Raw genomic sequence first — 346181 nt, 5'->3', positions numbered from 1 at the left:
TGCGTGCGCGAACCTGGTACGGTGAATTTCGTGAACTCGTCCTGATGTGTGTGGTTCACAACATCAAGCAGTCTCTGAAACCATGAAATCAAGCTACGTCTGGCGATTCACCACGGCCGTCTCAACAGAAATCAGAGTACGCAGACGACGCCGATATTGACGAATCACTGGACGAACTGGCCTCGGAAGAGACCATTGAGCAGACCGTCGAGAACCTCGAGGCAAACGGGTTCGATGTCATCGTCGTTGACTCGACTGATGATGCGCTCGCAGAACTTCAGTCACTCATCCCTACAGAGGCGTCTGTGATGAACGGCCACTCGACGACGCTCGAAGAGATCGGGTTCGTCGAGTACCTGAGTGACGGGGACCACGAGTGGGAGAGCCTCCCCGACGAGATCTGGAGTATCGACGACGACGCAGAGCGGCAGGCCGCCCGCCGGAAGTCGCAAACGGCCGACTACTTCCTCGGTGGCATCAACGGCATTTCCCAGACCGGCGAACTCGTCGCGGCAGACCGCTCGGGGAGCCGTATCGGTGCGTATCCGTTCGCTGCCAGTAACGTCGTCATCGTCAGTGGCGTGAACAAGATCGTGCCGACACTCGAAGACGCGCTCGACCGACTGGAAAACGTCGCGTACCCACTCGAAAACGAGCGCGCGAAGGAGGCCTACGGCGTCGACTCCGCGATTGCCAAACAGCTCATCCTCCGCCAGGAGCTCGAAGAGGATCGCACTACCGTTGTCCTCATCCGCGAGCACCTCGGCTACTGACTGCAGTACAACAGAGGGTGGTAATCGGTTCCGCCGCCTTGCGTTGCCGATCTAAGCACAGTATCGAAGAACTAGCGGCCCGGGGTACGTTTCTGTGCTCCGCACTCCGCCGGAAAGAGCTATTGACCGGCTTGGTCCAAACCGTGTGAGAGCGGAAATTCGGCGACGACCATGGCGACAGGCGCTACGAAATCAAATGCGAATCGATATACGAAAAAAGGGAGGCTTTCGCTGCTCCTGTTGCGGCTTCGCGATTGGTCGTGAGGCGGCTATACATCGTTCCTTTAATCATTGCTAGAATGTGCTCGGCCATGTGTGTCGGATCCACGTCGCGAAACACGTCAGCCTCTATCCCTCGACGAACAGTGTTCTCGATGATTGCAGTAAGTCGAATATCAATCTCGGTGAACTGTTCGCGAAACACCTCCTGATCCAGCGCTTGCGGGGAGAGCGTAACTAAAACGCTGTGAAGCTGCCGTTTCTCCTCGGTTAGCTGGCACGGGAGGAGTGTCGTAATGATGTGATTGAGGTCCTCTTTCGGGTGGTCACCGATGCTCGTGTTGATTGTCGCCTCGAATCGGTCAAGAGTGAATCTGAGAAACCGGATTAGCAGGTCGTCTTTCGAGTCGTAATAGTGGTATATCGTCGATTTGGCCTTGTCGAGTTCGTCTGCAATAAGCGAGATGGAGAGTTCAGCGTATCCACTGTTTACCAGCGCTCGATGGGTTGCGTGCATGATCTCTTTTTCAGTTGCACCCAGAGCGTCACCATCTGTAGTCATACAGACAGTCCTCCGCTCCGGTTGTAGATAGGTTGACAGTACAGTGCCAATTCCTCAGGCTCTGCTTCGGAGCGTTTCCGGTCAAGCCGCCCACTTTGATCATCATGCGCCACAGGTGGGCGGAAACCGAAACGAGCGGGCCGCATTAATTCACACTCCGTGTCGAGCGCGATGAGAGCAGTGTCTCAAGCGTTCCACGACCGTGGTCCCAGATGACGATTGACGTCGGGAGGACCAGTATGGACGCCACGAACGAATAGAGAACGCTGACTGCAATTAACAATCCAAACTGGCCCAAGATCGGGACAACCGCGAGGACGAGCACGCCGGTTCCAGATGTGGTGGTGACCATACTACCCGCCAGCGCACCACCTGTTCCTCGAACACTAATGTCGAGTGCTTCAAGCAAGCCGGTATCGCCACGATACTCCTCGGAGAACCGATGCACGAGGTGAGCGGAGTAATCGATACCAAGCCCGATTCCGATTGATAACGTCGTTCCGGTGAGGACGTTGAACGGGATATCCAGATACCGCATTGTCGCGGCCAAGGCGGCAATAGTGAGCAGTATCGGCACGAGGTTCGCAGCGCCCAGCCCGGGACGCCGTTCCAGTAGCCAGTAGGCGAAAAACAGGAACGCTGCGGACGCGAGAATTGCGAGAGCCAGGCTTATGTACGCGGATTCAGCGATTACGTCCGAGACCGCTTTCAACACTACAACACTGCCGGTTGCGGTCGCTTCCATTCGGAACTCATCCGCAACAGCTCTCGTATCGTCCGTCACTTCCTGTTGACTCGCATCGGACTCAACGGAGTACACGATGCGCGTTCGCGCGTAGTCATCAGTCATGTACGACTCCGCCCGGTCGCCGTACGGCGAATCATACAGTGCGTTGTAGATGGTCGGGAGATTCTGGTCGGGGACACCGTTACCGTTTTGATCGTTCTGTTCGACGAGCTGGCGGAACTCGGGTGAAGCACGCTTGTACCGGTTAATCACCGTAAGTATGCTTGTGGTATCTGCACTCCCGCCGGCTGTAACGAAGGAGTCGGGTGGGTCCTGATTCGCCCGGTGGATCTCCTCGAGCGCCGTTCCGTCCTGTAACGACCCTTCGACGTATATCGTTACGGTGTCACTCTCACCGCTCTCGAACGTGTCTTCAAGGTAATTTATCTGCTTCGTGACTGTGTACTCGCTCGGAGCCACAGCTTCCGGCAGAACCTCGACGTATCCGGGGTTCTCTTCCGGTGGGAGGAAATCTTCAGTGGTGAACCGGGTATCAATCCCAGTTCCATACGCCCCCATGGCCGCCGTAGACACCAGGACGAGGGCAAAGAATATGTACGGGGCACGGCGGGCGATTGTCACGCCGACAGTTAGCGACTTGCCGACTGCGGAGTCCTCAGAGCCGATCGGTGCGATACTGAATTCGGGGAGGTCGTATCGCACACGCTGCCGGTCCATGAAGTGCTTGAACGACGGGAGGAAGATACCGAAAATGAGGAAGGTGAATATGATCCCGACGCTGGCCACGAACCCGAGGTCACGGATCGGACCGAGCTGGCTGGTCCCGTTTGCGGCGAATCCCAGCACTGTCGTTCCTGTCACGATGAAGAACGCTGGGAGCAACTGGTCAGTTGCGGTCCGCATCGCGGGTGTTGGTTCGACGTCCTCGATCCGTTCTTCGCGGTATCGGTTCACAGCGTGAATCCCGAAGTCAATCCCGATGGCAAGGAGCAACGGCGGGACCGTGATCAGCATCTGCGTGAAGGGGATACTGGCCCATCCCATGAATCCGAATGTCCAGATAATCGCCATCGCAAGGGAGACGAGGCCAATCAGCAGATCAAACGGGTCCCTGTATGCGATAATGAGGAAGAACAGTATCAGGACAACGGCAGCTGGGACGACGAGTCCCAACGAGTCGGAGATGACACTGCTCAGCTCCGCAGAGATGAGTCCACTGCCGAAGACAGAGATATCACCGTCAACCGAGCTGACAATGAACTCCGCTTCCTGCTGAATGGGCGTCAGTGGTGATGACCCTTCTGTCCCAGCACTGCTTGAAACACCTGAAACCTCGTGTGTGACAGTCGTCAGTGTTGCAGATGCCGACGGCTCCTCTCGGTTTAGATCGTTGCTGAGTAGCCCTGCAACTGCCGGCTGGCGCTCAAGTGTGGTTCGGGTCGCGGACTTAATCTCCGTCTGTGAGGCTGCTTCTACGGTATCGATCTGTTCGGGCAGTGTCTCTGCGCCCGGGTTCAGCGTCTGGGCGACGGCCTGTGCGACGCTTGTCGTGCCGACAACGTCCTGTGATTCGCGCTGCGTAAGCCGGTTCTGTGCTTTCAGCATATTGAGAATAGCTGGCTTCGACAGGACGTTCTGATCCTTCTGGATAAGCGTCGTAGAGCCAGTACCTTCGCCGAACGGTTCACGCTCGAAGTTGTCGTTGACCTCGTCGAACGCCTCCTGTGCGGGAACGCCGTCAGTGAACTGTGATGTCCCTGAGTCGGTCGCAGTCATGCCGAACCCCGCCGACAGAATGAGCGTTGTGACGATGAACACAGCGACGACTGTCTTGTCACGGTTGACAATCCAATCGTCTAATACGTCGATGTATTTCTGATACTCTAGCATTGTGACATAGATGTTAGCTTCAGACGGTTACTGCCGCCTGTACCAGACGACGCCGCCAACAACGGCAAGGAGTCCAATGCCACCAACCAGCCACAGTGGCGTCCCACCGTCCCCGGATTGGTCCGTGACTTCTATCGGGAGACTGTAGGTATCCGAAACCCGTTTTTCGCCGTCAGGCGTCTCATACTGGAAGTCCAGATTGAGCGGATAGGTCTTGTCTAGCGCGTCGCTTCCCGCCGAGAGTTGGACTGAGACCGTTTCTGACGCTCCGGGGGCCAGTTCAGCGATGAACGTTTCATCATCACTGCTACTGAGCGGATCATTGACGAACGCCTTCCCCTCAATGCTGGTCAGTGTTTTGTTCTTTGTGTTGGTTATTGTAAACGTAATTGACCGGTCTTGGCCCACACCGAGCGTTGAATTTTCCACTTCGATGTCGAATTCGTCCTGACTGCCAGCCACTTGTGAGCGAACTTCGAGTGTATCTGCTTCAACCCTGTCGCCGTTATCGTCGCGGTAGCTCACTCCGAAGTCAAACTGCCGAGCGCCTGCCTCCGCGCTGTTGGACACGTCAACGCCGAAGTTGAAGTTGGCCGTTTCGCCTGCATCGAGATCTCCAACAGCGTACTGTGATTCTTTTGGCGACAGTGTCGACTGTTGGCTTTCCCATGCGATAACGACGTTCTCGACGTCACGCGTTCCAGTGTTTGTGAGGGTTGCACTCAGTGACCCGTCCTCTCCGGCCTGGAGCGACGTTTCGACGTTAGACACGTCGAAGTTCTGCTCAGGCGCAGGACTGAGGCTTAGCCGGACATCGTCATAGGTACTGGTATCGCCCTCTTGATCCTCATACTGTACGTTAGCCGACAGCGCGTAGCTTCGTTCCTCAGCATCGGGACTCGCTGTTGTATCGACGCGAACAGTCCGAACTTCTCCGGGTTCCCATTCCCCCACATAGGCGGTTGTTGAGGAGCTCTTTCCAAACGTTATATCCGCGTTCTCTGAGACAAACGTAACAGAGGAGTCATTCACGGTCAACGGGCCTGTGTTGCGGAGTTGAACCTCGTACGTTCCTGTGTTACTAACGGCGACAGAACTGCTTGAATTGACAACCGAGAACTGCTGTTCCGGGTCAGGTGTGACTGCGACGGACTGTCCCACGGATTGTGTCCGGAGGCCATCCTCGTTATCAAATGCAACCGACAGCTCAAATCCGTACGACTCCGGTTCCGCGGCTTCGGCAGAACTCACACGGTAGTTGAACGTCCGGACTTCTCCCGGTTCCCACTCATCAACGAATCGTGAGGTGGCATCGCCGCCACTGACAGCGAGGTCCTGATTCTGTGATTGGAGCGTTACCGCGGCATCCCGTGCGGCGCTCTCTCCGGTATTTTCGACGCTAACTGCCACCGTACCTGTTGAGGCAACGCGTGCATTGGAGTCAATATCAGTCACATTGAAGGTGGCATCATCGGTGACGTCGATTTCAATATCAACGGAACGAGTTTTTCTGTCTTCGTCTCGTGCCCCTGTTCCCTCGGAAATGTAGCTTGTGTGTTTGTAATTGAGCCTCAGTTGTGCGTCGTACGTACCGGAACTAGCGTCTTCGTCCACGCTGATATCGAACGGCACTGTCGTCTTCGGCCCCGCCTGTAGCGTGCCGAGGCTTCGTTTCGAGTTTTTCACTGAAATGGGTGCGTCGCCAGAACCGAGTGACACAGTAAGCCCCTTTGCCGTTGTTACCTCGTTGTTCAACGCCGGATTTCGAGTGGAGCCGCTATCGAGTTCCCCGCTGTTGACCAGTGAAATTTCTATGGTCTTTTGTTCACCCGGAGCGACGGTATCATCTTCAAGCGTTGCCGCAATATCGGGGCTCCCAACGACCGCAGCGGTTGCCGTTCCGCTGGTGACGGTAATCCCGATTACAGCCAAAAGTAGCAGTTTAGACTTTGTAGAAACCATGTTAATTGAGCGCCCATCCAAGCTCCGTCTCGTCGTTATCGATCAACCGTCTCGGAATTCTTCGTTTGTGAGTAGCCATTTCGTGGTGTTGACTAAACGTTCAATCACATATAGTGCTTTCGTATCTTTCGGGGCCAGAGAGAAACTGGTGTCCAGTCAAAGCCACCGCTACCTCGCTATCCACCGATGTCAACACAGGTTCTACAGATCTTATGGGACATTAGAGAGTGAGACAGCAGAGGAATGTATGTACGAGTACAGTGAACGTGAAGACAGTCCAGTGCGCTCCGTTGAGACAGCGGACCACAATACGCTTAAGGTTATTGAATGTATAATCAATCATATAGTTATCTGCAACCGTACCCGCTACTCAGTTCAATGATAGAAAATACAACCCAGATTGGTCTAGTACTCTACAGAGAGAGTGGAGAAACCGTGAGCCATTTGAACCGTAGCAGACAAGCAGGAAACGGTCGAGGTAAAGATGACTAACGAGATATCCTTTTTCCAGAACCCAGATGGAACCCGCGAGGAGATACTTGAAGCTACATTCTATGCGTTACGTCAGCACGGGTACGCGGATCTTACTATTTCAAAGATAGGTGACGAGTTTGGGAAGAGCCAATCGCTCATATACCATCATTACGACAATAAGGACGAGTTGTTGGTAGACCTCCTAGATTATATGCTGGAACAGGTCGAGAATCAGGTCCCGCTGCCCAACCAGTCCCCTGAAGAGTATATCGAGATAATCGTTGACGAAATATTTGGCACCAGCAGCAACAGTGATGTCGAGTTTTCGCAGGCTGTAATTGAACTGCGAGCGCAAGCGGCACACGACGACGATTACAACCGCCTCTTTCGCAGAAGTGATGACTTTATTCGAAAACAAATCGCCCGTGTCATCCGAGCGGGTGTTGATGCAGGCGCATTTGATGTCGAAGACCCATCTCAGACAGCCGCGCTGTTCCACACGGTTTTAGTCGGCATTCAGGCGGAACGGATTACCAGTGACGAGGAGACTATCGACGACGTGAGAGCCGAATTTCGGCGGTATGTCGAGAACTGTTTACTTTCTGAATAGCCGGTCAAAGTCAGGTCCTGCTGAGAGATTAGCTGCCCCCGTCAGCCGTCATGCCGCCGCCGGGCATCGGCTGGCATTCTCCTTCGGGTTTCCGGATCGGCTCGACCGAACCCCACGAGTGGAAGTCCCACCGCATTGACTCGGCTTCGATGCGTCGCGGATACCCGGAGTCCGCGAGGATGTAGTATGTGACCGGCTCCTGAGAGCCGTCCTGAGAGAGTTCATACACCAACACTTCCTCGCCATCGATGGTATCCCGGCCGACCGGCGTGATGTCTGGGTTTTCCTCCGGCTGGTCGGAGAACTGACCCGGATCAACCTCGTCACGGTCCATCCCCTGTTGCATCGTTCCCCGGAGACACTGCCCTCCAGTAACGGTGTACGTGCTGTTCCCGATACGGTACATTTCCATCTGTTGTCCCTGCTGGTCAAACGACCAGTACATATCCCCTTGATAGAAACGACCAGTCATCTCGACGGTCTGCCCCCCGGACTGCATTGTAGCTGTCATCGCGTACGATTCCGGAAACCGCGTGACCTGTCCGAACTGTGCTGACCTGTCGTCGGCTCCGCTGACCGGCGATGCATCCGTGCCGGTTGTCCCACCTGATTCAGGAGACGGTTCGCCTCCGCCGCCACTCTCTGTTTCGTCTGATCCACTATTTTGATCGCTGCTGCAACCGGCGAGTACGGTCAATCCCGAACACACGGCTCCGAGTAACTGCCGTCTGGGTAGTTGATGCATGGAGGCGGATACCCTCAACGGGCAAATACTACCGACCATTTCATGACTATTGTTATCATATACATACTACTCTGCTCCCGAATGAATTCATCGTATGCGTATAGACTGGTCAATGCAGTGTGAAATAGCTATACCGCATAGCTCAGCAAAATAGCTACTTGCTTGTTCAAGATTGGAGTGAAGAGAGTTGTGATTATGCCCGAATATTCATACATGTATTATATGTACGTTCCAGTTGTTTACTAGATAGATGACTGACGACAGCCAGAGCGACGAGGCTGATGGGGATGAGAGACGATTTGCGGGAGCGAGTGGCACTCTAACTGAAGTTCAGTACGATCCAACCAGCGACCAGGAGCTTGCTACGGTCATTGTTCAGGCCGTTGCCGATCAGTCGGGAACAGAACCATATCGTGAGTCGCCGTTGCACGACTACATCGATGTCGATGCCATTGAGACACTACTATTCGGTACACAGCCAGACCAGTCAATCGGCTCAGCGAGCCAGAACATCACCTTTCGATACCGCAACATTATCGTCACAGTTCGCGCTGACGGTGTGATCCAGCTGTCGGCCACTAACGCCAGCCGTGCAAGAAAGAACTAATCGCGGGGGTACAGGACATCTCGTCTGGGTTGGTAGCCTCCTTGCATATGCACTCCACTGCCGATATATCCCAAAAGGTCCACCGCCTGAATTGCATACTTCTTACCACCGGAGGCCCAGACCACGACAGTCTACAATAATCGGTCCGATTGGGCTGTGCCGGGAGGGGATTACGAGATAGGTTAAATGAGAGATTCGTTCCCAGTGATGGACGAGAGAGTCCCCGATTTTCGAACAAGCTATCGTTTGACCCGGAAAACTAGTATCCAGTATGGCTCTCCTGAAAGAGGGGGGTAGCTGCAAACATATTCTACAAATTTGATTCTCAAAAGATATATCGGTAGCTTCCGCGGTAGTTATTATGGCATCAAAGGTAGCGTCGGTACCATTAGACACCACCGTGTCCGTAGTTCTACACGCTCTTGAAGTGAAGACGGAAGCTTCCAATCACCGGCGGCAACACCACCATGTCCGCTGTTCTATCTCCTGAAAACCGCTACGTATCAATCGGTTTCGACACCACCATGTCCGCCGTTCCTAAGTGGACTGGAAGTCCGAAAGCGTCGCTTCGCTATCAACGAGGTTAGTGACGGATTTGTGGATTCCAACATCGTCGACAGTCTTCTCAAGCGCTGCGAGAATCATCTCCGGGTCCATTTCGAGAGAGTACTCGCGATAGGTTCCCCCACGTCGTCCCTCGTTCCGCTCGATTGCCGAGATGATACCTAACATCGACAGCTCGCCGAGGTGATCACGCATCCGGCGTGGGACAAGCGGATCGATCCCTGCCTTTTCGGCGAAGTTCGTGTATCGAGGTCTGATATCCCGTGTCCGGGCTGGCGTCTTCCCTTCCTGGTCGAGCGTAACCATTGCGTACACGACCAGATGACCGTGTTGGGTCAGTCCCGAAATACCTTCCTGAATCCGGCCTCGTTCCAGAACGTCGCGGGCCTCTCTAACGAGGTCTTCCGAAATCGTATCCGTATCCTTGTCGCGGGCCAGGTCGCCCGTTTTCATGAGCAAGTCGAGAGACTGCCGCGCGTCACCGGCGTCTTTCGCTCCGTACGCAGCGCACAGCTCGATGACGCCGTCTTCGAGGACGCCGTCGTGAAACGCTACGTCAGCCCGCTGTTGCAGGATCTGGATCAGCTCCTTCGCGTCGTATGCGGGGAACTGGATCTCCTCTTCACAAAGGGAACTCTTGACTTTCGGGGAGAGGTCATCGCGAAAAGAGAAATCGTTCGAGATACCGATGATACCGATCTTCGCTGAACTTAGGTTGTCGTTCGCTCGCGCACGCGGGAGTTGATAGAGAATACTATCGTCTTCGATGTGGTCGACTTCGTCGAGCACGATGTAGATAGTCCCGCCACAGGAGTCGAGTTCGGTCCACAGCATGTCATACACCGTTGCACGAGGATACCCTGTCGTACTGATCTGGCTCGTTTCGTCCCTGAATTCGTTGACGAGCCGGGTCGCGATTTGATAACTACTGGAGAGGCCATCACAGTTTAGCATCTTCACTGTGAGATCGATATCCTCGTATTTCGCTGCGTCTTCTTCGAGATGGTCAATTAGATACCGCGTACCAGCAGTCTTGCCGACCCCCGTTTTCCCGTACAAGAAGATGTTGTTGGGCTGTTCACCGTTGATTACGGGTTGGAGAGCCGCTCGATACCGGTTTAGTTCAGTGTCACGCCCGACGAGGTTCTCAGGCTGATAGTCTTCCCGGAGGGCATCCCGGTCCAAGTAGATCTCGGTGTCGCGTTCGAACATCCCCATAGTCGTTGCCTGATGTATTGGAAGGAACATACATAAAACCACCCCTGTCCGCAGTGTCCGGAGTGTCCGCTGTTCTGCTGCTTATAAAAGAATGGTGGGACCCTCCCACCCCACTATGTCCGCAGTAACTAGAAAACGGTAGGTGGGGGTGACACAGAGAACTATTCAATAAGGAAAAGTTTATATTGGTATGCTGAGAGCTAGACCGTAGCACAGTTTAATAGCTATAGAGAAAGACGCTATAGCAATACTTGACGCTATCTCTAGCCTAGATAAGATCTAGGTAGTATGCAGACACAATCTAGTTGAGACTAGGTGACATCTAAGCTGTCTAGATTCTATCTAGATAAAGTTCAGATAGTATCCAGACCGTTCTAAATTGACTACCCTTCGAATCAAATGTGGCTGTTTCCTTCCCCCCTCCCCTCTCTTTCGAAGAACAGCGGACAATGTGGGGTGGGAGTGTTCTCTCCCATTGCTCGCCTAATTTACGGTCTTCAGACCCTCTGTGAACAATTTATCGCGTTTCTATTGTTCAAGCACACACCGCCGTGTCCGCTGTTCTCGTGTCTACCCCCACCAGAACAGCGGACATCGTGGTGTGGTCCAAGCGAAATAACACCACGATGTCCGCAGTACTCGACGCATGATTTCTCAACTGCCCCAATAGAACAGCGGACATCGTGGTGTCTATTCACGATTATGCACCAGACCTCGCCGTCAGACGCCACAATGTCCGCAGTAATATGGCGTTAGAAACTCTCTAACGAAGTGTTACTGCAGACACTGTGGTGTTCTCTGTCTCATCCTGCCCGCTCAACGATTCGGGTTCTGCTTCTGGTCCGGGATTCACTGTTCGCGCCGCACTGGTCACGTTAGTCGTCGCAACGCTCCTGCCCATCTGCCGCGACAGTTACTGTACTCAACCGATCACTGAATACTACTTGCACACTGTTCAGCGACAGCCCAGTCTGCCAGCTATCGCGATAACCAACAATCCACCCGCTGGGTTCTGCTGTTCCCTTCCATCTTGTTCTGCTGTTTCCTCCTATTCGAGCGGTTCAAACACAGTCGTGGTGCATCGATACCTTCTACGCTAGCTGTCATCTGAATACGCGTTCAACAAGCCGTGCCTGCGCCTTTCTGAGATGATTCGATGCGGTACTCGGAGCACAACCGAGCTCCTCGGCGACGTCCTCGACGCTCCCATTTCGCGGGACGTCGTAGTAACCGACTTCCCGTCCTGCGGCGAGTGCTTCGCGCTGACGTGAAGTGAGGCCGATGTCGAATGTTCCAGGGCTGGCATCGTATTCGCCGATCTTCCGGACGTTTACCGTGATTCCGTCGGGAAGTGCATCCCGGACCTGTTCGAGAGTGGCGGGTTCGCCGACGACATCGAACAACACGACTCCGTGCGGTCGGTAGGCAACCGGTGGGACCACCATTAGCGTCGGCTGTTCGAACGCCGCGTAGAACTGTCGTGATTGTTCAGTCTCCCGGCCACGGACGAACGCGTAGAACGCCTGGTCCCGAACGGGTGTAATATCGTAGCTTTCCATGGTTTCGACCGCAGAAAGCGCCGATTCGTAGGGTTCGCGATCGCCGACGATATAAAACAACGTATAGGCGATCTCGTCCTCGACCCCGACTTTCCACGTAACGAGCCACTCGCGTTTGATTGCATCGCTTTCGGTCATAAAGCGGTGCATCGGACGCTGATACTCCGGTGCATACTGGATCTCTAAGCGGAGATATCTCACGGACGAGCCCTGGTGGCGGCTCCCATATAAAGACACTAGTGTGTACGACAGTTCACGTATCCGCTCCCAATATCTATCCGTAGCTGTTCATGAGCAGTGATCGGCGGAATATGGACGACGCACAGTCTGATGAGCGGATATGCTGCGGCAGAAACACGGATACCCGATTTAATTCGACACTTCGGGAGGTGCTCGGTTCGTCCCCGTTCATTCTCACGAAATTCGACGCGTTCATGAACTGGGTCCGGGGCTCCTCGATGTTTGTACTGCAGTTCGGCATCGCCTGTTGCACCATCGAGATGATGGGCACTCTCGCTACGAAACACGACCTCGACCGCTTTGCTGCCGGAGTCCCTCGGGCATCACCGCGGCAGGCAGATCTGATTATCGTCCCGGGGACCATCGTTTCGAAGTTCGCGCCGCGGATGAAGCGCGTGTACGACCAGATGCCCGAGCCGAAGTTCGTCGTCTCGATGGGGTCGTGTACCATTTCCGGTGGGCCGTTTCAGGAAGGATACAACGTCATCAAAGGTGCGGAGCAAGTCATTCCGGTCGACATTCACGTCCCGGGGTGTCCGCCACGCCCCGAAGCGCTGATCTACGGCGTCGCCAAACTGCAGGAGCGCATCGCCGAGGGCGAGTCCTCGCCGGTGACGGTCAAGCCGTACGAACTGGAGCAGTTTGACGACCTCGAACGGGACGAGCTCGTGGACAAACTCGCCAGCGAGATCGACGAGGACGACCTCGTCATGCGGTACGACTGGACTAGCTCGACCTGACCTACTGCGTCGTTACGGGGACTTGACCGTACGATTCGGACTACGTACCTGAGGTGGGGCTTCGGCCCCGATGTAATTGCCGCTCCGGTTCGGTGTGGCTGAAACCCAATAGTGTCTTGGAAGACCAGTTCGGATTTTACGACGCAGCTTCAGTGTAGTTCACTTCGAACGATGTCGTTTCATTCTCACCGTGGTTACCGACGGTCACCGAATCGGTACCGTCAATCCGCTCAACTGCGACCCTCGTCCAGGTACGCTCGACGGTTTCCGATTCGAGATCGATTCGAACGACGACCGTGCGACCGCCGCCTGGCCGTGTGAGTTCGAGTTTGACCTGGCTGTCGTCCGTTGCTTCGACGACGGTCGCGTCCAGCGTGTCCGGATCGTCGAACTCCGTCTGGATGGCGTAGCTGGTGCGTTCGTTCGATTCGATGAGCCGGTCGATGGAGTCCCGTTCGCTTTCGTTGAGAGCGCCGATCGTATCTGTAATGTTCAGATTGAGGCCTTCGAGCTCCGAGTGGCTCGAACGGACAGCTACCGACTGACTGTTGAGGGCGACTTCACCTTCGACAGCTGGGAGGCAATTGTCTACGGGACGGGCGTGGATGCCGACGGTGTCTAACGGTTCGTCCCGGGCGACCGTCTCGTAGTACTGGTTGACCTGAACTTCGATGTGATCGTACGCGCCGAGCCCCGCGTATCCTGATATTTCCTTCCAGACCAGTGACGCGAACTGCTCGCGGCCGATTTCGTCGAACGGCTCGCCGCTGTGCTGTTCGACAAGTGTCACGGTGACACCGCGGACCTGTATGTCAGTCCGAGTTCGGTTCGGGGTGTCAATACGGAACCCGCCACCACAGGTCTGGTCGCCCTGATCGAACGTGACCGTGCCACTATCGTTGGAAACCGTTGTCACCTCGAACGCCGTCGAATTCGTAACTGTGATGCTACCGGTCGTTTCATTGGATTCGGTCTCAGAGGGGGACGATTCGGATGGGGCATTTCCGGCACTCCCATCGGCTACGACGGCTGCGCCGCTGGCAGTGAGCAGGAGTGCCGATACCGCAACCGCGTACGCTGCGAGTCGGTAGTCACGATGCATCTGCATCACTCCGTTGGCGGGGAAGTTTTCGTTTCATTGTATTGGGGGTGATCGGACAGGACGCACGAGCGCGGTCGGTAGCACAGTACAGTAGAGCCGGGCCCGTAGCGGCGGGCCGAGTTCGCAGTGGCGGGCCGAGCATATGCTGTGGGCCGGTGTGCTCGCTGTGAGCGCTGGCCCGATCACGGCATCAGGAGATTATACGAAAACCATTGTAAAGCCCCGTTGGAAACGGGAGTGAAACGGATCTGAAACGCGTTTCAGAGATTGTTCCATTCGTTTCAGTTTACTGAAAACCAGCACTTTCATACGAAAACGTCCGGTCACGACGGACATGGAGTCGGTTAGACGGTCCCGTCTGGTGTTCGTCCTCTCGCTCACCGTCCTCAGTGTGAGTATCGCCGTCTTCGCAACCGCGACTGGTATCGCCGCGACGGCGACAGCTGATACCGGATACGAGTTCGCTATTGAAGACGATGCACTTGTCGAAACGAGCGGCAGAACCACTGAGGTTCTGGTATCGGATGTCAGAACTGTCAACTATATAGAGATTACGAATCTCAACCGGAGCCCCGTTGTGCGGGCCACACCATGGGAACCGCCCGAACTGTCCCGCTCGAAGCGAGCGCGAGCCAAGCGGATTATCACGACGGACGGGTCGGTCCCCGATACCGTTGCATCACCGGCCGACGCAGTGTACACGATGCGGCCGGTTCCACGCGGGGTAGCTAGCGAGAGAGCCGCGGTCGTCGGTGCAGATCCGACAGCGTCGTGGCACGATCTCGCCGCAGTCAACGAGTCCGCCTTCACCGTTCGGAACGGCACGACTGCAGGGGTCGTCGTCATTGAACGGACGGAGCAGCGACTGAGTGATCGCCGTGTACTGGTCGTCGTTGAACCGATCGATCGGGAAACCCGATACAGTGTCGTCGTCGATATCCGAAACGAGAGGATAGACGCGTTCGTCCGACTCCGTGGGGTACCGGAGTAGTCCGGATACATTGCTGGTCTCAACAATGATCGAAAACACCCTCCAACGTAGCGAGGCCGTCGCGGCAGGCGTCTTCGTCATCTCGACCGCCCTGATGCTTTTGCTGGCCGGCCATCTCATCACGCCGACAGTAGCCACAGTCACAATCGGCGAGACCACTGTCCAATCAGGATCTCCGGGGCCGTCCATCCGAACAGTCGATATCGCCGTACTCACAGTGGCTGCGTTCACCTCCGGTGCGAGTGCCGTGGCGTTGTTCCGTGTCGATTGGGGTGCATCGGGTTCTGCTACGGACTCGCCGGACACTCGATCGCCGGACGCTGACCATGACCACGCACCGACAGCGGACCTACTCGAAGCCCGTCGGCAGGAATGGGAAGAGACTGCGAGTCGCCTCGCGAGCAACGAACGGATCGTTTATGAAATCATGCTTGATGCCGATGGGGTTCTTCCACAGAGCGAAATCGTCGATCGAACGGAGTTCTCGAAGGCGACTGTCAGCCGGACCCTCGATACGCTCGAAGCCAAGAACCTCATCGAACGGAAGCGGCGCGGCGTCGGCAACGTCGTCATCCTGTCGTGAATCCCACGCTGATCGGGCGAATTGCTCCATTCGGGCGACAGCGTTGCTGAAACCAGCCGAAGTTATCCGCCCGTAACGATCTTGGCAACGCGGTCGCGGCTGAAAAGCTGCTCATCCGATGGAATCTCTGGATAGTGATTCCCGTTCTCGTAGGGTGGCCACTCGCCAAAGATATCCGGGTAGAGCTGTTTCGCGGTCATTTCGATCTGGAAGAGATTCATGATCGGGCCGTGATATCGCATTCCGTGTGCGTATACGCGGTCGTCTTTGACCGCTGCGAGTTCTTTTCCAACGCTGTGTGACGCGAGCCTCTCGCGGACATCGTCCATGTCGTAGCGAGGTGTCATCCCCCAGAGATGGAGGATTACGTCAGGGTCCGCGTCCAGCATCGTTTCATAGCCGACCGAACCCCAGAGACCGTCCCACGTTTCGTCCCCGAAGGCGTCGTTAGCTGCGAGCGGACGCGTGTCGGCGAGCCAGAACCCCGGTCGGTTCAGGTGATACGTCCAGAATTGGCCGTCGCCAAGTGTAACCCGAACCGCGGTCGGTCGATCTTCTTCGGGTGGAAGCTTCGTCTGGATGGTCTCGATGAGTTCTTGATGAACGGCTCTGAGTTGCTCGTAACGCTTTCGTTCCTGAAACACGGTGGCGACACGACCGAACAGCTCCCACAGCGTGTAATAGTGGTAGTTCTCACTGTAGGGTTCTTGCGGGTCACCGTGTGTTCCGCTGTAGAAATTCCCGAAAAAGGGGCCGACATTGTCGACAATTTCCTCGATATCGGCCATATCCCAGTTCTCCTGGGTAATCGCCCATGCGGGGTCGAGGAAGTGAACGTCGCTACCGAGGCTGTAGCAGAACTCCTTGCTGAAATTGTCGTAGGGGTTCGGAAGGTTCTCCCACTCAAAGGAGACACCAGAGAGCCGTTCGTAGTAGTGGTTCATCGATGGCCCAGCCATATCTGGGACGAACATCGAATTGACCGCGTCACCGTGGTTAAGTGCGACTAACATATCTGCATACTGATTGTACATCGTGAAGACGCTCTCCGGTACGGAGTCGAACTCGACCTCTCCGACAGGAGAAAGCGAGGCAACGTAGGACCCCCCATCTGACGGGGTTGATGTGCCCGTTTCCTTGTCACTCGATGTTGCTGTACTGGGCGGTTCCCCACCGTTACTGGAGCAGCCGGCTACGATTGACGTGCCGAGCAGCAGACCACCGCCGGAGAGGTAGTCTCGTCTGGTGAGACTACCTGTCCCGTCTGTCCCGTCCATGGTTTAGGTTGGCCTAATATGGCGTATATGGCTTTCGGATTAACCAGTGTACTTCGCTTGCAGGACGAAGGACTGACCACTCTATCACCGCCGTGAATCTCGACCAACTTTGTTCTATGACAGATTCTTCGGAGTTGTCTGTGGATCCCATCTATATGAACTAATTGGTTATAGATATACTACTATACACCCATCGTTGGTCAAATATGGCAACTATGAATATATCAGTAAAACATCTAGACATCAAAACCGTGATCGTAACACAGGAAGCTCGATCTTATCTCTGAGATCAATATTAACAGTGTGAAAACGTACTCCTACGACTATATGGTTCTACATTGTGACTGATATCTCTTGGATAATAAAACGTACTCAATTTCAATCCGGATGTGATATGCGCGACATCAAATCAGATAGTTGCCATTCCAAACACGATCTTTTGATACCAGCGGCCGCTGAGAGCCTGTCGAGTTCGCCGGCGTCGAATAATAACATCTGTACGGATGTTATTACCCTCCTTGCTTCAGCTCTGAGACACAGCCATTTTAAGTGATACCTGGTGCGGTACAGTGTAAACCTTCGCACGACTATCACCCAAATATGACTACCAGAACAGATCTCCAGTTCCGGATTGGGTAGCGGAGGGCAGAGACCTATCGGAACTTCGACCGGCTACAGACGGTGACCGCTGAGGAAGGTCTGATTGAGACGATCCCGGAAGAACTTCTGGAGCCCCACGTTGGGCCAGTGAACAAACACCGAGAGTTCTCCCCGCTATAGTACCAATTGAAACGATGTACACACTGATCGCACTGCCGTCGTGCGATCAGGTGTGCATTGATTTTCAATGGCTACTATAGATATGGTGCGTGACGCTCGCCATGACGACGATACCGATCATCGACGGTCACTCGTCGAGGCTGTGGTTTTCTCGCTCGAGCAGCGGTACGGCGACACGCTTCGGCCACGGACGTGGTTCGCGTAGCTCCGTGAACTCGTTCTGAGAGCGACTCTGAGAAATATCGAACTTGCTCCGTAACATCGGTCAGTACAGCCTGTGAATTTATCGAATTGCAGGTGAGCCATCTGCGTCATTTGCATCGGCTATCCACTGCGGTTGCATCGGAAGGATATCCGACGGTAAATCGTTCATGTCGAAGAATCCGACCTCGAGGGCTTCATCCTCGTCGGCCTCGGGTGTACCCCCTTCGATGGAACACCGAAAGCAATTCGTGACGAAGTGAACTGCCTTGCCTGAGGGATACGAAAACACTTGCTGTTCCGGGTGTGAATAGACGCCTATCAGCCGCTCAACCGCTATTTGCAGTCCCGTTTCCTCGTCAACCTCTCGTGTGATAGCGTCCCCGACTGGTTCGCACCGTTCGACCGTGCCCGTCGGGAGCGCCCACTGCTCTTTGTCGGCGCGTTTCAGCAACAGCACCTCATCTACGTCATTCACTACGACAGCAGCGACGCCCGGACGTATCTCATCCGGCCACGAATAGGGTGGTGCCTCCCATGTGTCGGTTGTGTCCGTGAAGAGGTGTGCAAGAGACGAGATCGTCAAATCAGGTTGCTGAAGATCACGAGCAGATGCGGCAGTCGGTTTGTCCTCGGCCACCAGAATCCCGGTGAGCCCCGCACGGTGGGCGCCGAGAATGTCCGTGGCAGGATTATCGCCAATCGCGGCCGCTTGCACGTCGTCAGCCAGCCCGTCGAGAGCCATCTCGAACATAAGCGGCTCGGGTTTGCCAACGACCATTGGCTCTGTTCCCGCCGCAGCTTCGACTGCTCGAACAATGGCCCCGGCCCCGGGTACAGGCCCGTCTGGGGTCGGGAACGACCCATCCGGGTTCGTCCCCACGAACGTCGCTCCCCGCTGGATGTGTCTCGCCGCCCGCTGGATGTCTTGATATGACGTCTTCTCGTCCGCGCCGACGACCATCGCATTGGGATCGTCGTCCGTGACTTCGATGCCTTCCTCTTGGAGTTCGATTTCCAGCCCTGCGCTACCGACGACAGCAGCGGTGGTCACATCCTGTTGGGAGAGGTAGTGGGCGGTCGCCCAGCCTGACGTGATGATCTCGTCTTTTTCGGCGTCGATCCCCAGCTTGCGAAGTCTGTTCGCGATCGTCTCACGCTGAAAGCGTGGGTCGTTCGTCAGGAATCGTAGTTTATTGTCCCGCTCATTAAGACGATTCACCGACTCGACCGCCTCCGGTAGGGCCTCATCCCCGAGATACACTACCCCGTCGAGGTCAAGTAAGAACGCGTCGAATTGTTCAGAAACCATACTATTTTGTAGCACCATTAGCCACTTGTATCCTGTTGTCGGGGTGCATCTGCAGTTTAACTGAGTGGCTGATTTATCGTCATTAACGAAACGAACTGGCTGTTACTCCGCGTCTAAACAAAGCCGACCAGTTCAAATGTGGTTTCGTCACGTCTACCCAAACAAACCAATCGGACGGCTTATAGCATTTTCCGCTGTTGATCATTGATCACCCAATACAGTGAGTGTAAAACCAATGTCAGGGTCGCTTCTGTTCACAGATCTTGAGTATTATACTGTGATCACGCTGTACTCCGTTTTGACTGGGATAACGCGATAGCCGTGATCGCCACCTGAATAAATCTAAACCAATCTGACAGCGCTGGGACCAGATAAATTCGAACGAATCAGTTACAGTTTGACGACGTCGCCGCTCTCCGCGGCTTTGTGAATTGCCCGGATGATTCGCATATCCTGGAGGCCGTGGCGGCCGTCCGGGCCAATGTCAGTACCAGTCAAAACGCGGTCAGCGAAGTAGTCGAACTCCTCCCGCATTTCGTCCTCCGCGTCAAAACTCTCGTGTTCGACAGTTACTGTCGTCTCGTTTCGGGACAGGTGGAGTTTTGCTTTCCCATGGAACGCTGGACGGAGTTCGATCTGTCCGTCCGTCCCAGTTATTTTCAGTTGCGTATCACTGTGGGCGTTCTGGCTATCAGTCGTGACCATTTTGATACCGTCTTCCAGCGCAAGCAATGCCCCGGAGCGTTCATCAGGCACGTCGTCGAAGGCCTCTCCATGAGAATCCATCTGTGACTGCACCGCCAGTGGTTCCCGGTCGAGCAGAAACCGAGTCGTGTTGATCGAGTAAATCCCCAAATCCATCACTGAGGTGCCATAACCTGAGAGTTCCGGATCGAGCCGCCACTGGTCCGTGTCCGGATTCATCTCGAGCAGCGGCTGACTATTGTTTCCGTATACGGATACTGGCTCACCGATGAATCCGTCTTCGATGAGTTCTTTTGCACGCCTAACAGCGGGGTCAGTCTGCATCCGGTAGGCAATCATCAACGGCACAGCGGCGTCCGCACAGACCTCAACCATTTTCTGGGCCCGTTCGACTGTTGCCTCCATCGGTTTCTCGCACAGGATCGCTTTGTCTAACTCTGCGGCTGTCTCGGCGTATTCCAGATGCAAGGCGTTCGGTGTCCCGATGTAGATGGCATCAAACCTGTCGGCTGCCTCCCCGTCGTGGAACTCTTGGTAACTGATCCCGTAGTCCACACCGTTCTCGTCGGCGAGACGTTTCGCTTTCTCCGAAGAACTGCTGACGAGCGTTGTAACTTCACCCAGACCAGAGTCCTGAATCGCGGGAAGTGCTAGGTCGATTGTCCACCAGCCAAGTCCTAACAGCGCGTATCGAACCGTTCCGTCCGTGGTGGTTTGCCAGTCACGCTCGTTATACGTATCAATCCAGTCTTTCATACAAATATGTTTTAAACCTTGACGCTAAAAACTTCGGTTTCTGAACACGCAAACACCATGCTGGTGGGTGGGGTGACGTCGCCGGAGTATGTCACTGTACTATGCTGTAATCTTGTTACTACTGGCTCTCTTCTTCAGCTAGTGCTATTATACTCTTTCTCACTATGGAAAAAATAGAAAGAAATTACTGCTCAAACGCACTCGTTCAAACAGTTAATACGGTATTATGCGGGTAGGTGTATCCTAATGGATATGAATCCGCCAGAATTACCCGCAAATTGTCTACTCTATGAAGGTATTATATAATCATAATTTAGAAATTAGGTTAGGCTGACATTTGTATGTACTATTTGAAACACTGCGTAGGTTTAAATCCCCTGGATTGGGGCTCTATTCAAACCCTGAGAATTGTTGGAGTGTCCTAGGTCCGTCTTTAGCAACTGATAGTGACGATTGACGGCCTCGTCTCCCATTATTTCATTAAGCACAACAGCTACGGCTGTCAATTACATATAAATATGTACTCTATATCCGACTGTAGCATAGCCGTAGTAAGCGCATATTCATGTTTTGGGAAGTCGATTGTAAACACATTGGAAAATCTTACAGGGTGCCAAGCTGAATGAAAAATACTGCAAATCGAACATTAATCTCGGGAGGAACTGTTGTTACGCCGACCAGCGAAATTGAGAACGGGACAGTAGTATTCTCTGATGGAAAAATAGTCTCGGTGGAAGCAGAATCTCATGACTCCCCGGACATTGATGCGACGGGGAAGTATGTCCTACCTGGATTGGTTGATCTTCACGGTGATGATATCGAACGGCACCTATTTCCGAGAGCTGGTGAGCGCGTCAACACGACTGTCGCTCTGGACCGATGTGATATTGCCAATGCCAGCGCGGGAGTTACGACAAAGTATCATGCCATTGCGTTCGAAGACGTCCCAGATGATAACCGGAGTATCGAATTAGCCCGTCGCTTGGCCGAGCATATCCGAGATTTCAACTGCGAAACCGGCGCCAGGGTCGATAACAGACTCCATATGCGGTGTGAACTCACCAACGAAACGGCTGTCGACGCCGTCTCGCAAGAAATCCAATCAGGGGGAGATCTCGTCTCCCTTGTCTCACACATTCCCGGAACGGGCCAGTTCGCTGGCGAAAATACACTTACACAACGCTATAATCTTCCGGACGGGGTCTCAGAGTCAAGCCTTCAGACCCTCGAAACACGCCGCAATGGTGTCTCCGAAACAGAAGTAATCTCGCGCGCACGAGAGATTACAGAGCTAGCAAGCAATAGAAATATCCCAGTCGCCTCACACGACGATGAAACCGTTTCGAGCGTGGACAACGCCGCTGCTATCGGGGTAGACATAAGTGAATATCCGCTCTCCCACCGTGTTGCCCAGCGGGCAACCGAGTTAAACTTGGCCGTTGCGATGGGTGCGCCGAATGTGGTTCGCGGTGGGAGTCTGTGGGACGGGCCCGATGCGTCTCAGGCAATCAAAGACGGTGTTGTCGACATTCTCTGTAGCGACTTTCGTCCGCAATCACTGCTTAGCTCTGTTTTCATCGAAAACGGTGACCCTCTCAAAGACCGGGTGTTACGTGTCTCTACTGCACCAGCTGCCGCTGCCGGCCTGTACGACCGTGGCCGATTGGAGTGTGGAGCAAGGGCCGATCTGATTATCGTTGATCCAGACCCGGTTCCATCGATAGCACGAACATATGTTGCCGGCGACGAAGTGTATCGCTCTGGATAGCCTACTCGTGACGCGTACTGCGTAAAAACTGCGCGCGGAACCAAACCGTTCTTATCGGGCTACTCGCTGTCCGGCTCTTCGCGCTCAACTGACCAGTGATACACCGAACATGCGCCTGCAACACCCACTACCAGGGAGAGCAGACCTAAGACCATGCTCCCGGGAAGTGAGAAGGCGACAGAGGCGGCTAGGACCATCGCACCGAGCACCGAGACGGCCGCGTAATACTGATACCACTGTCGGCCCTCCGCCTCTTCTTCAGAACGGTTGAGGTACTTTTCGAAGTCGTCAGCCTTCTCGGTAAGGGTTATATGCCCTCGGTCTTGGTTAAAATCGACGACACCGATGTCGTCCATCTTCGGGAGATGGCACTGGTACAGTCCTACGTACACGCGCTTGCGCTCACTTGATGTCAACGCATCAGTTGTGGTCTCGTTCTCGATGGCCGCGACGTGTTCTGCGAGTTCTCCAAGAGAGACCTGTTCGCCTCGTTCTCGAAGAAAGTGGAGGACCTCTCTGCGGCGGCTGTTTTTCAGTATTTCAAAAATAACGTCTAGAGATGCACCTGAGTCGTCCTGCTCCTGTGACGTCGCTTGGTCCGCACTGCTTTCTTTCCCTTTTGGCGATGGGACAGATTCGTCGCTTAGTTTATTATTCGGTTCTGCTTTCGTTTGTGCGGTGTCTTTGACTCCCATATTTACCCACTTCCTGTGTGCTGCGACATCGTCCACCCGTCTGGAATCGCGCTCACACAGCCCCCCGGCTGTATCGACGGAGCGTTACGCTGTCAGCCAGCATTTCAAATCAACATCACCTTGCCACTTAATACTTTGTTATGTAATCGATTAGATAATTTTTCTTTGGTTACCGCCGGGGTAGTCAGTAGTTGTTTGGGTATTCCGGGAGTAACAGTGTTCTTTGAATCAATTTTCGGTGATCGATAATAAATGTCCGCTACAGTGTATGTTGAGATACGCAAAATACGTAGACTACCCGTAAAAACGCTGAGGCACTCCTCTGCTACGGTTACACGTCATTCACTTCCTCGAAATCGCACAGGGTAAATCGTAGCGTATATGGACCGTTTCTATCAGTCATGCAAGTAACGCAATCTTATCAGTATCAATTAAACAGCTATCTGGACCGCACAGAGGTCCCTGAAGGAACGAAGTCCTCGATAAGATGCTCTTCTGGGTTATCGTCGGGAATTGGAGCCTTACGATCTCCACGGTATCTGTTGTTGATCGGTTGTCGCCTGATTGCCGAACACGTAGGTGAAATGCGCGGTATATGAATTGAGCGGAAGAGCGATATTACTCACCACATACTCAGTATGCAGGGTACTCAACCGGAATCGTGTATGGCTACGAAGCGAGACCAAGAGACACGAGCGAAACAATTAACCACAGGCACATGGAATATCACTGTACACGAGTTTGTGTCCAAAGAAGGTAGCTGGTACACTCGTGCATACGAATAGATACGATGGCAGACTTTGATCAGTGGGACGAAGTGAGCTACGTAATCAGTTCACGGTATCGAGTCGAGACTCTCCGCCGGTTGTCAGAAGGCCCTGCGACACCGTCGCTAATTGCGGACGACAGGGAAATGAGCATTGCTCACGTTTCGCGCGCCCTACAGGAACTCCGTGAGTCGGAACTGGTTGACCTATTAGTTTCCGAAGATCGGAAGAAAGGGCGCGTGTACGACATCACTGAGAAGGGTGTCGATATTTGGGAAACAATCGAACGGAAGAACATGGCGTAACTGTCGCGTCTCGGCCTCGAACTGATAGGATTGCACAGTCGCGTCGACTTAGAACCATCTCTCTCCCTGTTTTCGATTCGAATTGAACTTGTAATTTGATGTGGGTCTCTCGCGTATGCGATATTCCATTACACCACAAGGTGGTGTGCTTTCCATAGATTCAGCTAACGGTAGTCGTTAAACTGAGGCGCCAACGAACGGTATCGACTCACTACGACTATGGCTGAAAGCTCCACTTTGGGGGACGTGTCTGGTGGTAAACGTATGCTACCCATTCTGAGACCTCCCTGTAGAAATCCGCTCTTCGATATTGAATGCAAAGAGTGTCTAACGGTGGGTATAGCAGCCGTAACAATAATGATTTGTAACATACCTGCGTACGCATGTTGTCCATAGGCTACGGAAAGTTACTGATTGGGTGCGTCGCTGGACTGTTACTCATTGGAGGTGCTACGCTGGGGCTTGGAATCGGTGGTTTCGCCGATGGACCGGCAAATACGGAGACCACTGTGAGCGAGGACGAACTGGAGATACGCACTGTGCAGTCTCCGACCGAAATTCGGCCGGATGAGCCGTTGCGTGTGCATATTCAAATCACAAATGCGGGGTCGGAAACGACAACACAACAAGTAGCGCTACGATTGAACAGGGACGGACAGTCTCCTGAAACGGTGGCAACAAAACAAGTCGAGGTTGCGGCTGCAGAACCGACGGACGTGACGTTCGCTGTCGAACCTGACCAAATCAGTCCCGGGGAATACACGCACGCCGTTGCCGTCGGTGAGTCATCGTCCCCGGAGTCAACTGGGAATGTGGCTGTCCTCACCCCGCCTACGTTTGTCCTCGCCGATACCACTGAAAACGCTACAATTGTCCGTGGAACGAACGCCTCCATCCGAGCAAACCTGACCAATGTCGGTGCATATCGTGGCGTCCAGACAGTGCGAATCGCTGTCGATGCGGACCAAAACGGCCAGTACTCCGATGCTGAAACGCTGAACGAGAGTGTCCACTCGCTTGCGGGCGGCCAGAGCCAGATGAGCACTGCCACGGTCCGAACTGCTGATCTGGAGCCTGGCCGATATCAATACAGGGTCGCCACCGAAAACACGACAACGACCGGAACACTCCATGTCCAGCAACCGGCGACGTTCCGTGTGCAGAACACGACTGCACCGGCCAACGTAACGAGGGGGGAAACTGCCAATGTCTCAGCAGTCGTCGAGAACGTTGGTGACGTGGACGGGATCGACAACGTCACGCTCCGGAGTAATTCCATGAACACCACCTATTCCCGCACCGTTTCACTTGCTGCCAACGAAACGACAACGGTGTCTATTGATGTGAATACGACGAATTTGAGCCGCGGGACACACAACCATTCGCTTGGAACTGCTGACGACATAGATACCGTCTCGATGACGGTACAGGACAGTCATTTCGAGGTGTCGGATTTGGCTGGACCGAATGTCCTGTACGTCGGTGATACGGCTGTGTTCTTCGCGGACGTAACGAACACCGGTGAAACCACCGGAACTCAATCGATCCAGCATCGTATCGACAGCGATGACGATGATCGACCGGAAGCCTATGGAGTCGACAGAAATGTCACGCTCGCACCCGGCGAGTCGACTCGCGTTCGGTTCGAGGTTGAATACACGGTAACCGACTCGACGGATTACCCCGTAGAACCACTGAGTCTGCAGACGTACGTCTATGGCATCTACTCAAAAGACGCGCGTGCGTCAACAGCTATGTCGGTCAAGCCGTCATGGGCAAAAGACGGCGGGTCCAGCGGTTCCGACGGAAGTACCAGTGTCTCTGATGGTGACCGCGCTTCGCTTGATGAAATAACCCAGGACAAGTACGGACGCTACTATAATGAGGTGAGCGGTGAAACGAAGCGCCAGATCGAAGAGATTCACGAACGCCAACCGTTCGCGGACAGTCTTGCGGCCGTAGAGGTGCGGACGCGTGAGGAAATCGCCCGGCAAGAGTACGGGGCCGATGTGAAAGCTGGGGAGAAGTTTAATTTCACAGGACTAGAAATCGAAACCCAACAGAAGGTCGAAGCGGACTTCGATGCACAGTTCCAGACTGATTCCGGTGACCGAATCGAGTCCTGGGACGAACTGGCCAACGACACGTACGGGAAGTCGTACGAGAACCTAACCGATAGTCGTCAGGCGGACATCAGGACGACGTATCAGGATCAATTCGAATAACCACTCCCTCTAACAGTAGTAATCGCCGTACGTGGGCGCTTTTCGGAATCGGCCTAACGAGATATTTATCGATCCGACAGTCCACTGTATATGACCGCTAACCCTGGAAAGTAAGGAATAACAATAGATCGATTTGTCCAACATGGCGACAGAGAGGGCCCTATTGGTGGCCGGTGAGCGGCCCTACGACCTACCATGACTATCACTGAATCAGAGGTTGCTATTGGCGCGTGGGTCTGGCATGAAAGCCGACCCGAGATGAGTAGCTCCCTTTTCGGTAACTCTGTGCGTACCGTAGCGGACCCATTCCACTCACCAACAGGGGGGACATAGAGTGTATAAAGGCTCGACCGTCGGTGTCGTCGTTCCGGCACACAACGAAGAGGGGTTCATCGGTGAGGTCGTCGACTCACTTCCGGAGTACGTCGATCAGGTGTTCGTTATCGACGACTGCTCGACAGATGGCACATGGACCGAAATCAAGGAATACGTGGATACTGAGGTGAAACACGCAAGTGTGACTGGTGACTCCGCACAACAAATAGTTGTCGCCGACGGGGCCGGGACAACGGTATCTGAAAGCCAGACGTTTCTCGATAAGCGGATCGTCCCAGTCCGTCATCAGACTAACGGCGGTCGCGGGGCTGCCGTACAAACCGGATACGAGCTAGCGCTTATGAGCGGCATGGATACGGTTGCAGTCCTTGATGGCGACGGCCAGATGGATCCGAACATCCTCGATGAGATACTCGACCCAGTCGTTGAGGGGGATGCGGATTACGCGAAAGGCAACCGCCTCATATCGCGACGCCACTGTACTCAGATGTCTAACTGGCGGCTATTCGGGAATGCGCTCCTCACGATGCTGACCAAGATTGCGAGCGGACACTGGCAAATGCGCGACCCACAGAACGGATACACCGCGATTTCTGCGACGGCGCTTGACCAGCTCTCGCTGAACGATCTGTTTGACGACTACGGATTTCTGAACGATATGCTAATTCACTTAGATGCGAATGGGATGACTGTTCAGGACGTACCGATGGAAGCACTCTACGGCGACGAGTCGAGCGGGATTCGATACGGCTCGTTCATTCCGAAACTATCGATTCTGTTACTTCGTGGGTACGTCTGGCGGTTACAGCAAAAGTATCTCTCCCGAACAGAATCAGAGTGATCACTCTGAACGGTTGGATATCGTTCTTTGACACCACATTCGACACCGTCAATGACCGTTATGCAGTTTTTACTTATCATGGCGTAGGCGTGAGCGGAACTTATGGGCAGGTGGTCGGATACTTCGCCAGCGACTGTCGATTTGCTTGTTACCGGGGGGTACACAGCGGTTGTACTCTTCGCAACGCTGTCGTCTCTTGAAGGGGTGCTCCTCGCGGCCGTCGCGTTACCCTTCTTGCTGTTCGTCCCGGGCTATGCTGTAGTCGCGGCCCTTTTTCCAACTCGGAACCCGGAGGATGAACACCACCGGCTGATTACCACAGAACGGATGCTGTACTCGGTTGTAGCAAGTATCTGTTTGGCAATTATCGTCGGAGTCAATCTTGAGTTCACGCCCTGGCCGATTCGCCCGACTCCGGTTGTCACTGCCCTTGCTATCGTAACCGTTGGGGCAACCGGAATCGCGTGGTATCGGCGCTACAAAAGGGCACAGACGGGCCTGAGCCAGACCTCGATGCCCTTCGGAAACTCACGAGCGGCCAGCGGTGGTTCCGATGGGGAGGGAGTCCAGCTGGGGACCGTAGTTGTCGGTGTGGCGATCCTCGTGACGTTTGCCAGCGTGACGCTGGTCGCGGCTCAGCCACAGCGCGGCGAAGCGTACACAGAATTCGGGCTGCTGACCGAGAATGAGACTGGCGATCTGGAGGCAAGCGGCTATCCGGAGCAGATCGCGTTGGGCGAGCCTGAACAGATGTACTTCACCGCCACGAATCACGAGATGGAGACAACCGAGTATGTCGTCGTCGTGCAGATGGCCAGAACCGCACCGACAGGAGAGGTCATCGAGCGCATACGTCTCGATACTTACAGCAACCGGACAGCGGCTGGAGACCGCTGGCTGCAGCGTCACACGGTGACGCCGGTACTGGAGGGCGAGCGCCTGCGGTTGACGTATTTGTTGTACAGGGGAAGTCCGCCGGATCAACCCACAGCTGAGAACGCGTACCGTGAGGCTCACATTTGGGTCGACATAACGTGAGCTAACAACGACAGGAGTCTGGGAGTAGGTTTTGGACAGTTCTGATGGATGGTATAGACCGGAGCTATAGTACCAATTGAAACGATGTACACACTGATCGCACTGCCGTCGTGCGATCAGGTGTGCATTGATTTTCAATGGCTACTATAGTCACGAGGGGGTGAGCGGCTCGGATCGTTTATCGACACTATCGGTGGTCTCCACCGATACGAAATTTCGAATAAACGCTTCGTACTGGTCGATCACAGCCGCGGGAGCGAAATCGTTCGCACGCTCGATCAGCACATCGCTCGGGAGTGGCTCGTCGAGCGTCGTCCGGATGGCCGCTGCGAGTCCCTCGTCGTCATCGACATCGACGAGCGGGCCGTACTCACCATCTTTGAGGATCTCTGCCGGGCCGCTGGGACAATCGGTCGAGACGACCGGACATCCGCAGGCAAGGGCCTCGATGAGCACGGTCGGCAGTCCCTCGTGGACCGAAGACATCGCGAGGACGTCCGAACCCGCCATGTAGCCGTAAGGGTTGTCGACAAAGCCGGGAAACGAAACCGCAGCGTCGATACCTAACTCGGCCGCGAGGGTTTCGAGTTCGGCTCGCTTCGACCCGCGGCCGACAATAATCGCACGCGTGTCCGGTCGAGCGGCATGGACCCGTTCGAAAGCGCGGAGGAACGATCCAAAGTTCTTCGCTCTCTCCAGGCGTCCGACACCGAGAACGACGTCAATGTTTGCCGATTCGATCCATGGATGATCCACCGGCTTCCCTGCCCGCTCTTGGACCTCATCGACAGGGATCGGATTGTGGAGGACAGACACCTTCTCGCGGTCGACACCGACGTGTTCCACGATGCTCTTAGCGACACCTTCTGAAACGGCGACGAACTGGTCCGACTGACCGGCGAGGCGACGCTGCAGCCACTGGACGAGCTTCTCTTTCGATTCCTCTTGCATCCCGAGCGTGTTGTGGATCGTCGAGATGGCGGTAGTGTCAGCGCCCGATAGAATCTGCGAAATCATGTGCATATCGTTGGCATACGTCATCTGTGAGAAGAGTATCTGGGGAGATTGTCGCCGCAGATATCGTACGAGAGCGGGAACGCTCGCACCGATTCCTATCCCTGGTATCCTCTGTGTTCCGAGGTCGACGACGTTTACGCTTCCGGCGACATCGGTCCGGAAATCCCCCTCGTTGTACGACACGACAAGGTCTACGTCATATCCGCGCTTAGAGAGCCCGTTCGCGACAGAAACTGTCACACGCTCGGCACCACCGACTGTCAGAGAGGGAACGAAGAACGCTATCGGTCCAGTGTTTTCCATTAGTTCACAGTCTGTGTGAAAGGGCTTGTTTATACTCACCCTACGCCGATTCTCGGGACACGTTTTTGACTTCCCGCAATGCTTTGGTCGATTCGAATAGCTCGAATCGTTCATTCAGGCAGCGTAACGGCCCAGAATTTCTCTGGGGACGTTCCACAGCGGACTGACAGACCCATATAGGCAGCGTTGAGCGGAAGATAGCCCGTCTGACTCGCCCATGTAGGGAGGGTATAATTTTGAGCATCGATGTAGATTACGCGAACAATGTGTGGAATCTGTGGTCAGTATGTTCGATCTGGCTCTCCTGAAACCGACGTTCTTGAGCGTATGAACGACTGCCAGTGTCACCGAGGTCCTGACGACGATGGGGTTTTCAGAGATGGAAGTGTTGGACTTGCACACCGCCGGCTCAGCATTATAGACCCCGAGAACGGGGGACAGCCGATCCACAACGAGGACGGTACCGTAACCGTCATCTTCAACGGAGAGATCTATAATTACGGGGCTCTCAAGGAACGACTCACGTCCGCAGGACATCGATTTACCACTCAAACCGACACCGAAGTACTGGTCCATCTCTATGAGGAAGAAGGTCCAAGTTTCGTCGACGAACTCGACGGAATGTTCGCGTTCGCTCTGTGGGACAGTGAGCGAGAACGTCTGTTACTGGCCCGTGACCCGATGGGTATCAAACCTCTCGTTCTCGCCGAAACGGACGACAAGCTCGCGTTCGCCTCCGAGCTCCCATCGCTGTTCGAGAGCGACATTGACCTCGGCGGCATAGATCGGGACGCACTGGCTCAGTACTTCGCATTCGGATATATTCCGGCACCGAAAACGGCCTTCCGTAACGTTTCGAAGGTCAGACCCGGCGAGCGGATACTCATATCGGACGATGGTATCGACCGCGACAAATACCACGAGCCATCGATCACGCCTCGTGATCCCGACATTGATACCGCTGCCTCACACCTACGCTCGCTCGTCGAATCGGCGGTCGAAAAACGCCTGATGGCCGACGTTGACCTCGGAGCGTTCCTCAGCGGGGGGATCGATTCGACGATAATCGTCGGGACGATGGCACAGTTACTCGATGATCCCGTGAAGACGTTTACCGTCGGTTTCAATCAGGATCGATTCGACGAATCCTGGGCGGCACGAGAAGTGGCGTCTTTCCACGATACCGACCATCACGAGATCACACTCACAGCGAATGACGTACGCGAGTCCGTACCGGACGTACTGAATAAATTGGGGGAACCCTTCGCCGATCCGGCACTGATGCCGAGTTACGCTGTGTCTCGCGCCACGAGAAATAACGTCAAGGTCGCACTCTCTGGTGACGGTGCTGACGAACTGTTCGCCGGCTACGATAAGTACCGAGTCGAGTCCCTGTCAAAGTACTATCGAGCGCTTCCGTCCCAGATACGGAAATACGCCGTCGAGCCGGCTGTGAATGCACTACCCGCCTCACGAGGGACTGCGGTCGGCGACGCCGTTTACAAAGGACAGTGGTTCATAAATCGGAGCGGAGAACGATCCGTTCCGGAGCGTCACTTCGATTTAATGCGTGTCTCCGATGACCAAGCTATCCAGTCCGTGACGAACGTTGACCCAATCGAAGCTGGGCAGACCGCCCTCCGGACACAGCACGCCGCGATATCCCCAGAACTGGCCGATAGAGAGAGCTTGGCACGGATACAGGCTGTCGATACCCGCTTATCGCTCCCAGATCAGATGCTCATGAAAGTCGACCAGGCCAGTATGTACAACTCACTCGAGGTACGCGTTCCGTTCCTCGATACTGATGTCGTTGAGTACGCACTCAGTCTCCCAACAGACCACAAACTAACTGGCCGCGATCGAAAACGTGTGCTGAAACGAGCCTTCGATGATGTACTGCCGGAGTCTATCTTACAGCGAAACAAACACGGGTTCGATATGCCGATCGGTGAGTGGTTTAAACACGAGCTTGCTGACGAGTTCGTCTCGATGGTCCGTGCTACTGATCTGGGGATTCTCGATACCGCGGCGATTTTAGAACTATTCGATGAACACCTTGATGGAAACCACGATCACTCGCGGTTCCTCTGGACCGTCTACGTCTTCAAGCACTGGGCTGTGCGTATGCAAGAGCAGGGGGTCCTCGAATAGGAATACGGTAGCAGGTGTGACTACATACCACCATCTGGTGTCTTGTACTGGCTATAGAGGCCTATTACTCAAAAAATCGGACTATTAACTATACCCCTCTACCTGTAAGAGTCGGGCGAAATAAATGCACATACTCCGGGTCGCCCAAGACATCTTCCCTGAAACTGTCGGTGGTGCGCCATATCACATACATGCTCTGAGCCGTGATCAGGCTGCGATGGGGCACGAGGTCACCGTCTTGACTGTCTCGGAAGAGGTGGAAGAGCGAGAGGTTACCGATCAAGACGGGTATACGTTGATCAAACAACCGCCGAAGCTAGAGCTCCTCGGGAATCAGATCTTCGCCAACACTGTCGGTGATCTACGTGGTCTGGAAGACTTCGACGTGGTTCACACCCACTCTCACCTGTTCTTCTCGAGTAACGTGGCCGCGCTGTACTGCCGAATGGCCAACATCCCGATTGCAATCACATGTCACGGCCTCAACTCACAACGAGGTCCGTTCTGGTTCTCGCGTGCACACCTTCGTACGCTGGGTAAGTGGACGTATGACTCGGCCGACGTCACGCTTTGCTACACCGATGTCGAGCAATCCAAACTTCGTGACCTCGGTGTCGACGCTGACATCGCGGTTGTAAACAACGGAATCGATACCAACCGTTTCTCCCCTGCTGGACAGACCCATCCCGATATCGCGAACCAGAGCGGCCAGGCAATCGTGTTTGTCGGCCGCTTAGTCGACGGAAAGCGACCTCAGGACGTGTTAGCTGCATTCGATACGGTACGAGAGCGCTGTCCGGACGCATCGCTGTTCTTCTGTGGCGACGGCCCGCTTCGAGACAGTCTCGAATCGACGGTCGCTGACGAGGGACTTACAGATGCTGTAGAATTCCTGGGGCGGGTCCCCTATCAGAAAATGCCCTCGGTGTTCAGAGCAGCGGACCTGTTCGTCCTTCCGAGTCGGACTGAAGGCTTTCCACGGACAGTTATCGAAGCTTTAGCCTGTGAAACACCAGTTGTTGCCAGCGATCTCGAACAGACCTCGAAAATAGTCAACCAAACGGGAGAAACAGTCCAAGTTGGCAACGTCGAGGGATTCGCGACGGCGATTTCTGATTTGCTCAGCGATCAGCGCGCCCTCTCAGAACTGGGAAAACACGGCCGAGCAATCGTCACGACGCGTTATAACTGGGAAGAGACAGTGCAAGAGACAACGGAAATACTGGGCCAAGTGGCTGAAATCGGTGACTCCGTGATTCGAGACAAGACGGAATCGACCAGCAGTCCCACACCTGTGGTCAAGGACGAGATCTGAACGAATGGCGAATCGAGCCTCGACTGATTCCGGTTGCACAGTTCCACACCACTGTCGCGTTTTCGTGGCCCAATCGATATTGCGGTTCAGGTGGTCTATTGAAGCTGGTCGAGGCCTGACTTTGGTGAGGGCGTGTATCCACTGCGCGTTAGTCGCTGATTACTTAATATCTACCGTATGCAAGGCAGGGAAAGACGTGGACCTCACACTGCATCGCGAGCCAGAAGGGTAATAAATGAGTCACGAGACAAATCTCGACCGGGAGTCGTTCGACAGCTTCGAGTTCGCCAACCGTGACATACAGGAATATCTGGTCATACTCCTATCCGGTATCCTTATCCTCGAGAGTGCGCTCTTCCTGTCCATTCAACCGGTAACCGGATATGAAACTTCGCTGGTAGATGGACTGTCCCAGCTGTTCTGGTTCACTTTCTATTCGGTCATGATCGGTGGAATATTGACGCTGATAGCAGCGGCTATTACGCAAACGAGGTACTGGCGACATGGTCTTGGCCTCGTCCTTTCAAACTACGCGCTGTACTTCTTCCTCCCAAAAGCTCGCGGCTATCGGTTTTACGGACAAGGAACGGCAGATGCACTGCAACACTTCGGCGATGTTAGGGCGATTCTCGAAACGGGAACACTTCCCGGAATCTGGTATCCAGGTGAACATGTGCTGATGGCCGAGATGGCGATGCTAGGTGTCCCGATTGACGCGATGCCATACTTGGTAGCGTTGTTGTTTACGACGCTTCAGATAATCGGAATCGGAGTCCTTGTGAAGACGCTCTCGGGTAAACGGGGAAGTCTCGCGGCCGGATTAGCAGCCGGTAGCACTCTCATCTATACGACCTTCCATCTCTCAAACCACCCGGCGATGAACTCATTCATGATCGTTCCGGTCCTGCTCACGCTCACAGAACTGTACCGACGGAGTAACGACAACGAGTACCTGCTCTTGATTCTTCTGGTTGGCCTGTTCATCATCTACTCACACCCGATGACAACCCTGTTTATGCTAGGTATATTACTGTTAACCTCGGTGTATTCCGGGCTGTTCGGACGGCTTTCCCTATCGTCCACTCCGCAACTCAGTCCGCGGCTTGGTGTGGCCTTTCTTCCGCTCCTATTCGCCTGGCTCACCAATTTCGGTCAGACACGCCAGGCCATAATAAAAGTCGTTGCGGCACAGGATGATATGAACCCAGCAGCCAGAGAGGTACAACGAGCCGGCTCAGTCCAGTTTTCACCTCTACAGCTCGCCGAGAAATTCATCACTCTGTACGGCTCGACCACAATTTACTTCACTATCGCCGGGACATTCGTCCTTTTGACCCTATACTGGTTTCTCTCCGAACGGATGCGGTACGACTGGGGCTTCGGTTCGGTTCACTTCGTTGCAGGACTCGGTATCGCAGCGATCTTCCTCCTTAGCAATCTCATCGTGAAAGGTATAATAAGAGTAAACAGATACGCACTCCTGTTCGCTGCAGTCCTCGTGGGGATGGCACTCATCCATAGCGCCACCAAGCGCAACTCGGTAACCACCGTTGCTTTGACCGTACTCGTACTCCTAGGTGCCTGTCTCGCTGCAAGTGCTGCCTACGAGCCAAACCGTCACATGACCTACGCAGAGTACGATGGGTCTCAATTCATGGCAGCGAATATTGACGAAGGGGTTCCGATCCATGCAATGGATACGTCACATAAGATGGAAGCGTTCGTCTTAGGCACAAACCATCCCCGCTACTACCCACAGAGTTTCGGTATGAACAATAACTTGCCTCGGAACCTCGGCTATTTCAGCCAGGATGTTATCGCCTCTGATACGTTTGGCCGAAGTTACGTTGTCACGAAGACACACGATGTCAAACAGCACACTGCCTCGTATTATACAAAAGACCAACAGGAATATCTATTCCGATACGGTGAAGACAGTCTGGCGAGAATACACAACGATCCAACGGCAAACAAGGTTTATACCAACGGTGGGTTCACTGGGTGGTCCGTAGCGCCCCAAAATTAGCCAGCAGAGCCACGCATAGCCAGACACTAACTTTAGATGCCGCAAACCACCACCAGCCATATGCCAAATCCGCTCGTCAGCGTTGTCCTCCCGACATACAAACGACCGGACAGACTTCGGAGTGCAGCACGGAGTGTCGCAGAGCAAACGTACCCAAACATCGAACTCATCGTCATCGACGATCACTCCCCGCAGCCGGCAGCCGATACACTAGCCGGAGAGCCGCTACGGGGTATTGAAGTCAACTGTGTCCGTCACCAAGAGAACAGAGGAGCGAACCAGGCAAGGAACACAGGCATTGAGCGGGCAGAAGGCGAGTACATCGCGTTATTAGATGACGACGACGCCTGGGACTCCGAAAAGATTGCTCGACAGGTTACTGAGATGGCAGAGAGCGCTGACAGCGTCGGCGTAGTCTACACCGGCTGTGAGTACGATTACGGGGACTACACACGGGACGTTATCTTCACGGCGGAAGGGAATGTTACCAAAGACCTCCTCCTGGGGGAGTCGTTCGGTGAATTCTCGACACTGATGGTTTCGGCTGATATCATCCCACAGGCCGGGCTGCCTGACGACCGGTTTCCCAGCTGGCAAGATAGAGAGTGGCTGATACGACTCTCGCTACATAGCGAGTTTCGCGTGATCCCCGAAGTACTGACATATCGGAACTGTCCTGAGAAAGCGGACCGAATCAGCAATAACTACGCTGAGAAGCGGGATATCTCCTACCCGTTAATGGTAGAGAAACACCGAGAACTCGCTGCAGGGTACGGACGCCGGTACGAACGGGCCTTCCTCGCGTCACTGCTGTTCATTCTTGGACAAGAAGCGTTACGTTCCAGAGCATACTCTGATGCGAGAACGCAACTGCTTAAATCAGTGTATTATTGGCCGTTTCGAACCGACAGGTGGCTGTTTGCACTCGCTGCGCTTGGGGGCAGATTTAGCTACAAGCCGGCGAAAAACGCCATGAAGGCCCTCAACTCGATTAAAACTGAAACAATTACGAAATGAGATGTTTTCGGTAGATATCCCGTCCAGTCACCGGGTACTGTTTTTTTATGTGCTGTTTCATACCTCGTAGGTGTGTCTTTACTATATTGTTGTAGTAGCCACCCTCTGATAGCATGGAGATCGACGTAGAGAACGTCCTCATATACGTTGACGACGCTGTCAGATATAACGCAATTAACGATGATCTTGCGGAACTCGGGCAGACCCATAAGACGATTGCAGCATCAACACACACGCCCACGTCGTTCGGGAGTTTGTTGACCGGGCTGTTACCACCGAACAGCAACATCCACAGCTTCAAGCATTCTGTGCCTGCAAACGTCCGCTCAGTATTCGATATTGAGAGTCACGAGGTTTCGATAGCTGCTCAGGGCGGCATGAATCACAGTATTGCGGAGATGTTTGCTAATCCCCCACGGAAATCGATTGACGATGTCGAGCCACCATTCGTCCACGTTGCGCGCCGGCCCGGTGGCCACGCGCCGTACGACGGATTCGACTGGGACGACTACGAATACCGCAACGAGACCGCTCTCGAATATCTCTGGCGCGTATCGTCGGACCCGGAAACGGCGAGAAAAGACTACTACAATGGTGTAGACCGGTCGTTCGAAGAGTTCAAGCGCGTCCTCCAGACGCTTGAACGCAGAGGCCTTCGTGAAGATACCCTCGTCATCTATACCAGTGACCACGGTGAGGTCCTCGGAGAGTACGGGTACTTCGGACACACACACCTCGCGACGCCTGAGGTCGTATACGTTCCGACGTCGTTCATTCATCCGGAGCTGGACTCCTCTGGCGAGAACGGGCTCTTACACCATGTGGACATCTTACCGACGGTCACCAGTGCGATGTCCTCGCGACCTGATTTCGGTAGGGTGGATGGGAACACAGAGGGAGAGGGTCGGACGACGGGCTATACGCACCTGAACCACATTCGATACGGCTCGTTACCGGGGCCCGCCGAGACGTTCGTCAGTCTCACTGGCGGGTTTGAGCGGACAATCAGGAGCCTCTGGGACGAACACGGTGGCCACACGTTCGTGGACGGACACAAAACGACATCATCGATTGTCTTTCTGGCGTTGCTACTGCAGAAACCCTTCGGTCGACAGGTCTTCCACAACAGGAAGCTTCGAGATTCATACTGTCGGTTCCTGCCGGGACATCAGGCGTATGGGGCCCCGAAGTTTACTGAGGACGAAGCGCGGGCGGAGATCGCGGATATCCTCTCCGGGGAGAGTGAGGAGACAGTACGCGACATCGACGAGGAGACGACAGAACAGCTCGAAAACATGGGTTACCTTTGAGCATGACCGTTCCCGTGAACACGGAGTCCACACCTCATCTTACAAATAGCAGACAGCCCTATGGAGTGATTCAAGAATGACAGCGGAGCGTAAGACTCTCTGGTACTTTATCGGTGCACTTGTCGTCGGTGGTGCCGAGCGCACACTCATCGACCTGGCGAACGAAGTCAACGGAGAGGAGTACGACGTCACCATCTGGACAATATTCTCTACGAACCCGCTCGAAACAGAACTCTCACCGGAGGTCACCGTTCGGTCGCTTACGGACGCTGGTCGTGTTGCGAACGGGGCGATAGAGGGCGTCGAAAGCCCGCTCGTCTATCTGTTCGCCCCGCTCAAGTTCTGTCTCGCCGCCCGTCGTGAACAACCCGATCTCATACAGTCATTCCTCTTTTACGACAACGTAATTGCCAGGCTCGCCGGCGTGTTCTGTTCTGCATCCATTATTACCGGCATTCGTGAAGTACCTAACGAGGAACCGTTCGTACGCCGCGTTATCGATCGGATGACGATCTCACTTTCAGATGTGATCGTTTCGAACTCCACAGCGGGACGGGACTACGCTGTTGAACGCGGTGCAGAGGAAGAAAACGTGGCAGTGGTCTACAATGGCCGGAACATCGAACAGTACCGAACGACAGACTCGGCGGAGCTGCGATCAGAGCTAGACATCCCGATGGGGGCCACTGTAGTCGGAACCGTCGGTCGTCTCGTCGAGCGGAAAGGCCATTTCGATCTGCTTGATGCGTGGCCGTCTATCGTCTCCGAGATACCCGATGCACATCTTGTTTTCGTCGGTGACGGTCGCGATCGGGAGAGGATGGCGGAACGGGTCGACTCACTCGGATGTGCTGATTCGGTTCATTTCCTCGGAACGCGACAGGATGTCCCAGCGCTTCTCGGTGCGATGGATGTCTTCGCCTTCCCATCTCATTACGAGGGGCTCCCTGGTGCAGTGATCGAAGCGATGGCCGCGGAGCTTCCGATCGTCGCGACACCTGTGGATGGTACTAGCGATCTGTTGGAGAATTACCGGACGGGGTTGTTCGTCGACGTGCAGGCACCCGACGAAATTGCGTGGGCCACCATCCGTCTACATCAGCACCAGCCACTCGCTGAAACGCTTGGAACCGCCGCAGGACAGCGGGCGGCAAGCGAGTTTACGATCGAATCGATGGTGGACGGGTTCGAGCGATTGTATCAGGAAATCGAGACAGAGCCCGAAGAGACCCCCTACGTACAGCCGCTGACCGGGTAACGGCTCCCCCGCAAGCTTACCGGGAGAGTAACAACAGTATATTTTACTTGGTTTGTGTAAATTGACAGATATGGCTGAAGAGACGCCGAATCATAGCTACCAGCGTCCGGATCGCGGAACACAGGATTGGCATATCCCGTTGAACGAGAATTTCTCTCGTATCGATACTGAGGTCGAGATCAAGGATGCTGCCGAAAATCTGGATCAGTATCAACCAAAAGAGGGGGCCAAGTTCCTCGCGACAGATTCGCGACGCATATTTATGGGAAGCGGAGAAGAGTGGCTGGAGTTCGGAAGCACGGCAGGCCGCGCACGTTCCGTTTCGCTTGGTGAGACCAGTGAGAGAGCCACGGTAATGAGTGACGGAACGTTCATCGCCCAACCAGGACAACTACAAGACGTTATCGATACCGCATCTACTGGATCTGAGTTCGGACAGGCTCCTGCACAGACAGTCAAGATGGTCTCCGGAGAGACGTACGAAGTATCCGAGACTGTCCGGCTCAAGAGAGGTGTTAGACTGGAGTGTAATGGGGCTAGAGTCGTCCCGACTGGCGATTTTGATGTTTTCGAACTCGTCCGTGATACCGTTCTGATTGACCCGTTTGTCGATACTCGCGGCAAAAACTGGAGTTCGACACAGATTGTTATTGGTCCCGAAGACGCACAGAAGTTAGATACGGCCAACCGCGCCTGGGTAAAGGACGCGTATCTCCTTGGAGACACAGGCAAGGGTATCGGCATTCAGTTTCGTGGTGGATCGAAACCCTGCTCGATGCAGGTCGCTAATGGGACCCTCGACGGGTTTGATCGAGCAGTAGATTTCTACGCTGCTGGGGAGAACCGCGATCCGCAAGGCGACTGGTCGAACGGGAATCAGTTCTGGGGGCGGATACAGGACTTCCGGATCGGGATTAGTATGCGGTCGGACGGTGCGGAGGTGAGCGGGAATACCGTCCGCGTACAGACTCAGCCTGACCCAGAAGTAAGTGAATGGCTCTGGTACATGAAGGACGACCCCCGAGAGTCTCGCGGTGATAACAAATTCGTGATGAAAGGCAATACTGTAATGGCTTATCCGTGGGACGTATCGTCATTCAAGCAGAACAACTCATATTATTCAGAGAGTGATCGAGATGCGCCATTCTGGTTTATCGGACGTGGTCGTCGGTACGGAAATTCACTCATGGATCTGAGCGGGGTACGAGGAAACCAGTACGTACTCAACGATTCAGATACGCCCGACCGAAACGGTATCTTCACTGCACACGGTGGCTTCGTCGTTGGTACAACAGAGTTTGAGACAAACCCGGCATATCAGCGAAACGATAGCCGACATTGGCACCCGCAGTCGCGCAATGCGGAGTAGATAGTTACTCCCACGCTATTATCGCCTAAGGGCCGCTCAGACCTTAGTTCTTTGAGTCTTCGTGCCACATACGACTTTCGCTATTCCGCTGGTACGCAGGCGGGTGTGAGAACTGCCTGGTGCCGGTGACTTCGCCACCATGATAGGTGAAAATCCCGTTCCGATCTGGGTAATCCGAATTGTTAACGATATACTGGTTCCCGAGCTTTCCGGACTGGTCAACGAGTGAATTACCGTAGTTTATTCCCTCGCCGATATACCACACCGGCGGCTTACGGTCGCTACTCTCAGCGAAGGGATTGTTGTCGATATAATTGTTGTTGTCCCACGGATACACCATCATGGTGTTCCCAGACTTCCGGTACATATTGTCGTCTCGGTCGCTTTCGGATCGGGGGTCGTCCTCCATGTACCAGAGCCATTCGCTCACGTCGTTGTCAGGCTGGACCATCAACTTGAAGACGTTACCGGAAACTTCGGCGCCCTCAGAGCGCTGGTTGACGCCAACACGGAAGGCTTCCAGTGAGCCGTAGAACTGGTTCCCGTTCGACCAGTCGCCCTGTCCGCTGTAATCGTCACCGCTGGCATAGAGGTCGATCGCGATATCGAATCCGTGTATTGTTCCGCTGGCGACCTGCATCGAGCAGGGTTTCGAGCCGCCCAAGAACTGGAGTCCGATGCCCTCTCCGGGAGTCCCCCAGAGATAGGCATTTTCGACGGTTGCGCGGTTCGCCAGTTCGATTTTGTCTGCGTCCGGTGCGCCGACGACGACCTGCGTCGAATTCCAATTGACCGATCGGGTGTCAATGAACGGGTCGATGAGTTGCGTCCCGCGGTACATCTCGATGACGTTGAAGTCACCTTCCGGCATGATCCGAGCGCCGTTACATTCGAGTCGGATGTTACGTTTCAGTTTGATAGTATCCGACGGGAAGTAGTTCTCCCCGGAGACGAGCTTTACAGTTCGGCTCGGTCCCTGTGCCCATGTGTGTGACTTGGACGCTTGATCGATCACGGACTGTACTTCGCCCGGCGGTGCGATGAGCGAACCGTCGTCGGCCTCGGAAACTGAGTCGTCGGACGCACTGAGGCTCCCGACGCGGTTCCAGTTGCTGCCATCGCCAATGTATACCGTGCCGGTATCGGTCGCGAGGAACTTCGACCCCGTCTTCGGTTCGTACTGGCTGATGTTGGACTCAGCGTCCCGGAGTTCGACGTGGCTGTCGAGCTTTTCGAAGTTTTCGTTAAGTGGTACGTGCCAATCGAGCGTGCCCTCCGCGGGTGTGTTGTATCGTTCTGCCATTGTTCTGTTGTATTACTGGGTACCCCCGTACCCACCCATTCCGTAGCCGTCGCTGCCGAAGTCGTCAGTGTCTGACTCCGTCATGGTCTCGGTTTCTGTCGGCGTCTCCGTTTCGGTCGGTGTCTGTGTCGCCGTCTCAGTTTCAGTCGATGTTTCCGTCTCGGCCGCTTCGCGGAATTCGAACCAGTTGAAATCAATGCCGGAGCCAACTGCTTTCACCTGGATGACGTGCTCGCCACCATCCTGGACCGTTACGTCAGGAAGCGTTGCCGTTTCCCAAGTCGTCCAGCCGCCGGTGTTCGGTACATCCACTGTCCCGAGTTGCTCGCCGTCGAGGCTGAACTGCAGTTGCCTGTTGTCTCGTGTCGTCGCGACGCGAACGTCGATGTCGTATGTTCCGGCCGGCACCTCCGCGGTGTATTCGAGCCATTCGCCGTCCTCGAAATACCCAACGTTGTACTTCCCGGAATTGTCCTGCGTTTCCCGGATATCGACGTCGGAGTCCCGATAACCGAGATCGTACTCACTGCCGGCAGTAGTGTCGTGATACGACACGCCCTCGCCGCCCAGGTCGAATGCTTGTGACTGTACCCTGCTAGGAAGCGTCGGGACGCCGTCGAACGGCTGATTCCCGGCGACCTCGAACTCGGCCCAGTTGAAATCGATGCCGGACCCGATAGCTTCGACCCGGAGCACTTGCTGTCCATCGGCATCGATGGTCACGTCCTCAGCTATTGCCGTCTCCCAGGTCGTCCAGCCGCCGGTGTTCGGCACGTCCACCGTTCCAAGTTCTCGGTCGCCCAAGTGGAACCGGAGCTGTCTGTCGTCCTGTGTCGTGGCGACACGGACTTTTAGATCATACTGGCCTGGCGAAACATCAGCCGAGTATTCGAGCCATTCGCCGTCTTCGAAGTAACCGATGTTGTACTCCCCAGAGTCGTCTTGGGTCTGCCGGATGTCGACATCGGTGTCACGGTAACTGGTGTCGTATTCGTTCCCAGCGGTCGTATCGGAGTACGATACTCCTTCGCCACCCGTGTCGTAGTTTTGTGCCTCGATGCGCCCGGGAATCGTTGCTAGAGTCCCATTGTACGGTTTCTGCGCATCGACTCTATCGAATTCAAGCCAATTGAATTCTACACCGGAATCCAGTGCTTCGACGCGAAGCGTCGATTGCTGCTCGGACTCGATTTCGATGTCTTCTACTGTGACTGTCTCCCACGAGGTCCAGTCGCCCGTATTAGGGACAGCGACCGTCGTGAGGGTACGATCTCCAAGAGACAGTTCGAGTCGCCCATCAGAGAGTGCTGACGCCACTCGGACTCTAATATCGTACGTCCCCGGCGAGACATCAGTTGTGTATTCGAGCCACTCTCCGGCCTGAAAGTAGCCGATATTGTACTTTCCTGACTCGTCCTCTGTTGGTCGGATATCAACGTCAGTATCTCGGTTAGCCGAACCGTAGATATTTCCGCTAGACGTGTCGTGGTACGCCTCGCCTTCGCCACCGATGTCGAAGTTCTGGGCCTGAATACGTCCGGGAATTGCCCTGACTGTCCCTTTGTACGGTGACTGAGACTGCGTCGTACTATCCGTCGAAATGGTGAGTGAGTAATCGCCACCGCTTCGACTGACGTCCATGACTTGCAGGTAGTGTGTACTACCGGCTGAGAGTGATTCCGGCAGATACACCGGGACATCTGAACTCGCGTACGCCTGGGAGAGTAATTCACCATCCGGATTGAACAGTCCGACCGCAGCAGCACCTGTGTCTGTACCCGGTGTGAATTTAACCGCTACATTTTCGCTGTCGGGCCTGAACGCAAAGAGATCAGAGGAGCTTGGAGACAGTGTTGTTGAGAGCGGAGAATCGATGCTGAGGCTGCTGACCGAACTTGCCATACTGGTGTCTTCGGCCACCTTCGAAACATCGACTGCGCTGAGTTGTGTCGTAACTGCAGGCTCACCACCGTATCCGAATTTTGCTGCCGATCCTCCTGCGGTAGGATCACCTTTACCGGCGCATCCTGCCAAAGACGCAGCGGCAACACCTGCTAATTTCATGCACGTGCGGCGGTCTATGACGGTTGTTCCCGTCGTACTACTTTTATCTCGCGACACCTCACCACTGTCGTGCGAGCGATTCTGTTCTTCGTTGGTCACACTCCGGTAATCCCTATTTACTATTTTATTCGTTGTTACCGGTTGAATCTTGTTTGCATAACTTGCTGACCATGCGATACTTTCTTGCATACCACATTTGGAACAAATATTATAATCGAAAATGGCAGTTGGGAAACTAATACTCGTTTAGTATGGTAGCATTACGGTATCTTTGTAATGTTAGGAAGGTACTACCATCTGATATCACTCTACTTCGTGACCAGCAGATCCGCTCGATCTGAAAGTCAATCGGCCTAGGTCACCGAGTCCTGTTTCAGAGACCACGACCTCGTCGCTCAAATTCTCTTGTGGTGGCAAGATGTTCAAGCCGTTTGCGAGTAATTTTGTGGTCTCTATCAGTCCTGTCCGATTTACATGCTATTCTCAGCAATGAGTACAAGATGGCTGTCACTCACGTCTGTAGCTGTGAACCATTACAGCCTCTCGGAGTATATTCGGTTCAGCAGCCGTACTATTGGGCTGCTCATAAGATGCGGATTGACATTTGTGAATCACCTCGTGCAATACTTCGGTACTGGCATTTTCGATTGCGATGAATTCTCTCGAAAACAACCTTGTTGCTGGACCTAACGCAGAGTGTATTCAAAGGCGATATTCTCTGGGAAAATGCGTCCCACGCTCCACGCGATATTTCTGAATGAGGCTCTACTTTGGAGCGGTCTATCTCATTCCGCGGTCGGGTCCTCGACTCCGACTCGACACCGACGTTGTAGGGACTCCTTCTCGTTTGCCAGGCACGACAGCGAAATGATGGTGTCAGCGTTCAGGAGAGATGTCTGAAACGAAATGTGGTCGCCCACTGCGATCCCGCTGTAGAGCGTTCTGGACGTCCGGTACTCTATCGTTCCGGTCCGACTGAACACTTTGGGACTGCCGTTGTGGTGGTTTACTGTAATGTGGAAACGTATCGAGTCGTATGTTTCCCGCAGGGAGGTTGCAACCTCAGGTGATATCTCTGCTGGTGACTGCCCAAGCTGTCCCTCGTGTTCGGATGAAACAGTTGTCCCGTCATCGTCAGTGACGGTGATCTCAGTCGTCTCCCCCTCGGCGATGCCGACGAACCGCTTTTGAACTATCTCACCTTGATTCACGAGCAGCAGCTGATCTAACCACCGCCCGACCTGTAAGAACGGGACGACGCCAGCAAGCACTGTTCGTCGCTTCATCGCGCTGTGCTCCTCTTTTCGCCGGGTCGATTGATTTGGATTGTCTGTCTCATTTCGATCACGCCAACGCATCGAATATTGATTCGAGGTTCTGCTTGACTTCCCAATTGAAACTAAACATGAGAGCCAGGGCCAGGGCCACATAGACTCCAATACCAACGAGGACCAACAGGATAAACTCCAATACCGGCGCATTGAGGGTCACCGTCTGATAGACGTAGGCCACTGCGACTGCCATCCCAAGACTCGCCACCAGTGGATACGATACCTCCTTGAGGACTCGAACCGGAGACGCTTCCACGGTCCGGGCGATAAGATAGATGTCGATCGGCATCATCGGGAAAATGTAGATACCCGTAATGAGAGCTGCAGTACCTTCGATTCCATACATCATCGTGACCGGATAGATGAATACAGCAATGAGGGCCACACGTACAGCAGAGAGTTTAGCGATATAGTCCGGTCGCCCGACTGCTTTCCAGACCGGTCCCATCGTCGCACCCATCGAACGCAACAGTCCGTAGATAGCCAACAACTGCATCACTGGTATCATCGGCTGCCATTCGGGGGTAAAAAACGCCTCGACAAACGCGGGTGCGACTGCCGCGATACCCATTGCCGCTGGGAACGAAGCCAATGTGGTCATTCTGAGCGTCTGGAAGTATCCGGACCGCAGCTTCTCGACGTCGTTCTGCACTTTCGAATACGCCGAGAACGTCACACTGGAGATTGTCTGTGTGATTTCGGTCGCCGGCGCGTTCGAGAGCCGGTAGGCGAGCTGGTAAAATCCCAGTGCACTTGCCATGAGCGCCCAGCCGACAAACGCGTCGTCTCCTCTACTGTACAGGAAATACAGGATTGAATTGGCCGTAACCCACTTTCCGAAACTGTAGCGCTTCTTCGCGACATCGATATCGAACGAAGGCCACGGACGGTACCCGTCTGCCAGATACGAGACGAGAAACCGGGCGGCGTCCCCGGCGATAAATCCGATTGCCAGTGCATAGACAGTTGGGTCATACAGAGCTATGCCTACGGTGACGACGAAGTATGCCACCGCGCCGCTGACCCTATACACGAACTCTTTGTGGAAATCTAGACTCTTCTGGAAATAGACGACAGCAGGGTTTCGTAACCCAACAATAAACGGTGAGAGGGCGATGACCCGAAATAGATCGGTCGCCGCAGGTTCGTTGAACAACGACGCAATAAACGGGGCCCCGAGGAACAGAATAACGGCAATTACAGTCCCTCTGGCTGTCTCGATTGTCCAAGCAGTGTTGAGCTCGTCGTCGACGTTGTCCTCCTCGGCCTGTATCAGAGCGGACTTGATTCCCAACTCGGAGAACTTCTTGAGTGAAGAGAGCGTCAACAGCGCGATCCCCATCAACCCGACTGCACGCGGGGACAACAGTGAGGCAACGATGACTAGCAACAACAGTTCTAGTCCCCGTTCTGTGACGTTCATCACACCGACCCACACGCCACTCTTTACGGTTTGCTCCATCACGTCATCACTGGCCGGGAGCAGCCTCTTTATCAACCGTTTCAGTTTATCTAGCATCGCCGTTCGAACTCCCTGTTGCGTGTGTGACGAGCCACAACACTAGGCCGATTGACGGACACCAGTGTGTTCTTCCGACTCAGTACTCGATATTGCTGTGCCTGCATAGACTCTCCGTTGCTACATACTTCGGATACCATCTGTTTGTTATGGGCGGGGTAACTGTGACGCAGCCGCATTATCAGGGCGTATCTTGCCACTCAGTCTCAGTGTGCAACTGTTCGGGGTGTACTGGAATTTATCGATTGTCAGCAGTGAGTACTTGTCCGCTTTCGACCATCGACTCCAGCGGGTTGTCGTCGATTTCTAGTGGGAAATCGACTCGCCCACACCGCCGAGCTGACTCCCAGCACCCGAATATAAGCTCCGTTGCCTGCAGAGCGTTGTCAGCTGAAAGTTCAGGTTCACGACCCGTGTCCAGTGCGTCGACGGTGTCCGCTATGGCACGGTCGATATAGGTTTCAGGTCTCGCGTTTTCTACAGTGGCTCCCGGTATACGAGCGCTGATTTTCTGTTTTGCAGCGTCGAATATTGTCTCGTTGGGACCATGTACGTCCTCTCCCCCAGTGTTGACCGTTGTCCAGTTTTTCCCGGTCCGGACCCGTAGCGGAACCTCACCACCTATTTCTATCATTCCGTCTGAGCCCAGCAACCGCATATGACAGTCGACAATGCCACCGTCCCCTGTCGATGCGAGCCCGTTGACACCGTTCGTATACCGCCATTGCGCGATGGCCTGATTCTCGTTGTGGGCCCCAAACTGCACGTTTTCCTCGCTGTATTCGATCCCAGCCATCACCCATTTCGACATCGCTTGGTCAGTGAAGTACCCACAGAGGTCAAACAGGTGCGACCCGTAATCAAATAGATTTTTTCCACCGAGTTCGATTCGCTCTAATGAGCCTATTTTTCCGTTTTCAAGCAGCGACTTGGCCGTCCGGAACGGCTTTCCGAACCGTCGTTGGTGGTTGAACGTAAGCTGGATTCCGGCCCGCTTACAGGCCGATGCCATTTTCTGACAGTCCTCCCATCTCGTTGCCATCGGCTTTTCACAGTGGATCGCGTCCATTACCCCACTCTCAGCACACGTCATCACGACAGGTGCGTGGATATGGGGCGGAACGCAGACACTGACAATGTCGGGCTCGACAGCAGTGAGCATCTTCTCAGTGTCCGTGTAGACGTTTCCGTCAGGGAGGTTCCATTGTTCTCCGAAATTTCTCGCATTCTCAGGGACGACGTCGGCACAGGCGGTAAGTTCACACGAGTCTAACCGCCTGTACGCGCCTGCGTGCCTATATGCCATTGCGAACCCGTCGGTATCCGGGTCGTCCGGATCTGCACCAGTCCCAATGACTGCGACAGTGTAAGTCATCGATGGAAGGTGGGATAGTAGCCTCAATAGTAGTAACCTCGTACCGATTCATTCAGACAGTCCACGCTGACTGGCTGGTCTACCAATGCTACCGTGACAATATATCTGAAACTCTGGCCTCCTTCTATCAGAGAGGGTGTACGCAGCCATCTCGTGTAGTTTTAGAACACGCACAGTGTATTATATGACTCTTAACTACTGCGATCTTGGCGGATTCCAACCAGGACAATCAGACCACCAGCTAAGCATCTGTTCACTCGTGAACTGACCACGGTCGCTTCTTGATCGAATATATGAAGCCAGCTAAACCAGTTGGCGTTTAATCCCGGGATGCCCCTATTTGTATAGTAGCCGGGTCTCTGTCCAAATCATATGTGATCAATGATAGGATACGCTGCAGCATGGCTGCCGGTATGGCCTGTTTACTAAAACGGTCTCCGTCGTTGGATTCTTGATAACGATGGACCACATTCGTCGCCGACAAAGCGTAGCTACGGTCGCGAGGGGGACTATCTCACCGTACTGATGTCTTCAGATGAAGAGACTAGAACCGTGGAGTCGGAGCAGGCGACCCGACGGACCATTCTATCCCTTGTTGCGACTGGACTCTCGTTCGGAGTTGCAGTGCTTTTGAAGCGGGAGATATTGTATCGTGGGTACGGCGAAGATGGGTATGGTGAACAGGGGTTCGGCGAGTAACTAGTACGGCATATATCACGACTCTCTCTGAGGAAAGAGTTGGGCCAGCAGCTGCTAGTTTGCCTAAATTTAGAACACCGAAGAGACCCAGAGACAGTTAGTCTGACGGTCCCGCGGATTCCGAGGGTCGGTCAATATTAGGTACTTCGCCTCTGTCCTCTTCGTAGTGGGTGTGGTTGAGGAATCCTCGAATACGTCCAGCTGTCTTTGCAACAGTACTGCCCGCTTCTATAACGGTAGCTACCGGCGTTATTCTGACGTAATTCAGCGGGTCAAGTACCTCACAGAAAATATTCTTGAGTTGATCTGCTCGCGAGACGTTACATTTTGACCAGTAGTACGGACTCTTTGTTTCGAGCTTATACTGTTTCTTCCAGTATTCAGTAATAGACGACGCGTACGGATGGTCAACGATGAGTTCGGGATCGTACCGAATATCAAACTCGGCTCTAACTCGCCTGGCGAGTTCCTTTTCCTCGTGACCCCACCCCATCTGTTCGTCCCACCCACCGACCGCCTTGAACACGTCCCTGTGAACGCCCATGTTACAGCCCCAGAAGTGGTTGACGTAGCAAGGATCGTCCCCCCAGTCGTAATGGGTGGTGAAATGGCGAGCAAACACATCATTGACTGGGTGAATGGTTCGACCGGCGTATGCCGCCTCTGTTTCGAGGAGTTCATCCGCTTTTTGAAGATATTCTGGGCGAGGTCGGGAATCATCATCCAGAAATACGATCTTGTCGGTTGTGGCTTGTTTGATCCCCTCATTTCGGGCTCTAGTCACAGGGCTCTCATCACACACGATAACCTCAAAGTCGTCGAACGCGTGCTCTTTGAGGCACTGTATTGCTTCAATCTCATCCCGCGGCTTCAATGTCGCGATAACAACGCTGACCGATACCATTAATTCTTCTATGAAGTAGAACTCCCCTTCAAGACATTAGTATAGGCATCCTGTCATTAGTAGGCAACGCATTCACCTGTCCTACCCTGGCATGGTTGCAATGACTGCCTGTACCCACGATACAACTCCATAGATGAACACCACAAACCCACCCATGGAAACCCAGCGTAGTCGTTTGTGATTTTTTGGGCGGACACCGTCTGGGTTACTGAGTTCGACCGCAAACAGAAAGCCTGCGTAGCTGAGCAGGTAATACAACAACGGGTTCCAACGGCCGATAAATATCATCCCCCCCAACGTCGCCGAGAGCCAGATGATGAAGACTCCCACGAACTGTCGAACCCATCCAGCGCACATAGCCAATCAATACATGGTCTTCCCGTTTTGTTATGCTACTACTAGCGCGTACTATTTGAAGGTGGTTTGGATCTCCTTACAGCGGCAGCCACCGTGTGGTAACTGCCGGCGCACAATCTCTGCCATAGAAAACTGGCAATGAAATGGACAGTATTTCGAAGCCAATGAAGTAACTGACGTTGGGATCCGCCATCAACTCACGATAAATTATATAGCTACGCTCTTGCGAAGTAGATTGTTGATAGCGAGAGCTGCGGCTGAAAGTCGAAGAGGGCAAGGGCACCGCGCCAGCGGTGCCCGATATGTTCCCACTAAGCCGGTTCGTGTCGGAATCGGCTGCAGCGGACCTGCTGCAACAGGTTCGCTGGTGTGATGGCGTTGAGTGCCCCCGCTGCCGTTCTGACCTGACGGTCAGAAACGGCAGCTATCGGGTGTATCAACGGTATTTGTGTAAGAATTGCGGTCGGACATTCAACGACAAGACCGACACGATCTTCGCTCACTCGAAGCTCTCGCTAAAAGAGTGGTACTTCACGATCTACGTGTTCTTACGGTTCAACACAAGCATTCGACAGATTGAGGCGGAACTCGATTGTTCCTACAAAACAGTCAGACGGCGCGTCGAGCGCTTCGTCAGAGCGCTCGACGCGCCTTCGATCACGCTGTCTGGACCGGTCGAAATCGACGAGGTCTACGTCTCTGCTGGCCTCAAAGGCCGCGAGCGCGACCAGGAGTCGCGCTCGCGTGGCCTGTCCACGCGTGGACGAGGATCGTACAGCGGCGACAAACCGCCGGTGTTCACGCTGGTCGATCGTGGCTCGAACGACCGATACGTCGTGCCAGCGAAATCCGCCGACGAATCGACGATCCGACTCCTGCTGGCGAATCACGAACAGGAGTCGCTGACCGTCTATACGGACGGATTTCGGGCCTATGAACCGCTAGAGGAGGACGACGAATTTACCCGCGAATTCGTCGTCCACAGCGACGGTGAATACGCTGACTGTGAAGTACACGTCAACACTTGCGAGAGCCACGCGTCGCTGGCGCGACGGTGGCTCTCGCCCCATCGAGGAATCTCAAAAGACAAGCTAACGCCGTATCTTAGAGCGTTTCAGCTCCGCCGCGAACTCTACAGAAAACCAGGTGACGAAGCACTCAAACATGCTCTCGGTGCCGCCCTCTGAAAATCAACAAAGTGCTTCACAAGAGCGTATATAGCTAACTGATAGGAACTCTCAGTGCCACATCGTCGTGATCCTAGTGGACAGATCTTTTGAGTGAACCTTCGATGTCAGGTTAGTGTAGCCGCTTCTTCTGAAAGGCGCTGTTCTGCAGTCTCCCTGTCTTCAGGATACCCAACGTCGACACGCCACCCGTTGAGACGAACAGCGTCGATCGTTCTTCCGCTGTCCATCAGTAAATCAATGGCATCGCTAAGTTCGTACTCGCCACGGTCAGAGGGCTGAACCAGACTACATGCTTTGAATATTGCTGGCGAAAACGTGTAAAAGCCGGTCATGACCAGGTTTGACGGAGGGTCGTCCGGCTTCTCAACTACATCGGTTATTTCACCATATTTATTCGTCACGCAAACGCCATATCTAGACGCTTCGTCTTCCGGAACCTCCTCTACCAGAAATGCGCAGTCGACACGCTGTTCTCGTTGTCGTTGTACGACTGTGTCGAGGTTTCCTCGAAACACATTATCTCCCAGCATCAACATAAAATCGTCCTCGATTTCCGGTTCGGCCTGTAACAAGGCGTGCGCTAGCCCAGCAGGTTCCTCCTGATGGACGTATGTTATCGGGACGCCGTTATACGAGTTTCCGTAATAGTCGATAATCTGCTCTTTTCGGTATCCGACGACGATAACAAACTCGTCTGCATCAAGTGAAACGAGCTCGTCAAGACAGTGGGTCAGAAGCGGTTTTTCGTCTACCTCAACTAACGCTTTCGGGAGGTCATCAGTCAGCGGCTGAAGTCGTGTGCCCTTCCCGGCCGCGAGAACTACTGCTTTCATCACTCACACGCTTTCCCAGATACCACATTGTAATGCTGCTACTAATCGGCCCTGTCATCGGTGGGTAAACCACTATTCTTTCCGCTGGTAACGTTGTTCAGCTATCGGCGTAGATCTCGAAGCGAATCCGAGTGGATAACGATGAACTCTTCTTCACCGAGTTGTGACTCATGCTCCGGCAAAAATATCAACTGTGAATCAGTCGAAGATTTGACAACAGTTAGTTCTTCCATCTCGTAGCCTAGGTCCGATTCCCAGTCTGGATCTGTCGGTACGTCTTCCCACTCCTCTGAGGACATCATTCAGCCGCCACTCCATTCAAATTTCCCGGTCTTGACAAATTCAATCGCTTGTGTGTAAACCGCGCACTCTGACCCTGGCCCCATAGCCCTACTCTTAGATTAAGACAATCTTTAAATTGTCTCTCTACTGCACTTACATCGAGCATATCTCGGAAAGGTGTAATTACTATATTAAAGATTGCGTCCTTATACCCAGCATCTACACATCATTTATACTCCATTTACTTACCAATCTATCCTACCGTCTCCCCCCAATAATACGGTGAAAACAGACTAATCTCCAATGGTAGGATAAAATTACTCCGACATTCGATGAACTAGACTGGGACATATCACTGTTTTGTGGCATAGCGCGGAGGAGCAGATGAACTGGGTACAGCCTTCGAATTTACTATCGGATCAAGTTCATTCGGAGATTTTTGAGTGTCCCCGTATCAGTGCCTCTCATATATCTGAAATCCATGTTATCTATGTTACTCTCTTTTACCCGTGATCGTTACGCTTGAAGCTCTAAACCGAAAATGCCTCTCAAATGGCGCCACCACGTACTTCAACCCGCATTCAACACTTGAGTAAAAGGCTCAGCTACAACTGCTCCACATACCTTTCGAGTGGTAAGCTCCGCTATGGCGGAATAACACGACTATAACAATACACCCCTGCACATAAGATACTGGTGGAGAGGGCAGTTACCCGACACCCACAACACCGGCCCAATCCTTACCACCCCCCTCAGGGACGCTCGTGCCCTGTTAGTCGCTGTCGACTCGGATCGCTCTCTCCACTTTGATAGTGAGCCGGAACGGCTTCGGTCACACCGTCCTTTCCGGCTCACTCCGGTCTTGACTTTTTAGCTATGACGTGGATTCTAATCCTTTGCTAAGGCTTCGCCGATTCTCCGAACTAATTGTGGATACACTCCAGACGTCCTTAACTTAAACTTAGGTCATCAGAAGTCATTGATGCCCAGCAGACACAGCGAAACTGCATACCAGAATTTGTGACCGAGTAACGGATGTTATGATTGCATTCAGAATCCCCGATAAACACTCCTATAGCCGATATCTGGGTGAGTACTTCTGATAGTTGCAATACCCGGAGGGGTTTTACAACAAAATTCCTAAAGCTCAACACTAGTATACCCCGGACATCGACAACTGGCAAGCGTCTATAGTAGCGATTGGATCAATGCACACCTGCTCGCACGACGGCAGTGCGATCAGTGTGTACATCGTTTCAATTGTTACTATAGAAGTAGCCGACTACCTCAAATATGAACTCAATTACTAAACTGTAACAGTTACACGTAGCGGTGTATGCCGGAACATATCTCCGACAGCGAAATGGAACGGATTTCGGAATTCGCGAGCACTCCGATGTACAAACGGTCGCCCGATCAGTTACTGCCGGACGGTGCGGCCGACGACGAAGAATAACATACCCTTGGGGGGTATTTTCGGTCAGCGCATAGTTCAGCTCACGGCTCGCCGATCTCGAAGGTCTTGTTGTTTTCCCCTCGCCGCCTGGAGACTGCGTGAACAATAGAAAGCACGAGAAATGAACTAATGACGACTAGTCCGATAACTAATGGACTGATTGCACTGAGCGGCGACACACCGACAATTGCTGCGAGGAGTAAAATGGCGTTCAACAGGGCTACGGCCCCATAGTACTGATACCATTTAGAATCATTATCACTATTGCTGATGAATGGTTCAACCTCCGGAGCATCCTCTCGAAGAGCAATCTCGCCCGTATCGGCGTCGTACGTTATTAGCCCTGCCTCTTGAAGCTTCGGAGCATGGGTCTGATACAGCGAGACGTACACCCGCTTTCGCGCCTGCGAGGAGAGTTCTTCGACGGTTGTGTCGTTCTCCCACGCAGCCAACTCCTCAGCTAAGTCGGTTAGCTGGACTGGCTCCTTTTGCTGGCGTAGATAGTAAAGGGTATATCGACGCCTCGAACTGCTGAGGATATCGAACATTTGGTCGCGTGAGAGCTCTGGTTCTTCCTCTACCATCGGTTCACTCATGACCTCGATTGCTGCATTGGTTTGTGTTCAGGCCGCGAGAGCCACATATATACACGAAACCCGGGGTACCGTTTTGTTACACCCCCGTTACCTTCTAATTCCTGAGTAAGAAATAGCTACTTGTATCGCACACCGTACTCCCGTTCTTCACCGACTGACCACAGTCTGTATATAATCCCTCAGTTTGTGACATCCGGAATCATTTGGCGTACTACATGACTCAATCACAATGACCTGCAATAAATAAAAATAAGTCTGCATGTGAAAACGCAGTACAGTGTGTTATTGTTCGGCTCGGTACAAGTCTCTGTTTCATTACTGCGAAACTCCGAACCTTTTCGTATTAGTTTAGATACATATATTAGTACTACGCTATCGAATTCCAGTGAGGATAGACAGAAACTACATAGCATCCTATTAATAACATATCATGAACTCTCCCGGATCTTCTCCACGGCATACTCTCTTACCGGAGGTTCCTCGTTATCCGCTCAGTTAAGAACCAGGAGGAAAGTTCTAGCCGGTTACGTCGGCGTGATCTCGATGGTCTCGCTGTCTCGAATCCGAACGGTGTACCCACTGTATGTGAAACTAATCTGAATGTCGTCGTTGGTCTGCCCTGAGACAATAGTATCAAGGGCGTCCGGGTCGATTCGGTTGTACAACGGTGGGAGACTGGTTTCCGTTACGGATTCTTTAGCTGCTATAGCGGTCACAATCGCTTCACTCGGTGATTCGTACTGGTTTGTCCAAAAGACAGTTTCTGTCTCGTTCCACTCCAGACTCATTGTTCTTTGTATGAACACACTCCCGTATCAGCATATACTCTATCAGACTAGCAAACTCAGACAACAGGTGCTATCTATCTAGATGCTGGGTCGTTCCCCCTTCGCTAAACAACTGTTCTAGAAGCTTCCGGATAGCTACCCGAAGGTGGTGGCTGAACGTCGGCTGTGATATATCGAGTGTATCGGCTATCTCTTGACCGGTCTTGTCACGGGGTGATTGATAGAATCCGCTATAAAAGGCTGCGAGCAGGACTTCGAATTGGCGGGGGGTCAGCTGTGCTGTCAATTCTGAGTGGAACGACTCACGAGTTTGAACACCACGTTCCCGCTTGTGGCGGCCCACGAGTTCGATGTCCGGACATGAACGCCGTAATTCAGCTACGAGCTGGCGAATGTCGACCGTCTGTGGGACCTCAAGCTGAATCTCCAGAGTCTTCCCGTCAGATTGGATTAATTGCGGGGCTCCTCCTTGTTCGGCGACTGTCAGTGCGAGCTGTGTACCCGACACTGTTGCTTCGAACAAACTCGTGTCTTCTGTGTCAGTTAAACACTCTAATCGCTCAATCCGTGGAAGAGTGTCCAAACACGCTTGTAGGTCATCTGGTGGAGCGTCAGTGCTGAAAAACACGATACAGCTGGTATCTCCCTGTGGGACGATACCCTCGAATGTGATTTCTGTATCGACGACGTCCGCAATCCGATGAATGATATCGTCGGATTCCGTTGCTTCTAGCTGGAGTTCGACAGCCCGGTCCGCGACGAGCCCCTGCTTCGTCTCAATACTGTTGATGGCGTATCCGACCGTTTCACTCACCTCCTCGAGTACTGACTGTGTCGGCAGATCGAAAACGTCCGGCGTTTTCGCGTACACAGTCAGGATGCCGTAGGAGAGTTGCTGATAGCTGAGCGGAATGCTGACGACTGACTGGAACCCACGTTCCAGTAGCCGCCGTTGCCACCCTTTTCCCCTGAGTCCGTCCGCGATGTTGTTGTTCAGCGTCTGTTCGTTAGTCCGGGCTGTCTGGACTGCTGGTGGAGGCGGTGTCTCATTAGAGGGCGTGCGCGATTCCTCCAGAAAGCCACGGTCGGTCCCTGCCCACGTCCGTGGCGTGACTCGGTCGGTATCGGATTCGTATTCCCCGATCCACGCAAACGAACAGATGTCGGACGCGACCAACTGGTCACACACCGCTTGCTCTATTTCTGAGCGACTGTCTGCCCTGAGCACTCGCTCGTGAATTTTCTGACTCAGCTCTGTCAACCGATTCATCTGCTCGAGCTGAACCGTCTGTTGCTCCAGGTCGCGCTGCCTGTCTTCGAGTTCTGTCTCGTATGTCAGCCTATCGAACGCCGTTCGAATCGTCGCCCCCAGGAGTTCGGTAATTCGACGGGTCTGGGTATCGAACTCGCCGCCGATCGTGTCGCCCGCTCGAAGCACTCCGTGGTCGCCCAGCGGGACAAACACGGCCTTTCCGCCAGTCATCGTGTCCTCGCCCGCTTTCGAGGTCGAGTTTCCGTCGCAAACGATAGTTTCCTCGGTGAAAAAGGCCGAACTCACGAAGCTATCACCGTCTGCTGGGATAGCTTGTTGCTCCTCGGTCTCCGTGGTCGAAAGCGGGCGAAAGGTGTTCGTATCGCTGTCGAACGCGTACAGCACGACCTCAGGGAGACCGATGATATCACGGGTCCGCGAGACGACAATTTGAGCGGCTTCCTCCTCTGAAGTCACACCCAAGAGATCTGTCGCCGTTTCGTACAACTGTGTAAAACCCATCTCAGCCCGCTGCGTCTGTAGTTCGTTTCCGATCCACTTGCTCAGAAGGTCTACGAGTGTCACGTCCCAGTCCGAGAACTCTGATCCGCCCGTTCCGGACCCATAGAAACAGAGTGTCCCGTATATGCTCCCACCCACAGTGAGTGGCGTTCCGAGATACCGATTGACTTCGTCATCCCATATCTGATCTCGGTCAGCGTCGCCGCATTCGGCATCGACGTCTGTCATCACGACCGTCTCCTCGTTCGCGATAGCTTTCGCACAGGGGGTTTCCGACAACGGAACCGTTCCGCCTGAAAAAATCGTTTCGTCGGGTGTCTGGAGCACTTCGAAATCGTATTCCATCCCGTTGACGCGAGAGAGTGTCGCGTACTCGGTTCCAAGCACGCTGCGACCGACTTGCATGAGATCCGCTATCTGTTCCCGGAGCGCCCCGTCCCGCGATGTGAACACTTCGGTAATTGTTCGCAGAACTTCTTCCCGCATTTCGAGTTCGGCACGCGTTGCGGTTGAATGGAGGCCATCGGCGACAATCTCCGCAAGCTCTGTCAGCACTGCCTGCTCCGCCTCGTCGAACGCGAAAGGCGTGTCCGCGTATATCGAAATCACACTCTGTACTGATCCCGTGTACTGGATCGGGAGAACGATCATCGACCGGAACCCGTACTCCGATGCGAGTTCGTGCCAGGGCTGGACAGACGATCCAGTCCGGATATCTGACGCTACTTGATGTTCACCGGTTTCGATCGCGTGACCGAACGGCCCGTCATCGAAAACTGAGCGGCCGTAGCGGGAGAGCATCGCTTCGACGTATTCGAGTGCGTCGCCACCGCCCGCGGTGGGGACGATATCGCCTGCCTCGTTTTTTTCGCCGATCCAGGCGAACTGGTAGGCATCCGAACTGGTCAGGATTTCACAGACAGCCTCTTTGATTTCCTCGGCTGTTGACGCCCTCAGCACTTGGCGATTTATTTCCCTGAATAGTGAATTAATCCGCGATAGTCGCGCTGTTTCTCGGCGGAATCGGTGTGATTCCACCGCGTTCTCTATCCTGTTTGTGAGCACCGCGTACTGCTCTGGCCCGCCGCCCTTGACGAAGTAATCGGTGACGCCGGCTGAAACCGCTTCGCTGGCGAGTTTTTCGCTTCCTTGGCCTGTCAACAGGATAAATGGGAGGTCTCCGTTAGACTGTCGCACCGTTTCTACGAATTCAATCCCGTCTGCTTCGGGCATCTCGTAGTCACTGACGATACAGTCGATCGACTCGGAATCGAAGTAGCTGAGCGCATCCTCGACGCTTGCGGCCTCGATGACCTCGATACGGTCGTTCTCGTGTTCCAGCAGTTCCGCCGTCGTCCGCCGGAACTCTCCGTAGTCATCGACTAACAGCACCTTGATTTTCGAGGCTGCCGTTCCACTATCCGTTGGTGCCGGTCCAGTCTCACCGGCCAACTTCCGCATACTACACTACTTACGCGACAGTCCGTATAAACGTTTGACTTGGTCCCAACGCTGTATGGTTCTACGTCTGTTAGCAGTAACGCTTCTCGCGAGGAATTCGGTCTGCTCTCCAAATTAGTAGATAGCTCATATTTTAGAATGTATGCGGATGCTGCGCCCTCTGCAATAATATATCTCCTATTTTACAGGAATGTTACATATATTGGAAATTTGTGTGTTTTGAAATACACTTTTTAGTTACACTATTCTACAGATGTGATACGTTTTGAAACGCCCATTATCGAAGATTTGCCTAGAAACTCGACTTTAGTTCTGCGTGTGATCATCGTAGAATAGTACATTTGAAATATCGGGTGACAATACAAATATCTCAAGTATCGTAAATATGATAGTATGTTCGTTTTACAAATACACTCTCTGTTCAACCCTGTTGTCCATTTCTAAAGAACACGCTTAGGGTGTATATTGTACAGGCCACACCTACACTGTGCGTACCCCGGCCGTCAAAAACTATTACTGAGCAGGCCGAAAAAACCGGACAATGGCTGTTGACTCCGGTTGCAAAGTAGACGCGGTTATCGACAAGTACGGGTTGGCATCAACAGACCCAGTCTACGACACCCTTGATGATGGCCTGCTCGCACGCTGGACGGGCGCTGATGACCGAACCGAAATGGGGTATCGGTCGCTGACAGCGTGGTTCAACAAACGGCTGCTTAAACAAGTCTATACTGAACACGGGCGTGAAACCCTTGACACGCGTGTAGACAGCGATTACGACACGTTGCGTGGCGACGACGACTTGCGACGGGATGAACTCATCGAGCGACTGCAAGCTACGGGTATCCCGGGAGCGTCGCTTCACGACGATATGGTGTCGTGGGGAACGATGCGAACGCACCTCAACGACTGTTTAGACGGTGAAAAAGAGCCCAGGAAGGCGACAACTAACTGGGAGCAGGAGAGCGTGGCAACGGCCAAAACGGTCGTCGAACGGAAGGCCGAAACGGCACTGTCCTCGCTCGCGAAGAAGGGTGATATCGACGGCGGTGACACCGCGGAGATAGAGGCCCAGATACAACTCGGATGCCCGGACTGTCCGACCCGTGTTCCGTTCGACGTTGCACTCGAACGTGGGTACGTCTGCAAGCAACACCGGAGCGCGAACTTGTCAACACACAATTCATGACCTGGGACATCGAAATCGAACGAATCGCGGGTATCCTTGACGGGTCGGCGACGGTAGAGCCGGGATTGAACGTCGTCCGTGGCTCGAACTGGCAGGGGAAATCGAGCTTCATCGAATCCATCAAGACGGCCCTTGGCACCTCCACTGAACTGACTGAAGGGGCAGACAGCGGTGCGGTGCATCTCGAAACGCCAACCGGTGTCTACGACGTGACGCTTACCCGAGAGAACGGTACCGTAGTCCGGCACGGCGAGCCGTACCTCAGCGATGAGTACGACGTGATCCGCGCTGAACTGTTCGCGTGTTTGGACGAGCGTAACGAAGTCCGTCGCGCTGTCCGGACAGGAGAAAACCTCGAGGACGTACTGTTACGGCCGCTCGACTTCCAGAACATCGACTCGCAGATCGAGACGTTACAGCGGGAGCGCGAACAGATCGAAACGGAACTCACGCAGGCGCGCGAGGCGAAAAAGCGGATTCCCAGCGTTCAGGAGAAAGTGACACGACTGGAAAACGAGATCGAAGACCTGCGGGCCAAACGCGAGACGATCGACAGTGAGGCAGGAAGCGACGACAGTTCGGAGTCGGTCCGCCGCAAACTCAGCCAGGCTCGGACTGAACAGAACCAGGCGAAAAACCGCGTCGAACGACTCGAGCAAAGTATCGAGCGGACGGAACAGCGTCTCTCGGAGCGCCAGGACGCTCTCGACGCTCTCGAAATACCGGAGTACAATGATGTTGCGGACAAACTCTCGGAGGCCCGCGAGAGCCTCTCGCAAGTGGAGCGAGACGCCGAGGTACTCCAGTCCGTGTACTCGGCCACCGAGATGGTACTCAGCGAGGATCGGCTTGACCTGCTTACCGAGGTGGAGCGCGATATCGACGGTGACACCGTCGCCTGTTGGACGTGCGGCAGTGAGACGACACGGGCGGACTTGGCTGACCAACTGGACGCGCTCGGGAACGAACTCACGGCGCTTCGGGCCCAGAAGGAGACCTACCGAGATACTGTCGAGGAACTGGAAACACAGCGCGAGGAGATCAGCCAGGCCCGCCGTCGAAAGGCCGATCTAGAGGAAGACATCGCTGAGCTAGAGGCGACGCTGGCCGACCGGAAACAGAGCCTCGACGCAGCCAGAAACAGGCTCGAACAGGCCCAGGCGGACGTGGAGCAGCTTTCCGACCACGTTGATGCGGCCGTGGCGGAGCTTTCGGACGTCGAAAGTGAGATCAAGTACCGCGAGGCCGAACTCGAAGACACCGCCGACGAACTGGCTCACCTCGAAACGAGAGCGGCCCGCGTCGACACGCTCGAAACCGACCTCGAATCCGTCCGTGACGACCTCGCTGAACTTCGAAACCGGAAAGACCGAATCAAGCGTGAGGCACGGGAAGCGTTCGACACCGCGATGCAGGATATCCTCTCCCGATTCGGGACGGGGTTCGAAACGGCTCGACTCACCGCTGACTTCGATATTGTGGTCGCCCGCGACGGCCAGGAAGCGAGCTTAGATGCCCTCAGCGAGGGTGAACTCGAACTCATCGGCTTTGTGGCAGCGCTGGCCGGTCGGCAGTCGTTCGATGTCGACGACGCTGTCCCGCTCTTGCTCGTCGACGGCCTAGGCGGCCTCGACGACGACAATCTCCACACCCTGATCGAGTACCTGCAGCAGGGCACGGAGTATCTGGTATTTACTGCGTACCCGGAGTACACCGCGTTTGACGGACGCGAGATCGACCCGACCCAGTGGACCGTTGCGAACGAGAAAGAGGCCTCGGCTGACTGATAGCGACTGAACTTGAGTGTCCCCGTCACTGACGCCGATACCCTTAGCTGCAGGTCTCTGGTGTCTGATAATGGAACAATCGGATAGGTATAAGTTCACTTTTAGGACAATAATACAGAAATACTATTAGCAAAGCCGGCTTTTTCAAATCAGATGGCAAATATCCGGGTCAAGGATTGGACGAAAGATAAATTGAGGAAAATACGGGATGCCGAGTCACACTCATCGTATGATTCAGTCGTCAAAACACTACTAAAAGACCGTAAAATTGCGAAGTACGCGGACGACGCCTCCGATACCGTGACTGGCGAGTCCGTCCAGTCACAGGACGCTGACATCGACAAGCCGTTCGACGATCTGACTGTGCTGGCGGAACTGACTGGCAACCACGACGACGTGTTGTTCCTGTGGTGTCCGAACTGCGGGAACGAACTCGTCCACCTCACGGTCGAGCGGCCGCTTGGCTGCTCCGTGTTTGAGATGGAGTGCCAGCGGTGTCTCACCCATCTCGACAGCCAGGCCATCGTCGCTATCGAACTGCAGTATCCAATCGAGCAGAAGATGATCGAGGGACAGCTTCAGGCGGATCTCAAAGCCTGCGTGATAGATTACTGGGACCGGACGTTGCGGGCGGCTAACGGCACCCTCGACACGGAGGCTCCCGCCGCCCGTCTCGTGTGGCAGTTCGATCAGTACCACGAACAGTTCGCCTGGGACTGGCCGACTGATGTCCCGACTGTCAGTTTTGTCCCCGGTGTCACGTATCGCAACACCGTGACTGACGAGCGAATCGAAGCCGTCGAAGCTGTCACCGAGAACCGGAACGCGATGGATGCGTACACAGTCAGACGCTACACTGCAGACGGCGATGTCGTCTCGGACCAGCTAGACAGCAGTGCAATCGTTGACCGGATCGTCAACCGGGAACTTGTCGTCGCCGAACAGGCCGTTGAATCGACCAAACCCAAGACGTGATGATCATGATGCCAACCGTCTTGGGTTATTTCTGGTGAACGTGGTCAGCCTTTCAGAACACGGTTTGGCGTGCCGAGATGAGCGGTGGAGTATATTTTCGCTCTGAAAGCGCCGTTTCCCTCTCAGCAAAGATTTAAGGACTGGACGATATTCCGGGCGTAGTGAATTGTATGCCGGGTTACAGCCACAAGAATATTGTGATATTGGGTAAATGCCCGGATATAGTTTTGGATAACTGAAGATAATATATAAGGTGTATCGAGGCTACCGAAGACACTCATGACGTTTGTCGACAACAGTTATACCACACCAGTGACCTACGTTGTAGTATGATTAGGCTGGTTGGATGCGTGCGTTTCGGTAGTCGCATCTCCGAGCGTGCCTTGGGTAGCGCGGGAGGAGAGTGTCCGTGAGTAAAGCGACGCACCCTCACACGCTCAAACTCCCGCGTGAGGACCACGGATTGGCGACGTCGAAGGCAGCGACCAGACGGATACAGGGCATTCTTCCGGTGTTCTTGGAGAACAGGATCACGGAGGCGGAAGCTAACGGACTGGTCGTTCCGCTCGACGGCAGCATCGAATCGACAGTTGCGGCGGCGCTGGCTGTCGACGGCATCGGAGCCGACTACGTGACCGGACTGGTGATGCCGGTACAGCTAAGCGACGAGGGGCCTGCTCGGACGGCTGAAACCGTCGCGTCGCTGCTTGATATCGACTGTCACCGGCTCAATCTGCAGCCAGTGCTGACGGCGTTCCAGCGAGTCGTCGGTGAGACCGGTGGGCCGACCGACGACCTCGTGGCGATGCAAAACGCCGGCGAACGCTTCCGGATGGCGTGTAAGTACTACGTCGCAAACACCAGGAACGAACTCGTTGTAGGGACTGTCTCCCGGACTGACCGACTGCTGGGCTCCGTTGCGAAACACGGCGAGAACGGCGTGGACCTGTCGCTGTTTGGCGACCTCTATAGAACTGAGATCGAGGCCCTGGCTGATGCACTTGCGGTTCCATCGGACCTCCTCGACCAGTCACCCCATCCAATGGAGCACACTGGGGCAACTGATGCGGCGGAACTGGGTATCGACCAGCGAGACCTCGACAGCGTCCTCCACTTCGCGATTGATAGAGGCTGTTCCGCGTCGGTGGTTGCCGACAAGGTCGGCGTCAGCGAATCTGTCGTTGAGCGTACGGTTCAGTGGTGTGCCAGTACGCGCCACAAGCGACACACGCCACCAAAGCCATCGATGGATAACTGACACTGTCGGCTGTTCGTCTGTGGCGTATTTCGCCACCCCTGGGGAGTCACAAATCTCTCGCAAGAGGGACAGCCAACAGTACGAGCCAAACGTGGTATTTCTGTGAGCAAAGCAGTTAACAGCCACACTCCGCGATTCTCACACCCATGCAGGCCGACCCTCAGGAGATAATCGACATCGGCGACAGGCTACTGTCGGAGTACCCCGAACTGTTTACTGAGCAGTACGAGACAAACACTCGTCTCGTTCAGCGACTCGCCAGCGTGGATTCGTTTCGTACCCAAACCAGACTCACCAGATACATCACCCATCAAAAACGGACACGGAACGGCTCGGAAAGATGAGGCCACTGCGAAGCACACGCGACACACGGAGTGCCACACGTCTGTGGCCGGGTTGTCTGCACTCGGCGGTCGTCCCGATATGAGGACCTTCTTTATGTAGAGACCGTCTTGCAGGACGTATGCTACTCACTGGGACTGTCGTTGCGGATTCTGAGACCGTTCTGCAGGACGGGGCGGTCGTCGTCTCCGGGGACCGTATCGAGGCTGTGGGTTCACGTGCCGAACTCGAATCGCAGTACGCCGACCACGAACACCAGTCCTACGACGTGCTGTTGCCGGGACTCGTCGGCGGCCACATCCACTCCGTACAGAGCCTTGGCCGTGGCATCGCCGACGACACGGAACTGCTCGACTGGCTATTCGACTACATTCTGCCGATGGAGGCCTCCTTGACCGCCGAGGAGATGGAAGTCGCGGCGAAACTGGGCTATCTGGAGATGATCGAAAGCGGGACTACGACCTGTATCGACCACCTCTCGGTCGCCCACGCGGACCGCGCCTTCGAAGCGGCGGGCGAGATCGGTATCCGTGGCGTGCTCGGCAAGGTGCTGATGGACCAGCGCTCGCCGGATGGGCTGCTGGAGGATACGCAGGCTGCACTGGAGGAGTCCGAGCGACTCATTCAGCAGTATCACGGTGCCTACAACGACCGGATTCGGTACGCTGTCACCCCGCGATTCGCCGTCTCCTGTAGCGAGGCCTGTCTCCGGGGAGTGCGCGAACTCGTGGACAAATACGATGGCGTCCGCATCCACACCCACGCCAGTGAGAACCAGAGCGAAATCGAGACGGTCAAAGAGGATACTGGGATGCGCAACATCCACTGGCTCGACGAGGTGGGTCTCACCGGCGAGGACGTCGTCCTTGCGCACTGCGTCTGGACCGACGAGAGCGAGCGCGAAGTCCTCGCAGAAACGGGGACGCACGTCACCCACTGCCCGTCCTCGAACATGAAACTCGCCAGCGGCATCGCGCCGATCTGGGACTACCGTGACCGCGGTATCAACGTCGCCATCGGCAACGACGGACCGCCCTGTAACAACACGCTCGACGCGTTCACCGAGATGCGACAGGCGAGCCTCCTCCAGAAGGTCGACCAGCTAGACCCGACGGTGACGCCGGCGGCCGAAATCTTCGAGATGGCGACGCGAAACGGTGCGAAAGCCGCCGGTTTCGAGAAGCTTGGGGCGATTCGGGAGGGGTGGCGCGCCGACATCGTCGGTCTGGATACGGACCTTACGCGGGCAACGCCGCTGCACGACGTGCTCTCCCATCTGGTGTTTGCGGCCCACGGCGACGACGTCCGCTTCACGATGGTCGACGGGAACGTGCTCATGGAACACGGCGAGGTAACCACCATCGACGCCGACGCCGTGCGTGAAGAGGCCTCGACTATGGGGCTTGAGATGGACCTCGAAGACGAACGCAAGTCCGCACAGGAACAGAAGCCCTGAGTGGCCCTTGGCGGTGCCCTTACTCGCTCGTCGCGATTGCTTCGATTTCGACTCCCACGCCCTTTGGCAGGCTTGCGACCTCGACCGCACTCCGGGCCGGCGGCTTGTCGTCGAAAAAGCCGGCGTACGTGTCGTTCATCGACTCGAAATCGTCGATGTCGTCCAGATAGACGGTCACTTTCAACACGTCGCTCATCTCCAGTCCCTCCGAAGCTAGCACCGCTTCGACGTTCGATAGCGCCTGTTCCGCCTGCGTCGCTATCGGTTCGTCGTCCAGCAGGTCGCCGTCTGGCGTCATCGGAATCTGGCCCGCGGTGAACACGAGCGAGCCGTTTGTCGTCGCCTGGCTGTACGCGCCGACCGCATCGGGTGCATCGGCCGTGCTGATGGTCCGTTTCATCAGTCGAGTGTTCCACCATCAGTGTCTTAAATTTACAGGCTGTCGCGGCGGTCCGCGAACTCGGCGAGGTCAGCATCGGTATCGATATCCCAGTGGACGCCGGGGTCCTCGACCTCGATGAACGCTGTCCGCTCGGTGGTCTCGATGATATCCCGACCGCCGCGGTCGCCGGAGACTGAGGCGAGCGAATCGAAGTGGCAGCCGTCGAATAGCACGGGGTTGCCCCGCGTCCCCTCGTGTTCGGGAACGACGACGGTTGCCGTCCCTGTACGGTACGCTTCGATAAGCACCTCGATAGTTTCGGGCCGGACGAAGGGCATATCGCCCAGCAGGAACAGGGCGGCGTCCCAGCCGGATTCCTGTGCATAGTCGACTCCATGTCGAACCGACGCACTCTGGCCGGTCGCGTAATCGTCGTTATGACGAAGCGAAACTGAGAGCCCCTCCAGTGCCTCAGCGACGGCCACGCCCTCGTACCCGAGGACGGCGACAAGGTCCGACAGCGATGACTCGCAAGCGGTTTCGGCTACCTGTCGGACGACTGCCCTTCCGCCGATGGTCGCCAGTAGTTTGTTACCCGGATCGTACCGTGAACTCCGCCCAGCGGCGAGGATGACGCCGCCGACTTCGGTCCGGTGCTGCCCGCTCATCGTGGGCCTCGTTTCACGACGATACTGAGTAGTTCACCGACGTTCGTCACCGCTGGGCCTCCTGCACATCCGTCGCAGCGACGACCTCACAGATCTCCGACGTGAAAGACGTAATCACGCCCCGAGAACACCGCTCTGTCTGCGACAGTGCGTGGCTGAGCACGTCTCTGGCGGTACACCGCTGTGATTCGGTATCCGCTTTGTTGACTAGCGGTATCACAGACGCCTCGGCTGGCGCGTTTCGGAGCCCACCCTCAGGATGTGTGAGCACTGTCCCGACAGCCTCCGCCGTAATGGTGTCGCCCACATCGAGGTCTGAGATGTCCGCTACCCGCTCCGGCCGGTGGACCACGTCCGTCGTCAGCACTTCACCGACGGCGGCGACCGAGGCGACCGGAACGACGTGGCTCGCTGTCCCCGGGACGACCGGTTCCCCATCACCGGGCGCTTTGAACTCCCGCTTGCGGGCGCCGTCAGCCTTGACGAGCAGCCAGTCGAACAGTCCGACCTCGGATAGCTGTGACACCATGTCCGCCTCGAACCCACGAACTTTCCGGTCGACTCGCGCCGGATCGGCTACCTCCTCGCGAGCGAAGGCAACTGGCAGTTCGTGTGCGTGAAGGTCGGCCCGCCACTCGTCCGGGCCAGTGAGCGTCAGCGGCAGGTCAGGCGGCGGTGGCATCGCTGTCGTTGTCGTGTAACCCACGTCGTACCCCCTGTCGGTCCCTTCGGCGGTCAACTGTCCCATCGCAGTTTTCTTCCCACCGGCCCCGACAAAGGCGACGGCGGCGCTAGAACCCAGGCCCAGCGCACCAGCCAGATGCATACGGTCGCTCCACGGGAGGCACAGAAATAGCTTACCGGGGCAACGGACGTGTGTCGCCGACAGCGTTTTTGTGACTTAGTAACACACGTATCCGTATGCCCCGCGTAGACGTTCGTGGTGAAATCTGTCCCCGGCCGGCGCTCATTGTCCGACAGGCGCTTTCAGACCTCGACCCTGGGGAGACGCTCGTCGTTCGAGGTGATTACCCACCGGCCGAAGAGAACCTTCGGCGGATGTGTACGACTCACGGCATCGACGTGACGACCGCGGAGACCGCCGGCGAGTCCGATGAGTTCGAACTCGAACTCCAGGTGACCGAGATGGCGTCGCTATCGGAGGCCTGAGTGTGAGGACCGATACAGAGATTGATCGAGACGACGAGACGGCTTGCCTGACGGAGTACACGGAACTCCACGGCTGTTCCTGCAAAGTCGGCCAGAGCGACCTCGATTCGCTGCTCGCCGATGCCGGCCTCACGGGTGACAGCGACGCGCTGTTGTTCGGCATCGGTGAGGACGCCGCTGCCCGGAAACTCACTGACGACCTCGCGCTGGTCTCGACGGTGGACTTCTTCACGCCTATCGTCGATGACCCGTACGACTTCGGCCGTATAGCCGCCTGTAACGCCGCCAGCGATGCGTTCGCCACGGGGGCGGTCGAGAACGTCGCCTGTCTGGTCGTCCTCGGCCTCCCACGAGAACTGACCGACAGCGCGTCGCCGATCCTCGCCGGCATGGCCGACGCGCTGGACGCGATGGACGGCGTCATCGCCGGCGGCCACACCATCATGAGTCCGTGGCCGTTCGCCGGCGGTGCCATCTCGGCGACAGCACGGCCAGACGCCCTGCTCACTTCGCAGGGAGCCAGCCCCGGCGACCGGCTTTACCTGACCAAACCGCTCGGGACACAGCCGGCTATGGGAGCGACTCGCGTGACTGACGAGCAGTTCGTCGGGACGGTCCGCGAGGCCGCTGACCGCCCGCTCGGCCGGATTGCGTCCGAGGCCGTCGGGTGGATGACGACGCCGAACCGGGACGCTGCGCTCGCATGCCGCGAATACGCGACCGCCGCGACCGACATCACCGGCTTCGGCCTCGCCGGGCAGAGCCGCGTGGTGGCCGCCCGCTCGGACGTCGGTATCGAACTGACACACCTTCCGGTCATCGCGGGAACGCCCGCCCTCTCGACGCTTTTCGGATACGGGCTAACTGATGGAGAGAGCGCTGAGACCAGCGGCGGCCTGTTCGTCTCCGTCCCGCCGGCTGCGACCGATGTCGTCGAATCGGCGTTCGACGACGCCGGCGTGTTCTACCGAGCTATCGGGCGTGTTACGGCTGGACGCGGCGTCACGCTCGACGACCCGACCATCGAAGAAGTTCGTCGCTAACGACGATTAGGGATGTTCTACCGCAATCGAAGCGTCGCCTCCAGCACACCACCACCGAGACACAGCGCCTTGTCGGAGATCTTCGCTGGGTCGACGGACTCACCGCGGGGGTCGACGTCGCCGAGCTTTGTGCCCTCGCTGACGCCGAGGCCGCCGTGGACCAGACCGCGAACCAGCCCGTCTATCTCGGTCTCGACCGGCCGGTCGTCGACGGTGCCGACCACGTCGCCGGCTGTGACACTGTCACCGATAGCGACTGCTGGGGACCAGTTACCATCGACCGGCGCGCGAAGCACCCGTTCGTGGGTGTAGCCGCGCCGTTCTCCGGGCTCGCCGTCGTACTCGCTTGCCGTTCCGTCGTAGAACACGCGGCCGAGTTCGTGCCCGCGGTCCGTCTCGACGACCGCGTCCACGTCCTCTCCGGCCTCGAAACCCGGCCCCATCCCGACAACCACGTCGGCGTCCCTCCGACGCGTGCCGGTGTCGAACTTCCCTTTCGCCATAATGGCATCGACCAGTACTGTAGCGTCGAGTTCGTCGGCGACGGTCGCTTCGGAGTCGACGAGTATCGGAACGACATCCTCGGCGAGCAGTTCGAGTGCCTCGTCGATATCCGCTGCTGCTCGGCCAGTGACCCCTTCAACCGTCACCTCGTCCTCGTACAGCGCCGCCCCGAAAGCGACTGCTCGCCGGACCACCGTCGGCTGTTCGACTTCGGTGACGATGACCGGGAAGCCGGCCTGCTGGAGCCGGTAGACGACACCGCTGCCGAGGTCGCCGCCGCCACGGACGACGACGAGATTTTCGAGGTTTAGCCGCGTCGCCCGCTCGCCGGTCGTGTCGTGGCGGTCCATGCTGACTTCGGCGAGAATCGATAGCGCGACGGCGGCCGGGCCGCTCCCGCCGAGGTCGAGCCCCACCGGCGTCCGGATCCGGCTGAGGTCCCGACGGGCGTACCCCGACTCGGCCAGCGAGTCGAGGACGTGGTCGGCCTTCGTCTCGCTGGCGACGAGGCCGACGTAGCCAGCCTCGCCGTCCAGCGCCGCGGCGACAGCATCCTGGTCGAACGTCCCGCTCCGCGTCGCGACGGCCACGGCTGTCTCGGTCCCCATCGGCAGGTCGCCGAGCGCTTCGTCGTAGTCGTCGTGAATCACGTCGGTGTCGTCGGGGAACTGCCCCGGGTCGGCGTACGCCTCGCGGTCGTCGACCACGGTGACGGCGTAGCCCAGTCGCTCTGCCAGCGGAGCAAGCTCCATGCTGATGTGGCCGCCGCCGGCGATGTAGAGCCGCGCCTGCCCGCGAACGCGGTCGATGAACACGTCCATCTCGCCGCCACAGACCATACCCGTGTTGCCGCCGCGTTCGAGTTTGTACGTCCGGACGCCGGGATCGTCGGCTCCCGAAAGCACTGATCGGGCGTCCTGGACGGCGAGGTGTTCGACCGTGCCGCCACCGATGGTCCCGTACTCCTCGTCGGCGGTGACGACCATCTTGTCCCCCACATCCCGCGGTGCGCTGCCGTCCTTGCGGACGATAGTCAGGAGCGCCGCCGGCTCTCCCTGTGCGGCCAGTTCGTCGAGCTGTTCGAACAGGCTCATACGAAGCTCTTTACCTCCTGTTCGACGAGGCTCTCGACTACGGCGTCGTAGGATATCCGGTCGATATCCGACGGTAGCGTGACGCCACGCACGTCGACGTCCCTCGCGACTGCGGAGACGGGTGCGTCGACGTCCGGTGCGAGGTAGACGCCGTCCTGAATCAGGACGATACGCGCCTCGGGGTCCTCAGCGGCGGTTCGTAGTCCGACCTCGGCCATCGGCTTGTCGATGAGATACAGCATTGTCAGAAGTCCAGTGTCCGGTCGGCGTCGCGGATGCGGGCGGTAACGCGGTCGTCCGACCAGACTGTTACGTCGTCAGCGATCTCGCGCTCGGCGACGCCGCGCTCGGCCATCGCCGCCCCGTCCGCGACCATCTGTCCGTCCTGTTCCGCCAAGTCGGCGACGTGTCCGCTCATGTTGAGCGCCTCGCGGTCGACAGCGTCCCGAGCGCCGTACACGCCGTCCTGGGTGAATATCACGGTCACGTCGTGCATATCGAAGCCAGCCGCGACGCCGCGGGCGGCACGCAGCCCCTCCGGGATGTGGACTCGTCCGTACGGAGCGCGGGTGAGTAAGACGACGACGTCTCGCTTCATAGCGAAACCACCCGGTCGGCCTCGCCGATGATGTCCGCGAGGTCCGGAAGCAGCCCGACTTCGACGCCCTCGGGGTAGTCGGCCGGCGCATCGATTCCCCGCGCGTCGACACAGAGTCCACAGCAGATGACTTCGGCACCATCCGCGATAAGCTCCTGAAACTTCTCTGTGGGCATCTCGTCGTACAGTCCGCTGTCCGAACAGCCGGGGAGGGTCTGGTCGGCGACGGGGACCAGCGCGCCGTCGAGGTAGTGGAAGTAGCTCACCTCGTGGCCCCGGTCCAGCGCCGCTCGCCCCAGCTCGTAGGCGGTGCGCCACCGCTCGCTGTCGAAGGGACCGCCTGTCAGCAGAAACCCGATGTACGCCATACTGTCGAAATTTTGCCGACCTGCTCTTAATAGTTTGCTCGACACAACAAAAAACACTCCATGTGTGATATTAATCGGACGAAAACTGTTCGAAACCAACTCACTCATCGCCAGCAGACTGCTCGTGGAGTGCCGCCGTCACGTCCTCCGCAGTGAACGGTAGGTCGGTCAGCCGAACGCCGACGGCGTCGCGGATGGCGTTCGAGAGCGCCGGCGGGACACCGTTCGTCGGGAGTTCCGCGATAGACTTCGCGCCGAACGGACCCGTAGGCTCGTGGGTTTCGACGAGGATGGTCTCCATCTCAGGGTGGTCCGTCGTCCGTGGCATCCCGTACTGGCGGAAGCCGAGCACTTCCGGGTTGCCGTCCTCGTCGAAGGTGAGGTCGCCGCTGGTGGCGTATTCGAGGCTCATGTGCTCGCCGCCCTCGATCTGCCCCTCTACCAGCGCGGGGTTGATGGCGACGCCGCAGTCGGCCGCAAACACCAGCTTGTTGAGTTCGTACTCGCCGGTCTCCGTATCGACGGTCACGTCGACGAACTGCGCGCCGTAGGGCGGCGGGCTCTCGTCGGTCGAGTGGTTCCCGTCTCCGAGGATGTGTTCGCGCTCGTCATCGCCGTAGGTCGCTTCGTAGCCGATCTCCTCCAGCGAGACTCGGTTTCCGCTCCGCTCGCTGTACACGCCGCCGTCGCCGGTGTCGAGCACGTCCGGCGGCTCGTCGAGCAGTTTCGACCCCCACTCCAGCAGCCGCTCTTTGGCGTCTTCGGCGGCGTTCTTGACCGCGCGGCCGCTGATGTACGTCGTCGAGGAAGCGTACGCACCGTAGTCGAACGGCGTCAGGTCGGTGTCGGCGGCGATGACAACGATATCCTCGGGAGTGCAGCCCAGCACCTCGGCGGCAATCTGGGAGAACATCGTGTCCGCACCTGTGCCGGTGTCGACGCCGCCGACCTGCAGGTGGAAGCTCCCGTCCTCGTTCATCTGCACCTGCGCCGCGCCGAGTTCCTTGCCTGCGACGCCGCTGCCCTGGGCGATGAGCGCCATTCCGACCCCGCGCTTGCGGTGGTCTTCGTCGGGCTGTTCGAGGTCGTCGTAGCCGATAGCCTCCCGTCCGCGTTCGACACATTCGCGGATGCCACACGAGCGGATCTCCCGGGTGAAGCGGTCGCCGTCTTTCAGAATTGCGACGCTCCGGTCGAGGTCGCCCTCTCGCACCGCGTTCTGCAGGCGGAACTCGATGGGGTCGAAGTCGAGGCGGCGGGCCACCTCGTCCATGTGTGCTTCGACGGCGAAGTGCCCCTGTGGCGCGCCGTAGCCCCGCATCGCCGCGCCCATCGGGAGATTCGTGTGTACCACGTCCCCTGAAAAGCGGACGTTCGGGACCCGGGGATAGATGGGGAGCGGCTTCGTCCCGACGTTGTTCGCGACGGTCATACCGTGGGTGCCGTAGGCCCCGGCGTTCGACAGCGTGTAGAGGTCCATCGCCTCGATGTCGCCGTCGTCCGTCACCGCGGTCCGCATCTGCATCCGCATCGGGTGGCGAAAGCGAAGCGCGGTGAACTCCTCCTGACGGCTCATCTCCAGTTTGACCGGTCGGCCGGCCGCGAGGTGCAGCGCGAACGCGATTGGTTCTATCGCCATCTCCTGTTTCGACCCGAATCCCGCGCCGATACGCGGCTTCTTCACCCGCACGTCGCGGATGGGCACGTCGAACAGGTGGGCTATCTGGCGGCGGGTGTGAAAGGGGACCTGTGTCGCCGTGATGAACGTGTGTCGGTCGTCCTCGTCGGTGTAGGCGATGGTCGTGTGGGGTTCCGGGACGCAGTGGGACTGGTACGGCGTTTCCCACTCCGTCTCGATGACGTGCCGCTCCTCGTCGTTGCTGGCCCGTTCGAACGCTGCCTCCACGTCACCGAGCTCCCCCTCGAAGTGTGATTCGAGGTTTCTACTGTAGTCCGCGCCCGACTGCTTGTTCTCCACGTCGTCGGCCTCGAACAGTTGTGGCGCGTCATCGTCGAAAGCCTCCTCGGGGTCGAACACGGCGTCCAGTTCCCGGTATTCGACTTCGATTTTCCGTGCGGCGCGGTCGGCCGTCTCCGGGTCGTCGGCCGCCACGGCGGCGACCGGGTCACCGACGAAGCGGACGTGCTCGCGCAACACTTTCAGGTCCCACGGGCTCGGCTCGGGATAGGACTGGCCCGAACTGGAGTACAGTTTGTGCGGGACCACGTCGTCGAACGGCGTGATGACGGCGTCGACGCCGTCCATCGCCTCGGCGGCGCTCGTGTCGACCGATTCGACGTACCCGTGGGCGATGTCGCTGCGAACTACCTTCCCGTGCGCGAGGTCCGGAAACCGGTCGCGGTAGTCCGCCGTGTAACGGGCCTCTCCGGTCACGATCTTCCGCGCGTCGTCTTTCTCCTCGTCTACGGTAATGGCGTCGCGCTCGGATTCGGGCTTCCGGTCGGGTTCGCGTGCCACGTCCGCCTCTGACTCCTTCTCGGCTTCGGCAGGGGCCGCGTCTTCCACCCCTGTCCTGTCGGGCTGCTCGCTCGTCTCCCGAGCCCGGTCGGAATCGCTCACTGACCGCCCTCCATGCAGTCGCAGTCGTTGACTGCACACTCGGTCGAATTTGCGACCCTCTCGTTGCCTTCGACTGCCTTCCCACCGTCGGCGGCGACTGTCCCGCCGTCCATCCGCTCGGCGGCGTCTAGCACCGCTTCGACGATCTTCTTGTAGCCGGTACACCGACAGAGATTGTCCGACAGCGCTTCCCGGACTTCCTGTTCGGTCGGGTCCGGGTTCGTCTCTAGCAGCGCCGTCGCGCGCATGATCATCCCCGGGATGCAAAACCCACACTGCAACGCGGTGTTGTCGACGAATGCCTGCTGGACCGGGTGCAGGTCGTCCTGTTCGCCCAGCCCTTCGATTGTCTCGATGGACGCGTCCCGCACTTTGGTCACCGGCTCGACGCAGGATTTCACCGGCTCGCCGTCGACGTGCACCGTACAGAAGCCACACGCGCCGGTGTCACACCCCCGCTTCGCTCCGGTGTACCCGTTCCGCCGAAGGACATCGAGAAGCGAATCGGATTTCGAGGCTTCGACCGTTTGTTCCACACCGTTTATTTCCAGTTCGATTTCCATATGGCTCATCAGCTCGGTGGCTATGTCAGCAACGTGACGAACAGAACGGTAAATAGCTATCGCGGATTTGCGATATGCCACGCCGCCACACCGGTTCTGTTGCCGTGACTGTCACAGGTCTCCGAGTCTGGCTTCGCGCTCGTCCAGTTTTGCCTCGATTTTCTCGGCGGTAATCGGCATCTCCCGGATACGGACACCGACGGCGTCCCGGATGGCGTTAGACAGCGCCGGCGGGACCGTGTTGGTCGGGACCTCGGCGACCGATTTCGCACCGAAGGGACCGGTCGGCTCGTGGGTTTCGACCAGAATAGATTCGATGGGCGGCGTCTCGGTCGCCGACGGCAGTCCGTACTCGTCGAAATCAGCTACCTCTGCCCGTCCCTCGTCGTCGAGCGTAATCCCCTCGCTGACGGCCATCTCGTAGCTCATGTGGTTCGCGCCCTCGATCTGTCCTTCTGCCATCCCGGGGTTGATGGCGACGCCGCAGTCGACCGCGACGACCAGTTTGTGCACCTCGAACTCGCCGGTGGTCTCGTCGACCGTCACGTCGGCGAACTGCGCGGCGAACGGCGGGGGACTCTCCTCGGTGCAGTGAGTCCCCTTCCCCAGGATGTGTTCGCGCTCCTCGTCGCCGTACGCCGCCTCGTAGCCGATCTCTTCGAGCGTGACCGAATCACCGCTGGTCTCGCTATACACCGTCCCGCCGCCGGTTTCCAGAGCCTCGACTGGTTCGTCTAGCAGTTTCGATCCCCAGTCGAGAATCCGCTCTTTCGCGTCCTCTGCGGCCTTCTTCACGGCCATACCGCTGATGTACGTTGTCGAGGAGGCGTACGCACCGTAGTCGAAGGGCGTTACGTCTGTATCGGACGATTTGACGATTATGTCGTCCTCGTCACAGCCCAGTACTTCCGCGGCAATCTGGAGGAACGCCGTGTCAGCGCCGGTCCCGATGTCGACGCCGCCGACCTGCAGGTGGAAGCTCCCGTCCTCGTTCATCATTATCTGGGCGGCCCCGAGTTCGTCGCCGGCGACGCCGGTCCCCTGCGCGGACAGCGCCATCCCGACACCGCGGTGCAGGTGGTCGTCGTCGGGCTGTTCGAGGTCGTCGTAGCCGATAGCGTCCTTCCCGCGCTCGATGCACTCGTCGAGGCCGCACGAGCGGATACGGCGGTTCGCCCCCTCACCGCCCATCATCCCCGCAATCTCGTCGAGGTCGCCGACCTCCATGTGGTGCCGTCGCCGGAATTCGATAGGGTCGAGATCGAGATCGCGGGCCACTTCGTCGAGGTGGCCTTCCAGCGCGAGCGTGCCCTGTGGCGCGCCGTATCCCCGCATCGCGCCGGTCTGGGGCGTGTTCGTGTGGACGATATCGGCCTCGAAGCGGGCGTTGGGGACCTTCGAGTACAGCGGCATCGGCTTACTGCCAACGTTGCCCGCGACGGTCATGCCGTGGCTGCCGTACGCGCCGGTGTTCGACAGCGCGTACAGGTCGATGGCTTCGATGTCGCCGTCGTCGGTCACGGCCGTCCGGGCCCGGACTTTCATCGGGTGGCGCGAGCGCATCGCGTAGAACTCCTCTTCGCGGCTGGCTTCGTACAGCACCGGGCGGTCGGTGGCGAGCGACAGCGCGAGTGGAATCGGCTCGACGACCATCGCCTGCTTGCCGCCGAAGCCGCCGCCCACCCGCGGCTTCGTCACGCGAATGTCGCGGATCGGGATATCGAACAGGTGGGCGAGCTGGCGGCGTGTGTGGTTCGGCACCTGCGTGCTGGTGATGAGGACGTGGCGGTCGTCCTCGTCCGTGTAGGCCAGCGAGGTGTGTTTCTCGACGTTGGCGTGGGACTGGCGAATCGTTTCCCATTCGGTCTCGTGGACGTGGGTGTCGCCGTCGAGTGCCGCGTCCACGTCGCCGAGTTCGCCCCCGATGTGAGCCATCCGGTTACGGTCGTAGTCGTGGCCGACAATCTCGTTCTCGACCTCGCCGTCCTCGAACAACTGCGGCGCATCCTCGTCGAAGGCGTCCTCGGGGTCGGTGACGTAGTCGTCCTCCTCGTAGGATACCTCGATAGCCTCGACGGCGGCGGTCGCGGTCGACCGGTCTTCGGCCGCGACAGCGGCAATCGGGTCACCGATGTAACGGACGTGCTCGTTCAGCACGCGCATGTCCCACGGGCTCGGCTCGGGGTAGGACTGCCCGGCACTGGTGTATTTCGTGTCCGGGACCGCGTCGGATTCCGGCGTCAGGACCGCGTCGACGCCGTCCATCGCCTCGGCCGCGCTCGTGTCGATATCGGTTACGCGGCCATGTGGGATTTCGCTCCGGACGACCGCTGCGTATGCGAGGTCCGGATACCGCGCCTCGTAGTCGGCGGTGTACTTCGCCTGCCCGGTGACGAGCTTTCGGTCGTCGTACTTCTCCGTCCGGTGAGAGACGCTGTCGCGCTCGTCGGGGGCCTTGTCGTTGTTGTCGGGTTCGTCCCACTCCAGCGGGTGCTCCTCGTACCGCTCGTCTTCGACGGTCTCTGACTGCGAGGCCGTGCCGCCGTCGGCCTTGGCTGTCTTGTCGTCGTCACTCATCGCACTCACCTCCACAGCAGCCGGTCGACTCGGCTCTGCGCGGGGCCCCATCGACCGACCGGCCGCCGTCCGCTGCCACCGACTCCTCGCCCCGCGTCCTGCCCGCCGCGTCCAGGACGGCTTCGACCGGCTTCTGATAGCCGGTACAGCGACAGACGTTGTCGTCCAGCGCCTCACGGACTTCTCGCTCCGTCGGGTCGGGATTCGAATCCAGCAGCGCCACCGCCTGGATTACCATCCCTGGGATACAGAACCCGCACTGGACGGCGAAGTTGTCGACGAACGCCTGCTGGACCGGGTGCAGGTCGTCCTGTGTTCCGAGCGCTGCGACGGTCTGTATCTCACTCCCGTCGGCGTCCGCCGCGGCCATTCCGCAGGCCATGCGCACCTCGCCGTCGACGAACACCTTCGATGCACCGCAGGCTCCGCCGTCGCAGCCACATTTCACGCCGATGTAGCCGTGTTGTCTCAAAACCGTCGCCAGGTCCTCCGCCGACCCGGCTTCGACTCTCGTTCGCTCGCCGTTGATTGTGAGTTCAATATCCACAGCGTACCCTCCGGTTTTCGGTATGTGCTACGTACACACGCCTGTCAGTGAACAGGTGTGCAACACTCTCTCATATATGTATGCTTCACAGGTGTCTGAACGCAATATTGCCAGACGATATCACGGGCACGGCCCACTACACGGCACTAGGTTGACACAGTCGCGGCAGATGCGCTAGTCAATGTGTGACGTTTGGCAAATCTGTGACACCTATTCTCTGAGAACGGAACTAGTCACTCGGCGGCCTTCGCCAGCACGGCGTTCAGCAGTACCTCTGTCCCGGTGACGATGTCGTCCCACTCGGTGAACTCGCTCTCGCGGTGGCTGATCCCGTCGACGCTCGGGACGAAAATCATGCTCGTCGGGGTTATCTTGTTGAGGTAGTTCGCGTCGTGGCCCGCGCCGCTGACCAGTTGCGTGTACTCACAGCCGACCGTCTCGGCGGCCTCGACGACCGTGTCGATGCAATCCTGGTCGAACGGGTCCGCGTCGACCCGCATTATCTCCTCGATCTCGTATTCGAGCCCTTCGCGCTCGGCCGCGTGGGCGACCTCCTCCCTGATCTGTTGGACGGCCCCGTCGACCACCGCGTCGTCGTACGAGCGGAAATCGAGCGTGAACTCGACCGTCTCGGGGATGACGTTGATGGCGTTCGGCCACACGTCGACGCTGCCGACCGTGCCGACGAGGTCCGTTCCCTCGGTCGCCGTGATCCGTCGGACCGCGCGGGTTACGTCCGCCGTCGCCACGAACGCGTCGTGACGCATATCCATCGGCGTCGGTCCGGCGTGGTTGGCCTGCCCCTCGAAGGTGACGTTCAGCCAGGAAAAGCCGAACACGCCTTCGACAGCGGCGACGGGGATGTCCTGCTGTTCGAGAAACGGCCCCTGCTCGACGTGCATTTCGAAGTAGCAGTGGATGTCGTGCGGTTCGCAGGGAGTCTCGCCTTTGTAGCCGATGCGTTCGAGTTCGGCGCCGAACCGCTTGCCGTCCTTGTCCTCGCGCTCGTACGCGTAGTCGAGGTCGAAGATATCACAGTAGACGCCGCTGCCGAGCATATCCGGCTGAAAACGGACGCCCTCCTCGTTGCTCCAGGCGACGACCTCCAGCGGGCGCTCAGTCGTCACGTCGGCGTCGTTGAACGCCTCGACGACCTCCAGCCCGCCGAGGACGCCCACGACGCCGTCGTAGCGCCCACCGTTGTACTGGCTGTCGATGTGTGATCCGAACAGGACCGGTGCGGCGTCGCTGTCAGTTCCCGCTCGCCGACCGAAGATGTTGCCCATCGTGTCGATACGGACTTTCAGCCCGGCCTCGCGGAACCACTCGACGAGCGTATCACGGGCCGCCTTGTTCTCGTCGGACAGGCTCGGCCTGTTCACCCCGCCCCGTTCTGTCGCGCCGATCTTGTTGAACGTATCGAAGCGCTGTCTGAACCGCTCGCTATCGAGATTGACAGATGGCATTGGGTAGCTGTTCCGCGGTGTCGTATTGAAGATTGGGTCGGGGTAGTGCCACACAGGCTGACAGACATGTGTGGCACGCGCTCGCCCGCCGTCACACACGGTTGAGACCACCGAAAGAGCCAAACGACCGTTCCGCGAGTCGGCAGACATGACCGAACCGAGTGCCGCGTCTATCGCGTTCCGAGACGCGCGGGTGCTGGACGGGAGCGGTCGCCCCTCGTTCACTGCGAGCGTGCGTGTCGCCGACGGCCGAATCGAAACAATCAGCGAGGCCCCCCTCGACGCCGACCGCGTGGTCGACCTCGACGGGTCGTATCTCGCGCCGGGGTTTATCGATATGCACGCGCATTCCGACCTCCGACTGTTCGAGCATCCCGATGCGGAGGAGAAACTGACGCAGGGAATCACGACGGAAGTCCTCGGTCAGGACGGGGTCAGCGTCGCCCCGGTGCCACCGAACCTTACCGACGAATGGGCACAACGGGTCAAATCACTCGACGGCACGCTCGGCGAAACGTGGCCCTGGCACACCGTTGACGGCTACCTCGCGGCGCTCGAATCCGCCGACTCAGCCGTCAACTGTGCGTACTACGCCCCACACGGCAACATCAGGTCGATGCTGGCCGGGTTCGAGGACCGCCCGCTCGGCGGTGAACACGTCGTCGCCGCCGGGCCAGTCACCAGTCGACGGCTGGACAGACCAACGTCCGACCACGACACAGCGCCCGGTGAACTCGACGCCATTCGACAGGAACTCGAAGTGGCACTGGAACAGGGCGCGTTCGGTATGTCAAAGGGGATGATCTACCCGCCGAGTTCGTACGCTCGCGACGACGAACTGGTGGCGCTCGCGGACACCCTCGCCAAGCGTGACTCCTTCATGATTTCCCACGTCTGGAACGAGACGGACCGCGTGGTCGAATCTATCGACCGGTATCTCGACATCTGTCGGCGCGGCGGCTGTCACGCCCATGTCTCCCATCTCAAAGTCGGCGGCCAGCAGAACTGGGGCGATTCAGAGGCCGTGCTCGACCTGTTCGACGACGCTGTCGACCGGGGCCACCGCGTCACCTTCGACCAGTACCCCTACACGGCCGGCTCGACGATGCTCACCGCGCTGTTGCCGCCGTGGGCACGGCGGGGCGATTCGGAGGCCATCCGTCACCGTCTCAACTCCGCGGCAGTTCGGGACCGCATCGCCGCTGACATCTCACAGCCGGGGGACTGGGAGAACCTCGCGTACGCCGCCGGTTCGTGGGATAATATTCTCATAACGCGGACGGGGAGCGGTCGCCACCAGGGTGACACCATAGAGGATATCGCCGCTGAGATGGGCCGTGAGCCGGTTGATGCGATGTGTGACTTGCTCGTCACCGAAGAACTGGACGTGACGATGGCCGACTTCGTGATGGCCGAAGACGACATCGAACGGTTCCTCGCGGACGACCGCGGTACGTTCTGCACGGACGGTATCTTCGGTGGAAAACCCCACCCGCGGGCCATCGGGGCGTTCAGTCGCATCCTCGAACGGTACGTCCGCGAACGGGACGTACTCCCGCCGGAACTGATGGCGTACAAGGCCGCGGGCAACCCGGCTGATATCCTCGGCCTCAGGGACCGCGGATACGTCCGGGAGGGGTACGTCGCGGATCTCGTGGCCTTCGACCTCGATTCGGTGTCGGCGAACGCGACCTACGAGGACCCGTTCCAGTTCTCCGACGGGATGGAGTACGTCCTCGTTGGCGGCGAGGTTGCGGTCCGGGACGGCGAACTGACCGGCGAGCGAAACGGCACGGTGCTTCGGAGCTATGAGGAGTGGGGTGGTGCGTCCCGTCCGGCACTCGACCGTGCTGCTGATGACTAGATGGCCGCCCTGTCGGCACCCGATTGATTGGCCGACTGCTAGCCACCGCTGTGGCAATCCGTGGCTGAAATACGACCGCTGAGGTCGGACTGTCTTACTCCGGCACGTCGGCGTCGACGGCGTCGATGAAACTGTTCATCTCCTGGAAGAGGAACTCGTCGCTCTCGCCCTCGAACTCGGAGCCGGCCCAGACGTCGAGTTCGCCGTTGACGATTTGCTCTTCCGTCTCGGCGACGGTGTCTTTGACTTCCTGTGGGACCTCCGGTCCCCACTCGTCGAGTGCGGGGAGGTTCGTCTCCATGCCGCCCCAGAAAGCGTCGGATTCCCAGGTCCCGTCCCGGACTGCGGAGATGGTCGGGTCGTAGATCTCTTCCCAGTTCCACACCGGAGAGACGAGGTAGTTGTCGCCGCCGAACTCGCCCATCGGCGCGTTGTAGCCGGAGGCCCACACGTCCGCCTCGTTGGCCGCTCTGACCGGAGCCGGGGAGTCCTGCTCCTGTGAGATAACGTCACAGCCCTCGTCGATGAGCGAGTTGGCCGCCTGCTTGGAGGTCTGTGGGTCGAACCACGCGTTGACCCACCGGATTTTGAACGTCGCGTCGGGGTTCACTGACCGCGCGCCGAGCGCCATCGCGTTAATCGAGCGGATGACTTCGGGAATCGGGAACGCGGCGACGTAGCCGATAGTGTTGTTCTCTGTCACCATTCCGGCGGCCTGTCCGGCCAGATACCGGGGCTGGTAAATCCGGCCCATGTACCGCCCCATGTTCTCTCGGGTGCGGTAGCCGGTCGCGTGCTCGAAGTACGTGTCGGGGTACTGTTCCGCGATGGTGAACATCGGGTCCTGGTAGCCAAACGTCGTCCCGAAGACGATGTCGGCGTCACCCTGCGCGTACTGCTCGAAGACGCGCTCGGAGTCTTCCGGCGCGACAGCCTCCGTGTACTCGGTTTCCAGCCAGTCGTACTTCTCGTCGACCGCCTTTCGCCCCTCGTCGTGTGCATGGGACCACCCGAGGTCGCCGACCTCTGAGATGTACACCCAGGCGGCGGTGACCGAATCGGACCCGGAGCCTCCGTCGCTACCGGTCGTAGTGCCATCAGTCGAATCACCGTCGTCGCTCCCGCTGTCGCCACCACTACAGCCGGCTAGCGCGGTTACCCCTGACGCCCCGAGGGCACCCAGCATCTCTCGCCGCGATATCGTTCGGTTGGTATTCACCATTACTGAACTGGGTAGACGTAGCGAAAACTCCTACTTAAGAGATACCATCTTTGACCTTACAGCGAACAAATATATTCGGATGAACGTGCCCGAAAATCGTCTTCGTGGCTCGATACTACTACGACCGTGGTCACAGCCGTCTGAAAGGTCCCAGCAACTGCAGATGAGTACGTCAGCTGTGTGCCGCTGACAGGATCAGTCCGGGACCTCCCCCTCGACAGCGTCGACGTAACTGCTCATCTGCTGGAAGAGGAATTCGTCGCTCTCGCCTTCGAACGCCGAGTCGGCCCAGACATCCAGATCCCCGTCGAGTATCGCCGACCGTGACTCCGAGACGGTGTCTTTCGCTTCCTGGGGCACGTCCGGTCCCCAGTCGTCAAGACTACAGATGCCTGAATCGATTCCCTCCCAGTACGCGTCGGACTCCCAGGTTCCGTCCCTGACAGACTCGATTGTCGGGCCGTAGAACTCTTCCCAGTGCCAGATCGGGGAGGTGAGATAGTTCTCGCCGGCGATGTCGCCCATGGGAGCGTCGTAGCCAGTCGCCCAGATACCCGCATCGGAGGCCGCTCGGAGCGCGGCGGGGGAGTCCTGGTGCTGGGCCATCACGTCGACGTCCTCGTCCAGCAGGGCGTTCGCCGCCTCGCTTTCGGTCGGCGGGTCGAACCAGGAGTTCGTCCATCTGACCTTCAGCGTCGCGCTGTCGTTGACAGACGCGGCCCCGAGCGCGTAGGCGTTGATGCCACGGATGACCTCGGGAATCGGGAACGCCGCCACGTATCCCAGCGTATCTGTCTCCGTGACGGTACCGGCGGCCTGTCCGGCGAGATATCGAGGCTGATAGATCCGGCCCATGTACCGGCCCATGTTCTCCATCGTCAGGTAGCCGGTGTTGTGTTCGAAGTACGTGTCGGGGTACTGCTCCGCGACGGACGCCATCGGGTCCTGGTACTCGAACGTACAGCCGAAGATGATATCGGCGTCTCCCTGTGCGTACTGTTCGAACACCCGCTCGGAATCGGCCGGGGCGACAGCCTCGGTGTACTCCGTCTTCAGCCAGTCGTATTCTTCTGCGACCGCCTCCCGACCCTCGTTGTGGGCCCAGGACCAGCCGAGGTCCCCGACCTCCGAGTTGTACACCCAGGCGGCCGTGACCGAATCCGTTCCGGACCCGCCGTCACTACCGGTTGTGGTCCCGTCAGCAGCCCCGCCATCGGCGGTGTCGGTGGCTGCTTCGCCATCTCCCCCGTCACCCCCACCGCTACAACCGGCGAGTCCGGTAATTCCTGCTGCCCCAAGTGCTGTCAGTAGCTCCCGTCTCGATTTGGTGTGTTTCTTGTCAACCATTCACTATCCGGGTGCCCATTGCAGAAACAATCACTTAAATTGTCCCGTTCGTGCAGCTTTTTCTACCCTATTATCAACATATACGCCACAAAATCAGATCTATCATACTTGATCTGGTGACTATCTACAGCATATGTTCATCCTACCGGTTGTCACGACAGACTGGATGAGCGTCGACAACGGACGCTAACACACAACAACTGATACTTGGCAAATGTCCGGCATTTCCCGTTCTGGACGGCGAATATGGCTACCTTTGGAAACAATTATGCCACTACATTGTTGATACCCGGCCAAGATCAGAGAGCATGTCCGAACACACCACGCTCAGGATGGAGGGGATTCTGAAGGAGTTCCCTGGGGTCGTCGCCAACGACCACATCGACCTCTCCGTCGAGCGCGGGGAAATCCACGGCCTCCTTGGTGAAAACGGCGCGGGAAAAAGCACGCTGATGAAGATTCTGTATGGGCTCTACTCTCAGGACGACGGCGATATCTATCTCGACGGCGAGCGACTCGACCTGGAGTCGCCACAGGACGCTATCGACGCCGGGATCGGGATGGTCCACCAGCACTTCATGCTGATACCACGCCTGACAGTCGCCGAAAACGTCGTGCTCGGTGAGCGTGAACCGGCCACGGCGTTCCGCAGCGATGCCGAGGGCAGCTGGCTCCCGGCGACGGTCCGGAACAACAGCCTCGTCCAGTCGCTGGCCGGCCAGTTCTCGCTCGGCCTCGACGTCCCCGAGCAGCGGATCCAGGACCTGGCGGACCAGTACGGGTTCGACATCGACGTGAGCGCGAAGATCTGGGAGCTCGACGTCGGCCAGCAACAGCGCGTCGAGATACTCAAGGCGCTGTACCGGGATGTCGACCTCCTGATTCTCGACGAACCGACGGCAGTCCTCACGCCGACCGAGGCCGAGCGGCTCTTCGACTCGCTCGAACGGCTGACTGACGAGGGACTCTCGATAATCTTCATTACCCACAAGCTCACGGAGGTCGACGCTATCGTCGACCGCGTAACGGTTCTCCGGGAGGGGCAAAACGTCGGTACCGCCGAGGTCTCGTCGGTCTCCCGTGCGGACCTCGCGGAGATGATGGTCGGCCGCGAAGTGCTGTTCGAAATCGACAGGGACGCTGTCGACCTCGGTGAGCCGGTTCTGCGCGCACGCGGGGTTGAGGCCACCGACAACCGAGATATCGAAGCGCTCTCCGGTATCGACCTGATGGTTCGGCAGGGCGAGATCGTCGGTATTGCGGGCGTGAGCGGCAACGGCCAGAAGGAACTCGCCGAGGTCATGGCTGGCATCCGGGACGTGACGGCCGGTGAGCTAGTGGTCAACGGCGAGGACATCACCGGCGCGAAACCGAAGACGTTCGTCGACAGCGGCGTCTCGTTCGTCCCCGAGGACCGACTCCAGTACGGCTGTGCCGAGGACCTCTCGGTGATGCACAACGCCACGATGAAAGACTTCAGGGACGGCCGGTTCGGCGACCGGCCGTTCCTGGACTACGGGGAACTCCAATCGTACGCCGAAACACTGGTTGAGGAGTTCGACGTCCGCGGTGTCAGCGACGTGACCGAGACCAAGGCCGGCGACCTCTCCGGGGGGAACCTCCAGAAGCTCATCTTGGCGCGGGAAATCTACCGCGACCCGGACCTGCTCATCGCGAACCAGCCGACCCGTGGCGTCGACGTTGGCGCAATCGAGTTCATCAGAGAGACGCTGCTCGAACAGCGCAAGGCGGGCACCGGTATTATCCTGCTCTCGGAGGATTTGGACGAGCTTTTCGACCTGAGCGACAGAATTCTCGTCGTCTACGAGGGCGAGTTCGTCTACGAAACGACACCGGCCGAGGCCGACCGGGAACGGATCGGTCTGGAGATGACCGGCGGTGGTGGGGACGACGGCGACGAAACCGGTGTCCCACCGCCCCAGTCCGGGGTCACACAGGAGGGTGAGAGCTGATGAACGTCGCAGTAAACCTCGACGCACGCGAGGACATTCCCGTCTGGCTGGCGTACGGGACGCCCGTGTTCACCGTACTGGCCGCGCTGGCAGTGAGCGCCATCGCGCTGGTCGTCCTCGACGTGAACCCCGTCGCGGCGTACACGACGATGTTCGTCGATACGCTCTTTACCGAGTTCGGTCTCAGAGAGACGCTGACGAAGGCTGTACCGCTGATTCTCACGGGCCTGGCGGTGTATCTCCCGTTGAAGGCAGGACTGTTCAACATCGGGGCCGAGGGGCAACTCGTCGCCGGTGCGCTTGCCGGAACCTGGATCGGGCTGAACGTCTCGCTCCCGGGGCTCGCACTGGTCCCGCTGATGTTCGTCGCCGCGGCCGTCGCCGGCGGTATCTGGGCGGGCATTCCGGCCTACCTGCGCGCGAGATGGGACGTCAACGAGATTATCACGTCGCTACTACTGACGTTCGTCGCGCTCGAAATCCAGAGCTACCTGCTCAGGGGACCGATGCAGGGCGGGACGGGGAACTTCCCGCAGTCCGAGCGGTTCTCCGAGGCCGCGACGATTCCGGAGCTGTTCGGCGGCGTCCACGCCGGCTTACTCGTCGCCGTCTGCATGGTCGTGGTGACCTACGTCCTGATGACGAAAACGCGACTCGGGTTCGAAATCACGTTCGTCGGTTCGAACGACGAGGCCGCCCAGCAGGCGGGCATGAGCAAGTTCTACGTGTACCTCCTGGTATTCGTCGTCGGGGGCGCGTTCGCTGCCATGGGCGGCATCAGCGAAATCGCCGGCGCACAGGGTCGCTACCGCGCCGGGTTCGAACCGGGGTACGGCTTCACCGCAATTCCGATTGCGCTGCTGGGTCGCAACAGCGCGTTCAAGGTGATGCTCGCGGGGCTGTTCTTCGCTGTGCTGTTCGTCGGCGGGTCGAGCATGGAAGTGGCCTTTGGCGTGCCCGCGGCGCTGGTCGAGATCATCCAGGCGCTGGTCATCCTCTTCCTCATCACTGCGGAGTTCTTCAAGAGCTACCGTGTCGGCATCGACGTAAAACGCGGGCCAGCGGAGACACCGGCCCAGCCACAACGGGGTGACGACTGATGGTGAGTTTCATCGCCGGACTGCTCGATGCCACCGTTCAGGCGGCGACGGTACTACTCCTCGCCGGGATGGGGGAACTCATTAGCGAGCGGGCGGGCGTTCTCAACCTCGGCGTCGAAGGGATGATGCTCGTCGGTGCGCTCGGTGGGTTCATCACTACCGTCCTCACGGGGAGTCACTGGCTCGGGTTCGGCGTCGGTATCCTCCTCGGGATGGTGCTCGCGCTGGTCCACGCGTTCCTCTGTATCACGCTGAAGTCGAACCAGGTCATCAGCGGCGTCATGCTGACACTGCTGGGGACCGGTCTCACGACGTTTTTCGGTTCCGGCTGGGTCGAGGAGTCCATCGACGGCTTCCCGCAGATGACGCTCCCGTTTGTCGGACAGTATCTCGTCGATATCCCGGTCATCGGTGAGGCCTTCTTCCGGAGCACGGCGACGGACTACCTCGCGCTCGGCTTGCTGGTCGTGGTCTGGTACTTCCTGTACCACTCGAACCTCGGACTGGAGATGATAGCCGTCGGCGAAGACCCCGAGATGGCGGACACGATGGGTGTCTCCGTGTTCAGACTGCGGTATCTCGCGGTACTCATCGGCGGCGGGTTCGCCGGCGCGGCCGGGGCACACCTCTCGCTGGCGTTCTCACAGCTCTGGGTCCCCGGCATGACCGCGGGCCGTGGCTGGATCGCCGTCGCGCTGGTCATCTTCGCACAGTGGCGGCCCCGCCGGATGCTGGTCGGAGCCTACCTGTTCGGCCTGCTCGACGCGCTCCGAATCCGCTCGCAGTCCATCTCGCTGACGGTGGGTCCTGACGCGCCACTCGCCGGGGTTATCAATCCCATCGTTGAGTTCCTCATGAACCCACAGATCATGGGGACGTACCCGTATCTGGCGACGATTCTCGTACTGGCTTACGCCGTCATCCGAACCAAGAGCGACCAGCTCGCGGTCCCCTCGGCGCTGTTGCAGTCCTACAGCCGCGAGACGGATTAACGGATAGTCGGGTACGGGCCGAATCGAGCGGCCACACCTGCCACAGACCGTGTGTGTGGCCAAATCTATTTATCGGCATTCGAAGAATTCAGCATGTCTCATGAGCGCCAATCAGGTCTTCGAGAGAGGCGACCGTGTCGGGATCTACTTGCAGGACAAACACTCGCTGGAAGAGAACGTGGAACTCGTACAGTACGCGGAGGAGCAGGGTATCGACGAGATCTGGCAAGCCGAATCGCGGCTGGCACGCGACGCCGTGTCCCCGCTCGGCGCGTACGCCGCGGTCACCGACGACATCAAACTCGGAACCGGCGTCATCAACAACTGGACGCGTAATGCGGCGCTCATCGCGCAGACGATGAGTACGCTGGAGGAACTCGCCGGTCCGGACCGTATCATGTGTGGCATCGGAGCCTGGTGGGACCCGCTGGCGGAGAAAGTCGGCATCGACCGTAGCGGCGCACTGCGGGCGATGCGCGAGTGCGTCGAGGTGACGCAGGACCTGCTCGATATGGAGAACGTCACCTACGACGGGGAGTTCGTCCAGATGCGCGACGTGGAACTGGACGTGGTCCACGGCGACGACGGGCCGCGCACTGTCCCCGTGTACGTCGGCGGGACGGGATTCAAGATGCTGGAACTCACCGGCCACTTCGCCGACGGAGCGCTGCTGAACTACCTTGTCAGCCCGGAGTACAACGAGAAGGCCCTCGACGCACTTGAGACCGGGGCAGAGCGTGGCGACCGCTCGCTCGACGACATCGACCGGCCCCAGTTAGTCGTCTGTTCGATGGACCACGACGAGGAGAAGGCGCTGGACAACGCCCGCGAACTCATCACGCAGTATCTCGGACAACAGCCCCACATTATGAAAGCCAGCGGCGTCAGCCAGGACCTCATCGACGAGGTGGGCGAAACCATCGGCGGGTGGCCGGCCGACAAGGACGACATCAAAGAGGGGATGCACCTCATTCCGGACGACGTAGTTCACAAACTCACCGCCAGCGGCACGCCCGAACAGTGCCGAGAGAAGGTCCGTGAGTATGCGGAAACTGGCTGCCAGTGCCCGATTCTCTATCCGCTTGGCGAGGACCGGCGGTTGATGATCGACGAGTTCGCGGACGGCTACCTGTAGGCTGTTCTGGACCGACCCTCAATCGTCGTCGACCGGCGGTGCGCCTGCGCCCGCCTCAGCCACCTCGGGTTTCAGCCCAGCGGTGTATTCCGTCGGTCCGGTTCCGACGCTCCCACCGGGGAACACAATGTTGAGAATGAGGGCGGTCATCCCGCCCGTTACGAGTGCGGACCCGAACAGCGTCTGCACCTCGGACGGGAAGTTCTGGAGAATCTCGGGGCGGAAGGCGACGCCGAGGCCGAGCGCCATCGACATCGCCAGGATGGTCGAGTTGCGGTGGTCTAGCTCGACGTTTTGCGTTATGAGGCGCGCCCCGGAGGAGAATATCATCGCGAACAGGATGAGCGCACCGCCGCCCAGCACGGCGTCGGGCATCGCCGAGACGACCGCGCCTACCTTCGGGACGAACCCGAGTGCAAGCAACACGACGCCCCCGATGCCGGCGACGTATCGGCTGGCGACGCCGGTGAAGTTCACGAGACCGACATTTTAGGAGAACGACGTGTTCGGGAGCGCGTTGAACACCGCGCCGAAGACGCTCATCACGCCGTCGGCGACGAGGCCGCCGCGGATTTCCTCCCGGGTGGCGTCCCTTCCGGTTGCGGACACCGTCCCTGAGATATCTCCAATAGTTTCCATCCCAGTGATGATATAGAGGAAGGCCACGGTGACGATGGCGCTTGGTTCGAACGCGAGGCCGTATTTGAGCGGGACGGGGACCGTCACCCATCCGGCTGCGGCGACAGCTGAGAGGTCGACCACGCCCAGCGCGAGCGCAACAGCGTAGCCGACGATGATGCCAACGAAGACGCTGATGACGCGAAGGAACCCCTCGAAGAACTGGTTCAACCCGACCGTGACAATCAGAACGAGCCCCGCGAGTCCGAGATTCACGACGGAGCCATACCCTTCCGCCGACGGACCGGCGGACGCGCCTGCGGCGTAGTTCATTCCCGTCGGGATGAGCGTCAGTCCGATGAGCATCACAACGATGCCGGTGACCAGGGGCGGGAAGTACTGCCGAAACCGGTCGAACGAGACACCCATGATGACCTCGACCGGCGCAGCAAGCAGTGACGCGCCGAAGACGGCGGCGATACCGAACTGGTTGCCGATGCCGATGAGTGGGCCGAGGAACGCGAAACTGGTTCCCATGACGACCGGGAGCCGCGCGCCGACGGGACCGACCGGGTACGCCTGAACGATGGTCGCGATACCGGCGACGATGAGTGCCATCTGGACCAGGAACGTCGTCTCTCCTGTGATAGAGCCGACGGCTCCCGCGAGGATGAGCGGGGGTGCGACGTTACCCAAGAACATCGCGAGAACGTGCTGGATGCCGAGGGGGATTGCCTTCCCCAACGGCGGCTTGTCTTCGATATCGTACAGTACGACTGACTGTTGTTCCGCCTCTGGACCGGCCATGTGCCGCCATCCAACGGCCTGTCTTTTCAAACCACCTACTAGAATCCTAATACCAATATATGTGTTTAATTTTGCCTACGAAACACGTTCGTATGTCTCACCACTCTGAGGTAATCGTGTGAAACACAGTCCGGCGTCTCATCGAATTGCAAACCCTTCGACTCGACAGTGTCTCGAAACTGATTGCAAAATAAGTAGCGGGCTGGCCCGTGACAAATCAGCCCTCTAGTGGCGTTAGTCGTCGGCTGTGGCTTCTTCGGCAGTGCCGTACAGGCTTTCGACTTCCGCGATGTCGGGGTCGATTCGGTCGACCCCGCCGGTTGCCTTCTCGGCGCTTTTCGTGTCCTTCAGGCCGAAGCCGGTAGACACCACGACGACGGTTTCGTCCTGCTCGATGATCCCACGGTCGAGCGCCGTCTGGACGCCGGCGACGGGTGTCGCACCCGCCGGCTCGGAATAGATTCCCTCGGTGCTGCCAAGCAGTTTCTCTGCCGCCAGAATCTCGTCGTCAGAGACCAGCACGCTCGTTCCGCCGCTCTGTTCCAGCGCGCGGCAGGCTTTAATGGTGTTCCGCGGCCGCCCGACCGCGATTGAGTCAGCCAGCGTTTCGGCGATATCGTCGATATCGTCGTGGTCGTGGAAGGCGTCGTGGATGGCCGACGCGCCGTCGGCCTGGACCCCCAGCATCTTGGGGTGGCCGTCGACGTAGCCGAGGTCGTAGAACTCCTTGAAGCCCTTCCATGCCCCGGCTATCGTACAGCCGTCGCCCATCGAGAACACGACCCAGTCCGGGACGTGCCCGCGGGCGATAGACTGGTCTGCGAGTTCGTGGCCGACCGTCCGCTTGCCCTCGACTTGGAACGGATTGATGGCCGCGTTGCGGTTGTACCAGCCGTACTTCTCGGTCACTTCGACGCTGAGGTCGTAGGCTTCGTCGTAGCTGCCGTTGACAGCGAGGACGTCCGCGCCGTAGACGAGTGGCTGCGCGAGCTTGCCCGTGGGGGCATCACCGGGGACGAAGATGCGACAGTCCATCCCCCCGCGGGCGGCATAGCCCGACAGCGACGCGGCGGCGTTCCCGGTCGAAGCGCAGGTGATGATGTCGCGGTCGGCGTGTTTGGCCTTCGTGACGGCGATAGCGCTGGCGCGGTCCTTGAAACAGCCCGTCGGGTTCCGCCCGTCGTCTTTGACGAGCGTCTCGACGCCCAGCGCGTCACTGAGGTTCGGCGCATCGAAGAGGTCCGTCCCGCCTTCGTTGAGCGTCACGATGTCGGCGTCCGCTGCGACCGGCAGGAACGCCTCGTACTTCCACTGGCTCGCTATCGGCCCGCCGAGGTCGCCGTCGAACGCGTCGTCGATAGCGTCGTAGTCGTATGTCACTTCGAGAATTCCCTTTACGCCCTCGTGTTCGGGACAGGTGTAGATGATCTGGTTCGGGTCGTACTCCGCCCCACAGAGTGTACACTCGAGGGTTGTGACTTGCGTCATGCCCATATTACTCCCTGAGTACAACTGGGTATAAAACCGTACTGCGGCTTTAGCTCGATTGTGTGGTGACCCTCCTCTGTCGTGGCTGACACACATTCACACACGGCCAGCACACGTCACACATCTATTTGTGAACCATCTATCAGGTCAATGGAGACCAAAACCGCTACAGCGGGCGGTCCAAGAACTGGCCACGGCCCGCCGTTGACTGGACCTCGTGGTCCTTCGCGACGACCTCACCGCCGGCGACGACGGTATCTACGCGCGCGCTCCACTGCTGTCCCTCGTACGGCGTCCAGCCACCGATGAACGTATGCTCGTCGGCGGTGACCTCGTACTCCTCGGTCCGGACGAGCATCACGTCCGCGTCCGTTCCGACTTGCAGTGAGCCTTTCCTGGGATAGATGCCAGCGTTCTGGGCCGGTGCCGCACACACGAGTTCACGTAGTCGCGGCCACGAAATCCGATCCTCGTGGACGCCCTCGCTGACGAGGAACTCGACCATCGTCTCGACGCCCGGGAGGCCGGCGTATGGCTCCCAGATGTCCTCCCAGCCGACTTCCCGTGTTTCTCGGTAGGTTGGGAAGTGATCCGTGCCGATGAGGTCAATCGTCCCGTCCCGAACTGCGTCCCAGAGCCGCTCCCGCTCGGCGTCGGATTTGAGGCTGGGATTCACCTTCAGGAACGGCCCGTGTTCAGCAACGTCTCCCTTCGAGAAGGCCAGATACTGTGGACAGGTCTCCAGTGTGACCGGGATTTTCGCTCGGGATTTGAAGCGGTCGCCCTCGCGTGCGCCGCTCCCGCTTGAGATGTGGACGACGTGCAGCGGACAGTCGGCGTACTCCGCGAAATAGCCCGCCCGGGAAATCGCGTCAAGTTCGGCTTCGAGCGGCCGTGAGTCCATGTACACGTCGGGCTCGTCGCCTTCGGTAGTCGACCGCGCATCGTCGAGCAGCCCCTGCGTCTCGCAGTGAACGCGAACCGTTCCATCGGCATCGCCGACGCGCCGCATGAGTCGGGCGATGGACTCGTCGCTCGCCAGATACGGGTCGGCGGTGAACGTCTTGAAATCCGCCGTTCCGGCGTCCATGATGCCGGCCACGTCGATGTCTGGCTCTTGGACATTACCTGCGACAAGGCCGAAATCGACGTGTGCGAGCGCCGAGCACGTCTCTGCTTTCTCCCGCAGTGCTTCGGGAGTCATGACGGGTGTCTGCGTCGGTAACTCGATGACTGTCGTCACCCCGCCGGCGACCGCACTCGCGGTCTGGGACGCAAAGTCGATCCCGTCCGGAAACAGTTCGTCGTCGTGCATGTGGGTGTGCACGTCGATAGCGCCCGGGAGCGCGACCATGCCGTCCGCGTCGATGACGGTGTCCGGGTCACTGGGAGCCGGGACTGACGACGCCGGACCAGCGGCGTCTATCGTTCCGTCGGAAATCGCGATCTCACCGTGCTGGACGCCCGACGCCGTCACCACCTCTGCGTCTTTGATGTGAGTCTCTGTCATGCCAGTACGGCCAGGGCGAACCACGAAAACAGTTAGTGTGTGAGACGCCACATACGGCGCACACTGTGGTTGTGATAGAATGGCCGCTAAGGCCGTTCTGGGGCGGAGTAGCTTTTAGTCGGTTGCCGGTATCGCCCAACCTGTGATACTGAACGCAGGGACGCTCATCACGATGGACGATGAGCGTACGGTCCGGTCCGAGGCACACGTCATTGTCGAGGACGGTGAAATCGTCGCTATCGAGGACGGCTACGCGTCCGGTGCTGACGTGATCGACGCCACTGACGAGGTCGTCATCCCGGGACTGGTGAACTGCCACACCCATATGTACGCGCTCCCGATTCGCGGTGCGCCGCTCGCTGTCTCACCTGAGAGCTTTTACGAAGCGCTCGTTGACATCTGGTGGAACGTCGACGAAGCGTTCACCGAGCGTGACGCCCGCCTCTCCGCACTGGGGTCCTGTGCCGAGATGCTTCAGAGCGGCGTCACAACCTTCTGTGACAACTACTCCGGGCCGAACACGCTGCCGGGCGGCCTCGACGCCGTCGCAGCGGGCGTCGTACAGACGCCGATCCGCGGGATGATTACCTTCGAGACGACGGCCCGAAACTCCGAGTCCCAGGCCAGAGACGGCATCGCGGAGAATCAGCGATTCATCGACGAAGCGGAAGACGAGTACGACTCCGTCTCCGGCCACTACTGCCTCCACACGCTGTTTACCAACACCGAAGATATCGTTGCGGAGTGCGTCAACCGGGCTACCGACGACGACCGCCCCATCCAGATACACCTCGAAGAGGGTCTGATCGACGTTCACGAATCTATCGCCGACTACGGGAAACGACCGGTGCCAGCGCTCGAAGACATGGGCTTTTTCGACGCCGAAATCATCGCCGCCCACTGCGTCCATTCCACCGAGTCCGAAATCGAAATCCTCGCCGAAAACGACGTCAACGTCGCACACAACCCCTATTCCAACATCAACAACGCCGTCGGTATCGCCGATGTCGAAACGATGCAAGCCAACGACATGACGATCGGGCTGGGTGACGACGGATGGGACCCGGATATGTTCGAGACCATGCGCTCGGCCGTCGGTATCCACAAACTCAAGCAGCGCAACCCGAGCGGCTTCGACATGGCGACTGCCCTCGAATGGGCGACAATCGGCAGCGCGGCAGTGCTGGGGATGGACGATGCTGTCGGCAGTATCGAGGTCGGCAAACGCGGTGATTTCGTCACGCTGGATCTGGGGCCGAACCCGGTGTTGGAGGGGAGTGCGCCCTACTACGTAGTCAGCGCCGCAAGCCGTGCGGACGTAACTCGGACGATTATCGATGGAGAGACTGTGTACGACCAGCAATCGGGTGTCACTGGAGTCGATGATTCGGACATGACCGCCGTCGGCGATGCGAGTGCCGAACTCTGGGAACGGTTGTAGGAGTTACCGGCTGTGAATGACACCTGTTCGACTGCCGCAAATATATACACTCTAAGGGTGTATATTAACTTCTTCTGCGAATTGCGGAGAGTCGCCCTTTCCGGCCACGGAAACTAACATTCTAAGGGTGTAAAAGACCGGGAGATATCTCGATTTCACCGTAGATGTGCACATTCTGTACACACGGTATTTCGACCGCAGCGAGGTTGACGGACCAAATCTGTCTATGCAGTGTGTTGTCGCAAATTTTTCCGGTTCCCGTATGTAATAGTGGGACTGTGTGCGTGAGTGTGATATGGTAGTTAGTGACGCCTTTGAGACGTTCACGCAGGTGCTCGAGTGTTTAGATTCGTCTGACACTGAGGTCAAATCGGTCTCAGTCAGGGGCCAGACGACAGCGGATAACGACGAAATCAGTGCTGACCTGACACTCGCGACGCCGGTATTCGGTGGCGTATCGATACACGACGACGTATCTGTCGAGGCTGAGGGGTTCGATTTGACCGATAAGCGGGTTGAGATTGACGTGACGGTTACCGTCCCTGTCGGAACTGACATACCAGTACCATCAGACGATCAGGGGGGCACGTCCAATGAACTGGCAGAGACCCTCTCGCAGTCGGATTCCGTGCCAGCATACAAGGACCCCGAGGCACTTCAGGCGGCTTACGAGGCCTGCGATACGTTCCCGGAGATGACCGAAGCGCTTGACGCCGACGTGACGTCCGAAACTGTGCGCCGATATATGGTGGAGTACGATATCCACGACCCGACTGATACGACGCCACAGGCAGGCGGACTCAGCCTTGCGGACGTGCAGACAGATTCGGATACCGACAGCGACGCCAGCTCCCCGGTCGAGTCGGACCCTTCTGAAGACAGGGTGGCCGACAACAGCCAACCCGAAGGACCGGACGGATTGGGGGCCAGATCTGTCGCCGACCTGCTCGCTGAAGCGGACTCGCAGGACAGCGACGACAATCTCGTCGCGGATGGAATCGGTATCTCTCAGGACGTGACTGTGGCCGACCTCGCACAGACTGTTACCCAGTCCACCTCACTGGACGAGGTGACCCAGCGTCTCGATTTGAGCCAGACACACGCCCGGAGATTACTGTCGGAACTGGACCTCCTCGACCTCGTCACCCATCGGCTGGCAGCCACCCAGATACGTGTCTCGAACGCCGAAATCAAGCGCCGTATCACTGCTGCCAGTCGGTAACTGATCTCTACATGGTGGCTGTGCGCGAAGATTAACCTTCATTATAAAAGGAAAATGTTTTTGTAGCCCGGTTTGAATGTGTGATAAATGGCAACTATACGCGTACGTGATTGGACGAAAGAACAGATAGAGAAGATACGTGATACGGAGTCTCACTCCTCGCACGATTCGGTTATCAAGTCGCTGCTGAAAGACCGAAAGCTGGCCAAATACGCGGACGATGCCGCAGAGGCCGTTCCGGAGTCGGAATCCGATTCCCTGACGACCGATCCCGACACCGCGTTTGATGACCTGACTGTGCTCGGCGAGTTGTCCGGTGCAGACAACGGAGTGTTGTTTCTCTGGTGCCCCAGTTGCGGGAACGAACTGGCGCACTTGACTGCGGATAACCCACTCGGCCTGTCCGTGTTCGAGATCGAATGCCAGCGCTGTCTCACCCATCTCGACCGACACGCCATCGTTGCCATCGAAATCGGCTATCCCATCGAGCAGAAACTGGTCGAGGACTGTCTGCAAGACGATCTCAAGGACTGCGTCGTCGACTACTGGGACCGGACACTCGACTCGGCCGCCGTGGGAGCGCTCGATGACGATCTCGACCCGGCACACCTCGTCTGGCAGTTCGACCAGTATCTCCGGCAGTTCTCGTGGGAGTGGCCTGCGGATGTCCCTGTTGTCGGTTTTGCCACGGGAGAGACCTATCGTAACACCACCACCGACGAGTACCTCGAAGTTATCGAACCAGTCTCGGAGAACCGGAACGCGATGGACTCGTTCAAGATACGGCGGTACGCCGGCGACCCGGAAACCCACGACGGTGAGACGGAAATTCTCGACAGCACTACTGTCGTCGATCACATCGTCAATCGGCGACTGCTGCTCGACGAACGCACCGACTCGGCGTCACTTCCCGAGTCGACCGAACCGACAACGTGACCAGTGGGCTCAGCCTGTCTGGATCTCTTCTCTCTAATCCTCTATTCTTACTGGACTGAGTAACTCCGGATCTGCCTGTAATAGAGGTGCTGCTGTCAAATCGGATAACACAGACTTCAGATGGCTTTTTATAGGACATTTTTAATATTGAAAAGTCGAAATATGGATACACAATACCGACATTTTGACCTATTCTGGAAACAGATGCTGTGTATCAGTCTGTTTCGGCTGTCGGACAGGAACACCGCAGACAGATGACACTCTCTGCGACCCAGTTCACATCTGTCGAGCCACAGTGCGGGCAGCGGTGGTGGTCCGTGTCGTACTCTGTCGTCCCGCGAGGGGCGGCAAGGAATCCGTCGGTAATCACTTGCTGGACGAGGCTGGGGAACCGTTGCCGTTTGACGACGGCCCGCTGTGCGAGGAACCTGCCGGGCTCGTCCGGGTCTGTACCGTGGAGGTCTTCCCAGGGAAGAGCGATTTCGCCGTTGGCAGGGCCACGAGCGACTTGCTGGATGAGGGTCGCAGCGGCCTCGAACAGCGGCGTCGTCCCCCACGCTTGCGGGTTGTCGACAGCACTGCCAGCGTCCTTGTAGGCCGATTCAGCTTCGCGGTACGCCGCCTCGACATCGTCGAGTCCTGCGACTGTTCGGAAGTCTCCGACGAACTCCTTGAGGCAGGCGTGCTGAACGGGGTGTTCCAGCCCGTTGGTCAAATCCTGGGCCACGGCGACGCCCTCGACGCCGCGGCGGGTGGCGCGCGTGTCCGTTCCGGCGACGCGGTAGCAGACCGCGCTCGTCGCGAGGTACTGGAGACCGTCACCGACCCATCCCTTCTCGTCGGCACTGAACGGCTCGATGCCTTCCCGCGGGTCCGAAAGAACACGCCACCCGGCCCGCGTGTACTCGTCACCAGCGCGACGGTACTCCCGGTCAGCGATGGCGGCGACCGCTGCCGCTCGGTGTCCCGCGTCCTGTGTGCGCATAGCGTCGCTACGGCGTACGGCCTCACAGGCTTTCGCACCCAACAAATCGGTATCACTGTCGGCCCGAACCGCCAGACAAAATACGGCCCAGTCCCGCCAGTGACACATAGAGCCGGTAGTTCTCGTCACGACGCTTACGGTGTCACTCCGGTTTGTTGTCGGCGTGGCCGCCGGTGTCGTCGCGACGATTGCGATGGACCTGGTGATGGCCAGACTGCCGGAAGGCGAAACGCCGCCGTTCATTGCTTCCGGTGTATTAACGGACAGCGCCCCGGACGACGCTCCGGGACGCCTCGCGAACGTCGTCCATTAGATCGCTGGCTGACTGGCCCGCTGTTCGTCTGGCTGCTTCTCACCAGCGAAGGGCTCGTGGGCGGGCAGTCGATACTGGCAACAGTGGTCGCCGCTGCTGTCCTCTATATTCTGATGGTCGGCTTCTTCGTCTTTATCGTGCTCCCGCGGTCCCGACTGCCGTCGGCTCGAATAGCGGCTATCCGACGCGACTGGGCGATTTCGGCGGCTGCGTACCTACTCGTTCTCGTGCCACTCGTCGCACTCGGGTCTCGGCTCGTCTGACCCGGCCCGAACAACCAAAACGTTCTGGTACCTAGCAAACGCGAGACTGGCAGCACTCACTCGGCGAGCGACAGTTCCCCGTCCGGCCCCACCTCACCGACTTCGCCGGTGTGGTACCAGTCGTCCCGGAGCGTCTGTGCGCCAGTCTGGTCGCCGTCGAGGAACCCACCGAGGACAGTCGGGCCACGGACCAGTATCTCCCTGCTTTCGGAGACGGCGATTTCCACGCCCGGCATCGGGTCGCCGATTGACTCCTCAACGAAGGACGCAGCCGGATTCAGCGCGCCGATACCGGCTGTTCCGACGGAACCGTATAGCTCGCATATCGGAACGCCAAGCCCCCGGAAGAAGTACAGCAGATGATCGTCCAGCCGGCCTGTCCCGGAGAGGGCGTAGGTGAGGTTTGATAACCCCGTTTCTCGTCGCAACGGCTTGTAGACGAGCCGCTTGGCGGCCCTGTACTTCAGCGGTGTCCCCCGCCCCTCGACGATACCCTGCCCGTAGGACGCCACTCGACCGCCGACCTTCCGCTTCATCCAGCCCATGTCGCCGAGACGGTCCTGTATCGTCCCGTAGAGCTGCTGGTACATCTTCGGGACACCGACCAGCACGTCGGGCTTGATGGCCGCGAGCTGGTCGACGAACTCCTCGGCCCCGAGGTAGGCGACGGCGCTCCCGGTCGCCCAGAGATAGTACGTCGAGACGCGCTGATAGATGTGTGCCAGCGGGAGCGAACACGTCCCGGTCGCGCCGGGGCCGGTGGGAAGCTCCTCCCGGAGACTCTCTGCTGCCGCCAGTAGATTCCGGTGTGTCAGCGCGCAGCCGGCCTTCTCCGCAGGGGCTGCCACGTCGAACGCGACTGTCGCAACCTCGTCACCGTCAGTCTGCAGGCCGGGGAGCACTCTCGCCTCAGCAGTCGGTAGCGCCTCGAAGTCGAGCACGGTTTCGACGGCCATCGAGAGATCCCCGGCCTCGTCTCCCGTCGCCACGAGTCCGGTCGCGCCGGTCCGCTCGATAATCTGAGCTGCCCGGTCGTCACTCGCAGACGGGTAGAGTGCGACCGGGACGATTCCGGCGAAATGACAGGCCAGGTCGAGCACGGACCACTCGTACTGGGACTGGGCTCTGATGGCCAGTCGATCCCCGGGACGCAGTTCCGTCGACAGGAGTCCGCCCGCGACCGCCTTCGCTCGCTCGGCCATCTCCTCGAAACTCCGTTCGACGAACTCGCCGTCGTCCCGGACGAGCGCCGCGGTCCGGTCCCCGTGGTCCGAAACGATGTCTTCGAACCAGGCCGCGACCGACCCCTCCGGGACCGAAAGCGAGCCGCCGCCGTAGACGTCGCTGTCGAGGCGCACGCCGGCGTCTTCGGGCTGCCGGTCAACTGGCACGGGGTCCTCCGACGTTGTTCGCTCCTGATACAGCTGTCCGGGTTCGTACTCGTAATCGTCGCTGACCTCGCTCTGGAAGTAGTCAGCGTAGTTCTGGTCCTCGTCGCCAGCGGCGATATGCGCATCGAGCCAGTCCCGGGCGACTGTCAGGACCTCCATCGTGACGTACTCCCCGTTCTCGTGTTTCTCGCGGAGTTCTTGTACTTTCCCGGCGAACTCCTCGTGCATCTCACGGTGATTGTAGAAACAGTCGCTGCAGTCCATGGCGTAGCCACAGTTCTGCATGAACTCCTCTTCGTCACCGAAATGGTACTCCGTGTAGCGTTCGAGTTCGCGGAGAATGTCACCGACCTCCTCCTCGGAGTGGCCCTCGTTCATCGCCGTGTGGAGGTCGTTCAGCAGCCCGAACAGGCGCTTGTGTTGCTCATCGAACCGCTCGATATCTGTGCTGTACCGTTCTTCGTCCCACTCGGCAAACTCCCCCGTCGAGTCTGTGCCCATACCTGTTCTGTTACCCATTATTTGAAAAGTAACTCTCACGTTCCCACCGAGTGAAAATGCGGTCTGCATCCCAAGTAGTTTCCAGTTAACATCGCAGTCGGGATGCGAGAATTACGTGACGAAACGGTTGTCGACGTCCTCACTGACAACGGAATCGGCGTGCTGGCACTGTCCGGTCCAACGGGGGCGGCCCCGTATCCAATCCCGGTCGCGTTCGGATACGACCCGGCGACGGATAGCCTGGCGTTTCACCTTTCAGAGAGCGACGAGAGCCAGAAACACCGTTATTTGACGGCGGACCCCTCCGTCGGATTCACCGTCTACGAGGAGACCGAACCCAAATCCGTGTGGCGAAGCGTCGTGGTTACAGGCGAGTTGGTTGAGACGACCTACAGCGAAGTAGAGCCGGCCCTCGCCTCACTGGCAAGCAACACACAGTTCGCCCCTAATCCAGTCAGTTGGGACGATACATCGACGACAACGCCGTACGAACTCCGAATCGACGACTGGTACGGACGGGAATTCCGAGTCGGGTGAAACCGGTCTCGCGATTCACCGGCTATACCGGTTACCGGACCCGCTTCGACGCTACAATCACGGTTGTTCGCTCCGGTGCGCGTTCTCACTCTGTGGGAACCAGCGCCCCTGATTATGGGCTGAGACCCGTAGCTACACATAGAGGTGTCCCAGATGCTACTAACAACTGCGCTACTCCAGCATGGACCGATGGGGCCCCACGGAGGGGCAACGGGCATGGGAATGGCCCCGGGCGGCTGGTGGCTGCTGCTCGCAGCGTTCATCATCGCCGTTGTGGCAATCGGTGTCCTGCTGTACGTGCAGTTACAGCGCGAGGCGACTGCTGAACCGGATTCACTGGAGACCCTCAAACAGCAGTACGCGTCGGGCGAGATCGACGAGACGGAGCTTGAAACACGGGCTGACCGGTTGCTCCAGCACGAGTCGTAGGACACGACACTGGCAGTTTCATCATCTGTCCGTCTGGTGGGACACTCATCCGTGACTTATGACTCCCTGACTGCGTCCGCGGCCCGCCTGACACACTTCGTGGTACATTTATTCCGCAACAATCTACAGCGGGTATGGACCCGGACGACGTTCGCGACGACTGGGCCTCCCGCTCCGGGAAGTTCTCGCCGGCGTACTACGCTGAACTCGGGCCGAACGAGGTGAGTGAGACGCTGGTCAACGTGCTCGACCACTACGTCCACGACGACGCCCGAATCATCGAACTGGGATGTGGCTCGGGCCGCCATCTGGCACACCTCCGGACCAACGGGTACGGGAATCTCACTGGTATCGACATCAACGACGAGTCCTTCGACGTGATGGCCGAACACTACCCTCGGCTCGCTGATTCGGGGACGTTCCACACCGGTGCGCTGGAGGACATCGTTACCGAGTTCGAGGACGACGCCTTCGATGTCGTCTACTCGGTTGAGACGCTCCAGCACATCCACCCGGACGACGCGTGGGTGTTCGAGGAGATCGCTCGCATCGCAGGGGACCTCCTCGTAATCGCTGAAAACGAAGGCAACAGTCCCGAACGTGGACGCGAAGACACTGACGTGAGCTACGTCGACGACGACTTCCCACTGTATCACCGCAACTGGAAGCAAGTGTTCTCAGAGCTCGGGTTCGCGCAACTTATTCGAGAACCCACGTCTCGGGACACCATTCGCGTGTTCCGTGCACCGTAGCCCGCACCGCTATTTGTCACTTTTCGCCGGTCTTGTCGTCGGATCGCCACCCGCCGGTAACTTCAGAATCGATAACCGGGCAGCAACTATTTGTGTCATGGTATCATGCATCAAGTTGGATCGCTATGCAACTGTGCCAAAACTGTCAGGCGGCTATCGACGAGTACCTCTTGGACAAACAACTCGAACCCCTGCGAGACCTCACAGTCGACGACTTCAATCTCTGTGCCGACTGCGTGACCGTCGTCGCGGACGCCTGTGTGGAGTGTGACGGCGCGGTGTACGTTCCCCGGTCCGAAACCGCTGTCCCCGACTGCTGTCCGGCGTGTCGGTCCGAGCACATCGACGAAACCGGGACCGACCCGGGCTGGCACTTCGACACGATGTCGACCTGACCCGGGTCATACACTTGGGTGACCCGGAGCATCCACTCGGGGATGCCGACGTGGGCATCGTCCTCGTTTTCGACGCTACTGACAGTGAACTGGGAGACCGAACGGTGACCGAATGAGAACTCCGTGTCGCGTACTGGAGTAGAACGAGACGTCTCGGTACAACTGGCTTCGATAGCACTGCGGACACACACTGTTTCCTGGAATTTCTGAACGGCAGGCGAGGCCGTAGAGTCCGTGTGTGTGCGTCACAGTGGCGATAGAAGCTTCATACTCCTCCAGCACATACGGTAGGTCTCTACTGGAATGACACGCTCGACACGACATATTGGCTTGCTGTTTGCTGCGCTCGCACTCATCTGGGGACTTTCCTTTGTGGCGATCAAGACAGGTCTCGAAGGCGTTCCGCCGGTGCTGCTGGCAGCTGTCCGACACGATATCGCTGCGGTTGTACTGCTCGGTTATGCCCTCTGGCGTGGCCGGTCACTGCGCCCACAGACCCGCGATGACTGGTCACTGATTCTCATCGGCGGCACCGTCCTCATCGGCGCACACTTCGCGCTCCTGTTTCTCGGACAGCAGTACGTCCCGAGTTCCTTCGGCGCGATCCTGCTCAGTCTCACGCCGGTAGTGACGCCGGCGTTCGCATCGACGCTGATTCCGAGCTACAGGGCCCGTCCGCACGAACTCATCGGCACCGTCTGTGGATTCATCGGTGTAGTTATCATTGCGAACCCCACACCGGGAGCGGTCGGTGGCCGACTGCTCGGCGTCGCCCTGCTCATCAGTTCGGCTGTGGCCTTCGCCGTCGGTGCAGTCCTGACCGAACGCTACACCAGTTCGCTCCCGCTCGTGAGCCTCCAGGCCTGGATGACGTTGCTGGGTGCCGGCATCCTGCACGCCGTCAGTGCGGGGCTGCCCTCGGAACGGCTCGGAACAGTCACAGTCGGGTTCGAACAGCTAGCGGCAATCGCGTACCTCGGCATCGTCGCCAGCGCGATCGGGTTCCTCCTCTACTTCCGCCTGATAAGCACAGTCGGGGCCGCTGAAACCAGTCTGGTTTCCTACGTGGTCCCGGCAGTGACGGCCATCAGCGGCTGGCTCCTGCTCGGTGAAACACTCGGCCCGGTTACCGTCGCCGGCTTCGCCGTCATCGTGGTCGGCTTCGCGTGGGTGAAAGCCGACGTGCTTCGGTCGTTACGCCGCCGTCACACTGGTTCGCTGCCCCATCGAACACAGACTCCACGGGACGACTGCGTCGTCGTTAGCGGAAACGCGTACTCGACGCAGGACTAACACGGATTGGTGGATCGATGTATCGGTATGCGCCGACTCCGGGGTCAGAGCTATCCGGGCATAACCTCCAACAATCCGTATGATACCCTGATCAGGGGCGTCAGGTCTTAGCCGTTGCCGTCCGTTGCCACGGTATGGCTTCCCATCCCGGGTTCCACTCGCTACACGACGAGACAGCGGCATCGATTTCCGTGACCGGTGGCCTCCCGGACTGGCTCTGTGGCAGTCTCGTCCGGAACGGACCCGGCGCGTTTTCCCTCCCGAACGGCAGCAGTGTCGACCACTGGTTCGACGGGTTCGCGATGCTGTACCGGTTCACCTTCGACCCGGCCGGTGACGCCGTCCACTATCGGAACCGCTTCCTCCGAACGGACGCGTACGAGGCGGCGACGAGTGGCGAGTTCGAGGGCGGCTTCGCAACCGGCGAGACGACGCTTCGCTCGCGGCTGGCGACGTTTCTGACAGACCCCTACGACAACACGAACATCATCGCTGAGCGGTTCGGCAGCGAGTACGTCGCACTGACAGAATCGCCCCGGAAGGTGCGCTTCGATCCGAACACGCTCGAAACGACGGGTCACGTCGAACACGACGACGGCGTCCCGACCGGCCAGCTATCCTGTGCCCACGTCAAACGCGACCCGACGAGCGGCGTCCTCGTCAACGTCGACACGGCGTTCGGACGGACCAGTCAGTACCACGTCACTGCCATGTCGCCCGACGGGTCCCGGCGACACGTCGGGAGCGTCGACACCGACCAGCCGGCGTATATGCACAGCTTCGCGCTCACGCCTCGGTACGTCGTGCTGACGGAGTTCCCGCTTCGACTCGACCCGCGACGGTTTCTCAAGCCCGGCCGGCAGGCACCCTTCATCGAGCAGTTCGAGTGGGCCCCCGACCGCGGGACCCGAATCGTTGTCATGGATCGGACCACCGGGACGGTCGTGGCGGAGCCGGTCATCGACGCCGTGTTCGGCTTTCACCACGTCAACGCGTTCGAACGAGCCGGCGGGAGGGAACTCGTGTTCGACCTCGAAACAGTACCAGACGCGACGACTATCGACTCGCTGTATCTGGACAATCTCCGGGCGGGCGAAATGGGCGCTATCGTCGGCCGCATCGAGCGGTTCACTGTTGACCTCGGTACCGGAAGCGGTGTGCCTCGCTACGGCGACGTTGACGCGACGGTGTCGCGCGAGATGGTGTACCCCGACGGCAGCGCGCTGCCGACCGTCTCACCGGCTCGGTGGTGTCGTCCGCATCGCTACGTGTACGCGATGGGGATGGACACCCCCGTCACCGAGTGGGCCCGTCGCGTGGTGAAACTCGACACGGACACGGGGGCTGTCGAGACGTTCGACGATGGCGGGGACTACTTCGGTGAGCCGGTGTTCGTCCCCGAACCCGATGGCGACGCTGCGGACGACGGCGTGGTGCTAGTCGTTGCGCTGGACGCGGACGCCGACCGGTCCCGGCTACTCGTCCTCGACGGTCAGACGTTCGAGGAGCGCGCCAGGGCAACGCTCCCCCACGCAGCCCCGTTCGATTTCCACGGTCGGTACTTCCCCGAACTCAGAGTGGCGACCGGTGACTGAGCCCGTGGGGGTTTAATCATAGCAACGAGTACGAAACTACTGACGTAAACTTCGGCCCGCCTAAATTTCGAAAACGCTTTATCCATTTAGGCTGGCCTAAACAGTATGTTGAACGAATCGATCGACACCTCCGAACCGTCACACCGGCTGTCGGTGTCACGGACACTGGACGGAGCGTCGTGAATATGGTGGCAGTGGGGAACCTGACGGAGACGACGTTCGACCACGATGTCATCATCGTCGGGGGCGGTCCAGCCGGTTGTTCGGCGGGGGTGTTCACGGCCAGAGCGGGCCTCGATACGGTCATCTACGACCGCGGCCGGTCGTCGCTCAAGCGCTGTGCCTACCTGGAAAACTACCTCGGTTTCCCGGCCGGTATCGACGTAGAGACGCTGTACGACCGCATTCAGGACCACGCCGAAACTGCCGGTTGTTCCATCGTCTCCGAGCTGGTCGAATCGCTCGACAGAACCGACGCCGGGGAGGGATTCGTCGTCGAAACGCAGGACGGGGAGACCGCCACGACTCAGCGGGTCATCGCGGCGACTCGCTACGACGGCGAGTATATGCGTGGCCTGGACGACGACGCGGCGATGTTCGAGACCCACGAATACGACGGCGAGGCACACGAAACCTTCGACAGCACGTATGCCGATGCGGACGGTACGACACCGGTCCCGGCTCTCTACGTTGCGTCACCGTCCGAGGCGGCGGATATGCAGGCCATCATTGCGGCCGGTCGGGGCGCACGCGTCGCACGCCGGGTAATTGCGGATGCGAGAATCGACGACGGCTGGTGGGAATCTGTCGCCGATGGCGTAGACTGGGTCCGACGGAAGGCTGAACTCGACGACGAGTGGACCGAACGTGCGACCTGGGTCGAATATTTCGACGACCGGTACGCTTCGGATGCTCCTGTCGATCCGGATTCGGGTCGGTTCCAGCGAGTCCGCGAGGCGGTCCTCGATGAGCGACGGTCGTCGTATATCACATCTGACGAGATAGCTACCCGGACCGAAGCAGGGCAGGAAACACTGGCGGGCTACCTCGACCCCGAGACGGTTGTTTCGGGACTCGACCAGACCGCCGTTCTCGATGCGATAGATGACGAAACGATCCGTGACTACGTCACTGCGACCGACGGACTCGCGGAGGTGGGCGAATAATGGCCAGCGAGACACGGGGGGCCACCGACGTGTTGTCACGGGCCAGGACCTGGCTCGGAACTTTCGACGGGTCCCTGATCGGACTGTGTGTCGCGAGCGTCGCCGTCGCCTTTGTGGCCGGGCTCCTGCAGGTGAGCTTCGGGGCGTACTCGATGACCATCCTCGAGGCGTGGCAGGCCGTGTTCGACCCGAAGGTACTGTTCAGTGTCCAGGCATGGCAGTCGTTTTTCTTCGGGACTGAGCTGCCCGAACTGCCGAAACGGACGCTCATCGTCTGGAACATCCGGATGCCGCGAGTAATCGTCGCCGTGCTTGCGGGGATGTGTCTCGCCGTCTCCGGGGCGATATTCCAGGCCGTGACCCGAAACGAACTGGCGAGCCCGTTCATACTGGGCGTGAGTTCCGGGGCGGGGCTCACCGTACTGCTGACCCTCGTTCTGTTCAGTAGTCTCGCTCCGTTCCTGCCGTTGTTTGCCGCGATCGGCGGCTCCATCGCGTTCCTGCTCGTGTACATGATCGCGTGGAAGGGCGGAACGAGTCCGGTCAGACTGGTCCTCGCCGGTGTCATCGTCAACATGGTGTTTACCTCCCTCCAGCGGGGGCTGTTCTTCTTCGCCGACGACCTGGGCGTTGTCCAGTCGGCGCTGGCCTGGATTACCGGTTCGCTAACAGGCGTCGGCTGGGAGGAGTTCCGCATCGCTGTCATCCCGACGCTGGCCGCCACGCTACTCGCGCTGGCGGGCGCACGACAGCTGAACCTCCTCCTGCTCGGGGAAGAGACCGCGAATTCACTCGGAATGAGTGTCGAGCGGGTCCGGTTCATGCTGTCCGCGGTCGCCATTCTGGCGGCCAGTACGGCCATCTCCGTCGCGGGCATCATCGGCTTCTTCGGCCTCGTGGTCCCCCACATCGTCAGACTCATCGTCGGGAGCGACTACCGCCGGCTCCTCATCGGCTGCGTGTTCGTCGGTCCGGCGCTGATGGTTGTCGCGGACGTCGGTGCACGGCTGGCCCTGAACCCCGCGCAGGTTCCGGTCGGCGTCGTCACTGGCGTCGTCGGCGGACCGTACTTCCTCTACCTGATGCGGCGACAGGAACAGATGGGTGAGATCTAATGTCACAGGACAACTCCAACTCGGACGGTATCGCTACGGCAAACGACACCGCTGCTGGTCCCCAGTCCGGTCGCCGGGACCGGCCGCTGGTCGGCGACGATGTGGTGCTTTCGTACTCCGGGACGGATGAACCGGTCATCGACGGTGAATCGATCACCGCCGAACCTGGGGCCGTGACTGCGCTCGTTGGCCCGAACGGGTCGGGCAAGAGCACGCTGCTGAAAGGCCTCGCAAATCAGCTCGAACCGGAGGCGGGATCGGTGTTGCTGGACGGGCAAGACATCCAGACGATGGGTACCAAAGCGATCGCCCGGAAGCTCGGCCTGCTCTCTCAGGAGAGTACGTCGCCAAACAGCATCTCGGTCGAGGATCTGGTGTACCACGGTCGGTACCCACACCGGGGGTTCTTCGACAGTGTCACCGAGGAAGACGAGGCCGCCGTCGAGCGGGCGATTGACCTGGCCGGCTGTGGACACCTCCGTGAACGTGAAGTCGGTAGCCTCAGTGGTGGCCAGAAGCAACTCGCCTGGATCGCGATGGTCCTCGCACAGGACACCGACGTACTATTGCTCGATGAACCGACGACGTTCCTCGATCTCCACCACCAGCTAGAGGTGATGGAGATCATCGAGACGCTCCGGGACGAGAGCGACATCACCATCGTGGTCGTCCTGCACGACATCGAGCAGGCGGCCCGCCTCGCCGACCGGATGGTCGCACTCAAAGACGGCGAGATACAGGCCCGGGGACGACCCGAAGACGTCGTGACCGAGCAACTACTCGCGGAGGTTTTCGAAATCGAGGCGGAGGTCTCGGCTACGGCACAGGGACCGCGCGTGAATCCAATCCGTGCCCGCCACGACGGCGACGAACACGCTGCTGGTGACGATAGTGCGGAACCGGACCGCGCCGAGGAGATCGTGGCGGAATAGGGGCCGTTAGACTACCACGAAATCGCCCTCTGCCCCACGGATCCTTCCCACGGACGCCGGGCTCTGCGCTTGATACTGGACTCTTCCCACGGACGCCGGACTCGGAGCTTGATACTGGATTGTTCCGGGTCGGTGAACCGGAACATCTATATAATTTTTAGGCTAGCCTAAAATAATGGCTGACGACACCACTGACATCGAGTCACCGACGCGGAGAGAGTACGTCAAGTATGGGGGCACGGTTCTCAGTGCCGGGTTGCTAGCGGGATGCAGCGGTGATGCCGAGCGGGGAACCGGCTCCGCGCCGACGGAGGCCGTGACGGAGACAGACACAACCACTGCGGACGAGTCGCACTCCGTGTCGATGTCCCCGATGGGAGAGGTGACCTTCGACTCGCCACCGGAGACCGTCTTCACGCGGCTCACGCACCACGCAGACATGGCGTTCGCCCTGGGACGTGGGGATACCGTCACGGCCATGCACGCCCCGGATTACTACAGCGGGCTGTGGAACCAGTTCGTCGAACGGTTGCCGGGCGTGTCGCTGGACTGGACCGGACTGTACTCTTCGTGGGAACCGAGCAAGGAGAAACTGTACGAACTGGACAGCGATATCCACCTGGCAGACCCGGCCTGGATCGCCAAACAGGACAACTGGGGCCGGACGGACTTCGAGGAGATCGCTACCAACGTCTCGCCGTGGTTCGGCAACTCGCTGAGTGACCGACACGCCGAACCACCGTCCGGATGGGGGGACTACGAGTACTACACTCTTTGGGAGCAGTTCGAACTCGTGGCCGAGGCGTTCCAGGAACAGGCCCGCTACGAGGCGCTCGCGGCGGTTCACGACGAGATGCGCTCGACCATTGACGCGAACCTGCCGCCCGAGTCGGAGCGGCCGTCGGCGGTCCTGCTCGCCGCGGCTGACCTCGACGAGATATACGCCTATACGCTTGACAACCCCGGATTCCTGACCGCACACACCCGCCCGTTCGGAGCGCGGGACGCCTTCGAGGGCTCGGTCGAGACGAACTCCGTGGTCGACTTCGAGACGCTGCTTGCGGCGGACCCGGACGTCATCCTGCACCTCGGCGGGTTCGAGCCGAACACGAGCCTTCCGGAGCGACGGGAGGCGTTTAAATCCGACCCGGTTGGGTCGGAAATCACGGCCGTGCAGAACGACCGGATCTACCCCCAGGGAGCGAGGTATCAGGGCCCGATACTGCATCTCTTCCAACTGGAGATGACCGCAAAGCAACTGTATCCCGAGCAGTTCGGCGAGTGGCCGACGTACACTGAGGGGCCGTATCCCGAAATCCCGGCCGAGGAACAGTTATTCGACCGCAAGCGGGTCGCGGATATCATCAACGGGGAGCTTAAGCCATGAGCGACCACGACACGGCAGCCGACGCACGGACACTCGGAGCATACTATCGAATAGGCCCACTGTGACAGCTACACCCCAGATATGGATGAATAGTCTACTATCGTAGTAACTATTGGCAGTATATATTGAATATAAGGATATAGTGGCTTATTTGTCCAGAAAGAATTTATACCTCCCTGTCATCATCTCACATATGTTAGTTCACGAAGGAAACACGCACTCTTACACCACCGGCTCCGACCGATACTGCCGTCACTGCAACGACGTTGCGTTAGCCTACGACCCGTCGGCTGACCGCCCTCGCTGTCGGTCGTGCGGAAAGCTAGTGTAGCAGCGTCTCTGGCCTTTAGCTGAACCGCCGCTGACCGCCAGTATCGGCCGATCCGAAGCCTGGTTCGTGGGAATTCTCCGAAACTAGTCGCAGAACGCGTAACGAGCTACTCTGTGGGTTGTGTGGCTGACTGCCAGTGCAGACCGACTACAGCTTGACGAGAACTTTGATCGCTTCACGCTCGTCCATCGCCCGATACCCCTCGGGAACGCCGTCGAGGTCGACGGTTTTCGTGAAGATCGGCGACGGGTCGAGTGTGCCCTGCAGCACATCGGCCAGCAGTTCGTCGGCGTAGGCACGAACCGGTGCGACGCCGCCGTTGAGCGCGATGTTGTCGCCGAACAGCGAGAACACATCCAGTCCGGAGTCGTCGACGCCGTGCGGGACACCGACGTAGCCGACGGTCCCGCCCGGCCGACAGACGTCGATGGCGGTCTCCATCGCCGAGGCCGCACCGACACATTCCAGGACGTGGTTCGCGCCGCCGTTGGTCAGGTCGTCTGCCGCGTCCACGGCGTCCTGACCACGGGCGGCGATGGTCTCGGTCGCGCCGAACGACTCCGCGAGTTCGAGACGGTCCTCGTGGTGGCCCATCGCGATAATCCGCTCCGCTCCGAGACGGCGGGCCGCGAGTACGCCACACAGTCCGACAGCGCCGTCGCCGACCACGATACAGGTGTCTCCCTCGCTGACGCCGGCGCTGACTGCCGCGTGGTGACCGGTCCCCATCACGTCCGTCAGCGGGAGAATCGCTTCCAGTGTGTCCTCGTCGTCGGCGTGGCGGTCGGGAACGCGGACGAGCGTCCCGTCGGCTTCCGTCGCTCTGACGTACTCGCCCTGGCCGCCGCCGTTGTCGCCGCCCCAGGAGTCGCCGTTGACACAGGACGTGTGCAGTCCCTTCCGGCAGAACTCGCACCGACCACAGCTGATGACGAACGGGGCGAACACCCGGTCGCCGGGCTCGACTGAGCGCACGTCGTCGCCGACGTCCTCGACGATACCCATCGGTTCGTGGCCGACGCGGGACCCCTCTTCGCGGTCGCTCTGGCCGCGATAGAACCACAGGTCGGAGCCACAGACGGCGGTATGGGTCACGCGGACAATCGCGTCGGTTGGCGATTCGATCTCCGGCCGGGGAACTTCTTCGACGGTGATCTCGCCGGGGCCACGGTAGATGGCTGCGCGCATGCGTTTGCTTCGGCTCGGCTGTGGAAAACCGTTCCCATGCCACTTCGGTACGTCACCTTCGCTGATCGTATTGGGTGACAACAATTACCAGTGGTGAGACAGAACTAGATGGCATGACGGATGTTCTCGTCGTCGGCGGCGGCCCCGCCGGCTTGAGTGCGGCACTGTTCACACAGAAAAACGGCCTTGAAACGACAGTCTTCGACACCGACGGAACCTGGATGCACAAAGCGCACCTGTTCAACTATCTCGGGGTGGGCTCCCAGGACGGGTCCGCGTTCATGGAGACTGCTCGTACACAAATCGATAGCTTCGGCGTCGACCGAAAGCAGGGCACAGAGGTGACCGACGTGCGGCAAACCGACGCCGGATTCGAGGTTACGACCGAGGACGACACGCATGAAGCACCCTATCTCATCCTTGCGACCGGGGCTAACCGCGACCTCGCTGAGACGCTGGGCTGTGACATGACTGCTGAAGACGTCGTCGACGTGGACGTGACGATGGAGACGAGTGTCGACGACGCCTACGCGACGGGTGGTATGGTCCGAGCCGAGGAGTGGCAAGCCGTCATCTCCGCCGGCGACGGCGCGGCGGCGGCCCTGAACATTCTCACGAAGGAGAAAGGGGAGCACTTCCACGACTTCGATACGCCCGCCGACGCGGACGCGCTGTTCGGTCCCGGGGAGTAGGCCCCGAAGCGACTCTGGACGGGTCTATCTCATTGCTAACCACTGAACACCGTGTTACTGGTCACTGCCCGGCGAATACGGACTGCATTCGACGGTAGGCAAACCCGGGCCGGATGAGGCTAAGCAAGTGCGTAATTTGTGGCACCGCCGCCTTTACCACGTTACTGCAGTCGGTTTGGGGTTCTGAAACCGACCGACAGCATTATCGACTGATTCACTATGGCATCACAGAGCCATGTGTTCTCTGTGAAGGAGTTCGAGTTCAACATCAGGTTCACTGCGGGTGCCGACCGGGTAATGGACCTGTTTCACGAGTACCCTATGCTACGACTCCGGAACGCCACATGTACTGTGACCGAAAACGCCATGTGGCGTATCGACCACGTCGACGGTCCCGCTGAATCCATCTCCGCGTTCGATGAGGTGTTTCTCGACGACGAAGGCTGTAACGAGTGTCTCGACGAGCACCGCTGTTCTGGGACGCGGGAGTACCAGGTTCTCGACCGCCGACCGACCGCCAGAACGGTATATACGTACCACGCAGACACTGACCGGTGTCGTGCAGTACCCACTATCGTCACCGACCACATCGGGGATGGTGTCGTCTTCGAATCGGAACGCACCGGCAGTACGTATCGGTGGCGGGTGTTGTCGCCGGTCGAGGCGTCGCTCGATCCGCTGTTCGATCATCTCGAATCAACACTCCGAACTGGGGTACAGCTCGATGTCGACCACCTAGGAGGCGCTGAACCATGGCGAGACAAGACACAGCCCGTGTTCCCACAGTGACTGTGCAGGGTCCACGGCTGTGCGTATTCGTTGTAATAGGGTGTAAACACGAGTCGATTAAATACGACGCCGCTAAACCTGACGCCGAAATCAGTGGACCGACCGCTCGTCGCTTTCGTCGATGGCTTCAATCGGATCGGCGTTGCCAAACGATGGCTCCGGACCGTCCCCGGCCGCGGCCCACTCGCAGGCATTGGCGAGGACTTGCTGGATCGCTTCGTTGTGGTAAATCGGATAGGTCTCGTGGCCCGGCCGGAAATAGAAGATTCGGCCCGCCCCGCGGCGGTAGCAACACCCTGAACGGAATACCTCACCGCCCTCGAACCAAGAGTTGAACACGAGCGTCTCCGGTGCCGGAATGTCGAACCGTTCCCCGTACATCTCGGTCTCCGGGAGTTCGATGTACTCGTCGACGCCGTCGGCGATGGGGTGACCGGGCTCGACGACCCACAAACGCTCGGTTTCGGCGGCTTCACGCCATTTCAGACTGCAGGTCGTCCCCATCAGTTCGCGGAAGATCTTCGAGTAGTGGCCCGAGTGGAGGACGATGAGCCCCATGCCATCGAGAACCCGTTCTTTCACTCGGGTGACCACCTCGTCGTCGACCTGGTCGTGGGCGGCGTGGCCCCACCAGGTCAGAACGTCCGTTTCTGCCAGTACGTCCTCGGTAAGCCCGTGTTCGGGCTCCTGCAGCGTCGCGGTCTCCGTGTCGAATCCGCGCTCCGCAAGGGCTGTGGCGATAGCGCCGTGAATCCCGTCGGGGTACAGGTCCGCGACCGCTTCGTGTTCCTGCTCGTGGACGTATTCGTTCCAGACTGTAACGCGTGTCATACTCGTGGTTTCCACCTCCGCCGTAACGGCGTTGGCCAAGCGGCAATCCGTACGACTGGCGGACGCGATACGTTTTCGTCTTTACCGGGTATTCCCCGGGAGACTCCTCCAACACATCCATCTGGCTTAGATACTGTCTTGTGTCGGCCAGCGCCGAGTGTCAGGTTCACCTTCTATCGCGCGCCAGCGTCGTCCCAGCGATGGGACGACACCCTCGATTTTGAACCCCGGTACGGTCCGTTTTCCAACTGCGTCCACAGGACTGTGAATAACGCCCTGAAACCACCAGATACAGACGACTGTAAGGGGCTCGCGTGAGAGTACAGTCGAGTGAAATCGGGGCGTAAAGCACCGTTATACCGGATACACACGACTGTACCGCATTTCGGCCGCCCGTACAGAATAAGGCCTGTTTTTTTGACCATCAGCGCTTCTCGCGTCCGTTCCGGCGCTATTCTGGGTAGACGATAATGTAAACAGTAGATAGGTATAAATACTCCCTGCCAGACGACGTGACTGATGCACCCTACCAGAAACCGCTGTATCGGAAGGTTTCGACCGATAGAGGCCTGTACCGAGGTGTTTCAGAAATGAGAGCGCGATACTGTTTCCCGGGGCACGTAGCTGGTGACAGTGGCGGCACGTCTCCGGACGAACGGAAGCCGGGGGTGAAATCCCATGTCTGAGCACACGCTGGTGCTCCTGGCACTGCTGCCGCTGGCGACGATTGCGGTGTTGATGGTCGGGCTGTACCAGCCTGCGACACGGACAATGCCCATCGCATGGGCGGTTGCGGCTATCGCGGCCTTCGTGGGCTGGCAGATGTCCCCTACGCTGATCGCCGCCGCGTCGATACGCGGTGCGCTGACAGCGACCAGAATCCTGGTCATCGTCTTCGGGGCGATACTCCTGCTGTACACGCTGAAACAGTCCGGCGCGTTCGAGGTTATCAACGCCGGGTTCTCCTCGATCAGCGACGACCGGCGCGTGCAGGTCATCCTGCTCGTTTTCCTCATGGGGTCGTTCATCGAGGGCGCGGCCGGCTTCGGGACGCCCGCGGCCATCGTCGGCCCGCTGCTGGTCGGCCTGGGCTTCCCGCCGCTGGCCGCGGTGGTCGTCGCGCTTACGGGAAACATCCTCGCAATCACGTTCGGGGCAGTCGGAACGCCGCTGATAATCGGACTGCGTGACGTGGTCTTCGCAGAAGGGACCGGCGCATCACAGCAGGTGCTTCAGCAGGGCGGCTTCGAGAGCGTCGGCGCGTACGTCGCCCAGATCGGTGTGTGGGCGGCGCTCATCCACGCTATCGTCGGCATCGCTATCCCGTTCATCGGCGTTGCGATGATGACACGCTTCTTCGGCGAGGAGCGGTCGATCAAGCCGGCGCTCGAAGTCCTGCCGCTGTGCCTCTTCGCGTGGGCTTCCTTCGCAATACCCTACGTCGCGACCGCGTACTTCCTCGGTCCGACGTTCCCGGCCCTGCTCGGTGCGATGGTTGGCCTGCTCGTGGTCACGACCACGCTACGGGCCGGTTACTTCCTCCCAGACGACGAATGGGACTTCGGCCCCCAGGAGCAGTGGCCGGACCACTGGATCGGCAGTATCGAGCCCGGAGAGGGCGTCGGCACCACGACGGGTGACAGTCGAGAGGGAACCGTCGCGGCCGACGGCGGCACGGCAACGTTTGAAGAGTCCCACTCGCAGGACATGTCGCTGGGCATGGCCTGGCTACCGTACCTCCTCGTCGCCGCGTTGCTCGTCGTGACCCGCGTCGTCAGCCCGGTTCAGGAGTTCCTGTCGACGAACGGCGTTCTCCTGTGGAGTAACATCCTCGGCACGCCGTTCTCGGAGGGCGTCGAGATGTTCTACCTCCCCGGGAGCCTCTTCGTCCTCGTCGCCGTGATCACGTACGCGCTCCACGGGATGGACACTGATGGAATCAAGGCCTCGTGGAGCGAGGCGCTTCGAAACATTGCGCCGGCCGTCGTCGCACTGTGGTTCGCCGTCGCGACGGTCATGATCATGCAGCGGACCGGCAGTGCCGTCGTGCTGGAGGCCGCGCCGATCAACTCCGGAATGCTCGGACTGCTGTCGGAAATCACCGCGAATGCGACCGGCCAGATGTTCCCGTTCTTCTCGGGCTTCATCGGTGCGTTCGGCGCGTTCATCGCCGGCTCGAACACGGTCAGCGACATCCTGTTCGGGCTATTCCAGTTCCAGGCCGCCCAGCAGATCGGTGCGCCGACCCAGATCGTGGTCGCCGCACAGGCGGTCGGTGGCGCAATCGGTAACCTCATCGCGATTCACAACGTGGTCGCCGCCCTCACGGTGGTCGGCCTCATCGGCGAGGAGGGACGCGTCATCCGTCTCGAACTGATACCGGTGCTGTACTACGGTGTGTTCACGGGCATACTGACGCTCATCCTGGCGTACGTCGTGGCACCGGCCGCGTTCTAACTCGTCTCACTCCCCACTTTCCTACTCATGGCATACGACTCCCGACCCCCCGAACAGCGTGACCCGGCGACAGTCCCGAGCGCGAACTACGATTACCAGGACGACAGCGTCAACCGGCCGGACCTCGTAGCGGCCCTGGAGCGCCGCGTAGACGGCGACGTGCGCTTCGACACGTACACCCGTGAGCTGTTCGCGACCGACGCGAGCGCCTACGAACAGCTCCCCATCGGCGTCGTCTCGCCGGTCTCGACCGACGACGTGGTCGCGGTGATGGAGTACTGCGCCGAGGAAGAGATTCCGGTACTCCCGCGGGGCGGCGGGACCAGCCTCGCCGGGCAGGCCGTCAACGAGGCGGTCGTCCTCGATTTCAAGCGGCACATGGACCAGACGCTGTCGGTCGACCCAGAGGCCAGGCGGGCCCGCGCACAGGCCGGTATCACCATCGCCCGTCTCAACGACCGGCTGGAACCCCACGGCCTGAAGTTCGCGCCGGACCCTGCCTGGGGAGACAAGAGCGTCCTCGGCGGTGCAATCGGGAACAACACGACCGGCGCACACTCGCTGAAATACGGCAAGACGGACGCCTACATCGAGGAGTGTGAGGTCGTCCTCGCTGACGGCACCCAGACGACTTTCGGCTGGGTCGACGTCGACGACCTCGAAGCGCGGGCGGCCGAGGCCGGTCCGGATGCCGACCTCGAAACCCGGATCTACGCCGAAGTCGCCAAGATCCTTGCAGAAGACGCCGCGGAGATTGACGACAAATATCCGGATCTCAAACGCAACGTGTCCGGGTACAATCTGGACGAACTGGTCGACAGCGCCAGGGAGCGCGGCGAGGTCAACCTCGCCCGACTGCTCGCCGGGAGCGAAGGGACGCTAGCGGTCGTGACCGAGGCGACGGTCTCGCTCGAACCCGTTCCCGACGCCACGGCCGTCGCCATGCTGACCTACGACGACATCCTGTCGGCGATGCGGGACGTCGCCCCGATTCTCGACCACGACCCCTCGGCCGTCGAGGTGATGGACGACGTACTCCTGGACCTCGCCGCCGAAACGCCGGAGTTCGCCGACGTCGTCGGCATGCTCCCCGAGGAGACGGATTCGACGCTGCTCGTCGAGTTCTACGCTGACTCGGCCAACGACGGTGCTCAGAAGGTCGCCGACCTGCTCGCCGACCGACTCCCGGGCTACGACGCCAGAGAGTCCCCGAGCGAGGAGGCGAGTTCGGTTACCGATGCCCCAGTCCACGCTGTCGACGCGCTGGAGGCATACGACGCGGACCGGCAGGCGAAGTTCTGGAAGATGCGCAAGGCTGGGTTGCCGATCCTCCTGTCGCGGACTGGTGACGACAAGCACTGGCCGTTCGTCGAGGACACGGCGGTTCCGGCCGAGAATCTCCCGGAATACATCGCCGACATCCGGGAGTTGTTCGACGAGCACGACACATTTGCCTCCTACTACGCCCACGCCGGCCCCGGCGTCCTGCACATCAGGCCGCTATTGAACCTGAAGTCCGGGGATGGCATCGAGACGATGGAGGCCATCTCCGACGCTATCACTGACCTTGTCGTCCAGTACGATGGGTCCGTATCGGGTGAACACGGCGACGGTCGCGCCCGAACCCAGTGGAACCGCAAGCTCTACGGCGACGACCTCTGGGAGACGTTCCGGGATCTGAAGACGGCCTTTGATCCAGATTGGCGGCTGAACCCGGGCAACATCTGTGGCGACCACGACCCGGCCGAAAACCTCCGGTACGACCCGGACTACGAGTTCGACGCGGGCTTCGAGCCCACGCTCGACTGGGACAACGAGAACGGGTTCCAGGGGATGGTCGAACTCTGTCACGGCTGTGCGGGCTGTACCGGCCACCAGGAGACCACCGGCGGCGTCATGTGTCCGACCTACCGCGCCGCCGAGGAGGAGATCACCAGCACGCGCGGCCGGGCCAACATGCTCCGGTCGGCGATGGACGGTGACCTCCCCGACGATCCCACCGACGAGGAGTTCGTCACTGAGGTCCTCGACCTCTGTATCGGCTGCAAGGGCTGCAAGAAGGACTGCCCGAGCGGCGTCGACATGGCGAAGCTCAAGGCCGAAGTTGTCCACGAGCACCACCAGCGGGAGGGCATTTCGTTGCGAGACCGACTGTTCGCCAACGTCGAGACGGTGCTCTCGCTCGGGAGCACGTTCGCTCCGGTGTCGAACTGGCTGATGGACCTGCCGGGCTCGGGACTCCTCATGGAGCAAACGGTCGGCATTACGGAGGAGCGGACGCTGCCCGCCTTCCACCGGACTACGTTCCGGGACTGGTGGGCCGACCGCGGCGGCGCGCTTGTCGCGGCGAGCAGAGCCGACCGGAAGGCGCTCTTGCTCGCCGACCCGTACACGAACTACAGCCACCCCGATGTCGGGAAAGCGGCCGTACAAGTGCTGGAATCGGCTGGCGTCCACGTAGTTGTGCCTGACGGTGTGACCGATAGCGGCCGTCCCGCGTTCTCCAAGAGTATGCTGGACCACGCTCGCGAGACGGCACGGGCGAACGTGGACGCGCTCGCACCGCGAATCCGCGACGGCTGGGACGTGGTCACCATCGAACCGTCCGACGCGGTGATGTATCAGGTCGACTACCGGGACCTCCTTTCCGGTGACGACGTCGACATCGTCGCGGAGAACGCGTACGGCGTCTGCGAGTACCTCGACACGTACCGGCTGGGGGAGCGTCTCTCCTTCGACGAATCGGGCGATCCGCTGGCGTACCACGGCCACTGCCACCAGAAGGCGACCAAGAAGGACCACCACGCCGTCGGCGTCCTCCGCCGTGCCGGCTACACTGTCGACCCGCTTGATTCGGGGTGTTGCGGGATGGCAGGGAGTTTCGGCTACGAGGCCGAACACTACTCGATGAGTGCGGGCATCGCGGACCTGCTGCTGGGACAGATCGAGGACTCGCCCGCCGAGCAAGTCGTCGCGCCCGGCGCGTCCTGCCGGTCCCAGATCGACGACTTCGGCGACGGTTCCGCGGAACCGCCACATCCTATCGAGATGGTCGCGGCGGCGCTACAGTAGGTCAGCTCGCGTTGCTGGGGCCACGAGGCACGGCATCAGATTCCGATGCCGTCCCGCTGTTGTACCGTCACGTCGTGTCCGTCGACTGTCGACCGAAGCGCCTGCGTGAAGGGCTCAGCGTCGAACTGGCCGTGGACTCTGACCGTTGTCGAACCGCCTGTCAGCGGCTGGGCCGTGATTTTCGGCCGACCGACCCGGCCGCCAGTGTGGATCTCGATTCTGTCGAGCGTGTCGTAGGACTGTGTCTCCACCTGTTCCGCGGTTTCGAGGGCTGCAGGGACGCCCTCCTCGGATACCTGTGACGCGAACGCCGCGGCCCGCTGGTCCGGCGACCCGAACAGCAGGTCGACTGGCGTCAGATAGTCGTACTCGACGAAGTAGGCCCGCTCCGTACAGAACAACACGTCGACCAGCCGGAGCGGGTACGACCCCCGCATCGTGTAATGCAAGTGAACGCGGAGTTCGTCAGTCACGAGAACCACCCTTGCGCGGTGGCGGCGTCAGTGACCGTTCCGTCCGCCGCGACCTTCGCACGCCCCACCCGATACATCGTATACGCCTGGACGAGCAGGCAGATCGCCCAGAGGGCGTACCCTCCCAGTGCGCTGCCGAGCACCGTCGTCTTGACGGCAAACGCCTGCAACCCCAGCCGCGTCGCCAGCCCCGTTCCGACCAGGAGGACACTGAAGTAGCCGAAAAACGCCGCGGCGACCCACATCGCGACGACGCGGCCCCAGCCCGGCATCGTGTGCTCCGGGAGTCGGACCGTGTTGACGAGCTGGACGATGACGATGTACGGCCACATCAACAGACCGGACATCGCCGCGCCGACGACCAGGAGCCCGAAGGGATCGGATATTGATATCGGGAGGGTGAGGATGAAGATGCCCCAGCCACAGAAGACGGTCAGCAGTCCCCAGAACAGCCGCGGCAGGCTCCAGCCCGCCTCCCGACCGTACAGCTCGTAGATGATGTCGGAGCTGTTCCGGACGAACGACTCGATTATCGCGTATTCGGTCGTGAACAGGGCGAGAAACAGCGTGACGTAGATGACGCTCGTCGTGAACCCGCCGACCGACGGCGCGATCTCGATGAGCCACATATCGACCGCGTCGCTCGTCGCTCCCGGGGCCTGTGACACCGCGATGACGACCAGGATCGTCGTGACGAGGAGGAGGCCCAGCAGGAAGGTCAACAGGTGTTCGAGCTGTGTCACGCGCCACCACCCTCGCCAGCGTTTGAGGTTCTGCATGTCCGGGGTGAACGTGAACCCGTCCTCGTGGACCGTCTCGGGGTCGTCGCCGGCGAAGGGGTTCTTGATCCGGCCCTGATACCGCCCCATCCCGTAGCCCTTTTCGCGTATCCAGAGGCTCTGTGAGAGGTTGAGGTAGCCGCCCGCGCCGGCATAGGCCAGTGCCCCGACCAGCACGGCGATGGTTCCGACCGGCGAGTAGTCGCCGACCTCCGTCAGGCTCCCCGGAACACCGACCAGCACATCGACCGACCCGATGAGAACGAACAGCAGCAGCGTGAACGCAATAGACAGCGCCACCAGAACGAGCTGGAGGCTCTCGACGACGTTGTACATCAGCGGCGTCACCTGGTAGGTCACCCAGATGAACACCATGAGCGCGATGCCGAACAGTCGCCAGCCGACGATGTCGACGCCAGCGACGTCGTACGTGCCGAGTCCGAGGCCCTGCGCGCCGATCTGCGCGGCGCTCGCGGCCCACCCCGGCCAGCCGAGGCTGATGAACCCGCCGACCAGCATGGCCAGCGGGAGGACCGGATGGACCCGTTCGAACGCCCGGAACACGCTCTCACCGGTCGCCAGTGTCCACCGCTGTATCTCCGTGTTGATGACAAAGTGGAGACAGACAGCCGCGAGGAACAGCCAGTACAGTCCCCACCCGTAGCTGGCGACCAGATGCGGCCAGAACAGCGTCTCACCGCTGCCGAGCGACGCCCCCAGCATGATCGCGCTGGGACCGACGACGTGGCGGAGTTTCGGCACTTTCGGCAACGAGAGTTCTCTGAACCGCCCGCCCGTCCCCGTGTCCGGATGGGCCTCGCTCTCCGGTGCCGCCTCGAGGTTGTCGTACGCGACTGGGGTGTACGACGAGATGGGATACCGCTGCTCTTTGCGAGAGGCGTACACTTCCGATGTCTCTGACTCCGCGTCTTCCGCTACGTCCGACTGTTCCGTCGGCTTTTCCTCTGGCATCGGTGAACTCACCCACCGACGTAGTGCCAGACGTGCTCGTGGTCGGCAGCCAGGTCGACCTGCGGGAGGTCTTCGAGCGCGGGTCCGATAGCGTCCCACCACTCGTCAGCGGTCTTGTAGCCCGCCGGATGCTCCTGAAACACCTCGGTAATAAGCTTCCCGGCATCCGTGTCGGGGTTTTCACGGAGGTAGTCGTACGCGGCCCTCAGCGCCGCACGTCGATCGTCGAGTACCTCCCCCGTCCCCGGCAGGTCCGCGTCGGCGATACTGTGCTCGACCGGCGGCTCTCGCTCCTGTTGTGATTGCGTGCCCGAGCCGACGAGCTGGGAGAACGGGATCCACCAGACCCGACTCCGTGCACCGACCTTCCGTGTTTCCAGCTCACCCCGTTCGACGAGTACTTCGAGCTTGTTGTGTGCCGTCTTCCGGGAACAGCCGAGTGCGTCCATCACATCGGTTGCCGTCAACGGCTTCGCCTGGTCCGCTCGGTCTCGAAACACCGAGAGCACTCGCTCCGGTGTGAACTCTGCCGTGGACGGTGGCGACCCGTCGGCCCGACCATCGTCCGCGGTATTGCTCATACGTAGCCATTACAGTCGTATGTAATAGACTTTTCTGCAGCGAACTCCGTTTCGGGAGCAAACGACCTCCTTCCGTCTGACGCTCGATGGGTCTCAATTTCACACGAAGGTAGGCATCACTTCCCCGTCGACGCACCGACTATGGCTGTTGCAGATATCCCAAATCCGGTCCACTTCCGACGGCAGCCACGTTCCCGTCGGACCGGCCCACCCCTTACTCGGCCGGTTCCCGCGGCGGCACCGACTGCTCAGTTTCCACGACCGCACGGTCGGGGAGTTCGGGGTTGGGTGTCCGACCGACCGTCAGCAGGCGTTCGGTGAGTGTCAGCTCCTCCGGACTGGGGCTCGGTTTCTGGACTTCCTCGTAGTCGACGACCACCTGCCCGTCTTCGGCGGTGATGCGCACCGCACAGAGCTGGTAGGAGGGGTAAAACACCGGGGGAAGGAGCCCGATGATGCCGTCCCGACGGTGGAGGCGTTTGAGCCAGGTCCCGCTGTTGACGACCAGCCCGCCGTCGACCGACTGCACGCTCGGCCGGTGCGTGTGACCGTAGCAGAAGACGACCGCATCTTCCTTTTCGTCGAACACTTCCCGGGCGGCTTCCTTGTACGGCGTCTGGGTATCGACCGTGAGATCGGTCTCGAAGACCCCGAATCGGTTGATCGTCTTCTTGATGTCCTGGCGCAGAAGATACAACGGGATGCCCACGAGCAACAGCAGCCCGGCCAGCGACGCGTTCACGACAAGCAGCAGCCAAATGGCGGTGCCGACCGTGCCGAACTGGCCCAGAAACGACGTCGTCGTTTCGACCGGCGCGGACCAGACGCCCAGCAGGTTCAGCGCCGCCAGAATCGCCAGGATGGCGCTGATGTTGAACAGCAACAGGAACGGGACCAGCGCGTACCGCAGCAGCGGGTTCATCTCCCGGTAGAAGTACTTCGAGAGCATCCACACTGGAACCCGCTCGGTCGGCGTTACGGCCTGTACGTCCTTGAGCCAGTTGTACCGGCCCCGGTCCGAAAGCTGGCCGGCCCGACTCGTCACGAGTGTGTTGTAGTAGTAGCCAAGCGGCGTCACGTTGGTATCCCCCCAGTCTTCGATGCGGTTGTTGGGGTCCTGCTGATTGCCGTGTTCGAGGTGGATGGCCTGGTCCCCCACCGGACGGGTAATCGACTTCGACTGGACAAGGTCCACGTTGTACGCCGCGAACCGCTCCACGTACTCGTCGTAGGCCGCGAGTTCGTGGTCGTGGTTGCCCGGTATCAGCGTGATCTGGATGTTCTCGCCGGTCTTTCGCAACTGCTCGAACAGCGACGGATAGGTCCCTTCGAGGGCGTCGAACTTCTCCAGTCCCGACATGCCGGTGAACTCCCACAGCCCGAACGCGTCGCCGTTGATGAGTAGTTCGACGTCCTCGTCGGTGGTCTCTAACCGCCCCAGAAAACCGAGCAGTTCGTCGAGAAATTCCACGTCCTCTAGCTGCTCGTCACCGCCGATGTGAAGGTCGCTGATGACGTAGTAGACGCGGTCGTCGGCGGTGCCGTCCATTGAATACGGGTTCTTGACCCACGGACAAAGGCGTTGCTCTCCGGGAAATCACGACGGAAAATTGTGGTCTCAGCCGGGACTGTAGCGTATAGACGCGCTGCCACCGATATCGAGACCTGCTCGATTACAGTTCCAGCACGGCCCGGAACCGCGCTTCGTTGTCGATCATCCGCCCGTATGCTTCGTTGACGTCTTCGAGCGGGTAGGTCTCTATCTCCGGCGCGATGTCGCGGAGCGAACTGAACTCCAGCGTGTCCTGTGAGTCGCGCGCGTGCCCGGAGGCCCAGCCCTCGACGCCGCCCCGGCTCTGGACGAGCTGCTGTGCGCTCACTTCCACTGGCTCGCCGGGGACGCCGACGACTACGACTGAGCCATCGACGCCGATTCCGCTGACGATAGAACTGATAGCGTCACTCGACGGTGCCGTCGCCAGCACGACGTCGGCCCCACCGAGTTCCTGCAGTCGCTGGCCGGCATCCACCTCCGCCGCGTTGATGAAGTGGTCGGCGCCCAGCTCTTTCGCCAGCGATTCCTTCTCCGGCGTTCGGGAAATGGCGGCCGTCTCGAAGCCGGCCGCGTGAGCGTACTGGACCCCGAGGTGACCGAGTCCGCCGACGCCCTGCACAGCGACTAGATCCCCGACGTTCGCATCGCTGTTCCGCAGCGCGTTGAACGTCGTCACGCCCGCACAGAGCAACGGCGCTGCGGCCGCCGCGTCCAGCGCCTCCGGAATCTTGGCGAGCGCTTCCGACGGTGCGGTCATGTACTCGGCGTAGCCGCCGTCGTAGCTCAGCCCAGTGATTTCGCCGTTCTCACACTGGAGGAAGTTCCCCTGTCGACACTGCTCACACGTCGAACAGTGGCCGCCGTGCCAGCCGACGCCGACCCTGTCGCCCACGTCCCAGGCATCGACAGCGTCGCCGACGGCATCGACGTGTCCAGCCACCTCGTGGCCGGGAACCCGCGGATAGGAGACGACCGGGTTGGTCCCCTCTTTCGTGAACACGTCGCTGTGACAGATGCCACAGGCATCGACCGAGACCCGTACCTCGCCGGGGTCCGGTTCGGGCACGTCCCGTTCGACGACCTCGAAGTCTGCCCCTGCCTCAGGCACGACCGCCGCTCGCATTGTGTCTGACATAGCGATACTTCCGGCTCGACGCGGATAAGCGGCCAGTTACCAGAGAGCTGTACGAGAGCGTCGGCTGCGATACAGCCGTGCCGACCGGGTCGGTCCGCCTCCCGATTCATACTGCCGGCTGTACGTCCGTGAAGACTCTCGCCACCTCGGGGTGGCAAATCTCTTGAAATAGTTACAGCCGGCAGTATCAGGACCGGAGCCGCTGAATCCGCTTCTCCGTCGGGGGGTGGGTCGAGAACAGTTTCTCGAACAGCCCCTTGTCGGCGTTGAAGATACAGAGGGCGTTCATGCTATCCTCGACTTTCGATTCGCGTCCTTCAGCACCGCGAGAGATTTTTTCGAGCGCACGGGCCAGCGGCTCGCCGGTGCCGATGGCGCGGCGCGCGTCCGCGTCTGCGACGTACTCCCGATACCGTGAGATAGCCAGCACGAACACCATGACCAGCGCGTTCGCGAGCGAGGAGGCGATCATCGCCATGATCCAGGAGCCGACGTTTCGCTCGCCGCCGAACAGCACCGCGAAGTAGGCGACGTAGCCGACGAGCATCCCGATGGATTGGCCGACGACCATCGTGATGACGTCCCGGTTCTTGATGTGGGCCAGTTCGTGTGCGATCACGCCCTCCAGTTCGTCGTCGTCGAGGAGTTGCATCAGTTCGCTCGACACGACGACGACACCCGCACCTTTCCGTCCGACCGCGAAGGCGTTGGGCACGCCCATGTCCATCACCATCAGCCGGGGCTCCTCGATATTCATATCTCTGCAGAGCCGCCGGACCATCTGGTGGACGTAGCCGAACCGCTGGTCGTCCGGCATATCCTCCGCGCCACGGAGTGCCAGCCACTTCCCGAGTTTGTACTGGATCGCCGGCACCACGAGGATTCCGACGAGGAGCACCGGGACGAGCGGCAGGCCCAACAGCACCGACAGTGCCGTGCCGGCGAAAACGTAGAACGCGAACAGAATCGCACCGACGACGAGCATCCGCACCTGTAATCCAAAGTCTGCCATACAGGGTCAAGTCCGTCCGGCCGTATAAACCGTCTGGCCGACGATGCCGCTCGTGTCACTGGGTTTCGCCGCAGATGTGGTGACGACTCCGAGGAAATTCGCCGGCTTAGTCGGTACAGCGGACGGTCCTTACTCCCTGGAGAGCGCGTAACTCCGACGGTCGTGCGTTTCGAGCGTGAGAGACGCCAGCCGCCAGTCGGTCTCCGCACAGAACTGGTGGACGGCAGGGATGACGCCGTTCACGATTTTGTAGTCGCCGCCCGCGATGTAGCCGCCCGCTGTGACGGCCCGCTGGCTCTCTCTGAGTTCGGCCAGCGTCGCCTCGTACTCGTGGGAGCTGTTGATATACACCCAGTCGAGCGAGTCGGTGTCGGCATCACGAAGCACGGTGATCGGTTCGGCGTCCCGCAAGTGAACGGTGCCCTGATGCTCGCTGAATCGCCGCTTGACAGCCTGGCGCTCCCCGTCACTTGCCCACTGATCGACCAGATAGAGGGTCTTCGGCTGCGTGATCCGGACGATTGATTCGGCGAAGGAACCGTCTCCGGGCCCGAACTCGGCGGCGGTCGCGCTGGTCGGCATGTGTTCGAGGAGGGCCGTCCGGTGGGGGAGGAGTTGCACGTTTTCAAGCTCTGCTGCCGGGAGCGACTCCGGGACGGCTGCCTCTCGGTCCAGAACGGTTGCCGCTGCGGCTCCCCCGGACGTGTCGGGTGGGAACGCGGTCTGGTAAAGTCCGGCGACCACCGGGTAGCGGCGGTCCGGACAGGACTCAGTGATAGCGCGTTTCACCCGCGATAGTGATATTATGATGTCACGATACCGCAACGGAGCCTAAAAGCATGCCGACTCCGACTCTCACTGGAGAGCCGAAAACCTATGCGCTTGGGTTCGAAACGACCCTGGCATGTCTCTATCCCGTTTTGTCGGGCGGTTCCGGCCTTACTCCGTCCCGATCTGTCTGTTTGCCGTGGTGGCTATCGCTGTGCTGTTCGTCCCGCCCCTGGTTCTCGGGGGCGCGACCGGACGCACGTATGCCCTGACCATGGCAGTTCTCATCGTCGCGATCTCGTCGGTCCTTCCGTATGCCGTCGCCGTCGGTGTGTTGACCGTCCCGTTCCTCTACACTGGAATCGGTAGTTACGCGGCCCCGGAGGTGTTGCCGACCGACGCAGAGCCGTTCGGGCTGGCTGCAGCACTCCGGCACGTCATCGCTGGCATCTCGTATGTCGTCGCGGCCACCGCCGTCGGCGCTGTCGGCATCGGTCTCGATTTCGCGGCTTCGAGTGGTTCGGACCCGTTTCCGGCGGTCGGTTTCCCGCCGTTTCCGGCACTCGGGTTTCCGCCGTTTTTGCTGCTCGGCGGGGTGGTCATCGCCGGTGTCTACGTTGCGGTCCAACTGTGGCGGTACGAGCGACCGGTTCGGGGCCTGGGGTGGGATACGGTTCTCGGGACAGGCGTCCTCGGCGCGTTCCTCGCCGCATCGCCCCTCGTCGCGCTCTGGATTTTCGGGTCGTACGGCTTCTGAACGCCCCTGTGCTACCTGTGATAGCCGGCTTCTCCGTATACTACCGATAGTCGGCGCTACCCGCCGGCTTCCAAACGGCTTAAAGTCGCAAGCTCCGGTATCCGATAATGACTCAGCAACAGTCACCGACAGACGGCGGTCCACGAGCGAGCGGCATGCCGATGCTCGGGCTCGGAACGTGGCAGAACGACGACGCAGAACAGTGTGCGGAAAGCGTCCGGACGGCGCTGGAGGCCGGCTACCGACATATCGACACCGCACAGATATACGACAACGAAAGCGCCGTCGGTGACGGTATCGCCGCGGCCGACGTGGACCGCGACGATATCTTCCTGGCGACCAAGGTCTGGATCTCGAACCTCTCGCACGACGACGTGATCGAGACGACCGAGGAAAGCCTCGACAAACTCGGCGTCGATTCGGTAGACCTGCTGTACGTCCACTGGGCGGCGGGCGAGTACGAGCCCGAGGAGACGCTCCCGGCGTTCGACGAACTCGTCGACCGCGGCCTGATTGACAACGTCGGTGTCTCGAACTTCGAACCACACCACGTCGAGACGGCGATGGACGTGCTCGATGCTCCGGTGTTCGCAAACCAGGTCGAGACGCATCCGTTCCTCCAGCAGTCGGAACTCCGCGAGCACGCGGCGGAACAGGACTACGAACTGGTCGCGTACTCCCCGCTGGCACGCGGTGAAGTGTTCGGCCACGATGTCATCGAACCCATCGCCGACGACCACGACGCGAGCGAAGCGCAGGTCAGCCTCGCGTGGCTCCGCGAGAAGGGCGTGACGGCGATTCCGAAAGCCACGAGCGAAGCCCATATCACGGACAATCTGGCGAGTCTCGACCTATCGCTGACAGACGACGAAATCAACCGTATCGACAGTATTGAGACAGTCGACCGACGCGTCGATCCGGACTGGTCGCCCGCCGCCTGGGACTGAATCGATTTCGAGCGTTCCCGGTGGGAGTTGCCGATACGACTGTCGGCCCGTGACACCACGTCTCCCACAGCCCTCTTCACATTTCGACCCGTTACACAGGTTATGAGATATCTTCGCTCTAACGGGTGGTCCAACTGACCTGGCCTATGTTGCGGTCCACGTTTTCCGATCGGCCCTCACTCCCGGCCCGCTATCGTGACAGCGCGTTGTTCGTCCTACTCGCGGTATTGTTCGGCGGCTCGTTCGTCGCGATCAAGACCGGGCTCCGTGAGCTTCCGCCGGTGCTGTTTGCCGGCCTCCGATTCGACCTGGCAGCGGTGACGCTGCTTGGCTACATCGTCGTTACCCGGCCCCGGTCGACGTGGCTCCCGCGGACTCGCGAGGACTTCGTTGGAATCGGGATGGCGGCGCTGTTCCTGATCGCGCTCAACAACGGGCTGTTGTTCCTCGGTCAGGGAACGACGACGCCCGCAGCGGCGTCCGTGATGTACGGCCTGAACCCGATACTCGCCCCCGTGTTCGCCTGGTGGCTGCTGGGCGACCGCCTCTCCTGGATCGGTGCACTCGGTATCGGTATCGCGCTGAGCGGCGTTATCCTCATCGTGCAGCCGTCGCCGTCGACGTTCACCGATGCGAGCGCTATCGGGCAACTTCTGGTCCTCGGCGCGGCCGCGGCCGTCGCACTTGGCAGCGTGCTCCTCCAGCGTGTCGGCCCCCAGATGGACAGTACACCGCTGACTGCGTGGGCGATGGCTGTCGGCGCGGTGCTCCTCCACGTCGCGAGCCTGCTGGTCGGGGAGTCGCCCACGGCCGTCATCGGCATCGGCCCCGAAACGATTGCGAGCATTGTGGCTGTGGGCATCCCCTCGACGGCAGTCGCGTACGCCATCTACTTCGGCCTCATCAAGCGCATCGGCCCGGTCCGTGCGAACTTGGTCGCGTACGTCGTGCCGATTTTCGCCGCGCTCATGGGCTGGGTACTGCTGGGCTCGCCGGTGTCACTGTGGACGCTCGTCGGCTTCTTAGTCGTCGTTGCGGGCTTCGCTCTCATCGAGCGTGTGACCATCCGCATGGAACTGCGCCGGCTCTATCACCGCTTCGAGGAGACATCCTCGTCGAAACAGACGCCGCCGTGTGACGACTGACGTCAGCGGTTGCAGTAGAGCGATCACGATCTGGATTTGACGAAACGGGCCCAGCCAATCATGTACTGGCAGCCCCAAGCCACGATATGGACTCTTCCGACGTGGAGACGGTGTTCGTCGCCGGAGCCAGCGGCGGGACCGGGCGCGCGACGCTCCGACTGCTCAGTTCGCGCGTGCCGACGGTCCGAGCACTGACCAGCACGCCGTCGAAAACAGACGACCTGCAAGCGGCCGGCGCTGACGAGGTTGTCGTCGACGACTTGCTGAACCCGGCTGCGTTGGCCGAGGCGCTGTCGGACGTTGATGTCGTCCTGAGCGCCGTCGGCTCGAATATCACGGACGTCTGGTCCCGGGACGAGTACGTCGACGGTGCGGGGACGATCAATCTCCTCGATGCGGCCGTCGACGCTGGCGTCGATGCGTTCGTCATGGAATCCGCTATCGGCGTGGGCGACGAGCCGGCCAGTCCGCTCGCGACGGCCTTCGACGTCGTCATCCAGCCGATACAACGTGCGAAAGCGGAGGCCGAGGCCGCGATTCGCGACGCTCCGGTTCGACACACGATCCTCCGCCCGGGCGTGCTCACGAACGGACCGCGAACTGACACCGTCTCCGTCGCCGAGCCCGGAGCGAAGCTCTGGGGCAGCGTTTCGCGGGCCGACGTGGCCCGACTGATGATCGCATCACCTGTCACACCGGCGGCCGAAGACCGGACGCTGGAAGTCGTTGCCAGGCCGTCGTTCCCGAACCGCGCGCTGGATATCGAGTGGCGGCTTCCCCGGAGTGGGGGGTCGGAGACCGTGACAGTCGATACCCCGGATGACGACCCGTAGTGGGCAATCCACCCGTGTGCAAATACGCCTCCAGCGTGAAAGGCGGCTGATGACTGACGTGGACCACGCGAACGCTGGCTATCGGCGGCTGTTCGGGGGGGACGGCCTCTCGTTCGGCCTCGGGTTCCCGCTCACGGGCGAAACGGAGTCGACGCCGGATATCGACGCGGAACTCCGGCTCGCAAGCCACGCCGAAACAGTCGGCTTCGACGCGCTCTGGGCGCGAGACGTGCCGACGTACTGGCCGCGTTTCGGGGACGCCGGCGGGGCCTTCGACCCGTGGTCGCTGCTGTCCCACGTCGCCGCACACACCGAGTCGGTGGCGCTTGGCACCGCGAGTATCGTTCTCCCGCTGCGCCATCCCATCCATGTGGCGAAATCGGCCGCAACCGTCGACCGGCTCTCCGACGGCCGTCTCGTGCTGGGCGTCGCCTCGGGCGACCGCGACCCGGAGTATCCGGCGTTCGGCGTCGACCCCGAGAACCGGGGCCAACTCGTCCGTGAAAGCGTCGACGCGCTTCGCGCGCTCTGGCGCGAGGAATACCCGACGCTCGATGGCTCCTGGGGCCACCTCGACGGAGAACTCGATGTCCTCCCGAAGCCGACGACGGACACGCTCCCGCTCTTCCCGACTGGTAACGCCAGACAGTCCACGGAGTGGATCGCCGAGAACGGCGACGGCTGGATATTCTATCACCTCCCCGAGTCGACGCTTGAGTCGTACCTCGATACGTGGCGGAGCCACGCGTCAGAGAAGCCGTTCACGATTGCCGTTCAGGTCGAGTTCGCTGCTGATCCGACGGCGGAGCCCGAACCGCTCCACCTGGGCTATCGGGCCGGTGTCGAGTGGTTCCGGGAGTACTTCAGACGGCTCGAAGAGTACGGCCTTGACCACGTTATCGTCGGACTTCGTGCGGCGGAACCAGAGGCGGCGATGACGACCTTCGCCAGCGAAATCATCGACGAACTGTGACTCCAGCCGTCGATACCGTTCCTGCGAAACTCGCGGCGGATGACGCTGCCGTCGTTCCAACTGACTGCCTGCCGTATTCCGGTCTGGACTTCCCAGCAACAGCCCTCTGAGCTGGGCTTACGGATCGAACTCGTTCTGCTTGAGCCCTTTCCGGACCGGTTCGTGTTCGGCGTCGGTCGGCGGCGGTGCCGTCACCAGTAACGCCTCCAGTCGACTCTCCTCGTCCGCTTTGACACCGCGGTCGGTGTCGGCCTCGACGACCACCACGTCGCCCGGTTCGACTGCCCGCTCCGTGTCACCGTCACGGACGATACCGGTCCCGGACTGGACGTGTATCGCGACGTCGCTCGCGGGCGCGTGTACCGGAATAAACTGGCCGGGTTCGAAGTAGCCACAGACGACTTTCATCCGGTCGCTGCGGAACACTTCGACAGCCGAGAACTGGTCGTCGTCGTATTCCCGGACGGCGTCGAAATCGGTCGCTGTCATCGCGCGTCCTCCCGATAATTGTACTCTCGAAGAACTACAGGGCCGAAGTCGCGGCCGGTCGATGCGGACTGGCTCGAACGTCGGCAGGTGCGTGAACTCGCTCGCTGTCGGTTTCGGTGCTGTGGGTGCATCGCGAGGAGTTCCGACCGCACGACGGAAAGCCTCGGTCCCGAACCGCTTCGTCTGTAGTCGCGCCGCCTCGTACTCTGGATGCATATAAACCGTCTCCGAACATCTTCCCGATAAGAACCACGGGCAGTCCGTATAAAGACCCTCCAAATGGTGTCTGTAGGCGCATTGGCGACGACAGTACTGATGGCGGTACTGCTCGTCGGTATCGCTGGGATACTCGTACGGATCGAAGACTGGCGGTCGTATACGATTGCGATCGGTGGCGGCCACGGGACGCACGAACGCACCCACGCGGAGAAGCCGAGCGGGATTCTCCGGTGGCTGACGACGGTCGACCACAAAGACATCGGGATTCTCTACGGCGTGTTCGCCGTCGTCGCGTTCGCCTGGGGCGGTATCGCCGTGGTTCTGATGCGGTTCGAACTGCTGTACCCCGCTGAGGACTTCCTCAGTGCCAGTGCCTACAACGGCCTCCTGACGACCCACGGCATCACGATGCTGTTCCTGTTTGGGACGCCAATGCTTGCGGCGTTCTCGAACTACCTGATCCCGCTACTCATCGGGGCCGACGACATGGCCTTTCCGCGAATCAACGCCATCGCGTTCTGGTTGTTGCCGCCGGCGGCGCTGCTCATCTGGGGTGGCGTCCTCGGCGGGCCGTTCCTCGAAAACATCGAACCGGCACAGACCGCCTGGACGATGTACACACCGCTGTCGATCGAACAGCAGAACCCCGGCGTGGACCTGATGCTGCTCGGCCTCCACCTCTCGGGCGTCGCGGCGACGATGGGGGCGATCAACTTCATCGCGACAATATTCACCGAACGGAGCGAGGACGTGACATGGGCCACCCTCGATATCTTCTCCTGGACTGTCCTGGTGCAGTCCGCACAGATCCTGTTTGCCTTCCCGCTGCTGGGCAGTGCGCTGGTCATGCTCCTGCTCGACCGCAATCTCGGGACGACGTTCTTCACGCTGGACGGCGGCGGCCCGCTGCTGTGGCAGCACCTGTTCTGGTTCTTCGGGCACCCCGAGGTGTACATCCTCGTCCTCCCGCCGATGGGACTGGTGAGCTACATCCTGCCGAAATTCTGCGGGCGGAAGCTGTTCGGCTTCAAGTTCGTCGTCTACTCCACGCTGGCGCTCGGAGTCCTCTCCTTCGGCGTCTGGGCCCATCACATGTTCGCGACCGGCATGGACCCTCGACTACGGGCCTCGTTCATGGCGGTCTCTATCGCCATCGCCATCCCGAGCGCGGTGAAGACGTTCAACTGGATGGCGACGATGTGGAACGGCGCGTTACGGACGACCGCGCCGTTCCTCTTCTGTGTCGGGTTCGTCGGGAACTTCATCATCGGCGGCGTTACCGGCGTGTTCGAGGCCGCCATCCCCGTCGACCTCATTCTCCACGACACCTACCACGTCGTCGCGCACTTCCACTACGTCATCATGGGCGGCATCGCCTTCGCCGTCTTCGCTGGCATCTACTACTGGTTCCCGCTGTACACCGGTCGGTGGTATCAGCGGTCGCTGGCGAAGTGGCACTTCTGGCTGACGCTTGTCGGCACGAACGTTACGTTCTTCCCGATGGTCCTGCTCGGCTACGCCGGGATGCCCCGCCGGTACGCCACGTACGCTCTGACCGCTGGCCCGGTGGACCTGTTTACGCTCCTGCACCAACTGGCGACGCTTGGCGTCGTTCTGCTGGTCATCGGCCAACTCATCTTCGTCTGGAACCTCGTGACCTCGTGGCTGGAGGGACCACTGGTCAGGGACGGCGACCCCTGGGACCTGGCGGCGACGGACCAGTTCCCCCGGGAGTTCGCCTGGTTCGAGCGCGAGCGGCTCCCGGCGCTGGCCGACGGCGGCGAAGAACCGACCGGGGATTGATCTCCGAGTTCTTCTGGTTTCCCGTTCGCGGTACCCTTCTTGGTTGTTCTACGGCCACCTCTAGAGTGGTATAGAACCGTTATCACACCCAGTTTGAAACGGTCAATACAACTCAAGCAGTAAATGAGCTTGAGAATTGGTCGGACTGGACGACTCAATATGGGCGGGAAATCTACTATATTTACGGGAATATTTTTATTCTTTCCCACACTAAGGCTGAATACGTCATGTCGAAGACGACAGACGAACGAGGACGGATCTACCTCCCGAAGGATGTCCGCGACCGGTTCGGTGACCAGTATCGTATCGTTGAACTCCCGAGCCACGTCGCACTCTTCCCAGTTGACGAGGACCCGCTAGAGGGGCTCCGAGCGGCCGTTGGCGATGCCTTTGCAGAGACAGAGGCCGACAAGCTGAAAACTGAATCGCGGAAGGCGATCTCACGAGAGGTTCAAGAGGAAGCGGAAGATCGGACACAGGATGGCGAGGCGTAAGTCGTGTACGTTGAAACTGACTTTCTCACCGCACTGTTGAAGGACGACGACTGGCTTCAGGACGCCGCAGTCCGCGCCCTCGAAGAACACGATGACATACATACCTCGATACTCGCGTACGCCGAGGTTCTGGTGCTGTTCTACGACCGTGAGGCGGCCGAGTACGAGATCGATGCGCCGCGGGCAATTACCAACCTGCTCGAACTGGTTCCAATCGTGCCGGAAGAGCACGAGGACGCGGTTCTGGCCGCCGCGGCGTTCCTCGACGAGTACGATCTCACCCCGTTCGATGCACTCCACGCTGGACTCGTCACAACCGGCGAAGAGCGAGTCCTTTCGACCGAGCAGGACTACGACACTGTCGGCCTCGACCGCACATCGTTGGAACCTGCGCCCTCTGAGTGAAGATGGTAGATACGCAGACCGACTGTGCAGCTTGTTCAGTCTACACTGCCTGAAATCAATAGCCTGTGACGAGTTGTCTGACACCCTGTCTCCGTCTGCCACCCTACTCCGATATGTCCGGATACGACTGCCGACCGCCCTGTGACTTCCTGGCGACCAGTTGGGCGGTAGCTGCGGTCGTCCCGTCCCTCGTCGCGGTGCGTTCGTCGTAGTGCAACACCGTCAGGTCGAGTCCGGCCCTGAGCAGTTCGTTCGAGGCGAACCGGTACCGGTCCCCGGAGGGGCCGCCGTCCACGTCGTCGGTCGTCCGGAGGTGGTGCTGGATGAACAGACAGCCGCCGTCGGCCAGCGCCTCGATAATGTCGGGGAGGCGGTCGACGGGGCGATAGAAGCTAATGGTGATGAGGTCGTACCTCGACGCCGGATACGCGAACGAGTCGAGGTCCGCCTGTATCCACTCGATATCGTCTTCGACGCCCGCTTCGCGTGCATTTTCACGGGCAATGTGCAGCCCCGCACGCGATTGGTCGACCGCATCGACGCGGTACCCGGCCGCTGCGGCCGGAAGCGCGTTCCGCCCCGTCCCGGTTGCGATATCAAGCGCTCGTCCCGGTGGAAAGGTCGGCAGGTATCGTTCTAACACCGGATGTGGGTCCGGGCGCTGTGGGTACGTACCCGGTCGGTATCGCTCGTCCCAGGTCGTCATGGCTCCGTCAACCGCCCGCGGATACATGAAGTCTGTGGGCTGTAACACAGCTCTTGCGTTGCTTCCTGTTTCCGTCCGCGCCGATCTCAACTGATTTATCGGTGTGCTTGCGAACTACCCACAAGCTACTAGCCATGGACAGTCAAAAGGGTGTGACCAGACGGCGGCTGCTCATCGCTCTCGGAAGCGGACTCGGTCTGCTCGGGGGCGGCGGTGCCTACGTGTACTGGTCGCTACAGGGCGACTCGGGCGGGTACACTGCACCGGACTCACAGCCGGTCGTCACTACGCGCGGGCTCCTCGACGCGGCGGAGGGGCCAGCCTTCGAGACTGGTGGCATGTGGTCGTTCGACGACGCGTCGGAGGTGTTCCTGTTCGTCCACGGATTCAGTACCGACGCCGAGAGGGCGCGCGACAATGCCTATACGGCGCAGGTAGCGCTCGACGGAACACGGCCCACACCGGTTATCGCGTACAGTTGGGATTCCGATGTCGAGTGGGTGCAGGCGAAGGACAACGCCGAGGCGAACAGTACCCACCTCGCTCAGTGGCTGGTCGAGTGGGCCGAAACCGACGGCCGGCCGGTCCATTTGCTCGCTCACTCACTTGGTGCGCGGGTGACCGGTGAGACCCTCCGGGAGCTAGCCAAGCGAGGGGTGCCAGACGCGCTTGCTTCGGTGTCACTGCTCGGCGGCGCTATCCCCTACGATAGCGTAACTACAGACGGTCGTTACGGCGACGCCATAGCGGCCGTTGACGCTCCGGTGTCGAACTTCTACAGCCACAACGACAAGGTCCTCTCGTGGGTGTACCGAGCGTCGGACCGGACACACGCTGTGGGCCACGCTGGAACCCGCGATGCGGGGCCGCCTCCCGACGGCTATCAGGACGTGGATGTCACTGATCTCGTAGCCGATCACTACTCGTACTTCGAACCGGATGCGGGCTGTTTGCCGCGGGTCGTCGCCGAACTCGGGTAGGCTGTCGAGGGGAACTCAGCGACCAAATTCGTGTTCCCTGCCGCTCCGGTCACACAGCGAACAGTCGCTATATATCCAGTTTGACCGTCCCGGAGACACTTACCCGTCTACCGAGAGAACAAGGTATGGACCGACGACAGTATCTCGCTTCTGCTGTGGGACTCGGAGCCGGCAGTCTCGCCGGGTGTAACGGCTACTTCGCGGGCGAAACCGGCACCGCCGGGGACGACAATGGCTCGCCCGCACCCCCAAACGCGCTTTCGGCTGGTTCGTATACCGTCACGCTGGCCGACCCACGGGTCCGTGCGTCGATACGTGACGCCGGAGTCCACGTCGATGTCCGTGCTGAGCATGGGAGCCAGTTTCTCGTGCTGGATGCCGAGACAGGTGATGCCAGAGTCGAAGAGATCCCAGTGAGGGTTGTCGCGGACGGGGAGCCGATAACTGACCGGCTGTCACTCGTCGGCCGCCCCGAGCGGAAAACTGCGGGTGTCATCGGGTTCCCCGTTCCAGTGTCGGACTACCGAACCGTTGCGCTGGAGCTCGAATCAGCGGGGGAGACCGCCCGCTGGCGGGTCCCCGATGCCACTGTCGAGATGCTTTCCAGAGCTCCCGAGTTCACCGTAGACGGTATCGAGGCTCCCGACAGCGTGGACGTCGGCGAGTCTTTCGACGCGTCGTTCACCGTCGCCAACGACGGCGACCGCGACGCCCGCTTTCTCGCGGAGTTCGGGCACACACTCCTCTCCGACACTGGGGAAGTAGAAGTCGCCGTGCCGGCCGGCGAGCGTCGCACGCACACCACCACTATCGACCCGTTCTACGACGAGAGTCCCGCCGAAATCCCGGTGATACTCGATTGGGGTCTTCAGGCTCACCATGCGACCGTTACCGTGAAGCGGGAGACGGCAACGGCCGACCTTCCACCGCGTTCAGATGCGCTCAGCATCGAATCGAGCTATCCCATCGACGGCACGATGGTCAACGTCGGTGTGGGCGGGACGGCCCGCAATACCAGCACGAGGGCGCTTACGAACTGTGTCATCGTGGCCTCGGGCGATGTCGGTGACCAGGGTTTCAGCGCGACCACACGCCGTGACAGGCTCGAATCGGACCAGCCATGGGACTGGGAGGTCGCGTTCGGTGACGAAGCCGACGCACAGCGTGAGCCTGTCAGAAACATCACTATCGAGACCCGGGCAGAACCGTCCGGATGACAACGACTATACGGCCCTCCATGTCGGTACTGCGTTCGGTCATTGTCGTCATCTGTGGGAAGAAGGCATGAGTTAGCGGTCTGCAGTGACGCCACCAGCATAGCGGCCACAGGTGTCTAACTGTTCATCGTCGGTAATGGTAGCACCGGTGCGCCACTCTGTACTGCGAGGGCCACTGGCTTCGATATTTTCTCCTCTGGGGACACATCGGCTGCCCCCGTTGCGTCTGCGTCTCCGGACGAAGCGCCTGCCGCGGACAACTAACTTTTATTTACTGCCCTTTTCGACCCCCTCGTTCGGGGTTCGACGTGGCTACGTTTCGGGAACCATCGATAGACGAGTCCGGGTACGAGCTCGTGAAGTTCGGTAAGTACGACGATAGCCCCGGCGTATGCGACGGCGACCTATCGGCCGAATAATGACTACCTCTTGTCACACCGCTGCTACAGATGCATCACATGTAAACCGGGAGGCAGTTCCGTCTCGCCTACGGTCTGTGGCAGTCAGCGCAGGCTCGGTCTCTAGCGGTGGGTTCGACATCAGTTGGGGTGATACGTTCGCTCTCATACACCTATATAGGGCTCATATAAAACGCCTATAGCAGATTCACCGACGTACCGTCAACGGCTCCACATCGATGGTCTCACCACCGACGTTTCATCCGGACCTCGGCGCATCACACCAGCGAATCCACGGCGATGACTGGGAGGAGATCTATGTCGTCGGCGACGTCCACGGCTGTCGCCCGACGCTCGAACGGCTCCTGAATCGGCTGGACCCCACAGCGGACGAACTGGTCGTTTTCGTCGGTGATCTCGTCCGCAAAGGGCCCGACAGCGCCGGTGTCGTCGATATCGTTCGACAGCATCCGAACTTCATCACCGTCCGGGGCAACAACGAACAGAAGATCATCGACGGCCGCAAATCCCTTCCCTCGCTGACCGACGACGACCTGTCGTGGATCGCGTCGCTCCCGGTGGCGATATCGTGGGACGATTCGCTGGTCGTCCACGGCGGCGTCGACCACCGAAAGCCTCTCGCGGAACACGAACTGACTGAACTGCTGAATATGCGCTCGCTCGTTCCGGACGGGAGCTACGACCGCCCGTACTGGTTCGAGACGCGCCGCGACGACCCGCGTATCTTCTTCGGCCACACGGTGCTTTCCGAGCCATTCGAGACGCCTACTGCGGTTGGCCTCGACACGGGGTGTGTGTACGGCGGGCAACTGACGGCGTACCAGTGCTCGACGGGTGAGTTCGTCACAGTCGCCCCAGAGACGACCCACGAAGACCGATCGTCCGATAGCATCGTCGACCCAGAGCGCGCACCGCCCACCTCATCGTAATCCGATGAATCAACCCTCAGAACCGGATATCCCCGCATACGAGCCGGAGGATGTCGACCTGAATGACCCGTCGCTGTATCTCAACCGTGAACTGAGTGCGCTCGCCTTCCAGCGGCGCGTACTCCACGAGGCACTGGACGAACGAAACCCGCTGCTGGAACGGGTTCGGTTCCTCGCTATCGTCACCCGCAATCTGGACGAGTTCACAATGAAACGCATCGGCGGCCTCAAACAGCAGATCGAGGCCGACGTGACCGAGACGGCCCCCGACGGTCGAACGCCAGAGGAGCAACTGGAAGCGGTCCACGAGACTCTGCGGCCGATGTTAGCGACGCAGGCCCGTTGCTACCGCGACGCGATTCGGCCCGCGCTTGCTGCAGAGGGTATCGAGATTCTCGACTACGACGATGCTTCCACCACAGAGCAGTCTGAGCTACGAACCTATTTTGAGGAATCCGTGTTACCGACGCTGACGCCGCTTTCGTTCGACCCGGCACATCCCTTCCCGTTCATTTCCAATCGATCGCTCTCGCTCGCTGTCCTCACTCGGCATCCGAACGCCGAGGACCCGACGTTCACCCGCATCAAGATTCCGCCGAACAGGCCCCGTCTGGTCCAGCTCGGGAACGAAACACGGTACGTACTGCTCGAAGAGGTCATCCGTGCGAACCTCGATCTGCTGTTGCCGAACGTCGAGATCGTCGACACGGCCCTGTTCAGACTGACCCGCAACGCGGAGGTCCGGCGGAATCAGGAGATAGCCGAGGACCTCATCGACATGGTCGAGGACGTGCTCGAACAGCGGCGCTTCGCGTCGGTCGTCAGAATGGAACTCGCTCCCGATGCAGACCCCCGTATTAGATCGACACTCGCGACACAGCTCGGTCTCGACGAGCGTGAAATATACGACCTCGCGGGACCGCTGGACTACCGAGACTTTGCGGAGCTGACCGATCTCGACCGGCCCGATCTCTCGCTTGACGAGTGGACGCCACAGCCGCATCCCCGTCTCAACGGTCGCCGACAACAGTCGTTCGGGACGCCGGATACGACGGACCCGAGCGTGTTCCGGCGTATCCAGGATGGCGACATATTGCTCCATCACCCGTACCACGACTTTACCGACACTGTCCAGCGATTCCTCTCCGCGGCAGCCGAAGATCCCGATGTACTGGCGGTGAAAGCAGCGATCTACCGGACTGCAAGCGACTCACAGATCATCCAGTCGCTGATAACGGCTGCGGAAAACGGGAAGCAAGTCGCGGTGATGGTCGAACTGAAGGCCCGCTTCGACGAGCAGAACAACCTCGAATGGGTACGTAAGCTGGAGGAAAACGGTATCCACGTCGCCTACGGAACGGTTGGACTGAAGACCCACACGAAGACGGCACTGGTCGTTCGGGAGGAAGACGACGGCGTCGAACTGTACTCACATATCGGGACCGGGAACTACCACTCAGAGACGGCGAAGGGGTACGTCGACCTCGGGCTGTTGACCGCTGACCGCGACATCGGCCGCGACCTGACGAAGGTGTTCAATTTCTTCACCGGGCCGTCGCTGGATGAGGAGTTCCGCGAACTCCTCATCGCACCGGTGACGATGCGCCAGAAGTTCACCCGGTGTATCCGTCGGGAAGCCCAGCACGCACAGGCCGGCCGTCCCGCACGTATCGTCGCGAAGGTTAACGGACTCGAAGACCCCGCTATCGTTGCCGAACTGTACCGCGCCTCGATGGCGGGTGTCGACATCGACCTCATCGTCCGTGACATCTGTCGCCTCCGGCCCGGACTGGACGGCATCAGCGAAAACATCTCGGTGTACTCGCTCGTCGGACGCTTTCTGGAGCACTCCCGCATCTTCTACTTCGAGAACGGCGCACGGGCCGAACCCACTGCTGAAGACGACTGGGGCGAGCCCGAGTATTACATCGGCAGCGCCGACTGGATGACACGCAATCTCGATTACCGGGTCGAAGCAGTCGCGCCCGTGACCAGCCCCGAGATCCAGCGCCAACTCCGCTTCAATCTCGAACTCGTCCTCTCGGACAACCGCAAGCTCTGGGAGATGGACAGCGACGGCGAGTACCACCAGCGGTACCCGGATGACGGCGAGCGCGTGATCAGCGCACAGGACATTCTGATGCGTGAAGCGCTGAAAGCCGGTCGTTCGGACGACCTCGCCGCAGGAATCCCCGGTGACTATCCGCTAGCTGCTGAGCTCTGTGTCGTAGGCGACGGTGAGCACCAGCCAACTGCGTCAGCTACCCAGTCGGAATCTGCAACCGACACAGGCGGTGCAACTGCGGCCGATCGAGCGTCCTCCGATCCCGATGCCACTGACGGCGAACCATCTGAAGTCACGGACGGTGGAAACCCCGAGGAAATACTGTCTACATACAGCGACCAGTGGTATGTCCCCGACAGTGTCGTGTACAACTACACTGTTCGGACGCCCGATGGGGAGCGGCGCTACCGCAAAACCAAAGCCGGCGTCACTGATCTCCTCGAACGCTTATATAGCGATACGGAATAGCTATTCGGCTATACTATTTCTCAGTTCCTTTTCGGCTCAGTAACTGCGTTGCTCCATCAATATGAGACCACTTCACACAAAATGCGTTTTAATCCTTCAAGAAGTCTATGAGCCTGGCCTGTCCAGTGTCTCGATGTAGCTATGGATTTACAGGAATTCGTCCGCTCCAACGCCCCCGTAGACGGCGGCGATGGGTTCCAGAAGGAGAACAACAGACTGCTCGACATCCCGCTCGACGGAACGGTGATGGTCAAAGCCGGATCGATGGTCGCGTACACCGGCGAGGTGACGTTCACCGGCAAGTCCTCGGCGGAAGGCGGCATCACGGGCATCGTCAAGGAGGCCGTGAGCGGCGAAGGGACGCCGGTCATGGAGGCCGAAGGAAACGGCCACCTCTACGTGGCCGAGAACGGCAAGAAAGTGCAGGTGCTGGCCCTCGGTGACGGGGAGTCGATATCGGTCAACGGCACCGACGTGCTCGCGTTCGAATCAAGCGTTGACTACGAAATCAACACCGTCGGCAGTCTCTCCAGTATGGCCGCCGGCGGCCTGACGAACGTCTTCCTCACCGGCCCCGGCGAAGTCGCGCTGACAACGCACGGCGATCCGCTGGTGATGACGCCGCCGGTCTTCACCGACCCGGATGCGACCGTTGCGTGGAGTTCGAACCTCTCGCCGTCTATCGAGATGAACAAGACGTTCGAAATCGGCCAGACCTCCGGGGAATCGATACAGATGGAGTTCACTGGCGACGACGGGTTCGTCGTCATTCAACCGAACGAGGAAGGGTCTGTCACACAGAGCCAGAGCTAATCGCCGCCGAGTTATCGCGTCGGCGACGTGGCTCGCTTGCGGAGCCGTCCCCGAACGAACGGACGGATCGGCGTCACGCCGAGATTGAGCCGCCCGATTTCGACCACGTCGAACGACCGGTCAGCGACGAGTCGCGACCCTGTCTGCCGGGTGAGGTGGCAACCGCCGGCGAGCCGCCTCCAGAGCGGTGCGAGGGCCGACTGAATCTCAGCGCGCCACCCGTCGTCGATGACGTGCTCGAAGAACCGCAGTTCGCCGCCGGGTTTGAGTACGCGGGTGATTTCACTCATTGCGGACTCGATATCCGGAATCGTACAGAACACCATCGAGGCGATGACGACGTCGAAGGTGGCGTCGTCGTACGGGAGGGTTTCCGCCGGTGCTGACTCGATACGAATCGGCGTGGCCTGCGCGTTCGCCTTCTCTGTTGCCTGTCGCCGCATATGTGGGTCCGGCTCGGTAGCGTGAAACTCCGTCGCCGCGTTCGCAACGCTATCGAAATACGGAAACATCGCGCCGGTTCCAGCGCCGAGGTCCAGCACTGTGCCATCCAGATTCGCTACCAGATACTCACGATGTGGCCGTAAGAGCGTCCGCTCAACGAGCGCTGTGGCCGGATCGTAAATAGCTGCAAACAGCGGCGACGAGGGATCCTGACTGGCGTTCGGTTCTGTGGGCATGGCAGTAGTAACGGCGGCTCGCCTGAAAGTATTGGTTCACTTGCGGGGTGTCACTCGCTCGCCACCCACCGCTGTCAGTCTCCGTCAGCCGACATCTCGACGCCCGCTTCGTCAATATCGACTTTGGCTTCGGTGAGGTTGCTGTCTCGCCACGTCCCGCGTCGATACCAGCCGTAGGCGATGAGCGCCCCTGCGACGTTCGAGACGGCGAACGACAGCCAGATGCCGGATTCACCCATCGGGCCCGCGGCGAACCACGCAATCGGGAAGCGGATGATTCCGAGCATCAACACCGAGATTGCCGCGGCGGTGAGCGTCTTCCCGGCACCGCGGAAGCTCCCGGTGTAGGCCCGCATAATCCCGATAAACCCGAAGGAAAGCGCGACGTAGCGGAGGAACTGCGTCGTGATTTCGACGACTTCGGGGTCCGTCGTGAACAGGTCGGCTATCGGTGCGGCAATGAACCAGACGAGAACACCAGCCAGGGTGAGCACGCCGAACAGCACCGTCGCCGCGAGGCCGGCCGCTTTCGCTGCCCGGTCCGGTTTGTCGGCCCCCATGTTCTGGCCGGTCATCGTCTCGACGCCGCGAGCGACCGCGATAGCCGGCAGGAAGACGACCGAGAACACGCGCGTTCCGATGCCGTAGGCGGCGACGACCGTGTCCGGGAACATCGCGACGATGACCAACAGCAGGTTCATCGACAGCGCACGCCCCGTCCCCTCGACGGAGGCGGGTAGGCCGATGCGAACGAGACGGCGGAGATACGAGAGGTCCGGGGCCATATCGCGGAGGTGAATCTGGACGCCGCGGTTCCCCCGGAACATGATCGCCAGCCCGACGACCAGCGCCAGCGCCCGGGAAAAGACGGTCGCGATGGCGGCCCCTTCGATCCCGAGCTCGGGGAACGAAATCGTCCCGACGAGCGGCGCGTTCTCGACGACCGTCCAGCCGAATATCAGGAACGGGTCGATGATGATGTTGAGCACGACCGAGCCGAACATGACGAGCATCGGCGTTATCGTGTCGCCGTAGCCCCGCATGAGCGCGACGAAGACGAAGAAGCCGAACATGAACAGCAGGCCGAGCGAGATGACCTCCATGTAGCTGGTCGCCATGGGCAGGACGTCTTCGGACGCGCCCATCAGGCTCAGAAACGTATCGACGCCGAAATAGCCCGCGATGCCGAGAACGAACGAGACGATGACGGCGAATGTGACCGTCTGTGAGGCGGCGTACTCGGCGTCGCGCTCCTCGCCCGCGCCGGTGAACTGCGCGACGAGGACGCTGCCGGCGACGGATATCCCCATCCCGAGCGAGATGAGGAGGAACACCATCGGGAACGCGAAGCTGATTGCCGCCAGGGCGTCCGTGCTGTACTGGCCGAGCCAGAACGTGTCCGCGAGGTTGTACGCGGTCTGGAAGAGATTCGTGATGACGATCGGCATCGAGAGGAAGAACAGCGGCTTCCCGATGCCACCAGACGTGAGGTCGAACTCCTCGGGCCCCTTGAACAGCGCACTAACGCGACTTCGAATCCCCATCAGCGGGTCGCCTCCGCTGGCGTGTCCGTCAGGAGATGTGTCTCAGCGTATCGCGTAATCGTCTCTTTGAATCTGTCTATCGAACGGTCTGTGGCGACGTGTCGGGTATGGGCACCTGTAATCGCCGTCACGAGAAACTCAGCTGCGACGGCCGGCTCGACCCTGCTATCGAACTCCCCGGTTTCGACGCCGGCCGCGATGATTTCCCGCAGCCGGTCGAAGAGCACGGCATCGAACCTGGCCAGTTGTGTCCGGAAGGCGTCGTTGTACGGGGCCTGTGCCTTTATTTCGAGTATTGCCGTTCTGAACTCCTGACCGGGCGTCTGTCGCCCATCAGTGAGAACGGTGTCCAACAGCAAATCGAGTTCTTCCCGTGGTGTACTCCCGTCGACCCCCGTAATCTTTGCAGTGTATCGTTCGTACAAGAAGTCCAGAAACTCCGTAAAGAGGTTCTCTTTGCTGTCGTAGTAGTAGTGAATAGACGCTTTGCTCCGGTCTGCCTCGGCAGCGATGTCCTTGACCGTGAGCGCGGCGTACCCGTGCTGGCAGAGGGCGCGGTACGTCGCCTCGAGAATTTCGGTAGCTGTCTCGTCATCCATAGCGGCTGTGACTGTACTTACTAACTAGTTAGTCAAAAACGCTTTGAACTCCACAAAGTGAGTTATAAACGATAATTTAGACCGTTCAACACTCAGAGAACTAACTAACCGATAATTCAACTGCACAATAGTAGGTGGGTCACAACGGTTATCCAACCGTGGGTGAAACCGGTACACAATGGCTGGACCATCGGACCGCACCTTCTCGGACCAGACCGAGGAGATAATGCAGGCGACCTACCGGGCGCTACGCGAGCACGGGTACGCCGACCTCACGATAAAACGGATCGCGGACGAGTACGGTAAATCGACGGCTGCAGTGCATTACTACTACGACACGAAAGACGACCTTCTTGCGGCCTTTCTCGATTATCTGCTGGAGCGGTTCGTCGATTCGATTCACGACGTCGAGACGACGGACCCCGAAGCCAGACTGGAAATCTTGCTCGATGAACTGCTCGTCAAACCCCAGGAAAACCCCGATCTCTCGGTCGCCCTGTTAGAGATGCGGAGTCAAGCACCGTACAAGGAGGCGTTCAGCGACCGGTTCCGACAGAACGACGAGTACATTCGGTACATGCTCAAGGCGGTCATCAATCACGGGATCGACGAGGGTGTGTTCAGCGACGTCGACGCGGATCACGTTACCCGTTCGCTGCTGACGATCATCGACGGTGCCCGGACTCGCGCCGTGATGCTGGACGACACCGAGGAACTCGAAACAGCCCGACAGACGGCGAGTGAGTACGCCGACGCGATGTTACGGTAACCAGCCACCTTATACCGCCACCGCTCAGCCGCCGTGTATCTGCATCACAGGGTCCTGACGACACCGGCTATCGTTAGCTCGAAGCCTCGGGTCCACAGACGTCACAGCCTATCGACCAGAGGGCGATCAGTGCGATAACGGCCGGCACATGCGCGAGGACTAGCAACGGGACGACGAGTCGACCGAGGCCGAGGGAACTTCCCAGGGTGCGGACACCAGTTCCGAATATCGGGAGCGAGAGCAACGCTCCGAGTGTTATCACGCCTCGTATAGACAGCGACTGTTCGTCGATGACGTGACGGAACTGCCGAATATGGTCACGTATCACGAACACTGCACCTCCTATGTGACGGCTGAGGGAGGGTTCTGGGCTGTGTCTGGCCTCTAGTTTTAGGCTTACCTAAACACATTCAAGCCCGACTGCGACCAGATACAGGAAAATGATTTGCACGAACGTGTTCGACACCTCAAAAATATTGGTTGACAAATCTTGGGTGGAGAGGAGCAGTACTGTAAAGGCTGTCAATCGGCCTTTTGACCGTCAGACTTGGCCCGCGAGCCGTGATTCCACCTGCGGGAACAGGACGTTGTTCTCCTTGTGGACGTGCATATGTGTGTCCTGCTCCAGTGTTTCGAGTCGTTCGAGCAGACTCTCATAGCTCGGACAGGCGTCGTCCGGAACTGCGTACCCGTCGCTCAGCTCCGCAATCCGTTCGAGGTGCTCGGCCGTCGCTTCGTGGTCCGATTCGAGGTCCGCGAGCGCCTCGTCCAGACGCGCTCTTTCCTCGCCTGTGAGTTTGTCTCCGCTGTCGAGCTTCTCGATGACGGGGAACACGTCCTGTTCCTCATCTGTCGTGTGCTGATGCATCTCTTCAGCCAGTTCGAGGACTTCCCGCTCGATGTCCGCCAGCTCTGGGTGCTCTTCCGCGTGGACGCTCCGAACTTTCTCAGCGAGCTGCTTTAGCGCGGGCAGCTCCTCGCGGAGGTACTGGTGATGGGTGTCGACGACGTGTTCGATGAGTGTAGTCATCGAGTCCCATTCGTCCTCGCCGTTTTCGCTTTGTCGGCGCGCCTCGTCCAGTTGCTCCCGGACGGCATCGAGATCGAGGTCCGCTTCGGTACAGGCTGTCCGGAGCATCTGGTCACCGCCACAGCAGAAATCAAGCCCGACTGCTTCGAAGACACGAGCGAACGCCGGGTTCTCTCTGACGAGTGCGCCGAGCGGTCGGTCCGGATCGATTGGTTCAGTCATTGGTAGCTGTTACTTGCGTTCGTTGTAGGGAGCGCTCTGTTCCCCCGCTCTCGAAGTTTGGGTCGGTAGTCCATGGTCAGAACGGGACCTCCGTCTCTTCGTCGGCTGACTCGTCGACGGTCGGCTCGGCCTTTCCGATCAGGACTCTGAACTCACCGGGGTCCTGCTGGCGGTAGGTCCAGCGGAACTCCGGGCCCGCCTCGGCCTCGAACTGGTGGTACAGCGGCTTGGGGTCGTGGTCGTTCACCAGCACGAACCCGCTCCCGGTGTCCAGTTCGGCGTACGCCTCGAAGATCTGCTCGTGTCGCTGTGCCGGCGGGAGAGCTCTGACATCGAGTTCGTCGGTAATCTCGACTGACTCGTCGTCAGATGGGGCTGCCGAAACGTCATCGGCAGCGGTATCCGATTCACCGGACTCCCCCGTACTCTCAGTTTTCGTGATCTGGACGCGACAGCGGCCGGGCTCAGATTCGACGACCTCCCAGGCGAACGCGTCGCCGTACTGCTGTCTGAACTCCCGTTGCAGGGGCCGCGGCTCGTGTGGGGCGATGAGTTCCATCGTCCCGCCCTCGGGTATCATTCCGTATCGGTGATGGATCGTCGGATGCCGCTCCTGTTTGGGGATTTCGCGGACGTCGTACCGCGTAACGATGTCTTCATCGGTGGCCTCGGAATCGCCGGTCTTGACGATCTCGACCCGCCATTCGCCCCCGCCCTGACTCGCGTAGTCCCACTCGATTACGTCCCCATGCATCGATTTGAGCTCGTGGTACAGCGGCTTGGGATCGTGGTCGTTGACGAGGACGAACCCGTCACCCGCCGCCAGACCATCGAAGATATCCAGAAGCGCCTCGTGTCGCCGTTGTGGCTTCAGGTCACGGACGTCGATTGTGGGGAGCGACTCGTCCCCGAGCGGCTCGCCGACGGTCACCTGCAGCTCTCGCGGCTCTGCGTCGGGATGTGCGTATTCCCACTCCAGCGACCGGTCCTGTCCCAGCTGGTAGCGCACCAGCTGGGGGTCGATATCCTTGTCGGCCACGACTTCGATGGTATCACCGACCTCGGCTCCCGACAGTACGTCGAAGAGCTGTTCCCGGCGTTGTCCTTCCGACTGGTCTCGCAACTGAATCTCTCTTGGCATCTCTATACTGGATGGTACACGAGTGGACTGATGTCACCTGTCCCGAAGGGGTTCGGCAGCATTCCGATCCCTCTACCGATTGGACGGCAACCTGTCGGGTATCCTGTCACTGTCGTACCCGGTTCGAGACTGAGAACGGGCCGCGGATCCGCTCGCTAATACGTTCGCCGTCACGGTCTTCCGCTGACTTGTTTGACGACGTGGAACGGGCGGTTCCGAACCGGCGAGAGATTCGATAGCGGGTGCTGACACCACTCCCCGTCTATGGAACGCACTGCTCGCCGTCGCCGTCTCCCTCTGGACAGAGGCCCAGACACGCTCCATCCACCTGGCTTCGGAGACGAAACACACCGTTTTTCGGGAGGAGGAAGCCGATATCGAACGCCGTCTGATCGCCGAGGGTCGTATCTAACACCGATTGGAAGAAGGTGGAAACGACGCAGAAACGCCACCCAACCTCCGTCGCGAGAGCGTCCCCGCGATCCGTGAGCGTCACTCCCTGATATTTTTCGTAGTCCACCAGTCCCCGCTCGTCGAGTTTCGACACCATCTCCGTGACGCTGGCCGGGGTCACGTTCAAGAACTCCTGCAGTTCCCCGGTTGAAACCCGCTCCGTGGGAGATTCCGAGAGGACAGAGACGGCGAAGAGATATCGGCCTGCGCTCCGCTCGATATCGGAAACCGACGGCGTGAGCGACGAAGCGGACCCTGTTTGTGATTCTGAGGACATATCTCTTGGTCTCTCAGCTATTGCGGAAAGTGTAGTCCCGAACCCCTTCGCTCTGTCTCGGGTACGAAATCGACCGAACATCTCCGGCCCCAGGGTTTTGATTAGGTGTACCTAAAACTGATTAGCTTATGGGTACGGGAGAAGGTGAAAACAGGGCAATCTCGTTGCTCGGCCGCACCGTTCCGGTACAGGTACTCAAGCCGCGGCTCGTTCTGGCGCTGTTACTGACCGGGTCGCTGGCTGGCATCTGGGTCGCAAATCTGGCTGCCCCGGTGCTGGTTCGGGGTATCAGGTGGGTTACCCTCGCGACGCTCGGTGTTCTTGTCGGTGGGACCTACTGGCGACTCGCTCTCTTCGACCGGTCCGAGTTCGCCGATGACGACACGTACCGGACCGTCACGCACCGGTGGCAACGGATCGAAACACTCGCTGTCGTCGGATTCGTCCTCTCCGGGACTGTCCATCTCGGCCTCGGTGTCCGCGATGGCCAGTTCGGAACCGGCCGTGTGGCTCTCGGTCTCGGCGTCATCTCTGCCCCGGTTCTCTGGGTCGGTATCAGACGTATTGCTGACGGCTCGCCGACTCGCCGGGCGGTGTCGGTTCGGTCCACGCTGCTCCTCGCCAGCCTCGTTTCGCTTGCTGGATTCGCTTGGGTGGAAACGGGGACGACACTCGTGGACTGGGGGGTCCGGCTTGCTCACGTCGGCGCGTTCTCGCTGTGGCTCGGCGGCGCGATCTGGCACAACTTCGTCGTCTTGCCGACAGTACGGTCCCGACCCGACGCTGGCGAGGCGCTGAAACCACAGGCACACGCGTTCCGCCGCCACCTCCCCGTCGTTCTTCCGGTCGTGTTCGTGACCGGCGTTTACCAGACTGCCGGGCTCATCGGGCTGTCCGCTCCAGCGCTACTCGCTTCCCCGGTCGGGCACCTCGTTGCCGTCAAACTGCTCGTCCTCGCCGTCTTGACCGCAATGGTTGCCGCCAGCTGCAAGCGAAACGGGTAGTCGGCTTTACGGACCGCCACCACGGCCGAGTCGGCATCTCGCACCGACTGTCTTCGGGTCACGAGGTCCGTTCGCCGGTAATAGTCCAGAGCGTACTCTGTATCGATTTGCCCACAAAGTACCCGATAAGGCCCCATAGAACGCTACTTTCGACGCCTTGCAACACGGCTCCGACACCAGCACAGAGGACACCGAGGACAACGCCGGGATAGTTCTGTGCAGGCGATAGTACTTCCATAGACCTTTTCAGCTATTTGTGAAAAAGAGCATTCGTCCGAACCTGTTCGTGTCTGCGTTGACAGACCGCTACCGAATTAGCTGTGGCTGCTTGGGCTCCTCGTTTTGATGATCATTCAGCCCCCACCGATTGAGACCGGATAATCGTACAGTCAAGCGTCTTTTCCGGGACGACGATGGATGTGCCAGTCTCTCACAGCCATGTTTTCTTTTGTCTCGGATGCTACTCGGATTTATTCGCCAGTATTCACACATATATTACAGGAACTGTCGAGAGACGCTGCCGGGGACACACAGTAGTTCGCCGTCACGAGCGATTACCATCCGGAACGCCCCTCGGACTACCCGCTCTGCTACCGTTCGATACCTGACGCTCAAGCGATAGTATTCTGCCCTGTGGCCGCGCCGGCAGATCTCAGGCAAGCCTACCGGACTGGCGGTATTGGTAATCGCCAAAGCCCAGCAGTGGGAAGAAGAGTATCCCCAGAAACGCGAGCCCGAGCCCGAAACCGATGCCTCTCCCGAATGCTCTGGCCACTCCAGCGTGAATCTTGTACCACGCGTAGATGTTCACGAACGGGACCAGCAACAGCACTAACCACCACCACGCATTCTCGCCGATCTTGAGCATGATGTAGAGGTCGTATATCGGAACAATTGCCTTCCAGCCTGCGTGATCGGCCTTCTCGAATACCATCCACATCCCGGCAATCTGGATACCAGCAATCAACAGATTGAACAAGAGCAGTACGATATTACCACCGCCGCTGTTCTGGAGGGGGGCGGCTAACACTTCAAGCGGGACCATACCGGCACTAGTCCATAGGTATTCAAAAAAACAATGAATCTGTGTCATGACACTACTGCACTCTGGTGTTACAGATATACACTTGAACTGGTGAAAATACCCATCGGTCATCGGTGTCTTTCTGAACTACGGCACAGCGTTCTAAACTCGCAAAATGCACTTTGTAACCCCGTCGCCGCTCGTCCCCATCAGCCAGCGACAATCGAATACACTCAACTACCAACCACATTCGTTTCGGCCCGTTTGAACAGCCGACGGGTCGCCTACGAGTCCACCGTATCGCCGCCGGCGACACTTTGTTCTGTCGGCGGCTGAATGGTCAGATGGTCCCGCTTCGATTCGATGAGGGACGCCGGCAATCGAATGTCGCCGTCGGAATCCCGCTCAACGCCGAATATCTCCTGCACCTCGCTGTTGATGACAATCGTCTGAAGTTCCCCCGTAGCTGTATCGAGCGTAATGTTTTGCAGTGTGCCGACTTCGCGGCCATCAGTACTCACGACCCGGACGTTGGAGAGCTGGTTTGCGAGGACCGTTCGCATACTAGTCACTCATCCCGAAATTACCATAAAAATACTGATCTCTCCCAACTTCCCACGCCCTGTCGTCTCTTACTGCAAAACGACTGCATATGTTGATGGCATGAACATCGTCGACGCCGAAACGGCATAACAGAGATGACCGTTTGCAGCAGAGCGGCTTCGCCGGCTCTCCAAGCTGATTAGTACTGCCGAGTTCAACGTGGTTTTAAGCTATCGCAGACGGTTTTTCAGTCCCACTGCAACTGCCAGTCGTATGCAAGCGAATTGCCCTCCACCTGCAAACCGGTACTGTCTGCAGCATCGCCCTCGAATACATGCACAGTTGCCTGCTCTGCGGGAGGTGGTTCTGTGAGGGTTCGGTCGGTGGCGCTGGCCGCGGTGCTTATCGCCGCAACGGCGACGGCTCCGGGGCTGGCCGCTGCTGAGCAACAGGCCACGGTCTCAGAGGACAGTCTTCCACTGCACTCAGACGAACAGCAGGTGATCACCGGAGAGACCACGCTGGAATCCGGGACTGAGATGACGGTCAGAATCCAGTCAGCTGATGCGTCGAACCCATTCCTTCAGCAAAGACAGGTCAGCGTGCAGCCCAACGGGACGTTCGTCGCCCAGTTCGACATGTCTGGGGTGCCGGCGAACACGTCCTACGAACTGTCCGCTCACGTCGACGGTGACACGCTGTTTGAACGTACTGGAACCGTCGCTGAGTGCGACAGCAACTGTACTGACCCGGTACCGGATATCCAGACTCCGACAGAGACTGACGAGGACGAAAACGTCGTCACGGTCTCTCAGGGAGAAACCGCTGAAATTCCGGTCTCGATGACTGATGGCGGGAACAAAACGCTCTCCGTCGGCAGCGAGGCAGTCAATTATCAGATCAACGCGACTGTCAGCGACGACGACGATGACGGTGAGGTGCTGGTCCTCTTCGACACCGCGGCTGCCGGCACCGACGCGGAGACCCTCAGTGTCGCGGACGACGGCGACTCGCTCACCGTGACTGCGACAGAGCCGGAACTCCCGTCGACGCTTGCCCCCGCCGCGTACACCTACCGCGTGTTCGACGGCACGACCGACGATTCGCCGACTGTCGGGACGCTCGTCATCGAAGCAAACGAGACGGCAAACGAGGAGTTCGAGGTCGAGGAGACTGCCGAATTCGGCTTCGAGGAGTCGGTGACCCGGGCTCAACAGGGCGACACTGGTCGGATTCCAATCGTCCTCGCAACCGCTGACGCGGCCACTGTCTCTATCGGGAGCCCGGCCACCAACTACGAGATCAATGCGACCGTCCGCGACGGGAACGGCGATGATCGTGTCGTGCTCCTGTTCGACACCACGGCGGCCGGCCACGACGAACCCACCCTCGAAACCGCGGCGGACGCCGACGCCGTCGCAGTCGAGTCCGGTTCGGAGGTTGCCCTCGATTCGCAACTCGCCGCGGCGAGCTATGAATTGTCGCTGTTTCGCGGGACCGAGGCGGCCGACGAACCCGATGCGGTCGGCACACTACTGATCACTGATGGCACCAACTCCACTGCGGACGCGTCGTCCGATGGCGTCGATTCAGTTACAGGCGAAACGCCGGCCCCAGGGCAGTCACAGGACGCTGGCTTGGGAATCGGTACTGGCGCTCTCGCCGTCGGCGCAATCCTCGCCATTGCCGGCGTGGGGATATGCTTGCGGTCTATCATGAACTGACGCTGTGACGGGCATCTAACCGTCCGTTTTTTGAAACCACGTCTGGACTGTTCGAGGCGGCTTTTCTGGTCAGACACCCGCTCCCACCGATATAATTACAACTACAACGCCGGGAGCTGGCTCGGTGAGCTATTCGGCCCTGCGCGCTGACCGTCTACAACGGCCGTCTCGTTCTCGGAGCATAGTCTGTGCAACGTCAGTCCTCAGTCAGCAGCGCAGCCATACCGAGAACGGTGAGACAGAGACAGAAAAACAGCACCCCCGGCTCGACGACTTCGAAAACGAACCACGCGAGTGTGCTGGTTCCACTGACCGGTCCTGCCTGCGGACTTGCTGGGGCTAGAACGCCACTACTCCCGGCTGAGTCCGCCAGTTTCTCCGCGCCCCACTGGACGAAGAGGCTCGCGAAGCCGATGAGTCCCAGCCCAGTGACGACATCAGCCATCGACTGCTGGAGACGCGGCTCCAGGTCGCGGTCGCCGACGAGCACAATCGGATCGCTTGCGGGACCGTACACGGTCATCTCGTTGCCCTTCGAGGAGTAGACCGTCTCGACCGGTTCGATGAGCTCTGCGTCTTCGAGATTCGAGACGTGGTAGTGGACGTTCTGGACCGACGTGTCACACCGGTCCGCTATCTCGGACGGCGTTCCAGGCTTGTCGTACAGCGTGCGGAACAGCGACCGGCTGGTGTCCGATGCGAGCGCGTCGAGGACGTCGTCGGTTTCGTTCTCCGCAACACCGAGTACCCGCGGTGATTCGTCTGCTGTCCCGGTCCGCTCCTGTAACGTTTCGATAGGGCTCGACATGGGTCACTGTCGGATATATGATACGGCACTCCCCAAAGGTCTGTGGCTGGGTTAAAACGAGTTTTAACCATCAGTACGGTTCTGTGCTGCCCGCACCGCGCGGACTGGCTCGACCGCCCCGTGGCCGGTTCCGTTGTCGAGTCCCGGTCGTCCCACGTCTCTCGTGGTCTGTTCCAGCAGGTGTTCGGTTTCGCGGGGGGACAGCGACCCGTTTGCGTCCAGTAGCAAGGCTGCGGTGCCACCGACGTAGGGGACTGCGGCCGAAGAGCCGACGAAGCCGTCAGGTGCTGCGGCGGCGAACTGTCTATCCGGGGCCACGACGTCGACGCCGACTCGGCTATCGACTGTCGGGCCTCGTGAACTGAACGGTTCGAGCTGGTCGATACGGCTGTTGTACGCCCCGACAGTGACGGCTTTCCGGGCCGTGCCCGGAGCCACAATGCTGTTCCGAGTCGTCGTGTGCTGGAGGTCGTGCGTCGGTGACACGAGCCGGAGCCGCGCGCCAGTCGGCGATGCTGGCCCTCGAACGACGAGATAGTAGTCGCCGGGTCTGACGTCGGCAACGATACGCTCGTTTGGTACATCGTCACCGCGGTAGGGCTGTGAGCGGGCGACGAGACGGGAGTCGGTTCCGTTCGTCCGATACAGTTCGACTGTGTACTCCTCGTCTGCGTGGCCTCGGTCCCACGAGAGCCAGACCGTGATTTCGGTCCCGCCTCGAACGTAATTCTCCCGACTCCCGTTGGTAAACGCGACTGTCCGATTCTGGACGGCCTCGGACGTGTACTGCCCCGACCAGTGGGACTGCGCGAGATTACCGGCTGGGGCGATGAACACTGACCCACTCTCCGTCGCTCGCGTCGCACTCCGGGCGACCGGTCCGGTTCCATCGCCTGGCTGCCCGTAGAACGAAACGGGTGCGACAATCACGTCGACGTCCGCTTGAACGAGCCAGTTGACTGCCTGTCGGTAACTGTCGACGCTATCGACCCGGGCGAGATAGAGGTCGGCGTCCGGTGCGGTCCGCGACACGACGGCGGCCGTCGCGGTTCCGTGTGCCTCCCGTGTGTCGTCTACGGACCCACCGCCGAAGCTCCGTGTTTCGGTGACCTGTCCGGCAATCGGTTCCGACTCCGTGTCGAATCCGGTCGGATCGACGATGCCGACCGAGACGTTCGAACCTGTGACCCCGGCCGTGTGGAGACGTGCGAACCGGCCGGCTGCTCCGTCCGACACCGATACTGATGCGGCATCGGCCCTATCCGGACGGGGGTCTGTTGGCCCTGCCACTGCGAGCATTGCGATGCTACCAGTGAGTGATACGATTGCGACGACGGCCAGTAGCAGAACAGTCCGATCACGCACTGCTGACCACCTGCCGCGATACGCCCGTCGGAATGTGGGGCGCCGGCCTCTCAGCGAACACTGCCCGGGAATCGAGTGCCGTACCGAGATGTCCGGCCACTCGGTGATACATATCGTAGAACACGTCGCCTGTAAAAACCGACGCGCGTACATTCACATAGCAACAGTATAACCGGCATACACGTCGTTTCATGGTTACTTTCGGTCTGTGGTGTGGGTCTCAACTGTAGTGCCAACGCACTGTTAATTGAGCAGTCGACAACGGGGGGCGGGGTGTGCCCGTTGCCGTGTGGACACCCGGACTGGGATGGATTCCGATTCGTGGAAACCGGCGGCATACGGGGAGGGCGCTGGCAGCCGGGAACCGTCTCAGGCGGTCGCCGGCGTTTGACCCGTCGGTCGGGAGCATACTAAAGCTACCAGAGACTAAAAACTGGTTTTAAACGTCGAGAGCTGTGGGTTGTAGACAACCCACGCACCTTGGTACTCGCCGTCGACGGATTTGCACCGGACTGCGAGATGGAAGACAATTTTGGGTCGCCCATCGGATTCCGACTGGATGTTGCGCCCTGATATTGGCCTGCCGAGATTCAGGTGGGGCCGTTGGTTCTCGTTGTAACGTACCTCCTGGTAATTGTCGTCCTCTCCGGACTGGTGATCATCTCCCCCGGCGTATCGCCGCCGTCCGTCTTGGGAATGCTCTGAGGTGTCTTCCTCGTCGCACTCACGGTTGGTGCGCTCAGAATTGAGACCGTCTCACCGCGCTCTCTGCTCCCGCCTGTTCGCACACTGATTCCCGTGATCGGGGTGGTCATCGCGTTCTGGGGACTGTACAACCTCTGGCTCGTCGCCCTGTTCCATGCATCGATGAATCAGCCGCCGGTCGTCGTATCGATGAACATCCCGTCCGAGCTACATTTGGTCGCCAGTGTGATCGAGTATGCCGCCATCGTCTCGCTTGTCTACCTGACTGCTCGCGTGGTAGAACCTGCCGGGACACCGCTGATCTGGTCACGGCGGAACAACCCTGCCTCGACCGGGGACTGATACTGCCGGCTGTACGTCTGTGAAGAATCTCACCACCTCGGGGTGGCGAATCTCTTGAAATAGGTACAGCCGGCAGTATGAGCAGTCGCTCCGCAGTTGAGGTGTGGTCCGGGCCGTACGTGTTCCATTTTGTGTAGATGGCAACCAACCGTAACAGGCGGAGAGAGACTGGGCTTTATTTCCGCTTCGTACAGAGACGTGACCATGGATCTACAGACGGAAACCTGGACTGATATGGCGGCTGTCGAGACGAGCCTGGCGCTGCTTCCCGTCGGGAGCACGGAGCAACACGGGCCACACGCGCCGCTCGGGACGGACACGCTCGACGCCGAGGCGGTCGCCGAACGCGGTGCCGAGCGGTACGACGACCCCGTCGTTGTCGCTCCGGCAGTCCCTGTCGGCGTCGCCGAGGAGCATCGGGCGTTCACCGGCACGCTGTGGACCTCCGAGTCGACGTTTCGGTCGTACGTCCGGGACATCGTCCGGAGCCTCGCGAGCCACGGCTGGGACCATGTGGTGCTGGTCAACGGCCACGGCGGCAACATCGACGCGTTGCGGGAAGTGTCCGGCACGATAACCCGCCACGACGAGGCCTTCGCCGTCCCGTTCACATGGTTCAACGCGGTCGGCGACCACAGCACCGATATGGGCCACGGTGGGCCGCTGGAAACCTCACTCCTCCAGCACACGAATACCGAAACAGTCCACGAGGACCGACTGGACGAGGCGGCGGCCGGTGGTAGCGACGGCTGGGGGGAGTGGCAAAGCGGCGTCAACCTCGCGTTCGATGCAGACGAGTTCACCGAAAACGGCGTCGTCGGTGACCCGCGCGAGGGGAGCGCCGAACGCGGGGAGACGCTGCTGGAGTTGGCGACCGATTCTCTCGTCGACCTCCTCGATGAGATCGCGGACCGACCGGCCGGACCGCGTGAGTGAGGACTGACAGCGACATCGGTAGCGCAGGCGTGGATAGACTAACTGTGAATATATCTGGACATTTCAAATCTATCTGTCGGACAAGTGTGCGTCAATCGGTTTAGTATGGAGAAGGAAATACGCAGAACTGACGTTTGGAACTAAATCAGACTTAAATATAGCCATATGTGTGATAGCGGTCAGAATTTGTCCGGCACCATTGACGTTCCCGCGTATTGGCCGGAAGTGGATGCCCCGGTTCAGTCGTCGCCTGCCCCTCGCTTCCGGATCTGTTTCCCGCCGGCGTCTGGCGTCCGAAGCACCGCTTCGTCCGTTTCCGGACCCAGCACCTCCACGCGGACGCTCGACACTTTGTACTCGGGGATGCCGGCGGTCGGGTCGAACGTCTCGCCGGTGAGCTTGTTGACCGCGCCAGCTGCGAAGTGCATCGGGATGAACAGCGTCCCCGGGCCGACGCGCTCGGTCACCTGCGCCTTGACGACGATGTCGCCCCGGCGGGACTCGACGCGGACGTACTCGCCGTCACTGATGCCGAGTTTCTCGGCCGTCTCGGGATGCACCTCGACGAAGCTCTCGCCGACGTGGCTCATCAGCCCCTCGACGCGGCGGGTGATCTGGCCCGTGTGCCAGTGATACAGCACGCGCCCGGACGTGAGCGTGAGCGGGTACTCCTCGTCGGGAATCTCGCCGGGATGGCCGCCGTCGGCCGGAACGAAGCGGGCTTTGCCGTCCTCGAAATTGAAATTGCCGTCCTCGTAATCATAGAGATACGGCGTGCCCTCGTGGCCCTCGTCCCAGCAGGGCCACTGCAGGCCGTGTTCCTCGCCCGATTCGAGCCGGTCGTACGTGACGCCGCCGTAGATGGGCGCGAGCGAGTTGATTTCGTCCATGACCTCCCGCGGGTGGTCGTAGTCCCAGTCGTAGCCCAGCCGACGGGCCAGCGCCTGCGTGATTTCCCAGTCCTGGCGGGCCTTGCCCGGCGGCTCGGACGTGGGGCGGACCCGCTGGATGCGTCGCTCGGTGTTGGTGAACGTACCGTGTTTCTCCGGCGAGGTGGCCGCCGGCAGCACCACGTCGGCGTAGTCCGCCGTTTCGGTCATGAAGATGTCCTGGACGACGAGGAACTCCAGGTCTTCCAGGGCCTCGGCGGCGTGCTGGATGTCGGGCTCTGAGAGCGCCGGGTTCTCGCCGACGACGTACATGCCGCGGAGGTTCCCTGCGTGGGCCTCGGCGAGCATCTCTGGTACTTTGAGTCCGGGCTCCTTGGGCGGGCGCTCGCCCCACGCGTCGGCGAACTTCTCGCCGACCTCGTCGTCGGCTGGGTTCTGATAGCCCGGGAGACTCCCCGGAAGGGTCCCCATGTCGCCACCGCCGCCCTGAACGTTGTTCTGGCCGCGGAACGGCGAGAGGCCGGCTCCCGGCTTGCCGACCTGCCCGAGGACGAGCGCGAGGTCGGCCATCGCGATGAGGTTCTCCGTGCCGTGGCTCTGTTGGGTCATCCCCATCGCCCAGCCGAAGACGACGCTGTCGGCGTCGGCGAGTGTCTCGGCCGCCGAGGCGAGTTCCTCGGGTGACACGCCCGCCAGTTCCTCGACTTTTTCGGGCGTGAACGCCTGGACTTTCTCCTTGACTTCCTCGAAGTTCTTCGTGTTGCGCTCGATGAACTCCTCGTCGTGGAGGTCGTGTTCGATGATGTACCGCATCAGGCCGTTGAGCCAGGCCACGTCGTAGCCGGGGTTCGTGCGAGTGTACTGGTCGGCGTGTTCGGCGATGCCGATTTTCCGCGGGTCGAACACGACGAGGTCGGCCCCTTCCCGGACGTTCTGCTTGATGCGAGTGGCGAGCACCGGATGTGACTCCGTGGTGTTGGAACCGCTGATGAGGTAGGCGTCAGCCTCGCCGATGTCCTCGTTGATACGGTTGGTCATCGCGCCGTAGCCAAGCGTTTGCTGGAGCGCTGCGACCGTCGAGGAGTGGCATAGCCGGGCGCAGTTGTCGATGTTCTTCGTGCCCAGCACCTGCCGGGCGAACTTCTGGACGAGGTACGCTTCCTCGTTGCTGCCCTTCGAGGAAGCGAGACAGCCCAGCGAGTCGATGCCGTGCTGGTCCTGAATCTCGGAGAAGCGCTCGGCCACATAATCGAGCGCCTCGTCCCAACTCGTTGGTTCGAGTTCGCCGTCGTCGTTGCGGATGAGCGGCTCGGTGACCCGCTGTTTGCTGTTGGCGAACTCGTGGCCGAACTTCCCCTTGACGCAGGTCGAGAAGTTGTTCGCGGGCGCGTCGTCGGGGTCATCGACCGGGACGACGCCGAGTGAGTCGCCGTCCTTGCCCCACATCTCGAAGCGACAGCCGACGGCACAGAACCCGCAGGTCGTCTCCTGCTTGTCGATTTTCGAGAGGCGGTAGTCGCTGACCACGCTGGCGATGTCGAACAGCCGGCCCTCGGGCATCGTGTTCGCTGCGATACTCTCGGCGGTGTGTTCGCCGGCGAGGAACGCTTTCTTGCCGTAGTCCTTGGCGATGTCACCGGCCCGCCGTTTCGCCGCAGACGCGAACTTGGCCAGGCCCTTCTTCCCCTTCGGCGCTCTCGGGTCGCCGGGCTCGAACCCGCGGTTCGGAGCGGTGGTGTCGTCGATGGTCTCGACGTCCTCGTGCTCGATGACTTTCCCGATTGAGTTCCGTTGGGTAAAGCCCGGAAGCGGAAGCGTCGCCGCACCGCCGATCCCCTTCTCTGTCAGCGAGCCGGTGGGGCACACTGTCGCGCAGTGGCCACACGAGACACACTCCGAGTCGTGCATGGTTTCGGCGTCGGACTGGAAGCCGATACGGGTGTCCTCGCCGTGGCCCTCGATACGGAGGACACCCTCGACCTGAACGTCGTTGCAGGCGTCGACACAGCGGTTACAGAGGATGCACTTGTTGCGGTCTATCTGGATGAACGAGGAGGTGTCGTCGATGGGTTCGTACTGGTCGCGCTCGTCGAAGACGCCGTAGCGGGGGTGGTCGACGTCTTCGCTGATAGCGGCGTCTTGCAACTCACAGCGGCCGTTCCCGTTGCAGGTGGTACACCGGAGATTGTGGTTCGAGAGCACGAGGTCGAGATTAACGCTACGGGCCTCCTCGGCGTCGGGGGAGCCCGTCGAGACGGTGAGGCCGTCTTCGGCGGGGAACGAACACGACGGGACGAGGCCGTGTTCAGCCGTCTCGACCATGCAGGTGCGACACTCGCTGCGCGGGCCGATCTCGTCGCTGCAGTCCCCACCGCGGTCGTAGTAACACAGCGCCGGCACGTCGGCGTCGTCTTCGACGCCGTCCGCGCCGGGGTCGACGCTGACGACGTCGTCATCGAGGTCCTGTAGGGCGTCGATGATGGTCGACCCCGGACCGACGGTGACGGAGTGGCCGTCGACGGTGAGCGTCGTCGGGTCGTCCGTGTCGGTCCCCACGTCGGGGTCGTTGGCAGTTCCGGTCTCGAACTCGCGGGTGACTGCTGTCTCGGGCTGTGGGTCGTGTAGGTCTGGAACTCGTGGAATCGATTTGTCTGTGCTCATAGTTTCTCCGTGCAGGTGCCGCTGGGACAGTGGCCGTCCGTGTGGGCGCGGAACTCCGGCTCGAACTCGTCGATGGCGGTGGTCACCGGCCGCGGCGCGTGCGCACCGATCTGGCAGTTGCTGGACTGGCGCATCACACGGCCCAGTTCGCGTATCTTGTCGCTCTCGAACGAACCCTGGTAGATGTCGCGAAGGAGTTCAGCGAGCTGTTTTGTCCCCTCACGACCGGGGACACACCGGCCGCTGTTTTCCATCGACGCGAACCGGGCCCGTTTCCCGACCGTCTCGACGGCACAGCGGTCGGTGTCGAACAGTTCGACGACGCCGTCGGTCCCGAGGCCAGCGGCTCGAAGCGACTGGGCGGTCGGTGCCATGTCGAGGTTTCGAGTGATGCCACCGAGGACGCCGCCGACACAGGCCATCTTGCACGAGCCGTCCATCTCGACCGCCTCGCGGGCCGCCGTGAGGCTGCCGCTCGATCCGAGTTCGACCGTCGCCGGGTCCGGAACGTCGCCGGTGACGGTTACGATTCGCGTCCCCGGGTCCGCGGCGTCAGCATCGATGCTTTCTGGCTCGGCGACGGCCCGCTGGACCTGTGCGAACGTCCGCGGCGTGTGGATGACTGTTGGGCGACCGTACAGGCCGTGCTTGGCCGGTGAAGGCGGCTGGAGCCGCGGTTCGACGCGGTCAGCCCCCTCCAGTGCTTCGAGCGCCGCCGTGGGTTCGCCGGCGCGGAACTCGTCCGGACCGGCCACCAGTTGCGGCACGACGGGGAGCGTGTCGGCGGCCGCGTCGATTGCCTCTCGGAGGTGCGCCTGTAAACCCGTCTGTGATTCGTTGATGTAGATGACAGCGTCCTCGGCGTCCACGTACCTGGCGACCGCCGCAATCCCGTCGAGGACTGCCATCGGTGCTCCGGACAGGAGTGTTTCGTCGCCTGTCGGGAGGGTGCTGGCGTCGTTGGCGTTGCAGACGACCACCGGGTCGCCGTCGGTCGCTCTGACCGTTTCCCACACGTCGGTGATTGGCTCGTCGGCGGCCGCGTCCCCGCGGCCCCGACCCAGCAGCCCGGCTACCGCCGCAACGTCGGCGGTCCGCTCAGTCGAGACAAACGACCAGTCGGCCGCGTCCAGCGGGGCGACCCAGCCACAGGGACCCAGCACCGACCGTCGGCCGACCGAGAGCGGGCCGCGCTCCGGGACGGGAAGCGACGCCGTCTCAGGGTCGTGCTCGACGACGGCGTCCGCGTCGGCTGTCAGTACTGTCCCCGCTTCGAGTTCGTCGACGAGGTCACGGACGGTCCTCGGTGACGGGTCGCCGTAGAACGCTGTCCGTCCGCCACTCGTGACCATTACCAGCGGCGTGGCCGCTGTGATGCCCGTCGGCCCCGTCCTGACGACCGGGACCGAGTCCGCCGCTGTCCGTGCCGCGGAGCGGACCCGGTCCCCGCTCTGTGACCCGCCATCCGTCGACACGCGGACGACGGTCGTATGAGCGAAGGCCGTGGTTTCCTGTGTCATACTCTGTGCGTCGTGCTGAACGATTAAAAACCCCGGCCGAGCGGTCCCGGTCGCAGTGGAGCCATCTATCCCCACAACATATCACTTGCGTATACACTGATCGGACAGCGCTGGCCGGGTCGTTCCGTCGAAACAATGAGGCAGCGGGACCTTACCCCAATCGAAACGATGAATCCACGATTCGAGGAAGTCAAAACGGAGGCGTCAGCCGCGATAACCGAATCCGACCTGCGCTCGGTGTACACTGGCATCATCCACGAGGACGGCCGCCACGAGTACTACTTCGGTAACGACACCGAAGAGGCGGCCGAACTCCGCGAGGCAGCGGCGATACAGCTCGGGATGTTGCTTCGCGTCCTCGCGGACCGCTCGGACAGTAGCGTCGGGGAACTGACGACCCTCGCCGCTGAGCGAGCCGAACAGATGGAACTGCGGTAGAGAACGGAGCGGCCGTACTCGCTATAGTAACAATTGAAACGATTTACACACTGATCGCACTGCAGTCGTGCGATCAGGTGTGCATTGATTTTCAATGGCTACTATAGTCGGCGGTGGCGATGGCTTCGATTTCGACCGCTGCGCCCTTCGGCACCGCACCCACGCCAACGGCGCTCCGTGCCGGCGGGTCCGACTCGAAGAACTCGCTGTAGGCCTCGTTGAACACGTCGAAGTCGTCGATGTCGTCGAGATAGACCGTCGTCTTGAGCACGTCATCCAGCGAAAGGTCCTCTGCCGCAAGAATCGCCTCGACGTTACGGAGACACTGCCGCGTCTGGTCGGCGACTGGCTCGTCGTCGAGGAGTTCGCCGTCTGTCGTTAGCGGAAGCTGCCCGGCAGTGATGAGGAGGTCGCCGTTCGACGCTGCCTGACTGTACGCGCCGACCGCGGCCGGTGCCTCGTCGGTGCTGATTACGCGCTTCATACCCAACCCTACCTGACCTCGTTGCATAAATCCCGCCCGTGTCGGGTCGCACTCGCACAACGTTCTCGGGAGCTTACCAGTTGTGTCCAGTCATTGATTGATGACGACAATCGCGGTCAGCGCCAGTCCGATGCCCGCGGCTTTCGTCAGCGTCATCGACTCCCCGAACGCGATGACGCCGATGACTGCGGCGGTGATGAAGTACATCCCACCGATGGTGGAGACCACCGACGTCGACCCGACGGTTACGCCGACGAACGTCGAAACCACGCCGACGGCTGCCGCGACGCCGGCCGCGCCCGCGAACAGCAAGCCTCGGTTCGTGACGACCAGTGACGCGTCGGAGACAGCGACGTACATGCCGGTGACGACAGTTGCGGCCGCATACGACACGAACGCCGCAGTCTCCGGGTCCATCGTACTCGACGCGACGTTGCCGAACGCTATCCAGAACCCCCAGGCTATCATCGTCCCCAGTCCGAACAGGACGGCGGCGTTCATCTGTCCGGCCTCCGCGTGAGTCGGTTCCAACTCCCTCCAAGCGCTCCTGGCGAACAGCGACATCTGTACTCGTGCAATCGACGCATTGATAAGATCGTACGGGGCCCGCTGTCTTGAGTGCGGTGTCCGCTCGCCGCGTGTTTTTTATATCGACTCCGACAACAGTATGTCAATGGCTAACGTCCCGGAAGACTCCTCGGACCGGACACTGGAGGACGTGTTCTATCCGGCCGACAGGGTTCCGTTCGTGGAGTGGGACGAGCTATCCGGCGCGAAGCCGACGGTCGTTCTGACCGGTGTGGTAACGCTCCTGGCGTTCGTGACCGGACTTTCGAATCTCAGTCAGGCGTCGCTGGCTCTGGATGGCCCGCTGACCGCAGTCGTCGACCTTCCGCTACCCTTCGTCCGGTTCGGTGGGGTGTTGTTCGCGTTCATCCTCGGCGTCGTGACGGTCGGGCTCCAGCGACGCAAGCGACTCGCCTGGCGCGTCGCGGCTGTCGTGTTTCTCGGTCTGGTGCTCTTGCCGCTTGCCACGTTTCAGCCCACGGACATCCCCCTACTGGTGATGACGCTGGTCACGTACCCGTTGCTGGTCCGGAACCGCCACCGCTTCGACCAGTCGCTCGCCCTCTCGCCGATTCAGATCGCGTCGCTGTCGGCGATTTTCGGGGTTATTCTCTACGGGACTGTGGGCGCGTACGGACTTCGCGCCCAGTTTCTCGAACTCGACAGTTGGAGCGATGCCGTCTACTACGTCGTGGTCACCATCGCGACGGTCGGCTACGGCGATATCACACCCGTGACAGCGGAAGCACGGTGGTTTTCGCTCTCGATCATCCTGTTCGGGACCGGTGCGTTCACCGTCGCCGTGGGCGCGCTCATCGGGCCGGCTATCGAGTCCAGAATGGCGACAGCGTTCGGAGTCATGACAGCATCAGAACTCACACTTCTCGAGGACCATATCGTGGTTCTGGGGTACGGAGACGTTACGGCATCGCTGCTCGAGGAACTAGGCGACGAGACGGAAGTCGTCGTCGTCACGCCCGACGAAGAAACGGTGGCGTCGCTGCAGGGCGAGGGCGTGAATCTGCTCACCGGTGACCCCACCGACGAGGATGTCCTCAGGGACGCACGCGTCGGGTCGGCAAGCGGCGTTGTAGTGGGGAGTAACGACGACGCACGGGACGTGCTCGCGGTTATTGCGACGAAAAACGTCAATCCGGACATTCGGACAGTCGCGGCGGCGACCGCCGAGAAACACGTCGAGAAGTTCCGCGCGGTCGGAGCGGACGAAGTTATCAACCCTCGCTCCATCGGCGGACGCCTCCTCGGGCAGTCGGTACTGGGCCGCGGGTCGGGCGAAGCTCTGCTGGACAGAATCGGGACGGACGGCGACGGGACCGAAACCGACGCCCCGAACTAAACTGTCCTGCAGCCTGCCTGCCACTGACAGGACCGAGACGCCCTGACTCCAGTTTGAAGCGCGCTCTAGGATAGTAATATATGTATTCGATACTGAATATCAGGGTATGGCCACCTCGGACGCCAGTGGCATTGCGGAGATCGTCGGCCGAGTACTGGTGCCACTGTGTGCCGCGTCCGGGGCGCTCGTGCTCGCGGGGTTCTTCTTTCCGACGCTCGTCGGCGAAGCCGTGACCGGCCCGGCGTGGCTGACTATCGCCCTCGTGTTTTTCAGCTCTGGACTGTGTTACATCGCGCTGCTTCCGTACTCCGAAGACGACACCGCGCCGGCCGCGGCCGATGTCCTCCTTCGGGTCCGTAGGACTGATGTCCGGCAGGCCGTCCGCGAGTTTCTCACACAGCACGAGCCAGCGATCCTCACGTTCCCGGTGCTCGTGTTCGCCGCGTTCTTCGGGCTCCAGGCGGCATACCCGACACGGACGACCAATGCCGTTGACGCGGCAGCAGCCACGGTGCTGCGTGGTGGTGGCCCGCTGTTTCTCGCCGCCGTCTTCCTCTCCGTCTGTTACTGCCTGTTCTTGCTGGTGGGTCCCTGGGGCGACATTAAGCTGGGCGGTCCGGATACGGAGCCAAGCTACACCTATCCGACGTACTTCACGCTCGTGTTCACGGCCGGTATCGCGGCCGGACTGGTGTTCTGGGGCCCGACAGAAGCCCTGTTTCACTTCGAGCAGCCGCCCCCCTACGTCGGTGTAGCGGCTCAATCACCGGAAGCTATCAACGGCGCGCTGCTGTACACCCTCTTCCACTGGGGCGTCTCGGCCTGGAGCGCCTACGCCGTCATCGGTGTCCCGATAGCGTACTTCGCGTTCACCCGGGGTGCACCGCTTCGCGTCTCGACGGTGCTAGCGCCGATTCTCGGCGCTGAGGGGCTAGATTCGGTGTGGGCCAAACTCGTCGACACGCTGGCCGTCTTCGCCACTATCGGCGGCATCGCCACTTCAGTCGCGCTCGTGAGTGAGCAGTTCCTCGCCGGTATCAACTACCAGTGGGACGTGGCAGCCGGTGATGTTGGGCCGGTCCTGTTCGTCGGTGGATTGACGCTGATATTCGTCGTCTCCAGCGTGACCGGAATCCACCGCGGCATCCGCCGTATCGCCGGTCTCAACATCGTCCTGTTCGGCCTGTTCGCGCTCCTCATCGTCGCCGTCGGTCCGCGGTCGTTCATTCTCCAGCGAGGAACGCAGGCGCTCGGGACCTACGTGGTGGCGTTCGTGCCGTTGAGTCTCCACACGGGCGGGCAGTGGGTCACGGAGTGGACCGTCTGGAACTGGTCGTGGTGGTTCTCCTGGGCTCCCTTCGCGGGGCTGTTCGTCGCCGCCCTCTCCCGCGGTCGTCGGGTCAGGACCGTCGTGTTCACGAGCGTCGTCGCAACCTCGGCGGCGACGATGGTCTGGTTCCTGCTACTCGGTGGTACGTCGCTGTTCATCCAGCAGACGGGCCGGGCCGATATCCTCGCCGCTATCGCACAACGAGGGGGTTCGGAGGCTATCGCCGGGTTCCCGCTGTTCGCGTCGCTGCCACTGGGACAGCTCCTGATGTTCCTGTTTCTCGCGCTTATCATCGTGTTCATGACCACTTCGGCGGACACCTCGACGCTCGTCGTCTCGGTTCTGGCGACGCGCCGGGGACTCGCACCGTCGACGACGCACATCGCCTTCTGGGGCGTCTTCCAGGGTGCGGTCGCCGTTTCGGTGTTGTTACTGGGGGGCGCTGAGACGCTACAGGCGCTGGCTGTTCTGACCGGCGGGCCGTTCGCCGTGATATCGCTCGTGGCGGCTGGCGGGCTGACCGTGACCTGGTACCGGAACGAACAGGACCACACGTCCCTCGTCAGGCGCGCCGTCAGGAAACTGCCGGACATTCAGACGCATCACGACGTGGACCCGCCAGAAAAGAAATAAACCGCGGGCGTTGCGGTTTCAGGCCTCGGCGATCCCGGTACAGAAGTTCTCGACGATCTGTTTCCCGGCGTCAGTCAAGATGCTTTCCGGGTGGAACTGGACGCCGATGTGTGGTTTCTCGGCGTGCTGGACGCCCATCACGATGCCCTGCTCGTCGTTCGTGTGGGCTGTTTCCTCGAGCGTGTCCGGTAGTTCCGTGGCCTCGACAGCCAGCGAGTGATACCGCCCGACTTCGAAGGGGTCGTCGACCCCGTCGTACAGCCCCGTCCCGTCGTGGTGGACTTCCGAGGATTTCCCGTGGACCACGTCCGGTGCATGGCCGACGGGGGTTCCGTGGGCCGCACAGAGCGCCTGGTGGCCCAGACAGACGCCGAGCGCAGGGTATTCCGTCTCGGCGAAAACGTCGATTGACACGCCGGCATCCGCCGGCGTCCCGGGGCCCGGCGAGACGACGACGCCGTCCGGGTCGAGGTCGCGGATGCCGTCCACGTCGATAGCGTCGTTCCGGCGGACGGTGACAGCGTCGAACTCGCCGACGTACTGGACCAGATTGTAGGCGAAGGAGTCGTAGTTGTCGATGATGAGTATCATCGCATCCCCTCCATCGGTTCGGTCCCGGATTCGACCGCGAACGACCCCTGTTCGCCGAGCGCCTCGTCGACAGCAGTGACGAGCGCCCGGGCCTTGTCCAGCGTCTCTCGGTACTCTGCCGCCGGAACGGAGTCGTGGACGATTCCGCTTCCGACCCGAAGCCGATATTCGCCATCGTAGTGAACCAGCGTCCTGATGGTGATGTTCAGCGTGGCTCGGTCGTCGAAACCGAACATCCCGATGCTGCCGGTGTAGGGGCCCCGGCGCGTCGTCTCCACTTCGTCGATGATCTCCATCGTCCGGGGTTTCGGCGCGCCGGTGATGGTTCCGCCGGGGAACACCGCAGCGACCGCATCGGCGATGCTCACGTCGTCGCGCAACTCTCCGTCGATGAGAGAGACGAGGTGCATCACCTCGGAATACCGGTCGACGCGGCGGTACTCGGCGACGTCGACAGACCCGTACTCGCTGACCTTGCCGAGGTCGTTGCGTTCGAGGTCGACCAGCATCGCGTGCTCGGCCCGCTCTTTCTCGTCGTTGCAGAGGTCATCCTCCAGTGATTCGTCTTCTTCTGGAGTCGCGCCCCGCGGGCGGGTACCGGCAATCGGCTCTGTCAGCAACTGGTCGCCATCGACGTCCAGCAGCAGTTCCGGGCTGGCGCTGACGAGGTCGACGCCGGGGAACTCAAGTAGGGCCGAGTACGGGGCCGGGTTCACCCGGCGGACGGCGTCGAAGGTGTCGACCGGATGGACGGCCGCCGGGGCGGTCAGCCGGTGTGATACGTTCGTCTGGAAGGTGTCGCCGTCCCTGACGTACTGTTTTATCTGTCGGACGCGGTCGGCAAACGCCGCCTCGCCGCACTCGCTCTCGAAGGTGGCCTGACTCGCCGCGGTCGGCTGGGCCCGGACGTGTGTCTCACCGCGGATGGCGTCCTCGGCCAGTTCGCGGGCCATCTCACGGCCGCGGCCGTATGCCGCTCCAGGAGACCCGTCGACGATGGGACACGCTGTTACGTGTAGTTCCACCTCCCCGTCGTGTGGCTCCTCCCACGCGGCGACGCAGTCGAAGACGCCTAACTGGAGCCGTGGGAGGCCGTCCGAAACGGTCGTCTCCGGGATATCTTCGAGCTCCCGCGCCACGTCGTACGACAGCCAGCCGAACGCGCCACACGGGTACGGAACCGTACAGTCACCCCGCACCAGGTGTTCGCGGTCGAGTAGCTCGTCGATGGCCTCGATACTCGGACTCCCGCCGTCCTGTGCGGGCGTTGCCCCCGCAGAGACTTCGATTTGCTCGACCGGGTTGACGCCGAAGTACCCCCAGCCCGACTGCCCGCCGGTCGTTTCGAGATAGAAGCCGTCTGCGTTCCCGTCCCGTACACGGCGATACGCCTCGAACGGGTCAGGGACTGTGACGCGTGCTTCGACCGGCACGCGAGCGCCGTCCGCTGCGGTCCTCGCGGTTTCGATGAACGATTCTCTGTCGGTGCTGATCCGAATCTCACTCATAGTGCAGTTGCTCCCGGACGAGAGGCTCATGCCTCCCGGTATGGTTGTGTAGACCAACCACGGGTTCGGACAAAAACCTTCGGTCCCCCGACCTCTGTCGGAAATACTGTCGATTTGTCGACCGCTTGTGGTGGCTCACTGGACGAATAGCCGTCGGGACTTCAACGGTTGGACTATTCCGCATCTCCCACTATACCCGCAGGGTTTGAGACGGGTATCGAACGCTTGCCCGGCCCCGGCAGCCGACCGTCCAGCAGCGGTTCCCACTCCGGACACCTGACCGGGGACTCCCGGGACGATAGCGAACCTAGCAATAATGACTACAATCATCGACGGCAACGAGATCGGCGACCAGATCACAGCGGGCGTCGCGGCGTGCACGGACACGCTCGTCAGCGAGGGTGTCACACCAGGGCTGGCGACGGTGTTGATGAGCGACGACGGCGCGAGTGAGACGTACGTCTCAATGAAACAGCAGGCCTGTGAGGAGATCGGCATCGAGGGGTTCCATCACGAAATCAGCGCGGACGAACCGGCTGAGACGCTGTTTTCGACCATCGACGAACTGAACGCGGACCCGGCCGTCCACGGAATCCTCGTACAGATGCCGGTCCCCGTCCACGTTACCAAACGCGACGTATTGGAGCGCATCGATCCGATGAAAGACGTCGATGGGTTTCATCCCGAAAACGTCGGCCGGCTCGTCGCGGGGAACGCACGATACAAGCCCTGTACGCCCCACGGAATACAGAAGATACTGGCCGAAACTGGTGTCGAGACGGAAGGGAAAGACGCCGTTGTCGTCGGTCGCTCGGACATCGTCGGCAAACCGATGGCGAACCTGCTCATCCAGTACGGGCCGGGCGGGAACGCGACGACGACCGTCTGTCACTCCCGGACCGAGGACCTCGCCGAAAAGACCCGCAGCGCGGACATCGTGATCGCCGCCGCCGGGGTTCCGGAAATGATAGACGGGTCCATGCTCTCGGACGGCACCACGGTCATCGACGTGGGTATCAATCGGGTCGATGCTGACACCGACAAGGGATACGAACTCGTCGGCGATGTGGACTTCGAGAGCGCGAAAGCGATGGCGGACGCTATCACTCCGGTTCCGGGCGGCGTCGGCCCGCTCACCATCGCGATGCTGATGTACAACACCGTGAAAGCGGCTAGCCTGCAGTCCGGCGTCGATATTTCCCTCCCATAGGACGGGGCCACGGCCCGTCCGCAGGGCTTCCTGCGTGGATTGCTACACGGTTTCGACTTCGCCACATTCCGGGCACGTAATCAGGAGTTCACCGGCCGGGTTCTGTCCCCCTTCGATGACGTTGTGGCCGCTAGCACACTGTTCGTGCATATACACCTCGTGGCTGTCGTGCTCACGCAGCCAGATGTGGCCCTCCTCCGGTGGGGAGACGATGCCGTGACAGAAGTAGCACTCGCCGTTCATACAGACTCGATGACAAGCCAGTCTCAAATAGCTACCTCTCAGTGTGGGATTCTGCTCGTTTGCAGTTCTACTGCGCCAGCGAGAACACAACATATCGCCAAAGGGACAACTGTTGTTTCAGAACTAAGGTGATTCAGCCCAACCATCCGATATGGACTACTGTTACACCGGCAACACACACGAGAACCTGTTCGAGGCGTACCGGGCCGACGAAGAGCCGTTCCCTACCCAGACACAGATGGAGTTCCCGCGACGGGAACACCGACGGCCGGAAGTCGACATCCTCAAGCGACTGTTCTTCCCGACCTGCTGGAACGCCGCCGAACTGGTCCGGGACGAACTCGCCGTGCTGGACCGTCTCGACGCTCTTGGCGGCCTCTTCTTTGCCGGTATCAGACCGTACTCCGGATCTGACCCCGCCGAGACAGTCGACGCTGTCATCGATCAACTCCCAGCGGTTCGAACGCGACTCAAGAAAGACGTCGAGGCCGCGTTCAAGGGCGATCCGGCGGCGAAGACGTACATGGAAATCATCCGATCTTATCCGGGGTTCATGGCGATACTCGTACAACGGGTCGCACACACACTCTACGAGGCCGGTGCCTCTGAGTACGCTCGCGAACTCACCGAATACGCCAAGACTGAGACCGGTATCGACATCCATCCCGGCGCTGAAATCGGCGACTACTTTTTCATCGACCACGGGACCGGCGTTGTCATCGGCGAAACCACGACCGTCGGGGAATGGGTCCGTCTCTATCAGGACGTGACGCTCGGGGCGCTCCACTTCGAAGCCGACGAGAGCGACGAACACAGATTGAAAAAGGGGTACAAACGGCACCCGGATATCGGCGACCACGTCGTCATCGGCGCGGGCACGAAAGTCCTGGGCGCTATCACCGTTGGCGACCACGTCAGTATCGGGGCGAACTCCTGGGTCACCGACGACGTTCCGGACCAGACGAAAGTGTACGTCACAGACCACCCGACACAGGAACGGAAACGAACCAAGTAAAACGGCAACCGGTACCGCGCGGTTTCTGAAACCGCAAAGCTACCACTAGTCGGCCGGACAAACGGTTCTGGCTGGTGTCACCGGCCCGGAAATCGCCCACACTGCCGCTGTCAGTTCAGTCGCCAGAAGTATTTCGGCTCTTATACGTTAAGATAACAACTGTACCAGCATTAGTCTCTGTTTCAATCACGACCGCCGGGGCCTTCTAGTCGTCACCGGGAACGAACTCGACGACGCCGCTCAGATTTCGTGACCAGACGCCCTCACTTAGGTCGAGTCCGTCGTTCCACTTCCCGACGACGGTCGAAACTGCGAGGTCGCCGGTGACGTTGTTCATCGTCGCAATCCGCCCGAGAATGGGGTCGACGCCAGCGACGAACCCGACGACCTCCAGCGGGAGGCCGACCTGCGTGAGAATCACGGTGAGCATGACGATGCCCGCTCCCGGAACGCCGGCGGTTCCGATGCTGATGAGAACGGCCACGATCAAGACGAAGACCTGTTCTGTGAGCACCAGTGGCTGTCCGACGACGTTCGCGGCGAACATCACGGTGACTGCCTGCCGGATGGCGGCCCCGTCCATGTTCGCCGTCGCACCGACTGGGAGCGTGAATGAATACACCCGCTCGGCGATCTGCAGGTCTTCGTCCGCATTACGCATCGTGACGGGGAGCGTTCCGCTCGAGGACCGAGTCGCGAACGCGGTTACCATCGCGTCTTTCGCCCCGCTGAGGAACGCAATCGGTGACACGTCGGCAACCACGCCCATCAAGAGAACGAGATAGGTGAAGCCGATGTGAATGACGATTGCGATAGTGACTGCCAGCACGAGTTCGCCCAGTGAGGAGAACAGTCCGATACCTTCAGTGCCGATTCCGGACGCCATCAATGCGAATACACCAAGCACACCGAATTCGAGGACCCCACGAACGATGACAAACATCGCTTCAGCACCCACTTCGAAGGCCTCGAACACTGAATCGACACTATCCGCGAGCGCGTCTTGCTGGGCGCGGACGTACGTCAGCGCGATTCCGAACACGATGACGAAGAAAACCGTCGCCAGCAGATTCCCCTCCGCGAGCGCCGCGACGGGATTGTTCGGCACGATACCGAGAACGACATCCAGCAGCGACGGCGGCGCTTTCGATTGCGCTTCACCGCCGCCGAACTCGAGCCCCCGGCCCGGCTGAAGCACGTTTGCAACCGCGAGGCCAACGATACCTGCGAGGGTCGTCGTCAGGGCATAGAGCCCGACTGTCGCACCGCCGATCCTTCCAAGCTTCGCGGGGGAGAGCTGTCGAATCCCGGTCAGCAGTGTGAAGACGATGATCGGGATGACCAGCATATTGAGCAGCCGAAGGAAGAGGTCGCCCACTGGTCTGACGACAGCCATCTGCTCCCCGAACGCGATACCAGCACCTGCGCCCAGTACGAAGGCGACGAAGATACGCCAGATGAGTGGGATGGATCGATACCGGCTCCATAGCGTGCGAATGGGTTGTATCATAGTACACAGCAACGGGTAGTCTTATAAAAACCCGTCAGCCCCGCCAGTATGTGCACGCGGCTATGATGCGGGCTTCGCTTACAAGATTCCGTTTGCAGACGGATTTGTCGGTACATAGCAAGTCCTGTCGCCGATCCGCTGAAAAGATAGCAAAATAACGGCTGTAGTTCGCATGTTTTCAGAAATCCAAGGCCGCTATCACTCCTGCCTGACGGTCATTATTGCCGTTTCCAGCTTCGCTGTCGATTTTCTCGAACCCAGCAGGGTGGCCCACTCAGTGACTACCTTCGGACTCTGTTCAAGCAGTGACGGCCTGCGACCTCTGATCCTATTCAGTCCGCCGGGGGACTGGTCCTCGGTTCGACGACCCGACGCAGTTCCGCTCGCAACGTCGCCCACTTCGCTGCGATGAATCCCATGAGGATGCACGCGAACCCACCAACGGTCGCGAGTGTGACCTGCTGGTCGAGCACGAGCCAGCCGGCGAGCGCAGCGAACAGCGGAATCACGTACTCGATGAAGCTCATCTCGATAGGACCTAGCTGGTCAAGTAGCCGGAAGTACAGCAGGAAACCGCCGATACCGGCGACGACGGCCAAATACAGCAGCGCCGCAAACGCGGACAGCGTCCACGATGCGTCTGCAAACGACTGTCCGGGGAGCGCGAGCACGGTGACATGGAGGACAACGGCCCCGATAGCCATCAGCCAGGCCTGTGTGGCCAGAAACGACATCGACGGACTGGTGTCGTGCGTGACGACGGCTGGGATGGCAAACGCCAGCGCCGACGCAAACACGAGCGCGATCCCGATAGTGCTGCTGAGGAGATTCGCCGGGTCGGGGTCAGCGATGACGATGACGCCGACGAACCCGAGTACTACGCCGACACCGGTATTCGCGGTGAACGTGTCATCGCTGGACGCGAGCTTCGTCAGCGCGGGCGTCACGACGGGGACGAGACCGAGCAGGACGGCGGCGACAGCCCCGGTGACGTACTGCTGTCCGGTGAACAGGAATACGTGGTGGACCCCGATCATGAGCGCACCGCCGACGACGACGTACACGTAGTCATCGCGCGTTTGCGGTCGTTCTAGCGACCCTGTGACGGTCAACGCGGCGAACAGGAGGACGGAGGCGATGTCGAAGCGGGCGGCGGCGAACGGTACCGGCGGCAGGTCGGCGAGGCCGACGTCTGTCGCCATGAATGCAGTACCCCAGATTGCAGCCAGAAGGAGAAAGCAACCGGTCGTTCGATAGCGACTCATTCAGTTGCCGGTCACCTCCCGACGGTAAAAGGGCCGTCGAAGCCCGTTGCAAATTGCTAGATGTTGCCACTGCGTCAGCGAACACTTGACGCAGTGCTGACGGCAGGACTGCAGTTGTCTGTGCATACTCGACCGAGACCAGTACGTAACTTCGACAGCGATCTAACTCTCACACCGCACGCTCCGTCACAGTCAGATCGCCTATCTGGATATCGTCTCCGCCATATGAATTGGAAAATTATCTCTCTGAAAACTTCCATCACGGAATGTACTGAGAATCTGTGTATATTTGCGAATAGCAGACTTCTATTGGCGAATACATGGCTAAATCGTGTGAATTTGACTCCGTACCTCTCCTATATTCGCACTTTCTACGATTGTATCCGCTGAGTCGATTGCTGTCTCGGGAATGCGTTCGTCCGGGTCGAACAACACCGCGGTATCTGCCTCGACGAACGCCTCCGTATCAGTGTGTGAGTCGCCGATATAGGTGATTGACGAAGGGTTCTGCGTGATTCGGATCTCTCTCAGTAGTTCTCCTTTCTGATCGGGACCGACACCGACATCGATACCCGAAATCCGGCCATCTTCGAACCGAAGCCAGTTTCCGCGAACGAACGCTGGCTCGTACTGCTCGAACTGCGTCGCGAGGTTTGCAACGCCGGCACTGAGAATGCCGAATCTGATATCCGTATGCTGGAGGTGGTCGAGGAGGTCGACGGCACCCGCTTTCGGCTTGACGGCCCGAGTCGCACGGGTGATATCTGTCCGGGTGATATCGTTCGCACGCCACACGTCGACCGCACCTCGACACCACTCCGCGAACGTAATCTGACCGGCCTCGAACCGCTCCATCAGTGTATCGGCCGCCGGTGTCGTTCCGTAGAGTGTGTGCAACAGCTCGAACCCACCGCGTTGTCGCGTGAGTGTCCCGTCGAGGTCGAAAACTACCAGATGCGACATACTACCGTTCCGCGATAACTTCTATCTCGACGTCGATGTCCACTGGCAGTTTAACCACCTCCACAGCGCTGCGAGCGGGATAGGGGGGTGACATGAGCTCACCGTACACTTCGTTCACCTCGTCGTAGTACCGCATATCGCTCACGAACACCGTCGCTTTCACCACATCGTCGAGCGAAGCACCACCGGCATCCAGAACGGCCGCTACGTTTCGGAGTGTGCGCCGAGTCTGTTCGCCGGGCGTGCCCTGGATTACCTCGCCGGTATCCGGGTCGACCGGTCCCTGTCCGGAAACGTAAACCCGGTCACCGCTAGCGATGCCTTGTGAGTACGGTCCGATACTGTCGGGGGCGTCGGCAGTTGTTAGTTCTTCCATGGGTCGTGAGTCAATTTGTCGTCGGCTGGTCGTCCGCGTCGTAGACTTCGTTGATGAACGATGTCGGCAGGCTCGTCGTCAATCCGCCGTCGAGCACCAGGTTCTCACCGGTAACGAAACTCGACAGCCCGGAGGCGAGGAACAGGGTCGTATCAGCGACTTCCCTCGGTGTCCCGAACCGACCGAGCGGATACTGGTCGAGCCAGCGCTCCCGTGCGCTCGTCTCACCGGTCCGTTCCTCCGTGTTCTCCATCTCCGCCCGCCTGTTCGCTGTTTCGATGGTCGCCGCCGAGATAACGTTCGAGCGGATCCCATGCTGACCGTAATGGGCGGCGATGTTCCGGGACAGTGCCAGCAGTCCGCTTTTCGCCTCGGAGTAGCCGGAAAGCCCGATACCGAACAGGCCGTTGACCGATCCCATGTGGATCATCGACCCGCCGCCAGCAGCGACCATCGCCGGTAGTACCTCTTTGCTCAGGAGGAACTGGCTCTTCAGGTTCAGGTCGAGCATCGACTCGAAGGTGTCCTCGTCACACCGGTGCAACAGATTCGCGGACTCGTCTGCGCCGCCAGCGTTGTTCACGAGGACCCGGATGTCCCCGAACTCCTCGATGGTCGTGTCGACGAGGTCCCGTACCGCTGCCCGGTCTGTGACGTCACATTCGACCGGAACAACGCGGCCATCGTGTGTGTCGGTCAACTCCGTCGCAACCGCTTCGACGTCCTCGTAAGTGCGCGAGCAGACGACGACGTCGCCACCCGCTTCGGCGAACCGGGCCGCGATCTCGCGCCCGATACCCCGCGACGCTCCAGTCACAATGGCTGGCCGGTCCGCTAATGATAGCTCTACCATGACACCGACACCCACGTAACCTGCCCTCTTGAAAGTTGCTCTCCGCCGCTCATGTGATTCGATACTCCTCGACGGCGTCCACGTCGATACTGATGCCGAGACCGGGGCCCTCTGGGGCGGGAAGGCAGCCGTCGCTGACGTCGAACGGAGCCTCGATGACGTCTGCCTCCCAGCCGTAGTACGTCGAATCCGGGGGCAACGAAAAGCCCGGGATGCCGGTGAACGCGTGGAGGATCGCCGCGGTTCGAATCCCCAGGTCGAACGCACAGTGGTGCGTAAAGGGAACACCGGCGTCTTCGAGGATGGCGGCCTGCTGTCGAATACCACTGATGCCGCCGGCAGGAGTCAGGTCGATAACGCCGACGTCCATCGCGCCGGCTTCCACGAGCGATTGCAGATTATGCGAGATGTACGTATCCTCGTTCGGCGCGATGGGCTGGCGGAGTCGTTGCCGGAGTCGGGCGAGCGACCTGTGTGAATCGACTCGAATCGGCTGCTCCATGTACTGCAGGTAGATTCCGGCATCTTCCAGCATCGCGCCGACCCGAACTGCCTGGTCGAGCGTCCAGCCCTGGTTCGGGTCGAGTCGGAACTCTAGCTGGCCGTCGACTTCATCGTGCATCGCTTTGATTCGCTCGACGTCCTGTCGCCAGTCCCGACCCGCCTTCGTTTTGAGGACAGTGAAGCCGGCTTCGAGCGCTTCTCGGGCCTTGATACGGGACTCCTCGGGTGAGAGGATACCAAGACAGAACGCAACGGGGACAGCCGTCGGTGCACTACTGTTGCCATCGACGCTTTGCCGGTGTTGCTGAGCCCCCTGTGTCGGTGCCGTCCACCCGCCGAGCAACTCGTACACCGGTCTGTCGAGGGCTTTGCCGACGATGTCCCAGCAGGCTGTTTCGACCGCCGCAAAGAACATATCCACGTTCGTGTACTCGACGAACACCTGCCGTCGGAGCCGCTCGATTTCGAACGGCGACTGGCCCTCGATCATCGGGCCAACGCCGTCTTCGATAATCGACTCGGTGGCCGCCGGTGACAGGAAGACACGCATCTCGCCCCAGCCGCTGATCCCCTCATCCGTGTCGACACGGACGAGCACCCGTTCCATCGAGTGTAGCTTCCCGTGATTGGTCACGTACGGCCCGATACCGAGATGTTCATCTAGGTCGGCCAGCGGTACATCTACAGTGACCGCTGACACGCCGGTTATCTCCATGCATTCCTGTCGTTCGTGAACCGATATCAAAGTACCGTTTGCCCCTATCCGCGAACCGCGTCGACGGCGGTTCCGACCCACTCCAGTGACTGCTCCGGGAGCAGTCCGTAATTGTAGAACGAGAGCCGCGGCACTCCCTTCGAGTTGAGGGTCTGTACGATATCGACAACGGTCGCCTCGTCGTGGATGGCTGGATGGCCCGGCAGGAGCCCGACGTGGAGTGGCACGTCATCGACAACTGTCTCGACGGCGTCGTATGCCTCTATGACCGCTTCGCTCGTCGACTCGTAAGCCGGAAGGCAGTAGTAATCGACGTGGTTCGAGAGTGCCTGCAGGTCGGCCCCGACTAGCCACTCGCGGCCGGGTTCCGGTGCGCCGACGTAGTAGCCAAGCGGCGTCGTTCCAGCGGCGTCAGCCAGTCTGGCGTACAGTGACGACAGCGTCTGTTCGCGGACATCGACGTATGCGGCGACGGTTTCGTGCTCCGCGAGCCAGCCGTCCGGCGAACGGTCGTGTGCCACGTCTCCGGCGACGATATCGTCTAACGTATCGGCGACAGTCGAACGTACCCGCTCAGCATCGACACCCGCGGCCTTTGCGTTCTTGCGACAGTGTGGACAGAAACACAACCCGAACAGGAACTCTCCGAGTACCCCTAACCGTGCGTGAATCTTCTGGTGGTGCCAGCCAAAGCCCGTTCCGTAGAAGTAATCGAACGTTTCCAGTTCGATACGAGCGAACTCATCGCGGGACGCCAGATCCGAAACCAGTGCCGAGAGATACGTCTGGACCGCAGGCTGGGAGGGACACAGGCCGAAGATCAGGTCGTCACCGTGTGCAGATTCCAGCGTGTACTCCGGGTTGGCCATCCCGAGCCGGGAGTTGTGGCAGCCGACTGTCCACGAATTGAGCCTCAGGTCAGACAAACCGGCGGCGGCGTCTGCGACCCAGTCGCCGTCCATCTGTTCGTACGGAACTGGTTCGAGGTCGCCGTACTCCGGGCCGGGCTGGAAATACGAACTCGCGCGGGCAAACAGCGTCCGGCGCTCCGGATTGTGCGGCGTGAACGCCTGCACGGTGTGGTAGTTCGTCGCGAGATTCAGCTCGTCGATGCCGATGTCACGCAGTCGCCGTTCCACCTCGGACGGGCCTTCGTCCAGAAGGTCCCACGGGTACGCCCACATCGCGAATTCCATACGCGACCAACTATCGTGACGATAATAAAAGTAGAGGCAGCTACTCCTTGACCGCGCCAGCCGTCATCCCTGCGACGATATACTCCTCCAAGAAGGCGAACAAAATCAGGAGTGGGATAATACCGATGACAGACACAGTGAGCATCATCCGCCAGTCGGTCTGCAGCGCGCCGACCATCGAGAAGACCCCGCGCGGGATGTTGTACTTCGCACTGTCAGTGAGGAAGGTGAGCACGAACAGCAGCCGGTTCCACGCGTAGAGGAAGGTGTAGGTGACACTGGCGACCAGCGCCGGCTTCGTGAGCGGGAGAACGATCTTCGTGAGGATCTGCAGTTGGCTCGCGCCGTCGATTCGCGCAGATTCTTCGAGCGCGACGGGTATCGTCTTGAAATACCCGTACAGCATCCAGACGTTGAACGGTAGCGTGAACGCCGCTGCCGGGACGATTACAGCGAGATAGGTGTTGAACAGCCCCATCTGGGTGATAACGTCGAAGAGGCCGACGATCAACACGACCGGTGCGAACATCTGCACGACCAGCACGGAGAGGAGGAAGGTTCGCTTCCCGACGAAGTCGTTCCGGGCACACGAGTACGCGGCCGGTATCGCCAACAGAAGCGTCAACACCACCGTCCCAACCGAGATGATGAAGCTGTTCCCGACCCATAGCAGCACGTCGGTCTGTGTCCAGACCTGCAGATACGCCTGTATGCTGGGGTCGCTGGGGACCAGCGTCGCTGGCGCAGCGAATATCTCTGACTCCGGCTTGAGCGTGCTCGAGAACATCGCGTAGAACGGCAACATCATGAGCCCGAGCAGTCCGATCAGCACGCCATAGAGTCTGACTTTGCGGAGATTGCTCCGGTCGTGGCCTGCCATCGTCATAGCTCGTCACCCCCTCGCGTGTAGATGCGCAGGTAGATGATAGCGAAGACGAACAGGAACAGGAACCCGATGACACTGTAGGCGGCTCCGCGTCCGAGGTTCCCGTTCTGGAGGCCCACCTGGTAGATGTGGATGACGAGCGTCGCCGTCGAACTGATCGGGCCACCGCCGGTCATCGTCCAGATGACGTCGAAACTGACGAACGTCCATATCGTCGACAGAAGCGTGGCAATCAGGACGACGCTCTTCAGTTGTGGGAGCGTGATGTACCGGAACTGATGCCACTTCTCGGCACCGTCGATGGCGGCTGCCTCGTACAGTTCCTGGGGTATCGACTGCAGGCCCGCGAGGAAGATAATCGCCATGAACGGTGTCCCGATCCAGATGTCGGCCACGACGACGCCGAGCCACGCGATGCTCGGGTTTCCGAGGATACCGATTCCCTGCTCGATGATGCCGAGTTTCAGCAGGATCGCGTTGAGATAGCCGAACTGCGGGTGCTCTATCCACCGGAACACCACAGCGGAGATAGCGTATGGAATCCCCCACGGAATGAGAAACGCCGTACGGAAGAACTTCCGACCGCGGATGTCTCCTTTGAGGTGAACGGCTATCAGCAGTCCAAGCAGTGTCTTGCCCGCCACGCCAACGGCGACCCAGCGACCGGTCTGCCAGAGCAGGCGGTAGAAGATGTCGCTGTTGAATATCTCGACGTAGTGCTGGAGCCCGACGAACGTCTCGATGTTCGAGTCGGCGGGTGACTGGTACAGTGACAGCCGAAACGTCTCGATAATCGGATACCCGACGACGGCCAGCAGGAACACGGCCGCGGGAGCGATGAGAAGGTACGCCCGGCTGTTGCGCTGGACGTACGCCAATCCTCGTTCGAGACGTGAGTCGTCGGACGCCTCGGTGTATTCCTCTGCCAGGCTCATCCCTGTCTGTCACTCCATGGCATCTTCGAGATCACTCTGGGCATCGTTGAGCGCTTTCTGCGGTGACTTCCGGTCCGCCAGTGCCTCCTGAATGGCCTGGACCATCCGGTCGTTGAACTCGCTGAAGTTACTGAGCTTCGGCCGGGCACGAGCGTACTGCCCCGCCTCGACGAACGGTCCCCAGTTCTCCGAATCCGAGAAGTACGAGCGCTCACCGACGGCTTCGACGACGGGGAGGAACCCTTTCTGCTTCGAGTACTGGAACCGCCGCTCCTCGTCGAAGTAGAACCGGATCAGGTCCCGGGCGAGGTCCTTGTGCTCGCTCTGACTCAGGACGGCGAGCGTGTCGATAGTGAACAGGCTGTACCGGCCCTCAGGGCCACGCGGCACCTGCACGATGCCGTAGTCGAAGTCGACCTCACCGTTTTCCTTCGCGGCGGTGATGTTGAGTCCCGTGTAGACGTGCCCGATAACCATCCCGAGGTCACCGTTCTCGAACAGCTGCCGGATGTCCTGCCGAGTCGAGGAGAGCGGTGACGACTGTGTGACGTTGTGTTCGAGGTGGAGGTCGGTGTACAACGAGAGGGCCTCGACAGCGCCGCTGGAGTTCACGACCGGCAGTCCCTCGTCGTCGACGAGGTCCGCCCCGTGTGACCAGTGGTAGTGGTAGTACTGCGACCCGGTCTCGATTGCGTCGGCCCCTGCAAGCCCCAGTGCCGGCACGCTCGCATCGCTGTCACGGATCTGCGTTGCGGCATCCAGCATATCCTGCCACGAATCGAGCGACGGGTCTTCGGGGTCGAGCCCTGCCGTCTCGAAGACGTCTTTGTTGTAGTAGAGGCACTTGTTCGAGGCGGCCCACGGCACGCCGTAGTGGGAGCCGTTGTACATCGTTCCCTCGGCCACGCCGTCGTAGAACTGCTCGCCGAACTCCCCGTCCATCATGTCGTCGAGCGGTTCGAGCGCGTCCTTGCCCACGAGCTGTGGAATCCAGCGCGCCGGCCACCGGCTGACGTCGGGCGCTTCGCCGCCGTCGACACGGTTGTTCACAGTTTGACGCGCGTTGTCCCACGTCACGCTGGTGAACTCTACGTCGACGTCGTGCTCGTCCTCGAAGGCCGCGTTGTTCTCCTCGAAGAACTGCTTGATGTTGTCTCCGACGCCCATCGTGAGGAACTGCACGCTCTGCGTACTGCCGTCACCGCCGCTCCCACTGTCGCCGTCACCGCCGCTCTCACCGTTGCCGTCACCACCGCCCCCACCGTCGCCGCTACACCCGGCGATGGCGATGGTACCGCCTGCGCCGAGTGCTTGGAGAAGCTGTCGGCGGTCGATACTGTCCTCGACAGACCTGTCGTTGTTATCGGGCTGCATCATTAATGTCACCTACTTCCATGTACATAATTCTTTGTGTTGTGTGGCTCATTGGTCAGGAATTGCTCTCGTGAATCGCGGTCATGAGGGCCGCGAGTTCGTCGCCGATGACCGAGCGGATTCGTTCGCCTGTCTCGGCAGTCGCCTGCTTCGGCGTCCCGATGGCACCGGACGTGGAATACTCGTCGAAGGAACGATAGACGGCGACGTTGCCCCCGTCGAGCAGGTCCTGTCCACCCCATCTGTAGTGTTCGTCCATCGGTTCCCCGTCGCGGACCTCCGGGTCGCCCACGAGGTCCGGTCGGAGCGCAAGCATGAGGGACGTCTCGAACTCGCCGCCGTGGGCCATCCCTCCCGTCTCGGTCGTTCGGAGTTCCTCGATTCGATCCGACGCCAGGTGGAAGTACGTCGTTCCGAGTACCTCCGCATCGGTGTCGACGCCCACGGTACTCACGACGGCGTCGATGAGTGAACTGTTCCCGCCGTGGCCATTGACGAACAGCACCGCATCGAATCCGTTCTGGATGCCAGCGTGTGCGATATCTTCAAGTGTTGCTCGCAAGTGCGCGAACTCGAGTGACAGAGTCCCACCGAACGACAGATGGTGTGGCGAGAACCCGCTCCAGACCGGCGGCGTCACGACGACAGGCACGTCGTCCAGACGCTCGATAGCAGTGTCGACCATCGCCTCGACCAGGAGTGTGTCGGTGACGACCGGGAGATGGTTTCCGTGCTGTTCGACGCTTCCGACGGGAATAACGAGAACAGAGCCCGGCTGTTCGCCGACACCTCGGACCTGACTCGCCGTCATTCCAGCCCACTCGCTCTCTTTCCGACCGATAGTATCGTACAACATATTACGCTGATTCTGTCCGCTGTAGCTGGTTCAGTTCCACTCGCTCGCCATCGGGACCGAACAGATGCATATCCTCCGTATGAAATCCTAACGCGATTTCGTCGCCCCGTTCCGGTCGGTACTCGCTATCGACCCGGGCTACGACTTCTTTCGACCCGTCTGCTGTCTCCAGATAGAGGAAATTGTCCGAACCCATGGGTTCTACGACGTCCACGACCGTATCGATGTACGACCCGGCGTCCTCGGCGACGAAATCCTCCGGACGGACGCCCAGCGTGTACTCCCCGTCCGGAATATCGACGTTGAGCGTAAACTCCACACCTGCTGAGTGGACCGTCGTACGTCCACCGCTATTTGTCACGCTCACCTCGAAGAAGTTCATCGATGGTGACCCGATGAACCCCGCGACAAATTTGTTGTTGGGCTCGTCGTAGCAGCGCTCCGGCGGTGCGACCTGCTGGAGTTCACCCTGATTGAGAATCACGATCCGGTCCGCCATCGTCATCGCTTCCGTCTGATCGTGCGTGACGTAAATCGTCGTCACGTCCAGCTCTTCCTGAATCCGCTGGATCTCCGTGCGCATCTGTGTCCGAAGCTTGGCGTCGAGGTTCGACAGCGGTTCGTCCATCAGAAACACGTCCGGATCGCGGACGATAGCCCGCCCAAGCGCGACGCGCTGTTGCTGGCCACCCGAGAGTTGTTTCGGTAGGTCGTCCATGAGGTCCGAAATCTCCAGCAGTTCGGCAGCCTCGGCCACGCGTTGCTCGATCTGATCGTCGTACTCGCCGGACAGCCGCAGCCCGAAGGACATGTTATCGCGTACGGTCATGTGCGGGTACAGCGCGTAACTCTGGAACACCATCGCAATGTTCCGGTCCTGTGGACGCACGTCGTTGACTACGTCCCCGCCGATAGCAATCTCACCGTCGGTGACCGTTTCGAGCCCGGCAATCATCCGAAGTGTGGTCGACTTGCCACACCCGGACGGTCCGACAACGACGACAAACTCCCCGTCCTCGACGGTCAGAGAGAGGTCCTCAACTGCAAGGACGTTGTCGTCGTATACCTTGCTGACGTTTGATAGTGTAACTTCGCTCATACCGAGTAGAAGAAGCATCGCAATCATCATTAATAAATGTTGGTAGTACCGGCACAGTCGGGCGGACCGATCACATCGAAACCGGCAGCGCCCGCGGAGCAACGCCCGGTATGACTGCGTAGCCGGCGGTTCTGAACCGAGGCCAAAACGTCACACCCGTACGTACGACCTCATTCCGTGATACAGAAGTTGGAGCAGAGAACTACTACTTCGCGGAAAATGGGATATCAGAGCAGTTCCAACTCCTTTCAACGAGATTGAAAGCCACTTGTTGCGCTCGTGTTGAACAGACGAATGTCACAAAGCGACGCCAGAGGGACTGTAACTGCTGAATTCGGGACTGGATCTTACGCCCCACATGTTCGTGTGGTATGTTGTCACTCTTCGCGTGTGGCGAGGTCGAGGAAAATAACATCCGTACTCCTGTTAGAATCCCTAATATCAGTGCATCGTACCAGTTTCCAACGTGAGTGGAAACATTTTGCCTCTCGGCGGAATCTATTTCACCCTGCAAAAAAAATCCCATCTATGTCCTCGCAAAACAACAAAACGATCAGTGCAGTCGAGACAACGCTGGATATTCTCGCCGCGCTCGAAAAACGTGAACCGGTCGGTCTCTCCGACCTCGCGTCTCATCTGGATATCCCCACGAGCACTGTGTTTATTCATCTCAACACACTCGTCCAGCGTGACTACGTCGTCAAGGAATCCGGGCAGTATCGCCGGTCTTTCCGCTTTCTGGAGCTCGGGGGCAGCGTTCGGCAGAGACTAGACATCGGTCGACTGCTTCGCAATAAAGTTGAAGAACTCAGCAGAGAGACCGGTGAGATTGCTGGTGCCGGCATCGAGGAGAACGGCCAGCGGGTCATCCTCTACAGGAGTTCAGGTGGAAAGGCTGCGGGCGACGAAATCCCTATCGGGAATCACACCGAGATGCACTGGACATCGCTGGGCAAAGTTATTCTGGCGCATCTTCCGGTCGAAAAACGAAACGAAATTGTTGCCGACCATGGGCTTCCGAAAGGGACTGATAACACGCTGTCATCCCGGTCCGATCTCGAAGCGGCCCTCGAGCGAATCCGTGACCAGGGCTATGCGATAGACGACGAGGAGCACCTCAGGGGCGTTCGCGGTGTCGCCGTTCCGATATTCAACGACGAACAGGAGGTCATGGTCTCCCTCGGTATCACTGGACCCAGAGATAGATTCACCTCTAGATATATGGCAAATCTGTTAGAGATACTTCGATATACGAAAAACGAAATCGAAGTTCGAAGTCAGTACTACGAATACAGTACTATAGACGGATAGACGGGTGGCCGACGTTGAAAGACGTCGAACACCCGGAGTTGGACCCGGATGGCGTCGTCGCTCAGGTCGACGCCTGCGGGGTCTGCCGGAGCGACTGGCACGGCTGGATCGGTAACTGGGACTGGTTCGACTACAGTGCAGACCGCCGCCCGTATGGCTCCTGTTACTCTCGAACTGGGCGGGAAGTCGCCGCTCGTTGTCTTTCCCGATGTGGACGTAGAAACGGTAGTTGCCGCTGCCGCGGCATACGTCTACTACAGCACCAGTGAGATCTGTGACGCACTGTCGCGGGCCATCGTCCACGAAGACATCCACGACGAGTTCGTCGACCGACTGGTGCCCCGGGCTGGATCGTACACGCTCGGTAACCCCTCCTCGACTATGCCCGATGAAACACACTGTTCTGATGTGATAGCCAACCCTGGAGACGCAATACAAATACTGAATCACGTATCACCTCTTGTGAGTATAAACATATCTAGCACAGTTCTTCTGAATATGCTCCGAACGATTACTGGATTCAGACTAGTAGTTAATATAGCCGAAAAGATAGAACGAAAATTGGGAAATACCAGATCAGATCTCTATGCTTGTACCTATACTATAGGTGAGTGTCTATATACCCGATTGTTTTTCTGCTTCTGTTTGGGTGTCGTGCCGCAGGTTCCACGCTCGTGCTACGCCGCACTCGGCAACCACTCTGTTGTATCATCCACTTCAGGCCCCATGGTTTCAATACGCTCTGTGATCTCATTCGGAAACAGTGACGCTCAGTCGCCACCGCTCCTCACCAAGCAGTTTTTTCGGTGTTGTTCGGGAACTCCTCGCCAGACGTGCGCCACTCGAACTGACTGAGCTTCTCACTTCTATAGTAACAATTGAAACGATTCACACTGATCGCACTGCCGTCGTACGATCAGGTGTGCATTGATTTTCAATGGCTACTATAGCTCCGGTGCCAACTACGACAGTGCGATGACCGAACGCTCTTCCCCGCCAGAATGACACCTCAGGCTACTGATTCCGATATTTCGGATACCGCTGCCGAGACACCTGTTCGAACAGCCGACTCGACGTGGTGGCTCGTGGCGGGTGCGAGCCTGATCTCGATGGGATTGGCCGCATACGAGATCGTCCCCGCAAGCGTCACACCACTTATTCGAGACTCACTGCAGGTCGGGCCGACAGCCGCCGGCCTCCTCGTCGGGGTCATGTTCGGCACCGCTGTCGTCGTCAGCCTCCCTGCCGGGGCTGTGCTGGACCGGACTGATTCGAGGAGTGTGATAGCCCTTGCGGTGGGCATCTTAGTCATCGCAGGGATGTGGGGCTGGCAAGCCGGCCGCCGTGGCCAGTACGAGACAATCCTCGCATCTCGTGTACTGGGAGGCACTGCGTACGTCGTTGTCTGGAACGCCGGTATCGACATGGTGAGCCGGGCCGTCGACAGCTCCAACCGTGCGACAGCAGTCGGCATCTTCACTGCCAGTGGGCCGGTCGGCTTCGCACTCGGACAGGGAACGGGGCCGCTTATCGCCCAGCGGTTCGGCTGGCCGGCTGTCTTTCTGGCCTTCATTGGTCCTGTAATCGCGGGCCTGGCCGTCTTCTGGCCAGCGAGTCGCGGGCACGGCGGGAGCCGCGGCGATGCCCCGTCCCTGCAGGAATTCGGCGCAGTGCTCCGGAGCCCGAGCGTCTGGCTCGTTGGTATCCTCGGCTTCCTCGGCTACGCGCTATACCTGTTCGTAAATAGCTGGGGCTCGTCGTATCTCACGCAAGGCCTTGGCTTCTCTCTGGCTGTGAGCGGACTCGTCGTTGCCGTATTTCCCGCTGTTGGTGTCATATCTCGAATCAGTGGCGGGCTCATCTCGGATCGGGTCTTCGACGGAAGCCGGCGACCGGTCGTGTTGTGGTCGTTCGGACTCGCCGCTCCGCTTCTCCTCGGGTTTACGCAGTTCCGCTCGCTGGCACTGCTCGTTGCTGTCCTCCTGTTGATCGGATTTGCGGTCCAGTTGACGCTCGGCCTCTCGTTCACGTACGTTCGAGAGCTTGTCGATCCGCGCGTCGCCGCAACGGCGGTCGCGTTCCAGACCAGTATCGGCCTGGCAGGGGCGTTTATTGCACCGATCGCCGGTGGAGCCGTAGTAAACAGAGTCGGGTTCGAGCCGGCGTTTCTACTGGCTGGCGTGGTCGCCATCGCCGGTATCATCGTCGCCTGGCAGGCCCCAGAGCCGGGACGGCAGTAGGAAAGAGCCCGGTCGGTTCCGTGTCCCACGAACAGTTCTGAGACCGCACCCCCGGCGGATCGGCTCAACTGATTTGATGCTGGCCTGTGAATTGGAAACGAATGCCAGCTGAATCGTTCACACTCGCGGCCGCGCAGGTAGAGCCTGTCTACCACGACAAGGAGGGAACGCTAGACAAGACATGCCGGTACATCGAGCAGGCGGGTCGGGACGGTGCAGACATCGTCGTCTTCCCGGAGACGTACTTCCCGGGATACCCATACTGGCGAGGCAGCGTCTCTATCTCCAGATGGACTGACCTGATGGTGGACCTCCAGAAGAACAGTCTCCACGTCGACGACGAGGCTATCGAGGTACTCGGTGAGGCAGTCGCGGAGGCGGACCTCACGCTCGTGTTGGGCACGAACGAAATCAGTGACCGGCAGGGAAGTGAGACGCTCTACAATTCGCTGTTTTACTTCGACAGTACGGGGGAGCTGATGGGTCGACACCGGAAACTGATGCCGACCCACGAGGAGCGTGCCATCTGGGGGCGCGGCGACCCATCCAGCCTGGCCACGTACGAGACGGCTGTCGGACGGCTCGGCGGCCTCATCTGCTACGAGAACCATATGACGCTCTCGAAGGCAGCGCTGACCGCAATGGGCGAGGAGATACACGCCGCCGTCTGGCCCGGCTTCTGGGAACAACACGGTCATCCAGGGGACAAGACCCGAGCGGAGACGAGCGAGGCCGTGGATACCTGCGATATCTATCCTGCCATGCGGGAGTACGCCTTCGAAACCCAGTCGTTCGTCGCCGCGTGCTCGGCGTACATGAGCGACGCTGTTCCAGACGGCTTCTCTGAGGACGAACTCGGGTTCAACGTCGCCGCAGGCGGGAGTATGCTCATCAACCCGGCAGGGATCGTCAAAGCCGGTCCGCTGGTTGGTGAGGAGGGACTCCTGACTGCCGAGTTCCAGGACGACGAACGGCGGGCGACGAAGGCGTACTTCGATGCGATGGGTCACTACACCCGCTGGGACGCAGTGAGCCTGTCTATCAACGACGAAACGTTGGCACCCTCACAGCCGCGAGAACCCAGCGAAAATGCAGTCGCCGGAACCGGTTCACTCTCGGCAGCACAGGCACAAGCGGTCGCCGACGAGTACGACGTTCCTGTCGAGGCTGTCGAAGCGGTCGCCGATAAACTGACCGACTAACCACGATTAGTTATAGTAGCCATTGAAGATCAACACACACCTGATCGCCCGACGGCAGTGCGATCAGTGTGTAAATCGTTCCAATTGTTACTATAGGTAACTCTCAAATAAACCACACATGCTACGCGGCTGAGTTACTTATTGTAACTGTCCGGAATCAGCACGACGCCGTGGAAGTCGAAGAGGTCGGAAACAGCCGCCTCGATACGACCGAAGTTCGGTGGTAGCGCGACTGCCGGTAGATAGAAATCGGCGTTTGAGAACTCGCTATCCGCGGTGGATTGGTTTTGTGGTTCACTCATATCAATATAATATACTGGGTACAGCCTTCTAAGCTCATTGTAGGATAATTACGGGTGTTTATTACGGGAAATTATAAACAATTGTTAATACAGATTCCGATATAGACGTATGCTGGTCGCCGAATTAAATGGGTCCATGACATATAACTTCTGAGTTATTTCTCGGTGCTTCGTCGCTTAGACTGCATCCATAGACTCGTTCTCATTGGCGAAAACACAGTCTCACGAACACGATAGGAGCTATTTGGGACGGCAGTCAGCTTTTTATTTTTGCCTTCGTGTGTGCACCTGTGCATGTAAACATTGACGTGGAGACCCCGCGTACATACAGCAGTTCACAGATGATAGTGCTCCGTTGTCGAACTGGTATTCGTCTTTGACGCTTCGATTGTAATCTCCGTACCACAAAATGTCAATAACGACGAAAATACACATCGAACACGAACGCCTCGCTCTGGTTCCAACGTTACAGAACCTCGAAGACATAGCGATACGTGTCATCACACAGGGGAATACTGATCCGGGCTCCACCGTGTTTCCGTTCCTCATCGAGTATCGTGACAGAGACCGACTCGAAGAGATGCTCGATGCCGACCCGACAGTCCAGAGCTACGAACTCGTCGACTGGACCGACCAGACCGGCATATACTACATCGAACACACCCCCGAAACGAAACTCATCAGCTCTGTCGTCACGGATGTCAACGGATTTCTCGTCCATACCGAAACGAAGGGCAACGGATGGCTCGTCCGACTCCTCCTCCCCGACCGAGAGGCACTCAACACGATCTGGGAGTATGCCAACGAGAACGACATCTCGCTCGATATCATCGAAATCTACGGAAACACGGACACCGGCGGCGAGTCGTCGTACGGCTTGACCGATGAGCAGCGGACCGCACTGACAACCGCATACGAAAACGGTTATTTCGGAGAACCCAGGGATATCTCCTTGAACGAAGTCGCCGACGAAATCGGACTGTCCTCGACAGCGATGAGCGGCCGGCTCCGGCGGGGAATGCGGAACCTCATTGCGGCAACAATAATCGACAGAAAGGAGTGAGTCCACAGATCCGCCACTGGGAGCGCTCGGAAAGCGCTTCCAATCGTTTTACCGGTTTACACCAACTCTCGTGATATCGAACCGCATTTGAAACTGTATTCTGGTGTATGTACACAAAACCATCAAAAAGAGAGTCTTTGGGGCAGATAATGGACCTATCTAACCGTGGTGTTTACTCGGATCGCCCGCTCGAATCCTTTTGACGGTAGACCGGTCGCAATGCTGTCGCGTCTTTGTTGTATCCCAACCACACGCTCAACGCTGTTGCGGCGAAGACAAGATACACGGGGAACAGGAGAACGAGTGCGTATCCAGCTAACACCGGTGTCAGGACGTCTAACCAGTACAGCGTCGCGATCCCAGCGAGTCCACCGACCGCGCTCGCGATAATTCCCAGGCGAAACGCCTGAGCAGCGGCGGGACCGGGCGACAGGTGAATCGTATCCATACGGCATTTTATATGGCTGAACCCCATAAGTCGCGCGCGAGATACGCTATCAAGGTCCGGGCTAGCATTGGTGTAGCGACATCCCACTGATTCAGATCCAAACGGCAGGATTCCAGTTTCAGAATACGACTTGCTGTCACTTGAAACCGTGTCCCTAGCTCGGGCAGCGGAATTGATGCGTCGGTTTCGAGCGGTGGCCTCGCTCATCGGTGGGGCGGACTTATTACCAGCAGCCCGACAAAGGGGTACGTATGAAACTCTCGCTGATCGCCGCCGTCGCGGCTAACGGCGTGATCGGTGCCGGCGGCGACATTCCGTGGCAGTATCCCGAAGATCTGACACACTTCAAACAGACGACTATCGGTCATCCGGTGATTATGGGCCGGCGTACCTTTGAGAGCATCCGCCGTGATCTCGACGGCCCACTCCCGGAGCGATTGAACATTGTTCTGACTACGACGCCGCGTCACCTTCCTGACAGTGTCACGGCTGTCACCTCGACGACGGCGGCGTTGACCGAAGCGGCCAACAGCGGCGCATCTACGACGTACGTCATTGGCGGCGCTACTGCGTACGAGCAGTTTCTCCCACAGGCCGACGAACTAATCCTCACCGAACTAAGGGCAGCTTTCGACGGCGATACGGTCTTCCCGACGGTCGACTGGTCGCGCTGGTCCGAGACAGAACGAACGAACCACAACGACTTCGACATCGTCAAATACACCCGAGCCGGCAGTGACTCGGATTGATATCTGTCCGAACAGTCACACCAACCGCTCGGTCGTGTTCCGTGCCGGTCGTTTCGTACTACAGCTACCAGTTTCAGCCGAGTAACACGACACCGTATTCTGCTGAATATTCATGTACTGGGGCTGTTAAACAACGGTTCAGAGTATCATCAGTGCCCGCAAAGTCTCCCCCGCATATAAACCCCAGAAGCAAGTAACAATATCCTTTATTAGTATTTCACATCTTCTTTCATAGGCATGACCGGTAACGAGGAACATCCTAACCATCCCAGTGTCGACCAGTCAGATCGGACTGTCCCCCGTAACCTCCGCCAGACTGGTGACCCCAACATCGAGATGTTGGTGTCAACGCGCGTTCGAAAGTCCCCGTTCTTCCACAAGTCCTTCAACGAGGAGGGTGCCTGGCGGGCGACCGTCTACAACCGCCTCTATCATCCGCGCGGCCTCATCGAGCCCGAGGACGGCGGCGTGATGAAGGAGTACGATGCACTGACTAACACTGTCACCCTCTGGGACGTCGCCGTAGAGCGACAGATTCGGGTCAAAGGGCCCGACGCCGAGGCGCTGACGAACTACGTCGTCACCCGCGACGTGACAGGTATGGACGCCATGGACGGAAAGTACGTCATCCTCTGTAACGAGGACGGCGGGGTCCTCAACGACCCCGTTCTCCTGCGTCCCGAGGAAGACGAGTTCTGGTTCTCCATCTCGGACTCGACGCTGATGCAGTGGCTGCAGGGCGTCAACGTCGACAACGAGTTCGACGTCGAAATCGACGAAATCGACGTGGCTCCGATGCAGATTCAGGGCCCGAGGGCGCTCGACGTGATGGTCGACGTCGTCGGCGACAAGGTCAAAGACGTCCCGTACTACGGCCTGATGGACGCCGAAATCAACGGCTGTGATGTGTTGATCAGCCAGACCGGTTTCTCGGGCGAGAAAGGCTTCGAGGTCTACGTCAAAGACGCGATGGAAAACGCCGAACAGGTCTGGGACCCCGTCATGGAGTCCGTCAAAGACCACGACGGTCGCCAGATCGCACCGGGACACCACCGCCGGATCGCCGCCGGTATCATGTCCTGGGGCCAGGACCTCGACCACGAGACCTCGCCGTTCCAGGTCAACCTGGGCTACCACGTTCCCGACGACAAGGAGGCCGACTACATCGGCAAAGAGGTCCTCGAAGAGCAGAAAGACCAGATCGAGAACGGCAACTACCCGTTCGAGCACAAGCTCATCGGCCTGAAGATCGCCGGCGAGCCGATCCGTGACTACGCCCCCGACTTCTGGCTCATCTCTGACCCGGACACGGGCGAGGAATGCGGTTACCTCACCTCGCCGTGGTGGAATCCGGACCTCGAAACCAACATCGGGATGGGATTCGTCCCGGCTGAGAAGATTCAGGAAGTCACCGATACGCCGCTCAACGACGAGATCTACGACGAGGAACTGGATCTTGAGTTCCAGGTCCATCTCCCCGACGAGTACGCCGACGAACCCGGTGAGCCGGTGTTCGCGACCGCCGCGAAAGTGCCGTTCAAGGAGTCCGTCAACCCGAGCGCCCGTGAGCAGGCGAAGCTCAACGCCCGGAAAGAGGCCGAAAGCGACGACTGATCATCACTCCGTCTGTCCCAGCAGTCCGCACACCCATCTGTCGTCCGCTGCTGTTTTACCGCCCCGACTGCCGCGCCCGGTTTTCACTGATACCGTTGTAGCTCCGTCCCCCTCTCCTGCAGTTCCGAAGCGGTATAGATGCTGCCCCGAAAAGCTCACCTCACGTTTCCTGCTGGACTGCGTTGGGGATCTGTGGCCACAGTATGGCTCGCTGGCGGTCTCTGCCAGCGAGACGGTCGAAAACAGGTACTTGTAGCTGGGTGGCCCGAGTCCGGACAGTAAGTAGGTCGGTTTCAGGAATCGAGACGGTTGTGCCGCCATTTCTCCGTGTCGGGCGTCTGATTGAACGTGTAGATGTGGACGCCGCGGATGTTGTACTCGTCGTCTCCGACGTAGGGCGCGAGTCCGTCGATGAGTTCGTCGGGTTCGTAGGTCCCGCGGGAGCCGACCAGTTGCTTGACGAACCCGAGAATGCCCGTCGTCTTCCTGAGGAACTTGATCGAATCACCGACACCGACCTTTTGAGAGATTTGCATCAGGCGCTGGTAGTTCATCACGCCCGGGATACCGACTTCGACCGGGAGTTCGATACCGCGAGCACGGATGTCTTCGACCCACTCTAACACGGTCTCCGGGTCGTAACAGAGCTGGGTGACGATGTACGTCGCGTACGGCGCTTTCTGTGCCATCGACTCCGCCAGCGTCTCGTCGTCGATGAAGTCGTGGCCCTCGGGATACCCTGTGATTCCTACTTCCGCGAATGAGTACTCGGTCTCTGCGAGCGCTTCGAGCAGGTCATGCGCCGACTCGTACTCACCGGCCGGTTCCTCGCGGTCACCACCTGGGACGAAGATGTCCGTGATGCCTGCCTGCTCCAGTCGCTCGGCGATCGCTTCGAGTTGCGCCCGGTCTTCCACATACCGGGCCGCGATGTGTGGCACGACATCGAACCCCATCTCCGCGGCTTCCTCCGTCTTTTCGACGGTTTTCTCGATGCCGAGCTGGGGCGAGGTCGTGATCGCGATTGTCGCGTCGTCGGGGAGGTGGGTGATCTCCTCGTCGAAGCTCTCGAACGGCATCAGTTCGAACCGGGCGCTCGTCAGCAGCGTCCGGACACCCTGACTGTCTGAGACAGCGCGTGTTCCGAGGGCCATGAGTTGCCAGAAATAAGGCGTACCCGTACTTTTCTCTGTGGGTGGGGCATCGAACCTATTTATAAGAGATCGCTTCTGTCACGCGCTATGAGGCGCACACTGCCGGATCCGACTGGCCACAGTCCCGTAGGAGACAGCGTGGTCCGGTTCGTCTGCGAGCCGGCACAGGACGAGATCTAGCAGATTGAGTTCCTCCAGCAGATCCCGGGTCTGGCCACGGTCGAGACTCAGGCATCGCTGGACCTCGTACACCGTGTCCGAATCGACGACCGCGTTCGCGACGTCACGCAGTTGGACATCGGCTGGGAGTCCGATCCCGTCAGTGACCAGTTGCTCGTCTGGAAGTTCCCCGACCGAACTCTCGGAACCAACTGACTCGGCCGAAACGGGGTCGGCCACACTGACCTGTTCGTCCCCGGCATCGACTTCACCCTGACTCGCGGCGTTGTCAGACTGCCCTGATTTGGCCGCTTCTTCTTCGTCGTCGCTGGAGGTATTGTACGTGTTCGGGACGTGGATGTCCGCTTCTATCATGTAGCGTCGGACCGTCTCGGAGGAGACGTCCATCTGTATCTGCTCGGCGATCTCTCTGAAGTTGTCACACTCGTCGTACAGTGCTTGCAGGTAGTCGGTGTCCTCGTACGGTGGCACGGAGTCGTCGCGGACGGCGGCGAACGGGCCGGATTCAGAGTCGTTCTCGCCACCAGACTGAGGTGCCGCTGTAGCCGCGCCGTCCGACTGTGGGCTTTCCCGTGAACCGTCGTCTCCCTCACTGACAGCTTCTGAATCCGAGATAGCAGAATCAGCGAGTGAGGTACCACCGTCAGTGCCAGCCGCACTCGCTGTGCCGACTGTCCTCGCGTCGCCAGGGCTAGCCTGGTCAGGCCCACAGTCGACGCTGGCTGCCTCGTCTGGCGCTACTGTGGTATCGATTGTCAGCTCTACCGTCAGGAGCAAGCCGTCGTCAGTAACCGTCGCCGAGGCATCACCTATCGACAGTGAGATCCCAGCGGTCGACGGAAGTTCAGTGGCCGACGGTGAGAACGTGACTTCGAGGTCACCACTGTCGGTTAGATTCGCCGTCTCCGGCGTGAGACCCTTGTCAGCGCCGCCGCCGGAACGCAGCGAGATCGGCATCGCCACCGTCACATCGAGGACTGCATCACCGGTGTCGGCCGGCGATGCTTCGACGGTCTCGATGGACCGACCGCGGGATTCGTACGCATCGATGACCTCCGCGAGCGCCGTGAAAGCGGTGTGAAGTCCCATGTCATTGAGTGACTATGACACGTTATGGTGTAGAGATAGGTGTGGAATACCGAACCCATTTATAAACTTCCCCAAAACTACGGCTAGCAACACACGTCTGAAACAGTTCCCGCGGGCGGCTCCTCGGATACGTCTCGGTTATCGCGGTGTCGCGATGCCTGCGAGACGCTCTCCTTTCACGACGACAGACTCCCTGGCAAGCGAGAATATCACTCCTCGTTCTGTCGCTGAGACGACCTGTTGTTGCTCGAACGAGGAGGGTTCGTAGACAGCCCCCAGTCGCTCCCCGGCGTTGACAGCGTCCCCGACGGCGATGTCCGGCCGACATTCGAACAGTCCCGATTCCGACGCGGTGACCGCCTCCGCGTCGTTTCGGAGCACCGTCTGCTCGGCCCGGGGCTCCGGGTCCGCCGGGAGGACTGCCCGTTCGCGCAGGAGATTCTGTATCCCGTCGACACCAGCCGCAACCGCGTCCTGTGCTATCCGGCGACTGTTCGATAGCTCCGCCGTGATAACCGGAATTCCGGCTGCCGCAGCCGCAGCGCGGAACGTCCCGCCCGAGCCGTCGTCGCCGGCCTCCTCGGCTTCGTCGATGAGTCTGTAGGAAGTGCCAAACGCCTCGGCGAGTCGTTCGGCGGCCGGATCGCCCGCTTGGCACCTGACGTGTTCTAACATGTCTGCCGTGCCAGTGTGGAGATCGACCGCTGCGTCGGCGTCTCTCACGAGTTCCCACAGGCGAGCGGCGAACTGTTCCTGGAGGCTTCCCGAGTCGTCTCCCGGCCACACGCGGTTCAGATTCGGATTCATCACGTCGTACTCGCCGGGGGTCATGTACGACCGGTGATCGAACGCGAGCTGGTTCACGACCGGGATGACAAGTACTGTCCCGGCGATAGCCGCGTCGGTCAGGCGGTCGTGCAGTCGCCGTAACGCGGCCGGGCCGTTGAGTTCGATGCCGTGTTGCGCCGCCTGGATATACACTGTCGGTCCGGGGCCGCCGACGTACCGGTGGACAGTCACGGACACGTCTCGACCCGATGGGAGTCTCCCGAGCCGTCGGTCAGTCGTTGTGTGCGTGACGGCGGTGTAGTCCATATCGATGCCCGGCGGCGCGCAGGCAAAAGCGCTGGGAGTAGGAGCATCGCTGGGCCACACGGAGCGGTGCTGTGATACTCCTTCGGAACAGAACCATTGACCGGTAGAGCGGCTGTCGCCGGTGTGAAAACCCCGTATCATAAAAATTACAGAGGGCTGTTAACATATAACTTGACAATACATTAGCGTGTTGGACACTGGTCGGAGTTTCTGCCCGGAAGCGACAATCACCACAGGGGACCCAAATCTATTAACAATGGTACTCCTGTTATTCTGAAACACTACGTGATGATACAATGTCAGTTTGCAAAGGAGGTGGACCAGGCGGTAACTATATTGCCACGCCATAGCACGTTCTACTCAGAGTTATGGAGCCTACCGATAGCCTGCCGACCCAGGCCGACACCGTCATCATCGGTGCTGGAATCGTCGGCTGCAACATCGCCTACCAGCTGACAGCGCTCGGCCGAGAAGATGTGGTCGTGGTCGACCAGGGGCCGATGCCGACCACGGGTGGATCGTCGACGCACGCCCCCGGAATCATGTTTCAGACCGCGGAACCGAAGGTCCTGAGCCAGTTTGCGGACTACAGCCGGCGGCTGTATTCGGACCTCGAAGGGGCCGACGGGCAGCAGGCATACAACGAAACAGGCGGCATCGAAGTCGCGCGCAGCGAGGAGCGCATGGACTTCCTCCAGCGCCGCGTCGAGTACGCGAAGGCCTGGGGCATCGAAGACCCGCAGTTGCTCTCGCCCGAAGAAGTCACCGAGCACCTCCCGCTGGTCGATGCCGACCAGATCAAGGGCGGCTACTACTCCCCGACTGACGGGCAAGTCTCGGGCGTCGTCGCGTGTGACGCGCTGGCTCGTGAAGCGATGGACAGAGGCGCGAAGTTCGTGCCGCACACGCGCACCGAGGACGTCGAGACCGAGAACGGCTCGGTACAGGCCGTCGTCACGGAGAACGGCACTATCGAGTGTAACGAGGTCGTCGTCGCGACCAACATCTGGGCCCGCCAACTCGGCGAGAAGCTCGACGTGCACCTGCCGGTGACGCCAGTCGAGCACCAGTACACGATGACGGAATCCCTCGACGAACTGGCCGACAGTGCAGTGGACATCACCGACCACCCGCTGTTCGAGAACTACGAGAACGTCTCCGGGGAGAAGGCAAAGCGGCTCCTCGTCGGTCCGGACCGGCCGATTCTCCGCGACCAAGACAACGCGATGTACTACCGGAACCACGGGGATTCCTACGGCATCGGCTCGTACAACCACGAGCCAATCGTGCCCGATCCACAGGACCTCGGTGGCAACGACCCCGACGGCGAACAGGGGTCAGTCCACGAGTTCACCGACTACCACATGGACAATGCGACCCATCCGGACCGACCGGACAAGGCCCCCCGCCAGGCCAGCGACGAACTCCTCCCGGCGACGGCCGGCAAGGAACTCGAACACAAGTACAACGGGATGTTCGCGGAGTCGCCGAACGGACTCCCCGTGATGGGTCCCGTTCAGGAGTACGACGGCCTCTGGACGGCGGCGGCCATCTGGGTCACGCACGCCGGCGGTGCCGGTAAGGCGCTCGCCGAGTGGATGGAACACGGCGTTCCACAGCTCCCTGACGGCCCGATTGACCTCGCCCATTGCGACGTGAACCGCTTCGACGAGCACGAGGGGAGCTGGGACTTTGCCCGGGACATCGGCGGCGAGGAGTACCGCATCGTCTACAACATCATGCACCCCAAGTGGGTCTGGACCGACAAGCAGCGGGACATCCGCCGGACCCCGATGTACCACACCCACAAGAAGTACGACGCCGAACTGTGGGCCGAGGCCGGTTGGGAGGAACCACACTGGTTCGATTCCAACGCCGACCTGCTGGCGGAGTACGGTGACCAGATCCCCGACCGCGAGGGCTGGGAAGCGAAATACTGGTCCCCCATCGAAGGCGCTGAGGCGCTGAACGTTCGGGAGAACGTCGGGCTCCACGACATGACATCCTTCAACAAGATGGAGGTCATCGGGAGCGACGCCGGCGAGTTCGTCCAGTACCTCTGTACGAACGACATGGACATCGACGTGGGCGACGTGAAGTACACGCTGATGTGCAACGAGGGCGGCGGCGTCCGGGCGGACATCACGGTCACGCGGACCGACGAGGACCGCTACCTCCTGTTGACGACGGGTCGCGAAGTCGGGAACAACCACGTCGCGTGGGTGCGCGAGCAGTCCCCCGACGACGTGGTCGTCAACGACGTGACCTCCAGCCTGGCGGCGATGGTCTGTACCGGCCCGAACGCCCGGAAGGTCCTGTCGAAGGTCACCGACGTCGACCTCTCCGACGACGCCTTCCCGTTCTTCACGAGCCAGCAGTTCTTCGTCAAGAACGTTCCCGTGACTGCACTTCGCGTCTCGTACGCGGGCGAACTCGGCTGGGAGTTCTACACGCTCTCGGAGTACGGCGAACGCCTCTGGGAGCACATCATGGAGGCCGGCGAGGAGTACGGCATCCGACCGTACGGCAACGGTGCGCTGAATTCGCTACGAATCGAGAAAGGCTTCCGCCTCTGGGGGAAGGACCTCCACACGGAGCACAACCCGTACGAGGCCGGCCTGGGTTGGGCCGTCGACCTCGAAACCGACTTCATCGGCAAGGAAGCGGTCGCGGCGGCCGCCGACGGCGACAACATCGACCACAAGGTCGCCTGTCTGACCCTCGACGACGAGGACGCCGTCGTGCTCGACAACAAGCCAGTCCTCGACGGCGACGAGACTATCGGTTACCTCCACAGCGCCGAGTACGGCTACACCGAAGGCGCTTGTGTCGCCTACACGTACCTGCCACCCGAGTACGCTGAACCCGGTACCAGCGTCGAAATCCTCTACGAGGGCGAGCGGTACGACGCGACTGTCCGCGAGGAACCGCTGGTCTGAGAGCGGTCCGGGACCCATCGCCGGTTCTATCGGGATTGTAACACGCTGTGGTTCAGTCCCGAACCGTCATTCCTTCCCGCCGACCGACGGATAGCAGATTTTCTGGTACCGGACGAAATACCGATCTCTGGGCGCTCTAACTGGCGCTTCCTTCTCAGAGCGGTTCCGGTCACCGGTGTATTTAAGATTATGACAGAAACAGTCCCAAACGAGATACATGAGCACAGAGACTCCCCCGTCTCGGGCGGATACAGTCGTTATCGGTGCCGGGGCCGTCGGGTGTAGCGTCGCGTATCACCTGACGGAACTCGGCGCGGAGGATGTCACGGTTATCGATCAGGGTCCGCTCCCGGTCACTGGCGGCTCGTCGGTACACGCCCCTGGGATTATGTTCCAGACGTCGCCGTCCAAGATACAGACGAAGACCGCCTACTACACCAGTCGGCTCCTCTCCGATGCCGGCGTCTACGACGAGGTCGGTGGCATCGAAGTAGCCCGGAGCGAGGAGCGGATGGACTTCCTCCGTCGGCGCGTCGAGTGGGCGACTGCCTACGGGCTGCCGGAACCGCAGTTGCTCTCGCCCGAGGAAGTCACCGAGCACCTTCCGATGGTCGACGAAGACGAAATCCTCGGTGGCTACTACTCACCGACTGACGGGCGCGTCGACGGAATCGGCGCGCTCCAGTGGTATATGGAACACTCTTCGGCGTCGTTCTACGGGAACACGGAGGTCACGGACATGGACGTTTCGGGGGGCGAAATCAACGCCATCGAAACCGACCAGGGCCGCATTGACTGCGAGCGCGCGGTCATTGCGACGAACAACTGGGGTTACCAGACCGGCCAACTGGCCGGGCTGGACCTGCCAATCGCGCCGGTCGAACACCAGTACGTCGTCACTGAACCGATGGACGAACTCGCCGACGCTGAGACCTCGGTGGGCGACAACACGACCGGACTAGAGGTCCCTGGGGACCGCTCTATCGCGGAGTACATGAGCGAAGGGCCACACCAGCCGGTCGGCCGCGACCAGGACCACTCGCTGTACTTCCGGACTCACGGCGACGCGCTCGGGATGGGGTCGTACAACCACGAGACGCTCTCAGTCGACCCCGAGGCGATGGGGAAGAACTCCGAGGAGCATCAGGCGTCAGTGAGAGGGTTCACGAAGGAGCACTGGGAGACGCCGACTCACCGCGGCCGGGACAAGTCCGCGAAGCAGGCCTTCGACGAACTGCTACCGGCGACGCAGGACGTGGAATACGAGGCCACTGAGAACGGTATCTTCGTCTTTACGCCCGACGGGATGCCGGCCGTCGGCGAGACGGCCCAGGTCGACGGCCTTTGGACAGGGCTGGCTATCTGGTGGACCCACTCCGGGGGCTACGGCCGCATCCTTGCCGAGTGGATGGAGAACGGCGTCCCCCGACTGCCGTCCGGCCCGGTCGACACCGGCGGCATCCACGTCCGACGGTTCGAACCGCACGCGGGCGAGAAGGACTACTTCGTTGACCGCGGGGCCAAGCGGTACGAGCAGGTGTACAGCATCGTCGAGCCGCGGTGGCAGCCCGACGACCACCGGGGGCTCCGGACGAGTCCGTTCTACCACCAGCAAAAAGAACTCGGCGCGGAGTTCTACCAGAGCGGCGGCTGGGAGACGCCACAGTGGTACGAGTCCAACGCCGACTTGGTCGAGAAGTACGAGGACCGGATTCCAGACCAGGACGGCTGGCAGGGCATCAACCGCTCGAAGATCGAGGCCGCCGAGCATCTCCACACCCGCGACAAGGTGTCGATGTTCGACATGACGACGTTCAGTTCGATCATGGTCGAAGGCGAAGGGAGCCAGGCGTTCCTCCAGCGGGTCTGTAGCAACGACATGGACCTCGACGTCGGCCAGGTCCGCTACTCGCTGCTGTTGAACGAGGGCGGCGGCATTCTCGCGGACATAACCGTCGTCAAACTCGACGACGAGGAGTTCATGGTGACGACCGGTGGCGGGAACTCCCCCGGCATCCACGGCGGCCATCTGGAAGACGAAGCGCCCGAGAGGGTATCAGTCCACGTCGAGGAAGGCGCGAAATCCACAATCGGTCTCTGGGGGCCGAACGCGCGGCTCCTCCTCCAGCGGTGTACCGACGCGGACGTGACCAACGGTGGCTTCCCGTACTTCCGGGCCAAGCAGATGTACGTGGGCGAGGTGCCGGTCATTGCCCTCCGGGTCTCGTACGTGGGTGAACTCGGCTGGGAGCTGTGGGCCCCGACGGAGTACGGCCAGCGGCTCTGGGAGACGCTGCAGGACGCCGGAGAGGACCTCGGCCTCCGACCGATGGGCGGCGGCGCACTCAGTTCAATGCGGTTAGAGAAAGGCTACCGCCTCTGGGGGACGGATATCGACACGGACTCGAACCCCTTCGAAGCTGGACTCCCCTTCGCTGTCGACATGGATACAGACTTCATCGGCAAGGAGGCACTGGAGACGGCCCGCAGCGAGGGAATTGACAGCAAAATCACACCGCTCACGCTCGACGACTCGACAGATATCATGCTGAGTGGGCGGCCGGTGCTGAAAGACGGCGAGGCAATCGGCTACGTGCAGGCCGGAAACTACGGTTACAGTCTCGACGAATCCATCGCGTACACGTACGTTCCGACCGAATACGCCGAAGCCGGCACATCGGTCCAGATCCAGTGTGAGGGCGAGACCTACGTAGCGACGGTGTGCAACGAGCCGCTGTTCGACCCAACCCGAGAGCGCATCATCAAATGACAGGACAGCGCACTGACCCACCAACTTTGACATAAGGCCCGGGACGATACGAACACATGACACAAACCGAATCGGACACCCTGCCCGTCACATACGCGGACATCGAACGAGCCCGCGAACGACTGGACGACGACACAGTCGTCAAGCAGACGCCAGTCGAACGGAGTACGTCTCTCAGTGAATTCGTCGACGCCGAGGTCCACCTGAAGATGGAACACCTCCAGTGGACAGGCTCGTTCAAGACAAGAGGCGCGTTCAACAAGATCTCACAGGACGTCGCCGATGGCGTGGAGTCGTTCGTCGCCGCCAGCGCCGGCAATCACGCACAGGGCGTCGCCCTCGCCGCGACCAAATGCGGAGCGGAGTCGACGGTTTTCATGCCGGAGAACGCGCCACAGGCCAAGATCGACGCCACGAGAGACTACGGCGGGAGCGTCGAACTGGTGGGTAACGACTTTCAGGAGACGATGTCTCACGCCAAAGCCGTCGTCGAGGAGACCGACGCCGAGTTCGTTCACGCCTACGACGACCTTGACATAATCGCTGGCCAGGGGACCCTCGGTACCGAAATGTACCATGACTGCCCGGACGTCGACACAGTTGTCGTCCCTATCGGGGGCGGTGGGCTCATCAGCGGCGTCTCGACGGCAATCAAACACCTCTCGCCGGAGACGCGCGTCGTCGGTGTCCAGGCGACTGGCGCGGAGACGGTGCACGAGAGCCTCGACAAGGGGATTCCGGTCGTGCTCGACGAGGTCGACACAATCGCCGACGGCATCGCCACCGGCGGCATCTCGGAGACGACGCTCGACATCATCGAGGCGAACGTCGACGAGGTCGTGACTGTTTCGGACACCGACATCGCACAGGCGATTCTCCTGTTGATGGAACGGGCCAAACAGGTCGTAGAAGGTGCCGGGGCCGCCTCCGTGGCCGCTGTACTGAGCGACGGACTCGACGTCTCGGGCGAAACGGTGATGCCGCTGCTCTGTGGCGGGAACCTCGACATGACACAAATGCGTGAGGTCCTCATCCACGCGCTCACGGAGCGCCAGCAGCTCCTTCAGCTTCGGGTTCGCATCGACGACCAGCCGGGTGTGATGGAGGAGATCTCGGGGGTCATCGCCCGGCAGGGAGCTAACATCCACGACGTTCGCCACGAGCGGTCCGTCGAGAACCTCGAAATCGGGGAGGCGTACCTCGTCTTTAACGTCGAGACGAGCGGTGCCGAGCATGCACAGACCATCATTACGGCGATACGCGACGCGGGCTACCCCGTCGACAACGTCGCACGGAAGGCCCAAAACGGCGCACTGTGAGCCGGAATCGGCATTCAGATCGACGGATCGACGCCACGAGCGGGGAAACCTATAACAGGTGTGTGGGGGAATTACACATGAGTCAGGCACCATGTACGACCACATACTCGTCCCGTATGACGGCAGTGACGAGGCCCGGAGAGGGGCAGAACACGGCATCGAACTCGCCGCTGCGCTCGACGCGACAGTCCATGCATTGTACGTCATCGACCTGCCGGGCACGCCGCGTGCGCTCGCGCTCAGAGATGACGAAGAGGAGATGCGCGAGGAGTATCGAAACTACGGGGAAGAGGTTCTGGCGAATCTCGGGACCGTCGCCGAAGAGCACGGCGTCGAGTACAAGACGCATTTCAAAACCGGCGCACCCAGCGAGGAAATCGTCGAGTTCGCTGAAAACGAAGACATGGACGCGATTGTCCTGGGCTCGGCGTTCCGTGGAAAGCTCGGGAACCTGCTCGGTGGGACAACGGATAAAGTGGTCCGGACGTCGAGCATTCCAGTCATCAGTCAGCGGATGAGTGTCAACGACATTTGACATCAGCTACGCGTCTATCAGTCGCGTCTCACGTATGTAGATCACCAGGCTGGCGCTGAGGAAACTGAATCCTGCGAGTCGGAAGTCTCCGACTGTCATCCCGACGAGGCCGACGCCCATCAGCAGTGCTGCCACCGCGGCTGCCCCTGTTGCCAGAAGTCGTGCCATACTGATGCTAAGTGGGAGTCCGAAATAAATACGCACCCATCAGGCGGTGAGACAATCGAAGACTCGTCGACAGCCAGCAAACCTCAATGTACTAGATAGGAGAGATGTCTGCCGAGTCACAGCCGTACAGTGCTTGAGTCCGTGATATATTGGTGTCTAAGGTGAAGTTTTATTACAGTTGCATCAGTGCATAAGTATGAGACTGTGTAGCACATAAAACACGCCGACAATAGCCCTGCGGGCACGTCGTGTCCGCCCGAGCGAGTACAGTGAGACAAACAGGATGCGAATGCTGTAGACGCGCTACGCCGGGATGTCGTTACCATGACGGTGGCAACGGACCACGACAGAGGACGACCGCGACTATGACAATGAGACACCACAGACCAGTACCGCGTTCGAGAGGGGTAACGTATGGCAAACAGTGACGATCAAACCGGGGAAATGTCTGACGGGCTTCAGGTCGAGTTGTTCCATCCGGAGTCCGACCGCGAACCCGGTGATACGAACATTCAGGCGGCTGGATTCGACATCCATCCGGTGGTATTCCCGGTGGCGCTGGTGATCATTGCACTGTTTATCGCAGTGACGATACTGCTCGGTGACACCGCAGCCTCCGCGTACACATGGCTGTTCAATACCATCGGGGACACCTTCGGCTGGTTCTACCTGCTAGCGGTGAACGTGTTCATCATCACACTGCTTTACTTCGCGTTCAGCAAGTACGGCAATATCAGAATCGGCGGCGTCGAGGCCGAGAAGGAGTTCAGCGACTTCTCCTGGATGGCGATGCTGTTCAGCGCCGGCATGGGCATCGGCCTCATGTTCTTCAGCGTCTCGGAACCGCTGTACTACTTCCAGAACCCCCCGAGCTTCTTCGGGGCCGAAGCCGGAACCGGCGCGGCGGCGTCCGCCGCGATGGCGCAAACGTTCTTCCACTGGGGCTTTCACCCGTGGGCGGTGTACGGCCTGGTGGGACTCGGCCTCGCGTTCTTCTCGTTTAACCGGGGGCTCCCGCTCACCTTCCGGTCGATATTCTGGCCCCTGCTGGGCGAGCGAATTTACGGCTGGCCGGGCCACATCATCGACCTCGTGACGGTGTTCGCGACGCTGTTCGGGCTGTCAACCTCGCTGGGCCTCGGTGTCGCACAGGTCAACACGGGGCTCTCCTACGTGGGCGGTGACATGCTCGGTGCGGTGAGTATCCCCACGGGGACCTGGCCACAGGTCGCGCTCATTGCCGGCATCACGCTCATCGCGACTCTCTCGGTCGCGGCGGGTCTCGACGGCGGCGTCAAGCGGCTGAGTACGCTCAATCTCTATCTGATGTTCGCACTGCTCGGGTTCCTCGTTATCGTGGGTCCGACGGTGTACATCTTCGGGACGTGGGCAGAGGGCCTCGGCGCGTACTTCGGGAACATCCTCGCACTCGGGTTCTTCACCGGAACGCTCAACGAAGCGGCGAACGGAACAGTCACCGCATGGACCGTGTTCTACTGGGGCTGGTGGATCGCGTGGTCGCCGTTCGTCGGGATGTTCATCGCGCGCATTTCGAAGGGCCGGTCCGTTCGGGAGTTCGTCCTGGGCGTGCTGTTCCTTCCGTCGCTGTTCTCGACGCTCTGGCTGTCGGTGTTCGGCGGCAGCGCGATGTTCAACTCACTGATGGGGAACGGACAGGCGCTCGCGACCTACAACGAGGTCGGCCAGACCGTGGCGATGTTCGCCCTGCTGGAGCAGTTCCCGCTCGGCGTGGTCAGTGGACTGATCGCGACGCTGCTGGTCATCACGTTCTTCGTCACGTCGTCGGACTCCGGGTCACTGGTCATCGACCACCTGACCTCGGGCGGAAAACACGACGTCCCGCGGACGCAGCGGGTCTTCTGGGCCCTTACCGAGGGCCTTGTTGCGTCCATCCTGCTCATCGGCGGCGGGCTGACGGCGCTCCAGACGGCCGCAATCACGACAGGACTCCCGTTCGCGTTCATCCTGTGTCTGATGTGTTACACGGTGTATCTTGGCCTCGACAACGAGTACCAGATACTCGAGTCCGAAGAGTTCGCAGAGACTATCCAGGACCTCTCCGAACGGGATGATGTCGACGTCGTGACCGCCGGCGACGAAATGGTGACAGATATCTCCGACCCGGGAGACGACACGGCGACGGGTACCGACTGAAGCGCCCTCGTTTTGGCGTTTTCCGACGCGACCGGTAGTATCAGGACGCTATCGCCAACAACGGTCGAAACCGTTCACGCTACCGGCCGCCGAGTTCTGTTTCGACCGTCCGTTCAGAGTGTATCCAGAGCCGGGCGGAGCCCCCGATTCCGAACGCGGCGATGGCGAGACTGGACACGATACTGCCGGCGGGTGAAAGCAGGACCCACGAGACAGCGCTGAGAGACGCTCCAATAAGCAGCCCCAACGTCGGTTGTCGGTTGCGCAGGATATCTGTGAGGAGCGTCCCGACGACGAGAAACCCGAAGCTCGTGAGTACCAGGACGAACGCGCTACTGATGAGAATCGCGGTACGGACGAATATCCCGCCAGCGACGCTGAGACGGGCCAGCGTTGTCGCCCCGTAGAGGGCGACGATTCCGACGATCACGTACCCAGCGACCCCGTAGAGGACGGCCGTCGCCGGGCTGTCCGAAATCGCGTCGATCGACTCGTCGACGTAGTTCCGCCGCAGCCGAAGTATCAGTGCGCCGGCCACGAGCACGAGAACGAACGAGACCACTGCCCGGAGTGGTCTGGACAGCCCGGCGGCAACGCCCGGGTCCAGCTGTCCTGTAACTGATGGCCCAACGACTGCCGCCAGTCCAGCCACGGTCGGCACGGCACTGACAACTGCATCAAAACCCATGCGTCACATACCGTGGGTCACCGTGAAAACCTGTCGGCGACATCGGCGCTCTGAGCGGGATCTGCCCGGAAATTTAAGCCATCAGAATACATACCGTGTCACAGTGTCTGGATGGCTCGCAGTTCTAATCTCGAAGCTTGTCTGGGTCGGCAAGCGGGTCGCCGCACCACTCCAGCGGAGTGACGGGCCGAACAAGTTCAGGCTGTCGAGCATGGACACGGCAACGACGACGTACGACGGTGACATTGGGTGGGTGAGACGGCCGCCAGCGACGGTCGAATGTCCGCGATGCGAGTCGGAAATCTTCCAGCACAACGCGCGTGACAGCATCGACTGTCCGCGGTGTGTCGGCGAATACAGCCACGACGAGTTCGCCGACCTGCAGCTCCTGTATCTCACCTGCCCGGTCTGTCGGAGCCGGATGGAGCACGGGCAACGCCACCCCGAGCGGTTCGACATCCCCGAATGGGCGACCTGTACGGACTGTCGGTACCACTGGGAGTTCGAACACTCCTACGAACACGGTGCCGGTTGAGCCGATAGGTACATTGATCACACTACGACCGTTCGACGGGCTGTGCGTTGCTTCGGAACGGCTACGAGATCAAGCGCAGGGTGATAACCAGTTCCAACGCGCAGTGGGATGCCGCCGTCAGTAATACTTCCAGTCGTCCTCACGGCTCCCCTGTACGACGCCGTCGTCCTCCTCACTGTCCGCTTCTTCCTGCTCATCGGGCCAGCGAATGCCGTCTCCGACGAGGCTCTTGTACGCGAAGGCACCCAGACCGACGAGCATCAGCAGGAGGACGACGGTTCCAGCGACCGCAGCCACCTGCCCGACGGATTCGAGCAGGCCCGAACCGAGCTGAACCGGAAACTGTAGCATACATACTGTTCGGGCTGGACAGGTATCACTGTTGTCGAAGCTGGGACGGTCGTGACGCCGTCGCTGAGACCGTCTTGAGCACGGCGTTGTTCTCGGAGACGTCGTGGACCCTGACGGCGTCAGCCCCGCGTTCAGCGGCCAGCGCTGTCGTGGCCAGGGTCGGTGGCAGCCTGTCTGCTCCTGCCTCGCTCATGTCGGCGAACATCGACTTCCGGGAGTGCCCGACCAGCACCGGACAGCCGAGCGCGTGGAACTCGTGGAGGCGGTCGACGAGTTCGAACGATTCGGCGGCGTCCTTCCCGAACCCACAGCCGGGGTCGACGATGACCTGCTCGCGGTCGATTCCGGCTTGCTCGGCAAGCAGTATCTGTTCCGTGAGGTCTCGAAGCACGTCATCGACGACATCGTCGTAGGTCACAGTTCGGCCTGGGTCCACTGGTGCGGACAGGCTATGCATCAGGATAACGGACGCGTCGTGGTCGGCAACCACGAACCGCATCTCGGGGTCCGACAGTCCCGACACGTCGTTGACGATGTCGGCACCGGCGTCCAGCGCCGCGTCAGCGACGGCGGCCTTGCGGGTATCTACGGAGACAGTGGTGTCGAGCGAGGACACCGCCTCGATAACGGGCACCACGCGGTCGATCTCTGTTTCGACGGACACCGGGTCAGCCCCGGGACGCGTGCTCTCACCGCCGATATCGACGATGTCCGCCCCGGACTCGATCATCTGTTCCGCGTGACTGACCGCGAGGTCGCGACGGTCGTACTCGCCGCCGTCGTAGAAACTGTCCGGCGTGACGTTGAGAATACCCATCACGGCCGCCGCTTCCCTGTCGAACGGCGGCAGGAACAACCTGTCAGACAGCGCGCCTTCGAGTTGCGTGGCGAGCCGACCGAGCCCCAGCCCCGCCGAAGCCAGTCGGCCAGTGAGCCGTTGAAACTGTCGCGGCGTTCCCGACAGCGTCGTGTCGACGAGCTTCTCCGGCATTCCGACAGCTGAACGAGTACAGGTGCCGCCGCAGTCCTCGAACGCCTGTTTGACGACGCCTGCCTGTTCGCGCCGCAACGTGACCGAAAGCATCTGCTGGTGGATTTCCGATTCACTTCCGGCTTTAGCAGTCTCTCCCGTCGACGCCTGCTGGAGGTTGTCCCCGGGAACGACCAGCCGGCACCAGCGGTCCCGAGCTTCGGCGACTGCGTAGAGCGACCCGGCTACGAGCACGAAGTCGTCCGCGTCGGCCGCCGCTATCGCACGTTCGGTGGCCTCGGGAACGGACTCGACCTGCTGTACCTGGGCTGCCTGGCCCTCGAACGCGGCAGCGAGCGATTCGGTGCTCGCGGCTCGGTCGACTTCCGGTCGCGCAGGGAACGCCGTCTCGACGGCCGGAAGCGTCGCAATCATCCGTTCGTACTCCTTGTCCTGCATCGCGGCGAAGACGACGTGGAGGTCATCGTACTCGTACCGTTCGATGAGTGCTGTCAGCGTCTCCATCGCGCCGGGGTTGTGGGAACCATCGAGGACCACCATCGGGTCCGTCGACCGGATCTCGAACCGCCCCGGCAGCGTCGCGGCCCGAAGCCCCTCGGATATGGTTTCGGTGTCCACGTCGATGAGTTGTCGGGCCAGTGTCGCGGCGACGCCGGCGTTCTCCGCCTGATGCTGTCCGAGCAGCTTGAGGTTCGATTCGAGGGCCCAGTCCGGCCCAGTGAGTGCGATCCGGTTCTCGACGGCCGAACGCATGCCGTTTTCGACGGCGGTGACAGCAGCCCCCTCACCACCGACAGTGATGGTATCGGTAACCCCCTGAACCGCCTCGAGGGCAGCGCCGGTGGTTCCGGTCACGAGCGGGGCGTCCCGCGGCGCGACTTGTGCTTTGTCGCGGGCGATCTCCTCGACCGTGTCGCCGAGCAGGTCGGTGTGTTCTAAACTGATGCTGGTGACGGCGCTTGCGACGGGATCGACCGCGCTCGTGGCGTCGTACCGGCCGCCGATACCGACTTCCAGTACTGCCACATCGACGTCTTCGACATCGAAATGATAGAGCGCAAGCGCGGTGAGTACCTCGAAATGCGTCGGCTTGTCGTCCTCGGCGGCCAGGCGGTCGATACATGGCTCGATCTGTTCGACGAACTCCGTCACCCGCTCTTTGGGTATCCGGCCGCCGTTGACCGTGACTTGCTCCCGAAAGCCGTTCAATCCCGGCGAAGTGAACAGGCCGACGTCCAGCCCGGCGGCCCTGAGCACGCTCTCGGTCATCTGGGCGGTGCTTCCTTTTCCGTTCGACCCGGCGATCTGCACGCTATCGAAACTGTCGTCCGGGTCCCCGAGGTGTGAGAGCATCCGCGCCGTCGTATCGGTCCCCAACTTGGGCCGACGGCGTTGTAGCGACTGCAGGTAGTCCGCCGACTCGTGGTACTCCATACCATAATTGGGCGGCGGCGACCTGATTAATTTATCGCCGGGGGTTCTGCGTCGATAGCGCGTACCGAGGTAGAGCAGCCCCTTCGGGCCGAAACCGACGGAAAATCTTCAATGAGGCCCGGAGACAGTGATCGAGTCGTCTCCTAGCTCCAGACTTTGCGGCCGCTGCCGTCCGGCCTGCTGTTGGGCCACGGAACCGATCTCGTAAGGCGAGAGACATGATGTGGCTTACGCGGTCTGTAACAGCGGCTCGAACACATCCTATCCCGATAGTATCAGGTTCACTAACATTATTACGACGCTGCAGGGAAGGGCTAGTCGAGATGTCTTCACAGGATGAGCAATCCGCGGCCGAAGAGACACAGGAGCCGATTCCGACGGACTACGATATCGCCCAATCGACCGACATGGAACCGATCTGGGAACTGGTCGAGCCGTGGGGACTCGGCCTCGACGACCTCCAGTACTTCGGCGAATACACCGCGAAAGTCAAACAACACGCCATCGAGCGCCTCCGTGAACAGGCCGAGGACAAGGAGCAGAACCTCGTCCTGGTAACCGGGATGACGCCGACGCCGAAAGGCGAGGGGAAGACGGTAACGACCGTCGGTCTCGGACAGACGCTCAACCACGTCGGCGAGGAAGCGATGATCGCTATCCGGGAACCGTCGCTTGGCCCAGTGTTCGGTGTCAAAGGCGGCGCGGCAGGCGGCGGCCGGTCGCAGGTCCTTCCGATGGAGGACATCAACCTCCACTTCACCGGCGACCTCCACGCGCTCACCTCCGCGCACAACCTCATCGCCGCGATGCTCGACGCGAAGATCTCGCAGGGTGACGACCTTGACATCGACATCAACAACGTCTCTTGGCCGCGCGCTATCGACATGAACGACCGCGCGCTCCGGGAGACGGTCGTGGGCCTGGGCGGGAAAACCGGCGGGACGCCGCGGGAAGACAGCTTCCTCCTTACCGCCGCTTCAGAACTGATGGCCGTGCTGTGTCTGGCAAGTGACCTGGGCGACCTCAAAGAACGAGTCAGTCGCATCATCGTTGCCTACAACGAGGACGGTGACCCGGTCACTGTCGACGACATCGAGGCGACCGGCCCAGCAACCATGCTACTCCGGGACGCGATCAAACCGAACGTCGTCCAGACCATCGAGGGGACGCCGGCGCTGGTCCACGGCGGGCCGTTCGCGAACATCGCCCACGGGACGAACTCCCTGGTCGCCGACAAGACTGCCTTCGGCATGGGCGACTACCTCGTCACCGAGGCTGGTTTCGGCTCCGACCTCGGGGCCGAGAAGTTCATGGACGTGGTCTGTCGCAAAGGCGATATGACGCCGAACGCCGTCGTGCTAGTGGCGTCGGTCCGCGCACTCAAATACCACGGACTGGACCAGTGGCCGGTCGACTACGACGAAATCGACGAAGCCGGCGTCGAAGCCGTCGAAGCGGGCTTCTCGAACCTCGACAAGCACGCGACGAACCTCCAGAAGTTCGGCGTCCCGGTCGTCGTCTCCGTCAACCGCTTCCCTGACGACACCGACGAAGAGATCCAGGCCGTGCTGGACCACTGCCGTGAGGACCTCGGCGTCAGAGCGGCCGAGTCGAACGTGTTCTCGGACGGCAGCGAGGGCGGCGTCGACCTCGCGGAGAACGTCATCGAGGCAACCGAGGAGAGCAACGAGGAGGACTTCCGGATGCTGTACGACGACGAGGACAGCATCAAGGAGAAGATCCACACTGTCGCGACCGAGATTTACGGCGCTGACGACGTGAAATACACCGGCGGCGCGCTCGACGACATCGAGCAGATGAACGACCTCGACTTCGACGACTACCCGGTCGTCATGTCCAAGACGTTCCACTCGCTGAGCGACGACGCGAGCCAGAAGGGTGCACCCGAGGGCTGGGAGCTCGAAATCAGCGAAGTGTACCCATCTGCCGGTGCGGGCTTCCTGGTCGCTCTCACGGCCGACGCGCTCACGATGCCTGGCCTGCCGGCCCGTCCGGCCGCGGCCGACATGGACATCGACGAAGACGGCAACATTTCGGGCCTGTTCTGACAATCCGGTCCTGCGTCCCAGCTTTCGCGTTTCGCCGCCTCGACTTTTATTGGACACCGCTCAGCGTTCGATGAACGGACGACGCTCACCGCTCCGCGTTTGCGACCGCTTCGTCGAGCGCCGCTTCGCCGGCCGCTTCTGCCTCGTCTGCCCGCCGCTTCATGGCTGCCACGAATGATTCGTCGTCTATCATGTCGAGATTGGCCCGAACGGTCGAGACGGACGCCTGTAGCGCCGCCGCCGCGAGCAGCGCCCCGACAGCCGCGTCCGGGACGGCGACCGGCGTCCCCTTCGCAGTTACCGTGCGGGCGTGCTCGACGACGTTGAGACAGACCTCGGCTGTCTCCAGTGGCACCTCCGTCGAGCGTTTCGAGGCCGCCTGCATCCGGGCGACGTCCCCGGATTCAAAGGCTTCCCCGACCGCGTCGACCGCTGCCGCGTCCTCGTCAGCGAGGTCGAGCAGCCGTTTCCGGTTATCGGCCAGACCGTCCGCTAGAGCCGATAGCTCACCGGACTCTGTACCGGACCCGTCTGTGCCGACAGTGTGGATACAGACCATCTCACAGAGCGCCGCGCCCATCGCGCCGCCGACGGCCGCGACCGCACCGCCGCTCGGAGTCACCTGGCCCGACGCGACATCAGCAAGGAACTCGCCGATTGGCTGGTCCGCGAAGGTCATCTGTCGGACTCAATTCCGGTCGTCTCTGGTGATTGACTGTCCATACGGCGGCACTCTCGGCCCACTCGCCTAATGATTTCCCTGGAGGTATTCGGTCCGTGTGGGCCATCCCGTCACAAAGGCTATGACTGGACTGTGTCAAGACGATATATGGCGTCTCCGTACGAAATCGTCCAGCCAGCGACGGTGCCGACGGAACAGTTCAACACCTGCGATACAGAGGTCCGGAAGCTCACGGACCCGCTCGGCTGTGAGGAGATGCGGGTGAATCAGGTCATCGTCGAACCGGACTCCGTGACGACGCCGCATACACACGACGGCCAAGAAGAGGTGTTCGTCGCAACGACCGGTGGCCAGATAGCCATCGAGGGTGACGTCCACGATGTCCCCGAGGGCGGGGTCGTCCGCGTCCACCCGGACACGGTCCGAAACCTCTGTAACCACACCGATGAAACACACGTCTGGCTCGCCTTCGGTGCGCCGCCGGTGGGAACTGTCGACAACTTCGGGGACTACGTCGTCAAAGAATGAGCCGAGGCAGCCAGCCCGTCAGCCAAGCCCGCACACGGAACGGACGACCGTCTCAGCCCCCGTCTCCCAGCGCGTCGTTCAACTCCGGCACGACCTCGTGGAGGTCGCCGACAACAGCGTAGTCGGCCTTCTGCATGATGGCCGCCTCGGGATCGGTGTTTATTGCCAGGATGTTGTCCGCACCTTTGCAGCCCACCATGTGCTGCACTGCACCGCTGATGCCACAGGCGACGTAGAGGTCCGGGCTGATCTTCGTTCCCGTCTGTCCGATCTGGTCGTCGTGTGGTCGCCAGCCCTCGTTGACGGCGGCCCGTGACGCGCCGACGGTTCCGCTGAGGCTATCGGCCAGCGTCTCCAGTTTATCGTAATCCTCCGGACCGCCGACGCCGCGCCCGCCGCCGACCACGACGCGGGCCTCACCGAGCGACACACCGGACTCGGCTGACTCCTCGACTCGGTCGACACTGACCCGGAACGCGCTCTCGTTGAGCGACGGCTCGAACGGCTGGACTGTCGTCTCAGCGCTCTCTATCGCCGTCTCCGGCGAAAACTCGTGTTCCGCCACAGTCACCAGTTTCGTGTCACTATCAAGGCATGCGTGTTCGACGAGGCTACCACCCCATCGCTGGCGCGACAGTTCGTACACGTCGCCGGCCTCGACGTCGAGACAGTTGGCCGCCATCGGCAGGTCGCGCCTGGCACCGACGTGGGCTAGCACCTCCTGTCCGCGGTCAGTCCCCGGGGCGACGACTGCTTCCGGGTCTGTGGCGTCGAGCAACTGCACGATACTCTCCGCCCAGGCCTCGGGTGCGTACGTGTCAAGCCGCTCGTCACCGACGTGGTGGAGCGTCTCTACGCCGTAGTCGCCGATTTTCTCCCCGAGCGCCGCCGATTCTGCGCCGAACGCGGCGGCTTCGAGCGCCGCGTCGGTCGCCGTCGCCAGTTCACGGGCCAGCGTGAGCGCCTCTAGCGAGGTTTCTTCGGGCCTCCCGCCCGCGTGTTCGACGAGGCTCAGTATCACGGTCAGATCACCTCCAGATCATCGCGGAGCAGGTCGACGACTGCGGGTACGGCGTCCGGTCCCTCGCCGAGCACCTCGGCCGCGCCCTCCGTGCTCTCCGGCGCTTCCAACCGGACTTTCTCGATACCCCCGTCGAACTCGCCGGCGACCGGGTCCTGCCGCCCGATTGACTGTTTGCGCGCCTGCATCTTGGCGCGCATCGAAGCGTAGCGGGGCTGGTTGAGCCCTTCTTTGACGCCGACGGCCGCCGGGAGGTCGAGTTCATACACCTCGGTTCCGCCGGTCACGTCGCGCTCGGCGACGGCTATCCCGTCCTCAATCGTCAGATCTGACACGCCCGCGACGAACGGCATGTCTAGCCGCTCGGCGACGCGGACGCCGACCTGGTGGTTCGCCACGTCGGCTGATTCGTTGCCGAACAGGAGGAGGTCGAACTCGGGGTCGGTCCCGGAGTCGGCGCTGAGGGCGTCCGCGAGCGCGGCCGCCGTTTCGCGAGGCCGCCACTCCTCCCCGTCGGTTTCCAGCAGCGTCGCCTCGTCGGCCGTCATCGCGAGTCCGGTCCGGAGCTGTTCGTCGGCGTCCACCGATCCGAGCGACATCACGGTGGCCGTCCCGTCGTGGTCGTCGGCCACCTGAATGGCCTCCTCGACGGCGCACTCCTCGTGGGGCGATATCGTGAACCCAAGATGGCTCGTGTCTATCTCCTGTTCGTCGTCGGTCAGTGTGAGTTTCGCGCCGGTGTCCGGCACGCGCTTGATGCAGGCTACGGTGTCCATGTCGTGTCTCCGTCGTTCGATTGCGGTCGGTTCACTGGCTGTGCTAGCTCCTGATGCGCTCGTTCTCCGGGTCGAACAGCGGCCGGCTCCCGACGACTTCGACCGTCACCGGGTACTGCTGGCCCATGTACTCGACCTGGAGGCTCCGCCCTTCCTCAGCGAAGGACTGCGGGAGATACGCCATCAGAAGGTGCTTGCCGACGCTCGGGCCGGTCCCGGCGCTGGTCACGTACGAGCGCCGGCCCTCGTCGTCGACCAGAACGTCCCCGTTCATGTCGAGGACCGGCTCGTTGCCGAGCATGAAGCGGCGTTCGCCGCCCTCCGGCGCGTGGTCGTCGACGGACAGCGTACACAGCGTGGCCGTATTCTCCTCGTCGATGGCCTCTACGTAGGCCTCTTTCCCGATGAAATCGGCGTCCTTGACGCCGTGGAACGTCAGCCCGGCCTCCGCGGGGTTGTAGTCCAGTTCCAGTTCGTGGCCGAACAGTCGGTACCCCTTCTCCAGGCGACCGGTCGTCCCGTAGACACCCATGCCGGCCGGTCGGACGTCGTGGTCCTGCCCGGCCTCCCAGAGCACGTCCCAGAGCCGGCGGCCCTGGCCCATCGGGGCGTAGATCTCCCAGCCCTGCTCGCCGATGTAGGAGAGCCGCATCGCCCACGCCTCTACTTCACCGACTGTGATCTCCTGTGCCGTGTATGGCTCGAAGGCGTCGTGAGACATGTCCTCCTCTGTGACACTGGCCACCAGGTCGCGGGCGTTCGGCCCCCAGACGCCCAGCGTACACAGTGACTCGGACTGGTCGATGAGGGTCACGTCGGCACCGTCCGGGATGTGGTCGCCGAACCAGGCCCGGTCGGCCCCGCCCGCCGCGCCGCCGGTGACGACCCGGTAGTGGTCGGGACCGAGGCGGGCGATGGTCAGGTCCGAGACGAAGCCGCCGTTCTCGGCGAGTATCGGCGTGTACACGGTCTTGCCCACGTCAACGTCGACGCGACCCACAGCCATCCGTTCGAGGTAGTCGACGACGTCCGACCCGCGGAAGTCGAAGATGCTGAAGCCCATGTCACCGATCATGGAGACGTGCTCGCGGGCGTGGAGATGCTCTGCGAGGATGATCGGCGACCACCACCGCGAGTCCCACTCGTTCGGCCGCTGGAACTCGGCGAGTTCTTCCTCGTACCGGTCCAGCAGGTCGCCGTTCGACTCGTACCACTGCGGCCGTTCCCAGCCCGCCGCCTCGAAGAACTCCGCGTGGAAGTTGGCCTGTTTCTCGTGGAACGGGCTCGTCCGGAGTTCCCGCGCCGACTGGTACTGTTCGGCCGGGTGGACGATGTCGTAGATTTTCTGGAACCCTTCGCTGGCCCGGTCTTTGACGAACGAGCGGGAGGTCCCGTACTCGTAGAACCGGTTCACGTCGGCTCCGTGAAGGTCGATGTCCGACCAGCCACGCGTCATCCACTGGGCGACCGCCTCGCCGATGGCCGGGGCCTCCTTGATCCAGACCGCGGCACACGACCAGAGCCCGTCGACGTCCTGCAGTGGGCCCAGAAGCGGTGCACCGTCTGGCGTCTGCGAAAGTAGGCCGTCGATTTCGTGGCGGATGCCGGCCTCGGGGTCGTCGAGGAGTTCCGGGACGATCTCCAGCGCGTCGGCCATCGACTGCTCGAAGGCGTCGTCGGTCAGCGGCGGCTGGGTCGGCGAGAGCGGCGCTTCGTCGATGGACGGGATGTCCTCGACGTCCCACAGTATCGGCCGGTGCTGATACGACCCCACTTCGAGGTCGTTCCCGTGCTGGCGCTCGTACATCTGCGTGTCCATGTCGCGGACGACCGGGAACGAGATTTCGCCCTCGTAATCCTCGAAGAATGAAATCGGGCCGACGCTGACCATCTGGTGGACTGCCGGTGTAAGCGGAATCTCGACGCCGGCCATCTCGGCGATTTTCGGGCTCCACAGTCCGGCCGCGATGACCACCTCGTCGGCCGTGACGGTCCCGCGGTCGGTCTCGACCGCCTGTATCGACTCGTCTTTGACGTGAAGGTCGAGCACTTCGGTGTTGGGCGAGACGTGTAGCCCGCCGTCGGTGTACTCGTCTGCCCGCGCTCGCATCACTTCGCCGGCCCGGAGCGGATCACAGGTGCCCGCACCGGTGCTGTAGAACCCCGCTTTGATGAGGTCAGTGTTGACGTAGGGTACGAGCGCTTCGACTTCCTCGGGGGTCAACAGCTCCGCCGGTTCCCCCCACGCCTTCGCTGACTGGACGCGCCGTTTCAGCTCCTCGATCCGTTCCTCGGTGCGTGCCACCTCGATACCGCCGCTGTTGGTGAACGTGTCCATGTCCTTGTACTGCTCGATGCTCCGTCGGGTGAGGTGGGTCATCTCCTTCGAGTGTTCCACCGGCATCAGGAAGTTCGAGGCGTGACCGGTCGACCCACCGGGGTCGGGCAACGGCCCCTTATCCAGAATCGCGATGTCTTCTCGCCCCATCCGGGCGAGATGGTACGCGAGACTGTTTCCGACGATACCGCCACCGATGATTACTGTCTTCGCCGCTGACGGCAGCGAGTTCGAACTCATCGCGGTCTCACCCGTATGCTGGCGGACCGAACTGTACTCTCGCTGCTCGTGGTGATAGCTCTCAACATCATCCGTTTTGAGCGTGGCCCCTCTCGGGAAAGAAGCAGGGACCACAGTTCTGCGGCGATTTATATACGGCTGGGACGCAGAACGCCGGGAATCATTCGTTGTTCAGGGTGTCAGCAGCTACAAACCCCCTGTTTCTGTTCGGTAGTCGCGTCGACAGGGCCACGCTCACGTTTCAGAGTCGGAGGGACGGGCAGAATACTCATTCTATCAAAAAACCAATGGTATGAGTTTTGTGCCGTCCGTTGGAATGGTTTCGACGCGCTCTCTGGTCGTCGTCTCGGTCTCCGGACCGAAGGCACGCATGACCGGTTTCGACCCGGCCTGAGAGTCCTCCGTCAGTTGGGTCACAGTATCGTATTGGTGTGCAGGATCCTGTTCACGGGAATCCATTGCAGCCAAACGGGATGACGTGACGTACCACGCATCTCTCCTCACTACCCCGTTGCTCGAATGACAACGGTGACGTCGTGATTTCACGCCACGAGATATCACCGACTGTTACTGTCGTGTATTACACCCGCTGAGTAATACTAAGTGAGCAGGTCGAAGGCATTGCCTGAATCTTGAGAGTCCGCTCTGTCACCGGTCTCCCGACATCACTCGCGCTGATAGCGGTGGGTGCTGCTTCGGTCCCGATTTCTATAGGGCGGTGCAGCTCAGGAATAGCGACAGCCCATTCGATATCGGGGTGGCCGTCCACGGGACCGAGAATAACAATCGTACCAACATTAGCTCACAGAGCCTATCAGTATCAGAGGGATATTGTGAAGAAGGAACTACATAACAGTGTGGCGGCGCGTGGTCGACGACCGCCGAAGCAGTTGTGGCGCTGTTGTCATGCCGTTTCAGTCGGCCTGCAGCGCCCGGACTGTCTGTTGCGTCGCTGCCAACGCTGAACGGGCGAGTGCCGTCGCGTGCCAGTAGTCCGCAACGCTTCTATCGAGCGTGGTGGCCGATATCTCTCCCTGATGATGTGTTAACTCACGGTCAGCGGCCATGACCCTGTGGCCGGCGTCGACGAGAACCGTCCGGACCAGCTCCGGCTGCGAACTCGATTCGAGGGCCGCGGTGAGTGCATCGTACGCGGTCTGTCTGATTTCGCGAACCGCTGTCCCATCGGATGGCCGAGCGAGTTCGTCCGCCTCCCGACGTGACTGAATGCGGTCGAGCGCTCGGAACCGGGCGAGCCGACCGTTCGCATTGACGACGGCGCTCGCGGGCCCGACGGCGTCCGTGAGGCGGCTGGTACCGCTCTCGGCTTCCCAGCGGAGCTCTTCGAAAACCATCTTCCTTGGAGTGCGGTCGTCAGCGGCCGTCTCCGGCGGCAGGTCCGCCTGCCTGTCGCGGATGTCCGTCAGCAGTGCTTCCGCTGCATCGCTCAGTGTCGGCCTGACCGTCCCGGCGTCGGCTGTGAGCGAGGCAGCGAACTGCGCCTGTACGTGGCGAGCGTCGCTGAGATACGCCTGTGCCGACTCGGCCGTCTCGCCCCATTCGGCGACAGACAGCAGCTCTGACTCTTCCCTGGGCACGACATCCATGTCACTGGCCCGCTCCAGTCCCGCCTCGATGCGGGCGTGGACCAGCGCCGCGCGCACCGGGTCCGTCCCGACGTATTCGTGCTCCTGTCGGGTTTCGCGGGCCGCCGACACAGTTCGGCTGTGTTCGTCTCGGAGCGGCGCAGCGGTACGGCCGCTCTCGGCAACACTCCACCCCACAGCGGCGTAGCGGGCGTTTTCGCGGGCCGAACGTAGCGACCGGAGCGCCATCAACCCGGTTCGGGCCGTCCGCGCATCGTCGAGGCCGTCCGAGGCGTCACTGGCGGCACCTGTCAGGTGCTGGCGGATGTGACCGTTCGGGATTTCTTCTGGACCGAGCGGGGTCGGAAGCGTCGCCAGCAGCGAGCGTACCCGCTCCCTCGCGGCGTCGAAATGGCTCGTTTCGATGTCGACCGGTATCACCGGGGGGATTGGGGCTTCTCGCTCTTCGTCGCGCGGGACATCGGGCAGATTGTAGGCATCGATAGTTGCCTCGCGTTCCCCACCCAGACTGTCGATACTGCTACAGCCAGCGATAGCACTGGCCCCAACCAGGGCGAGCACACCACGGCGGGTCATCCGACCGGACTCCCCGCCCGTCGCGGACGTGTCGTCGGTCATACCTGCTCACCACCAGTCTGGGTTCGGCGGTCGCTATCTCGGGCTGACCCGCCCCCGCCCTCGCCCTCGGCATCGACTCGCTGGCTGTCACAGGCGCTCCCACCGATGGAGGAGGAGTAACTGGAGATGTCGTCGGCGTTGACTGTCTCGGGAATCCGGATGAACCACACCGCGTACACCTTGTTGCCTGCTGTGCAGGGTTCGTCGTAGGGGCGACTCACTCGGCCGTAGTCGGTCGAGACGCTGTTAGTCGTCCAGCTGACCTGACAGAGCGTTAGTCGAAAGCACTCCTCGATCATCACGTTCTGGACGTAGACGGTTTCCGTGTCGAAGTCAGTCTCGTCGAGGAAGGTCTCAGTCAGCGAACTGTCCACGTCTTCAGCGACGGTAAGTCGGTCTGCTTTGGATGCCGTATCGATAATCTTGGACTCCAATCGACGGGAGTGTCGGCTTTCGGTTGGCCGACTGTCTCCATCGTCGAGCCAGACAGGCTGACGGTCGGCGTCAACGCGTGTGACAACTGCCTCCGGGTCGGATTCTATGCCAGTTCCCGGAGCGGCCGAGCCATCGTTTTCGGAAGCGGTGCGCGTTGATTCGCCGCTGCCCTCGAACAATCCACTACAGCCGGCCAGTATCGCCGCTAGCCCGCATGCGCTGTGGAGGAGGGTACGTCGAGTGGAGGGGACCATCGTGTGATTTCCCGCTTGTAATGTCAGGTATAAAATTCTCGTGGTAGATGGGCGTTACCGAAAGCGTATCAGATATCCCGAAGAATAGATTCAGGAGTGGCTCTCTGTCGTAGTCGGTGCTTATATGTCTATAAATACAGTCATTATACATCTATTTGCGGCCCTATTGATATATATCGCACATATCTGTGGCTAAATACACTCGTATGAGTGTGCACTCTGTAATCAAGAAGTATGGCTGCCAAGTTGTGGATAGAGACGCAGATATCGCAACAAAACGGCTAAACCGGCTCGACGCGTTCTGGCGATAATGGGGTCAGCGCAGTCGAAAGTCGCACAGTTGATCGAAACGTACGGACTGACGTCGATGGGAACGGAACTGGAGCACGCGTGGCTCGGGAAGAATGGGGAACGACAGAGTCTCCGTGACCTCGCTGACCGGTTCAATCAAGCGCTGCTCGTGGCTGCGATTCGCGATTCGAGCATGGACGTCATCGACGGCGAACCGGCGAACTTCTATCGACTCCTGACGGACGACGACGTCAGTGCGGGCAAACGGATCGAAGCGCGGAACCGACTCGAACGGGCAGGCATCGACGTCGATACGCTGGAAAGCCAGTTCGTCACGTATCAGGCGATTCGGTACTACCTCACAGAGGTTCGTGATGTGAGCTACGAGCCTGAATCCGAAACTGAACAGGTCGAGCAGGAACGCGGGACAATAGACCGCCTCCGCAGCCGCGTCGAGACAATCGTCCGGGATACGGTCGACCGACTGAACACCGCTGACAAACTCACTGTCGGCGAGTACCGAGTGTTCGTGAGCATCGATATTCGCTGTCAGGACTGCGGGACGCGCTACGGCATCAGTGACCTTCTCGACCGCGGCGGCTGTGACTGTGAGTGAGCGCTCAGTAAGTTCGGTCTTTGGGGGACCACAACCGGATCAGATATCCGTAATCCGGTTGTAACTATCCGGAAGCGCCTGTGCGTCCTCGGGGAGCAACGCGACGACGAGATAGGCGGGGTACTCCGCGAAGTACTCGACTAGGGAGGCGATGCGCTCCGCGTCGATGGCTTCCAGTGAGTCAAGCAGCATGAATGGGACTTCCTCGTACACGTCGTGGACGAGGTAGCCGGCGAGTCCGAACACGAGCCCGGTTACTTCCCGCTCACTCTCGCTCAGATGGCCGACAGTGTCCTCGTAGACAGTTCCACCGTCGGTACTCCTGACGACGTGGAGCGTGAACGTCGACCCAGTGACGCTGTCGTCGCTGTTATGGACCGGGTCATCGGGTGTGTCGGTCCGTTCGAGCCAGATCCGTTCGATGTTGCCGTAGCTCAGAATGTCGAGCAGGTCGTCCATCTTCTCGTTGAACTGGTCGGTCGCATCGGCTTCGAGGCGGTCGATGCGAGAACGGAGGTCGATCAGCTCGTCAACCACGTCTTCCCGTTGGGCAGCCAGTTCGTCGTTCCGGCGGATTTCCGACTCGATGTCGGCGATCTCCTCGCGTACCTCGTCTCGTTCGGATTCGAGCCGGTCCAGTTCCAGCTCCAGTTCGTTCGCTTTCGTATGGAGTTCGAGCACTTCGTCGAACTCTTCGGTTCGGAGCGAGGTGACCCGCTCCTCGAGTTCCTCGACGCGGGCGGAGAGGTTGTTGCGTCGCTCTCGGAGGTCGACAACAGTCGTCTGCCGGCGCTCGATTTCGGCGTCGACCTCCTCAATCGTGACGGTGAGTTCTCGCGCTCGCGTGCGCGTCTCCGCAATTTCGTCACGTCGGTCGGTCAGTTCGTCGAGTTCATCGTCGATATCGTCGATCTCCGTGACCGTCTCCTGAAGGTGGTCACGCATGCTCTGGAGCGTCGACTCGATACGGTCCGGTTTCACTCGCGAGCCACAGGTCCAGCAGGTCGTCTTTGACCCCTTATACAGCTGGTCCGTGATGTCACCCACGCTCTCTGGCTTTGCGTCGATAGCATCGGTTATCTCCCGGTGCTCGCCGGACAGCAGTTCCTCGTTGAACCCGACGACGTTCTGCAGTCGGGTGGTGTACTCTGAGAGCTCTCGTTTGCGCTCTCGAAGCCGCTCGATGTCCGATTCGAGCGCTTCGAGTCGTTCGTCCGGCGATTCCGGAAGCCCGGATCGTTCGACCGCGAGGCTCCCTCGCTCCTCGCGCAGTGCCGCGATACTCTCCTGTTCTGACTGGATATCGTTTCGCACACGTTTCAGTTCGGATCGAGTCGCCTGGAGTTCATCGAGGGCCGTTTCGAGTTCGTCCCTGTTTTGCTGGGTCGTCTGGAAATCTACGTCCCGCTCGTCGATTCGGTCCTCCACGCGCTGGAGGTCGTCTCTGTTCTCGGCGATCTCGTCGCGCAGAGTTGCCTGTTGCCGTTCGAGGTCCGGGAGGTCGCGCTTGAGCGACGCGATACGGTCGAGTTCCTCGTCGATCTCCTCCTTGCGCTGCTCGGCCGCACGTATCTGTCGGTGGATAGACGCCACGTCGACCGGCCGCATAATGATCTCTCGAAGGTTCTCCCCTCGTTCGACGGCTCGCCTGGCCGCGTTGTCTTCGAGCAGGAACGCGAACAGATCCGCAACCGTCGGGTCAGTGAGAAGACCAAGGCCCGACCCAGCAACCCCGTCGTCGGTTCTGGTCAGTGTTCGGGTGTACGTCTCCTCCCCCAGTGAGAGTTCGACGTGTCCCTGGTCGGCGTCACCTTTGATGCTCGCCCACTCGCTCCCGTGAGCGGCCATCACCGCCTGTAGAAACGATGTCCGATTAGTCGCGTTCCGGCCTCGGAGCACAGTCACCCCTGATGGGACCTGGACTGTCGTCTCGTCGATCCCCCCGATCTTCTCGACGGTGAACGTAGCTACCTCCCCGGATACCGAGAACGAACCCATATTTCGGTGTGTGCGAGTGACGGATATAAGCACTATGGCGCGTGTGGCACCACACATTCCGTTTTCTATCCCAATAGTTGCCTGCGGCTAACAAGCATATGTCTGTTATTCCAACGGATTCGCGGACCTAGTTCCGTGCAGAAACAATCGCCTAAATACATATAGCAAACAATTTCGGTAAATAACACTCTCAAACGTGTACCTTTATATCACACAATGGGCGTAGCTGTCGATGTCGTTGACCATGACAGATCAAGACCGGGCCGAGAGTGCGCTTCGCGCTCACGTAACCTCCGTCAAGGAGGACCTGATGACGGGCGTATCGTTCATGATCCCCTTCGTGACTATCGGGGGTATCTTCCTCGCCGTCGCGTACGCGATAGGGGACACACAGACAGTGTTCGAGAACACCGGCTCGGCAGGCTGGTTCCTGGCACAGGTCGGTACCGCCGGGCTGACGATTATGGTTCCGATTCTCGGCGGATACATCGCGTATGCCATCGCCGACCGTCCGGGACTCGCCCCGGGATTCCTGCTGGCATACATTCTCCAGCAAGGGAACGTCGTCGCCGAAGCGGCGACAGTAATCGGTATCTCCGGCGGTGAGGCCGGTGCCGGCTATCTCGGCGCAATCGTCGCTGGGCTGCTGGCCGGGTACGTCGCGCGTTTCTTCAAGAACCTCGACGTCCCGGAGTTCATCCAGCCGATGATGCCGGTACTGCTGATCCCTGTCGCGACGATGGCGGTTCTGACGCCCATCATGCTGTTCGTGCTGGGCGTCCCCGTCGCACTCGCTAACGAGGGTCTGACTTCCTTCCTGCAGTCGATGCAGGGAGGTCAGGCTATCGTCGTCGGCCTCATCCTCGGTGGAATGATGGCCTTCGACATGGGTGGCCCGGTCAACAAGGTCGCCTACGTGTTCGCAACCGGGCTCATCACCGAGGAAATCTACGCACCGATGGCCGCGGTGATGATCGGCGGGATGGTTCCGCCGATCGGGCTTGCGCTCTCGAACTTCATTGCGCCGCACAAGTACGCGGCGGAGATGTACGAAAACGGAAAAAGCGGTGTCGTGCTCGGCCTGTCGTTCATCACCGAGGGTGCGATTCCGTACGCGGCCGCGGACCCGCTGCGCGTCATCCCGGCTATCGTGGCCGGTAGCGCTGTCGGCGGTGCGACCTCGATGGCCCTCGGCGTCACGATGCCCGCCCCCCACGGCGGTATCTTCGTGGTCCTGCTGTCGAACCAGCCACTCGCATTCCTGGGCAGCATCCTGCTGGGATCACTCGTGACGGCCGTCGTCGCGACAGTGATCAAACCGGACTTCGAAGATCGTATCGACGCTGGGGCGGAGACGAGCACCACGCAACCGACGGACGACTAACTACTGTGACTACAATGACAGACGCAATCGCAGCGGACGATATCGAAGAACTGATTCCGGCCAGCCACATCTCGCTGTCCGAGCCACCAGCCGAGAAGGAAGCGTGTATCGAGTTCTTGCTCGACCTACTAGTCGACGGCGGCAAGGTCGAGGACTGCGACCGGGCACTCGACGCGCTGCTGGAACGCGAATCGGAGACCACTACGGGCGTCGGCATGGGGATCGGGATTCCACACGCGAAGACTGACGCTGTGAACCGCCCGTCACTGGCGTTTGCCCGCTCCGAGGAAGGCGTCGACTTCGGCTCGATGGACGGCGAGCCGGCGACGCTCATCTTCATGATTCTCGTCCCGGAGGCCGGCGGCGAGGAGCATCTCAACATCCTCAGCTCCCTCTCGCGAGCCCTGATGCACGACGACGTTCGGGACCGACTCCACGAAGCAGAGGACGAGGCGACTGTTCAGGACGCGCTCCGGGAGGCAATCGCATGACGGTCGAACGCACTGTGACGATTGTCCCGGAGGCGGGCCTGCACGCGCGGCCGGCGTCGGCGTTCGTCCAGGCCGTCAACGACCACGAGGCCGAAGTCTCGGCCGGTCGTCCGGACGGTGACCTCGTCCAAGCGGCGAGTATGATCGCCGTCACCAGCCTCGGCGTCGGACAGGACGACGACATCAAACTGGTCGCCGACGGGCCGGATGCAGAAGCAGTGCTTGACGAACTGGAGCGGATACTGACAACGCCAGAGGCGGAACTGGACACTGACGATGGCTGAACGCACGCTTCACGGTACCGGTGCGACGCCGCGCTCCGGCGTCGGGTCGGTTGTCTGGTACGGCCGAGACATCTCGCTCCTAGACCCGGACGGCGTGGAAGTCGATCCCGAGACTGAAATCGAGCGGTTCGCTGACGCCGTCGACACCGCCCGCACCGAACTGGAGTCCGAGCGCGAGGCGACCGCCGAACGCGTCGGCGAAGACGAGGCCGCGGTGTTCGACGCGCACATCCAGTTCCTCGAAGACCCGACTATCGAGGACAGCGTCGAGACGATGGTCGGCGAGGGGCTTCCTGCGCCAAACGCCGTCGACGCCGCGTTCGGCGAGCATATCGAGCAGTTCGAGGGCATGGACGGTCGAATGGCCGAGCGCGCGGACGACCTCCGCGACGTTCGCGACCGACTCCTCCGTCTGCTGACCGACGGCGAACGGGTCGATCTCGGTGACCTACCAGAGGGAAGCGTCGTCCTCGCCGAGCGGCTGACCCCCAGCGACACGGCGCAACTTGACCCGGAACGCGTCGCTGGGTTTGCCACGGTCACTGGTGGACGAACGTCCCACGCGGCTATTTTCGCCCGCTCGCTGGCCCTGCCGGCCGTCGTCGGTGTCGGCGACGCTCTCGAATCCGTCGAGGGGGAGGAAGAGGTCGTGATCGACGGCGACAGCGGCGAGGTGGTAGTCAGCCCCGACGACACCGAGCGAGCGGCCGCAGCAAGCGACTCGGGAGCTGCTGTCGTCGATGAGTCCGTCGAGACAACCGATGGGCGACACGTCGAAGTGGCGGCAAATATCGGCCAGCCGGCGGAACTGGACCCCGCAGCAGAACGGGGAGCTGACGGCGTCGGCCTCTACCGGACCGAGTTCCTCTTTCTCGACCGGGAGACGCCGCCGTCGGAGGATGAACAGTACGAGGCCGTCCGCGAGGCGCTCGATACGTTCCCGGACGGGCGCGTCGTCGTCCGGACGCTGGATATCGGGGGCGACAAGCGCATCTCGTATCTGGACCTGCCAGAAGAAGAAAACCCGTTCCTTGGAGAGCGAGGGATACGACGCTCGCTCGCCCCCGATTCGGACCTGTTCGCCACACAACTCCGTGCGCTCCTGCGCGCTGGAGCGGATGGGGCTGGAGATCTTGCCATCATGTTCCCGCTGGTCGCCACTGTCGAGGAACTCGATGCTGCACTGGACACGCTGGACGCAGCGGCGGCCGATGTTGAAGGCCGCGACGCTGACGCCGTTGATCCCGAAGTCGGCGTTATGGTTGAAACACCGAGCGCCGCCTTCATGGCGGACGAACTCGCCGCGCGAGTGGATTTCCTCTCTATCGGGACGAACGACCTCACGCAGTACGTGATGGCCGCCGACCGGGAGAACGAGCGCGTCGATGACCTGCACGACCCGACGCATCCGGGCGTCCTGCGCGCGATCCATCGGACAGTTACCGCAGCCCACGCCGAAGACGCCTGGGTCGGGATGTGCGGTGAGATGGCCGGCGACCCCGCTCTGACGGAACTACTCGTCGGTCTCGGCCTCGACGAACTCAGCATGAGCGCCGTGACGATTCCGGAGGTCAAGACGGCTGTCAGCGAAACCGAGTACAGTGCCGCGAGCGAGCGCGGGGACCGCGCCCGACTCGCCGCAACGCGAAGCGAAGTCCACACCACAGTAGACACATGAAACTCGTCGCAGTCACCTCCTGTCCGACTGGTATCGCACACAGTCAGATGGCAGCCGAGAATCTCGAACAGACAGCGGAAGAACACGATCACGATATCAAGGTCGAAGTCCAGGGCGCGATGGGCGCGGAGAACGAACTCTCCGACGCTGACATCGAAGCCGCCGACGCCGCCATCATCGCCGCAGACACGTCGGTCAGTCAGGATCGATTCAGTAGCGTCCCGCTAATCGACGGCACCGTCAAGGACGCCGTCAACGACGCCGAGGGGATGATCGCCGATGCCATCGAGGCCGCCGACGGCGACGCGCTGGCCACTGGGAGCGAAGAGCGGTCCGAGTCCGCAGATACTGGGTCTGATCAGCAGCGCCGCCGTGGCGGTGACCGTTCGAAGAGCCTCGTGGCCCGACTGAAGCGTCTGCTTAGTTGATACGGAGTTAGATCGCTCCGACGCAGGCGACTTCTCGCCCACCCCCTACGATTGAATCATTCCCTTAGCCACGAAACCAAATGGAAAGCGGGCGGTCCAGTTTCGAGTTCAGGATTATACATACTCTGAAGTGACCGAAATCGACTGTATCAGAGGGCTAGCGGTCGTAGCTCGCTGGCGGTTATTCCTCACCATCGCCCGAGGAGCCAGATATATCGCCACCGCTGGCTCCCGGGGCGAGAAGATACCCCAAAGCTGTTGTCCCTGATTCGGGACCGGACCGTAGTTCCACTGTCTGTCGCTCCTGGGCGACGCCAAACTCGGGGAAGTATTGGGTTGTAGTGGTGCGAACGTCGCTGGTACCCAGCGGGTAGACACTCAGCAAGGGCGGGTCATCGTCGGTGGCTGCCCGGTGGGACGCACGTATTGGTCCAGACTCGTCGACTGTGACGGCAATGTCCGGGTGGAAGTGGAGGCGGGAGATGCTCGGCTCTGTCTCGGTGTCGGGTCCACTGAGCATATCGCGAACAAGCCACCAGCCGTCCGCCGCAACGATTGTCCTGTTGTGTCGATACGACGCTGGTGCATCAGACGCTGTCTCGTAGCATCCGTCGAAAACCGCCGGTTCTGTCTCCTCGTAGCGTACCGTCGGTTCCGTTCGCGCCCCCATCAGATACTTTCCACCGATCTCTATCGGCTCCGTATCGCCGACCTGAACCGTATTGTGTCCAGCAACACTTCTGACGTACTGTCGCCGTTCGTCGCTGGCATAATCATACACACCCGTATCAGTAAGCACACGGTGTCCATCGACCCAGAGCAAGACACTCAGCATATCGTTATGTGAGTGACCGGGTAAATGCGGGGGTCCGACGGGGCCGCCGTCCACTAACAGACGTCCATGGTTCGTATCGAGCCAGTAGTACCCTGACTCCCCGCTCGCTGGACTGTGAGCCGGAGCGGGACGGTCATCGGAACCGAACCCGGCGGCAGCAGCGTACTCCAAACAGTCGGCAAGCGGAAGCGCCTGACCGAACACGGCGTCGTTACACAGCGGGAGCCGCTCGTCTGGGGGACAGAGGTATCGCAGATACGCTACAGCCTGCCTTGTCATCGCTGCCAGCCAGTTGGGGACCGTGCGATCACTGGCGGTCAGTACGGAGCACGCTGTCACGTATCGCGTTGTAACGATTGCATGATACATCGGCGACCGCTCGTAGTGCCCCCCGTCGGAGAGAAACTGTTTAGCCCCTGTACGGCCGAGAATAGAGATTCCCTTTGAAACCCATGAATTATTATCCTCTGAGAAGGTGAGTCCGGCCATGAGCAGTGCAAGCCCGTTCTCGACGAGGTGATTGCCGCCGACATCACCCTCAATGTGGTTCGTGAGGAAGAGCGAGTTCCGATATATCTCTCGAGCAAGCACCTCAGTAAGTCTCGCTGGAACGCCTTCCTGGGTGCCCCCAGTTCGCCACGCGAGGTATCGAACGAGAGTTTGAATACGGAGGGATACTGCCCACGGCGTCCACGCATTTCGAAGGTAGCCCGGCTGACCGATTTCGATACTATCGGCCCAGTCCCGCACCCACTGGTCGAACACCTCGACAACCCTGTCGGGGGCCGCCTGTGGGTCTTTGAACCCCAGCGTCGCCCAGCGGAGAGGTTCGAACGCGTATAGTTTCAGCGGCCAGAGCAACGGATAGTCGTCAAACCGGTCGTCGAACCAGTTAGGCTGGTCTGGCGACCGAAACTGTATCCTCCTGTTGAGGAAGGTCAGGTTGCCGTCGGCCGCCTGGCGACTCCGTTGCTGGAACATCCGGACGGTCGACTTTGAAAGTTCACCCCGAAGCAGGTCGAGGTCCGTTTCGACCGGACTGGTCGCCACTGAGAGGGCTCGGGGAATCGCGGCGTCGTATCGCCCGTCGAAGTCGAGCGGGAGTCGCGTGAGGACGGAGTTCCGAGTCGTTCGCTCAGCCATTCCGAGTAGCTGAGCAGGCTCCAACTGTGTGAGTGTGTGTCCGTACAACCTGACCGCTTTCGGAAGCGTCTGCAGGGACTCAGTCATCGTCAGTACTTGGGGCCGTGTACAATTCTTGCTGTTCGCACGTTGTCACCGTCCGGAACACCTCACCCAGTCGGCCCGCGATGGCCTGCCGGTCATACTCTTCGGAAACGACTCGGTGTCCGTCTCGACCCATCGCCACCCGCTGATCGGGGTTTTCGAGGAGGGTGTCAATCGCTGCCGCAATACTCTCGGGATCGGGTTCTGTGTGGACACCTGCGTCTGTATCCGTCGCGAACCGCTTGATTTCCCCCCTCCCAGTAACCACGACGGGTAGCGAGCACGCCATGTACTCGTAGAGCTTCGTGGGTATCGCGTAGTCCAGCTCTGGACTGTCTTTTATCGGGGCCAATCCGACAGTTGCGCTGTCAAGGATCTCCGGGATTCGTTTACGGTCCACCAATCCGACAAACTCCACGCGGTCTTCAAGATCGAGTCGCTCCACTACACCCTTGAGCCGAGACACCTCATCCCCGTCACCGACCAACTGGAGTACGGCATCGTCACTTGAGACGTGTTGCATTGCCCGGATACACGGTTCGAGTGCCTGTGCACTCCCGATATTCCCGGTGTATACGATTCGCGAGTCGTTTTCTTCAGCGGTCGAAACTGACGAGAACCGGTCGGTGTCTACACCGTTTGGGATGACTCGGATCCGATCCCGGAGATCGTTGCCGTACGTGTCAGCGACTGCATCTCCGAGCGTCTCAGTCGTTACCGTGATGCGATCAGCGGAGCGTAACGCAAGACGCTGGAACGTGCGACCGGCTTTTACCAGTGGACTGTCTGCTGTAATGTATCCAAGGGCGATCGAGTTCTCAATCCACAGATCGCGGACATCGATTACCCAGGGGTTCCCGATGGCAGCAGCCACGAGTCCGGGGAACCCAGTAGTGATCGGTGGCGTAGATGTCATGACAACGTCGTACTGCCGGAAATTCATGACTAACCAGAGTGCCGCATGGACTGCGAATATGAGGTAGTAAGGGAGCCGCCGGAGCAGAGAGGGGTTCTCTCGCTGTGGCTGCCACGTCCACAGTCGGTGGACGACGACTCCCTTATCGCATTCTATCTGCTTACGCTTCCAAGTCCGTTCGAAGTTTCCCGGTGGGTAACAGAGGGACGGCGCCAGGACTGTCACGTCGAAGTCGTCATCAAGATTAACGGCTGTGTCGTGAATTCTGGAGGCATTGCCTCCCTTTTCCGGGGGATACCGCTGAGAGACGATGACACAGTCAGTCGTCATCGGAGCGGATTATGTACGGCGGCTGTCCCAATCTTAGATGCTTCTCTCCATCTCGACGATGGTACCGTGTCCGTTGGCCTATCGCTGCTCATCGACATTGAATCGTTGCACTGTATCCTTGACGGGAATATTAGTATACATCTGATACTCCCGAGGCGTGCCGAAGCTGAGTCCGTTATGTGTTCTCTTGAAGTTGCTCTATCTCGGTCTGCAACATTGCTTTGTTTCGAGTAAACTGGTCTCCCCACCTGCACAGAGCAGATCTCAGCCTCTAAACCACATCAACCCGCCCCGACCCGCCCGGTAACCATATCCTACTGTAAATATAATACAATTACTATATTATATCTAATTGTCTTGCGTATCAAGTCGATGGGTTTTGAGGGTATAATTGGTAACTACTCTAAGTACATGGGAAGTAAAGACACACGTAGTACGTTTATACCGTGTGAGAACGGCTAATTAGCGTATACCTACTCCACTCATATGTGTATGTCCGATAAGCACAAACCAACTGCTGACGATAACAAGATTCCGGGACGCTCAACCACTCTAACAGCAAATGAGAGAGGTAAAGTTCATCTTAACCGGAGATCTTTCTTCCAGTTCGGGCTAGCAGCGATAACCGCAGCCATCGGAGTGGGGAGTCTAGGTGCAAGTACCTCGTTCGGTCAAGAGAGCAACACTCACATGACGGATTTTAGTGAGTACGTGTAAGGGAACTTACAGTCCTTCGTTTAACGAGTTGCCTCAGAGCGATGCAAAACGTTGTTCTGAACTGAACAGTGACCCCGGTGCATGGGCCAGAGTCGAGGAGAACTCATAAGAGGATTCCAAGTATGCCTTTCGTTTGATATTAATATAACTGACCGATATCATTTCCACTATACCAAAGATGGAAGCTATTCAGGCTTCAGTACATCTCAGCAACTCTCTCAACCGTGCCATGTGTATTTAAAACCAGCATTTGAATTTTGAAAGTGAGTTTGGCTCCCGTCGAAGGGAATGCGAAAGATAGGACTGAGGACTTTATTCGAGTTTCTATGTAGGAAGCCTATACTAATGTCCCGAGCATATTACCTTGAGACGAGAGCAATGATCACGTTCCTCCATCGTTTGTACCACTCCAATCGATCCAATATATCGGGTATCACAACTCTCGCATATTTGATATGACAAGTGGCTCTGGGGAGGTCAGTCGTCGCAGACTTATCGCTTTCGTTGGAAGTATAGTGACTATCATCACAGGCCTACTCTACACCTGGTTACCGGGTTTCGATAGGGGTGCTGGTGAACCACCAGACGGGAGCAGGACTGAAAAGTCTGCTAAGGCGTCGGTTCAGCAGACTGCAACGCCCACGGGACCGACTGATGAGCCAGAAGTAGTCCAAGACGCCGAAAATATCAGTGACTACGGTTCGGAGCCGAATCCGAACGATCTCAGTGCGGCAGCAGCGAAGCGAAATCTCAACGCCATTCTCAAGGCTGCAAGGGCTGCCGGCCATGGAGGAACAATATTTGTTCCTGAAGGAGAGTACTATTTTGGCGGTGACGATTCAGGCTATAGCCCGTACGTGGAGTTCGGTGAAACCGTGCCTGCTGGTATTTCTATCATCGGAGAGGGGGCGAACAAATCAGCATTGGCAATTACCAGACACGCTTCTGGTGAAAATCGTCCAAACCAGAGCGGCTTTATCTGGTACGACGGATACGATCACGGGACCGTCGAGATCGCAGATGTCAAACTGGACGGGAACTACGAAAACGTCAGCGGACTCGCCGAGAACAACGGGGGCTCCTGGGGACTCCAAATGTCGAAAAACGGTAATTTCCATCTCAAGCGCGCATGGATACGAGGGTGGCATTTAGCGGGGGTTCGTGGCCGTGCTGTCCTCAGATCAGTCACAAACTGTACGTTCCAGGATAACGGAATCGGGCGCCACAACGCGACCAACGGAAAATCGAACTCTCACCATATCTCTGTCCGACCGCAGGCAGGCGACGAGTTTACTGTCAAGAACAGCTGTTTCATCGACTGTGCCGGAAACGCGATCAATATTAGATTTGGCGATGGAGTCACCAAAATTCACAACTGCTATATCAGTGGTACGGGGTCTGGGCTGTGTAAAATGTCCGCGGGCAAGGTCATAGAACTGAAAAACATCTATCACAGAGCGAACACCCCCTCTTTAGAGCAGAAGGTCGATAAGCGGGATATCGGGCCCGATTTCCACGGCCGGTTTTTCATTAATAACCTCGGGAACCGAGGAACCACTCCGACGACCGTCATCATGGACAACGTTCTCTCTAGAGACATGTCTGATTACGCGTTCCAAGCACAGGACGCCATCGGAGATGGCCCGATGAACGTGATATGGAAGGGAGACATGATTGCGATTTATAATACCAACCGTGTTCGGGACGAGGCAGTCATTCGCGACCATGGCGTTGGGAAGTTCTCCAACATCGACATTGATCGGCTATCTATACACAATTCGAAGGCTAAGGCATTCATGTTCACCAGTTCTCAAGGCACGATAGATACATTCAACCACTCCAACACAGATGGAATTGGGAACGCAGGTGACGTTACCATCAACGCAAACAACCAAGGCCAAGAACGCTTCAGTCCATCGGTTCCCAGCATAAAAGAGGTAGGAGTGAGCTCAGTCGCCTCCGGTGAAGACGTAACCGTAAATTCGGGTAACCGGAAGAGGTGATCCAACTCCTGTTCAGGAGGTGATTGAAGTGGCAATTAAATTGAATGAGAAAATCCAGTCTGGCATACTCAGACAGGATTCGGTCCTGTAGTGGTTTTGCTACGTCCCCTCCATCTTGGTTCCGTTAGCCAGATAGATCCTGATATCACCGTTGTCGTAGGATCGGTCAACTGTTCTGTCCCGATTAAAACGCTGGAAATCCTGTGACGTGTATTTCCACCGCTGCGGATAATCCGGGTACGTCTCCTGATAGAAGATTCGGCCTTTTCTGTTGATCATCACGTACTTACCGCTACCGTAGTTCTGGCCGAAGTACTGACTGGTTGTGTAATTGAAATGGGGTGGGAGAAACACCTCCCAGAATGGTAGCCCTTCGCTCACACCGTGTTCTGCGTGGTGGAACCGTCGGTACTCTATATCGAAATGATAGAGCTCTCTGTTTCCGGTCTCGTGTTCGGTGAGCCACTCGCTGCCCTCGACTTCCATCGCTGTGACCTGGTCGTTAGTCATTCCTGACAGCGGTGATGGAAACAGTGTGAGCGTGGACAGTACAATGAGTACCAATACTGTAAGAGTGATCGCTGGCTTTGTGCTGCGGGCAAGTAACGACCGGCTGGGTTGCCCGAGGCGGATCCGAATTATGTGGAACAAGGGTCCAAGCAAAAGCACCGCGCCAATTTTGGCCACCTGCCAGGGGCGCTCCTGTGTGACGATCAGGTCAAGAAGAAGGAACAAGAGTCCACTAGTGCCGAACACGCCTACAACTGCCCCCATTATAGTGGTCCGCGTGTCCAGCACGTCTCCCTTTTTAAGACCGAACAGAAGAGCGACTCCGAACAGGCCCCCGCCAAGACCAAACAGTACCATTTCGGTCCCAAATCTGAACGTAATGAACTGAACAATATCGATCAGGGATGGTGTGGCCTCCTGTGCAGTTTGGGCGTACGCCTGAACGGGTGCATCGCTGCTATCCGACCCGAAGAGGACACGATAGATAGTATCGAACCGCAGTATAACGCCAGGGAAATTCGAGTACCAACTCATGATAACCGCAAGCGAGAGCCCAAAGGCGCTCGTCGGACTCTGATATATCGTCTGTATTCTTGGAATATACTGAACAATATAGTACAGCATAAAGATTGCTGTAACGAACACAGCGGTTAGCGGGTGATAGAGGAGAGTACTCAGGAGTGTGAGTACCAGAACCGCTCTAATTGCAGGAGTAGGATGCCGCTGGCTCTTGAAAAAGAGGTACAAAACAACCGGGATCAACAGGATGCTAAAGTCGAATGGACGAAACAGCGAATGGCTGTATCCAAGTATTGGTAGCAAGACGAAGGGGAGACCCAGAAGGAAACCACTTCGCGAATCGGCTACCTGAAACAAGAGGTAAACCATTCCTCCAAAATATACCGCGGAAAAAATCACCGGCGTCAGCATCGCTAATGTCATAGCCTCCAGTCCAGTAGCGTCGGCAGTAGCGAGCACAAGCAGGTGAGCGAGAGGGTAGATGTTAGCCCCAGTAGTGCCTGTGTTGACGATGTCCTGTACGTATCCGAGGTGCGTCAGCGGGTCGGCATCTCCGTACATCACATATCCCCGTATGAGAGGCATCAGTAGCAGTAACGCGTCGGTAGCCAACATAAGTGAAGTGCCGAAGACCCACGACCGTTCGTTCGAATTCCCGATGCTTCGAAATATCAACAGTGACCCGGAAAACAGAGACCCGATGATACAACCCCAGAATGAAGTCGGATATGATTCGTAGAGCGATATCTCGTACTCGGTGGCTGGAGGGGAAATTACCGCAATAGCCGTTGATATCGAAAGTAGCAGGACACCGACAACTGCAATGGCTCCCGTAGTTCTCGAGTGAGTGAAAACGGTCTGTTCGGAGTTTTCACTCATGAATTGTTACCCACAGGTGTTGCCCAGCGAATTGATATCTGTATCGACCGGTCTAGTATTCGTCGAGAACGTATGCACCATTTGTATTGTACGCCCATAGAATGGTCAATATGATTGTTAGTGCGCTCCTAACCTGTTTTGGAGCGCCTATCCTGTACTGTAGCGTTTTATTGTTCTTCCGAGAAAAATGCAAACAGAGCCTACATCCCACACAGATTATCGCGGAGATACGAGACGAATGACAGTGTGTCCCGCTGTTAGACGCTTACCGATTTGGTTGTAGAGACAGACTTCCCGCTACTATTGACCACTGTGAGTGCGATGCTGTAGTTGCTCTCGGTGACCTGCTCGATGTTGAACATATCGATGTCTGAAGCCGTATTTCCGCTGACTTCCCACTGGACGCTCTCTACCACGGCATCTGAATCAGCGACATCGATGTCAACTGACCGGAGTTCGCTATCACTACTATGCACGTCCCACACGACAGTGATATTAGCTTTGCCGTCACCTTTTTGGGATTCAGAGACACTGAATCGTCCGATCTGCGGTTTCAAGCCGTCACCAGATGCGGACGCTGACGCGGTAGCAGACGTGCCGTTTCCATTATTGTCTGTCGCGGTCAGCACAATGGTGTACTCGTTTCCAGTTCCGTCGTCTCCACTCGCTGTGAGATCCGTTGTTCCTGTAGCTGAGCCACCCGAGACATCAACACTCTTCGTATTTTCCTGCTCGTTGTTGGTTTCATCGTACAGGCCCAGATCGACGGTTGAGAGATCTCCGTCCGAATCGCTGACCTCCCAGTCAATCGCAAAGGCCGCATCCGTAGTATCTGTCTCGACCTGTGAAACAGATAGACCGTTGACAACAGGACTGGCCCCACTATTGTCAGTGGTAACGGTAATGCTGCTCGAATCGGTGTTCCCGGCTGAGTCGGTCACCGTGGCATCAAGCGTGTGGGTTCCGTCTGATAGCCCTGAGGTGTCCCAGCTGGCCTCATAGTATCCCGTATCCGAGTTGAACGACGCAGTCGACCACGTCTCACCGTCGACGCGATATTCGACGGTGGGGGTGCCAGCAGCGTCTTCGGCATCAGTTACGCTGATTTTCAAGGTGACTGTACCGTCTACTGTTTCTTCAGAAAGGGGCTGTTGCCACGCGATTTCCGGCCTGGCGTCGTCGAGCCTGGCTGGTTCACCGCTGGTACCGACGCTGAAGAAGTCAAACATCTGAGTGTCACTCGACCAAGAGCCGATCCCAGTCCATCCCGGATTAGTGACGTCCCCGTCAGTTACGTCTATGTCCCACGAATCAGGCTCGGTTGCGCCATAGCTCCAGTTTTTGGCTTGCACAGATGAACCATTGATACGGAGCCGGAGATAGCTCCATTCATCAAGGGGGTTTGAATTGGCTACAGTTTCGCCAAGTGTGGTTTGTGACCCATTGAAGTCCTTCTCAACTCGGAGCTTGACGCTCCCATCGCTTCGAACAAACCAGGCCGAATAACCGACCATGTTTCCGCTGGCGTCGGTGCCTCCCCGGCCGATCAAACGGCCCCAGCCGTCGCCATCGCTGTCTTCCGAGCTGACACGGACCAGTCCAAGTACCTCGATATCGGTATTTTCACCGACATCGTCCCAAGACATTGCATGCGAATTAACTGAGCTGGCACTGAACTCGACATATGCGTCGCCCGTTGTTGAATCATTCGAGACGACTGACCAATCCGAAGGGTCACCGCCCCACCGGGCTGTCCAGTCTGGGAGGTCGTTCTGTGAGTCGTCTACGGTCTCAGTAGTAGTCGTTTCCTCCTCTGTACTACTCTGGCTCTTCACTCCTACCTCGTCCTCGCTTGGGACATCCACATTCAGCTGGCTCCCTCCAGAGAGGTGACTGCCTACATTGATGTCCCCCATACTTCCGACACTACCGACGTCACCCGTGGAGAGCGTGGCGATAGAGCCGTACGAGTCCTCGGTTTCAAACACCTTCGCATCGGTGTCGTGAACCGATATCTCGCCAACATCAACGTTCTTGAACGCTGCCCCCTGTCGGTCGCGGATGACCTCATCATCAGTGTACATGTTCGAACCGGCGAACGCGATCCTATCGCCGATCCATGTGATGTCAGATGGGCCGCCCACCGAATCACGGACTTGGAATGCATACGAAGTGTGGTTCTTCGTCGACACTTGTTCCATATCCAATGTGACGCTGGTGTCCCCACGATCCCCCAGGCTCTGGATGAAGTGTCGACCCAGGAATCCATCGTTCGGCTCGTCCGGGAGCAGCGATTCCAGTTCCGCTGTGTATGCTGTGTGGTTGATGCGGCGCAGTTCGACCCTCTCTCCGGCGGAGAGTTTGAGGAACTGACTACCTGTCCCAGCGGCGTACACGTTCCGGATTCGGTAGGTTCCGTCACCGTATCGAATATTTATTGCACTGCCCGGACAGTTCTTTATTTTACAGTTTTCGATGACAGTGGTGCTGCCTTTCGGCGTCTGCAGCGAGTCAAACGGATGTGTATTTGATCCGCTGTCTTTGTGATATTCGATGCCGATCCGGTCGAAGGTACAGTATTTCGCGGATGAGAGGTACTGCCTGCATCTAATACCCCGCGTATAGGTGTCCGTAATCCGAACATTGTATAGCGAGAACGATAGTGGATCACCAGCAAGCGAGAACCCATCTGCTCCGCCGCTGTGCTGGTTGAGATCGCCCAGATTGGGAGCGTTTACGTCCAGCGTAAGCCCACGAATCTCGACATCCCCATGGTCTGCGTCCCCGTCGTAGATAAACGCCGTCTGGTTCGAGATAACCGCAGGATCCATGTGTTCAGTCACTGCAAGTGTGGACTTAGCAGGCCCCTCGCCGTAAACTGAGATGCCACGTGGCTGACTTCCACCCAGATTGATGAGGGAGTAGACGTCCTCACTACCGAAGTAGTAGGCCCCTTCCGGAACAAATATCGATCCGTTCGGACCAGCAGCGTCCATAGCACTATGAAGCGCGTTTAAAACTTCTCGTGCGGCAGAGAGGTCTGGATCATTCGGGTTGTGATCGCGACCAACACCGTGATTCGTGATGTCTTCGGCACTATCGGGCACGTAGGCTGGTCTACTCATTGGAAACCTCCCGGTTAGTCTCCTCAGACTTGTCTGCCCTGTTGTCAGAACCCATCCACGCCTCGGCGGTAGTGGTTGCGATCTTTCCAAGTGAATTTCTCACGACCGGTTCTACTGTTACCGTTTTTCGCTCGGTAAATAGTTCCTTAATGGTATTTCTCGGGCTGAGACGGCCGTATCTCCCCGAATTCACTTTGCTCGTTTCACACTGATTTCCTGCCCCAGTAACGACTTCCTTCTCAAAGTAGTTCGCTCTTAACATGCTGTACCGAATTCGACCCGACTATGGTATTATAAATTGTTACTTTATATAGGTATCTGGTTATTCGATACAAAATCTTGTGAACTGCATACTTACCATTTGATAGTCCCCACTACTGACCTAACAGTCGAAAATCGCCTGAAACGAATAATTCAGCTCTTCAACAATCAGCAAGGATAGACATTATATATATCCAAGATGCTTTAGACGATCCTCGACGTCTGACTTCGATGGTTTTTCTTGTTCTGCAACGCTCGCGCACGGGTTGCTGGTTTTTTGATCTGTGGCAGATGTAATAGCCCATGGGACCTTTTTGAGATGAGGGTGTGGTATCCCCTCCGGATGTCCGTACTGTTTCATCTCTCCGAACAACTCACCGTGGTCAGCAGTGATGGCGACCCGCTCCGCATCTATGTTACCGAGAAGGCGACGGATTGAGCCAAGGACTAGTCGAAGGTTATCCAGATAATTCTCCCAAGCCTCTTGCTTGGATATCTCCCCACGTTCGATAGCTTCCCATGGATGATCCTCAGCGTCAGTGATATCCCGCTGTTCCCTGTATGCGGATGCCACATGCGGACGGTGTGGTTGATAATAGTGAAGAATCATCCGCTCGAAGTCGAGCTTTCGTCCCGCAAGAATCGCTTGGTCGGTCACGATATTCGGCGGGATCGTATCGAAGGAGTCCTCGTACCTGTGGTGGCGAGAAAGCTGTTTCAGGAGTTTGAACTGGCTTTCGTCCACTACGTTCCAATCTGCCCAAGTAACCGGCACAACGTACTTGCGCGGTGGCCGTTTCCCGTCTTTAAATGTCGGCTGAGTATGCGGATTCGTAGAGAGATATACTGTGTCGGAGATCTCGTCTGCGTGTTCCTGAGTGAAGGTTTTACACAACCACTCATGAGAAGAGCTTCCTGTGGACCACACGCTATCAACCCTGTCGATAAACTCAAATTCGGGTGCGACTTCCCGCAACGCGTCTACACGACAGGCGTCTAGTACGATCAGTAAATCCCACTTTTTTTCATAGATGTTCGTGCCGAGAGGGTACTGAGTGGTCAGTGAGAAATATAGGCCATTATAAGCTCCACCTAAAAAATATCGGAGTCCCTCCTCGCCCCCATCTACTTGGTCTCCTGTAAGGGTACGTAGCCACTCGTGTATATTAGTCTGCACAGTGCAGACTTTTTGCAGTGGATGGTATAGTTATAAATATTCTACCCACAGTATCGTGAATGGACCATCCCAAATGTAGTTACGCAGTTCAATATAGATAGTATACAAGTAAACTTATGTGGATTTTATCTGTTGTTTTCAGATTTCAACAAGGATGACACAAACAGGACAGCCAGTACCGGCTGCATACTTAATGAGACCCACTTCCAGTTAGTATTCATGTACGATGCGGTCGTAAGCGCGATGAACCATCCAGACCCCTTTAATCCCTATATGGGGCTGTTCAATTTCCGATCCATCAGGGCGCTCAGTATGACAGACACTAGTCTAGATGTCGTTACTCCTCGTCCGAGAGCGCCTCCGATAGGTCCCTACTCCGAGTTCGGCGACATACCGAGCCGACATGATTACAGTTCTCACGAGGTCCATTACCCTAGATTCCTCTACTTATTACCGCAAAAGTTATTTAAATACACGTTGTCGTCACGGTCGTTTTCCAAAATGCTCCCGGAGTATCTCTCAACGAACTTTGAGACGCCGGATATCTGCCATGCTGGCCACATCCATTACGATGGCTACGGGTTAGTGCCGTACTGTAGGAGCAACGATATCCCGCTGACAGTCATGGGGCGTGGGAAAATTTTAAACAGCTTCTATGAACTCTCACAGATCAGTCGGAGAAAAATCAGAGAGACTCTCAATTACGCGGACGGCATCTTTTGCGTGAGTGAATCACTCGCACGAATCGCCAACAGTATTACCGAAACACCGAAAGCTACTGTGCTCCCAAACGGGGCGAACCCAGCGCGGTATCCAACGGACAACGAGGCGACGATTCGGCGAGAACTGGGAATTGAGAGAGATACCACACTAATCATGTTCTGTGGGGGATACACGGAACGGAAAGGGATTAACGAGATTTGTGAAGCCCTGGATGATATTCATAACGACGACGTAGCCTTCGTTTTCGTCGGTCATTACGGTGATCTCCGCACAAACCTCATCGCTGAACTCAAAGATAGCCACCACGAGGACTATCGGGTCCTCTGGGAAGTCCCACCGCTGGGTCTCCGGCGGTGGTTCGCTGCCGCAGATATTTTCATGCTCCCAAGCCACGCAGAAGGCCGACCGAACACGATATACGAGTCGATGGCCAGCGAAACTTCGGTTGTCGCCTCGGCCGTATCCGGTATCCCAGAACAGGTGGTAGACGGAGAGACAGGCCTCTTGATCCCAAAAAAAGACTCCGATGCGCTTGCCACCGCCCTGAACAGTCTCATCACCAATCCAAAAGAGCGAGAACGGATGGGAACAAACGGTAAGGAACGGTTGGTATCGAAGGGATGGACGTGGGAAGCACACGGTCAGCGACTTGCGAACCTCCACGAATCGATCATCGCTGATGGACAGCTCCCCATGTCTGAAGTCCTGGACTAATGCCCGCCAGATAGTGTTAGGTTGTGAAGACGTGCTCTTCGAGGAACCGCTCGTACTCGTCAAACACAGGTCGCGGCGAGAAGTCGTCGGCGCGGGACCGCAACCGGTCAGGATCGGGAGGATCAGCAAGCGTGTCACGGACTGCGTTAGCCAATCCATCCACATCATCCATGGGGACAAGTGTCCCATACTCTCCATCGGAGAGAATTTCTCTTGGGCCGCTCGGACAGTCCGTTGAAACGATCGGACATCCAACCGCCAAACACTCGATCAGGACCGTCGGTAGCCCTTCATACCGGGATGAGAGGAGAAAAGCGTCTGACCTTGCCATATATCGATACGGGTTATCGACGAATCCAGGAAGCGACACCACGTCTGACAGGCCCAGTCGTTCGACCGTCGCCTGAACTTTCGCTCGGCACGGTCCTTTTCCTGCTATGATTGCACGTGCATTCGAGTTCCTACTGACTACCTTCTCGAACGCACGGACCCATCCATCCAAGTTCTTTTGACGTGCGTGTCGCCCAACAAATAGGACGACATCCCGATCATCGTTCTCTACCCAGTCGTGATCGACTGTTTGGCTGGCCCGCCCACGAATCTGTTCGACATCTACTGGGTTGTAAAGTACTGAGATGTCCGAGCGTTCGACTGGAGTACTGTCAGTGAGGCTGTCTGCGACCCCCTCAGAAACACTGATGATTTGATCCGAGGCGGGGTAAAGCCGAGGGACGATTCGTCTGACAATCTGATCCTTTGGTGTCGCCTCAACTTCGTGTCCGAACGCAGAGTGCTGCGTCGGAATCACGGTAGTCTCGATGTCAAGGAATTTATTGAGAGCGAGCGAGACAATGCTTGGGTGTTCAAGATGTGGAAACAACGCTGCCGGCTTGTGTTTATTTAAATATGTAGCTAGGAACGGCAGATGTGCGGCCACCCCAACCACTGGCGTCGTCGATGGTGGAAGCTCGACGATAGAGACCTGCTCAGACAACTCTGACCGGAGTTCACCGCTCGCCCGTGACAGGAGAAGGTCAATGTCGTACCCCCGGGTGGCCAGCCCGTTCGCGATTGTGATCGCGACCTGCTCTGCACCACCGACAGAGAGATCCGGAATAAAGAAGGCCAGCAGTGGTCGGTCGCCGTCCGTCGCAGCTGAGATATTCTGTTCGGCTACTGTCGAGACAGCAGAACCAGCACCGTCTGAAGGCGTCGGCTCGTCCATTATCGTGTTGGACCCGTCAGATAGACTTTGTTAGTCACTGGATTCGTTCGGTACCAGACTTAACATCGCCGATGGCATCGAAGTAGCACAGACTGTGTATTAGAAATTGGTATCAGGCGGAAGCTATCCGTTCAAGTTAATCGGTACCGTATGCTAGTCGGTGTTACCTACCAGTTTGTCGATGTAGCGTATTCATACGGATATCTGTAATCATTTCAAGGGGATAGGCTTTGTTTGAGCGGACAGAAATGTTGTCAACTGAGACCCGGTACGAGTGGGGTTCCAAAGCCCAATACCACAGAACGTCCTCATCTTGCAGGTATTGTCTCTGTCAGTTTCCGACGCAAGGACGCAACACCCTCGTAGGTCCACTCTCCTCCCAAGGAGGGTAGCAGATGGGGGTGGACAGGACGGTAGAGTGGGTTGGCAAAAAATGCCAGTAAGAAGTATTTACGGGCCTCGTCGTACCGTCCAGCATGGATTGCTGACCGTGCAAGCGAGCGTCGCATGGACGCGAGAAAGGTCTGCTTGTAGTATTTCCCGTACTCCGCTGCGAGGCTGGCGTGCTTCTCGACAAACAGAGGATAGGCGACGTCGCGCTTCTGTTCGAACTTTGCTGTGATGCTATCCTCTCGGCCAGTTTGGCGATACGTAAGTGTCTCCGTGACCGGTTGGAACTCGCAAGCCTGTGCGAGCCGGAAGAACCACTCACGGTCCTGCCACGCGGGAAATCTCTCGTCGGGCATCCCGGCATCGGAGATCACATCAGTGTCGACTAGAACCGAAGAGAACTGTCCGAAGTTTGCGCCGGTCAGCAGATCTGTGACCACCTCGCCCGCCGCAGACGGGGTTGAAACCGTTGTTCCAGTCGGGCTCTCTCGTTTGACCCATGTGTAAACGACTCCTGTTTCGGATGATGATTCAATGAACGTATCGACCTGTTTCCCGATCTTCGTCTCGTCCCACCGGTCATCATCGTCAAGGAACGCGACATAATCACCATTTGAAGTCTGAATACCCGTATTTCGGGCGACGTTTGCACCCCTGTTTTCTTTATGCCGGATAGTTTTCACACGCCCGTCACTCAAAATATCCTCGGGTAATGTCGTCGCTACAGGTGTCGGTGACCCGTCATCAACGACCAGAAGTTCGATCCGGTCGTACTGTTGGTTAAGTACACTTTTAATCGCGGCTGGCAGGTGTTCGTCTCTCCCATACGTAGGTATTACTACACTCACAAGCGGATTCTCTCCGTTCGTGTCGCTTTCTCCCGACATGTCAATTTTGAATTGTAATTTGTATGCCGGCATAGTTAAGTACAACATTGCTACCGACAGACAAGAGTGCTTTCTGGACGAGGTGATACCCCCCAAGGTGGCAGATCTGAATTGGTATTATACAGACAAGATCGTCTTTTGATTGCGGAGGGGCTACCGTGTAATAATAAAGACAGCGTATCGTTAGCTGGTGTCTTATCGACCACAACCATAGCTTTTCAGGGGAATTACTATTTGTCAGGTCTCACTATGCTTTAGTACGTAATCCATATGCCGGGGGCCAAGTGGGTTTCATCCATGTCGATGTCAGCGCCTAGCCAGAGTCGGTTCCAGTGGTTTCTCGTATCGTTTGTGACTCTAGGAACGCTCTCACTAGTCACCATCTGGGTCGTTGGCATCACTGGTCTTCGAGTTTACCTTGTCGGACTGTTTCTGATCCTACTCGTAACTAGTGAGGTGTTCCCTCCGCTGGCAGACGGGCAGTGGTGGCGTCGGCTACAGGTCGTCAAGCTTGTCGGTTGGCTTATTACTTTCTCCCTCCTGTTTGAGCGGGTCATTGAAGTAGTCTGATCCTTTTCGGTGTTTTTGAAGGCACGACGTGATAGAGGTGCGAACGGTCTTCGCAATTCATTTTCTCCTTCAGAAATCATGGCGGCGGAACTGTATTAAGTTTAAAGGAGAAGGCATCTGGCTTCAATGCCTGTGGTATCCCGTCTAAAATAGTCGAGATTCCTCCTGACTTGGGAGACCAACGTTTTGACACTATCCTGTATTAGAAAACAATAAGCGCTTGTCACAGGTGTACTGTGCCAAGCATAGGTATCACACATAGCAGAAAATACACCTCTCGAATTGTCGTTACGAGGCTATAGTAGCCATTGAAAATCAATGCACACCTGATCGCACGACGGCAGTACGATCAGTGTGTACATCGTTTCAATTGTTACTATAGCTTGGTCTTGCGGAGCTCGAGCCTATGCTATCAGCCACTGGTGACGTTAACCCAGATGTGTGTGCGGCGGTACGCGTTCTCGGGACGAGGATTCGCCCCAACTGGTGCTTCATTGCGGTAGAGGAGGTATGAAACTCGAATGTGATCACCGACCAGCGTGGGGGACAGTTCGTGTGGCCGCTTGAGAGTGTCACCCGCCCCGACACGGTTTCTGAATCGGTCAATCCGTGCGGTGGCCAGGACACTGCCGTTCTCGATTCTCTGCGCAATGACAACAACAGTATAGTTTAGTTCTTGGCCTTCATGGTTGCCGATGGAGACCTGGACAGTCCGAGAACTGCCGAGCGGGATCTGTGACGGATACTCAGACGCTATGGGTTCTCCGTCGGCGGATTCAGTTACCAGCGCAAACTCGGTAAACTGTTCACCCCGTTCAGTCGATATGGCCGCGTACCCAATACCGGTACCGGAGAGAAGAAGCCCAAATACAAGCAAAATGCGTATCGTCGGAACACCCCCAGACGGTGTTGAAAACGCTCGGCTCCGTACAGTTGTCATCCACCGCAGGGGACTGAAACGCACATCTGATGGCATTCGCGCCCGTCGGATCGTTGCAGCAAACGTGAGGAGTACCGTCGTGACTCCGATAGAGAGTTGATACGATCCGGTAGTCGCACCAAGCGAGCCCAAGACTAACCCGAGCCCCAATAGTGGAACTATACAGACACTGCTCCCGACTGCAAGGAGAAGTCGTTCACCGGCAGATATTCGTCCTTCCCGGTTGTCAAACAGTCCACCAGACTCGGAAGATCCTCGTGGGAATAGAAGCGCAACTAGAGCGTATCCCGGTGCAACAAGTACCGCCCCCAACCCCAAAAAAACCCCTGCGGGAGACTGTTCGAAATATCCCTGGGCAACGCCGAGGTGCCAGAATCCGAGGAGTCCGACCAACAGAAGATCGATCGGGAGCGTCTCCGTCTCGATGTTCGCATCAGCATCAGTAGCCATTATCGCTTGGTGCGGTCGTAGTAATAAAATTAGACAGTTACTACCAGTGCATGTAACCGATTAGTGCCAAGAGTTCCCGTCCGGAATCTGGCCAAAATAAGCTCATTGGATGGGGAGTAACCTGTTGTCAATCGGTGAATTACCACCGGGAAAGCAACCAGACAGAACACGCTCTTCCAGTTGTACAGATTTGGTCGTTCTTCCCTATCCTTGGTCAAACAAGTCGTTGAAGAGCGGTCAATTCGTACTCGAGAACCTACCCGAATCAGAACCGGGCGCACAGTGCTTGCTGGCCGGTCACTCAGCCGCTGTGACTGCTTCCCTGACGGGGAGTTCCGAAACTGAATCGAGTATCTGAATGGCGGCTGTCCCATCTCCGAAAGGCGTCGTCCAATCCTCAGCCTTTCCACGCATCTGTGTCGCCGCTGCAGTGATACTACTCGGCTCCCGGCCGGCAACGCAGTTCGCACCGACAAACGCCGTCTCAGGGCGTTCAGTTCCATACCTGAGCGTCACACACGGTGTCCCGAGGATGCTCGTCTCCTCTTGGACACCACCTGAATCGGTGAACACCAAGTCTGCTGTACTCTCTAATCTGAGGAAATCGAAGAACCCCAGTGGTTCGATAAGACGAACTTGATCGGGGACTGCGATACCGAACTCTTCGAGGCGATCCTCCGCTCGGGGATGGATTGGGTAGATGACCTCCCGGTCCGCTTGAGCGCTTGCCCGTGCAACGCCGCTGAGAATCCGCTCGAAGGCTTCCCGGTCGTCAACTGTTTCCGCCCGGTGAGCAGTCAATAGGTCGAACTGCCCTTCGGAAAGGCCGAGTTCACTCAGAATCTGACTTTTGTCTGCGGCTTCATCATCAAAGGTTTCGACTGCGTCGACGATCGTATTTCCGGTGACTGTGATGCGGTCCTCGGGGACCCCTTCGTCTCGGAGCAACACCGCTGTCTCGGCGGTCGGGGGAAAGAGGTAATCGGAGATGTGATCGATGATGACGCGGTTCGTCTCTTCGGGCATGTCGTCATCGAAACTCCGAAGCCCAGCTTCGACGTGGGCTACGTCGACATCTATCTTGCTCCCCGCTAATGCACCTGCGAGAGTCGAGTTCGTGTCCCCTTGGACAAACACCACCGTTGGCTCGGCATCTTGAAGTTCTTTCTCAATACCAGCGAGCATCGCACCAGTCTGAGCCCCGTGATCGTCAGATCCGATTTCGAGGTTCGTATCTGGCGGTGATAATCCGAGTTGTCGGAAAAAGACGGTATCCAGCGAATCTGAGTAATGCTGCCCAGTGTGGATGATATGTGTGTCGACGCCACGTCGGTGACACTCCTGAATTACCGGGGCTAACTTGATAATCTCGGGACGCGTTCCAAGGACGAAACCCACAGTGCTGTCAGTCATTGTTGTCCTCGTCTCGTAGGGCGAAATTCTGACAATAGTGCCACCCGATCAGGTTTCATAGCGGTTCCGTGAGTCGTCAACAGGATTGTTATGGGCCTCCTACGCCGTTGATGATGGCCAGCCGACCGCGAGGGAGTTGTTACTAACAGAATGGTATTCGTAGAACGACTCAGATTGTCCGGACATCGAACCCGTGCTCAGTCCAGTGATCCACGTCGATTACATCGACCGGGTCAATCACGGTTCGGCCCGTCATCTTCGACCGAATGTCTGCCGGGTTAAGTTCTGCAAACTCATCGTGTGCTGCCCCGAATATCACTGCATCAGCGCCATTTACTGCTGTATCGAGCGTAACGAGCTGTAGTCTGGAGTCCGTCGCCCGTGGGTCGTGAATAGTGACTGATCCCTCGTCCCAACCCCCATCCATGGCCCGGCGTGTATCCACCGTGACATTACCGAGCAACTGGGCTATTTCCAAGCCTGGACTATTTCGAGTGTCGCTGACGTTACCCTTGTATGTTATTCCAAGGACAGCTACAGTCTTATTTTCGAGCGAGTCGATAGCGTCCTCGAGTAATCTGATAACGTGTTCAGGCATCCTGCCGTTGACTCGGTTCGCTATATCGATCAGCTCCGTTGCACCAGAGCCATCGCTCAGGAACCGTGGGTCGACAGGAAGGCAGTGTCCACCTACCCCTGGACCTGGACTCAGAATATCAACCCGCGGATGGTTGTTTGCGAGGTTGATCGCAGACCGCACATCGATGCCGTAGTTCTCTGCAAGGAGAGCGAGCGTGTTAGCATACGCGATACTAACGTTTCGCTCAGCGTTCTGTGCGAGTTTCACGAACTCGGCGGTTGTTGGGTCAGCGGCGACATGTATCTCTCCGGTGGTAAGCGGTTCGTAGAGGGACTTGATAGCGCTAACCGAGGCCTCATCAACACCTCCAACGATTCGATCGTTGGTTCGGAGTTCTGTGAGCGTATTCCCCGGCATCACCGTCTCCGGCGTGTACCCCAAGTGGACATGTTCACCGATATTGAGATCGCTTCGTGATATGATCGGCGCCAGGATTCCGGTAGTTGTTCCCGGCGGCACTGTTGATTCCAGAATGACGGTGTCGCCAGGCCTGAGAACGTTGGCCACGTTTCGCCCAGCGTCCTTCACGTAGGTCAGATCCGCCTCATCGTTCAGTTCGTCGTACGGTGTTGGAACGCAGATGATATGCACATCAGCGGGTTGGGGGCGACGGCTCGGCGTTAGATTACACTCTAACGCATCCTGAATGTACGACTCAAGCTCCGACTCGCTGACTTTGGGCTCACCCTCGTGGAGGCGATCTATTACATCTTCGTTGACATCGAAACCAATGACATCGGTGCCTTCGTTGGCGAACAGCGATGCGGTTGCAAGCCCGATATAGCCGAGCCCATGGACGCAGATAGTCATATTTCCAGTGCCTCCCGTAGTTTGATCATTGACTCGTAGCGCTGTCCCCGTTCCAGATAGTCTGATATGGGTTCGTGCTCCATTGACGTACGAATCATATAGGTTACCCTTTGTTATGCAGAAGTTGTTCCCAATCAAAAATCAAATACTCTGGTAAACCAACACCTGAGAAAGAAAGATACGAACCCTAATTTGTCCGTTGAATACTTGAACTGCCAGCTATTGTCGGTATAATTCTAAGGAGTGGAGAATGATTCCAGTGAAGGCTGCGAGGATGCCAATAATTGTGAAGGTAGTGCTAGCCAGAGCATGTCCAAGTGGAAAAGTTCCGGACTGAAGATAGTTGAACATCGTAAGGTAAGTAAACACAAATCCGATCAGAACGCAGGAGACACCAGGCACGCCGAGCAACATAATCGGATGTTCTCGCTCAACCGTCCGAATAATGTTTCCAACGAGCGTGAGGCCATGCTCAACTGGGCCAAGGTTGTTAGAAGTCTCCACGTCGTAATCTATCGTCGTCGGAACCTCTGTGATCTGGTAGCCATTTGAGTGAGCATGGTACAGAATATTGGTACTCGCATCCATCTGGTCTCCGATTGAGTTGTCCTCAGCGAGCGAGGTTATAGCCTCTGTACTATACGCACGGAATCCGCTCTGTGTATCGCTGATCTGATTTGCCGGCTTGAGGATTCCGAGGCTGAGGTTTGTCATGAGGTTAACCGCAAATAGGCCAAACCGCCTGTACAACGGTATCTCGGTGTCTGCATCCTCATCGAACCGGTTGCCGATGACAACTTCCGCCCCGGATTTCCGCTGTTGTTCGATTAATTCCGGGATGTCACTGGGGTCGTGCTGCCCGTCTGCGTCGAGTATGACCAAGTAGTCGGCGTCGCCACGGCTAGCTTGGTCAAAAATACTGTTGAGGGCACCGCCATACCCGATGTTACGGTCGTGCTCATACACTGTCGCACCGGCCGCCGCTGCGACTTCGACGGTGTCGTCAGTACTCCCATCGTCGACCACCAGAACGGTGTCGACATAGTTCTTAGCTGACTCCACTACTGCCCCAATCGTCGCCGCCTCGTTGTACGCGGGAATTCCGACCATGACAGTCGGGTCCGGGTCCGTGACGGGCTCAAGACGGGCTTCGACTGTGAATTTCTCGGTATTCTCCAGGGCTTCGCGGCTTGCCGAGAGATTAACTGACCCCTTCTCTTCACCATGGTACAGGAGTCCCGGATACCCAGCTTGCTTAGCGAACAGACGCAACCGCTCGCGAGGGGTATCGGTCTCAGCCCAGTTTCCAGAAGGGAGAACCACCTCTGCATCAAGCCACCGGGCAAAAGTGAGTGCCTGAAGGTCAGCATCAACAGCAGCTGTAACGATTGCTTGGTGTGCCCGTGAGTGTATGCGAAGGATTTCAGCCGCGATCCACTCAGCGTTCGACTCGGTCGCGACTAGTCCCACCGCGGGCAAGTTCTTGGAAACCTCGCGGATACCGTCATTAGCGGGTGATTGTTGGATTCTATCCGACATCTCAGTCCCACTCCGGAACCGCTCTCGATGGCGGTCGTTCGGTGTGGTTGCCCACACGCTCCAGTACGTATAGTGGTATCATTGTGGCGAGTAGTGGACTCCGTTGTGCTCTGCTGTGAACGAGTTATCACATTGTTATTCCCAGCTTTCCGAGATTGCCCCAATCCTGTATTATCCGCAAAAAGCAGGTAACAAAGTATAGTCTGAGGTGGGGATACAACGCATGGCCGCTACGGTATCAGACGGGTTTAGTTCGGTACAGCCTCTATGAGATCGAGATGACTCGCTCGGGAAAGGAGACGTATGTCTACGAATAACTTAAAACATGAAAACCGCGTCTTCGAATGACATGTCGATGAATGATGTCAGCAATTGTCGGGTGCTAGTTACCGGGGGTGGTGGGTTCGTTGGAAGCCATCTAACATCAGCGTTAGCGGTGGAGAACCATGTTCGAGTCCTTGATAACTTCTCGACGGGACGGCGAGCAAACCTCCCGGAGGATGTGACTGTAATTGAGGGTGACATACGAGATACGGAAACAGTCAGCGAAGCGATGGACGACGTCGACATAGTTTTTCATGAGGCCGCGATGGTTAGTGTCCCCGAGTCAATCGAGCAGCCGGTCGACTGTCACGAGCTCAACGGGTCGGCAACCGTCACCGTTCTCGATTGCGCTCGACGGCAGGATGCACGGGTCGTACTCGCCTCAAGTGCCGCCGTATACGGCAATCCCGATACAGTCCCGATTAGAGAAGCGGAGCCGGCCGACCCACGCACTCCATATGGAATCGAGAAGCATCTCGGTGAACAGTATGCGCAGTTTTACACAGAACGGTACGGCCTGCCGACAGTTCCGTTACGATACTTCAACGTCTACGGGCCGCGTGGGCTTGACGGGGAGTACGCCGGTGTCATCGGCACCTTCATCCGGCAGGCGCAGGCGGGCAACCCGCTCACAATCGAGGGTGACGGGGAACAGACGCGAGATTTCGTCCACGTCGATGATGTCGTACGTGCAAACCTGCTTGCAGCTACAACGGATGCTATCGGCAGGCCGTTCAACGTCGGAACTGGACGAAGTATCTCTATCAACGAACTCGCCGAAACCGTCCGAGATGTCGTTGGAACGGATGTGGGGATAAAACACGTCCCTGAACGCACAGATGACATCAAGGAGAGCGAAGCAGATCTCAGTGACGCACGCACACTGCTGGGATATGAACCAACAGTGTCGCTCGAAAAAGGGCTTGAATCGACGCTCAGTGCTGAAGGGGAATAAACGCCGCCGGTTGCTGATCGAGTTATATGTACAAATATATGTACAAGTATAGTAAGATATCCACATTCAGGCCAGTTATTTGATCTCGATATCAAAGATGTAGATACTTGCTTGCTTCATCGATTCAGTGATGTCCGTATGAAGGATACAGATAATCCATACGTAATGATATAAAACAACGTCTACCACTGGTCCTGATCCAAAACATTTGGCTTGCTCAACCAGCCCAATATAATACACCGAGAACTGGCGACTGGAGTAGCCCGGAGAGTTGAGAGGTGGATACCGGTACGATGAGGACGGAGGTGCATCGGACGCTGACTGTAACAGGAAATGTCAGAATGCTCTATTTCTTGGCCTCTACCCAGTTCTAACTGGGCAATCCACTCGGTTACAAGTTCCCTTACTCGGGAATATCTTCGGACGGAGCTTCCAGCAGGGCTGGGGTATATTGGGACGGTTTTAAACAGTAGCTATATAATGCTCACATTATCGGTAGGGATGGTATCTCATCGCGGCAGACAACGCTCGCTGACCCCTGCTACCGAGGGGACTTTTACCGATTCAGATGGAAACAGTTGTATGATTCAGAACCGGGCCGCACTGGCTGCCAACGCTGCACGCGAGGTGGCACTCGATTGTATCGAGGCCGCCGTGGCCGCGGCTGCGCCAGAAGTGGCCACTAGGTCGGTCGTCAGCCGCGTCGGTGAGACGCTGACAGTCGGTGAGACAACGTACGACCTCGGCAACTACACCGATGTCGTTGTTGTCGGCGGCGGGAAAGCCACGGGCGGCGTGACCCGCGCGCTCGAATCCATTCTCGGCGACTCCCTCAGCGGCGGCCACGTCGTCGTCGAGCAGGCTATCGACACCGAAACCGTCCGGAGTTCCGTCGGAGACCACCCGTTACCGTCGAACCGGAACGTTGAGGCGACCATCGATATTCTCGAAATCGTCGACGACGCCGACGAAGACACGCTCGTTCTGTTTGTCCTGACCGGCGGAGCCAGCGCGCTTCTGTCGGCTCCGGCCGGGGACCTGACGCTGGACGATCTCCAGACGACGACCGACAGACTCCTGAGTGGCGGCGTCCCGATTGAAGAGATCAACGCGGTCCGGAAGCACCTCTCGGACCTGAAAGGCGGGCAGATAGCACGGCGCGCGGCTCCCGCCACTGTCGCCGGGGTACTGATCAGCGACGTTGTCGGGAACGACCTCTCGACCATCGGTAGCGGGCCCTCAGTTCCGGACGAAGCCACCTACGAGGACGCCCTTGACGTGTTTGCTCAGTACGATCTCACTCAACCGCCGGCCGTTCGAGACCACCTCGAAGCCGGACGAGACGGCCGAATATCGGAGACACCGTTTCCCGGCGATTCGGTCTTTGACCGGGTCACGAACCATCTCATCGGGGACAACGCAACCGCACTTGACGCCGCCGCTGCTGTCGCACGGGAAGCCGGGTACGAACCGCTCGTGCTCACGTCTCGTCTGCGCGGCGAAGCCCGCGAGGTGGCGAAACCGCTCGTCGCTATCGCCGAAGAAGCTACGGCGACGGGAACACCTGTCGAGCCGCCGGCCGTCCTCCTCGCCGGCGGCGAAACGACTGTGACCGTGACCGGGGACGGTGGACAAGGCGGCCCCAATCAGGAGTTCGTCCTCTCCGGCGCACTGGTCCACGACGGCGACGCGGTCATCGCCGCCGTCGACACTGACGGCGAAGACGGGAGCTCCGACGTGGCCGGGGCTATCGCTGACGCGACCGTCGTCGACGACCGCGAACGGGCCCGCGACGCGCTTCTCGCAAACGACGCCGGCTCGTACCTCTCTCAAATCGAGGCGACAGTCGAGACCGGGCCGACCGGGACGAACGTCAACGACGTGGCCGTGCTCGTTATCCCAGACCCGAGCGAGTAATGCCGGCCCCCGAGACACGGTGGCTATTTTCGAGTGGTACTACCGGACTGCCGCATCACGATGGAAGGGCAGTACCGTTCGATCCGTGGCTCACGTTTATCAACAGACAGTCTGATATGCTGCGTATGAACGCATCCGATCAACAGATCGCGGCGGACGCCCTCTCCGTTCCGGAAGAAACAATCGTCGATGCCTGTGGCGACCCGCCGCTCCCCGAACTCGGCGTCATCGAACAGAACTGGGAAACGGACCCGATAGCGCCGGACGACGTCGCAACACACGCGGCCCGGGCGGTCGAATCCCTGTCCTTTGCCGACGTGCCAGAAGGCGGCGAAGTCGCGCTGGGCGTCGGCAGCCGTGGTATCGCGAACCTGCCCACGATTGTCGCCGGTGTCGTCGACGCAGTTTCCGACGCCGGCTACGAGCCGTTCGTCTTCCCGGCCATGGGGAGCCACGGTGGGGCTACCGGCGAGGGCCAGCGAACGATGCTGAACGAACTCGGCGTGACCGAGTCGGCTATCGGCTGTGAAATCCGGTCGACCATGGACGTGGTCGAGGTCGGGCGAACGCCGGACCGGGACGTACCTGTCGTCGCCGACGACAACGCCGTGGCGGCTGATGCAATCATTCCCATCAACCGCGTCAAACCGCATACGGACTTCGACGGGCCAGTCGAGAGCGGGCTCTCGAAGATGCTCGTCATCGGCATGGGCAAGCAACGCGGCGCACAGATCGCGCACAAGTGGGCCGTCGACTGGTCGTTCCGGCGGATGATTCCAGAGATCACCGGGCAGTTGCTCGACGAGTTGCCGATTGTCGGCGGCGTCGCAATCGTCGAGGACCAGCACGACGAGACGACGCTGATAGAGGGCGTGCCGCCGAGTGGCTTCCTCGACCGCGAGGCGGAACTGTTAGAGACTGCCTACGAACTGATGCCCAAGCTCCCGTTCGAAGATCTCGATCTCGTGATGTTCGACCGCCAGGGGAAGGAGATCAGCGGCCAGGGGCTCGATACCAACGTCATCGGCCGCCGGCCGTTCTCGATAAACGAGCCGGCTCCCGAGACGCCGGAGGTCAAGCGCATCTTCACCCGCGGGCTGACAGAGAAGACACACGGAAACGCGATGGGCGTCGGTTCTGCGGATGTCGTCCACGAAGACGTCGTCGCGGAACTCGACGCGCAGACGTCGCTCATCAACGCGCTCACCGCGAGCACGATTCGCGGGGTGAAAGTACCGCCGGTGGTCGAAACCGACCGCGCCGGCATCGTCGCCGCGTTGTCGACGATTGGAGTCGTGGACACCGACACAGTTCGTGTGCTCCGTGCGGCCGACACGATGCATCTCCATCAGCTCTACGCGTCACCCGCGCTGATCGAGGCCGCACGCGACCGTGACGACCTCCGAGTCGTCGAAGCGCCGTCGCCGATCGAGTTCGACAACGGACAGCTCGCCGCGCCGTCGCTCCGCGAGTAGCTGTCGTTGCGGACCTGTATACGTGCACTGCAGACCGCAGACAGGACAAGACACGATACGCACGCGTCACACCGGCACGCACGACATCTCGGGTCGTGGTGTCCATTCCAATACGTAGCCCAACACGCGCAAGAGGTATAGAGATGGGATAAATAACGGCCGTACACGCGTTAGGGGCTGTGTCCTGTTGCCTGCACGCGGTTCTCAGTTTATGTCGCCAACAGCTCGATTGGATGGCGCGGCTGCCGTTCCAGCAGAGCGTCGATCTGTTCGAGACAGGACGTCCCGCTTGCGACGACGGGGCGGTCTTGGACACCGTCGTCGCGCAACTGCGTCCGGAGTCGGTCGCCGACGTCCATGCTCAGTTCGTAGTAGTCGGACTTGTACCCGAAGCTCCCGGCCATACCGCAACACTCCACGTCAGACGTGACGACGTCATAGCCACACTCTTCGAGCACAGCGACAGTGTGAGCTTCGAGCCCGAGCGTCCGCTGCTGGCAGTGGCTGTGGTACGCGATTTCAGCGCCGGTGACGGTCGAGAGCGAATCGACGGACCCCCCGTTGTCGAGCAGCCCGAACACGTATTCGAACACCTCGTAGCTGTTCTCCGCGATGTCGGTGAACGCCGACTCGTCGAGGAGGCGCTCGTACTCCCGTGTGAACATCGCGTGGTCGCTCGGTTCGATAACGACCACATCGCGGCCATCTTCGATATGAGGTTCGAGCGTCTCCGTGACCCGTTCGGCGTGGTCGGTTGCCGTCGCGACCATTCCCTGAGACAGCGGCGCGCGGCCGCTGGATGGTGCCGGTGGGACCACCACGTCGACGCCCAGCGATTCGAGCACCTTCACGGCGGCTTTGCCGCGCTCGACCTGTACGTGGTTCGTGTACAGGTCCGGGTAGAGCACTGCCCGGCGTTCGGGATCTGTGACCTTTGAGTCGCGGGCGGCGGCCCAGTCGACGAGCGTCTCCCGTTCGAACGTCAGGAGGTCACGTCGGGGGTCGATACCCAGAATTCGGTCCATCGCTTGCCGTGCAACTGTCGTGTCGGCCAGCCAGTTCGACACCGGCGCGGTGGCGCTGCCGAGTTTTGCGACAGTCTCGAAGTTGCCGAAGAAGCGCTTTTGCAGTGGCGCACCGTCGTCCGCTTCGTCGGGCGTGAGGCCGTCGACGAGCCACTCTCCGGGGGCGTCCTTGTCGCGGTTGATCCGATCCCGGACGACGGTGTTGATCCATGGGATGTCGATACCGACCGGGCAGGCGTTCACGCAGCGCGTACACCCGGTACAGAGGTCGTTGAACTCCTCGGCCACATCCAGGCCCTCGATGCCGGCCTCCCAGCCCGTCGCAATGCCACCCGAATACGTTTCGCCGCCAAAGGCGTGGCCGCCGACGCTCTGGAAGTTCGCACAGGAGTTCGAACAGGCGGAACACCGGATGCAGTACAGCGTCTCCCGGAGGTGCTCGTCGTCCCGCATCTCCAGCCGGCCGTTGTCGATGAGTACGAGGTGGAAATCGCGGTCGGACTCAAACTCCGACAGCGGCGTTTCGTCGTCGGTGAAATCGACGACCGGGGTGTCGACCGGCGGGGTCAACAAGGAGACGTACGACGTGATGTCCTGGCCGGTGCCCGACCGACCGATGAGTTCGATGAACGGGTGGAGGTCTCCAACCGTCGGGATGACCTTCTCGACGCCGGCCACTGCGACGTGCGTGTCCGTCGCCGCGACGGTCTTGCGGGCGTTGCCCTCACTGGTGACCAGTGCCATCGTCCCGGTATCGGCAGTGACGAAGTTCGCGCCGGTGATGCCGACTTCCGCGTCGATGATCTGCTCGCCCAGCTTTTTCCGGGCGAAGCGGGTCAGTTCCTCAGCCGTCTCGAGCGGTTCGTCGGGCTCGAACTGTTCGTTGAACAGGTCCGCAATGCTCTCCCGTGACTTGTGAATCGCCGGAGCGACGATATGGGAAGGGGCTTCGTCAGCCACCTGCAACACCCACTCGCCCAGGTCCGTCTCGACTACGTCCACACCGTCCGCTTCGAGCGCGTCGTTGACCTCGATCTCCTCGCTGGTCATCGACTTGCTCTTGACGACCCGGTCAGCCGCTCGCTCGTCGACGACGTCGCGAATGTAGTCGTTCGCGTCGACAGCGTCGTCGGCGATGTACACCGTTCCCCCGTTCGCTTCGACGGTCTCCGTCAGTTGGTCGAGGAGATCTGGAAGTTCCTCGATGGCGTCCTCCTTGATACTCCGGGCCGCTCGCTTGAGTTCCTCGTAGTCTTCCAGGTCCGCGACAGAGTCGTAGCGCCCCGTGTTGAACCCCTGCGTGTTCTCCGCGACTGCCGCGCCCTCGGTCCGCATCAGCTCGCGGAGTTCGTCGGCGGTCGCCATCGTCACGCACCCTCCTCGACGATGATGACGTGGACTTCCTTGGGTCCGTGTGCGCCTTTGACGAGCGCGCCCATATCGGCTGTCGCGCTCGGTCCTGTTGCGATGATCGCGCTCCCACCGGTTTCGTTGGACCGTTCGTCCAGTTCTGCCACTGCCGCGTCCATATCGGGCTGGATGTCTTCCTCGTGAAGAATGGCGACGTGACGCTCGACAAACAGGCTCACGAGTTCGCTGGCCTCTTCGGTCATCGAGAGGACGAGCGAACCGTAGTCGCCGATGCCGAGTTCAGCACCGGTTACGCCGGTGGTCGCTTCGCGAAGCGCGACCGGAGTGGGGTCGACCGTGACCGGCGTCTCCGTGAGAGAAAACGCCTCGTCCCCGGCCGTTTCGCCGAGCGCGATCCCGACTGCAGGCTCCGTGACTGCCTCCGTAACAGCGGCTTCGAGGTCGGACTCGGCAGTGCTTGAAACTGTCACACCCAATGCTTCGAGAGCGCCCTCGAACGACGCGCGTTTGCTTTTCATCTATGCGCGAACCGAAAACCTACATCATCATTTAGTTTTTGTCTGAAACGGGCGGAAGTCCGATAAATCCAGTGGGCTGCCGCGTATATCCAGCTACGCTGGGCATCGTTTTACTATAGTAGCCATTGAAAATCAATGCACACCTGATCGCACGACGGCAGTGCGATCAGTGTGTAAATCGTTTCAATTGTTACTATAGATCAGCAGACAGTTACTGTATTTACTTATACTGCCACTCGCCAGATGTAAGCGGATTAATATATCCGCCACACCAATACATCCAAATATCGGTACTCTCTACCGATATCACTCATATAGAAGTGTATCTATCGCAGATACATTACCATATACTGCGTTAATAGCGGTATCACAGCTTCAACGGTGTGCGGTTGTTTTCGGATCGAGTAATACCCGGGAGGCAAGGGGTTTTGTGGGTTCTCCGAGAAACGCAGACAACGGACCGATGGACGACCAATCCGGTGCACCTCCAGATTCAGAGATTGTGACGTTACTCGAACAAGGAGAGAAAGCTGACGCACTGACAGTACTCGAGCGGCTTTCGACGGCCGGAGCGGCTGACCAACAGGCGTGCTTGCGGTCACTCAAAGCGGCTGCTGACGACCAGCCGGAACTGTTCGATGGCGTGCTGGCGTCGCTCACTGAGTTTTTGCAGAACAGCGAGCGGCCGACACGGCTCACGACAGCGAAATTGTTCGTCACGGTCAGCGAGAGCGCGCCGGACAGCGTGGTTCCGGTTGTCCCGACGCTTGCCGAGCGACTGGCGGATGAGTCGGAGTTCTACTACGTTCGCGCCCGGTGTGCAGAGGCGCTGGGCTACGTCGCCGTCGACCATCCCGATGCCGTCGTCTCGCCTGAGGTCGTGGCAGACCTGCGCATCGGCCTGGAGTTCGACAAACCAGAAGTTAGGGAGAAATTGGCGAAGGCGCTGGCCCACGTCGCCATGGGCCGTCCCGACAGACTCCGCTATCAGGTCGACTCGCTCGCCGAGCATCTTCGAGCGGACAGCGAACTGGTTCGATATCACCTGAGCACAGCTCTCGTCGTTATCGGCTCTGCGTGTCCCGAACGGCTTACAGACGCCAGGGAAGCACTCGTCTCGTGTCTCGAAGACGAAAGCAGATACGTCCGCGGGCGGGCAGCCGAAGCGCTGGGGTTGCTTGCTGGCACTAAGAGCGTGGAAGCGTTCCCGGACGCACAACTCGAAGAGTTCACTGTGGACGAGGAGTTTGTTGCCGAGCGAGCCCAGTTCGCTCTCTCCCAGTATCGCGGGGCGGAACCTGCTGATGGCTTCACAGGAATAGCCGCGAGAGATGCAATCCGCACGCAGACATCCGACATTGTCTCGGAGATCCGGACGCTGGAAGGCGATGACGGGTGCCCACACTGCGGGCTTTCGCTCCCCGAATCCGGCCCCCCGCTGTGCCCTGGCTGTGGCACCCCATTGTGAGAGCACAGTCGGTTTTCCTGCAGTTCCCGCGGAAACCGTATGTCTCCGTCTCTGACAGGGTCACGGTTGCAGTAGTTATCTGGTGCTGCGTCGTCTCGTAGCGATACCCATCAGAGCTATCTACTTCCGTGGAAGATCAGACGTTGCGTGTGAGATATACAGACTTGGGTGAAATAGACGTATATCTAGCAATTCCATACCCAATTTTGAAATATATGACTTGAAGTGTATCAATTATACATCCATATTAGCGGTGGGCGTGAGTTAGAGACCAATAGCCGCTGTTGTAGTCAGTAGGACTGTCCCCACAACACCTCGCTGTTCAATCCTGCGGCCTGTTCTGCTATAGAGAACAGCACGCGATCGACAGCAGTAGCACTCACACGATGGTGCTTAATCTCACAGTCAGTACAGAGGGGGCATAAAGTGATCCGCGACTCCTTCGCGAGATTAGTTCTGATGCCAAGGTGACCGCGAACTATCTTTTCGACGCACGAAGGTCAGGCGTCGCCGGTAGCGGTGTGTGGCAGTGAGGGCGTTCGTCCATTCCGATGGCGGCCACCGACAGAATAGAATAACAGTAGTACGCCCGTTATTCAGGAACCCATCAATTCGATGTAAGGGCCACCTGAATGGATTTTGTCGTGCTGAGGACTTGCCCGGTGATATCTTCCCTGAGGTATCGGCCGTTCAAACGCTCGACGGGGCCACAGATGCCCAGTGCAGCGATCCGATCACCACTGACGTCAGGGAGCGGGGCGGCAACACCGATAATCCCCTCGTACTGTTCTCCTCTACAGAACGCAATGCCGTCATCCCGAACCCGGCGCAGTTCCTCGATGAGTTCGTCTGGATCGACGAGAGTTGCGTCAGTCGGTGCGACAAGCTCTCTTCCATAGAGAACCGATTCGACGCGATCACTCGGGAGCGACGACAGCAGTGCCTTTCCCGGAGCGTTGACATGGAGTGGCAACCGTTCGCCCGCGTGGAACGGGACTGACCAGCCGTCCTCGGGTTCGGAGATCGACACCGGGACACCGGCCGTTTCCTCAAGGACGAACAGTGTCGCTGTCTCCCCTGTTGCCGCCGCGAGATTGTCCAGTTGTTGTTTCGCCGCCTGATAGAAACTGAGTCCATCACGCGTTCGCTCACCGAGAGACAACGGGCGGAGCGACGCCTCATATTTCTCTGCGCGCTTGACCACGTATCCGGCCGCACGCAACGTCGAGAGGTGGTTATGGGCGACGCTCTTGGAAACCCCGACGATATTGGCAAGTTCTGTAACGCCGACAGGCCCCTTCGCGTCGACAAGCGCTTCGAGGATAGCCACCGATGTCTGGGTTGCTTCGACTGCATACTGTGGTTCGTCGGTCATTGACCGTCGTTTCGGCCCGCCGCGACAAAAGCCTGTTCACTAGAGCAGAACAGATGGGAGCATGTGCAGTAGGCCCAGAAGATATTCTACATTATTTATCACTATTTTCTGGATCGCTACGAGTTCCGACTGTCGAAATTTATTCGTTCTTCTCTCCAGAACAACCGCGGTCGCTCCCAATCCAATTCGCTAGCGTGTATAGAAGACTCATGTCAGACCTGCAAGGTCACTTCAGCCCTATTGTGATCGCAGCCGGTTGCAGGGCACCGCATCAAGTGTGGACTGTACTGTTCGAGTCCGTGAATTGCTTCCAGACCGATACCGTGGTCAAGCGCCACGAGGACCGCGTTTCCGGACAGTATCGAGGAGGTCGTACTCGCTCACTCGGCGTCCCCTGGAACGACTACTTTCTTCAGCCCCTCAGCGTTGCCCATCCGTTCAAACGCTGTCGGGAGATCGTCGAGCCCGATACGTTCGGTGATGAGCGTCTCGGCGTCGATGCGTTCGTGTCTGAGCAGTGTTATCGCTCGCTCGAAGTCCTCGGTCGTCAGGGAGAACGAGCCGCGGTAGTCGACCTCGTCGAAGAAGACATCGAACGGGCTGATTTCCATTGTCGCTTCTTGGTCAGGGACACCGAAGATGAGTGTCGAGCCGCCGGGCGCGGTCACAGCGTTGGCCTGCTTGATTGTCGGGACGAGCCCGATAGCCTCGGCGCCGACATCGACCGGTCCGCCGGCCGCCGCAGGGATCGCTTCCTCGGGATCTTCGTCGTTGGGGTCGACGACGGCATCTGCGCCGAGGTCGGCAGCCAGCTCTCGCCGTTCGTCATCGAGTTCGGAAACCACGATTGGGGCAGCGCCCGCATTGCGGAACGCCTGCAGGAGCAGCAAGCCGATCGGGCCAGCGCCGATAATACCGACACTGTCTCCCGGTTTGATGTCAGTCTGCTCGACGCCGTGGACACAGCAGGCGAGCGGTTCGGCGAGCGCGGCCCGTTCGAATGACATCTCGCCGATGTCCTCGACGTTGATCGCCGGGACGCGGACGTATTCAGCGAAGGCACCGTCGAGGATGGTGTCACCGGCACCGCCGATGCTCGTGTTGTTCTCACAGAGGTGCGTCTCCCCCTTCTTGCAGTATGAACAGGCGTTACAGGGGACGGTGGGGTTGATTGCGACGCGGTCTCCGACCGCGAAGCCCTCAACGTCGGCACCGACTTCCGCAACGGTCCCGGCACCTTCGTGGCCCAGGACCAGCGGTGTCTCTGCGGCGAAGGTACCGTGGTACATATGATAGTCGGTCATGCAGACGCTACAGGCGCCGACCTGCACGAGAACCTCGTCATCCGCAGGGTCCGGTCGGTCACGCTCTTCGACGGTAATTTCGCCGACATCGGTCAACGTGCTGGCGCGCATCAGTCGTCCTCCGACGGTCGGGTCGCGGTCGTCACTACAGCAGTACCTCGGTCGTGAGTTGGTGTGGGTCGGGTCATGGGTGGTCTGGGCCGTAGCCCGTTGTCACTGGTCCAGCCGAGCTGGACGCACACAGCGGACTCAGCCACGATCCGTACTATCGATGTTTTCGGACCGTGTATTAAAATCTTGCCACGGTCTCCCGTAATCGGGCGACAGAGGAATTCGTAGATAGAGGCGTCCTAGTACTGCAAACCATCGGATCTCCCCCAGTGAGATGGGTATTCTACCTTACAGATGATTACCTTTATTATGCATCGGTAATTCGGTAGTGACGAGGCAAACTGGCATGACCAACTCCAACAGGCGGACGTTTCTGAAAGCGACAGGTGTCGGACTACTCAGCGGTCTCGCTGGCTGTACACGAGGCGGCGATGGCTCAGATGGGAGCGGAAGTGACGGCTCAAGTGGGGGTAGTGATGGTAGCGATGGCGGAACCAGCACCGACGGAAGCGATGGCGAGCTCGCGATTCCGCTCAGCGAGTACGAGGACGCCGATATCGACTGGCGACAGTTCGAGGGGTCCTCGATCAACATCGGGGCCGTCCAGCACCCCTGGGTTTCAGCCATCAAGCCCGCAGTCCCCGTCTTCGAGGAACTGACTGGGATCGACGTCGTCTGGAACGTCCTGCCCGAACAGCAGTTCCGGACCAAGCGCCAGACGGACGTCAGTACCGGCGCCGGGCAGTTCGACGTTTTCTACATGGATCAGGTCGTCAACCAGTTCCGCGAGGAAGGCTGGATCCAGCCGCTCGACCCGTTCTTCGACGACGACAGCCTCTTCGACGAGGACTGGTACGAGCCCGACGACCTCTTCGAGGCGTCGCGGTGGCAGGCCCACGGTGGTGGCTACAGCGACACCTGGACCGGGATGCCGATTACCGTCGAAGTCCAGACGCAGTTCTACCGCAAAGACCTCTACGACAAGCACGACCTGGAGGTCGCGGAGACGCTCGAAGAGTTCCGTCAGAACGCACAGGCCATCCACGAGAACGAATCGGACGTCGTCGGCACCGTCGGCCGTGGCGACAAGGGGTACGGGATGAACATCTACATCCTGAACACGTTCCTGCGCCAGAACGGCGCGGAGCTCTGGGACAGTTTCCCGGACGATTCCGGCCTCGACTCCGACGGCGTCATCAACGCGGCGGAGTGGTACGTCAGCCTGCTGCAGGACTACGGTCCCGAAGGCGCGTCCACGCAGACCTGGTCGGACGTGCTCTCGACGATGCAGGAAGGGCGCGCCGGCCACATCGTCTCCGACGCGAACCTGTTCTGGCCCGGACTCACCGGCTCTGACTCCTCAGTTGCGGACACTATCGGTATCGCGAAGGTGCCCAGCCCGGCCGACGGCCAGTTCTCGCCCAACGCGTTCAACTGGCAGATCTCCACGTCCAAAAACGCCCAGAACTCCGAGCAGGCGTTCCTGTTCATGGTGTGGGCGTCCTCGCAGCCGACCAACACCTGGATGCACGTCGAGGGCGACGCCGCCTTCTCCGTCCGACAGTCCGTCTGGGAGAACGACGAGTTCCGCTCTCGCGTCGGCGAGAACTTCGCACAGGTCACCCTCGAATCCCTGCAAGCGGCGGCACCGGACCCGTTCGACCGGAAGTACCCCGAATGGGGCCAGCGGTACTCCGAGGAACTGCAGCGCGCCATCGCCGGCCAGAAGTCCGCCGAGGAGGCGATGACCCAGGCGGCGTCCATCGCAGAAGACATCTACAGCAATTAAACTGAAGCCATACCCGAGCCACAACACATCCCACAAATGAGTACACCAACGCAAACGGAAACGGCACCCAAATCGACCTTCGCCAGGCTTCGGGACCTGTGGAACGACTACCTCCCGTACTGGTTCATGGCACCGATGGTGCTGGTGATGATCATGATCACCTTCTTCCCCGGTGCCTACGACCTGTATCTCAGCCTGATCGCGGAGCCGACACTCGATGTATTCGCAGCTGATTTCGTGGGGCTGCGCAACTTCGAGACGGCGTTCACCCGCGGCGGCGCGATCCACTCGTTCGTCATTACGATTACTGTCGTCGTCAGCGCGCTGCTCCTCGAAACTATCCTCGGGTTCGTCCTGGCCGCGCTCGTCGCCGGCGTCGGCTCCGACCGGGCGAAGTCGTTCTACCGGGTGTTGTTCATCATTCCGATGGCCGTCGCGCCCGTCTCGCTCGCGACCATCGGCCGGATCATGCTGAACAGCGAAATCGGCATCATTCCGTACGTCATAAACACCGGCACGCCGTTCGTCGCGCCGAACTTTCTCTCGGACGTGCCGTTGCTGACGGTGATCCTGCTTGACGCCTGGAACTGGACGCCGTTCATGTTCATCATCTTCTACGCCGGCCTCTCGTCGGTGCCGAAGACGCTCATCGAGGCGTCGCGCGTCGACGGTGCGCCGATGTGGCGGCGCTACGTCCACGTCATCATTCCCTACATGAAGCCAGTCGTGTTCGTTGCGACGCTCATCCGGTTGATCGACCTGTTCCGGACGTTCGGCGTGGTGTACGGGCTCACGGGCGGCGGCCCCGGGACGACGACCCAGCTCGTGAGCATCAACATCTACGAACAGATGTTCATCAACAACCAGATCACCGTGGCCGCAGCGATCGCCGTCGTCTACCTCGTCCTCGTCGTTGCACTGTGTAACGTCATCATTGCGAAGGTCGGCTTCGAGGGGGTGTGGGACTGATGGCGACGACAGATAGCGACTCCGCGACCGCGTCACAGCGACTCGACAAGGATACGCGTGAGACCATCGTCACGGTGGTTCGACACACGATTCTCCTGACGTGGTCGTTCATCGTGCTGTTCCCGCTGTACTGGCTGGCTTCGATGTCGCTGAAGCCCCCCGGAACAGCGAATTCGCTGCCCCCGGACTGGATCTTCCTGCCGACGGTGTACAACTATATCCAGTTGATCCAGGATTCCGGGTTCGTCGCGGCGTTCGCCAACAGCCTCGTCATGGTGTCGGCGTCGGTCGTCCTCGTGCTGTTGATCGGCGTCCCCGCCGCGTACGTGCTCTCGCGGTACGACATCCCGATGGAGCGGGACGTGCTCGTGTGGATACTCTCCTCGCGGATGCTCCCGCCGATTGCCGTCGTGCTCCCCTTCTTCATCATCTTCCGGGAGCTCAATCTGTTCGACACGCGGATCGGGATGGTACTGATGTACGTCAGCATCAACCTCTCCCTTGTCGTCTGGGTGATGAAAGCGTTCTTCGACGGCATCCCCGAGACGCTGGAAGAGGCGGCCCGTGTCGACGGCGCGACCCAGTTCCAGGGCTTCAGGAAGGTCGTCCTGCCGGCGGCCAAGCCCGGCATCTTCTCGGTCGCCATCATCAGCTTCATCTTCGCGTGGATCGAGCTGCTGTTCGGGCTCGTGCTGACGAGCTTCGAGGCCGTGCCGGTGACGCTGTTCGTCTACTCGTTCATCGGCTCGCGCTCGATCGAATGGGGGATGCTCGCGGCCGCCTCGACAGCGATGATCGTTCCGGTCGTCATCTTCCTCATCGCGGTCAACAAGTACCTCGCGGCCGGGCTCAGCTTCGGCGTGGTGATCAAAGAATGACCACGCTGTCCACACCTCGACAGGTATCGCTCGCAAACGACGCCCCTGCGGCGGCGGTAGCTTCACTTAGCCGTACATCGGAGGCAAGATAATGGCAAAGATCACAATCGACGACGTTACGAAGCGATTCGGTGAAGGAGATGAGTCAATCGTCGCGGTCGACGACGTCTCGCTGGACATCCGCGATGGCGAGTTCATCGTCTTCGTCGGTCCGTCCGGGAGCGGGAAGTCGACGCTCATGCGTATTGTCGCGGGACTGGAAACGCAATCAGAGGGCGATATCCGCATCGGCGAGAAGGTGGTCAACCAACTCGGCCCGCGCGCCCGGGACATCGCGATGGTGTTCCAGAACTACGCGCTATACCCCAATATGACCGTCGAGGAGAACATGTCCTTCGGGCTGAAGATGTCGACGGACATGTCCGCCGACGAGATTGAGGACGCCGTCACGTCCGCCGCCGAGATGATGGACATCGACATGCTGTTGGACGACAAGCCCGGCGAACTCTCCGGGGGACAACAACAGCGCGTCGCGCTCGGTCGCGCAATCGTCCGTGACCCGAACGTCTTCCTGATGGACGAGCCGCTTTCGAACCTGGACGCGAAGCTTCGGGCGGAGATGCGCACCGAGATCAACCGGCTCCAGAACGACCTCGACGTGACGACGCTATACGTCACCCACGACCAGACGGAGGCGATGACGATGGGCGACCGACTCGTCGTCCTCAACTACGGGGAACTCCAGCAGGTCGGAACGCCGCTAGAATGCTTCTACCGCCCAGCCAACCAGTTCGTCGCCGGCTTCCTCGGCTCGCCGTCGATGAACTTCTTCGAAGGCAAGGTCGAAGGCGGAACGCTCCGCGCGGACGGCTTCGACTTCGATCTGACAGAGCGGATGCAGTCCGCTGTTGGAAGTCGAAACGAACTCGTCCTCGGTATCCGGCCTGAGGATATGACGCTTCACGACCGGGCGAACTCGGGCCACGAGTTCGAGGCCGTCGTCGACGTCGTCGAACCGATGGGGAGTATCTCCTACGTCTACCTCCAGGCGCGGTCACAGAGCCACGACCAGACGTTCATCGTGGAGACGGACGGCCAGCGTCCGATCAGCGAAGGGCAGCACGTCTACGTCGAGATCCCGGACCGCGACGTGCACCTGTTCGATCCCGCCAGCGGCGAGACGATCCACCAGCGCCAGCTCGGAGATGACACGGAGATGGCGCTCGAAGAGCAGATGAAGCCCGCCGAGTGACGACGAGCGCCGTCGTCATCCCACTCGCCGCAACCGACCGACAGTTATCGACACACGACACATGACAGAGCAAGACATTTCACACTACGAGACGCGTAACGCTATCTGCGAGTACGGCCGGAGCCTGCTCGAAGACGATCTGACCACCGGGACGGGCGGAAACCTCAGTGCCCGGCTCGACGAGACCCACATCGCGATCAGCCCGTCGGGAATCCCCTACGGGGAGATCGAACCCGAAGACGTCCCGGTCGTAGAGACGGACGGCACAGTCGTCGAGGGCGACATCGAGCCGTCGACGGAGCTTCCGATGCACCTGGCCGTCTACCGCGAGCGACCGGCGGTCGGCGGCGTCGTCCACACCCACTCCCCGTACGCGACGACGTTCGCCTCGCTCGGGGAGGCGATACCGGCATCGCACTACCTCCTCTCGTTCACCGGGACTGAGGTGCCGGTCGCCGAATACGAAACGCACGCGACCGAGAAACTCGGCGAGGCCGCCGTCGACGCGCTGGGCGAGTCGTTCAACGCCACGTTGTTGCGCAACCACGGCGTACTGACGGCGGACGAAACGCTGGACGACGCCTACACGGTTGCGCTGATGGTCGAGTACTGCGCGCGCATCCACCATCAGGCCCGGGCCATCGGTGAGCCGGAGATCCTCCCGGACGAGGAGATCGACCGGTTGGCTGACAAACTCGACAGCTACGGGCAGTGATCAGGCGTGCGAACCACACCTGAAAGTATCCGAGCATGAATCACGTCGCTATCGACATCGGCGCGAGCGGCGGGACGGTGTTCCTCGGCGAGGTGACGCAGTCGTCCTTCGCTGTGCAAGAAGTCCACCGGTTCGATAACCGACCCGTCGAACGGGACGGCCGCTACGTCTGGGACGTCGACGCGCTGGTCGACCACATCGGGGACGGAATCCGGGCTGCCGACCACGAGGCCGACAGCCTCGATACGGTCGGTATCGACACCTGGGGGCTCGACTTCGGACTCCTGGCCGACGACGAACTGCTCCGGGACCCGGTCTCCTACCGCGACCCAGAGTCGACGGCCACGCGCGAGCAAGTGTTCGAGGCTGTCGGGAAGCGGCGGCTGTTCGACGTGACCGGCATCACGAACTGGAACACCCCGAACACGCTGTGGCAGCTCCACACCATCGCCGAACGCGAGCCGGAACTCCTCGAAGCGAGCGACGGCCTGCTCATGATGCCACAGCTCCTCTCTGCACGGATAGGGGGCCAGCCGGCGGGCGAGGTGACGATAGCCTCGACCACGCAGATGGTCGATCCCGAGGCGCGGATGTGGGCCACCGACCTGCTCGAGGAGCTGTCGGTTCCGACGGACCTGCTCCCGGACCTGTCCGAACCCGGTCAACGTCTCGGGGCCGTCGATGATACCGTCGTTTCGGGCCTGTCTTCGACGCCGGAGATAGTAACGCCGGCGAGCCACGACACGGCGGCGGCCGTCGCCGGTCTCCCGCTAGTCGAGGACGCCGCGTTTCTCAACACCGGGTCGTGGTTCATCCTCGGTGTCGAGCGAGACGAACCAGTACGGACAGACGCCGCCTTCGAGCACGCCATTTCGAACGAACTCGGCGTCGGCGGGACCGTTCGGCTCCTGAAGAACATCAACGGGTTCTTTCTGCTCGAAGAATGCCGCGAAGCGTGGCGCAAGGCCGGCGAATCGGCCGATTACAAGGCGTTGCTGTCGGCCGCTGAAGAGGCTCAGCCACGGACCGCGCTCGTCGATACGGACGCCGACGCCTTCGGCATCGACGAGCCGATGCCCGACCAGATTCGGGCCTACTGTCGCCAGACGGACCAGCCCGTCCCCACGGGGCGGGGCGGTATCGTCCGCTGCCTGCTCGACAGCTTGGCGGCGAAAACGGCGCTGGAACTCGACGCACTCGCGGCAGTCGTCGACGACCCGCCGTCGCGCATCGTTCTCGGTGGCGGCGGTGTCAGAAACGAACTGTTCTGTCAGTTACTGGCTGACGCCACCGACCGCCCGGTGTCGACTGGGCCAGTCGAGGCGACGGCTGTCGGCAACGTCCTCACACAGGCCGTCGCCGCCGGAACGGTTTCTGACATCGGAACCGGGCGGCAGTTGGTCGAGTCGGCGTTCGAGACGACGACCTACGAGCCACAGGCTGGTGGCGAGTGGGCCGACACAAAAGATCGATTGGCGGCACTGACTGACGACTCGTCGTCCGAAGCCTGACGCTTTCACCGCGAGGTGTAGCCGCCGTCCATGACGACGGTCGACCCCGTCATGAACGACGACGCGTCCGACGCGAGGTAGACAACGAGTTCCTTCAGTTCCTCCGGTCGACCGAGTCGGCCCATCGGCGTGTTCTCCAGCCACGTCTCTTCCATCTCGGGGCTCTCTTCGAGCACTTCGTCGACGAGTTCGGTCCGCATGTACCCGGGCGCAATGGCATTGACGCGGACGCCCTGATCGCCCCACTCGACCGCCAGAGATTGGGTCAGCATCCTGACGCCGGCTTTCGTCGTGTTGTAGCTAGCCTGCTTCTGCGGGACGTTCACGTCGAAGCCTGACATCGAGGAGACGTTGACGATGCGGCCCTCGCCCCGTTCGAGCATCTGCTGGCCGACGTGCTTGGCACAGAGGAAGACACCGTCGAGGTTGACCGACACGACACGCCGCCAGGACTCGATGCTCGTCTCCTCTGCCGGTGAGTTCTCGACGATACCGGCGTTGTTGATCAGGACGTCGATCGGTCCGAGGCGGTCGGTCACGTCCTCGACCATCGCCTCCACCGAGGCCTCGTCCGTCACGTCGACCTCCGTCGCGATAACGTCCGTTTCACCGTCGAGTTCCGAAGCCGTCCGTTCCGCTTTCTCGATGTTCACGTCCGCGATAGCCACGTCGGCCCCCATCTCGGTGAGCCCAGTCGCCATCTGTTTGCCGAGACCCTGCGCCGCACCGGTGACGATAGCCGTCTCTCCGTCGAGGGAGAAACTGTCAAGTACACTCATGCGTACGCTTGGTGCTCCGGTAGCCTCCAGCATAAATGTACGCCTATTTTTGTTACAGTCTTTGTCGGGCCGATATCGGCAGCCAGTCATTACAAGTACTCCCTCGCAGATAACATAGCTATGCAAATCACCGACTTCGAACTGTTCGCCGTGCCGCCGCGGTGGTTGCTTCTAAAACTGGAGACTGACGAGGGGATCGTCGGCTGGGGCGAGCCGATCGTTCAGGGCCGGTTGGAGACGGTCCGTGCCGCTGTTACCGAGCTTATGGAGGCGTACCTCCTCGGGGCCGACCCGCTGCGAACCGAGTATCACTGGCGGAAGCTCTATCAGAGCGGGTACTTCCGCGGCGGGCCGATACTCATGAGCGCGCTCGCGGGCATCGACCACGCGCTCTGGGACATCAAGGGGCGGCACTACGGCGCACCGGTGCACGAACTGCTCGGCGGGCACGTCCGCGATAAGCTACTCGTGTACCAGTGGCTCGGTGGCGATGATCCGCAAGACGTGGCCGCGGCCGCGGAAGAGGACCGAGAACGCGGCTACAGAGCGTTCAAGTTCAATTTCGCCCGGGAGTTTCGGCCGATTGAGACGCCGAACGCTGTCGATCATGCGGTTGAGCGTGTAGCCGCAATCCGTGATGCCGTCGGTGACGACGCCCTCGTTGGCGTCGACTTCCACGGCCGCGTCTCGAAACCGATGGCCGCGGATCTCGTCGAGCGGCTCGAACAGTTCGATCTGATGTTCATCGACCAGCCGCTGCTCCCCGAACACGACGACTCGTTTGCCAGTATCGCCGAGCGGACGACTGTCCCGATAGCGACTGGCGAACGGTTCTATTCGCGCTATGACTTCAAGCGGCTCCTCGTCGATGACGGGGTATCGATACTCCAGCCCGACGTGACCCACGTCGGTGGCATCAGCGAGATGCGCAAGGTCGCGTCGATGGCGGAAGCGTTCGACGTGGCCGTCGTTCCGCACTGCCCGCTCGGTCCTGTCGCGTTCGCGGCGAGCCTGCAGGTCGGGTTCTGCGCCCAGAACGTCGTGCTGCACGAACAGGACCTCGATCTACACGACCCGACGACGAGCCAGCGACTCAAGGTCCTGGAGGACCCGGAGACGTTCCAGTTCGAAGACGGCTACGTCAAACGGCCGACCGGCCCCGGACTCGGTATCGATATCGACGAGACTCTCATCCGCGAACTGGCACAGACAGAGGTCAACTGGTACAACCCGGTGTGGCACCACGAGGACGGGAGCGTCGCGGAGTGGTAGCTGGACACGGCAACCCAATGAGGCGGCTCACCCTGTGTATTTTTATGGCTCTGTTCCGTGCCAACAGGTATGCGAACTGCTGTACTGGTAGAACCAAATGAGTTCGAACTGGAGGACCGTCCCAGACCGTCGCCCGGGCCCGACGACGTACTCGTTGCCGTGCGCGACGTTGGGATCTGTGGCTCCGACGTCCACTACTACGAACACGGTCGTATCGGCGACTACGTCGTCGAAGACCCGCTCGTCCTCGGACACGAGAGCGCCGGTGAAGTCGTCGAAGTCGGCGAGAACGTTACGCACCACGAACCGGGCGACCGGGTCGCGCTCGAACCTGGCGTTCCGTGCCGACGCTGTGCCCACTGCAAGCGCGGCGACTATCACCTCTGTGAATCCGTTCGGTTCATGGCGACGCCGCCACACGACGGCGCATTCACGGAGTACGTCTCGTGGCCGGCCGACTTCGCCTACACACTACCGGAGTCGGTCTCCACTGCCGAGGGGGCGTTGTGCGAGCCGCTTTCGGTCGGGATTCACGCCTGCCGCCGCGGCAGCGTCGGAACCGGGGATACAGTGCTGATTACCGGCGCCGGGCCGATCGGGCTGATGGTGCTGGAGGCCGCGCGTGCCGCGGGCGCGACGGACGTAATACTGACAGATGTTGTCGAGGAAAAACTAGAGTTCGCCAAAGAACGAGGAGCGGACCTGACAGTCGACGTTACCGAAACGGATCTCGATGCGGCGGTCGCCGAGTACACGGACGGCGTCGGTGCTGATGTGGTCGTCGAAGCCTCCGGCGCGGAGCCGTCGATCAAGTCGACAATCGACGTGGTCCGTCGGGGCGGCACGGTCGTTCTGGTCGGACTCGCCAGCGAAGCGGAGGTCCCAATCGACGTGCTGGAACTCATCGACAACGAGGTCGACGTCCACGGCTCGTTCCGGTACAAGAACACCTACGACGCGGCTGTCGACCTATTAGCCGACGGCGAAGTCGACGTCGAGGGCATAATCGACTTCGAATCCGAACTCGAAGATATCGACGACGCGTTCCGCCGAGCGATGGAGCCGACTGTGGTCAAGGGCATGATATCACTTGATTCGTAACTGGGATTCCATTGACAAGATAGTCCCGAAAGAAGCTCGATATGATGGCTATACAGATGTTACTGAGTATTGGTAGTAATTTCAGCAGGTCCGTTGTACCCACGAGCTCGGGACGCGACTCTGAAATAATTAATGAGGCAGTATATTATCTGAACGTACGGCCTAATGGCGTTTGAGTCCCACTAATTTGGGATTCCGGAGTTTCGGAAGGTACCCGAGAGATATAATTCTCCGACCTTCACACTGCCCAGAGATAGCCAGTATAGCGAAGTGAGACATTCTGTTTAAGATAGTATTGCATAAAACTATTGCTTTTTCTAGATATCAGTTATAACCGAGTGGGACGTTCCATCAGAGTGGTGTGCCCGAGTGAGATACCCACGCACTGTGAGTAGCCGAACGGTTAAACCTCGCCACCGTTGTGGGCGGATATGGACCTCTCAATCGTCGATCTCTCTCCGGTCCCGAATGACGGAACTGCGGCTGACGCGTATTCGAACACCGTCGACGCGGCACAGCAGGCCGAACGCCTCGGCTATTCCCGGTTCTGGGTGGCGGAACACCACGGGATGGGAAACAAGCTCGCCGGAACAACACCCGAGGTACTGCTCGGCAACCTCGCCGCCGAAACCGACTCCATTCGGCTCGGGTCGGGTGCGGTCCTCCTCAACCACTACAGCCCGTTCAAAGTCGCGGAGCTGTTCGGCTCCCTCGACGGCCTTGCTCCCGGACGAATCGACGCGGGGCTTGGACGGGCAAACGGGTCTCCGGCCGTGGACCGCGCGCTCGGGACGGACCGCCGCGTCCGAAACCCCGACGAAGACCACGCCGAAAAAATCGAAGCCGTCGTTTCGCACCTCTACGACAGCTACCCGGACGGACACGCGTACAGTGATCTCGAAATCCCCCGTTCAGATGCGGAGACGCCTGTGCCGTGGGTTCTCGGATCGAGTCCGTCGAGCGCCGCGCTGGCCGGCGAACTCGGCCTGCGCTACTGTTTCGCCGCGTTCATTCGACCGGGGTTGGCCACCCGTTCGTTCGAGGAGTACCGGACTCACTTCGAATCGTCGGAGTTGGCCGGCGGCGTCGACGAGCCACAGGGGATGGTCGCAGTGAACGCGGTCTGTGCCGAGACCGACGCGGAAGCGGCGCGGCTCCGCGCCGTGGCCGAAGCGTCGTTCAAGCGGATGGAGCGAGGGGTCGTTGGCACGACTCCATCTGTCGAGGAAGCGATCGACGAACTCGGAGCGGTGCCCGAACCGACACCCGCCACGCTGGATGCCGGTGAGTGGCCACGAGCGATCTCCGGGAGCCCGGAAACGCTCAATAACCTTCTCGAACAGCTGTCTGAGCGTGTCGGTGTCGATGAGGTGATGATCCAGCACGTCGTCGGCGACCACGCTGACGCGCTCCGCTCCCACGAATTGCTCGCGGACGGTGTCGGACTCACACCGCGCTAACTCCCACTACTGAAGTGGATGTGAGTTGGTCGATGCCATATAGATTCATATACTCGGTTTTTGTCAGTAACGTGTACTCAGTGTCTCTTTCGTATGCTATCGGGGGCACAATATTCCATAGGTGTTTTTATATACCCGTAATTGAGATAGGCCTACGTAGATACGAGTTGGTCTGAGCGATTTTCTATTTTGAAACTCAGTATAGAGAGACAAAGAGTCAGCGTGACGGCGGTTCCAGATACCGGCTGTTCGGCCCAGTTCAGTCGTCTGCGGCCGCAGGGGCAGTCGGTTCCGTACGGTCGGCTTCGGACAGCGCAGACACAGGCGACCACTCCAGATCACGCTCGTACTCGAAAGCGCTGTGGTCCTGCGTGGGGTCGACGACAGTCACCGAGAGCCAGTTGTTGTCGAGCAGGTCCGTCAGTTCCGTATGGTCGGCGAGAAGGTCGTTGACGCGGTCGACCGGTGCGTGGATGACCGTCGAGAGGCGGAGCGGCTGGTGGTGCGGGTCGTCGTCGGCAGCCATGAGTGACTGCAGCGGGAGGCCGGTCATCAGGTCGCCGCCGTTGCCCTGATAGACGCCGACGTTGCCGACGGGGTTGTGGGTCACCTTCGACCCGCTGCCGTAGACGGCGTTGTCAACCGTCGAGAAGTAGTACTGGGTGTTGATCCACTGCGTGACGACCATCGGGCCGGTGAGTATCGCTTCCAGCGCCTCGCCATCAGGGTCAGTCGACCAGTCGTAGGAGTGGAGGAACGCGCGGCCATTGAGGTCGACATCGCTCGTCAGTTCGCGGGGACCGACGACAAAGCCGGCGTTGCCGGCCAGACCCCACTCGGGGCGGGTCTCGGCCCAGTCGGCGGCGCGGCGTTCCGTCTCGGTGACCCCTGATGAGGTGTCGGCACCCATCGACTCGGCACGCTCGGCGGCCGCGTTCTCGCGGGCGGTGGTGAGGTCGGCGCGCAGCTGATCGAGAGAAGCGGCGTGGCTTTCGGGCACGTCGCTGTCGTACAGCGCCACTTCGTCGGTCGTCGTGTTGTGTTCGCCGGCGAGGAAGACGGTGTCTTCGGGGATTTCGAAACCGCGGTCACGAAGCGCGGTCCTGACATCGGTGTCGTTGCAAATCGCCGCCAGCACGCGGGCGTTCGGGCCGCCGGGGTTGCCGGCGCAGGCCCCACAGTCCAGACTCGAATCGTAGGGATTGTTGGTCGTCTCACTGGCGTGCCCGGTGAAGACGACGAGGCGGCTGAACGTCTCCCAGCCCATCAGGTCGAACGCGGTGGCGGCGTACTCGACCTTTTCGTCGGTGGTCAGCCCCACCGGCAGATCACCGGCGTAGGTGTGCTGGTGGTGGACGAGCGGGTCACAGAACTCGTGTTCGTCGGGGACCGTACCGTCAGCCGCGTCGAATAGCTCCTGCACGCGTCCGGGGACAAGCGTGCGGGCCGCGAGCGCGAGGCCGTAGCCGCTGCCGGCGGTCTCGACGAAGCCGTAGGCCGTGGCGGCGTTGGCCTCCAGCGTCTCGATGATTTCGTCGGCGGTCTCACGGATGCCCCACAAGCGGTCGTGGCGCTCCCGGGTGTCGTCGTCGGTCGGAACGTCGGCGATGCGGTGTTGTGGTTCGAGAATCGGCGGGCAAGCGTCGACCGACACGTCGGCGTCGTATCCCTGGTACTCCATCGGAACCCCGAAGAAACCGGCGTACCCATGGGTCTCGTAGTCGCCCGCGGCCTCGATGTGACGGCGGATGATCTCCGAGCGCGTGTCGATACAGAAGACCATCTGTGCGTCCGGGCGGCCCGATTTGTCACTGTCGGCGAGCGACTGGCTCTCCGCGGCGACGGTCTCGACGAGGTCGCCGCGGTAGGTCGCCTCCCAGGCGCGCAGGAACGCCCCGGCGAGTTCGGCGGCCGGGTCCGGGTCGATGCTGTCGTTCGAGGGGGCGATGTCAGCACCGACGGCATCGAGCAGGGCCAGACGCGCCGCGAGGTACCCCGCCAGTGAAATCGGGTACGCCGACTGCCACGCCCCCTCGTCGTCGGCACGCTGCTTGATGAGTCCCGTCCAGCCCGGGAGAGCGGCCAGTTGCTCCTCGAAAATGGGCACCCACTGGCTCTCCGGGTACGGCGCAAGCACGGTTTCGATGGCCTCGGTCGGTGCCTCGGGCAGGTCAGCGATGACCCCCTCGTCGGGGATTTCGCTGTCGTGCTCGGCCACTCCGCGGAAAGCGGTGTAGAACCCCGCTTCGCGGTTCGGCATCGACCAGTGGGCGCTCCCCTCGTCGAGGAACGCCGACAGCCACTTCGTCAGCACCTGGTCGACGCGGTCCGTGGTGGTGTCGGAATCGCTTTTCGAGGCATCGGTCGCTGTGGCCATCCGGTCGAGCAGTACCTCGGGGTCGTTCTCGTAGCCGGCCTCGGAGAGTTCCGCGTCGAGAATCTCCGGGTCTATCTGGCCGCGTTGTAGCGCCGCACGGAACGTCTCCGCGCTGGGGTAGCCACGGCCGCCCAACAGGTCGGCTGCCTGCGTGACTGCCTCACTGAACGGCTGGTCCTCGAACCCCGCGAGGGGGTTTGCCGTCACGAACGAGTGGATGGGCCAGAGGGAGCCGACGGTGGTCGCTGCGGTGTCGATACTGTCGTGGATGGTGGATTCAGTACTCATTGTAGTCCTCCGTAGCAGTGAGCACAGTGTCGGCTGCCGGTTGACCGGCGTTCAGCAGCGCCACGTAGAGGCGCTGGCTGCGCTCGTGAACCCCGGTCTCGATGCCGGTGTAGATGCCGACGAAGACGACGGCGATAATGCCGTGGAGCAGGGTCAGTTCGGTCGTTGCCGGGCTGACAGGCATGAGCCCCGAGACGCCCGTATAGAACGCGGCGTAGATGACGATAGCCGGGAAGAAGACCACTGGGACGGCCCCGTAGCGGGTCGCCGTCGGAAGCGAGGTGTGCTGTACGGCGCTACGGGCCGCGTGGAGCGTCGTGAACACCACAAAGAACGTCAGTAGGAGGCCGCTGTCGACCTTCGTCCCTTTCCCCGTCAGCACCGCGAACACTGCGCCGCCGGCGATGCCGGTCAGCAGTGTGACGATGACGCCGATGATGCTCGTCGTCGTTCCTACCGTGTGTGGCGTTCCCTCGCTGGGGCTAGTGTGTTCAACCTGTCCGCCAGCGCTGAGGAACTGATAGGCCTTGTAGAAGCCGTGGAGGATGAGATGGGTGATAGCAGCCCCGAAGAAGCCGAGGCCGGCCTGCATGATCATGAATCCCATCTGGCCGACCGTCGAACAGCCGAGTTTGCCCTTGATATCCGTCTGGACCGATTTCAGGAGTTTCCCGCCGATAGCGCTTGCACCGCCGACGGCGACGATTGCGAGCATGAGCGCAGGGTCGACAGTGATGACCGACGCGAAGCGGGTCAACAGGATGCCGCCGGCGTTGACGAATCCAGCGTGCATCAGCGCCGAGGCGGGCGTCGGTGCGGTCATCGAGGAGAGGAGCCAGCCATGGAACGGGAGCAGGGCGGACTGAATCATCGCTGCGAGCACGAGCGCGCCGGCGGCGACCAGCCACACCGGGCCACCGAGTGCGTCGGCAGCCGCCGTAACTCCGGTGACTGTGGTCGCATCGGTCGTCCACCACAGCGCCGTCAGCGCGACAGCGAGGAGCGCGCTGCTGGCGAGGAAGTACTTGCGGGCGACCGTCGCAGCCGCCTGTGCCTGGTCCCAGCCGCTGACGATGCCGATGAGTTTCGCCATCAGTAATCCCATCGCGAGCCACAGCGCCCCGAACAGGGCAAGGTGGTCAGCCGCGACCAGCCCCATCACGACCACCGTGAAACCGAATACGGTGGCGAAAAAGCCCGTTTTGAGGCGACTGCCTGCCAGGTAGCGGCGCGAGTAGCTGTGAACGATACCGCTGAAGAAGGTGACGACCACCCACATCAGAACTGTCAGTCCGTCGACGGCGACAACGCCGGGAATCTCCCATGCGAACCCGGTTCGGATTCGGACGGCAAGCACAGCAATGCTCGCGGCCACCATCGACCACACGAGCCATGTGAGTGCGACGGGCACGAACGGCGATTTAGCCGTCGTGTCCGGGAGTGATCCAACCGTCGTCGTTGAGTTGCGTCCTGACATCGTTGTTCGTGACCGATCACGGTAATCACGGGACGTGATTGACCGATTATGGTTGTCTTCACCCCTAGTGCGAACGGACTGGTTATTAAATCCTTCTATACTACCAATTTGTTCCTAAAATAGTAGATTATAGAACATTATGGTCCTGTTGTCGATGCTCCGGCGAAAACCACTGCCAATGGGTTAGGAAGGTACATCGCGGCCTGTCGCGGCAACGTTCTTCAAAGACAAATGGCCTGCTCACACGGACATCGGTTCGGCTGCTGAGGACTAATCGGGTATCGAGACGGGAGGGGATTACCAAACTGTTCAGTGGACCGTTAGAGAACTCAGTTCGTCATCGAAGCTGGCGCAATCGCTCACATACGCCGTCCCGCCGTGTAGTCACGGGTACGCAGGTGTCCGGGACACGACCGTGCGACAGCAGTTCCGTCCGCAGCTACCTCTCGTTCTCGGAATCGAACTTACCGAAGGGCGTCGTCTCGTGGCTCCGGACGAGTACTTCGTCGGCCACCGTCAGGCCCATATCGAGAAGTGCCTGCGCGACCGGCGTGATATCGCTATCCGATTCACCGACAGCCGTCACGAGGAGGTTCTCCTCCCCGGTGACCAGTTCCTGTACCGACACCACACCGTCTATATCGAGGATTTCGGGGATTAAATCGCCTCGTTCGGGAATCGATGCAGTGCAGTAGAGCAGCATTCGGAGCGGATAGCCCGCCTGCTGATAGTCGACGTCAGCGCTGTAGCCTTTGATGACCTCGCTGGCCTCGAGATGGTTGATGCGCTTGCGGACGGTGCTGTCGGACGTATCGGTTCGCTCTGCGATGTCCCCGGACGACATGTTTCGAGCATCCTCCTGTAATGCGTACAGAATCGCTCTGTCCACGTCGTCGATTTCCTCGTCAGCCATACCAGTGTGTCTACAGCAAGGACACTTTACTGTTGTACGTTCCCACGATCCGCTGTTGTCGCTACCAGCCATAGCCGAGAGGTTTCAGCTGCTCCCGATACAGTCGCGATTCGATGCCCATCCATGATTCCGGCATAACAGTAGGGAATTTCGATGCCGATAGACAGGCGTGGCTGTAACACAAACAGCTCGGTGGAAGCCGGCGTCGTGAATCTGAAGCGTATGTGGGCTACTGATTCGGTGTCGTATAGAAGCAGAAGACAAGTTACAGCGATATCTCCCAGTAGACGCACTACTGAACAGCAGTTCGGAATCCATTACAACGCCCCGTTTTAAGGTGTGCCTAAATTCCGAAGCAGTTATATATTTTTAGGCAGGCCTAATCATTATGTCGAGAGATGATACGAATCACGAAGGTCCAACGAGACGTGACTACATGAAGTACAGCGGCGCGGTGGTGAGCGGGGGCTTGCTGGCGGGCTGTGCAGGTCAGTCCGGACCCGAATCAACTCCGGCCGAGAAGAGTACGGGAAGTGAGTCAGGCTCGTCGAACGAATCAACGTCGGAGGACGGGAGATACTCGGTTACAATGTCGCCAATGGGAACCGTCGAGTTCGAAACGGTCCCCCAGAGTGTGTTCACGATACTGGGCCACCACGTAGACATGCTGGTCGCGCTTGGGCGAGGCGACGCGATCAACGCGATGCACGCGCCCGAATACCGCAAGTCGCTGTATCAGAAGTTCCTCCACCGACTCGACGGCGTCACGGTCGACTGGGATGGGCTATACTCCTCGTGGCCGCCGACCAAAGAGAAACTGTACGAACTCGATAGCGATGTCCATATAGCGGACCCAGCGAAGGTTGCCACGGCCGAGGGATGGGACGACAGTAGCCTCGAAGAGATAGGCTCGAACGTCGGCCCGTGGTTCGGGAACACGCTCAGCGGCACTCATCAGAAACCGCCATCAGGCTGGGCCGATGCGTACGAATACTACACGCTCTGGGAAATCTTCGGAAAGATCGCGCAGGTGTTTCGCGAGAGCGACCGGTACGAGGCACTCACATCGGTCCGCGAATCGATGCTGCAGACTATCAGAGCGGGCCTGCCCCCGGAACAGGAGCGGCCGAGTGCGGCTCTGGTCCTGTTCTCCACATCCGACGAGAAAATATGGGGGTACAAAATGAACCACCCGGGCTACTACGCTGCCCACACCCGCCCGCTGGGTGCTACCGATGCGTTAGCCGACGCCGTCGGTGACGAGTACGGCGACGACGGGCGGAATATCACGCTCGACTCCGAACTGCTTCTCGACGCCGACCCGGACGTGTTGCTCGTCCTCGGGCCGATGACGGGGTACCACAACCTCGACGACATTCGGTCACAACTGGCAGACGACGAGGTACTGAGAAAGATGACTGCCGTCCAAGAGGGGCGGATATACGCTCAGGGTGCCCGTCGGCAGGGTCCGATCCTGAATCTGTTCCAGACAGAAATGACAGCGAAACAACTGTACCCCGACCAGTTCGGCGAGTGGCCGGGCTACGTCGACGGCGAGCCATACCCCGAACTCCCCGTCGAGGAACAGCTGTTCGACCGCCAGCGCGTCGCTGACATAGTCACGGGTGAGGGACAGTGACTGACCCCGATAGAACGACGCTTGAACAGCCGACACGCAGAGATTATATCAAGGGTGCCGGGCTGATCGCGGGCGGCAGTTTGCTCGCCGGGTGTTCGAGCAACTCCGCCACGGACTCCACTGCGACTGAGCCAACGGAGACAACCGGGACCCCAACAGCGACTGAGACTGAATCATACACCGTCAATATGGAGCCAGTGGGCGACGTTACGTTCCAGACGGTTCCCGAGCGGTGGCTCCCTTACGGTGGCACTTACGCCGATATGGGCGTGGCACTCGGACAAGCCGATGGCCTCACAGGTATCGGCGGGGCGGACCGCTACTACACGTACGTCTACGACGAGCTTCCCGGTGTGTCCGTCGACCAGGAGACGATTGACGCGAATCCGGAGGTCCGAACGAAAGAGGAGTTTTATGAACTCGACAGCGACGTACACCTCTATGACCCAGAGATGCTCGTCAACTGGTTCGACTGGTCGCAGTCGGACGTCGACGAAATCGCCGAAAACGTCGCTCCGTTCATGGGGAATCTGATCTTCCGTCGCTCCGACGAGTGGCACGACTACCGGTACTACACCCTGTATCAGGCCTTCGAAAAGGTCGCCGAGGTCTTCCAAGAACAGGCTCGATACAAGGCGTTCAGACAACTACACGACGACTACATCGCGGACCTGCAGAGTCAGCTCCCGCCAGTTGATGAGCGTCCGAACGTCCTCCTTACGTTCGAGGGCACCGACGAGCCGGAGTCGTTCTCGCCCTATCGGCTGAACGACAACGGCACGAGCAAGAAGCAGTGGCGTGATCTCGGCGTCACCGACGCGCTTGCCGGAACCGATATCGAGAACCTCAGCACAACCAACCGGGGCGAGTACGACTACGAAACCCTTCTCTCAGTCGACCCAGACGTTATCCTCGTCCGCGGCCACGAGCGAAAATCTGCGACCGAGTTCCGGGAGACCGTCCTGCAGTTCATGCAGGACCACAACGTTGGGAGCCAACTGACCGCGGTACAGAACGGACGCGTGTATCGCGGTGGCTACCTCCGGCAGGGTCCGATTCACAATTTCTTCCTGACCGAACGGGCGGCCCAACAACTCTATCCCGATATCTTCGGCGACGTGACCTCCGACACCAAACTCTTCGACCGGCAGCGAATCGCCGATATCGTCACGGGTGAGTTCGAATGAGTGGCCCGGACGGAGCAACGTTCGAACGACCGACGCGGAGAGAAGTCGTGAAAGGCGGTGGTACACTCGCCCTCGGTGGACTACTCGCCGGATGTTCGGGCAACAGCAGTCAGGAATCTTCGGAAGCCGGGACCGGCGACAGGACCACGGATACCGAACCGAGCGCTACCGGGCCAGCGACTTCCGACGGAACGTATTCGGTGACGATGGAGCCAGTCGGAACCGTCGAGTTCGAAACTGTGCCCGAGACAATCGCCCCCTTCACCGCGGACTACATCGATATGCTGGTCGCGCTCGGTCACGGCGACGCAGTACAATCAATCTGGTACCGTGGACGGTACAAGACGCTGCACTACGAGGAACTCGATGGAGTGTCTATAGACCTCGACGCCCTCACACAGCTCTGGAGCGACGGCGTCTCGAAGGAGGCGTTCTACGAGATGGACGCGGATCTGCATCTCATCGATCCGCACGCACTGACACACTGGCTCAAAGCATGGGAACAGTCCGACCTCACGGAAGTCCGGGAGAACGTCGCTCCGTTTATCGGAAACCTCGTTTTCCGACAGACTGACGACTGGCACAACTACCGGTACTACAGCCTGTACGAGGCTTTCGAGAAGGTGGCTGAGATGGTTCAGGAACGGACGCGCTTCGAGGCGATCCGTTCAATCCACGACGAGCTAACCGAAACGGTGCAGGCTCGGCTCCCGGCACCAGAGGAGCGACCGAACGCCGCGCTCATGTTCGCCGGCGAGGAGCCGGAAGCGTTCACGCCGTATCGGATCAGCGGGAACGGGGCCAACAAGGAACACTTCCAAACGCTCGGAATTGCCGACGCGTTCTCGGACACCGCAATCGAGGGGTACTCCGGCTCGGAGTCGCTCGATTACGAAGCGTTGCTGGAGATAGATCCAGACTCACTCCTTCTGCGATACCATCGCGAGGGGAAGACCCGTGAGGAGTTCGAGAACTCAGTGCTCGCCCATATGAAAGAGCACGAAGTGGGCAGCCGGTTGAGGGCCGTCCAGAACGACAGGGTGTTTCGCGGCGGTCCGATCTACACCGGCCCGTTGCACAACCTATTCATGATCGAACGGTACGCGAAGTGCTACTTCCCCGAGACGTTCACAGAGGCGCAGTTGTTCGACCGAGAACGCCTCGCGAGGATTGTTACAGAAGGAGTTGCCGAGTGAGAGACAGGTCCGTGCCACCGCGACACCCGCTCTCATAGGAGTGGCTGGATGTCCCCGTCGCGGTGGAAGCGGGTTATATAGCTGAATATAAATAATTACTATAATTATAGTAAACTCATAGCAGCTTCTTTTTACCCCGGCAGCGAAGCTCAGTGCTGATGACTGAAGTGACAGCAGCGACCGATTCGCGCGGCCTCGAAACCGTGCTACTCGCGATCGGTAGCCGCGACGACGCCCGCGTCGACACGCTCGTCGACGCCGTTACTGAAGTCACGGTGCCGACAGACGCGACAGTAATTATCGCACATGTGTTCGATCCGGACTCGTACCGGGAGGCGGTAGAGCAACTGCTCGAAACGCCGGACGAAAACATCGACCCGGACGAGCTGGCCGCACAGATGTCGGTCACACAGGACATCATCGACGAGCTAGAAGCCGAGTCGCTGACGACTATCCCCCGCGCGACGACTGGGACGAGTGGGGAGGGTATCGTTTCGATCGCGAGAGACGTGTCCGCCGACCGCGTGATTGTCGGCGGGCGGCAGCGCTCTCCGGCGGGGAAGGCTATCTTCGGGAGCACGGCTCAGGAGGTGATGTTGAACGCTCCGTGCCCGGTTACGTTCGTTCGCGACCGATGACCGGGCAGACTGCGCTCCGGGCCTTGCCCGACGCCGCCCGCCCCCAGTGGCTTCACCGTGGTGCGAAAAGACTTGGAAAGACTTTTACACAGATTCGAGTTCATTTTTACACAGATGTCCACAGCCACCATACGAAACGTCCTCCGCGGTGACGGCGACCGGTTCGTCTACGTCGTCTCCGCGTTAGCCGCGCTGAACGGACTGTTGTTCGGGTTCGACACCGGGATCATCTCGGGCGCGTTCCTGTTCATCCAGGACTCGTTCGTCATGTCGCCGCTCGTCGAGGGGATCATCGTCAGTGGTGCGATGGCCGGGGCCGCGGCCGGTGCGGCCGTCGGCGGCCAGTTAGCCGACCGCCTCGGTCGCCGCCGCCTCATCCTCATCGCGGCCATCGTGTTCTTCGTCGGGTCGTTCACGATGGCAGTCGCGCCGACTGTCCCCGTCCTCGTCGCCGGTCGGCTTATCGACGGCGTCGCTATCGGTTTCGCGTCGATTGTCGGCCCGCTGTACATCTCCGAAATCGCGCCGCCCAGGATTCGCGGCGGGCTCACCTCGCTCAATCAGCTCATGGTGACCACCGGAATCCTCCTCTCGTATTTCGTCAACTACGCGTTCGCCGACGCGGGCGCGTGGCGGTGGATGCTCGGTGCCGGGATGGTCCCGGCCGTCGTGCTGGCCATCGGCATCCTGAAAATGCCCGAAAGTCCACGCTGGCTGTTCGAACACGGGCGAAAAGACGAAGCCAGAGCCGTCCTCAAGCGGACGCGGTCCGGCGGCGTCGAGGAGGAACTCGGCGAGATCGAGGAGACCGTCGAGACACAGTCCGAAACCGGCGTTCGGGACCTGCTGGCTCCGTGGCTCCGTCCAGCGCTCGTGGTCGGGCTTGGACTCGCCGTGTTCCAACAGATCACCGGCATCAACGCGGTCATTTACTACGCCCCGACGATTCTCGAATCCACCGGGCTAGGAAACGTGGCCTCAATCCTTGCGACAGTCGGCATCGGGACCATCAACGTAGTGATGACCGTCGTGGCGATCCTGCTCGTCGACCGTGTCGGTCGGCGTCGACTGCTCCTCGTCGGTGTCGGTGGAATGGTCGCGACGCTCGCCGTCCTCGGTACTGTGTTCTACCTTCCCGGTCTCGGCGGGGGCCTCGGCGTCATCGCCACGATCAGTCTGATGCTGTTCGTGTCCTTCTTCGCGATCGGTCTCGGCCCGGTCTTCTGGCTCCTGATCTCTGAGATATACCCGCTTTCCGTTCGCGGGTCGGCGATGGGTGTCGTCACCGTCGCCAACTGGGGTGCGAATCTCCTCGTGTCGCTGACCTTCCCCGTCCTGACTGACGGCGTCGGAACCTCAGCGACGTTCTGGCTGTTTGGCCTCTGCAGCCTCGTAGGGTTGTTGTTCGTCTACCGCTACGTCCCTGAAACCAAGGGCCGGACGCTGGAGGCAATCGAAGACGACCTCCGGCAGAACATCTCGCTGGCTGACTGAGTCGGCCATCGGAACGGCGGGCGAATCCACCGCTCTCAGTTTTTACACCCCGAGGCGGTCCAACGCGTTGTCGAGCCTCGGGAGACCGTCTTCGCCGAAAAACCGGACGTTCTCCAGCGCGTGGAAGGCGATATACACGTCGCGCCGTTCTTCGAAGTACCGCTCGGAGAGATCTCGGTGGCGGCGGTACTCATCGTAGAACGCAGCGCCGATCGAGTCCAGTCGGTCGACGTACGCCAGGTCCACTTCAGCGTGGCCGAAATATATCGCTGGGTCAAGGACGGCCCGAACGGTTCCGTCAGCCACGACAGCGTTTCCGGGGTGGATGTCGCCGTGCAGCAGCGACGGCGTGGCCGGCTCGACGAGACGAGCGTCGAGCGTTTCCGCCAGTCGCTGCACCCGGTCGAACTCGGTGGCTGGCAGGGCCCCAGCGTCCCGTGCAGCCCTTGCGAACGGGAGTAGTCGTCGCTCGCGGAAGAAGTCGATCCACGACTCGGTCCACGGGTTCGACTGGCTGAACGGTCCCGAGAGGGTATCAAACGGAAAGCCGAACGCGTCGGCCGAGACGTCGTGGAGAGACGCGACGTGGCGCGCGAGGTCGCGTTCGGCCCGTTCACCGAATCGGCCGTCTCCGCGGACGAACGACAGCACGAGCAGTTCCGGTTCGACGTGGAGGACGTCCGGAACGGGAAGCGGCGTGTCACGGTCGAGGTACTGAAGCATTGCCGCCTCGATTCCGAGCGGCGAGTCGTCGACTTTCACCGCCACGTCAGGACGGTCGCGAAACGACACACGGTAGACCGACCCGACTTCCCCGCCGTCGAGTGCCGTCGCGCTTTGAGCGTCGGCGTCCAGTGCGCTCGAAACACGCTGTCGCACTGTCGCCGTCAGCTGTTCCGCGCCCGTCCCGTCGTCCATAGTCGGCGTACGAGAAGGGGTCCAATAGGTCTGTTTGTCTTCTGCCTCGACAGCGAAAACGAAGCCGTTCATGACTGCAAACTCCCGGGAAGGGGCAGTGATCGAAACGGCTGGTGACGCTACACGGACCGGTCAGCGCTGTCACCGAACTGTACGACGAGTCGTTCCGTGGCGAGGGCGTACACTGTCATCTCCGTCCCCTTCTCCGAGTACCACGTTTCGGCGGGTTCGATAAGGTCAGCCTCACAGAGACGGTCGAGGTGATAGGAGACGCTCTGGAGCGAGCGGTCGACTGCGTCCGCGATATCCGACGCGGTCCGCGGTTCGTCCCCGACCGCCCCCAGTATCTCCTGCGCGGCCTCGGACGAGAGGATCTGAAGGACGTCGGTCGGTTCGGTACCGTTGACTACGACGTTCGTCTGCTCTCGGGGTGCATAGTCAACCGGCGGGTGATGGGGGAAGACGCTTGCCATGGATTGTAGAGGGTATTGCCGTTCGCTTCTGTTTGTTCGGCTCAATCCGAACAAACCAATCAAACAATTTAATACTTACGGAATCAATAGCCAGAGGTATGACGCAGCAGGACACGCGGCAAACAGGGCAGCCAGTTCGGATGCATGAGTGATGACGACAGCGCGGTCGCACGCGAACGCGTCATCGAATCGATGGAGCAGTCGGCCGAGGTGTACGGCCTCAGCCGAAGCGCCGGGCGCATCTACGGCGTGCTGTACTTCGCATCGGACCCGCTCTCCATCCCGGAGCTCGTCGAAGAAACGGGCTACGCGAAATCGACCGTGAGTAACGTCACGCGGACGCTATCGCGTATCGGGCTCATCCACCGCAGGTCGTCTGAGGGGGGCGGCAGGCGAGTCCGTTTCGAGGCCGAACGTGAGGTCTGGTTCATCCTGCAGGACGTGTTCCAGCAGTACATCCAACGGGAAGTCCAGACGACGCTCAGGACCATCCGCCGGGCGGAAGAGCAGGTGCTGGCAGAGACTCGCGAGCAGGAGCGCGTTCGAAATCTCCGTGAGACGTACGAAGACCTGGAGGAGATCGTACAGCTCGCGTCGGAGTACTCCGCCGCCGAACTCCGCGAGGCGCTCGAGACCTACGAGCGGTAGTCACCGCGTTACCAATAGACGGTGTACGTGCACGTATCGTCACCGTTCCGACGACACGTCTCACCCGTTTCTTCGATGAACACGAACGCGCCGACCGGCGCGTATTGCTGGGCGACACCCCGGATGAGGCCACGGTCGAACGGGCACGGATACGGGTTCTCACACGTCACCTCGCCGGTCCGCTCGCCAACGGATTCGAAGCGGTAGTGCCCGATGTCCCCGCCACGGTGATTGCGCTGGTAGGCCTCGTCTATCGACTGGAGCCCCGCCGGAACAGAGTCGAAATCGTTCGGCCAGTCAGCGACACGCGGGATCTGTTCGCCGAGCCGGTCGAGGACGTGCGGTTGCAGGTCGTCGGCAATCGTCTCGAACGCGTTCAGCCAGGCCTGTTGTGGGTACCACTCGTCGGCCGCCGGGTCGGTGATTCCCTCCGCATCGAGCGCCGTTAGCGCCCGTTCCCGGTACTCGTCTGAGAACTTCCCCATCGCCTCTTCGACTATCGTAAGTACCGTTTGCCCGTTGATTTCGACGGCGGGGTCAAACGCGACGTAGGATGCCATTCTGCCCGATGGTTCGCGGGGAAGGAAATAAAACCGACCATACACGCGGCGAACGTGGCACTTTCAGCCCGTGGAGGGGAAGCCGACCGCAGTTTTCTACTCTACTGCCTGTAGCCCAGTCTCTACAGCGCTTAGTCTTCACTCTTAACGGGTCGCCGAGGGCTGGCGGCTCCATACAGACCGTACACGACAGCCCTGCCGTTACGACGCGTCCTGTGACTGTCCGCTACGTTCAGTACGGGCGTCGGTGACCCACGCCGGTCGATTCACTGTCGTCTCGCCCGATTCGAACTCGAAGGAGAGGTCGTATGTTTCAGGTGCCTTCCCTGCCAGTCTGCCCAAGGCGAGTTCTGCATACGTCCCCGCGGACTTCGTCAGGTCCCACGTAACTGTCGCGGAGCGAACGTCAGTCGTGTCACCGATTGTTCGCACTGTCCCTGTAGCCCCGGTGACGTGGTACGTTTCCCTCCCCTCGTACCAGCCGTTTTTCGGCCTGTAGGCGGTCGCTGCCTGGGCGGTGTCGGCCTCCCGTTCGTATTCGACGATGTACAGGCTCCTGACGACTACCGACGCCGCTCCCGAGACATCGTCCGCCACATCCTCTGACTCCTGCTTGACGATGAACGTGACGGCCCCGTCAGTCCGGGTTTCCCGGAGGAGTTCCCGATCAGTATCGCTCTGGATCTGCTCTCGCCGGCGGTCGGTGCTGCCGCCGTCGTCGACGACGATACGGCTGTAGACCGGGTCGCCCGGCGACGCCTGATACTGTTCAGCTTGGACATCGCCCTCGTCAATGAACAGGTAGCGGCCGCCGTCAGCGGTCACAGCGCCCTCGAATTCGAGCGCTGTCTCACTATCCGCGACAATCGCTCCCGACGCCCGGTATTCGTCGGACTCGGGGACGGTAAACCGTTCGTCAACCGGATTTTCCGCGTGTGGGCTCGCAGTACTGAATGGATACACAGCGGCGAAGACAAGCGCGAGACAGCATAACGCTAGCACGCCGTTCAGTAGCCTCGCGGTACGGCGGTCCATATCCAAGTACCAGTACTGCCCGATAAAAGCTATTCGGAAACCGGGACTTAGACTCCGAGTTTGTCGCTACTTCTTCGGGAGGGTCGCGATGAACTCGTTCGGACCGATGCGGTCGACAGTGTAGTTCTCGGCGTCGAACGATTGTCGCTCCGCAGCCATCTGGTGATAAAGAGGCGTCGGCTCGTGGTCGTTGACTATCGTCAGTGCCTCTCCGCTGTCCAGTTCCTCGAACGCATCGAAGATTTTCGGATGACGCTTCGGCGGTGGATTCTCTCGGAGATCGAGTTGCTGTGCTGCCATGCGATCTATCTGTCGCTAGCTGCCGTAGAGAGCCTTTGTGCGAATATATTCAGAGCAGGACTCCGACAGCGATACCACGGGGCCCGCATTCGGTTACGTCGACCGCGTTACCGATACATTCCGGTTGATTGTGTCCTATTCGTCGTCACGGACGGCTGCTTTTGCAGTTCAGGCCTGCTGATACCGCGTCGACCACTTCGGTAACGACCGACGGTAAAGGCCGACGCCGATCGCGCCCAGGACGCCACCAGACCCACCGAGCGCGGCAAGCAGGGGCCCGGACGGCGGTGAGATGGCGAACCCGGCGATGAGGATCGGGACCAGCGGGAGGACCATTGCCGCGCCGAAAACAGCGAACAGGGCCGTGTCGAAGAGGAACTCGTTCGGAGAGAGGCCGGTGAGGTACACGGTGGTGCCGAAGATGTAGCAGGCGACACCGACGAGCAGGACGGCCCCGACGACCGCCTCGGCGACCGGCCCGCCACGCCAGGCCAGTGCGAGTCCGTAGAACGCGAGTCCGACCAGCGGGCCGAGCAGGAGGAACGCCCGGAACTTCCCCGCGAAAACGGCGTTCACAGAGAGGGGATGGGCGAAGTACAGGGTAACGTCGTCGGATTGCGTGAGCCAGTTATACGTCGTAAATCCCGAGAGCCCGAGAATCGCACCGAACGAGATTCCGGTCGACGGTGGCACGCCCGTTATCTGGCCGGCGAAATCGACCAGCGCGGCGGTGACACCAAACAGCACCGCCGCCGAGAAGAGGACCTTCCCGAACCCGCCTGCGCTCCGGTGGATGTCGAGCAGGCTCTTCGTTGCGACTGGGTCACCGATCCGCCGCCACCACCGGCGGAAGGCCGGTTCGACTGTTCGAGCAGAGCGAGGCGCGGTCGCGTCAAAGGTGAGAGCCCCGAGCAGAAAGACGCCGAGGATGACGGTCGCTGTCACGCCGACCCGCAGGGGAGTCTGAGCGAGAAACAGGCCGTAGGGGGTGTAGGAGACGACATCGACACCGCTGGCCAGCGCTGCACCGACTCCGACGAGTGGGACGGTAAGTAGCGCCAGACCGGGAACGCCGCGGCCGACGAGACCGAGGGCCGCAATCGTCGTACCCATCCCGAGGACGAACGTCAGTGCCAGGGTCGTCCACAGGAGGGAGACAGTCGCAGCGACGAAGAGGGGCCCGGCGACGCCGTGGACTGCAAGCACCGTTCCCAGAGAGATCGGCAGCAGAAACAGCACTGCGTAGTAGACACTGTCCTTGACGACGAACAGCCCCAGCAGCGTGTTCTGTGACAGCGGGAGCGTGCGGGCAGAGAACACCAGCAGCGTCACGTCACCGAGAAGGTTCCGGAGGGCATCCCGTCCCACAAATCCGAGAGACCCCGTGTGGAGACCGAAGACGAACACCAGTGCGTGGAGCCCGGCGAACACGGTTTTCGGTTCGGTCCCGGTAACAGCGAGAAGCTTGGCTGCGCCGCCAACGAGCAGGCAGATGAACACCGGAAACAGGGAGAAGTGACTGCCGCCGAAGAGCTGGCTGTGGAGTCGCCACTCCTCGCGGAGCATCTCGACGAACACCCTGCGCACCCGTCCGTCACTCATGTGTCAGCGGGTTGGCTCCCCGGTCCACTGTTGCGTCGACGTTGTCCAGAAACACGTCGAGGAGCGTCACGTCGGCGTCGAGTTCCGCCGGACGGACGTCGGCGACGAGGTCGCCGCCGTACATGATGCCGACCCGCGAACAGAGTTCGGCGGCGACGTCTACGTCGTGCGTGGTGACGACGATCGTGTTGCCGGCGTCCCGATACGAACGCAGGAATCGCTTGACCCGCTCCTGAACGATCGGGTCGAGGTTCGCCAGCGGTTCGTCGATGAACACGACGTCCGGTTCGTGGAAGAACGCGCCGGCGATCATCACTTTCTGCTGTTGGCCCCGCGAAAGGTCCGAGGACAGCGTGTCGAGTTTGGCAGTGAAGCCGAGGCGGTCGGCCCACGAGTCGGTCTGCTCGGTCACCGCCTGGTCGGGCATACCCCGGATAGCACCGACGAAGTCGAAGTACTCGCGCGGCGTCATGAAACTCGGCGGTGACTCCTTCTCCGGGAGGATTCCCGCCCGTTCACGGACCGCTGTTGGCTGCGTCGCTGGGTCGACACCGAGTACCGCCGCCTGTCCACCGTCCGGACTAAGCTGCCCGGTGAGTATTTCCATTGTCGTGGTCTTGCCAGCGCCATTGGGACCAAGCAACCCGAAGAACTCACCGTCGTCGATACTGAGCGAGAGGTCCGCTATCGCGGTCACGTCGCCGTACGACTTCCTGAGCGACTCGATCTCGATTGCTGTCACGGCGTTCTGCCTACCATCGTGGTTCTGTCGGTATAAGCTGTTATACTGAATAAGAGCATCTCAGATAATCTACCAATGGTTTCGCCGAGACGTACATCTAAAAGGCGGTACAATTGTCAGAGCGGTATTGGTCGAAGAGTCACCCGTCGTCCGTGTTGGTGTAACTGTTGTTTGAGTAATCGAAGGCTCTTAACACATGACAGGATAGATATGTTATATGGTCCCGCGCCGACTCCGCCATCTCGCCCTCCTCTGTCTGGTCTGTGCACCGCTCCTTGCCGCCGCCATGCCCGCCGGGGCAGCACCCCCGCCGCGGCCGCTGTGTGACGCCTGTGGCGAGTCGTTCGAATCGACGGCCGAATCCCACGGCGTCTCGGTCACTGTCACCCACAGCAACGCTACCGTCGCCGTCAACGCCAACGGAAGCGCAACGTGGGTCGTCCACAACCGCCTGTCCGACTCAGATGGGGTTGCACGTCTCCGGGCGAACGAGAGCCTCCGGACCGCTATCGCCGACAGAGCGATGTGGGACACCGAGCTCCTGAGCGCGAACGTCTCCGGCGACGGCGTCATAACGCTGCGCTACCGTGAGACCGACTTCGCCGAGGGGTCTGTCGGCGGGGCGGTCCGCACTGGCGAGTTTACTGAAGCTTACGGGTATCGAAACCTCGACGGCCTCGGTGCCGACCGGCTTGTCGTCATTGCCCCTGATGGGATGCGCGTCGGGCGGGCCATCGACGGCGCGACCGTCTCGGACGACGGCCAGCGGATGACGATGACCGAACTGAACGACGGGCGTGTCGTGACGTTCGTCCCCCGTGACACGGCCTTTGGGCCGGTGTTGAGTCTCCTCGCGGTCGGAACACTTCTCGGTCCCGTGATGGCGGTGAAGGCGCTCGCATACATCACGCTCCCCGCAGCGGTGTTTACCCTCTTGATCGGCGCTGCCGCCGGAGGGGTCTCCTGGCTCGATTGGGACTTCAAACGAGTCCGGGACTCCGCGGGCGTCGCATTCGCCGGTTTCGGCGCGCTCGCGACTGCCCTGTCGCTGCTTGGAGCGACGGGCGTTTTGCGGTTAGGTGGGATAGCGGCACCGCTGTTCGGTGGTGGCACTGCGCTGTTCGTGTGTGGAATCGCACTTTCACAGCGGCGTGTCCGTGAGCGTGCGAGCTATCGTGCGGTCGTTGGCGGTGCAGTAGTCGGAGCGGGCATCGCGCTGGGAGCGACGATAGCGGTAGCGCCGATGGTCGTCGCTGACGGATTCACGCCCCCGGTGTCGGCGCTGTTAGTTCTTGGACCCGCGTTCGTGCTTCTCCCGGCCGGGTACGCAGTCGGCCACGGGAACCGTCGGCTAGCGATGAAAACGGCCGCTATCGGGTTCGTACTGTCGATGCTACCGGTACTCCCGGTGCTGCCTACGCCGTTCGGACTGGGCGTGCTTTTCATCCCAGTCGTCACAGCCAGCGCCGCCGCCGTTGCTATCGTCGGCCTGCCGATTTTCCTTGCCGGCGTCTCGCTCGGTAGTCCACCGTCTGACTTGTGACCAGTTCGCTGGCTGGGGTCGTTGCAAGGACTATCCTCGGTTCGACCCGAATAGACTGACATAGACGTGTCACGTAGGCAGGACTGTAGCCGTGCCCTGATTTGTTCGACCGGACAGACCGTGCTATCTTGTATTATGGTTGGGATGCTGGAACATTTTTCGACAGCGCCTCCAAGTAGCTACTCTTATAAGTGTGGCTGCCGGAAAACCTGTGTAGGCGGCCACAGCGGTGGGGTTGCCTCCCGTACCCATCCCGAACACGGAAGATAAGCCCACCAGCGTTCCGGCGAGTACTGGAGTGCGCGAGCCTCTGGGAAATCCGGTTCGCCGCCACCATTCATATCTATTCATACGAACTGACGAGCGACGCAACTTCGCTGTAGTCGTCTTTCGTCCCGGAGACGTGTAAAAGATCGCAGGGGTCGACAGTCAGCGGCCTCAAACTCATCTGCGTGGTAACATTAGTCAAGGGTACTGTCTGGTAGATACGGGACGTGTTCCGCCCGCCAACCGCTATCAAGTACTTGCAGATCGGCGAACGCCGGCTCAGCGAAGAACAGGCACAGCGCGAGTACACCGAAGCGACGGTCGTGTTCATCCTCTGGATTACGGCTCGTCATCGGTGTTGCGGTCCTACTCCGCGTTCTCTCACCGGCTCACCCACTCGAATACGTCATTTTCGATGTGATGAGCTCACAGAGCAACGTCGGCCTCAGCAGTGGCATCACTGGGCCAGCGATGCCCGACACTGCGAAGGCCATGCTGACACTCAATATGTTGGTCAGCCGACTCGAAATCATCCCCATCGCCGTACTGATCGGGTCGGTCCTACAGCGACTCGATCTGTACCGACGCGGGTGATTGCTGTTTTGCGTTTCGGGTGTCGATCATAGCTGATCTGAAGCCGTGGTCTGGAATAGAACGCTAGCGCACACCGACTTTTCTCCAGACGACCCCGACCTTCTCGTCGAAGGTGCTGTCGAGGCTGGTGTGTTGGAACAGGAGCGATTCGCTGCACAGGTACATGGGGTGAATACCTCGAGGGGTTTCAGCCGCCGACCGCAAGTCAGGGTGTCACGATCAGACTAAACCGATAGACTGTGCCCTGGTATTCGGCGACGACACCCCGGAAGTCGACTCGGTCGTCGTAGCTGTCTATCGGCTGGAGGTCACCGGCGATGCCGAGCGCGTCCAAAACCTCCGCAAGTTCGTCGGAGGGCGGTGCGCTCTCTTCGTAGCGGCGAGGCTCCTCGCTGATCGCGTCGTCGATCACGCCATGAGCGGATTCCGAGAGGTCGAGTGAACTCAGATCGAGTTCCAGAATCGCCGTTCGTGCGTACTCCTGGAACGCTTCGCGATTGTTCGTGATTTCGTCGAGAGTGTACGTCCATTCTGGGACGGTTACCGTCCGCTGCTCTGTGACGGGCCGAAAGTATTCGTCTTCGTACTCGATGTAATCGAACGGCGGCGACAGGACGAGCTCACTGGCTTCGGCGTCAAGGTGGTGGTGATACTCGACGGTCTGCAGGTTTTCGAATTGAGGCTCGCCGAGAAACCCATCGTTGCCCGCGTAGACCGCGTCGAGCGCTGCTTCAACGACGCGTTCGTCCTGTGTTGAGCGGTCGAAGGGGGTGCGTTCGACCGTGGCGTCGTCTGGCGGTGTCTCGTCAGTCCGTGTGACTGCGAAATGCCAGCGTTCTCGTTCGAGATGCTGTTCCTCGCTGATTTGGACTTCATAAAAGATCCCGTCCTGTCGAAGGAACGTTGGGCGTGGTCGCGTGTCTTTGCCCCATCGGTCTCGTCCGACGAGCGGCCACTGTTGGACGGTGACACTGCCGGTGTTAAACAGCTCGGACGTATACTGCTGTTTCGTCTCGGTAGTAAAATCGACCCTGGTGGTCGCATCAATTGTGGTCGGGTCGGGCCAGAGATACGGCCGTCCGATTGATGAGAGGTCCTGTTCACTGGCGATGAGCGCGTAGTTGTCGAGACTGCCGGGATTGAGACAACCGGCGGTCGCGGTGATGACCCCGGACGCGCCGATGAGTCGGAGGGCGTGGCGGCGGGAACAACGCATTGCTGTGCCGAAGTAGTTAATATGTCGATAAATTGCTTGTGGTGTAAATCTGCGTATCCCCGTGCGAATGCCACACGAGTCCTCGCTGGAGAGGGGCCAGTCAGCACTCGATTGAACCTACAACACGCCGAGTTCGAACACTGCGAGGTAAATCTGCCCGCAGCCGGCCAGTATCATCACGACGGCTGCGAGCTGGTGCAGTCGTTGCAGGTGCGTGCCCGCGGTGCGCCAGAGTCCGATGCCAACACCCGCAAGGAGTGTCACGCCGACAAGCGGAAGGGCGACTCCGAGCGCGTACACCGCCAGTACGAGAACGCTTGTCCGGGCTGGCAACGCGAGTGCCTGGGCCACCACACCGAAGAACAGCGGGACGACACAGCCCGCCGCAGCGACCGCGTACACAGCCCCGAACACACCGAATCCGGTTACCGACGCCGGTCGCTGCGGCAGCGGGACGCGGAGTTCGGGCTCGCGATTCAGGAGCATCGCGACGCCGAACGCGATCAGACCGAGTCCAATCACCGGTTCGAGCATCGGGAGTGCGTTTTTCAGTGGCTGCCCGAGTGCGAGGACGAGCAGCGCGACGAGGGGAAGCGCAAGGAGTGCCCCACCAGCAGCGGCGGTGGCAGGTGGTAGCATACCGACATCTCGGTCGCTCTCGTTCATGTAGTACCCGATATACCCCGGGAGCAGCGGGAACGCACACGGCGCGAAAAACGTCGTGATGCCTGCGCCCGCGGCGAACGTGAGTGTCCCGAGTACGGCAACTCCGGTCATCTCACACCAGTGCGTCGAGTTCGTCTCGAAGCGTCTCTTCCCCGGCGAGTCCGCTGTGGCCGAACTGGACGGTCCCGCTCTCGTCAGTAATCGCGATGTACGGGAGTCCGTCCGCCCCGAGTGCCGCCAGCAACTCGCTGCCGGGGTCGAGGCCGACAGTCCAGGCCCCGCCGTTCCGGTTCCACCACTCGCTGATGTCAGCCCTCGTCAGTGTCTCGCTTGGCCGCTCGTTCGTCACTGAGACGAACGACACGTCAGCGTACTCGGACTGCATCGCGTTTAGTATCCGGAGTTGGTCGTCACAGGGCGCACACCACGTAGCGAAGAGGTCGATCACCGTGACAGTTCCCGGGGTCGGCACAGCCGACTCGCCCGCCGACGAGCCGTGTGCATCTAGCGTCTCCACGCGGATCGGAAGCTGTTCTGTGTTCCCGGTCTGGCTACCCGACAGCCCGTTCTGGGCAACCCACAGGCTCCCACCGGTGAGACCGAGCCCTGCCATCGCCGCCACGACCTGTCGGCGGTTCACGCGGTTCTCACCGTCTTCAGGTCGGAAATGATGGTTTCTTCGTCCGGCGACTTCGAGCGGTAGGCACGCTCGACGAACCCATCAGCGTTGACCAGGAGCGTCAGTGCTGTGTGCGTGAACATGTACATCTCCATGTCCTCAGGTTCGGTTCGCTGGAACACAACCCCGAACTGTTCCTGTATGACATCCTTGGCTCGCTGCTTCGACGCTGGCCGAAGGAACTGCCAGTTCTCGCTCTCGGCGTCGACGTTCATCTCGTCCGCGTACGCCCCGAGTCGTTCTGCAGTGTCACGAGCGGGGTCGAAGGTCATCGGGAGGAACCGGACCGCATCAGCGTAGCCGTTGTTCTGTGCGTGGCTCTGAATGTTCCGCTGGGTCGAGATGAGAACGGGGCACACGGTCTGGCAGTGGCTGTAAAAAAACGTGAGGAGGGCTGGGGTTTCAACGTCGCGCAGTCGAATCTCTGTGGATTCGGCCGGCGCAGGGACGCTCACGTCCGGAATCTGCTCGCCCCACGCAGGATACGGAACGTCGCTGCTTTCGAACTCCCGGTCGGGCTCTTCGAGGACGACATCGGGGTTCGAATCCCCGAAGCGACCACCACCGAGACACCCGGCGACTCCAACAATCGTTCCAACCGCACCGGTCGATTTGAGAACCGTCCGTCGGCGCATACGCAGTAGTTGTGCCCTCGGATATTTGGCTAATCTGGTGTGACTGTCGTAAACCCTCTCTCGCCTGCTATCGCATTATTTCGGGCTGTGAGAGTGGTAAGACCACAGCGCAGTGACAGAGACGTTTTCCGGACCCGGTCGGGCTCCGGAGGCCTGGGGCGGCCCTCGTATTAGCAGTATGTATCACAGCGTACAAGCGGCTGTGTACCACCTGCAGCCTGGCCCGCTCTACCCATGGTTCACAGTCCGTCCTGAAGGGTCTGGCCGTTCGCTGTGTGCCGTCGCCAGCGTCTCCGGATTCCCACTGAAGCAGTACGTCGTCCCCGTTGTACCGTGGGATGACAGGAGCGTGAGCGTGGCAGGCGTCTATCCGTGGTCGGTAGTGAACTGAACCCGGGAGGGCTATCATGCACCAACGACCACCCAGCCGACTGGCTGAGTTACTCGTCCTCCGGAGCGGGTTCGCGCTGGACCACGAACACCGGTCCGAGAAATCGCTCGGCGATCTGGTCGGCAGGCATCCCGAACACGAACGTCGCCAGGGACGGGTCGGTTTCACCCATGACGACCGTATCGAACGAGTCAGCTATGTCTGCAATCGCGTCGAGGGGATCCTGGTCGCGGTCGATCCGTGTCTCGATAGTCGACGGGTCCATTCCGAACTCCACCAGTCGGTCCGTCATTCCACCGAGGAGTGTCTGGATGTCGTCGTCCGTCGTGTCTTCGTCGGCAACGTGATACAACGTCACGTCGGCGTCCATCTCTCCGAACACACTCGCGACGACACGGGCGAGGCGGTCAACCCCGATGGCCCCGCGGACTGGGACCAGCACGTCTTCGACCGGCCCCGTCGCGTTCGGAACGAGGACAGCCATGCAGTCGTGCTCAGCGATCATGCGGTCGATGGTCTTCTGGCCGTCGTGGGTGAACACGAGCCGCCGCTCGACAGTGGCTCCGGCCTCCTCGAACATCTCCTCGTAGTCATCGAGCCGTTCCGTGGCCCGGTCCTCGAACTGCATCCGTGCCTGTCCGGGAGCAGTCTGTTCCGGGATGACGTGATACCCCAGCAGGACAACGTGGGCGTGTGCGAGAAGTTCGGGGACACCCTCGGGGACCGATTCCCCTTCGAGCACGCGGAGCGGAACGAGTATTGATGGTCGGTCCGTCATAATCAGATGTCTCCTTTGAGTGTCACGTCCCCAGCGTAATAACGGTACCAGAGATACGAGGCGAGCATGACCACGATGCCGATACCGATTGACGCGGGCTGCATGAAGACGATCAGTCCGAAACTCGCGAGCGCGCCCACGACCGGGACCGCCGGATAGCCCGGCACCTGATAGCTTGGCGAGTACCACTCCGGGTTCCGACGGCGCAACACGATCAGGGCGATACACATCAGCCCGTACATAATCAGGTGGAGGAACGAGGCGACCTCAGCCAGGAGTTCGACCCGGCCAGTCGCGACGAGGACGAGGATCGGGCCGCCGGCAGAGAGCAGTGCGACGTGTGGTGTGCCGTAGCGGAGGTTGACCTCGCTCGCCTTTCTGGGGAGCAACGCATCGCGGCTCAGAGCGTACACTGCCCGCGAGGCACTGAGAATCGACGCGTTCGCGCTCGAAAACGTCGCCAACAGCCCGGCACCCAGGATCGCGACCGCACCGGGCAACCCGAGGAAGTCACGGGCGACTTCGACCATCGCAGTCTCCCCGAACTCCCCCAGCCGATCAGCACCGAACGCGCTGGTCGCGACGAAAATCGTGACAACATAAAAGACGGTGACGATGAGGACCGAGCCGACCATCGCCAGCGGGAGGTTCCGACCCGGCTGCTTGATTTCACCCGCGACAGTTGCGACCTGGGCGAACCCCAGATACGACGTGAACACGAGCGCAGCGGTCGTCAACACTGGGAGGTACCCTTTCGAGAAAAACTGCTCCGGCACGGTGCCGCCACCGAATACGCCAACAGCGTCGAGGACACCGTAGGAAAGGAAGCCCGTGAGTACGACGAGGAGAACCCCGACCACCACGTTCTGAATCTTCGCGGTGTTTTCCGTGCCGCCGATACTCAATGCAGTCAGTGCGGCCCCGAACAACAGCCCGATGCCGATGACCGGACTGAACGGGAGCGCGACGTTGAGCTCGGCGAACACAGCGCTCGCGTAGTGACCGAGCCCGACCAGATAGAACGCCGAAGCGAACATCAGCCCCAGCCACAGCCCGAGGCCGACGATTGCGCCGTAGGCCGTCCCCATCCCCCGCGAGATGAAGTAGTATCCGCCACCGCTCCGGGGCATCGCCGTGGCGAGTTCGGAGGTCGGCAGCGCCACAAGCAACGCGATCAGGCCGCCGATCGCAAAGGAGAGCGTGGCTGCGAGCCCAGCGTTGGCGGCCGCCAGCCCTGGAAACACGAAGATTCCGGCACCGATCATCGTCCCGATTCCGATTGCCAGCCCGCCAACGAGCCCAATAGTCCGTTCGAGTTCGACGTCGTCGTGGACGACCGCGTCGTCGGTGACGGATTCCGGCTCCTCGGCGGGTGCCTCACCGGCGACGTTCTCGCCCCCCGGCTCGACGTCGACAGGCTGGTCAGTCATATGACAGGGATAGTTTCACCTGTCGGATAAAACCGCCGAGGGAATGTGTGACCGACGCCGCGGGTAGCACTGGTCGGCAGCCTCGTACAGGATCAAACCTCTCAGCACCGAAGACAGATGAACAGGCCATTATGCCTGTATCCGAAATGGTCCGTAGAGGATCATATTCATGGTCTCGGTGCTTCTCGTCCTCGGCTTACTCGTCGCCGGGTTCGTGGGATTCAACATCGGCGGTTCGTCAACAGGCGTCGCGTTCGGGCCGGCTGTCGGGAGCAAGCTGGTCAGAAAGGTAACAGCGGCGGCACTGTTCAGCGTGTTCGCGTTCATCGGAGCGTGGACAGTCGGCCGCAACGTCATCGTCACGATGAGCGAGGGGATCGTCCCGGCCGCACAGTTCACCCCGGTAGCCGGTGTCGGCGTCCTGTTTTTCACTGGTCTCTCGCTGCTGGTCTCGAACGTGTATGGCGTCCCCGCCTCGACCTCGATGACGGCTGTGGGGGCGATTGTGGGGCTCGGACTCGCGACGGGATCGCTCAACGAGGCGTTGATGTTTACAATCGTCTCCGCGTGGATCGTCGCCCCGCTCATCGGCCTCATCATCGGGGCGGCCATCGGTCGGTACGCCTATCCGCAACTCGAAGCTCGACTGTCGTTTACGCGCCTCGAACGGCAGTTGGTACAGATCGACCGGTCGGGCCGGTTCCCCAGCGTCCGATTCAACAGAAACGCGTCCCCTCGCGACCTCATCGGGTCGGCACTGGTACTGGCCATCGCCTGTTACATGGGCTTCAGTGCGGGGGCCTCGAACGCTGCGAACGCAGTCGCCCCGCTGGTCGGCAACGGGGCCGTCAGTATCAATCAGGGCGTGCTCCTCGCAGTCGCAGCCATCAGCCTCGGTGGGTTCACCATCGCCAGACGCACTCTCGCAACCGTCGGCGACGGCATTACTGACCTACCGATTCTGGCAGCCCTCATCGTCTCCTCCGTCGGTGCGACGATCATCACCGTCCTCTCGTACTACGGCATTCCGGCGAGCCTCGCGGTGAGCACGACCTGCTGTATCATCGGTCTAGGGTGGGGCCGAGCGAGTCGCGCTGTCACGCTTACGGAACTCGCGACGCCACCGTCCGAGTCCAAGCCGGGGCCGAATCTCAGTACCGGCGCGCTCGCCGCCCCATCAACCAAGGATGAGAAGCCAGCGGGTCCAACTGTGGGCGAACTCGCAGCCGGAGAGTCCCCTACCCCCGAGACGTCTCCATCAGTCCCAGCCATTGGCGAGGAGGACATCGAGGAACTGACCGCCGAGAACCTGTTCGATCCGGCAGCGACGAGCCGAATCGTCATTCTCTGGGTCCTCACGCCGTCGCTGTCTGTCGTCGGATCGTACCTCCTCTTCGCTCTCCTGCTGTGAGCCAGTCGTCCGACCGGCCCCGTCGGTGGTTTGGGAAGTACTTGGACCACGAGCACCGGGGGGCCGCGAAAATGAGTACGAGTCCCGAGAGCGCCATGAGTGAGACGAGGGAGTTCATCTGCGGGCTCGTCCACGGGGCGTCCCCGCCGTAGCCCACGGTGGTGACCGTTTGAACGATGACCCCCACCGAGCGGTACAACGGCTGAGGCCGCCCCTCCCACGTAGCCATCCCGTAGTTGTAGAGAACCACGAACCCAGAGAGCACGATGACGACGATGACGAGATAATAGACGATGAGCCGCGTTCCCCGGTCCATGCTTCGGCATCAGGTGTCAGACCGATAATAGCTACTCCCGAGAGGGAGCGGTTCAATCACCAGTGAGCTGCCAACCGACTCATCATCGAGGTCATGGGGAGAAGGACACTTGCGGAAAAGGGACTCGAATCGGGCGACCCGATCAAGCCCAAGGAACCGCTCGGTTCCACCGAGGAAGCCGAGACGCCCGCCGACGACTACCCTCACAGGCGTTCATATCGGTAGAGCAGTACAGCCCCGCAAACCGCTCTGTCTCATCCTGATACCGGACCCCATGTCGCGTTCCCGATATCAGACGCTATCGGCGGTTTCCGATCCATCGCTATCCTGCCGTGCGAGTACGATGCCGGCGATGAAACAGGTAGCCCCCAGCCCGTAGAGGCCATAGCTCAGAGGTGCCGAGACGAGGAACCCTGCGACGATCAGTACTCCGAACGCGGCGTGCAGAATCGCAGTCTGGTTCACAGCCAGTGTAGCGGGTTCAGAAGCAAAAATGGCGCGGTACCGGCCTCACTGGTCGAGTCTGATCGATAGGGATCTGTGGGAGTATGGGACCAGAACGGCCCCGATCACCGTTGGTGCATCGCTCCAACACTAATTCAAATTACGGACACAGGTCGCCAGCCCACACGGTTGTCGCCGAATCACTCGATTCAGGCGGGGCAGAGTCGCACGATAGGTGCGTCCGACGAGTCGATTGCAGCGAGGACGTGTCCGGTTTCGGGCTCGACCACCACGTCGCGGATGCGCCACCCGCGGTCGGCGAGGAGGGGCGTCGCTTCTTCGACTGTTCGCCCATCGACGGTGAACCGGGCGAGATACTGCGAGGCCAAGCCACCGACGAGCAAGTCACCGGTCCACTCCGGGAAGGCGTCACCGGTGTAGAACGCCGTGCCGCTGGGCGGGAAGCCACCTGACCCACAGTCCCACGAATACACTGGTGCAACAACGTCGTCGCGCTCCGCGTGGCTGACGCCGATCGGATCGCCGCTGCCGTAGGTACAGCCCTCGTCGGCGACCGGCCAGCCGTAGTTAGCGCCCCGTTCGACGATGTTGATCTCGTCGCCGTCCTGCTCGCCGAACTCGGTCTGCCAGATGGCTCCGGTGTCGGGGTGGACGGTCATCCCCTGGGCGTTGCGGTGGCCGTAGCTGAATATCGAACCGACCGCGTCCGGGTCGTCGGTGAACGGGTTCGCGTCGGGAATCCCACCCGAGGGCGTCAGCCGAAGTGTGGTCCCGAGTTCGTTGGTCCTGTCCTGAGCGACGTGGTCGGGCCCGAAGTCCTTGAACTGTCTGTCGCCGACAGTCACATACACCAACCCGTCCGGGCCGAACACGACGCGAGACCCGAAGTGCCCGTCAGAATCGACAAAGGGCTCCGCAGCGTGCAGTTGTTCAAACGTCTCGAACTGCGCGTCAGCGGCGTTCAGACGGCCACGGCCCAGATGTGTCGCCGACTCACCACTGTCGTTGGCTTTCGAATATGTCAGATACACCCACGCTGGGTCCGGAAAGTCGGGGTGGAGCGCCGCATCGAGCATCCCGCCCTGACCGCTCGCGTACACCGACGGTGCGCCAGTGACAGGCGTAATTGTTCCGTCGGCCGAATCGACCAACACCACGCGGCCGACGCGCTCTGTGACCAGCAACTGTGAGCCGTCAGGCAGCGGCGTGACACTCCAGGGCGATTCGAGTCCGTCGGCGACGGTCTCGACAGCGACAGCCGTCTCTGAACCGTCGGCCTGTCCGGAAGCCGTCGCTGTCGCGCCGTCCCCTTGCTGGTCGTCACTGGGGGCACTACAGCCTGCGAGTGTTCCAGCGGCCGTGAGCCCGCTCACAGCGAGGAACGTCCGTCTGTCCATTGTAGCCACAGCTACGGTCGCGGTGCTGTTAACTGCGGTCCCGATTGGTTCATCAGAAACGCCGACCCGTCAGTAGCCGGTACTCACGGGACGCATCCTGCCATCCCTCGCCTATCGCGGCGAAGTGTCTTTTAGCCACCCGCAGCTACGCATTATTGATGGACCGTCACAATCAGCCAGCAGGTGAGAGAGAGCGTCTGCCAGCGGAGACGCTCTCGCCGCTGGCGACGCGGGTCGACGAGCTGCTGGCCCTGTATCGATACGAACTCACCCCCGCTATCGATGCGATCAATGCTGCCGTCGCTGGCTACGGTGGCCTGTTCGACCCGGAGACATCCGCCGATGAAATACGGACCGCAATCGACGAGCTTGTCGAATCTGGCCCGCCCCCGTCACAGCAGGGCTCGGCTACCTCCGACGTGGCACAGGTAGTGCTCTATGTTGACGGCAGTGCACACAGTAACGGGCCGGCCGGTGCCGGTGCTGTGATTCAGGCCGATGAGACACCGATTGCCCGACTCGGGCGTCCGGTCGGCTCCCGGACGAACAACAACGTCGCCGAATACGCCGCCCTCCATCTCGGACTGCGGGCACTGGCGGCACGGTGTGACCCGGAGTCGGTCGAGATACGCATCGATTCGATGACTGTTATCAACCACATCTGGGGTGACAAAGAGAGCACTGTGCAAGCGACGCCGTACAGCACAGCGATCACTGACCACCTGTCGGCGCTGCCCGCCCACGAGTGGACGCATCTGGCCGACAGTGATCCGAACCCGGCTGATGCACAGGCGACGGTCGGGGCCGACATCGCGGCCCTCGGCCCTGGGTGAGACAGGGATGCTATAGTAACAATTGAAACGATTTACCCACTGATCGCACTGCCGTTGTGCGATCAGGTGTGCATTGATTTTCAATGGCTACTATAGCGAGCCTGTCGTTCGCATCGCTTGCGGAGCGTAACACCAGCGTCGAATTGCTGTGTAGATGGCCGCTGTTCTGCTGTTTTTATTCCTTGAGCACGTATATTACGTTAATGTACACCGAAGGGCGGTACGACTATGATGTGGCCGTTGTCGGCGGCGGGCCGGCCGGGCTGACGAGCGCACTGTACACCACCCGACTGGGGATGGACACGATTGTCATCAACCGCGGTGGGGGCCGCGCTGCGATGATGACCGATACCCACAACGTCATCGGGGTCACCGAGGACGTTTCGGGCAACGAGTTCCTGGAGACAGCGCGTGAACAGGTGCAGGATTACGGCGGGACCTACGAGCGGGGCTTCGTCGAGTCGGTCGAACCGCTCACCGACGGGAACGAGGACGGGTTCACCGTGACGACGAGCGACGGCGAACTGGCGGTCAAGCGAGTCGTCCTGGCGACCGGGTTCGCCGACGAGCGTCCGGACCCGCCGCTGCCGCGGACCGGGAAAGGGCTCCACTGGTGTCTCCACTGTGACGCGTTCATGTTCGTCGGCGAGCCGGTCTTCGTCATGGGGACCGGCGAAGCCGCGGCCCACGTCGCGATGATTATGCTGAACTACACCGACGACGTGGACATCCTGACTCGCGGGGAGGAGCCCGAGTGGAGCGACGAGACGCAGACGATGCTCGACAATCACCCGGTCGAGATCGTCGATACAGAGCTGTCGGGCAAGCAGACTGACGACGACGGCTGGCTATCGGCCTACGAGTTCGAGGACGGGAGCGTTCGGGAGTACAAGGGCGGCTTCCCGATGCTCGGGTCGGACTATCACGCGGAACTGGCCGACGAACTGGGACTCGATAGAAACGACGACGGGACGGTAGCCGTCGACGACCACGGCGAGACCAGTGTCTCCGGCGTCTACGCCGTTGGTGACCTCACGCCGGGCCACAACCAGATCCCGATCGCGATGGGTGAGGGCGCTGATGCGGGCATCGCGATCCACAAAGACCTCAGGAAGTACCCCCGTTCAGTCGACGACATCGAGTCCGAGGGTGCGGTCGAAGACGTGGACGTTCCTGCTGTCTCGGAAGAACTGTTCGCGACAGCGCTGGCACACGAGGGACACGCCGCCGGGCCACGCTCGGAGGCAATGCCAGAGGCCCGCGCTGACGACGACTGACACGCCGGCGAATAGTTCAACCGGTGATGCGACGAGGGAGCCGAGTATCGGCTCCGGGAAACGACCTATTCGTCTTCGGTTTCGCGCTGTCGGTAGGGTTCGAGCAAGTCGTCGAGGAGCAAACAGCGGGGGTCAGTGACGGGGTACGCAGTGTCGATGTACTCTTCTGCCGTCTCGATGTCACCGCGAATCGCGAACTGCCGGACGCGCGCCGCGTTCTCGTAGAAGTTCTCGTTGATCTCCGGCGACATCTCGGCCCCGCTGGAAGCCGGCTGGTGCTGGAAGACCTCTTTCTGTAGTTCGTCGAAATCAACCATTTCGGGCTCGTAGTCCTCGATCTCCGAAAGGACGTACTCGACGGCGAAGCGTTGAAACTCGGACTTGTTCGAGAAGACGCCCTCCGCTACCATCTCCTCGACGCAGTCCATCACCGTTTCGGGAAACCGGACCGTCGATTTGACCACGTTGTTGTTACCAGACTGTCGACCCATATAAAATATACTCACGCGAGGCCCGACCCAGTGCGTCTTGAGAGCATAGCGTAGCTCCAGCAGCGACGAACTGCCTCGAAGTGGTGAGAATATCGCGAGCGGCTTGTATCGCGGCGAGAGACAAATCAGACGCGTACTGGTAGAAGATCTCGGGGCTAGTCACTGGTGCTGTCGTGAAAGATAGCGATTACAGAACATACTTTTGCCGTGGACACCTTCTAAAGCCAGACAATGGGTCGCCCGAACGTGTTACTCGTCGTTCTTGATTGTGTCCGTGCGGCGAACACCTCGCTGTTGGGTCATCGACGCAGAACCACCCCCTTTCTCGAAGCCTTCGGTCGTGAGGCGACGGTGTACACGCAGGCACGGACAACCGCGAGCTGGTCGCTGCCGGCCCATGCGAGTCTGTTCACCGGTGTTCCGTCGGAGGGCCACACGCTCAGGATTACCGAACGGCTGCAACCCGGCCAGACAATCTTCGATTTCCTCCGCGACGAAGGCTACGAGACCGGCGTGTTCACGGAGAACCCGTATCTCACGGTTCACCCGTCCGGGCTCAGCGACAGCTTCGAGACCGTCGTCACGGAACGGCCCGATTCGACAGACGTTGACGACCCGTCCGAGACACGCAACGGTGTCGACGGCTTCTGGTACGCCGACGAGCTGACTGAGTGGGTCGACGAGCAAACGGGGTCCTGGGCCGCGTGCCTCAATCTGATGGACGCGCACATGCCGTACGCGACACGGGACGCCTACGACGAGTGGGGTGCGGACTTGTACTGGGGAATGCACGACGAACTCCCGATCAAGTGGGAGTGGAGCGTCTACGGAGAGCAACTCCCGCCGGGCGTCGGGCAGCTACTCGAACCGCTGTACGACGGCGCGATTCGACAGACTGACGCTATTCTGGAGCAGGTGATTGGTGACCTGGAAGCACGCGGCGTTTTAGACGACACGCTGGTCGTCATCACGTCGGACCACGGTGACGGGTTCGGAGAACCGCCACAGGCGGCCACCGAGCCACCGGCCGTCATGCACGGGATGGGGACACAGGAGGAACTGTTTCACGTCCCACTGGTCGTCCGAGGTCCGGGGCAGACCGAGGGGCGGCGAATCGAGTCCCTGGCGACGCTGTCGCGGTTTCCTGACGCCGTGTTGGCTGCCTTCGACGGGGAAGTGGACGACTCCGGCTGGTTCGTCGCACCAGACGGGCAGACCACTGCGTACCAGGCACCACCGACCGGGCAGACAGCGGAGTACGCCGAGCAGTACACTGACGAACCGGACCGGTTCCGACAGCCCGCGTCGCTCGTGTACCGGGACGGACCCGGTGACACCGTATACAAGCGCGCAGCGTGGGGAGAGGATGAGTACGAAGCGGTCGTACGGGGCCGGCGGTCCGAACCCAGCGACGGAACGCCTATCGACCGCCCGCCGTCGGACGTTGTCGCTGACTCCGCAGAGCAAAGTGAGACGCTCGAAATCACCCAACTCGCTGCCGGGGAGGACGAAATGGCAGAATACGATATCGATGGCTTCGACGACGTCGACCTCGAGTCGCGGTTGGAGCGACTCGGCTATCTCTAAGTCGGTGCCACGCAGGCCTGCACCGAGCACCGTCCGCCACAATCGTGGTACGGCTACCGTGTTTGCGATGCCTGAACAGAATCGAAAGGGATGTTTGTGACAACTTGATTTGTACGAACGATGTATAGCGATATTCTCGTTCCAACGGATGGGAGTGCGTCAATGGAGCAGGTACTGGAACACACAATCGACATTGCCGACGGGCGGGATGTCACCGTCCACGCGCTGTATGTCGTCGACGACCGAGCGTTCCTGTCGATGGATGACGAGATGCAGGACGAGGTGCTAGAGAACCTGCGAACGGAGGGCGAAGAGGCCACGTCGGTCGTCCGAGGCACGCTGGAACAGGAAGGAATCGAGGTCTCGACAGCTATCCAGCGGGGAAAACCAGCAGACCGCATCGTATCGTACGTTACTGACGCCGACATCGACCTGATTACGATGGGAACGCAGGCAGACAAGTACGAAAAGAACATGCTCGGGAGCACAGCGCAGAAGGTCGTCACGAAGTCGTCCGTTCCGGTACTCACTGTTGACATTTCCGAGTCGGACTAGGAGAGTTTGTAGTCACACACTGGCCGCAAGCAGTTCTCCAGCGGTAGCGATTGTTACGGGCTCGACGGACCGTGGTGCGACTTGAGCAGGCCAGGACAATCCCATCACCCGTCGCTTAAAAGTTCCAGCAGCCGCGTCGCTCTTGGACTAGACCCGCTGCCAATCGGCTGTGCGAGCCACGGACACGCCTCGGCGGTACTTACTGTAGCGCGGTCAGAACCGGATGCTGAGAGTAGTTCCGTTATCGGCGAGACTGGCCGAGCGCCGCTGGGCGTGAATCCGAAAGGGTTCGATACTCCCTTGTGTTGAGCACAGAGCCAAGTATTGGTAACAATCTAATATAGAAGTACTATGTAATGAATTGTTGAATTTAACTATATTCATTCAGATGTCATTATTAGGTGCTGTTCTGGCGGGTAAGTCGCAACTCAGAAGTTCTGCGCATCCTTCGTCAAAACTGCTATGTCTACGACGTTGACCGTCGAAGGGATGAGTTGTGGTCACTGTGAGCAGACCGTCGAGGAGGCCATCGAGGCGCTCGCTGGTGTCCAAGGCGCTGAAGCCGACAAAGACGCCGAACAGGTGTCTGTCGACGGCGACGTCAGCACAGAACAACTCATCGCCGCTGTGGAGGACGCGGGGTACGACGCAGAGACCTGAGACAGCCCCACCGCGAATACTGTTGTAGCTGTTGTCGACACGACTTCGTTAGCTACTGCTAAGTAGCGAATACCCATCACGCAGTCAAGCGGTGTGAGGAAAATCCCGCTCAGTCGAACAGCCCTTCTTTCCGAAAGCCGGCCATCAGATCGTCGATAAGGGCCGCAGCCGTCTCGTAAGGATAGTCCTGATACTCGGCGTATTCTGTGCCAAAATCCATCACCCCGATGCGGACATCCCCTGCTTCGAATGTCGTACTCGGGCCGTCCGGCAGAACTGGTACCAGTTCCATCGGTTCCTCGACAGGGTACTCTGCGCTGGTGAAAACCGCCTCTAATTCCGCTCTAAGCTGCTCGGCAGTGTCGTCTGTCATACCGGTGACTTGGTTGAGAGAGACAAAAGGCTTGTTCTGTGCCAACGGTAGGAGGAGCGCATCACTCGGTGTAGCCGAGGTCGCGGAGGTTTTTCAGGATCTCTTCGTCTTCGACGGCAGTATCGATGGCTTCGTCCACGATATCCTGTCGCTGTTGCACTACTTGCAGAAGCTGTCGCGCACTTCTGAGTTTGTATCGGACTTCGGGGTCGTCCACGTCGTCGAAAGCGCCCTCCAGCAGTTCGTCGATTGTGGCGAGTGTCGTTTCGGCCATAGAACCGCTATTGGGAGTGATTTACTAAGTTTTGCTGGATTTTCCCGGGAAGTGAGCCTTGATTAATAGGAGAGAGAGAGTCTCTCACACTGTTGCTCAGAATGTGTGTGAGTCTTCTGGAAAACCGGAAGCTGAAATTCTTGCATATTGAGATATCATATTAACATTTTTTATCGAGCTATTGGAACGAGCAGTCGATGCCCTCCAGGTCGCGGCGGACATTCCTCGGAATGGTCGCCACCGGATCAGTCGCCAGCATCGCTGGCTGTTCGTCGTCGTGCCCTGACGACGGCGCACCAGACCCATCGCATACAGTCGAACCGGGTATCGACAGCGCCGGCTTCGAAACAGTGCCCGACGGCTCGTGGCCGTTGCCGCGGTTCGACGCGACGAACACGGGCTATGCGCCAGTCGGGATGGAAACCACGACGCCGTCGGTCAGATGGCACGCAGATGTTTCAACAACGTCTGGTGACGGTGAAACCACCGGTGCAAGCGCGGGGGTTGTCGCCGACGGAACTGTCGTGCTAACGACGGCGACCGGTGTCGTCGCCCTATCGCTCCGTGACGGTACAGAACAGTGGCGGCGCGATCTCACACCGGCGACAGTCCCGTCAGTGGTCGACCTTGGAGACGAACCAGCGCCGCCGGTAATATCCAACAATCGCGTCTTTCTCGCTACAGCAGACAGTGTCACCGCGCTTGAGATTGGAGATGGATCCGTCGCGTGGCGAAACACCGACACAGTCGGGGCAGGCGTTCCGACGGTGACTGATGACGCCCTGTTCGTTCCCACGACTGACGGGGTAGCGAGATTTGCGACCGACGACGGACGCCAGCAGTGGACGGCGACCGCCGACGGGACGAGGCTGGCCGTGGCCGACAGTACCGTCGTCATCGCCGGTGAGAAGATAACGGCAGTGGATGCCGCAGCCGGCGAGGTCCAGTGGGAACACTCGGACCGACCTTCGGGATACCCCGTCGTCTCTGACGGGACCGTCTATGTGAGCGGCACGTACGGCGACCTGATAGGCCGGTCACTCACCGACGGGACCGAGCAGTGGCGTCTCGACGACAGACGGTCACTCGAATTTCCGGTCGTGACGCCCGATAGCGTGTACGCAATCGAGCGCCCCGGTGAGTCATCCAGCGCGACGTTCGCCTTCGACCGCGTCGAAAACGGGCCACCGGTTCCCCGGTGGTGCTCGGAAATCAATATCGGTGGTGCGGTGACTGCCGCGGCTGACGACGCTGTGTTCACGTTCCAGAGTGATGATGGCCTCACCGCGTTCACCACGCGCCTGGGCGAGGCAGTATGGCAGTATCCGGCCGAGTATCAGGCTGTCTCACTGGCGGTACTCGATGGCGGAATCGTGAGCGTGTCGCCGGACGGAACCGTCGTGGCCCTCGGAGGTGAGTGACCTGCTATGTGGCGTCGCTCATATCGGCTCGCCGGTCCGATTCTCGGTTTGAGTGCAGTCTGTCTGCTCGTCACCGCAGTGCCGCTGGAACTCTGGCCGACACCGCGGCCGGGTGATTCGTATGTGTTCAACCCACCGCCGTTTAGCGCAATTTGGGTACAACGGACGCTCAGACCGGGACTCGTCATAAGCGCGAACGCGCTGCTGGTAGTCGGAATGGGCACAGTACTCAGGCGAGACAGCGCGTCGATGTCTCGCTTGCAGCGCGCGTTCGCACTCGGCGCTCTCTTTGGCGCTGGAGCCTGTTTGCTTGGCACGCTGTTGTTCACCACAGCCGGCACAAACGATATCGGGAGAGAACTCACCGCCTTCCTCATCTGGGCGCTCGCGATCCCGCTCGTGATCCTAGGACTCGTCGGCTGGGGCGCTGGCTACCTCCGGTCGGAAAGGACTCGACTCGGTGCCGCCCTCACTGTCCCACCAGTACTCGCTGTTGCGTACATCGGTCTCTCGATGGCAGGTGTCGACTTCTCACCCGTTGGCAGGCTGCTGGTGATTATCCCGACGAGTGGCATGGCGCTTGTCGTCGGCTATGACCTGTGGACCGACAGCGCCGTCTCCGAGGATAGATAACGGGGCCGACGGCGACCTGTTCCAGACAACGAGTAGCCGATTCACCCAAGTAACCCAGCCCGACCGGGGATTATCGGTTCTGAACGCTCGGGCTGTCGGTCAAACACCGCGATGACCGAGGCGGCATCGGGTAGATGTGGTAGTATGTACTCCCCGTCTGCGTGTTCGATAGTAACCGTCTCTGTTCCGAGCAACGAATCGAGCGGCGTCTGCTCAATGCGGAGGCCACTTTCCTCCCACGACTCGATGCGCCAGAGTGCCGTGCCGAACAGACGGTCATATGCGACGAGCGCACCAGCGTCAGGGTCAATCCGGTATTCGATCGTCCCGTATCGCAATAGCTGATCGAGACACAGCAGGAGAGCCGGGATGCTAACGCTTGCGAGAACGATCACGGCGACGATGTCCCACGCACTGCCGATTGCAAACAGGACCGCAACGAGCAGCCCCATGCCACCGAGAAACAGGCTTCCTGGGTGATACGGGAGCCGGAGGAGGCCGCCGATGACCCGTCCCCAGCGAACCGGACGAACCCGTTCAGGTGCATCAGTGAGCGTCCCGTCGATAGATCGTGCCTTCGGCGGGGCCGTTTGCCAGCCGTGTTCCTCATCGTATGACTTAAAATAGACGGCGAGACGGTCGCTGTAGACGCCCAGGAGGTCGGACGTGAATTTGAAACAGACGACCATGAGTACCAGTGGTAGTCCGACGACAGTCGGGTCAAGACTGCCGAGTTCTGCTTCAGGCCCCTCCGTAGCTGCTGTTATCAGTGCCAGCGTGAGGATGCCGCCGAGAAAGACGGTTACTATCCGAGGGAACAGTCCACGAAACGCCGTCGTCGAGTTGTGTTTCCGATACTCCCCGTTGTAGAAGTAATTCCGTACCGTTGTGATCCCTGTCAGAACGAAAATCCCGATAGTTGCCAGCAGCACACCAGTTACCGTCTCTGTACTGGGTTCCGGCAGTGGACCGATGAGCAGGGCCCCAGTAACCAACCAAACGACTGCCAGGATTAGAGCAGTCACTGGGAGCGCGAGTAGCGTCGGGAGATAGACTCGTAAATCGGTTCGCGGGACGGAGAGGGCGAACTGTCGTTCCACCAGTGGTCCCATAACCAAGGTGCTGGTCTCAATATCGGGCGGGCGACCAGCAAACACTGCCCGAACGAGTGCCCAGACCGAGTCGACGCCGAGCTCAAACCAATAGAGAAACAGCAGTGCAGCCGCACTCCAGTCAAATAGCCCGACGCCGACGACGGGAAGAGAATTCGAGACGATAGTGCTGAGGAGTTCTGTCCGACGGCTGTTCTCCGCGTAGAGAACCCGTCTGGTGAAGGGCATTATCCGTGGTGACGGCTAATGGCATATGAACGAAACGATTGCAGAGTCTGCTGTACCCCGGACAACGGGGCCGAAACCGCTCTCATACTATCTTCTAGAACTATTTTAAGATATTTGCCCCGGTGACGAAATTCCTTACAGACGTACAGCCGACAGTATCAGTAACACACTGGGACGATAAGCGTGTGTTTTCGAAAGTATTCGCGAGCTAGCACTGGCCGGATTGTATTCCAGCCAGTGCCAGCAGCGGATCGAGTATCAGCATATACCTGTACCCATGAAGATACATATTATACGTCAGGGGGCCTGATAGACATTGTAGCGTTCTTTGTGTCAGCAGGTGTCGGCTTCCTCCCGACCACAAGGGACGGGGCCTCCGCCTCGTACTGCCTGTGAACTCATACGGCAGCAGTCGATTCACACCCCGTCACGGGTAGCGATAGCCGAAGTCAGGCTGTTCAACACCGGTGAATTCGAACTTGGCACCACCGTCGGCAGACTCGGTCACACTCACGTCCCAGCCGTGGGCGTCGACAATCTGTTCGACAATCGACAGGCCAAATCCGGTCCCCGAGTCAGAAGTGGTAATACCGTGGTTGAGGACACTCTCACGTTTGTCTTCCGGAATACCGACCCCGTCGTCGGCGACGAAGAAGCCATCATCTATCTCTCCAACGGTGAGTGTCACGTTCGGGCCCGCGTGGTCCCGTGCGTTGCGATACAAGTTTTCGAAGAGATTTAGCAACCGATCCGAGTCAGCTTCGAACTCGTACTCACCAGTAATATCGAGGGAGATAGCCTGCGTATCGACGTTTTCCCAAGCCTGCTGGGCAATTGACGAGAGGGTCACGGTTTCCGTTTCACCGATCGAGCGCCCCTGCTTCGCCAGGGTCAACATATCCTCAATGATTGCTTCCATTCGGTTGAGGGCGTGCTCAGCCTCGTCGAGGGCCGATTCATCACCTGTCTCTTTGGCGATTTGGATGTGTCCGCTGGCGACAGTCAGTGGGTTCCGCAGGTCATGTGAGACTATTCCAGCGAACTGTTGGAGTTGCTCGTTCTGCCGCTCAAGCTCTCTGGTCCGGTGCTCTAGTTGCTTTTTTCGCAACTCCCGATCAGTGACATCCTTGATGAGGGCGGTCCGGCCGATAGGATCATCGTCGCTGCCGAGGCTTGTTATCTGCGCATCGAAGCAGCGGTTCTCACCCTCCGGGGTTTCCACCCAGACATCATTAAATTCACCCGCCGTCATCGATGGGTCAAAAAAAGACGTGTCCGATGACGCAAACACACTTGGAGACACAACGTCAGTGAGTTGCTCGCCGACGATACGCTTGTTCTGTGCACCGAGTATACGCTTGCCCATCGGATTGACGTCGACGATTCTGTTTTTCCGATCCACTACGACCACACCACTTTGCATGGTCTGGATAACGGCGTTGCGGGCCATCGGCGTTAGGTCGTTCCATCGATGTGAGAAGAGCGACAAGATCCGTTCAACCGGTATGTACTGTAATCGACGGTAGCTCCCGACTGTTAATGCACTCAGGGCCGCGACGATCAGAAATCCAACGACGCTGAGGACAAAATACCGGAATGGACTTAAGCCGGTGAGCGACAGGAACGGCCCGGCGTTCAACACAAACGCACCCATCAGATTCATGAGCGTGATCTTCCGGTAGATATTCCGTGACGAACGGAACTTTCCCAGCAGGAACCAACTGCCGATTACGGCGAGCGTCCAGTTGTGGACGGCACCGAGCCACGTTCCGATTCCCCATCCGAACTCCAGCACAGTTCGAGAACCGATATCTGTCACCGTCGGCTCTATCAAGAACAACCCAGTTGCATCGTTCGTGAGATATCCCAGCGTCCCGAGTAAGGGGGTAACTAACAGCAAACCTACCCGATGTCGTGTAATCCACTCGTCTCGCCCGGTGTAATAAAGAGCGAAGAAAAACCACGCGACGGCCGTCCAAAGGGTAGCGATAAATGTGATTTTGTTTCCAAATAGAATCAGATCGTGCGTGGTGGTGACCACGGCAACGACCTGCCCGGCCGACCAGACCGTAATGCAGACCAGCGTCAGGAACTGTGCTTGGTTTGCAGGCCGCCGACCCGATGACGTATTAAGTACTCTAGTCCAGATGAGGACAGCAGTCAGAGCAGTCATGACCGTTGTCAAGAGCAGCGGTAGTGCAATGGGAGTGAACTGGAACACGATGTACTGGTACCACTTAGCTAGATTACTACGGCCCGACTTATTTTAGTGGGAGAATTATCAATATTGATACGTCCCCTCTGACACCGTGAGATCAAGGGACGTCTGGTGATTCCCCACGGCCGGTCAAATGGAAACCGGAGAAGTCGCTTCCCGAACTATCCGCTCACACTATCCACGCCTCCGCTCTCAGTGGTTTGTGACTAAGACTCGAATACACGTCAACACCTGAGTGCGTACGTGGCAATCCCGCAGGCTGTCTCAGATTGTTCCGGTGGGAGCGATGCTGTCTCAGCTATGGACCAGAACACGGTTAAAAACGAGCGGTCTCCACGTACTGGCACGTATCCCACAGCTTGGCTGTGTCGTCACTCGTCGGTCTCGCGGCGGATCATGGCTGTCGCCTCGTATGAAATAACCAGTTCGTCGTCCTGATTCAGTCCTTCGTGGCGGGTGGTGATGTACCCCCGGCTCGGGTCGCTGTCGGAGGGTCGCTTGTCGATGATTTCGGTTCGTAGTCGTAGCGTGTCACCGGGTTGGAGCGGCTGATGCCAGCGGAGATCGTCGACGCCGACGCCAGCCTGCGTTGCCATATCCTCGCTGTTCTCGACGTTGAGACGCATGCAGATCGCGGCGGTCTGCCACCCGGAAGCGACTAGCCCGCCGAAGACGGAGTCCTTCGCTGCGTCCGCATCGGTGTGGAACGGTTGCGGGTCGTACTTCTCGCCGAATTCTACGATCTCGGATTTCGACACAGTGTATCCATCGGATTGTCGTACGTCGCCAACCGAAACATCCTCGTAAAGTTTCATACGATCATGCACAGGGTGCACAAACAAAAAACCCGGCGCGATCACCGACAGAATGCAGCTCCGTGGGTATGGCAGCAATACCGGATTCAGGAATTATTGCGATGCGTTCGAGAGTCGCTGGCGAACAATATGCAGTAAGCCAAAGCGGCGAACAAACCCTCTCGGTGGTGCCGTGCTCAGAATAGCAGCGGATTCAAGCGCGGCGTACTTAGCTCGAACTCAGTCGGTCGCTCCAGTTTCCGCTCGTAACTGCGACGGCGAGGGCAACAGTGCCGACCACAGCGATAAGCGCTCGGCCGCCGAGTCCCAGCGACATCCCGGCGAGCGACGCGAGCGTGTTCGTCAGCAAGAACAGCACGACGACGGGGAGAACCCAACTGACCGTCAGGAGCCACGGCCTGGCTAACCACCCGAAGCTTTCGGTTCCGGCGCGGAACTCCGCCAGCGCTTCCCCGCGCAGTAGCCAGCCGACGATGACGGTGAACGCGAACAGTCCGACGGTCAACATGAGGTCTGCGAGCGTGCCGGAGACGAACTGGAACACCGGGCTCGTGAGTGCCAGCCCGCTCCCGGTGGCCGCAAGCAGGACCGAGACCAGCACCGTTGCCCGGCGTCGCGGGACGCCGAAGCTGTCGACGAGCGTGGCGACCGGCGTTTCGAGCAGGCTGATACCGCTGGTCACCGCGGCCATCAACACGGTCGCGAAAAACGCCGTCGCGACGAGTTCCCCGCCCGGGAGCGTCGCAAACGCTGTCGCGAGCGCAACGAACAACGCGCCAGGGCCACCCTGTCCGGGGTCGACACCCTGGGAAAACAGCAGCGGAATGACGACCAAGCCGGCGAGGACACCGATGAACGTGTTCGAGACAGCGATGACCAGCGTGTCTCGCGGAAGGGATGCGTTGTCGTCGAGATACGAGGCGTACGTCAGCATGACTCCAGCGCCGAGCGAGAGCGTGAACAGCGCCTGGCCCGCCGCTGGCCCGATAACGCTCAGGAAGTTGGCGGCGAGATACTCGGCGTCGAAGCTGAGATAGAACGCGTAGCCGGCGGCCGTTCCCGGCTGGGTGGCCGTCCATACCGCGAGGCCGATCAGGATTAGCACGACGCCGGGCAGCATCACCTTCGAGACGCGTTCGATACCGTGGCTCACGCCGAAGAAGACGATCCCGGCGACGCTCCCGAGAAACAGCAGGTGAAAGGCGACCGCTTCGAGGCCGAAGCTCATTGCCCCGAAGTACTGCTGGGGCTGCCCGAAGTACGCCCCGACCGGCGAGACCAGCGTGTAGCGAAGGATCCACCCGCCGACGACAGAGTAGAACGAAAGGATGACGAGTGTCGTGAGGACGTTGAACGCGCCCAGCCACGACCCCCAGCGGGAGCCGGTGAGCGAGCGAAGCGCCGCGGTCGGCGTCTGCCGGCCACAGCGGCCGAGGACGAACTCAGCGAGCAGTCCCGGGACGCCGATGCCGACGACGACGAGCAGGTAGACGATGAGGAACGCGCTGCCACCGTTCCCGGCGGTCAGCCACGGGAACCGCCAGATGTTCCCGAGGCCCGCCGCACCGCCGACAGCGGCCAGCACGAAGCCGAGGTTCGATATCCATGAGTCACGTTCGGACATTCGTGTACACGTCTGTACAGTGGGTACTCAAATCCCTGTTGATTCGGTTGCTTGCCCGTGGTTATGAAGGCGTCAGCTAGCCGACAGCCGGGCCCGTATGCCGGCTATGCCACAGCAGTCCGTATCGACTGCCAGCACGCCGCCCACTTGGCGCGAAAATGCCCCCGTAATCCGCCTCAGACCGCGAGGTACTCCGCAATCGCGTCCTCGTCGGCGATTGTCGACGGACCGAGTTCATCGACGACCGTCCCACGCTCCATCGCGTAACAGCGGTCGGCCATCTCGCGGATGACCCCGAGGTTCTGCTCGACGAACAGAATCGTCGTTCCGAGGTCCTCGTTAATCGTCTGCATGTCCTGGCTGATTTGGTCAACGATAGATGGCTGGATGCCCTCGCTCGGCTCGTCAAGCAGGAGCAGGTCGGGGTTCGAGACCAGTGCCCGGCCGATGGCAAGCATCTGCTGTTGCCCGCCCGAGAGCGTGCCGGCCTCCTGGCTGGCCCGTTCTTCGAGGACCGGGAAGTAGTCGTATATCTGGTCGTATAGCGTCTCGTCGCTGTCCGACCGGATAGTCTCGCCCATCTTGATGTTCTGCTCGACGGTTAGCTTGGGGAACACGTCCCGGCCCTGCGGGATGTAGCCGATGCCGGCCCGTGCGCGTTCGTCGGCGGAGGTGGTCGTCACGTCGGTGCCGTCGTAGCTGATGGTCCCCTCGCTGGGCTCCAGCAGCCCCATCACTGTCTTCAGGAGCGTCGTCTTGCCGACGCCGTTTTTTCCCATCACGCCGACGATTTCCCCTTCCTCGACGGAGAGGTCCACGTCCCGCAGTATCGGTGTCGTGTCGTAGGCGGCGGAAACATCGTCGAGTTCGAGCATCACGACTCACCCCCCAGATATATCCGCTGGACCTCCGGATCGGATTCTATCTCCTCGATCGGCCCTTCGCGGAACACCTCGCCGTTGTGCAGGACAGTCACTTCTTCGGCGATGCTCGCGACGAAGTCGGTGTCGTGCTCGATGACGACGAAGGCGATTCCTTGCTCCTCGTTGAGCCGCGTGATCCGCTCGGCGATGGCTTCGCGTTCGGCCACGTCGAGGCCGGCGACCGGCTCGTCCAGCAGGAGCAAGTCGGGTTCGAGCGCGGCGGCCATCCCGATTTCCAGTTGCTGTTGCTGCCCGTGTGAGAGTTGCCCGGCATCGACGTCCTCGTAGCCGGTGAGCCCCGCGGCCTCAATGGCCTCGGCGACCAGCCGGCGTCGCTCCTCCCCGTCGGCGAACTGCTGGACGGGGAGCCTGACGTTCTCTCTAACGCTCAGGGCACCGTACACGGATGGGACCTGGAATTTCATACTGATACCGCGTGAGACCCGCTCGTGTGGGTCGAGATCGGTGATGTCGTGGCCGTTGTAGTAGATACTGCCGGCGGTCGCCTCGTACGAGCCGGTAATCAGGTTCAGCAGCGTCGACTTGCCAGCGCCGTTGGGGCCGATGAGACAGCGTAGCTCCCCTTCGGCGACCGAGAAGTCCACGTCGTCCGTGGCGGTGAACCCGCCGAACTGTTTCACGAGCCCGTCGGTCTGTAGCAGTGTCTCAGTTCTGTCCCCCGTTGCCAGCTCCGCGGCGGTCTGTCGGACGTTCGGTCCGAGCGAATCAATGTCGGATTCGGTTTCAGTGTCACTCATTAGTCACTCACCTCACTCGACGCATCAGGAGCGTCAGGCCCGCCGGCTTCGCCCGGGCCGAGTCGGGCGTCGACGATTTGCCGGTGGACCCACGGGACGAACCCGCCGGGGAGCACCAGAATCGTCACCAGCAACAGAGTGCCAAGCAAGACCAGCGCCAGCTCACCTGCCATCGAGATGCGGAGGTATTCGATGGCGAGCGTTGCGACGACGGCCCCAAGCAGGCTCTTTCGGCCGCCGATACTCACCCAGATGACCGGCAGCGTCGCGAACAGCAGCGAGAACACGGTCGGGTCGATGTAGACGTTCCGTGCAGCGTACAGCACGCCGGACAGGCCCGCCAGCGCGCCGCCGAGCGTGAACACGACGAACTTGATGCGGGTCACGTTGTAGCCGAACATCTCGGTCCGGTCCTCGTCCTCGCGGACGGCGACCATCACGCGGCCGTAGTCCGAGTTGACCAGGACTCGCAGCCCGAGGTACGTTCCGACCAACAACACCAGCACGAGGTAGTAGAACGGGCTGAGTTCGAACGATCCGATACCGATAACCCGCATCGGGAACGGGTTGTACATGAACTGGTAGGAGGCCCCCTCAACGCCAAGGGTCAACACCGGAATGTCTGGCATTCCGTTGAAGCCGCCAAGCGCTGCCTCGCCGATAGCCCACTCGGACCCCGCGGTCTGGGCCATGAACGTGTGCATGACGATCGTCGAAACGAGCGTGATGATAGTGACGTAGACGTCACGCACCCCGCCGTAGAACATGAAGTAGCCCAGTATCGCCGCGCTGATTCCACCGCCGACGATACCGGCGACGACAGCGGCCGTGATACCGCCCGGGGTCGCGAAGTTGATCGAGACGACGCCGAACGTGTAGGCCCCGATACCGAAGAAGACGACCTGGCCGAAGCTCAGCACACCCGAGTAGCCCCAGACGACCGACAGCGAGAGCCCCAGCAGCGCTAGCACCATGAACAGCGACAGCTGCGAGCCGTCGCCGAACACCGGGTAGACGGCGAGCGCCGCCACGGCGACGACGAAGCCGACCCAGAACCCGCGGGAGTCCCCGATCGTGTTCGGTCCCTCAAACCGGCTTCGGAGCCGGTCCGGGAGCGACCTGTTCGGTGCGCTAGTTGGTTCTGTCGATGACATTTACTCGCTCTCCTGTCTCCGTTTCCGTAGTTGTTCGATGAACCCAGTGATGCCGTCGGGGAGGAACCGGAGCGCGATGAGCGCGGCGACGAGCAACGCGATACGGCCGATGAACGTCCCGTAGAGGTTCGAGAACACGGCCAGTATCGCCCCGAGGACGCCACCCGAGAGCGCGGTCCCGAGGACGACGCTCGGGCCACCGACGACGACGGCGACGAACGACTCGACGAGGAACTGGTCCCCGAGCGTCGGCCGCATCGTGATGACCGGCGCAAAGAGCGCACCCGTCAGTCCCGCCAGTCCCGACCCGATTCCGAACGTCAGCATGTACATGCGCTCGGTATCGACACCCATTGCCCGTGCGGTCTCCTTGTCCTGTATCGTCGCCCGGGCCCGCATGCCGAACTCGGTCCGGGTAAACAGGTAGTAGGTGGCAACCAACAGCGCGATGCTGACCCCAGCCAGCACGATTCGGTACGTGGAGTAGGAGAACGCGCCGTACTCGATGGGACCGAAGGGCGTCGAGAGGCCGTCGATGGAGTTCCCGAAGGCGATTCGGGTGCCCTGGGTCAGTATCAGGCTGAGCCCGAACGTGGCGACCATCGAGTCGGCCAGCCGGTCGTACAGCGGTTCGATGATGTCCCGGTCGAGCGTCCGCTGGCTGACGTAGTTGGGCACCGCTCCGGAGATGATTACCCGCTCTGTGAGGATTCCGAAGAGGGCGGTGACGACACCGCCGATAGGAATCGCGACGGCGAGCGGAATCCCGAGGTGGGTCACGGACAACGTGGACGTGTAGGCACCGATGAGGATGAACTCCCCGTGTGCCAGATTGATGACGCCCATGATCCCGAAGATGATGGCCAACCCCGCCGCGGCGAGCACGATGAACGCGAAGCTGTCGAGGAACTGAAGCGCGAGGTTGATCCCGTTTACCATCCCTACTCGGCCTCCTCGTAGTAGTCCACCGGGGTGTACTGGGTCTGCTCCGGGTTCTCGGGGAGGTTACAGCCGGCCGTCTCCGAGAGGAACGTCTCTGGGATCTGCCGGTTCTCGACGGCTTCGACGTTGTGTTCCTCGTCGGCGCGCATAATCCACATGTGGTGGTCGACGTGGTGGGTCGCGCCGTCGAGGCGGATCGTCTCACCCTCGGGCGCTTCGGGTGCCTCCTCGGTGCCGAGTTCGATCCCCGACTCCAGGGCGTCGATGACTTCCGGCTGTTCGGTGGTCCCGGCCTGCTCGACGGCTTTCTTGTACATGTACGTCGAGAAGTAGTTGGTCTCGGCCTCCTCGTTGAGGTAGGGGGCGTCGGGGTACTTCTCGAAGTACCGGTCGACGAAGCCGCCGTCGCCCGTGTTGCTGTCGGTCGGAACCTCCTCCATGTAGTTGACGCCGGCGTAGATATTGGCCATCGCCGGGGCGTCGAGCCGTCGGTGCTCGTACCCCTGTGCCATCGCCGTCGAGGTGCCGATTGGCACGTCGAGACCGGCCGAGGCTTTCTGCTCGTAGAACGACGTGTGGTTCGCGCCCACGAGCATCGACATGACGAAGTCCGGGTCCGCCTCCTGAATACGGTTGATCGTCGAGCCGAAGGATGATTCGCTGAGCGGGATGAACTCCTCGCCGAGGACGTTCGCGTCGTTCTCGTTTGCCAGCACCTTTACCCAGTCGGCCGAAAGCTGTCCGAAGTTGTAGTCGGCCGCGATGGTGTAGATGTCCGGACCGAACTCCTCGACTAGATACGGGAGGACGATGCCGAGTTGCTGCCGGGCGGTCGGTCCGACCGCGAAGGTGAACTCGTCACAGACACCGCCCTCGTACTGGGTGGTGTAGAAGTACAGCTGTTCGTTGCGGTCGATTATCGGACGTATGGCCTCCCGGGTTGCCGAGGAGTAGCCGGCCCACAGCGCGTCGACGTTCTCCTCGTTGATGGCCGTTCGAGTGAGTTCCTGATAGCGCTGGTTGTCCGACTGGGGGTCGCGCTGGAACGTTTCGATCTGCATCCCGTCGATCCCGCCGTTGGCGTTGATTTCCTCGATAGCGAGCATCGACGCCTTTGCTTTCGGATCACCAACGAGGGCGAAGTTCCCGGACTGGTCCTCAAGAACGCCAATTTTGAGCGTCTCGGCGCTGCTCGCGGTATCGGTCGAAGTTCCACCTTCACCGGCCGAACAGCCGGCGAGGCCAGCGACGAGTGCGGCCCCACTCGCGCCGAGGAACTGGCGACGGCTGACGGACGGACGACTCATGCTTTCACCGCCAGTTTCTGATTGTTGTTAGAACCATTATATCCGAAGCTCTTGACCATCTCTCGTTCTTTGCTCTTGATATCCGAACGTTCGTCCATGATTTCGCTCACAGTGTTGCCGTCCGGGAGGGGGAAAATAAGGTTTACCACTCTTATCTTATATTGTCCGCCATACAGTCTGGAGAGTATAAGGTCGTCAAAGGATATGACGAATAGGCATCGAAGCCACTAGTATTAGCGTGAAAATTTGAATTATTCAGCAATTTTGGGAGAGGAGTTGTCAATACGGCAAAAATAGAAATTAATGGTATTTTTCCGGTTCGGCGGTTTATCTTGCCGCTGTCGGCCAGTTTTGTGCTCTCGACCCTCCAAATCGCCCGTCATATTCTCGCCCGCGCCCCGGGGCCACCTATCGTCGGCACTGCCAGCAGACTGGACGTGAGTCGTGTTGACTCCGAGAAGTAGGACAGTTCGATAGTCTGTCCCCTTTATCTACGGTAGAAACTTTAGCATTTAATTCGTCTGCCGATATAGAGGCGTCACTTGCGCAGAGAGCAACCATTTTAGTATGTGTATTCAAAGAGAGGGGCAGATGATAGACGAACAGTCAGAAATACTCGGGACGGTGGCGCGATGAGCGACGGACTCGTACCCGGTGAGGTCCTCCCTGGCGAGGGAACTGTAACACTGAACGAGGGTCGCGAGACGACGGAAGTGACGGTCGGTAACACCGGCGACCGGCCCTCGCAGGTTGGATCGCATTTCCACTTCTTCGAGGCCAACGCAGCCCTAGAGTTCGACCGCGAGGCTGCCATGGGAATGCGGCTGAACATCCCCGCCGGCACGGCCGTCCGGTTCGAACCCGGCGACGAGCAGACAGTCGAACTCGTCGAAATCGGCGGGAAGCGCCGCGCCCACGGGATGAACGGACTGGTCAACGGGAGCGTCGACAGCGATACGAGCGATGCTGTCGAGCGCATGCGTGCGGCAGGCTTCGGGGACACTGGCGAGACGGCAACGGACGGCGGCGACGCGGAGTCCGACCAATGACACGCGACATCGACCGCGAGAACTACGCCGAGCTGTACGGGCCAACGACGGGTGACAAGGTCCGCCTGGGTGACACGGAACTGTTCGCCGAAGTCGAGAACGACCTGCGGACCCACGGCGACGAGGCGGTGTTCGGCGGCGGGAAGACGCTCCGGGACGGGCTGGGAATGACCCCCGGCGTCACACACGCGGAGGGCGCACTCGACTGGGTGCTGACGAATGCGACGATTATCGACCCGATACTCGGTATCGTCGCCGCCGACATCGGAATTCGGAACGGTGAGATCGCCGGCATCGGGAAGGCCGGGAACCCCGACACGATGGACGGCGTCGACATGGTCGTCGGCCCGTCGACGGACGTCTACCCCGCCGAGGGGAAGATTGCCACCGCTGGCGGCCTCGACATCCACATCCACTTCAACTCCGCACAGCTCCACGAACACGCGCTTTCGGGCGGCATCACGACAATGCTCGGTGGCGGGTACGGCGGCGGCGCGACGACGACCACGACCGGCCCGGAGAACATCAAGCGCTTCCTGCAGGCCGCCGAAGCGTGGCCGGTTAACGTCGGTTTCTACGGGAAGGGCAACGCCTCCGACCCCGGTCCGCTCCGCGAGCAGGTCGAGGCCGGTGCCTGCGGGCTGAAACTCCACGAAGACTGGGGGTCGACGCCCGAGACGATCAACACCTGTCTCGAAGTCGCCGAGGACGAGGACGTGCAGGTGTGTATGCACACGGACACGCTGAACGAGGCTGGCTTCGTCGAGAACACGTTCGGTGCCGTCAACGGCCGGACGATGCACCTGTTCCACATCGAGGGCGCGGGCGGCGGCCACGCCCCGGACATCATGGAGATGGTCGGCGAGCCGAACATGCTCCCATCGTCGACGAACCCGTCGATGCCGTACACCGACAACACGTTCGACGAGCACCTGGACATGGTAATGGTGTGTCATCACCTCAACCCCGACGTGCCGGAGGACGTGGCCTTCGCCGAGTCCCGCGTTCGCGCGGAGACCATCGCCGCCGAGGACGTGCTTCACGACATGGGCGCGATTTCGATGATGACCTCCGACTCCCAGGCGATGGGCCGGATGGCCGAGGTCATCCCGCGGACGTGGCAGACGGCCTCGAAGATGAAGTCCCAGCGCGGCCCGCTCCCCGAGGACGAGGGGACCGGCGCGGACAACCACCGCATCAAGCGCTACATCGCGAAGTACACCGTCAACCCCGCTATCAGCGCAGGCATCGAGAAGCATGTCGGAACGCTTGAACCCGGCAAGCTCGCCGATATCTGCCTGTGGGACCCTGCGTTCTTCGGCGTCAAGCCGGCGATGACGTTCAAGGGCGGCTTCCCGGTCCACTCGGAGATGGGCGAGGCCAACGGGTCGCTGATGACCTGCGAACCGATTCTCCAGCGCGAACGGGCCGGCGCGGTCGGCAAGGCCAAACACGGTCTCTCGCTTTCGTTCGTCTCCCCAGCGGCCGCCGAAGCCAACGTCGGCGAGGAGTACGGGCTCGATTCCCGTGTCGTTCCAATCGAGGGCGCACGCACGCCCGGCAAGGACGACATGGTGTACAACGACTATTGCCCCGACGACATCGAAGTCGACCCCGAGACCTTCGAGGTCCGGGTCGACGGTGACCACGTCACCTGCGAACCGTCTTCCGAACTCCCACTCGCACAGCGGTACATGCTATGAAACTCACAGCCAAAGAACAGGAACGACTCACGGTCTTTACCGCAGCAGAGGTCGCGCGACGCCGCAAGGAACGCGGCGTCCCGCTGAACCACCCCGAAGCGGTCGCCTACATCAGCGACTGGTGCATCGAGCGCGGCCGGGACGGTCAGTCGGTCGCCGAGATCCGCTCCGGCGCGTCGAAACTGCTGGGCCGCGAAGACGTGATGGACGGCGTCCCGGAGATGATCGACATGATTCAGGTCGAGCCGGTGTTCCCCGACGGTACGAAACTCGTCACGGTTCACGACCCGATTCGCTCCGACAGTGTCGGGTCGGCCGACGACGATGCACCTGAGGGGGAGACGGCGACCGATGGCGGAGACTCAGCGGGGACAGACGAATGAGTCTCACACATCGGGACGTGGCGACGGTCGGTATCGGCGGCCCGGTCGGCTCCGGAAAGACCTCACTGCTGACCGCGCTCGTCCCAGAACTTCGCGAGCAGGGCCTTGACGTGGGCGTCATCGCCAACGACATCCTCACGCAAGAGGACGCCGACGTGCTGCGCGAACGCTTTGCCGGGGTCGTCCCGGAAGACCTCGTCGCCGGCGTCGAGACGGGAGCGTGCCCGCATACGGGCATCCGCGAGGACCCGTCGATGAACCTCCAACAGATCGATTCGTTCCTGGCCGACCACCCGGAACTGGACCTGGTGCTGGTCGAGAGCGGCGGCGACAACCTCGCGGCGACGTTCAACCCCGAACTCGCCGACTACTCGCTGTACGTCATCTCGGTCGCGGAAGGGGAAGACATCCCCCGCAAACGCGGCCCCGGCGTCGTCGATTGTGACCTACTCGTCGTCAACAAGACGGATCTCGCGCCTCACGTCGGCGCCGACCTCGACGTGATGGAGCGAGACGCCGACGAGGTCCGGGACGGACCGGTCGTCTTCACCAACTGCAAGGACGAGACGAACATCGACGAGGTGGTGTCACACGTCCGCGAAGGGGTGCTGTTCGCCTGATGGCCGCCGACGCGCCCCACCCGGCGTTCGAGGGGTATGCGACCGAGGCCGTGCCACAGGCCGCCGTAGGGTCGCCGGGGAAAGACGGCGTGCTCGAACTGACCTTCGAGCGGACGGCCGACGGGACGACTCTGGTCCACGACTACGCGACGGTCCCGTTCCACGTCTCGGGGACGCTGGGGCACGACCCCCATCCCGACGCCGACACTGTCTTCGTCCAGTCGCCGACCGGCGGCATCGCCCAGGGCGATCGCCACGACGTGTCGATAACCGTTGAAGAGGAAGCCATCGCTCACGTCTCGACCCAGAGCTCGACGAAGGTCCAGACGATGACGTGTAACTACGCCGCCGCCGACACGACCCTCAGCGTCGGCACCGACGGCCACCTGGATTACGTGCCTGAGCCGACGATTCTGCACGCCGATTCCCGATACGTGCAGGAACTGACGGTCGACCTGGCCCCCGGCGCGACCGCCGTTGTCAGCGACGTGGTCGTCCCGGGTCGCCTCGCCCGAGGCGAACGGTTCGAGTTCGAACGATACCTCTCCCGCGTGCGCGGGACCGGGCCTGACGGGCTCCTGTTCGAGGACGCAACCCATCTGACGCCGGGAGACAGGGACCCGACAGCACCCGGCGTTCTCGGCGAGTTCACCGTCTACGGGACATCATTCATCCTCGCACCGCACCGCGACGAGGCCGAACTGAGCGACGCCTTACATGCGGCCGTCACAGACGGCGAAGCCCGGGCCGGTGCGACAGCGCTCCCCAACGGGGCCGGCGTCGCGGTCCGTGCTCTGGGCGACCGGGCCGAGACCGTCCAGGCGACGCTCCACGCGGCCTGGGACCACGCCAGACAGGAGTTAGTGGACGCGCCTGCGCCGTCCGGGAGGAAGTACTGATGCTGGTCGCAGACACCTATCTCGGTCACCGTAACGACGATGCCACCGCCGGGGCCGTCGCTACGTCGGACCACGCAACGGTCGTGCTCTCGGACACTGAACGCCAGCGCTCGCGAGTCCGCACTGAGACGACAGACGGCCGGGACCTCGGTATCGTTGTCGCCCGCGACCTCGCGGACGGCGACGTGCTGGAAGCCGAGGACGGCACCCTCGTCGTCGTCGAACTCGCCGCGATCGAGGCCCTCGTGCTCGATTTCGCCGACAGCGAGGTGTCACCGACCGCGGCGCTGGAGCTCGGTCACGCAGTCGGGAACAGACACTGGAACCTCGCGGTCCGCGACCGAGAGGCCCTGTTCCCCGTGACCGACTCGAAGGAACGGATGGAGACGACGGTCGCCGAACTGCTGCCCGCAGACGTGCCGACGCGGTACGAACACGTTCCGCCGACAACGTTCGATGATGAAGGTGTTGACCACACGCACCGCGACGGTACCGGCATGCACGACGGCGGCGGCCACAGTCACGGCGGCGGCCACAGTCACGGCGGCAGCCACGCCCACGACCACGGCGTCCGGACTATCGATGGGGGCGACCAATGAGCGACGCCGCGACGCTCGAATCGTTCCGGCTCGCGGACTCGTTCCTCCCGGTCGGGACCTACACCGTATCGTACGGACTGGAGCAGTTCATTCAGGACGACCGAGTCGACGACGCGGCGGACCTCGAAGCGCTCCTGTCGACGTACCTCCGCCGGCAAGTCGGACCTGCCGAACTCGTCGCGCTCCGGGCTGCACACGCCGCTGCAACCGATGGGAATCTCGAAGCGGTCTGTCGGGCCGACCAGCGGCTTTCGGCCGTGACGCTGGCCGCGGAGTTCCGCGAGAGCGCCAAGCAGTCCGGCGACCGACTGCTCTCGCTCCAGACGGACCTGTGTGACGAGGCGCTCCTGGACCGGTACGCTGAGCGAGTCGTCGCCGATGAAGCCCCCGGCAACTACGCCGTTGTACTCGGCGTTGCGACAGCCCTGGCCGACGTGGCTGTCCGTGACGCCTGCTTGCTGTGCTGTCACGGGTTCGTCACCGGACTGCTGGGCGCAGCCCAGCGCCTCCTCTCGCTCGGCCACACAGATGCCCAGCGAATACTGAATGACCTACAGCCGGTCATCACAGCCGCAGTCGAGGAGAGCGCGGACCGGGGGATAGACGAGATGACGCCGTTCGCCCCACTGGTAGATGTGTTGGCCGCCGAGCACGAACGCGCGGAGCGGCGGCTGTTCGCCAGTTAACGGCCGACCCACGACGGCGGTCCCTTGACACGGAGGCTCCGCGCTGCACTCGGCCATACAAAAATGACGTGACCAGTAGCCAGTTCTGTTATTCGGCACTCGCAACGAGCAGAAACGTCTCCGGTCGCACCGCCTCGAACTCGATTGTGAATCCGTGTTGGCGGAGCGCGTCCGTTGCCTCGGCGGCGGAAAACCGTTCGTCGACGGGCGGGCCGTTGCGACCGCTGCCGGAAGCCGCCCAATCAGCGATGGCGAACGTCCCACCCGAGTTGAGTACCCGTGCGACCTCGTTCAGCGCCCCGTCGCTAGCGAACTCGTGGTACGTCATCGTCGAGAACGCCCCGTCGAGACTGCCGGTATCGAACGGGAGGTCGTCGACCGCACTCGTCACGAGGTCGACGTTGTCAGGGACGCCTTTCTCCCGATAGTAGTCGTGCATCGCTTCCTGGATGTCGACAGCGTACACTGATTCGACGGCCGGTGCGATGTCGTCGGTGTAGAATCCAGTCCCGCTCCCGAGGTCCGCGACCGTCTCGTCACTGTCGGGTGAGAGCGCCCAGTGCAACTCTTCTGCAGAGAGAGAGCGGTACCGTTGCTGAGCGTCTTCGAGTTTGTCGGCCCGGCCGGCGTCGAACGTGTGATACCCCATATTAGAGGTTCTGGAACGCCTCATCGACGATTTCGCCGGTGTCGGCGACGATGTCCGCCATCTCCTCGTTGTCGGGAGCCATCCCGACGAGGCGGGCGATACGCATAATCGAGACGTGATAGACGCGCTGTTGTCCGGGTTCTTCCTCCCAGATGACGACGTTACAGGCCATGAGCGCACCGAGTTTGTTGTCTGTCGCATCGAGAGCGCGGTCAGCGACTTCGGGGTTACAGGCCCCCAACACGTAGTAGGGGTCACGGTCCGCATCGATCTTCTCGTTGAGCATATCGGAGGGCGAGAACTCGACGGGGACACCGAATCCGGCGTCGGTGAACACGTCTCGGACGTGTTCGATGGCGTCTTCGTGACTCATTTCGAGCGTCGCCTGTTGTTCGCCGATGTCTTCGGGGTCGATCTGGCTCGGGTCGATTGGGAGTACCATTCGTGTGTTGTATTGTGCCTACAGAGCAAAGTCTCTTCGGATATGCTGTCGGAGGGGCGGAGCGAATTTTCGAGTTCCGGATCGAGCAGGAGGGTCGTTACTCGTCGATATTGCAACCGTAGCTCGTCGGCGGAGTATGTCTTGTTATGTGGTACTTCGGAAATGATGTGGCTATCAAATGGCTAGTAAAGTACGCCATTACCGACCACTTCCACGGGTACTGAGGCAATTCTACCTGTGAACCCCACACGATAGGCCACACCGACTTGTTGTCATATATGAGACTGGCCTGTCCCGGTTACCGTTTGAGAGAACCGACGGCTGTGATGCCGAGGGTGGGAATCGACTGCTGGTCAGGTCCAACTCTTGACTCTCGTATAGACTCCCGCAGTGCAACTCAGTATTGCAAAGGGTGTACAAAATAAATAAGTCGACCCGGTCCGAATGTCGGAGTGATGACTGACGATCTAGAGGAGATCAGACGACAAAAACTGGACGAGCTTCGTACCCGGGGAGATTCGGGTAGTACCAACGAATCTGAATCAGGAGACCCCTCCGAACCGATTACGGTCGATGGAAAAGCCGAGTTGTCCGACACGACTACCGATCACGACGTGGTTCTGGTCGACTTCTACGCCGACTGGTGTGGGCCGTGCCAGATGCTCGAACCCGTCGTCGAAACCGTCGCGGCCGAGACCGCCACGACAGTGGCGAAAATCGACGTCGACGCGAACCAGGAGCTCGCCGCCGAGTACGGCGTTCGGGGAGTCCCGACGCTGCTTCTGTTTGCCGACGGGGAGCCGGTCGAGCGACTCGTCGGAATGCAGGACGAATCACAACTGCGTGCCGTAATCGAAAAGTACGCGTGATTCGGGCGGTAGCGAGTTTACATGAGAGAAACGGAGGCAAATCCCGTCTCACAAGCGTAGGGGACTCGTAGCGGTTCATCTGGACTCCGTTCTGTAGTCGTTTCTCTCCACAGGCGGGCTCCACGTATAATACCACATAGTATTGTAATATCTGCGAAATACTTTTGCGCACACTGGTTCTATTATAAGATATGACGTTGGTCTTCACCCACCCAGAAACGGTCTGGACGACAGCAAAGGTCGTTAACGGTATATTCGGCCACACATGAGCCCCGCTGCTCCCCTCGCCTACGTTCGAGACCACCGCGAGGAACTGGTCACACTCGCCCTCGACCTCCTGGCGATAGACACGTCGAACCCGCCCGGGGATACGCGTGCGATTGTGACCGATATCGAGGAGTTCCTCGACCCGCTGCCGGTCGACGTCGAGCGGTTCGCAGTCGACCCGGCGAAGCCCAACCTGCTCGTTCGGATTCCCGGCGAGTCGGACCGAACGCTGCTGTACAACGGGCATCTCGATACGGTTCCCTTCGAGGCCGACGCGTGGACTCACGCTCCGCTCGGCGAGCGCGTCGACGACCGCGTGTACGGCCGCGGCGCGACCGATATGAAAGGTGCCGTGGCGTCGATGCTGCTTGCCATCCAGGCTTTCGCCGCAACCGACGCTGAACCGCCTGTCACGCTCCTGTTTGCCTTTGTGAGCGACGAGGAAGTGGGCGGTGACGCCGGCCTTCCCGCGCTGCTGGAGGCCGGGAAACTCGACGCGGACGCGTGCGTGATCGGCGAACCGACCTGCGAGGCGGGCCGGCACTCCGTCACGGTTGCTGACCGGGGCAGCATCTGGTTGACGCTCGAAGCCAGCGGCGAGGGGGCCCACGGTTCCCGGCCGATGCTGGGCATCAACGCGGTCGACCGACTCTACGACGCCGTCGAGACGCTGCGTGACCGCTTTGGCTCTAGACGACTCGATATCGCTCCCGAAGTGGAACCGATCGTCGACGAGTCGGTCGAATACTACGCCCCATCGCTGGGTGAAGATGTCGCGCGGGATCTGTTCCGGTACCCCACGATAAACCTCGGCATTTTCGAAGGTGGCGACGCGGTAAACAGTGTTCCGCAGTCCGCCCGCGCCGAAATCGACATCCGATTGACCGCCGGGGTTGAGACGCCCGACGTACTCTCGGACATCCGGTCCTGTGTCGCCGACTGCGAGGGGATTACGATTACAGATGTCTCCTGGAGCGTCGGGACTGCCGAGGAGTCTGACAGCCCGCTCGTCGAAGCTGTCACGTCGACGGCGGCGGACATCACAGGTGAACGCGTCTTCGGCCGGAGTGCCACGGGCGGCGGCGACGCCAAGACGCTCCGGAACGCGGGTATCCCGACTGTCGAGTTCGCGCTCGGAACCGACACCGTCCACGCCCCCAACGAGTACGTCCCGGTCGATGTGCTTGTCGACAATGCAGCCGTCTACACGAGACTGCCGGCAACGTGGGCGTCACAGACAGCACCGTAGCAGTCCGTTGCGGTGTGATTTTGTCGGCGCGACTGCTCTGGTGGCCAGCGTGCATCGAGTAAGACTTAGGTAGATGTATTGCGTACCTATGGGTATGGAGAACAATATTGGAGCGACTGATAGACTGACCCGCATCGCTGTTGGCCTCGTGCTGGCAGTTGTTGGACTGGCGACGCTCGGCGGTCTGCTGGGCTTCGGAACGACGGTCGGCGCGGTCGCGACACTGCTGGGTGTCGTCCTCATCGCGACTGGCCTCGTCCGGATGTGCCTCCTGTACCGACTGGTGGGTATCGACACGACGGGTTCCCGCTAGGGATGGACCGGTTCCAGAACACCGGCCAGCCCGACTGGGACTGGTGGAGCAAACTCTGGCCGACGCCCGGCGCGACGCTCCGGACACTTGGTGTCGAGTCCGGCGAGTCGGTCGCCGAGGTCGGCTGTGGAAGCGGGTACTTTGCGCTCCCAGCCGCCCGCATCGTCGAGCCCGAGCCGGTGTACGCGCTCGATCTGGATGTGGCCCTCCTCGACGAACTCGAAGATCTCGCCGACCAACAGGGGATCGAGAACGTCGATCCGATCCACGGCGATGCCCGGAACCTACCTTCGGCGCTCCCTGCCCGCGTCGACACGCTCGTGGTGGCAAACACGTTGCACGGCGTCGACGACCAGCCAGGCTTTATTCGGCAGGCATTCCGGGCGATTGAGGCTGGCGGGAGCCTACTCGTCGTGAACTGGCACGACCGTCCGCGCGAAACCACGACCGTTGCAGGCGAACCGCGAGGGCCGCCGACAGCGCTTCGGATGACACCCGAGGAAACCGAGGACGCAGTGCTCTCGGCGTCGGAGTTCACGCTTGAGCGGCAGGTCGAACTCCCGCCGTACCACTACGCCCTCGTGTTTACCCGATAGAGATAGCGGCGCGCTCCCGGCGGTTCCGTACTCGCCGTACGTTCGATACGCTTGCTCCACTGCGTCGGACCCATCTTTTTCACAATCTTGGAATTTTCGCACAATACTAATACGGGTGAGCCCCAACTACCACCTGTGAGACTCCCATGACTGACATCGAACCTGACGAGACCGTCGACGCCCGAGGCGCGGCCTGTCCCGGTCCGCTGATGGACCTCATCGGACAGATCCGAGATGCCGAAGCCGGTGACGTGGTTCGGCTCCTGAGCGACACCGACCAGTCGCTCACCGACGTTCCGGAATGGGCCGAAGAGGCCGGCAACGAACTGCTCGCCGTCAAGGAACTCGACGACCACAACGCGTTCTACGTGGAGAAAGCATGACCGAGCACGTCGTCATCGTCGGTGGCGGGACCGGTGGCACCGTCCTCGCGAACGACCTCGCCGACCGACTCGACCCTGAACTTGACGCCGGCGACGTCCGAATCACGCTGGTCAACGACGGGCCTGACCACGTGTACAAGCCGGTCTGGCTGTACGTGCCGTTCGGACAACGTGAACCGGACGACGGTCGGCGACCGCTCGACGAGCTCGTCGGCGACGCCGTCGACCTTCGAATCGACCGCGTGACCGAAATCGACACCGAAGCCCAGCGACTGCAGTTCGACGGCACTGCCCCGTCAGTCGGCTACGACTACCTCGTGCTGGCGACCGGGTCGACGCTAGAGCCCGAACAGATTCCTGGCCTCGCGGACGGCGGGCACGATTACTACAGCGAGTCGGGCTCGACCGCCCTCCGTGACGAACTGCTTGGGTTCACCGAGGGGCACCTCGTGTTGAGCGTCATCGGCTCGCCGCATATGTGTCCGGCGGCGCCACTCGAATTCGTCTTCATGACCGACGACTGGTTCCGCGAGCGCGGGCTCCGCGACGAGGTCGACATCACCTACACGTACCCGATCCAGCGCGTCCACGGCAACCCCCAGATCGCCGAGTGGGCCCGGCCGATTATGGACGAACGCGACATCGAGGTCGAGACGTTCTTCAACGCCGAGGCGGTCGACCCGGACTCGGAGACGCTCGTCTCGATGGAGGGGACCGAACTCGACTACGACCTCCTCGTGACGATTCCGCCCCACGGCGGTATCGACCTCATCGAGGAGGCGGGGCTTGGCGACGACGGCTGGGTCGACGTCGACAAGCACACGCTCGAAGCCGCGGCCGCCGACAACGTTTACGCGCTCGGTGATACCGCCGACACCGGCGTCCCGAACGCGGGCAGCGTCGCCCACTACCAGGCCGGCGTCGTCGGGCAGCGCCTCGCCAGTGAAATCCGCGGCCGTCCGGCAACAGCGACCTACGACGGGAAGACGCTGTGTTTCATCGAAACGGGGATGCACGCGGCGTCGTTCGTCGAGTTCGACTACGAGAACCAGCCGTCGCCTGCACCGCCCTCCGAGAAACTCCACTGGTCGAAACTGGCGTACAACGAGTCCTACTGGCTCACCGCACGGGGGTTGCTCTGACCATGTCCGGAGAGCAGGTCTCCGAGCAGACCGATCTCGAAGCGGCGATCCAGCAGAACCCCGAAGCCGTCGCCGAGTTCGTCGAACATCTCGACGCCGTCAACGAACTCCTGGACGTCCTCTCGCTGGGCGAGAGTGCGCTCTCCGACGAGATGGTGCGTGAGCTCTCTGCCACGGGCTCGACGCTCGCCGAGTCCGCAGACGGGCTTGCGACCGACGAGACCGTCGCCCTGGCCGAGACCGTCGGTGAGAACGGCGACGAGTTGCAGGACGCGCTCGAAACCCTGCTCGCGCTCCAGCGAAGCGGCACGCTCGACGAACTGGCCGAACTCGCCGAAGTCGGCTCGCTGGCGACCGCCGCGCTCGACGACGAGATGGTCACGTCGCTGGCCGGTACTGGTGCCGCGCTCGGCGAAGTCGCACAGACGGCTGCGGACGACGACACCCGCGACGGTATCGAGACGCTACTGGCGAGCCTCGGTGAAGCGGAGCGCGAACCGGCCGAGCCGGTCGGTCCCGTCGGATTGCTTCGCGGGCTACGCGACCCGGACGTTCAGTACGGGCTCGGTTACTTGCTGGCGCTTGCCGGCGCAGTCGGCCGTGAGCGCGCCGAGGGAAAGACAGAATAGTTGTCCGCCGCAGCTACCTGTACGCGATTAGTCGTTTCAAACGAGAAGTTGGATATCGGCGTCAGCCATATCCTGAAGCGCTGTCGCAGCGCCGACGCCCGTGGTGACGCCGTCGTAGAAGTCGTCCTCGTCGTAGTCCATCAGATCGATGGTCATCTGACAGGCCTGGAACTCCACACCCATGTCGAGGCTCGTCTCCAGCAGCTCCTCGATGGTGGCGGTGTCGTTGTTCGCGATGCGCTTTTCCATCATCTTCGTCGTTACGCGGTCCATGCCGGGAATCGCGGCGACCGCGTTCGGCATCGGCATGTTCGGGTTCCCGACGGAGCTCAGTTTGAGGTTTTTCGAACGCTCCTCGTGGAGGATATCTAACCCCCAGAACGTGTGGAAGACGGTCACCTCGTAGCCGAACGCAGCGGCGGTGCTGGCGAGGATGAGCGGCGGGTACGCCATGTCCAGCGTCCCCTTCGTCGCGATGATGCTCATCTTCTTCGTGTCGTCCTCACTGGTAGCCTCCGCGAGCGCGTCTTCCAGCTCGTCCACGCGAGCGGCCAGTTCCGCACGCGAGGGCGTGTCGTCGGACGGCGCGTCTGGTGTGTCCGTGCTCATCGTTACTCCGTCTTGCGGACGTAGTGCTTGTACACGTCGTCGCCCTCTTCCTGATCGACGAGTTCGACGCCCGCAGTGCCGGCGGCCCAGCCGTCGATGTCGCTCATACTCCCGGGGTCGGTCGCCAGCACTTCGAGGACGTCACCCTCGGCGAGGTCGTCGATAGCCGACTTCGTCTTCACCACTGGCATGGGACACGATGCACCTTTCACGTCGAGCGTCTCCGCGATATCGAATTCAGCGTTCATTGGTTATTCGCTCCGTTGAGTTGTCTTGGAGCTAACGCACAATACCGCCCGGCCAAGTAAAAGATTGTCGATTCTTGTAAGTTCAGCAAACAACTACTGATCAGATTTCCGGCCTCAAGTGCCCTAATATGCTAATTCAGGCTATATTTAATTTACTCGTGGGTTTATTTGGCCAATAGTATTGTTTAGAATGTGGACTACTATGCAAATGCTTTTGTGCGTCCGCCCGGTAGAAACGAGTGCACAAAATGAACGCTGACGACTTTCCGACGCCGGACGCCGACGTAGAAACGACCGATCCGGAATCGCTCAAAGACCGCATCGACGCCGGTGAGAACGTGACGCTTCTCGACGCGCGTATGCAATCGGACTACGACGAGTGGCGTATCGACGGTGAGAACGTCACCTCGCTCAACATCCCATACTTCGAGTTCCTCGAGGACGACATCGACGGCGACGTCCTCGCTCAGATCCCCGACGACCACGAAGTGACTGTCCTGTGTGCGAAAGGCGGCGCAAGCGAGTACGTCGCGGGCACGCTCGCGGAACACGGCTACGACGTCAACCATCTCGAAGACGGCATGAACGGATGGGCGAGCATCTACGAGGCCGTCGAAGTCGAACGCTACGACGGCGCCGGCACGCTCCTCCAGTACCAGCGCCCGTCCTCTGGTTGTCTCGGCTATCTCCTCTACGACGACGGCGAAGCCGCTATCATCGACCCGTTGCGCGCGTTCACCGACCGCTACCTCGACGACGCCGCTGAACTCGGTGTCGACCTGCAGTACGCCCTCGATACGCACATCCACGCCGACCACATCTCCGGTGTTCGTAACCTCGACGCTGAGGGCGTCGAGGGCGTCATCCCGGAGGCCGCTGTCGACCGCGGCGTCACCTATGCTGACGACCTGACGACCGCCGAGGACGGCGACACGTTCCAGGTCGGCGACGCGACTATCGAGACAGTCTCCACGCCCGGCCATACGACCGGGATGACCTCTTATCTCGTCGACGGAAGCCTGCTCGCGACCGGTGACGGGCTCTTCATCGAGAGCGTCGCTCGCCCCGACCTCGAAGAGGGCGACGAGGGCGCGCCTGAAGCCGCGCGTATGCTCTACGAGTCGCTTCAAGAGCGCGTGCTGACCCTGCCCGACGACACGCTGGTCGGCGGCGCGCACTTCAGCGACGCGGCCGAACCCGCCGAGGACGGCACATTTACCGCCCCAATCGGTGCGCTCGTCGAAGAGATGGACGCGCTCACCGTGGACAAGGACGCGTTCGTCGAGCTCGTCCTCTCGGATATGCCGCCGCGGCCGGCCAACTACGAGGAGATTATCGCGACGAACCTCGGGCAGAACGCCGTCGACGATGAGGAAGCATTCACCCTGGAACTCGGGCCGAACAACTGCGCCGCTAGCCAGGAATCCCTTGCGGGTGACTAACGACGCCAATGGTGATTGAGGCACTTCCACTGCAGGCAACCGCCGAACTGTTTCCGAACGGCATCAGTCGCTACGCCGTCGGTGGCTTGCTGGTGGGGCTCGGGACTGTCGTCATCTACCTCGGAACCGGCATCAGCGCCGGCGCGAGCACGTTTTTGGAGTCGACGCTGTCGTACGTCTCGGACCGGTCCCGGTTCCAGCAGTACGTCAGCTCCCGTGACTGGCGCGTCGTGTTCACGCTCGGCATCATCCTCGGGGCGGCCGTGTACGCGGTCGTCTATCAGGGCGGCGCGTGGACCACGGACGTCCAGCCGTGGCGACTCCTCCTCGGCGGGGTATTCGTCGGCATCGGGACACGCGTCGGCAAGGGCTGCACGTCAGGCCACGGCGTCTGTGGCGTCGGCTCGGCGTCGAAAACGTCGATCGCCGGCGTCCTGACGTTCCTCGCCGTCGCCATCATCACCGCACAACTGGTTTCGGCACTGGGGGTGAGTCCGTGAGCTGCGAGACACGAGCGGAGCAAGAGTCTGAAGCGAGCGACCGGGAGCGACCGGAGGGAGCGACACATGAGTGACGACCGCCACCCCGCGTTCATGCCGCTGATTCTCGTCGGCGGGCTCATCTTCGGGTTCGGACTCGCGTACAGCCACATGGCGCGCCCGGAAGTCGTCCTTGACTTCCTCCAATTCGAGGACTTCGGGCTGGTGTTCGTGATGTTCGGCGGCGCTGCCGTGACAGGGGTGGCCTTCGTTCTCGCACCCCGCCTCCTCGGCCGCGCGCCGCTGACCGGAGACACCTTCGAACGGCGTCTGAAGTCCTTCGACCGGAACGTCCTGGTCGGCGGTGCCATCTTCGGCGTCGGCTGGGGACTGTCCGGTATCTGTCCGGGGGCCGCCTACGCGAGCCTCGGTATCGGTAACGTCACCATCCTCTGGGCGCTCGCCGGGATGTTTCTCGGCGCATATCTCCAGGGCTACTGGCGAACCCGGAGCGAGACCCGCGATACAGCCGTGACGGGCGCAGACTAACCGTTCGCGGGCGTGTGTGTCGGCTGTGAGGTGAACGGCGTTGACCGCTCACTCGAGGGCAGTTTTTGCCGGATCGTGCATGCATTTGTGCGAACCGTACACAAGTCTTATTACCGCGTAGTGGCTACAGAACAGTGATAACGATGCCAGATTCGATGTCTGAACAACTCCGCCGGGATATGCAGTGTGAGGGGCTGTTAGAGTGTTTCCACGGGCTCAAAGAACTCGACAAGGAGTGCTTTCGAGCGCTCGTCGAGGCTGACGAACCACTGACCGTCGACGAACTCGCCGAGGCAGTCGACCGGGAGCGCTCGACCGCGTATCGCGCCGTCCAGCGACTCCTCCAGACGGGCTTTATCGAGAAAGACCAGATCAACTACGACCAGGGCGGCTACTACCACGTCTACTCGCCGACGGACCCGTCCCAGATCGCAGACGAGATGCAGCGCATGCTCAACGACTGGTACGCGAAGATGGGCCAACTGATTCAGGAGTTCGAGAACAAGTACGAACAGTCCGAGTCCTCGGCCCCGACTGTCGAGAGCTAACGCCGCCGTTCTCTCTATTACACTCTGTAGCTCACGAGCCGAGCCGATTTCTGCGCCTGCGCGAATAGATATCCCGCTACCACTGGCTTGCAAATAGTGTTTCACAGTATTGTATATTTTGTGCAAACCTTTATTTGGCGCTGACGCGTATAGTCTGTTGATGGCAACTGATACTGCATCCGACGCCGGGACGACTACGACGGACGAACCGCTTCACATCGACGGAACGGACCATCTCGACGATGTCGTCGACAAGCACGACGTCGTCCTCACGGATTTCTATGCCGACTGGTGTGGCCCGTGCCAGATGCTCGAACCGATCGTCGAGACGCTGGCCGCAGAGACCGGCGCGACCGTCGCCAAAGTCGATGTCGACGCGAACCAGCAACTCGCACAGTCGTACGGCGTCCGGGGCGTGCCGACGCTCATCCTGTTCGCCAATGGCGAGCAGGTAGAGGAAGTCGTCGGCCTGGAAGGAGAAGAAGCGCTCCGAGCGCTCATCGAATCCTACGCTGAATAAGGCCATATCTGTAGACGATACCTCGTATATCGACTTATTCACTGCCCGGGTGGCACTGATTAATAAACACTTGGTGCGAGTTCAGCGCCGTCGCACGCACCCATTCATAATATATTAGTGGGGGTGCTATTACGCTACGTAATGACGAAAGCAGCCATCATCATCCTCGCAGGGACAGAGGGACACGAGGATCTCGGCCGGCTCGCAAACGGCCTCGAAGCCGCAAAGGAGTTCGCAGAGAACGACGAGGACGACCTCGAACTCATCTTCGACGGGGCCGGAACGCAGTGGATTCCGGAACTCGAAGACGAGGACAGCGACTACCACGAACTGTACCAGACCGTCAAAGAGGATACGGCCGTCTGTGACTACTGTTCCGGTGCGTTCGGCGTGGAAGACGCCGTCGCCGACTCCGGACTCGTCACGCTGGACGAGCACGACGGCCACCCGAGCATTCGCTCGCTCGTCGACGACGACTACGAAATCATCACGTTCTGATCCCGGCAGCAAACCGGTCACCTTCGAACCCACCGTGGCGAAACACGATGCGGCTTTATCCAGGGCCGTGTAAGTACTTCGCAAGAACCACTCCCCGGCCCGGAATCGGTTCCGGGCCGCCGTGGGAGTCGCACAGGACAAGATACCATATGATTCTGCCAGCCTCGTGGACAATGGTCGTGATAGTGACGGCCATCGTCCTTGTCGCTGGGGCGACAAACGGACTTGCTGGCTTCGGCTTCGCCGTCGTCGGGACGATGGCGCTTGCGACGGTCATCGACCCGGCGACCGCCGTCGTGTTCATGATTCTCCCTATCCTCGCAGTCAACGTTTCACTGGTTCGGGACCTCTCACGGCGTGAACTGCGTACCTGTAGCCAGCGGTTCGGACCGCTCATCGCTGCGGCGCTGGTCGGGACCGTTGTCGGGATGGCTGTACTCGACAGGCTCCCGGAAGCGCCGCTCCGTGTCGGACTCGGCCTGCTGACCCTGGGGTTTGTGGCGACCGCCCAGCAGCGGGTGCCGCTTCCCGGATGGGTGTCAGTGGGCAACAGCGACCTCGGGAAGACACCGCTTGCGATGGTCGGCATCGGCGGCGTTTCGGGGGCGCTGTTCGGCGGAACGAACGTCGGCGTCCAGCTCGTCGCGTATCTCCGGAGTTTCGACCTCTCGCACAGCGTGTTCGTCGGCGTCGTCGCGCTGGTGTTTCTGGGACTTAGCGTCACGCGGGTCGCTTTTGCCGGCGTCTTCGGGCTCTATCCCAGCGCGGTTGTCGCTGGAACGTCCGTTCTCGCAGCCGTGCCGGCCGTTGCCGGTGTCGCAGTCGGGAAGCGACTCAGGACCGCTGTCAGTGACCGGGTCCGTCGAGCCGCCGTTTTGACATTACTTTCAGTTATCGGTATCAGGCTGGTCGCCAGTGGTCTTGGAATCGTGTAGGAGTCAAGTCAGCATCTCCTCGACCACATTCGGTCGTGAAGACGCTGGTGACGGTCGACCATGGAGAGGGGACAGACCGACTGGCTGGTTCGAATCCGTCCCGGACACAATCGCTTCCAGTAGCCCACGCAGTTACCCGACCCTCACGCAATCATTAGTACCGCAGCGATACGAGGGTCTGTATGACGGACCCGTTCGTAGTCATCGGTGGCGACGCGGCCGGACTGAGCGCCGCGAGCAAGTTCACCCGTGAGGCACCGGACCGTGACGTGATTGTCTTCGAGAAAGGGGAGTGGGTATCCTATGCCCACTGCGGGACGCCCTACTACGTGAAAGGAACTGTCGAGCGGCTGACGGACCTTCTCTCGCTGTCGCCCGAGAAGGCGTCTGAGCGCGGTATCGACCTCCGCCGAAACCACGAAGTCGTCGGCGTGGACACCGACGCAGAAACGGTCACCGTCGCCCACGACGGTGGGACGTTCAGCCAGCCATACAGCGACCTGCTGGTCGCGACGGGCGCACACGCGGTGACCGGGCCGATACCGGGGGCGGAACTCGACGGCGCGTTCACGATGCACGGTCTCGATTCGGCCGCCGCGGTCCGCGCCGCGCTTTCTGAGCCGGGCGACTCCGCCGTCGATACGAGTATCGAGTACGTCGATACAGCACTCGTCGAGAAGTACGCCGACTGGGAGCCACCGGAGCGAGTCGCTATCGTCGGCGGCGGCTACGTCGGCGTGGAGATGGCCGAAGCGTTCCGAGCCCACAACGTCGAGACCCATCTCTTCCAGCGGTCAGGCCACCTCCTGCCGCCGTTTGGGGAAGCAGTTGGCGAGCGCGTTGCCGATCACCTCCGGGAACAGGGCGTGACACTGCATCTGAACACCGCCGTCGAGGAACTCGTCGGCGACGAGGGCGGGCGCGTCGCGTCGGTCGCTCACGACGGCGGTATCACCGACGTAGACCTCGCGCTTGTCGGTATCGGCATCAAGCCGAACACCGCCATCGTCGAAGACACACCGGTCGAACTCGGGGCCTCCGGTGCGATAGCGGTCGACGAGTACGGTGCGACGAGTGTCGACGGCGTCTACGCCGCCGGGGACTGTGCCGAGGACAGCCACACCGTGACTGGCGAGCCTGACTGGGTCCCACTCGGACTGACCGCGAACCGGGCCGGTCGCGCAATCGGGCAGACCGTCGCCGGCGACCCCTCGCCCGTCGGAAACATCGCCGGGACAGCCGTCGTGAAGGCGTTCGACCTCGAATGCGGTCGCGTCGGCCTCCTCGACCACGAGCAGGCCAGCGCTAACGGCTTCGACCCGGTGTCGAAGACAGTCACGGCCGGCTCCCGGTCGGGGTACTACCCCGGCGGCGACGACACCGACGTGACGCTCGTCGCCGACCGGGAGAGCGGTCGCCTACTGGGCGGCGCAATCGTCGGGGAAGACCGGGCGGCGATACGTATCGACACGCTCGCGACGGCCATCGAGGGGGACATGACCATCGACGAACTCGAACGGCTGGACCTGGCGTACGCGCCGCCGTTCAGCCCCGTCTGGGACCCGGTGCTGGTCGCCGCCAAAGTGCTCAGCGGACAACTGGATTGAGAGCGGTACGGTAGACGGCTTTTCGAGAGGAGCGGCCCAACGATAGCCAATCACTTCCGGGGCAAAGGGCCGCCCGGTCTCCGTCTGCAGGCGCACGCCTGGCGGAATCGGCAACGAGATGTGGAACCCAGACCGAACGGCCGGTACTACCGGATCGGAGCGTCACAGGCGTTTCACACCGCTGGCGACAGCGAGGTACAGTGGCAAGGCGAGTAAGAGGATGCCGCCAATCAACCCCCAATCAGTGAGTCTGAGCGGGACCGTCCCGAAGTAGACGTTGAGGGGGGTGTACAGCACGGCGAGTTGCAGGAGTATCGACCCGCCTACTGCGGACGCCAGCCACCGATTCGACAGCGTCGGTGTCTCGCGGAGCCAGCGGATCACGTACAGCTTCTCGAATTCGAGGAACACGAACCCGGTGAATATCATCGTCATCGCGTACGGCGTGACTGCGGGTGCGCCGGCAAGCGTGACCAGTAGCAGGCCGAGCATCACAGTTGTCGAGATGACGCCTGTACCCCCGATGAGCGCGAGCATATCGTGGTCGACGATGCCGCGATCCGGGTCTCTGGGCGGTCGCTGCATCACGTCATCGCTTTTGGGGTCGGCCCCGAGCGCAAGCGCTGGCAGACCATCGGTCAGTAGATTAATCCACAGCAACTGGACCGCCGGCAGGACGAGGTAGCCAAAGAGCGAGGCGATAAAGACGATGGCGACTTCGGCCACGTTGGCACTCAGCAGATACCCGACGAACTTCCAGACGTTGTCGAAGATCGCTCGTCCCCGCTCGATTGCCCGCTCGATTGTCGCGTAGTTATCATCCAGCAGGATAACATCGCTGGCCTGTTTGGCCACGTCAGTCCCGCGGACGCCCATCGCGACGCCGATGTCGGCGTTTTTCAGCGCCGGTGCGTCGTTGACCCCGTCGCCCGTCATTGCGACGGTGTGCCCGTTCGCCTGTAGCGCCTGCAGAATCCGGACCTTGTGCTCCGGAGACGTGCGTGCGAACACGTCGACCGACTCGACGCGGTCGCGGAGCGCTTCCTCGGAGCATTCCTCGACGTCGCGGCCTTCCATCACGCGCTGCCCCAGACCGAGTTCTCCGGCGATGGCCGCGGCGGTCCGGACGTTGTCGCCAGTTACCATCTTCACGGCCACACCTGCACGCTCGGTCGCCGCAATCGCGTCGGCGACCTCCTCGCGGGCCGGGTCGATCATGCCGACCAACCCGGCGAAGATCAGGTCGGCACTGACATCGTCGGCCTCGCCAGTTGTGTCGTTCCGTTCTACCACGGTGGGATCTTCCGTGTACGCCACTGCGAGCACCCTGAGCGCGTCGTCAGCGAACGCACCGACCTGCTCTCTGATCTGCTCGGCTCTGTCGGGCGTCAGGTCCGCCGGGCCGGTATCGGTGAGGACGCGGGAGCACTTCGAGAGGATTACTTCGGGTGCGCCTTTTACGTAGACCGTGTCATCGTGAACAGTGCCCATCCACTTGCGCTCCGACGAGAACGGAATCTCGTCCGTTCTCGGGTGCTTTTCGCGGAGGCGTTCGACGTCGATTCCGGACTCGTCAGCCGCCATGACGATGGCCTGCTCCGTCGGGTCCCCCGCTTCGAGCGTCGCATCGCTACACAGTGTCCCGGCGCGGAGCACCGTGGCAACGCGGTCCGGCAGGGGTTCACCCTCTATTTCGTCACTGTCGACGACAGCGTCGTTGACCCAGATCCGACTGACTGACATTCGCCCCTCGGTCAGCGTCCCGGTCTTGTCGGTGCAGATGACATCGACGGAGCCCAGCGCCTCGACGGCGGGCAAGCGCCGCACGAGAGCGTTCTCGTCGGCCATTTTCCGGACACCGAGGGCCAGCGTTAGCGTCACAACCGCCGGGAGTCCCTCGGGGACCGCGGCCACAGCGAGCGAAATCGCGGTGAGTGCCGCCTGGATCAGTTCGGTCCCCCGGAAGACGAGGAGTGGAACCACGAGGGCAGCAAGTACCATCACGCCGATGCCGAGCGTCCGGCCTAACGTGTCGAGTTCCGTCTGCAGTGGTGTGTCAGTCTCCTCCGTTCCTGCGAGTTGGCGGGCTATGGCGCCGACCTCAGTGTCCATCCCGGTCGCCGTGAGGACGGCAACGCCCGAACCGCGCGTGACGTTGGTGCCCTTGTACACCATCGGTTCTCGCTCCGCGAGCGGTGCGTCGAGGTCCACCGGGTCGGTTCCCTTCGAGACCGGCGTGCTCTCTCCAGTGAGCGCCGCTTCGTCGACCTCCAGGGACTGACAGCCGATCAGTCGACCGTCGGCCGGAACGACGTCGCCGCTTTCCAGTTCGATAACGTCGCCCGGAACGAGTTCGGTCGCGTCGACCTCGACGGACTGCCCATCGCGTCTGACTGTCGCGGTTGGGGCGGTCAGTTCCCGCAAGGATTCGAGCGTCCCCTCTGCGCGGTAGTCCTGGACGAAGCCGAACAGGCCGTTCCCGACCACGATCACGGCTATCAGGACTGCGTCGACAGCGTGTCCCGCCCACACGGACAGTATCGCGGCCGCAACGAGAACCCAGATAAGGGCGCTGTCGAACTGGGCGATAGCGATGTCGAGTGGTGTCCGTTTGCTCCCCTGCGTTATCTCGTTCTCGCCGTGTCTGTCACGCCGCGTTCGGGCTTCCGACGCCGACAGCCCATCAGATTCGCTGTCGAGCCCCGAAAGAGCGTCGGCAGTCGATTGTGTGTGGGCGGCTTCGGACATGGAGGGTACTCTACCGCTATGTTGATATGAGTTCGCCTATTCAGTACAGCGGTTCTTCTTCGAGTCGGTACTGCGGAGAACCGTCCGCCCTAGGATTCGGTCCGTCCGGTTAGCTCATCCGGTACGAGGCGGTAGAACTCGAAGTCCACTTCGCGGAGGGGGCGTTCGAAGATGTCGACCATGGGCATATCGACGTGTTCCAGTCCTTCCAGTGTTTCCGTCTCGATCCCCTCCTGTTCGACATCTTCGAGCCGACCGCTCGCGACTACGCTTTGCCATCCCGCATCCGTCTCGTGATAAGTCACGAACGTCGCCGCGCGGTCGTCGAGTTCTCCCTTCGACCGCTCTACACCGACCGCTAGCCGGAAGTAGAATGTGGTGGTAGGCGCGTCGTACCCGTACGAAACCGGGACTGAATGCGGCGGCGCGTCGCCGGCGGCGAGCGAGAGGACGCCCGTCCCCCCGTTGTCCAGAAACGCGTCCCGTTCCTCGTCCGTCATCGTAACCGGGTTGTCCGCAGCCATGGGTAGTGTCACGACAGGAACAGTAATAAGTGCATGGTCGTGTCGGTCTGACTGTCGCCTCGCC

At 60.1% G+C, this 346181-nt stretch carries 297 protein-coding genes, 1 rRNA gene and 4 pseudogenes; 150 read left to right on the top strand and 152 right to left on the bottom strand.

From position 1 onward, the window contains the following. Positions 1-155: 155 nt before the first annotated feature. A complete protein-coding gene (locus tag VI340_RS17805) occupies positions 156-773 on the top strand; it encodes a lactate utilization protein (RefSeq protein ID WP_336358872.1) in 618 nt (205 codons plus the stop codon). Between the two features lie 184 nt (positions 774-957). Here VI340_RS17805 and VI340_RS17800 read toward each other — a convergent pair whose 3' ends face one another. The 3 genes from VI340_RS17800 to VI340_RS17790 form a co-directional block, all read right to left on the bottom strand. Beyond that, on the bottom strand, positions 958-1554 hold the full coding sequence (locus tag VI340_RS17800) for a TetR/AcrR family transcriptional regulator (protein WP_191449576.1): 597 nt from the start codon (positions 1552-1554) through the stop codon (positions 958-960). A 145-nt stretch (positions 1555-1699) separates the two neighbouring features. After that, positions 1700-4192: an efflux RND transporter permease subunit gene (locus tag VI340_RS17795; RefSeq protein WP_336358868.1), complete on the bottom strand. Its 2493-nt coding sequence runs from the start codon at positions 4190-4192 to the stop codon at positions 1700-1702. 27 nt (positions 4193-4219) lie between these two features. After that, positions 4220-6154: a COG1361 S-layer family protein gene (locus VI340_RS17790; RefSeq protein WP_336330175.1), complete on the bottom strand. Its 1935-nt coding sequence runs from the start codon at positions 6152-6154 to the stop codon at positions 4220-4222. A 484-nt stretch (positions 6155-6638) separates the two neighbouring features. Here VI340_RS17790 and VI340_RS17785 point away from each other — a divergent pair, with 484 nt between their 5' ends. Then, positions 6639-7238, top strand: a complete 600-nt coding sequence (locus tag VI340_RS17785; protein WP_008311719.1) for a TetR/AcrR family transcriptional regulator — start codon at positions 6639-6641, stop codon at positions 7236-7238. A gap of 28 nt (positions 7239-7266) precedes the next feature. On the opposite strand, the gene VI340_RS17780 is transcribed toward VI340_RS17785, so the two are convergent. Continuing rightward, complete coding sequence (locus VI340_RS17780; protein WP_336358867.1) at positions 7267-7683, bottom strand: hypothetical protein; 417 nt, start codon at positions 7681-7683, stop codon at positions 7267-7269. Between the two features lie 550 nt (positions 7684-8233). Between VI340_RS17780 and VI340_RS17775 the strand changes: the two genes are divergently transcribed. Beyond that, complete coding sequence (locus VI340_RS17775) at positions 8234-8590, top strand: HalOD1 output domain-containing protein (RefSeq protein WP_008311715.1); 357 nt, start codon at positions 8234-8236, stop codon at positions 8588-8590. A 537-nt stretch (positions 8591-9127) separates the two neighbouring features. On the opposite strand, the gene VI340_RS17770 is transcribed toward VI340_RS17775, so the two are convergent. Both VI340_RS17770 and VI340_RS17765 read right to left on the bottom strand, forming a co-directional pair. Next, positions 9128-10372: a Cdc6/Cdc18 family protein gene (locus VI340_RS17770; RefSeq protein WP_004594978.1), complete on the bottom strand. Its 1245-nt coding sequence runs from the start codon at positions 10370-10372 to the stop codon at positions 9128-9130. Between the two features lie 1103 nt (positions 10373-11475). Continuing rightward, complete coding sequence (locus VI340_RS17765) at positions 11476-12081, bottom strand: helix-turn-helix domain-containing protein (protein ID WP_442905024.1); 606 nt, start codon at positions 12079-12081, stop codon at positions 11476-11478. A gap of 140 nt (positions 12082-12221) precedes the next feature. Between VI340_RS17765 and VI340_RS17760 the strand changes: the two genes are divergently transcribed. Further along, positions 12222-12911, top strand: a complete 690-nt coding sequence (locus VI340_RS17760) for an NADH-quinone oxidoreductase subunit B (protein WP_336358866.1) — start codon at positions 12222-12224, stop codon at positions 12909-12911. 136 nt (positions 12912-13047) lie between these two features. Here VI340_RS17760 and VI340_RS17755 read toward each other — a convergent pair whose 3' ends face one another. Continuing rightward, positions 13048-14013, bottom strand: a complete 966-nt coding sequence (locus VI340_RS17755) for a hypothetical protein (RefSeq protein ID WP_336358865.1) — start codon at positions 14011-14013, stop codon at positions 13048-13050. Positions 14014-14347: 334 nt separating this feature from the next. Here VI340_RS17755 and VI340_RS17750 point away from each other — a divergent pair, with 334 nt between their 5' ends. Next, positions 14348-15004, top strand: coding sequence for a hypothetical protein (locus tag VI340_RS17750; protein ID WP_008311702.1), 657 nt, complete (start codon positions 14348-14350; stop codon positions 15002-15004). Positions 15005-15029: 25 nt separating this feature from the next. Continuing rightward, positions 15030-15587: a helix-turn-helix transcriptional regulator gene (locus VI340_RS17745; protein WP_008311700.1), complete on the top strand. Its 558-nt coding sequence runs from the start codon at positions 15030-15032 to the stop codon at positions 15585-15587. A 62-nt stretch (positions 15588-15649) separates the two neighbouring features. On the opposite strand, the gene VI340_RS17740 is transcribed toward VI340_RS17745, so the two are convergent. Then, entirely contained in the window at positions 15650-16864 is a 1215-nt protein-coding gene (locus tag VI340_RS17740; RefSeq protein WP_049943011.1) for an ABC transporter substrate-binding protein, read from the bottom strand. 868 nt (positions 16865-17732) lie between these two features. Between VI340_RS17740 and VI340_RS17735 the strand changes: the two are divergent. Continuing rightward, positions 17733-17849: pseudogene (locus VI340_RS17735) on the top strand (IS5/IS1182 family transposase); the annotation flags it as partial. A 78-nt stretch (positions 17850-17927) separates the two neighbouring features. Here VI340_RS17735 and VI340_RS17730 read toward each other — a convergent pair. Continuing rightward, a complete protein-coding gene (locus VI340_RS17730) occupies positions 17928-19157 on the bottom strand; it encodes an HAD-IIA family hydrolase (protein WP_336358864.1) in 1230 nt (409 codons plus the stop codon). A 390-nt stretch (positions 19158-19547) separates the two neighbouring features. After that, complete coding sequence (gene gfo6, locus VI340_RS17725) at positions 19548-20618, bottom strand: D-xylose 1-dehydrogenase Gfo6 (RefSeq protein ID WP_336358863.1); 1071 nt, start codon at positions 20616-20618, stop codon at positions 19548-19550. 622 nt (positions 20619-21240) lie between these two features. On the opposite strand from gfo6, the gene VI340_RS17720 reads away from it, so the two are divergent. After that, positions 21241-22386, top strand: a complete 1146-nt coding sequence (locus VI340_RS17720) for an alpha-D-ribose 1-methylphosphonate 5-triphosphate diphosphatase (RefSeq protein WP_336330181.1) — start codon at positions 21241-21243, stop codon at positions 22384-22386. A 59-nt stretch (positions 22387-22445) separates the two neighbouring features. On the opposite strand, the gene VI340_RS17715 is transcribed toward VI340_RS17720, so the two are convergent. Next, the gene (locus VI340_RS17715; protein WP_336330182.1) at positions 22446-23081 is read right to left on the bottom strand and encodes a DUF7344 domain-containing protein; all 636 of its coding nucleotides are present in this window, start codon (positions 23079-23081) and stop codon (positions 22446-22448) included. Between the two features lie 790 nt (positions 23082-23871). Here VI340_RS17715 and VI340_RS17710 point away from each other — a divergent pair. The 4 genes from VI340_RS17710 (at position 23872) to VI340_RS17695 (ending at position 28593) form a co-directional block, all read left to right on the top strand. Next, entirely contained in the window at positions 23872-24153 is a 282-nt protein-coding gene (locus VI340_RS17710; protein ID WP_004515801.1) for a winged helix-turn-helix domain-containing protein, read from the top strand. Between the two features lie 383 nt (positions 24154-24536). Continuing rightward, positions 24537-26378 carry a COG1470 family protein gene (locus VI340_RS17705; protein ID WP_049943009.1) on the top strand — a complete coding sequence of 614 codons (1842 nt, stop codon included), beginning with the start codon at positions 24537-24539 and terminating at the stop codon, positions 26376-26378. Positions 26379-26712: 334 nt separating this feature from the next. After that, positions 26713-27555 (top strand): glycosyltransferase family 2 protein, encoded by an 843-nt coding sequence (locus VI340_RS17700; RefSeq protein ID WP_008311681.1) that lies wholly within the window; start codon positions 26713-26715, stop codon positions 27553-27555. A gap of 102 nt (positions 27556-27657) precedes the next feature. Continuing rightward, positions 27658-28593, top strand: coding sequence for a DUF1616 domain-containing protein (locus VI340_RS17695; protein ID WP_008311680.1), 936 nt, complete (start codon positions 27658-27660; stop codon positions 28591-28593). Between the two features lie 150 nt (positions 28594-28743). Here VI340_RS17695 and VI340_RS17690 read toward each other — a convergent pair whose 3' ends face one another. After that, on the bottom strand, positions 28744-29913 hold the full coding sequence (locus VI340_RS17690; protein ID WP_008311679.1) for a glycosyltransferase: 1170 nt from the start codon (positions 29911-29913) through the stop codon (positions 28744-28746). A 264-nt stretch (positions 29914-30177) separates the two neighbouring features. On the opposite strand from VI340_RS17690, the gene asnB reads away from it, so the two are divergent. The 7 genes from asnB to VI340_RS17655 all read left to right on the top strand — a co-directional run bounded on the left by asnB (position 30178) and on the right by VI340_RS17655 (position 40362). Next, entirely contained in the window at positions 30178-32067 is a 1890-nt protein-coding gene (gene asnB, locus VI340_RS17685) for an asparagine synthase (glutamine-hydrolyzing) (protein ID WP_275039413.1), read from the top strand. Positions 32068-32191: 124 nt separating this feature from the next. Then, entirely contained in the window at positions 32192-33382 is a 1191-nt protein-coding gene (locus VI340_RS17680; RefSeq protein WP_049943008.1) for a glycosyltransferase family 4 protein, read from the top strand. Between the two features lie 235 nt (positions 33383-33617). Next, positions 33618-35408, top strand: a complete 1791-nt coding sequence (locus tag VI340_RS17675; protein ID WP_336330185.1) for a hypothetical protein — start codon at positions 33618-33620, stop codon at positions 35406-35408. 60 nt (positions 35409-35468) lie between these two features. Next, on the top strand, positions 35469-36425 hold the full coding sequence (locus VI340_RS17670) for a glycosyltransferase family 2 protein (RefSeq protein ID WP_049943007.1): 957 nt from the start codon (positions 35469-35471) through the stop codon (positions 36423-36425). Positions 36426-36538: 113 nt separating this feature from the next. Further along, complete coding sequence (locus VI340_RS17665; RefSeq protein WP_008311669.1) at positions 36539-37735, top strand: sulfatase-like hydrolase/transferase; 1197 nt, start codon at positions 36539-36541, stop codon at positions 37733-37735. Between the two features lie 76 nt (positions 37736-37811). Further along, positions 37812-38993: a glycosyltransferase gene (locus tag VI340_RS17660; protein ID WP_336330187.1), complete on the top strand. Its 1182-nt coding sequence runs from the start codon at positions 37812-37814 to the stop codon at positions 38991-38993. Positions 38994-39063: 70 nt separating this feature from the next. Continuing rightward, entirely contained in the window at positions 39064-40362 is a 1299-nt protein-coding gene (locus VI340_RS17655) for a hypothetical protein (RefSeq protein WP_336330188.1), read from the top strand. Positions 40363-40405: 43 nt separating this feature from the next. Here VI340_RS17655 and VI340_RS17650 read toward each other — a convergent pair whose 3' ends face one another. The 6 genes from VI340_RS17650 to VI340_RS17625 form a co-directional block, all read right to left on the bottom strand. Further along, positions 40406-41665 carry a hypothetical protein gene (locus tag VI340_RS17650; RefSeq protein WP_008311664.1) on the bottom strand — a complete coding sequence of 420 codons (1260 nt, stop codon included), beginning with the start codon at positions 41663-41665 and terminating at the stop codon, positions 40406-40408. A gap of 12 nt (positions 41666-41677) precedes the next feature. After that, on the bottom strand, positions 41678-43306 hold the full coding sequence (locus VI340_RS17645; RefSeq protein ID WP_008311662.1) for a carbohydrate-binding domain-containing protein: 1629 nt from the start codon (positions 43304-43306) through the stop codon (positions 41678-41680). Between the two features lie 1208 nt (positions 43307-44514). Beyond that, positions 44515-45015 carry a hypothetical protein gene (locus tag VI340_RS17640; RefSeq protein WP_336358862.1) on the bottom strand — a complete coding sequence of 167 codons (501 nt, stop codon included), beginning with the start codon at positions 45013-45015 and terminating at the stop codon, positions 44515-44517. 58 nt (positions 45016-45073) lie between these two features. After that, positions 45074-46579, bottom strand: a complete 1506-nt coding sequence (locus tag VI340_RS17635; RefSeq protein ID WP_008311658.1) for a lipopolysaccharide biosynthesis protein — start codon at positions 46577-46579, stop codon at positions 45074-45076. 238 nt (positions 46580-46817) lie between these two features. Next, entirely contained in the window at positions 46818-47954 is a 1137-nt protein-coding gene (locus VI340_RS17630) for a Gfo/Idh/MocA family protein (protein WP_336358861.1), read from the bottom strand. Positions 47955-48750: 796 nt separating this feature from the next. Then, positions 48751-49557 carry a glycosyltransferase family 2 protein gene (locus VI340_RS17625; protein ID WP_336330192.1) on the bottom strand — a complete coding sequence of 269 codons (807 nt, stop codon included), beginning with the start codon at positions 49555-49557 and terminating at the stop codon, positions 48751-48753. A 659-nt stretch (positions 49558-50216) separates the two neighbouring features. On the opposite strand from VI340_RS17625, the gene VI340_RS17620 reads away from it, so the two are divergent. After that, positions 50217-51101 (top strand): IS1595 family transposase, encoded by an 885-nt coding sequence (locus VI340_RS17620; RefSeq protein WP_336358860.1) that lies wholly within the window; start codon positions 50217-50219, stop codon positions 51099-51101. 107 nt (positions 51102-51208) lie between these two features. Here VI340_RS17620 and aglF read toward each other — a convergent pair whose 3' ends face one another. The 4 genes from aglF to VI340_RS17600 all read right to left on the bottom strand — a co-directional run bounded on the left by aglF (position 51209) and on the right by VI340_RS17600 (position 58294). After that, positions 51209-51937, bottom strand: coding sequence for a UTP--glucose-1-phosphate uridylyltransferase AglF (gene aglF, locus VI340_RS17615; RefSeq protein ID WP_336358859.1), 729 nt, complete (start codon positions 51935-51937; stop codon positions 51209-51211). Positions 51938-53716: 1779 nt separating this feature from the next. Further along, positions 53717-54259: a DUF7344 domain-containing protein gene (locus VI340_RS17610; protein WP_008312046.1), complete on the bottom strand. Its 543-nt coding sequence runs from the start codon at positions 54257-54259 to the stop codon at positions 53717-53719. 536 nt (positions 54260-54795) lie between these two features. Next, a complete protein-coding gene (locus tag VI340_RS17605) occupies positions 54796-55059 on the bottom strand; it encodes a HalOD1 output domain-containing protein (RefSeq protein WP_008312048.1) in 264 nt (87 codons plus the stop codon). Between the two features lie 70 nt (positions 55060-55129). Further along, positions 55130-58294 carry a GAF domain-containing protein gene (locus VI340_RS17600; protein WP_008312050.1) on the bottom strand — a complete coding sequence of 1055 codons (3165 nt, stop codon included), beginning with the start codon at positions 58292-58294 and terminating at the stop codon, positions 55130-55132. Positions 58295-58835: 541 nt separating this feature from the next. Between VI340_RS17600 and rdfA (VI340_RS17595) the strand changes: the two genes are divergently transcribed. The 6 genes from rdfA (VI340_RS17595) to VI340_RS17570 all read left to right on the top strand — a co-directional run bounded on the left by rdfA (VI340_RS17595) (position 58836) and on the right by VI340_RS17570 (position 65301). Continuing rightward, on the top strand, positions 58836-59483 hold the full coding sequence (gene rdfA, locus VI340_RS17595) for a rod-determining factor RdfA (protein ID WP_008312051.1): 648 nt from the start codon (positions 58836-58838) through the stop codon (positions 59481-59483). Continuing rightward, positions 59480-61270 carry an archaea-specific SMC-related protein gene (locus tag VI340_RS17590; protein ID WP_008312053.1) on the top strand — a complete coding sequence of 597 codons (1791 nt, stop codon included), beginning with the start codon at positions 59480-59482 and terminating at the stop codon, positions 61268-61270. Before rdfA (VI340_RS17595) ends, VI340_RS17590 begins: the two co-directional genes overlap by 4 nt. Before the next feature lie 153 nt (positions 61271-61423). Beyond that, on the top strand, positions 61424-62245 hold the full coding sequence (locus tag VI340_RS17585; protein WP_336358858.1) for a hypothetical protein: 822 nt from the start codon (positions 61424-61426) through the stop codon (positions 62243-62245). A 409-nt stretch (positions 62246-62654) separates the two neighbouring features. Then, complete coding sequence (gene nadE / locus VI340_RS17580) at positions 62655-63503, top strand: NAD(+) synthase (protein WP_049943033.1); 849 nt, start codon at positions 62655-62657, stop codon at positions 63501-63503. 146 nt (positions 63504-63649) lie between these two features. Beyond that, positions 63650-63847 carry a 30S ribosomal protein S17 gene (locus tag VI340_RS17575; RefSeq protein WP_129756283.1) on the top strand — a complete coding sequence of 66 codons (198 nt, stop codon included), beginning with the start codon at positions 63650-63652 and terminating at the stop codon, positions 63845-63847. 119 nt (positions 63848-63966) lie between these two features. Then, the gene (locus VI340_RS17570; RefSeq protein WP_008312057.1) at positions 63967-65301 is read left to right on the top strand and encodes a 5'-deoxyadenosine deaminase; all 1335 of its coding nucleotides are present in this window, start codon (positions 63967-63969) and stop codon (positions 65299-65301) included. 19 nt (positions 65302-65320) lie between these two features. Here VI340_RS17570 and VI340_RS17565 read toward each other — a convergent pair whose 3' ends face one another. The 3 genes from VI340_RS17565 to yqeC are packed head-to-tail and all read right to left on the bottom strand — an operon-like array spanning position 65321 to position 67177. Further along, on the bottom strand, positions 65321-65701 hold the full coding sequence (locus VI340_RS17565) for a Rid family detoxifying hydrolase (protein WP_336358857.1): 381 nt from the start codon (positions 65699-65701) through the stop codon (positions 65321-65323). Between the two features lie 32 nt (positions 65702-65733). Continuing rightward, entirely contained in the window at positions 65734-66351 is a 618-nt protein-coding gene (locus tag VI340_RS17560; RefSeq protein ID WP_336330199.1) for a nucleotidyltransferase family protein, read from the bottom strand. A 46-nt stretch (positions 66352-66397) separates the two neighbouring features. Next, positions 66398-67177 carry a selenium cofactor biosynthesis protein YqeC gene (gene yqeC, locus VI340_RS17555; protein WP_008312063.1) on the bottom strand — a complete coding sequence of 260 codons (780 nt, stop codon included), beginning with the start codon at positions 67175-67177 and terminating at the stop codon, positions 66398-66400. A 95-nt stretch (positions 67178-67272) separates the two neighbouring features. Between yqeC and VI340_RS17550 the strand changes: the two genes are divergently transcribed. Beyond that, the gene (locus VI340_RS17550; RefSeq protein WP_008312065.1) at positions 67273-67521 is read left to right on the top strand and encodes a sulfurtransferase TusA family protein; all 249 of its coding nucleotides are present in this window, start codon (positions 67273-67275) and stop codon (positions 67519-67521) included. Positions 67522-67523: 2 nt separating this feature from the next. Further along, complete coding sequence (gene selD / locus VI340_RS17545; RefSeq protein WP_336358856.1) at positions 67524-68564, top strand: selenide, water dikinase SelD; 1041 nt, start codon at positions 67524-67526, stop codon at positions 68562-68564. A 17-nt stretch (positions 68565-68581) separates the two neighbouring features. On the opposite strand, the gene yqeB is transcribed toward selD, so the two are convergent. The 9 genes from yqeB to VI340_RS17500 all read right to left on the bottom strand — a co-directional run bounded on the left by yqeB (position 68582) and on the right by VI340_RS17500 (position 78862). Continuing rightward, positions 68582-70162 carry a selenium-dependent molybdenum cofactor biosynthesis protein YqeB gene (gene yqeB / locus VI340_RS17540; RefSeq protein ID WP_336358855.1) on the bottom strand — a complete coding sequence of 527 codons (1581 nt, stop codon included), beginning with the start codon at positions 70160-70162 and terminating at the stop codon, positions 68582-68584. After that, entirely contained in the window at positions 70159-70404 is a 246-nt protein-coding gene (locus VI340_RS17535) for a hypothetical protein (protein ID WP_008312070.1), read from the bottom strand. Before VI340_RS17535 ends, yqeB begins: the two co-directional genes overlap by 4 nt. Before the next feature lie 2 nt (positions 70405-70406). Then, a complete protein-coding gene (locus VI340_RS17530; RefSeq protein WP_008312072.1) occupies positions 70407-70760 on the bottom strand; it encodes a DsrE family protein in 354 nt (117 codons plus the stop codon). Then, positions 70757-71128 (bottom strand): DsrE/DsrF/TusD sulfur relay family protein, encoded by a 372-nt coding sequence (locus VI340_RS17525; protein WP_008312074.1) that lies wholly within the window; start codon positions 71126-71128, stop codon positions 70757-70759. Before VI340_RS17525 ends, VI340_RS17530 begins: the two co-directional genes overlap by 4 nt. A 100-nt stretch (positions 71129-71228) precedes the next feature. Beyond that, a complete protein-coding gene (locus VI340_RS17520) occupies positions 71229-73709 on the bottom strand; it encodes a xanthine dehydrogenase family protein molybdopterin-binding subunit (RefSeq protein WP_336358854.1) in 2481 nt (826 codons plus the stop codon). Further along, positions 73706-74272 (bottom strand): (2Fe-2S)-binding protein, encoded by a 567-nt coding sequence (locus tag VI340_RS17515; RefSeq protein ID WP_336358853.1) that lies wholly within the window; start codon positions 74270-74272, stop codon positions 73706-73708. Before VI340_RS17515 ends, VI340_RS17520 begins: the two co-directional genes overlap by 4 nt. 111 nt (positions 74273-74383) lie before the next feature. Continuing rightward, positions 74384-76849 (bottom strand): xanthine dehydrogenase family protein molybdopterin-binding subunit, encoded by a 2466-nt coding sequence (locus tag VI340_RS17510; protein ID WP_336330205.1) that lies wholly within the window; start codon positions 76847-76849, stop codon positions 74384-74386. Continuing rightward, positions 76842-77396, bottom strand: a complete 555-nt coding sequence (locus VI340_RS17505) for a (2Fe-2S)-binding protein (protein ID WP_008312080.1) — start codon at positions 77394-77396, stop codon at positions 76842-76844. The genes VI340_RS17510 and VI340_RS17505 overlap by 8 nt, the downstream gene beginning before the upstream one ends. Positions 77397-77629: 233 nt before the next feature. Further along, positions 77630-78862, bottom strand: a complete 1233-nt coding sequence (locus tag VI340_RS17500; RefSeq protein ID WP_336358852.1) for a Zn-dependent hydrolase — start codon at positions 78860-78862, stop codon at positions 77630-77632. A 148-nt stretch (positions 78863-79010) separates the two neighbouring features. On the opposite strand from VI340_RS17500, the gene VI340_RS17495 reads away from it, so the two are divergent. Further along, on the top strand, positions 79011-80726 hold the full coding sequence (locus VI340_RS17495) for an N-acyl-D-amino-acid deacylase family protein (RefSeq protein ID WP_336358851.1): 1716 nt from the start codon (positions 79011-79013) through the stop codon (positions 80724-80726). A gap of 94 nt (positions 80727-80820) precedes the next feature. On the opposite strand, the gene VI340_RS17490 is transcribed toward VI340_RS17495, so the two are convergent. Continuing rightward, positions 80821-81948, bottom strand: a complete 1128-nt coding sequence (locus VI340_RS17490; protein ID WP_008312083.1) for a BMP family ABC transporter substrate-binding protein — start codon at positions 81946-81948, stop codon at positions 80821-80823. A gap of 195 nt (positions 81949-82143) precedes the next feature. Next, positions 82144-83295 (bottom strand): BMP family ABC transporter substrate-binding protein, encoded by a 1152-nt coding sequence (locus VI340_RS17485; protein WP_336330207.1) that lies wholly within the window; start codon positions 83293-83295, stop codon positions 82144-82146. Between the two features lie 308 nt (positions 83296-83603). On the opposite strand from VI340_RS17485, the gene VI340_RS17480 reads away from it, so the two are divergent. The 4 genes from VI340_RS17480 to VI340_RS17465 all read left to right on the top strand — a co-directional run bounded on the left by VI340_RS17480 (position 83604) and on the right by VI340_RS17465 (position 88495). Continuing rightward, on the top strand, positions 83604-85268 hold the full coding sequence (locus tag VI340_RS17480) for an ABC transporter ATP-binding protein (RefSeq protein ID WP_336358850.1): 1665 nt from the start codon (positions 83604-83606) through the stop codon (positions 85266-85268). Then, complete coding sequence (locus VI340_RS17475) at positions 85268-86368, top strand: ABC transporter permease (RefSeq protein WP_336358849.1); 1101 nt, start codon at positions 85268-85270, stop codon at positions 86366-86368. Before VI340_RS17480 ends, VI340_RS17475 begins: the two co-directional genes overlap by 1 nt. Continuing rightward, positions 86368-87360: an ABC transporter permease gene (locus tag VI340_RS17470; protein WP_008312092.1), complete on the top strand. Its 993-nt coding sequence runs from the start codon at positions 86368-86370 to the stop codon at positions 87358-87360. The genes VI340_RS17475 and VI340_RS17470 overlap by 1 nt, the downstream gene beginning before the upstream one ends. A gap of 100 nt (positions 87361-87460) precedes the next feature. Further along, positions 87461-88495 carry an LLM class flavin-dependent oxidoreductase gene (locus VI340_RS17465; protein WP_008312094.1) on the top strand — a complete coding sequence of 345 codons (1035 nt, stop codon included), beginning with the start codon at positions 87461-87463 and terminating at the stop codon, positions 88493-88495. Positions 88496-88513: 18 nt separating this feature from the next. On the opposite strand, the pseudogene VI340_RS17460 reads toward VI340_RS17465, so the two are convergent. From VI340_RS17460 to VI340_RS17450, 3 genes and pseudogenes are all read right to left on the bottom strand, one after another. Beyond that, positions 88514-89920 (bottom strand): annotated as a pseudogene (locus VI340_RS17460) (uracil-xanthine permease family protein). 234 nt (positions 89921-90154) lie between these two features. Then, on the bottom strand, positions 90155-91414 hold the full coding sequence (thrC, locus tag VI340_RS17455; protein ID WP_336330211.1) for a threonine synthase: 1260 nt from the start codon (positions 91412-91414) through the stop codon (positions 90155-90157). A 160-nt stretch (positions 91415-91574) separates the two neighbouring features. Then, entirely contained in the window at positions 91575-92918 is a 1344-nt protein-coding gene (locus tag VI340_RS17450) for a dihydroorotase (protein ID WP_336358848.1), read from the bottom strand. A gap of 142 nt (positions 92919-93060) precedes the next feature. On the opposite strand from VI340_RS17450, the gene VI340_RS17445 reads away from it, so the two are divergent. From VI340_RS17445 to VI340_RS17435, 3 genes are all read left to right on the top strand, one after another. Next, positions 93061-94359 carry an amidohydrolase family protein gene (locus VI340_RS17445; RefSeq protein ID WP_008312100.1) on the top strand — a complete coding sequence of 433 codons (1299 nt, stop codon included), beginning with the start codon at positions 93061-93063 and terminating at the stop codon, positions 94357-94359. A gap of 295 nt (positions 94360-94654) precedes the next feature. After that, positions 94655-95581, top strand: a complete 927-nt coding sequence (locus tag VI340_RS17440; RefSeq protein ID WP_008312102.1) for a hypothetical protein — start codon at positions 94655-94657, stop codon at positions 95579-95581. Positions 95582-95668: 87 nt separating this feature from the next. Continuing rightward, positions 95669-96517 (top strand): hypothetical protein, encoded by an 849-nt coding sequence (locus VI340_RS17435; protein ID WP_008312103.1) that lies wholly within the window; start codon positions 95669-95671, stop codon positions 96515-96517. Positions 96518-96731: 214 nt separating this feature from the next. Here the strand turns inward: VI340_RS17435 and VI340_RS17430 are convergent, their stop codons facing one another. Beyond that, positions 96732-97502: a hypothetical protein gene (locus VI340_RS17430; protein WP_336358847.1), complete on the bottom strand. Its 771-nt coding sequence runs from the start codon at positions 97500-97502 to the stop codon at positions 96732-96734. A gap of 106 nt (positions 97503-97608) precedes the next feature. Here VI340_RS17430 and VI340_RS19885 point away from each other — a divergent pair. Continuing rightward, positions 97609-98078: pseudogene (locus VI340_RS19885) on the top strand (hypothetical protein). Positions 98079-98134: 56 nt separating this feature from the next. Here the strand turns inward: VI340_RS19885 and VI340_RS17415 are convergent. Further along, positions 98135-99970: a bacteriohemerythrin gene (locus tag VI340_RS17415; RefSeq protein ID WP_336358846.1), complete on the bottom strand. Its 1836-nt coding sequence runs from the start codon at positions 99968-99970 to the stop codon at positions 98135-98137. Between the two features lie 102 nt (positions 99971-100072). Between VI340_RS17415 and VI340_RS17410 the strand changes: the two genes are divergently transcribed. The 10 genes from VI340_RS17410 to VI340_RS17365 all read left to right on the top strand — a co-directional run bounded on the left by VI340_RS17410 (position 100073) and on the right by VI340_RS17365 (position 109571). Beyond that, complete coding sequence (locus VI340_RS17410; RefSeq protein ID WP_336358845.1) at positions 100073-100507, top strand: pyridoxamine 5'-phosphate oxidase family protein; 435 nt, start codon at positions 100073-100075, stop codon at positions 100505-100507. Between the two features lie 216 nt (positions 100508-100723). After that, on the top strand, positions 100724-100936 hold the full coding sequence (locus VI340_RS17405; protein WP_049943035.1) for a hypothetical protein: 213 nt from the start codon (positions 100724-100726) through the stop codon (positions 100934-100936). 134 nt (positions 100937-101070) lie between these two features. Next, positions 101071-101688 carry a class I SAM-dependent methyltransferase gene (locus VI340_RS17400; RefSeq protein ID WP_336330216.1) on the top strand — a complete coding sequence of 206 codons (618 nt, stop codon included), beginning with the start codon at positions 101071-101073 and terminating at the stop codon, positions 101686-101688. Between the two features lie 125 nt (positions 101689-101813). Next, positions 101814-102083: a DUF7571 family protein gene (locus VI340_RS17395; RefSeq protein ID WP_005532887.1), complete on the top strand. Its 270-nt coding sequence runs from the start codon at positions 101814-101816 to the stop codon at positions 102081-102083. A gap of 303 nt (positions 102084-102386) precedes the next feature. Beyond that, positions 102387-103376 carry a DMT family transporter gene (locus VI340_RS17390; RefSeq protein WP_336330217.1) on the top strand — a complete coding sequence of 330 codons (990 nt, stop codon included), beginning with the start codon at positions 102387-102389 and terminating at the stop codon, positions 103374-103376. Positions 103377-103510: 134 nt separating this feature from the next. After that, complete coding sequence (locus VI340_RS17385; protein WP_336358844.1) at positions 103511-104971, top strand: carotenoid oxygenase family protein; 1461 nt, start codon at positions 103511-103513, stop codon at positions 104969-104971. Between the two features lie 185 nt (positions 104972-105156). Further along, positions 105157-106137 carry an NAD(P)/FAD-dependent oxidoreductase gene (locus VI340_RS17380; RefSeq protein ID WP_008312116.1) on the top strand — a complete coding sequence of 327 codons (981 nt, stop codon included), beginning with the start codon at positions 105157-105159 and terminating at the stop codon, positions 106135-106137. Continuing rightward, entirely contained in the window at positions 106137-107252 is a 1116-nt protein-coding gene (locus VI340_RS17375) for a FecCD family ABC transporter permease (RefSeq protein WP_008312118.1), read from the top strand. Before VI340_RS17380 ends, VI340_RS17375 begins: the two co-directional genes overlap by 1 nt. Next, on the top strand, positions 107252-108184 hold the full coding sequence (locus VI340_RS17370; protein ID WP_008312120.1) for an ABC transporter ATP-binding protein: 933 nt from the start codon (positions 107252-107254) through the stop codon (positions 108182-108184). The genes VI340_RS17375 and VI340_RS17370 overlap by 1 nt, the downstream gene beginning before the upstream one ends. Before the next feature lie 175 nt (positions 108185-108359). Further along, entirely contained in the window at positions 108360-109571 is a 1212-nt protein-coding gene (locus VI340_RS17365; protein ID WP_008312122.1) for an ABC transporter substrate-binding protein, read from the top strand. A gap of 478 nt (positions 109572-110049) precedes the next feature. On the opposite strand, the gene VI340_RS17360 is transcribed toward VI340_RS17365, so the two are convergent. Continuing rightward, positions 110050-111090: a zinc-dependent alcohol dehydrogenase family protein gene (locus VI340_RS17360; RefSeq protein WP_336358843.1), complete on the bottom strand. Its 1041-nt coding sequence runs from the start codon at positions 111088-111090 to the stop codon at positions 110050-110052. 113 nt (positions 111091-111203) lie between these two features. Between VI340_RS17360 and VI340_RS17355 the strand changes: the two genes are divergently transcribed. Continuing rightward, the gene (locus VI340_RS17355) at positions 111204-111782 is read left to right on the top strand and encodes an NAD(P)/FAD-dependent oxidoreductase (protein WP_336358842.1); all 579 of its coding nucleotides are present in this window, start codon (positions 111204-111206) and stop codon (positions 111780-111782) included. Between the two features lie 219 nt (positions 111783-112001). Beyond that, on the top strand, positions 112002-112571 hold the full coding sequence (locus tag VI340_RS17350) for a hypothetical protein (RefSeq protein WP_336358841.1): 570 nt from the start codon (positions 112002-112004) through the stop codon (positions 112569-112571). Positions 112572-112661: 90 nt separating this feature from the next. Here VI340_RS17350 and VI340_RS17345 read toward each other — a convergent pair whose 3' ends face one another. Continuing rightward, on the bottom strand, positions 112662-113402 hold the full coding sequence (locus VI340_RS17345; protein ID WP_049943036.1) for a ThuA domain-containing protein: 741 nt from the start codon (positions 113400-113402) through the stop codon (positions 112662-112664). A gap of 678 nt (positions 113403-114080) precedes the next feature. Between VI340_RS17345 and VI340_RS17340 the strand changes: the two genes are divergently transcribed. Together VI340_RS17340 and VI340_RS17335 are read left to right on the top strand one after the other, a co-directional pair. Further along, entirely contained in the window at positions 114081-115859 is a 1779-nt protein-coding gene (locus VI340_RS17340; RefSeq protein WP_336358840.1) for an L-lactate permease, read from the top strand. 27 nt (positions 115860-115886) lie between these two features. Then, positions 115887-118931, top strand: a complete 3045-nt coding sequence (locus VI340_RS17335; RefSeq protein WP_336358839.1) for an FAD-binding and (Fe-S)-binding domain-containing protein — start codon at positions 115887-115889, stop codon at positions 118929-118931. A gap of 35 nt (positions 118932-118966) precedes the next feature. Here the strand turns inward: VI340_RS17335 and VI340_RS17330 are convergent, their stop codons facing one another. The 7 genes from VI340_RS17330 to VI340_RS17300 all read right to left on the bottom strand — a co-directional run bounded on the left by VI340_RS17330 (position 118967) and on the right by VI340_RS17300 (position 126227). Next, complete coding sequence (locus tag VI340_RS17330; protein WP_008312152.1) at positions 118967-119413, bottom strand: hypothetical protein; 447 nt, start codon at positions 119411-119413, stop codon at positions 118967-118969. Beyond that, positions 119401-121155, bottom strand: coding sequence for an Nramp family divalent metal transporter (locus VI340_RS17325; RefSeq protein WP_008312154.1), 1755 nt, complete (start codon positions 121153-121155; stop codon positions 119401-119403). The genes VI340_RS17330 and VI340_RS17325 overlap by 13 nt, the downstream gene beginning before the upstream one ends. An 8-nt stretch (positions 121156-121163) precedes the next feature. Beyond that, positions 121164-121736 (bottom strand): helix-turn-helix transcriptional regulator, encoded by a 573-nt coding sequence (locus VI340_RS17320; protein ID WP_008312156.1) that lies wholly within the window; start codon positions 121734-121736, stop codon positions 121164-121166. A gap of 214 nt (positions 121737-121950) precedes the next feature. Further along, entirely contained in the window at positions 121951-123285 is a 1335-nt protein-coding gene (locus VI340_RS17315; RefSeq protein WP_336330228.1) for a metallophosphoesterase family protein, read from the bottom strand. Between the two features lie 124 nt (positions 123286-123409). Further along, positions 123410-124414: an alcohol dehydrogenase gene (locus tag VI340_RS17310; protein WP_008312160.1), complete on the bottom strand. Its 1005-nt coding sequence runs from the start codon at positions 124412-124414 to the stop codon at positions 123410-123412. Positions 124415-124613: 199 nt separating this feature from the next. Further along, entirely contained in the window at positions 124614-125438 is an 825-nt protein-coding gene (locus tag VI340_RS17305; protein ID WP_008312162.1) for a M48 family metallopeptidase, read from the bottom strand. Positions 125439-125567: 129 nt separating this feature from the next. Then, positions 125568-126227 (bottom strand): class I SAM-dependent methyltransferase, encoded by a 660-nt coding sequence (locus VI340_RS17300; RefSeq protein WP_336358838.1) that lies wholly within the window; start codon positions 126225-126227, stop codon positions 125568-125570. A 115-nt stretch (positions 126228-126342) separates the two neighbouring features. Between VI340_RS17300 and VI340_RS17295 the strand changes: the two genes are divergently transcribed. The 5 genes from VI340_RS17295 to VI340_RS17275 all read left to right on the top strand — a co-directional run bounded on the left by VI340_RS17295 (position 126343) and on the right by VI340_RS17275 (position 130861). Continuing rightward, positions 126343-126963, top strand: coding sequence for a hypothetical protein (locus tag VI340_RS17295; RefSeq protein ID WP_336358837.1), 621 nt, complete (start codon positions 126343-126345; stop codon positions 126961-126963). Positions 126964-127118: 155 nt separating this feature from the next. Then, positions 127119-127910 carry an aldo/keto reductase gene (locus VI340_RS17290; protein ID WP_008312168.1) on the top strand — a complete coding sequence of 264 codons (792 nt, stop codon included), beginning with the start codon at positions 127119-127121 and terminating at the stop codon, positions 127908-127910. 146 nt (positions 127911-128056) lie between these two features. Further along, the gene (locus tag VI340_RS17285; protein ID WP_008312170.1) at positions 128057-129055 is read left to right on the top strand and encodes a DMT family transporter; all 999 of its coding nucleotides are present in this window, start codon (positions 128057-128059) and stop codon (positions 129053-129055) included. 86 nt (positions 129056-129141) lie between these two features. Continuing rightward, positions 129142-129888: an NAD(P)-binding oxidoreductase gene (locus tag VI340_RS17280; protein ID WP_008312172.1), complete on the top strand. Its 747-nt coding sequence runs from the start codon at positions 129142-129144 to the stop codon at positions 129886-129888. A 49-nt stretch (positions 129889-129937) separates the two neighbouring features. Next, positions 129938-130861 carry an LLM class oxidoreductase gene (locus tag VI340_RS17275; RefSeq protein WP_008312173.1) on the top strand — a complete coding sequence of 308 codons (924 nt, stop codon included), beginning with the start codon at positions 129938-129940 and terminating at the stop codon, positions 130859-130861. A 117-nt stretch (positions 130862-130978) separates the two neighbouring features. Here the strand turns inward: VI340_RS17275 and VI340_RS17270 are convergent, their stop codons facing one another. Continuing rightward, positions 130979-131350: a cupin domain-containing protein gene (locus VI340_RS17270; protein ID WP_008312175.1), complete on the bottom strand. Its 372-nt coding sequence runs from the start codon at positions 131348-131350 to the stop codon at positions 130979-130981. A gap of 315 nt (positions 131351-131665) precedes the next feature. Here VI340_RS17270 and VI340_RS17265 point away from each other — a divergent pair, with 315 nt between their 5' ends. From VI340_RS17265 to VI340_RS17255, 3 genes are all read left to right on the top strand, one after another. Then, positions 131666-133372, top strand: a complete 1707-nt coding sequence (locus tag VI340_RS17265) for a cbb3-type cytochrome c oxidase subunit I (protein ID WP_008312177.1) — start codon at positions 131666-131668, stop codon at positions 133370-133372. Between the two features lie 227 nt (positions 133373-133599). After that, a complete protein-coding gene (locus VI340_RS17260) occupies positions 133600-133866 on the top strand; it encodes a hypothetical protein (RefSeq protein WP_008312179.1) in 267 nt (88 codons plus the stop codon). 3 nt (positions 133867-133869) lie between these two features. Further along, positions 133870-134271 carry a PIN domain-containing protein gene (locus VI340_RS17255; RefSeq protein WP_008312181.1) on the top strand — a complete coding sequence of 134 codons (402 nt, stop codon included), beginning with the start codon at positions 133870-133872 and terminating at the stop codon, positions 134269-134271. Between the two features lie 103 nt (positions 134272-134374). Here VI340_RS17255 and VI340_RS17250 read toward each other — a convergent pair whose 3' ends face one another. Further along, the gene (locus VI340_RS17250) at positions 134375-134977 is read right to left on the bottom strand and encodes a class I SAM-dependent methyltransferase (protein WP_336358836.1); all 603 of its coding nucleotides are present in this window, start codon (positions 134975-134977) and stop codon (positions 134375-134377) included. Positions 134978-135111: 134 nt separating this feature from the next. On the opposite strand from VI340_RS17250, the gene VI340_RS17245 reads away from it, so the two are divergent. The 5 genes from VI340_RS17245 (at position 135112) to VI340_RS17225 (ending at position 141868) form a co-directional block, all read left to right on the top strand. Further along, positions 135112-135957: a DUF726 domain-containing protein gene (locus tag VI340_RS17245; RefSeq protein WP_336358835.1), complete on the top strand. Its 846-nt coding sequence runs from the start codon at positions 135112-135114 to the stop codon at positions 135955-135957. Between the two features lie 125 nt (positions 135958-136082). Continuing rightward, the gene (locus tag VI340_RS17240) at positions 136083-137174 is read left to right on the top strand and encodes a hypothetical protein (RefSeq protein WP_336330235.1); all 1092 of its coding nucleotides are present in this window, start codon (positions 136083-136085) and stop codon (positions 137172-137174) included. A 637-nt stretch (positions 137175-137811) separates the two neighbouring features. Then, positions 137812-138522, top strand: coding sequence for a metallophosphoesterase family protein (locus VI340_RS17235; RefSeq protein ID WP_336330236.1), 711 nt, complete (start codon positions 137812-137814; stop codon positions 138520-138522). A 4-nt stretch (positions 138523-138526) separates the two neighbouring features. Continuing rightward, positions 138527-141055, top strand: a complete 2529-nt coding sequence (gene ppk1 / locus VI340_RS17230) for a polyphosphate kinase 1 (RefSeq protein WP_008312191.1) — start codon at positions 138527-138529, stop codon at positions 141053-141055. 141 nt (positions 141056-141196) lie between these two features. Beyond that, positions 141197-141868 carry an AIM24 family protein gene (locus VI340_RS17225; protein WP_008312194.1) on the top strand — a complete coding sequence of 224 codons (672 nt, stop codon included), beginning with the start codon at positions 141197-141199 and terminating at the stop codon, positions 141866-141868. 11 nt (positions 141869-141879) lie between these two features. On the opposite strand, the gene VI340_RS17220 is transcribed toward VI340_RS17225, so the two are convergent. The 3 genes from VI340_RS17220 to VI340_RS17210 form a co-directional block, all read right to left on the bottom strand. Next, positions 141880-142548, bottom strand: coding sequence for a class I SAM-dependent methyltransferase (locus VI340_RS17220; RefSeq protein WP_008312196.1), 669 nt, complete (start codon positions 142546-142548; stop codon positions 141880-141882). 74 nt (positions 142549-142622) lie between these two features. Next, on the bottom strand, positions 142623-144092 hold the full coding sequence (locus tag VI340_RS17215) for an MATE family efflux transporter (protein ID WP_008312198.1): 1470 nt from the start codon (positions 144090-144092) through the stop codon (positions 142623-142625). Then, complete coding sequence (locus VI340_RS17210; protein ID WP_008312199.1) at positions 144092-144691, bottom strand: TetR/AcrR family transcriptional regulator; 600 nt, start codon at positions 144689-144691, stop codon at positions 144092-144094. Before VI340_RS17210 ends, VI340_RS17215 begins: the two co-directional genes overlap by 1 nt. 178 nt (positions 144692-144869) lie before the next feature. On the opposite strand from VI340_RS17210, the gene VI340_RS17205 reads away from it, so the two are divergent. Next, a complete protein-coding gene (locus VI340_RS17205) occupies positions 144870-145460 on the top strand; it encodes a TetR/AcrR family transcriptional regulator (protein WP_008312200.1) in 591 nt (196 codons plus the stop codon). Between the two features lie 73 nt (positions 145461-145533). Here the strand turns inward: VI340_RS17205 and VI340_RS17200 are convergent, their stop codons facing one another. The 4 genes from VI340_RS17200 to VI340_RS17185 all read right to left on the bottom strand — a co-directional run bounded on the left by VI340_RS17200 (position 145534) and on the right by VI340_RS17185 (position 148583). Next, a complete protein-coding gene (locus VI340_RS17200) occupies positions 145534-145788 on the bottom strand; it encodes a hypothetical protein (RefSeq protein ID WP_239642321.1) in 255 nt (84 codons plus the stop codon). Positions 145789-146001: 213 nt separating this feature from the next. Beyond that, positions 146002-146712: an iron-sulfur cluster repair di-iron protein gene (gene ric / locus VI340_RS17195; RefSeq protein WP_336330239.1), complete on the bottom strand. Its 711-nt coding sequence runs from the start codon at positions 146710-146712 to the stop codon at positions 146002-146004. Between the two features lie 76 nt (positions 146713-146788). Beyond that, complete coding sequence (locus tag VI340_RS17190) at positions 146789-147853, bottom strand: DUF2249 domain-containing protein (RefSeq protein ID WP_336358834.1); 1065 nt, start codon at positions 147851-147853, stop codon at positions 146789-146791. Between the two features lie 262 nt (positions 147854-148115). Beyond that, positions 148116-148583: a metal-dependent transcriptional regulator gene (locus VI340_RS17185; protein WP_336358833.1), complete on the bottom strand. Its 468-nt coding sequence runs from the start codon at positions 148581-148583 to the stop codon at positions 148116-148118. 128 nt (positions 148584-148711) lie between these two features. On the opposite strand from VI340_RS17185, the gene VI340_RS17180 reads away from it, so the two are divergent. Further along, the gene (locus tag VI340_RS17180; protein ID WP_336358832.1) at positions 148712-149587 is read left to right on the top strand and encodes a hypothetical protein; all 876 of its coding nucleotides are present in this window, start codon (positions 148712-148714) and stop codon (positions 149585-149587) included. A gap of 652 nt (positions 149588-150239) precedes the next feature. Here VI340_RS17180 and VI340_RS17175 read toward each other — a convergent pair. Together VI340_RS17175 and VI340_RS17170 are read right to left on the bottom strand one after the other, a co-directional pair. Beyond that, entirely contained in the window at positions 150240-150632 is a 393-nt protein-coding gene (locus VI340_RS17175) for a DUF5684 domain-containing protein (protein WP_336330243.1), read from the bottom strand. Positions 150633-150895: 263 nt separating this feature from the next. After that, the gene (locus VI340_RS17170) at positions 150896-151174 is read right to left on the bottom strand and encodes a PRC-barrel domain-containing protein (protein WP_008312209.1); all 279 of its coding nucleotides are present in this window, start codon (positions 151172-151174) and stop codon (positions 150896-150898) included. Positions 151175-151522: 348 nt separating this feature from the next. Between VI340_RS17170 and VI340_RS17165 the strand changes: the two genes are divergently transcribed. Beyond that, a complete protein-coding gene (locus VI340_RS17165; RefSeq protein ID WP_336330244.1) occupies positions 151523-152878 on the top strand; it encodes a DUF7827 domain-containing protein in 1356 nt (451 codons plus the stop codon). A gap of 196 nt (positions 152879-153074) precedes the next feature. On the opposite strand, the gene VI340_RS17160 is transcribed toward VI340_RS17165, so the two are convergent. Then, on the bottom strand, positions 153075-153686 hold the full coding sequence (locus VI340_RS17160) for an ArsR/SmtB family transcription factor (RefSeq protein WP_008312215.1): 612 nt from the start codon (positions 153684-153686) through the stop codon (positions 153075-153077). A 63-nt stretch (positions 153687-153749) separates the two neighbouring features. Beyond that, positions 153750-155051 carry a S8 family serine peptidase gene (locus VI340_RS17155; RefSeq protein ID WP_336330245.1) on the bottom strand — a complete coding sequence of 434 codons (1302 nt, stop codon included), beginning with the start codon at positions 155049-155051 and terminating at the stop codon, positions 153750-153752. 798 nt (positions 155052-155849) lie between these two features. Between VI340_RS17155 and VI340_RS17150 the strand changes: the two genes are divergently transcribed. Both VI340_RS17150 and VI340_RS17145 read left to right on the top strand, forming a co-directional pair. Continuing rightward, the gene (locus VI340_RS17150; protein WP_008312220.1) at positions 155850-156098 is read left to right on the top strand and encodes a hypothetical protein; all 249 of its coding nucleotides are present in this window, start codon (positions 155850-155852) and stop codon (positions 156096-156098) included. A 204-nt stretch (positions 156099-156302) separates the two neighbouring features. Next, complete coding sequence (locus VI340_RS17145) at positions 156303-157034, top strand: creatininase family protein (RefSeq protein WP_336358831.1); 732 nt, start codon at positions 156303-156305, stop codon at positions 157032-157034. 239 nt (positions 157035-157273) lie between these two features. Here the strand turns inward: VI340_RS17145 and fdhF are convergent, their stop codons facing one another. Both fdhF and VI340_RS17135 read right to left on the bottom strand, forming a co-directional pair. After that, entirely contained in the window at positions 157274-160585 is a 3312-nt protein-coding gene (fdhF, locus tag VI340_RS17140) for a formate dehydrogenase subunit alpha (RefSeq protein WP_336330247.1), read from the bottom strand. Then, positions 160582-162105: an NADH-ubiquinone oxidoreductase-F iron-sulfur binding region domain-containing protein gene (locus VI340_RS17135; RefSeq protein WP_336358830.1), complete on the bottom strand. Its 1524-nt coding sequence runs from the start codon at positions 162103-162105 to the stop codon at positions 160582-160584. Before VI340_RS17135 ends, fdhF begins: the two co-directional genes overlap by 4 nt. A 168-nt stretch (positions 162106-162273) precedes the next feature. Between VI340_RS17135 and VI340_RS17130 the strand changes: the two genes are divergently transcribed. Continuing rightward, positions 162274-162543 carry a hypothetical protein gene (locus VI340_RS17130; RefSeq protein ID WP_008312227.1) on the top strand — a complete coding sequence of 90 codons (270 nt, stop codon included), beginning with the start codon at positions 162274-162276 and terminating at the stop codon, positions 162541-162543. A gap of 91 nt (positions 162544-162634) precedes the next feature. Here the strand turns inward: VI340_RS17130 and VI340_RS17125 are convergent, their stop codons facing one another. Both VI340_RS17125 and VI340_RS17120 read right to left on the bottom strand, forming a co-directional pair. Then, the gene (locus tag VI340_RS17125; protein ID WP_008312229.1) at positions 162635-163027 is read right to left on the bottom strand and encodes a Rid family detoxifying hydrolase; all 393 of its coding nucleotides are present in this window, start codon (positions 163025-163027) and stop codon (positions 162635-162637) included. 90 nt (positions 163028-163117) lie between these two features. Next, positions 163118-163528 carry an EamA family transporter gene (locus VI340_RS17120; protein ID WP_008312231.1) on the bottom strand — a complete coding sequence of 137 codons (411 nt, stop codon included), beginning with the start codon at positions 163526-163528 and terminating at the stop codon, positions 163118-163120. A 172-nt stretch (positions 163529-163700) separates the two neighbouring features. Between VI340_RS17120 and VI340_RS17115 the strand changes: the two genes are divergently transcribed. Continuing rightward, positions 163701-164951 carry an NAD-binding protein gene (locus VI340_RS17115; protein WP_336358829.1) on the top strand — a complete coding sequence of 417 codons (1251 nt, stop codon included), beginning with the start codon at positions 163701-163703 and terminating at the stop codon, positions 164949-164951. 106 nt (positions 164952-165057) lie between these two features. After that, on the top strand, positions 165058-166914 hold the full coding sequence (locus VI340_RS17110) for a BCCT family transporter (RefSeq protein WP_336358828.1): 1857 nt from the start codon (positions 165058-165060) through the stop codon (positions 166912-166914). Positions 166915-166932: 18 nt separating this feature from the next. Here VI340_RS17110 and VI340_RS17105 read toward each other — a convergent pair whose 3' ends face one another. Further along, entirely contained in the window at positions 166933-167505 is a 573-nt protein-coding gene (locus VI340_RS17105; RefSeq protein ID WP_008312236.1) for an anthranilate synthase component II, read from the bottom strand. Next, positions 167502-169013 (bottom strand): anthranilate synthase component I family protein, encoded by a 1512-nt coding sequence (locus VI340_RS17100; protein WP_336358827.1) that lies wholly within the window; start codon positions 169011-169013, stop codon positions 167502-167504. Before VI340_RS17100 ends, VI340_RS17105 begins: the two co-directional genes overlap by 4 nt. Positions 169014-169329: 316 nt before the next feature. On the opposite strand from VI340_RS17100, the gene VI340_RS17095 reads away from it, so the two are divergent. Beyond that, the gene (locus tag VI340_RS17095) at positions 169330-170223 is read left to right on the top strand and encodes a bifunctional methylenetetrahydrofolate dehydrogenase/methenyltetrahydrofolate cyclohydrolase (RefSeq protein WP_336358826.1); all 894 of its coding nucleotides are present in this window, start codon (positions 169330-169332) and stop codon (positions 170221-170223) included. A gap of 42 nt (positions 170224-170265) precedes the next feature. On the opposite strand, the gene VI340_RS17090 is transcribed toward VI340_RS17095, so the two are convergent. Next, positions 170266-170466 carry a hypothetical protein gene (locus VI340_RS17090; RefSeq protein ID WP_008312239.1) on the bottom strand — a complete coding sequence of 67 codons (201 nt, stop codon included), beginning with the start codon at positions 170464-170466 and terminating at the stop codon, positions 170266-170268. A gap of 151 nt (positions 170467-170617) precedes the next feature. Here VI340_RS17090 and epsC point away from each other — a divergent pair, with 151 nt between their 5' ends. Continuing rightward, a complete protein-coding gene (gene epsC / locus VI340_RS17085; protein ID WP_008312240.1) occupies positions 170618-171481 on the top strand; it encodes a serine O-acetyltransferase EpsC in 864 nt (287 codons plus the stop codon). A 205-nt stretch (positions 171482-171686) separates the two neighbouring features. On the opposite strand, the gene VI340_RS17080 is transcribed toward epsC, so the two are convergent. The 12 genes from VI340_RS17080 to VI340_RS17025 form a co-directional block, all read right to left on the bottom strand. Continuing rightward, a complete protein-coding gene (locus VI340_RS17080) occupies positions 171687-172991 on the bottom strand; it encodes a dicarboxylate/amino acid:cation symporter (protein WP_008312241.1) in 1305 nt (434 codons plus the stop codon). 332 nt (positions 172992-173323) lie between these two features. Beyond that, positions 173324-174256: a DMT family transporter gene (locus VI340_RS17075; RefSeq protein WP_336358825.1), complete on the bottom strand. Its 933-nt coding sequence runs from the start codon at positions 174254-174256 to the stop codon at positions 173324-173326. A gap of 324 nt (positions 174257-174580) precedes the next feature. Beyond that, a complete protein-coding gene (locus tag VI340_RS17070) occupies positions 174581-175219 on the bottom strand; it encodes an HAD family hydrolase (protein WP_008312245.1) in 639 nt (212 codons plus the stop codon). 1 nt (position 175220) lies between these two features. Continuing rightward, positions 175221-175595: a Rid family detoxifying hydrolase gene (locus VI340_RS17065; RefSeq protein ID WP_008312247.1), complete on the bottom strand. Its 375-nt coding sequence runs from the start codon at positions 175593-175595 to the stop codon at positions 175221-175223. A 10-nt stretch (positions 175596-175605) separates the two neighbouring features. Then, on the bottom strand, positions 175606-176448 hold the full coding sequence (locus VI340_RS17060) for an SDR family NAD(P)-dependent oxidoreductase (protein ID WP_049943051.1): 843 nt from the start codon (positions 176446-176448) through the stop codon (positions 175606-175608). Positions 176449-176497: 49 nt separating this feature from the next. Next, positions 176498-177667 carry a mandelate racemase/muconate lactonizing enzyme family protein gene (locus VI340_RS17055; protein ID WP_336330254.1) on the bottom strand — a complete coding sequence of 390 codons (1170 nt, stop codon included), beginning with the start codon at positions 177665-177667 and terminating at the stop codon, positions 176498-176500. Positions 177668-177711: 44 nt separating this feature from the next. Further along, complete coding sequence (locus VI340_RS17050; protein WP_336358824.1) at positions 177712-178863, bottom strand: hypothetical protein; 1152 nt, start codon at positions 178861-178863, stop codon at positions 177712-177714. Between the two features lie 40 nt (positions 178864-178903). Next, the gene (locus tag VI340_RS17045) at positions 178904-179749 is read right to left on the bottom strand and encodes a carbohydrate ABC transporter permease (protein WP_008312256.1); all 846 of its coding nucleotides are present in this window, start codon (positions 179747-179749) and stop codon (positions 178904-178906) included. Then, on the bottom strand, positions 179746-180684 hold the full coding sequence (locus tag VI340_RS17040; protein WP_008312258.1) for a carbohydrate ABC transporter permease: 939 nt from the start codon (positions 180682-180684) through the stop codon (positions 179746-179748). Before VI340_RS17040 ends, VI340_RS17045 begins: the two co-directional genes overlap by 4 nt. Positions 180685-180693: 9 nt before the next feature. Continuing rightward, positions 180694-182058, bottom strand: a complete 1365-nt coding sequence (locus tag VI340_RS17035; protein WP_336358823.1) for an ABC transporter substrate-binding protein — start codon at positions 182056-182058, stop codon at positions 180694-180696. Between the two features lie 55 nt (positions 182059-182113). Further along, positions 182114-182914, bottom strand: coding sequence for a creatininase family protein (locus VI340_RS17030; RefSeq protein ID WP_008312263.1), 801 nt, complete (start codon positions 182912-182914; stop codon positions 182114-182116). 1 nt (position 182915) lies between these two features. Next, complete coding sequence (locus VI340_RS17025; protein WP_049943056.1) at positions 182916-184013, bottom strand: sn-glycerol-3-phosphate ABC transporter ATP-binding protein UgpC; 1098 nt, start codon at positions 184011-184013, stop codon at positions 182916-182918. A gap of 528 nt (positions 184014-184541) precedes the next feature. On the opposite strand from VI340_RS17025, the gene VI340_RS17020 reads away from it, so the two are divergent. The 4 genes from VI340_RS17020 to VI340_RS17005 all read left to right on the top strand — a co-directional run bounded on the left by VI340_RS17020 (position 184542) and on the right by VI340_RS17005 (position 188766). After that, positions 184542-185324: an IclR family transcriptional regulator gene (locus tag VI340_RS17020; RefSeq protein ID WP_008312267.1), complete on the top strand. Its 783-nt coding sequence runs from the start codon at positions 184542-184544 to the stop codon at positions 185322-185324. A gap of 153 nt (positions 185325-185477) precedes the next feature. Continuing rightward, positions 185478-186179 (top strand): aldehyde dehydrogenase family protein, encoded by a 702-nt coding sequence (locus tag VI340_RS17015; RefSeq protein WP_336330287.1) that lies wholly within the window; start codon positions 185478-185480, stop codon positions 186177-186179. A 146-nt stretch (positions 186180-186325) separates the two neighbouring features. Further along, positions 186326-187564, top strand: a complete 1239-nt coding sequence (locus VI340_RS17010) for an MFS transporter (protein ID WP_336358822.1) — start codon at positions 186326-186328, stop codon at positions 187562-187564. Between the two features lie 101 nt (positions 187565-187665). Next, positions 187666-188766, top strand: a complete 1101-nt coding sequence (locus VI340_RS17005) for a carbon-nitrogen hydrolase family protein (protein ID WP_008312037.1) — start codon at positions 187666-187668, stop codon at positions 188764-188766. A gap of 134 nt (positions 188767-188900) precedes the next feature. Here the strand turns inward: VI340_RS17005 and VI340_RS17000 are convergent, their stop codons facing one another. Continuing rightward, positions 188901-189068: a hypothetical protein gene (locus VI340_RS17000; RefSeq protein WP_008312034.1), complete on the bottom strand. Its 168-nt coding sequence runs from the start codon at positions 189066-189068 to the stop codon at positions 188901-188903. Positions 189069-189477: 409 nt separating this feature from the next. On the opposite strand from VI340_RS17000, the gene VI340_RS16995 reads away from it, so the two are divergent. Next, positions 189478-190131, top strand: coding sequence for a helix-turn-helix domain-containing protein (locus tag VI340_RS16995; RefSeq protein WP_014031192.1), 654 nt, complete (start codon positions 189478-189480; stop codon positions 190129-190131). Between the two features lie 172 nt (positions 190132-190303). Here the strand turns inward: VI340_RS16995 and VI340_RS16990 are convergent, their stop codons facing one another. After that, positions 190304-190579 carry a hypothetical protein gene (locus VI340_RS16990; protein WP_008312031.1) on the bottom strand — a complete coding sequence of 92 codons (276 nt, stop codon included), beginning with the start codon at positions 190577-190579 and terminating at the stop codon, positions 190304-190306. A 251-nt stretch (positions 190580-190830) separates the two neighbouring features. Here VI340_RS16990 and VI340_RS16985 point away from each other — a divergent pair, with 251 nt between their 5' ends. Together VI340_RS16985 and VI340_RS16980 are read left to right on the top strand one after the other, a co-directional pair. Beyond that, a complete protein-coding gene (locus tag VI340_RS16985) occupies positions 190831-191328 on the top strand; it encodes a dihydrofolate reductase (protein ID WP_008312029.1) in 498 nt (165 codons plus the stop codon). Positions 191329-191565: 237 nt separating this feature from the next. Continuing rightward, positions 191566-192942 (top strand): aminomethyltransferase, encoded by a 1377-nt coding sequence (locus VI340_RS16980; RefSeq protein WP_008312027.1) that lies wholly within the window; start codon positions 191566-191568, stop codon positions 192940-192942. Positions 192943-193235: 293 nt separating this feature from the next. Here the strand turns inward: VI340_RS16980 and VI340_RS16975 are convergent, their stop codons facing one another. From VI340_RS16975 to VI340_RS16965, 3 genes are all read right to left on the bottom strand, one after another. Beyond that, positions 193236-194096 (bottom strand): methylenetetrahydrofolate reductase, encoded by an 861-nt coding sequence (locus VI340_RS16975; RefSeq protein ID WP_336330260.1) that lies wholly within the window; start codon positions 194094-194096, stop codon positions 193236-193238. Positions 194097-194174: 78 nt separating this feature from the next. Next, positions 194175-195365: a hypothetical protein gene (locus VI340_RS16970; RefSeq protein ID WP_336330261.1), complete on the bottom strand. Its 1191-nt coding sequence runs from the start codon at positions 195363-195365 to the stop codon at positions 194175-194177. 138 nt (positions 195366-195503) lie between these two features. Continuing rightward, positions 195504-196460 carry a succinylglutamate desuccinylase/aspartoacylase family protein gene (locus tag VI340_RS16965; RefSeq protein ID WP_336358821.1) on the bottom strand — a complete coding sequence of 319 codons (957 nt, stop codon included), beginning with the start codon at positions 196458-196460 and terminating at the stop codon, positions 195504-195506. 368 nt (positions 196461-196828) lie between these two features. Here VI340_RS16965 and VI340_RS16960 point away from each other — a divergent pair, with 368 nt between their 5' ends. From VI340_RS16960 to VI340_RS16945, 4 genes are all read left to right on the top strand, one after another. Beyond that, entirely contained in the window at positions 196829-199399 is a 2571-nt protein-coding gene (locus VI340_RS16960) for a GcvT family protein (RefSeq protein ID WP_336358820.1), read from the top strand. 217 nt (positions 199400-199616) lie between these two features. Beyond that, positions 199617-202169 carry a GcvT family protein gene (locus tag VI340_RS16955; protein WP_336330264.1) on the top strand — a complete coding sequence of 851 codons (2553 nt, stop codon included), beginning with the start codon at positions 199617-199619 and terminating at the stop codon, positions 202167-202169. A gap of 56 nt (positions 202170-202225) precedes the next feature. Beyond that, on the top strand, positions 202226-203488 hold the full coding sequence (gene ilvA, locus VI340_RS16950) for a threonine ammonia-lyase (RefSeq protein WP_008312016.1): 1263 nt from the start codon (positions 202226-202228) through the stop codon (positions 203486-203488). A gap of 91 nt (positions 203489-203579) precedes the next feature. After that, on the top strand, positions 203580-204023 hold the full coding sequence (locus VI340_RS16945) for a universal stress protein (RefSeq protein ID WP_151104140.1): 444 nt from the start codon (positions 203580-203582) through the stop codon (positions 204021-204023). Positions 204024-204029: 6 nt separating this feature from the next. Here VI340_RS16945 and VI340_RS16940 read toward each other — a convergent pair whose 3' ends face one another. Next, on the bottom strand, positions 204030-204191 hold the full coding sequence (locus VI340_RS16940) for a hypothetical protein (RefSeq protein ID WP_005533017.1): 162 nt from the start codon (positions 204189-204191) through the stop codon (positions 204030-204032). A gap of 414 nt (positions 204192-204605) precedes the next feature. Between VI340_RS16940 and VI340_RS16935 the strand changes: the two genes are divergently transcribed. Continuing rightward, the gene (locus tag VI340_RS16935; protein WP_008312011.1) at positions 204606-206366 is read left to right on the top strand and encodes a BCCT family transporter; all 1761 of its coding nucleotides are present in this window, start codon (positions 204606-204608) and stop codon (positions 206364-206366) included. Between the two features lie 79 nt (positions 206367-206445). On the opposite strand, the gene VI340_RS16930 is transcribed toward VI340_RS16935, so the two are convergent. Next, a complete protein-coding gene (locus VI340_RS16930; RefSeq protein WP_049943031.1) occupies positions 206446-207054 on the bottom strand; it encodes a hypothetical protein in 609 nt (202 codons plus the stop codon). Between the two features lie 103 nt (positions 207055-207157). Here VI340_RS16930 and VI340_RS16925 point away from each other — a divergent pair, with 103 nt between their 5' ends. Further along, positions 207158-207589, top strand: a complete 432-nt coding sequence (locus tag VI340_RS16925; protein WP_336358819.1) for a hypothetical protein — start codon at positions 207158-207160, stop codon at positions 207587-207589. Between the two features lie 117 nt (positions 207590-207706). Here VI340_RS16925 and VI340_RS16920 read toward each other — a convergent pair whose 3' ends face one another. Both VI340_RS16920 and folP read right to left on the bottom strand, forming a co-directional pair. After that, a complete protein-coding gene (locus VI340_RS16920; RefSeq protein ID WP_008312006.1) occupies positions 207707-207940 on the bottom strand; it encodes a hypothetical protein in 234 nt (77 codons plus the stop codon). Positions 207941-207965: 25 nt separating this feature from the next. Continuing rightward, a complete protein-coding gene (folP, locus tag VI340_RS16915) occupies positions 207966-210365 on the bottom strand; it encodes a dihydropteroate synthase (protein ID WP_336358818.1) in 2400 nt (799 codons plus the stop codon). A 323-nt stretch (positions 210366-210688) separates the two neighbouring features. Between folP and VI340_RS16910 the strand changes: the two genes are divergently transcribed. Further along, positions 210689-212434, top strand: a complete 1746-nt coding sequence (locus VI340_RS16910) for a formate--tetrahydrofolate ligase (RefSeq protein WP_008312004.1) — start codon at positions 210689-210691, stop codon at positions 212432-212434. 85 nt (positions 212435-212519) lie between these two features. Here VI340_RS16910 and VI340_RS16905 read toward each other — a convergent pair whose 3' ends face one another. Further along, on the bottom strand, positions 212520-213113 hold the full coding sequence (locus VI340_RS16905; protein WP_336330266.1) for a cyclodeaminase/cyclohydrolase family protein: 594 nt from the start codon (positions 213111-213113) through the stop codon (positions 212520-212522). Positions 213114-213263: 150 nt separating this feature from the next. Between VI340_RS16905 and VI340_RS16900 the strand changes: the two genes are divergently transcribed. Then, positions 213264-213644, top strand: coding sequence for a hypothetical protein (locus VI340_RS16900; RefSeq protein WP_336358817.1), 381 nt, complete (start codon positions 213264-213266; stop codon positions 213642-213644). A gap of 52 nt (positions 213645-213696) precedes the next feature. Here VI340_RS16900 and VI340_RS16895 read toward each other — a convergent pair whose 3' ends face one another. The 5 genes from VI340_RS16895 to VI340_RS16875 all read right to left on the bottom strand — a co-directional run bounded on the left by VI340_RS16895 (position 213697) and on the right by VI340_RS16875 (position 220933). Beyond that, positions 213697-214665, bottom strand: a complete 969-nt coding sequence (locus VI340_RS16895; protein ID WP_336358816.1) for an electron transfer flavoprotein subunit alpha/FixB family protein — start codon at positions 214663-214665, stop codon at positions 213697-213699. A gap of 2 nt (positions 214666-214667) precedes the next feature. Beyond that, positions 214668-215441, bottom strand: a complete 774-nt coding sequence (locus VI340_RS16890) for an electron transfer flavoprotein subunit beta/FixA family protein (RefSeq protein WP_008312000.1) — start codon at positions 215439-215441, stop codon at positions 214668-214670. Between the two features lie 43 nt (positions 215442-215484). After that, on the bottom strand, positions 215485-218019 hold the full coding sequence (locus tag VI340_RS16885; protein WP_336358815.1) for a GcvT family protein: 2535 nt from the start codon (positions 218017-218019) through the stop codon (positions 215485-215487). Positions 218020-218933: 914 nt separating this feature from the next. Continuing rightward, the gene (locus VI340_RS16880) at positions 218934-220244 is read right to left on the bottom strand and encodes a hypothetical protein (RefSeq protein ID WP_336358814.1); all 1311 of its coding nucleotides are present in this window, start codon (positions 220242-220244) and stop codon (positions 218934-218936) included. Then, complete coding sequence (locus VI340_RS16875; RefSeq protein WP_239642315.1) at positions 220241-220933, bottom strand: hypothetical protein; 693 nt, start codon at positions 220931-220933, stop codon at positions 220241-220243. Before VI340_RS16875 ends, VI340_RS16880 begins: the two co-directional genes overlap by 4 nt. A gap of 310 nt (positions 220934-221243) precedes the next feature. Between VI340_RS16875 and rdfA (VI340_RS16870) the strand changes: the two genes are divergently transcribed. Further along, positions 221244-221840, top strand: a complete 597-nt coding sequence (rdfA, locus tag VI340_RS16870) for a rod-determining factor RdfA (protein ID WP_008311989.1) — start codon at positions 221244-221246, stop codon at positions 221838-221840. A 39-nt stretch (positions 221841-221879) separates the two neighbouring features. Here rdfA (VI340_RS16870) and VI340_RS16865 read toward each other — a convergent pair whose 3' ends face one another. Further along, positions 221880-223838, bottom strand: coding sequence for an archaea-specific SMC-related protein (locus tag VI340_RS16865; RefSeq protein ID WP_336358813.1), 1959 nt, complete (start codon positions 223836-223838; stop codon positions 221880-221882). Between the two features lie 232 nt (positions 223839-224070). On the opposite strand from VI340_RS16865, the gene VI340_RS16860 reads away from it, so the two are divergent. The 5 genes from VI340_RS16860 to VI340_RS16840 are packed head-to-tail and all read left to right on the top strand — an operon-like array spanning position 224071 to position 228103. Then, positions 224071-225222 carry a PTS fructose transporter subunit IIC gene (locus VI340_RS16860; RefSeq protein WP_336330275.1) on the top strand — a complete coding sequence of 384 codons (1152 nt, stop codon included), beginning with the start codon at positions 224071-224073 and terminating at the stop codon, positions 225220-225222. Positions 225223-225236: 14 nt separating this feature from the next. After that, the gene (locus VI340_RS16855; protein WP_336358871.1) at positions 225237-225713 is read left to right on the top strand and encodes a PTS sugar transporter subunit IIA; all 477 of its coding nucleotides are present in this window, start codon (positions 225237-225239) and stop codon (positions 225711-225713) included. Beyond that, the gene (locus VI340_RS16850; RefSeq protein ID WP_008311983.1) at positions 225710-225997 is read left to right on the top strand and encodes an HPr family phosphocarrier protein; all 288 of its coding nucleotides are present in this window, start codon (positions 225710-225712) and stop codon (positions 225995-225997) included. The genes VI340_RS16855 and VI340_RS16850 overlap by 4 nt, the downstream gene beginning before the upstream one ends. Then, positions 225990-227675, top strand: coding sequence for a phosphoenolpyruvate--protein phosphotransferase (ptsP, locus tag VI340_RS16845; RefSeq protein ID WP_336330276.1), 1686 nt, complete (start codon positions 225990-225992; stop codon positions 227673-227675). Before VI340_RS16850 ends, ptsP begins: the two co-directional genes overlap by 8 nt. Next, entirely contained in the window at positions 227672-228103 is a 432-nt protein-coding gene (locus VI340_RS16840; RefSeq protein WP_008311980.1) for a PTS fructose transporter subunit IIB, read from the top strand. Before ptsP ends, VI340_RS16840 begins: the two co-directional genes overlap by 4 nt. Positions 228104-228284: 181 nt before the next feature. Here the strand turns inward: VI340_RS16840 and VI340_RS16835 are convergent, their stop codons facing one another. Further along, a complete protein-coding gene (locus VI340_RS16835) occupies positions 228285-230081 on the bottom strand; it encodes a heparinase II/III family protein (protein WP_336358812.1) in 1797 nt (598 codons plus the stop codon). Positions 230082-230160: 79 nt separating this feature from the next. Beyond that, positions 230161-231411: a glycosyltransferase family 4 protein gene (locus tag VI340_RS16830; RefSeq protein WP_008311974.1), complete on the bottom strand. Its 1251-nt coding sequence runs from the start codon at positions 231409-231411 to the stop codon at positions 230161-230163. Positions 231412-232643: 1232 nt separating this feature from the next. On the opposite strand from VI340_RS16830, the gene VI340_RS16825 reads away from it, so the two are divergent. Further along, positions 232644-234131: a chitin-binding protein gene (locus VI340_RS16825; RefSeq protein ID WP_336358811.1), complete on the top strand. Its 1488-nt coding sequence runs from the start codon at positions 232644-232646 to the stop codon at positions 234129-234131. Between the two features lie 99 nt (positions 234132-234230). On the opposite strand, the gene VI340_RS16820 is transcribed toward VI340_RS16825, so the two are convergent. The 4 genes from VI340_RS16820 to VI340_RS16805 all read right to left on the bottom strand — a co-directional run bounded on the left by VI340_RS16820 (position 234231) and on the right by VI340_RS16805 (position 240602). Continuing rightward, on the bottom strand, positions 234231-236039 hold the full coding sequence (locus tag VI340_RS16820) for a hypothetical protein (RefSeq protein ID WP_336358810.1): 1809 nt from the start codon (positions 236037-236039) through the stop codon (positions 234231-234233). A 257-nt stretch (positions 236040-236296) separates the two neighbouring features. After that, the gene (locus tag VI340_RS16815) at positions 236297-239164 is read right to left on the bottom strand and encodes an Ig-like domain-containing protein (protein WP_049943028.1); all 2868 of its coding nucleotides are present in this window, start codon (positions 239162-239164) and stop codon (positions 236297-236299) included. Next, positions 239157-239426: a hypothetical protein gene (locus VI340_RS16810; protein WP_336358809.1), complete on the bottom strand. Its 270-nt coding sequence runs from the start codon at positions 239424-239426 to the stop codon at positions 239157-239159. The genes VI340_RS16815 and VI340_RS16810 overlap by 8 nt, the downstream gene beginning before the upstream one ends. A 183-nt stretch (positions 239427-239609) precedes the next feature. Then, complete coding sequence (locus tag VI340_RS16805; RefSeq protein WP_008311966.1) at positions 239610-240602, bottom strand: hypothetical protein; 993 nt, start codon at positions 240600-240602, stop codon at positions 239610-239612. A 219-nt stretch (positions 240603-240821) separates the two neighbouring features. Between VI340_RS16805 and VI340_RS16800 the strand changes: the two genes are divergently transcribed. Continuing rightward, on the top strand, positions 240822-242039 hold the full coding sequence (locus VI340_RS16800) for a glycosyltransferase family 4 protein (protein ID WP_336358808.1): 1218 nt from the start codon (positions 240822-240824) through the stop codon (positions 242037-242039). A gap of 16 nt (positions 242040-242055) precedes the next feature. Here the strand turns inward: VI340_RS16800 and VI340_RS16795 are convergent, their stop codons facing one another. The 6 genes from VI340_RS16795 to VI340_RS16770 all read right to left on the bottom strand — a co-directional run bounded on the left by VI340_RS16795 (position 242056) and on the right by VI340_RS16770 (position 250903). Continuing rightward, the gene (locus VI340_RS16795; protein WP_008311962.1) at positions 242056-243264 is read right to left on the bottom strand and encodes a glycosyltransferase; all 1209 of its coding nucleotides are present in this window, start codon (positions 243262-243264) and stop codon (positions 242056-242058) included. A 308-nt stretch (positions 243265-243572) separates the two neighbouring features. Then, positions 243573-244574, bottom strand: a complete 1002-nt coding sequence (locus VI340_RS16790) for a glycosyltransferase family 2 protein (RefSeq protein ID WP_239642312.1) — start codon at positions 244572-244574, stop codon at positions 243573-243575. 949 nt (positions 244575-245523) lie between these two features. Beyond that, the gene (locus VI340_RS16785; protein WP_336358807.1) at positions 245524-246501 is read right to left on the bottom strand and encodes a DUF1616 domain-containing protein; all 978 of its coding nucleotides are present in this window, start codon (positions 246499-246501) and stop codon (positions 245524-245526) included. A gap of 297 nt (positions 246502-246798) precedes the next feature. Next, positions 246799-247914: a non-hydrolyzing UDP-N-acetylglucosamine 2-epimerase gene (gene wecB / locus VI340_RS16780; RefSeq protein ID WP_336358806.1), complete on the bottom strand. Its 1116-nt coding sequence runs from the start codon at positions 247912-247914 to the stop codon at positions 246799-246801. A gap of 169 nt (positions 247915-248083) precedes the next feature. After that, entirely contained in the window at positions 248084-249364 is a 1281-nt protein-coding gene (locus VI340_RS16775) for a nucleotide sugar dehydrogenase (protein ID WP_336358805.1), read from the bottom strand. A gap of 219 nt (positions 249365-249583) precedes the next feature. After that, positions 249584-250903, bottom strand: a complete 1320-nt coding sequence (locus VI340_RS16770; RefSeq protein ID WP_008311950.1) for a glycosyltransferase family 2 protein — start codon at positions 250901-250903, stop codon at positions 249584-249586. A gap of 355 nt (positions 250904-251258) precedes the next feature. Here VI340_RS16770 and VI340_RS16765 point away from each other — a divergent pair, with 355 nt between their 5' ends. From VI340_RS16765 to VI340_RS16755, 3 genes are all read left to right on the top strand, one after another. Then, positions 251259-252182 (top strand): NAD-dependent epimerase/dehydratase family protein, encoded by a 924-nt coding sequence (locus VI340_RS16765; RefSeq protein ID WP_394324896.1) that lies wholly within the window; start codon positions 251259-251261, stop codon positions 252180-252182. Positions 252183-252764: 582 nt separating this feature from the next. Beyond that, the gene (locus tag VI340_RS16760) at positions 252765-254099 is read left to right on the top strand and encodes a glycerate kinase type-2 family protein (protein WP_336358804.1); all 1335 of its coding nucleotides are present in this window, start codon (positions 252765-252767) and stop codon (positions 254097-254099) included. 125 nt (positions 254100-254224) lie between these two features. Beyond that, positions 254225-255574, top strand: a complete 1350-nt coding sequence (locus VI340_RS16755) for a DUF362 domain-containing protein (protein ID WP_336358803.1) — start codon at positions 254225-254227, stop codon at positions 255572-255574. 209 nt (positions 255575-255783) lie between these two features. On the opposite strand, the gene VI340_RS16750 is transcribed toward VI340_RS16755, so the two are convergent. Together VI340_RS16750 and VI340_RS16745 are read right to left on the bottom strand one after the other, a co-directional pair. Then, entirely contained in the window at positions 255784-257964 is a 2181-nt protein-coding gene (locus tag VI340_RS16750) for an LUD domain-containing protein (RefSeq protein ID WP_336358802.1), read from the bottom strand. A gap of 2 nt (positions 257965-257966) precedes the next feature. Then, complete coding sequence (locus VI340_RS16745) at positions 257967-258488, bottom strand: LUD domain-containing protein (protein WP_336358801.1); 522 nt, start codon at positions 258486-258488, stop codon at positions 257967-257969. Between the two features lie 463 nt (positions 258489-258951). Between VI340_RS16745 and VI340_RS16740 the strand changes: the two genes are divergently transcribed. Next, a complete protein-coding gene (locus VI340_RS16740; RefSeq protein WP_008311940.1) occupies positions 258952-259956 on the top strand; it encodes a HEAT repeat domain-containing protein in 1005 nt (334 codons plus the stop codon). Between the two features lie 607 nt (positions 259957-260563). On the opposite strand, the gene VI340_RS16735 is transcribed toward VI340_RS16740, so the two are convergent. Both VI340_RS16735 and VI340_RS16730 read right to left on the bottom strand, forming a co-directional pair. Beyond that, positions 260564-261331 (bottom strand): IclR family transcriptional regulator, encoded by a 768-nt coding sequence (locus VI340_RS16735; protein ID WP_008311938.1) that lies wholly within the window; start codon positions 261329-261331, stop codon positions 260564-260566. Positions 261332-261711: 380 nt separating this feature from the next. Further along, positions 261712-262746, bottom strand: coding sequence for a galactitol-1-phosphate 5-dehydrogenase (locus tag VI340_RS16730; RefSeq protein WP_336330097.1), 1035 nt, complete (start codon positions 262744-262746; stop codon positions 261712-261714). Between the two features lie 346 nt (positions 262747-263092). Here VI340_RS16730 and VI340_RS16725 point away from each other — a divergent pair, with 346 nt between their 5' ends. From VI340_RS16725 to VI340_RS16700, 6 genes are all read left to right on the top strand, one after another. Beyond that, a complete protein-coding gene (locus VI340_RS16725) occupies positions 263093-264535 on the top strand; it encodes an ABC transporter substrate-binding protein (protein WP_008311935.1) in 1443 nt (480 codons plus the stop codon). A 36-nt stretch (positions 264536-264571) separates the two neighbouring features. Then, positions 264572-265504, top strand: coding sequence for a carbohydrate ABC transporter permease (locus VI340_RS16720; RefSeq protein ID WP_336358800.1), 933 nt, complete (start codon positions 264572-264574; stop codon positions 265502-265504). Further along, complete coding sequence (locus VI340_RS16715; RefSeq protein ID WP_008311933.1) at positions 265504-266382, top strand: carbohydrate ABC transporter permease; 879 nt, start codon at positions 265504-265506, stop codon at positions 266380-266382. The genes VI340_RS16720 and VI340_RS16715 overlap by 1 nt, the downstream gene beginning before the upstream one ends. Positions 266383-266473: 91 nt before the next feature. Continuing rightward, complete coding sequence (locus VI340_RS16710; protein WP_336358799.1) at positions 266474-267634, top strand: ABC transporter ATP-binding protein; 1161 nt, start codon at positions 266474-266476, stop codon at positions 267632-267634. A 61-nt stretch (positions 267635-267695) separates the two neighbouring features. Continuing rightward, the gene (locus tag VI340_RS16705) at positions 267696-268349 is read left to right on the top strand and encodes a class II aldolase/adducin family protein (RefSeq protein ID WP_008311931.1); all 654 of its coding nucleotides are present in this window, start codon (positions 267696-267698) and stop codon (positions 268347-268349) included. A 35-nt stretch (positions 268350-268384) separates the two neighbouring features. After that, positions 268385-269860: a rhamnulokinase gene (locus VI340_RS16700; protein WP_336330101.1), complete on the top strand. Its 1476-nt coding sequence runs from the start codon at positions 268385-268387 to the stop codon at positions 269858-269860. A gap of 5 nt (positions 269861-269865) precedes the next feature. On the opposite strand, the gene VI340_RS16695 is transcribed toward VI340_RS16700, so the two are convergent. Next, positions 269866-270639, bottom strand: coding sequence for an SDR family NAD(P)-dependent oxidoreductase (locus VI340_RS16695; RefSeq protein ID WP_008311929.1), 774 nt, complete (start codon positions 270637-270639; stop codon positions 269866-269868). 120 nt (positions 270640-270759) lie between these two features. Here VI340_RS16695 and dgoD point away from each other — a divergent pair, with 120 nt between their 5' ends. From dgoD to VI340_RS16680, 3 genes are all read left to right on the top strand, one after another. Beyond that, positions 270760-271911 (top strand): galactonate dehydratase, encoded by a 1152-nt coding sequence (gene dgoD / locus VI340_RS16690; protein WP_336358798.1) that lies wholly within the window; start codon positions 270760-270762, stop codon positions 271909-271911. Positions 271912-271980: 69 nt separating this feature from the next. Then, complete coding sequence (locus VI340_RS16685) at positions 271981-273012, top strand: NAD(P)-dependent alcohol dehydrogenase (protein WP_336358797.1); 1032 nt, start codon at positions 271981-271983, stop codon at positions 273010-273012. Positions 273013-273443: 431 nt separating this feature from the next. Continuing rightward, the gene (locus tag VI340_RS16680; protein WP_336358796.1) at positions 273444-274472 is read left to right on the top strand and encodes an LLM class flavin-dependent oxidoreductase; all 1029 of its coding nucleotides are present in this window, start codon (positions 273444-273446) and stop codon (positions 274470-274472) included. Positions 274473-274731: 259 nt separating this feature from the next. On the opposite strand, the gene VI340_RS16675 is transcribed toward VI340_RS16680, so the two are convergent. The 3 genes from VI340_RS16675 to VI340_RS16665 form a co-directional block, all read right to left on the bottom strand. Continuing rightward, complete coding sequence (locus tag VI340_RS16675) at positions 274732-277137, bottom strand: DUF2309 domain-containing protein (protein WP_336358795.1); 2406 nt, start codon at positions 277135-277137, stop codon at positions 274732-274734. Beyond that, positions 277127-278614, bottom strand: a complete 1488-nt coding sequence (locus VI340_RS16670; protein ID WP_336358794.1) for a proton-conducting transporter transmembrane domain-containing protein — start codon at positions 278612-278614, stop codon at positions 277127-277129. Before VI340_RS16670 ends, VI340_RS16675 begins: the two co-directional genes overlap by 11 nt. Positions 278615-279053: 439 nt before the next feature. After that, a complete protein-coding gene (locus tag VI340_RS16665; RefSeq protein WP_008311919.1) occupies positions 279054-279527 on the bottom strand; it encodes an Lrp/AsnC family transcriptional regulator in 474 nt (157 codons plus the stop codon). A gap of 598 nt (positions 279528-280125) precedes the next feature. On the opposite strand from VI340_RS16665, the gene VI340_RS16660 reads away from it, so the two are divergent. The 5 genes from VI340_RS16660 (at position 280126) to VI340_RS16640 (ending at position 285681) form a co-directional block, all read left to right on the top strand. Beyond that, complete coding sequence (locus VI340_RS16660) at positions 280126-281166, top strand: ABC transporter substrate-binding protein (RefSeq protein WP_336358870.1); 1041 nt, start codon at positions 280126-280128, stop codon at positions 281164-281166. Beyond that, a complete protein-coding gene (locus VI340_RS16655) occupies positions 281163-282353 on the top strand; it encodes an ABC transporter substrate-binding protein (RefSeq protein WP_008311915.1) in 1191 nt (396 codons plus the stop codon). The genes VI340_RS16660 and VI340_RS16655 overlap by 4 nt, the downstream gene beginning before the upstream one ends. Further along, on the top strand, positions 282350-283549 hold the full coding sequence (locus VI340_RS16650; RefSeq protein ID WP_336358793.1) for an ABC transporter substrate-binding protein: 1200 nt from the start codon (positions 282350-282352) through the stop codon (positions 283547-283549). Before VI340_RS16655 ends, VI340_RS16650 begins: the two co-directional genes overlap by 4 nt. A 158-nt stretch (positions 283550-283707) precedes the next feature. Continuing rightward, positions 283708-284187: a universal stress protein gene (locus tag VI340_RS16645; protein WP_008311912.1), complete on the top strand. Its 480-nt coding sequence runs from the start codon at positions 283708-283710 to the stop codon at positions 284185-284187. 114 nt (positions 284188-284301) lie between these two features. Then, the gene (locus VI340_RS16640; protein ID WP_336330109.1) at positions 284302-285681 is read left to right on the top strand and encodes a sugar porter family MFS transporter; all 1380 of its coding nucleotides are present in this window, start codon (positions 284302-284304) and stop codon (positions 285679-285681) included. A 42-nt stretch (positions 285682-285723) separates the two neighbouring features. Here VI340_RS16640 and VI340_RS16635 read toward each other — a convergent pair whose 3' ends face one another. After that, positions 285724-286599: a fructosamine kinase family protein gene (locus VI340_RS16635; RefSeq protein ID WP_336358792.1), complete on the bottom strand. Its 876-nt coding sequence runs from the start codon at positions 286597-286599 to the stop codon at positions 285724-285726. Between the two features lie 119 nt (positions 286600-286718). Then, the gene (locus VI340_RS16630; RefSeq protein ID WP_008311905.1) at positions 286719-287072 is read right to left on the bottom strand and encodes an ArsR/SmtB family transcription factor; all 354 of its coding nucleotides are present in this window, start codon (positions 287070-287072) and stop codon (positions 286719-286721) included. A 144-nt stretch (positions 287073-287216) separates the two neighbouring features. Between VI340_RS16630 and VI340_RS16625 the strand changes: the two genes are divergently transcribed. Beyond that, complete coding sequence (locus VI340_RS16625) at positions 287217-287720, top strand: GbsR/MarR family transcriptional regulator (protein ID WP_008311903.1); 504 nt, start codon at positions 287217-287219, stop codon at positions 287718-287720. Positions 287721-287728: 8 nt separating this feature from the next. Here VI340_RS16625 and VI340_RS16620 read toward each other — a convergent pair whose 3' ends face one another. From VI340_RS16620 to VI340_RS16600, 5 genes are all read right to left on the bottom strand, one after another. Continuing rightward, positions 287729-288280 (bottom strand): hypothetical protein, encoded by a 552-nt coding sequence (locus VI340_RS16620; RefSeq protein ID WP_008311902.1) that lies wholly within the window; start codon positions 288278-288280, stop codon positions 287729-287731. A gap of 201 nt (positions 288281-288481) precedes the next feature. Next, complete coding sequence (locus VI340_RS16615; protein WP_336358791.1) at positions 288482-289315, bottom strand: hypothetical protein; 834 nt, start codon at positions 289313-289315, stop codon at positions 288482-288484. 66 nt (positions 289316-289381) lie between these two features. After that, a complete protein-coding gene (locus VI340_RS16610) occupies positions 289382-289615 on the bottom strand; it encodes a DUF2249 domain-containing protein (RefSeq protein ID WP_336358790.1) in 234 nt (77 codons plus the stop codon). 168 nt (positions 289616-289783) lie between these two features. After that, positions 289784-291217, bottom strand: coding sequence for a hypothetical protein (locus VI340_RS16605; RefSeq protein WP_336358789.1), 1434 nt, complete (start codon positions 291215-291217; stop codon positions 289784-289786). Then, entirely contained in the window at positions 291210-291959 is a 750-nt protein-coding gene (locus VI340_RS16600) for an ABC transporter ATP-binding protein (RefSeq protein ID WP_336330113.1), read from the bottom strand. The genes VI340_RS16605 and VI340_RS16600 overlap by 8 nt, the downstream gene beginning before the upstream one ends. Positions 291960-292176: 217 nt before the next feature. Between VI340_RS16600 and VI340_RS16595 the strand changes: the two genes are divergently transcribed. The 3 genes and pseudogenes from VI340_RS16595 to VI340_RS19880 form a co-directional block, all read left to right on the top strand. Next, positions 292177-293502 carry a hypothetical protein gene (locus tag VI340_RS16595; protein WP_336358788.1) on the top strand — a complete coding sequence of 442 codons (1326 nt, stop codon included), beginning with the start codon at positions 292177-292179 and terminating at the stop codon, positions 293500-293502. Between the two features lie 213 nt (positions 293503-293715). Continuing rightward, positions 293716-293838, top strand: a 5S ribosomal RNA gene (rrf, locus tag VI340_RS16590). Between the two features lie 83 nt (positions 293839-293921). After that, positions 293922-294363: pseudogene (locus VI340_RS19880) on the top strand (potassium transporter TrkG); the annotation flags it as partial. A gap of 205 nt (positions 294364-294568) precedes the next feature. Here VI340_RS19880 and VI340_RS16575 read toward each other — a convergent pair. The 6 genes from VI340_RS16575 to VI340_RS16550 form a co-directional block, all read right to left on the bottom strand. Further along, on the bottom strand, positions 294569-295579 hold the full coding sequence (locus VI340_RS16575; RefSeq protein WP_336358787.1) for a hypothetical protein: 1011 nt from the start codon (positions 295577-295579) through the stop codon (positions 294569-294571). 117 nt (positions 295580-295696) lie between these two features. Further along, positions 295697-296356, bottom strand: coding sequence for a cytochrome c biogenesis protein CcdA (locus VI340_RS16570; protein ID WP_336358786.1), 660 nt, complete (start codon positions 296354-296356; stop codon positions 295697-295699). A 1-nt stretch (position 296357) separates the two neighbouring features. Beyond that, positions 296358-296885 (bottom strand): TlpA family protein disulfide reductase, encoded by a 528-nt coding sequence (locus VI340_RS16565; protein WP_336358785.1) that lies wholly within the window; start codon positions 296883-296885, stop codon positions 296358-296360. Then, the gene (locus VI340_RS16560) at positions 296882-297559 is read right to left on the bottom strand and encodes an SCO family protein (protein ID WP_336358784.1); all 678 of its coding nucleotides are present in this window, start codon (positions 297557-297559) and stop codon (positions 296882-296884) included. Before VI340_RS16560 ends, VI340_RS16565 begins: the two co-directional genes overlap by 4 nt. A 440-nt stretch (positions 297560-297999) precedes the next feature. Further along, a complete protein-coding gene (locus tag VI340_RS16555; protein ID WP_008311884.1) occupies positions 298000-298728 on the bottom strand; it encodes a universal stress protein in 729 nt (242 codons plus the stop codon). 2 nt (positions 298729-298730) lie between these two features. Then, positions 298731-300158, bottom strand: coding sequence for an APC family permease (locus VI340_RS16550; RefSeq protein WP_336358783.1), 1428 nt, complete (start codon positions 300156-300158; stop codon positions 298731-298733). A gap of 169 nt (positions 300159-300327) precedes the next feature. On the opposite strand from VI340_RS16550, the gene VI340_RS16545 reads away from it, so the two are divergent. Then, positions 300328-301569: an inorganic phosphate transporter gene (locus VI340_RS16545; protein ID WP_336358782.1), complete on the top strand. Its 1242-nt coding sequence runs from the start codon at positions 300328-300330 to the stop codon at positions 301567-301569. Here VI340_RS16545 and VI340_RS16540 read toward each other — a convergent pair. After that, positions 301514-301885: a hypothetical protein gene (locus VI340_RS16540; RefSeq protein WP_336358781.1), complete on the bottom strand. Its 372-nt coding sequence runs from the start codon at positions 301883-301885 to the stop codon at positions 301514-301516. The genes VI340_RS16545 and VI340_RS16540 overlap by 56 nt on opposite strands. Before the next feature lie 93 nt (positions 301886-301978). On the opposite strand from VI340_RS16540, the gene VI340_RS16535 reads away from it, so the two are divergent. Further along, positions 301979-302110 carry a hypothetical protein gene (locus VI340_RS16535; RefSeq protein WP_255518503.1) on the top strand — a complete coding sequence of 44 codons (132 nt, stop codon included), beginning with the start codon at positions 301979-301981 and terminating at the stop codon, positions 302108-302110. Positions 302111-302176: 66 nt separating this feature from the next. Here the strand turns inward: VI340_RS16535 and VI340_RS16530 are convergent, their stop codons facing one another. Beyond that, positions 302177-302350: a hypothetical protein gene (locus VI340_RS16530; RefSeq protein ID WP_008311880.1), complete on the bottom strand. Its 174-nt coding sequence runs from the start codon at positions 302348-302350 to the stop codon at positions 302177-302179. A gap of 188 nt (positions 302351-302538) precedes the next feature. After that, positions 302539-303747 (bottom strand): PQQ-dependent sugar dehydrogenase, encoded by a 1209-nt coding sequence (locus VI340_RS16525; protein WP_336358780.1) that lies wholly within the window; start codon positions 303745-303747, stop codon positions 302539-302541. A gap of 158 nt (positions 303748-303905) precedes the next feature. On the opposite strand from VI340_RS16525, the gene VI340_RS16520 reads away from it, so the two are divergent. Together VI340_RS16520 and VI340_RS16515 are read left to right on the top strand one after the other, a co-directional pair. After that, positions 303906-304580, top strand: a complete 675-nt coding sequence (locus VI340_RS16520; protein ID WP_008311878.1) for a ribonuclease HI family protein — start codon at positions 303906-303908, stop codon at positions 304578-304580. 203 nt (positions 304581-304783) lie between these two features. Further along, positions 304784-305857 (top strand): NAD(P)/FAD-dependent oxidoreductase, encoded by a 1074-nt coding sequence (locus tag VI340_RS16515; RefSeq protein WP_336330122.1) that lies wholly within the window; start codon positions 304784-304786, stop codon positions 305855-305857. Between the two features lie 65 nt (positions 305858-305922). On the opposite strand, the gene VI340_RS16510 is transcribed toward VI340_RS16515, so the two are convergent. Then, positions 305923-306348: a ribbon-helix-helix domain-containing protein gene (locus tag VI340_RS16510; protein ID WP_008311874.1), complete on the bottom strand. Its 426-nt coding sequence runs from the start codon at positions 306346-306348 to the stop codon at positions 305923-305925. A gap of 231 nt (positions 306349-306579) precedes the next feature. On the opposite strand from VI340_RS16510, the gene VI340_RS16505 reads away from it, so the two are divergent. The 3 genes from VI340_RS16505 to VI340_RS16495 all read left to right on the top strand — a co-directional run bounded on the left by VI340_RS16505 (position 306580) and on the right by VI340_RS16495 (position 309150). Then, positions 306580-307935: a sulfatase gene (locus VI340_RS16505; RefSeq protein ID WP_336358779.1), complete on the top strand. Its 1356-nt coding sequence runs from the start codon at positions 306580-306582 to the stop codon at positions 307933-307935. A 120-nt stretch (positions 307936-308055) separates the two neighbouring features. Further along, positions 308056-308490, top strand: coding sequence for a universal stress protein (locus VI340_RS16500; protein ID WP_336358778.1), 435 nt, complete (start codon positions 308056-308058; stop codon positions 308488-308490). Between the two features lie 462 nt (positions 308491-308952). Beyond that, positions 308953-309150 (top strand): heavy-metal-associated domain-containing protein, encoded by a 198-nt coding sequence (locus tag VI340_RS16495; protein WP_008311867.1) that lies wholly within the window; start codon positions 308953-308955, stop codon positions 309148-309150. Positions 309151-309259: 109 nt separating this feature from the next. On the opposite strand, the gene VI340_RS16490 is transcribed toward VI340_RS16495, so the two are convergent. Both VI340_RS16490 and VI340_RS16485 read right to left on the bottom strand, forming a co-directional pair. Next, a complete protein-coding gene (locus VI340_RS16490; RefSeq protein ID WP_008311865.1) occupies positions 309260-309523 on the bottom strand; it encodes an MTH865 family protein in 264 nt (87 codons plus the stop codon). 61 nt (positions 309524-309584) lie between these two features. Then, entirely contained in the window at positions 309585-309797 is a 213-nt protein-coding gene (locus VI340_RS16485; protein WP_008311863.1) for a hypothetical protein, read from the bottom strand. Between the two features lie 230 nt (positions 309798-310027). Here VI340_RS16485 and VI340_RS16480 point away from each other — a divergent pair, with 230 nt between their 5' ends. Together VI340_RS16480 and VI340_RS16475 are read left to right on the top strand one after the other, a co-directional pair. After that, positions 310028-311218 (top strand): PQQ-binding-like beta-propeller repeat protein, encoded by a 1191-nt coding sequence (locus VI340_RS16480; RefSeq protein ID WP_336358869.1) that lies wholly within the window; start codon positions 310028-310030, stop codon positions 311216-311218. 249 nt (positions 311219-311467) lie between these two features. After that, positions 311468-311851 (top strand): hypothetical protein, encoded by a 384-nt coding sequence (locus tag VI340_RS16475; RefSeq protein WP_336358777.1) that lies wholly within the window; start codon positions 311468-311470, stop codon positions 311849-311851. A gap of 41 nt (positions 311852-311892) precedes the next feature. Here the strand turns inward: VI340_RS16475 and VI340_RS16470 are convergent, their stop codons facing one another. The 9 genes from VI340_RS16470 to VI340_RS16430 all read right to left on the bottom strand — a co-directional run bounded on the left by VI340_RS16470 (position 311893) and on the right by VI340_RS16430 (position 322932). Further along, complete coding sequence (locus VI340_RS16470; protein ID WP_336358776.1) at positions 311893-313191, bottom strand: DUF6498-containing protein; 1299 nt, start codon at positions 313189-313191, stop codon at positions 311893-311895. A gap of 427 nt (positions 313192-313618) precedes the next feature. Beyond that, the gene (locus VI340_RS16465) at positions 313619-315412 is read right to left on the bottom strand and encodes a histidine kinase N-terminal 7TM domain-containing protein (RefSeq protein ID WP_336358775.1); all 1794 of its coding nucleotides are present in this window, start codon (positions 315410-315412) and stop codon (positions 313619-313621) included. Positions 315413-315780: 368 nt separating this feature from the next. Then, positions 315781-316224 carry a MaoC family dehydratase gene (locus tag VI340_RS16460; RefSeq protein ID WP_014031079.1) on the bottom strand — a complete coding sequence of 148 codons (444 nt, stop codon included), beginning with the start codon at positions 316222-316224 and terminating at the stop codon, positions 315781-315783. Positions 316225-316432: 208 nt separating this feature from the next. Next, positions 316433-317848: a sodium-dependent transporter gene (locus VI340_RS16455; RefSeq protein ID WP_336358774.1), complete on the bottom strand. Its 1416-nt coding sequence runs from the start codon at positions 317846-317848 to the stop codon at positions 316433-316435. Between the two features lie 176 nt (positions 317849-318024). Continuing rightward, a complete protein-coding gene (locus VI340_RS16450) occupies positions 318025-318723 on the bottom strand; it encodes an ABC transporter ATP-binding protein (RefSeq protein WP_336330128.1) in 699 nt (232 codons plus the stop codon). Further along, on the bottom strand, positions 318723-319529 hold the full coding sequence (locus VI340_RS16445; RefSeq protein ID WP_008311851.1) for an ABC transporter ATP-binding protein: 807 nt from the start codon (positions 319527-319529) through the stop codon (positions 318723-318725). The genes VI340_RS16450 and VI340_RS16445 overlap by 1 nt, the downstream gene beginning before the upstream one ends. Further along, positions 319529-320683: an urea ABC transporter, permease protein UrtC gene (gene urtC, locus VI340_RS16440; protein WP_336358773.1), complete on the bottom strand. Its 1155-nt coding sequence runs from the start codon at positions 320681-320683 to the stop codon at positions 319529-319531. The genes VI340_RS16445 and urtC overlap by 1 nt, the downstream gene beginning before the upstream one ends. Beyond that, positions 320684-321622 (bottom strand): urea ABC transporter, permease protein UrtB, encoded by a 939-nt coding sequence (gene urtB, locus VI340_RS16435; RefSeq protein WP_336330130.1) that lies wholly within the window; start codon positions 321620-321622, stop codon positions 320684-320686. Positions 321623-321624: 2 nt separating this feature from the next. After that, entirely contained in the window at positions 321625-322932 is a 1308-nt protein-coding gene (locus VI340_RS16430; RefSeq protein WP_008311846.1) for an urea ABC transporter substrate-binding protein, read from the bottom strand. A 632-nt stretch (positions 322933-323564) separates the two neighbouring features. Between VI340_RS16430 and VI340_RS16425 the strand changes: the two genes are divergently transcribed. From VI340_RS16425 to VI340_RS16395, 7 genes are read left to right on the top strand one after another with little or no spacing between them, the layout of a single operon-like run. Next, a complete protein-coding gene (locus tag VI340_RS16425; protein ID WP_336358772.1) occupies positions 323565-323981 on the top strand; it encodes an urease subunit beta in 417 nt (138 codons plus the stop codon). Next, a complete protein-coding gene (gene ureC, locus VI340_RS16420) occupies positions 323978-325684 on the top strand; it encodes an urease subunit alpha (RefSeq protein ID WP_336358771.1) in 1707 nt (568 codons plus the stop codon). Before VI340_RS16425 ends, ureC begins: the two co-directional genes overlap by 4 nt. Continuing rightward, positions 325681-326067, top strand: coding sequence for an urease subunit gamma (locus tag VI340_RS16415; protein WP_008311841.1), 387 nt, complete (start codon positions 325681-325683; stop codon positions 326065-326067). Before ureC ends, VI340_RS16415 begins: the two co-directional genes overlap by 4 nt. Further along, entirely contained in the window at positions 326064-326687 is a 624-nt protein-coding gene (gene ureG, locus VI340_RS16410; RefSeq protein WP_008311839.1) for an urease accessory protein UreG, read from the top strand. The genes VI340_RS16415 and ureG overlap by 4 nt, the downstream gene beginning before the upstream one ends. Further along, positions 326687-327586 (top strand): urease accessory protein UreD, encoded by a 900-nt coding sequence (locus VI340_RS16405; RefSeq protein ID WP_336358770.1) that lies wholly within the window; start codon positions 326687-326689, stop codon positions 327584-327586. The genes ureG and VI340_RS16405 overlap by 1 nt, the downstream gene beginning before the upstream one ends. Beyond that, entirely contained in the window at positions 327586-328185 is a 600-nt protein-coding gene (locus VI340_RS16400; protein WP_336330133.1) for an urease accessory protein UreE, read from the top strand. The genes VI340_RS16405 and VI340_RS16400 overlap by 1 nt, the downstream gene beginning before the upstream one ends. Further along, positions 328182-328871 (top strand): urease accessory protein UreF, encoded by a 690-nt coding sequence (locus VI340_RS16395; RefSeq protein ID WP_336358769.1) that lies wholly within the window; start codon positions 328182-328184, stop codon positions 328869-328871. The genes VI340_RS16400 and VI340_RS16395 overlap by 4 nt, the downstream gene beginning before the upstream one ends. An 88-nt stretch (positions 328872-328959) precedes the next feature. Here the strand turns inward: VI340_RS16395 and VI340_RS16390 are convergent, their stop codons facing one another. Both VI340_RS16390 and VI340_RS16385 read right to left on the bottom strand, forming a co-directional pair. Then, a complete protein-coding gene (locus VI340_RS16390) occupies positions 328960-329520 on the bottom strand; it encodes a class I SAM-dependent methyltransferase (protein ID WP_008311834.1) in 561 nt (186 codons plus the stop codon). 1 nt (position 329521) lies between these two features. Beyond that, the gene (locus VI340_RS16385) at positions 329522-329962 is read right to left on the bottom strand and encodes a DUF302 domain-containing protein (RefSeq protein ID WP_008311833.1); all 441 of its coding nucleotides are present in this window, start codon (positions 329960-329962) and stop codon (positions 329522-329524) included. A gap of 455 nt (positions 329963-330417) precedes the next feature. Between VI340_RS16385 and trxA (VI340_RS16380) the strand changes: the two genes are divergently transcribed. The 7 genes from trxA (VI340_RS16380) (at position 330418) to VI340_RS16350 (ending at position 335410) form a co-directional block, all read left to right on the top strand. Further along, positions 330418-330831: a thioredoxin gene (trxA, locus tag VI340_RS16380; protein WP_336330136.1), complete on the top strand. Its 414-nt coding sequence runs from the start codon at positions 330418-330420 to the stop codon at positions 330829-330831. A 265-nt stretch (positions 330832-331096) separates the two neighbouring features. Further along, positions 331097-332347: a M20 family metallopeptidase gene (locus VI340_RS16375; protein WP_336358768.1), complete on the top strand. Its 1251-nt coding sequence runs from the start codon at positions 331097-331099 to the stop codon at positions 332345-332347. A gap of 88 nt (positions 332348-332435) precedes the next feature. Then, positions 332436-332660: a YgaP family membrane protein gene (locus tag VI340_RS16370; RefSeq protein WP_442905023.1), complete on the top strand. Its 225-nt coding sequence runs from the start codon at positions 332436-332438 to the stop codon at positions 332658-332660. Positions 332661-332662: 2 nt separating this feature from the next. Further along, entirely contained in the window at positions 332663-333256 is a 594-nt protein-coding gene (locus VI340_RS16365; protein ID WP_336330139.1) for a class I SAM-dependent methyltransferase, read from the top strand. A 146-nt stretch (positions 333257-333402) separates the two neighbouring features. After that, entirely contained in the window at positions 333403-333639 is a 237-nt protein-coding gene (locus VI340_RS16360; RefSeq protein ID WP_336330140.1) for a sulfurtransferase TusA family protein, read from the top strand. Further along, entirely contained in the window at positions 333636-334781 is a 1146-nt protein-coding gene (locus VI340_RS16355; protein WP_336358767.1) for an NAD(P)/FAD-dependent oxidoreductase, read from the top strand. Before VI340_RS16360 ends, VI340_RS16355 begins: the two co-directional genes overlap by 4 nt. A 2-nt stretch (positions 334782-334783) precedes the next feature. Continuing rightward, a complete protein-coding gene (locus VI340_RS16350) occupies positions 334784-335410 on the top strand; it encodes a DUF1641 domain-containing protein (RefSeq protein WP_336358766.1) in 627 nt (208 codons plus the stop codon). Between the two features lie 36 nt (positions 335411-335446). On the opposite strand, the gene VI340_RS16345 is transcribed toward VI340_RS16350, so the two are convergent. Further along, entirely contained in the window at positions 335447-336019 is a 573-nt protein-coding gene (locus VI340_RS16345; protein ID WP_008311823.1) for a DsrE/DsrF/DrsH-like family protein, read from the bottom strand. A gap of 2 nt (positions 336020-336021) precedes the next feature. Beyond that, the gene (locus tag VI340_RS16340; RefSeq protein ID WP_008311821.1) at positions 336022-336267 is read right to left on the bottom strand and encodes a sulfurtransferase TusA family protein; all 246 of its coding nucleotides are present in this window, start codon (positions 336265-336267) and stop codon (positions 336022-336024) included. 248 nt (positions 336268-336515) lie between these two features. Here VI340_RS16340 and VI340_RS16335 point away from each other — a divergent pair, with 248 nt between their 5' ends. From VI340_RS16335 to VI340_RS16300, 8 genes are all read left to right on the top strand, one after another. Next, positions 336516-337709, top strand: coding sequence for an MBL fold metallo-hydrolase (locus VI340_RS16335; RefSeq protein ID WP_336358765.1), 1194 nt, complete (start codon positions 336516-336518; stop codon positions 337707-337709). Positions 337710-337717: 8 nt separating this feature from the next. Continuing rightward, positions 337718-338209 (top strand): YeeE/YedE family protein, encoded by a 492-nt coding sequence (locus tag VI340_RS16330; protein ID WP_014031054.1) that lies wholly within the window; start codon positions 337718-337720, stop codon positions 338207-338209. A gap of 66 nt (positions 338210-338275) precedes the next feature. Further along, positions 338276-338737 (top strand): YeeE/YedE family protein, encoded by a 462-nt coding sequence (locus VI340_RS16325; protein ID WP_336358764.1) that lies wholly within the window; start codon positions 338276-338278, stop codon positions 338735-338737. A 143-nt stretch (positions 338738-338880) separates the two neighbouring features. Beyond that, positions 338881-339285, top strand: coding sequence for a helix-turn-helix domain-containing protein (locus tag VI340_RS16320; RefSeq protein ID WP_008311813.1), 405 nt, complete (start codon positions 338881-338883; stop codon positions 339283-339285). A 160-nt stretch (positions 339286-339445) separates the two neighbouring features. Next, on the top strand, positions 339446-339805 hold the full coding sequence (gene trxA, locus VI340_RS16315; protein ID WP_008311811.1) for a thioredoxin: 360 nt from the start codon (positions 339446-339448) through the stop codon (positions 339803-339805). Between the two features lie 141 nt (positions 339806-339946). Next, complete coding sequence (locus VI340_RS16310) at positions 339947-340303, top strand: hypothetical protein (RefSeq protein ID WP_336358763.1); 357 nt, start codon at positions 339947-339949, stop codon at positions 340301-340303. 149 nt (positions 340304-340452) lie between these two features. Then, positions 340453-341238, top strand: coding sequence for a sulfite exporter TauE/SafE family protein (locus VI340_RS16305; protein ID WP_336358762.1), 786 nt, complete (start codon positions 340453-340455; stop codon positions 341236-341238). Between the two features lie 182 nt (positions 341239-341420). After that, a complete protein-coding gene (locus tag VI340_RS16300) occupies positions 341421-342845 on the top strand; it encodes an FAD-dependent oxidoreductase (RefSeq protein ID WP_336358761.1) in 1425 nt (474 codons plus the stop codon). A gap of 162 nt (positions 342846-343007) precedes the next feature. Here the strand turns inward: VI340_RS16300 and VI340_RS16295 are convergent, their stop codons facing one another. Together VI340_RS16295 and VI340_RS16290 are read right to left on the bottom strand one after the other, a co-directional pair. Next, positions 343008-345593, bottom strand: a complete 2586-nt coding sequence (locus tag VI340_RS16295; RefSeq protein WP_336358760.1) for a calcium-translocating P-type ATPase, PMCA-type — start codon at positions 345591-345593, stop codon at positions 343008-343010. 89 nt (positions 345594-345682) lie between these two features. Further along, complete coding sequence (locus VI340_RS16290) at positions 345683-346117, bottom strand: pyridoxamine 5'-phosphate oxidase family protein (protein ID WP_008311801.1); 435 nt, start codon at positions 346115-346117, stop codon at positions 345683-345685. Between the last annotated feature and the right edge of the window lie 64 nt (positions 346118-346181).

This window comes from Haloarcula sp. CGMCC 1.6347, assembly GCF_037078395.1.
Taxonomy (GTDB): domain Archaea; phylum Halobacteriota; class Halobacteria; order Halobacteriales; family Haloarculaceae; genus Haloarcula; species Haloarcula amylolytica.
Note: the sequence above shows the minus strand (reverse complement) of the source record. Positions and strands in the feature narration are given on the sequence as shown.

What these genes read in the sequence shown, in the direction of transcription:
- VI340_RS17690 (WP_008311679.1), bottom strand. Translation starts at nt 29,913, where the DNA reads ATGGAAAACACTGGACCGATAGCGTTCTTCGTTCCCTCTCTGACAGTC.
- VI340_RS17240 (WP_336330235.1), top strand. Translation starts at nt 136,083, where the DNA reads ATGGACCGACGACAGTATCTCGCTTCTGCTGTGGGACTCGGAGCCGGC.
- VI340_RS17745 (WP_008311700.1), top strand. Translation starts at nt 15,030, where the DNA reads ATGATCGAAAACACCCTCCAACGTAGCGAGGCCGTCGCGGCAGGCGTC.
- aglF (WP_336358859.1), bottom strand. Translation starts at nt 51,937, where the DNA reads ATGAAAGCAGTAGTTCTCGCGGCCGGGAAGGGCACACGACTTCAGCCG.
- VI340_RS17535 (WP_008312070.1), bottom strand. Translation starts at nt 70,404, where the DNA reads ATGCTGTATCTCATCGACAAGCCGATGGCCGAGGTCGGACTACGAACC.
- epsC (WP_008312240.1), top strand. Translation starts at nt 170,618, where the DNA reads ATGGACTACTGTTACACCGGCAACACACACGAGAACCTGTTCGAGGCG.
- VI340_RS17005 (WP_008312037.1), top strand. Translation starts at nt 187,666, where the DNA reads ATGCCAGCTGAATCGTTCACACTCGCGGCCGCGCAGGTAGAGCCTGTC.
- ureC (WP_336358771.1), top strand. Translation starts at nt 323,978, where the DNA reads ATGACACGCGACATCGACCGCGAGAACTACGCCGAGCTGTACGGGCCA.
- VI340_RS17185 (WP_336358833.1), bottom strand. Translation starts at nt 148,583, where the DNA reads ATGTCCTCAGAATCACAAACAGGGTCCGCTTCGTCGCTCACGCCGTCG.
- VI340_RS16940 (WP_005533017.1), bottom strand. Translation starts at nt 204,191, where the DNA reads ATGGCACGACTTCTGGCAACAGGGGCAGCCGCGGTGGCAGCACTGCTG.
- VI340_RS16855 (WP_336358871.1), top strand. Translation starts at nt 225,237, where the DNA reads ATGACAGACGCAATCGCAGCGGACGATATCGAAGAACTGATTCCGGCC.
- VI340_RS16935 (WP_008312011.1), top strand. Translation starts at nt 204,606, where the DNA reads ATGGCAAACAGTGACGATCAAACCGGGGAAATGTCTGACGGGCTTCAG.
- VI340_RS17475 (WP_336358849.1), top strand. Translation starts at nt 85,268, where the DNA reads ATGAACGTCGCAGTAAACCTCGACGCACGCGAGGACATTCCCGTCTGG.
- VI340_RS16300 (WP_336358761.1), top strand. Translation starts at nt 341,421, where the DNA reads ATGACGGACCCGTTCGTAGTCATCGGTGGCGACGCGGCCGGACTGAGC.
- VI340_RS16575 (WP_336358787.1), bottom strand. Translation starts at nt 295,579, where the DNA reads ATGCGTTGTTCCCGCCGCCACGCCCTCCGACTCATCGGCGCGTCCGGG.
- VI340_RS16560 (WP_336358784.1), bottom strand. Translation starts at nt 297,559, where the DNA reads ATGCGCCGACGGACGGTTCTCAAATCGACCGGTGCGGTTGGAACGATT.
- VI340_RS16455 (WP_336358774.1), bottom strand. Translation starts at nt 317,848, where the DNA reads ATGTCCGAACGTGACTCATGGATATCGAACCTCGGCTTCGTGCTGGCC.
- VI340_RS17465 (WP_008312094.1), top strand. Translation starts at nt 87,461, where the DNA reads ATGAGCGCCAATCAGGTCTTCGAGAGAGGCGACCGTGTCGGGATCTAC.
- VI340_RS16340 (WP_008311821.1), bottom strand. Translation starts at nt 336,267, where the DNA reads ATGAACGCTGAATTCGATATCGCGGAGACGCTCGACGTGAAAGGTGCA.
- VI340_RS16350 (WP_336358766.1), top strand. Translation starts at nt 334,784, where the DNA reads ATGTCCGGAGAGCAGGTCTCCGAGCAGACCGATCTCGAAGCGGCGATC.
- VI340_RS16515 (WP_336330122.1), top strand. Translation starts at nt 304,784, where the DNA reads ATGTACACCGAAGGGCGGTACGACTATGATGTGGCCGTTGTCGGCGGC.
- VI340_RS17645 (WP_008311662.1), bottom strand. Translation starts at nt 43,306, where the DNA reads ATGGACGTCAGTCGAAGCGGTGGCGATTACTCACTCACCATTTCGACG.
- VI340_RS16675 (WP_336358795.1), bottom strand. Translation starts at nt 277,137, where the DNA reads ATGAGTACTGAATCCACCATCCACGACAGTATCGACACCGCAGCGACC.
- trxA (WP_008311811.1), top strand. Translation starts at nt 339,446, where the DNA reads ATGGCAACTGATACTGCATCCGACGCCGGGACGACTACGACGGACGAA.
- VI340_RS17585 (WP_336358858.1), top strand. Translation starts at nt 61,424, where the DNA reads ATGGCAAATATCCGGGTCAAGGATTGGACGAAAGATAAATTGAGGAAA.
- VI340_RS16330 (WP_014031054.1), top strand. Translation starts at nt 337,718, where the DNA reads ATGGTGATTGAGGCACTTCCACTGCAGGCAACCGCCGAACTGTTTCCG.
- VI340_RS17750 (WP_008311702.1), top strand. Translation starts at nt 14,348, where the DNA reads ATGGAGTCGGTTAGACGGTCCCGTCTGGTGTTCGTCCTCTCGCTCACC.
- VI340_RS16810 (WP_336358809.1), bottom strand. Translation starts at nt 239,426, where the DNA reads ATGTTAAGAGCGAACTACTTTGAGAAGGAAGTCGTTACTGGGGCAGGA.
- VI340_RS17470 (WP_008312092.1), top strand. Translation starts at nt 86,368, where the DNA reads ATGGTGAGTTTCATCGCCGGACTGCTCGATGCCACCGTTCAGGCGGCG.
- VI340_RS17215 (WP_008312198.1), bottom strand. Translation starts at nt 144,092, where the DNA reads ATGGGGATTCGAAGTCGCGTTAGTGCGCTGTTCAAGGGGCCCGAGGAG.
- VI340_RS16650 (WP_336358793.1), top strand. Translation starts at nt 282,350, where the DNA reads ATGAGTGGCCCGGACGGAGCAACGTTCGAACGACCGACGCGGAGAGAA.
- VI340_RS17560 (WP_336330199.1), bottom strand. Translation starts at nt 66,351, where the DNA reads ATGAGCGGGCAGCACCGGACCGAAGTCGGCGGCGTCATCCTCGCCGCT.
- asnB (WP_275039413.1), top strand. Translation starts at nt 30,178, where the DNA reads ATGTGTGGAATCTGTGGTCAGTATGTTCGATCTGGCTCTCCTGAAACC.
- VI340_RS17795 (WP_336358868.1), bottom strand. Translation starts at nt 4,192, where the DNA reads ATGCTAGAGTATCAGAAATACATCGACGTATTAGACGATTGGATTGTC.
- VI340_RS17670 (WP_049943007.1), top strand. Translation starts at nt 35,469, where the DNA reads ATGCCAAATCCGCTCGTCAGCGTTGTCCTCCCGACATACAAACGACCG.
- VI340_RS17770 (WP_004594978.1), bottom strand. Translation starts at nt 10,372, where the DNA reads ATGGGGATGTTCGAACGCGACACCGAGATCTACTTGGACCGGGATGCC.
- VI340_RS16840 (WP_008311980.1), top strand. Translation starts at nt 227,672, where the DNA reads ATGAAACTCGTCGCAGTCACCTCCTGTCCGACTGGTATCGCACACAGT.
- VI340_RS17180 (WP_336358832.1), top strand. Translation starts at nt 148,712, where the DNA reads ATGGGTACGGGAGAAGGTGAAAACAGGGCAATCTCGTTGCTCGGCCGC.
- VI340_RS16885 (WP_336358815.1), bottom strand. Translation starts at nt 218,019, where the DNA reads ATGAGTTCGAACTCGCTGCCGTCAGCGGCGAAGACAGTAATCATCGGT.
- VI340_RS17680 (WP_049943008.1), top strand. Translation starts at nt 32,192, where the DNA reads ATGCACATACTCCGGGTCGCCCAAGACATCTTCCCTGAAACTGTCGGT.
- VI340_RS17035 (WP_336358823.1), bottom strand. Translation starts at nt 182,058, where the DNA reads ATGCAGCCCGATAACAACGACAGGTCTGTCGAGGACAGTATCGACCGC.
- VI340_RS17170 (WP_008312209.1), bottom strand. Translation starts at nt 151,174, where the DNA reads ATGCGAACGGTCCTCGCAAACCAGCTCTCCAACGTCCGGGTCGTGAGT.
- VI340_RS16930 (WP_049943031.1), bottom strand. Translation starts at nt 207,054, where the DNA reads ATGGGTTTTGATGCAGTTGTCAGTGCCGTGCCGACCGTGGCTGGACTG.
- VI340_RS16680 (WP_336358796.1), top strand. Translation starts at nt 273,444, where the DNA reads ATGGACCTCTCAATCGTCGATCTCTCTCCGGTCCCGAATGACGGAACT.
- VI340_RS17605 (WP_008312048.1), bottom strand. Translation starts at nt 55,059, where the DNA reads ATGAGTCTGGAGTGGAACGAGACAGAAACTGTCTTTTGGACAAACCAG.
- VI340_RS17385 (WP_336358844.1), top strand. Translation starts at nt 103,511, where the DNA reads ATGGCTTCCCATCCCGGGTTCCACTCGCTACACGACGAGACAGCGGCA.
- VI340_RS17245 (WP_336358835.1), top strand. Translation starts at nt 135,112, where the DNA reads ATGGACAGTCAAAAGGGTGTGACCAGACGGCGGCTGCTCATCGCTCTC.
- VI340_RS17715 (WP_336330182.1), bottom strand. Translation starts at nt 23,081, where the DNA reads ATGGGAGTCAAAGACACCGCACAAACGAAAGCAGAACCGAATAATAAA.
- VI340_RS17660 (WP_336330187.1), top strand. Translation starts at nt 37,812, where the DNA reads ATGACAGCGGAGCGTAAGACTCTCTGGTACTTTATCGGTGCACTTGTC.
- VI340_RS17305 (WP_008312162.1), bottom strand. Translation starts at nt 125,438, where the DNA reads ATGGCAGACTTTGGATTACAGGTGCGGATGCTCGTCGTCGGTGCGATT.
- VI340_RS16390 (WP_008311834.1), bottom strand. Translation starts at nt 329,520, where the DNA reads ATGGGGTATCACACGTTCGACGCCGGCCGGGCCGACAAACTCGAAGAC.
- VI340_RS17400 (WP_336330216.1), top strand. Translation starts at nt 101,071, where the DNA reads ATGGACCCGGACGACGTTCGCGACGACTGGGCCTCCCGCTCCGGGAAG.
- VI340_RS16900 (WP_336358817.1), top strand. Translation starts at nt 213,264, where the DNA reads ATGGCGTCTCCGTACGAAATCGTCCAGCCAGCGACGGTGCCGACGGAA.
- VI340_RS17235 (WP_336330236.1), top strand. Translation starts at nt 137,812, where the DNA reads ATGGTCTCACCACCGACGTTTCATCCGGACCTCGGCGCATCACACCAG.
- VI340_RS17635 (WP_008311658.1), bottom strand. Translation starts at nt 46,579, where the DNA reads ATGCTAGATAAACTGAAACGGTTGATAAAGAGGCTGCTCCCGGCCAGT.
- VI340_RS17610 (WP_008312046.1), bottom strand. Translation starts at nt 54,259, where the DNA reads ATGGTAGAGGAAGAACCAGAGCTCTCACGCGACCAAATGTTCGATATC.
- VI340_RS16720 (WP_336358800.1), top strand. Translation starts at nt 264,572, where the DNA reads ATGAGTACACCAACGCAAACGGAAACGGCACCCAAATCGACCTTCGCC.
- VI340_RS17045 (WP_008312256.1), bottom strand. Translation starts at nt 179,749, where the DNA reads ATGACGATGGCAGGCCACGACCGGAGCAATCTCCGCAAAGTCAGACTC.
- VI340_RS16660 (WP_336358870.1), top strand. Translation starts at nt 280,126, where the DNA reads ATGGGAACCGTCGAGTTCGAAACGGTCCCCCAGAGTGTGTTCACGATA.
- VI340_RS17315 (WP_336330228.1), bottom strand. Translation starts at nt 123,285, where the DNA reads ATGGACGGCACCGCCGACGACCGCGTCTACTACGTCATCAGCGACCTT.
- VI340_RS17430 (WP_336358847.1), bottom strand. Translation starts at nt 97,502, where the DNA reads ATGCGCACACAGGACGCGGGACACCGAGCGGCAGCGGTCGCCGCCATC.
- VI340_RS17410 (WP_336358845.1), top strand. Translation starts at nt 100,073, where the DNA reads ATGCGAGAATTACGTGACGAAACGGTTGTCGACGTCCTCACTGACAAC.
- VI340_RS16490 (WP_008311865.1), bottom strand. Translation starts at nt 309,523, where the DNA reads ATGACAGACGACACTGCCGAGCAGCTTAGAGCGGAATTAGAGGCGGTT.
- VI340_RS17380 (WP_008312116.1), top strand. Translation starts at nt 105,157, where the DNA reads ATGGTGGCAGTGGGGAACCTGACGGAGACGACGTTCGACCACGATGTC.
- VI340_RS17125 (WP_008312229.1), bottom strand. Translation starts at nt 163,027, where the DNA reads ATGAAGCGCGTAATCAGCACCGACGAGGCACCGGCCGCGGTCGGCGCG.
- VI340_RS16605 (WP_336358789.1), bottom strand. Translation starts at nt 291,217, where the DNA reads ATGAGTGACGGACGGGTGCGCAGGGTGTTCGTCGAGATGCTCCGCGAG.
- VI340_RS16910 (WP_008312004.1), top strand. Translation starts at nt 210,689, where the DNA reads ATGTCTTCACAGGATGAGCAATCCGCGGCCGAAGAGACACAGGAGCCG.
- VI340_RS17325 (WP_008312154.1), bottom strand. Translation starts at nt 121,155, where the DNA reads ATGCCAGAGGAAAAGCCGACGGAACAGTCGGACGTAGCGGAAGACGCG.
- VI340_RS16755 (WP_336358803.1), top strand. Translation starts at nt 254,225, where the DNA reads ATGAACGCATCCGATCAACAGATCGCGGCGGACGCCCTCTCCGTTCCG.
- VI340_RS17730 (WP_336358864.1), bottom strand. Translation starts at nt 19,157, where the DNA reads ATGGTTTCTGAACAATTCGACGCGTTCTTACTTGACCTCGACGGGGTA.
- VI340_RS16970 (WP_336330261.1), bottom strand. Translation starts at nt 195,365, where the DNA reads ATGGGACTTCACACCGCTTTCACGGCGCTCGCGGAGGTCATCGATGCG.
- VI340_RS17000 (WP_008312034.1), bottom strand. Translation starts at nt 189,068, where the DNA reads ATGAGTGAACCACAAAACCAATCCACCGCGGATAGCGAGTTCTCAAAC.
- VI340_RS16700 (WP_336330101.1), top strand. Translation starts at nt 268,385, where the DNA reads ATGAATCACGTCGCTATCGACATCGGCGCGAGCGGCGGGACGGTGTTC.
- VI340_RS17695 (WP_008311680.1), top strand. Translation starts at nt 27,658, where the DNA reads ATGGGCAGGTGGTCGGATACTTCGCCAGCGACTGTCGATTTGCTTGTT.
- VI340_RS16620 (WP_008311902.1), bottom strand. Translation starts at nt 288,280, where the DNA reads ATGGCATCCTACGTCGCGTTTGACCCCGCCGTCGAAATCAACGGGCAA.
- VI340_RS17260 (WP_008312179.1), top strand. Translation starts at nt 133,600, where the DNA reads ATGTCGAAGACGACAGACGAACGAGGACGGATCTACCTCCCGAAGGAT.
- VI340_RS17710 (WP_004515801.1), top strand. Translation starts at nt 23,872, where the DNA reads ATGGCAGACTTTGATCAGTGGGACGAAGTGAGCTACGTAATCAGTTCA.
- VI340_RS16670 (WP_336358794.1), bottom strand. Translation starts at nt 278,614, where the DNA reads ATGTCAGGACGCAACTCAACGACGACGGTTGGATCACTCCCGGACACG.
- VI340_RS16505 (WP_336358779.1), top strand. Translation starts at nt 306,580, where the DNA reads ATGGGTCGCCCGAACGTGTTACTCGTCGTTCTTGATTGTGTCCGTGCG.
- VI340_RS17525 (WP_008312074.1), bottom strand. Translation starts at nt 71,128, where the DNA reads ATGGCGTACATCGGGTTTCTGCTGACAGGCGGTCCCTTCGACAGCGAG.
- VI340_RS16750 (WP_336358802.1), bottom strand. Translation starts at nt 257,964, where the DNA reads ATGGCGACCGCCGACGAACTCCGCGAGCTGATGCGGACCGAGGGCGCG.
- VI340_RS17765 (WP_442905024.1), bottom strand. Translation starts at nt 12,081, where the DNA reads ATGCACCGCTTTATGACCGAAAGCGATGCAATCAAACGCGAGTGGCTC.
- VI340_RS17570 (WP_008312057.1), top strand. Translation starts at nt 63,967, where the DNA reads ATGCTACTCACTGGGACTGTCGTTGCGGATTCTGAGACCGTTCTGCAG.
- yqeC (WP_008312063.1), bottom strand. Translation starts at nt 67,177, where the DNA reads ATGCATCTGGCTGGTGCGCTGGGCCTGGGTTCTAGCGCCGCCGTCGCC.
- VI340_RS17365 (WP_008312122.1), top strand. Translation starts at nt 108,360, where the DNA reads ATGGCTGACGACACCACTGACATCGAGTCACCGACGCGGAGAGAGTAC.
- VI340_RS17090 (WP_008312239.1), bottom strand. Translation starts at nt 170,466, where the DNA reads ATGAACGGCGAGTGCTACTTCTGTCACGGCATCGTCTCCCCACCGGAG.
- VI340_RS17740 (WP_049943011.1), bottom strand. Translation starts at nt 16,864, where the DNA reads ATGGACGGGACAGACGGGACAGGTAGTCTCACCAGACGAGACTACCTC.
- VI340_RS17405 (WP_049943035.1), top strand. Translation starts at nt 100,724, where the DNA reads ATGGGAATGGCCCCGGGCGGCTGGTGGCTGCTGCTCGCAGCGTTCATC.
- VI340_RS16920 (WP_008312006.1), bottom strand. Translation starts at nt 207,940, where the DNA reads ATGCTACAGTTTCCGGTTCAGCTCGGTTCGGGCCTGCTCGAATCCGTC.
- fdhF (WP_336330247.1), bottom strand. Translation starts at nt 160,585, where the DNA reads ATGAGCACAGACAAATCGATTCCACGAGTTCCAGACCTACACGACCCA.
- VI340_RS17120 (WP_008312231.1), bottom strand. Translation starts at nt 163,528, where the DNA reads ATGAACGCCGCCGTCCTGTTCGGACTGGGGACGATGATAGCCTGGGGG.
- VI340_RS17390 (WP_336330217.1), top strand. Translation starts at nt 102,387, where the DNA reads ATGACACGCTCGACACGACATATTGGCTTGCTGTTTGCTGCGCTCGCA.
- VI340_RS16760 (WP_336358804.1), top strand. Translation starts at nt 252,765, where the DNA reads ATGATTCAGAACCGGGCCGCACTGGCTGCCAACGCTGCACGCGAGGTG.
- VI340_RS16500 (WP_336358778.1), top strand. Translation starts at nt 308,056, where the DNA reads ATGTATAGCGATATTCTCGTTCCAACGGATGGGAGTGCGTCAATGGAG.
- VI340_RS17630 (WP_336358861.1), bottom strand. Translation starts at nt 47,954, where the DNA reads ATGACTTACACTGTCGCAGTCATTGGGACTGGTGCAGATCCGGACGAC.
- VI340_RS17210 (WP_008312199.1), bottom strand. Translation starts at nt 144,691, where the DNA reads ATGGATGACGAGACAGCTACCGAAATTCTCGAGGCGACGTACCGCGCC.
- VI340_RS17250 (WP_336358836.1), bottom strand. Translation starts at nt 134,977, where the DNA reads ATGACGACCTGGGACGAGCGATACCGACCGGGTACGTACCCACAGCGC.
- VI340_RS17755 (WP_336358865.1), bottom strand. Translation starts at nt 14,013, where the DNA reads ATGCATCGTGACTACCGACTCGCAGCGTACGCGGTTGCGGTATCGGCA.
- VI340_RS16835 (WP_336358812.1), bottom strand. Translation starts at nt 230,081, where the DNA reads ATGGCTGAGCGAACGACTCGGAACTCCGTCCTCACGCGACTCCCGCTC.
- VI340_RS17225 (WP_008312194.1), top strand. Translation starts at nt 141,197, where the DNA reads ATGGATTTACAGGAATTCGTCCGCTCCAACGCCCCCGTAGACGGCGGC.
- gfo6 (WP_336358863.1), bottom strand. Translation starts at nt 20,618, where the DNA reads ATGAAAGACTGGATTGATACGTATAACGAGCGTGACTGGCAAACCACC.
- ppk1 (WP_008312191.1), top strand. Translation starts at nt 138,527, where the DNA reads ATGAATCAACCCTCAGAACCGGATATCCCCGCATACGAGCCGGAGGAT.
- dgoD (WP_336358798.1), top strand. Translation starts at nt 270,760, where the DNA reads ATGCAAATCACCGACTTCGAACTGTTCGCCGTGCCGCCGCGGTGGTTG.
- VI340_RS17030 (WP_008312263.1), bottom strand. Translation starts at nt 182,914, where the DNA reads ATGTTGTACGATACTATCGGTCGGAAAGAGAGCGAGTGGGCTGGAATG.
- VI340_RS16985 (WP_008312029.1), top strand. Translation starts at nt 190,831, where the DNA reads ATGAAACTCTCGCTGATCGCCGCCGTCGCGGCTAACGGCGTGATCGGT.
- VI340_RS16945 (WP_151104140.1), top strand. Translation starts at nt 203,580, where the DNA reads ATGTACGACCACATACTCGTCCCGTATGACGGCAGTGACGAGGCCCGG.
- VI340_RS16980 (WP_008312027.1), top strand. Translation starts at nt 191,566, where the DNA reads ATGACCGGTAACGAGGAACATCCTAACCATCCCAGTGTCGACCAGTCA.
- VI340_RS16735 (WP_008311938.1), bottom strand. Translation starts at nt 261,331, where the DNA reads ATGACCGACGAACCACAGTATGCAGTCGAAGCAACCCAGACATCGGTG.
- VI340_RS17345 (WP_049943036.1), bottom strand. Translation starts at nt 113,402, where the DNA reads ATGACACGCGTTACAGTCTGGAACGAATACGTCCACGAGCAGGAACAC.
- VI340_RS17775 (WP_008311715.1), top strand. Translation starts at nt 8,234, where the DNA reads ATGACTGACGACAGCCAGAGCGACGAGGCTGATGGGGATGAGAGACGA.
- VI340_RS16555 (WP_008311884.1), bottom strand. Translation starts at nt 298,728, where the DNA reads ATGACGGACCGACCATCAATACTCGTTCCGCTCCGCGTGCTCGAAGGG.
- VI340_RS16860 (WP_336330275.1), top strand. Translation starts at nt 224,071, where the DNA reads ATGTCGTTGACCATGACAGATCAAGACCGGGCCGAGAGTGCGCTTCGC.
- VI340_RS17270 (WP_008312175.1), bottom strand. Translation starts at nt 131,350, where the DNA reads ATGACAGCGACCGATTTCGACGCCGTCCGGGAATACGACGACGACCAG.
- VI340_RS16790 (WP_239642312.1), bottom strand. Translation starts at nt 244,574, where the DNA reads ATGCCGGCATACAAATTACAATTCAAAATTGACATGTCGGGAGAAAGC.
- VI340_RS16640 (WP_336330109.1), top strand. Translation starts at nt 284,302, where the DNA reads ATGTCCACAGCCACCATACGAAACGTCCTCCGCGGTGACGGCGACCGG.
- VI340_RS16830 (WP_008311974.1), bottom strand. Translation starts at nt 231,411, where the DNA reads ATGACGACTGACTGTGTCATCGTCTCTCAGCGGTATCCCCCGGAAAAG.
- VI340_RS17440 (WP_008312102.1), top strand. Translation starts at nt 94,655, where the DNA reads ATGGTAGTTAGTGACGCCTTTGAGACGTTCACGCAGGTGCTCGAGTGT.
- VI340_RS16495 (WP_008311867.1), top strand. Translation starts at nt 308,953, where the DNA reads ATGTCTACGACGTTGACCGTCGAAGGGATGAGTTGTGGTCACTGTGAG.
- VI340_RS17100 (WP_336358827.1), bottom strand. Translation starts at nt 169,013, where the DNA reads ATGAGTGAGATTCGGATCAGCACCGACAGAGAATCGTTCATCGAAACC.
- VI340_RS17760 (WP_336358866.1), top strand. Translation starts at nt 12,222, where the DNA reads ATGAGCAGTGATCGGCGGAATATGGACGACGCACAGTCTGATGAGCGG.
- urtB (WP_336330130.1), bottom strand. Translation starts at nt 321,622, where the DNA reads ATGGTAAACGGGATCAACCTCGCGCTTCAGTTCCTCGACAGCTTCGCG.
- VI340_RS17025 (WP_049943056.1), bottom strand. Translation starts at nt 184,013, where the DNA reads ATGAGCGAAGTTACACTATCAAACGTCAGCAAGGTATACGACGACAAC.
- VI340_RS16525 (WP_336358780.1), bottom strand. Translation starts at nt 303,747, where the DNA reads ATGGACAGACGGACGTTCCTCGCTGTGAGCGGGCTCACGGCCGCTGGA.
- VI340_RS17350 (WP_336358841.1), top strand. Translation starts at nt 112,002, where the DNA reads ATGGCATCACAGAGCCATGTGTTCTCTGTGAAGGAGTTCGAGTTCAAC.
- VI340_RS16875 (WP_239642315.1), bottom strand. Translation starts at nt 220,933, where the DNA reads ATGGTCCCCTCCACTCGACGTACCCTCCTCCACAGCGCATGCGGGCTA.
- thrC (WP_336330211.1), bottom strand. Translation starts at nt 91,414, where the DNA reads ATGGGCATGACGCAAGTCACAACCCTCGAGTGTACACTCTGTGGGGCG.
- VI340_RS17020 (WP_008312267.1), top strand. Translation starts at nt 184,542, where the DNA reads ATGTCCTCGCAAAACAACAAAACGATCAGTGCAGTCGAGACAACGCTG.
- VI340_RS17675 (WP_336330185.1), top strand. Translation starts at nt 33,618, where the DNA reads ATGAGTCACGAGACAAATCTCGACCGGGAGTCGTTCGACAGCTTCGAG.
- urtC (WP_336358773.1), bottom strand. Translation starts at nt 320,683, where the DNA reads ATGTCATCGACAGAACCAACTAGCGCACCGAACAGGTCGCTCCCGGAC.
- VI340_RS16740 (WP_008311940.1), top strand. Translation starts at nt 258,952, where the DNA reads ATGGACGACCAATCCGGTGCACCTCCAGATTCAGAGATTGTGACGTTA.
- ric (WP_336330239.1), bottom strand. Translation starts at nt 146,712, where the DNA reads ATGACTGAACCAATCGATCCGGACCGACCGCTCGGCGCACTCGTCAGA.
- VI340_RS17565 (WP_336358857.1), bottom strand. Translation starts at nt 65,701, where the DNA reads ATGAAACGGACCATCAGCACGGCCGATGCACCCGATGCGGTCGGCGCG.
- rdfA (WP_008311989.1), top strand. Translation starts at nt 221,244, where the DNA reads ATGGGGTCAGCGCAGTCGAAAGTCGCACAGTTGATCGAAACGTACGGA.
- VI340_RS16460 (WP_014031079.1), bottom strand. Translation starts at nt 316,224, where the DNA reads ATGAAACTTTACGAGGATGTTTCGGTTGGCGACGTACGACAATCCGAT.
- wecB (WP_336358806.1), bottom strand. Translation starts at nt 247,914, where the DNA reads ATGACTGACAGCACTGTGGGTTTCGTCCTTGGAACGCGTCCCGAGATT.
- VI340_RS16595 (WP_336358788.1), top strand. Translation starts at nt 292,177, where the DNA reads ATGGTCCCGCGCCGACTCCGCCATCTCGCCCTCCTCTGTCTGGTCTGT.
- VI340_RS17320 (WP_008312156.1), bottom strand. Translation starts at nt 121,736, where the DNA reads ATGAGCAATACCGCGGACGATGGTCGGGCCGACGGGTCGCCACCGTCC.
- ureG (WP_008311839.1), top strand. Translation starts at nt 326,064, where the DNA reads ATGAGTCTCACACATCGGGACGTGGCGACGGTCGGTATCGGCGGCCCG.
- VI340_RS17720 (WP_336330181.1), top strand. Translation starts at nt 21,241, where the DNA reads ATGAAAAATACTGCAAATCGAACATTAATCTCGGGAGGAACTGTTGTT.
- rdfA (WP_008312051.1), top strand. Translation starts at nt 58,836, where the DNA reads ATGGCTGTTGACTCCGGTTGCAAAGTAGACGCGGTTATCGACAAGTAC.
- VI340_RS16765 (WP_394324896.1), top strand. Translation starts at nt 251,259, where the DNA reads ATGAATGATGTCAGCAATTGTCGGGTGCTAGTTACCGGGGGTGGTGGG.
- VI340_RS17040 (WP_008312258.1), bottom strand. Translation starts at nt 180,684, where the DNA reads ATGAGCCTGGCAGAGGAATACACCGAGGCGTCCGACGACTCACGTCTC.
- VI340_RS17395 (WP_005532887.1), top strand. Translation starts at nt 101,814, where the DNA reads ATGCAACTGTGCCAAAACTGTCAGGCGGCTATCGACGAGTACCTCTTG.
- VI340_RS16395 (WP_336358769.1), top strand. Translation starts at nt 328,182, where the DNA reads ATGAGCGACGCCGCGACGCTCGAATCGTTCCGGCTCGCGGACTCGTTC.
- VI340_RS17495 (WP_336358851.1), top strand. Translation starts at nt 79,011, where the DNA reads ATGACCGAACCGAGTGCCGCGTCTATCGCGTTCCGAGACGCGCGGGTG.
- VI340_RS17530 (WP_008312072.1), bottom strand. Translation starts at nt 70,760, where the DNA reads ATGAAGCGAGACGTCGTCGTCTTACTCACCCGCGCTCCGTACGGACGA.
- VI340_RS16625 (WP_008311903.1), top strand. Translation starts at nt 287,217, where the DNA reads ATGAGTGATGACGACAGCGCGGTCGCACGCGAACGCGTCATCGAATCG.
- VI340_RS17800 (WP_191449576.1), bottom strand. Translation starts at nt 1,554, where the DNA reads ATGACTACAGATGGTGACGCTCTGGGTGCAACTGAAAAAGAGATCATG.
- VI340_RS17640 (WP_336358862.1), bottom strand. Translation starts at nt 45,015, where the DNA reads ATGAAGCGACGAACAGTGCTTGCTGGCGTCGTCCCGTTCTTACAGGTC.
- VI340_RS16705 (WP_008311931.1), top strand. Translation starts at nt 267,696, where the DNA reads ATGACAGAGCAAGACATTTCACACTACGAGACGCGTAACGCTATCTGC.
- VI340_RS16345 (WP_008311823.1), bottom strand. Translation starts at nt 336,019, where the DNA reads ATGAGCACGGACACACCAGACGCGCCGTCCGACGACACGCCCTCGCGT.
- VI340_RS17620 (WP_336358860.1), top strand. Translation starts at nt 50,217, where the DNA reads ATGTTCCCACTAAGCCGGTTCGTGTCGGAATCGGCTGCAGCGGACCTG.
- VI340_RS16800 (WP_336358808.1), top strand. Translation starts at nt 240,822, where the DNA reads ATGTACGATGCGGTCGTAAGCGCGATGAACCATCCAGACCCCTTTAAT.
- VI340_RS17415 (WP_336358846.1), bottom strand. Translation starts at nt 99,970, where the DNA reads ATGGGCACAGACTCGACGGGGGAGTTTGCCGAGTGGGACGAAGAACGG.
- VI340_RS17655 (WP_336330188.1), top strand. Translation starts at nt 39,064, where the DNA reads ATGGCTGAAGAGACGCCGAATCATAGCTACCAGCGTCCGGATCGCGGA.
- ptsP (WP_336330276.1), top strand. Translation starts at nt 225,990, where the DNA reads ATGGCTGAACGCACGCTTCACGGTACCGGTGCGACGCCGCGCTCCGGC.
- VI340_RS17705 (WP_049943009.1), top strand. Translation starts at nt 24,537, where the DNA reads ATGTTGTCCATAGGCTACGGAAAGTTACTGATTGGGTGCGTCGCTGGA.
- VI340_RS16990 (WP_008312031.1), bottom strand. Translation starts at nt 190,579, where the DNA reads ATGGATACGATTCACCTGTCGCCCGGTCCCGCCGCTGCTCAGGCGTTT.
- VI340_RS16615 (WP_336358791.1), bottom strand. Translation starts at nt 289,315, where the DNA reads ATGGACCGCCGTACCGCGAGGCTACTGAACGGCGTGCTAGCGTTATGC.
- VI340_RS17785 (WP_008311719.1), top strand. Translation starts at nt 6,639, where the DNA reads ATGACTAACGAGATATCCTTTTTCCAGAACCCAGATGGAACCCGCGAG.
- VI340_RS17600 (WP_008312050.1), bottom strand. Translation starts at nt 58,294, where the DNA reads ATGCGGAAGTTGGCCGGTGAGACTGGACCGGCACCAACGGATAGTGGA.
- VI340_RS16470 (WP_336358776.1), bottom strand. Translation starts at nt 313,191, where the DNA reads ATGCCCTTCACCAGACGGGTTCTCTACGCGGAGAACAGCCGTCGGACA.
- VI340_RS16540 (WP_336358781.1), bottom strand. Translation starts at nt 301,885, where the DNA reads ATGGACCGGGGAACGCGGCTCATCGTCTATTATCTCGTCATCGTCGTC.
- VI340_RS16570 (WP_336358786.1), bottom strand. Translation starts at nt 296,356, where the DNA reads ATGACCGGAGTTGCCGTACTCGGGACACTCACGTTCGCCGCGGGCGCA.
- VI340_RS17135 (WP_336358830.1), bottom strand. Translation starts at nt 162,105, where the DNA reads ATGACACAGGAAACCACGGCCTTCGCTCATACGACCGTCGTCCGCGTG.
- VI340_RS16370 (WP_442905023.1), top strand. Translation starts at nt 332,436, where the DNA reads ATGGGTATGGAGAACAATATTGGAGCGACTGATAGACTGACCCGCATC.
- VI340_RS16685 (WP_336358797.1), top strand. Translation starts at nt 271,981, where the DNA reads ATGCGAACTGCTGTACTGGTAGAACCAAATGAGTTCGAACTGGAGGAC.
- VI340_RS17780 (WP_336358867.1), bottom strand. Translation starts at nt 7,683, where the DNA reads ATGTACTGGTCGTTTGACCAGCAGGGACAACAGATGGAAATGTACCGT.
- VI340_RS16975 (WP_336330260.1), bottom strand. Translation starts at nt 194,096, where the DNA reads ATGGCCCTCGGAACACGCGCTGTCTCAGACAGTCAGGGTGTCCGGACG.
- VI340_RS17790 (WP_336330175.1), bottom strand. Translation starts at nt 6,154, where the DNA reads ATGGTTTCTACAAAGTCTAAACTGCTACTTTTGGCTGTAATCGGGATT.
- VI340_RS17175 (WP_336330243.1), bottom strand. Translation starts at nt 150,632, where the DNA reads ATGGTCCCGCTTGAAGTGTTAGCCGCCCCCCTCCAGAACAGCGGCGGT.
- VI340_RS17190 (WP_336358834.1), bottom strand. Translation starts at nt 147,853, where the DNA reads ATGCCAAGAGAGATTCAGTTGCGAGACCAGTCGGAAGGACAACGCCGG.
- VI340_RS17160 (WP_008312215.1), bottom strand. Translation starts at nt 153,686, where the DNA reads ATGTCGAGCCCTATCGAAACGTTACAGGAGCGGACCGGGACAGCAGAC.
- VI340_RS16405 (WP_336358770.1), top strand. Translation starts at nt 326,687, where the DNA reads ATGGCCGCCGACGCGCCCCACCCGGCGTTCGAGGGGTATGCGACCGAG.
- VI340_RS17490 (WP_008312083.1), bottom strand. Translation starts at nt 81,948, where the DNA reads ATGGTGAATACCAACCGAACGATATCGCGGCGAGAGATGCTGGGTGCC.
- VI340_RS16715 (WP_008311933.1), top strand. Translation starts at nt 265,504, where the DNA reads ATGGCGACGACAGATAGCGACTCCGCGACCGCGTCACAGCGACTCGAC.
- VI340_RS16610 (WP_336358790.1), bottom strand. Translation starts at nt 289,615, where the DNA reads ATGGCAGCACAGCAACTCGATCTCCGAGAGAATCCACCGCCGAAGCGT.
- VI340_RS16710 (WP_336358799.1), top strand. Translation starts at nt 266,474, where the DNA reads ATGGCAAAGATCACAATCGACGACGTTACGAAGCGATTCGGTGAAGGA.
- VI340_RS16795 (WP_008311962.1), bottom strand. Translation starts at nt 243,264, where the DNA reads ATGGACGAGCCGACGCCTTCAGACGGTGCTGGTTCTGCTGTCTCGACA.
- VI340_RS16355 (WP_336358767.1), top strand. Translation starts at nt 333,636, where the DNA reads ATGACCGAGCACGTCGTCATCGTCGGTGGCGGGACCGGTGGCACCGTC.
- VI340_RS17625 (WP_336330192.1), bottom strand. Translation starts at nt 49,557, where the DNA reads ATGGTATCGGTCAGCGTTGTTATCGCGACATTGAAGCCGCGGGATGAG.
- VI340_RS16815 (WP_049943028.1), bottom strand. Translation starts at nt 239,164, where the DNA reads ATGAGTAGACCAGCCTACGTGCCCGATAGTGCCGAAGACATCACGAAT.
- VI340_RS16320 (WP_008311813.1), top strand. Translation starts at nt 338,881, where the DNA reads ATGCCAGATTCGATGTCTGAACAACTCCGCCGGGATATGCAGTGTGAG.
- VI340_RS16770 (WP_008311950.1), bottom strand. Translation starts at nt 250,903, where the DNA reads ATGTCGGATAGAATCCAACAATCACCCGCTAATGACGGTATCCGCGAG.
- VI340_RS16960 (WP_336358820.1), top strand. Translation starts at nt 196,829, where the DNA reads ATGGAGCCTACCGATAGCCTGCCGACCCAGGCCGACACCGTCATCATC.
- VI340_RS17355 (WP_336358842.1), top strand. Translation starts at nt 111,204, where the DNA reads ATGACGGATGTTCTCGTCGTCGGCGGCGGCCCCGCCGGCTTGAGTGCG.
- VI340_RS17590 (WP_008312053.1), top strand. Translation starts at nt 59,480, where the DNA reads ATGACCTGGGACATCGAAATCGAACGAATCGCGGGTATCCTTGACGGG.
- VI340_RS16535 (WP_255518503.1), top strand. Translation starts at nt 301,979, where the DNA reads ATGGGGAGAAGGACACTTGCGGAAAAGGGACTCGAATCGGGCGACCCG.
- VI340_RS17010 (WP_336358822.1), top strand. Translation starts at nt 186,326, where the DNA reads ATGACACCTCAGGCTACTGATTCCGATATTTCGGATACCGCTGCCGAG.
- VI340_RS17115 (WP_336358829.1), top strand. Translation starts at nt 163,701, where the DNA reads ATGGCTAACGTCCCGGAAGACTCCTCGGACCGGACACTGGAGGACGTG.
- VI340_RS16635 (WP_336358792.1), bottom strand. Translation starts at nt 286,599, where the DNA reads ATGGACGACGGGACGGGCGCGGAACAGCTGACGGCGACAGTGCGACAG.
- VI340_RS17055 (WP_336330254.1), bottom strand. Translation starts at nt 177,667, where the DNA reads ATGGAGATAACCGGCGTGTCAGCGGTCACTGTAGATGTACCGCTGGCC.
- VI340_RS17370 (WP_008312120.1), top strand. Translation starts at nt 107,252, where the DNA reads ATGTCACAGGACAACTCCAACTCGGACGGTATCGCTACGGCAAACGAC.
- VI340_RS16995 (WP_014031192.1), top strand. Translation starts at nt 189,478, where the DNA reads ATGTCAATAACGACGAAAATACACATCGAACACGAACGCCTCGCTCTG.
- ilvA (WP_008312016.1), top strand. Translation starts at nt 202,226, where the DNA reads ATGACACAAACCGAATCGGACACCCTGCCCGTCACATACGCGGACATC.
- VI340_RS17050 (WP_336358824.1), bottom strand. Translation starts at nt 178,863, where the DNA reads ATGGAATTCGCGATGTGGGCGTACCCGTGGGACCTTCTGGACGAAGGC.
- VI340_RS16695 (WP_008311929.1), bottom strand. Translation starts at nt 270,639, where the DNA reads ATGAGTGTACTTGACAGTTTCTCCCTCGACGGAGAGACGGCTATCGTC.
- VI340_RS16730 (WP_336330097.1), bottom strand. Translation starts at nt 262,746, where the DNA reads ATGCGCGCCAGCACGTTGACCGATGTCGGCGAAATTACCGTCGAAGAG.
- VI340_RS17510 (WP_336330205.1), bottom strand. Translation starts at nt 76,849, where the DNA reads ATGAGTGACGACGACAAGACAGCCAAGGCCGACGGCGGCACGGCCTCG.
- VI340_RS16415 (WP_008311841.1), top strand. Translation starts at nt 325,681, where the DNA reads ATGAAACTCACAGCCAAAGAACAGGAACGACTCACGGTCTTTACCGCA.
- VI340_RS17450 (WP_336358848.1), bottom strand. Translation starts at nt 92,918, where the DNA reads ATGACAGAGACTCACATCAAAGACGCAGAGGTGGTGACGGCGTCGGGC.
- VI340_RS16725 (WP_008311935.1), top strand. Translation starts at nt 263,093, where the DNA reads ATGACCAACTCCAACAGGCGGACGTTTCTGAAAGCGACAGGTGTCGGA.
- VI340_RS16775 (WP_336358805.1), bottom strand. Translation starts at nt 249,364, where the DNA reads ATGACTATCTGCGTCCATGGGCTCGGCTATATCGGGCTTGCAACCGCA.
- VI340_RS16385 (WP_008311833.1), bottom strand. Translation starts at nt 329,962, where the DNA reads ATGGTACTCCCAATCGACCCGAGCCAGATCGACCCCGAAGACATCGGC.
- VI340_RS17060 (WP_049943051.1), bottom strand. Translation starts at nt 176,448, where the DNA reads ATGGTAGAGCTATCATTAGCGGACCGGCCAGCCATTGTGACTGGAGCG.
- VI340_RS16290 (WP_008311801.1), bottom strand. Translation starts at nt 346,117, where the DNA reads ATGGCTGCGGACAACCCGGTTACGATGACGGACGAGGAACGGGACGCG.
- VI340_RS16335 (WP_336358765.1), top strand. Translation starts at nt 336,516, where the DNA reads ATGAACGCTGACGACTTTCCGACGCCGGACGCCGACGTAGAAACGACC.
- VI340_RS16305 (WP_336358762.1), top strand. Translation starts at nt 340,453, where the DNA reads ATGATTCTGCCAGCCTCGTGGACAATGGTCGTGATAGTGACGGCCATC.
- VI340_RS17285 (WP_008312170.1), top strand. Translation starts at nt 128,057, where the DNA reads ATGTTGCGGTCCACGTTTTCCGATCGGCCCTCACTCCCGGCCCGCTAT.
- VI340_RS17310 (WP_008312160.1), bottom strand. Translation starts at nt 124,414, where the DNA reads ATGCGAGCGGCGGTCGTGCCTGAGGCAGGGGCAGACTTCGAGGTCGTC.
- VI340_RS17065 (WP_008312247.1), bottom strand. Translation starts at nt 175,595, where the DNA reads ATGGAAGAACTAACAACTGCCGACGCCCCCGACAGTATCGGACCGTAC.
- trxA (WP_336330136.1), top strand. Translation starts at nt 330,418, where the DNA reads ATGACTGACGATCTAGAGGAGATCAGACGACAAAAACTGGACGAGCTT.
- VI340_RS16965 (WP_336358821.1), bottom strand. Translation starts at nt 196,460, where the DNA reads ATGGACTACACCGCCGTCACGCACACAACGACTGACCGACGGCTCGGG.
- VI340_RS16310 (WP_336358763.1), top strand. Translation starts at nt 339,947, where the DNA reads ATGACGAAAGCAGCCATCATCATCCTCGCAGGGACAGAGGGACACGAG.
- folP (WP_336358818.1), bottom strand. Translation starts at nt 210,365, where the DNA reads ATGGAGTACCACGAGTCGGCGGACTACCTGCAGTCGCTACAACGCCGT.
- VI340_RS17110 (WP_336358828.1), top strand. Translation starts at nt 165,058, where the DNA reads ATGGCCACCTCGGACGCCAGTGGCATTGCGGAGATCGTCGGCCGAGTA.
- VI340_RS16445 (WP_008311851.1), bottom strand. Translation starts at nt 319,529, where the DNA reads ATGAGTGACACTGAAACCGAATCCGACATTGATTCGCTCGGACCGAAC.
- VI340_RS16665 (WP_008311919.1), bottom strand. Translation starts at nt 279,527, where the DNA reads ATGGCTGACGAGGAAATCGACGACGTGGACAGAGCGATTCTGTACGCA.
- VI340_RS16820 (WP_336358810.1), bottom strand. Translation starts at nt 236,039, where the DNA reads ATGAGTGAAAACTCCGAACAGACCGTTTTCACTCACTCGAGAACTACG.
- VI340_RS16785 (WP_336358807.1), bottom strand. Translation starts at nt 246,501, where the DNA reads ATGGCTACTGATGCTGATGCGAACATCGAGACGGAGACGCTCCCGATC.
- VI340_RS17105 (WP_008312236.1), bottom strand. Translation starts at nt 167,505, where the DNA reads ATGATACTCATCATCGACAACTACGACTCCTTCGCCTACAATCTGGTC.
- VI340_RS17665 (WP_008311669.1), top strand. Translation starts at nt 36,539, where the DNA reads ATGGAGATCGACGTAGAGAACGTCCTCATATACGTTGACGACGCTGTC.
- VI340_RS17275 (WP_008312173.1), top strand. Translation starts at nt 129,938, where the DNA reads ATGACTGACGTGGACCACGCGAACGCTGGCTATCGGCGGCTGTTCGGG.
- VI340_RS16545 (WP_336358782.1), top strand. Translation starts at nt 300,328, where the DNA reads ATGGTCTCGGTGCTTCTCGTCCTCGGCTTACTCGTCGCCGGGTTCGTG.
- VI340_RS16375 (WP_336358768.1), top strand. Translation starts at nt 331,097, where the DNA reads ATGAGCCCCGCTGCTCCCCTCGCCTACGTTCGAGACCACCGCGAGGAA.
- VI340_RS16550 (WP_336358783.1), bottom strand. Translation starts at nt 300,158, where the DNA reads ATGACTGACCAGCCTGTCGACGTCGAGCCGGGGGGCGAGAACGTCGCC.
- VI340_RS16480 (WP_336358869.1), top strand. Translation starts at nt 310,028, where the DNA reads ATGGTCGCCACCGGATCAGTCGCCAGCATCGCTGGCTGTTCGTCGTCG.
- VI340_RS17130 (WP_008312227.1), top strand. Translation starts at nt 162,274, where the DNA reads ATGAATCCACGATTCGAGGAAGTCAAAACGGAGGCGTCAGCCGCGATA.
- VI340_RS16430 (WP_008311846.1), bottom strand. Translation starts at nt 322,932, where the DNA reads ATGAGTCGTCCGTCCGTCAGCCGTCGCCAGTTCCTCGGCGCGAGTGGG.
- VI340_RS17360 (WP_336358843.1), bottom strand. Translation starts at nt 111,090, where the DNA reads ATGCGCGCAGCCATCTACCGTGGCCCCGGCGAGATCACCGTCGAAGAA.
- VI340_RS17015 (WP_336330287.1), top strand. Translation starts at nt 185,478, where the DNA reads ATGGCTCCTGTTACTCTCGAACTGGGCGGGAAGTCGCCGCTCGTTGTC.
- yqeB (WP_336358855.1), bottom strand. Translation starts at nt 70,162, where the DNA reads ATGAGCCTGTTCGAACAGCTCGACGAACTGGCCGCACAGGGAGAGCCG.
- VI340_RS17480 (WP_336358850.1), top strand. Translation starts at nt 83,604, where the DNA reads ATGTCCGAACACACCACGCTCAGGATGGAGGGGATTCTGAAGGAGTTC.
- VI340_RS17295 (WP_336358837.1), top strand. Translation starts at nt 126,343, where the DNA reads ATGTCTCTATCCCGTTTTGTCGGGCGGTTCCGGCCTTACTCCGTCCCG.
- VI340_RS17095 (WP_336358826.1), top strand. Translation starts at nt 169,330, where the DNA reads ATGACTACAATCATCGACGGCAACGAGATCGGCGACCAGATCACAGCG.
- VI340_RS16360 (WP_336330140.1), top strand. Translation starts at nt 333,403, where the DNA reads ATGACTGACATCGAACCTGACGAGACCGTCGACGCCCGAGGCGCGGCC.
- VI340_RS17435 (WP_008312103.1), top strand. Translation starts at nt 95,669, where the DNA reads ATGGCAACTATACGCGTACGTGATTGGACGAAAGAACAGATAGAGAAG.
- VI340_RS16850 (WP_008311983.1), top strand. Translation starts at nt 225,710, where the DNA reads ATGACGGTCGAACGCACTGTGACGATTGTCCCGGAGGCGGGCCTGCAC.
- VI340_RS17145 (WP_336358831.1), top strand. Translation starts at nt 156,303, where the DNA reads ATGGATCTACAGACGGAAACCTGGACTGATATGGCGGCTGTCGAGACG.
- VI340_RS16645 (WP_008311912.1), top strand. Translation starts at nt 283,708, where the DNA reads ATGACTGAAGTGACAGCAGCGACCGATTCGCGCGGCCTCGAAACCGTG.
- VI340_RS17575 (WP_129756283.1), top strand. Translation starts at nt 63,650, where the DNA reads ATGCAGGCCGACCCTCAGGAGATAATCGACATCGGCGACAGGCTACTG.
- VI340_RS17220 (WP_008312196.1), bottom strand. Translation starts at nt 142,548, where the DNA reads ATGCCCACAGAACCGAACGCCAGTCAGGATCCCTCGTCGCCGCTGTTT.
- VI340_RS17290 (WP_008312168.1), top strand. Translation starts at nt 127,119, where the DNA reads ATGCCGATGCTCGGGCTCGGAACGTGGCAGAACGACGACGCAGAACAG.
- VI340_RS17650 (WP_008311664.1), bottom strand. Translation starts at nt 41,665, where the DNA reads ATGGCAGAACGATACAACACACCCGCGGAGGGCACGCTCGATTGGCAC.
- VI340_RS16485 (WP_008311863.1), bottom strand. Translation starts at nt 309,797, where the DNA reads ATGGCCGAAACGACACTCGCCACAATCGACGAACTGCTGGAGGGCGCT.
- VI340_RS17280 (WP_008312172.1), top strand. Translation starts at nt 129,142, where the DNA reads ATGGACTCTTCCGACGTGGAGACGGTGTTCGTCGCCGGAGCCAGCGGC.
- VI340_RS16745 (WP_336358801.1), bottom strand. Translation starts at nt 258,488, where the DNA reads ATGAAAAGCAAACGCGCGTCGTTCGAGGGCGCTCTCGAAGCATTGGGT.
- VI340_RS17500 (WP_336358852.1), bottom strand. Translation starts at nt 78,862, where the DNA reads ATGCCATCTGTCAATCTCGATAGCGAGCGGTTCAGACAGCGCTTCGAT.
- VI340_RS17335 (WP_336358839.1), top strand. Translation starts at nt 115,887, where the DNA reads ATGGCATACGACTCCCGACCCCCCGAACAGCGTGACCCGGCGACAGTC.
- VI340_RS16475 (WP_336358777.1), top strand. Translation starts at nt 311,468, where the DNA reads ATGTCTCGCTTGCAGCGCGCGTTCGCACTCGGCGCTCTCTTTGGCGCT.
- VI340_RS17550 (WP_008312065.1), top strand. Translation starts at nt 67,273, where the DNA reads ATGCCCCGCGTAGACGTTCGTGGTGAAATCTGTCCCCGGCCGGCGCTC.
- VI340_RS16510 (WP_008311874.1), bottom strand. Translation starts at nt 306,348, where the DNA reads ATGGGTCGACAGTCTGGTAACAACAACGTGGTCAAATCGACGGTCCGG.
- VI340_RS16905 (WP_336330266.1), bottom strand. Translation starts at nt 213,113, where the DNA reads ATGACCTTCGCGGACCAGCCAATCGGCGAGTTCCTTGCTGATGTCGCG.
- VI340_RS16880 (WP_336358814.1), bottom strand. Translation starts at nt 220,244, where the DNA reads ATGACCGACGACACGTCCGCGACGGGCGGGGAGTCCGGTCGGATGACC.
- VI340_RS16295 (WP_336358760.1), bottom strand. Translation starts at nt 345,593, where the DNA reads ATGTCCGAAGCCGCCCACACACAATCGACTGCCGACGCTCTTTCGGGG.
- VI340_RS17515 (WP_336358853.1), bottom strand. Translation starts at nt 74,272, where the DNA reads ATGGAAATCGAACTGGAAATAAACGGTGTGGAACAAACGGTCGAAGCC.
- VI340_RS16955 (WP_336330264.1), top strand. Translation starts at nt 199,617, where the DNA reads ATGAGCACAGAGACTCCCCCGTCTCGGGCGGATACAGTCGTTATCGGT.
- VI340_RS16450 (WP_336330128.1), bottom strand. Translation starts at nt 318,723, where the DNA reads ATGCTCGAACTCGACGATGTTTCCGCCGCCTACGACACGACACCGATA.
- VI340_RS17485 (WP_336330207.1), bottom strand. Translation starts at nt 83,295, where the DNA reads ATGGTTGACAAGAAACACACCAAATCGAGACGGGAGCTACTGACAGCA.
- VI340_RS17070 (WP_008312245.1), bottom strand. Translation starts at nt 175,219, where the DNA reads ATGTCGCATCTGGTAGTTTTCGACCTCGACGGGACACTCACGCGACAA.
- VI340_RS17075 (WP_336358825.1), bottom strand. Translation starts at nt 174,256, where the DNA reads ATGAGTCGCTATCGAACGACCGGTTGCTTTCTCCTTCTGGCTGCAATC.
- VI340_RS17340 (WP_336358840.1), top strand. Translation starts at nt 114,081, where the DNA reads ATGTCTGAGCACACGCTGGTGCTCCTGGCACTGCTGCCGCTGGCGACG.
- VI340_RS16630 (WP_008311905.1), bottom strand. Translation starts at nt 287,072, where the DNA reads ATGGCAAGCGTCTTCCCCCATCACCCGCCGGTTGACTATGCACCCCGA.
- VI340_RS16890 (WP_008312000.1), bottom strand. Translation starts at nt 215,441, where the DNA reads ATGGACACCGTAGCCTGCATCAAGCGCGTGCCGGACACCGGCGCGAAA.
- VI340_RS16520 (WP_008311878.1), top strand. Translation starts at nt 303,906, where the DNA reads ATGGACCGTCACAATCAGCCAGCAGGTGAGAGAGAGCGTCTGCCAGCG.
- VI340_RS16325 (WP_336358764.1), top strand. Translation starts at nt 338,276, where the DNA reads ATGAGTGACGACCGCCACCCCGCGTTCATGCCGCTGATTCTCGTCGGC.
- VI340_RS17265 (WP_008312177.1), top strand. Translation starts at nt 131,666, where the DNA reads ATGGCGGTACTGCTCGTCGGTATCGCTGGGATACTCGTACGGATCGAA.
- VI340_RS16400 (WP_336330133.1), top strand. Translation starts at nt 327,586, where the DNA reads ATGCTGGTCGCAGACACCTATCTCGGTCACCGTAACGACGATGCCACC.
- VI340_RS17375 (WP_008312118.1), top strand. Translation starts at nt 106,137, where the DNA reads ATGGCCAGCGAGACACGGGGGGCCACCGACGTGTTGTCACGGGCCAGG.
- VI340_RS16425 (WP_336358772.1), top strand. Translation starts at nt 323,565, where the DNA reads ATGAGCGACGGACTCGTACCCGGTGAGGTCCTCCCTGGCGAGGGAACT.
- VI340_RS16865 (WP_336358813.1), bottom strand. Translation starts at nt 223,838, where the DNA reads ATGGGTTCGTTCTCGGTATCCGGGGAGGTAGCTACGTTCACCGTCGAG.
- VI340_RS16365 (WP_336330139.1), top strand. Translation starts at nt 332,663, where the DNA reads ATGGACCGGTTCCAGAACACCGGCCAGCCCGACTGGGACTGGTGGAGC.
- VI340_RS17080 (WP_008312241.1), bottom strand. Translation starts at nt 172,991, where the DNA reads ATGATACAACCCATTCGCACGCTATGGAGCCGGTATCGATCCATCCCA.
- VI340_RS17205 (WP_008312200.1), top strand. Translation starts at nt 144,870, where the DNA reads ATGGCTGGACCATCGGACCGCACCTTCTCGGACCAGACCGAGGAGATA.